Origin of the sequence: Microbacterium sp. MMO-113, from assembly GCF_037148555.1 — a bacterium.
Classification (GTDB): Bacteria; Actinomycetota; Actinomycetes; order Actinomycetales; family Microbacteriaceae; genus Microbacterium.
This window is the reverse complement of the sequence record NZ_JBBCTD010000004.1, coordinates 1-441598: the sequence shown is the minus strand read 5'-3', so window position 1 is coordinate 441598 and position 441598 is coordinate 1. Positions and strand designations below refer to the sequence as shown.

Sequence of the window (441598 nt, the reverse complement as noted above, 5' to 3'; positions counted from 1 at the left end):
TTTGAAGAAGCCTCGGATGGGGAGTGGAGTGTCGAGCCGAGCGGGATCGTCGTTCCGTTCCGCTCTGGCGCCATCCGTTTCCATGACCCGGATGACGTCCTGGGTATCGAGTATCGACTCGTGGAGGAGAAGCCGGACTAGACGGACGTAGGTGCCGGGCGGATAGAGGCTGCCATCTCGTTTCCCACGAGGACGACGTGACGAAGCTGCGCCTCGTCGAACGGGCGCACGGATGCCCCGCGGTGGGGGGACCACGGGGCATCCGCCGTTTGCGCGGCGGTCACGCTCGGCAGAGGAAGCGCAGCGAGGGCTGCACCGCACGGGCGGACGCTGCCGCGCACCGGCGGGGGCGAGTCTCCTCCCCCGAGGACATCGCCACCGCCGGGGCTCAGCGCCTACGCCGTGCGACGGCGCAGCAGGCCCGCACCTCCCAGCAGCAGGAGAGCGGCGAGGGCCCACAGCCACGGGGCCGAGGCGCCACCGGTCATCGCGAGGCCGGTGGCCTCACCCGTCGCGGCGGCACCCGCAGCCCACGGCATGCTGGTGATGCCGGCTCCGGTGCTCGGCGTCGTTCCCGGGTTCACTCCGGGGTCGGTGCCGGGGTTGGTGCCGGGGTCCGTGCCGGGGTCGGTGCCCGGGTCCGTTCCGGGATCAGTGCCCGGATCCGTGCCCGGGTCCGTTCCGGGGTTCGTGCCGGGATCGGTCACCGTGCTTTCGCCGACGACGGAGATCGCGTTCCCGCCGATCGTGATGGGAAGCGTCACGGGGAGCTCCAGCTGAGTCCCGCCGAGGACGCTGTCGTCGCCGCCGGTGGTGCTGCCGCCGGCCGCGGGTGCGGTCGGGGACGTGCCGCCGGTGGTGCCGGTGACGGTGGCGTCGTCGGTGACCGAGATGGCGTTGCCGGTGACACCGATGGGGGCGGTCACGGGTGCGACCACCTGGGTGCCTCCGAGGGTGCTGTCCTCACCGCCGGTGGTGCTCCCGCCGGCCGCGGGTGCGGTCGGGGCCGTGGTGCCGCCGGTGGTGCCGGTGGCCTCGCTGTCGCCGAGGAGCGAGATGGCGTTGCCGCCGACCGTGACCGGGGCCGTCACCGGTGCGACGACCTGGGTGCCGCTCGCGGTGCCGTCCTCGCCCGAGGTGCTCGACCCGATCGCGGGTGCAGCCGGTGCCGCAGTACCGCCGGTGGTGCCGGTGGCCTCGCTGTCGCCGAGGAGCGAGATGGCGTTGCCGTCGACCGTGACCGGGGCCGTCACCGGGGCGACGACCTGGGTGCCGCTCGCGGTGCCGTCCTCGCCCGAGGTGCTCGACCCGGTCGCGGGTGCGGTCGGGGCTGCGGTGCCGCCGGAGGTGCCGGAGGCTTCGCTGTCGCCGAGGAGCGAGATGGCGTTGCCGCCGACCGTGACCGGGGCCGTCACCGGTGCGACGACCTGGGTGCCGCTCGCGGTGCCCTCCTCGCCCGAGGTGCTCGACCCGGCCGCGGGTGCAGGCGCCGGTGCTGCGGCGCTCTCTCCCTCAGCGGCCGACTCGGAGTCACCGAGCAGCGAGATGGCGTTGTCGGACACGGTCACCGGGGCGTTGACCGCCACGAGAGCCTGCGTGCCCGAGAGGACACCATCCAGGCCGTCCGTGTCGAGGGAAAGCACCCCGGCCGCGTCAGGGGCCTGGGGAGCCGCGCTCTGGGGAGGAGCGGCGGCCGGGGTGCTGGTCGTGGAGTCTTCGGTGAGACTGATGGCGTTGTCCGTCACCGTGACGGGAAGGTTCACCGTCACCACGGCTTGGGTGCCGGATGCCGTGCCCTCCTCGCCGCTCGTCTGCGGAGCGGGAGCGGGCGCCGGGGCGGGAGCCGGTGCCGGAGCAGGGGCCGGGGCAGGCGCCGTGGATGCCGCGTCGCCGAGCACGGAGATCGCGTTGTCGACGACCGTGATCGGGGCGGTGATGGGCGCTACGGCCTGGGTGCCGGAGAGCAAGCCGTCGTCTCCGGATGTCTCGGCCGCATTGGCGGCCGTCGCGCCGAGCAGGGTGATCCCGCCGGCGATGAGCGTGCCCCAGAGGACGCGCTTCGCGTAGGTACGCATGATGGTTCTCCTGACGTGACTGGTCTGTCTGATGGGATGCACGCGAGGAAGTGCGCGCGCAGCACGGCATCTGTCATCCGGGTGGGATGACGTGACAGTCCGTCAGTCGGGAGAGATGTCGGTGTCGGCGACGGGGGCGCCCGGAAGGGCGTCGTCCCGTGCGCCGGCGGCCCGCTCCCAGGCACGGAGCGGGGTCGCGCCGGTCTCGCTGAGGCGAGCGGGGGCGCTGGTGGAACCTCCGGCCGAGGCGGCGGAGGAAGACGTGGGGGTGGCCGGAGCGACCGGAGGAGCACCGAACGGCACCGGAGCGGTGTCACCGGCACCGGTGTCCGAGGAGTCGGGCGCGGAGAGCGCGGCCGCGACGGGGGCCAAGGTACTCAGCACAGAGTCCTGTCCTGTGCTCGGCGACGCCGACGGGGCGGGCGCAGCCTCGGCAAGCGCGGCGATGTCCTCGCGCACAGGGGGGACGCCCGAGGGGACGGAGCCCTCCGGGGTCTGCGGTGCGGCCGGCTCTTGTGGCGTGAGCGCCTCGACGACCGGCGGAACGGTCTCTTCGACGACGCCGCCGATCAGGCCGGTCGTGCCATCGACGATGCCGACGACGTTATCGACCAGGTCGATGGCGCCGGAGTCGACGACGATCCCGCCGACCAGCGGAAGGCCGCCGACGAGGTCGAGTACGGGCGCGGTGATCTGCGAGACCGGTGCAGAGCCGAGCGCGTCGGTGACGGGCTCGGTGACCGTCTCGGTGGTCTCGGCGACCGCCTGCAGTACAGGAGCCGCGGTGTCTCCGACGACCGGGATCTCCGTCACCGTCTCGGTCACCGTCTCGACGACGGCGGGAGCTGCCTCCTGGACGGGAGCGAGGGTGTGAGTCACGACCGGCGCGACGACCTCGTGCACCACGGGAGCGACCACCTCGTGGACGACGGGCGTCGCCACCTGGTTCACGACCGGAGCCACGACGTTGTTCACGACCGGCTTCGTCACGGCGGTGACGGTCTCGGACACGACAGAGGTGAGGCCGTCGAGCGGACCCTTCGGCTGCTCGTCCGCGTGCGCGGAGCCGCCGCCGGTGAGGACGGTCAGGGCCGCCCAGGCGAGCGCGCCGATTCCACCCCAGAGGACGGCGTGGGGTACGCCGCGTCGGGCGGTCCGAGCGTCCACGTCGTCCTCCCCCTCCGAAGGTCCACGGGTGTGTCGATGGGAGGCACAATACTCGCGGACCCCCTCTCTGTCCAGGGGCGTTTACATCCGATTCGTCTCGTGTCAGATCGTGACGCGCCCGGCGGATTTCCGGCTTGACTTTCCCCAGGTTCTACACATGGCCCCTCCGAAGGGGAAACCTTCAACGCGCAATTTAAACTCGTTTTCATCCACAGGGTGGGGAAACGATAAAACCCCGTTCAAGTCAGATAAAAAAGTCCGGTGCTCACACCGTCCACCGGGTTATCCACACCCGTTCTGCACAGACACTCCGAGATTCTCCGCACGCTCTCCACATGGTTATCCACAGGCCGTGTTGCACCGTGTGGAGACCGCTCATAGCGTGGTCGAGCGACCGAATGTCGGGGGCACCTGCTTGTCTGGGGATGGCCGCCGCGCGGCCGCGGTCCCCCGCACCGGCATCCGCGGATGCGCGCGCGGGGCCCGCCTCAGAACCGTCGCATCGAAGGGAACACAGTGTCGATCGCCGACATCTCCGAGGAGCGCCTGGGGGGGCAGCGTCCGCCCGAGCGCACCCCTCCGCACGACCTCCTCGCCGAGCAGAGCGCTCTGGGCGGCATGCTCCTGTCGAAGGACGCGGTCGCCGACGTGATCGAGACGCTCAAGGGCGCCGACTTCTACATCCCCAAGCACGAGCTCATCTTCGAGGCGATCCTCTCGCTGTACTCCCACGGTGAGCCGACCGACGTCGTCGCGGTCACCGACGAGCTCATCAAGACGGGGGAGCTGAACAAGGCCGGCGGCGCCGACTACCTGCACACCCTCACGTCGATCGTCCCGACCGCGGCCAACGCCGGCTACTACGCCGGCATCGTCTCCGAGCGCGCGATCCTCCGCCGCCTCGTCGACGCCGGGACGCGGATCGTCCAGCTCGGCTACGACGGGCAGGGCGACGCGACCGACATCGTCAACAACGCGCAGGCCGAGATCTACTCGGTGACCGGCTCGGAGACGGCCGAGGACTACGTGCCGCTCACGGTCGCGGTCGACGCCGCGGTCGAGGAGATCGAGGCCGCCAACGGCCGCGACGGTTCCATGACCGGTATCCCCACCGGCTTCCGCGAGCTCGACGAGCTCACCAACGGCCTGCACGGCGGGCAGATGATCGTCGTCGCCGCGCGACCCGCGATGGGAAAGTCCACGCTCGCCCTCGACTTCGCCCGTGCGGCCTCGATCGGGCACGACTTCCCCTCGATCTTCTTCTCCCTCGAGATGGGCAAGAGCGAGATCGCGATGCGTCTGCTCAGCGCCGAGGGGGCGATCCCGCTGCAGAACATGCGCAAGGGAACGCTCGACCCGCGGGACTGGACGACGGTCGCCGCCACCCGCGGCCGCATCAACGACGCCCCGCTCTACATCGACGACAGCCCGAACATGACGCTCGTCGAGATCCGGGCGAAGTGCCGACGGCTGAAGCAGCGCGCCGGTCTGCGCATGGTCATCATCGACTACCTCCAGCTCATGACGTCGGGCAAGCGCGTCGAGTCCCGTCAGCAGGAGGTCTCGGAGTTCTCCCGAAGCCTCAAGCTCATCGCCAAGGAGCTGCAGGTGCCGGTCATCGCGTTGTCGCAGCTGAACCGTGGTCCCGAGCAGCGACAGGACAAGAAGCCCGCCATCAGCGACCTGCGAGAGTCCGGATCGATCGAGCAGGACGCCGACATGGTCATCCTGCTGCACCGCGACTCGGTCTACGACAAGGACGTCCGTCCCGGCGAGGCCGACCTCATCGTGGCCAAGCACCGTAACGGTCCGACCGCGACCATCACCGTCGCCTTCCAGGGGCACTACTCCCGGTTCGCCGACATGGCGCCGGGCGGCGACTTCAACTGATCCCCGGCGTCAGCGTCCTGCGTCGGACGTCGACTCCTCGCGAAGGCTGAGTCGGACGTGGCAGGAGTGCGCGCTCGTGAACGGGATCACGCGTTCGATCTCCACGGGGCCGCCCGCTCTCGCCAGCACCGACTTCATGAGTTCCTCGTGCACGCGGCAGACCAGGGTCTGGTCATCGGTCAGCAGCGTGTGGAAGCGACAGGGGGAGAGGTCGACGGTCATCGCCTTCTCGTCCATGTCCGGCTGCAGGCCCACATCGTCGAGGTGGTGGAACAGCGCGTCGAGCTGATGCGTCGCGGCCTCCGGGAGCCCGGATCGCGTCGCCGGGAGCACCGCGCGCATGAGGTCGCCGTGACGGATCGCCTCCTGGACCCGCCGTTCCTCGATCTCATTCGGCTCACTCGGCAGCACGGGGGAGAAGCGCAGCCGCGGTCTTCCGCGTCGACCGGTGTGCTCTACCTCGGACCGGGCGAGACCCTCACCCTCGAGCACGCGGAGGTGGTCGCGCAAAGTGTTCACGTGGAGGCCCATGCGGAGGGAGAGCTCGGCGAGGCCGATCCCCGGAGTGTCCATCAAGGCGGCGAGAACCCGCAGCCGGCTGCTCTGCATGAGTCCGCGATAGGCGTCGGTAGGACGTGGCATGTTACCCATTATCCCCTGAGCGCGGGTCGGGGGGCCGATTTCCACGGTCACCCGCCGAAGGGGGTGCGGACCGCCCGGTTAGCCTGAGGCCATGAGGGCTGGACGAATGGTGACCGCGCTGCGTCTGCTGCTGCCCGCTTTCCTGCTCGGAGCGATCGTCGCGATCTCGTTCCTGGAGGCGCCGCTGAAGTTCCTGGCTCCCGGGATCACGATCCCGCTGGGGCTCGGCATCGGTCGCCTCGTGTTCACCGCCCTCAACGTCCTCGCGGGGGCGGTGCTCCTCGTGCTGACGGCGGTCAGCATCCGCGCCAGGGCCGGACGTCCCTCGGCTCTGCTGCTCGGCGGGCTGTGGCTGGTGTTCCTCGTTGAGGTCATCGTCATCCGCCCGATCCTCAATCGGCGCAGCGACCTCGTCATCGCAGGGCAGGAGGCTCCGGGAACCGACGGCGCGCACTACGCCTACATCGTCGCGGACGTGACGATGGTGGTGCTGCTCGTGGCGTTCCTCGTGGTCACGGTGCGCGCGGTGCTGCCGCCGCGCGCGTCGTCACCGACGACCGGCGTCTAGGACGCGTCGGACGCAGCGGATTCCAGCAGTCGGCGCGCGCTGTCCCGAGCGGTCGCGAACGGCTCCGCGAAGGTCCCCATGCCGACGGTGACGATCGCGCCTTCATAGAGGAGCATGAGCGTCTCGGCGAGCCGGTCCGGGTCGTGGAACCCGGCCTCACCGCAGAGCTCAGCGAAGACCGCGAGCAGCCACTCCTTCTCGCGACGAGCCTCGGCGAGCACCAGCGGGGCGTCCCCGGGGCCGTCGATCTCGGCGCGCGCGTTGATGGCACTGCATCCCTTGGTGCTGTGGCCCGGCACCCAGGAGATGGCGGCATCGAAGATCGCGAGCACGCGGGCTGGCCCCGCCTCCGGGACTCGGGCGAGGTGGGCGGCGACGTGCTCGCGCCAGCGGGCGTCCCGGTGCTGGAGGTACGACACGACGAGCGCCTCCTTCGACCCGAACCGGTCGTACAAGGTCTTCTTCGTCACCCCGGCCGCAGCAGCGATGGTGTCGACCCCGACGGCGTGGATGCCGCGCTCGTAGAAGAGGTCAGAGGCGGCATCGAGCACGCGGCGCGCCCCGGGGGTCAGCGGCGGGAGCTCCGGCACGGCGGTCGACATGCGACGAGTATACCTACCTGTATAGTGACGGGATGAGTAAACAGATCGGTATACTCTCCCGGGTCGTGACCGCGGGTGCGGCGGTGGCTTTCGTCCTCACGTGGAGCTCGGGATTCCTCATCCCCGCGGTTGCCACCGCGGACGTCGACCCGCTGACGCTCTTGGTCTGGCGGTTCACGCCGCTCGCCGTCCTGCTCGTGATCCTTGTCGCGGTGTCCGGAGCGGCGAAGGGGATGACCGCGCGGGAACTCGGCATCCAGGCGGTCGTCGGCGCGCTCGCCCAGTTCGGCTACTGCGCTGCCGTGTACGCGGCCGTCGCCGCGGGGATCGCCACCGGCACCGTCGCGCTGATCGACGCGGTCCAGCCGCTGCTCGTCGCCGTGCTGGTCGGGCCGGTGCTGGGCCTCCGCGTGCGCGGCGCCCAGGTGGCGGGCCTGGTGATCGGGGCGGTCGGGGTGCTGCTCGTCGTGCAGTCGCAGTTCGGCGCCGGCTCCGCGCCGCTCGTCGCCTACCTGCTTCCGGCGGCGGCGATGGTCTGCCTCGTGATCGGCACGCTGGTGCAGCGACGGACGGCCGTGCGCACGGGGGTGCTGCTGACCCTGACCATCCACGTGAGCGTGACCGCCGTGCTGCTCCTCGTCATCGGCGCGCTCGCCGGGGCACTCGTGCCGCCGGCGCGACCCTCGTTCTGGATCGCCGTGGTCCTGACCGCCGTCTTCCCCACGCTCGGTGCCTATGGGCTGTACTGGTGGCTGCTGCGCCGGGTCGGCATCACCGCGCTGCAGGCCCTGCTCTTCCTCGTCGCCCCGGCGACCGCGATCGGCGGGGCGCTGCTGCTCGGTGAACCCCTCACCGCGATCACGCTCGGCGGGTTCGTGCTGTGCGGCGCCGGCGTGACCATGGTGCTCGTGAGCGAGGCGCGGAACCGCGGCCCGGAGGCGGCGCACGGCTCCGCGACGCCGGGTCAGGGCCGGACGCGGACCGCCCGGCCCTCGAAGGTCACCACATCGCCGTCGCGGAGCTGACGCCCGCGGCGCCGGTCCACCTCGCCGTTCACGGTGACGTAGCCGTCGATGATGACCTCTTTCGCGTCGCCGCCCGAGTCCAGCAGTCCCGCGAACTTGAGGAACTGCCCGAGGCGGATGACCTCGCCGCCGATGGAGACCTCGTCGATCGGATCGGAGTTCGTCATCCTTGCATGCTAGCCGTCAGGGCCGCGGTCACTCGTCGACGTCGGTGCCGACGACCGCGAACGAGGCGTCGAAGGAGATGTCGATCGAGCGGTTGTCCGTCGTGAGGACGGAGGCGTCGTAGGGGCTCACGTCGTCGGAGTCCACATCGAGGTCGGTGATCATCCCCTCGGCCTCCGCGAGGGCGGCGTCGACGAGAGTGCGGATGGTCTCCTCGTCGAGCGTGAGCGTCGGTCCCTTGTCGTCGTCGTCCGCGGTGTCCGTCGACACCACGGTCGCGGCGAGGTCGTCGTCCACGCGCGCCTCGGTCTCGTCCCCGGCGGACGTGGTGAGCTGCACTTCCCACGTTCCGTCGCGCTTCGCGTCGATCGAGGTGACCTCGCCCTCGGCGGCGTCCTGGGCGGCGGCGGCGATTGCGAGGAGCTCGTCGACGTCGTCGGTGCCGATGCCGGTCACCGGGCCACGGTCGCCCCGGTCTTCACTCGGGCGGGCACCCCCGTCGCCGCGGTGGTCTCCGCGCGGGCCGTGGTCGCCCTCGTGCCGGGGGCCCTCCATGGCGGGGCGGTCGTCGTCGTCACCGAACTCGTCGCCGATCGCGGCACCCACCGCGACGCCACCGCCGGCGAGCAGCACCGCGGCCGCGATCCCGCCACCGATCAGGAGCGCGCGCTTACGTCCGGGCGTGGCGGGGGTCGCGGCGACCGGTGCCTCCGGGGCGGCGTTCGGGGCGGCGGCAGGGCCGGGGGTCGGCGCGACCGGCACCGTCGGGGCATCGGGGGTCGCGTCGGCGGCCGCGCCGTGGCCGGCGGGGGAGCCCGGTCCGACGTTCTGGTCCTGGCCTGCGCTCGGGCCGGCGGGTGCCGAGTTCTGACCCGCGGCGTCGTTCTCGTCCGGCGTGGGGTTCTGGTCGGGAGCAGGAGTCTTGTCGTTCATGTCTCGATGGTCTCCCGACGCCGCTGAAGCCACCCTGAAGCCTCCTGAAGCCCCGTTCAGGAACCGATATCTCGCGCACGACTTCGGACCTCGGGAACGACACGCCGCCGTGCGGCGGCCAGTACCGGGGTGTCGTCGGGGATCTCCGAAGCTGTGCCCGGCGCGGGGTGTCAGGAGAGAGGGCCGGCCAGGGGGAGGGTGACGGTGAAGCGGGCGCCGCCCCACCGGGACGTGTCCACCGTGATCGCGCCGTGGGCGGCGGTGGCGATGCCGTGAGCGATCGCGAGACCGAGCCCGCTGCCGCCAGCGTCGCGACTGCGGGCCTCATCGAGCCGGACGAAGCGCTCGAAGATGCGGTCCCTCTCCTCCGGCGGGATGCCGGCGCCGTCGTCTTCGACCGTGAGGACGACGTGCGCCGCCTGCGGCTCCACCCCGATCGCCACGCGACCGTTGCTGTGCCGCGCGGCGTTGTCGGCGAGGTTCCGCAGCAGCTGGCCCAGCAGCCGGGGGTCGCCGACGGTGCGGGCCGCACGGATTCCGGAGCCGTCGACGTCGAGCCCGGTGGCCCGCAGCCGACGCACCTCCGCGAGGGCCACGTCGTCCAGGTCCACCGGTTCGGTGCTCCCGGCGACACCCTCGTCGAGGCGGGCGAGGAGCAGCAGCGACTCCACGATGCCCTGCAGCCGCAACCCCTCCTCGGACACCACCTCGGCGAGCTCGTCGATGCTCGTCACCTCCGGGTGCGCCTGGGCGAGCTCCGCATGCTGACGGATCGTGGCCAGGGGAGAGCGGAGCTCGTGCGAGGCATCGGACACGAAGCGGCGCTGCGCGGTCGCCGCCGCGTCGAGCCGGTCGAGCATGCCGTTCATCGTCACGGCGAGGGAGTGGATCTCGTCCGCGGTGTCGGGGACCGGCACCCGATGATCGAGGCGCTCGGCGGTGATGCCCTCGACCTCCTGGCGGATACGGGTGACTGGCCGCAGCGCGCGCCCCGTGACGAGCCAGGTCGTGACGGCCACGAGCAGCAGCAGCGCGGGGACGGCGATCACGAGGAGCGTCGCCACCGTCGACAGGGTCTCCGCGTCCTCGTCCATCGGCACCGCGAGGACGAGGGTCTGGTCGCCGTCGACGTCTTCCGACACCACGACCATCGGCTCGCCATCGATCCGGACGACCTGCGGATCGTCGTCGACGGGCAGCGGAGTGGCGCCGAGCGCATCGGCGGCCTCCTCGCTCGCCGCGCGCACCACTCCGTCGCGCCCGAGCAGCTGCACGAGGTCGTCGTCGAGCTGGTCGGGGCCGCGGCGTCCCGGGCCGTCGAATCGGCTGACGAGCTCCTCCAGCCGCTGCTCCGCCGCGCGTTCGGTGCTGCCGTGGATGCTCGCGCTCAGCACCCCGTAGAAGGAGAAGGCCCCGAGGAGCAGCGCGACAGCGACGACGAGGGTCGCGCCCAGGGTCGTCCGGCCGCGGACCGACCGCCAGAGCCGCCTAGCCACCGTTCGCCGCCAGCCGGTAGCCCGCCCCGCGGATGGTCTCGATCGCCTCGCGCCCGAACGGCTTGTCGACCTTGCGGCGGAGGTGGCCGATGTACACCTCGACGATGTTCGGGTCGCCGTCGAAGTCGTCGTCCCAGACGCCGGCCAGGAGGTCGCGCTTCGACAGCACCTGCCCGCGGTGGCGCATCAGATGCTCGAGCACCGCGAACTCGCGAGCTGTGAGGGAGATCGAGGTCTCACCGCGCCACACGTGGTGTCCGGCGGGGTCCAGCCGCAGGTCGCCGGCCTCCAGGATCGTCGGTCGGGCCACCGCACCGCGGCGCACGAGCGCCCGGAGCCGGGCCACGAGGATCGCGAACGAAAAGGGCTTGGTGACGTAGTCGTCGGCGCCGCTCTCCAGCGCCTCCACCTGATCCCATTCGCCGTCCTTGGCGGTGAGCATCAGCACGGGAGTCCAGTTCTCTTCGGCGCGCAGGGCCTCGCAGACCTTCCAACCGCTCATGCCGGGCATCATCAGGTCGAGCACGATGGCGTCGTACCGGGTCTCGCGGGCCCGCCAGAGGCCATCGACGCCATTGTGGGCGACGTCGACCGCGAAGCCCTCCGCCTCGAGTCCGCGGCGCACGCCCTCGGCCAGACGCACTTCGTCGTCCACCACCAGGATCCGCATCCCCCCAGTGTGGCCGGTCGACGCTGAATCGGGGCTGAAGCCGCCTGGCCGCTTTCGAATCGCGCACCTGGTTCCATCCCGGGCCCAGATGGAGCCAGTTGCGCGATTCGAAGGAGGTCCTAGCCGACGGCGGACGAGAGGTGCGCCTGGATCTCGCGGATCACCTCGCCCAGGGGGCCGGAGGAGAGGAGACCGGGGCCGAGGGGGCCGGCGGGGTCGGTACCCAGGGGCGGGAGGGTGCGCAGGGCTGCAGCGGCATCAGGGGAGAGGTGCGCGAGTTGCCAGCGCACCTCGGCAGCACGAGCGTCGGGAGCCTCCGGGTGTTTCAGCTCGACGGCCCATGCGGCGTAGGCGGCTGCCCCGAGAGCATGCGCTCCCATGTGCGCGACCCCGGCGGCCTGTGCCGCGGAGCGGGCGGCGGCTGTCCCGGCAGGGGTCACGGCGCTGCGGGCGGCCCTGCCCGCGACGAAGCGACGACGGATCTCGCCCGCAACCGTGAGCTCGCCCCGCGCGAAGGCGCGCGTCCTGGCGATGGCATCACGCGCACGGTCGTCGTCCGGGGCCTCGCTCTCGAACAGCGGCAGCACGCGCTCGGCGCAGTCGGCGGCCCACACCGCGACGATCCGACGGTCGGCCTCGGTCATGCCCTGCGGAGTCGACACGGGAGTCACCTCGCCCGTCGTCCGGTGCGCGCACGTGCAGCCTCGTGCGCCTCGCGGAGAAGGGCGAGCACGGCACCCTCCGTCGCCTCCGCGGGGTCGATCACGCACACCCAGCCGGCGGTGCCGTACAGCGGGTGAGGGCGGAAGACGTCGACCGCCGTCGGGTCGGTATCGCCGCCTGTGCGCGACCCCGCCGCGATGATCGACTCCGCGCGTTCGCGTCCGACGTGGATGTTCACCCGGAAGCGCCCTGGAGCGTCCAGCGCGGAGGACGTGTCGCCGGGGTAGTCCTTCGTGATGATCGTCCCGTACGGCTGCGTGCGCTCCGGCATCCGGCCGTCGGGGGCGTGGTAGAAGTACGCGTCTCCCCACGCCAGCTCGGGGAAGCCGCTGCCTCTTTCCGGGGCGACGACGAGGGCACCGTCGAACGTTCGGACCTCTGCGATGATCTCCTGCATTTCCATCCTTCAATGCTGAGGCTGATGTGCTTATGTGGACTCAAGGGTCGGAAAGACGAGGAAGCACGTGCAGAACCCTCCAGAGCAGGTGATGACCACTGCGGCGCTCGGACGGCTGGTCGGCTACTCGACGCAGCAGGTGCGCGACCTCGAGCGCCTCGGTGTCCTCCCCTCCGCGGAGCGCGGTGCGAACGGGTACCGGCGGTATCGGATGCCGCATGCCCTGGCGCTGCACGCCTATCGGGCGTTGGCGACGGCGCTCGGTCCGGTGCCCGCGCGTCGACTGATGCCCGCTCTCATCGACGGGTCGGTCGAGCACGCGGCGGAGCGGATCGACACCCTGCACGCGGACCTCGCCCTCGAGCGCTCACGGGTGCGCGCGGCCCTGCGCGGACTCGAGGACGCGGTGGCGGAGGCCGACGAGCCGTTCGTCGAGGACGATGCCATGGCCATCGGCGAACTCGCCCAGGCGCTCGGCGTCCGGTCCTCCGCACTGCGGCACTGGGAACGAGAAGGGCTCGTGCGCCCCCTTCGGCGTGCCGGATCGATCCGCTCCTACGACTCCGCCGCGATCACCGAGGCGCGGATCGCCGCCGCCCTGCGTTCGGGCGGCTACGGCATCCCCGCGGTCTCCCGGATCATCGACGAGGTGCGCGCGCACGGCGACACCGAGCAGGTGCAGCGCATCCTCGCGGAGCGGCTGGCCGACCTCACGCGCCGCAGCGTCGCGCTTCTCGCGGCGGCAGGACACCTGCACGCCCTGCTCGCGGAACGCCTCGCGGAGGAGGGGGGATCCTCCCTCACTCCCGCGCCGGGATCTGCGCCAGCACCTCCGGGATCAGCGGATTCTCGTCGAGCGGGTCGGTGATGACCGCGGCGACCGCCTCGAACGGCAGCACCGGGTAGCGCGAGGCGGCGCCGATCTTCTCGTCGCTCGCGAGCACGACCGTCGCGGCGCATCGGGAGGCGATCGCCCGCTTGGTGACGGCATCGTCGAGCTCTCCCGTCGTGAGACCGTGCCCCGGGTCGACGCCCGTGACGCCGACGAAGAACGTGTCGGCGGCGAGGTGCTGGAGCGCCTCCATCGCGAGTCCTCCGCCGGCGACGAGGGAGTGCCGGGTGAGCTCGCCGCCGATCATGATGACGCGCGCGTCCGAGTGCTCGGCGGCGACGAGGGCGACGGCCGGGCTCGGGGTGATGACCGTGATGCCGGTGCCGGAGGGCAGCAGCCGCGCCATCGCGAGCGTGGTGGTGCCGGCATCCAGCACGATCGTCGATCCGGGGAGGATGGTCGTGACCGCCTGGCGGGCGACCCGTTCCTTGCTCTCGGTCGCGAGGTCGTGGCGCTCCCGCACCGGACGATCGGCCGCGGCGATGGGCAGCGCGCCGCCGTACACGCGCTGGAGCCTGCCTTCCTCGGCGAGTTCGCGGAGGTCGCGGCGGATGGCGTCTTCCGATACCCCGAGGTCATCGGCCGCAGCCTTCGCCACGACCCGTCCCTCGCGGGCGAGCACGTCGAGCAGGTGGTCTTTGCGCTGAGCAGCGAGCATACGTTTCCTCACGAAGTTGCACGTTTATGCACGATTCAGACTACAGTCATCCCCATGATGAAGCCACTCCTGATCCTGATCGCCGGCCCCTACCGTTCGGGCACGAACGGCGACCCTGCCCTGATCGCCCGCAATCTCGCGCGCCTGGAGGAGGCGTCCGGTCCGATCTTCCGCCTCGGCCACGTGCCGATGATCGGGGAGTGGGTCGCCTTGCCGGTCCTGCGCACGCTCGAGCCGGCCGACTCCGGCGAGGGCGACGTCATGTACGAGACCGCCCGCCGACTGCTCACGCACTGCGATGCGGTGCTCCGCCTGCCGGGGGAGTCGTCGGGCGCGGACCAGGACGTCGAGATCGCCCACGAGCTCGGGCTGCCCGTGTACCGGTCGCTGGAGGAGATCCCGGTCGCCGCGACTCCGTAGGCTGGAGGCATGACCAAGAACATCTGGACTGTCCTCGGCGTCATCCTCGCCGTCGTGATCGCGTGGTGGATCGTCAGCGCGCTGTTCTCGGTGCTCTGGTTCATCGCCAAGCTCGCCATCGTCGCGGTCGTCGCCGTGGTGGTCTTCCTCGTGCTGCGAGGGATCTTCAGCCGCGACGCCGACTGACCCGCCTTCGAATCGCTCACTTTGCGGCATAACGGCCGGTTTTGCAGCAAAGTGGGCGACTCGAACGGGGTCAGAGGCGGTACTGGGCGGCGCGATGCGTGGGCTGGACCCGGTCGCCGCGGCCGTGCAGCTTGTGACGGAGCGTGCCGGGCACATATTCCTCGGGGTAGGCGCCCCGCTCGCGCAGCACCGGGATGACGTGCTCGATGACGTCCTGCCACGTGCCGGGAGTGACCGCGTAGGCGAGGTTGAAGCCGTCGATGTCGGTCTCCTCGACCCAGGACTGCAGCTCGTCGGCGATCTCGACCCCGGAGCCGACGATCGTGGGCCCGAGGCCGCCGATCGCGTTGTGGCGACCGAAGTCGCCCACCGTCCACTCGCGCCCGAGGTCGGCCTCCTCCTTCAGATGCTGCAACACGGACTGGATCGCGTTCGACTCGACGTTCCCGACCGGCTCGTCCTCGGCGTACTGCGAGAGATCGACGCCCATCCACCCCGACATGAAGGTGAGCGCCCCCTCCGGGCTCGCGTAGGAGAGGTATTCGGCGTGCTTCGCGGCCGCCTCCTCGCTCGTCGCCGCCGTGATGACCGTCAGCAGCGTGTAGATGCGGGCGTCGTGCCGATCACGGCCCGCGGCCTCGAGAGCATCGCGGATGCGCTTCACGGTGCCGGCGAGCACTTCCTTCGAGGGGGCCGCGACGAAGATGGCCTCGGCGTTCTCGGCCGCGAACCGCACCCCGCGCGGGCTCGCGCCGGCCTGGTAGATCACGGGAGTCCGCTGCGGCGACGGTTCGGAGATGTGGATGCCGGGCACGGAGAAGTGCTTCCCCTCGTGCCGGATCGGATGCACCTTCGACGGGTCGGTGAAGATGCCGCGCTCGCGGTCCTCCACCACCGCGTCGTCCTCCCACGAGCCCTCCCAGAGCTTATAGAGCACCTCGACGTACTCGTCCGCGTGGTCGTAGCGGTCGTCGTGGGCGAGCTGGTCGTCCTGGCCCATGTTGCGCGCGGCGCTGGGCAGATACCCGGTCACCACGTTCCAGCCGACGCGGCCCTGGGTGAGGTGGTCGAGCGTGCTGAGTCGTCGAGCGAACGGATAGGGGTGCTCGAACGCGGTGCCGGCCGTGACGCCGAAGCCGAGGTGCTCGGTCACCGCGGCCATCGCGCTGACCAGGAGGATCGGATCGTTCACCGGGACCTGGGCGCCGTTGCGGATGGCGGCCTCGTTCGTACCGCCGTAGACGTCGTAGGTGCCCAGGACGTCGGCGATGAAGATCCCGTCGAAGGTCGCGCTCTCCAGCAGCTTCGCCAGGTCGGTCCAGTACGACAGGGTGTTGTACTGCCGCGAGCGGTCGTCCGGATGCCGCCACAGGCCGGACGACTGGTGGGCGACGCAGTTCATGTCGAAGGCGTTGAAGCGGATCTGCCGGGTCATGTCCCCATGAAACGGGACCGGACGGTGCCGGGGCGAGCGGGCTCGACACGCACCGAAACAATCCGTGGTGCGGCTCAGGCCTCGTCGTCCGGACGGCGGGGACTCGGGTCGGGAGGGAGGATCTCGATCGGGCGCGCCGCTTGTCGCTGCGCTCGCCACCAGATCACGAACCCGACCGCGGTGAACACGCCGTAGAACACGTACATGAGGCCGGTCGCGTAGTAGCCGGAGCTGAACAGCAGCGGCACCCCCACCACGTCCACGGCGATCCAGATGAGCCAGAACTCGGTCCAGCCCTTCGCCATGCCGTACGTCGCCAGCAGTGACCCGACGAAGGTCCAGGCGTCCGCCCAGACCGGTTCCCACGAACCGAGGGCGCGGAACAGGGGGGTGAGCGCCACGGTTCCGACGACGAGGACCACGACCAGACCGATGCGGGCACCGGTCGGCGCCCACCGCGGCACGATGCGACCGCCGTCGGCATTCCGCCAGCGCATCCACCCGTAGATCGCGACGGCGATGAACATGATCTGCCGCCCGGCCTGACCGAGCAGATGCGGGAGCGACGGGTCGGGGCTCAGTGCGGAGCCGAGGAACACCGTGAGCAGCAGGAGGTTTCCGACGATGCCGACCGGCCACGCCCAGACCTTGCGCCGCATGCCCCCGAGGGCGCTCGCGAGTCCGAACGCGTTACCGACGACCTCACGCACCAGGAGGGTCTGCCCACCCGGAAGCACCCAGGACGAGGAGAAGGCGTCGACGAGCCACTGCAGGAAACCCATCGCTAGAGCGCCGCGTCGGGGGTGGGACGCTCGTCGAGCACGAGCTGCAGCATGCTGAGGTCGAGCCACCGGCCGAACTTCGCGCCGACCTGGGGCATGCGGCCCACCTCCCGGAATCCGAGGCGGTCGTGGAGGGCGAGGGAGGCGGTGTTGCCGCTCTCCACGCCGCCGATCATCACGTGCATCCCGGCTGCCCTGGCCCGGGCGATGAGCTCCGTCATGAGGAGCATGCCGATGCCGCGTCCGCGCTGATCGCCGCGCACGTAGACGGAGTGCTCCACGGTGAGGCGGTAGCCGCTGTGCGGGCGCCACTGGGCGTAGGACGCATAGCCCAGGACGCCGCTCTCGTCGGCGGCGACGATGACGGGACAGCCGCGCGCGGTCCGGTCGGCGAGCCACGCCTCCCGGTCGGCGCGATCCACGGCCTCCTCGTTCCAGATCGCGGTCGTGTGCAGGACGGCGTGGTTGTGGATCTCGGTGATCGTGTCGAGGTCGGCGCTCTCGGCGGGCCTGAGGTGCACGGCGGTCATCGTCAGACGTGGATGTCGGCGGGAGAGGCCTCGCCCTCGTGGAAGCTCGGCTTCCTGCCGAAGAGCTTCGCGATGCCGAGGACGACGCCGACGATCACGAGGCCCCAGACGAGACCGGCGATCGCGGAGATGATCGTGTCGACCACCCACACCACGAAGCCGCCGAGAGGCTCCAGCGCGTGCTCGACCGCATGGAGAACGTCGGCCGGGGCGTGCAGCCCGACCTCGCCGAGGTTGATGAGGACGAGGTGCCCGCCCACCCAGAGCATGGCGACGGTGCCGAGCACGCTGATGAAGCGGAAGACCGCGGGCATCGAGCGGACGATGCGGGTGCCGGTGTGCCGGACGCGCTGGGCCGGGTTCTTCGCCATCTTCAGGCCGATGTCGTCGATCTTCACCAGGAGCGCCACGGCCCCGTACACCGCGACGGTCATGACCAGCGCGATCACGGCGAGGATCGCGAGAGTGGACCAGATGCCGAGTCCCTTGTCGAGGCTGGCGAGGGAGATGAGCATGATCTCGGTCGAGAGGATGAGGTCGGTGCGGACGGCGCCGAGCACGAGTCTCCTCTCGTCGCGAGCGCCCTCGTCGGCGTGGCCGTGCTGCACGCCGAACCACTCGAGCACCTTCTCCGCGCCCTCGAAGCACAGGTACGAGCCGCCGAGGATCAGCAGGTAGGGCAGCACCCACGGCGCGAAGGCCGTGAGCAGCAGCGCGATCGGGATGATGATGACGAACTTGTTCACCAGCGACCCGAGGGCGATCTTGCCCACCACGGGGAGCTCGCGGGCCGGGGTGAGGCCCTGCACGTACTGCGGGGTCACGGCGGCGTCATCGATGACGACTCCGGCGGCCTTCGCCGACGCCTTCATCGCGGCGCTCAGGATGTCGTCGACGACGGCGAGCAGTCCAACGGACATGCGGGTCCTCTTTCCGTGGTGGGAAAGTCAGACTACCGACTCCCGGGCTCAGGCCCGCACGTCCTCCGCGGTCGCCAGCACCCGCTGCAGCGGCTGATAGTGCTCGATGACGGCCTGGCGGTAGCGCTCGACGTCGCCGGAGCGCGCGGCGTCCAGCATGTCGCCGTGCGCCTTGGCGGTCTTGTGGATGTCGTCGGGCTGCGCGATGCCGAGCTGCGGGAGCACGGCGGTGTGCACGTCCCAGAACGCTCCGACGAGCTGGCCGACCAGGCGGTTGTCGATGGCGCCGAAGAGTCGGGTGTGGAACGCCCTGTCCTCGTCGAGGAAGTACTCGCCGCGGCCGGCCTTGTCGACCATCTCGGCGACGAGCTCGTCGAGCTCCGGGTCCGCCTGCGCCTGAGCGGCCTCGACCACGCGCTCGGCCATGGAGAGGTCGAGCGCGAGGCGCACCTCGACGACCTCGCGCAGGGCCTGCAGCGAGCCCTCGGGGGAGAGCACACCGCGGAAGACGAGCGCCTCGACCATCGGGTCCAGCGACATCGGGCCCACGTAGGTGCCGTGTCCGTGCCGGACGTCGACGATGTCGAGGGTGGAGAGCGTGCGGATCGCCTCACGGACCGAGGAGCGCGACACGTCGAGCTCTTCGCAGAGTTCGGCCTCGGTCGGCAGCGGATCGCCAGGGGTGAGTCCGCGCGTGAGGATGAGCTGCTTGATCTGATCCGCCGTCGTGGCTCGCCGCATCCGCGACGCCCTCCCCGTGGTGGACTTCATAGGGTCCCTCTCCTGCCTGCCGGAAACGCTCCGATCCTCTCACTCTTGTGATCCGGTCGAACGTGTGTTTAGAGTACATCAGACGTCTGATGTCCTCAAGGCGTCGCCCCCCACCACCTGGAGCACACATGAACCGACACAGCACCCGCCGCCGCGCGGGTCGTCTCGCGATGGCGGTCGCCGGCACGGTCGCCGCGTCCCTCGCCCTCGCCGGCTGCGGCGGCGCCGCCGGCACCGCCGAGAGCCCCGCCGCGAGCGACATCGACCCCGACGGCATCATCGAAGCCGGGATCTCGTACACCCTGAACGGCAGCTTCGATCCGATGGTCGCCTCCGGTGCCGTCACGGTCTCGGCGAACTGGCACATCTTCGAGGGACTCATCGACCTCGACCCCGTCACGCAGGAGCCCGCCCCCGCCCTCGCCGCCGACTTCCCGACGCAGGTCGACGAGACAACCTACGACATCGACCTCCGCGAAGGCGCGACGTTCCAGAACGGAGACCCGGTCACCGCCGACGACGTGGTCTTCAGCTACGAGCGCGTCCTCGACCCGGCGAACAACTCGCTGTTCCGCTCGTTCGTCGAGTTCATCGACACCGTCACCGCCGTCGACGAGGACACCGTCCGGATCACCACCGACTACCCGTTCTCCCTCATCGACGATCGACTCGGCGTCGTCAAGATCGTGCCGAAGGCCGTGGTCGAGGCCGACCCCGAGGAGTTCGGTGCGAACCCGATCGGCTCCGGCCCCTACGCCCTCGTCTCCGCCGTCCCCGAGGACAAGATCGTCTTCGAGCGGTACGTCGACTACAACGGCCCGCGTCCCGCGCTCGCCGCGGGCATGAACTGGAACCTCCTCGCCGACGCCTCCGCCCGCGTCACCGCGATGTCGACCGGCACGGTGCAGGCGATCGAGGACGTGCCGTACATCGACGCCGACGGACTGGCCGCCTCGGCCGAGGTCGAGAGCGTGCAGTCGTTCGGCCTCCTCTTCATGATGTTCAACACGAAGGCCGAGCCGTTCGACGACGTCCGCGTCCGCCAGGCGCTGCACTACGCGCTCGACATGGACAAGATCATCGAGACCGGCATGCTCGGCAACGCCACCCCGGCCACGTCGTTCCTGCCCGAGGATTACCCGAACTACCACGAGGCCTCCACGGTCTACTCGTACGACCCGGAGAAGGCGGAGGAGCTGCTGGCGGAGGCCGGGGTCTCCGACCTCGCGATCACGCTGCGCATGACCGACACCGGATGGGTGAAGGAGGTAGCCCCGCTCATCAAGGAGTCCCTCGACGCGATCGGGATCGACACCACGCTCGACATCAGCCAGTCGGCGTCGATGTACGAGAAGGTCGACTCCGGCGACTACACCGTCGCCATCGCTCCGGGTGACCCGTCGGTGTTCGGCGTGGACCCCGACCTGCTCATGAACTGGTGGTACGGCGAGAACGTCTGGACCCAGACGCGCACTGCCTGGGCCGACTCCCCGGAGTACGCCGAGCTGCGCACGCTGCTCGACACCGCCGTCACCCAGGAGGGCGAGGAGCAGCAGGAGTCCTGGAACCAGGCGTACGACCTGATCTCCGACCAGGCCGTGCTGTACCCGCTGTTCCACCGCAAGCTGCCCACCGCCTGGAGCTCGCAGGAGCTGGTCGGCTTCCACCCGGTCCCCACGACCGGACTGTCGTTCCTCGACGTCGGCGTGGCCGCGAAGTAGCACCTGCCCGACAGGGCGGGGGCGCGCTCGCCCGAAGAGCGCGCCCCCGCCACCCCACCCCCGGAAGGAGCGGCTCGTGTCCCACACGCTCCGCCTCGTCGGCCGGCGACTGCTGCAGTTGCCGCTGATGATCCTCGGCATCACGTTCCTGGTCTTCTTCGTGATGTCGTTCTCGCCCGTCGACCCGGCACGCACCGCGCTCGGCGAGACCGCCTCCCCCGAAGCGCTGGAGGCGTACCGCGAAGACCACGGACTGAACCTCCCGCTGTTCGTCCGCTACGTGAACTTCCTGCTCGGCCTCGTCCAGGGCGACCTGGGCACCTACTCCGCCCGCAGCCTGCCGGTGGTCGACGAGGTCGCCCGGGCTTTCCCGGTGACGCTGGCCCTGACCTTTCTCGGTCTGGTGATCGCGGTCCTCGTCGCGTTCGTGATCGGCGTCCTCGCCGCGGTCTACCGCGACCGCTGGCCCGATCAGGTCATCCGCGTCTTCGGCGTCGCCGCGCTGTCCACGCCCTCGTTCTGGCTTGCGATCCTCCTCATCCAGGTGTTCACCCTGGCGCTCGGCGTGCTGCCGGCCTCGGGCCCGCTGCCGGCCTTCGCCGACGACCCGTCCGGGTGGCTCGCCCGGATGACCCTTCCCGCGGTCGCGCTCGCCGTGCCCGTGATCGGGCAGCTCTCCCGGGTCGTGCGCACCTCGATGGTCGAGGAGCTCGATCGTGACTACGTGCGCACCGCCCTCGGCGCCGGCATCCCGCGGGTGATCGTCGTCGGCCGCAACGTGCTGCGCAACGCGCTCATCACCCCCGTGACGGTGCTCGGTCTCCGCATCGGGTACCTGCTCGGCGGCGCCGTGGTGATCGAGATCATCTTCGCGATCCCCGGGATGGGCACCCTCATCCTCAACGGGGTCACCAACAACGAACCGAACCTCGTGCAGGGCGTGACGCTCGCGGTCGCGCTCGCGTTCGTCGTGATCAACATCATCGTCGACCTCCTGTACGTGCTCATCAATCCTCGAATCCGGGCGGTGTGACATGCGACGCAGACTCACGGAACGGCTCTCCGTCCCCGGCCTCCGCTGGGGCCGCCTCTCCCTCGGCTCGATCATCTGCCTCGCCGTGCTCGCGATCATCGCGCTCGCCGCGATCCTGGCTCCACTGATCTCGCCGTACGACCCGCTCGCCTCCGGCTCCCCGGTGCAGCCGCCGAGTGTGGAGCACTGGTTCGGCACCGACCGGCAGGGTCGCGACATCTTCTCCCGCCTGGTCTACGGCGCCCGCTACTCCCTCGTGATCGGGCTCGGGGCCACCCTCGTCGCCCTCGCCGTCGCCTGCGTGCTGGGCACGATCGCGGCGACCGCGCCGAAGTGGATCTCCGAGACCCTCATGCGCGTCATGGACGTGATCATGTCGTTCCCCGGCATCGCGCTCGCCGCCGTGTTCGTGGCGGTGTTCGGCAAGTCGCTGCCGGTGCTCGTGCTCACGATCGCGTTCCTCTACGTGCCGCAGCTCACGCGCATCGTCCGGGCGAACATCCTCGACCAGTACGGCGAGGACTACGTCTCGGCCGTCCGTGTGATGGGCGCAGGGACCCCGCGGATCATCGTGCGGCACGTCGCCCGCAACGCCATGGCACCCGTGCTCGTCTTCGCCACGGTGCTCGTCGCCGACGCGATCGTGTTCGAGGCCTCGCTGTCGTTCCTCCAGGCCGGCGTGCCCGACCCCGAGCCGTCCTGGGGCAACGTGATCGCCGCGGGCCGCAACCTGCTCATGAGCGGAGCCTGGTGGGCGACGTTCTTCCCCGGCATCCTCATCATGATCACGGTGCTGTGCCTCAACATCCTGTCCGAGGGGATGACCGACGCCATGGTCTCGCCCCGCGCCAGGAAGATCACCGCCGATGCCGCGAACACGGAGGAGTCGACGCACGACCTGGAGGAGGCCGCCGCCCCGGACGACACCCACGTCATCCCGACGGTCGACACCGCGGTCAACCTCTCGGTGCCCAGCGGCGTGCCCGACGTCCTCGTGCCCACCGCGGAGACGGTGCCGCTGGCGGAGCGCCTCGCCGAGCTGCGGGCCCGCGAAGGCGCCCGCACCGATCGCCTGGTATACACGGGAGACGCCGCGCCGCTGCTCGAGGTGCAGGACCTCTGCATCTCCTTCCCGCGCCACGGCGACGTCGACGTGGTCGACCACGTCAGCTTCACCGTGCGCCCCGGCGAGACCATGTCGCTCGTGGGGGAGTCGGGGTGCGGCAAGTCCATCACCTCGCTGGCGATCATGGGGCTGCTCGATCCGAAGGCCGACATCCGCGGGCGCATCCTGTTCGACGGCAAGGATCTGCTGCGGATGACGCCGAAGGAGCGCAACGCGCTGCGCGGCCACGACATCGCGATGATCTACCAGGACGCGCTGAGCTCGCTGAACCCCGCGATGCTGATCCGCGCGCAGATGAAGCAGCTCACGTCCCGCGGCGGCACCCGCACGGCCGAGGAGCTGCTGGAGCTCGTCGGTCTCGATCCGAAGCGCACGCTCGCCTCGTACCCGCACGAGCTCTCGGGCGGCCAGCGGCAGCGCGTGCTCATCGCGATGGCCCTGACCCGCGACCCGCGGCTGGTGATCGCCGACGAGCCCACCACGGCCCTCGACGTGACGGTGCAGGCGCAGGTCGTGGAGCTGCTGATGCGGCTGCAGCGGGAGCTCGGGTTCGCACTGGTGTTCGTCTCGCACGACCTCGCCCTCGTCGCCGAGCTCTCGCACCGGATCACGGTGATGTACGCGGGCCAGGTCGTGGAGCAGGGCACCACCCGCGAGGTGCTCACGCAGCCCGTCCACGAGTACACCCAGGGCCTGCTCGGGGCGGTGCTCTCGATCGAGGCCGGCTCCGACCGCCTGCATCAGGTGTCCGGTGTCGTCCCCTCGCCGCGGGACTTCCCGCAGGGCGACCGCTTCGCGCCGCGCTCCGCGGACCCCGCCCGGTACGCCGGCGTGGAACCCGTGCGGCGGCACATCGACGGCACCGAGCACTACTACTCCGCGCATCCCGACGATGCGCCCGTCGAACCGATCGGAGCAGGACGATGAGCGAACCCGTCATCCAGCTGCAGGACGTGCACGTCCGCTACCGGGCCCGCAGCTCGTCGTTGTTCCGCCCGCACTACGTCGACGCGCTCGCCGGGGTCTCGCTCACGGTCCGCCGCGGACAGACGCTGGGCATCGTGGGCGAGTCCGGCTCGGGCAAGTCCACCTCCGCGAAGGTGCTGATCGGCCTCGAGAAGCCCACGAGCGGTCAGGTCGTCTTCGACGGGGAGACCGTGCGCTCCTTCACTCCCGCGGTGCGCAAGCGCCTGGGGCGCATCCTCTCCGTGGTCTTCCAGGACCCGGCGACGGCTCTGAACGCCCGCATGACCGTGCGGGACGCACTGCTGGATCCGCTGCAGGTGCATCGCCTCGGCTCCCCGGCGAGCCGGGACCGCAAGGTCCGCGACCTCATCGGGCTCGTGGGGCTGCCGTCGTCGGCGCTGGAGGCGCTGCCCAGTCAGCTCTCCGGCGGCCAGCGGCAGCGCGTGGCGATCGCCAGAGCCCTCGTCCTCGACCCCCAGGTCATCGTCGCCGATGAGCCGACCTCGGCCCTCGACGTCTCGGTGCGCGCGCAGATCCTGAACCTGCTGACCGACCTGAAGCAGCAGCTCGGGCTGGGCATGGTCTTCATCTCCCACGACATCCAGACGGTCCGCTACCTCTCCGACGAGATCGCCGTGATGAACAAGGGCCGCGTGGTCGAGCACGGCGACGCCGCCCGGGTCTTCGACGACCCCGCCGACCCCTACACCCGCACGCTGCTGGGGGCCGCGCCCTCGCTGCTCGAACCCCACCACTGAAAAGACGGAACACCTATGCCTTCCCCCGCTCCCGCCCTGTCGTTCTCCGGCGTCGTCCCGCCGGTCGCCACCCCGCTGCTCCCGGACGGGACGATCGACCACGCGTCGCTCACCCGCCTCGTCGAGCGCCTGATCGGGGAGGGCGTCTCCGGACTGTTCGCGCTCGGCTCCACCGGCGAGACCGCCTACTTCACCGATGACCAGCGCGTCGGGCTGCTGCAGACGATCGTCGCCGCGAACGATGGACGCGTGCCCGTCATCGCCGGGGCGATCGAGCTCACGGCCCCGCGCATCATCGAGACGGCCCGCCGACTCGCCGCCGCGGGCGCGCAGGCGATCGTGACCACCGCGCCGCTGTACACGTTGAACTCGCCGGCCGAGGTCGCCGCGCACTTCCGCACGATCGCCGCCGCGATCGACGTGCCGCTGTGGGCCTACGACGTGCCGGTACGCGTGCACGCCAAGCTCGGCATCGACCTTCTCGTTCAGCTCGGCCGGGAGGGCGTGATCCAGGGGGTGAAGGACTCGTCCGGCGACGACGTCGGGTTCCGCCGGCTGATCGCGGCGAACGAGGCTGCCGGTCGCCCGCTGCAGCTGCTCACCGGACACGAGGTCGTCGTCGACGCGATGGCCCTCGTCGGTGCCGCCGGTGTCGTCCCTGGACTCGCGAACGTGGAGGCCGCGGGCTACGTGCGGCTCTGGGAGGCCGCGCAGCGCGGTGACTGGGCGACCGCGCGGGCCGAGCAGGAGCGCATCAACCGGCTCTTCGACATCGTGTTCCAGCCGCAGGGGCTGTCCCCCGACGCCACCGGCGTCGGGGCGTTCAAGGCGGCGATGCACGCGCGCGGCATCATCGACCACGCGGCGATGGCCGACACGGTGGAGCCGCTCACGGCGGAGGCCGTCGCCGGCATCCGCACCATCCTCGACGAGCTCGGTCTGCTCCCGGTCGCCGTCTGATGCGCGAGGTCGTCCTCGCCGTCGACATCGGCGGCACCAAGACGGCCGCGGCCCTCGCCGACCGGGCGGACGCGCTGCTGCGAACCACCGCGGCGCCGACCCCCGCGAGCGACGGACCCGCCGCCGTCGTGGCGACGGTCGCCGCGCTCGCGGAGGACCTGCTCGACGGGGAGTCCGCGCTCGTCGGGGTCGGCGTCGGCGCCGCTGGCGTGGTCGACGCCCGCACCGGGACGATCGTGTCGGCGACCGACACCTTCGCCGACTGGCCGGGCACTCCGCTGGCCGCCCTGATCCGGGAAGCGCTCGCGGACCTGCTCCCCGCCGACGCGCCGGTCGCCGTGCAGAACGACGTCGACGCGCACGCCACGGGGGAGTACCTGCACGGGGCCGCCGCGGGAGCCGCGAGCGCCCTCGTCGTCGCCGTCGGCACCGGGGTCGGCGCGGGCGTCATCCTCGACGGCCGTCCGGTGCGCGGTGCCCATCACGTCGCCGGCGAGCTCGCGCACCTTCCCATCCCGGGCGCCGCGCACCTCCGCTGCCCTTGCGGCCGGAACGGACACCTCGAAGCGCTCGGCTCCGGCATCGGTCTGCACCGGCACTACCTCTCGCTCGGCGGTGACCCGGCGCTGCGCGATGCGCGCGGGGTCGCCGCCGCGGCCGGCACGGGGGACTCCCTCGCCGTCCGCGCCGTCCAGGACTCCTCCGCCGCCGTCGGCCGCGCACTCGCGGGAGCCGCGACCCTCCTCGATCCGGAGCGGATCGTCGTCACCGGCGGCGTGCCGCGCATCGGCGAGCTGTGGTGGGACTCCCTGCGGGCGGCCTTCCACGCCGAGGCCATCGACGCCCTGCACGACACCCCCATCCTGCCGGGAACCCTCGGCGACGACGCGCCGCTGCGAGGAGCGGCGGCATCCGCCTGGAGGCGACCATGACATCCACCCCCATCCTCGAACGCCTGCACGGCGGCCTGATCGTCTCTTGTCAGGCGTACCCCGGGGAGGCGATGCGCGACCCGCGCACCATGGCGCAGGTCGCCGACGCCGCCCTCGTCGGCGGTGCCGCCGGGATCCGCGTGCAGGGCATCGACGACATCCGCGCGGTCGCGGACCTCCCGGTGCCGATCATCGGGCTGTGGAAGGACGGCGACGCCGACGTCTTCATCACGCCGACGCTGGAGCATGCCGTGGCCGTCGCCGATGCGGGCGCCGACATCGTGGCGATCGACGGCACCCGACGCCCCCGGCCCGACGGCCGGACGCTCGCGGAGACCATCGTCGGGCTGCGTGCGCATTCCGACGCGCTCATCATGGCCGACTGTGGTTCGCTCGACGACGCGATCACCGCCGAAGCCGCGGGCGCCGACATCATCGGCACGACCCTGTCCGGCTACACCGGGGAGCGGCCGAAGGGCGACGGCCCCGACCTCGAGCTCATCGGCCTCATCGCGGCACGCTGCACGCGCCCGGTCGTCGCAGAGGGCCGCATCCACACCCCGGCGCACGCCGCCGCCGCGATCGCCGCGGGGGCCTCCGCGGTCTGCGTCGGCACGGCCATCACCCATCCGGCCACCATCACGTCGTGGTTCGCGCGGAGTCTCGCCGAGGCCCGTCAGTGACCCCCGTGCTCCTCAGCGCCTATCCGCTGTCCCCCGCGCACGCCCGGTGGGATCCGGCACTCGAGGCCGCGCTGCTGCCGGAGCTCTGCGCGCTCCCCGGGGTGGCCGGGCTTGAGGTGCCGTGGATGGGGGCGGTGCATCCGCACGACCCGTCCTGGCTCCTCGACCACGTGCCGGCCGTGCCCCTTGCGGTCACCGCAGTGCCGTTCGTGATGCGGCGGCTCGGGGAGGATTCGTCGTACGGCCTCGCCTCACCGCAGGCGGACGGGAGAGCTGCGGCGGTGGCGGATCTGCGGCGCGTGGCGGACGATGTCGCGCGGCTCACCGCCGAGAGCGCCGCATCGGTCGCGGTGGTGATGCTGCACACCGCGCCCCGCGGGAGGGGAGACGGGGACGCGCTCGCCCGGTCCCTGGAGGAGGTCGCGGCGTTCGACTGGAGCGGAGCCCGGCTCGTCATCGAGCACTGCGACGCCGCCGTTCCCGGTCAGACGCCGGAGAAGGGGTTCCTCCCGCTCGCTGCCGAGATCGCGGCCATCCGGTCCACCGGTTCCCTGGTCGGCCTCTGGCTCAACTGGGGGCGGTCGGCGATCGAGCTGCGAGACGCGGACGCGGTGACCGCGCAGATCGCCGACGCCGGGGCCTCGGGGCTGCTGACCGGGCTCGCGTTCTCCGGGGCCGCGCCGGTCGAGAGCCCGTACGGCCCCGCCTGGGTGGACGCGCACCTGCCCATCGCGGAGACCCATCCCGCGTCCGCCTCGCTGCTCGACGCGGCACACGTCCGCGCGGGGCTCCGCGTCGCGGGCGCCGTGCCCTGGCTCGGCCTCAAGGTCGCGCGACGGCCGGAGGATCGCACGGTCGCGGAGATCGTCCGCACCGCGGAACGGAACCTCGCCGTCGTCCGAGACGCGGGCTGAGCGCGAGAAACTCTCAGCCCGCTCCCAGCCCCGCGGGACCAAAACGGGCTCGTCCCTGGTTCTCCTCAGTGACGCCGCAGCCAGCGGCGTCGGACAAGGAGCCACTCATGTCGAACGACTACGGCAGGACCCCCGAGGCCGTCAGCGGTCTCACGAACCTGCAGTACGAGGTCACGCAGCAGGACGCCACCGAGCCGCCCTTCCGCAACGCCTACTGGAACAATCACGACGACGGCATCTACGTCGACGTCGTCTCCGGGCAGCCGCTGTTCTCCTCCCGGGACAAGTACGACAGCGGCACCGGCTGGCCGAGCTTCACGCGCCCGATCGACGCCGACGCCGTGACCACGAAGACCGACCGCACGCTGTGGATGACCCGCACCGAGGCGCGGTCGTCCGGGGCCGACAGCCACCTGGGGCACGTCTTCGACGACGGGCCCCGCGCCGAGGGCGGCCTCCGCTACTGCATGAACTCGGCGGCCCTCCGCTTCATCCCGGCGGAGGATCTCGAGAAGGAGGGGTACGGTCGCTACAGCCCCCTCTTCACCACCGACACCTCTGAGGAGCAGTCATGACCGACACCGGAACCATCACCCGCACTCCCGGGACCGAGACGGCCGTCCTCGCGGGCGGCTGCTTCTGGGGCATGGAAGACCTCATCCGCCGCCAGCCCGGCGTGATCGACACCCGCGTGGGCTACACCGGCGGGGAGAACGACCACGCGACCTACCGCAACCACCCCGGTCACGCGGAGGCCGTGGAGATCGTCTTCGACCCGAGTGCGACGACCTATCGCGACATCCTGGCGTTCTTCTTCCAGATCCACGACCCGTCGACGCTGAACCGTCAGGGCAACGACATCGGGTCGAGCTACCGGTCGGCGATCTTCCCGCTCACCCCCGAGCAGGAGCAGGTCGCCCGCGACACGATCGCCGACGTCGACGCCTCCGGGCTGTGGCCGGGGAAGGCCGTCACGACGATCGAGCCCGCCGGTCCGTTCTGGGAGGCCGAGCCCGAGCACCAGGACTACCTCATCAAGTACCCGAACGGCTACACGTGCCACTTCCCCCGCGCCGGCTGGGTCCTGCCGAAGCGCGAGGACGCCACCGCCTGATCCCCGAGACCCCGCTTTCGCGCCGAGACCCCCTCCTGCACACGCATGCAGGAGGGGGTCTCGGCGCATAGACGGGGTCTCGGCGCGCTCAGGACCCGGCGAAGAAACCGAGCGCGGCCTCCTTGAAGTCGCGGGAGCCGGGGGCGTTGAAGTGGTGGCGGTTCGGGAGCTCGACGAAGCGGGCATCGGGAGCCGCGGCCGCCAGTGCCCGGGAGCCCTCGATGATCGCGTCCTTCGATCCTGTCGCGAACAGCAGCGGCACGACCGGGGCGTCCGCGGGATCGGGATCGATCGTGCCGGAGCCCCGAAGTCCCTCGGCCAGGGCGATGAGCGCGCGCAGATCGTTCCCGGGCACCCGCTCGGTCAGCGCGATGTAGTTCTGCGTCGTGCGGTCCTCCACCGGGGTGCCGTCCGCGATGTACGCGCGCACCTGGTCGAGGTCGAGACGCGCGAGGGGGATGCCGTCGGGGACACCGCCCAGGACCGCCCGGCCGATCCGATGCGGGAGCTCGCGGGCCACCTCCCACCCCACCCGGGCTCCGAGCGAGTAGCCGAGGTAGAACGCGTCGTCGACGAGGTACGTGTCCATGACGGTCTCGACGTCGGTCACGAGGTTGCGGATGGCGTAGGCGTCGGACTCGTGCGGCTTGTCGCTCTGCCCGTGGCCCCGCTGGTCGAGTGCGAGCACGCGGTACCCAGCCCTGGTCAGCTCGCGCACCCAGCCGGTGAGCACCCAGTTGTCGCGCGCGCCCGAGGCGAAGCCGTGCACGGTCACCACGACGGGGGCGTCGAGCTCCCCCCACGTGTACGTCGCCAGTCGTGTGCCGTCCGCCGCATAGACGTGCTGCGGGGCGGGCATCTCGGTGAGGTCGGAGAGGGGAGCAGCCACCCCACCATCCTCCCCCCACTCCTCCCTTCCCTGGCGCCGAGACCCCGGTTACACGCCGAAACCCCCTCCCCGCGGTGTCGCGGAGAGGGGGTTTCGAGGAGAACCCGGGGTCTCGGGTCAGACGCGGTCGCGCAGAGCGGCACCGAGCTCGGCGTCCACGTTCGTCCAGTACTGGAAGAAGCGCTCGCGGATGGCGTCGACCGTGATCGAGCGGCCCTGGCCGGTCAGCACCTCCAGGAAGCGGGCGCGCTGCGGGCCGTCGAAGACCTCGCGGTACAGCGTGCCTGCCTGACCGAAGTCGTCGTCCTCGGCGTGCAGCGTCGCGGCGGAGCGGGTGAGCTCGCCGTCCGCCGACCAGTTCACCTCGATGCCCTTGGCCGGGTCGGCCTCGGGGCCACCGGGAGTCCCGAAGGAGTTCGGCTGGTAGGTGCGGTGCGCGGCGTCGTTGTACTGGTACCGCATCGAGCCCTCGTGCTGGTAGTTGCGGGTCTCGGCGGCGTGCGGCTGGTTCACCGGCAGCTGGTTGTAGTTCGCGCCGATGCGGTGCCGCTGGGCGTCCGGGTAGGCGAAGATCCGGCCCATGAGCATCTTGTCGGGCGAGAGGCCCGTGCCGGGCACCTGGTTCCCGGGCGTGAAGCCGGCCTGCTCGATCTGTGCGAAGAAGTTCTCCGGGTTGCGGTTCAGGGTCAGCGTGCCGACCTTGATGCGCGGGTAGTCCTTCTTCGAGATCGTCTTGGTGAGGTCGAAGGGGTTGAAGCGGTAGTCCTTCGCCTCCTCGTACGGCATGATCTGCACGTAGAGGTCCCACTTCGGGAAGTCGCCCTCGGCGATCGACTGGAACAGGTCGCGACGGTAGTGGTCTGCGTCGGAACCGGCCAGCTGCTCGGCCTCCTCCGGGCTCATCGCCTCGACACCCTGGTGGGAGACGAAGTGATACCGGACCCAGAACACCTCGCCCTCGGCGTTGACCCACGAGTAGGTGTGCGAGCCGTAGCCGTTCATGTGACGCCAGCTGCGGGGCAGACCGCGCTCGCCCATCAGATAGGTGACCTGGTGGGCGGTCTCGGGCGAGAGCGTCCAGAAGTCCCACTGCATGTCCGCGTCGCGCAGGCCGGAGTCGCCGAGGCGCTTCTGGGAATGGATGAAGTCCGGGAACTTGATGGCGTCGCGGAGGAAGAACGTCGGGGTGTTGTTGCCGACGATGTCGAAGTTGCCCTCGGTCGTGTAGAAGCGCAGCGAGAACCCGCGCACGTCGCGCCAGGTGTCGGGGGAGCCCTGCTCGCCGGCGACGGAGGAGAAGCGGATGAGCGTCTCGGAGGTCGCGCCCGGCTGGAACACGGCCGCCCTGGTGTACTTCGAGACGTCCTCGGTGACGACGAACTCGCCGAACGCGCCGCCGCCCTTGGCGTGCGGATTGCGCTCCGGCACCCGCTCGCGATTGAAGGAGGCGATCTTCTCCACCAGGTAGTGGTCGTGCAGCACGGTGGGGCCGTCGGGGCCCACCGTCAGCGAGTGAGCGTCGCTCGCGATCGGCGCTCCGGCCTGTGTCGTCGTGGCCGGACGGCCCGCGTCGGTGGGGTTGGTCATGGTCTTCTCCTTCTCCGCGCGGACATGCCGAACGGACCCTCGGGGAGGGGATCGGTGGATGCGCCTACGCGGCGTTCTGGCAGCTGGGGCAGAGGCCCCAGAAGGTGACTTCGGCTGTCTGCACGGTGAAGCCCCCCGTCGAGGACGGAGTGAGACACGGCGCCTCGCCGACGACGCAGTCCACATCGCCGACCGCACCGCAAGAGGTGCAGACGACGTGGTGGTGGTTGTCGTCGATGCGCCGTTCGTACAGCGCCGCGGAGCCTGCCGGTTCGATCCGGCGGATGAGGCCCGCCGTCGTCAGGTCCGCGAGGATGTTGTGCACCGACTGGATCGACGTGGTCGGAAGCACGTCGGACACAGCGCGGTAGACCCGCTCCGCATCCGTATGGGCCATGGAGCCGAGAGCCTCGAGAACGGCGACGCGGCCCGCAGTCGCACGCAGCCCGGCGTCGCGCAACGCCGAGTCGAGTTCCGTCTCCATACGCTCGACTCTACACGTGTTTTGAGTGATTCAAAAGAGCATGCCGGGATGCCGGGCGCGTCGCCGCCGTCAGACGAAGCGGACCGTCTGCTGCAGCCGGGTGCGGATATCGAACAGCTCGTTGCCGCCGATGGCCCGCGCCCCGGGGACGCCCTGCCGCAGCACCATCGCCAGCGCGCTGCGCCGCACCACCACGACCGGGACCCCGCGAGTGCTGCCGAGCGGGGTGACCGCCTGGGCGAGGTCGTCGTCGGGGAGCACCACGATCGCCCCGCCGAACTTCACCTTCGCGGCCTTCGCCACCGCGCGCATCCGGGCGAGAGCCGCCGTGACCGGGGCTCGTGTGCCGAGGCTCGGGCCGGTGATCTCCCCGCGGCGGAATCCCACGATCCCGCCGAAGTCCTCGGACATGACGCCGTAGAGGCCGGAGGGGCTGAGCACCACGTGGTCGAGCTTGTCCTCGGCGGTCTGTCCTGCGGCGACGTCGTGCCAGACCGTGAAGCCCATGCCGAGGTCGGAGACCGTGCGGGCCGTGGCCTCCTCTGCGAGCGCGTCGGCGAGCAGCCGCCGGAGCTCCCGCGGGGCGGCGCGGACGAGGGCCGGGGCGTACGGATCGGGGACCTCGACCCCGTGACCCGCCCACTCGCGGATCAGGGAGAGGTAGCGTTCGCGGCGCCAGCCGCCGGGGTGTCCGTAGGAGCGGGCGCGCGGCCGGGTGTCGGTGCGCACGGTCTGCGGACGCCAGCCGCTCCATTCGCCGCCATCGTCGGTCAGGCCCGCGCGGCGGTCGTACGCGGCGCGGTCCTTCGCGGTGCCGATGAGCTCCCACGCGCGCTGGACCTGGATGAACACGGCCGCGTCGCCGCCGGTGTCGGGATGGGTCTGCCGCAGCCGCAGCCGATACGCCCGCCGGAGCTCGACGTCGTCGATGGCCGGATCCACGCCGAGGATCTCGTACGGCGAGGCCGAGAGCGGACTGTCGAACATCGCTCTCCTTCCGCGACCGCGGCGTCCAGGATATCCGTCGGACGGTGTGCGACCGCCGGGAGGCCTCAATCCGCGACGTCGACGATCCGCTCGATCCCGACGACCGGGGCCACCGCGCCCCCGGACGCGGCGGCGAGGTCGGCGCTCAGACGCGGAAGCGCGGCAGCGGGCACCCACAGCTCCAGCTGTGCGGAGGCTCCGTAGGCCGGCGTGCCGAGCGTGGCCCCGTGCGACGCCGCCCAGTCACGGAGCAGGTTGTCGTAGCGGCCGGCCTCGGCGTGCGGGACCTCGACGGTCGCCTGGGTGAGCGCCGCGCGACGGACGAGTGCGGCACGGTCGAGCGTCTCGGACACCGCCGTGGAGTAGGCGCGGATGAGGCCGCCCGCCCCGAGCTTCACCCCGCCGAAGTAGCGGGTGACCACCGCGACGACGTCCGTGAGGCCGCGACGCCGGAGGACCTCGAGCATCGGAACGCCGGCCGTGCCGGAGGGCTCGCCGTCGTCCGAGGAGCGGGCCTGATCCCCGTGCAGGCCGGTCACCATCGCGGTGCAGTTGTGGTTCGCGTCCCAGGCGCGCTTCCGGATCGTCGCGATGACGGCTTCGGCTTCGGCCACCGAAGACACGGGCGCGACGTGCGTGAGGAAGCGCGACTTCCGGATGACGAGCTCGTGGTCGACGGCCGCCGCGATCGTCGCGGGGAACGGGGGCGGTGTCGACATCGGCCCCACGATACCTCCGTTCGAATCGCCCGATTGGTCCCGAATCCGGGCCGGATGCCGCCAATCGGGCGATTCGAACCGGGTCGACCGAACGATGGAGGCGCGCAGCGGCCTGGCGGACGAGAATGTCAGCATGCCGACCGGAGACATCGCCGAGACCGACCACCCCGGAGGGCGGACGGGAGCACGCACGCGTTCCTGGGGGCGCCTGGTCACGTCGCTCCGTATCGGCCAGGCCGTCATCACCGTCGTGCTCACCGTCGTCGGCGTCGTCCGCTCCCTCGCCGACGGGGTCCCGGTGCCGTGGCTGCTCGCGACCGCCCTCGCCTTCCTCGGCTGGTACGGCGGCGGACTCCTGCTCTCCTCCCGTACGCACGACCGGGCGCTCGCCGCCGGCTGGCTGCTGGGGCTCACGGCCATCTGGCTGGGGGCGGTGGCCTTGTCGCCGGAGTTCGTCTGGCTCGCGTTCTCGCTGTGGCTGCTCGCCGGCTTCCTGCTGCGACGGCGATGGGCCGTGCTGCTCAGCATCCTCATCCTCGCCGTCGTGATCGTCGCGCCGCTGCTGCACACCGGGACGACCACCTACGCGAACGTGATCGGGCCGCTGGTGGGCGGCATCTTCGCCCTCGGGATCTCCCGCGGCTACCTGGAGCTCGTCCGCGACGGGCGGGAGCGGCGGCGACTGATCGCATCCCTCGTCGCGACGCAGCAGGAGATGGCGGCCCTCCAGGACGAGCTCGCCCGGACCCAGCGGGAGTCCGGCGCCGCCGCCGAGCGCACCCGGGTGTCGCGCGACATCCACGACACGGTCGCCCAGAGCCTGTCGTCCATCGTCCTGCTGGCGCGGTCGGCGGCCGAGCACGAGGACGGCCGCGATCGGGCGCTCGGACAGATCGGGGCGCTCGCCGCGGAAGGGCTCGCCGACGCCCGACGCATCGTCGACGACCTCATGCCCGCCGAGCTGGACGGCTCCGCGCTGAGCGACGCCCTCGCCCGGATGCTGGAGCGCCTGACCGCCGAGACCGGGATCGCGGCCACCTTCCATGCCGACGAGGATCTGCCGGCGCTCGGCCTCGACGCCGAGGTCGCCCTGCTGCGGACGGCCCAGTCCGCGCTCGCCAACGTGCGCAGCCATGCCGGCGCCACTCGTGTCGTGGTGACGCTCGCGGACGCCGGCGACGCGGTGCGGCTGGACGTGGTCGACGACGGTCGCGGCTTCGACCCGTCGCGGCTGGAGTCGACGGGGCCCGGCGGCGGCTACGGTCTGCGGGCGATGCGCGCTCGGCTGCGTGAGCTCGGCGGCGGTCTCGACGTGGAGAGCGCCCCGGGCGACGGCACCGCGCTGTCCGCCCACCTGCCCCTCGGAGGCCGGTCGTGACCCCCGTGCGGATCCTGCTCGTCGACGACCATCCCATCGTGCGCGCCGGTGTGCGCTCGCTGTTCGACCGCCGCGATGACGCCGAGGTCGTGGGCGAGGCCGCGTCGGGGGAGGAGGCGGTCATGCTTGCCCGGCACCTCCGTCCCGACGTCGTCCTCTGCGATCTGCGGCTGGGGGCGGGCATGGACGGCGTGCAGACGACGGCGGCGCTCCGGGCGCTCGACCCGGCGCCGGCGGTGCTCATCCTCACGACATTCGACCGCGACGCCCAGATCCTCGGCGCGATCGAGGCGGGGGCGGCGGGGTATCTGCTCAAGGACATCGATCCGGAGGACATCGTCCGGGCCGTTCGGCAGGCCGCGTCGGGCGGGCAGGCGCTGACGCCGGAGCTCACGGCGCGCGTCGGCCGCGCCCTCCGCGCCCCGCGGGTGCAGCTCACGGGGCGCGAGCTCGACGTGCTGCGGCTGCTCGACACCGGGGCCTCGAACCGGGAGATCGCGAAGGCGCTGTTCGTCACGGAGGCGACGGTGAAGACCCACCTCGTGCACGTCTTCGAGAAGCTCGGGGCCGACAGCCGCGCGAAGGCGGTCGCGATCGCCAGGGAGTCCGGTCTGCTCTGACGCCCGCGGTCTCAACCATTCGATGGATCCGCGGCGACGGCTCCCCGGCGAGGCTGGAGGCAGACAGAAAGGACTCCCATGCGCAGGCTCTTCACCGCCGCGTTCGCCTCCATGCTGGTGGGCGTCGCCTCCGGACTCTTCTACCGCGAGTTCACCAAGATCAACGGCTTCCCCGAGGGGGCGCCGACGCAGCTCGGACTCGTGCACACGCATCTGCTCGTGCTGGGCTTCGTCGTCTTCCTCGTGGTGATGCTCCTGGAGAAGGCGTTTGCGCTCTCCGAGAGCCGGCTGTTCGGCTGGTTCTTCTGGACCTACACCGCCGGGCTCGTGCTGACCTCGGCGATGCTCGTCTGGCACGGCTGCCTCACGGTGCTCGGCCAGGAGTCGACGAAGATGATCGCCGGCATCGCGGGCGTGGGGCACATGCTGCTCGCCGCCGGCATGGTGCTGCTGTTCCTCGCGCTCCGCCCCCGCGTCTTCGCCCCGAAGGTCGCGGCCGCACGGCCCGCGACCCTCGAGTCGGTCGCCTGACGCTCAGTCGGCCGGGATCGTGTCGTCGCGCAGGTACGCGATGTGCGCGGCGTGGCGCTCCAGGTGGTGCGGCGACTTCCGCACGAACAGCCAGGCGACGATGAGGATCGCGAACCAGATCGGTGTCACCAGCAGGGCGATCAGGGTGTCCGGCTGGGTGGTCAGCGCCCAGAGGATGAACAGGAAGAACGCGAGCACCACGAACACCATGAACACGCCGCCCGGCATCTTGAACGCCGAGGTCGCCGCCTTCTCCGGACGACGGCGCCGGTACACGAGGTAGCTGCAGAGGAAGATCGTCCACACGAACATGAAGCACACGGCCGACACCGTGGTGACCATCTCGAACGCCGTGCCGATGTCCTTGCCCGCGTAGAGCAGCACGACGCCGGACAGCAGCAGGATGCAGGACAGGAACAGGGCGTTCTGCGGCACGCGGCGCTTCGAGAGCCGGCCGAAGAGCCGGGGGGCGTCGCCGTCCTGCGCCAGCCCGAAGACCATGCGCGAGGTGGAGTAGATGCCGGAGTTCGCGCTGGACATCGCGGAGGTGAGCACCACGAGGTTGACGACGGTGGCGGCGATGCCGAGTCCGGCGAGGGCGAACATCGCGATGAAGGGGCTCTCGCCGGCGACGTACTCGGTCCACGGCGTGACGGACATGAGGATGATGAGCGCGCCCACGTAGAACAGCAGGACCCGGATCGGGATGGCGTTGATGGCCTTCGGGAGGTTGCGCTTTGGGTCCTTGGTCTCCGCGGCGGCGGTGCCGACGAGCTCGATGCCGACGAACGCGAACACCGCGATCTGGAAGCCGGCGACGAAGCCGAGGAAGCCGTGCGGGAACATGCCGCCGTGCTCCCATAGGTTCGCGAAGCTCGCGGTGCCGGCGTCGTGGGAGAACCCGGTGAGGATCATCACCAGGCCGGTCACGATGAGGGCGACGATCGCGACGATCTTGATGAGCGCGAACCAGAACTCCATCTCCCCGAAGGCGGCGACGGTCGGCAGGTTGAGCGCCAGGAGGATCACGACCACGAGGAGGCCCGGGATCCACAGCGGGACGCCGGGGATGAGCGCGTCGGTGTACCCGGCGATCGCGATCACGTCGGCCACGCCCGTGACCACCCAGCAGAACCAGTACGTCCAGCCCGTGAAGAAGCCTGCCCACGGGCCGAGCAGGTCGCTCGCGAAGTCGCTGAACGACTTGTACTTGAGGTTCGACAGCAGCAGCTCGCCCATCGCCCGCATGACGAAGAACAGTATGAACCCGATGATCATGTAGACGAAGATCACGGAGGGGCCGGCGACCGAGATCGTCTTGCCGCTGCCCATGAACAGGCCCGTGCCGATCGCGCCGCCGATCGCGAGCAGCTGGATGTGCCGGTTGCTGAGCGCGCGCCGCAGGTGCTCCTCGCCTCCGGCTCCGTTCTGCCCCTGGCGGATGGCCCCCGTGTCTTGCTTCGTCACGCTCATCTCCTCCGGTCGTCGTCGACTGATGCAGAGTAACCACCGCGGCCCGCTCGTCCGAAATCGACGGCTCCCGCGACGGCAATCCGGCTCGAGGTGTTCCGTTCGCCCGAAACGATTCGATAAACTGGGCGCACCCTCGATCCATCCCCTCCTTCCCTGCGAGCCCCTTCCTTCATGGCCACCACCCTCACCACGGGCCGTCCGTGGCGCGTCATCCTCGCGTTCTCGATCCCGCTCCTGCTCGGCAACGTCGTGCAGCAGCTCTATCAGTTCGCCGACGCGATCGTCGTCGGACGCCACCTCGGCGTCCAGTCCCTCGCCGCCGTCGGCGCGACGGGCAGCCTGCTCTTCCTGCTCCTCGGCTTCGCCTGGGGGCTGACGAGCGGCTTCGCCATCCCCATCGCCCAGGCCTTCGGTGCGCGCGACGACGCCGCCGTGCGCCGCTCGGTCGCGACGGGTGTGCTCCTCAGCGGCATCACGAGCGTCGTCCTCACGGTGGTCGCCCCCCTCATCGCCGGCCCGATCCTGGCGCTGCTGCAGACGCCGCCCGAGCTCATGGCCGAGGCGACGGTGTTCACGCAGATCAGCTTCCTCGGCGCGGGCGCGACGATGTTCTTCAACTACCTCTCCGCCATCATCCGCGCCATCGGCGACTCGAAGACCCCGCTCGTGTTCCTCACGGTCTCCTGCGCGCTCAACGTCGGCCTCGTCGTGCTCATGGTCGGTCCGCTGGAGTGGGGCGTCGCGGGTGCCGCGCTCGCCACCGTGGTCGCACAGGCCGTCTCCGTGATCCTGTGCCTGGAGTTCGTGCGCCGGCGGCTGCCCATGCTGCACCTGCGGCGCTCCGACTGGCGCATCTCCCGCACGGACATCGCCGACCACCTGCGCCTCGGCCTCCCCATGGGCTTCCAGGCCTCGATCATCGCGATCGGGACCCTCACGGTGCAGGTCGCCCTCAACACGCTCGGCGCCGACGCGGTCGCGGCCTACACGACGGCGTCCCGCGTGGACAGCCTGGCGGTCGCCCTGCTCTCCTCGCTCGGGCTCGCCGTGTCGATGTACGCGGCCCAGAACCACGGTGGCCGCCGCCCCGACCGCATCCGGCGCGGTGTGGTCGAGGCCACCTGGATGGCGGTCGCCGCGGCGATCGTCCTCGGCGGGCTGCTCATCGCGTTCGGCGCGCCGATGGTCCGGCTGTTCGTCGGTGACGGTTCGGACGACGTCGTCGACATGGCGCACCGCATGCTCATCATCAACGGCTGCGGCTACTGGGCGCTCGGCATGCTCTTCGTGCTCCGCGGCGCGCTGCAGGGACTCGGCCACACGCTGGTGCCGACGGTCACCGGCGTGATCGAACTCGTGATGCGCGTCGTCGCCGCGGTGGTCCTCGGGGCGATGATCGGGTTCGACGGCGTGGCCCTCAGCAACCCGCTCGCCTGGGTGGGGGCGATCGTGCTCCTCGTGCCGGCCTACGTCAAGGCGCATCGCGCGCTCGCGACCCAGCCGGTGGCCCCGGCCGAGGCCACCGAGACCTCCGCGATCGCGATCGTCGGCCCCACCGACGGCTCGATGGTGGTCGACGCGGTCGTCACCCGCCCCGTCCGCGTCGTGCGCCCGCGGCGACTGCGGTGGCCGGTCCGGCGCTGATCCGCGGATATCCACCGGAAGGATGACCCGGATCGGACTTGAGACGGATGGCCTTCCGGAGAGACACTTCTAGTGTCGAAGGTGCGGAGGGGTTCCGCCGGACGGGGGGTCGTCATGACGACATTGGGAGTGGCCAGAGACCTGGCCGCCATTCTGGTACCGATCGGATACGTGGGCGCGGCGCTGGCCGCGGTCTGCGCGATCGTGGCCGCGATCGCGATCATCCGCGGAGCCGGGGGGCTCGCGGGCGGCGCGGTCGGACTGTGGATCGTGTGCGCGCTGATGAGCTTCACCGCGAGCTTCGCGAACCAGTGGCTTCCGCTGATCGCGGCGGGCGCGTCGCTCGCGGGCATGCTCGTGATCGGCGGGGTCGTGCGCGCGATGCTCACGGCCGGCGGCTTCGAGTCGCGACGCCGGGCCGCGCGCGTGAAGCCGGCGCCGGCGACCACGACGACGGCCACGCTCAAGACCGGCTCGACCGCGACGCCCACGGCGCCGGTCGCCGTCGTCTCCTAGCGCTCAGCGGTAGTCGCGGTCGCGGTGCTGCCGCGCCTCGTCGCCCGCGGCCACGCGGGCGCTCTCGCGCGCCCGCAGCTCGACGCGGCGGATCTTCCCGGAGATCGTCTTCGGCAGCTCGGGCACGAACTCGATGATCCGCACCCACAGGTGCGAGGAGAGCCGTTCGTGCGCGTAGCCGAACACGGCGCGCGCGGCGGCCGCCTCGTCCGCGCCCGCGTCCGGCGTCAGGCACACGTACGCCTTCGGGACCGCCAGGCGCGTGGGGTCGGGGCTGGGGATGACGGCTGCTTCGACGACGAGGTCGTGCTCCAGCAGCACGGACTCGAGCTCGAACGGCGAGATCTTGTAGTCGGAGGCCTTGAACACGTCGTCGGAGCGTCCGATGTAGGTCAGGTAGCCGTCGGCGTCGCGCACGGCGATGTCCCCGGTGTGGTGGAAGCCTCCGGCCCGCGACTCCGCGGTCTTCTCCGGATCGTCGTAGTACCCCGCCATGAGGCCGAGCGGCGGCTGCGCGAGGTCGAGCGCGATCTCGCCCTCGTCCTCCACGACCGCGCCCGTCGACGGGTCGAGCAGCACGACCGGGTAGCCGGGCAGCGGACGGCCCATCGACCCGACCTTGACCGTCTGCCCGGGGGAGTTGCCGATGCAGGCCGTCATCTCGGTCTGGCCGAAGCCGTCGCGGATCGTGCCGCCCCACGCCTCGCGCACCCGGTCGATGACCTCGGGGTTCAGCGGTTCGCCGGCGCCGACGAGCTCGCGCGGAGGGTGCGCGAGCCGCGAGAGGTCGGCCTGGAGGAGCATGCGCCAGACCGTGGGCGGGGCGCAGAACGTCGAGACGTGGTGGGTGTCCATGACCTCCATGAGCGTGTTCGCGTCGAAGCGGTCGTAGTTGTAGACGAACACCGTCGCCTCGGCCAGGAACGGCGAGTAGAAGCTCGACCAGGCGTGCTTGGCCCACCCGGGGGAGGAGATGTTGAGGTGCACGTCGTCCGGGCGTACGCCGAGCCACCACATCGTGGAGAGGTGGCCGACCGGGTAGGAGACGTGGGTGTGCTGCACGAGCTTCGGGCGGTTCGTCGTGCCGGAGGTGAAGTACAGCAGGGCCGTGTCGCCGGCGGGCGTCGGGCCGTCCGGGACGAACTCCCCCGTGGTGGTGGCGGCATCCGCGAACCGCTTCCAGTCGGCAGGTGACGACGCACCCACGCCGATGCGCAGCACCGCGGGGTCGATCCCCTCGAGGCGGTCGGCCAGGCTGCCGAGGGTGACGACGGCGCCGGCGCGGCCGTGTTCGATGCGGTACGCGAGGTCGGAGGCCGACAGCAGTGTCGAGGTCGGGATCGACACCGCGCCCAGCTTCGTGATCGCGAGCATCACCTCCCACAGCTCGATCGTGTTGTTGAGCATGACGATCACGTGGTCGCCGCGGCCGATGCCGAGGTCGCGCAACCAGGCGGCGACCTGGTCGGAGCGGGCGGAGAGCTCGCCGTACGTCCAGGAGCGGAGGCTGAGGTCGGCCTCGACGATCTGCACGGCCGGACGGTCGGGGTTCTCCCCCGCGATGACGTCGAACCACTCGAGCGCGAAGTTGAAGGCGGTCAGGTCCGGCCAGGCGAACTCGCGGCGTGCGGCGTCGTAGTCCGTGGCGTGCGTGAAGAGGAGGTCCCTCATCCCGCGGATCGCTTCGGTGGCGGGGGTGGCACGACGGCTCATGGTGCTCCTTTGCAACGGCGTCCCTCCATCCTGCCCCCTCGTTCAGCGGGGGAGGAAACCCGTGCCGTCGCGGAGTTCGAATACGAGCTGGGTCTCGGTGCCGCGGACGACGGGGTGGACGGTGATGTGCTCGAGCACGATGTCGCGCAGAGCGGTCGCGTCCTGGACGGCCACGTGCACGAGGAAGTCGTCGACGCCGGCCACGTGGAACACCTGGAGCACGCGGGGGATCGCGACGAGCGCGTCGAAGAGCGCCGTGACCTTGGGTCCGGTGTGATGCGCGAGGCGGACCTTGATGATCGCCTGCAGGGGGTAGCCGAGCGCGGAGCCGTCGAGGCGGACGCGCGTGTCGCGGATGACTCCCCGCTCTCGCAGGCCGCGGATCCGGTGGGCGCAGGTGGACTCCGCGAGTCCGAGGCGGTGGGCCAGAGCCTTGTTGGTGACGGCAGCGTCGCGGCTCAGGGCGGCGAGCAGCTCCAGGTCGATCTCGTCGAGTTGCGCTTTCGCCAACGTGCCCTCCTTGCTGCCATCTGATGTTGCAGAGAATAGCGGGGATCCTCGACTTCATGACGTGTTCTGTCGATGATCTGCGGAAACGTCGCGATTCGGCCAGCGTGGAGGGATGACTGCACCGCTGCATCCCGACACCGTCGCCGTCCACAGCGGCCGTGCCGACCTCGAGGCACTCGGGGTCCACGCGCTGCCGATCGACCTCTCCACGACGAATCCGCTGCCCGACGTCGAGCGCGGCGGCGACTCGTACGAGGCGATGGCCACCGGGGGGCGGCCGCCGCAGGACGGCAGCATGGTCTACGCCCGCCTCTGGAATCCGACGGTCGCGCGCTTCGAGGACGCCCTCGCCGAGCTCGAGCACGCCGAAGCCGCCGTCGCGTTCGGTTCCGGGATGGCGGCCATGACCGCCGTGATCCTCGCGCACACCGGTGCCACGGGGGCGCGGCACGTCGTCGCGGTGCGTCCGCTCTACGGAGGGACCGACCACCTGCTGGGGTCCGGGCTGCTCGGTGTGGAGACGACGTACTGCGGGCCCGATGAGGTCGCCGCCGCCCTCCGGCCCGACACCGGACTCGTCGTCGTGGAGACGCCGGCGAACCCGACCCTCCAGGTCGCGGACATCGCCGAGGTCGTGCGGAAGGCGGGGAGCGTGCCGGTCGTGGTCGACAACACGTTCGCGACCCCCGTGCTGCAGAACCCGATCGATCACGGCGCGGCGATGTCGCTGCACAGCGCCACCAAATACCTCGGCGGCCACGGTGATGTCATCGCCGGCGTCGTCGCCTGTGACGAGAGGACCGCGGAGGCGCTGCGTCGCGTGCGTGCGGTGACCGGGGGGCTCCTGCACCCGCTCGGCGCGTACCTGCTGCACCGCGGTCTCACGACCCTGCCGGTCCGCGTGCGGCACCAGCAGGAGAGCGCTCGTCGCATCGTGAAGTGGCTGGTCGATCGGCCCGAGGTCGCCGAGGTCTTCTATCCCGGGCTCGACGGGGATCCGCGCGGCATCCTGGAACGGCAGCTCCGCGGGCCGGGGGCGATGATCGCCCTGCGGCTGCGCGGCGGCTATGCAGCGGCCGCAGCGGTGGCCGGGGCGACCCGCCTCTTCACGCACGCCGTGTCGCTCGGAGGCGTCGACTCCCTCATCCAGCACCCCGCCGCGCTCACGCACCGCCCGGTCCCCGCGGAGGCGCGTCCCGCTGCCGACGTCCTGCGCCTGTCCATCGGCCTCGAGGACGTCGACGATCTCCTCGCCGACCTCGCGAACGCCTTCGCCACTCTCGCCGACCCACCCCTTTCCGTGCCTCCCACCCCGGAAAGTGCGTCACATGTGGGGGTGGCTCGTACGTAGGGGGCCGGGTCGGCGATTGTGTGAGAGCGACAAGAAACTGAGTATCGTCTGAGGTGGGACTTGGTACCTGACGGCAAAACCGGGGGTGGTGGACAGGGCGGGGCCTACAGTCGCGGTTGGCAACGACGCCACTGACCTCGGGAGTCCTCAATGACGAGTGAAAAAACCCACGCGCACGGCCTCGGCATGCGCATCGCCGTGACCGTCCTCAGCCTTCTGCTGGCGGCGATGGTGCTGTTGTTCTTCGCCACGATGAGCAAGGTGTCCGCGGGCGCCTCGGAGCTCGCGGACGGCACGACCACCGCGCAGGGGGGATCCTCGGACCTCGCCGCGGGTGCCGCCGACCTCGCCGCGGGAGCCGACGAGTTGGCCGCGGGCACGCAGGATCTGGCGGCAGGCACCGCGACGGCGCAGCAGGGTTCCGAGAAGCTGAGCGACGGGGCGACGACGGCCGCCGCGGGCGCCACGACACTCGCCGAGGGCGCCGGAACTCTCGCGGCGGGAGCCGCCACCGCTCTCGACGGTGCCGGACGGGTGAGCGGTGGAGCGCAGACGGCGCTCGCCGGGTCGCAGGAGCTCGCGGCCAAGATGGCGGCGGCAGATGCCGGAGCCCGACAGCTCGTCGACGGCGCGACCACTCTCGCCGCCGGTGTCGACGGCGCACACCGGTACGCGAACGGCGTGCTCGAGGGCGCGACGACGCTGAGCACCACGCTGCGCGCCGGAGTGAGCGCCGATGTGCAGAAGCTCGCCCATCCGGACACGCAGACGCTGCTGACGGGCGTCGCCACGAACGCTCCCGGCAATGCGCGGACGCTCGCCGCCGGTCTGCAGGGACTCCTCTCCGCGAACCCTGCCGATGTGCAGCTCCAGCAGCTCGCGGCGCTCGCCGCCGGCGTCGAGAAGCAGGTCGGCGCGCTGGCGGCCCCCGCCGCGGCTGCTCCGGGCCTCGCACAGGGACTCATCGGCGCCGCCGACGGCTCCGCTCGCGTCACGGCAGGCGTCGGCGCGCTCATCAACGGGGACCCCTCGAAGGGCTGGCCGGGGACCGCGGCGCTGGTCTCCCCGAAGGGCGCTCCCGCCCTGGTCGCCGGAGCGCAGACGCTGCAGGACGGCACCTCCCGGCTCGCGGCGGGCGCGGCGGATCTCTCGTCCGGGCTGCAGACCCTCTCGACCGGAGCATCGTCGCTGTACTCCGGCACCGCGGAGCTGAGCGCCGGCGCGGCGCGGCTCGACGAGGGCGCCGGGTCTCTGGCCACGGGCGTCGGCGCGCTGCAGTCGGGTGCCGGCGACCTCCGGTCCGGCATGACGGAACTCCGTACCGGCGCCGACGCGGTCGCCGAGGGCTCCGGCACCCTCGCGACCGGAAGCGCGAAACTCGACGCGGGTGCCGCCGATCTCGCGGCAGGCAACGGGCGCATCGCCGACGGCTCCGGCACGCTCGCGACGGCCACGGCGGGCGCCGCGCCGTCCCTGCTCCCGTGGATACTCGGGATCGGTCTCGTCGGCCTGATCGCGGTCGGCTTCTGGATCGGCCACCGCGTCTCCCACCGTCGCGCGGTCCTCGCCCTCGCCTGACCGTCGACCCACCCCCTTCCGTGCGACCCACCCCCGAAAGTACGTCACTTTCGGGGGTGGGTCGCCCGCAAGGGGGTGGGTCGGCGAGTGAAGGTCAGCGCTTCGGGAGGGGGATCGTGCCGGTGGCGATGCGCTCGGTGGGCATGCGGTCGCGATCGTAGGTGATCTCGTCGTAGCCGTGCGGAGTGGGCAGACCGTCCTCGCCGATGCTGACGAACACGATCTCGTCGATGGTGAGGATGCGCTTGCGGGTGATCATGTTGCGCGCGACGGCCCGCATGGTGAGCGACGTGGTGCCGAATCGGGTGGCCTGCAGCCCGATCTCGATGAGGTCGCCCTGCACCGCCGACGCCTCGAACGTGATCGCGGAGATGTGCCGGGTGACGACGCGGTAGTTGCCGAGCTGCACGATCGCGTAGATCGCGGCCTCCTCGTCGATCCACTTCAGCAGGCTTCCGCCGAACAGCGTGCCGTTCGCGTTGAGGTCTTCCGGGCGCACCCACTTGCGGGTGCGGAAGTTCAGGCCGTCCTCGGACTGCCATGCGGGTGCTTTCTGTTTCGCCATGCCCCGAGGCTAGGCGGGTCGTGCGTCGGCGGTGTTACGTCGCGTTTTCCGGCGGGTGCACACGCCGCCGCCCAGAGCGGATCTGCTCCGAGCGGATTCGCCTCCGCGGCCGCAGCCGGAGCCGGAGGCTAGGGACATGAGCGAAGAAAAGCCCCTCCCGCAGTTCGGCCCCGAGGCCCGGCGCGCCCTGTTCCACGAACGGGTGCTCGTCCTCGACGGCGCCCTCGACGACGACAACGGCACTCTCCTGATGACGCAGCTCCTCGGCCTCTCCGCCGAGGATCCGGCGGCCGACATCGCCCTCTGGATCCACTCGCCCGGCGGGTCCGTGCCGTCGATGCTGGCGATCCGCGACCTCATGCACCTCATCCCGAACGACGTCTCCACCCTCGCCCTCGGTCTCGCCTGCAGCGCCGGGCAGTTCCTGCTCTCCGCGGGGACGAAGGGCAAGCGGCGCGCTCTCCCGCACGCCCGGATACTGATGCACCAGGGCTCGGCGGGGATCGGCGGCTCGGCGGTGGAGATCGAGGCGCAGGCCGACGACCTCCGGCACATGCGCGACACGGTCCTCGGCCTCATCGCCGACGACACCGGTCAGCCCGTCGCCCGGATCTTCGAGGACTCCCTGCACGACCGCTGGTACACGGCGGCCGAGGCGCAGGACTACGGGTTCGTCGACGAGATCGTGCGGTCGACGGCGGAGATCATGCCGCGCCGTCGTGCGCGGGTGGGACTGGGGGCGGACGCATGAGCGGCTACACGATCCCGAACGTCATCGCCCAGCATCCTCGGGGGGAGCGGGTCATGGACGTGTACTCGCATCTGCTCGCCGAGCGCGTCATCTATCTCGGCACCGGCATCGACGCGGGGGTGGCCAACGCCCTCATCGCGCAGCTCCTGCACCTCGACGCGGACGGCCCGGAGACCGGCGTGCAGTTCTACATCAACAGCGAGGGCGGCGATCCCGGTGCCGCGCTGGCGATCTACGACACCATGCAGCACATCCGTCCGCGGATCGCGACGACGTGCGTCGGGCAGGCCATCGGTCCGGCGGCGCTCCTCGTCGCGGCGGGAGCGCCGGGGGAGCGGGCGGCCCTCGCCCACGCGCGCATCGTGCTGCATCAGCCGGCCGGTCAGTCGCGCGGAGCCATCCCGGACCTCATCCTCGCGGCCGACGAGGTCGTGCGGGTGCGCGCGGACATGGAGACGATCCTGGGTCGGCACACCGGCCGCTCCCTCGCGGAGCTCCGTGCCGACACCGACCGGGACCGGGTCTTCACCGCCGCCGCCGCCCTCGACTACGGCCTCATCGACACCGTGCTCGGTCCCCGTGATCCGGAGGCACGATGAGGTGACGGGTGCACGACGGGTCCCCGGGTTCCGTCGTGCACCCGGGGACCGGTCGTGCAGGTGAAACGGGTCAGGCGGCCAGGGCGAAGGCGCCGCGGGAGGCCGACACCGCCGCCGCAGCGGGGGTGACCTGACGAAGCTCCTCGGCGACCGCGCTCGTGAGCTCCACGAGAGTGGCATCCAGGGCCCCGGCGATCGCGGCGATCATCTCGCTGGACGGCTCCTTCCGACCGCGCTCGACCTCGGAGAGGTACTGCGGCGAGACCCCGGCCTTCTCCGCGGTCTCGCTGAGCGTCTCCCCGCGGTCATGACGCCGCCGCCGGAGCTGATCCCCGAGCAGGTCACGCCACAGCGGCTCGGGGCCGTTCGACGGCGGACGGACGGGATGCGGGGCGAGGGGGAACGGGACGATGTCGGCCATGCCTCACGATAGGCCGCAGCCTGTGCGGCGATCGAGAGGTTCTGCTCAGAGCAGAACGCGGCTCACAGCGCCGCCGTGACGCCCGGCAGCAGCGCGCCCAGGATGTCCTGCAGCCGCTGCCGGTCCTCCGCGGACAGCGGGTCGAGGATGAGCTCGCGGATCTGGGCCACGTGGACGGGCGCGGCTGCCCGGAGCATCTCCCGGCCCTCCGGGGTCAGCGTCGCGGAGAGGGTGCGCTTGTCCGTGCTGCACGACGTCCGCTCCACCCACCCGCGCTCCTCCAGGGAGTCCAGGGCGTGGCTCAGCCGCGACCGGCTGAGTCCCGCGATGCGCGCGAGCTCGCTCATGGTGATGGCGTCCGCCCCCTGACCGGCCAGCGTGACGAGGATCGCGTAGCGGGCGTGGTTCAGGCCCACCTCGTCCTTCAGCGCCCGGTCGAGGACCTGGGGCAGCAGCTGGACGAACCGGATGATCGGGAGCCACGTCGCGAGCTCGTCGTCGTCGAGTCGCCGCGGGTGCCGCGTCTCGCTCATATCGTGCTCCTCGGAGGTCACGCCGCGGTCAGGTCGATCGTGTGCGCCGTGTGGTCGCGCTTCGCCTGGAGGTAGCGCGAGTTCGCCTCGGACAGGTGCACCTCGGTGCGCACCCGCTCGGTGACGTGGATGCCGAGGGCGTCGAGCTGTGCGGCCTTGTCGGGGTTGTTGCTGAGCAGACGGATGCGGTCCACGCCCAGCGCGCGCAGCATCTGCGCCGCGACGGTGTAGTCCCGCTCGTCCTCGCCGCGCCCGAGGGCCACGTTCGCCTCGTAGGTGTCCAGGCCCGCATCCTGCAGGGCGTACGCGTCGAGCTTGGCGTAGAGCCCGATGCCGCGGCCTTCCTGCCGCAGATAGAGCAGGAAGCCGCCCTCGGCGGCGATCCGCTCGACGGCCTCCCGCAGCTGCGGTCCGCAGTCGCAGCGCTCGGAGCCGAACACGTCTCCCGTGAGGCACTCGCTGTGCGGGCGGACGAGAGGGTCATCCCCACCGCCGGCGGAGCGGGCGAGGGCGGCCTGCCAGTCACCGAGGCCGAGCAGCAGATGCTCGCGTCCGTCCACGAGTCCATCGAAGGTCACCACGTCGGCCGTCGTGGTGAAGCCGTCCGCGAAGCGCAGGGGCACCCGCACGCGGGTGCGCTCCGCGGCGACCGTTGAAGTTTCAATCATGTGAGGAGAAACACCGGGGACGCGTGGCTATTCCCGGGCAGCGAGAACCGTGTCCGTCCGTGACGGCGACGCCACGCGCGGCGTCGCGCACTCGGTAGCCTCGCACCATGAGTCACTTCGTCTCCGCGACCGAACTCCACGACCTCCTCGACGGCGGCGCCCGGATCCGGGTCGTCGACGTGCGCTGGCGCCTCGATCGTCCCGAGGCGGGCCCGGGCGACTACCGCTCGGGTCACATCCCCGGCGCCGTGTTCGCGTCGTTGGATCAGGAGCTCTCCACGCCCGGAGCGCCCATCGAGGGGCGGCACCCGCTCCCGTCGACGGAGACCCTGCAGGCGGCGGCCCGGCGCTGGGGCGTGCGGCAGGGCGACGCCGTCGTGGCCTACGACGACACCAAGGGTCTCGCGGCGGCCCGGGCGTGGTGGCTGCTGCGGCAGGCGGGGGTCGAGGTCCGCGTGCTCGACGGCGGGCTGCGCGCCTGGACCGCGGCCGGATACGACCTGGCGACCGACGACGTCGTGCCGGAGACCGGTGACGTCGTGCTCGCGGATCCCGGCCAGGACGCCCTCTCGATCGACGAGGCGGCGGCGTTCCCGGAGACCGGGGTCCTGCTCGACGTGCGCGCCCCCGAGCGCTACCGCGGCGACACCGAACCGCTCGACCCGATCGCCGGCCACATCCCCGGTGCCCGCAACCTCCCCACCACGCGGCACCTCGACGAGAGCGGGCGCATCCGCGATCACGACACGGTGCGGGCGACGCTCGCAGAGATCGGGATCACCGCGGAGACGCCGGTCGCGGCCTACTGCGGGTCCGGCATCACGGCGGCGCACACGGCTCTGGTCCTGCACGAGGTGGGCATCCCCGCGAGGGTCTTCCCCGGCTCCTGGAGCCAGTGGTCGAACACGCCGGGCCGGCCGGTCGCGACGGGCGATCAGCCGGGCTGAGCACCCTCGCGAGGTCCGTACCCCCAGCGCAGGCCGAGGGCGCCGGGACCGAACGCCCGGCGGACCTGATGCACCGACGTGCCCCGAGGCCGGGGGAGCGCGGTGACGACGGTGCCCCCGGCGGTCTCGACGAGCTCGTCGCACCAGTCCGGCACGGCATCCGGGTGGAAGCGCGTCCACACGAGCAGCTCCCGCGCCTGGCGGGACAAGGCGTGCCCGGTCTCCCGATCCGAGGGATGTCCGGGCGCGTATTGCACCGACCACTCGACCACCGCGGTGTCCGGGGCCGTGAGGGGCTCGTCGAGCTCGATCAGCGCACCGTGCGCCTCGCCGTTCGGGTGGGAGTAGCGGGCGGTGACCCGTCCGCCCGCCACGGCCGTCAGGAGCGGCGGAGGTCCGGGGACGCCGGGGGTGAGGTCGAGGACGGGGATGGCCGTGATGACCCCGGTGGTGGACTGCACGATGCTGCGGGTGAGGCAGGAGGACACCTCGCCGTCGGCGTCCACGTCCGTGACCGAGTGGACGGTGAGCTCCCGCGACGTGTCCGGATAGGCGGCGCCGAGCGCGGCGTAGACCTCACGGACCGCCCGCTCCATGTCGACCTGCTCCAGCGGGAACCCCTGCGGGCCCAGCGGCCCCGTGCGATGCGGGCGCAGGAGCCGGCTCAACGCCCCGGTATCGAGGCCCAGCAGATCCTCGATGTCGGCGAGAGCGGCGAGCGACTGCGGTCCTTCCGGGCGGCGGGCCCCGGACCGCCAGTAGCTCAGCGTGGCCATCGAGACGCGGTTGCCCCGGTCGCGGAGCTGCCGCTGCAACCACGACAGCGTCACGGGTCTCGCGTTGATCGCGTCGCGCAGTGCCGCGGCGAACGCATCCGGCGTCGCCCCTCTGTTCTCGCCGTCCCCAAAACCCATCACAGCCCCCACCCGGTATGTGAAGAACACATCTCTAGAGTGAGCATACGACCGCACGCGCACACCTCAGGGGACCAGGTGAGCAAGTGGGTCACGGGGCTGCGATGTCGCGGGGAGGGTGCCCGACCCTGCGGCAGCGGCCCGACGCAGTGATGCCCCCCTTGCTGCGTATGTCGTGAAGCCCGGCAATCGATCTGGGGAGATCCGCCGGGCTTCACGAGCATCCCCGGGCGCTTCCGGCTCCTGGCCCCGCGTAGACTGGTAGGGAAACCCCGGAGGATCTGGCCGTCATGTCTGTCCCTGCTCGCGCGTTCACCATGCGCCACGTGCAATTGCTGCGCGCGCTGTTCGCCGCCGTCGCCGCCCTGATGATCACCTTCTCCTCGGATCACTCCGCGGCGGTCGGTCTCGCCGTCTTCAGCGGTTTCGCGCTGGTCACCGCCCTCGTGCACATCCTCGCCGCGTGGCTCGTCCTCCCGGCGGGGTCGCGCTGGTCGGCGATCCTCCTCGCGGTCGTGAGCGCGATCGCCGGCATGGCCGGCGGCGTGCCGGCCTGGCGCACGGACGACATGTTCTTCATCGTGCTCATCACCTGGGGCGTGCTCAGCGGCGGCCTGGAACTGCTCGCAGGCATCCGCGCCCGCCGCACCGGGGGAGCGCTCGCCACCGACGCGATCACCGTCGGAGCGCTGGGCGTGCTCCTCGCCGTCGTCCTGCTGCTGATCCCGTCGGGCTTCGTCCAGGAGTACACGATCGAGAAGGCGGGCACGTTCGAGCTGTCCGGCATCATCCTCGGCGTGGGGATGTTCGGAGGGTATGCGGCCATCGTCGCGGTCTTCCTCGGCATCGCCGGCCTCACCCCGAAGCGCGCGGACGCCGACGACGTCGCTGCCGCCCCCGAGAACGATGCGGCTCCTGTGGAGCACGGAGGAGAGCGATGAGCGACGACAAGCCCACTCGACGGGACATCCTGCGGCCCCTGCACCTGCTCGGCATCGCGCTCGGCTGCGGCGTGTTCGCCATGGTCGTCACCCTCGTTTCCACCGGCGCCTTCACCCTCCGCGTGAACACCGCCATCGCGAACGGCACCTATGAGGGCCTCACCCCGGTGGCGCTGAGCCTCGTCGTGGGTGGTGGCGCCTTCATCGCGACCCTCCTGATCCTCGCGATGCTCATGCTCGCCGTCGATCCCGCCGACGTCACCAAGCCCGTCGACCGCCCCGTGCTGTACGACGCGGAGGACGACGCTGCGAGCGACGGCACCACCGACGAGCAGGGACGCCCCGCCTCGTCCTGACGGAGACACCCGGCGGAATATCGGTGGGGTCGTTCCGCTTGTCCCTGGAGTGACTGCCTCCGTCGACCGCGCCTCCATCGGACTCCGGTCGGAGCGGGGACCCATCCTCGGCGCGCTCATGCTCGCCACCGGCCTCATCGCCATCGACGCGACGATCCTCGCCACCGCGGTGCCGAGCATCGTGCGCGACCTCGGCAGCTATCAGCAGTTCCCGTGGCTGTTCTCGGTGTATCTCCTGGCCCAGGCCGTGAGCGTGCCGATCTACTCGCGGTTCGCCGACACGGTGGGTCGCAAGCCGATCATCCTGCTCGGCATCGCCCTGTTCCTGCTCGGGTCCATCCTCTGCGGCTTCGCCTGGAGCATGCCGGCACTGATCGTGTTCCGCATCATCCAGGGGATCGGCGCCGGGGCCGTCGCGCCGATGTCGATGACCATCGTCGGTGACATCTACACGGTCGCCGAACGCGCGAAGGTGCAGGGATACGTCGCCAGCGTGTGGGCCATCTCCTCGGTCGTCGGACCGGCGCTCGGCGGCATCTTCGCCCAGCTCGACGCCTGGCGCTGGATCTTCTGGATCAACGTGCCCCTGTGTCTGATCGCCGGATGGATGCTGCTGCGCACCTACACGGAGCAGAAGCAGACCCAGCGGCACAGCATCGACTACGGGGGAGCGGTGCTGCTGACCATCGGGCTCACAGCGCTCATCCTCGGCATGCTGGAGGGTGGGAACGCCTGGGCCTGGCTGTCCGTGCAGAGTGCCCTCTGCTTCGGGATCGGGGTGGTCGCGCTGGTGGCCTTCGGGTTCGTCGAGCGCCGGGTGGCGGAGCCGATCGTCGATCTGCGCCTCGTGACCCGTCGGCTCATCCTCACGACCACGTTGGTTTCCCTCGGCATCGGCGCGCTGATGCTCGGAGTGACCAGCTTCGCCCCGGCCTACCTCGAGGGGTCCATCGGCATCGCTCCGCTGCTGTCGGGTCTCGCGGTCGCGGCCCTGACCCTCGGCTGGCCGCTCGCCGCCGCGAACGCCGGACGGCTGTACCTGCGCATCGGCTTCCGACGCACCACGCTCATCGGTATGAGCATCACGACCGTCGCCGCCATCGCGCTCGCCGCCGTCGCCTCCTGGCCCAACCCGTACGTCGTCGCCGGCATCGCGTTCCTCCTCGGCTTCGGACTCGGGTGGAGTGCGGCCCCGACCCTCATCGCTGCGCAGGCCTCGGTCGGCTGGGGCGAGCGAGGCGCGGTGACCGGGATGAACGCCTTCGCACGGTCTGCGGGAAGCGCCGTGGGCGTGGCGGTGTTCGGGGCGATCTCGAACGCGGTCATCGCGCAGGGGGCGGGACCGGATGATCCCACCACGATCGTCCACGCCTCGGTGTGGGTGTTCGTGGCGGTCGCGGTGACCGCCGTGCTCACGCTCCTGGCGGCGTCGTTCATGCCGAAGGACAGAGTCGAGGAGCACTCCGGGGAGTCGGGCTCCTAGCTCCTGCCGGATTCAGCGGGCGAGGCGCTCCGCGATGCCCGTGTAGGTCGCCGGGGTCAGCGCGAGGAGGCGCTGCTTGGCCGCGTCTCCGATCTCCAGAGCCTCCACGAACTCGGCGAGGTCGGCGGCGCCGACCCGGTGACCGCGCGTGAGTTCCTTGAGGAGCGCGTACGGGTCCTGGATGCTCGACCGGCCGGCGACGACCTCGGCGCGGATCACCGTCTGGATCGCCTCGGCCAGCACCTCCCAGTTCACGTCGAGGTCGGCGAGCAGCACATCGCGCGAGAGCGAGATCGCGTTCAGGCCGCGGCGCAGGTTGTCGAGAGCGAGCAGCGAGTGCCCGAACGCGACGCCGATGTTGCGCTGCGTCGTGGAGTCGGTGAGGTCGCGCTGCAGGCGGCTCGTGACCAGCGTCTGGCCCAGCGACGCGAGCAGGGCGCCCGAGATCTCGAGGTTGGCCTCGGCGTTCTCGAAGCGGATCGGGTTGATCTTGTGCGGCATGGTCGACGAGCCGGTGGCGCCGGCGACCGGGATCTGCGCGAAGTAGCCGAGCGAGATGTAGGTCCAGATGTCCGTCGCGAGGTTGTGCAGGATCCCGCCGGCGTGACGCACGCGGTCGTAGAGCTCGACCTGCCAGTCGTGCGACTCGATCTGCGTCGTGAGCGGGTTGAAGCCCAGGCCCAGTCCCTCGATGTACTCGCGGGCGATGGTCGGCCAGTCGGCGTCCGGGTCGGCCGCGAGGTGGGCGGACCACGTGCCGGTCGCGCCGGAGAACTTCGCGAGGTACTCGGAGCCGGCGATCTGCGCACGCACGCGCTCCAGGCGCCAGGCGAAGACCGCGAGCTCCTTGCCCATGGTCGAGGGTGTGGCGGGCTGGCCGTGCGTGCGCGAGAGCATCGCGGCGTCGGCGTGCTCGACCGCGAGCTCGCGCAGCTTCGCGATCACGGTGTCGAGGGCCGGGAGCCAGACCTCCTCGACCGCGCGCTTGACGGTGAGGGCGTAGGACGCGGAGTTGATGTCCTCGCTCGTCGCGGCGAAGTGCGTGAGTTCGGCGATGCGGTCGAGGCCGAGCGTCGAGAGCCGGTCGCGCACGAGGTACTCGATCGCCTTCACGTCGTGCTGCGTGACGGCTTCCTTCTCGGCGAGCCAGTCGATCTCGGCCTGCCCGAAGTCGCGGTACAGCGCGCGAAGGCGCTCCTTGTCGCCGTCCGACAGCGGGCTCGTCTCGAACAGCGAGCGGTCGGTGAGGGCGATCAGCCACTCGACCTCCACCTCGACCCTGGCGCGGTTGAGCCCGGCCTCGGAGAGGAAGTCGGCGAGCCCGGTGACGGCGGCGCGGTAACGGCCGTCGAGGGGGCTGAGGGGCTGAGGCGGAAGCGAGGGCTGGAAAGTCAGGGGAGTCCTCCTGATCAGGCCCCGAGGATTCGGGGCGTGCGGGGCAGGCGCAGGGCGGGTTCGAGCTGGCGGAACAAGCCGCGAGTCGCCGTCTCGATCATACCGAGCACCGAATCGAACATCTCCGGGCCGGCGTAGTACGGGTCGGGGACGTCATGGGTCGAGGCGTCCGGGTCGAACGCGAGGAGGAGGGTCACCTTGCCGTCCTCATCCTCGTCCCTGGCCCATTCGCGGAGGATGCGCTCATGCGTGCGGTCCAGGGCCACCACGAGGTCGTTCTCGGCGAAGGAGGCGGCGGTGAACTGGCGGGCGCGATGCAGGGAGCCGTCGTACCCGCGGCGGGCGAGGGCGTCGATGGTGCGGTGGTCGGCGCGCTCTCCGAGGTGCCAGTCCCCGGTGCCCGCGCTGCGCGAGACGATCTGAGAGCCGAGACCCTGCCGCTCAGCGAGGTCCCGGAACACGACCTCCGCCATCGGAGAGCGGCAGATGTTCCCCGTGCAGACGAAGATCACACGGAAGGGATCTCGGGCTGTCACGGATCCATTCTGCCGGTCGATGCCGTTCCTGCACAGCGGGGCCGGTTCGCGGCCGGCCCTCGACCCTCCCTGCACCGTCGCGTGCCCGGTCCGGCTGTCCACCGGTCGTTGCCGCCCGAGGGGCCCTGGCCCCACCGGACGCCGCCCGGCGGAAGGCTGAGTTCATGCCGTCCTTCGTCCTCACCGCGCTCTCTCCCGGCGTCGATCCTGCGCTGCGGGCCGGAGCGCTGTCCGAGCTGGACGCCGCTCTCGCGGGGCTCGACGATCTCGCTTCCACGCTGACGGCGCTGCGTGACGCGTGCGCCTGGGAGTCCGACGGCGTCGAGGCGCTGCGGTGGGCCCTCTGGCGGCTGTCGGACGACACGGCGACGGTGCACCGGACGCTGCAGGCGTGCCGCGGGGAGGTCGAGGGCGCATGAGCGGGCTCAACATCGATCACGGCGGCGCGATCGCGGTGGATACGACGCAGCTCCGCGAGCTCGCGGAGCGGGTGCGGGCTGTCGTGCCGGTCTGCGCGGAGGTGGAGGAATCGGTGGAGCGGGTCGAGGCGCTGCTCGGCTCGGCAGCGTGGACCCCGCTGGCCTCCGCGGCCTGGTCCCTCCGCTCCGCCGTGATGGCGGTGCAGACGCTGACGGCCCGCGTCCACGAGACGGCCGCCGATCTCGACCTCATGGCCGAGGTCTACGAGGTGGTCGAGCTGCGGGCGCGGGCGGAGGTGCTGTCGCACACCGATGCCGCTGCGGCTGCCGCAGTGGAGGCGCGGTTGCGGCTGCTCCTCGCCGCCGACGAGCGTCTGGCCCCGCTCGCAGACCTGCAGGAACGGACCGCGGACGAGCGGCGCTTCCGGGGCTTGGGCGATCAGTTCGACGCCGGAGGGCTGCTCCCACCGGTGTTCCTGGGCGGCGCTGTCGTCGGCGTGACGTCGGGACTGGGACGGGTGCGACCGGGGATGGCACTCGGCGCGACGGCGGATCCGGTGCGGGTATCGGTCACCTCGCGCTCCCGTCCGGCCGGGGCTCCGAACGGACTGTCCAGCGCCCTCGGGCGCCTGCCCTCCGCTTCCGGGGCGCAGGTGGCGATCGAGAAGTACACGGTTCCGGGTGCGTCCCCGCGCTACGTCGCCTACGTCTCGGGAAGCCGGTCGATGTCGCTCCGGGAAGGCGGGGGCGTCGAGGCGTGGGACATGAAGTCGAACATCGAGCTCTACACCGGGGGTCGGTCCGCGTCGTACCAGGCGACCCTCGACGCGCTGGCCGCGGCCGGTGCGAGACCGGGCGATCGGGTGGACGTCGTCGCCCACTCGCAGGGTGGCATGATCGCGGCGCACCTGGCGATGGAGAGCGCGTTCACGGTGACGACCCAGATCACCGCCGGGAGCCCGGTCGAGCCGACGCTGTCCGCCGAGCAGACGCTCGTGCAGCTCCGGCACACCGACGACGCGGTGTCCGCGCTCGCCGCAGGAGGGGCGAGGGAGGGCACGGGGTCCGCCGACAGCTTCACCGCCCGTCGGGTGGGTGACCCCGACCCCGGGCGCCAGGACCTCGCACTCGCGACGCATTCGCTGGAGAGCTATGTCGAGACCGCGGCGATGGTAGACGCCTCCACCGACCCGCGGGCGGTGGCTCTCGACGCCTACTGGGCGGACCTCGATCGCGCCGTCACCGTCGAACGCACCGAGTACCGCGCGGAGCGTGTGCTCCCCGATCCGTGAGCCGTACGCGCCGCCGGCAGACGGGTCAGTCGCGGCGGGAGCGCTTGTTCTGCGGGCGCAGGATGAAGCCGAAGATGCCGTTGATGATCGAGATGATCAGGGCGGCGAGAACGCCCCACCAGAACGACTCGACCGTCAGGCCCCACCCGAAGCTGCTGGTGATCCAGGCGGTCAGCCAGAGCAGGAAGCCGTTGATGAGGAAGCCGATGAGGCCGAACGTTAGGATGTACAGCGGGAAGGCGACGATCTTCACGACCGTGCCGATGATGGTGTTCACCAGCGCGAAGAGGGCTCCGACCGCGAGCAGCGTCAGGACGAGCTGCAGCGTCTCGCCCGGCGGGAAGGCGCGCACCGTGACCTGGAGCACGGGGATGAGCGTGACGACCCAGATGGCGAACGCGTTGACGACGACCCGGATGATGAAGCGCATGATGCGTTCAGTCTCCCACGCGGGGCTCGCGGTGTCAGCCGCGGTCGTCCACGGGGATCCGGTTCTCGCGGATGCGCCGCTCCGAATCGTCGAGGTCGATGCTGCCTGATGCGACGCCGATGACCAGATCGAAGGCATCGTCCGTCGTGAAGCGGTGCTTCCATCCGTTGATCCAGAGGAATGCCACGAAACTCGTCCACGCCGTGCGCTTGTTCCCGTCGAACAGGGGATGGTTGCGGGCCAGAGACTCGAGGAGGGCGGCCGCCTTCCGGTCCAGCGTGCCGTAGGCGTCCTCCCCGAACAGCGACGCGGCAGGGCGCGCGAGAGCTGACGCCAGGAGTCCGGCGTCCCGGACGTGGAACCCCAGGCGGCCGACGATGCGGAGGCCGTCCTCCAGAGTCAGATACTCGGTCACGCGTCTTCGAGTCGCTCGAGGAGGACCTTGTCGTTGTCGAACACGAAGTCGACGGCGGCGTCGACGAGGGCCGACCGATGAGTGTCCGCGACGAAGCGGTCGGCCGCCTCGATGAGCAGCGCATGCTTGGACGTGTGTCGCTGGGCGGCGACCTCGCCCAGCCGCGCATCGAGTTCCGCAGGGAGTCGCACCGTCATAGCCATACCAGAATGGTATCACCGCACCCTCGGCCCCGAAAGGGTGGCGGGCCGCACGTCCTAGACTCGACGCGTGACCGAGCCGACCCTGCCCCGCATCCGTCCCGCCATCGCCTCCCTGGCTCCGTATCGTCAGGGCACGCAGGCCGGTCCCGAAGCCTTCAAGCTCTCCAGCAACGAGAACCCGTTCGACCCGCTGCCCTCGGTCCTCGACGCGCTGCAGCACACGACCCCGATGAACCGGTATCCCGACGCCACGGCTGGCCGTCTCCGCGCACGGCTCGGCGCCCGCTACGGGGTCGAGCCCGAGCGGGTCCATGTCGCCTCCGGCAGCGTCGCGATCCTGCACCAGCTCGTGCTCGCCACGGCGTCCGTCGGCGACGAGGTCGTCTACGCCTGGCGATCGTTCGAGGCGTACCCCAGCCTGCCGCTCGTCGCCGGGGCGACAGGGGTGCAGGTGCCGCTGACGGCCGACGCCCGTCACGACCTCGATGCGATGGCCGACGCCGTGACCGACCGCACGCGGGCGATCATCGTCTGCACGCCGAACAACCCGACCGGACCCATCGTCACCTCCGCCGAGTTCGCGGCGTTCGTGGACCGTGTGCCGTCCGACGTGCTCATCATCCTCGACGAGGCCTACGCCGAGTTCGTCACCGCCCCCGACGCCGTCGACGGCCTGGCCGGGCGCGTCTTCGAGGCGCACCCGAACGTGGTCGTCCTCCGCACGTTCTCCAAGGCCTACGGTCTGGCCGGCCTCCGGGTCGGCTATGCGATCGGTCACGAGAAGGTGCTCGACGCGGCACGGACGACCGGGATCCCGCTGTCGGTCACCTCCGCGGCCGAGAACGCCGCCATCGCGAGCCTCGATGCGGAAGCCGAGCTCCTGGAGCGCGTCGCCGTGATCGTCGAGCGCCGCGCCCGTCTCGTCGAGGGGCTCCGAGCGCAGGGCTGGGAGGTGCCGGACGCCCAGGGCAACTTCGTCTGGCTGCCGACCGGTGCGCGCACCGACGAGGTCGCGGCGGCCTTCGTCGACGCCGACCTGATCGTGCGCCCGTTCTCCGGCGACGGCATCCGGATCTCCGTCGGCGAGGAGGAGGCCGTCGCCCGCGTGCTCGAGGTCGCAGCGACCCTCCGCTGAGCGCGCCCTCGCCCCACGAACCGCGGAATCTCGGGGTTCCGGGGAGATACGAGGGCGTCCTAGGTATGCGTGACCCGGCATGCCGGCGCGGGTAGCGTGGGGGCCGTGAGCACCTCTGAGACCCCCCTCGTGCGCGTTCTGGACGAGACCGGAAAGGTCGCCCCGACGCCGGCCGCGGAGCAGTACCTGCCGCTCATCGAGGCCATCCCCGACGACGAGCTCGCGCAGTTCTACCGCGACATGGTGGGCATCCGCGCGATCGACACCCAGGCCACCAACCTGCAGCGGCAGGGCCAGCTCGCCCTGTGGCCGCCGAGCCGCGGACAGGAGGCGGCGCAGGTCGGCTCCGGTCGTGCCGCCCGCGCCCAGGACACGATCTTCCCCTCGTACCGCGAGCACGCCGTCACCCGGATCCGCGGCGTGGACCCGGTCGACATCATCAAGCTCATGCGCGGCGTCTCCCACGGCGGCTGGGACCCGACCGACCCGAAGAACGGCAACACCCGGCTCTACACGCTCGTCCTCGGCTCCCAGGTGCTCCACGCCGCCGGCTACGCGATGGGCCTCACGTTCGACGGCCGCACCGGCACCGGCGACCCCGAGCGCGACGAGGCCGTCGTCGTGTACTACGGCGACGGCGCCTCCAGCCAGGGCGACGTGCACGAGGCCATGGTGTTCGCGGCGAGCTACCAGGCCCCGACGCTGTTCTTCCTGCAGAACAACCACTGGGCGATCTCGGTCCCCGTCACCACGCAGTCGCGGGTGCCGCTCGTGCAGCGCAGCGCCGGGTACGGCATCCCGAGCGTCCGCGTGGACGGCAACGACGTCCTCGCCAGCTACGCGGTGTCCCGCGTGGCCCTCGACGAGGCGCGCGCCGGCGGCGGCCCTCGCGCCATCGAGGCCGTGACCTACCGGCTCGGCGCGCACACGACCAGCGACGATCCCACGAAGTACCGCGGCGACGACGAGGAGCTCGCGTGGGCCGGGCGCGACCCGATCGTCCGCATGCGCGCCTTCCTGGAGAACCGCGGCGCCGAGGAGAGCTTCTTCGCCGAGGTCGACGCCGAGGCCGCCGATGCCGCGGAAGACCTCCGCGCCCGCACCGTGCAGCTCGGCCCGCCCCGCGCCGACCTCATGTTCGACCACGTGTACAGCGAGCCGCATCCGCTGATCGAGGAGCAGAAAGCGTGGCGCGCCCGCTACGAGGCGTCGTTCGAAGGAGAGGGCCAGTGACCCGGGAGACCATGCCGCTGGGCAAGGCGCTGAACGCCGGAATGCGCAAGGCGATGGAGGACGACCCGAAGGTCCTCCTCATGGGCGAGGACATCGGCAAGCTCGGCGGCGTCTTCCGCATCACCGAGCACCTGCAGCGCGACTTCGGGGAGCAGCGCGTGCTGGACACCCCGCTCGCGGAGTCGGCCCTCGTGGGAACCGCGATCGGCCTCGCGATGGCCGGGTTCCGTCCCGTCGTCGAGATCCAGTTCGACGGCTTCGTCTTCCCCGCGTTCGACCAGATCACCACCCAGCTCGCCAAGCTCACCAACCGGCACGAGGGGTCGCTGCGGCTGCCCGTCGTGATCCGCATCCCGTACGGCGGGCACATCGGCGCGGTCGAGCACCACCAGGAGAGCCCGGAGGCCTACTTCACCCACACCCCCGGTCTGCGCGTGGTGTCGCCGTCCACCGCGAACGACGCCTACTGGATGATCCAGGAGGCCATCGCGTCGGACGACCCGGTGATCTTCCTGGAGCCGAAGAGCCGGTACTGGCCGAAGGGCGAGGTCGAGCTCGACGCGCCCGCCGTCCCGCTGCACTCCTCGCGGGTGGTGCGGACCGGGACCGACGTGACGCTCGTCGGACACGGCGCCATGGTCACGACTCTGCTCCAGGCCGCCGCGCTCGCCGAGGCCGAGGGCACGAGCTGCGAGGTCGTCGACGTGCGCTCGCTGTCGCCGGTGGATTACGAGCCGATCCTCGGGTCGGTGCGCAAGACCGGACGCATGGTCTACGCGCAGGAGGCTCCGGGGTTCACGAGCCTCGGCAGCGAGATCGCCGCGACCGTCATGGAACGCGCGTTCTACGCCCTCGAGGCTCCGGTGCTGCGGGTCTCGGGGTACGACACCCCGTTCCCGCCCGCGAAGCTCGAGGGCGCCTACCTGCCGGATGCCGATCGCATCCTCGAAGCCGTCGACCGCTCCCTGGCCTACTGACACCGACGTTCCATGTTCACAACTCAGGACAATCGCCCCCTTCACCCGTCCAGCGCGGGCGCAGGGGCGCGCACCGGTTCGAGTCTCCTGAGTTATGAACGCGGCCCACGAAAGGACTCCGCATGAGCACGCAGAACTTCCCCCTTCCGGACGTCGGCGAAGGGCTGACCGAGGCCGAGATCGTCGCCTGGAAGGTGGCCCCGGGCGACCGGGTCGCCATCAACGACGTCATCTGCGAGATCGAGACCGCGAAGTCCCTCGTCGAGCTGCCCTCCCCGCATGCGGGCGTGGTCGGCGAGCTGCTCGTCGACGAGGGGGCGACGGTCGAGGTCGGCACCCCGATCATCACCTTTGTGACCGACCCCGCGGCCGGCTCGGGGACCGGTGCGGTCGCGCCCGGCACCGTTGCGACGGCCGAGGCGCCCGCGCCCGAGGAGGGCGGCGGGTCGGTGCTCGTCGGCTACGGCTCCGGAAGCGGCGCGACCTCGCGACGCAAGCGCCCGGCCGAGCGCCCGGTGCGGTCGTCGGTCGGCGTGATCGCGAAGCCGCCGATCCGCAAGCTCGCCCGCGACCTCGGCGTCGACCTCACGAGCGTGACGCCCACGGGCGCCGACGGCGAGGTCACCCGCGACGACGTGATGAAGCACGCCTCCCAGGCCAGCGTCTTCCGCAACATCGAGACCCCGGAGTGGGGGAGCGTGCGGGAGGAGACGGTGCCGGCGCCGCAGGCCCCGTCCGGCCTGGCGCGTGGCCTCGCGCCCGTGCGCCCGTCGGCGGCCGGCGACGACCGCACCGAGTCCATCCCGGTGAAGGGCGTGCGCAAGGCGACGTCGTCGGCGATGGTGCAGAGCGCGTACTCCGCCCCGCACGTGACGGTGTGGAAGGAGATCGACGCCACCCGCACGATGGAGCTCGTCAAGCGCCTCAAGGCCTCGCCCGACTACGCCGACATCAAGGTCTCGCCGCTGCTCATCATGGCCCGCGCGGTGATCTGGGCGGTGCGCCGGACGCCGATGGTCAACGCGGCCTGGATCGACACCGAGGCCGGGGCCGAAATCGCCGTGCGCCACTACGTGAACCTCGGCATCGCCGCCGCCACGCCCCGCGGCCTGCTCGTGCCGAACATCAAGGACGCGCAGGACCTCAGCATGAAGGACCTCGCCCGCGCCCTGAACCGGCTCACGCTCACGGCGCGTGAGGGCAAGACCCCGCCGGCCGACCAGCAGAACGGCACGATCACCATCACGAACATCGGCGTATTCGGGATGGACGCCGGCACTCCAATCATCAACCCGGGCGAGGCCGGCATCGTCGCCATGGGCACGATCAGCCAGAAGCCCTGGGTCGTCGACGGCGAGGTGCGCCCGCGCTGGGTGACCACGGTCGCCGGCTCGTTCGACCACCGCGTGATCGACGGCGACGGCATGAGCCGCTTCATCGCCGACGTCGCCTCCATCCTCGAGGAGCCCGCGCTGCTGGTGGACTGAGGTCCCTGCGCCGCAACAGGCAATCGCGCGAGATCAGGCTCTGGCGTGGGGGAGAGCCTGCTCCCGCGCGTCGGCATCATCCCCGGTGTTCGAGTGGCACCTGCGCCATGCGCTCGAGACGAATCAGGGCCAAAGGTCACTCTTCGGTCGGGACGCCCGCTCGCCCGGGACGGGTGAGACCTCTTGCCTGGTGTTCCGGCCCGGGTCTACTCTCCGGCTTGGGGGAGATATCCGACCGAGATGAGTCGAGATGTCCAGTCGTACATCGCAGGTGCTGGTCCGAAACACGCAGGGCGCTCGTCGTCGCGCGCGTCTGCTGCTCTCGGCAGCGTTGGCGGCGCTCCTCGGCGTCGCGGGCCTCGTGGGCGCGTCCGCCGCGGTGGCGGCACCGGGGAGCCCCGGGGTGCCGCAGGCGCCGGCGACCGCGGTCTACCTGGAGACCTTCGAGAACCAGACGGCGACCAACGGCATCCGGATCGGTCAGTACACCGGCGGGGCGGCGGCGAACACGGAGACGTACGTGACGAGCCCGAACTGGGCTCCGGTCGCCGACCAGTGCAACGGCTGGGTCCTGCGCTCGACGACACCGCGGAACGCGGTGGTGACCGGCGTGGACTCGGGCTGCGACGCCACGGCCTGGGCGTATCTCCAGGGGATGGCGACAGCCATCGGTCTGTACAAGGGTCAACCGCTGGCGGCGGCTCAGCAGAACCAGATCCTGTCGGAGTACACCAACGGCGGCTCCGCGCCCGGCCCCGGCGTCGAGTTCCAGACCGCCAAGCCCATCACCGCAGGGATCGTTCCCGGGCACTTCTACCTCATCAGCGCGGTGTACGGTGCCGCGAACTGCGTGTCCGAGGGGCCGACGTTGAACCGTGTGGATCCGCGGCTGAGCTTCAACCTGATCGTGAACCAGACCGGCAGCGGGCCCGCGCCCGGTACGGGTGGGGGCACGGTCACCACCCTCGCCAGCGGCCTCAATCCATGCACTGATCCGGCAGCGCGAGAGATCACGGTGGGCGGGAGGCTCTTCCATGTCGCGGAGCTGCAGTCCGCGGGATTCCGCGCCGACGCCACGACCACCTCGCTCGGCGTGCAGCTGTTCAACGCGGCGGGCGGGTTCCGTGGGAACGACAGCGGTTTCGACGACCCGCAGATCGTCGACGCGACACCGCAGCTCGACAAGGTGTTCAGTCCGACGACGGTGAAGGTCGGGCAGACCTCCACGCTGACGTTCACCATCACCAACACGGACGATCTCGAGGCGAAGAACGGATGGTCGTTCACCGACACCCTCCCGGCGGGGCTGCGTTTCGCGGGCGATCCCACCACCGACTGTCCGGCGGGAGCCGCGACGGTCGACGGGACGCGCATCAGCGGGACCGGGAACATGGACGCGGGTACGGTCTCGTGCACATTCACGGTTCCGATCACCTCCGACACCGAGGGTTCCTACACGAACGGCCCGTCGAACATCGGCCCGATCAGCGGTCTGCTCGAGCCGGGCAACAGCACGGTGGTCTTTACCGCCGCGGACGCGCCCGCGATCAGCCTCGTGAAGTCTTCGAGCCTCACCGACCCGGCGCAGTACGTACTGAACGCCCCGGTGACGTACTCGTTCCTGGTCACCAACACCGGAAACGTCGACCTGACCGCGGTCACCGTCTCCGAGACGGCCTTCAGCGGCACGGGGAGCCCACCGGTCGCCGCGTGTCCGCAGACCACGCTTGCACCAGGGGAATCGACGACGTGCACGGCTGAGTACACGCTCACGCAAGCAGACATCGACGCGGGAGAGGTGGCCAACACCGCGCAGGCGACCGGCACTCCACCGGAGGGGGATCCGGTCACCGCGACAGACGATGCCGTGATCTCCGGGAGCGAGGCACCGCAGCTCTCCCTCGTGAAGACGGCTGACGCGAGCGGCGTGCAATCCCCGACTCGCGTCGGCGATCCCATCGCCTACACGATCCTCGTGACGAACACCGGCAACGTCACGCTCACCGACGTCGCCGTCACCGACACGCTCCTCGGAAGCGCCATCACGTATACCTGGCCGGGGGCGGCGGGCACCCTTGCGCCCGGGCAGAGCGCGACAGCCACCGGAACGCACGAGGTCACCGCCCTCGACATCGAGACCGGCGCGGTGACGAACACCGCCACCGCCACCTCTCGCGACCCCAACGGCGCCGAGGTGCCGGCCGGGCCGCAATCCACGACGACGCCGCTGGACCAGGCTCCGGCCCTCGCGCTGGTCAAGTCCGCGTCCCCGGCGCTCAGCACGCCGCCGGCACCCGGCGACCTCATCACGTTCTCGTTCACCGTCAGCAACACCGGGAACCTCGACCTCCGCGAGGTGGCGATCACCGACCGGCTTCCGGGCCTGTCCGCCATCACCTACACATGGCCGGGCGACGCCGGGGTGCTGTTCCCCGGCCAGGAAGGCACGGGGACGGCCACCTACGCGATCACACAGGCCGATATCGACGCCGGTGTCGTGGCGAACACCGCCGTCGCGAACGGCACCACGGAAGCAGGAGCCAACGTCCCCTCCAACGAGGCCGACACCTCTACTCCCCTGGAACGGGCACCGGCCCTCACCCTCGTGAAGACAGCCGACGGAGCCGGGATCACCGACCCCGCCGAGCCGGGGCAGCCCATCGTCTACTCGTTCACGGTGACCAACTCGGGGAACACGACCCTCACCGCGGTGGCCATCACGGACCAGCTCTCCGGCCTGCCGCCGTTGACCTACACCTGGCCCGCGGCAGACGGCGTCCTCCTGCCGGGCCAGGAAGCCACCGCCACCAGCACCTACTCCACCACCGCCGCCGACATCGACAACGGAGAGGTCACCAACAACGCCACCGCCACCGGGCAACCACCGGCCGGCGACCCCATCGATTCGGACCCCGCGACCACGACCACGCCATTGACGCAGGCCTCGTCACTCAGCCTCGTCAAGACCGCTGACGCGAGCGGGATCACTGATCCGGCAGAAGCCGGACAGCCCATCGTCTATTCCTTCACCGTGACCAATACCGGAAACACGACCCTCACCGACGTCGCCGTCTCCGACGAACTCGCGGGCCTCCCGCCGCTGCGGTACACCTGGCCCGGCGAGGCGGGAGTGCTGCGTGCCGGCGAGGAAGCCACCGCGACGAGCTCCTACCCGATCACGACCGCCGACATCGACAGGGGCAGCGTGACCAACAACGCGACAGCCACCGGGCGGCCCCCGACGGGCGACCCCCTCGAGTCCGATCCGCAGTCGACCACCACACCGCTCGAGCAGGAGTCTGCACTGGAGCTCCGTAAGAGCGCGGATGGATCCGGGATCACGGACCCCGCCGAGGTCGGACAGCCCATCGTCTACACCTTCACGGTCACGAACACCGGCAACACCACTCTCACGGACGTCATCATCGTGGACGAGCTGGCAGGGCTGCCTGCCTTGACCTACACCTGGCCCGCGGCGGAGGGGGTGCTGCTCCCCGGCGAGGAGGCCACCGCCACCAGCACCTACGCGATCACCGCCGCCGACATCGCCCGGGGCACAGTCACGAACAACGCGACGGCCACCGGCACACCCCCGACAGGGGATCCCATCGAATCCGACCCCGCGACGACGACGACCGACCTCGTCGTGACCCCGGAGCCGACACCGAGCCCGACCCCGGCGCCGAGCACGGGCGGGCTCTCCGACACCGGAGGGACCGTGCCGCTCGTCGCCCTGGCTGCCGCCGTGTGCCTTCTTGTCGTCGGCAGCGGGCTTGCTGTCGCAGCTCGACGGAGGAAGGTCACGCGGAACCAAGATCACTAGATCACGGGGCTGGGATTGAGTCCTCGGGTTGACCAGCTAGAGAGTGGCGACCAACAGGCAATCGCGCGAGATCAGGCAGGAGGGCGGGGGAGCTGCTGATGTCGCGCGTGCGCCTGTTCTGGCGGGAGGGTGGAGGGTACCAGGCAGGTCGACTCTGCGGCCGTGCTCCCCCTCACGGAGGGCCGTACATCGCACTCGGGTGGTGGACCCAGGCGTTCGCGCGAGAGCAGGCTGCCAGGGAGGGAGAGGCCTGAACTCGCGCGCGTGCCTGTTCTCGCCAGGGGAGGAGGTCAGGCGGTGAGACGCTGTTCCGCGAGGCGCGGGACGGCACGTTCCCGAGCGGCCTTCCGGGCGGTCGCGATGGCCCCGGCCGACACGACCTCCGCGCCGAGCGTCGAGGCGAGGATCTCCGGTGCGGGCAGGTGCAGCTCGTCCGGGAGTATCCGGCGGGCGGCGGCCAGCACGGGTTCGATGCTCTCCGCCACGGCCCCGCAGATGATCACGCGCGCGGGGTCGTACATGCTGCCGAGCACGCCGACGACCCGGGCGAGGGTCGCGCCCACGCGCTCGGCGACGCGGAGGGCGTCGGGGTCTCCGGAGGCGGCGAGCGTGAGCACCAGTCGGGGGTCGACCGGCCCGTCCGCCACGAGCCGGCCGAGGGCTCCGTCGGCGGGGGCCTCGCCGTCCGCCACCGCGCTCCGGGCTTGCTCCTCCAGGGCGTGCCGAAGTCCCACTGCCGAGCCGACCCCGATGATGTGGTCGAACACCACGCCCTCGCCGACGCCGCCGTGGGCGCCGTGCAGCACGTGCCCGTCGACGACCACGCCCCCGCCGAAGCGCTCGCTGGCGAGCAGGGCCACGTAGTCGCGGCAGTCGACGGCGACCCCGAGCGTCCCCTCGGCGATCGCGGCGAGCTGGGCGTCGTTCTTGACTTCGACCACCGGGGCCCAGTCGCGCAGAGCCTCCGCGAGGCCGGGGTTCGTGCGCTCCCAGAAGCCGTCGGGGTGCGGGGGTGAGATGCCGTCGCGGTTCACGGGAGCGGCGACGCCGGCGCACACCGCGAGCACACGCTCCGCTGGTACCCCGGCCTCGTCGCGCGCGGCGCTGAGGTGTTGCAGGATCGTCGCCCGGCGGTCGTCGGCGCTCTGCGCGGGGTCGACCTCCACGCGATGGTGCACGAGCGTGCGATCGAGCAGATCCGCGACGGTCACCGCGAGGTGCGTGTCTCCGGCGTCGATGCCCATCACCACACCGAGGTCCGCCGAGAGGGCGAAGCGGCGCGCGGGGCGTCCGGAGCGGTAGTCGCCGATGGCGCGGGCGTTCGGCAGCTCGCGCAGCACGTCCGCGGTGACGAGCGTGTCGATCGCGTCGATGGTGGTGGAGCGCGTCAGCGAGGTGCCGGCCATAGCCTCGGTGGCGGTGAACTCGCCCGCCGTCCAGGCGAAGTCGAGCACCGCGCTCACGCTCGCGCGGCCGGTGCCGAGTCCCGTCGAGACCTCTGTCACTCCCCTTGACCTTTCTGTCGCCCAGATGAGACAGTACCTCTAAACGGATTAAATTCGCTCACTAGATTTACTCCGCGGATCTACGAAGGGACGATGGTGTCTGCAACACGACCACGAGTGGTGCGCTGGACCGCCGGAGCGCTCGGCCTCGTGCTGACCGGCGCCGCGCTCACCGGCTGCGCCGCGGGCGGGGGAGCGGAGACGATCCGCTTCACGTTCAGCAAGCGCGAGGCGATCCCGTTCATGACGGAGCTCGTCGCGGAGTACAACGCGTCGCAGGACGACGTGCGGGTGGAGATCGACACGTCCGGCGTCGACGTCGTGTCGGCGAGCTTCGTCCGCGGCAATCCGCCGGACATCATGCTCGCCAACTACAACTACGAGGTCGCCCGGTTCGTGCAGCGCTGCGCGCTCACCGATCTCTCCGACACCGAGGCCGCCGCCGGCATCCGCGACGACCTGCAGCCGCTCATGGATCAGTACGGCTCCTGCGCAGGACGCACCAGCGCGCTGCCGTACTCGGTCATGGCCGCCTCGGTCATCTACAACAAGCAGATCTTCGCGGAGCAGGGCCTGGAGGTGCCGCAGACCTGGGACGAGCTCCTCGCCGTCAGCGACAGCCTCCGCGAGGCCGGGATCGACTCGTTCTACGCCACCTTCAAAGACGACTGGACCGTCGGGCAGGGGTGGTACGACTACGCCGTCGGCGGCTCGCTCGACGTGCTGGCGTTCTTCGACGCGCTCGCCGCCGAAGGCACCGATGTCGGCCCGGACTCTGAGGTCTCGTTCGAGAAGGACTTCGCGGAGCCGATGGACAAGATGATGCTGCTCGCGGACGAGTACACGAACGAGGACGCCGCGAGCCGGGCGTACGGGGACGGGAACCTCGCCTTCGCGAAGGGCGAGGCCGCGATGTACCTGCAGGGGCCGTGGGCGTTCAGCGAGATCGCCAAGACCGACCCCGACCTCGACCTCGGGACCTTCCCGCTGCCCATGACCGACGACCCGGACGACCTCGCGGTCCGCGTCAACATGGACCTCGCGGTCATGATCCCGGAGGAGTCGAAGCACCAGGAGGCCGCGCGCGACTTCCTGGAGTACCTCTACCTCCCCGAGCACATCGAGGAGTACAACGCGTCGCAGCTCGGGTTCACCCCGACGACCGACGCGGCGCCGCCAGACGACCCGCGCATCGAGGGCATGATCGAGTACTACGACGAGGGACGGATCTATCAGGGCCCCTCAGTGCTCGTCCCGAAGACCCTCCCGATCTTCAACTACGCGCAGGCCATGGTCCTCGGCGCCGCCCCGTCGTCCATCCTCCGCACCATGGACGCCGACTGGGCCCGCATCGCCTTCCGCGCCCCCATCCCGAGCTCCGAGGATTCCGCATCGGGCGAGACAGAGGAGTCCGCGCCATGAGCACCACCACGACCACCGGCGCCGACGCCGGGACGAGCACCACCGCCATCCTCACCGGCGGGCAGCGGAAGATCCGCCGCCACACCCGCCGCGTCGAGCCGATCTACTACCTGTTCCTCCTGCCGACTCTCGTGATCTTCACGCTCGCGATCACCGTCCCCGGCGTGATCGGCATCTTCTTCAGCTTCACCGACTCCATCGGCATCGGCGAATGGAGCTTCAACGGGCTGACGAACTACATCGCGCTGTTCAGCGACCCGGCGATCCTGCAGAGCTACCTCTTCACCTTCGGGTTCTCGATCGCGACCGTGATCGTCGTCAACGTCATCGCGTTCCTGCTGGCGGTCGGCCTCACGTCCCGGATCCGGTTCAAGACGGGCCTGCGGACGATCTTCGTGATCCCGATGGTGATCTCGGGCATCATCATCGCCTACGTCTTCAACTTCCTGTTCTCGAACTCGATCCCCGCGGCGGGCGCGGCCACCGGCATCCCGTGGCTGGAGACGAGCCTGCTCGCCAACCCCGACCTCGCCTGGGTCGCGATCGTGATCGTCACCGCCTGGCAGGCGGTCCCCGGTACCCTCCTCATCTACATCGCCGGACTCCTGTCGGTGCCGGGCGAGGTGTACGAGGCGGCGAGCATCGACGGTGCCAGCCGCACGCAGCAGCTCACCCGCATCACGATCCCCCTCGTCGCGGGATACGTCGTCATCAACGTGATCCTCGGCTTCAAAGGCTTCCTCAACGCCTACGACATCATCGTCGGCCTCACCAACGGCGGTCCCGGCACCGCCACCCGCAGCGTCGCGATGACGATCATCGCGGGCTTCAACGGCGGCGACTACGCCTACCAGATGGCCAACGCCACGATCTTCTTCATCGTGGCCGTGCTCATCTCCGTCCTCCAGCTCTCGCTGACCCGCGGAAGGAACACGTTCTGATGTCGACGGAGACCCTCACCACCATCCCCGCGGACGGACGCCGGAAGCGGCAGAAGATGGAGCGCGTCAACTGGTCGGGCACCATCATCCTGATCCTGTGCACGGCGACCATCCTCATCCCGCTGTACGTGACGATCTCGATGGCGTTCAAGACCACAGGGCAGGCGGTCGACGGCAACGCGTTCTCGCTGCCGGCGCCGTTCAGCATCGACGGCTTCGTGCAGGCGTGGACGCTGACGAAGTTCCCCGTGGGTGCCGCGATCTCGCTGCTCGTCACGGCGGGGACGGTCATCGCGACCATCGTGCTCGCGGCCTTCGCGTCGTACGCGATCGTGCGCAACTGGGACCGCCGGCTGTTCCGGTACTCCTTCTTCTACCTGCTCGCGGCGATGTTCATCCCGTTCCCCGTCGTGGCGCTTCCGCAGATCCAGCTCACCGGACGCGTTGGCCTCGACAACCCGTTCGGCGTGATCATCCTCGCCACGATGTTCCAGCTCAGCTTCAGCGTGCTGCTGTTCACGGCCTTTCTGCGGTCGATCCCCATCGAGCTGGAGGAGAGCGCGCGGATCGACGGCGCGACCACCTGGCAGACGTTCTGGAAGCTGATCTTCCCGCTGCTCGCGCCGATGAGCGCCACGGTCGGCATCTTCGCCTTCCTCTACGCCTGGAACGACTTCATGATGCCGTCGCTGATCATCTCCGACCCCGCGCTGCAGACCCTCCCGGTGCGGCAGAACCTCTTCCAGAACCAGTTCAGCAACAACTACAACGTCGCCTTCGCCTCGTACCTGATGGCCATGGCTCCCGCGATCGTCGCCTACCTCTTCACTCAGCGCTGGGTGATGGAGGGCGTCACGCAGGGTGCCGTCAAGGGCTGACCCGACCCCCGCAAGAAACAAGGAGAGCCTCTTCCTCATGACCGATTCGCTGCTCACCGCGACCCGCGAAGACGACAAGACCGCGACCTGGTGGCGTCAGGCCGCCGTGTACCAGATCTATCCGCGGAGCTTCGCGGACGCCGACGGCGACGGCCTGGGTGACATCCCCGGCATCGTGTCGCGCGCCGACTACCTCGCCGCGCTCGGCATCGACGCGGTGTGGCTGAGCCCGTTCTACCCGTCGGAGCTCGCCGACGGCGGGTACGACGTGGCGGACTACCGGAACGTCGACCCCCGCCTCGGCACCCTCGACGACTTCGACGCCATGGTCGAGGCGCTGCACGCGCGGGGCATCCGCGTCGTCGTCGACATCGTCCCCAACCACACCTCCGACCAGCACGCCTGGTTCCAGGAGGCGCTCGCCGCCGGCCGCGGCTCGGCCGCCAGGGAGCGCTACATCTTCCGTGAGGGCACCGGCCCCGACGGTGCGGAGCCGCCCACCGACTGGGTCTCGGTCTTCGGCGGCAGCGCCTGGGAGCGCGTCGCGGACGGTCAGTGGTACCTGCACAACTTCGCTGTCGAGCAGCCCGACCTCAACTGGGACCACCCCGAGGTGCGCGAGGACTTCCTCACGACGCTCCGCTTCTGGTCGGACCGCGGCGTGGACGGGTTCCGCATCGATGTGGCCCACATGCTGACGAAGGACCTCACCGAGCCGCTGCCGTCGCGCGCCGAACTCGACGCGATGGACCGCACCTCGGGCACGCACCCGATGATCGACCGCGACGACGTGCACGAGATCTACGCGCAGTGGCGCGCGGTCTTCAACGAGTACGACCCGCCGCGCACCGCGGTCGCCGAGGCATGGGTGGAGACCCCGGAGCGCCGCGCGAAGTACGCTTCCGCGGAGGGGCTCGGACAGGCGTTCAACTTCGACCTGCTCGTCGCCGACTTCGACGCGGCCGACTTCCAGCGCATCATCGCCGACAACCTCGCCCAGGCGCAGGCCGCGGGCTCGTCGACGACCTGGGTGCTCTCGAACCACGATGTGACGCGGCACGCCACCCGCTACGGCCTGCCGCCCCTGCGTGGGCGTGCGGTCAAGCAGGGCACGGAGTGGGTGCGCGCCGGCGGCCCGGAGGAGGGTCTCGACCGTGAGGGCGGCCTGCGCCGGGCGCACGCCGCGACCCTGCTGCTGCTCGGCCTGCCGGGCAGCGCCTACCTCTATCAGGGCGAGGAGCTGGGCCTGCACGAGGTTGCGGACATCGCGCCCGACCAGCGGCAGGACCCCGGGTTCTTCCGCGGTGCAGACTTCGACGGCCTCGGCCGCGACGGCTGCCGCGTGCCGCTGCCGTGGACGACGTCCGGCAGCTCGTACGGCTTCGGCGCGGCCGGCGCGCACCTGCCGCAGCCCGACTGGTTCGCGGAGCATGCGGTCGAGGTGGAGGACGCCGACCCCGGCTCGACCCTCAACCTGTACCGCGAGGCGCTGCGGCTGCGGCGGGTGCTGCAGACCGGGGAGACGCTCGAGTGGGTCGACACGGGTCGCGAGGACGTGCTGCGATTCCGCCGCCCGAACGGGTGGGAGGTCGTGACGAACTTCGGCACCGTGCCGTTCGACCTGGGCGCTGCGGCCGACGACGTCGTGCTGTCGACCGTGGCGCTCGACGGCTCCGTGCTGCCGGGCGAGGCCACGGCGTGGATCGCTCCGGGAGCTCTCGCGCACTGACCGGGCCGGTGGGGGCGGGGACGCGGATTTGATAATGGTTCTCATTAGCGTTTAGAGTGGGACTCATGAAGAAGCCCGTCCTCGCCCTCACGCTCGCCTCGGTCGCCGCCCTCTCCCTCGCCGGATGCTCGTCGACCTCCGGCGCGGCGGAAGACGACGGCGCGGTGACGGTCGTCGCGAGCACCAACGTCTACGGCGACATCGCCGCGCAGGTCGGCGGAGACCGGGTCGACGTCACCTCGATCATCGACTCGGTCACCCAGGACCCGCACTCCTACGAGGCGAGCGCTCGCGACCGCCTCACGCTGCAGAAGGCCGACCTCGTGGTGGAGAACGGCGGCGGCTACGACGCGTTCATCGACAGCCTCCTGCAGGATGCGCAGGACCCGCACGTCGTCACGGCCGTGGAGTTCTCGCACGACTACCCGGGTAACGAGGGCCACGATGACGACGAGGCCGCGACCGAGGAGTCGCACGATCACGAGGCCGAGGGGGAGGACCATGCCGGCCACGACCACATCGAGGGCTTCAACGAGCACGTGTGGTTCGACCCGCACACGATGATCCACGTCGTCGAGGCGATCGCCGACGAGCTCACCGAGATCGACCCCGACGGCGCCGACACGTTCCGCACGAACGCGGACGAGCTCGTCGCGGAACTGGAGGGCTTCGAGGGCGACCTCGAGGCGATCAAGGCGGACGCCGCCGGGGCGACGGTGTTCATGACCGAGCCGTTGCCCGGGTACCTGGCCACGGCCGCCGGGCTCACCGACGTCACCCCCGAGGGCTTCGCGGAGTCGGTGGAGGAGGGCAGCGACGTCGCGCCCGCCGTGCTGCTCGAGGCGCTGCAGGTCGTCGGGTCCGGCGATGTGACCGCCGTGCTCACCAACGCCCAGACCGGCGGCGCGGAGACGGAGCGCGTGGAGAAGGCCGCGGAGGACGCCGGGGTGCCCGTGGTCGCGTTCACGGAGCTGCTCGAGGACGGATCGTCGTACTCTGAGTGGATGAGTGACGCGATCCAGAGCCTCGCCGCCGCCGTCCAGTCGTGAGCGGAGCCCGTTCACAGGCTCAGCGACCCGCGCGGGAGACCGGTCCGGTCCTCGAGATCGCCGACGGCGCCCTGCAGCGGGGCGACCGCGAGCTCTGGTCGGGGCTCGACCTCGCGGTGCAGCCCGGCGAGTTCATCGCGGTTCTCGGTCCGTCGGGCTCCGGGAAGACGACGCTCCTGCGCAGCATCCTGGGACTCCAGCCTCTGTCCCGCGGCAGCATCCGCGTGGCCGGCGAGCCCGTGCACCGCGGCAACGCCCGCATCGGGTACATCCCGCAGCAGCGTGCGCTCGCGCCCGACACGAGCATGCGGGCCCGTGACCTCGTCGCCCTCGGCGTGCAGGGCAGCCGCTTCGGCTTCCCGGTCCCGCACCGCGGCGACCGGGCGAAGGTCGACGCGCTGCTGGCGGCGGTCGGGGCGACCTCCTACGCGGACCGCCGCGTGGGCCTGCTCTCCGGCGGGGAGCAGCAGCGCCTCCGGGTCGGACAGGCGCTGGCCGACGAGCCCGCGCTGCTGCTCTGCGACGAGCCGCTGTCGAACCTCGACCTCGCCAACCAGGTCGCCGTCACCGACATCATCGATCGGCAGCGACGGGAGCGCGGGGCCGCGGTGCTGTTCGTCACGCACGACGTCAACCCGATCCTGAACCGCGTCGACCGCATCCTCTACATCGCCGGGGGCCGGTTCCTCCTCGGGACCCCGGAGGAGGTGCTGCAGACCCGCGTGCTGACGGATCTCTACGGCACCCCGGTGTTCGTGCTCCGGGCCGGCGACCGCCTTGTCGTGGTCGGTGTCCCCGATGCGGAGCCGCACCACGACCACGACCACGAGCACGGGGGAGCCGCATGACCGCCGCGTCCGCCCTCGTCCCGATGGTCGGCTGGGACGACATCTTCTCCTTCCAGGACTACGGCGAGCTCGTCGCCCTGCTCTCGAACTCGATCATCGCGGGTGCCGTGCTCGGCCTCGTCGGCGGCCTCATCGGGGTCTTCGTCATGCAGCGCGATCTCGCCTTCGCGGTGCACGGGGTGAGCGAGCTCTCCTTCGCGGGAGCGGCGGCGGCGCTGCTGTTCGGCGGCAGCGTCGTGCTCGGCTCCCTCGGCGGAGCCCTCGTGGCGGCGATCCTCATCGGGGTCCTCGGCGCCAAGGCCAGGGACCGCAACTCGATCGTGGGCGTGCTCATGCCGTTCGGGCTCGGTCTCGGCATCCTGTTCCTGTCGCTGTACGACGGCCGGAGCGCCAACCGGTTCAGCCTCCTGACGGGGCAGATCGTGTCGGTCTCGAGCCCCGACCTCGGTTGGCTCATCGGCATCAGCCTCGTGGTGCTGCTCGGCCTGCTCGTGATGTGGAATCCGCTGCGCTTCGACTCGCTCGACCCGGAGTCGGCGGCCGCCCGCGGGGTGCCCACCCGCACCGTGAGCCTGCTGTTCATGGTGCTGCTGGGGCTCATCGTCGCGGTGAGCGTGCACATCATCGGCGCGCTGCTGGTGATGGCGCTCCTGGTGACGCCGGCGGCCGCCGCCATGCGGATCACGGCGGGCCCTGTCGCGGTGCCGGTGCTGGCGGCTGTGTTCGGGTTCGTGTCGGCCGTCGGCGGGATCCTCCTCGCGCTCGCCGGAACCCTCCCGGTGAGCCCCTACATCACGACCCTGTCCTTCACGATCTACGTCGTGTGCTGGATCGTGCAGCGCGTCCGGTCCCGGGTCACCCGCGTCTGACCCCGTTCAAATCGCGCACTTTGCTCCATTTCGGCTGCGGATGGGGCCAATCGGGCGACTTGAAGCGGGGGTGGGCCGCTCCCAGCCCTCGCCAACCGTCCCGGCCTAGAATCAAAGGCATGGCTCAGCGGAACACCTGGCAGCGCGAGCGCGTGCGCGAAGCGCTCGCCGACGCGCGCGGTTTCGTGAGCGCGCAGAGCCTCCACGCGACGCTCCGCGACGACAACACCGGGATCGGCCTGGCCACGGTCTACCGCGCTCTCGCCGGGCTCGCGGCCGCGGGCGACGCCGACTCGCTGCAGAGCCCCGAGGGCGAGGCGCTCTACCGGGCGTGCACCACTCAGGGCCACCACCACCACCTCATCTGCCGATCCTGCGGCCTCACGGTCGAGATCGAGGCGAAGGACGTGGAGCAGTGGGCCCATCGCACGGCCGCCCTGCACGGGTTCACCGAAGCCGCCCACGTGGTCGACATCTTCGGCCTCTGCGCCCCGTGCGCGAACAAGCGCGACGCCGAGAGGGCTGCGACAGCGTGACCGCCCCGGCACGAACGGCCACCCGTCCGGGCCACACGCACCGTCGAGCGCCCTCACCGCGCTCGACGTGGATCGCCGTCGGCATCGGCGCCGTGATCGTCGCGGCGCTGTTCCTCATCGACGCCTTCCTCCCCACCCTCTTCCCCGCCTCGCTGCCCACCCGAGCGCAGGACGGTCTGACGCTCGCCCTCAGCGTGCTCATCGAGGCGCTGCCCTTCGTCGTGCTCGGCGTGCTGCTGTCGATCGTCGTGCAGGTCTGGCTCCCGGCGGACGTCATCCACCGCTGGCTCCCGCGACGGGCGTGGGCTCGCCGGGCCGTGCTCTCCCTGCTCGGCATGCTCATCCCCGTCTGCGAGTGCGGAAACGTCCCGTTCGCCCGCGGGCTCATGATGCGCGGACTCGCCCCCGCGGAAGCGCTGACCTTCCTCATCGCGGCACCGATCGTCAACCCGATCGTGATCCTCACCACGCACGCCGCCTTCGGATGGGACGGCGGCATCCTCGTCGCCCGCCTCGTCGGCGGCTACCTCATCGCGAACCTCATCGGCTGGATCTACAGCCGCCACCCCTCGCCGGAGTCGCTGCTCACCCAGCGCTTCGTCGACACGTGCGAGCGCGTTACGCACGAACCCGGGACGCCCGTGCGCCGCAGCCTCACGCAGTTCCTCGTGGAGCTGCGGGCCGTGATGCCGGCGCTCGTGATCGGCTCCGCGCTGGCGGGCGCCGTGCAGGTGCTCATCCCGCGCGACGTCCTGCTCACGATCGGCGCCAACCCCGTGCTCTCGATCGTCGCGATGATGCTGCTCGCGATCGTCGTGGCGATCTGCTCCAACGTCGACGCCTTCTTCGCGCTGTCGTTCGCGTCCACCTTCTCCTCGGGGGCGCTCGTCGCGTTCCTCCTCGTCGGGCCTCTCGTCGACATCAAGATGCTCGCGCTGATGCGCACGACCTTCACCACTCGCACGCTCGTGGGCATCACCGCCGTCGTGCTGGCATCGGCCTTCGCGATCGGGATCGGGGTGAACGTCCTTGCCTGAGCTCTCCGCCCGCTCCCGCGCCCTCGCCACCCGGTGGCTGGGGATCGGCCTGGCATCCGTCGTCGCGGTCGTCACCCTCGGCCTCGCGGTGACCGACCGCCTCAGCCTCTACATCAGCCCGGAGTCGGTGTGGTTCGCATCCGCCGCCGCCGTCGTGACGCTCGCCGGGGCCATCTGGTCGTGCACGCTGCCGCTGGGTGCCGAGGAGGACCACGGGCACGACCATGGCCCCGCGGCCTCGCGCTCCACCGGGCCGGAGGCGTCCTCGTCCGATGAGACCGCGCACCCCTCCGGGCCGTCGCGCCGTCGTCTCGCGGGAGTCGGTGCGCTGGCCGGCGGCGTGGTCGCGACCGGCGTCGTCGTCTCCGCGCTCGTCCTGCCTCCCGCCTCGCTCTCGGTGGAACTCGCGATGTCCCGCGCCGGGGAGGAGAGCGCGCTGTTCGCCGGCGCCGACACCGTCGCCCTCGGGGTCGCGGACACGTCGACCTTCGGTGTGGGCGACTGGGCGAGCGTCTTCGCCGCCGCGACCAACACCACGGCGTACGACGGAGCCGACGTCACGTTGCAGGGCTTCGTCACACCCGGCGAGGGGGACGACGTCAACCTCACACGCCTCGTGATCACCCATTGCGTCATCGACGCCCAGACGGCGGCGCTGCCGGTGAGTGTGGACGCCGACGCGTACAAGACGGGCCAGTGGGTCGAGGTCACCGGGACGGTGCGGGCGGACGAAGACGGCTCCCTGCACATCGAGCCGACCGACGTCGTGGCGATCGACGAGCCGAAGGACCCGTATGAGTACTGACGACGAGCGGCCGGAGTCGCCCGACGTCCCACGCACTCGCGCCGAGCTGCGTGCGGCCAGGGAGGCCGCGGAGCGCGCTGCGGAGGAGCAGACCGCGGCGGAGCGCGCGGCAGCCGAGCAGGCCGATGCGGAGCTGGTCGCAGAGGAGCGAGCGGCCGTGGAGCGTATGGCGGCGGAGGTCGCCGCCGAGCAGGAAGCCGTCGACCGGGAAGCCGCAGCGGAGCGCGAAGCCGCGGCCGAGCGCGAGGCGGCCGAGCGTGCGGCAGCGGAGCAGGAAGCCGCCGCACGTGCTTCCGAGGAGTCGGCCGCCGGCATCCCCGTGATCCCGCAGGCGCCCGAACCGGTGTTCACCCCCGCGGGCCCGACGTCCGCTTCCCGAGCAGACGGCGTCGTCGAAGACGCGGCGGAGCCGGGCTGGACGCCCACGACCGACCTCCCCGCCGACGACGAGGAGCCGCGAAGCGCCCCGTGGTCCCGCCGGCGGTTCCTCGTGACGATCGGCGCCGTCGTCGGAGTGCTCGTACTCGTCGGCACGGGCCTCGGAATCGTGAGCCTCCTCCAGGGCCCCCGGGTCACCGACGTGCAGGTCGACGCCGCGCAGGCCATCGAATCGTCTGGAAGCCGGGTCATCCTCACCGCGAACCAGCCGCTCTCCGCCATCGATCCCGAGCAGGTCACCGTCGAGCCCTCCGTACCGTTCACGGTCGATGCCGCCGGCCGCGGGGTGGGCGTGCGTTTCACAGTGCCCCTCGACGATGACACGACCTACACGGTGACCGTCGCCGGGGTGACGGGCGCGGGAGGAGGCCCCACCGCAGACCTGACGACGTCCTTCGAGACGCCGGCGTCGTCGATCTTCCTCCTGCGCCGCGACCCGGACGGCGACGACATCATCTTCCGTACCGACCTGAGCGGAGAGAACGCGCAGCCGGTGTTCTCCCACCCCCGTATCGACGACTTCCGGGCCACGTCGACGCAGCTCGTGGCCGCTGTCGAGGACGACGACCAGTCGCGGCTGCTCGTGATGGACAGGGACGGCTCCGACCAGCGTGAGCTCCCGCTGCCCGGCGAGGGGTACGTGGGCGCGATCCAGGTGTCCGAGCGCGGCAACCTCGTCGGCTACAGCTACTCCGATCGCGAGCTCAGCGACACCGAGGGGCGCGCCAGCGTGCTCGTCACCCAGTCGCTGAGCGGCGATGACGAACCCCGCATCATCGAGGTCGGCGACAAGGAGGTGAGCGTCTTCGTGTGGCAGTTCGTGCCCGACAGCGCGGCCGTCCTGTTCATCGACTTCGACGGGGCGCTCTCGCTCGTCGATCAGTCGACCGACACGGGCGTGCAGTCCCTCGGGCTCGCGACGACCATCCAGGGGATCTCCCGTGGCACCTACACCGCGATCGTCGAGCGACTGGACGGCTCGGTGGTGGAGCTCGACCTCGCGGACGGATCCGAGGAGCCGCTCGCCGCGTCCGAGCCGGATTACGGCACCGCCACCTCAATCACCCCGTTCCCCGGCGGGACGCTGCGCCATGTCGTCGCCCGGGATGAGGGCGGTCTCCCGGTGGGGCAGGCCGTGATCCGGGTCGACGACTCCGGAGCCGCCACGCCGCTCGTGGAAGTGAGTGCCGCCGACTCGATCCTCCAGGCCTGTGCGTCGCCGAGCGGGCAGTACGCCGCCGTCGTGATCGCGCCGGACATGGCCGACAACGCCTATGACGGGATGCTGCTGCCGCTGCCGGAGAAGCTCGAGACGCACCTCATCGACATGAAGACCGGGGACGAGATCGTCGCGCTGACCGGCTTCGATGCGTCCTGGTGCCAGACGGCGCCGCGGTTCTGACGTGACAGAGTCCGTGACGCTGCGGCGCGCGAACCGCGATGACGTGATGAGCTCCGCCGTCGAGGTGGCGCCGACCCTCCTCGGCGCGGAGCTGCGGACCGTGGTGCTCGAGGACGGCCTCCCGGTCGAGGTGCGCGTGCGCATCACCGAGGTCGAGGCGTATCACGGTCAGGGCACGGGGGAGGTGGCCGACCCGGGGTCCCACGCCCGCATGGGGCGCACGGCCCGGAACGCCACGATGTGGGGCGAACCCGGGCATCTGTACGTGTACCTGAGTCACGGCATCCACTCCTGCGTCAACGTGGCCTGTGGACCCGAAGGGCAGGGCGACGGGGTGCTGCTGCGTGCCGGGGAGATCGTGTCCGGCGTGGAGGCGGCGGCCCGACGACGACGTGCGGTCCCGCCGCTCGGCCGCACCGCCCTCCGGGACCTCGCGCGCGGACCGGGGCGGCTCGGACAGGCCGCGGGGCTGCGGCACTCCCTGCACGACGGCCTGGACGCCATCACGGGGGCGGAGCAGAACGGCGCGAAGGCGGAGCTGTGGCTCGGCTCGCCCGTGGTCGAGGTGGCCCAGGGTCCGCGGGTGGGCGTGGCGGGCATCGCCGGGACGGATGCCTTCCCCTGGCGCTTCTGGATCCCCGGCGACCCCACGGTGTCCGCCTTCCGGTGGGGGCGGGGTGCTGCCGACGCTTCGAGTCGCGCGAATGGTGGCTTCTCGAGCTGAGATGGGGCCATTCAGGCGATTCGAAGCGTCGGGCCGAGGCCGTGCTAGACTGACTCTTCGTCTGCGCACGCTCCTGTGCGCAGTTCGTGTGCTCCCCCTTCTTCCGCCGAGAGATCGGCATGCGGGGCGGCGTGCAGACAAGGGATCTTGGGTGAGGCCGTCCGGTCTCACGGTAATGAAGGAGTCATCATCATGGCAGCAGTGTGCCAGGTGACCGGAGCTGTTCCCGGCTTCGGTCACAACGTCTCGCACTCGCACCGCCGGACGAAGCGTCGCTTCGACCCGAACGTGCAGAAGAAGACCTATTTCGTGCCCTCGCTCGGTCGTAAGATCACGCTCAACGTGTCCGCCAAGGGCATCAAGGTGATCGACGCGCGTGGCATCGAGAACGTCGTCAAGGACCTCCAGGCGAAGGGTGTGAAGCTCTAATGGCCAAGAAGGCTCAGGACGTCCGTCCGATCATCAAGCTGCGTTCGACGGCGGGTACGGGTTACACGTACGTGACCAAGAAGAACCGCCGCAACACCCCCGACCGCCTCGTGCTCAAGAAGTACGACCCGGTCATCCGTCAGCACGTCGAATTCCGAGAGGAGCGTTGATCCATGGCTAAGAAGAGCAAGATCGCGCGCAACGAGCAGCGCAAGGTCATCGTCGAGCGCTACGCCGAGCGTCGTGCCGAGCTGAAGAAGACCCTGGTCGACCCGAACGCCACCGACGAGGCCCGCGAGGCCGCCCGCGTCGGCCTGCAGAAGCTGCCGCGCAACGCCTCGCCGGCTCGCGTGCGTTCGCGCGACGTCATCGACGGCCGCCCCCGTGGTGTCCTCACGAAGTTCGGCATCTCGCGTGTCCGCTTCCGTGACATGGCGCACCGTGGCGAGCTGCCCGGCGTGACCAAGTCGAGCTGGTAAGCATCGAGCGAAGAAGGGCGAGGATCTCGGATCCTCGCCCTTTTTGCGTGCCCGGCGACGCAGGCGATCGCGCGGGATCAGGCGCGTGCGCAGGGGAGCGCCTGATCCCGCGCGGGTGCCTGACGGCGCGAGCGGGCGGCTGAAAACCTGTGGCACGAGTGGCCAATGTGACGCGACACGCCGGGAAATAGGTCGAAACCCGCGAAATGACGCGGAAATCCGGGTGGCCGTTGGTACATTCGAGGCGGTCACACGACCAACGGGGAGCACCCGCTCCTCGCACCCACACACGATGCGACGGTCCGTCGTCGCTGGAGGATGACATGGCTGACAAGTCCATCACCAAGACCGAGCTCGTCGCGAGCATCGCTTCCGCCACCGGCCAGAGCCAGGCCACCGTCTCCGGTGTCCTCGACTCGCTGTTCGCCACGGTCTCCGACGCCGTCGCCAAGGGCAGCAAGGTCTCCATCCCGGGCTGGATCTCGTTCGAGCAGGTCGACACGGCCGCCCGCACGGGCCGCAACCCGCAGACCGGCGCCGAGATCAAGATCCCGGCCGGCAAGCGCGTCAAGGTGACCGCCGGTTCCAAGCTCAAGGCTGCCGTCAAGTAAGACCGCACCTTTCGAAGGCCGCTCCCACTTCGGGGGCGGCCTTCGTGCTTCCTCCCGGCTGCGCGCGCCTAGGCTGGAGGGGTGAGTTCCCGCACCGAGACGCCGCGCTCGACGTCGGCGTACCGTCTCGCCGGCATCGTCATCCTCCTCGCCGCCGCCGGCGTCGCCCTCGTCTGGGCGCTGCTCGTCGGGGGAGGGGCGAACCCGCCGCTGCTGCAGGACCCCGGGCCCGTGGTGCTGTGGGGCACGCCGCTCGCGAAGCTCGTGATGAACCTCGCCGGTGCGCTCATGCTCGGATCGCTCGTGCTGGCCCTGTTCGGTCTGCGGGCGGGGGAGCGGACTTTCGACACGGCCCTGAACATCGCCTCGGTCGGCGCCGCCGTCTTCACGGTCGCCGCGGGCCTCGCTGGCTTCTTCTCGTTCATGGCCGCCTTCAACCCGCAGCTCAGCATCGAGCGCGAGTTCGGCTCGCAGCTCGGGCGCTTCCTGCTCGAGCTTCCGCTGGGGCAGTCCTGGCTGATCACGACGATCCTGGGCGCGGTCATCACGGTGCTCGCGTTCGCCTGGCGCACCTGGACGCCCACACTGCTCACGGCGCTGCTGGCCGCGGTGTCGTTCCTGCCGCTCGCGACGCAGGGGCATGCCGGCGACCTCGACGGACACAACATGGCCGTCAACTCCATTCTCCTGCACACGATCGGCGCGGCAGTCTGGCTGGGCGGACTGCTCCTCCTCGTGCTCCTCCGAGGGCAGCAGGGCCTCGATCTGCCCACGCTCGTCCGCCGGTACTCCTCCCTCGCGATCGCCGCCTTCGCGGTCGTCGCGGTCTCCGGCTTCACCCGGTCGATCGTCGCTGTCGGGAGCTGGGAGGCCGTGTGGACGACCCCCTACGGGCTCATCGTCGTCGTCAAGGCCATCCTGCTCGTCGGGATGGGGCTGCTCGGCGCCTGGTACCGCACGCGTCTCATTCCGAAGCTGAGCGGAGCGCGCGCGTCCCGCTGGTTCTGGGCGCTCGTCCTCGGCGAGGTGACGCTGATGGGCCTCGCCTCCGGTGCCGCGGCCGCGCTCGCGCGCACGCCCCCGCCCACCGGCGAGGTCGCGGCGTTCGCGCAGACCCCGGCGCAGATCCTCACCGGATCGCTGCTGCCGCCCGAGCTCACGCTGGAGCGCTGGTTCACGGCCTGGGACATCGACGTGCTGTGGCTCGTCGCTGCGGGCTTCGGACTCTTCTTCTATCTCGCGGGTGTGCGCCGACTCCGGCTGCGCGGCGACCGCTGGCCGATCCACCGCACGGTGTTCTGGGTGCTCGGCCTGCTGCTGCTGGTGTGGGTGACCGGCGGTCCCATCAACGCGTACCAGGAGTACCTCTTCAGCGTGCACATGCTGGGGCACATGATGCTCTCGATGGCGATCCCGCTGCTGCTCGTCTCCGGGGCGCCGATCACCCTCGCCCTGCGCGCCATCCACAAACGCGACGACGGCACGCGCGGCGGTCGCGAATGGATCATGTGGGCCGTCCACTCGCCGTTCGCGCGGGTGGTCACGCACCCGATCGTGGCGGCGGCGATCTTCATCCTCTCGCTCTGGGCGTTCTACTTCACCGACCTCGTGCGCTGGTCGATGTTCGAGCACCTCGGGCACGAGTGGATGGTCGCCCACTTCCTGATCTCGGGTTACCTGTTCGTGATGAGTCTGATCGGCGCCGATCCGGTGCCCTACCGTCTGCCGTATCCCGGCCGGCTCATCACCCTCATCGCCGTGATGGCCATGCACGCCTTCTTCGGCATGGCGATCATGATGCAGGAGGGGCTCATGGTCGCCGACTGGTTCGGCGCGATGGGTCGCGACTGGGGTGCCGACCCGATGACCGACCAGTACGTGGGCGGTGGCATCGCGTGGTCGATCGGAGAGATCCCGACCCTCATCCTCGCGATCACCGTCGCGATCCAGTGGAGCCGGAGTGACACCAAGCTCCAGCGGCGCCGAGACCGGCACGCCGATCGCACCGGCGATGCCGAGCTGGAGGAGTACAACGCGCGGCTCGCCGACCTCGCCGCCCGGGATCAGCGCGCGGCGGAGCGCCAGCGCCGCTGATCCGCTGCGGGGCTCACTCCACCGGGTCGTCCGGGGAGCCGACCCGGATCGAGGCCGAGCCGTCCGGGAGGATGGCGATGGAGCCGTTGACCCGGAAGGGCACGTCTTCGGACACCGGCTCCACGGACCCGTCGAAGAGAGACTGGATCTCGACCTCGACATGCGCCACGGCTGCGGTGGTCGGGATCTGCCAGTGGCCGTCGTCGGACGGCGCGACCATGATCTCCGGCTGCTGGGCGATGGACCATTTCGGTGGCGCAGCGATCCTGTTCTCGACACGCAGGCCGAACGGACACGCAGTGGGCTGCAGGACCTCCTGCGTGGTGCACGCCGTGAGGAACTCCTCGACTCGCTCCTGGACCACGTCGACGAACTCCTCCGTCGGCTCGGCCTGCACATCGAGAGGGGTCACGGCGAGCGGCTCGTCGGCGAGCACGCCGTGCCCGGAGGATTCCGCGATCGCGGTGTCGACCGTGACGGAGTAGAGCCCCGGGGTGAAGACCAGCAGCGGCAGAGGCTCGAGGGGTTGCGCCGCGGCCCCGGCGGCGGAGATCTGGCGGCGGTCGACCTCGAACCCGTTCACGGCGAACTGGTCGGCGCCGCGCACCGTGAGCTCGACGACGGCGAGGGGGCTGGTCGTGAACCGCCAGTTCGGCGTGATGCCGGCCCAGCCGTCCTGCGCGACGTGGAAGGTGCTCGTGCCGGAGTGGCCGCCGGCGTGGTAGCTGACGGTCACCGCTGTGCCGTCGCCGGAGGGCTCCTCCGATTCGACCTTGACGTCGCTGAGCGGACCGAGGGCCGAGCGTCGCAGCATCGCCTCGGACGCGGCGGGGTCGATGCCCGCCTCATCGAGGGTCTCCCGATCGATCGCGACCCCGGGCACGCGGAGGGCGTCGGCGGCCCGGCCCTCGGCGAGCAGATCGAGATAGCGGACCACGAACGCCGACGGGCCATAGAACTGCCGGTAGAGGGTCGCACCTCCCGCGCCGATCGCGGCCAGCAGGAGGACGCCGATGAGTCCGAGGATCGCCAGATCGGCGCCCAGGCGCGACCGCCGGGGCGCGCGCGTCCCGGCCCGCTCCATGCCGGTCAGTCTAGGAGGGCGTCCTGGGGGGACGCCGAGCGTCGGCGGACCCGTGCCCGACCGGGGCACGTAGCATGGGGGAGCGTCCCGTGTCCGCCCCACCAGCCCTGTGAGAACCGTGTCCCTTCCCGCCCTGTCCGAGGAGCAGCAGGAGCTGTTCCGGCTCATCGAGGACACCGCGGAGCACGTCTTCATCACCGGACGCGCGGGCACCGGCAAATCCACGCTGCTGCAGCATTTCGCCTGGAACACGAAGAAGCAGATCGCGATCTGCGCCCCGACCGGCGTGGCGGCGCTGAACGTCGAGGGGCAGACGATCCACTCCCTCTTCCGGCTGCCGATCGGGCTCATCGGTGACGGCGACATCGACCAGAACGACGCGACGCGACGCATCCTCAACGCCATCGAGACTCTCGTCATCGACGAGATCTCCATGGTCAACGCCGACCTCATGGACGCCATCGACCGGTCGCTGCGCCAGGCGCGCGGGCGGCGGGGCGAGCCGTTCGGCGGCGTGCAGATCGTCATGTTCGGCGACCCGTACCAGCTCGCTCCGGTCCCTCCGCGCGGGGATGAGGCACGGTACGTCAAGGACCACTACCGGTCATTCTGGTTCTTCGACGCGAAGGTGTGGGCAGGCCCTTCGACAAGCCCTTCGGCAGACTCAGGGACCCAGGGGGCGCTGTTCGAGGTGGATACCCGGGCCGATCTGCACGTGCGGGAGCTCGTGCAGATCCACCGCCAGTCGGACGACGGCTTCAAGTCCATGCTCAACGCCGTCCGCTATGGACGGGTCACGGCGGAGATCGCCGGGATCCTCAACGCTCAGGGCGCGCGCACCCCTCCGGACCCCGAGCCGGGCGAGGTGCCGATGATCACCCTCGCCACGCGCAACGACATCGTCAACAGCATCAACAGCCGGCATCTCGCCGCGCTTCCGGGCAAGGAGCAGACGGCGCGCGCGGAGGTCAACGGCGACTTCGGCCGCGGAGAGGCGTCCCTTCCGGCCGAGTCCGAGCTGAAGCTGAAGGTGGGTGCGCAGGTGATGTTCCTGCGCAACGACACCGCGATGACCGGAGAGCCGCCGCGGTGGGTCAACGGCACCATCGGCACGGTGACCCGCATCCTCGGCGGGACCGTCCGCGTGGAGATCGACGGTGAGGAGGTCGACGTCGAGCCGGCCGTCTGGGAGCGGTTCCGGTACGCCTACGACCCGAGCACGAAGAAGCTCTCCCGCGACGTCGTGGCTGAGTTCACGCAGTTCCCGCTGCGGCTCGCGTGGGCCGTGACGATCCACAAGTCGCAGGGCAAGACCTACGACCGCGCCGTGATCGACCTGGGCTCCGGGGCGTTCGCGCCGGGGCAGACCTACGTCGCGTTGAGCCGCCTCACGTCGCTGGACGGCCTCTACCTCTCCCGACCGCTGCGGCCGAGCGACATCCGCGTGGACGAGGACGTGCGGCGGTTCATGCGCGATGCGTGGCTCGCCGCCTCGACGCCCGAGCTGCCGCGGACCTGACCGCGACCGCCGGCTCAGGCGGCGGCGCGGGCGCGGTCGAGGTCTTCGAAGAGCTCGGTGTTGAAGCGGTAGGCGAGGAGCACCTCGTCGATGACGCGCTCGCGCTCGGCCTCGTCCCACGGAGCGGCGTCGAGCTGCTCGCGATACACGTCCTTGAAGGCGGAGGGGTCGGCGATGTCGTCGAAGAGGTAGAAGCCGATGCCGTTCGTCTCGAAGCCGAAGCGACGCGCCATCACCCGCCCGATGAAGATGCCGCCGGAGAGGTCGCCGAGGTAGCGGGTGTAGTGGTGCGCCACGAAGCCGCCCGCCCAGGTCGCGCCGACCTGACGGATGCGGTCGACATAGCGCTGTGTGGTGGGCAGCGGGGCGATCCGCGCGCGCCACTCGGGTCCGAGGAGGAAGGTGAGATCGGCCTCGAGCGCAGGGAGGCGCGTGAGCTTGTCGCTGAGGAACACGGAAGCCACCGGGTCCTGGCGCATGCGCTCGCCGGCACCTTCGAGCGCGTCGTAGATGAAGTAGTGCTGCGCGACCAGCGCGACGTAGTCCTCGCGCGACCCCTCGCCCTTGAGGAGATCGGACATGAAGCCCGCCGTCTCGCTGCGGGAATGCGAACCGGAGGAGCGCTCGCGGAGGGCGGCGGAGAAGGACAGGATCTCGGGCATGGCTTCAGTGTAAGGGCAGCCTAACCTTCGATGGAAGTCCGAGCTCCGCAGGGCGACTCAGTCGTGCGGCCGTGGTTCGACGCCCAGGCGCTCGCAGGCCGCGTCGTACAGCGCCACAACCTCTCGGCGCACTTCGCGGCGCTCGGTGATCGGGCCGCCGGGCCAGGGGACACGGAGCTCTGACGTCGTGCCGCCACGGGAGATCTCCCAGACGCCGACCTCGCCGTCGAAGCCGGTCATCACGGACGCATCGATCGCCTCCGCGGACGGTTCGGCGAAGGCGCGCGCGATGAGGAGGTTGTCGTCGGTGTGGTCGCCGTTCATGTGGCGGAGGACGGCGGTGATCACGTCGGCATCGAACTCATGGGGCACAGGGACACCCTACGACGACGCGCGGGGCCGACTTTCAGCATCCGCGTTCTAGACTCAGGAGACACGTCTTCGGGGGTTCCCACACATGCAGCTTCTCTCGTCGCGCCGGTGGCGCGCCGCAGCGGCCACGGCGGCCGTTCTCGGTCTCGTCCTCACCGGATGCTCCTCCGAGGGCTCCTTCAGCTATACGCCGCCCGCGCAGGTCGACGCCACGCTTCCCGACGACACGGTCGCGGCGCTGCAGGGCGCGGTCGACAACGCGCTCGCGGCCTCCGGGGCCAGCGGGGCGATCGTCGGGGTCTGGGTGCCGTGGAGCGGCACCTGGGTCGCCGCTACGGGCACGCAGGACAAGGCGGAGGGCGGCGAGCTCTCGACCGACATGTCCTTCCGCATCGCGGACATCACGCGACTGATGACCTGCGACGTCCTCTACGCGCTCGCGGACGAGGGCACCGTCGAGCTCGACGCGACGGTGCCGGAATACGTCTCCGGTGTCGCCGACATGTCCGACGTCACCCTCGTCGACCTGTGCAACGGCACCAGCGGCGCCGGCTCCTCCGAGGCGACGGTCAAGAGCGCGTGGCTGAACACCCCGGAGCGGGTCTGGGCGCCCCTCGAACTCGCGGGTTACGGTCTCGGCCGCGCCCGCATCGCTCCGCAGACCACGTTCCGCGACTCCGACGCCGGCTACCTCCTCCTCGGCCTCGCGCTGGAGCGCGCCTCGGGGATGAGTGCGCGCGAACTGATCGCCGAGTACGTCACCGAGCCGCTGGCGCTCGCCGACACCTCGCTGCCGTCGCCCGCCGCGGCGCCGCCGTCGGAGGGGTCGTCGCTCAGCGGGCACTACATGGGAGCGGTCGAGGGCGGTTTCAACTGCGCAGCGCCCATCGACATCACGACGATGTCCTCCAGCACCGGGTTCACCGACTCGGGAGCGGTGTCGACGATCACCGATCTCGGCCGGTACATGCAGGCCGAGGCCAAGCAGGTGCTGCGCACCAAGGACGAGCCGGACCGCTTCGGGGCGCCGCTGCCCGCCTACGACAAGGCGCCGTCGTGGTACCAGGCGACGGGTGGCGCCTACATCGTCGGCTCCATGATCGGTCAGCACGGCTGGACTCCCGGCTATGCGACGGCGGCGTACTCGGACCCGACGACCGGCTTCACCGTGGCCGTCGTGCTGAACGATTCCACCGCCGGGGCACGCTTCGCTCAGCAGCTCTCCTGGGAGCTGGCCGCGATCGCCTCCAAGGCTCCCGCGGCATCCGGCGAGACGGCTCCCGAGTTCGGTCTGCCCTACACGGCCGAGCAGTACCACAAGGCCACCACGGACGCCGCGCTCGTGTGCGTCCCCCCGGCCGGCTGAGCGGAGCCCGGACGAGCAGGAGGGCCGTATGGCGATCGTGGACAACGCCGTCTACGTCGACGGTGTGCGCGCCGAGGATCCCGGCAGCCTGAACGACACGTTCGAGCGGATCCGGGAACGGCGGGGCATGGGGTGGATCGGCCTCTACCGGCCGAGCGCGGAGGAGGTCAGGGCCGTCGCCGACGAGTTCGGCATCCACGAGCTCGTCGTGGAGGACGCGCTCTCCGGGCATCAGCGCGCCAAGCTGGAGCGGTACGGCGATGTGCTGTTCATGGTCCTCCGGCCCGCGCGCTACCTCGACGAGCGCGAGGAGGTCGAGTTCGGCGAGGTGCACGTGCTGGTCGGGCCGGATTTCGTCGTGACGATCCGTCATGCGGAGTCGCCGGACCTCGGTCGGGTGCGGCGCCGGCTCGAGGCCGATCCCGCTCTGCTCGCTCATGGCCCCGAGGCGGTGCTCTACGCGATCCTCGACGAGGTGGTCGACGAGTACTCGCCGGTCCTGGCCGGCCTCGAGAACGACATCGACGAGATCGAGGGTCAGCTCTTCGAGGAAGACGCGGATGCCACGCAGCGGATCTATGATCTCGGTCGCGAGGTGATCGACTTCCAGCGGGCGACCCAGCCACTGGCCGGCATGCTGGAGGCGTTGCTGCGCGGGTCGGAGAAGTACCGCGTGAGCGAGGAGCTGCAGCGGTACCTGCGGGATGTCCTCGACCACACGCTGCGTGTGAGCGACAAGGCGACGACCTTCCGTTCGGTGCTCGACAACGCCCTCACGGTCGAGTCGACCATCGTCGCGCGTCGGCAGAACGACGAGATGCGCCGGATGACGGAACTGAGCATCCGCCAGAACGACGAGGTGAAGAAGATCTCCGGGTGGGCGGCCATCCTCTTCGCTCCGACGCTCGTCGGCACGGTCTACGGCATGAACTTCGACCATATGCCCGAGCTGCACTGGGTGTTCGGGTACCCGATGGCGGTGCTGCTCATGGTGGCGATGGGGGTCGGACTGTACGCGGCCTTCAAGCGCAAAGGCTGGCTGTAGCGTCGCCGGCATCGCGGAGATCGATTCGTTCGGATACCCTCTAACATGTTAGACGTATCCGTTCCGGCTGATCTCCTGAGGACTGGTGATGCTCCCTTCGGAACCCCTGTCCCGTGCTCGCGTGCCCGAACGCTCCCACGTGCGTGGCCTCACCGGCCTCCGGGCGCTCGCCGTCGTCGCGGTTCTGGGATTCCACCTGGTGCCGGCGGCGGTCCCCGGCGGGTTGATCGGGGTCGATGTGTTCTTCGTCGTGAGCGGGTTCATCGTCACCCGCCTGCTGCTGAGGGAGCTGGCCGCCACGGGCCGGATCAGGTTGGGGGCCTTCTGGGTACGGCGCGCCCGACGCATCCTCCCTGCCCTCGCGGCGATGATCGCCGTCATCGTGCCGCTGGCGTTCGCGGTCGATTCGGACCTGTTGACCGGTATCCGGCGCCAGCTCATCGGCGCGCTCACCTTCAGCTTCAACTGGGTGTCGATCGCCGCCGACGGGGATTATTTCGCCGACGAGCAGCCCGACATCTTCATGAACCTCTGGTCCCTCGCGGTCGAGGAGCAGTTCTATGTCCTGAGCCCGCTGCTGGTCGTGCTCGCTCTTGTCTGCTTCCGGATCCGCCGACGCTCCCTCTCGGTCGTCGCTCTGGGGCTGGCAGCCGTCTCCGCCGTTGCGATGGGGGCGCTGAGCGGAGACCCGTTCGGCTCTCCGACCCGGGCCTACTTCGGCACGGACACGCACGCCTTCGGGCTGCTGATCGGCGCGGCGCTCGCGCTCGCCCTGGGGCCGGATGACCTCGCCGTGCCGTCCCGTCGCTCTCGCGTCTTCCGCACCCTCATCGGGAGCGCCGCCCTGGGGACCCTCATCGTGATCGCCCTCACGCTGTCGTCCGCGGGGGGACTCCCGACACGGGGAGGTCTGCTGCTGTCGAGCGTCGCCGCCGCCGGTCTCGTGTGGTCGGCAGCGACGGTGCCGGCGCTCGGGCGCTGCCTCGACATGCGGCCCCTCCGCTGGGTGGGCGAACGCTCCTACGCGCTCTACCTCTGGCACTGGCCCCTGCTCTTGATCCTCGGCGCCACCCCACTCGTCGGCGCCACCCCGCTGCTCGTGCTCGCAACGGTCGCGCTGAGCGTCGCCGCGGCGGCCGCCTCGTACGTCTTCATCGAGAGCCCCTTCCGGCGCGCGCCGCGGTCAGGACCTCGCGCGGATCGGCCCCGAAGGGCGACGCGGGTCGCCGCCGGTGCGCTGGCGGGGGTCCTCGTGATCGCCGCTCTCGGGATCGCGGTGGTGCGAGGCGATGCGTCGGAGGCGGAGCAGCTCGTGGCACGCGGAAGGCAAGCGGTGGAGGCGCTGCCCTCCGCCGCCGAGAGCAGCGCGCCGGCGACAGACACGCCGGCGCCTCCCAAGCCCCCGTCGTCATCGTCCCCCGCACCGCGGACGCCCGCGGTACGGGGGACGGACATCACCGCCATCGGGGACTCCGTCATGCTCGCGGCCGCGCCGGCTCTGCAGCGGGGATTCCCGGGGATCGCCATCGATGCTGCCGTGTCGCGGAGCATATGGGCGGCTCCGGATATCCTGGGACGCCAGGCCGATGCCGGCACCCTCCGGCGGTATGTGGTGATCGGTCTGGCGACGAACGGCGAGATCCCGATCGGAGTCCTCGAGAAGGCTCGGGCGAGGATCGGCCCCGACCGTGTTCTCGTGCTGGTGACCGGCCACGCCGACCGCGGATGGATCGCCGCCGCGAATGCGGCGCTCGCTGCCTTCGCGGCGAGGTCCCCGCGGACGGTGGTCGCGGATTGGGATGCTGCGATCACCAGCCGCCCGGGCGCACTCGCTCGCGACGGGATCCATCCCCAGCCGGAGGGCGGGCAGATCTATACGGACGTCGTCCGTCGCGCGATCGCCGCGGCGCGTGTCGCAGGGCCGGGCGCGCGCTGAGCGACTCTGCGGGTTGCACGGGTCCACCGCGAACGCGACATGACCCTGAAGCGAGCCGGCGCTCGTGCGTGCGGGGTCAGTCCTCCCCGTCGGCCTCGGGCATGCCGGGACCAGGGCCGGGACGCACCTCGGCGTCGTCTCGGATGTCGATGCGGGTGTTGCCGTCGTGCTCCGAGACGTCCACGCGAGGCGCGGCGTCGGCCTCCGTGGCGTCGGGGGCCGAGGTCAACTGATCGTGACGGTTCTGCTCGAACGTCTCGTCGGCGGTGTCATCGGGCGTGCTCATGGCTCTCCTTCGTGTCGGCGGTCTTCGAGCGGTTGCGGGTCCACCGGGCGACAGCGTAGAGCACACCGCCGACGGCGAGGAGGATGGCGCCGAACAGCCACACCTGCGGGCGCTGCTGGGTGAGCAGCAGGATGCACGACGCGATGCCGAGCACCGGGACGAACGTCCATACGCGGAAGTGGTCGTGCGCGACCGTGTCGCGGCGCAGGACCAGCACCGAGATGTTGACGCTGAGGAAGACGACCAGCAGCAGCAGCACGACGGTCTCGGCGAGCGTCGCGAGGTCTCCGACCAGTGTGAGGCCCATCGCCACGAGCGTCGTGGTGAGGATCGCGACCCACGGGGTCTTCCGCCTCGGCAGGACGCGCCCGAGCGCGGACGGCAGGAGGTTCTGCTCCGCCATGCCGTAGGTGAGGCGGCTGACCATGATCATCGTCAGCAGGGCTCCGTTGGCGACGGCGATGAGCGCGATGAGGCTGAACAGCCACGACGGGACGCTGACCCCGGTGGCCTCGACGACCGCGAGCAGCGGACCGCTGGACTCCTGCAACTCGGAGGCCGGCAGGGCGACGGCGCTGGCGATGCCGACGAGCACGTACACGACACCGGCGGTGAGGAGCGCCCCGAACAACGCGCGCGGGTAGGTCCGCCGCGGGTCCTTGACCTCTTCGATCATGTTGGCCGAGGTCTCGAAGCCGACGAACGAGTAGTACGCGATCACCGCGCCGGAGAGGACCGCCAATGCGACGTTCGCCCCCTCGGGCACCTGCGTCGCCCGGGACAGATCGCCGCCCCCGCCGCCGACGAACACCGCCACGACGACGATCACGATCACGAGGCCGCTGAGCTCGATCGCCGTCATCACGAGGTTCGCGCCCATCGACTCGCGGATGCCGCGGGCGTTGAGCAGCCCGACGATCGCGAGGAAGACGATCGCGACCGGGATGGTCGGCAGGTCGACGAAGGTGCTGAGGTAGTCGCCGGCGAAGGCGATGGCCAGCCCGGCCGCGCTCGTCACCCCGGCCGCGAGCATGCTGAAGCCGACGAGGAAGGACACCAGCGGGCTGCGGAACGCCCGCTCGGCGAACACCGCGGCCCCGCCCGCGCGCGGGTACTTGGTGACGAGCTCGGCATACGACCCTGCGGTGAGCATGGCGAGGAGGAGGGCGAGGACCAGCGGTGCCCAGAGCAGGCCGCCCACGTCTTCCGACAGCACGCCCATCAACGCGTAGATCCCCGCGCCGAGGACGTCGCCGAGGATGAACGCGAACAGCAGGGGGCCGGTGATGGCGCGGCGCAACCGGGTGGGTGTCTCGGCGCGCGGCTCGGTCTGGACGGTCATCCTTGCACGGTACGGTCCGGAGCTACGGCGGGCGACGGGCTTGACAGTGCCGCCGCCAATGAGCCAGCGAGAGCCGACCGCGCGCTATCCTCGGTGCCGCAAGGCGGGTCGTCGCCCGGGCCGTTCCGGGGAGACGGGGGGCCGCCTGCGATCCCACAGAAGGACACCATCATGATCGGTACACCTCGCAAGGCGCTCGCGGAAGCGGTCGCCACGTTCCTCTTCGTCCTCGCGATCATCGCCGCGGTGAACAGCGGAAGCCCGCTCACTCCGCTCGCGATCGGCTTCACACTGATGGTGCTCGTGTACTCCACGGGCCACATCTCGGGTGCCCACCTCAACCCGGCGGTCTCGCTGGGCGTGTTCCTGCGCGGCGGGCTCAGCGTCGCCGACTTCGTCTCGTACCTCGTCGCGCAGTTCGCCGGCGGGGCGCTCGCGGCTGTCGTGGCCCTCGCCGTCTGGCCGGCCGGCGAGAAGGCGATGGTCATCGAGGTCGGTCCGGCATTCCTCGTCGAGGCGCTGTTCACGCTGATCCTCGTCTGGGTCGTGCTGAACTCCGCCACCTCGAAGGACACGGCGGGCAACTCGTTCTACGGGCTCGCGATCGGTGCGACCGTCTTCGTCGGGGCGGCGACGGTCGGCTCCATCTCGGGTGGCGGATTCAACCCGGCGGTGGCCCTCGGCCTCTCGGTCAGCGGGCACTTCGCGTGGGGCTCGCTCTGGCTGTACATCGTGGCTCCCGCGGTCGGTGCCATCATCGCCGCCCTGCTGTTCCGCGTGCTCAACGCCGACGATGCGCGGAAGATCGCCGCGGACGCCGAGTAGAAGCCTCGCCTCGGAGCGCCGCATCCCTCCCGGGTGCGGCGCTTCGTCGTCTCGTCAGCGGGGTCGGCTCCGTCGGCGCAGCGCCGCGGACGTGACGGCCACCACCGTTCCGACGACCACGCCGATGATCGTCTCCAGAACGCGGTCGGTCAGCAGGTCGGCGACCGGAGTCGGCGCGGCCAGGTGCACCATCAGGAGGGCGAGCGGGGTGACGAACACCATCGCGATGCCGTAGTTGCGGCCGATGAACAGTTCGGCCGTTCCCTGCAGGACCACGACGACGGCGATCACGGCGAGCGCCGGCATGTCGAGGGCGAGGATCCCGGCGGCGACCAGCACGCCGAGCAGCGTGCCGACGAGGCGCTGGATGCCGCGGATCACGCGGGCGTTGAGCTGCGCGCCGCTGACCGCGGCCACCGCGCCGACCGCTGCCCAGTACCAGTGGGTGCCGCCGAGGAGCAGGCCGACCACGCCCGCTCCGACGATCGCGGCGGCGACCGAGGCGGCCATCTCGGCGGCGACCGGCCCGACGGACGGGCGCGCCTTCTGTGCCGCCTCCGCCGTGGTCCGGGTGACGAGGGCGACGAGGGCGGTGAGGGCGAGGCCGAAGAGCACGCTCGCCCCGCCGACGAGCAGGACCGCGCCGAAGGAGGCGCCGGTGGCGGGGATGGTCGCGCACGCCCCGGTCGCGAAGACCGTGAACAGCGGCCCGGGCGGGTGCCACTGCAGGACGTAGGCCAGCAGCGTCACGGCCGCAGCGACGAGTGCGACGACGACGATGCTCAGCACGGCGGGGGCGGCGAGGACCGACAGGGCCGTGCCGATCAGCATCGCGCCGAGTAGCACCCCGCCGGCACTGGCCTGCATGCGGATCCGGTCGCGGAAGACGTCGTGCCGACCGTAGAGAGCGGCGAAGGCACCGAAGCTCGCATAGATGCTGAGGTCGAGCCGGCCGACGGCCCACAGCACGAGGAGCGGGACGGCGACACTGACCGCGGCGCGCAGGGCGACCCGGTGATCCCCGCGGTGCGGGCCGACGCGGAGAACTCCCGTCCACACCCGTCCCTGCGATTCCGTCACCGATCAAGCCTACGTCCGTCGCCCGGCGACGATGTGCGAGGGTGGGAGGGATGACCACTCCGCCTCCGCCGCGCCGCACCCTCCTGGTCGGCTTCGGGAAGCTCGGCACCCGGCTCGCTCCGCTGCTCCTCGCGGACGGCGGTGAGGTCCTGGCCCTCCGCCGCCGTGAAGGACCCGTGCCGGACGGTGTCGAAGCGATCTCGGCCGACCTGACCGCTCCGCTCACGGCGCCGCTGCCCGAGGTCGACGCCGTCGTGATGACGCTGCCGCCCGGGCCGGACGTGTCGTCGTATCGCACGGCGCTCGCGAACCTCGCGGCAGCGCTGCCGACCCGGCCGGCGCGGACGGTGTTCGTCTCGTCCACCGGGGTGTTCGACGGCACCGGGAGTGCCGAGCCTGTGACCGAGCGCATCGAGCCGGTGCCCACCACCGACCGGGGCCGCGGTCTGCGGGACGGCGAGAAGGCGGCCGTCGAGCTCTTCGATGCGCTGGTCGTGCGTCCCGCGGGCATCTACGGCCCCGGGCGCGAGTTCCTCCTCCGGAAGGTCAGGCAGGGGGCTCCCGTCACGCACCGCCGGCGCACGAACCGCATCCACGAGACCGATCTCGTACGCATTCTCGACCTGCTGCTGCGGATGCCGGAGCCCCCGGCGCTCGTGCACGCCGTCGACCAGGCGCCTGCTCCGCTGGGAGACGTCGTGACCTTCCTCGCCGACCGCCTCGGCGTGCCCGTGCCCCCGGACGACGGCGGTGCGGCGAGCGGCTTCGTCTACGACGGCTCGCTGGTGGAGGCGGTCCTCGGCAGGCTCGACTACCCGACCTACGAGGACGGCTATGCGGAGATGATCGCGAGGGACTGAGACCGTTCCGAGCGTCCGTCGTCCGGCGTACCGTGGGCGCATGACGAATGCGCAGACGGCCGTCGAGGTCGTCGACTGGCGGCGACGGGTGTTCGCCCTGTACGAAGCGGTGCGACGGGCCGACTCCCCGGAGGAGGCGCACGAGCTGTGGCGGATCGAGCGCGACGAGCTGCTGCTGCGGCACCCGGCGACGCCCCTCCTCCCGCAGGACAGGGCGCAGTTCGAGGGGCTGCCGATCGCCTCGTACGACGCCGCCTGGCGGTTCGAGCTCCCGATCCTCGACACCGATCCGGCCACGTTCGAGTTCGCGACGGGGACGGACGGCATCGTGCCGTTCGAGCGCGTCGGCGTCGTGGAGATCCCTGACGTCGGGTCTCTCGACGTGTGGCGGCTCGCCTCCTACGGTGGCGGCCTGTTCGTGCCGGTGCGCGATGCCTCCGCCGGGCAGAGCGGGGGGACGTACGGCGGCGGGCGGTACCTCATCGACACGATCAAGGGCGCTGACCTCGGGGCCGACCCGCGCCGCGGCACGCTCGTGCTCGACTTCAACTTCGCGTACAACCCATCCTGCGCCTACGACCCGGCGTGGGCGTGCCCGCTGGCGCCACCCGGCAACGTGCTGACGGTGCCGATCCCGGTCGGAGAGCTCCGATGAGAGCGCTGCGGTACGCGATCAACGTGACGCTCGACGGCTGCTGCCATCACGAAGCCGGACTCCCGCCCGACGAGGAGTCGATGCGCTTCTGGACCGCGGAGCTGCAGCGCGCCGACGCCCTTCTCTACGGTCGGGTGACGTACGACATGATGCGGGCCGCGTGGCGGCGTCCGGAATCCGGGGTCTGGCCGGACTGGATGGAGGAGTGGGAGACGCCCTTCGCCGAGACCATCGATCGCCTGCCGAAGCACGTGGTGTCGGCGACGCTCGATGCCGTCGACTGGAACGCGGACCTCGTGCGCGGCGACCTCGCCGAGGCCGTGCGGGGGCTGAAGGATCAGCCGGGGGAGGGCTTGTCGGTCGGCGGAGTGGCTCTGCCCGCGGCGCTCGCGGACCTCGGGCTGATCGACGAGTACCTGTTCGTGGTCCACCCGGTCGTCGCGGGGCATGGTCCCCGGCTGCTCGATGGCGTGCACGAGCGTCTTCGGCTTGAGCTCGTGGAGCGGCGGGAGTTCCGCTCCGGCGCCGTCGCGCAGCGGTATCGGCCTGCCGAAGTGCTCCCTGCATAGAGTGCCCTGGTACGGTATGCGCAAGCCCGCAACCGGGCCCGCGGACGAGGGCGCAGTACCCGCTGAGCGACAAGACTGACCAAGAAGGGTCGTCGGGTGTCTCAGCGCGGGAACCGTGCGGTCGAGGTCCTTCTTGTGCGCCCTCCGCGCGAGCAGAGAAGGACAGCACATGAACATCCGTCCGGGACGCGGCCCCGAGCCGCTCGTCGATGAGGCCACGATCCATGCGATGGAAGTGGTCTTCACCAGCCTGATCGTGGCCGCCGGGGTCGCGATCTCCTTCGTCGCCGTGGTCGTGCTCCGCGGCCTCTATCGGGGACAGCGATGAAGCGCGGAGCGCGCGTGTCGACGGCCGGCGCCCTCGGGGGGATGCTCATGCTCCTGACCGGATGCGCGGCGTCGGAGGCGCCGGAGTCCGGACCACCGGTGATCGAGCACGTCCACGCCGTGGCCGAGGCGCCCACGGGTGACGCGCTGCTCATCGCCACGCACAACGGTGTCTTCACCGTGGACGCGGACGGTGCCCTTGCGGGACCCGTCGGCGGCCATGACTTCGACGCGATGGGGTTCACGGTCGCAGGGCGGACGCTCTTCGCCTCCGGACACCCCGGGCCGTCCACATCGCCCGACCTCGGTGAGGGGAATCTCGGCATCATCCGCAGCGACGACGGGGGCCAGACCTGGGCTCCGGTCGCCTTCACCGGGGTCGAGGACTTCCACGTCCTGACGGCCGGTCCGGACGGCACCCTCTACGGCATCGGGTCGAGCGGTCCGGAGCTGCTGACGAGCGTCGATGAGGGCGTCACCTGGAGCAAGGGGCCGCAGCTGGAGGCGGTCGACCTCGCGGTGACGGATGCCGGGATCCACGCGGCGACGGAGTCGGGGCTCCTGCACAGCAGCGACGGGCGAGCGGGTTTCGAAGCACTCGCCGGGGCGCCGGTGCTGTACTCCGTCGACGCACGGGCGGACGGTCGTCTCGTCGGCGTCGATGTGGAGGGTGCTCTGTGGGCGACGGACGCCGACGGGGCCTGGGCGACGGTGGGGGTCGCCGAGGGCCCTGTGCAGGCGTTGAGCGCGGTCGGCGCGGAGCGGATCGTGATCGTCGACGAGCGCGGCGTGGTGGACATCGCGCCGGACGGGGAGACCGTGCTCGTGTCGCTCATCCGCGAGTGAGGTCGGGGGCGGCCCGCCGGGAGGCCGGTCGCCCCGGCCACCAGATGCGGTCGCCGACGAGAGCGAACAGCGCAGGGACGATCACGGTCCTGACCACCAGCGTGTCGACGATCACGCCGACCCCGACGATCAGCCCGAGCTGCCCGAGGGTGACCAGCGGCAGGACGCCGAGTGCCGCGAACACGGCGGCGAGCACGATCCCGGCGCTCGTGATGACGCCGCCGGTGTGAGCAACCGCTTCCACCATGCCGTCCCTCGTGCCCCGCAGCGCCGCTTCGCTCCGGGCGCGATGGACGAGGAAGATCGTGTAGTCGATGCCGAGGGCGACCAGGAACAAGAAGGCCAGCAGCGGGACGGGGAGATCGAGTGCGTCCTGCCCGAACAGCAAGCGACTGAGCCAGGCCCCGGCGCCGATGGCGGCCACGGCACTCGCCACGTTGACGGCGAGCAGCAGCAGCGGCGCGACCAGCGACCGCAGCAGGAACGCCAGCACCAGGAAGCTCACCGCCAGGACCAGGGGCACCACGACGCCGAGGTCCGCGAGGTTCCCGGCACGGGCGTCGAGATCCGTCGCCACCGCGCCGCCGACGACCGCCCCCGCCCCCGGCACATCGTGCACGGCGGCCCGGAGTTCCGTGATCTGAGCCAGGCTGTCGTCGGTGCTGGGCGCATATTCGCTGGTCACCAGGATCTTCGTGAGCTTCTCGTCGTCCGTCGTCCCGACCGGAGTGGCGCGGACGATGCCCTCCACGTCGCGCGCCGCGGTGAGGACGGCTTCGGCTTCGCCGCTGTCCGTGACGATGAGGATCGGCTGCGCCTCCCCTGCCGGGAAGTGCTTCGAGAGCACCTCGAGACCCGTCGCGGACTCGGACGGGACCCGGAACTTGTCGACCTGGTCGAGCCCGACGGTCGTCCCGACGAGGCCGACCGTCATCACGGCCAGCAGGGCTGCACCCCCGAGGAGGCTCACGACCGGCCGGCTCACGACGCGCGTCGCGATCGTCCGCCACACTCCGCCGCGCCGTGCGGCAGCTCCGGGACGAGGGACGAACGGCCAGAACACCTTCCGTCCGCACACCGCCAGCAGGGGAGGCAGCAGGAAGAGGACGGACGCCAGGGCGACCAGCAGCCCGATGGCGGACGAGACGCCGAGTCCGTGCGTGCCGGGGATCACCGCCAGGGCGAGTGTCAGGAGGGCGAGGACGACCGTGAGGTTCGAGGCGAGGATTGCCGGAGCGGTCCGGCGCCAGGCCGTGCTGAGCGCGCGGCGGTGGTCCGTCGTGGTGGTGAGCTCCTCCCGATACCGCGAGATCAGGAGCAGGGCGTAATTGGTCCCGGCGCCGAAGACGAGGACGCTGATGATCCCGGCATCGAACTGCAGGTCCCACGCGGAACCGGCAGCCGCGGTCAGTCGTCCGGCGAGCCCGTCTGCCAGGCCGACGGCGGCGAGCGGCAGCAGCCACAGCACCGGCGATCGGTACGTGACGATGAGGAGCACCGCGACGATCAGGACGGTCACGAGGAGCAGAGTGAAGTCGGCGCCTTCGAAGGAGGCGGCGATATCGGCGCCGAACGCCGGTCCGCCGGTCACGAGCAGGGTAATCCCGTCCGGTGCGTGCTCGTCGATGTCGGCGCGGAGCGCCGCGACCACAGCGGCGGTGTCGGTGCTCGTCTGGCCGACCGCGATCGGTGTCACGAGAACCGCGGCCTTCTCGTCCTCGCTCACGAGAGGCCCGGTCGGATCCGCGTCCGCGTGCGAGCCGAGCACCGGGAGGAGGCCTTCGAGCGCGGCGACGTCGGGTGCCGAGAGCGTCGCGCCGTCGTCGCGCGACGCGACCACGATCACGGACTGCCGATCCGCGTTCGGGAACTCCGCCAACAGCGCGCTCGTGCGCGCCGATTCCGACCCTGCGGGGGCCTGCTCGTTGCCGGCGGGTGCCTTCGCCGACCCGAACAGGCCGAAGAGAGTCATCATGATCAGGAGGACCGCGCCGAGCGTGATCCAAGCGCCGCCACGGGAGGTCATCCACTCAGGAAAGCGCCGAAGAGCGCGAGAATCTGCCATACCTGCCACTCCACCAGGAGCGTCGTGCGGCGACATCGTCAAGACGATGGAGGGAAGTCTCCCTCTTTCGATGGATGCCGGTCGGGCGGCGTTGGGCATGCCGAAGCGGTCGCATCGCAGCGAGGATCAGAGAGGTCGGGAGTCATGGCGTGAGGCGGGTGGCGCGTGGCAGTATCACCTCATGGTGGGATCCTCGAAGCTCGCGTCTGTGCTGTATGTCGAGGACGATCCGGATATCGCGGCGATGACGGTCGAGGTGTTGTCGGAGGCATATCGGGTCGATCATGCGTCCGATGGCGGGGTCGCTCTGCGTTTGGCGCTGGGTAACCGGTATGACCTGATGGTGGTGGACAGGCGGCTGCCGGGGATGGATGGTGTCGATCTTGTTCGCGCGGTGCGCACGGCGCAGATCACGACCCCGGTGCTCATGCTGACGGCTCTGGGCGCGGTGGATGACAAGGTCACGGGGCTCGACGGTGGGGCGAACGACTACCTGGTCAAGCCGTTCGACTACGAGGAGCTGCTGGCACGCTTGCGCGCACTGCAGCGCGCTTTCCAATCGGGTGGGGCGCGGCGCGAGCTGGGTGAGTGGAGTTTCGTCCCGACAGCACAGGCGGTCTTCGACCCGTCGGGGTACCGGATCGCGCTCACGGCTACGGAGAGCACGTTGCTGGAGGTGCTCAGCGGGAGTCCGGACCATGTGTTCAGTCGAGAAGAGATCCTCCGGGCAGTGTTCCCTGCCGGTGATTCCGCGAGTTCCGTGGACACGTATGTGCACTATGTGCGGAAGAAGACGACTCCCGAGATGATCGAGACGGTCAGAGCGCGCGGGTATCGGGCGGGGAACCCGTCATGAGTGCGCAGAGAGACCCGGATGCGGAGGAGGTGCGGCGGGCCGCTCGGGTCGTCGCGGTCTGGGTGGGCGTCTCGTCCGGGGTGATCGTCCTCGGAGGTGTGCTGATTCTTCTCGCGGTGGTGCTGTCGTCGTCGCGCCGTGAGGGTGAGAGGCACGAGGGCGGATGGTTCCCGGGTGCGGCCGGCGACGACTTCGTCGTCGACATCAGTGTTCTCGTGCCCGCCGTGGTCCTGCTCGGCCTGGTGGGGGTGCTGTTGCTCGCCGTGGTCGCGAGTATCGCCGCGCGGCGAGCAGCACTCCCGCTGAGCGACGCTCTGCGCCGGCAACGACAGTTCGTCGCGGACGCGAGCCATGAGCTCCGCACGCCACTGACCGCGCTCACGAGCCGGATCCAGATCCTGCAGCGCCGTCTGCACCGCGGCGAGGACGTGACCGCGACGGCGCGGGAGCTGCGAGGAGACGCGGATCGCATGCGCGACGTCCTCTCCGACATGCTCCTCGTCGCAGAAGGACAGGAGTTCGCCGGGGAATCTGCAGTCCTCGGTGATGCCGCCCGCGACGCCACCGCCGCGATCCGCTCCCTGGCGGACGACGCGGGCGTGAGGATCGACGTCGACGTCGTGGACGCCATCGTGCCCGTGCCGCCGGTGACTCTCGTGCGGGCCCTGGTCGCACTCCTGGATAACGCGGTCGCGCACTCACCAGCCGGCGGCTCGATCGAGCTCTCAGCGCGGCGGTTGGCCAGCGGGGTAGAGATCCGTGTGGCGGATCATGGGGCGGGGATCTCCGGTATCGACCCCGCTGAGGTGTTCGAGAGGTTCGCTCGCACTCCCGACAGCGGCCGTGGGCGCGGATTCGGGATCGGGCTCTCGCTGGTGCGGGATATCGCACAGCGCGCCGGAGGAAGCGTTGTGGTCGAATCGACGTCCCCGGGAGGGACAGTGTTCCTCCTCACGCTGCCCACGACGACGCCGAGGTGACCTCGACAGGTGTCGAGCCGATCCACCGCGCTATCGCTCCGCCATCCGTGACGAGCAGCCCGGTCTTGGTGTGGGAGGCGGCGATCCAGGTGGTGTCGGAGGGGCCTGCGGCGACGGCGGCTGTCGCCCAGACGTCTGCGTGCGCGAGACTGTCGGCGACGACGGTGACAGAGGCGACGCCGTGCGCGCGGTGACCGGTGCGCGGATCGATGATGTGGCTGCCGCGTTCGGCCGGACCGGACGTGGCCACAGCACCATTCGTCACCTGCATCGTCGCGAGGACGCTCCCGGGGCGGCGGGGGTCTGCGATTCCCACGTCCCAGACCCAGTCCGAGCCCTGTGCGGTGAACAGTTGCAGGTCCCCTCCGGCGTTGATGCCGACGGCCCGAGCCGATGCGAGAAGAGGGGCGAGGTGACGCCTGCTCGCGTGCTCCACCGCCCAGCCCTTGACGTACCCGGTGGGGTCGAACCCGCCCCTCCACGACGCGGAGAAGAGCCCGCCGGTGGCGTGTTCGTAGTCGGCGCACGCGGCAGCGACCGCTGCCACGCGCGGGTCAGCATCCTGGATGCGGAGGGCGCCGGCCCGGATGCGACTGATATCGGAGTCGGCCCGGTAGGGCGAGAACACGCGGTCGACGTCGCAAAGCTCGGCGACGCACGTCTGCACCGCATCCCGTGCGGCGGCGTCGTCACGCGGGTCGACGATGTGGATGCTGATGGCGGTGCCCATGATGTGCTCGACGTGCACGTGGATGTCTGGAGCGGTCATTGTTGTGCCTGATCGATAGCGCTCTGCAGCGAGCTCGTGTATCCGTCGCTGGTGTAGGTCGCGCCGGACACCATCTGGATGTGTGCGCTCTGGCCCTGGACGGTCTCGGAGACCAGTAACGGGATCGCATGCGCGTTGATCTGTTGGTCTCGACCGTTGCTGTCGGGATACCGGAGCGCTTGCGCGTCGGTGATCTTCCCTCCCGACACGGTGATCTGCACCTGGACGGGACCGTAGCGCGTCTGCATGGTGTCACCGGTGAACGTCCCGTCCGTGAGCCCCGCCGTGGTCCCGCCCGCGGCGGTCGATGCCGACCCGCTGGTGCTCTGGGTGGTGCCGCTAGCGGGGCTGGCGATGTCGGAGGGAGGAACAGCGTCGAGGGAGGTGCGGTAGCTGAACAGGAGGACGATCCCGCTCAGTGTCGCGACGAGTGCGTAGATGATCTTCTTCATGGCGATGCTCCCTCGATGCTCAGGGGGTGAAGGATTCGGAGTGGATGCGGTCGGCGATGAAGCCGGCGCCGCGGAGGTCTTCTCGTAGAGCGCGCATCCACCCGTCGGGGCCGCACAGGTAGACGTCGTACTCGTCCGGGTCAGGGGCGATGTAGCGGAGCAGATCGGGGCCATTCCAGGCGGTGTGGGTGGCCGGAAGCCACGGGGAGTTGCCGCCGGCGCGCGGGCCGGTGAGCGGGAAGTGACGCACCCCGCGCTCACGGATCAGCGACGAGATCGGCTCCCGCAGCAGGGCGTCAGAGTCCGCAGTGTCCCGGACGACCAGGGCCGCGTCACCTGACTCGTATCTCTCCGCCTCGAGAAGCGATACGAGCGGGGCCACTCCGGCTCCCGCACCGACCATGAGGAGCTTCCGGCCGCTGCGGCGATCTCCGGTCATCTCCCCGAACGGACCCTCCACCAACACTCGGGTGCCCGGACGCAACGACGCGAGTCGCGTCGTGCCGTCGCCGACAAGGCGCGCTGTGAGTGCGTAGGTGTCTCCCGGAGCAGCCGAGAGGGAGAAAGGGTGCCCTCGCATCCATCCCGGCCCGTCCAGGAACCGCCACACGAAGAACTGGCCGGCCCGTGCCTTCAGCTCACGGAGGTCCCGACCGGACACGCGCACGGTGACACCGGCTGCACCGTCGAGTGCGACGGTGTCGACGCGGAGAGCGTGTCGATGGGAACGGACAAGCGGTGCGACGACGCGGAACACGATGACGGCTACAGCTGCGACAGCCCACAGCGACCACCAGTAGATCGTGGCCGGTGTCGATGAGAGGAAGTCCGCTCCCGTCCACAACTGGTGCGGCAGAGCGAGGAAGACGCCCAGGTACGCGTACAGGTGTAGCAGATGCCACGACTCGTAACGCAGACGGCGGCGGGCACGGCGGATGGAGGTGACCACGACCATCACGAGGAGTCCGGTTCCCGCGGTGGCCAGCAGCATCCCCGGGTAGTCCCAGACGAAACTCCACAGCTGCTCCCACAGGCCCACTCCTGCTGCCGCGGCATATCCGATGACCAGCAGCAGGATGTGCACGCCCATCAACCAGAACGACCAGAAGCCGACCTGTCGATGAAACCGGGTGATTCCCTCACGACCGAACCCGCGCTCGAACAGCGGGACCTTCGCCATCAACAACACCTGATAGAGCAGCAGGTTCGCTGCCACCAGCCCGGAGAGCCTTCCCAGAGTGGTCACGGACTCTGCAGAGAAACCGAGGATAGCGGTCACCCCGCCCCCGGCTACCCACAGGGCGACGACGAACAGGCTCGTCGCCCAGATCACGCCGAGTGCGGCGACTCGCCACCACGAGGTGGCGACCCGGGGCTTCGATACATGCACGCTCGGCGTGAGTACGGGGGCTGTGTGGAGGGTGCTCATGACGACATGGTCCCCGCGGTCCTCTGAGGGAGCTCTAAGACAACAAGGCGCACACCGTTGTCATAGGTGATTCGCAGGCAATGCCGGTCGTTCCGAGACGACCGACTCGATCGCCAGGGAGTTCGGGATGTCGATGGCCCGAGCAGCAACGCGCCGACCGGATCACCCAGTGCCGCCAGGTCGTGCTCGACACCTCCGCGTCATCCGACGGCGCAGGGATCGATCTCGCCGCGGATCGGGGCGCATGCGACAGGGAGGCCTGCTGTTCGTGACTCTTGGAGGTGTCCTTCCAGAAGCGAGATCCTCAGTCTGGATCGGCTCCAGAGTGTCCGGAACAGCTTGGGAAGTCACAGGTGGAGGGGCTGACGGGAATCGAACCCGCGCTGTCTGCTTGGGAAGCAGAAGTTCTACCATTGAACTACAGCCCCGTACCCGCCCGAGAGCAGGTGGAGCAAGCCTACCTGTCTCCCGGGCGTTGACCAAAGCGTGCCTCAGGGGCGCGCGTCGACGAGGCGCTGGCGCTGGGTGCCGAGCCCCTCGATGCCGAGCTCCACGACGTCGCCCGCCCGCAGGTAGGGGAAGCGACCGGAGAGCGCGACGCCCTGCGGGGTGCCGGTGTTGATGAGGTCTCCGGGCTCGAGCACCAGGTACTGCGACAGGTGGTGAACGATCTGCGCGACGGTGAAGATCATGTCGGCCGTGTTCGAGTCCTGCCGCGGCTCGCCGTTGACCCGGGACCAGAGGTGCAGAGCCTGCGGGTCGACCTCGTCGGCCGGGATGAGCGCCGGACCGAGGGGGTTGAACGTCTCGGCGTTCTTGCCCTTCGACCACTGTCCACCGGAGTGCTCGACCTGGTACGCCCGCTCCGACACATCATGCGACACGACGTACCCGGCGACGTGCGCCAGCGCCTCTTCCGGGCTGGCGAGGTAGCGCGCGCAGCTGCCGATCACGACCCCGAGCTCCACCTCCCAGTCCACCTTCTCGGCGCGCGGGGGGATGAACACGTCGTCGAAGGGCCCGACGATGGTGTTCGGGTGCTTGTGGAACAGGATCGGCACGGACGGCGGGGCGTCACCGGATTCGGCCGCGTGGGCGGCGTAGTTCTGTCCGATGCACAGCACGGCCATCGGCCGGGCGATGGGGGCCCCGACCCGCAGCGCCTCGGCGCCGTCGAGCAGCGGCAGCGACCCGGCCGCGAGGGCCTCGCGCGTGCGAGCGATGCCGTCACGCGCGAGGAACGCGCCGTCGATGTCGGCGGTGAGGCCGGTCAGGTCGTAGGTGCGGTCGTCGTGGCGCACCGCGGGGCGTTCGGCGCCGGGCGCGCCGAGGCGAAGGAATTCCATGGGGTCGTGTCTCCGGGGTCAGTGGGTGTACGGGCGGTGCTTCTCGATCGCGTCGGAGAGCTCGACGCCGAACCCGGGGGTCTCCGGCACGCGGAGGCGGCCGTTCACCGGCACGGGCTCACCGACCAGCATCGGCGAGAACATCGGCACGATCTCCTCTGCGGTCGGGTGCATCATGAGGAACTCCGCGAACGGGCTGTTCGTGCGCGTGACGACGAAGTGGTACGAGTACACGGACGACCCGTGGGGAACGACCATCGTGCCGTGGGCATCGGCCAGGGCTGAGATCTTCAGCAGCTCGGTGATGCCGCCGCACCAGCCCACATCGGGCTGGATCAGGTCCACCCCGGTCTCCAGCAGCTGCCGGAAACCCCACCGGGTGGCCTCGTGCTCGCCGGTCGTGATGAGCATCGAGGAGGGGGCGCGCTTGCGTAGCTCCGCATAGCCCCAGTAGTCGTCGGGGATGAGCGCTTCCTCGATCCACTTGAGGCCGTAGTCGGCGGCGGCGTGCGCGAGACGAGTCGCGTACTCGACGTCGAGCGACATCCAGCAGTCGTACATGAGCCAGAAGTCGTCGCCGACCTTCTCGCGCATGTCCGCGAGGAGGGCGATGTTCTTGCGCAGCCCCTCTTCGCCTTCGGCGGGTCCGTGGTGCAGCGGCATCTTCCCGCCGATGAAACCGAGCTCCTTCGCGCGGTCGGGGCGTGCCCCGGTGGCGTAGAACTGCAGCTCGTCGCGCACCGGCCCGCCGAGGAGCTCGAACACCGGCACCTGCCGCACGCGACCGAGCAGGTCGTAGAGGGCGAGGTCGACGCCGCTGATCGCGTTGAGGACGACGCCGCGGCGGCCGTAGTAGAGGGTCGACTTGTACATCTGATCCCAGATGCGCTCGATGTCGGTGATCTTCCGGCCTTCGAGGAACCGCGCCAGGTGCTTCTCGACGATGAACGCGCCGATCTCGCCCGCCGTCGTGACCGAGAAGCCGACCGTCCCGTCGCTGGCCTCGATCTCGACGACGAGCGTGCCCAGCACGTTGAGCCCGAAGCTCTGCCGTGACTGCCGGAACTCCGGGTAGACGCTCATCGGGGTGGCGATGTGGTCGTCGATCCAGTGGTCGGCGCCCTGGTCGTGATAGTCGGCCCCGCCGCCGCGCACGGTGTACGCGCGGACCTCGCGGATGGTGGGAGTGCCGGTCATCGTTCCTGTTCCTCTCGGTCGAATCGGACAAGGACCTTGCCCGGGGTGCCGTCTCCCGCCGCGAGGGCGGAGAAGGCGGAATCCGCGTCGGCGACGTCGATCTCGCGGCTGATGAGCGCCCGGTAGACATCCGGCTCCGCGCCGATGATCGCGGCGGCGTCGGTGAAGTCGTCGGAGCCGTACGTGAAGCTGCCGATGAGCGACCGCTCCTCTGTGCTCACGAGGAAGGCGTCGAGCGTCACCTGCGGAGCGCCCATGCCGACCAGGCAGATCGGGGCGCCGAGGGTGGTGCTGCGCAGCGCGTCGCGGACGGTGGGGGTGAGGCCGACGGCGTCGACCGCCGCATCCGCGAGGCCGCCGCGCTCGGCGAGCTGTCCGGCCACCGGGCCGGCGGCCGGGTCGATGGTCTCCGCGCCGAGCCGCTCCACGAGCTCGCGCCGGGCGGCGTCCATCTCGCTCACGATGATCGAGCCGGCTCCCGCGTCCCGCAGTGCGATCACGACGGACTGGCCGATCGGTCCGCCGCCGATCACGAGCACCCGGCCGAGGCGGTCGGCGGGCAGTCGCCGCACGGCATGCACTGCGACGGCGAGGGGCTCGATCAGTGCGCCGAGCTCGATCGGCAGGTCCGCGGGCAGCGGCACCACATTCCGGGCCGGTATGACGACGTAGTCGGCGAACGCGGCCGGGATCTCCTTCGCCACCCCGATGACGTGCTTGCCCGCGTGGTGCTGCTCGCGACCCGCGAAGGCTGCCGCGTCCTCCGCGGGCACGACGACGGGGTTGAAGGTCACGGGAGTGCCCTCGGCGAACCCGTCGACGTCGTCGCCGACGGCGGCGATCACTCCGCTCGACTCGTGGCCCATCACCTGCCCGGGGAATCGCCGGCCGTTCTCGCCGGTATAGCCGTGGACGTCGGAACCGCAGATCCCGGTCGCGGCGACCCGGATGAGCACCTCGTCGGGTCCGGGGCGGGGGATCGGGGCCTCACGGACGTCGAGGCGTCCGATCTCGGTGAGGACGAGCTCGCGCATGCGTGTCTCCTGTTCTGCCGACCGCGGTCAGCGCTGGCGGGCGGGGGTCTTCGTCGTGTCGAGGCCCACGCCGTCGGTCTCGCGGACCGCGGGGCTCACGACGCGGCTGAGGGCGATGAGGACGGCCCCGAGCAGAGCGATGACGGCGAGGGCGATGAGTCCGGCGCTGTCGCCGAATGTCGCGTCCGCCCAGTTCTTGAGCACCGGGGCGAGGAATCCGCCGAGGCTGCCGAGGGAGTTGATGAGGGCGATGCCGCTTGCGGCGGCCGCGCCGAGCAGGAACGACGTGGGAAGGGTCCAGAACACCGGCTGCACGGAGATGAAGCCGGCCGCGCCGACGCTCAGGGCCGCGAGGGCGATCACCGGCTCCTGCACGATCGCCGACACGATGATGCCCGCGCCGGCGGCGGCCAGCGCACACGTCGCGATGAGGCGACGCTGCCCGGTGCTGTCGGCGAGGCGCGACAGGACGAAGGTGACGAGGAGCGCGAACGTCCACGGCACGGCGGTGAGGAGGCCGACCTCGAGGCCGACCGGCTTGCCGACGATCGTCGCGACCTGCGTGGGGAGATAGAAGGTGACGCCGTAGACGCTCATCTGGATCGTCAGGTAGATCGCGGCGAAGTAGAGCACGACCGGGTTGCCGAGCGCGCGCAGGGCTCCGCGGGGGGAGTGGTTCTCCTTGGCGCTGTCCTCGTCGTCGAGGGCGGCCACGAGGGTCGTGCGCTCCGCGTCGGTCAGCCACTTCGCGTCCTTCGGGCCGTTGTCGAGGTAGAAGAACGCGACGATGCCGATGAGCACGGTGAGGATGCCGGTGGCGAGGAACATCAGCTGCCAGCCGTGGATGCCGACCTTACCGTCGAGGTCGAGCAGCATGCCCGAGAGCGGGCCGCCGAAGATGAAGGCGAGCGGGGCGCCGAAATAGAAGAGGCCGTTGACCCGCGCGCGGAACTTCAGCGGGATCCAGTACGTGAGGAAGAGGATGACGCCGGGGAAGAACCCGGCCTCCGTGATTCCGAGGAGGACGCGGAGGACGTAGAAGACCCACTCGTTCGTCGCGAACATCATGAGCGCCGACACGATGCCCCACGAGACCATGATGCGGGCAAGCCAGATCTTCGCCCCCACCCGGCGCATGATGAGGTTCGACGGCACCTCGAAGACGGCGTAGCCGAGGAAGAAGATGCCGGCGCCGAGCGCGTAGGCGGCATCCGAGATGCCGGTGTCCGCCTGCCAGGCGGCCTTCGCGAAGCCGAGGTTGGCGCGGTCGAGGAACGCGAGGATGTACATGAGGAGCAGGATCGGGATCAGCCGGAGCGTGACCTTACGGACGATCGCGGCAAGTTCCGGCCGCGTGGAGGACTGAGTGGACATCGGGGCATCTCCATTGACGAGGGGTATCCAGTGCGTTCACGTATGTGAATCGGATGTCTCAGACCTGAACGCGCGATAGTGTGACACACGTTCGTGCCGCGCACAATTCACGCAGGGGGACCCATGACGGACACCGATCAGGCGGTGGGGGCGGTGAAGTCCGCCGGGCGCGCCCTCGAGATCATCGAGCACCTCGCCGCGACCGGATCGCAGACCTTCCCCGAGCTCCTCGACGACCTCGGCCTGCCGCGGTCCAGCGCCCACGGACTGCTGCGCACCCTCCAGGCGGCCGGTTGGGTCGACCACGACGCGACCAGCAAGCGTTACTCCCTCGGACTCAAGGCCTGGCAGATCGGCCAGCGTTACGACGGGCACCGTCTCCTGCTCGAATCCGGGCCCGCGCTCATGGCGGCGCTCACCGAGGAGATCGGCGAGACGGTGCAGATGGCGCGGCTGGACGGCGTCGAGAACGTCTATATCGCGATCAGCCCCTCGCCCAACCCGATGCGCCTCGCCTCCAATGTGGGGATGCGACTGCACGCCCATGCGACCGGAATCGGCAAGGCCCTGCTGAGCACCCTCGACGACGCCGACATCTCGCGACGCCTGCGCCAGGTGGCCATGCCGCGCCTCACGAGCCGGACCATCACCGATCCCGACGAGATCCTCACCGTGATCGCGAAGGGGCGCGACATCGGCTTCCACGTCGACGACGAGGAGTTCATCGACGGCTGCCGGTGCGTGGCCATGCCCATCACCTGGCCGGAGGAGACCGGTGTGGCGGCGGCGCTGAGCGTGACGATGCCCACGAGTCGCACGGACGAGCGCTGGCCGCACTCCGTGGTCGAACCCCTCCGACGCACGGTGCTCCGGCTGCGGCGCGCGATGAGCCTCCCCGGCACCGGACCCGCGCTCCCCTGAGGGCGCGACGGGCCGGAGATGCCGCGTCGACGGCGCGACCGCATGACTAGGCTTGTGCCGTGCTTCTCAGCGATCGCGACATCAGAGCAGAACTCGCCTCCGGCCGCGTCGGCCTGGAACCGCATGCGCCGGAGATGATCCAGCCGTCGAGCATCGACGTGCGGCTGGACCGCTACTTCCGTCTCTTCGACAATCACAAGTACCCGTTCATCGATCCCTCCGTCGACCAGCCCGAGCTGACGCGGCTGATCGAGGTCGACCCGGACGAGCCCTTCATTCTCCACCCCGGCGAGTTCGCGCTGGGGGCCACGTTCGAGCAGGTCACCCTGCCGGACGACATCGCCGCGCGGCTGGAGGGGAAGTCGTCGCTCGGTCGCCTCGGGCTCATCACCCACTCGACCGCCGGCTTCATCGACCCGGGCTTCTCCGGGCATGTGACGCTGGAGCTCGCGAACGTGGCGACGCTGCCGATCAAGCTGTGGCCCGGCATGAAGATCGGCCAGCTCTGCTTCTTCCGGCTCACCTCGCCGGCGGAGAACCCGTACGGCTCCGGTCCCTACGGCAACCGCTACCAGGGTCAGCGGGGTCCGACGGCGTCCCGGTCGTTCCAGAACTTCCACCGCACCGACGTGGGTGTGACTGACATCGGGGCCGTCGGAGGCTGACATGAGCGACGCGAGCGGGACGGGTTCCGACGAGTCCGCGGTGCCCGAGGGGGCGGCGCTGCCGGATGACTCGGGGCTGGAGATCGCTCACGCCGACGCGGTGATCCCGCCGGCCGACGCCGTGATCCCGCCTCCGCCACCGGAGACGCCGATCCCGGAGGGGCTGCTGGCCGCTCCCGAAGCCGCGGGCGATGCCCTTCCGGCACCGACCCGACGCTCGGAGCGGTCCCGTCCGACGCCCGCGATCCTCCAGGGCGAGCAGCCCGCGGCAGCGGCGGACGACTGGGCGCAGCGATCGATCGCGCCGGAGGTCGCCGACACCGGCAGCTACCGGGTGCTCGCGGTCGTCGTCTTCGTCGTGCTCTTCCTCCTGTTCGCAGCGGCCGTGGTGACGCTGGTCGTGCTGATCACCACTGTCGGGCTGCCGTTCGCGGCTCCCGACCCGGGCGCGGGCTTCCTGCCGACCCGGGTGTAGGGCTCCGAAGGGCCGCGGACGGGTCGGCCGGTGCAGCGTCGGTGGCGGCTCGTCCCGTCGCGGTGCCGAGCGCATCGACGGCGTCGAGCCCGCCAGTCACGAGGGCGACCACGGCATCGAGGGTCGGATCGGCCGACAGCATTCTCGTGTGACCGAGACCCACCGTACGGACGAGACGGGAGCGGCCGGTGTGGGCGGCGTGCAGCCGGAGCGCGTCGTGGTCGGGCATCCGGCGGTCGCCCCGGTCGTGCACGACGAGCAGTGCGGTGTCGGCGGGGAGTGGATGGGCGGCCGCGTCGTACCGTTCGACGGCGGTTGCGGGATCGAGCCGGAGGCGGCGGTGGAAGCGGGTGCGGAGTCGGTCCGCGGTGGCGGCGTCGAGCCGGAGGTCACGGACGAACTGGGCGAGGAAGGCCTCGGGCGCTGCGGCCCCGGCGACGATGGCGACGGCGGGGACCGAGCCGGACGACCGGGCGACGGTCAGCGCCGCGAGCCCGCCGAAGGAGTGGCCGATGAGGGCGGAGAAGGGGCCGTGGGTGCGGTCCAGCTGCTCCGCGGCGTCGACCCAGTCGCGGATATCGGTGTGCCGCCCGCCGGAGGAGCCATGCGCTGGGGCATCGAAGGCGACGACCCGGAACCCCTCGGCGACGAGTTCCCGTACGAGCGGGGAGAACTGCGAGGCGCGGCCCCGCCAGCCGTGCAGGAGCAGCACGGTACGCGGACCCGTGCCCCACGTGTAGGTGGTGACGGGGATACCGCGCACGAGGAGCCTCCCGCGGCGGGCGTCGTCGTGGGCGGCGGCGTCGGCGGCGCGCACGGCCATGCGTGGGCGGGTGGAGAAGAACATCCGGTAGGCGAGATCGCCGGCGAGGCGGGGGGAGAGGCGCCCCACAGCCGGGAGGGTGCGGACGAGGAGAGTGGACGCGGACGGCATGGAGGCTCCTTCACCGAACTATACGAACGATCATCCGTATACTAGGCGAACGGTCGTTCGTATACTAGGGGCATGGCAGACGCGGTGATGCAGGATGGCCGGCGGGCGCGTGGCGACGCCTCCCGCCGCATCGTGCTGGAGAGTGCGACCGACCTCGCCTCCGTCGAGGGTCTGGACGGCGTGACGATCGGACGCCTCGCGACCGCCTCGGGGTCGAGCAAGAGCAGCATCGCGACGCTGTTCCAGAGCAAGGAGGGCCTGCAGCTCGCGACGGTCGCCGCCGCTCGGGACATCTTCGTCGAGCGGATCATCGAGCCCGCCCGCGCCCAGCCGAGGGGAGCGCACCGCCTGGCCGCGCTCCTCCACAACGCCTTGGTCTACTCACGGGACCGCGTCTTCACGGGCGGCTGCTTCTTCGCGGCGACCGCGGCGGACGTCGACTCCAAGCCCGGTCCCGTGAGCGATGCTGTGCGGGCGGCCCTCGTCGACTGGTACCGATACATCGAGGCCCAGCTGCGGTTCGCGGCCGCGGAGGGGGAGGTCGACGCGGCCGACGTCGAGGTGTTGGCGTTCGAGCTCGTCGCCCTCAATGAGCAGGCCAACGCGCGGTCGCTCCTCCTGCGGAGCGACAGGCCGTATGCGCTCGCGGCGGCCGCGATGCGCGCACGTCTCCGTGACGCGGGCGCTCCCGACACCGCGGTCGCCCTCCTCGATCTCTAGCCCCATCCCGCGTCCGGGCCCCGCGCCACTTCCCCCTGCGGGCTCAGAAACGCACCGCAATCCCGCTTCGAAGGCCCGTTTCTGATCCCGCCCCACGGTCGGGCCCTGCCCCCTTCGCGTGCGGGATGAGAAGTGGCCCGCGAGGAGCGACCGAAGGGCCGTTCGTGGTCCGCGCACGTGCCTTCCCTCTACGTGTCACCTCGGGCCCTTGCGCTTCCACCGGGGCGCCTCGTTCCTCGCCCTTCCGCGCCGACTGCCTGCATCCCGTGAGGGATCGAGAACGCGCCGCTGACGCGCTCGGGAGGGGCGATTCTGATCTCCTTCGCAGAGTAGGTGCTCGCGTCGCCGCGGTGGGGGATCGAGAACGTGCTCCGGAACGGCTTGGGAGGCGCGACTCTGATCCCGTCTCGGCTCAGGGCGCTTCGCCTCCGTCCTCGGCTCGGCTCGGGTCGGGCTGGGGCGCGGGTGGGGGATTGAAGACGTGCCTCGAGTGCGCTCGGGAGGTGCGGAAGTGATCCCGGAGGGGCGTCCCGGTGCACGGAAGCGCCCCAGCCGGGGTTCCGGTGGGGCGCTTCGAGGAGGTGAGGTCAGGCGGCGTGGCCGTGGCGGAATCCGGCGTCGAAGCCACGCTCGAATGCGCGCTCCGCCATCCGCTGCGCGCGGTGGCCATGGCCGCGGTGTGCGTGACCGTGGTCTCGGTGGTCGTGACCGTCGTGGTGACCGCGCCCGCGGTGCCCGCGGTTCTCGTGGCAGTCGGGACGGTCGAAGCCATGCCGGCGCTCGAAGCCCTCCCCGGGAGCGAAGCCGCGCCCGCGCCCGTGCCCGCGCCGGGGGCCGAAGCCACGCCGCGGACCGAAGTCGAACCTGGGGCGCTGCTTCCGAGGGAGAGGCGTCTCCTCGTCCCAGCCGAAGGCGCGGGCGATCTTCTCGAGCGCCGCGAGGGTCGTCGCCATCTCCTCGTCGGAGACCGCGCCGGCGACCTTCGCGCGGAGGCCGTCGACGGCGGCGCCGAGACGCTCCTTCGCCGCGCGGCCCTCGTCGGTCAGCGCCCATTCGTCGCCGTCCGCCTCGACCCAGCCGCGGTCGATGAGGTCGTGCAGCTTGTGCGGGGTCAACGGGCGGCGCGCGGGTACCGAGCCGTCGACGACGTTCAGCAGCCGCCAGTCGCGGCGGGTCGCGCCCTCCGCGGCGAAAGCGGTGGCGAAGTCCTGTGCCATCAGGCGGTCGACGGCCTTGAGCCAGAAACCGAACGGGCGGGAGGTGTTGTCAGAAGTGCTGTCTGCAGTGGTGTTCATGGTGATCCTTCGTGGTCTGTGGTGCACCGACGACGGATGTCATCCGACATATCGATGTCACTGTGCATGTACATGCAGTGTGACATGGAACAGAGACGCATGTCAAGCTGCATGTAAAATCGGGGCATGGCCACCGATCCGATCGACCCCGCGTCCCCCGACGCCGCCGAAGCGATCGCGCAGGCGCTCTCCCGACTGCGCGGACGCCGACCCGGGCCCGGGGGTCGCGAGCACGGCGGGCCACGCGGTGCGCACGGGCACGGGCCCCATGGCGACCCGCGCGAGCACTTCGCCCATCACCGCGGCCACCCGGGGATGCCGCCGTGGATGGCCGACGGCGGCCGCCTCGGCGGACCGGCCCGTCTCCGCATGCTCGAAGCCCTCGCCGCCGCGCCGGAGCCCCTCAGCGTGAGTGCGCTCGGGCAGGCGATCGGCGTGGATCAGCCGCGGGCGTCCCGGCTCGTGCAGCAGGGAGTGCAGGCCGGTTTCGTGCGCCGCGAGGCCGACCCGGACGACGCCCGCCGCACCCGCATCGCGCTGACCGACGAGGGTCGGCGACTGGCCCGCGGGATGCGGGGCGAACGCCGCGAGCTGCTCGGCCGCGCGCTCGAGTCCTTCACGCCGGAGGAGCGCACGGAGCTCGCGCGGCTGCTCACCAAGCTCGCCGACAACTGGCGCGCCTGACCGGCCTCACGCGCGGGCGAAGTCCAGCGAGGGCTCGTCGTCCACCGAGAGGGACAGCACGACGGTCTCCACCGCGTCGTGCGCCTCGATCCGCCGCTCCACCTCCCGCAGTCGCCGGGCCACGTCGTGCTCGCGCGCATCGCCCGCGAGGTCGATCTCGGCGACGAGGAATAGCCGGTTCGGCCCCACGTACTCGATGTGCAGGTAGGTGACCCGCTCGATGTCGTCCATGCCGAGGAGGGCCGTGCCCACCCGCGAGCGCAGTGCGGGCGACACCGACGTGCCGACGAGGAACGCGATGTTCCGTCCGATCAGGATCACGGCGACGACTCCCAGCAGGATCCCGACGAGGATCGACCCGATCGCATCCCACGCGGCGACACCGGTGAGCTGATGCAGGAGGATCGATCCGCCCGCCAGCACGAGGCCGATGAGGGCGGCGGAGTCCTCGAAGAACACCGCCCGGAGCGTGGTGTCGCTCGTCTCCAGCACGAAGTCCCACGTGGAGGATCCGCGCTCCTGGGCCAGCCGACGGGAGCGGACCATCGCCTGCGTGAACGACGCCCCCTCCAGCACGAAGGCGATCCCGAGCACGATGTACGCCACGACCGGGCTCTCCACGGGCCCGGTGTCGGACAGCTCCTGGATGCCGTGCATGATCGACACGATCGAGCCGGCGGTGAAGATGCCGAACGCCGCGATGAGGGACCAGACGAACGCGTTGCGGCCGTAGCCGAGCGGATGCCGGGCGTCCTTGGTCTTCGCGCCGCGCCGGTCGGCGATGAGCAGGAAGATCTCGTTCCCCGCGTCCGCCCAGGAGTGCGCGGCCTCGGCCACCATCGACGCGGACGAGGTGATGACGGCGGCGACCGTCTTCGCGATCGCGACGAGGATGTTGGCGAGGAAGGCGAGGACGACGGTCACCGGGTCAGGCTACTCCCGCCCGACCCGTCCGACGCCCGGAGCGGGCTCAGCGCGGCGCCTTCACCGGGAGCAGGAGGAGGAACCCGAGGATGAGCACGATGACGATGCCGAGGATCCCGTAGGCGGTCTGGCTCGTCGCGACGATGAGCACGGTCCAGGCGGCCGAGGCCATCCAGCTCGCGGCCCTTCCCGTCGTGGCGTAGAGACCGAAGATCTCGCCTTCCCGGCCGGCCGGGGTGACGCGGGCGAGGAAGGAGCGCGCCGCCGCCTGCGCCGGGCCGACGAAGGCGCAGAGCACGAGGCCGCCGATCCAGAACACGAGGGACCCGGCGTCGCGGAGCAGGAACACGGCGAGGCCTGCGACGATCATCGATCCGATCGACCCGAGGATGATCCGCTTGGGGCCGAGGCGGTCGTCGAGGCGTCCCGCGATGATGGTCGAGACGCCGGCGACGAGGTTCGCGGCGATGCCGAAGACGATGATGTCCTGGGTGCCGAACCGGAACACGGCGGTGCCGATGATGGCGCCGAACGCGAAGACCCCGCCGAGGCCGTCGCGGAATACGGCGCTGGCGAGCAGGTACCAGAACGTCGACCGGGTCTGCGGGTCGCGGTAGAGACCGATCACGTCCTGCACGAGGAGGACGTAGGAGCGGAAGAATCCCACCTTGCGCTCCGGCCGCCCGAGCGACGGCTCCGGCACGTTGAGGAAGATCGGGATGCTGAAGACGATCGCCCAGACCGCGCACCCCACGGCGATGAGCCGGTACGCGAGGCCGTTGTCGGTGGACATGCCGAACCAGTCGAAGGTGTCGAGCAGGACGACGATGACGAGGGCGATGATGCCGCCGAGGTAGCCGAAGCCCCAGCCGAGTCCGGAGATGCGGCCGACGTTCTTCGGGTTCGCGATGCCGATGAGCATGGCGTTGGAGTTCACCGCGGCGATCTCGCCGAACACGGAACCGGCGGAGATCAGCGCGACGCCGAGCCAGAACAGGGCCGGCTGCGGCTCGACGAACCACAGTCCCAGCATGCAGAGGATGAGAGCGCCGGTGCCGATGCCCAGCCAGAGCTTCTGCCGTCCGGCGGCGTCCGCGCGCTGACCGAGGACGGGGGCGAGCGTGAGGATGCCGAGGGCGGCGATCGTCGAACCCAGTCCGAGACCGGAGGCGAGGTCGGCCTCCGCGGCGACGCGGACCGGGTCGCTCGGGTCGAGGGCGGCGATCTCCGGCGGCAGGAACGAGGCGCTGACGAGGTACAGCGCGGTGAAGACGAACGTGAGGATGACGGTGTTGAACGGCTGCGTCGCCCAATCCCACAGCGCCCAGGAGTACACCTGCTTCCGAGGCGCGGGGGTGTCTCCGCGCAGATCGAGGCCGACGACGGCCACGGCGCCGCTGTTCGCTGTCGCCACGGGCTCGGGGGTGCCCGCCGCGGGATCGGGTGAGGTCATGGTCGAAGTCTGGCCGCGGACGGTGAACGCCCGGTGACGGCGCGCCGTCGGCGTCGGGCGACCGGGGCGTTCAGAGGGCGGGGCCGCGGCGGATCCGGACGGGGCCCCGGGCGTCGGCGATGCTCACCCGCTCGCCCTTCTGTGTGACCACGACCACCTCGCGGGAGGCCAGGTCGGCCGCGACACGGCGCACGTCGGGCATCCGGTCGCGCCACTCCTCGCCGCCGATAGCGCGGGCGACATCGCTCGGGCAGATCGACGAGTCCGCGCGTTTCCGGGTGAGGGCACGCATCGTCGCGGCGATCCGCTCTTCGGCCTGCGCCGCGGAGGGCTCCTCCCACCACGGGGCACCCCGCTCGCCGAGGGCGGTCTTCGCATCCTGCACGCGACGGCGGGCGTCGGGCTCGGCCGCCTTGACCGCGCGCCGTGCGGCCATGAGCTCGTCGACGAGCTCCTGCCGCAGGTTCTCGGGGATCGACGGATCGGTGGCGCGCCACCGACGGCCGTTCACGACGATGTGGTGTCCGTCCGCGGTGGGTGAGGGGCCGTCGTCCGTCATACCGGCCATCCTGCGCGCCGGCCGCGCGTGCTGCCATCCCCTTGACGTCCGCGCGGCTGCCGGTCAGCGGTAGAGGAGGTCGGCGTCGACGAGCCCCGTCCAGTCCGGCACCGCGAGCGACTCCGGCTCGTTCCACTCGCCCGCCGTGATCCGACGGCCGCGGCCGGGCGCGGGATCGAAAACGCTCCTCCACGCGGCTTCCGAGGCCACTTTTGCATCTCGCACCGAGAACCCCTCCCGGTGCGAGTGCAGAAACGTGCCGGGGATGGGTGAAAGAGGCGCAGTTTTGATCCCGGGACGGGCCGGACGGGAGGGGGGTCAGTCGGTGCGGAGGGGGCGGAGGGTGCGGGCGTAGTCCTCCTTGAGCACCGCGAGATGCAGCCACGCCTCGATCCGGGTCACTCCGGGGAGCGCGCGCAGCCGCTCGAGACTCGCGTACAGGGCTCCGGCGGAGGGCTCCACGAGGGTCGCGACGGCGTCGAACCGCCCGAGGGTCCGCGCCGCGAAGTCGACTCCGCGCCCGCGCCGCAACTCGTCGATCACGGCCTCGTCGTCGTCTCCGAGGGTCATGCCCACGCCCATGGAGAGCTGCCGGTGCGCGAGCCCTCGAGCCTCCACGGCGCTGATCTTGATGACACCGGCATCGATGAGCCGCTGCACCCGGGTGGCGACCGCGCTGGGGGAGAGCCGCACCTGCTCGCCGAGGGCACGGAAGCTCATCCGCCCGTCGGATTGCAGGTGCTCGATGAGGGCCTCGTCGATGCCGTCGAGGGTCACGCCCCCGTGATACTCCGAGACGAAGAAGCCCTTGATCACGGTCGAGTAGATGATCGTGTTGATGTCGAGCACGCCGGCGCTCCCGCGAATGCGCGCGAGCAGATCGTGGAGCTCCGACATCGACCCCACCCGCACCTCCGTCACGATGTCGTGGGCGCCGCCGACCGCCGACACCAGCACGGTCTCGGACATGTCGCGCAGGCGCTCCGCGACCACCTCGACGGCGCCGTCGGTCCGGATCGACACGTGGGCGAGCACGTGCTGGCCGAGGAACACGGGGTCGACGGCCGCGACCACCCGCACCGTGCGGTCGGCGAGCAGGGTGCGCAGACGAGCCGCCACGACGGCCCGGGACTGGCCGACGCGCTCGGCGAGGGAGCGGATGCTGGCGCGGCCGTCCTCCTGCAGTGCCCGGATGAGTTCCGCATCGAAGTCCATGTCGCACCCGATTCCGTCGATTTCCCCGCGATGCACGCCCGCACCCGCAAAATCTCAGCGTAGAGCGCTGTTCGACCGAGCGGAAGGCCCGGAGTGCGCGGCAGGAACGACATAAATCCAGTGAATGCTGCGTATCGCTGGAGTTCTGCCCTTGCCCGTGATGCTTCACGTCCGTAGCATCCTTCGCTATCCGACACCATCCGCGAAGGAGCGGGTCCATGACCACTACCCCCACCCCCCGAAGCGGCGTCCACAGCCGCGCGCGCCGCGCCGGCTTCGCCGCCTTCGTCGGCACCACCATCGAGTGGTACGACTTCTACGTCTACGCCACGGCCGCCGCCCTCGTGTTCGGCCCGCTGTTCTTCCCGAGCGGTGACCGTCTGGCCGAGACCGCCGCGGCCTTCGCGACGTTCGCGGTCGCCTTCCTCGTCCGCCCCCTCGGTGGCATCGTCTTCGGCCACATCGGCGACAAGCTCGGCCGGCGTGTCTCGCTCGTCATCACGCTGCTGCTGATGGGGGCCGCGACCGTCCTCGTCGGCTGCCTCCCGACCTACGAGAACATCGGCATCCTCGCCCCGATCCTCCTCATCCTGCTCCGCGCCATCCAGGGCCTCGCGGTCGGCGGCGAATGGGGCGGCGCGGTGCTCATGAGCGTCGAGCATGCTCCCGAGAAGTCGAAGACGTTCTACGGCGGCTTCACCCAGCTCGGCAACCCGGCCGGCGCCCTCCTCGCCTCCGGCATCTTCGCGATCATGGCCCGCGGCGGCGACACGTTCATCATCGACGGCGGCTGGCGCATCCCGTTCCTGCTGTCGATCGTGCTGATCGGCGTCGGTCTGTGGGTCCGGTATCGCGTCGAGGAGTCGCCGGTCTTCGAGGAGAAGATCGAAGGTCGCAAGCAGTCCATGCCGCTCGCCTTCGCCCTCCGAGTGAACTGGAAGCCGATCCTCCTCGGCATCGGCATCCTGCCCATCTCCACCGGCGGCTACTACCTGGCCACCACCTTCGCCACCGCGTACGCGACCGGCGAGCCCATCGCTATCAGCGAGCAGGTCATCCTCGACGCGATGACCCTGGCCTCCTTCGTGGAGTTCGTCGTGACGCTGCCGGTCGCCTGGCTGGGTGACAAGTGGGGCCGGAAGAACGTGATGTACATCGGCCTGATCACCTCGGTGCTGACCTTCGCGCCCTTCCTGCTGCTGATGCCGGGCCGCGTGGAGCCGCTGATCTTCCTCTTCGCCTCGCTCGTGCGCATCGCGATGAGCGCGACCTACGCCCCGATCGCGGCGATCCTGGCCCAGATGTTCCGTCCGCAGGCCCGCTACACCTCCATCGCGCTGTCGTACGGCGTCGGCGCCGCCGTCTGGGCCGGCTTCTCGCCCTGGTTCGCGACGCAGCTCATCGCCTGGACCGGCAGCGTCTGGTCGGTCATCGCGATGTTCGTGGGCATGGCCGTCATCGCCGGGATCTGCACGCGTCTCGCGCCGCAGCACTCCGACGAGGCCCCGGTCACGGCGTCGTTCACCGCCCGGACCGACACCACGGCGAACCGCCTGCCCTGACCGGCACTCTTCCTCCGCACGACACCACCGCGAACAGGCATCATGAGAAAGCTCACCCCCTTCGACCGCTCGGCCCAGGCCGCTCCCGTCCTCGTCACCGCACGAGCCATCCACACGGCGGACCCGGCGGACACCACCGTCACCGCGATGCTGACCGACCGGGGGCGCATCGTCGCCCTCGGCACGGCGGCGGCGTGCGAGGACGTGGCGGCGCGGGCCGGACTCACCCCGGAACGCGTCGATCTGGGCGAGGCGGTGGTCGTCCCCGGCTTCGTGGACGCGCATGCGCATCCGCTGATGTTCGGGCAGATGATGACCTGGGTGGACTGCGGTCCGGAGAAGGCGGGGAGCATCCCGGAGATCGTGGCGCTGCTGAAGGCCGCGGCTGCCGAACTCCCCGCCGGCCGTCCGGTGCGCGGCTACGGCTACGAGCAGCGCAACCTCGCTGAGAAGCGGCACCCCACCCGCTTCGAGCTCGACGAGGTGGCCGCCGACCGCGAGGTGTACCTCATGAACGCCTCCGGCCACGGCGGGGTGGTGAACTCGTACACGCTGGAGCTCAACGGCGTGGACCGGGACACCCCGAACCCGGACGGCGGCGAGTTCTTCCGCGACGCCGACGGCGAGCTCACCGGCGAACTGTCCGACGCGGCGTGCAACATCCTCACCGGCGTCCACGGGGTGAAGATCGGCCACCACGGTCCGAACTTCCACCTCGCGGACGAGCCGGAGGAGCACCTGCGCCAGCTCGACGCGGCGACGCAGCGGTTCCTCGCGGGCGGGGTCACCTCCATCGGCGACTGCCAGGTCACGCGTCGCGAGTTCGACATGTACCTGCGGCTGGCCGAGGCCGGGCGGCTGGAGCTGCGCGTGTCGATGTACCTGCTGTCGCACCTGCTCGACGAGGCGCTGGAGATGGGGCTCGTCGGGCAGTTCGGCAACGCGCACCTCAGCTTCGCCGGCATCAAGTTCTACGCCGACGGCACTCTCGGGGGCTGGACCGCGTACTTCCCGGACGGCTACGTCGGCGACCCCTGCCGCACCGGCCAGCTCTATCACGAGCCCGCCGACTACGCGGAGCTCATCCGCAGGGCGCATGCGGCCGGACTGCAGACCGCGACCCACGCCCAGTCGCCCACCGCGATCGAGATGGTCGTGTCGGCGATCGAGGCCGCGCTCGCGGAGCGTCCGGATGCGGACGCCCGGCACCGCATCGAGCACTGCGGCCTGCCGACCCCCGGGCAGATCGAGCGGATGGCGGCCGCCGGCATCCGTCCCGTGAACCAGACGCAGCACTACTTCAACTGGGGCGAGGGCGTGGAGGAGGCCATCGGCACCCCCGGTGAGCGATTCAACCCGCTCGGGGAGTTCGAGCGTGCGGGCGTGCCCATGACGATCTCCTCCGACGCCCCGGTCGCCGAGCCCATCCCGCTGGAGGCGATCCAGACCGCGGTCACCCGGGTCACCCGTCGCGGACACCGGCTCGGCCCGGACGACCTGCGCATCTCCGCGACCGCGGCGCTGCGGGCGCACACGATCGAGGGTGCGGTCTCGATCGGCCGCGAGGACGACCTCGGCTCCCTGGAGCCGGGCAAGTACGCCGACTTCGCGGTGCTCTCGGACGATCCGCTCGCGGTGCCGGCCGAGGAGATCGCGGCGATCCAGGTGCGCGAGACCTGGGTCGACGGCGTCCGTCGGCACGCGATGTGAGGATGACACGATGAGCACCGACACCATCGGAGACGACCGGTACGCCGACACCGCGGGCCGTGCGGTCCTGGAGACCATCCGCGCCTACGGGGTGACCGCCGTCTTCGGCATCCCCGGCACGCACAACCTGGAGTTCTACCGGCCCCTCGCCGACCTCGGCATCCGCGCCGTGACCAACCGCCACGAGCAGGGGTCGGGGTACGGCGCGGACGGATGGGCGCAGCAGACCGGGCTCCCCGGCGTGGTGATCACGACCTCAGGCCCGGGCCTGCAGAACGCGATGAGCGCGATCGGCACCGCGTTCTGCGAGTCTCGGCCGCTCATCGTCCTCTCGCCCGGCGTGCCGCTCGGGGCGGAGTTCGCCGACGTCGGCACGCTGCACGAGACCAAAGACGCGACAGCCATGGTCGGCGCGATCGCGGAGTGGTCGCGACGGGTGTCGACCGCGGCGGAGGCGGTGCAGGCCGTGCACGACGCGTTCCACCTCTTCCGCACCGGCCGTCCCCGCCCCGTGCACATCGAGATCCCGCTCGACGTGCTGGAGGCGCCCGCCGCCGTGCCCGCGGAGGACCGGAAACCGCGCCCGATGCCCGACCGCGTCTCCGGGGATCCGATCGCGCTCGCCGAGGCCGCCCGGCTGCTGTCGGCCGCCCGCCGCCCGGTGATCGTGGCCGGTGGGGGTGCGGTGGACGCCGCGCACCAGCTCGTCGCCGTGGCCGAGCGGCTCGGGGCTCCGGTGCTCACAAGCCTGAACGGCAAGGCGGTGCTCGACGAACGGCACCCGCTGTCCCTCGGCTCGAACCTGCGCCTCGCCGCCGCACGGGCCGTGGCCGAAGACGCCGACGTGCTGCTCGTGGTCGGCTCGAAGCTGGGCGAGGCGGAGCTCTGGGCTCCCCGGCTCGAGGCGCGCGGCGCCGTGATCCGCGTCGACATCTCTCCGGAGCAGCAGGACAAGAACCTCACCGCGACGGTCGGCCTCACGGGAGACGCCGCCGCCGTGACCGACGCCCTCCTGCCGCTGCTGCCGGACCCCGCACGGCCCGCCCGTGACCTCACGGCCGAGCGGGCTGCGATCGAGGCCGAGTCGCGGGAGACCGCGCCGGACACCGTCGCGCTGGCCGAGATCATCGCCGACGCCCTCCCTGCCGACGCGATCGTGGCGGGCGACTCCTCCCAGATCGTGTACATGGCGCTCGGCAGCGTGCTGCGGCAGGAGCAGCCGCACTCCCTCCTCTACACGCCGACCTACGCCACGCTCGGCTATGGCCTCCCCGCCGCGATCGGAGCGGCCGTCGCGCAGACCGAACGCCCGGTCGTCACCGTCATCGGCGACGGCGCTCTGATGTTCTGCGTGAACGAGCTCGTCACCGCCGTCGAGCAGCGTCTCGACGTCACCGTGGTGTGCGTCGACAACGGCGGGTACGCGGAGATCCGCCAGAACGAGCTCGACCGGGGCATGACCCCGATCGGCGTCGACCTCGTGCAGCCGGACTGGGCCGCGCTCGCCACCGCCTTCGGGGCGACCGGGCGACGGGCGGCATCACGCGCCGACATCGCCCCCAGCATCCGCGCGGCCATCGCCGACGGCGGGGTGCAGCTCGTGCACATCCCGCAGCACGCCCTCTGAGACCCACACCTCCCGACGAACAGGAACGAGAAATGACCGACAACATCGGCCCCGTCGACGCCTCCGTGAACCCGCGGTATTCCGGCATCGCCACCTTCGCCCGCCTGCCCCGCATCGAGGACGTGCCGCGCGCCGACATCGCCGTGGTCGGCATCCCGTTCGACTCCGGCGTGAGCTACCGCCCCGGCACCCGCTTCGGACCGTCGCACGTGCGGGAGTCATCCCGGCTGCTCCGGCCCTACAACCCCGCACAGGACGTGTCGCCGTTCCAGCTCGCCCAGGTGGTGGATGCGGGGGACATCCCGGTGAACCCGTTCGACCTCACCGAGGCCGTGACCGAGGTCGAGCGCGCGGCGCTGGCGCTCGGCGAGCAGGTGCAGCGCCTCGTCACGATCGGCGGCGACCACACCGTGGCCCTTCCCCTGCTGCGGGCGGTGGCCGCGAAGCACGGACCCGTCGCGGTCCTCCACTTCGACGCCCACCTGGACACGTGGGACACCTACTTCGGGGCCCCCATCACGCACGGCACCCCCTTCCGCCGCGCGAGCGAGGAGGGGCTGATCGACCTCACCGCGAGTTGCCACGTCGGCACCCGCGGACCCCTGTACTCGAAGCAGGACCTCGAGGACGACGAGCGCCTCGGCTTCTCCATCGTCTCCAGCGAGTACATCGAGGAGCACGGGGTGGAGGCCGCGATCGACCGCATCCTCACCCGCATCGGCGACAAGCCGCTGTACGTCTCGATCGACATCGACGTGCTCGACCCGGCGCACGCGCCCGGCACCGGGACCCCCGAGGCGGGAGGGCTCACGAGTCGCGAGCTGCTGCGCATCCTCCGGGCGCTGCGTGACCGGGACATCGTCGGCGCCGACGTCGTGGAGGTGTCGCCCGCGTACGATCACGCCCAGATGACCGGGATCGCCGCGAGTCACGTCGTGTACGGGCTGGTCACCCTTCTCGCCGCCCGACTCGCCTCCTGACACCCGGGGTCAGAACAGCATCCCGAGGAGGTCTGCGAACAGGGCCTCGGCGTCGCACTCCACCCGTCGCCGTGCGAACCAGTCGCACACGTTGACGCAGTCGCGGTGCAGGAGGTCGAGGCCCTGCGGATTCGCGATCACGTCGATGATCTGCGGCAGGTCGATCACCCGCACCCGCCCGTCGTGCACGAGGAGGTTGTAGGCGGAGAGGTCGCCGTGCGCGAAGCCCGCGGCGGCGAAGACCCGCATGAGCTCGACCACCTGCGTGAAGTACTCCTGCATCTCGGCGTTCGACCCGCGCACCTGGGCGAGCCGCGGTGCCGCGATGCCCCGGTCGTCGCCGAGGAACTCCATGAGCACCTCGGTGCCGCTGACCTGCACGGGATAGGGGACCGGGGCACCGCGCTCCCACATCCGGCACAGGGCCTCGAACTCCGCGAGCGACCACTGGGCTGCGGCGACCTCCCGTCCGTGGGCGGTCTTCTTGGCGAGGGCGCGCGTGTCGCGGGTGTTCCGCGTGCTGCGTCCCTCGGTGTAGACGGCGGAGCGCTGGAAGCTCCGGTTCTCGATGCCGCGGTAGCGCTTGGCGGCGAGGAGGGTGCGCTGCGTCGGGTCGTCGGGCACGGCGCGCTCCAGCAGGAACACGTCGGCCTCCTTGCCGGTCTTCAGGATGCCGAGCTCGGTGTCCAGGGCGCCGGCGGAGGTCACCACCCAGGCGGGGCGGGGGTCCGGCCCCCGCTCGGTGGGGGTGGACGAGGGCCAGGTCGTCCAGCGCTGGTTGGCGCCGGGCTCGACCTCGGCGAAGGAGAGGGCGGTCTCGAGGGAGTCGAAGGAGGTGGCGTCGAAGGACGCGGCTTCCGAGGAAGCGGGGGATTCGGTCACGGTGTGGCTCCGGGAAGGGAGGCCACGCGGCGATCAGGAGCGGGTGGCCTCGAAGGGAAGGTGGTCGGCGATAGGCGCGACGACGACAGCGTTCATCTCATCGCCTCCTTCGCTCGGGCTTCCCGGGCGGATCCCGGTGCGTCGTCGAGCCTAGGGGGTGCCTCGGGGGTTGTCCAGGGTCGGACGATCGGTCGGATGCGGCGGACGACCGGTCGGGCGCAGGCCGGTCCCCGTTGCGAGTCTGGAAGCATGACCACGACCGCCCCCGTCCCGACCCTGCCGACCAGCCGCGGTGACCGCATCCGCTACGGCGGACTCATCGCCCTCATGGTGATGGGCTTCCTGCTGGTGACCGCCGAGTTCCTCCCCAACGGAGTGCTCACCGAGATGGCGGACGGCCTCGGGGTGACCCCCGGCCAGGCCGGGCAGACCGTCACCGTCACCGCGCTCGTCGGGCTCTTCGTCGCCCCGACCGTCGGCCTCGTGTTCCCCCGTCTGGACCGTCGGTCGCTGTTGGTGTGGATGGCGCTCGCCGCCGCCGTGTCGAACCTCGTGGTCGCCATCGCGCCGAACCTCGTCGTCGTCCTGCTGGCGCGGTTCCTGCTGGGAGCGGCGATCAGCGCCTACTGGACGATGTCGATCACGGTCGCCGCGCGGCTCGCGGGGCCGGAGCACCTCGGTCGCGGGGTGATGTTCACCTCCGCGGGCGTCTCGCTCGCCACGGTCGCCGGCGTCCCGCTCGGGGTCATGCTGAGCGAGGTCGTCGACTGGCGCGCCGTGTTCGCGATCGCGGGAGTGCTCATGGTGGTGCTGGCCGTGGCCCTGCGGTGGGCGTTGCCGACCGTCCCGGCAGAGCGCGCGTCGAGCCTGCGTCTGCTCGTCGACACGGTGCGGCGTCCGGGCATCGGCCTCGGGATGGTCGGACATGTGCTGGTCGTGCTCGGCCACTTCCTCGCCTACACCTACGTCCGCCTCGCGCTGGAGCGCATCCCGGACGTGGACGCGTCGACGATCGTCGTGCTGCTGGCGCTGTTCGGTGTCGGGGGCCTCCTGGGCAACCTCTCCATCGGCCTCGTGATCGACCGCTCCTTCGCCTTCTTCGCGGTGTTCGCGCCGCTCGTCATCTCCGCCGCGGTGCTCTCGATGGTGCTCTTCTCCGGATCCATCATCGGCATCGGTGCGGTCGTGCTCCTCTGGGGCTTCTTCTTCTCGTCGTGGCTGATCGTCGTGAACACCTGGGTGGGCCACCGCATGCCGGACCGCCTGGAGGCCGGGGGGAGCCTCGTGGTCGTCGGGTTCCAGGGGGCGATCACGCTCGCGGCCGGCGTGGGCGGACTCCTCGTCGACACCCTGAGCATCGAACTCGTCTACACGATCGGGGCGGTCTCGCTCCTCGCCGGTGCCGTCCTCTTCGGACTCTCGAACCGCCGCAGCGCCCGCTCCTGACCTCCGGGCACAACTTCGGAGCTGGCCGACGACACGCCGTCCCCTCGGGCCCGGGGTCGGCATGTCGTCGCCGGTCTCCGAAGCCGTGCCCGCCCCGGGAGGGGGGAGATCGCGGGATCAGGCCGGAACGAGGGAGTGCGAGGCGCGCCAGGAGGACGGGGTCATGCCCGTCCGGCGGCGGAAGGCGCGGCTGAAGCCCTCGTCCGAGGCGTAGCCGAGCTCGCGCGAGACGCTCGACACCGACTGCCCGGCCTGGAGCATCCGCTTCGCGGCATCGATCCGCACCTCCGTGACGTAGTCGGCGGGGGAGCGGCCCACGGTGAGACGGAACCGCTCCGCGAAGGCCGAGCGCGACATGGCCCCGACGGCGGCCAGGCGCTCGACGGTCCAGTCCCGTCCCGGCTGCTCGTGGATGGCGTCCACCACCCGGTCGAGGAAGGGATCCTTCGACAACGAGGGCCACCCCGCGGGCGCACATCCGTTGGCCGCCCAGGCCCGGATGACCGAGAGCAGCACGGTGGTCGCCATCATCCGGCAGATCAGCGGGTCTCCCTGGCGCACCGGGCACGCGGGCGCATCGACCACGCCCATGTTCTCGGCGAGGGCGGCGGCAGCCGGCTCCAGCGCGTCGAATCCGGTCACCGCGAGGAAGGGCGGCAGGAGCGCGGGCAGGGGAGAGGCGGTGTCCGCGAGCTCGATGTCGACGAGGAGGAGCGCGGTTTCGGCGTCGGCCTCCAGCGCGAAGGCGTCGCCGCGGAGCAGCAGGAAGGCGTCGCCGGACACGAGTCGGTCGCGGTGTCCTGGCTCCTCGACCGTGAGCTGCTGCGAGGAACGGTCCACGTCGAGGCGGCAGCCCGTGCCCAGAGGCGGATGCCCGTGCACGGCGCCGTCGGCGACGTAGACGAGGGTGATCCGGCCGGACGGCAGCGGGAGGAGTCCTCCGGGGGTCAGCCGCACGCGGCGGGCGATCCCCACGCGCAGGTCCACCGTGCCGAGCACCGAGGACAGCGCGTCCGCATCCACCGTCACCATGCCTTCGGCAACGTCGGCCGCCGTCCCCCTATTCCCCTTCGAATCGCTCACCTTGCACCATTTCGGCGGCGGATGGGGCCAAGTGGGCGATTCGAAGCGGGATACGCTGGAGGGGTACCCCACCCGAGGAGTCCCGTGTTCCGCACCCCTGGCCGCCTGTACCGAGTCCTCGCGATCGCGGAGGCGATCACCTGGACCATCCTCATCGCCGCGATCATCGCTCGCGCCGTCGGAGCCCCCGGCGTCGTGGTGACGGTCGGCGGCGGAATCCACGGGTTCGTGTTCCTCGCCTATGCCGCGACCGCCGTCCTCGTCGCGCTCAACCAGCGGTGGCACCCGGGCGTCGGCGTGCTCGCCGTCCTCAGCGCCGTCGTGCCGTACGCGACCATCCCGATGGAGATCTGGCTGCATCGCACCGGTCGGCTCCGGGGCGACTGGCGGCTCGACGCCACCGACGACCCGCGCGACGGTCGCTGGTACGACCGCCTGATGCGCTGGTTCCTCCGTCGCCCCTGGGTGCTCGCGGTGCTGCTTGTCGTGGGCATCGTCGCGCTGTATGTGATCCTGCTGCTGGTCGGCCCGCCCGGGGGCAAGTGACCCGACCCCGAAGGGCGTGATGCCCTAAGGGATCGGCGTCGGTGCCGTCGCGCCGGGAACGCCGGCGACGTGGAGGGCCGTCCGCAGCGCGGCGACTCCCGTGAAGTGGTGCGTGGTCATGCCCAGCGCTCGTGCGCCGCTGAGCTTCCCCGGCGAATCGTCGAGGAAAAAGACCTCCTCCGGAGGGAGGTCGAGGGCTGCGACCACGTGGCGGAAAGCCCGGACGTCCGGCTTGGCGTGTCCGATGTCGGCGGAGTTGAACACCCGATCGAAGTGCGCGTCGATCCCGCTGTCGTGAAGCTCCTCGTCGATGGTGTCGGTGCCGTTCGTGAGGATGGCGCAGGTGGTCCCGTGAGACCGCAGCGCGTCGACGAGCGCCAGCATCTCCTGGTCGGCGGCGAACGGCGTGCGTCCCCATTCCTGCGCCGCGGCGGCCGACCCTGCGGCCTCTCCGACGCGGATGATCCATTCCTCGCGGGTGAGGAGTCCCGTGGTCACCTCGTCGATCAGCGGGGAGGAGAAGGCGATGCGGGCGATCGCGCCGTCCGCGAGCCCGTGCCGTGCCTCCAGGGTGGGGTCGTGGTCGAAATGACGGATGACCCCGTCGAGGTCGAAGAGCACGGCGCGGATCATCCCCCCATCCTGCCTCCCGGCCACCACCTCCGTGTGGATGGCGTGCCAGCTCTCCGCGATCCGCTCCATCGAGCCCAGGTGCACCCCGCAGACGGCGTCCTCCTCGGCAAGGAGCTCGATGATCTCGATGCCGTCGGCGGCGGGGCCGGAGTAGGAGTATCCGGCGACGACCTCCATCCCGTCCGGCAGCGTCCGGTACTGGGCGATCGGGGTGGTGAGGGCGCGGGGAGGGGCTTCTGGACGATCTCGATCTGCGACATGTGCTTCTCCTTCTCGATGAGGTGGAGGCGCCGCTCCACATCGACGAGTCGCGCGGCGGCGAGCCGGTGCTCCCGCTCCACCTCGGCGCGCCGGATGCGCAGCAGTGCGGCGATCCGGTCGGCGCAGACGCCCTCCGCGAGGATCGACGACCGAAGCCGAGCGATATTGCCGTGACGCACAGTGCATCCCAGTATATCGTTTACCGCTTCTGAACTGGGCTTTCAATGTCGGTGGCCCCTGCTTCACTCGGGGTGTGACAGGACTGGCGGACGCGACGATCGAGCAGGTGGAGGCGCTCCGAGCGCTCACGGAGATGCTCGTCGGTGTCGAGCGGACGATCAGTGGTCTGCAGGCTGCGCGGGATGGGATCCTGGCTCTGGGATCGCGCCTCGCCGTGGAGGTCGCGGCACAGGCCGACCATCCGGACGGCGCGGATCTGAGCGTGCGCACGGTCGCGGCGGAGTTCGGTGCCGCGCTGCGGGCGAGCGACAGGACGATGCAGCGGCGGATGGCGGATGCGGTCTGGATCGTCGAACGCTTTCCCCGGCTGTGGGGTGCATGGGGCGCGGGGCAGGTCACCGCCCGGCATGCCCGCGTCATCGCGGAGGCGGGGGAGCACCTCGAGGACGAGGCGGACCGCGACGCGTTCTCCGCGCGAATGATCGCCTTCGCCGAGGACGAGGCGCCGAATCGTGTTGCGCGAATGGCGCGCCGGGTCGCGGAGGAGTTTCAGCCACGTCCCCTCGCGGACCGTCACGAGGTCGCCCGTGAGCGGCGGCGCGTGTGGGTGCGGGACGCCCCTGACGGGATGGCTGAGCTCGGACTCCTGGGGCCGGCGGAACTGGTGCACGGCGTGTTCGATCGGCTGACCAGCATGGCCAAGACTGCACAGGCCGGCGATGACCCGACGGACCTCCGAACTGTCGCGCAGTCCAGGGCTGACCTCGCGCTCGACCTCCTCCTGACCGGCGCTCCGGCAGGCCATGACGACCGCGACGGTGCCCTGGCCGCCATCGTGCCTACAGTCGCGGTCACGGTGCCCGTCATGACCCTCCTCGGTCGGGGAACGGCGCCGGCGGAGCTCGACGGCCGCACCCCTGTCGACCCCGCCACGGCGCGGAAGCTGGCGGGAGCTGCTTCCGGATGGGATCGCATCCTCACCCACCCCGTGACGGGCGCGGTCCTCGCGGTCGACCGGTATCGCCCGAACGCCGAACTACGACGACATCTGCGGGCCAGAGATCAGCGATGCCGCTTCCCCGGATGCGGCTATCCACCCGCGGAGTGCGACATCGACCACCACCGGGACGCCGCGCTCGGCGGGGAGACAACTGCCTCGAATCTCGGTCACCTGTGCCGTCGACATCACGTCTTGAAACATCAGTCCGCCTGGCATGTCGAGGCGCGTGGCGACGGCCTCTATGCCTGGACGAGTCCGACGGGAAGGCTCTACATCGACCGCCCGCCACCGTCGAACACTGTCACCTTCACCGAAGACTCGACGGACGCGCCGTTCTGATCGCCGAGGGAAAACTTGAGCCTGTTCATATCAAGTTCATTTGACAGCCTTGGGGCCTCGGCGTACACTTGAGCCATCGCGACTCAGGTTTCCCTGATCGCCGCAGGTTTTCAGACCACTACAGACTTCCCAACAAAGGAGAGAACACATGGCACGTGCTGTCGGTATCGACCTCGGAACCACCAACTCCGTCGTCAGCGTCCTCGAGGGTGGCGAGCCCAAGGTCATCGCCAACGCCGAGGGCTTCCGCACGACCCCTTCGGTCGTCGCCTTCACCAAGGACGGGGAGGTGCTCGTCGGCGAGACCGCGAAGCGCCAGGCCGTCACCAACGTCGACCGGACGATCGCTTCCGTCAAGCGCCACATGGGCACCGACTGGACCTTCGACGTCGACGGCAAGAAGTGGACGCCGCAGGAGATCTCCGCGCGCATCCTCCAGAAGCTCAAGCGCGACGCCGAGTCCTACCTCGGAGACACCGTGACCGACGCCGTCATCACGGTCCCGGCGTACTTCAACGACGCCGAGCGTCAGGCCACCAAGGAGGCCGGTGAGATCGCGGGCCTCAACGTGCTCCGCATCATCAACGAGCCGACCGCCGCTGCCCTGGCCTACGGCCTCGACAAGGGCAAGGAGGACGAGCTCATCCTCGTCTTCGACCTCGGTGGCGGAACGTTCGACGTCTCCCTCCTCGAGGTGGGCAAGGACGACGACTTCTCCACGATCCAGGTGCGCGCCACCGCCGGTGACAACCGTCTCGGTGGAGACGACTGGGACCAGCGTCTCGTCGACTACCTGATCAAGCAGTTCAAGGAGACCACGGGCGTCGACGTCTCGGGTGACAAGATCGCCCTGCAGCGCCTCAAGGAGGCCGCGGAGCAGGCGAAGAAGGAGCTCTCCAGCTCCACGTCCACGAGCATCAACCTGCCGTACCTGTCGCTGACCGACTCGGGCCCCGTCTCGCTCTCCGAGACCGTGACCCGCGCCAAGTTCGAGGACCTCACGAAGGACCTGCTCGACCGCACCAAGAAGCCCTTCGAGGACGTCATCCGCGAGGCCGGCATCAAGGTGTCCGACATCGACCACATCGTCCTCGTGGGTGGTTCGACCCGTATGCCCGCCGTCGCCGAGCTCGTCAAGCGCGAGACCGGCAAGGAGGCCAACAAGGGTGTGAACCCGGACGAGGTCGTCGCCGTCGGCGCCGCGCTGCAGGCCGGTGTCCTCAAGGGCGAGCGCAAGGACGTCCTCCTCATCGACGTCACCCCGCTCTCCCTCGGCATCGAGACCAAGGGCGGCATGATGACCAAGCTCATCGAGCGCAACACGGCCATCCCGACCAAGCGGAGCGAGACCTTCACCACGGCCGACGACAACCAGCCGTCCGTCGCCATCCAGGTCTTCCAGGGCGAGCGTGACTTCACGCGCGACAACAAGCCGCTCGGCACCTTCGAGCTGACCGGCATCGCGCCGGCTCCCCGTGGCATCCCGCAGATCGAGGTCACTTTCGACATCGACGCCAACGGCATCGTCCACGTGTCCGCGAAGGACAAGGGCACCGGCACCGAGAAGTCGATCGTCATCTCCGGCGGCTCGTCGCTGTCGAAGGAGGACATCGAGCGCATGGTGCGCGAGGCCGAGGAGCACGCCGCCGAGGACAAGGCGCGTCGCGAGGCTGCGGAGACCCGCAACCAGGCCGAGACCCTCGCCTACTCCATCGAGAAGCTCATCTCGGAGAACGAGGACAAGCTCCCCGAGGACGTGAAGACCGAGGTCAAGGCCGACGTCGATGCGCTCAAGACGGCACTGGCCGGCGACGACGACGAGGCCGTGAAGACCGCGTTCGAGAAGCTCAACCAGTCCCAGTCGAAGCTCGGCGAGGCGATCTACGCCTCCTCGCAGGCGGACGCCGCCGGCGCTTCGGCCGAGGGCGAGACCCCGACCGGTGACGCCCCCTCCTCCGAGGAGGACGTCATCGACGCCGAGGTCGTCGACGACGAGGACGAGAAGAAGTAATCATGACGGACAAGAACTTCGACGAGAACGAGGTTCCGGAGGGGTCGGATGCTCAGGCATCCGGCCCCGTGCCGCAGAACCAGGACTCCCGCGAGGCGAAGGCCGCCGAGGGCTCCGACGAGACCCCGGTCGACGCGGCTGCCGAGGCGGAGGAAGGGCTGACGGTCGAGGACATCCTCGGCGCCGCGCAGACGGCGGATGCCGCCGCGGGCGACGCCGCGATCGCCGACGCCGAGAACGCCCTGCTGACCGACCTCAAGCGCCTGCAGGCCGAGTACGCGAACTACCGACGCCGCACCGAAGAGCAGCGCCAGATCGAGATCGAGCGCGCGAAGGGCGAGGCCGCCAAGGGCCTCATCCCTGTGCTCGACGACCTGGCCCGCGCCGAGCAGCACGGCGATCTGGTCGAGGGCAGCCCCTTCGCCGTGATCGCCGAGAAGGTGCGCGCGGTCGTGGAGCGGCTCGGCGTCGTCGCCTACGGCGAGAAGGGGGAGGAGTTCGACCCCCAGCGTCACGAGGCGATCTTCCAGCAGCCGACCCCCGGCACCTCGAAGACCACGGTGCTCGAGGTCGTCGAGGTGGGCTACCGCCTCGGCGAGGTCGAGCTGCGTCCTGCGAAGGTCGTCGTCGCCGTCCCTGCGGAGTAGGTGATCGATGGCCAGCCAGGATTGGTTCGACAAGGACTTCTACAAGACCCTCGGGGTCTCGAAGGACGTCAGCGACGCTGACCTGAAGAAGACGTACCGCAAGCTCGCGCGGAAGTATCACCCCGACTCCAATCAGGGCGATGCGAAGGCCGAGGCCAAGTTCAAGGAGATCAGCGAGGCCTACTCGGTGCTCTCCGACGCCGAGCAGCGCAAGGAGTACGACGAGATCCGCGCCATGGGCTCGGGCGCTCGCTTCACGGCGAGCGGCTCGGGCGCCGGCGGGTTCGAAGACGTCTTCAGCCGGTTCGGACAGCAGGGGCGCGGCCAGACCGCCGACTTCGAGGACATCTTCGCGATGTTCAACCAGGGCCAGGGCAGCTCGTTCGGCGGCGGCCGGTTCGGGCAGCCGAGCGGCGGCTTCCGTGGCTTCGGCGGCCCGCAGCGCGGCGCCGACGTCACGGCCCGCACCACGCTGGACTTCAGCACCGCCGTGCAGGGCGAGACCATCACCCTGCAGGGCGAGGACGGCAAGCCGTTCAAGGTGAAGATCCCCGCGGGTGTCGCCGACGGACAGAAGATCCGGTTGCGTGGCCGTGGTCGTCCCTCGCCCGACGGTGGGGAGAACGGAGACATCGTGGTGCAGATCACGGTGCGTCCGCACCCGGTCTTCACACGGGACGGTCTCAACCTCCGCCTCGTGGTCCCGGTGACCTTCACCGAGGCGACGCTGGGCGCGACCATCGAGGTCCCGACCCTCGGTGGCGACGTGGTGAAGCTCCGCGTGGCCCCCGGGACCCCCTCGGGTCGCGTGCTCCGCGTCAAGGGTCGCGGTGTCGCGACCGCCAAGGGGACCGGCGACCTGCTCGCCGAGCTCCAGGTCGCGGTGCCGACGCACCTCGACGACGCCGCGCGCGAGGCGCTCGAGAGGTTCCAGGAGCTGGAGCCCCAGGAGAATCCGCGGGCCGAGCTCATGGCGAAGGCCCGCCGTTGACGAGCACAGGCTTTCGCGTCGGGTCAGGCGCTTCCGGAGGGGAGTTGCCTGACCCGGCGCGGCGGCCTGACGTGAAATCAGGAAGGAAGGCGTGATGGACGCGGACACTCCGGTCTTCGCGATCGCCGCAGCCGCCAAGCTCTCCGGCCTGCACCCCCAGACCCTCCGTCAGTACGACCGGATCGGCCTCGTGGTGCCGGGACGGACGCCCGGCGGCTCCCGTCGTTATTCGCACCGCAACATCGAGCAGCTGCGCGAGGTGGCCCAGCTCTCCTCTGAAGGGGTCAGTCTCCCCGCGATCGCCCGGCTCCTCGACCTGGAGGACGAGAACCGGATGCTGCGCGACCGTGTCGTCGCGCTGGAGAGCGCCCTCCGCGCCGAGCGCGAGAACCGTCCCGGCGTGCGGGTGTTCGCCGCCGGATCCGCGGGTGTCGTGCCCATGCCGACCGGCCGACGCATCCGCCGCTCGACGGAACTCGTACTGTGGAGCCCGCGCTCCGGAGCCTGACCGCGCACCCCGGTGTGTATCCTGTCAACTGTTAACAGGAGGTCACCATGACGCAGACCGTCACGCGCGGGGAGTCGCTCGGAGCGCAGGTCGCGCGCGTGCTGCGCCAGCGCATCGTCCGAGGGGAGCTCGCGCCGGGGGCCCGGCTCACCGAAGAGGCCCTCGCCGAGGAGTTCGCCGTCAGCCGCGGTCCCGTGCGCGACGCCCTCACCCAGCTCAGCTTCGAGAAGCTCGTCGAGGTGCAGCGCCCGCGCGGCGTCTACATCGTGGGCCTCACGAGCGACGACGTCGACCAGCTCTACAGCCTCCGAGGCGCATTGGAGCAACTCGCCCTCTCGCGGGCGATGCGGGTCGACGACGACGAGCGGTGGCAGCCGATGGCCGACGCCGTCCAGCGCATGGCCGAAGCCGCGGACGCGGGTGACCATGCGGCCTTCGTCACGGCCGACCTCGACTTCCACTCGCAGATCTACGCCCTCGCCGACCACCCCCGGCTGGAGGGCGCCTGGAACCAGTACCTCCCCACGTTCACGGCCCTGCTCGAGGTCACGATCAACCACGACGAAGACCTCCACGAGTCCGCGGACGACCATGTGAAGCTGCTGGATGTCATGCGCACGGGGTCTCCCGACGCGGCCGCCGCCGTCCTCTCGGCGCACCTCGACGGTGCCCGCGAGCGGATGCTCCACGAAGTCGGCTCTCGCTGAGTCGCGGGACGCGAAGACGCGGGCACATGTTCCGTGCGCATGCGGACATGGGCCGCGCTCCCTGGCGGGGCGAGCATGGAGCACATGACGGGACAGGACAGGAAAGAGAATCCGATCGTCGTCCTCGGTGCCACCGGTACGACCGGTTCGCGCGTGGCGGCACTTCTCGAGGATGCCGGGCGAGCGGTGCGCCGGGCATCGCGCCGCTCGGAATGGCGCTTCGACTGGGGTGACCCCGCAAGCTGGGGGCCGGTCGTGTCCGGAGCGGCGGGCGTGTATGTCGTCCTGCCCGAGGAGCCGATGGACCTTCATCCGTTCATCGAGACTCTCGACCGTGCGGGTGTCCCGCAGGTCGTGGTCCTGACGGCGCGGAACCCCGAGGTGAGCGGTGACGGGATTGCCGTAGGCGCCGAACGGGTCTTCGCCGCGGCGGATGCCGCCTCCACGTTCCTCCGCCCCTCCTGGTTCTCGCAGGGGTTCATCGACGGTCTGTTCGCCGCCCAGCTCGACGCCACCGGAGAGCTGCGGCTTCCCACAGGCGACGGGGGCGAGCCGTTCATCGACGCGGCCGACATCGCCCGCGTGGCGGCGCGCCTGTTCCTCGACCGCACGGGTCCGACGCACGTCGAGCTCTCCGGCCCCGAGGTGCTCACGTTCGCGGACGCGGTCGAGATCGTCGCGCGGCGTACCAGCCGGACGCTGCGATATGTCCACGTGGAGCCGGCGGAGTGGGCGGCCTCCGTGGCGGACTACCTGCCGCCGCGAATGGTCGGGGCGCTCCGAAACCTGTTCGCGGCGATCCGCGATGGCCGCGACGCCTATCTGTCTCCCGGGGTATCGGAGGTGCTGGGGGTGCCGCCTCAGTCGCTCGGGGCGGTCGTCGACCGGTCTGCGGAGTCCCGGCGATGACTGTCGCTGAGGTCGGGGGTCCCGTGCCCCGCGGGGTCAGCCGACGGACGGTGCTCGGCGCCGCGCTCGGTGTCTCCGCTGCCGTCGCCGCTGCGAGCGTCGGACAGGTGTCCACCGCTTCGGCGGCTCGAGCCCGCACCGATCTGGTGTTCATCCACGGTGGCTCCCACGGCGGCTGGGCGTGGCGGCGTGTGGTGGAGCGTCTCGGTGTCCGGCGCGGTCGCATCCTCACACCCACCCTTCCCGGGGTCGGTGATCGCGCGCATCGCCTCGCACGTGGGATCACGTTCCAGGACGGAGTCGACGACATCGTGGCGAGCATCGAGGCGGAGGAGCTCGAGAACGTCGTCCTCGTCGGCCACAGCATCGGCGGAGCGTATGCCTCGGCGGTCGCGGAGCGGATCGCCGGCCGCCTGCGCGGGGCCGTGTATCTGGATGCCGTCGTCGTCGACCCCGGGGAGCGGGTCCTCGACGTCCTCACGCCGTCGAGTCGCGCTGCGCTGCCAACCGTGGTCGCTCAGGCCGGAGAGGGCTTCTTCGTCCCCAGACCGCGGGATCCCGAGATGTTCGGCGTCTTCCGTGAACCCGACGTCGCGTGGCTGCGGCGTCGCCTCACCGCGCACCCGTGGAGCAGTTGGGCGGACGTGGTGCCGCTTGAGGGCGCGGGGCCTTCGATCCCGCGGCTCTACGTCGATTGCACGGAGCCGTCGTTCGCCGATGTCGCGCCATCGAAGGAGCGCGTGCGCGCGCGGCCGGGAGAGTGGCAGGTGCAGCGGCTGACCGCGGGACATGACGCGCTCGTCACCGAACCGGCGGCCGTGGCCCGCCTCATCAGCGGTTTCTGCCGTGCGCTGTGATCACCCCGCCTGCGATGCGATCGACGCCGTGTCGTAGTGCCGCGGACTCACACCGAACCGCCGCTTGAATGCGGTGCTGAGGGCGAACTCGTCCGAGTAGCCGAGGCGCTCGGCGATCTCCTTGAGCGGAGTGTCGGGCGCTTCGTCGAGGATCTCCATCGCGTGCGCCATGCGCCAGCGTGCGAGGTGGGCGGAGGGAGTCGTGCCGACCACATCCCGGAAGGTCCTTGCGAAGGCGGATCGCGAGAGGTGAGCCAGGGCCGCCATCTCCGCGACGGTCCAGGACCGCGCGGGATCTCGGTGCAGGGCGGTGAGGACCGCTCCGATGCGTGGATGCGCGATCCCGCCGATCCACCCCGGCGGTGCAGGGGAGGCGGCTATCCACGCGAGGACGGCAGCGGTCGCCGCGACCTCCGTGAGTTTGGGGAAGAGCCCCGTACGGGACCCTTCACTGCCGATCTGATCCTTCAGGAGCCCGGCGACCGTGGACAACACCGGCGTCTCGTCCACGATGATCAGACGCGGCAGCTCGCGTTCGAGCAGTGCATAGATGTGGCCGCGACTTTCGAAGGAGATGATCCCCGCGGCCTCCGCGTCGAGAAACCCGATGCTCTCCTCGGCGGAGAGACAGACGACAGCGACCTGATGGGGCCTCACCGCGATCGTGCGACCGTCCCGGAGCAGGTGCAGTCCGTCGGCCCCAGCCAGGACGAGCAGCTGCCGTCCAGCGGGGCCGGGGCCGCCGTCGCCCGTCAGAGTGGCTCCGATGCCGGGGAGCGTAAGGGGCTCTGCCGACACCACCCTCATGCTGGTGAGTGCCCGGTTCACCGAATCCAGCCCCATTCCTCCATTGTTCCGCCTCGCGCGGGACGGGGATCCGCATCGCCGAGGCGTTCAGCGGACGGAAAAGAACGGTTCCTACCGTGGGGGCCAGGGCAAGAGCCCTGTTCCGCGCCCGCGCGGGTGTCCTGCCACGAAGGAAGAACCTCCTCATGACGAACACCACAGCCTCCGCCTCCTCCGCCTCGTCGCTCGGACTCCTCGTCCTGCGCATCGTCGTCGGCGCGATCTTCGCCGCCCACGGCGCTCAGAAGATCTTCGAGATCACGATCCCCGATACCATCGGCAGCTTCGCCGATGTCGGGGTTCCGCTCGCCGAGATCGCCGCGCCCGTCGTGGCCTTCCTGGAGCTCATCGGCGGGATCCTGCTGATCCTCGGACTGCTGACGCGTCCGGTCAGCGTCCTCCTCGCCGTCGACATGCTGGTCGCGCTCGTGCTCGTGCACCTGCCCGCGGGCCTGTGGGTGACGGCCGGCGGTTACGAGTTCGTCGCCGTGCTCGGTGCGGCGGCTCTTGCGCTCGCACTCACGGGGGCGGGGCGCTACTCCATCGACGCCGCCGCCCTGCGCGGGCGCGCGCCGGCCTGGCTCGTCTGATCGCCTAGTCGCCCGCCGCGCGCGCGGGGTCCACGCGCCGCACGAGGATCCAGGTGTTGCCGAGATCGGTGACCGTGTGGGTGAACTCGTCGAGCGCCGCCTGCGACAGCGCGAGTCCGCGTCCGCTCTCCGCCTCCTCGCCCGGCATCGTCACCGCGTCCCAGTCGATCGGTGCCGGCGGGGCGCTGTCGCGGACGTAGGCGCGCGCCTCCTCGGCCGTCACGCGGACGTCGATGCTCAGCACGACGTCCGCGTGCTCGTTGTGCTGCGCGACGTTGGTCGTGACCTCGCTGAGCGCGAGGGCGAACAGCACCTGGTCCTGAGCCGGAACCTCCGGAGCCTCAGACCAGAGCCGGTCGAGCTCATCGAGGGCGCGGTCGACGAGGGCGAGCCCGGCGGGCCCGTCGATGTGGAAGGACCGGGTCTCAGCGTCCATCGAACGCCGATTCCGGCGTCGGGTAGTCGCGGAGCACGCGGTCCAGGTTGGTGAGGTGGAGGACGGTGCGCACGGCCTCGGGGACGGCGGCGATGCGCAGATCGCCGCCCGCCACGCGGGCGCTCTTGAGGCCGCCGACGAGGGCCCCGAGGCCGGAGGAGTCGACGAACTCGGTGCCGCTCAGATCGATCGCGATGCGCGGCTGCCCGGCGGTGACCAGATCGCTCACCGCGTTGCGCAGCAACGGCGCCCCCGAGGCGGTCAGGCGCCCCGTGATCGTGACGACGGCGTAGCCGTCCCTGGTGTCAGTGCTGACGTTCATTCGACTCCTTCTCGAGGACCTGCGCGGCGGGACCGCGATAGCGCGCCGCCTGGATGATGACACTGAGGACGACCAGGTCGTACAGGACCCAGGCCGTGTTGACGAGGGTTCCGGTGCCGTCGCCGGTGCCGACGATGACCCGGGCGACCCCGATGACGAGGGCGATCACGAGCACGACCATGGCGGTCAGGTGCGGCCAGATCTCCCGCCACGGGACGCCGCGCGGATCCCGGCCGTCCTTCCGCGTCACGGCGAAGGACAGCGGCCGACCGAGCACGACGTTGGCGAAGGCCGTCCAGCATGCGCGGATCCACACGGGGAACAGCGCGAGCGAGTACTGCTGACCGCGCCAGGTCTTCACCCCCTTGGCGACCACGAGGAACAGCGCCTGGTTGACGAGGAAGTACGGCAGGAACCGCACGAAGAAGTCGACCGACCAGGCGGTGACGGGGAGCACCCCGAACACGAGGTAGATCACCGGGGCGGCGAGGTAGACGATCGCCGCGAAGCCGGAGAGGTAGCTCCACATCGTCGCGAAGTACATGAGGCGCTGCCCCACCGAGAGCCCGCGCTTGGCCAGGGGGTTGTCGCGCAGCATCACCTGCAGCGTCCCCTGCGCCCACCGCAGGCGCTGCGTGAGCATCGTCCGGAGGTCTTCCGGGGCGAGGCCGTGCGCCAGGATCTCGTGGTGGTAGACGCTCTTCCAGCCGAGGGCGTGCAGCTGCATCGCGGTCGCCATGTCCTCCGTCACCGAGATCGTGGCGAGGGGGAGGATCGGCTGCGCCTCATCGGCCCGGTCGAGGCGGAGCGCGTCGAGCAGTCCGCGGACGGCCTCCACGGCGGTGAGGGGGGAAAGGTCGGAGGCGGCGAGGGCTTCGAGCCCCGCTTCGTCCACGATCACCTGTCCGAGATCGGCGTCATGCTGCACCGGCAGGGATTCGATCACGGCGAGGTCGGCGCGGATGCCGTCGAGGTCGTGGGCCACGAGAATGCGGGAGGCATCGTCGACCGCGTCGCCCACCCGGGCGGCGACCTCGGCGACCGACGTCCCCGCGGCGAGCTCCTTGCGGCTGCGCGCGATCGCGATACGGAGCGCTCCGAGCTCCGTGGCGAGGGCCGGGTCCGTCGCGGTCTCGGCCTCGCGGGCGATCAGCGCCTCGGAGGTCTTCAGCGCCCGCGCGGCGGAGTCGGTCACGTTCCGCACGTAGCCGACGATGCCGAGCTGCATGAGGGCTTCGCGGCGGAGCACGGCGTTCGACCCGCAGAAGAAGGCCGCGTTCCAGCCGTCCTTCCCCTGCTGGATCGGCCCGTAGAACAGCGGCGCCTGGCTGCCGAGCGGATCGGCTTCGTCGACGTTAACGAACCACTGCGGCGTCTGCACGAGGGCGACTTCCGGGTCATCGGCGAAGTACCCGAGCGTGCGGTGCAGGATCAGCGGATCCGGCACCTGGTCGGCGTCGAGGATGAGGAGGAACTCGCCATCGGTCTGGAAGAGCGCGCTGTTGAGATTGCCGGCCTTGGCGTGCCGGGGTTTGCCGGTCCAGTCCTCGGAACGCGTGAGGTAGCCCACGCCGGCCGCTCGGGCCTCCGCCTCGAGTTCGGGGCGGGAGCCGTCGTCGAGGATCCAGGTGGAGTGCGGATAGGCGATCCGCTTCGCCGCCTTCGCCGTCGTCATGACGAGCCCGATCGGCTCATCGTAGGTCGTGATGAACACGTCGACCGTGCCCTGCGGCGGCGACACCGGCGCGGGACGCTCCTTCGCGCGCCACATCGTCAGACAGAAGAGGAACGTGTCGATGAGGCTGTAGGTCTCGGCGATCACGAGCGGCACCGCGATCCACCAGGCAGACCAGTTCACCGACTCCAGCCACCGCCAGGCGACGTAGTTGACGCCGAGCAGGACCGACAGCAGGGCCAGGACGCGGATGGTCGCGAACCGCGCGGTCATGCGTCCCTCCGCACCACCACGACGGTGATGTCGTCGGTGGCGCGGTCGTCGTTCGCGAGTCGCAGGGCCTCGCGCACGGCACCGTCGGGTCCCATCGCGGTGAGCACGCGCTCGACGTGACCGAACGGATCGTCGGCGTCGAGCACGTCGAGGAGTCCGTCGCTGCAGCAGAGGAAGGCGTCGCCGACCTCGAGTCGCGCGGTCATCGGCACCCGGGGGTCGGCGATGCCCATCCCCATTCCCAGCGGCAGGTTCGTGGAACGGAGAGGCGTCCACGATCCGTCCGAACGGACGATGAACGCCAGGCTGTGTCCGGCGTCGATGACCTCGAGCTCTCCCGTCTCGGGTCGCAGCTCCGCGACGACCGCGGTCACGAACATCGACGTGTCGGCGAGGTCGTCCTCGAGCAGGCGGTCCACCTCGATCACGGCGTCGGCCAGCGAGCGCTCCGGTGCCGTGCGCAGCGACGCCCGCACGGTGGCCGCGACCAGGGCCGGCCCGGTGCCCTTGCCCATCGCGTCCGCGAGGGTGACGCGGATCGCGTCGCCGTGACGGGAGAAGTCGTAGTAGTCCCCCGCGAGCATCCCTCGGGGGGCGGCCCCGGCGGCGATCGTGTAGCCCTCGACCTCCGGGTGCACCCGCGGGCGCAGCGCCCGCTGCACCACGGCGGCATGGTCGATGTCCGCATCCTGGGCAAGCTCCGTCTGCACCCAGAACGCGAGGTCACGCAGGAGGTCCTGCTGGGCGTCGGTGAAGGTGTGCGGCTCCGTGTCGAGCACGCACAGCGTCCCGACCGGCTCGCCGCCCGGCGCGTGCAGCGGATGGGCCGCATAGAAGCGGAGGTGCGGATCGCCGGTCACGAACGGGTTCTCGGCGAAGAGGTCGGTCGTGCTCGCGTCCTCCACCACCACCGTCCGGTCCTGCGACACGGTGTAGTCGCAGAACGAGTCCTGTCGCGGTGCCTCGTTCCCCCCGAGGCCGATCTGCGATTTGCGCCACTGCCGGTCGCGGTCGATCAGCGAGACGCTGACCATCGGCACGCCGAACATCTCCTTCGCCAGTCGTGCCACCCGATCCACCCGCTCATCGGGTGGTGTGTCAAGGATCCCCAGTTCCTCGAGCGCTGCCTGTCGCCGTCGCTCGTCGAACATTCCCCCGGCCCTCCTCCGTGTTTATTCCCCACATCCTATTGAGGAACGTCATCCAGGGAATCAGCGCGCCGAGTGGGCATTCAGGTGAACCACAGGAAACGGTTCTGCGCAAGCCCCGAGGGGAACCGCTTCTGCGGACCTAGCATCGCGCCAGGACGGGACCGCCGTGTCTGCGCGTCCTCGGACAGGAGGCAGGTGGATGCCGATCAAGACCCGCCAGCGGGACCGGTACAACCGCCGAGAGGCCCTCGCCGGCTATCTGTTCATCTCTCCCTGGCTCCTCGGATTCCTCATCTTCACGGCCGGCGCGATGGTCTACAGCCTGTACATCTCGTTCAGCAGCTACAACCTCGCCACGAACAGCGCCCGCCCCGTCGGGATCGACAACTACGCCAACCTGTTCGAGGACCCCCGGGTGGGCGTCTCGCTCGCGAACACGCTGTTCTACGTGGTGATGGCGGTGCCGCTGGAGATCGTGTTCGCGCTCATCCTCGCTCTGCTGCTCAACCGCGTCGGGCGCGGTGCCGGAGCCTTCCGCGTGCTCTACTACCTGCCGAAGATGACGCCGGCCGTCGCGACCGCCGCCGTGTTCTTCCTGCTCCTGAACGGCAACTCCGGCGCGATCAACCAGTTCCTCCGGGTGTTCGGCATCCAGGGACCGCAGTGGCTCGTCGACCCCGCGTGGGTCAAGCCGAGCATCGTGATCATGACGCTGTGGACGGTCGCGGGAACCATGGTGATCTTCCTCGCGGCGCTGAAGAACGTGCCCGTCGAGCTGTACGAGGTGGCCTCGCTCGACGGAGCGGGGGACCGATCAGGAAGTTCTTCTCGATCACCCTCCCGATGATCTCGGGGGCGATGTTCTTCAACGTCATCGTGCTGTCGATCGCCGCGTTCCAGATCTTCGACCAGGCGTACCTGCTGTTCTGGCGGGATCAGAGCAACTCGTCGCCGGAGGCCTCCCTCTTCTACGCGATCTACCTGTTCCAGCAGGCGTTCCGGCAGTTCAACTTCGGCTTCGCGGCGGCGATGACATGGCTGCTGTTCGTCCTCATCATGATCATCACGCTCATCCAGGTGAAGGTCGGCAACCGCTTCGTCTACTACGAGGGAGACCGCTGATGTCCCAGACCCTGCGTCAGGTCCCCGTCGAGGCGGAGTCCGAGAAGGCCCCGGGCACGTTCACGACCACCGTCGCCGCCCGTTCGCGCTGGCGACGGCGGCTGCGGCAGCCGAAGAGCCTCGTCGCCCGGATCGTCCTGAACGTCATCCTCGTGCTGTTCGCGCTGCTGTTCCTGTATCCGTTCGCATGGCTCATCGCGGCGAGCTTCAAGCCGCGGGGAGAGGTGTTCGACAACGCCCTCATCCCGAAGACCTTCGTGCCGGAGAACTACGTCGAGGTGTGGAATCAGCTCCCGTTGCTGAACTGGATGGGCAACAGCATCGCCATCGCGCTGCTCGCCGCCGGTGCCGTCGCGATCTCCAGCTCGATCGTCGCGTTCGGGTTCGCCTACTTCCGCTTCCCGGGGCGCGGGCTGCTGTTCGGCCTCGTGCTCGCGACGATGATGCTCCCCGGCGCGGTGACGATGATCCCGATCTACCTCATCTGGAAGGAGACCGGACTCCTCGGCACCTGGGTGCCGCTGTGGGGCATGAACCTCTTCGGCTCGGCCTTCTACATCTTCCTGCAGCGCCAGTTCTTCCTCGGCCTGCCGCGGGAGCTGTTCGAGGCGGCGCGGCTCGACGGGGCCAGCGCCTGGGGACTGTTCTGGCGGATCGCGATGCCGCTGTCGATCCCGTCGTTCGTCATCGTGTTCCTGTTCGAGTTCCAGGCCAGCTGGAACAACCTCCAGGCCGCCCTCATCTACCTCAACGCCGGATCGGTGGACGAGTTCACCGCGCCGCTCGGCATCGCCTACGCCATGACCAAGTACAGCCCCACCGCGGGCGGTCACGGCGACTACCAGTACGTCATGGTCGCCTCCCTCCTGGTGACCCTCCCGATGCTCATCCTCTTCGCCTTCGGGCAGCGCGCCTTCATCGAGGGCGTCGCGACCCAGGGGCGCAAGGGATGACGAACCACAGATCGAAAGGAGCAGTCATGCGCACACGCATGCTGGGAATCACCGCGGTCGCCGTGGCATCCGTCCTCGTCCTCGCCGGGTGCGGCGGGGGAGGGGGAGACGACCAGGCAGCCGACGCCGACTTCGGTGCGGAGCCGAGCGGCACGCTGAAGGCGTGGGGCTTCGAGAACGCCGACAACGTCGGGACCTCGCGCATGGACTACGCCGCCGAGCAGCTGAAGGACGTCGAGGTCGATCTCGACGCGACGGCCTTCGACGCGCAGAAGTTCACCACCCGCATCGCGAGCGGTGACGTGCCCGACGTCGTGCAGATGGACCGCCGGTACGTGACCACCTATGCCGCGCAGGACCTCATCATGCCGCTCGACGAGTGCTTCGCCGCCCAGGACGTCTCGCCGCGGGACCACTGGTACCCCTTCGTCGTCGACGACGTCACCTACGACGATGCGGTGTGGGCGGTGCCGCAGTTCTACCAGCCGCCGGCGATCCTGCTGAACAAGGCCGTGCTCGACGAGGCGGGGGTGACGGCGGACGAGATCGACACCTCCAAGCCCGACGTGCTGCTCGGCGCGATCGAGAAGATGTACCAGGAGTCAGGCGGCGTGCCCACGCGGCTCGGGTTCGACCCGGTCGCGACCGGCCAGGCCGGGCTGTGGATCCTCGGCATGGGTGGCCAGCTCAACGATGAGAAGGGGGCGCCCACCCTGGACGACCCCAGCAACGTGGCCGGCATCGAGATGCTCAAGCAGATCACCGACGCGCAGGGCGGCTTCGCGGCCGAAAAAGCTTCACCGATTCGTTCGACGCCTTCGGCGACCAGAACCAGTTCGTCGCCCAGCAGGTCGGGGCGCAGGTGAATGCCCAGTGGTACCCGAACGTGCTGAGCCCCTACGCCGACCAGATCGACCTCGAGGCGGTGCCGTTCCGGAATGCCGACGGGGAGCCGTTCTCGGTCGCCTCGGGCACCGCGTTCGTGATCCCGGCCGGCGCGGAGAACCCCGCGGCGGCGTGCGCGTGGATGGTCAACCTCACCTCCGACGACGCGTGGAATGCGGCGGGCGAGGCGCGTGCCGAGACCCTGAAGACCGACGGCGGGATCAACACCGGGCTGTTCACCGGGTCGCCGTCCGCTGACCAGTCGATCCGAGAGACCTTCGTCACCGACAGCGGCAACGCCGGCTTCGACCAGGTCATCTCCACCTACTACGACGTGGTGGACTACGGGCAGTCGTTCGGCTCCTCCCCGGCGGGCCAGGAGATCCAGAACGAGCTCAACAACGCCATCACGGCGGCGCTGCTCGGGGACAAGTCGCCGGAGGACGCGTTGAAGGAAGCGCAGGAGGCCGCGATGCGTGCGTACGAGAACGCCACGGCCGGCTAGCCCGGCCAGACGCGGAGGGACGGCGCCAGGCGGGCATCCCCGCCTGGCGCCGTCCTTCGCGCAGGCGGGCGTGGATGATGGAGGCCTACCGATCGGAGGCCGACCATGGACCAGCGCGAGCTCGACGAGCGGATCCGCGACTACTACGAGGAGCAGTTCGACGAATCGGCGCGGTTGACGACCCGGTCGGCGCAGGGGCCGCTGGAGCACCAGCGCATCCAGGAGCTGATCGCGGAGCACCTCGCCGAGGGTCGCGTGATCGATGTCGGAGGCGGGGCGGGCGTCCATGCGCGCTCGCTCCTCGACCGCGGACATCGGGTCACCCTCGTCGACCCGGTGCGGGATCATGTCCGGAGTGCGGCGGAGCGAGGTGTGGACGCCCGCGTGGGCGACGCGCGCTCGCTGCCGTTCGCCGCGGATAGCTTCGATGCCGCCCTTCTCCTCGGCCCGCTGTACCACCTGGCCGACCGCGCGGACCGTCTCCAGGCGCTCGGCGAGGCCGCACGGGTGGTGAGATCCGGCGGGTGGGTGTTCGCGGCCGGCCTCTCGCGGTTCATCGGATTCGGTCAGCTCGCGCTGGGCGTCACCGACCTCCACCTCGACGACGAACACGGCGCACTGCTGGAACACGGGGCGCCCTCCTCGCGGGGTCGCTTCCCGGCGGGGCACTTCCATACGGCGGAGTCGCTCGCCGAGGAGGCTGTCGCCGCCGGACTCGACGTCCTGGAGGTGCATGGCGTCGAAGGGCCCGGCGGGCTGTTGCTGGAAGGGATGCCCGCCGAGGAGACGGCGCTCACGCAGGCGGCTCTCCTGCTGGCGCGAGCCGGGAGCACCGTCCCCGGAATCCGGGAGCTCAGCCCGCACCTCCTGGCCGTGTGTCGGGTGCGGTGACCCCGTCAGTGTTGACTGTTAACAGTCAACACTGATAACCTCGCGGTGTCGACAACACGGTCGACCCACGTAGAGGAGCAAAGATGCCCCGCATGCGCATCACTCGGGCGGCCGCTGCCTTCGCCGCCCTCGCCGCCACCGCTCTGGTGCTCTCGGCCTGCACGAAGGTCGACGAGAGCGAGGGGGCCGCCTCGACCTATCCCGAGGACGACATCCGGCTGATCATCCAGGCCAACCCCGGCGGCGGCTCCGACCTGTCGTCCCGCGCGCTCGCGACCGAGCTGGAGAAGATCCTCGGCGTCAGCGTGATCCCGGAGAACATGCCCGGCGCCGCGGGAGCCCTCGCAATGGAGTACGTCGGCTCGCAGGATCCGGACGGCTACGTCATCGGCTTCGCGCCCGTCGAGATCGCGATGCTCAACACGACCCAGAGCGCCGACGTGCTGCCCGACGACTTCGACCTGCTCGGACAGATCATGCTCGCCCCCGGCGTCATCACGGTAGGTGCCAACAGCGGCATCGAGACCCTCGACGACCTCGTGACCCAGGCGAAGTCCGGCGCGGTCACGGTCGCGAACTCCGGCGCCGGCTCGATCTGGGAGGCCGCCACCCTCGGCCTCGGCAAGGCCACGGACGCCGACTTCACCCCGGTCCCCTACGACGGTGGCGCCACGGCGGTCGCGGCGGCCGCGTCCGGCGAGACCGTCGCCGCCGTCTCCGGACTCGGCGAGGCCCTCGCGCAGGGCGAGGCCGTCCGCATCCTCGCGGTCATGAACGACGAGCGTCACCCGGACGCGGAGGACGTCGAGACGGTCGAGGAGGCCATCGGCGAAGACGTCGTCTTCGGCGGCTGGGGCGGCATCTACGCACCGGCCGGCCTGCCCGACGACGTGCACGACGCCCTCGAGGGCGCCGTCAAGGAGGCCGTGGAGTCCGAGAGCTACCAGAAGTTCCAGGCGGACGCCGGCAACCTCGTGGTCTACCGCGACTCCGCGGAGTGGACCGGGTTCGTCGACGACCAGTTCGCCCTGTTCCAGGACCTCCTGGGCTGAACACCCCCGGTGGGGTCGGCACGCGCCGACCCCACCGCGCCCTCCGACGAAGGAGCACCATGACCAGCCCCGACACCGCGGCCGAGTCGGCAGCGCCGGGCGGCTACGAGGGGGCGACCGCCTCGCGACCCCTCGAGATCGCGTTCGCCGCCGTCGCCCTCGCGATCACCGCCGGCTATCTCTTCCTCGCCACGCAGATCCCGCTGCGCCGCGAGGCCACCCCCGGACAGATCGACGCGCGCTTCTGGCCGCTCGTCATCGGCGTGACCGGCGTCATGGTCGCGATCGCCCTGCTCGCCGTGGCGATCACGCGACCGGCACCCACGCGGGAGGACCTCGAGCGCATCCAGCCGGGCGGCGTCCTCCGGGTCGTCGTGACGATCGCGATCGCCGGTGCCTTCATCGCACTCTGGGCCCTCGGCTCGGTCATCCTCTTCGGCTACCGGATCGAGGTCTTCCCGATCGCCTGCGCCCTGCTCATGGCCGCACTGATGCTCCTCTACGGCCACCGCCGCTGGCTGAGCCTCGTCATCTACTCCGCCGCCGTCACGGCGTTCGTCTACGTCGTCTTCGGCATGCTCCTGAGGATCCCCCTGTGAACGCGCTCCTGGAGGGGCTGAACTCGCTCCTCGACATCTCGATCCTGTTGTACATGGCGGTCGGCCTCGTCCTCGGCTTCATGGTCGGTGCCTTTCCCGGCATCACCGCGACCATGGCCGTCGCGCTCGCGGCCGGCTTCACCATGACCCTCGAACCCGTGCAGGGCCTCGCGGTGCTGCTGACGATCTACGTCGCGGCGAACTTCGGCGACCGGGTGCCGTCCATCCTCATCAACACCCCGGGGACTCCCGCGTCCATCGCCACCACCCTCGACGGCTATCCGATGGCGAAACAGGGCAGGGCCGGGCTCGCGCTGACCATCTCGGCCATCGTCTCGGCCGTCGGCATCCTCGCCTCGCTCGCGCTCTTCTCGGTCGCCGCCGTGCCGATCGCCAGCTTCGCCCGGGACTACTTCAAGTCGCCCGAGCTGTTCGCGCTCGTCGTCTTCGGCATCGCGATCATGATCGGCATCTCGTCGAAGTCGATGCTCAAGGGCATCCTGGCCGGTCTCTTCGGACTCATGCTCGGCAGCGTGGGCACCTATGCGGCCACCGCCGACCAGCGCTTCACGTTCGGTGTGCTGGAACTCGTCGAGGGCGTGAACTTCATCGCGGTCATCATCGGGCTCTTCGGCATCGCCGAGCTGTTCGATCAGCTCCTTACGCACCGGAAGTCGCATATCCGACCGATCTCGAGCCTCGGCCGGTGGTGGCCGAACCGCGCCGAGCTGAAGCAGAGCGGACGGGCCACCGCGGTCGGCGGGGCGGTGGGCCTCGGGGTCGGCCTCATTCCGGCGGCCGGCGGCGACATCGCCGGGCTCATCGGCTGGGAGCGGGCGCGCAAGGCGTCGAAGCACCCGGAGATGTTCGGCAAGGGGTCGATCGAGGGCGTCGCCGCGTCCGATACCGCCTCCAGTGCCACGCTCGGCGGCTCGCTCACCACGACGATGGCGCTCGGCATCCCCGGGGACTCCGTGATGGCGGTCATGATCGGCTCGATGATCATCTGGGGCATCACCCCCGGGCCCACGCTGTTCACCAACCGTCCCGACCTCGTCGTCTCGATCGTCGGGATCATGCTCGTCGCGACCCTCCTGTCGCTCGCGCTGAGCCTCGTACGGATGAAGGGCATGGTCAAGCTGCTCGACGTGCCGCAGCCGTACCTGTGGAGCGGCATCCTCATCTTCTGCATCATCGGCACGTACGCCACCTCGAACAGCCTGTCGACGGTCGTCACGATGCTCGTCTTCGGTGTGATCGGCGTTCTGCTCAAGCGCATGCAGGTTCCGGCCGGACCCGTGGTGCTCGGCCTCCTGCTCGGTCCGCTCGCCGAGGAGAACCTCGCCCGCACGCTGGCGATCCTGCCGACGCGGCCGTTCTTCGAGGTCGTCAGTCCCATCGCCCTCGTGCTGCTCGCGCTGGCCGTGCTGTCGATCGTGATGCCGGCGATCCGTGCCGCCCGCACGCCCCGGGCAGAGCGGGCCTCGGTCTCGATCCTCCACGCCGACAGCATCGTGCAGATCGAGAAGGCGCACGACGAACTCGCGGCGCAGCCCGACCTGCTCACCTCCACGGTCCGCAACGTCGACGCCGGTGCGCGCCGGGGACGCGCCGACCGCAAGAACCGCCAGAGCACGACCCCCGAGGAGACCGAGAAGTGACCCGCTACGACATCCTGACCGCCGTCCCGACCGCGTTCCACCGCGATGGTGCCCTCGACCTCGAGGGGTCGCGCGCGATCTTCCGGTTCGTGGCCGACTCGGGCAACGAGGGCGCCTTCGTCCTCGGCACCACGGGCGAGTTCCCCGCCGTGGACGCGGATGAGTTCCGGGGACTCGTGGGAGCGGCGCTGGAGGAGCTGGCCGACCGGATGCGCGTCATCGTGCACGTCGGGCAGCCGAGCACCTTCGAGGCCGTGCGCCTGGTGGGCATCGCGAAGGAGCTGGGGGCCACGGAGTTCGCGGCCCTCACCCCCTACTACCTGCGTGCCACGGACGACGCGATCCTCGACTACTATCGCGCCATCTCGGCGGCCGTGGGGGAGGGGCGCCTCTACGTCTACATCTACCCCGCGCGCAGCGGGAACCCGGTCTCGCCGGAACTGCTCGTGCGCATCGCCGCCCTGCCGAACGTGGTCGGGGCCAAGGTGAGCGAGCTCCCCCTCGACGACATCGCGGCGTACCGCGCGGTGGTGCCGGCCGACTTCGAGCTCTACACCGGCGCCGACCGCGACCTCATCGCGGCCGTCGAAGCGGGCGCGCAGGGCGTCGTCTCGGGCGTCTCCTCCGTGACGCCAAAGCCCTTCCGTGCCCTCGCCGACGCCGGACGTTCGGGCGATGCGGACGCCATCGCCGCGGCACAGACCGCCGTGGACGATGTCGTCGCGCTCATCGGCGGCGACATGGCGCGCATGAAGGAGGCGTACCGCGTGCTCGACGTCGTGGACACGCACTGTCGTATGGCGATCGCCGAACCCTCCGCCGACGAGCGGGCGGCCGTCGCACAGGTGGTTGCCGCGCACCGCTGACGGTTCGTTGCGGAGGTCTGAGAGGGCTGAAACCGGTTACAGTGGGTGCCCATGGCCACGATCTACGACGTCGCGCGGCAGGCCGGCGTCTCCCCGGCCACCGTCTCGCGCGTCTTCAACGGCACGAGCGTGTCGGAGGAGAAGGCGGCGGCCGTGCGGGCGGCGGCCGAGGAACTGCGCTTCACCCCGAACCGGACCGCGCGTACCCTGCGGACGCAGAGCTCCGAGGTCATCGCCCTGGTCATCCCGGACATCGAGAACCCGTACTTCACCGAGATGGCGCGCGGCGTGGAGGATGCGGCGTCCGAAGCGGGGTATTCCGTCGTGTTGTGCAACTCCGACGCCCAGGTCGAGAAGGAAGCGACGTACCTCCGGATCGCGATCGCCGAGAACATGTCGGGGGTGATCATCGCGACGGCGGATGAGCACTCGGATCTCGCCCCGGTGCGGGCGACGGGGCGGCCGGTGGTCGCCGTGGACCGTCGCACGGTCACCGACATCGACGGCGTGGTGATGGCCAACCGGGAGGCGGGAGCTGTAGCGACGCAGAGCCTGATCGACGCCGGGTATCGCCGCATCGCGTACATCGGCGGCCCCGCGCACATCGACACCGCGGCCGAGCGGGCGGAAGGCTGGCGGGAGGCGCTCTCGGCGATGGATTCCGATCATGACCTCTCCTCGCTCCAGCGCTTCGCCACGTTCCGTGTCGACGGCGGGCGCGCGGCCATGGAGGAGCTCCTCGCGCTGCCGGAGCCGCCGGACGCGGTGGTCGCCGGAAACAACCTCATCGGCGTCGGGGCGATCCAGGTGCTCACGGAGCGCGGCCTCACCCCGCCGCAGCTCGGCGTCGCGGTCATCGGATCGTTGCCCTTCACGACGTTGTCCCCGTCCGCCGTCACCGTCGTGCGGCTCCCCGCGCGGCTCATGGGTGTGACGGCGGCCCGGATGCTGCTGGATCGGATCAAGGGCGACGAGCAACCGGCCCGGACGATCGTGCTCTCCGGCGAGGTGCAGCGCGCGGCCGCGCGCGCCTGAACCGGACGCTTCTACTGCGAGCGCCAGAATCGTGCCGCGAGGTTCGTCATCTCCTTGTCGAGATCGTCGACCTTCACCTCCAATCGATCGAGGCGGTGATCGAGGCCGTCGAGCCGTGCGGTCATCTCGCCACGGAGGCCGATCATCTCGCCACGGAGCCCGATCATCGCTCCGTGCAGCGCTCCGATCGCCGCGCGCAGCCCTCCGACCTCGCGCATCATCGCTGCGTGCAGCGCCGCCAATGCCCCGTGGAGTCCGCTGACCTCGTTCGTCACATCGGTGCGGAGGCCCGCGGCCTCGGTGCTCGTATCGGTGCGGAGCCCGGAGATCTCGGTGGTCATGTCGATGCGGAGCGCACCCATCTCATCGCGTAGCCGTGTGGTCGCGGTCGTCATGTCGATGCGGAGCCTGCCGATCTCGCCGGTGATCTCTCCGCGCAGCCCGCCGATCTCCGCACGGAGCACGCGACCGAACTGCGTCGTCATGAGGGTCATGCCGCCGAGCATCGTCGTGACGAAGATGCCGATCAGCGTCCATACCTGCGGGTCGTTCAAGGGCATGCCTCCAGTCTCGATCGGAGGGGTCAGGATGTCACGGTATTCCGGTGCTGAGCGGCCCTTCTTTCGCGGTGACGACGCAGATCGTGGAGTCTCACGGAGCCACGATCACTTGTGGAGGATCAGTCCGTGCCTTGCATCATGAAATCGATTTCGCGTAGCCTGGATCCGGGCCCGCACGGCCCGTCGGGATCGAAGGAGAGACCATGCGCTGCACCCTCGGGGTGGACATCGGCACGTCCAGCAGCAAAGGCGTCCTCGTGGACCCCGCCGGCACGATCCTCGCGACGGCGACCCGCGCGCACGACGTCTCCCGTCCGCAGTCCGGATGGGTCGAGATGGACGGCCGGATCTGGTGGGACGAGTTCGTCGAGCTGGCCACCGACCTTCTCGCCGCGGTCCCCGACGCGGAGGTCGTGGGCGTCGGCGTGAGCGGCATGGGCCCGTGCGTCCTGCTCGCCGACGAGGACGACGAGCCCGTGCGCCCCGCGATCCTCTACGGTGTCGACACCCGTTCCACCGCGCAGATCGAGCGCATGACGGCGGAGCTCGGCGCCGAGGAGATCACCCGCGTGGGCGGCTCGACGCTCACCTCGCAGGCCGGTGGGCCGAAGATCGCCTGGGTCGCCGAGGAGGAGCCGGGAGCCTGGCAGCGCGCACGGCGGCTCTACATGCCCGCCTCCTGGCTGGTCCGCAAGCTCACCGGCGCCTACGTCCTCGACCACCAGTCCGCCAGCCAGGTCTCGCCGCTGTACGACATCGAGGGCGAGCAGTGGCACGACCCCTGGTGGCAGCGGTTCGCCGGGACGATCGAGCAGCCGCCGCTGCGCTGGGCGGGGGAGGTCGCGGGCACCGTGACCACCGCTGCGGCCGCCTTGACCGGCCTGCCCGAGGGGACCCCGGTCATCACCGGCACGATCGACGCCTGGACCGAGGCGGTGAGCGTCGGCGCCCACGAGGTCGGCGACCTCATGCTGATGTACGGCACGACGATGTTCCTCGTCGCGACCGGGGAGCAGACCCTCCGCACGCCCTCGATGTGGACGACGGCCGGCGCCTTCGCGGGCACGCGCAACCTCGCCGGCGGGCTGTCCACATCCGGAGCGCTCACCGCGTGGCTGAAGGACCTCTCCGGTGCCGACTACCCGGCGCTGCTCGCCGAGGCGGAGGAGTCGGGGCCCGGCGCGAACGGCCTGCTGATGCTGCCGTACTTCGCCGGTGAGCGCACCCCGATCCAGGATCCCGACGCCCGCGGGGTCATCGCCGGGCTCACCCTCCGGCACACCCGAGGAGACCTCTACCGCGCTGCCCTCGAGGCCACCGCGCTGGGCGTGCGCCACAACGTCGAGACCATGCGCGCCGCCGGCGCCGACATCCGCCGTATCGTGGCGGTCGGCGGGGGCACGCAGGGACGGCTGTGGCTGCAGATCGTCTCGGACATCACCGGGCTCGTGCAGGAGGTGCCGCAGACCACGATCGGCGCGAGCTACGGCGCCGCCTTCCTCGCGGCGACGGCCACGGCCGCCGACGGTGCCGCGCCCGCGATCACCGACTGGAACCCCATCGCTGACACCGTCCGCCCGGACGAGGCTCTGCGCCCCTTCGCCGACGCCCTCTTCGACCGCTACGTGCGCCTTTACGACGGCTCGAAGAACGTCGTCCATGAACTCGCCGCCGCCCAGCGCGACGGATCCCCCACCCCCGCGACCCCGGAGAACTCATGACTGCCTACACCCTGCCCACCCCGGCCTCCCGTCCCGCCGCTGCGCCGAAGACCGCCTACCTGATCGCCTCCGGCGACCTCCGAGAGTCGGCCAACACGGCCGGCTGGCCCACCCAGGTCGAGCTCGAGGCCGGGGTCACCGGCGTGCTGAACGACCTCGGCTGGACGGTCGTGCGCGCCAATGAGGTCGACCCGGAGACCGGTCACGGCTTCATCTCCAGCCAGCGCATGGGGCTCGAGGTCTTCAAGAACATCCCCGTCGACGCGCCGCTCATCGTCGCCGAGGCCGTGTGGCAGTACTCGCACCACGTGCTCGCGGGCCTCCGCACGCACGAGGGCCCGATCCTCACGGTGGCGAACTTCGCGGGCGACTGGCCCGGCCTCGTCGGCCTCCTCGGCCTCAACGCGGGCCTGACGAAGATGGACAAGCCGTACGCGACGATCTGGTCGGTCGACTTCACCGACGACTGGTTCCGCGACGGCATCCGGGAGTGGACGGAGACCGGCACCATCACCCACGATGCCTCCCACGTGCGTCCGCTCCCCGCACTGCCGGACAGCCCGGAGAAGCAGCTCGGCGAGGCGCTCGCCGCGGAGCTGCGCGCCGAGAAGGCCATCATCGGCGTCTTCGACGAGGGCTGCATGGGCATGTACAACGCCATCTTCGACGACGAGCTCCTCAACCAGACAGGCATCTACAAGGAGCGCCTGTCGCAGTCGGCTCTCTACGCGGAGATGCTGAACGTCACCGAGGAGGAGGCCGACGCCGCCTACGACTGGCTGATCGAGCGCGGCATGACCTTCCGCTACGGCGAGGACGCCGCGACCGAGCTCACCCGCGAGCAGGTGCAGTGGCAGCTCAAGATGTACATCGCCGCCCTCCGCATCGCCGACGACTTCGGCCTCGACGCGGTCGGCATCCAGTACCAGCAGGGCTTGAAGGATCTCGTCCCGGCGTCGGACCTGGCGGAGGGGATCCTGAACTCCACCGAGCGCCCGCCGGTGACCTCGCGCGACGGCTCCCGCGTGCTGCACGAAGGGCGCGCGTTCCCGCACTTCAACGAGGCTGACGAGGGCGTCGCCGTCGATGCGCTCGTGACCGACCGTGTCTGGCGCGCGATGGGGCTCGTGCCCGACAACACCCTCCACGACGTGCGCTGGGGGGAGGACCACGACGGGCAGTTCGTCTGGGTGTACGAGATCTCCGGCTCGGTGCCGGCCTCCCACCTCGGCGGCTGGCAGAACGCGGAGGGCTGGCGCCAGGGGCACGTCTTCTTCCCTGCGGGCGGCGCCACGATCAACGGTGTCTCGAAGCCCGGCGAGGTCGTGCTCTCCCGGGTGTTCATCGCCGAAGGGGTCCTGCAGGCGGACATCTTCCGCGCGTCGGTCGTCGAGCTTCCCGCGGAGGAGACGCAGCGCCGGAAGGACGCCACGAACCCGGAGTGGCCGATCGCCCACGTGGTGCTGCACGGCATCTCGCGCGACCAGTTCATGGCGCGGCACAAGGCGAACCACGCGCAGCTCGTCTACGCCCCCGATGCCGAGACCGCGGACAAGGCGCTGATCGCCAAGGCCGCGATGTTCGACGGCATGGGCATCAAGGTCAACCTCGTCGGCGACGTGGCGATCTGAGGCTGCGTGCCGGTCACTGCGAGCGCCAGAACCGCGTCGCCAGGTTCGTGAGCTCCCTGTCGAGATCGTCGACCTTCGTCTCGATGCGTCCGAGCCGGGCGTCGAGGCCGTCGATCCGTGCGGAGAGCGTGCCGTCGATGCGGTCGATCCGTGCGGAGAGCGTGCCGTCGATGCGGTCCACCTCCGCACGGATCACGCGGCTGAGCTGCGAGGTCATGAGCGTCATGCCGCCGAGCATCACGGCGGCGAAGACGCCGATCAGTGTCCATACCTGCGGGTCGTCCAAGGTCATGCCTCCAGTCTGAGTCCGGGGTCTCAGGCTGTCACGGTATTCCGCAGCGACAGAGCCACGAACACGGAACCTGTGGACGGGAGCGGCGGCACCGCGCGCGGTGCACGAACAGCGCTCAGGCGGAGGGGCGGAGGTCGCTCGGCGGACCGCTCAGCGCGCGCAGGGCGTAGAGGATCGTCGCGAGGTCGACGAGCTCCTGCACCAGTGCGCCGACGACCGCGGGGATGACACCGGTCATCGCCACGACCATCAGCCCCACGCTCAGACCGATGCCGATCCAGATGGCGGTGAGGGCGACACGGAGGGTGTGCCGTCCGATCGCGACGGCGTCGACGACCTTGGCGAGCGAATCCACGAGGATGACGACGTCGGCGGCGTCCCCGGCGGCCGTCGCTCCCTTCGCGCCCATCGCGATGCCGATGTCGGCCGCTGCCAGCACCGGGGCGTCGTTCACACCGTCGCCGACCATCAGCACGGGCCGTGGTTGCATCTCGGCGGCCAGACGCACCTTCTCGGGCGGCAGGAGCTCGGCGTGGATCTCGTCGATCCCGACCTGCCGTCCGATCGACGCCGCGGTGGTCTCCACATCCCCGGTCAGCATCGCGAGTCGGTCGACCTCGTGCGTCCGCAGCCACGAGATCACGGCCGGCGCCTCCGGGCGGGCGGCATCGGCGAGGACCAGGACCCCCGCGAACCGTCCGTCCACGGCGACATAGGCGGCGGCCTGTCCCGGCGCCAGCTCCGCCCGCACGGTGTCGGGGGCGAGAGAGGCGACGTACGCGGGCTTGCCCACCACGACCGCGCGGCCGCCGATCGTCGCGGACACCCCGTTCGTCGCGGTCTCGCTCGCCTCGGTCGCACCGTGCAGGGACAGGCCTCGGGCGGAGGCGGCGCGACGGATGCCGTCGGCGAGCACGTGCGAGGAATACTGCTCGGCCGAGGCGGCGAGTCGCAGGATCTCATCCGCATCGAAGCCCTGTGCCGGACGCACGTCGACGAGCTCCGGCCTCCCCTGGGTGAGCGTCCCGGTCTTGTCGAACGCGGCCGAGCGCACGCGCGCGATCTGCTCGATCACCGCACCGCTCTTCATGATGACGCCTGACTTCGCGGCCCGCGAGAGCCCGCCGAGGAAGGCGACGGGTGCGGCGATCAGCAGCGGACAGGGCGTCGCCAGCACGAGCACTTCGGCGAATCGCGTGGCATCGCCGGAGATCGCCCACGCCGTCCCCGCGAGCACGAGCGCGACGGCGGTGAACGGGATAGCGAACCGGTCGGCGAGACGCACGATGGGAGCGTGGGAGGACTCGGCCTGGGCGACCAGCGCCACGATCTGCTGGTACTGGCTGTCGGCACCCGTGCGCAGGGCGCGGAGACGGATGGCTCGGCTGCCGTTGATCGCGCCCGACAGCACCTCGTCGCCCGCGCCACGCGTCACGGGCAGGCTCTCGCCCGTGAGCGAGGATTCGTCGAACGACGCGCTGTCGGTGAGCAGTTCGCCGTCCACGGGGATGATCTCCGCCGGGCGCACGAGGAGCACGTCGCCCACGGCCACATCGTCGACGGGCGCCTCCCTCGCCTCGTCCGAGTCCGCATCCTCGGGGTGGATGAGGACATGAGCGCTGCGCGGTGAGCGGTCCAGCAGTGCCGAGAGGTCGCGCTTGGCCCGGCGGCCCGCGAAGTCCTCCAGTGCCTCGCCGCCGGAGAGCATCAGGACGATGATGAGCGCCGCGATGTACTCGCCGACGGCGAGGGTCGCCACCATAGCGACGACGGCGAGGATGTCGAGCCCGACGTGACCGCGGAGCACGTCGCGCACCATGCCGACGAGGGTCCACACGACCACCGCAGCCACGAAGACCGTGGCGATCCACCGGCCGATGGTCGCTTCGCCTGTGGCGTGCAGCACCCCGACCACGACGAAGACGATGACCGTGAGCGTGATGACCGGGTACCGCCAGAGGAGTCGGAGGGCGCGCATGCGTCCAGCATCGTCGGAATCCGCGTGCGCCGCCAGCATCCGCCGCCGGTCGGGGGCATCGGTACCGGTCAGTCCAGATCGAAGAGCTCGATCTGACGGAGCGTGACCTCGGCCTCCGTGCGGATGCGGACGGCCGAGGTCACGACCCGCGTCTCCAGAGCGAACGGTGTCGTGCGATCGGGCGCAAGGTCTTCGAGGTGCGTCGTGGTGAGCGGGTGCCAGCAGCCGTCGGCCCCCTCCACCTCCCCGCGCAGCACACCGGCCGCGACGGGCTCGCGGCTCGTGACGGTGATGTCGGTGAGGCCGCGGGGCGAGGGGAATCGCCAGCCCACCCACGAGCCCTCCGGCAGCCGGACGCCCTCGTCACCCTGCGGGTCGCCGTCGTCGAACAGGCGCCGCGCCTCGCGGACATCCGCGGAGGCGACGGCCTCTCCCTCTCCGCCCGTGAGGTCGCGGCGCCATGGCGCAGCGTCGAGCGTGTCCTCTCCGCTCTCCAGCGCGCGCGCCGCGTCCGTGCCGAACACGAGCTCGAGCACCGCATCTCCCTGGAGTGCGTCGATCGGGAGGTCGGCGGTGGACAGTCGGCGTCCGTCCAGTCGTGCGTCCTCCAGCACGTGCGCGCCGGGGGAGCTCCGTCGCGAGCGGATGCGCAGCGACGAGCCGTCTCCGCGTGCGACCCGGATGTCGTCCGAGAGCGGCGACCCGATGCGCAGAGACCCCGCCGCGAGTTCCAGGGGATACAGGCCGAGCGCGGCCCAGAGCCACCAGCCGCTCATCTCCCCGTTGTCCTCGTCGCCCGGGAAGCCCTGGCCGATGTGGGCACCGGCGAAGAGACGGCGTGCGAGGCCGTGCACGAGGCCCGCGCTGTGCCACGGCCGGTCGCTGAAGGCGTACATGAAGGGGATGTGATGGGCCGGCTGATTCGACAGGGCGCACATGCCCGACCGCTGGGCGCGGGCTTCGCGCTGCTCGTGGATGACCGTGCCGTACGCGCCGCCGAAGCGCTCGTCGGCGGTCTCCGGCTCCGCGAAGAGGGCGTCGAGGTGCCGGCCGAGTCCGGTCCGCCCGCCGTGCAGCGCCGCGAGTCCCGGCCCGTCGTGCACCGTGCCGACCGACATGCCCCAGGCGTTCGTCTCGACGTTGTCCCCGCCCCAGACCCGAGGATCGAAAATCGGAGCGAACAAGCCGTCCGCCGCGCGACCGCGGAAGAATCCGGACGCCGGGTCGAAGAGCACGCGCGCCGCGCGGGAGCGATTCGCGAAGTACCGCGCGAAGGCCCGATAGCGCGCGGCCTGGTCCGCCGCCGTCGCCGATGCCGCGAGTCGGGCGGCGAACCAGCCGAGGGCGGCGTCGCTCACGGCGTTCTCGATGCTCCAACTCATCCCCTCCGGGACGTCGGACGGGATGAAGCCGAGGAAGCGCCCGCGGCCGATGCCCTTGCGACCCCGTCGCGGATCGGGTCCCGGTTCGCACGCGTGACGCCACCCGCTCTCGAACGCCGTCTCCCGGTCGAAGGGCACGTCCCACCGTGCGGCGTCGGCGAAGATCTGGTCGCTCGAGGTGCCGACCATGCTGTCGACGTACCCGGGGGCGCTCCAGCGGGCCATCCAGCCGCCGCGGCGATACTGGGTGAGCTGCCCGTCCAGCAGGCGTCCGGCCAGCGCGGGGTCGAGGAGCGCGAGCGCGGGCCACTCCGTGCGGTACGTGTCCCAGTAGCCGTTGTTGACGACGAGCTCGCCCTCCGCGACCGGCGCCCCGGTGGTGATCTCTCCGAAGGTGGTCCGGGGCGCGAACACGTCGGCGAACCGCCATTCCGGCGCGTCCGCGGTGCCCGCATTCTCCGCCGCCGTGTTCGGATACAGGTGCATCCGGTGGAGTGCGGCGGCGATCCGGGCGCGCTGCTCCTCGTCGGCCAGGCCGCGGAACGGACGCTCGGCCTCGGGGAGCGCGGGGATCGTCACGCGCCCGAGCAGGCGGTTCCACGCGGTGGCCGCGCGGGCGCGGAGCTCGTCGAAGGGGACGGCGGGAGGTGCCTCGAGGGCGAGGCTGTGCCGAGCCTGCGCGATGGAGAGGAACGAGACACCGACCCGCACCTCGACGGCGCCCACGGCGCGGACGAAGCCCGCGACCCTGGCACGCCCGTCGTCGTCGAGGGCGCCGTGCGCGGCGTCCGAGGCGCTCTGCACCGTGCCGGCGAAGTAGCAGCGCGGCGCGTTCCCCCAGTCCTCGGGCCCCTCGGGAATCCAGCCCTCGAAGCCGGCGTCCGTGAAGGTGAGTCGGCCATCGTCCGTGAGCTGGTCGATCACGAACCCCACGGCGGCGCGCGGGTCCTCGCACCGCACGCGGAACGCGGCGGCATGCGAGGTCGCGGTCATCTCGACCTGCAGCCCGTCGCCGAGGTCCGCGGTGTACTCGTGCGGGCGGGCGCGCTCGCTCTCGGGGACGATCCAGCGGCGCCGGGCTTCCCTGTCCGACCTCGGCGTCCCCCGGAACGGCATGAGCTGGAGCACCGAGCGATCACCGATCCACGGGCTGGGCTGGTGCGAGAACTGCAGGGCTTCGAGACGCCGCCCCGGCGGATCGTCGTGCAGGAACGGGCGATAGGGCCAGCGCGGGTCCGCCGCGTCGGTCGCGGGCGTGACGAAGGTGAAGCCGTGCGGCACGGCGACCGCGGGGATCGTGTTCCCGCGGGAGAAGCGGGGGCCGGAGTGGGAGCCGCGCCGCGTGTCGACCCGCTCGACGGGCGGGAGATCGCCGGGGGCAGGGCGCTCCTCGACGCGGACCTGGACGAAGCCGCTGACCTCGGCGGGCGCCTCCGGCGTGGTCGCCAGCTCGGCCGTGCCGAAGACGAGCTCGACCGTGCCCGTGCCGGTGCCCCTCCCGACGGCGAGGGGTGCGAGGGCGACGCTGTCGGCGTTCCACTGCTCGGGCATGCTCCACCGGGCGGCGAACTGCCCCTCGGCCGTGGGCGGGAAGTCGTAGCGGTCACGGACGGCGGCGATGTCGCTCAGCCGGCTGCCGTCGGGGGTCCGCACGTCGACGGCGACGGCGAGCGCGGCCCACGGGGCGAGGGTCGCGGCGGGGCCGTCGGCGTAGAACGCCCAGTGCAGCACGGTGTCCGGGGTGAAGGCGATGCCGTCGAGGCCGGGGACATCGATCCGCTGCGCGCCGTGGGAGGGATCGAACGAGTACGCGAACACGACTCCGGGGAGCACCCCGGCGTGCGGGCGCGACGACGGAGGATCCGCGGGCCCCGAGGCCGGGCGGAGCAGCGGCGCGTTCACCCCTTCAGTGCACCCTCCTGCACGCCCTTGAAGAAGAAGCGCTGCGTGAACGAGAACATGATGACGATGGGCACGAGCGCGATCATGGTGCCGGCGGCGATGAGTCGCGGATCGACCGAGAAGCTGCTGTTGAGGTACGCCATGCCGACGGTCAGGGTGTACTTGGCCGGGTCGGAGAGCACGATGAGCGGCCAGAGGTAGTCGTCCCACGCGCCGATGAAGGCGAAGATCGCCACGACCGACACCATGCCGCGGATGTTCGGCCACACGATGTGCCGGATGCGCTGCCACGTGGTCGCGCCGTCGACGGTGGCCGCGTCGAGCACGTCCTTCGGGATCATCCGGCACGCGGTGGCGACGAGCAGCACATTCATGGCGCTGATCGCTCCGGGCAGGAACACGCCCCACAGGGTGTCGGCGAGCCCGAGCGCGCGGATGGTGAGGAAGTTGCTGGTGACCGTGACCTCGCCGGGGAACAGCAGCGTGGACAGCAGGATGCCCATGACGATCCACTTCCCGCGGAAGCGCATGCAGCCCAGGGCGTAGCCGGCGAACGTGGCCAGGATCACGTTGCTGAGCACGGTGCCGAGCGAGACGAGCAGCGAGTGCCAGGCGTAGAGGTAGACGGGGACGATGTCGGCGACCCTCGTGTAGTTCTGCAGCGTCGGATCGCGGGGGATGAGCTCGGGCGGGAAGGAGTAGATGTTCTCCTGCGGGCCCTTGAACGAGGTGGAGAGCTGCCAGACGAAGGGGCCGATCACCAGGAAGAGGACGAACAGCAGCAGCGCGTACCGGCCGATGAGTCCGCCGAGTGTGGGCTTGCTGAAGTCGCCGGAGCCGCGGCGCCGGAAGATGCGTTCGCGGGACGGGCGCGCGGAGTCCCGGGCCGGCGGAGTGCTCTCCACCGGGGGCGTCGTCAGAGTCGTCATGCGGAGACCTTCGCCTTCTTCTCGCGGTTCATGAACGCGATCGCCGCGAGCGGCACGAGCGTGAGGAGGAACAGCGCCACGCTGATCGCGGATGCGTAGCCGATGTTGCCGTTCAGGCCCGACCCCACCTGGCGGATGAGCATCACGAGGGACATGTCGTAGCCGCCGGGGCCGCCCGTGCTCTTGGAGAGCACGTCGAGCTCGGCGAACACGCGCATGGCGGACACCGCGATGAGGACGGCGATGAGGAGCATCGCCCCGCGCACCGACGGGATCGTGACGGAGAGGAAGCGGCGGAAGGAGCTCGCGCCGTCGAGCATCGCGGCCTCATGCAGCTCCTTGCCCACGTTCCCCAGGGCGGCGAGGTACACCACCATGTAGTACCCGAGTCCCTTCCACACCGTGAGCAGGATCGCGCAGCCGAGCAGCAGCCAGCGGTCGACGAGGAAGGCCATGGGCTGATCGATGAGGCCGAGGAACTCCAGGGTCTGGTTGATGATGCCCCGGCTGTCGAACAGCCAGGTCCAGATGAGGGCGACCACGACGACCGAGGCGATCACGGGGAAGTAGAACGTGGTGCGGAAGAACGAGATGCCGGGGAGCTTCTTCTGCACGAGGAGGGCGAGGAGCAGCGGGAGGATCGTGAGCAGCGGCACGCATACGACCACGTAGATGAGGCAGGTGGTCAGCGCGTTCCAGAACATCTCGTCGCCGAACATGCGCTCGTAGTTCGCGCCGCCGACGAACTCCGGGGTCCGCAGGGGGCGGGCGTCCGTGAAGCTGAGGACGACGGTGTTCAGGAACGGCCAGAGCGCGAACACCAGCACCCAGATCACGGCGGGGGCGAGGAGCAGCCACGGGGTGAACCACTTGTGGGATCTCATCGTCGACCTCCGCTGCCGGGTGCCGGTGTCCGCGCGCATGCTCACTGGTCCACGCGGTTCGCGTTGGCGTACTCGACGATCTTGTCGAGCTGCGTCTTGGCGTCGGCCTCGCCGTTCACGGCCAGGGCGATCTGCTGGGTCATGTAGGTGGCCATGTCCGAGGTCCACTGGAACGGCAGCGCCTTGGCGTCCTTCATCGCGCCGAACACGGTGTCGATGGCGGCGAGCTGCTTCTCGTCCGTGACCGAGGAGGCGATGTTCTCGACGACCTGGTCGCCGCCGTCGGCCGTACCGGGGGCGGTGCCGACCGCGAGCGAGGAGAACGCGATCTGGTTCTCCTCGTTCGTCGCGAACTCGGCGAACGCGAGGGCCGCTTCCTTGTTGTCGGAGTCGGCGGAGACGTTGAGGCCCTGGACATAGAGCGGGGCGACACCCAGGCGCGGGGTGGCGACGGTGTTCTCCAGCAGTGCCGGGGCGTCCTTCTGCAGATCGGTCGTGAAGCCGGTGCCGCCGGTCGTGAAGGCGACCTTCTCCTGGATGTACGCCTCCGCGTTCCCGCCGTAGTCGCCGGTCAGTGCCTCGGCGGGCATCGCGCCCGCCGCGAAGGCGTCGGCGTACTGCTCGATGATCGCGGCGGCCTCATCGGTGTTGAAGTCGAACTCGCCCTCGTCGTTGATGACCTCCATGCCGGCGGCGGTGAAGGTGTCCAGCGCCGGGATCGAGGAGAGGAGCTGGACCTTGCCGCCGGACTCCGTGGCGACGTCCTTCGCGAGGGTGAGCAGCTCGTCGACCGTGGTCGGGAGGTTCTCCTCGGTGACGCCGTACGGGGCGAGCTGGGCGAGGTTCCACCAGGACGCGTCGCTGGAGAGATACCAGGGCAGGCCATAGGTGCCCTCGACGCCGGGGTACTGGCTGTAGGCGTCCCAGGCGCCCGCGTTGTAGGCCGTCTTCAGGTCGGGGTCGGCGGTGTCGACGTCGACGAGCTTCCCGGCGGCGACCAGCGGATAGGCGATGTCGGGCGGCAGGTTGAGCACGTCCGGAAGGGTGTCGGCGTTCGCCTGGCTCAGGATCTTCTCCTGGTACCCGTCGCCGGGCTGGTCGAGCCACTCGACGGTGACATCCGGGTGCTCCTCCTCGAAGGCCGCGATGAGGTCTTCGAAGTAGGGGGTGAACTTCTCGTTCTTCAGCGACCAGGTCTGGAACTGGATGGTTCCGCTGAGCTCGCCGGAGGTGTCGATGGGGCCGGCGCCGTCGGACGCGGCACCGCCTCCGGTGCAGCTCACGAGCGCCAGGGCGCCGATCGTGAAGGTTGCCAGAGCGACAATGCGTGCGGGAACTTTCATCGTGCTTCTTCCTCGAGGCGGGCGATTCGGCGTGGTCCGACGAAGGGACTACAGCGCTTTAGCAGATGAAACCATCCGATCCCGTCGGTGTCAAGGTGTGCCCTGTCGACGGCGATGCTCAAGCGTTATAGTGGTGCGACATGTCCTCGCGGGAGGGCACGGTCCGAAAGGTGCACACATGACGCAGCGCGGCGCTCTCGACGCCCCTCTCCGCTTCGGGGCGAACTACACGCCGTCGAAGGACTGGATGCACTCCTGGCTCGACTTCACCCCGGACGACGTGCGTCGCGACTTCGCGGCCCTGGCCGCGCTCGGCCTCGACCACGTGCGCGTGTTCCCGCTCTGGACCGTCCTGCAGCCGAACCGCACCCTCATCCGCTCGAAGGCGATCGATGACGTGCGCACCATGGTCGATATCGCCGCCGAGTTCGGGATGGACGCGAGCGTCGATGTGATCCAGGGGCACCTGTCGAGCTTCGACTTCGTGCCCTCCTGGCTGTACACCTGGCACGACCGGAACATGTTCACCGATCCGACGGCGCTCGACGGTCAGGCGCAGCTCGTGGAGCGGCTCGCCGGCGCCCTGCGGGACGCGCCGAACTTCCTCGGGCTCACTCTCGGCAACGAGACGAACCAGTTCTCCGCGCACACCCACCCCTCGCCGTGGCCGGTCACGACCGACGAGGCGGGCGGCTGGATCGAGGCCCTGCTCGCGGCGGCGGAACGAGGCGCCCCGGGGCTGCCGCACGTGCACAGCGAGTACGACGCGGTCTGGTACATGGACGATCACGGATTCACGCCGGCGCACGCCTCACGGCTCGGCGCGATGACGACCATCCACTCCTGGATCTTCAACGGCACCGCCCAGCGCTACGGAGGTCGCTCGATTGCGGCCGACCGTCATGCGGAGTACCTCATCGAGCTCTCCCGCGCGTTCGCGTCCGACCCTGCCCGGCCGATCTGGCTGCAGGAGGTCGGTGCTCCGTCGAACTGTCTCGACGAGGCCGAGATGCCCGGCTTCCTCGAGGCCACCGTGCGCTCCGCCCTCCGCACCGAGAATCTCTGGGGCGTGACCTGGTGGTGTTCGCACGACGTGAGCCGGGAGCTCGCCGACTTCCCGGAGCTGGAGTACTCCCTCGGGCTGATCGACCAGGAGGGTGCGGCGAAGCCCCTCGGCCGCCGGTTCGCGGAGCTCATCCCCGAGCTGCGCACCCGCACCGCGGCTCCGGCTCGTCCGACGGCGATCGTCGTGGACGTCGACGAGCAGGAGGTGCCGGTGAGTCGAGCCGCCCTGAGCCCTGGCGGCGCAGTCTTCCAGGCCTGGGTCGACGCGTGCACCGCGGGCGACGACCCCGCTCTGGTGACCTCCCGCACCGCACAGGACCCCGCGGCGCTGGAGGCACGCGGCATCCGCCGTCTCATCCAGCCCGTCCCGTCCGCGTCCGACGTGACGCGCTACGCCTCCGTCAACACCGTCGTCTGAGTCTCTCCCCGTCTGAGTCGCCGAGACCCCGGGTTGTCGTCGAAACCCCGGGGTACGTGCGTCGAGAGCCCGGGGTGTGAACGGGGAGGCGGGGGCTCAGCGGGGCGGTGGCGCGGTGCTCTCGCGAGCGGTGAGCACCGGGGTCGGGCCCTCGACGCTGGGCAGCGTGGTACCGGCCTCGATCTGCTGCAGCAGGAGCGTTGCCGCCTGCTCGCCGAGCTCGAACGTGTCGCGGGTCATCGCGGTGATGGACGGATTGATGAGTCCTGCGATGACGGAGTCGTCGAACGACGCGAGGGAGACGTCGCGGGGAACCGCCCGGCCCATCTCCTGCGCCACGCGGAGGCCGGCGACGGCCATCACGTCGTTGTCGTAGACGATCGCGGTCGGGCGCAGCCGGCCGGAGAGCAGCGCGCGCGTCACGGCGGAGGCGCGCGCGGGAGAGAAGTCGGTCGTGATGACCTCGCCGGCGATGCCGTCCGCCGCCATCCGCTCCAGCACCTCGGCGCGCAGACGGGTGTGCTCCAGCTCCGCCGGACCGGCGACGTAGGCGATGCGGGTGTGGCCGAGGGCGGCGAGGTAGGAGAACAGGGTCTCCGCGACGGTGTCGTCGCCGATCCACACGCTGGGCACCGCGCCGTCCGGGGAGGGCTTCGAGCCGATCATCACGGCGCGCGCATCCAGGGCGGTGATGCGCGCGCCGCGGGGGTCGTCGTCGCGCGGGTCGATGAGGATGATGCCGTCGACCTGGTTGGACGAGCGCCACTGCCGGTGCACCTCCATCTCCTCGTCGATGTCGGCGACGAGGCGGAGCTGCAGCCCGACCTTGCTCTCGGAGAGCCGGGACTCGATGCCGGCGATGAGGTCGGTGAAGAAGGCCTCGGAGCCGAGGGAGCGCGCCGGGCGGGCGAGGGCGAATCCGACCGCGTTGGCCCGGGCGCCGACGAGGGCGCGCGCGGCGGAACTCGGCTGCCAGTGGTGCTCCTCGATGATCGAGAGGATGCGCTGCCGCGTCTCCTCGCTCACGCCGGGGCGGCCGTTCAGGGCGAACGAGACGGCGCCGGGGGAGACGCCGGCCAGGCGCGCGATATCCGCGATCGTCACGCGTTTCCCCGGGGCCATAGGCATCACCCTACTTGATCGGTTTAGCCTCTCGAAAGCAGGGGAGAACGTGCCGTAGACTCCCGTGCTAGATCGTTTTAGTAACAACACGCATCGAAGCCCATTCCTCACCGTCGAGCCCGGAGAACCCCACCATGCATGACGACACCTCGCTCACCGTCGGCCGCGTCAAGCGGGTCCTCGAAGAGCGCATCCGCCCGGCGATCCACTCGGCCGCGGTCCCCCTTACGGTCGAGGCGCATCAGCTCCCGGGAGAGCCCATCGCCCCGGCGGAGGGGCTGGCGCTCTCGTTCGCCCCGGCCGCGGTCGGCGAGCTGTGGGGCCCGGCTTGGGGGACGACGTGGTTCAAGCTCACCGGTCGGGTGCCCGCGGAATGGGCAGGCCGCCGGGTGGAGGCGCTGATCGACCTGGGCTTCGACGTGAACATGACGGGCTTCCAGTGCGAGGCTCTCGCCTACCGCCCCGACGGCACGCCGATCAAGAGCATCAACCCGCGCAACCAGTGGGTGCCGATCGTGGAGACGGCGGAGGGCGATGAGCCCGTCGAGCTCTACCTGGAGGGCGCCTCCAACCCCGTCCTCCTCGATTACCACCCCTTCCTGCCGACGCAGGAGGGCGACATCCTCACCTCCTCGAAGGAGCCGCTGTACCGGCTGCGGCGCCTCGACCTCGCGGTGTTCGAGCCGGAGGTGTTCGACCTCTCCCTCGACCTCGAGGTGCTGTTCGAGCTGCAGGCGGAGCTCCCCGCGACGTCGCCGCGCCGCATGCGCATCCTGCAGGCGATGGACGACGCGCTCGACGTACTCGACCTGCAGCGCATCGTGGAGACCGCGGGTGACGCGCGGGCGCGGCTCGCCGACGTCCTCGCCGCACCGGCCGAGGCGAGTGCGCACCGCATCTCCGCGGTGGGGCACGCCCACATCGACTCCGCCTGGCTGTGGCCGGTGCGCGAGACGATCCGCAAGGTCGCCCGCACCACCTCGTCCATGACCACGCTCATCGACGAGCAGCCCGAGTTCCAGTACGGCATGTCCAGCGCGCAGCAGTATGCCTGGGTCAAGGAGCACCGCCCCGAAGTGTGGGAGCGGGTCAAGGCCGCCGTCGCCGCCGGACGCTTCCTGCCCCTGGGTGGCATGTGGGTGGAGTCCGACACCGTGATGCCGACGGGGGAGTCGCTCGTGCGGCAGTTCTCGCACGGGCAGCGGTTCTTCGAGCGGGAGTTCGGTATCCGGTCGAAGGGCGTGTGGCTGCCGGACAGCTTCGGCTACTCGCCGTCCCTGCCGCAGCTGATGCGCCGTGCCGGGTTCGAGTGGTTCTTCACGCAGAAGATCTCGTGGAACCAGCAGAACGTCTTTCCGCACCACTCCTTCCTCTGGGAGGGCATCGACGGCTCGCAGGTGTTCACGCACTTCCCGTCGATGGACACCTACAACTCGCAGCTGAGCGGCATGGAGGTCGCGAAGGCCTCTCGACAGTTCAAGGAGAACCGTCTCAGCTCGCGGTCGATCGCCCCGGTCGGCTGGGGTGACGGCGGCGGCGGCACGACGCGCGAGATGACGGGCAAGGCCGAGCGGCTGCGCGACCTCGAGGGCAGCGCGCAGGTGGTGTGGGAGGATCCGGACGTGTTCTTCGACGCCGCCAAGGCCGAGCTGCCGAACCCCGCCGTGTGGGTCGGCGAGCTCTACCTCGAACTGCACCGCGGCACGCTCACCAGCCAGCACGCCACCAAGGCGCTGCACCGCTGGGCGGAGCACGCGCTGGTGGAGGCCGAGCTGTGGGCCGCGACCGATGCCGTGCGCACCGGCGCCGCGTACCCGCAGGCGGAGCTCGACCGGCTCTGGCAGGCCGTGCTGCTGCACGAGTTCCATGACATCCTGCCCGGCACCTCGATCGCGTGGGTGCACCGCGAGGCCGTCGCCGTGCTGTCCGATGTGCTGTCGGATGCGCGCGACATCGCCGACGCGGCACGTCGCTCTCTGGCAGGCGAGGGGGACCGCGAGCTGCGGTTCGAGCCGACCTCGGTGGGTCGGGGGCGCGCACTCGGCGCCTCGTTCGTGGGGGAGTCGACGGTCGCACCCGTGACGCTCGTCGAGGAGGCCGATGGCTGGCGGATCGAGAACGAGCTCGTGTCGGTGCTCGTCTCGGGCGAGGGCCTGATCGTCTCCGCCGTCGACAAGCCCACGGGGCGGGAGACGGTCGCGCCCGGCAGGGCCGCGAACCTGTTCCAGCTGCACCAGGACTTCCCGAACATGTGGGACGCGTGGGACATCGACCGCTACTACCGCAACAGCGTCGACGACCTCACGGCGGTGTCGTCCATCGAGGCATCACTCGTGAACGGTGTCGCGCAGATCGTCGTCGTGCGTCCGTTCTCGGAGTCGACCATCACGCAGACCATCCTCCTCGCTCCCGACTCGCGCACGGTGCTGCTGCGCAACGAGGTCGACTGGCACGAGACCGAGAAGCTGCTCAAGCTCGCGTTCCCGCTCGACATCCAGGCGTCGCATACCGAAGCCGAGACGCAGTTCGGCTACCAGGCGCGAGTCACCCACACGAACACGAGCTGGGAGGCGGCGAAGTTCGAGACCTCGATGCACCGCTTCGTGCTGGTGCGCGAGCAGGACTTCGGTGCGGCCCTCGTGAACGACTCGATCTACGGGTACGACACGACGCGCGAGGTCGGCGAGGACGGGGTCACCACGACCGTGCGGCTGTCCCTGCTGCGGGCGCCGCGCTTCCCCGACCCGGACACGGACCACGGGGTCCATGAGATCGAGGTCGGCTTCGTGATCGGCGCCGACGCCGCGATCGCGACGGCCGAGGGCCTTCGCCTCAACAGCACGCCCACGGTGATCCGTGGGGCGCGCGAGGTCGAGCCGCTGGTGGAGGTGTCGGGCGAGGGGATCGTCGTCTCCGCCGTGAAGCTCGCCGACGACGGCTCCAGTGATGTCATCGTTCGTGTGTATGAGGCGCTCGGGCGTCGGGCGGTCGGCGAGCTCTCCGTCGGCTTCGAGCACCGCGCGGTGCGCGAGGTGAGCCTGATCGAGGACGAGATCGAGGCGCCCCGCCTCGGCGGCGGGCTCCACCTCCGCCCCTTCGAGGTCCGCACCCTCCGCATCGTCCGCTGAGCCCCCGGCCTCCTCGCGCCGGGCGCGCCGCGCCGGATCAGAAACGCGCCTCCCCGCCCTTCGGGAGGCGCGTTTCTCATCCCGCCGGGCGAGATCCGGTCTCAGGCGGGCGGAAGGCGGAGGACGTCGGGCGACTCGCCGCTGGTCAGGTCGTCGGCGATGCGGAGGCTGCGGGCCAGTTCGTCGAGCGCGCCGATGAGCGTGCCGAAGCGTTCGCGGTCGCTGCAGACGGCCGTCAGGGTCACCAGGTGCGTACCGGTGTCCCACGTGTAGGTCGCGAAGGGCGGTGCCGAAGGCGAGGGCGGGGTCGGGACCACGAGCTTCTCGCCGACGCCGAGCCGGGTGGGGAAGGAGGTCGTGTCGTCGTACTCCATCGGCATCGACGCGCGGGCGATCCGGATGTCAGGAGTGAGCGCCTGCACGGTCGCCATCGCCACGACGAGGTCCGGCTCCGCCTTCCACGTCCACGCGAGGACCCGGCCGTCGGCCTTCTTCATGAGCATCGGCGCGGCCTGGCTCATCGCCCAGGCTCCGAACCGCGAACCGGGGCGCTCCGTCGCGCCGACCGCGGCGTTCACCTGGCCGAGCAGCATCCGGATCGCGGCCTTGCGATGCCGGCGTCCCCTCCACCCGAGCGAGTCCGTCACGGGGATCCACAGCTGGGGGTCGGCGTCGGCGTGCAGTCGCATGGCTTCACGGTATCGGCCGAGGCTGAAGGATGCCGGTATGGCTCGGCGTCGGGGACAGGGCCCTCGGGTAGAGTTGCCACCGCCCGACCAGGGCTTCTCCTTGGCCGCCACCCCGTTAGGCATCTCTGTGACCTCCTCCGACGATCCGATCGATGCGTCGCGCGACGCCACCGCCGTACAGCCCCGTCCGCTGAAGATCCTCCTCGGCTGCGACACGTTCGCCCCCGACATCAACGGCGCCGCCCGCTTCGCCGAGCGTCTCGCCGCCGGACTCGTGCAGCGCGGACACGAGGTGCATGTGGTCGCCCCCAACCAGGCCTACCGTCGCACCGCGCCCCGCACCGAGGTCATCGAGGGGGAGCCGATGACGCTCCACCGTCTGCCCTCCGTGCGGTGGGCCCCGCACGACTGGCTGCGCTTCGTGTGGCCGTGGCGCTCCAAGCACTACGCCCGGAAGGTGCTCGACGCCGTGCAGCCCGACGTCGTGCACATCCAGTCCCACATCGTCATCGGGCGCGGACTCGCGCGCATCGCGAAGCAGCGCGGCATCCCGGTCATCGCGACGAACCACGTCATGGCCGAGAACATCCTCGATCACACGACCATGCCGAAGTTCGTCGACGACCTGGTGCTCAAGCTCGCCTGGGCCGACGCGAAGCGCACCTTCGACCTGACGCGGGCGATCACCACGCCCACGCGTCGGGCCGCCGACTTCCTGGAGAAGACGGTCGAGGTGCGCGGCGTCATCCCGGTGAGCTGCGGCATCGACCGCTCCCAGTACACCCCGGTCATCGCCCCGCGCGAGGAGAACCGGCTCGTGTTCGTGGGCCGGCTGACGGCGGAGAAGCAGGTCGAGGTCATCCTCAAGGCGATGACGAAGCTCGACCCGGCGCTGAACACGACGTTCGACATCGTCGGTGGCGGAGACCAGCGCAAGCAGCTCGAGCACCTGACGGCACAGCTCGGGCTGTCGGACCGGGTCACCTTCCACGGCCGGACCACCGACGAGGAGCTGCGGGCGCTCCTGTCGCGTGCGAGCCTCTTCGTCATCGCGTCGATCGCCGAGCTGCAGTCCATCGCGACGATGGAGGCCATGGCATCGGCGCTGCCGATCGTCGCCGCGGACGCCGTCGCCCTGCCGCACCTCGTGCACGACGGCGAGAACGGCCACCTGTTCACGCCGGGAGACGTCGACGACCTCGCCGCGAAGCTCACGGCCGTCCTGACCGCCTCCCCCGGCGAGTACGAGCGGATGCAGAAGGCGTCCCTCGACGGCGTGGCCATCCACGACATCAACCGCACGCTCGACACCTTCGAGGCGCTGTACCGCGACGAGCCGCTGCCCGAGTGACGCGGATGCACGTCGTCTTCTTCGCCGATCAGCACCTCGACTCCCTCGGCGGGGCGCAGGTGTCGATGCGGCTGCAGCGGACGTTCCTGGAGCGTGCAGGGCACACCGTGACGGTCGTCGCGCCCCGCATGCACGCGCGGCCCGATGCTGCCGCACCATCGGAGGGAAACGTCGACCTCCCGTCGCTGCCGATCACCCTCGACCGGGAGTACGCGATGACCTGGCCGGGGCGGGCGACCGATCGGACTCTCGACCGCGCCATGGCACATCGCCCGCCCGTCGACCTCGTGCACGTGCAGGCCGACTTCTGGGGCGCCTTCATCGGGCACCGTTTCGCCGCCCGCCACGGGATCCCGGTCGTGCACACGATGCACAACCGCGTCGACGTGGGACTGGCCGCGGTCACTCCGCTGCACCGTCCCGTGCTGGCCGTGCTCAACCTGTGGCGCCGCGCCGCCCTCCGCGGCGTCGGTGTGCCGGTCGGTGGCAGCGACGGGTGGTCGTACCTCCGCGGTCTCGCGTCGGGCGCCGCTGCCGTCACGGCCCCGTCCGGGCACTTCGCGCGACGCCTGGAGCAGAACGGCGTGGCGCGGACGGTCGACGTCGTGTGGAACGGCATCGACGACGACGTCCGCGCGCAGACCCTCGCGGCGACCCCCGCCGAGCGGGCACCGGGGCGCCCGCGCTTCGTCTGGCTCGGGCGGATGAGTCCGGAGAAGCGCCTGCTCCCGTTCCTCCAGGCCTGGGTTGACGCGGGCATCGACGCAGAGCTCGAGGTGATCGGCGGCGGCGGACAGCGCGCCGCGGCCGCGCGCATCGTCGCGGGGCGTGCGGACGTACGGTTCGCCGGTCGGCTCTCCTATGCGCAGACGCTGGAGCGGATCGCCGCCGCCGATGCGCTCGTGCAGACGTCCATCGGGTTCGAGACCCAGGGCATGACGCCGTTCGAGGCGGCCACCCTCGGCACGCCCTCCGTCGTGTGCGACCCCGACATCGCCGCGGAACTCCAGGGCGGGCTCTGGGCGGTGCCGACGGCGGATCCGCACGCGCGCGGACGGGACCTCGAGACACAACGGATCGACGCGCTCGCCGCGACGCTGCAGCGGGCGGCCGCGGACATCGCGGACGGGACCGCCCCGCAGCCGGTGCCGGCCGTGGCGGACGCCTTCCGGCAGTCGTCGCGGACGGGCGCCATGATCGAGGTCTACGAGCGGGTGCTCACCCGATCCTGAGCGGTCACAGGAACCCGTAGAACGTCGACGAGAGCCAGCTCAGCACGATCGTCAGCAGACCGGCGCCCGAGATGCCGATGGCGATCCCGGCGAGCAGTCGCGGACCCGGGCGTCGCGCCGCGATGAGGCCGAGCACGAGCGCCGCCCCGTAGCCGAGGAACGTGAGGATGCCCGATGCCCCTTCGATCAGGCCGATGATGCTGTAGGTCCGGTCCGACATGTAGACGAACGGTCGCGCGAGGATCAGGAACACGTCGATCGCGAGGGTCACCAGTGCGACGATGAGCGCGGCGCGCCCGAGGCCGGTGCCGGACGCGCGCGGGGCCGGGGTGCCGTAGGGCGGGATGCCGGCGGATCCGGGCACGAATCCGGGTACGGTCGGTGACGGCTGCGGGGCCGCCGTGGGGAAGGTCTGCGGGGGCGCGGTCGGGAACATGTGGCCGCCGCCGGGAGCGGGGGCGTACGGTGCCCCCGGGGCGGGGGCCTGGGCGCCGGGGTACTGCGGCTCCGCCGGGAGCGACGGAAGGGTCGGGGCGGCCGGGTCGCCGGCTCCGTCGCGCGAGGGGTGTCCGGGCTGCTGCGGGTCGCTCATGACCCGAGCGTAGCCCTCCTCCCGGACAGTCGGGAGGTCAGCGGTAGAGGTGGCCGGGGTCGGCCTGCGACAGGGCGTCCTGTCCGGCGACGCGGCTCCAGTCGGTGGGGGCGCGACGATAGCCGTCCCGCCGCAGTTCGACGAACGTGGCGACGAGCGCCCAGATGGCGAGGGCGAGGAGGAGGATGAGGAGTAGCATGGCAGAAAAGCTACGCTCGATGCGATGCTGCCACGAGTGGCGGTTCGGGCACCGTGCGTAGGAAAACTGCCATCCCGGGAGCTGTGATGAAGACCGTCGCGTGCGTGGTGCAGGACGGCTTCGCGCCGTTCGAGTTCGGGGTCGCCTGCGAGGCGTTCGGCCTCGACCGGTCGGCCGACGGCGTGCCGAACTTCGACTTCCGCATCGTCGCGCCGCGGCCCGGGGTCGTGCGCTCCAAGATCGGCTTCTCCATCAACGTGGAGCATGATCTGTCGTTCGCCGCGGACGCCGATCTCGTCGTGTTCTGCCCGGTGCCGCGCGAGGTCTGGGGCGACATCGATCCGCTCCTCGTCGAGGTCGCGCGTGCGGCCGTCGAGCGCGGCGCCTGGGTCATGAGCGTGTGCAGCGGGTCGTTCATCCTCGCCGCGGCCGGAGTGCTGGACGGGCGGCGGGCGACGACGCACTGGATGTACGCGCACACGATGGCCGACATGTACCCCGCCGTCGACATCGATCCGGACGTGCTCTTCGTCCAGGACGGCCGCATCATCACGAGTGCGGGCACCGCCGCCGGCATCGACGCCTGCCTGCACCTGCTGCGACAGGAGCTCGGGGCGGAGATCACCAACCGGATCGCGCGTCGGATGGTCGTGCCGCCGCAGCGGGACGGGGGTCAGGCGCAGTTCATCGATCGCCCCATCCCGGTCGCGCCCACGGATTCGCTCGCCGTGGTGGCCGACTGGGCGGTGGAGAACCTCCGCGAAGACCTGACGGTCGACCAGCTCGCGGCGCGGGCGCTCATGTCGCCGCGGACCTTCGCGCGCCGCTTCAAGGCCGAGTACGGGGCGACCCCCGCCGCGTGGCTCGGTCGGCAGCGGATCATCAGGGCCCAGCGTCTCCTCGAGCGCACCGATCTTCCGCTCGAACACATCGCGACGGACTGCGGCTTCGGTTCCGCGGCCGTCCTCCGGCAGAACTTCGCCCGCGTGCTGGGTGTGACCCCCACCGCCTACCGCGCCCGCTTCTCCTGCGCCGACGCCCTCCCCGCCGCCTGACCCCCTCCCTCCTTCAGCCGTGCGGGATCATTTTCGTGCCCCGTTCCCACGCATCCGGGCCCCTTTCCGTCCCGCCACGATTCCGCCACCGTCCCCCGCTGTCATGCGGGATCGAAAACGCGCGCGAGCGCGCCGCGTCCGGAGCGTTTACCGTCCCACATCGGCCCGAACGGTCCCGCCGCAGGCCGCGGCATTCTGGTCCCAGCCGCGCCGCGCGGGTATCGCACCGCACGTCCGCAGGGTGCTCGTCGAACCGAGGGCGCGGGCGCCCGCATCGGTGCGGGATCAGAAAGGCCCCGCGGGATGGGCGGTCGGGTGCGTTTTCGATCCTGCGCGGGATGCGGCGGGGCGGGCGGGATCAGAAAGGGACCGCAGGCGGGGGTGGGGGGAGCGGTTTTGATCCCGCGGCGCGAGTGGCGGAGGGGCGGAGGGGCGGAGGGGGGAGGAAGAGGGGGTCAGTGCCAGTGGGCGGGGGAGGGGAGGGTGACGTCGCGGACGTCGACCCCGGCGGGCGTGACCGTGGCGACCGCGTAGAGGAGGGACTGCGTCGGGTAGCCGTGCGGGCGGTTGTCGCGGATGATGGCGCGGTCGTCTTCCGGGGGCAGGGCCGCCGAGGATCCGAGGAGAGCGGTCCACTCGGCCGTCCAGTCGGCGCTCGCCGCGGCGGGCCCGAGCGCCCGGAACTCCGGGAGCCACGCGGCGATGCGCGGGGTCTCCTCGTCGTCGAGGTCGTCGTGGGCGATCATGTGCGTCCCGGGCTCGATCGGGGTCTCCCGCAGCTCGGCACCGTCCCACGAGAGCACTCGCGCGCCCTCCGGACCGACCTCGAGCAGATTGAAGCCATGCATCGGCGGCACGCCCTGCGGAGAGCGACCGGTGACCGCGGCGAGCGGAAGGGTGCCGCGGGAGACGGCCGCGGTCGCGGAGAGGTCCTGCACGTCGGCGCGGTTGAGGAGCACGGCGAGGCGTCGTTCGGCGGGGTTCACGGCGAGCCACGCCCCACCGGCGCGGCGGTCGCGGATGCCGATCACCCCCGGATACTCCTCGGGCCACCACTCGCCCAGGGCGTCCCACTCCCGGGCCGGGTCCTCGTCGCGGACGGCCAGCAGCCGCGCGGATCCCGCAGCCTCGACATCGATCACCACCGTGCACACGCCTCCGAGTCTAGGTTGAGGTCGGCCGAGGCGGCCGAGGTCGGATCCGTGCGCGACGACCCGGGCGTCCATACCCTGGGGCAGAATCGAGGCGTGAACATCGTCGTCGGAGTCACGGGCGGCATCGCCGCGTACAAGACGGTGCACCTCGTGCGCCTGCTCATCAAGGCCGGGCATGACGTGACCGTCGTGCCCACGGAAGATGCCCTGCGCTTCGTGGGTCTGCCCACGTGGGAGGCGCTGAGCCGGCACCCGGTGACGACGAGCGTGCATGAGGACGTCGCCCGCGTCCGGCACGTGGCCCTGGGGCAGGGGGCCGACCTCGTCGTGATCGCCCCGGCCACGGCGAACTCCCTCGCGAAGATGGCCGCGGGCCTGGCCGACGATCTCCTCGGCACGACGCTGCTCGCGACCGAGGCTCCGGTGCTCGTCGCGCCCGCGATGCACGCGGAGATGTGGCGGAACCCGGCCACGCAGGCGAACATGGCGACGCTCCGGGAGCGGGGCGTGCACGTGGTCGGACCGGCCGACGGCGAGCTGGCCGGCGGCGACAGCGGCCCCGGTCGCATGGTCGAGCCGGAGGAGATCCTCGCCGCCGCCCAGGCGCTGATCACGCCGGGCGACCTCGGAGGCGTGCGGGTCGTCGTCTCGGCGGGTGGGACGAGGGAACCCATCGATCCGGTGCGCTTCCTCGGCAACCGGAGCAGCGGCCGCCAGGGAGTCGCGCTCGCGGCGGAGGCGGCCGCACGCGGCGCGGAGGTGACGCTCGTCGCGGCGAACGTCTCCGGGGACGTGCTCGCGGAGGCCCACCACCCGCACATCCGGATCGTCCGGGTCGGCACGGCGGCCGAGCTGTCCGCGGCGATGAAGGAGGAGTCCGCGGCGGCCGACGTCGTGCTGATGGCGGCGGCGGTGGCCGACTATCGCCCGGTCGAGATCTCCGCCCGCAAGCTCACCAAGGACCGCGGCGGCGTCGGCACGATCGAACTCGTCGAGAACGAGGACATCGTCGCCGCGCTCGTCGAGGCGCGGAGCGAGGGGCAGCTCATCGTCGCGTTCGCGGCGGAGACCCCGGAGGACGAGGCCGAGCTGCTCGCCCGCGCACGCGGCAAGCAGGAGCGCAAGGGGGTCGACCTGCTGGTGGTGAACGAGGTCGGCTGGGAGCAGGGGTTCGAATGCGGCGAGAACGCCGTGCACATCCTCGGTCGCGGAGGAGCCCTGGCACGGAGCGCGGCCGGGACCAAGCGCGAGGTGGCGGCGGCCGTCTGGGACGAGGTCGCCCGCGAGAGGTGAGAGGTGGTGGAGCCGCGCACCGCCGAATGCTAAACTTGAGTCAACCAAACTCAACTTTCAGAAGGAGCATCTCCAGGAGGAGCGCATGACCACCCCGCAGACCGGATCCCCGAACCAGGAACAGCAGTCCGCCCTCGAGCAGTTCGGCATCAACCTGACCGACCGCGCCCGGGAGGGCAAGCTCGACCCCGTCATCGGACGGGACAGTGAGATCCGGCGCGTCAGCCAGGTGCTCACCCGCCGCACCAAGAACAACCCGGTGCTGATCGGTGAGCCCGGCGTCGGCAAGACCGCGGTGGTCGAAGGCCTCGCGCAGCGCATCGTCGCGGGCGATGTCGCCGAGTCCCTCAAGGACAAGGAGCTCGTCTCGCTCGACATCTCCGCGCTTGTCGCGGGTGCGATGTACCGCGGCCAGTTCGAGGAGCGCCTGAAGCAGGTGCTCAAGGAGATCACCGAGTCGGACGGCCAGGTCATCACGTTCATCGACGAGCTGCACGTGCTCATGGGCGCAGGCGGAGGCGAGGGGTCTGTCGCGGCCTCGAACATGCTCAAGCCGATGCTGGCGCGCGGCGAGCTGCGGCTCATCGGCGCCACCACGCTCAACGAGTACCGCGAGTTCATCGAGAAGGACGCCGCCCTCGAGCGGCGCTTCCAGCAGGTGTACGTCGGCGAGCCGACGGTCGAGGACACGATCGCGATCCTCCGCGGGCTCAAGGGGCGGTACGAGGCGCACCACGGGGTGACCATCTCCGACAGTGCGCTCGTGGCCGCGGCCTCCCTCTCCAACCGGTATCTGCCCGCGCGGCAGCTGCCGGACAAGGCCATCGACCTGATCGACGAGTCGATGTCGCGCCTGAAGATGGAGATCGACTCCTCTCCCGTCGAGATCGACCAGCTCAAGCGTCAGGTCGACCGGCTCAAGCTGGAGGAGCTCGCGCTCAAGCGGGAGAAGGACGCCGCGTCCAAGGAGCGCCTCGGCACCCTCCGCGAGCACCTCGTCGAGCTCGAGAAGGAGCTCGCCGGACTCGAAGCGCGGTGGGCGCGGGAGCGGCAGGGCCTGAACCGGGTCGGGGAGCTGAAGAAGCAGCTCGACGACGCGATTACCCAGCGCGACCTCGCCATGCGCAACGCCGACTACACGAAGGCGTCGAAGCTCGAGTACGAGACGATCAAGCGCCTGGAGCGCGACATCGCCGAGGCCGAGCAGGCCGAGGCCACCGCCTCGAGCGAGCCGCGCATGGTGAACGAGCAGGTCACCGAGGAAGACATCGCAGCCGTGATCGCGGCCTGGACCGGCATCCCGGTCGGGCGGCTGCTGCAGGGGGAGAGCGAGAAGCTCCTGCATCTGGAGAACGAGCTCGGCAAGCGCCTCATCGGACAGAAGGACGCCGTCAAGTCGGTGTCCGACGCGGTGCGCCGCTCGCGTGCGGGCATCAGCGATCCCGGTCGTCCCACCGGCTCGTTCCTGTTCCTCGGCCCGACCGGTGTCGGCAAGACCGAGCTGGCCAAGGCGCTCGCGCAGTTCCTCTTCGACGACGAGCACGCCATGGTGCGCATCGACATGTCGGAGTACGGCGAGAAGCACTCGGTCTCGCGACTCGTCGGTGCCCCTCCCGGGTATGTCGGCTACGAGCAGGGCGGTCAGCTCACCGAGGCCGTGCGGCGTCGTCCGTACAGCGTGATCCTGCTCGACGAGGTCGAGAAGGCGCACCCCGAGGTGTTCGACGTGCTGCTGCAGGTGCTCGACGACGGGCGGCTGACCGACGGGCAGGGGCGCACGGTCGACTTCTCGAACGTGATCCTCATCCTGACCTCCAATCTGGGCTCGCCGATCCTCATCGACCCCGTGCTCTCCGTGGAGGAGAAGCGGGAGCAGGTGATGGCACTCGTGCGCCAGGCGTTCCGGCCCGAGTTCCTCAACCGTCTCGACGACATCGTGATGTTCCAGGCGCTCACCGAAGACGACCTCGCGCAGATCGTGGAGCTGTCGGTCGACCAGCTGCACGACCGGCTGCGCGACCGTCGCCTCACGCTCGCGGTCACTCCCGGGGCGCGGTCGTGGCTGGCCGAGCGCGGCTACGACCCGGTGTTCGGCGCCCGCCCGCTGCGGCGCCTCATCCAGGCCGAGGTGCAGAACAAGCTGGCGACCGCCCTCCTCTCGGGCGGCGTGCACGACGGTGACACCGTCCGCGTGGACGTGGCTGCCGACGGCACGGGCCTCGTGCTCACCGCGACCACCCCGGAGCCGGAGCCCGAGGACGAGGACGACGTGATCGAGGCCGAGCTGCTCGACGACTGATCGGGATCGGGAGACGACGAAAGGCCCGGTAGGCGTGACGCCTGCCGGGCCTTTCGCGTGTCGATGCTCAGGCGCTGAGGACGACCGTCTCCGCGATCGGACGGCGCACGCGCGGGGCGACCTCGCGCTCCTGCAGCACCTCCGGCAGAGCCTCGATGTCGCCGAACTCGCCGACGGCGATGACGGTGGCGGGGGCGAAACGGGCGTCCAGGTCGGCGAACTCGCGGACGACCTCGGGGTCGAAGCCGCTCATCTGGTGCACGACGAGGCCGTCGTGGTGGGCCTGCACGGAGAAGTGCGCCACGGCCTGGCCGAGGTCGTAGAACGCGTGGCTGATCGGCGTGCCGTCGGCGGTCGCGGTCTCGGCGATCGCGACGACGAGGACGGCCGCGTTGCCGGCCCAGGCCTGGTTGAAGCCCATCAGCGCGTCGACGATCTGGGCGTGCAGGGCAGTGCCGCGGCGGGCGACGATGAAGCGCCAGGGCTGGATGTTGTTGGCGGACGGGCTCCAGCGTGCGGCCTCGAGGGCGGTGGCGAGCTTGGCCTCGTCGATCGGGTGCTGCGCGTCGTATGCGCGGGGGCTCCAGCGGCCGGCGAGGACGTCGAGGACGGGGTGCTCGGTCGGGGCGGTGCGGTCGATGACGGGAGTGCTCACGGAAGTGCCTTTCGGACGGGGTGGGGGGGTCGGACACCGTCGTCCGCGTACACGGGGGATGAACCGATGCATGTGCATGCATATTCCCGGAGATCCGAGCGGCGTCAGTCCAGGAGGTTGCGGGAGGCGGCGTCGGCGAGCGCGGCGCGGACGGCGCGGATCGACGGGGCGTCCGCGGAGACCCGCCGCGCGGAGGAGAAGATCTCCCGGCGCGGTTCCTGCGGCAGTGGTGCCAGGTCGACCGTCGGGGTGTCGCCCGCCCACACGAGCTCGGGGAGCAGCCCGACCGCGAGTCCCGCGTGGATGAGCCGGACGTGCGCGGTGAGGTCGGCCAGCTCGAAGCGCACGTCGGGCTCGAACCCGGCGGTGCGGCAGAGCTGCTCGGCCCACGCGCGGGAGGCGGTCCCGGCGGGTTCGAGCACCCACGGCTCGGCGCGGGTCGCCCACAGGGCGGCCACGGGATCGGCGGCTTCCGACGCTCCCGGGCGCCGGGCGAGGGCGATGGCGTCATGCGCGAGCACCACGCGGTCGAGATCGGCGTGGATGGGGCGCGTGTGGCCCGGATACTGCTCCGCGAGGATGAGGTCGTAGTCGCGGCTGGAGACGCCGACCAGGCCGGACTCCGGGTCGCGCTCGGTCACCTCGACGCGCAGGGCGGGGTGGCGCTCGCCGAGGGCTGCGAGGGCGCGGGGCAGCAGGGAGTGCGCGGTGGACTGGAACACCGCGAGGCGCACGGTGCCGGTCACCTCGGTGAGCGATTCGGCGACGGCGACCTGGGCGTGCTCGAGCTGATCGAGGATGCCGATGGCCTCGGCCACCAGGACGGTCCCCTGCGGCGTGAACTGCACGCCGCGACCGACCCGACGCAGCAGCGGCACCCCGACATCACGCTCGAGCGCGGCGAGCTGCTGGGACACGGAGGCCTTGCTGTAGGACAGCGCATCCGCCACGGCGGAGAGGGTCCCGCGACGCGACAGCTCCACGAGCAGACGCAGGCGATGGACGTCGAGCACGGCCGTTCCGATCGTTCGGGACGAGTGAACAGAATCCACTCGAATCGGTTGATAGACGGAGCCTACCGACCGGCTGGACAATGATCCAGCCGCACACGACACCCGGGTGTGCGAGGCCGAGGAAGGTACCCCGCTTCATGACCGTCATCGACGACACCACCCCCCGCACCGAAGAGGTCGCCGCGCTCGTGCAGCGCTGGCTCGCCGAGAGCGAGACCCACCCGGTCGAGCCCGCAGCCCAGCGCCTCTCCGAAGTGCTCAAGGATCCGAACGGCCTCGCCTTCACGGTCGGCTTCGTCGACGGCGTCATGCGTCCGGAGGATCTGCGGGTCGCCGGCCGCAAGCTCGCCGAGCTCTCCGACATCACGCCCACGCTGCTGCCCGGCTACCTCCGTGCCGCCATCAAGGCCGGTGGGTTCTGGGCGCCGAAGCTCCCGAACGTCGTCGTCCCGATCTCGCGGCGCGTGCTGCGGGCCATGGTGGGCCACCTCGTGCTCGACGCCACGCCGTCCAAGCTCGGCCCCGCGATCGCCAAGCTCCGCAAGACCGGCAACCGTCTGAACCTGAACCTCCTCGGCGAGGCCGTGCTCGGCGAGCGCGAGGCGGGCCGCCGACTGCAGGGCACGTACGACTTCCTCGCCCGTCCGGACGTCGACTACGTCTCGATCAAGGTCTCGAGCGTCGTCAGCCAGCTCTCCATGTGGTCGTTCGACGAGGCCGTCGCCGACGTCGTCGAGAAGCTCACCCCGCTGTACCGGCTCGCGGCGAAGGCCGAGGCGAAGGGCGCCCGCACCGGCACCCAGAAGTTCATCAACCTCGACATGGAGGAGTACCGCGATCTCGACCTCACGATCGCGGCCTTCACGAGCATCCTCGACCAGCCCGGCCTGGAAGACCTCGAGGCCGGCATCGTGCTGCAGGCGTACCTCCCCGATGCGCTCGGCGCCATGCAGCGTCTCCAGGAGTGGGCCGCCGCACGCCGCGCCAAGGGCGGAGCGCCGATCAAGGTGCGCGTGGTCAAGGGCGCGAACCTCGCGATGGAGGAGGTCGACGCGAAGGTGCACGGCTGGCCGCTCGCGACCTACGGCACCAAGCAGGACTCCGACACGAACTACAAGCGCGTGCTCGACTGGGCGATGACGCCCGAGCGGCTCGACGCCGTGCGCATCGGCGTCGCCGGTCACAACCTCTTCGACATCGCCTACACCTGGCTGCTCGCGAAGGCCCGCGGTGTGACCGAGGCCGTGGAGTACGAGATGCTGCTCGGCATGGCGACCGGGCAGGCCGAGGCCGTCCGCAAGGACGTCGGCCGCCTCCTGCTCTACACGCCGGTCGTGAACCCGGCGGAGTTCGATGTCGCGATCGCGTACCTCGTGCGGCGCCTCGAGGAGAACGCGAGCCCCGAGAACTTCATGTCCGCCGTGTTCGAGCTGGCGTCGAACCCGACCCTGCTCACCCGCGAGCGGGAGCGCTTCGAGCGCTCTCTCGCCGCGCTCGTCGCCGACCCGTCGGTACCGGCCCCGAACCGCACGCAGGACCGCACGGCCCCGCGCCCTGCCGGCACCACGGACGGCTTCGCGAACGAGCCCGACACCGATCCGGCGCTCGCCGCGAACCGCGCGTGGGGCCGGGAGATCCTGCAGCGCTCGGTGTCGTCGACGCTCGGCCGGGACGCGATCGCGGCCGCCCGCATCGAGACCGACGCCGAGCTGGACGCCGTGTTCGCCGCCGCGACCTCCGCCGCCGAGAGGTGGGCGGCGCTCCCCGCCGCCGAGCGCGCCGCCGTCCTGCACCGTGCGGGCGATGAGCTGGCCGCCCGCCGCGGCGAGCTGCTGGAGACCATGGCGCACGAGGCCGGCAAGACCATCGCGGAGGCCGACCCCGAGGTCAGCGAGGCGATCGACTTCGCGCACTACTACGCGGAGCGGGCGAAGGATCTCGAGGCCATCCCCGGCGCCGAGTTCGTGCCGTCGAAGGTGACCGTGGTCACGCCGCCGTGGAACTTCCCCGTGGCGATCCCCGCCGGCGGTGTGCTCGCCGGCCTCGCCTCCGGATCCGGAGTGATCATCAAGCCCGCGAAGCTCACCCAGCGGTGCGGTGCCGTGATGGTCGAGGCGCTGTGGGCCGCGGGCGTCCCGCGCGATCTGCTCGCCCTCGTCGACCTCGCCGCCCGCGACCTCGGCACCCGCCTGGTCGCGAGCCCCCAGGTCGACCGGGTCATCCTCACCGGGGCCTACGAGACCGCGCAGCTCTTCCGCTCCTTCCGCGCCGACCTGCCGCTGCTGGCCGAGACCAGCGGCAAGAACGCCATCATCGTGACGCCGTCGGCCGACCTCGACCTCGCGGCCGCCGACGTCGCCCGCAGCGCGTTCGGCCACGCCGGGCAGAAGTGCTCGGCCGCGTCGCTGGCGATCCTCGTCGGGTCGGTGGCCGACTCGAAGCGCTTCGAGCGGCAGCTCGTGGACGCGGTCACCTCGATGCGCGTCGGGCTGCCCGATGACCCCGCCACGCAGATGGGGCCGATCATCGAGCCCGCGAACGGCAAGCTCCTCACCGCGCTCACCACGCTCGACAAGGGCGAGCGCTGGCTCGTGGAGCCCCGGAAGCTCGACGACGAGGGGAAGCAGTGGACCCCGGGGGTGAAGACCGGCGTGCGCGAGGGCTCGTACTTCCACCTGACCGAGTTCTTCGGACCCGTGCTCGGCATCATGCACGCGAAGGACCTCGACGAAGCCATCCGGCTGCAGAACGCCGTCGACTACGGCCTCACCGCGGGGCTGCACTCGCTGGACTCCGCCGAGGTCGCGACCTGGCTGGACCGTGTCGAGGCCGGCAACCTGTACGTGAATCGGGGCATCACCGGCGCCATCGTGCAGCGTCAGCCGTTCGGCGGGTGGAAGCGCTCGGCCGTGGGCGCCGGAGCCAAGGCCGGCGGCCCGAACTACCTCTTCGGTCTGGGCGAGTGGCGTGCGGGCGAGCTGCCCGCCGCGGCTCCGGGGGCGGCGGTGACCCCCGCCGTGACCGGGCTGCTGGAGGCGGCTGCTCCCGAGCTCGACCCCGTGGGCATCGAGTGGCTGCACCGCGCCGCGGCCGCCGATGAGCGCGCGTGGATCGACGAGTTCGGCGCCGTGAGCGACAAGTCCGGACTCGGCGTCGAGCGCAACGTGTTCCGGTACCGTCCGGTGGCCGTCGATGTGCGCATCGCCGAGGACGCGCCGTTGGCCGAGGGGGTCCGGGTGCTCGCCGCCGCCCTGCGCAGCGGCAGTCCGTTCACCGTGTCGGCCGCGTCGCTGCCGTCCCGCGTGGAGAAGGCGCTCAAGGCCCAGGGCGTGAGCGTGAAGACCGAGTCCGATGCCGCGTGGACCAAGCGCTACGCGAAGGGCGCCCGGTCGTGGCAGCGGGTGCGGCTCGTCGGTGGCGATGCCGCCGCGCTGCACACGGCCCTCGACGGCAGCCCCGACGTCGCGGTGTGGTCGCACGCCGTGACCGGAGCGGGCCGGGTCGAGATGCTCCCGTTCCTGCACGAGCAGGCCGTGTCGATCACCAACCACCGCTTCGGCAACCCCACCACCCTCTCCGACGGCCTCCTCTGACGCCGAGACCCCGGGGACACGTCGAGACCCCCTGCTGCACACGCGTGCAGCAGGGGGTCTCGGCGCGAAAGCGGGGTCTCGGGATCAGCCGCGCAGAGCCTCCACGAGCTTCACGCGCGAGCCCATCCGGAGCAGGGAGTTCTCGTAGATCTTTGCGCCGATGACGATCGCCGCGACGCAGCTCGCCAGGAGGATCGCGAGGCTCAGGAGCGGCTCCCACCACTGCGCCTCCCCGACGAAGAGACGCATGGGCATGCCGACCGGAGCCGAGAACGGCACGTAGGACATGATGGTCAGCACCAGCGGGTTGTCGTTGAACACGATCACCAGCACGTACGGCGCCATGATCAGCATCGTGATGGGGGTCGTCGTCGCGCCGATGTCCTCCTGCCGGGAGACCATGGAGGCCGCCGCCGCGAACATCGCCGCGAGCAGGATGAATCCGAACAGGAAGAACACCGCGAACCAGATGATGGGGGCGCCGAGGGTGGTCAGCACCTCCCGCTGACCCGTCACGATGAGGCCGATCGTGGCGACGGCCGCGAGGGCGAGGATCTGTCCCATCGCGAGCACCGTGTTGCCGATCACCTTGCCGGCGAGCAGCGTGCGCGCCGGGATCGCCGACAGCAGCACCTCCACGACCCGGGTCTGCTTCTCCTCGACCACGCTCTGCGCGATGGTGCCGCCGAAGGTCGCCGCGGCCATCATGAACACGAGCCCGAAGGCGATCGCGATGAAGTAGCGCAGCAGCGGGTTGGTGGTGACCGGTTCGAGGATCTCGACCTCGGGGGACAGCGACAGCGCGGACACGAGCGATGAGGGCGCATCCTCCAGGGCGACGATCGTGTAGCCCGCGGCGTTGTCGCCCGGGAGCACCGCCGCGTCGACGTCGCCGTCGCGCACCAGCTCCTCGGCCTCGGCGCGGGAAGCGACCTCGGTCACCTCGACGTCGGGCAGCGCGGAGACGGCGCCCGTGGTCTCCGCGGTCACCGCGACGGGCATGGCGTCGGTGTTCTGACTCGCGAAGCCGCCGAACAGCACGCCGGCGAGGGCGAGGACGAGCAGGATGCCGGTCGAGATCAGGAACGCCTTGCTGCGGAGCTTGGAGCCGATCTCCCGCTCGGCGACCAGCCAGATCCCGTTCCGTGCGGGGGTCGAGGCGTTCACTGGATGACCTCCTTGAAGATCTGGGCGAGGGAGGGATGCTTGGGGGCGAAGCTCGCGACGTCGCCGCGCGCGACCGCCGACTGCAGCACGCGCTGGGCGGTCTCGGGGCCGTCCGCGTCGAAGAGGGCGTACCCCCCTTCGAAGTCGACGACCGTGACCCCGGGCTCGGTGCGCAGCCACCCGGCGTCGCCCGCGGAGATGAGCTCGTACCGGTCGCGGGCGTGCTCGGCGCGGAGGCCGTCCCGGGAACCGGCGGCACGGATGGTGCCCCCGGCGAGGATGACGAGGTCGTCGCAGAGACGCTCGACCACGTCGAGCTGGTGAGAGGAGAAGAGGATGGACGCGCCGCGGGCTGCGCTGGCCTGCAGGACCCCGGCGACGACGTCCACCGCGAGGGGGTCCAGGCCGGAGAAGGGCTCGTCGAGGATCAGCACCTCGGGGTCGTGCACGAGCGACGCGGCGACCTGCGCCCGCTGCTGGTTGCCCAGCGACAGCGACTCGATCGTGTCGTCGAGGCGCTCGCCGAGTCCGAGCTCCGTGAGCAGCGCGGTCGCCCGCTCCGTCGCCTGCGGCTTGCTGAACCCGTGCAGTCGGGCGAGGTAGACGATCTGCTCCCGCACCTTCATCTTCGGGTACAGGCCGCGCTCCTCGGGCATGTAGCCGAAGCGGCGGCGGTCGGCGGTGGTGAGGGGCGTCCCGTCGAGGTCGACTCGTCCGCCGTCCGACGACAGCAGCCCGAGGATGATGCGCATGGTCGTGGTCTTGCCGGCGCCGTTGCCGCCGACGAAACCGGTGAGCCGGCCCGGCGCGACCGTGAACGACACGTCGTCCAGCACCCGGCGGCTGCCGTAGGTCTTGGTGATGCCGGAGAGTTCCAGCAGTCCGGTGGTCATGTCGTGGTGCTCCGTCCGATGGTGATCCGCATGATCTTCACGCTATTGAGCACGGGCGGGGTGGGGCATCCCCCGCAGGGCGGACTGCCACGGATCAGCCGCGGGGCGGACGGCCGGCGTGCAGCACCGTGCGCACGAGCAGGCCGGCGACCAGCGCCCAGAACGCCGCGCTCACCCCGAGCACGGCGATGCCGGAGGCGGCGACGAGGAACGTGACGACCGCGGGGAGGCGCTCGCCGGGGTCGTCGATCGCCTGCTGGACGGCCGCGCCGAAGGCGCCGAACAGCGCCAGCCCCGCGACCGCCGGGATTACCGCCGTCGGGGCGAGCACGACGAGCGTGGCGAAGGCGGCGGAGAACGCGCCCAGCACGAGGTAGGACGCCCCGGTCGAGACCCCGGCGAGCCAGCGCCGGTCGGGGTCGGGGTCGGCGTCGGGGGACGCGGCGAGGGCCGCGCTGATGGCGGCGAGGTTGATGGCGTGCCCGCCCGCCGGAGCGCCGAGGGTCGTGCCGAGGCCGGTCACGAGCATCGCCGGACGCCACGGGACCTCGTAGCCGAAGCTGCGCATGATCGCGATACCCGGCACGTTCTGCGACGCCATGGTCACGATGAACAGCGGCAGGGCGATGCCGACCAGGGCCCCGACCGTGAAGGCGGGCATCGTCAGCTCGAACCGCGGCAGGAGGGCGGCCGGGTCGACCGGGGTCCCCGCGGAGACCAGCGAGACGGCGACGACCACTGCTGCGGCGACGAAGGCCAGCGGCACGGCCCATCGGGGAGCCAGCCGGGCGAAGACCAGCCAGGTCAGCACCACCGGGAGCACGCCCCATGGGTTCGCAACCACCCCCGTGATCGGCGCGAGGCAGAGCGGCAGCAGCACTCCCGCCAGCATGGCCTGGGCGATCGACGGCGGGATCCGCGCGATCAGGGCTCCGAGCGCGGGCCAGAGCGCCGTGAGGAGGATGAGGGCCGCGGTCACGAGGAAGGCTCCGACGGCAGCGGGCCAGCCGCCCTCGACGCTGCCGGTCGCCACGAGCAGTGCGGCGCCGGGAGTGGACCACGCGGCCGTGATCGGCATCCGGTAGCGCCAGGCCAGAACGATGCAGGCGAGCCCCATCGCGAGGCTCACGGTGAGGAGTCCGCTGGCCGCCTGCGCCGGCGACGCGCCGACGGCATCGAGGCCCGTGAGCACCACCGCGAAGGAGCTCGTGAACCCCACGAGCGCCGTGACGATCCCGGCGACGATCGGACGGGACACGGGGACGGCGGCGGGCATGGCTCCGAGAGTATCGCGGCGTGCTCGCCCGATCGGTTCAGTCGCCGAAGAAGAGCCGGGTGGCCTCGGAGACGTAGCCGCTCTGCCCCAGCCGCTCGCGGAGACGGTGGTACTCCTGGGCGTCGACCCCGGCGAGGTAGGTGATCCGGTCGCTGCCGTCGGTGACGGCGTCGTACGCGACCTTGGCGATCTCCTCCGCCGACGACCGTGTGGCGTCCCTGGCCGGATCGAGGAACCGGCCGGCGGCCGTGTCCAGTGCCTCCGCGTACGCCTCGTGGTGCATCCGATCGAGGCTCCGGCCGCTGAAGTCGGTGCGGATGCCGCCCGGCGCGAGCGTCTTGACACGGATGCCGAAGGGCTTGAGCTCGTACGACAGGCTCTCGCTCCAGCCCTCCACCCCGAACTTCGCGGCGTGATAGACGGAGGTGAAGGGCATGGTGACGAGGCCGCCGATCGACGTGGTCGTCAGGATCACACCGGTGCCGCGCTCCCGGAAGGCGGGGATGAACGCCTGGGCGACGCGCATCGGTCCGAGGAGGTTCGTCGTGAGGTTGTGCACGATCTGCTCGTCGGAGGCCGCCTCGAACGGGCCGACCAGGCCGTAGCCGGCGTTGTTGAACAGGACGTCGATCGGGCCTTCCGCGAGCGTCTCGGCGACGACGGCGGTGATCGCGTCGGGGTCGTCGACGTCGAGCTTCTTGAGGACGACGCCCGGCAGGGCGCCCAGCTCGTGCTCGCGTTCGGGCGCACGCATGGTCGCGACCACCCGCCACCCGCGTTCGGAGAACAGCGTGACGGCGGCGCGGCCGAGCCCGGTGGACGTGCCCGTGAGGAAGACGGAGCGCGGCGCGGTCATGCGGCCGGCGTCTCGACCGTGACGAGGGTGCGGGGACGGTCGGTCCCGCGGTCGCGGTAGAGCGCGAGGCGAGGGGGCTCGCCGGTGGTGGTCGCGGAGGTCGTTCTCGGGTCGTGCGACGGTGACGTGATCATCCTCTTCCTCAGGTGGTCCGCGGGAGCTTCCGCCTGAAGAGAGAGGACGGACGGCGGTTCATTACGCGGAAACCGCGCTGATCCCCTCAGGCCAGCCCCATCCGATGCGCGAGCACGACGGCCTGCACGCGGTCCCTGGCACCGAGCTTCTGCAGGATGCGGGAGACGTGGGTCTTCACGGTAGCCTCCCCGATGAACAGGGCGCGGGCGATCTCGGCGTTGCTGCGGGCGTCGGCGAGCAGGGTCAGCACCTCGGCCTCGCGCTCGGTCAGCGGCTCGGCGAGGACGCGGGCCGTGGGCGCCTCCGCCACCGCGCGAGCGGGAGCGGCGCCGGTCTCCGGAGTCGTGCCGGCGAAGCGGGTGAGGACCCGGCGCGTCACCTCGGGCGCCAGCATGCCGTCCCCGGCCGCGAGCGCGCGCACCGCGGAGATGAGATCCTCGGCACCCGCGTTCTTGAGGAGGAATCCGCTCGCGCCGGCTTCGAGCGCCTGATAGAGGTAGTCGTCGCGATCGAACGTCGTCACGATCGCGATCGCGGCGCTCACCGTGGGGTCGGCCACGAGACGTCGCGTCGCCTCGATCCCGTCTATGTCGGGCATCTGCACGTCCATCGTGATCACATCAGGGTGCAGGGCGGCGGCCTGTGCGACGGCCTCCGCCCCGGTCGAGGCCTCGCCGACGACGGTGATGTCGGGCTGGGTGTCGAGGATCGTGCGGAAACCGGCGCGGAGGAGGGCGTGGTCGTCGACGAGGAGGACCCGGATCGGCGCGGTCACCGGGCGTCCTCCGGCACGGGCGCGCCGAGTGGCACCCGCGCTCGCACCCGCACCCCGCCGGGCGCGCGGGGAGCGATCTCGAACGTGCCGCCAGAGGCCGCCGCGCGCTCCCGCATACCGAGCTGGCCGAGGCCGGGACGCAGCTGGGCGATGGCACGGCCGGTGTTCACGACCTCGACTTCCACGCCGTCGTCGTCGTAGCGCACGCGCACGTCCGCGGTCGCCCCTGGCCCGGCGTGCCGACGGGCGTTGGTCAGCGACTCCTGCGCGATCCGGTACAGGTTCACCGCGACGAGCGAGGGCACCGGCACCGGATCGCCGATAACGGTGTACGCGGTGGGGAGGCCGGCCTCGGTCGATGCCTCCGCGAGGGCGGCGATGTCGTCGAGGGAGACGGTCGACGCCGGCTCGGTCGTGTCGCCGCCGGGAGTCCGCAGCGTCTCCAGCAGTTGGCGCAGCTCCTGAATCGCGTCCCGCGCGGAGGACTCGATCCCGGAGAGGATGCGCGCCGACTGGGCCGGATCGCTCTCGAGCACGAGGCGCGCGGCGCCCGCCTGCACCCCCATCACCGACACGTGGTGGGCGACGACGTCGTGCAGCTCCCGGGCGATCCGCACCCGGTCGAGTGCCACCGCCTGCGCCGCCGTGACCTCGCGCTCGCGCTCCAGTTCGCGGGTGCGCTCCTCCAGCACGGTGCGCTGCTCCGCCGCCGCCCAGGAGCGCTCGCCGAAGTAGTAAGCCCCTCCGAAGTACAAGACGTTGAGGAGGATCTGGATGAGCATGAAGGCCACATAGGGCGACATGGCACCGGCGACGACGTCCGCCTTGTCCGCCTCGCTGATGGCGTCGCGGTACATGGTGATGAGGAGCCACACGAACATGCCGACGATGATCGCGACACGGACGACCAGGGCCTTCCGGCGGTCGTTCATCCAGGCGCCGACCGTGTAGAGCGCGATGAACATCGCGATGTTGCCGACGTAGATCTCCGGTACCCGGACCGTCACCGCCGTGAAGTACGCCAGCGACACCACGACGGCCACGGTGCCGGGCCAGCGCCGACGGAACCCGAGCGGCGCCGCCACCACGACGGCGTAGACGAGGGCGGTCCACAGCGGAGCCTGTTCGTCGCCGTAGACCTGGGCGATGGAGGAGAGCGCCGCGCTGAGGATCGCGCCGACGAAGAGGACGAGCGCGAGGAGGAGGTCGCCGCGCTGGTCGCGCAGGGTCGGCGTCCGGGTGAAGGCCATCCCTCCACCGTAGGGCGGGGGTCGTCGCACGGCATCCCCCGCGCGACGGAGGCGGAGGGTGCGTCTGCCAGGATCAGGTGTGACCTCCTCGACGCGCCCGCGCCTGGCACCGCTCTACCTCGCCGGCTTCACCACCGCGTTCGGCGCGCACGGCATCGCAGCCGCCCTGGGCGCCGAGACCGAGGACATCGGCTGGACGCTGCTGGCGTTCGGCTTCACGCTCGCGCTGTACGACCTCGCGGAGGTGCTGCTCAAGCCGCTCTTCGGGGCGCTCAGCGACCGGGTCGGAGTGCGCCCGGTGGTCGTCGGCGGCCTGCTGGCCTTCGCCGCGTTCTCGGTGGTCGGCGCGCTGGTCCCGGGCATGATCGGCCTCGTGATCGCGCGCTTCGGCCAGGGGGCGGCCGCTTCGGCGTTCTCGCCGGCCTCCTCCGCCGCGGTGGCGCGGTTGACGGACGAGGCGTCGCGTGGCCGGTTCTTCGGCCGCTACGGATCCTGGAAGAGTCTCGGATATGCGCTCGGCCCCCTGCTCGGCGCGGTGCTCGTGGTGGCCGGCGGTCTGCCGGCTCTGTTCGCGGCGCTCGCCGTCCTCGGGCTGGCCGCGGCCGGATGGGTGCTGGTCGCCGTCCCGGCCGTGCCGGTGCTGCCGCGGAAACGGGTGACCCTCGTCGACCTCGGACGGGAGCTCCTCGCCCCGGGATTCCTCGTCCCGACGCTGGTGCTGGCGGCGACGACCGGCGCGCTCGCCGTGGCCGTCGGCTTCCTCCCGCTGCTCGGACGGGAGGCCGGACTCGGCACCGTGGGCAGCATGGCGATCGTCACGGTGCTGGCGGTCGTGTCGAGCATCGTGCAGCCGCTGGTCGGGTCGGCGCACGACCGCGGCCGGCTCTCGGTCCGCCTCGGCGCGGTCGGCGGGCTGCTTCTCATCGGCGTGGGCATAGGCCTCTCGGCCCTCTGGGTGACGCCTGTCGTCCTGGGCCTCACGGGCGTGCTGGTCGGCGCCGGGGTGGGGCTGGCTACGCCGGTGGCGTTCTCGCACCTCGCGGCATCGACGCCCGCGGAGCGCATGGGACGCACGATGGGCAGCGCGGAGCTGGGCCGGGAACTGGGCGACGCGGGTGGCCCGCTCGTCGCGGGGGCCGTGGCGACGGCGACGGTGCCGGCGGTCGGGATTGGCGTCATCGCGGTGCTCACGGCGGGGGCAGGCGCCCTGGCTCTCCTCGGGCTGCGACCGCCGCGTGCCGAGGCGCGTCCGAACGGGGCCGACTGACCGCGGTGGCCCTGTTCAGGGGCCGAGTAGGCGCTCGATCACGCGGGCCACGCCGTCCTCGTCGTTGGTCGCGGTGGTCTCGTCGGCGGCCTCCTGCACGACGGGTTCCGCGTGCGCCATGGCCACGCCGTGACCGGCCCAGCGGAGCATCTCGACGTCGTTGAGGGCGTCTCCGAACGCCACGACGTCGGAGCGATCGATGCCGAGGTGCGTGCAGAGGCGCGCGAGACCCGTCGCCTTCGTGACGCCCTGCGCCATGACCTCGACGAACGGGGCGCCGGACAGCGTGGCCTCGAACCCGGTGAGCCCGAGGGACCGCAGGGTCGCGAAGAGTGCGGCGGGGGCGAGCTCCGGGTGTCGGATCACGAGCTTGAGCGTCGGCGCGGCCAGCACCTCGTCCAGGGGCACGCCGCCCATGGTCGCGGGGTCGCGCTTGTGATCGGACAGCTGCGCGATCGCCGCATAGCCGTGCTGCGCCACGAACGTCTCGCCGCCCTCTCGTACGCTCGCGAAGAGCAGACCGGGGACGCTGGCGCGCAGCGCGTCGGCGAGAGTGCGGAGGGTGGCGGGCGGCAGCTCCTCGGCGAACAGCATGCGGCCCTCGGTGAGGTGCGTCGCGTACGCGCCGTTGCCGCACAGCGCCCACCCGTCGAAGCCGGCGTCGGCGGCGATCACGCGCAGGCCGATCGGCTGGCGGGCGGTGACGGGCACCACCGCGACGCCCGCATCCCGCGCGGCATCGAGCGCCGCACGGGTGCGCGGAGACACCGCGGACGAGCTGTCGAGCAGCGTGCCGTCGAGGTCGGTCGCGATCAGCCGCACGGGGTAGGTCCCTGAGCCTGTCGAAGAGTCAGGAGAAGATCATCGGCAGGTCGTCGTCGGCGTCGTCGCCGCCGAAGTCCAGATCGACCACCACGGGCACGTGGTCGCTGGGCTGCTCGCCCTTGCGCTCGTTGCGGTGGATCGAGGCGCCGGTGACGGCATCGGCGAACGTCTTCGAGCCGAGGATGAAGTCGATGCGGATGCCCTCGTTGCGTGGGAACTTCAACCGCTGATAGTCCCAGTAGGTGTAGCCCTCGGGGAGCAGCGGCCGCACGACGTCGGTCACGCCCGCGTCGGTCAGCGCGAAGAACGCGTCACGCTCGGCGGGGGAGACGTGGGTGGAGCGGCCGACCACGATGTCGGGATCGCCGTTGTCGTGGTCGAACGGGATGATGTTGAAGTCGCCGACGAGGGCGAGCGGAAGGTCGGGATTCGCCGACAGCTCGGCGGCGGTGGACTGCTTGAGCTGCTCGAGCCAGTGCAGCTTGTAGGCGTAGTGCGGGTCGTCGAGCGAGCGGCCGTTGGGCACGTACAGGCTCCAGACGCGCACGCCGTCGACCATGACACCCAGCGCGCGCGCCTCCTGCGGGGCGTCGGGGCCCTCGTGGCCCTTCGCGAACCCGGGCATGCCGTCGAAGGCGGTGCGCACGTCGGTGACGGGCAACCGGCTGGCGATGGCGACGCCGTTCCACTGATTCAGGCCGTGCACCTCGACGTGGTAGCCGGCCTCCTCGAACGGTGCATACGGGAACTGCTCCGGCTTGCACTTCACCTCCTGCATCGCGAGCACGTCGATGTCTTCACGGACGGCGAACTCGACGGTGCGGGTGACGCGGGTGCGGATGGAGTTGACGTTCCAGGTGGCCAAGCGCATGCGTCCAGCCTAGGGTGTGCCTCCTACACTGGATGCCGTGACCGCACTCGACGCAGACCGCCAGACCCTCCTCGCCCTCATCACGGAGGAGGCGGTGTTCCACGGCGATTTCACCCTCTCCAGCGGCAAGAAGGCGACGTACTACGTCGACATGCGCAAGCTCACCCTCGACCACCGCGCGGCCCCGGCGATCGGTCGCATCATGCTCGACCTGATCGCCGATCTCGACGTCGTCGCCGTCGGCGGTCTGACGCTCGGCGCCGACCCGATCGCGAACGCCGTCCTGCATGCCTCGGTCGGCACCGACCGTCCGCTCGACGCGTTCGTCGTGCGGAAGGAGCCGAAGGACCACGGCCGCGGTCGCCAGATCGAGGGCGCCGACGTGAAGGGCAAGCGCGTGGTCGTGCTGGAGGACACCTCGACCACCGGGCAGTCCGCGCTCAAGGCGGTCGAGGCGCTGCGCAAAGAAGGCGCGGAGGTCGTCGCGGTCGCGGTGATCGTCGACCGCAAGACCGGCGCGCAGGCCGCCATCGAGGCCGAGGGCCTGGAGTGGCGCGCGGCCTTCGACCTCGACGACCTCGGACTCGACCCGCAGTGACCCGCTACGCGCTGGCCGTCGACGTGGGCGGCACGAAGATGGAGGCCGCCCTCGTCGCCGACGACGGCACGCTCGTCCCCGGCAGCCGCAGCCGGCAGCCCACCGGCCGTGAGGCGACGTCCGCGTCGTTGACGGCGGCGGTCGACGCGATCGTGCGGCATGCGCTCGCCGCCCTCCCCGCCGACGCGGAGCTCGTCGGCGCCGGGATCGGCAGCGCGGGTCCCGTGGATCGGACCCGCGGTGAGATCCTGCCGGTGAACATGCCCCTCGCGCGGGGGTTCGGCCTCGTCGACGCGGTCGCCCGTGCGGCCTCGTCCGCACTCGGCCGGGACGTCCCGGCGGTCCTGGGTCACGACGGCGGCGCGCTCGCGCTCGCGGAGTCGTGGCTGGGGGCGACGCAGCAGGCGGGAGCCTCCCTGTCGATCGTCGTCTCCACCGGCGTCGGCGGCGGTTTCGTCGTGGGAGGTGCGTATGTGCCCGGGGCCAGCGGCAACGCCGGGCACCTCGGCCAGGTGCGCCGCGAGGGCGGGCTCACTCTCGAGGAGATCGCCTCCGGACCTGCCAGTGCCGCCTGGGCGCGGGAGCAGGGCTGGTCAGGCGCGACCGGGGAGGACCTGGCCCGGGATGCCGCGGCCGGTGTCGCCGTCGCCCGTGCGGCGATCGAGCGCTCGGCCCGCGCCGTCGGCGAGGCGCTGGCCGATGCCGCCACCCTCGTCGACCTCGACGTCGTCGCCATCGGCGGCGGCTTCTCGCGGGTGTCGGCGGACTACATCGACCTCGTCCAGCAGGCTCTCACCGCCAGCGCCGTGCACGAGTACTCCCGTCGCACCCGCGTCGTCCGCTCGGGCCTGGGCGACGAGGGGCCGTTGATCGGCGCCGCCGCCCTCGTCCTGCGCTGACGGGAGGCTCAGCTCCCTGATACGAGCAGGTGTCGCGGGGGCCCCTCGAGCCGGGCGACGGCGATCTTCAGATCCGTGACGTCCGCCGCCACCGCATCGATGCGGGCGGTGAGCTTCTCTTCGACGGTGCCGAGACGCTCATCGATGCGACGGATCATCCACGCCCCTGCCGCGAACAGACTCGCGCCGAGGGTGAGCACGACGCCGATCGCGCTGACGATGATCGTGAGGGTGTCCGCGGACACGGTGCTCCCTTCCTCGGTGCGGGTGTGGCTTCGACGATACGGGGTCGCCGTGCGGGCGCCGCTCGAAATTCCGGCATCTGTGAAGAGGTCGTGTGCAGGCCCGATGGGGGAGGAAGAGTGCGTCACCGCAGCGCCGGGACGGCGCGCCCGGAGCGTGACGCCACGAGCATGAGCACGGGGATGACCGCGCACAGGACGGCGGACACGAGGAACGTGACGCTCGACGCCGGGTCGCGCCCGATCAGCAGGACGAGCGTCGGGGCGAACGTGCCGCCGACCGCGCCGCAGGCCACGAGCGCCCCGGTGACCGCGGCGCTGCGGGCCGGATCGAGTCGGTCGAGCGCGAGTCCGAGGATGAGGCCGTAGCTCGGGGCCAGCAGGACCACGACGACGGCGAGGATGATCAGCGCCGCGACCGGCTGATCGCCGAGGAGCACGCCGGCGAGCACCAGGAGGACGGCGGCAGCCCCCGTCGCGGTCGCCAGCAGGGCGAGCGGCGGAACCGCCGCCCGTCGGAGAGCGGCGGCGCCGAAGCGGCCGACGGCCATCAGCGCCCAGAAGGCGGAGGTGCCAAGCGCGGCGGTGGCGGGTTCGATCGCGAGCGCCCGCTCCGGAATCACGGCCGACCAGCCCGACAGGACGGTCTCCACGCCGACGTAGAGCGGCAGCGCCAGCGCGAAGGGGAGGAGGACGAGCAGGGAGCGTGCGTCCCGTCGTGCCGGGGCCTCGGCCGGACGGGCGAGAGTGGTGGCGCCGGCGAGCACCGCGGCGGTCGCCAGGGGTACGGTCGCGAGCAGCGTCAGGGCCGGACGGGCGCCGGCCCCGAGCGCCACCACGAGTGGTGTGACGGCGGCGCACACGGCGACCGTGCCCATCAGGGCGCTCAGCATCCCGGTCGCGCTCGCCGCGCTGGCGGCCTTGGCTGCCACGGAGCCCGCTGCCTCGACGAGACCGAACCCGAGCCCCGCGAGCGCGGCGGCCGCGAGGAAGACGCCCGGATCCGTCGCGAGGGCGACACCGACGATGGCGGCCGCCTGCAGGAGGCTGCCCAGCACGAGCGTCGTCCGGGGTGGGCGGCGCACCAGGAGCGGACCCGACAGCAGCACGCCCACGAGGAGTCCCGCGAAGAGGACGGGCACGGCGGCACTCAGGTCGGCGTCCGTCGCGTGCTCCGCGGAGGGAAGGACGGCCGGGACGAACGCCGCGGTCACGCCGAGGCCGCCGAACGCCGTGAACAGCCCGACGCGGAGTCGGCGCGCGCTCATCTCAGGCGCCGCCCGCGCGCACGTGATGTACGGCGGCGAAGGTGTCGCGGAGGGCCTCCATCGATCGGTCGTAGTTGGACTGCGCGACCCCGATGAAGATGCAGTCGACGACCATGAGCTGGGCGATCCGGCTGCCCAGGGCTCCGGAGCGGAAGCCCGTCTCGCGCGCGGCGGTGGTCAGCACGATGTCGGCCTGACCGGCGAGCGGGGAGCCGGCGTGGTTGGTGATGGCGATGGCCGTCGCGCCCGCCTGCCGGGCGAGCAGGAGGAACTCGATGGTGTCTGTCGTGGCGCCCGTGTGCGAGACGGCGATCGCGACGTTCCCCGGTCCGAGGGTGGCAGCGGAGGTCCAGGCGGCGTGCGGGTCGGACCATTCCAACGCCGTCCGCCCGATCCGGGTGAGCTTGCGCTGGAGGTCGAGCCCGACGATGGAGCTCGCCCCCACGCCGAAGATGTCCACCCGGGTGGAGGAGGTGATCGCCTCGACCGTGGCGCGGAGCGCGTCGGTGTCGAGCACCTTGGCAGTGTCGGCGAGGGAGAGCGTCTCGGCGAGCGACACCTTCGCGACGATGTCGGCGAGGGTGTCGTTGCGGTCGATGTCGCCGGACACCGCGGGGAGCGCGGCGGTGTCGAACGTCTCGCGCTCGACCTCCCGCAGCACATGGTTGCGCAGCTCGCGCACATGGTCGTACCCGAGTCGTTTGCAGAACCGCACGACGGACGTGGTCGAGGTGTCGCAGCGGTGCGCGAGCTCGGCGACGGAGAGCCCGGCGGTCCCGGCGGGGTCGGCGAGGAACAGGTCGGCGATGCGCTGCTCGCTCGGACGGAGTTCGGGGCGCAGGGCGCGCATCCGCACGAGCACGAGGTGGGTGCCGGCGTCGTCGCGAGCGGCATCGTGGGGCATGGGGTCTCCGATCGGTGTTCATAACACTAGAGGAACTTCTGTTACACGCGTAGGTACTTTCGTGTACTTTTGGTACTTACCCAGACCGACGATGTTCGCGGGGCATCAGGCAGCACCGCCTGATCCGAGCCAGGGCGACGCGGTCCCAGCCAGGAGGAAACAGCAATGAGCACAGCACGGTGGGCGTCTCTCGGCGCCCTCACCGCCACCGGCCTCGCCGCGGCGCTCGTCATCACCGGGTGTTCCGCGCCGGCGTCGAACCCGTCCGACACCGGATCCGGAGCCGCCGGCGGCGACCTGGTCATCGGCGTCACGAGCGATCCCGACACCCTCTTCCCGTGGAAGGCCACCCAGTTCCAGGCGGTCAACGTCCTGCAGAACCTGTACGGCACCCTGACCGAGTTCGACGAGGAGCTCAACGTCGTCCCCGGTCTCGCCGAGTCGTGGGACGTCTCCGAGGACGGCCTCACGGTCACCCTCCACCTCCGCGAGGGCGTCACGTTCGCGGACGGCAGCGCCTTCGACTCCGCCGACGTGAAGTACTCGCTGGACGCGATCGCCGATGAGGCGACCGCTGCCGTGGCCGCGAGCTCCCTCGCCTCGGTCGCCGCCGTCGAGGCCACCGACGAGAGCACCGTCACCCTCACCCTCAGTGCCCCCGATGCCGCGCTGCCCGCGAACCTCGCCGTCATCAACATGGCGATGCTCTCGTCGGACGACACCGAGGAGGCGCTCAACACCACCCCGAACGGCACCGGCCCGTTCGTGCTGGAGGACCGGAAGGCGAGCCAGTCGCTCACCCTCGCCAAGAACGAGGACTACTGGGGCGACACCGCGCTGCTCGACACCGTCGAGTTCCGCGTGATCCCCGACGAGTCGTCCATCGTCTCGGCGATGCAGTCCGGCAACGTGCAGCTGGCCGTGTTCGACGACCCGCTCGTCGCGCAGACGGCCGAGGGCGCGAACGTCGAGGTCGCCACCACCCCGCAGCTCAGCTACCACGCCCTGCAGCTGAACGCGCAGCGCGGCGACCTCGCCGACGTGAACGTGCGCCTCGCGATGCAGTGCGCGATCGACCGCCAGGAGGTCCTCGACACCGCCGCGCTCGGCGAGGGCGAGGTCACCGGTCCGATCACCTCTCCCGCCTTCAAGTCCGACCCCGACGCGCGCCCGTGCCCCGAGCGCGACCTCGACAAGGCGGCCGAGTACCTGAAGAAGGCCGGCAAGGAGGACGGCGTCACCGTCAAGACGATCGTGTCCCAGGGCGAGTACGCCACCTCCGTCAACGAGGCGCAGAACCTCAAGGCGCAGCTCGCCGACGCGAACATCACGCTCGACCTCGAGGTGCTCGAGTCCGGCGCGTTCGTGGACCGCTGGATCGCGGCCGACTTCGACGCCGCGGTCGCCCTCAACGGCGGACGCCCGGACCCGGACGGCATGTACGGCCGCTACTTCACCAGCACCGGCAACCTGAACCAGGTCGCGGGGTACTCCTCGCCCGAGCTCGACGCGCTCTTCGCCGAGGGACGCGAGACGGCCGACCCCGAGAAGCGCAAGGACATCTACGCGCAGGTCTCCGAGAACCTCGAGGACAACGCCGCCTGGATCTGGCTGTTCACCAGCTACACCTACACCGCGACGGCCTCGACCGTCGACGGCTTCACCCCGATGGCGAACGGCTCGCTGCAGTACCTGCGGACCACCTCCATCCAGTAGCGGAACGAGGGGGCGCGGACGTCCGCGCCCCCTCGGCTCCCCGACGACAGGCACCTCTCCCACGCGCATGTTCAGACAGCTCCTCCGCAACAGCGTGCTGCGACGCATCCTCGCAGCCCTCGGCACCCTCTTCGGCGTCGCCGTCTTCGTCTTCCTGATGCTGCGCGCCATCCCCGGCGACCAGATCAGCTCCGGCCTCGGCACCGAGGCGGCCGCGCTCACTCCGGCGCAGCGTGCCGCGCTCGAGGCGTACTACGGTCTCGACCAGCCGCTCGTCGTGCAGTTCTTCTCGTGGCTCGGCAACATCTTCACCGGCAACCTCGGCTTCTCCTCCCGGGCGCAGACGAGCGTCCTCGACCTCACCGCCGCCGCTCTTCCCGTGACTTTCGAGCTCGCGATCATCTCCATCGTGATCGCGCTGGCCATCGGCATCCCGCTCGGCATGCTGTCCGCCTCGAAGCCCGACTCGTTCCGTGACGGCGTCGGTCAGGTCGTCGGCCTCGCCGGGCTCTCGATCCCTGCCTTCCTGCTCGGCACGGCACTGCTCGCGATCCTCGCCCAGTCGTTCGGATTCAACCCCAACGGGCAGGCGTACGCCACGCTCTTCGAGAACCCGCTGCTGAACCTCCAGCAGATGCTGCTGCCCTCGATCGTGCTCGGCTTCGGCATCGCCGCACCGATCATGCGCACGACCCGCACGGCGGTGCTCGAGATCCGCTCCAACGACTTCATCCGCACCGCCAAGGCGAAGGGCGTGCCCCCGCGTCGGCTGCAGGTGCGTCACGTGCTCGGCAACGCCCTGGTGCCCATCGTCACGATGACCGGTCTGCAGTTCGGCTACCTCCTCGGCGGTGCCGTCGTGGTGGAGCAGATCTTCTCGCTCCCCGGCATCGGGCGCCAGGTGCTGCTCGGCATCCAGCAGAAGGAGTACGCGCTCGTGCAGAGCACCGTGCTCGTGATCGCGCTCGCCTTCGTCATCGTCAACCTGCTCACCGACCTGCTCTACCGGGTCATCGATCCTCGGGTGCGTGCCGCATGACCGACATCTCTCAGACCCCGACCCTCGCCCCCGGCGGCGGACGCACCATGGAGCGCGTGCGTCTCCTGCTGCGCAGCCGCAGCGGTCTCTCCGGCCTCATCATCGTCGCGCTGCTCGCGGTGCTCAGCCTCGTCTCGGCGTTCGGCCTGCTGCCGTTCGACCCGCTCGCGCAGGACCCGCCGTCCCGGCTGCAGCCGCCGTCCGCGGTGCACTGGTTCGGCACCGACCAGTTCGGCCGCGACGTGTTCTCGCGGGTAGCAGCCGGTGTCGCCAACTCGGCGCTCATCTCCGTGGTCGCCGTGGCGTTCGCGACCGTGGTCGGCACGGTCTGCGGACTCATCGCCGGTTTCTACCGCGGCTTCTCCGACGGTGCGATCACGGCGGTCACCAACGTGCTGTTCGCGTTCCCGCCGCTGCTGCTCGCCCTGTCGCTCGCCTCGGTGTTCGACCGCAACTGGTTCACGATCGCCGTGGCCATCGCGATCGTCTACGTGCCGATCTTCATCCGCGTGACCCGCGGCCCCGTGCTGTCGCTGCGCGAGGTGGAGTACGTCAAGGCGGCCAAGAGCACGGGGCAGAGCCGCATGGCGACCATGTTCCGCCACGTCCTGCCGAACATCACCTCGATCATCATCGTGCAGGTCACGCTCTCCCTCTCGTGGGCGGTGCTCACGGAGGCGTCGCTGAGCTTCCTCGGACTCGGGACTCCGCCGCCCGCGCCCTCGCTCGGCTCCATGATCTTCGAGGCGCGGACCCTCGTGACCATCGCCCCGTGGACGATGATCGCCCCCGGCGTGGTCGTCGTGCTCCTCGTCGTCGGCCTGAACCTGCTGGGCGACGGGCTGCGCGACAGCCTCGACCCGCGGAACCGGGGCAAGCGATGATCGCGGAAGACCTCGGCGCCCTCGCCACCGAGGCGAGCGACCCCCGGTACGCCCGCCTCGACCAGATGAGCGTGGCCGAGCTCGCGCAGACCATGAACGAGGCCGACGCCACCGTGCCCGCGGCCGTGCAGCGCGCTCTCCCGCAGATCGTCCCGGCGATCGAGCAGACGGCCGCGCGCATGGCGCAGGGCGGACGCCTGGTCTACGTCGGCGCAGGCGCCCCCGGACGCATCGGCGTGCTCGACGCCTCGGAGTGCCCGCCCACGTTCAGCACCCCGCCGGAGCTGGTGTTCGCGATCATGGCCGGCGGTCCCGGTGCGATCGTGAACCCCGTCGAAGGCGCGGAGGACGACGCGGAGGCCGGGGCTGCGGCCATCGACTCCGCGGGCATCGGCCCGCTCGACACCGTGATCGGCATCGCGTCCAGCGGCCGCACGCCGTACGTGGTCGCCGCCGTCCGGCGGGCGCGGGAGCGCGGGGCGCTCGGCGTCGGCCTGTCGTGCAACACCGGCACCGCGCTGAGCGCGGTCGCCGAGCACGGCATCGAGGTCGAGGTCGGCCCCGAGGTGCTCGCCGGCTCCACGCGCCTCAAGTCCGGCACGGCCCAGAAACTGGTCCTGAACATGTTCTCGACCATCGCGATGGTCCGGAACGGCAAGGCCTACGGCAACCTGATGGTCGACGTGAAGGCCACGAACCACAAGCTCCGCGAGCGCGCGATCCGCATGGTGCGGACGATCGCCGACGTCGATCGCGACACGGCGGCCGCCGCGCTGGAGAGCGCAGGGTGGGACGTGAAGCTCGCCACCATCATGATCCGCCGCGGGGAGGACCTCGCCGCGGCCACCGACCGACTCGCGGCGGCCGACGGCCGTCTGCGCACCGCACTGGAGGAGAACTGATGCGCGTCCTGGGACTGATCTCCGGCACCTCGCACGACGGGATCGACGCCGCCGTCGTCGACTTCGCCACCAACGGGGGCTTCACGGCGCACGGTGTCGATCTCCGGGGCACGGTGCTCGCGTCCACGAGCGTCCCCTACGACCCCGAGCTGCGGGCACGACTCATCGCCGCGCTCCCTCCGGCGCAGACCACCCTGGCCGAGGTGGCCGAGCTCGACACCCTCATCGGGCAGGCATTCGCCGAGGTCGCGGCCGAGGTCGCGGCCGAGGTCGGCGGTGTCGACGCGGTGTGCTCGCACGGCCAGACCGTGTACCACTGGGTCGACGGCGCCCACGCGCTCGGCACCCTCCAGATCGGGCAGCCGGCCTGGATCGCCGAGAAGACCGGGGTGCCCGTCGTCTCCGACATCCGCATCCGCGACATCACCGCGGGCGGCCACGGCGCTCCGCTCGTGTCGTTCCTCGACGAGCTGCTGCTCCGTGGCCGCGCCGGCATCTCGGCGGCGCTGAACCTCGGCGGCATCTCGAACATGACCGTCGTCCGCCCCGACGGCCTCGTCGCCTACGACATCGGCCCCGCGAACGCCCTGGTCGACGCGGTCATCGTCGCGCACGACCTCAACCCGCTCGGCTATGACGACGATGCGGCGATCGCTCGGACCGGACGGGTCGACGAGGCGCTGCTGGACGCGATGCTCGCAGACCCCTACTACGCGCTCACCCCGCCGAAGAGCACGGGCAAGGAGCACTTCCACCTCGCCTACGTGCAGGAGCACCTCGCGGCGCAGGGACGCGAGATCGCGGTCGCCGACGTCGTGCGCACGCTCACCGAGCTCACGGTCCGCACGGTCGCCCGCGACGTCGAGGCCGCCGGGATCGGCTTCCTCGCGGTGTCCGGCGGCGGCTACCGCAACCCGCTGATCCTCGACGGGCTGCGGACCGCGCTGCCGCAGACGGAGGTCGTCCTGGCCGACGAGCTCGGCGCCCCCGCCGACAGCAAGGAGGCCATCCTCCTCGCGCTCATCGGCTGGGCGACCCTGCACGGCGTCCCCGCCATCGTCCCCGGAGGGACGGGGGCGCGCGAGCCGCGCATCCTCGGCACGATCACGCCCGGCGCCGGTCCGCTGCAGATGCCCGAGCCGGTCGCGGCCGTCGATTCCCTCACCCTCACGGAGGCGGCGGGATCGTGACCGTCGTCGAGCGGATGCGCGTGCTGCGGGTGCCTTCGCCCCTGGCGCGTCCCTTCGTCACGGCCGTCCGTCGTACGGACCACCTCGACGTCGTGCTCGTGGAGGTGACCGACGCCGACGGCCGTCGCGGGTACGGGGAGGCCGCGACGAGCTGGCGCGTCACCGGGGAGAGCCCCGAGAGCGTGACGGCCGTGGTCGCCGGTCCCTTCGCCGACGCCGTGCTCGGGCGCTCCGTCGACGATCCCGGGCTGCCGGACGCCCTCGCTGCGGCCGCCTGGGGAAACGCCGCCGCCCGCAGCGCGGTGGCCTGCGCGCTCGCCGACCTCGCCGCGCAGCACCGGGATGAGCCGCTCGCACCGACGCTCGCCCCGCACGCAGACGCGCCCCCGCGCATCCGCACCGACATGACGCTGTCCGTGGCGAGGCCGGCCGCGCTGGCCGCGACCGCCGTCGAGCACGCGGCGGCGGGATTCCGCTGTCTCAAGATCAAGGCGTCCCGCGAACACGACACGGTCGCGGGTCTCCTGGCCGTCCGCGCCGCCGTCGGCGCCGACATCACGCTGCGCGTGGACGCGAACCAGGCGTGGGACGCCGAGACCGCGATCCGCGTCATCCAAGCGGCGGAGGACGCCGGTCTCGGGCTCGAGTTCGTCGAGCAGCCCGTCGCCGCGCGCGACCTGGATGCGCTGGCCGCGGTGACCGCCGCCGTCGACACCCGGATCATGGCGGACGAATCGGTCCGCACCGCGCAGGATGTCCGCGACATCGCCGTGCGCGGAGCTGCCGGGCTCGTGAACGTCAAGCTCGCCAAGACCGGCGGGCTCCGCGAGGCGCTCGCCTGCGTGCAGGCCGCCCGCTCCGCCGGACTCGGCATCATCGTCGGCTGCATGATGGAGTCGCACGTCGGGGTGGCCGCCGCGGCGCACCTCGCCGCCGCGGTCGCTCCGGACGTCGTGCACGACCTCGACGCGGCGTCGTGGCTGCGCCGGTCGCCGGTGACCGGAGGGCTCACCGCCGACGCGGAGTGGCTCACCCTCGCCCCGGCCGCAGGACTGGGGATCACCGGGATCGCCCCCGACGCCGAGGTGCTGCTCGACCGCTCCCGCACAGGAGCTCTCGTATGAGCGCCGCCGAGGCGATCGCCGCGGTCCTCACCGGGCCGACCGCGCCGCGGGGAGCCGTCGCCGGTGTCGCCACCCGCACGAGCCGGGACACGGCCGCCGGCGGCTTCGCCGACCTCGCGGGGACGCCGGTCACGACGGAGACGGCGTTCGACCTCGCCTCGGTCACCAAGGTCGCCGCGACCACCACCGCGCTCCTCGGGCTGGCCTCCCGGGGGGACCTCCGGTTCGACGATCCGGTGGACCGCTTCGTCTCCGGAACCGCCTGCGCCCCAGGGACGACCGTGCGGCACCTGCTCCTGCACCGGGCGGGGCTCTGGGAGTGGCAGCCGCTCTACCTCGACGGCACGCATGTCGACGGCGCGGCCGCCGCCGACACGCTCCCGCTCCGCTACGGCGTGGACGACGGGCGGCACTACTCCGACCTGGGCTTCCTGATCCTCGGACGGATCATCGCCGCCGTGACCGGCCTCTCCCTGGACGCCGCCGTGCGCGAGCTCGTGACCGGGCCCCTCGGCCTCACGCGCACGGGCTACGGGCCCGTCCCCGGGCCGGTCGCGTCGTCCACGGGCGACGGCGATGCCGCCGAGCGACGGATGGTCGCCACCGGCACGCCCTACCCGATCCTCACCTCTCGCCGGCACTTCCCCTGGCGCGAGGGCGAGATCACCGGCGTCGTCAACGACGGCAACTGCTTCCACGCCCTGCACGGCGTCTCGGGGCACGCCGGCCTGTTCGGCACGGTCGACGAGCTGCTGACCCTCGGCGTCGCGCTCGCCGACCCCGAGGTGCCCCACGACCTCTGGGACCCGGCGCTCGTGGCCGAGCTGTTCCGCGACGGCCCGGACCCCGGTCAGGCCCTCGGCTGGCGCAGCGACACCGTGACGGCGGACGGACGCCCGACCCGGATGCTCTGGCATCCCGGCTACACGGGGTGCGCGCTCGGCGTGGTCCCCGCCACCGGGACCGCCGTCGTCCTGCTCGCCAACCGGCTGTTCGCCGACGAGATCGCCCCCACCGAGACCCTGTGGCGCGCAGCGCTGCCCGCACTCCTCGACCCCGAAGGAACGAGTACCCCATGAGCACCACCCCGCCCGTGCTGAGCATCGACGGCCTCGCGGTCGCCTTCCGGACCGGCTCCGAGCTGGTCACCGCGATCAGCGACATCACGATCGACATCGCCGCCGGCGAGACGGTCGCCGTGGTCGGCGAATCCGGCTCCGGGAAGTCCACCACCGCGGCCGCGGTCAACCGTCTGCTGCCCGAGAACGGCGTCATCACCGCGGGGAGCATCCGCTTCGAGGGCCGCGAGCTCACCGACCTCCCCGAGAACGCGATGGTGTCCCTCCGCGGAGCCGGAATCGGCCTCGTGCCGCAGGACCCGATGTCGAACCTCAACCCCCTCATGCGCGTCGGCGAGCAGATCGGCGAGGCCCTCGAAGTGCACGGGTACACCAGCGGCGACGGGACGAAGGCCCGCGTCGTCGAGCTGCTGGAGATGGTCGGGATCCCCGATGCCGCCCGCCGGGCGACCCAGTACCCGCACGAGTTCTCCGGAGGCATGCGGCAGCGTGCGCTCATCGCGATGGGGCTCGCCTGCAAGCCGCGGCTGCTCATCGCCGACGAGCCCACCTCGGCGCTCGACGTCACCGTGCAGCGGCGGATCCTCGACCAGCTCGACCAGCTGACCGACGAGCTGGGCACCGCGGTGTTCCTCATCACCCACGACCTCGCCCTCGCCGCCGAGCGCGCCGACCGCATCGTCGTGATGTTCCGTGGCCGTGTCGTGGAGGAGGGCACGTCGGCGGACGTCCTCGGCAACCCGCAGCACGAGTACACCCGGCAGCTGCTCGCGGCCGCGCCGAGCCTCGCGTCCCGCCGCGACGCCCTCCCGACGCGCGAGGTCACCGCCGACGCCGTGCCGTTCGTCGAGATCCGGGACCTGCGCAAGGAGTTCCCGCTCCGGAATGCGAAGGCCGGGGAGCCGCAGACCTTCACGGCGGTCGACGGTGTGAGCTTCTCGATCCGCCGCGGCACGACCGTGTCCATCGTGGGCGAGTCGGGTTCGGGCAAGTCCACCACGGCGAACATGGTGCTGGGATTGGAGGACGCGACCTCCGGGGCCATCCTCTTCGACGGCACCGACCTCACGGCCCTCCGCCGCACGGAGCTCTTCGCGCTGCGCCGCCGCGTGCAGCCCGTCTTCCAGAACCCCTATGCCTCGCTCGACCCGCGGTACACCGTGGAGCAGTCGATCGCCGAGCCGCTGCGCGTGCACCGGATCGGGACCGGCGCCACCCGGCACGCCCGCGTCCTGGAACTCCTGGAGCAGGTCGCGCTGCCCGCGGCCATGGCCGAGCGACTGCCGCACGAGCTCTCCGGCGGACAGCGGCAGCGGGTCGCGATCGCCCGCGCCCTGGCCCTGGAGCCCGAGCTCGTCGTGCTGGACGAGGCGGTCTCCGCGCTCGACGTGCTGGTGCAGGCGCAGATCCTCGAGCTCCTCGCCGACCTGCAGAAGAACCTCGGGCTCAGCTACCTCTTCATCAGCCACGACCTCGCGGTCGTGCGCATGATCTCGGACGAGGTGCACGTGATGCAGCGCGGCGTCGTGGTCGAGAGCGGCACCCCGGAGAGCATCTTCGACACGCCGCAGCATCCGTACACCCGGGAGCTGCTCGCCGCGATCCCCGGAGCGTCGCTCGCCTCCTGAGGCCTCGGGACGGCGACCGTCGGCTCAGCGCCGGCGGTCGTCGTCGTCCCAGGGACCCTCCCACCAGCCGGCGCGGTCGTCATCCTCGCCGCCGCGGCGGCGGGAGCGCACGAACTGCACGACGAAGACCGTCAGCGACGTGAGCGTGATGAGGATCAGGACGAGGAACAGCAGGTCGCTCTGGTTCATGGGCGCTTCCCCTCCGCGGCATCCGCCACGATCTTCGCGATGCGGGCGGCCTTGGTCTCCGGACGCTTGGCCATCGCGATGTGCGTGAGGCCGAACTTCTTCACCGACTTCGGGAACGCATCCCAGCTCGCCCTCGCCGCCGGTACTGCGTCGAGGGCGGCGGTGAGCTCCGGCGGCTCGATGCCGGCCTCGGGGCCGTCGAGCAGGGTCCACGAACCGTTCGCCTTCGCCGTCTCCAGCGCCCGGATGCCGGCGGGGGCGAGGAGCCCCGCGGCCTCCAGCTCCGCGATACGGGCCTTGTTCGTCGCCGCCCAGCCGCTGCCAGGGCGTCGAGGGGAGAACCACTGGCCGCCGGTCTCGTCGTCGAACGTGCGCACCGGGCCGTCGATCCACCCGAAGCACAGCGCCTGACGGACGGCGTCCTCGTAGCCGACGCCGAGGGCGGATCGCCCGCGCACGCTCAGCAGCCACACCCCGGCCGTGCGTTCGTGGTTCGCCTCGAGCCAGGCGCGCCAGGCCGCGGCGTCCGCCGCCGTGACCCGCTCGCCGTCGTCGAGGGCGCCCACGTCAGTCCTCGTCCAGGGTGGGGATCGAGTCGGTGATGGTCGGCAGCAGGTCGGCGACCGAGTCGACGATCTCGTCCGGACGGAAGGGGTACTGCTCGATGATCCGCTGGTCGCTGATGCCGGTGAGGACGAGCACCGTGTGCAGACCCGCCTCGATGCCGGCGACGATGTCCGTGTCCATCCGGTCGCCGATCATGCCGGTCTTCTTCGAGTGCGCGCCGATCTTGTTCAGGGCCGAACGGAACATCATCGGATTGGGCTTGCCGACGACGTAGGGCTCCTTGCCGGTGGCCTTGGTGATGAGGGCGGCGATCGCTCCCGTGGCCGGCAGCACCCCGTCGGCGCTCGGGCCGGTGGCGTCCGGGTTGGTCACGATGAAGCGCGACCCGTTGATGATGTGGCGGATGGCCTTGGTGATGGCCTCGAACGAGTAGTTGCGGGTCTCGCCGACGACGACGAAATCGGGGTTCGTCTCGGTCATGATGAAGCCGGCCTCGTGCAGCGCGGTGAGGATGCCGGCCTCGCCGATGACGAACGCGGAGCCGCCGGGGAGCTGCTGCGCGAGGAAGTCGGCGGTCGCGAGCGCTGACGTCCAGATGCGCTCTTCCGGCACGATCAGGCCGCTCGCACGGAGGCGGGCGGAGAGGTCGCGGGCGGTGAAGATCGAGTTGTTCGTGAGCACGAGGTAGGGGATCTCGTTGCGCTCCCATCCGGCGAGGAGTTCGGAGGCCCCGGGGATGGCGTCGTTCTCATGGACGAGCACGCCGTCCATGTCGGTGAGCCAGCATTCGATGTCGTCACGGTGTGCCATGTGCTCAGCCTAGAGGCCCCACCTTTCCTTTCGAATCGCCTGATTGGCCCCATCCCCGGCCGATCTGCCGCAAAGTGCGCGATTCGAAGCCGGGGGTCAGGCCGACAACCACACCACGTCGCGGGCGGCGGGGGGCAGCGGAGGCTCGGTGCCGTCGAGGGTGATGCCGGTCGGGGTCACGGTCACGGTCGTCCCCACGACGATCCCGTGGGAGTCGAGGGTCCGCAGGAGCTCCGGGTCGCGGTCGTCGACGCGGAGCACGCGGCCGGTGTGTCCGTCCGGGGCATCGGCGAGCAGGACGAAGGGCTCCCGTTCGATGCGGCCCTCCGCGTCCGGGATGGCGTCTCCGTGCGGGTCGAAGCGCGGGCGGCCCAGGCGCTCGTCGATGCCCTCGAGCAGCCGGTCGCTGATGGTGTGCTCCAGCACCTCGGCCTCGTCGTGGACCTCATCCCACCCGTACCCGAACTCCTGCACGAGCCAGGTCTCGATGAGGCGGTGGCGGCGGACCATCGCGAGGGCCCGGGTGATCCCCGCGTCCGTCAGCCGGACCGCTCCATACGGCACGTGCGACACGAGTCCCGCCGCGGCGAGCTTCTTCACCATCTCTGTGACCGACGACGGCGCGATGCCGAGCTTGGCCGCCAGGACCGAGGGGGTGATCGGCGCATCCTGCCACTCGGTGTGCGCGTAGACGGTCTTCAGATAGTCGTCAGCTGCCGGGGATGCCACCCCACCACCTTACGTGTCCGGGTCGGCCGGCCCCGCGGCCTGAGTCAGGCGCTCGCGGAGCCGAGCAGGATCACGGCCGCCTGCCCCGCGAAGAAGAGCACGAGGAACCCCAGGAGGGCGGCGGCGAGCGACAGGCGCCCGTCGAAGCCCTCCACCTCGGCGATGCCCACCTTGCGGGCACGGAAGGCGAAGATCAGGGTGGCGACGCCGAGGGCGAGCTGCACCCACGGGCTGGCGGGGCCGATGACCTTCGGGAAAGCGATGAGCAGACCGCCGATGACGCCGGTCGCGAAGCCGCTCCAGGTGAGGAGGCGGACGGTGCGACGGGCGGAGGTGGCAGACATGATGTCGAGCCTATCCGGCGTCATGCCCCCGTCAGCACCAGCCAGAGCAGGGCGCCGTTCAGGGCGATGAGGAGCACGGAGGCCGCGATGCCGGCGACCGTCGTCCACGCCCGGTTGACCCAGACGCCGAGCGTGCGGCGCTGTGCGGTGAGGGCGACGAGCGGGATCAGCGCGAACGGGATGCCGAACGACAGCACGACCTGGCTGAGGACGAGGGCGAGCGTCGGGTCCACCCCGATGCCGAGGATCACCAGCGCGGGGATGAGCGTCACCAGGCGCCGGGCCAGCAGGGGGATGCGCACGTGCAGCAGGCCGTGCATGATCTCGGCGCCCGCGTATGCGCCGACGGAGGTCGAGGCGAGACCCGAGGCGAGCAGCCCCACGGCGAAGAAGGTCGCCACGGCCGGACCGAGGCCCGCGGCGAGGGCGGCGTGTGCGCCCTCCAGGGAGTCGGTCCCCGCGACGCCCGCGAGGTTCGCCGCCGCGAGGAGCAGGATGCCGAGGTTCACGGAGCCCGCGATGGCCATCGCGATCGTCACATCCCACCGTGTCGCCGTGAGCAGGCGGCGGATCCGCGACGTCTCGACCCGGGCGGCCTCCTCGGTCGTCTCGGCGCTCGTCGCACCGAACCGGTCGCGGGCCAGGGAGGAGTGCGCGTAGATCGCGTGCGGCATGATCGTCGCGCCGAGGATCGAGGCGGCGAGGAGTACGGACCCCGTGTCCTCGAAGCGCGGCACGAGGCCGCTCACCACGCCGGCCGGGTCGGGTGGCGCGAGGAACAGGCCGGCCATGAAGCCGATCGTGATCACGAGCATGAGTCCGATGATCACGAACTCGAAGGGACGGGCGCCGCGACGGTTCTGCACCGCGAGCAGGGCCATCGACACGGCCCCGGTGATGAGTCCGCCCCACAGCAGCGGGAGGCCGAAGAGCAGGTTCAGGGCGACGGCGCCGCCGATGACCTCGGCGAGGTCGGTCGCCATCGCGACCAGCTCCGCCTGCAGCCAGTACGCGCGGCGGGCCCAGGGACGGCGCAGCCGCCGGCCCAGCACCTCCGGGAGGCTCTGGCCGGTGACGACGCCGAGCTTCGCGGACAGGTATTGGATCAGCCAGGCCATCACGTTGCCGGCGACGACCACCCACACGAGCAGGTAGCCGTACTGCGCCCCCGCGGTCATGTTGCTGGCGACGTTGCCCGGGTCGAGGTAGGCGACACCCGCCACCAGCGCCGGTCCCAGCAGCCACAGCAAGCGCGGCGAAGCGGTGCGAGCGGGGATCAGGAGAGGAGCGGTGGGATTTTTAGGCACACCGAAACCGTAGCGCATTTTTCGGTGTACCTAAATATCCGCGGCCGGTGTGCGGCCCCTCCGCCGGACGGCGGCCGGGCCGACGCGGCGATAGCCTGGCGGGATGGATGCGCAGCGCCCCGAGAGCCCGGAACCGACCGCCTCCGGGGGGTCCTCGGCGCAGCCCGGATACGGCGTCGGCCCGTGGCCCGGAGGGCCGTCGGCCTGGCCCGAGGGAGAGCAGTACGATCCCGAGCTCCTCGCGCACGGCGACACGCGGAACGTCATCGACCGCTATCGCTACTGGCGCATGGAGGCGATCGTCGCCGACCTCGATACGCGGCGTCATCCGTTCCACGTCGCGATCGAGAACTGGCAGCACGACATGAACATCGGTTCCATCGTGCGCAGCGCCAACGCGTTCCTCGCCGACACTGTGCACATCATCGGCCGCCGTCGCTGGAACAAGCGCGGCGCCATGGTGACCGACCGCTATCAGCACGTCGTGCACCATGAGGACATCGCGGCCTTCGCCGCCTGGGCTGCCGCGGAGGGCCTGCCCGTCATCGCGATCGACAACGTCGACGGGGCCGTGCCGGTGGACCGCGCCGACCTGCCGCGCTCGTGCGTGCTCCTGTTCGGGCAGGAAGGGCCTGGGCTGTCGCCGGAGGCGCTGACCGCCGCTTCGGGTCACATCGAGATCACGCAGTACGGCTCGACCCGCTCGATCAACGCGAGTGCCGCCGCCGCCGTCATCATGTACGAGTGGTGCCGTCGCCACGCGGAGTGACCACGAGGAGCGGTCGCGCCTGCTCCGTCAGGCCGGATCGATCCCGAACAGGTGTCGCGAGATCGCGCTGACGTCGCGGTCGAGACCGTCCATGCGCCGGCTCAGGCCATGCACCTCCTTCCGGAGATCTCCGATCTCGGCTTTCACGCCGACGATCTCGCCCTTGATCCCGACGATCTCGCCCTTGATCCCGCCGATCTCGCCCTTGATCCCGCCGATCTCCGTGTGGATCCCGCCGATCTCCGTGCGGACCGTGCCGATCTCCGTCTTGATGATCCTCACGAACATCGTCGCCATGAGCGTGATCGTGGCGTACATGCCCGAGGCGAGAACCCCGATCGTCGTCCATACCTGTGCGTCGTTCATCCCCAGCATCCCTTCAGTGTCGCTCCATGCTGCACCGGAGGGCGAGAGGGGCGAGGCGCTGTATTCCGCTCTGCCCGGCGACAGGGGATAAGTCGTTCTCTCCGTCGACTGTGGAGGACTTATGCCGACGCGGCGAGCCAGCGCCCGGAGCGCACTCGCCACCCCAGCGTCGCCAGCCGTGCGAGCAGGTACACCCCGAAGAACGCGACGGCGAGCCACACGAGGCCGGCGGTGCCGTCGACCCCCGTCGCGGCGATGATCGCCAGCGTGGGCAGGAACGGCACAAGGTTCAGACCGCCCGCGATCGCCAGGTACCGGGCGTCGTCGGCCCCCATGAGCACGCCGTCGAGCACGAACACCACGCCTGCGATCGGCTGCGCCACCGCGAGCACGAGCAGGGCCGGCTGCACCACCTCCGCCACGGCCCGGTCGCCGGTGAAGACGATGCCGAGCACCCCGGAGAGGGCGGCGATGACGCCGCCGACCACGACGCCGAACCACGCCCCCCAGGCGACCGTCCGCCCCAGCACCCGGCGCACCTGAGCCTCATCCCCGGCGCCGAGCTCTTTGCCGATCAGTGCCTGCGCCGCGATCGCGAGCGCGTCGAGGGCGAAGGCCGCCGCCGAGAAGATGGTGAACACGATCTGCCACCCGGCGAGCTCCTCGGTGCCGATCCCGGTCGCCACCGCCACGGTCGCGAGCAGGGCGACGCGCAGGCTCACGGTGCGGAGGAACAGCCAGCCGCCCGACGTCGCGGTGTGGCGCAGACCGTCCCGTTGGGCACGCAACGAGGCGCTGTGCCGGGTCGCGAGGCGCCGGACCACGAGCGCGTACGCCGCCACCATGCCCCACTGCGCCGTCACGGTGCCCGCCGCGGAGCCGGCGATGCCCCAGCCGAGTCCATAGATGAAGAGCCAGTTCAGCAGGGCGTTCGCCGCGAAGCCGAGTCCCGCGATCCACAGTGGCGTCATGGTGTCCTGCATCCCGCGCAGGAGACCGGTGGCCGCGAACACGATGAGCATCGCGGGGAGGCCCCACATCGAGATCACGAGGTATTCGTTGGCCTGTGCCGCGACCTCGGCGCTCGCGCCGAACAGGGACACGAGCCAGGGGGACGAGACGGCGCCGACGACGGCGAGCACGGCACCCAGGCCGAGCGCGAGCCACATGCCGTTGATCCCGACCGAGACCGCCTCCCCCGGACGCCCGGCCCCGAACCGTCGCGCGACCGCGGGGGTCGTGGAGTACGCGAGGAACACCATGAGGCCGACGATCGTCTGCAGCACGGCTCCGGCGATGCCGAGCCCGGCGAGGGGGACGGTGCCGAGGTGGCCGACGAGGGCGGCGTCGACGATGAGGAACGCCGGCTCCGCGATGAGCGCACCGAGCGCGGGGACGGCCAGGCGCAGGATCTCGCGGTTCAGGGAGGTGCGGGCGGCCATCCTCCGAGCCTATGACCTGTCGTCGACACCCGAGACCTCCGGCCTCGACCGGACGTAGGGTGAGAGGAGGAGCTCCGAGCGGACGGAGGCGCATCATGACGGATCCCCGGGAGGCGGCCGCGCGCTATCGGGCCCGACAGCAGCAGGGCGATGATGTCGCCGACGACGCGGACACCGCCGCACCTCCCGGTGCCGCTGCCGCGGTGGACCGCGCCGCCTTCGTGGAATCCGCCATCCAGGTCGCCATCCGCCGTGGCGACTTCGATGACCTTCCGGGAGCAGGCAAGCCGCTCGAAGGGCTCGGCGACCACCACGACCCGGACTGGTGGATCCGTCGCAAGATCGAGACCGAGGGCCTGACCGGGCTCGGTCCTCCCGCCATCCTCCTGCGCACGGAGGACCGCGAGCTCGACGGACAGCTCGACCTCCTCGGTCGCGAGTCCGATGTGCGCGAGGTGCTCGAGGACTTCAATCGGCGTGTGCGCGAGGCCCGACGCCAGCTCCAGGGCGGACCCCCGGTCGTGACGCCGTTGCGCGACGTCGACGCCGAGGTCGTCGCGTGGGCGCAGCGCCGGGCGACGCGGCCCGCCCCGTCCGAGACGCCATCCCGGCGCCGACGTTTCGGTCGTCGACGCCGGGGATGACTCAGGCCTCCGGTCCCTCCACCGGACGCGCCCGCCGCGCCCGCACCCAGCCGTCCACCCCGAGCCGCCCGGCGGCGACGATCGCCAGCACCATCGCGGACAGCACCGCCATCACGGGGTACTGCGCGATCAGCTGGTCCGCGCTCCAGTAGAGCGCCAGGGTCCCGACCGAGACGAACGCGGCCGTTCGGGTGAGCAGCCCCGACACGAGGAGGACGCCCAATCCGACCTCCAGTGCCGGGATCGCGACCCCGAAGAACGCCGGTGCCGAGGCCATCGCCGCCCCGAGCGGGTCGAAGAAGTCCGGCACCCTCGTGTTCCCCTGCGCGCTCTGCGCCACGAGTTCGATGTCGGCCGCCCCGAATCCCGCCCGATACTTCAGCGTCCCCTCGATGAGCCACAGCACCCCGATCGCCACCCGAGCGGCCGCTCCCAGCAGCGAGCCGATCAGAAGACGAGTGGATCGTGGCGCGGTCATGACAGCTCGGCTGCCCCGAACACGGCCTTCGCCTTGTCGCAGTAGATGACGACGTGGGAGTAGTCCTCCGCGTCGACGCCGTCCAGGGTGAAGGTCTGCGTCGCGGTGTCGTACGAGACCGCGTCGACGAGCATGCCGGAGGCGATCGCCGCCTCGTCCGTGCCGTCCGTCAGGTAGACGTGCAGATCGGGGCCCTCGTCCGAGGAGAACTCCGACAGCATCACCTCCGTGTCGGAGACGGAGACCATGCCGGCGACCTTCTTGCCGTTCAGGCCCGCGAACTCCCCGCTCTTCGCGGTCGTGTCCGCGGTGGTGGCGTCGCTCTCTGCGGTGCTCTGCGAGGCCGAGGAGGAAGGGGCCGACGTGTCGGCCGCGTCCTGCGGGCTGCAGGCTGCGAGCGTCAGGGCGAGCCCGAGGGCGGCGGTGGTGGCGAGAAGGGTCTTGCGCATGATGGTCTCCTGTTCGATGGAACGCCGTCGTGGCGGATGCCGCGGCGGAGGTGCTGCACAGCACGCTAGGAAGCGGAAGCGGGCCGTGGGGAAGACCTTTCGGAACCGTAAGGATCCGTCGGTGCGTTGTCGCGTGGGGGTTACCCTCGACGGCATGGAAGGGGTCATCAGAGTCGCCGTCGTGGAGGACGATCCCACGGTGCGCGAGGCCGTGGGGGCGTACCTTCAGGCCCACGGCTATGCGGTGTCGAGCTTCGGGGACGGCGTCTCCGCACGGACTGCGCTGCGGGAGGCCGTCCCGGATGTGGTGATCGTCGACCGGATGCTGCCCGGCCTCAGCGGCGACGAGCTCTGCCGCGAGCTGCGCGCCGTCTCCGACGTGCCCATCATGGTGCTCACTGCCCTGGGGGAGGTGGAGGATCGCATCGACGGCTTCGCGTTCGGTGTCGACGACTATCTCGCCAAGCCGTTCTCGATGAGGGAGCTGTCGATGCGCGTCGCGGCACTGGTCCGTCGGTCCCAGGTCGCGCAGACGTCGTCCGGGGAGCTCCGGAGGGGCGCGTTCGTGATCGACCTGCTGCGGCGCCGCGCCTGGGTGCGCGGAGAGGAGATGGTGTTGACGGGCAGGGAGTACGACCTGCTCCTCTTCCTCGTCCGCAACGACGGTCGCGCGCTGGGTCGCGAGGAGATCCTTCGCGAGGTGTGGGGGTGGACCGTCGGCGAGCGTTCGACGGTCACCGTGCACGTGCGGCGTCTGCGGGAGAAGATCGAGGAGGACCCGCAGGACCCTCGCCATCTGCTCACCGAGTGGGGCGTCGGCTATCGCTTCCTGTCGAGAGGGATCGGCTGATGACGATGATCTCCGGTGGGGTGATCCTGCAGATCGTCCTCACGAGCTTGGCGGTGGCGATCGTCGTCGCCGTCGTCGCCGTGCTGCTCCTGCGAGCCCTGCGGCGTCGCGGGCTCCGTGCCCAGCTGATGGTCGTCGCCAGCGCGGGCACCGTCGCGATGGCGGGGTCCGTGGTGGCCATCGGGCTCGAGATGTACCTCTCCGCCCACGACCTGACCATCCTCCTCACCGTGATCGCTGTGTCGCTCGTGCTCGGTCTGGGCGTGGCATGGTGCATGGCGCGCACGGTGCGCGCCTGGGTCGAGGGGTTCTCGGTGTCGCTGGGCAGGATCGGTCGGACGGACGACGCGGTGGCGGACGCGGCGGCCTCTCGGGAGCTCGCCGGCCTCTCGACACAGCTCGCGGTGGTCTCGGCCGAGGTGGACGCGGCGAGGGCCGAGCTGGTGCGGCTGGACTCCGCCCGTCGGCGCTTCTTCGCCTGGATCTCGCACGACCTGCGCACGCCGCTCACCGCTCTCCGCGTGCTCGCCGAAGCGGTGGAGGACGGCACGGCGGCCGCCCCGGAGCGTTTCGCCGGCCAGGTGCGGGGGCAGGTCGAGACGATGAGTCGGATGGTGGACGACCTCTTCGAGCTCTCTCGCCTCACCTCCGGCGCTGTGCAGCTGCAGACGGAGCAGGTGATCCTCCGTGATGTCGTGTCCGATGCGGTCGCCGATGTCGCGGCGGCAGCGGCGACGCGTGATGTCCGGATCGTGGAGCGGGGGATCGCCGGTCCGGTGCTGTGGGCCGATCCGCATCAGCTCGGGCGGATCGTGGTGAACCTGCTCACGAACGCCGTCCGGCATGCGCCTGCGGGCACGGAGGTCGTGCTGTCCGCGTCTATGGTCGACCGGGATCGCCTCGTGCTCGGCGTGCTGGACCAGGGGGCGGGCGTGGCGGTGGAGGATCTGGATCGGATGTTCGACGTCGGCTGGCGTGAGGATCCGGCCCGGCCCGCGGCCGGTGGCGACGACGGCGTCGCCTCCGGGGCCGGTCTCGGGCTGTCGATCGCGCGCGGGCTCGCACGAGCGCACGGCGGCGACGTCTTCGCGGAGCGCACCGACGCGGGCTTCCGCATGAACGTGTCCCTCCCGGTGGGGGTGCCTGGACCCGCGGAGTGATCTGGTCTGGACACCGTGGGTGACCCCGGCCATAGGCTGGAGCGCATGACCGACGTGCTTCCCGCGGGCCTCGCGCTCGACGACCTCAGCCCCGACATCCGCCCGCAGGACGACCTGTACCGCCATGTGAACGGCGCCTGGATCGCTCGCACCGAGATCCCGGGGGACAAGGCGCGCTGGGGCTCCTTCCATCTGCTGGCCGAGCAGGCCGAGAAGGACGTCCGCGCGATCGTCGAGGAGTCGCAGGAGGCGGAGGAGGGCACCCTCGCCCGCAAGATCGGCGACCTCTTCGCGAGCTTCATGGACACCGACCGCATCGCCGCGGCCGGCGTGACCCCGCTGGCCGAGACGTTCGCCGAGATCGACGCGATCGACGGCATCCCGGCCTTCCTGCGCACCGTGGGCGCCTACGACCGGGAGGGCCGGGCGGCGGTGATCGGCCTCTACGTCGACGGCGACCCCGGAAACCCGGAGCGCTACCTCCCGGTGCTCGTGCAGGCCGGGCTCTCGCTGCCGGACGAGAGCTACTTCCGTCTCGACACCTTCGCGGAGACCCGCGCGGCGTACCGGGAGCACCTGGAGCGCCTGCTCGCTCTCGCCGGCGTGACCGATGCCGCGGCGCAGGCCGAGCGCTCCATCGCGCTGGAGACCGAGCTCGCCGGACACCACTGGGACAACGTGCGCAGCCGTGACGCGGTGGCGACATACAACCTCAAGACGTGGGACGAGCTCCAGGAGCTCGCCGGCGTCGACCTCAGTCCGTGGCGCGAAGCCGTGACGCCGACGAACCCGCAGGCGTTCGACGAGGTCGTCGTCGCGCAGCCGAGCTTCTTCGAGGGGCTGGGCGCTCTGCTCACTCCCGAGCGGCTGGACGACTGGAAGGCCTGGCTGCGTGCGAAGGTCGTGCACGCGGCGGCGCCCTACCTCACCGACGAGCTCGTGCAGGAGAACTTCTCGTTCTACGGCACCCAGCTCACCGGCGTCCCCACGATCCGCGAGCGCTGGAAGCGCGGCGTCTCCGTCACCGAAGGGGCCCTGGGCGAGGCGATCGGCAAGGTCTACGTCGAGCGGCACTACCCGCCGACGGCGAAGGCGGCCATGGACGAGCTCGTCGCGAACCTCGTCGAGGCCTATCGGCAGAGCATCGAGACCCTGGAGTGGATGACCGCGGAGACCCGGCAGCGGGCGCTGGCGAAGCTGGACGCGTTCACCCCGAAGATCGGGCACCCCGAGGTGTGGCGTGACTACTCGGCCCTCGTGATCGACCGGACCGATCTCCTCGGCAACGTGCGCCGCGCGGCGATCTTCGAGCACGACCGCAACATCGACAAGGTCGGGAAGCCGATCGACCGCACCGAGTGGCACATGCCGCCGCAGATGGTGAACGCGTACTACAACCCCTCGATGAACGAGATCGTCTTCCCCGCGGCCATCCTCCAGTACCCGTTCTTCGACGCCGGACGGGACGCGGCCGCGAACTACGGCGGGATCGGCGCGGTGATCGGGCATGAGATCGGCCACGGTTTCGACGATCAGGGCAGCCGATACGACGGCGAGGGGCGCCTGCAGGACTGGTGGACCGACGCGGATCGCGCGGCCTTCGAGGAGCGCACGAAGGCGCTCATCGCGCAGTACGACGCCCTCGTGCCGGAGGGACTGGACGCCGAGCATCACGTGAACGGCGCCCTCACCATCGGTGAGAACATCGGCGATCTCGGCGGCCTCGGGATCGCGCTGAAGGCGTACGAGCTGTCGCTGCGGGCCGATCCGTCGGTGCCGGAGCCCGTCGAAGGGCCGGTCATCGACGGCTACACCGGTGTGCAGCGGCTGCTCCTGTCCTGGGCGCAGGTCTGGCAGCAGAAGAGCCGCGAGGCCGAGACGCTGCGCCTGCTGACGATCGACCCGCACTCGCCCAACGAGTTCCGGTGCAACCAGATCGTCCGCAACATCGATGCGTTCTACGACGCCTTCGGCGTCACCGAGAAGGATGCCCTCTGGCTGCCGGAGTCGTCCCGGGTGACCATCTGGTGACGAACCTCCGGACTCTGTGAGGCACGCTCCGGCGGTGGGGTTACGATAGCCCTGCCGCCGGGCGCCCCTTCCCGGATGTGCAGTATCCCTCCCCCTCCTGAAGGACCACGCGTGGGTGCGACCGACCCTGGTGACGCGTTCCGGAACCCCTCGGCTCCCGGAGCGTCCGGGAGCGCGCCCGAGTCGTCCAGCGGTCGCCGTTCGCAGCGGCCGGGAGCCCGTCGGCTGCCCCGCCGCGTGGCCGTCGGCCGGCGGTCGTTCACGTCGACGCTGAAGGCCCTCGAAGGCCTCGCGAACTCCGGGGCGCAAGTGTCGGTGCACGTGGTCGACCTCGACTCCCATGTGCACGTGCTGGCGGGAGACGACCACGTGACCATGCCCGTCGCCGGCCTGGGGGTGGTCCCGCTGCTCATCGAGGTGGCCGCGGCGTTCGAGTCCGGTGCCCTCGACCCTCTCGAGATCGTGGAGCGCACGAGCGTCGAGGCCGTGGAGAGCTCCGGGCTGTGGCGGCACCTGCGGGCCCCGGCGCTGCCGCTGGAAGACCTCGCCGTGCTCGCCGCGACGGCCGGCGACCCGATCGCCGTGAACATCCTGCTGGAGAAGGTGGGGCACGACCGGGTGCGGGAGCGCATCGAGGGGCTGGGGCTGCGTCGCACCGCCCTGCTCGACCGGTTCCGCGACCGCCGTGGTCCGGACGACGCCCCGCAGGTCGCGGTGGGGTCGGCGCGCGAGCTGGCCGGGCTGTTCTCCGCGCTCGTGAACTCCCAGGTCGTGGATGCCGCCGTCAGCGCCCAGGTGTCGGAATGGCTCAGCCTCAACCAGGACCTCAGCCTCGTGGCCGCCTCGACCGGGCTCGACCCCTTCGCACACGAGCACGACGCGCACGGCCTGCTGTTCGTGAACAAGACCGGGCGAGACCGGGGCGTGCGCGCCGAGGCGGGGGTGCTCGCGGGGCCGAGGGCCGGTGTCGCCTACTCGATGATCGTGTGCTTCGACGACCTGTCGATCAGCCACCGTCTCCGCGCGCACGACGCCTTCCGCGTGCTCGGCGTCGAGCTCATGGAATACACGCACTGACCCCCTGACCCCGCGCGAACGCAGGCATCCGCGCGGCATCAGGCTTCCCGGGTGGCAATGAGCCTGACCTCCCGCGGTCGCCTGACCTCGCGCGTTCCCCCTGTCTCCGTGTCCGCTGGGTCCCGCGCGCGAGCGCAGGCACCCGCGTGGCATCGGGCGCCCAGGGGTGCAGCCAGCCTGATGTCGCGTGCTCGCCTGATGTCGTGCGAGAGCCTGAGGTGGCGTGCTCGCCTGATCGCGCGACGCACGGGCTAGCATCGGGACATGCCCTCTGCCTGGACCCCGCATCGCCGCGACGACGGCGAGCTGCTCGGCTGGATCCATCCGGAGGGCGAGGAGTGGATCGCCGTCGATGTCCTCGGGCGCCGGGTCTCCGGCCCGGGCGAGTGGCTCGACGCGGAGGCCGCGCTGGAGGAGCACGGCATCGCCTGGCTCGCTGATCCGTGGATGCTCGAGGGAGAGGACGACCGCCCGCTGCGGGTGCGCATCCTCGAGGTGACGCCGGACGAAGAGGGCGCGCCGGGGCGCATCGTCGTGAAGGTCGACGACTTCGGGGACATGACCCGACCCGCGACCGCACGGTTCACTCTGCCGTGGCCGCTGCCCGCCCGGCTGCGGCCGCCGCACGCCGACGACCCGGACCCGCGCACGATCTCCCGCTGACCCTCCGCCGCACGTCGCAGATCCGCCGCACGTCGCACGTCTTACGGGAATCCTTGCGACCTCGCGCGATTTTCGACCTCGCGTGAATCCCGGACCCGCGCGGATCCCGGACCGGCGCGAGTCAGCCTGGGAGTGACGGGTGCTGCTCCTCGGCGCGCCGCCGCGGGATGAACAGGGACAGGACCACGGCCACGATGCCGGCGGCGATCGCGAGCCAGAAGCACACCTCGAACGCGGTCCTCGTCGGCACGGCCACCCCGCCGACGTCGACGCTCATCGCCGCGAGCACGCCGCCCATCACGGCCGAGGCCGTCGAGGTGCCCACGGAGCGGAACAGCGCGTTGAGGCCGTTCGACGCCCCGGTCTCGTTCGCGGGCACGGAGCGCATGATGATCATGGGCATCGCGGCGAAGGTGAACCCGATGCCGACGCCGATGAAGATGTTGGCGACGAAGATGTGCCATACCTCGGTCGACCACAGCAGCACGAAGACGTAGGCAAGGACGATCGCGCCGGCCCCGACGGTGAAGAGCGGACGCGGCCCCACGGTGCGCTCCAGCCACCCGGACAGCGGGGAGATCACCATCATGACCAGACCCGCCGGCATGATCACGAGGGAGGCGGCCACCATGTCGAGCCCGAAGCCGGCGCCGCTCACCGCCGGCATCTCCAGCATCTGCGGGAACGTGACGTTCGAGGCGAACAGGGCGAAGCCCATGCCGATGGCGGCGATGTTGGTGAAGAGGACGGCGGGCCGGGCCGCGACCCGGAGGTCGAGCAGCGGATCGTCCGTGCGCAGCTGGTACCAGCCCCACAGCAGCAGCACGGCGACGCCGCCGATCACGCAGACGAGGGTGAGCGGTGCCGTCCAGCCCCACTCGGCGCCGCGGGAGACGAACAGCAGCAGGCCCGTGAGGCCGATCGCGAGTCCGATGGCCCCGAGCACGTCGAGCCGGCCGGGGGAGCGGAGCACGTCCTCCGGCACCACGGCGAGCACCAGGAGCAGCCCGAGGACTCCGAGGGCGGCGGCGAGCCAGAACAGCATGTGCCAGTCCGCGTTCTCGGCGAGCAGCGCGGCGACGGGCATGCCGATCGCCCCGCCGACGCCCATGGTCGCGCTCATCAGGGCCACCGCGGTGCCGAGGCGTTCGGGCGGCAGCACGTCGCGCATGATCGCGATTCCGAGGGGGACGACGCCGGTCACGGCCCCCTGGAGGGCGCGGCCGATGATGACGCCGACGATGGATCCGGAGAGCGCGGCGATGACCGACCCCAGGATGAGGATCGCGAGGAGCACGATGACGACGCGGCGCTTGCCGTACATGTCGCCCAGACGGCCGGAGATCGGGGTCGCGACGGCGGCCACGAGCAGGGTGATCGTGACCACCCAGGTGGTGTCCTCGCGGGAGGAGTTCAGCAGCTGCGGCAGCTCGGCCTGCAGCGGCACGACGAGGGTGAACATGAACGACGAGCACAGGCCCGCGAACGCCAGCACCGCGATGATCGCCCACCGCGGAGGGGTACGGGAGAGGCGTTTCCTTGCTCTGTCGTCGTTCGCACCCACCGGCTCAGGCTATCGGCGTTCCCGGAGGGGAGGGGCCGATGTGGTTGCATGGCCGGATGACCGACGACACCGCGCCCGCGCAGCACCCCGCCGACACCGCATACCACCGCCGGCTCCCGATCGGCGAGGTGCTCGACGCCTCGGCGCTCGCGGACGGGCTGCCCTGGGCGTTCGAGAGTGTCACGATGCGGCCGCTCGAGCCGATGCTCGTGCCGGAGAAGCCCCGCGCCGGCGAGCACGACCCGGCCGCGTGCGGCCACTGCGGTCCGAGCGTGCACACCATCTGGCACGACGACCTCTGGCAGGTGCGTGCCGGGTGGGACGTCGGCGGTCTGCCCTTCATCGGCGGGGTCGCGCCGCGCGAGCACTGGCTCCTGGAGAACGCGCCGCACGACGTGCTCGCCGCCCTCGGACCGCTGATGCAGCGCGTGTCCGAGGCGGTGAAGAGCATCCCCGGCGTCGCCCGCTGCCACTTCGGGCGCTGGAACGACGGCTCCGCGCACATGCACATGTGGGCGCTGGCCCGACCGGCCGGGATGATGCAGGGACGCGGTGCGGTGCTTGCGTTCTGGGACGGGATCCTGCCGCCGCTGCCGGCGGAGATGGCCGAGGACCACCTGCGCATCGTCGCGGAGGCGCTCGCCGCGGGCGGGGGCGAGGCCTTCCCGTACCGGTGAGCCGGAGTCGGTTTCCGCGAACGGGCGGAGGAGGGGCAGACTGGGATCGTGCGAACCATCCGCGATCTCGACACCGTTGAACTCATCCTCGACGCCCAGAGCCTGCTCGACTCCATCCGGGGCCCGCAGCGCGTGGTGGACGCCGGGACCCTCCGTGCCCTGCAGCAGTCGGGCAACTACGTCGTCGGCTTCTTCGACGGCGAGGGCGACGAGGAGCGCATGGTCGGCGCCTCGATCGCCTTCTTCGGCGAACCGGCCCGCCGTGCCATGCACTCGCATATCACGGCTCTGCTGCCCGAGTACCGGGGGCGCGGCTGGGGCCGTGAGCTCAAGGAGCACCAGCGGCAATGGGCGTTCTCCCGCGACGTCGGCCGCATCACCTGGACCTTCGACCCGCTGGTCGCCCGGAACGCGCACTTCTTCCTCACCGTCCTCGGCGCGCGCGCCACGGGCTACTCGGTGAACCGGTACGGCATCTTCGGCGGCGGCGACGCGGGCGACGAGAGCGACCGCCTCGACGTCGAGTGGGCGCTCGCGGACATCGCCAAGCCCCCGGCGGAGGACGCCGTCGTGGAGACGCTGGAGATCCCGGACGACATCGAGGGCCTGCGGGAGTCCGACCCCGCGGCCGCGCACGAGTGGCGGCTGCGGCTGCGCGCGCAGATGGAGGGCCTACTCGGCAGCGGCCTGCTCATCGCGGGCTTCGAGACCGGCCGCGGCTACCTCTTCACCGCGTGATCGCCGGGGCCGTCAGCGCACGCCCCGCATGAGCCGCAGCACCGGCTTCACGCTCAGCAGCAGTCCGATGCCGACGAGGATCGCGATGCCGCCGAGGATCGAGAAGTACGGCACCTCGTTCTCCGGATCGTAGAACTTCACGAGCTCGCCGGAGATGGCGGTGCCGAGGGCGATCGACAGGAAGAACAGCGCGACCATCTGCGTGTGGAAGACGGCGGGGGCGAGCTTCGTCGTCACCGACAGCCCGACGGGCGAGAGCAGCAGCTCGGCGACGGTGAACACGAAGAGGATGCCGACGATCGCGAGCAGCGGCGTCGAATTCGCACCGCCGCCGGAGAACGGCAGGAACAGCAGAAACGCGGAGCCCATGATGATGGCGGCCAGTCCGAACTTGACGGGGGTCGACGGCTGGCGCGTCCCCAGCTTCGTCCAGATCGCCGCGAACACCCCGGACAGGATGATGATGAACACCGGGTTGATCGACTGCACCCACGACACCGGCATCTCCCACCCGAACAGGTCGCGGTCGAGCCGCTTGTCGGAGTAGATCGTCAGCACCGTGAACTGCTGCTGGTACAGCGACCAGAACGCGACGCTCGTGAGGAACAGCGGCAGGAACCCCCAGACCCGCGAGCGTTCGGTGGCGTCGATGCGGCGGCTGCCGAGGATCACCGCGAAGTAGGCGACGGCGGCGACCACCGTGACCACGATCACGATGGTGGCGAGGTTGTCGGCCTGGATGACCCCGGTCAGCACGAGCACCGCGATCACGACGACTGCGCCGACCGCGATGCCGGCGACCAGCGGGTAGCGCGAGCGGGGGAGCGGGTTCGGCACTTCACGCGCGGAGGCGGGCAGGCCGCGGCGGCCGAACGAGTACTGCACGAGGCCCAGGGTCATGCCGAGGGCGGCGAGGCCGAACCCCCAGTGGAAGCCGAGGGTCGACTGCAGCAGTCCGGTGAGGATCGGACCGAGGAAGGCGCCCAGGTTGATGCCGAGGTAGAACAGCGAGAACCCGGCGTCGCGCCGCACGTCGTCCGGACGGTACAGCGTCCCCACGACCGAGGTGGCGTTCGCCTTCAGGCCTCCCGAGCCCAGGGCCACGAGCACCAGGCCGACCCCCACGCCGACGAACCCCGGCAGGAGGGCGAGGGCGAGGTGGCCGGCGACGATGACGATGGCGCTGACGAACAGCACCCGCTCGGAGCCGAACAGCCGATCGGCGAGCCAGGCCCCGAGGATGGTCGACAGGTACACCGAGCCGCCGTACGCGCCGACGATCCCGCCCGCCACCGCCTCCGGGAGGCCGAGGCCGCCATCGGCTACCGAGAAGTACAGGTAGATGAGCAGGATGCCCTGCATGCCGTAGAAGCTGAAGCGCTCCCACATCTCCACGCCGAAGATGTGCACGAGCGACCACGGCTGTCCGAAGAAGCGGGTGTCCTCGTCGCGGGAGGCGGGTGGCTGCGCGGTGGTGCTCATGCGTGGGACGGTACTCCTCCCGCGGGTCCCGCGGCCAGGGGTTGCGCTCCGGCCCCGGATAGAATGGGGGTGCCCGTGCTCACGGGCATTCTCCGCATCCGACCATTGGAGCCACCGTGGCCGAACAGTCCCGCCTCGACAAGGTCATCGCCCTCGCCCGCCACCGCGGTTTCGTGTTCCAGGCGGGTGAGATCTACGGCGGTTCCCGGTCGGCCTGGGACTACGGACCCCTCGGCACCGAGCTGAAGGAGAACATCCGGCGGCAGTGGTGGCAGACGTTCGTGCGTGGCCGCGGCGACATGGTCGGCCTCGACTCCAGCATCATCCTGCCGAAGCGCGTGTGGGAGGCCTCGGGTCACGTCGCGACCTTCACCGACCCGCTCGTCGAGTGCCTGCAGTGCCACAAGCGCTTCCGTGCCGACAACCTCATCGAGGACTTCGAGGCGCGCAAGGGTCGCAAGGCCGAGAACGGTCTGGCCGACATCCCCTGCCCGAACTGCGGCACCAAGGGGCAGTACACCGAGCCGAAGGCCTTCTCCGGTCTTGTGAAGACGTACCTCGGCGTCGTCGACGACGAGTCCGGCCTCTACTATCTGCGCCCCGAGACCGCGCAGGGCATCTTCGTGAACTTCTCGAACGTGCTCACCGCGAGCCGCAAGAAGCCGCCGTTCGGCATCGGCCAGGTCGGCAAGGCGTTCCGCAACGAGATCACCCCCGGGAACTTCATCTTCCGCACCCGCGAGTTCGAGCAGATGGAGATCGAGTTCTTCACGCCGCCCGCCGAGGCGCCGCAGTGGTTCGACCACTGGGTTGAGGCATGCTGGAACTGGTTCATCGACCTCGGCATCGACCCGGAGAACATGCGTCAGTTCGACGTGCCGGAGGAGGACCGCGCGCACTACTCGGCCGGCACCATCGACGTCGAGTACCGCTTCGGCTTCGCGGGCAAGGAGTGGGGCGAGCTCATGGGCGTCGCCAACCGCACCGACTACGACCTCTCCAGCCACAGCGAGGCTTCCGGCCAGAGCCTGACCTACTTCGACCAGGCCACGGGCGAGCGCTACACGCCGTATGTGATCGAGCCGTCCTTCGGCCTCACCCGCGCGATGATGGCCTTCCTCGTCGACGCGTACGTCGAGGAGCAGGTGCCCAACGCCAAGGGCGGGACCGACACCCGCACCGTGCTCAAGCTCGACCCGCGCCTGGCTCCGGTCAAGGCGGCGGTACTCCCGCTGTCGCGCAACGAGAAGCTGTCGCCGCTCGCCCGCGAGGTCGCCGACACGCTCCGCGGCTCGTGGGCCGTGGACTTCGACGACGCCGGTGCGATCGGTCGTCGCTACCGCCGTCAGGACGAGATCGGCACGCCGTTCTGCGTCACGGTCGACTTCGACTCGCTCGACGACCGTGCGGTGACCGTGCGCGACCGCGACACGATGGCGCAGGAGCGCGTCCCGATCGACGAGCTGCACGCCTACCTGGCGGAGCGCCTCCGCGGCGCCTGACGTGACGGCGCCGGGGGGAGCCGGCGCACGGGGAGAGGCCTCGCCCGTGCGTCCGGTCGCGGCCATCGTGCTCGGCGCGCTCGCCGTATCGTGGATGATCCTCACGGTGCTCGACCTGCGGGAGAACGACGGCGCCGGGCCCATCATCGCGATGTTCGGCCTCCCGGCGCTCGCCGCCGCGGTCATCATCCAGATCGTGATGACGCGGCTGGGGGAGCGCAAGCGCGTGCCGAAGGCCGTGTTCTGGTGGGTGCTGGCGGTGCTGCCGCTCGGGACCCTGGCGGGCTTCGTCGTCGCGATCCTCCGCGACCCGGACTACTTCATCGCCGACGAAGGCCCCTGGATGCTCCTCTGGGTGCCGGTCTTCATCGTCGTGGGGCTGCTGCTCGGCGCCCTCGTCTGGTTCTTCTTGGTGTTCCCGCTCGTGTCGCTCGTGACGGCGATCCGCTTGATCGCGCGCGGGGAGGCGAAGCCTGGCGCCCTCATCATGCCGATCGTGCTGCTGAGCCTCGGTGTGCTGAGCATCGTGGGCGGACTCTCGATCGACACCGACAGCAGCGGCCGCGCGTCGTGGGGATCGATCATCGCCGCGTTCCTCGGCCTCCCGGGGAACTATGAGGTGCTCTGGGAGCCCGGCCTCTGGATCGTCCGCGGCATCGTCCTCGCGATCATCCTCCTCTTCGCCCTCCCCCGCCTCTCCTCCCGCCTCTCCCGCCCGCGCCATTGACGCCGAGACCCCGGGTTTCCGTCGAGACCCCGGGGTGCATGCGGGCACACGTCGGGGTCTCGCCGGGAAAGCGGGGTCTGGCGGGCGTTGAGTGACCCTGCTATGGTCGCTCCTCGTGGGTACTCTGATTCGCTAGATCGGGACGCCGCGTCGAGAACTCTTCTCCGCGGTGGGTCCTGAGCGACCGCGCCCGGCTCCGAGCGCGGTCGAGGTTCCTGTTCCCCGCGTCATCGACGCAGATCCCGGTGGTGCGCGTGCGCCGCTGGAGAGGACCCCTCATGTTCCCTGTACTCTCGACCCCTTCCGACTCCTCGGCCCGCGCTCATCGCGAGTGCGCGATCCGAGCTGCGTCCGTCCGGTTCGCCGACCGTCTCGTGCTGGACCGCATCGATCTCGGCGTCGGCCCCACCGATCGCCTCGCGGTCATCGGCGACAACGGCGCCGGCAAGTCGACCCTGCTCGACCTGCTCGCCGGTGCTCTCCTGCCGACGGCGGGGGAAGTGCGGCTCGACCTCCCCGGCGGGGTCGCGCATGCCCGGCAGCACCCGGTGTTCGCAGACGGGGCGACGGTGGCCGATGCCGTCGACGATCTCCTCGGCGACCTCCGCGAGCTGGAGCGCGAACTCGGCCATGCCTACGACCTCCTCGCCGCTGCGACACCTTCGGAGCGCGAGTCGCAGATGGCTGCCGTGGCCCTGTTGCAGGACCGTTTCGAGTCCCGCGGCGGATACGACGTCGACCGTCGCATCGACACCGCCCTCGAACAGCTCGGGGTGGGCGGGCTGGACCGCGGGCGATCGGTGGCCGCGCTGTCGGGCGGAGAGCGGGCGCGGCTCGCTCTCGCGGTCGCCCTCTCTTCCGGAGCCGAGCTCCTGCTCCTCGACGAGCCCACGAACGACCTCGACGACCGGGCGCTGACCTGGCTCGAGGACCGTCTCGCGGCGCATCGGGGAGCGCTGGTGGTCGTGACGCACGACCGTGACTTCCTGGACCGTTTCGCGACGGCCGTCGTGCAGGTGGAGGACGGTCGGATCCGTCGCTACGGCGATGGTTACGCCGGGTTCCTGCGGGCGCGCGAGGCCGAACGCCGGGCGGCGGTCGCGCGCCACGAGGAGTGGAAGGCCGAGCTCTCCCGCGCCGAGTCCCTGCTCGCGGCCAACGCGTTCCGGCTGGAGGCGATCCCGCGGAAGCTCGAGCTCGACGGTTTCGGTCACGGCGCGTTCCGGGCGCGGAGCCGCGACCACGGTGCCGTCGGGCGCATCCGCATGGCGAAGGAGAGGTTGTCGCGGCTGCGGGAGAACCCGTGCCCGGCGCCGCCCGAGCCGCTGCGGTTCGTGGTCGCGGCAGAGGACCGGGCGCCGCTCGACGACCCGCTCCTGACCCTCGATGCCGTGTCCCTCCGCGAGCCGGGACGACGGCTCGACGTGTCGCACTGGACGATCGGGGCCGGTTCGCGGTGGCTCGTGACGGGGCCGAACGGGGCCGGGAAGACGACGCTCCTCCGACTCCTCGTCGGCGAGCTCCGCCCCGCATCCGGGGCGCTCCTCCGCGCCGACGGGCTGCGGATCGCGTTCCTCCGGCAGGAGGTCGACACGCGCCTGCGGGGTACCGCCGTCGCGGTCTTCGCGGCCCGGACCGGGACGCCGCCGGCGGAGGCGCACGACGCTCTCCTGGCTCATGGACTCTTCCGCGGGCCGGAGGCGGACCGCGACGTGCGGACCCTCTCCGTCGGGCAGCGCCGGCGGCTGGATCTCGCGGTCGCCTTGGCGACACCGTTCGATCTGCTGCTGCTCGATGAGCCGACGAACCATCTCGATCCTGAGCTCGTGGAGCAGCTCGAGCACGCCCTCGTCGACCATCCTGCCGCCGTCGTCACGGTGACGCACGACCGGCGGTGGCGGCGTCACGCGGCGGACGCACGGCGCGTGCAGGTTGACGAGGGGGTGGCCACCGCCTGAGGCCCCGCCTTCCCGCCGAGACCCCGGGCCCCCAACGTCCGCACCCCGGGGTTTCGGCGGGAACCCGGGGTCTCGGCTACGACGTGACGGTCAGCTGCATGCGCGCGTCGCCGCCGGACTCGACCCAGGCGCGCGAACGCTCGAGGATCCCGCGCAGCACGTCGAGGTCGACTCCGTCGAGGTCCTTGAGGTAGAGGCAGCCCACCCCTGTCGTGTGCGGGCCGAGCGCGCCGAGAGCCTCCGCGTGGGCGTCCACCCCGTCGAGGAGGTAGATCGTGGTCGCGGATTTCCGGGGCGCGAAGCTCAGAATGCCGCTGTCGCCCTCCGTCCCGGTGGGGTAGCGGTAGTGGCAGGAGCCGAACCCGATGATCGACCCCCACGTCTGCGGCTCGCGCCCGGTGATGTCCTGCAGGAGAGCGGTCAGCGTCTCCGCATCACGGCGACGCACGGCCGGGGAGGAGCGGGCGATCAGGCCCGCGACGTCGTCCCCGGTCGGCTGCACTACTTCGCCGCCTTCGCCGCGGCCTTCATCGCCTTCTTGTACTCGCGCACCTTCGTCAGCGACTCCGGCGACACGATGTCGGCGACGCTCCGGTACGACCCGTCCTCGCCGTACGGGGCCGAGGCCTCGCGCCACCCTTCGCCGGTGAACCCGTACTGCTTGCCGAGGAGGGCGAGGAAGATCTTCGCCTTCTGCTCACCGAAGCCGGGAAGGTCCTTGAGCCGTCTGAGCACCTCGGCGCCGCTCGGCTGGGTCCCTGAGCCTGCCGAAGGGCGCGTCCAGAGGGCGGCGGCGTCCCCGTCCCAGTCGTCGACGAGCGCCTGGCACAGCGTCTGCACCCGCGTCGCCATGGAGCCGGGGAACCGGTGCACCGCGGGGGTCTGGCGGAAGGCCTCCAGGAACTCCTCGGGTGCCATGCCCGCGATCGCCCCAGCATCCGCGGCTCCAGTCCGCTGCTCGATCTTGAGCGGTCCGGTGAACGCGGTCTCCATGGGGATCTGCTGGTCCAGCAGCATGCCGATCAGCAGAGCCGTCGGGTTCTCGGTCAGCAGGGCGTCGGCGGCGGTGTCTCCGGTGATGTGAAGGGCCATGCCTCCAGTCTCCCACCCCGCCGGGTCAGGCTGTGGCGGCGTCCTCGACGGCGTCCGCGGCAGGGGCGATCCCGTACAGCGTCGACAGTGCGGCGGCGAACTCGTCCGCGCGACCGGCGGCGGCGAGCTCATGAGCCCGCACGGTCGGCGTGTGCAGCAGCACGCCCGAGAGGTGCCGCAGGGCCTGCTCGACCTTGCCGTCTTCGTCGCCACGGGCACGGGCGCGGTCGATCTCGCGCTCCAGCAGCTCGAAGATGTGCGAGCGGAAGGCCACGACCGACGGGGTCACGCTCTGGCGCGCACCGACCACGTGGAAGGTCTCCGCGGCCTCGCGGACGACGCTCCGGGCGGCGTCCGTCGCCTGCAGCTCCTCCAGCGGAGCGTGCAGGCGGATGGTCTCCAGGTCGAGCAGCGCGACGCCCTCCAGCGCAGCCACGGCCGGGTCGACGTTCCGCGGCATGCCGAGGTCGACCACCAGCCGGCTCGGGACCCCGGTCGTACCGCTGGTCGCGACGACGGGGCAGCCCGCAGCGGCGAGGCCGACCGGCAGCTGCAGATGCTCCGGGCCCAGCACGGGCTCGGTCGCGGTGGTGCAGGTGATCAGCAGCGTGGAGTGCGCTGCCGTGCGGGCATACTCCTCGGCCGGCACCGGGCGGATGTCGTGCTTCGTCGCGAAGATCTCCGCGCGGCCGGAGGGGGAGTAGACGGAGATGTCGACGGCGCCGCGCTCGCGCAGGGTCGCGAGGGTGACCGCCGCGTAGGCGCCCGTGCCGACCAGCAGCACGCGTTCGGCGGACCAATCGGCGATGCGGCTGTCGGCGAGCTCCAGCGCGAGGCGCACGAGCGAGCGCCCGGCGCGGCCGAGGGCGGTGACGTTCTTGACCTTGCGCTGGGCCTGGCTCGCGCGCTGGAACAGCCGCTCGAGCTCCGGAGACGTGGTGCCGTCCTTCCGGGCGGACTTCAGCGCCCGACGGACCTGGCCGGCGATCTCACCCTCACCGGAGACGACGGACTCGAGGCCCGAGGCGACGGAGAACAGGTGCTCGGCGACGCGGCGGCCGGAGTGCACGGCATAGGCGCCGTCCAGATCGGCGGCCGGGATGCCTGTCGCGGACTCGACGGCCTCGATCACGGCTTCCACGCCGATGGCGCCGGCCGCGGTCACCGGCTCGTCCATCTCCACGTACGCCTCGAAGCGGTTGCACGTCGCCAGGACCACGGCACCCTGCACGCACGGCGCCATGCCCACGATGGTGGGAGCGACGTCGTCGGGGGTGCGGCTCAGGCGTTCGAGCAGTTCGAAGGAGGCGGTCTTGTGACTCGCCGTCACACACAGCAGCACCCTTCGATTGTACCCGAGCATCCGAAGCCGGGACTCGGCTGCTCCCTATACACCGGATGGGAGGATGGAGGCATGGCACTCTCCGACGCCCCGCTGCTGCGCGCCCTCACCGGCGACCGCCCCGCCACCGCTCCGGTCTGGTTCATGCGCCAGGCCGGCCGATCCCTGCCCGAGTACCGGGAGCTACGGGTCGGCACGAGGATGCTCGACGCCTGCCTCACCCCTGACCTCGCCGCCGAGATCACTCTGCAGCCGGTGCGGCGGCACGGCGTGGACGCAGCCGTCTTCTTCAGCGACATCGTCATCCCGCTGCGTCTCGCCGGCGTGGAGGTCGAGATCGAGCCCGGTCGCGGCCCTGTCTTCGCGAACCCGGTGCGGACGGTCGCGGACGTCGACCGCATCACGGCCATCGACCCGGAGAGCCTGGACGGCAGCGCCATCGCGGAGGCCGTCGGCATCGTCGTCGCGGAGCTCGGCGACACCCCGGTCATCGGCTTCGCGGGAGCGCCCTTCACCCTCGCCGCGTACCTCGTCGAGGGCGGTCCGTCGAAGGAGCACCTGCGCGCCCGCGGCATGATGCACGCGGAGCCCGAGGCCTGGCACCGTCTCGCGGGCTGGCTGGCGCAGATCTCGCGGCGGTTCCTGGAGACGCAGCGCGATGCCGGCGCCGCGGTCGTGCAGCTCTTCGACAGCTGGGCGGGCTCCCTCAGCCCCGCCGACTACCGCACCTTCGTGGCGCCGCACTCCCGCACGGCTCTGGACGGCATCGGCGTCCCGACGATCCACTTCGGCGTCGGCACCGGCCCCTTCCTCGGCGACATGCGCCTCGACGGCATCGCGGACGGCGTGGGGGTCGACTGGCGGCTGCCCCTCGATGAGGCCGCCGCGATCCTCGGCCCCGACGTCTCGGTGCAGGGGAACATCGACCCCGCATTCCTCGGCGCGCCGTGGCCGGTGCTCGAAGCGCATGTGCGCGACGTGCTCGAGCGCGGTCGCGCGGCCCGCGGGCACATCCTCAACCTCGGCCACGGCGTGCCACCGGAGACCGACCCCGATCAGCTCACGCGCATCGTCGAGCTCGTGCGCGCCGGCTGACCTCCGTTCGAATCGCCTGCTTTGCTGCATCTGCGGCCCAGATGCAGCCATTCACGCGATTCGAAGCGCCCGCGCCAGCCGCAGGTCAGACAGACCGAAGCGCCCGGTGGGCAGTGCCGCGCGGATGCTGTCGTCGTCGAACGGCCGCGAGGGTCGGATGCCCTCCGGTGGCTCCGGTGCCCACGGTGCCGGCTCGCTGACGCCCTCCGCCAGCATCCGCGCCTGTGCTTTCGCGACCAGGGGAACCACCATGGTCCACTCCGTGAGCTGCGCGAGCACCCGCACGACCCAGGTCGGCACCGGGAGGAAGGCGGGACGGCGTCCGGCGACGCGGGCGATCCGGCGGATGGCCTCCCCGAGCGTCACCTCGTCCGCGCCCATCACTGCGACCGTCGGTTCCGGGATCCGCCCCTCGAGCGCGGCCACCAGCACGTCCGCGGCATCCTCCACCGGGACAGGGCGGGCGGTGCGTTCGCGATACCCGACCGTCCAGAAGAAGGGGAGGGTGCGGACGGCGCGGGTCACGTGATCGACCATGTGATCGCCGGGGCCGTAGATCATCCCGGATTTCAGGATCGTGTGCGGCAGCCCGGATCCGCGGACGATCTCTTCGGCCTCCCACTTCGACTCGTGGTAGCCGGAGCCGCAGTCGGGACGGGCACGGAGGAAGCTCACCATGACGAGGCGTCGGACACCGGCGCGGCGGGCGGCTTCGACGACGGCGGCCGTCCCCTCCACGTGCACGCGGCGGAAGGTCTGGTCGCCGATCTCCCGGTTGATCCCGGCGCAGTGGGCCACGGCGTCGCATCCGGCGAAGGCCGCGGTCAGCGCATCGACGTCCGTGATGTCCGTGCCGGAACGTCGGGAGATCACCACGGGCTCCTCCAGCCGGTCGGCGAGGGCGCGGCCGACGAATCCACTGCCTCCGGTGATGGCGACCTTCATGGTGCTTCCCTTCGCTAATTAGCTATCTGGCGAAACTGTATCTAGCGAAGGTGCTATATTGCAAGCATGGCCGACAGCGCATCCGACATCTTCGCGGCGCTCGCCCACCCCACCCGGAGGCAGATCCTGCAGGACCTCAAGGAGGGGGAGCTCGCAGCCGGGGAGATCGCGTCGCGGTTCTCCGCGAGCGGGCCGACCATCTCCCGGCACCTGAGCGTGCTGCGGCAGGCGGGCCTCGTCTCCGAGCGCCGCGACGCCAACCGCATCCTCTACTCGCTCGTCGGCGAGCGCCTGGCCCTCTCCGTGGGCGACTTCCTCTCCACCGTCTGCCCCGAGCAGATCGTCCTCCGCGAGGTCCGCAAGCGCGGTCGGGCCTGACCTCCGTTCCAATCGCTCACCTGGCTGCATCCGCGGCGATTATCCGGCCAATCGGGCGATTCGAAGCACAGGGGCGGTGAAAGGATGGAGGCATGAGCCCTGAGCGCCCCGCACCCGCCGACCTGGCCGCCCGTGCCGCACGGAAGCACGTCGTCGTGGTGGGTGGCGGCGTCGGCGGACTGGTGGCCGCCCGCGAATGCGCGAAGGTCGGCATGCGGGTGACGCTGCTCGAGGGGTCAGAGGCCCTGGGCGGCGTGATCCGCCGGGTCGCCCTGGACGGGGTCGTCGTCGACGCCGGGGCGGAGAGCTACGCGACGAAGGGCGGGCACGTCCGCGCCCTCGTGGACGACCTCGGCCTCTCCGACCGCGTCGTGACGCCGCAGGCGGGAGGGGCGTGGCTCGCCGGACTCCCCGGCGGCGGCGCGGCTCCGCTTCCCGCTGGGGGCATCCTCGGTATCCCCGGCAACCCGTTCCAGGACGACGTCCGCCGCATCATCGGCTGGTCCGGCGCCTGGCGGGCCTATCTCGACCGGGTGCGCCCGCCGCTCACGATCGGGCATCAGCTCAGCCTCGGTCGCCTCGTCGCCTCGCGCATGGGGGAGAAGGTCCGCGACCGTCTCGTCGCCCCCGTCACGACGGGCGTCTACTCGGCATCCCCGGACGACGTGGACATCGATGTCGCCGCCCCCGGACTCAACGCCGCCTTGACGCGCGTCGGCTCCCTCTCCGGGGCCGTGCTGGCCCTCCGCGGTGAGGGCGTGTCGCGCGGCGCGAAGACCCCGGGCGCGGCCGTGGAGGGCCTCGTCGGCGGCATGAGCGTGCTCGTCGACGCCCTGGCGGCCGACCTCGAGGAGCTCGGCGCGACCGTGCGCACCCGCGTCCCTGCCCGTCGCCTCACCACTGATGGCACCACGTGGCGTGTGGTGGTCGAGGAGCCTGCCGCGGAGGAGCAGGTCGAGGGGGAGGAGACGACCCAGGAGGCGGAACTCGTGGCTGACGCAGTGATCGTCGCGACCTCCGAGCACACGGCGCGGGAACTGCTCGCGGGCGTCGTGCCCGCTCTCGCAGCGGCCGACGCCGCGCCCGCTCCCGAGATCGAGATCATCAGCCTGCTGCTGGATGCGCCCGCGCTGCGCACCCCACCGCGGGGCACCGGCGTGCTCACCGTGCCGCACAGCCACACGGCGAAGGCGCTCACGCACTCCACGGCGAAGTGGTCGTGGGTGCGCGAGGCTGCCGGCGACCGCGAGGTCGTGCGCGTCTCGTTCGGCGCCCAGGGGGAGCCGGCGGCCACCGCGGCGCTGGACGACGACGCCGCGATCGACCTCGCCCGACGGGAGGCGTCGGCGCTCCTGGGGGTCCCCCTGACCGCCGATCAAGTCGTGGCGGGTCATCGTGGGCGCTTCGTGCAGGCGCAGCCCGCGTCGATCATCGGCTCGGGGGAGCGGCGTGCCGCAGCGCGTCAGGCCGTGCAGGCCGTGCCAGGACTGGCCGCAGTGGGCGCATGGCTCGCGGGCACCGGGCTCGCGCAGGTCGTCCCGGATGCGGCGGAGGAAGCGGAGCGCCTGCGCCACGCCCTCCTCTGGGACTGAGCACGCGTGGCGTTCGAGTGCGGTCGGACGCTCCGTGTCAACCCTCTGATCGATTGATGCCGAAATCGGCATACGGCGTTACGCTGGGTACCTGATCGCGGTGGAGACGCGGGCGATCGGCGTCCCCCGGGACGGACCACAGCCGGAACAACGTGAGGAGACCCCATGAAGGGGAAGATCGGACTCGTCGTCGGACTCGGCGTCGGCTATGTGCTCGGCACCCGCGCAGGACGCGAGCGCTACGAGCAGATCAAGACGCAGTGGCTGAAGGTCTGGAACACCGACCCGGTGCAGGAGCGCGTGGACAAGGTCAAGGGTTTCGTCGGCGACAAGGCCGCCGCGGTCCCGGGCGCCGTCTGGACCGGCGCCGTGAAGATCGTGAAGTCCGTCACGGGCGACGGCACGCCAGGGCAGAAGCTTGACGCGGTCATCGCCTCCGGCAAGGACGCCGCCGAGGAGATCTCGGACGCAGCGGAGGACGCTGTCGAGGAGGTCAAGGAGCGCGCCGCCGACGCCCAGAAGCCGGCCGCTTCGAAGCCGGCCGCGAAGAAGCCCGCCCCGCGGAAGTCCGACGACTGACATGCCCCGCGGATATCGGGATCGCGCCGACGACAGCCTCCTGACGCTGCTCGGCGACCTGCCGGAGCTCGTCACGAATCTGGTCAAGGCCGAGATCGACGCGGCCAAGGCATGGGTGTCGCGCACGGCGAAGGACGCGGGAGTCGGCTCGGTCTGGTTCCTCGTCGCGCTGTTCTTCCTGTTCTGGGCCGTGCCAGTGATCCTCGTCTTCGCGATCGCGGGACTGTCGTCGTGGTGGCCGGTGTGGCTCTCCGCACTGGCGGTCTTCGGCATCCTCATCGTCGCCGTGCTGCTGTTCGCACTGCTCGGCATCCTGAAGTTCCGCAAGGTGCTCCGCCGCCAGAACCCGGCACAGGCCGTGGCCGAAGACATCCGAATCGTGAAGGAGGCCGGCGATGAGCACCCCTGAGTCGCTGCCGCGCACCGCGGTCCCCGCGGGCATCGTCGACCCCGTCGCCTCTGCGCGCGCCGAGCTGAAGGCGGCCCTCGCCGCCATCGAGGTCAAGGGGAACATCCCGCGCCGCGTCGAGAAGGCGTCGGCGCGGGCCGCCGTGAAGGCGCGCGCGTTCGCGGACCGCAACCCCGCCGCGGCGATCGCCGCCACGGTCGGGGTCGCCGCCGCTGTCGGCGGGATCGTGTGGGCCATCGCCCGCGCCATCGCCCGCTGATCCACCCGGGCACCGCCCTCGCGTGCGGGCAGTATTCCCCTGATTAGCGGCTCCTCCGCAAAGGGGGCAGACTGGGATCATGTCCGACCTGCGCGAAGAGAACCCGTCCGGTTACACCCTCTGGGCCGTCTGGCGACGTAACCCCGACGCCCCCGTCACCGAGAACGATGCGACCGAGCTCGAGTCGATCGTCTCGCACGTCGAGGACTCCGGCGTCACCGTCCGCGGCTTCTACGACGTCTCCGGGCTCAAGGCCGACGCCGACCTCATGGTGTGGCTGCACGGCGCCACCGCCGAGGAGCTGCAGAAGGCCCTCCGCCGCCTGCGCCGCACCGAGATGCTGCGCTCGCTCCTTCCGGTGTGGAACGTCATGGGCGTCCACCGCGATGCGGAGTTCAACCGTGCGCACGTCCCCGGCTTCCTCCGCGGCATCGAGCCCAAGGACTGGCTCTGCCTCTACCCGTTCGTCCGCACGCCGGAGTGGTACCTCGCCCCGGAGAGCGATCGTCGTGCGATGCTCGCCGATCACGGGCGCAAGGGCGCGGCGTTCACCGGCGTCATCGCCAACACCGTGGCCTCTTTCGCCCTCGGTGACTACGAGTGGCTGCTGCCGCTCGAGGCCGACGAGCTGACCGATCTCGTCGACATGATGCGCGACCTCCGCTACACCGACGCCCGCATGTTCGTGAAGGAGGAGGTGCCCTTCTACACCGGGCGCCGCCTGCGCTTCGACGAGATCGCGGACGTGCTGCAGTAAGCGCCATGAGCACCCCCATCCGTCTCGGCACCCGTCGCAGCGCGCTCGCGCAGGCGCAGTCCGGTCACGTCGCCGCCGCGCTGGAGAAGGTCACCGGCCGCCGCGTCGAGCTCGTCCCGATCACCAGCGAAGGCGACACCAACCGCGCCTCGCTGTCAGAGATCGGCGGCCTCGGCATCTTCGCCACCCGGCTCCGTGAGGCCCTCCTCGCCGGCGAGTGCGACTTCCTCGTGCACTCGCTGAAGGACCTTCCGACCGCGGTGCCGGAGTCGCTCGTCATCGCGGCGACGCCCCGACGGGAAGACGCCCGTGATGTCGTGCTCACCCGCCACGGCATCCCCCTGCACGAGCTGCCCGAAGGGAGCGCCGTCGGCACCGGCTCCCCGCGACGCATCGCGCAGGTCCACCGTCGGGCGCCCCGTGCCCACGTCGTGGACATCCGCGGCAACGTCGACTCCCGCCTCGCGCGGGTGGCGTCCGGCGAGCTGGACGCCGTGATCCTCGCCGCCGCCGGACTCTCGCGGCTCGGCACGGACTCCCCGTTGCACCGCGAGGAGCTCGGCCTGGCGGAGTGGCCGACGGCGCCCGGCCAGGGGTCGCTCGCGGTCGAGACGCGGGCGGATGCGCCGGAGGAGCTGCGCGCGGCGCTGTCGGCGCTGGACCATCGGGAGACGCGGCTGGCGATCACGGTCGAGCGCGCCATCCTGGAGGGACTGGATGCCGGTTGTCAAGCCCCCATGGCGGCGCACGCGATCGTCCAGGGCTCCGAGATCCGCGTCAGGACGGTGGTCTACGCCCCGGACGGCGGTCGCCGGATCGGGCTGGACGTCACGGAAGCCCTGAACGGGGAGTATATTCATCGGAACGGCAGTGGCAATGGTGCGGATGCTGCCGATGGTGCAGACCCGATGCACGCAGCGCGTGAGTTCGGGCTCGCTGTTGCCCGTCGGCTGCTCGATCAAGGGGCGGCTGACCTCGTCCCTCAAGAGCACTCCGAATTGTCATGACCACTTCTGAAAGCAAGCAGGACCGACCGCTGGACGGCTGGCGCATCCTCGTGCCCCGTGGCGGCCCCTGGGGTGACAGCGTCGCCGCGAGCCTCCGGGCCCTCGGCGCCGTTCCCGTCGTCGCCCCCCTCATCAACTTCGCTCCGACGACCGACCAGGCGACCCTCGATCGTGCGCTGGAGCAGCTCGCAGCCGGGGAGTTCGACTGGCTGACCGTCACGAGCGCGACCACGGTGGACGTCCTGTTCGCGCACCGCGCGGTCGTGCCCAAGACCACGAAGATCGCCGCGGTGGGCGAGACGACGGCCGCGGCGCTGCAGGCCGTGGGCTACGAGGTCGCCCTGGTCCCGGAGCAGGACAACTCCGCGCAGGGCATGGCGCAGCAGCTCATCGCCCTGGAGCACGAGCCGCGTCGCATCCTGGCCCTGCGCAGCGAGATCGCCAAGCCCGTCCTCAGCCTCCTCCTGTCCGACGCGGGGCACGACGTGCACGGCGTCGTCGCCTATCGCACGGTCGGTGTCCCGGTGACGGAGCGCATCCGCCGCGACGTCGAGAACGGCCGGATCAACGCGATCCTCATCACCAGCGGATCGGTGGCCGAGCAGGTTCGCGAGCAGTTCCCCGAGATCCCGGACGAGACGCTGCTCGCGGCCATCGGCCCGCGCACAGCCAAGGACGCCGAGCGTGCCGGTCTCCCCGTCTCGGTGGTCGCCGATCGGCAGACCATCGACGCGCTGATCGATGCCGTGTCGCAGTTCACCCTTCCGCACGCGGCAGACGAGTTCGCGCCGTGAGCTTCCCCGACATTCGTCTGCGCCGACTGCGACAGTCGCGCGCTGTTCGCGACCTCGTGCGCGAGACCTCCCTCGAGCCGCGTCAGCTCGTGCTCCCGCTCTTCGTCCGCGAGGGCCTCAGCGAACAGGTCCCCATCGGATCGATGCCCGGTGTCGCTCAGCACTCGATCGACTCGCTGCGGGCGGCCGCCGTCGAGGCCGCCGAGGTCGGAGTGGGCGGCGTCATGCTGTTCGGCGTTCCCGCGGTCCGCGACGCCCGCGGCTCCGGCGCGGACGACCCGCAGGGCATCCTGAACGTCGCCACCGAGGCGCTGGCAGCCGAGGTCGGCGACGCGCTCGTCGTGCAGACCGACCTCTGCCTCGACGAATTCACCGATCACGGTCACTGCGGCGTCCTCGCTTCCGACGGCTCGGTGGACAACGACGCGACCCTGGAGCGGTACGCCTCGATGGCCCTCGCCCAGGCGCGCGCGGGCTCGCAGCTGCTCGGGCTGTCCGGGATGATGGACGGCCAGGTCGCCGTGATCCGTCAGGCGCTCGACGCCGAGGGCTTCACCGACACCCTCATCCTGGCGTACGCCGCGAAGTACGCCAGCGCGTTCTACGGCCCGTTCCGCGAGGCCGTGGACTCGCAGCTCCAGGGCGACCGCCGCACGTATCAGCTCGACCCCGGCAACCGTCGCGAGGGCGTACGGGAGGCGCTGGTCGACGAGGATGAGGGCGCCGACATCGTCATGGTGAAGCCGGCGATGGCCTTCCTCGACGTGCTGCGCGAGGTGCGCGACGCCGTGACCGTCCCGGTCTGGGCGTACCAGGTGTCGGGCGAGTACGCGATGATCGAGGCCGCCGCCGCGAATGGCTGGATCGATCGGCGTGCCGCGGTCCTCGAGTCGCTGCTGTCGATCCGCCGGGCGGGCGCCGATGCCGTGCTGACGTACTGGGCCACCGAAGCGGCCCGCTGGCTGCGCGGCTGAGTCTTCCTGCTGCCTGCCGGCGGCCTCCGGGGGAGACGCGGCGGGTTAGCCTGGAAGGGATGCCGGGAGAGTTCCGTGCATCACGGAGGAGCCTCGATGACCGACCGCAATGACGACCTTTTCTCTGCCGCCCGAGCGGTGATCCCCGGTGGGGTGAACTCTCCGGTGCGCGCCTACGGGTCGGTCGGCGGGACGCCCCGGTTCCTCGCTTCGGCGCGTGGTGCCACCGTGACCGACGCCGCGGGACGCGAGTACGTCGACCTCGTCGCTTCCTGGGGCCCCGCGCTGCTCGGACACGCGCAGCCCGAGGTCGTCGCCGCGGTGCAGGAGGCCGCCGCCCGGGGGCTCTCCTTCGGCGCTCCGACCGAAGGGGAGGTCGAGCTCGCGGCGCTCATCGCCGACCGCGTCCGCTTCGGTGAGATCCGTCCCGTCGAGCGCGTCCGTCTCGTGTCGACCGGCACCGAGGCCACGATGACCGCGATCCGTCTCGCCCGCGGCGCGACCGGCCGCGATCTGCTCGTGAAGTTCGCCGGGCACTATCACGGCCACTCCGACGGCCTGCTCGCGGAAGCCGGGTCCGGGGTGGCCACGCTGGCGCTTCCCGGTTCGGCCGGCGTGCCCGCGCCGATCGCCGCGCAGACGCTCGTGATCCGCTACAACGACCCCGAGGCGCTCGCCGCCGTCTTCGCCGAGCACGGCCCCCGCATCGCGGCCGTCATCGTCGAGGCCTCGGCCGCGAACATGGGCGTCGTCCCTCCGCTGCCGGGCTTCAACCGCCTCATCGCGGAGACCGCGCACGCCCACGGTGCTCTGATGATCCTCGACGAGGTCCTCACCGGCTTCCGGGTGCACCCGGCCGGCTTCTGGGGCCTCCAGGCGGCGGCCGGAGAGGACTACCTGCCCGACATCCTGACGTTCGGCAAGGTCGGCGGCGGCGGTATGCCGCTCGCGGCCCTCGGCGGTCGTGCCGAGGTCATGGACCTCCTGGCGCCCCTCGGACCGGTCTACCAGGCGGGCACGCTCTCCGGGAACCCGCTGTCCGTGGCTGCGGGCCTGGCCACGCTCCGCCTCGCGACGCCCGAGGTCTACGCGACCGTCGATGCCGCCGCCGCTCGGGTCTCGTCGGCGCTGGACCGCGCGCTCACCGAGGCCGGTGTGACCCATGCGCTCGCCTCCGCCGGCAACCTCTTCAGCGCCTCGTTCCGCGCCTCCGCTCCGCGCGACTACGCCGAGGCGCAGGCACAGGAGTCGTTCCGGTACGCGGCGTTCTTCCACGCGATGCGCGAGCACGGCGTCGCGCTGCCGCCGAGCGTCTTCGAGGCCTGGTTCCTCACCGCCGCCCACGGCGAGGACGAGCTCCAGCGCATCGAGGCGGCCCTGCCGCACGCCGCCCAGGCGGCCCAGACCGCGCGTCCCTGACCACTGCTCCCACGGCTGCCGGGGAGGTTCGTTCGCGTGAGAACAGGCACCCGCGCGGGGACAGGAACCCTTTGACCCCGTTGCCTGATCTCTCGTGAACGCCTGCAGGCTCGAGGGGCGTCGGCATCAGGCCTCCGCGCGGGGTCAGGCGTACGCCCGCGGCAGCGCCTGTTCTTGCGCGGCAGCCTGTTCTCGCGAAGGAGCCGTGCGTGCGGAGCGTGGGGGATTCCGACAAGGGATCGTTGCGTTCCTGTGAGCAACTTCCAGCCAACCGGGAGGGCGGCGCTGGCAGACTGGGGGCATGGTGACGTTGTTGCTGGACCAGACGCAACTCGAGGTCGTGCTCTCGCCCATCGAACGTGCCGCCACCTTCCACCGCGAGAACGTGCGCATCGTGCGCGACACGATCACCAAGGTCCAGCTGACGGATGACGCCTGGACCTGGCTTCGCGGGGTCCCCAATCCGGGTACCCACATCCCGGGCGTCCTGGCAGCCGGGAGCTGGAAAGCGGCAGGCAGCCTCGACTTCGTGCTGATCCGCCGCCGACGCCCCAGCGTGGTCGTCGATCTCGAAGGCGACCCGCAGTACAACCGTCTGATCCTGACTACACGGCACGGCCTCGCGCTGACGCAGGCGCTCCGCCTTCCGGTCTCCGAGGAGCCCGCAACGGTCGAGGAGATCGTCGCCACGGCCCCGACGCCGGTCTCGAAGGGCCGTCGCCGGCCCGTCATCCGGCCCCGCCCGGCCTGAGGTCGGACGCAGAACGCCCTCCCGATCGGGAGGGCGTTCGTGTGCGCGGTTCAGCCGTGGTTCTCGTCGGAGCGCGCGCTGTGGTCTTCGTCCGCATCGGTGTCGGGCGCCTGATCCTGGTCCGGAGCATGCGCACCGGACTCTTCCGAGGGCTCGCCCTGCGAGGACGCCTGCTCTTCGGGCGATGCGGCCTCGGCGGGGGCGTCGCCCTCCCCGGAAGCGAGCGGGTAGTCCCGGGGCTCGTCCTCGTAGTAAGCGCGGGCGGCGGCGGCGAGCATGGAGCTCACGGCCGCGGATCGCGGGTCCTCGTCGTCGCTCGCGGGGTCGAACCCGTCTGCCGGCTCCGTCGTGTCGGCGGTCGCGCCCTCGTCGTTCGGGGCGGCCGCGGTTTCGAGTTCGGAGAAGAACTCCACGCCCGCGGGGCCCGCCTCGTCGGCTGCGGACTCCGCGTCCTCGGCGCCGATCGAGCCGTCGGCGGCGTCGATCTCAGACGGAGCTTCAACAGCCTCGGCCTCGGCGCCCTCTGCGGGGAGGGACGCGTCGGGCGTCGTCTCGTCCGACTCTCCTGGGGTGGGAGCGTCCTGTCCCGCCGACTGCTCGGGCGACGTGCGCGCCTCCCCGGCCTTCGTGTCTTCGTCTGCCATCTCGGCGGAGGATGCCGCGAACAGGGCGGCGAAAGAGCGTCGCGGGGACTCGGTCGCGGACACCGGCGCGGGAGTGCCGGAGAGGATGTCGTCGAACGAGCGCGAGGAGTCGGACTTCGCATCGGACGCGGTGTCGGGCGTCGCGCCCGTCTCATCCTCGGGTTCGGGCAGCGTCAGCGCGACGGTCTCCTCGACGACGGGGACGACCTGGGTGGCGTCGTCGTTCGCAGCGGTCTCGACCACGGTCACGAGCGGGGTCGTCGCGTCGTCGGCCGGGCCCTCGGCTCCCACCGCCTCGTCGTCGTCGGACTCGGTGGCCGCGGCGTCGCCGGGGGTCTCCGTGCTGAGATCGTCGGCGAGAGCCGCGGCACCGCCGGCGGCGAGAGCGGAGGCGGCAGCTCCGGCGGCCGCTTCGCCCGTCGCGGACTCTGCCGCGTCCTCGGGCTGATCGAGTGCAGGCGCCGTGTCGAATCGACCGCCGCGCATGAGGTCGATGAACACGTCCTCCAACGTCGGACCGCGCTGCACGAGGGTGCTGAGAGCGATGCCGGCGTCCGCCGCAACGGCGCCCACCCGGCTCGCGTCCGTCCCCCGCACGGTCAGACCGGAGCGGAGCACCTCGATGTCGAATCCCGCGGCGACCAGGGCGGTCGTGAGGCCGGGACGATCGACGGAGTCGACCACCACCGAACCGCCGGCCGGGTCGGCCAGCGTCTCGATGCCGCTGGACAGCACGAGGCGTCCCTTGGAGAGCACGAGCACGTGGTCGGCGACCTGCTCGATCTCGCTGAGCACATGGGAGGAGACCAGGACCGTCCGGCCTTCGTCGGCGAGGCGACGCATCAGCAGGCGCATCCAGCGGATGCCCTCCGGGTCGAGACCGTTCGCCGGCTCGTCGAAGACGAGCGCTCCCGGGTCGCCGAGGAGTGCGTGGGCGACGCTGAGGCGCTGGCGCATGCCGAGCGAGAATCCGCCGATGCGGGTATCCGCTTCGCCCTCCAGGCCGACGAGGGAGATGACCTCGTCGACGCGCGCCAGGCGGATGCCGTTGGCCTTCGCGGCGATCGTGAGCTGACGGCTGGCCGTGCGGCGCGGCCGGTAGGCCGTCTCCTCCAGCACCGCGCCGATGGTGCGCAGCGGCTGACGCAGCTCGGCGTACGCGACGCCGCCGATCGTTGCGGTGCCGGACGTGGCGCGCACCTGGCCGAGCAGGATGCGCAGGGTCGTCGTCTTACCGGCGCCGTTGGGGCCGAGGAAAGCGGTGACCGCGCCGGGCTCGACCCGTGCGGAGAAGTCCGAGACGGCGGTCACCTCGTTGAAGCGCTTCGTCACATTCGTGAATTCGAGCACCTGTCCTTCGGGCATCCGGGACCTCTCGTTGCGATGAACAGTTCCTCCTATCCTGCCGGAAAACCGCCCCGGAACCCGCATTTCGTGCGGAATCCGGCCGCACGCGACGGGGTAGCCTGGCACCCGTGACCGATACCCCCGCCGCGCCCCGTGTCCTCATCCGCACCGAAGGAGCGCTCGGGCGGCTCACGCTCAACCGCCCTGAGGCGATCAATGCGCTCGACGAGGACATGATCGCGGATATCACCGCGGCGCTCGCCGGGTGGCGCGACGACTCCGACGTCCAGATCGTCCTCATCGACGGCGAGGGCGAGCGTGGGATGTGCGCAGGGGGCGACGTGCGCCGCCTGCACAGCCAGATCACCTCGGGTCATCCGGAGCAGTCCGCGGAGTTCTTCCGCCGGGAGTACGCGATGAACGCCATGATCGCGGAGTATCCGAAGCCCGTCGTCGCGCTCGCCGACGGCATCACGATGGGCGGCGGCATCGGTCTCGCGGGGCATGCCGCGATCCGCGTGGTCACCGAGCGCTCGAAGCTCGCCATGCCGGAGACCCGGATCGGCTTCACGCCCGATGTCGGCGGCACGTGGCTGCTGGGGCGGGCGCCGGGGCGCCTCGGCGAGTACCTCGGTCTCACCGGGACGACGATGAACGGTGCCGATGCCGTGTACGCGGGATTCGCCGACCACTTCGTCCCCTCCGACCGCCTCGATGCCCTTCGCGAGGCTCTCGCCTACCGCGCCGACCCGACGAGCCCCAGCGAGATCGTCCTGCTGTTCGACGAGACGCCGGAGCCGTCTGCGCTCCCCGCCGCGCGGGAGTGGATCGACGACGCCTTCGCCGCCCCGACCGTCCCCGAGATCCTGGAGCGGCTCCGCGCGCTCGGCACCGACGAGGCGGCGGCCGTCGCCGACCTGCTCGACGGGCTGGCCCCGACCGGGCTCGTCGTCACGCTCGATGCGGTGCGGGAGGCCCGGGAGATGACCGGGCTCCGCGCCGCGCTGGAGGGCGAGTACCGCCGAGTGCTCTGGTTCGTGAACGAGCACCCCGATCTCGTGGAGGGCATCCGCGCGCAGCTCGTGGACAAGGACCGCAACCCGCGGTGGCAGCCCGCCACCCTTGCCGAGCTCGGACCCGACGCCGGGGCTCCCGCCCGCGACTACGTCCCGCAGCCGGCGCTGTTCTGACGCGCGCCTCGGCGTCGAGCCCCCCAAACAGATAGACAACGGTGACGCGTTAGCGGTTCGCTCTGAGCGAAGGTCCTCCCGGAGGGGGATCCGAATGTCGCCGCTTCGTGGCACCCTGTCCTATGGCCGGTCGTCGGTCGGCATCCGTCTGCCGGGAGATCCGCCACCTCCTCCTTCCGAGAAAGTACGCCTGTGCTGGGAAAACTCCTCCTCCGATATCTGTCTCGCTACAAGTGGCTCCTCGTCGCCGTGCTGGTCTTCCAGTTCGCCAGCGCGGCCGCCACCCTCTACCTGCCCCGCCTCAACGCCGACATCATCGACAACGGCGTCGCGCAGGGTGACACCGCGTACATCTGGCGCACCGGTCTGTTCATGCTGGCGGTGTCGCTCGGCCAGATCGTCGCCTCGGTCATCGCGACCTACTTCGCCGCCCGCGCCGCGATGGGGGCGGGTCGCGACATCCGCGCCGACGTGTTCGGCAAGGTCAGCGGCTTCTCCGAGCGCGAGGTCTCGCAGTTCGGCGCCGGTTCCCTCATCACCCGCAACACGAACGACGTGCAGCAGGTGCAGATGCTCGCGATGATGGGCGCGACCATGCTCGTCACAGCGCCGCTGCTCGCGATCGGCGGCATCATCTTCGCCGTGCAGACCAATGCCGGGCTGAGCTGGCTGATCGCCGTCTCCGTCCCGGTGCTGCTCCTGCTCGCGGCCCTCGTCATCGGACGGATGGTGCCGCTGTTCCGCAGCTACCAGGGCAAGCTCGACAACGTGAACCGCATCATGCGGGAGCAGCTCACCGGCGTGCGCGTGGTCCGGGCCTTCGTCCGCGAGCGCATCGAGGAGGAGCGCTTCCGCGGCGCGAACACCGACATCATGGTCGTCGGCCGCAAGGTCGGCTCGCTGTTCGTGCTGCTCTTCCCACTGTTCATGCTCATCCTCAACGTGACCGTGGTCGCCGTCATCTGGTTCGGCGGCATCGAGGTCAACAACGGCACCGTGCAGGTGGGAACGCTGTTCGCCTTCATGCAGTACATCGGTCAGATCATGGGCGGTGTCATCATGGCGAGTTTCATGGCGATGATGATCCCGCGCGCCGCCGTCTCAGCCGAGCGCATCGGCGAAGTGCTGAACACCGAGTCGACGATGACCCGCCCGGCGGATGGCGTCACCGCCTTCCCGGCACCGGGAGCGGTCGCGTTCGACGACGTGGAGTTCACCTACCCCGGCGCCGACGCCCCGGTCCTCACCGGCATCAGCTTCGCCGCCGAGCCGGGCGAGACCGTCGCGATCGTCGGCTCCACCGGATCGGGGAAGACCACGCTCGTCTCGCTCATCCCGCGCCTGTTCGACGTCTCGGGTGGTGCGGTGCACGTGGGCGGCACGGACGTCCGCGACGCCGACGTCGAGGCGCTGTGGGACAGCATCGGCCTCGTGCCGCAGCGCCCCTTCCTCTTCACGGGCACCGTCGCGTCCAACCTGCGCTACGGCCGCGAGGACGCCACCGACGAGGAGCTCTGGCACGCGCTCGAGATCGCTCAGGGGCGCGACTTCGTGGAGGAGATGCCGGACGGCCTCGACTCCCGCATCGCCCAGGGCGGCACGAACGTGTCCGGCGGCCAGCGACAGCGCCTCGCGATCGCGCGCGCCCTCGTCCACCGGCCGCAGGTGCTCGTGTTCGACGACTCGTTCTCCGCGCTCGACCTCACCACGGACGCCCGGCTGCGACAGGCGCTCTGGCGGGAGCTCCCGCACGTGACGAAGATCGTGGTCGCGCAGCGCATCTCCACCATCACCGATGCCGACCGCATCGTGGTGCTGGAGGGTGGCACGATGGTCGGAGTCGGCACGCACGAGGAGCTGTTGGAGACCAGCGAGACCTACCGGGAGATCGTCGAGTCGCAGCTGGGGGTGGACGCATGAGCGAGCAGGACCCTTCGACAAGCTCGGGGAACCAGGGGGCAAGCTCCGGGACCCAGGGGGCCGAGACCCGGCGCCGTCGCGGACGGGGTGCGGCCGCCGCGCCCACGACCGAGCGGGAGCTCACTGCCGAGGAGCAGTACGAGGCCGAGCTCGCCGAGCAGGCACGGCAGAACTCCGGCGACTGGGACAGCGTCGCACCGGGCAAGGCCGACCACTTCGGTCCGAGCTTCGCCCGCATGATCGGGCTGCTCAAGCCCTCCGCGGTCTGGTTCGTCTTCGTGTCGATCCTCGGAGCGATCGGGGTCGTGCTGACCGTCGCCGCCCCGAAGGTGCTCGCCGAGGCGACGAACATCGTCTACCGCGGCTTCATCTCCATCCAGCTCGGCCAGCCCAGCGGCGACTTCCCGGGATTCCCGGCAGGGACGCCGCAGGACGTGGTGGTCGACGCCCTGCGCGACGCCGGACAGACCGACTTCGCCAATCAGGTCGGAGCGCTCGGCGACTTCCGGGTCGGCGACGGCATCGACTTCGACGCGCTGCGCTGGGTGATCGCCGCCGTCCTGGCGATCTACGTCGTGGCCGCCTTCCTCAGCTGGCTGCAGGGGTACGTCATCAACGTCATCATGGTCCGGACCATGTGGCGCCTGCGGGAGTCCGTCGAGGCGAAGATCAACCGGCTCCCGCTGGCGTACTTCGACAAGGTGCAGCGCGGCGAGCTGATCTCCCGCGTGACGAACGACATCGACAACATCACCCAGACCATGCAGCAGTCGCTGTCCGGTGCCCTCACCGCCGTGCTGACGGTGATCGGCGTGCTCGTGATGATGTTCTCGATCTCGTGGCAGCTCGCCCTCGTGGCGCTCGTGGCACTCCCGCTCATGGGCGTGATCTTCGGCGTCATCGGACCGCGGTCGCAGAAGGCCTTCGGCACGCAGTGGCGCAAGGTCGGCCGGCTCAACGCCCGGGTCGAGGAGGCCTTCTCCGGCCACGCGCTGGTCAAGGTGTTCGGCCGTGAGCAGGACGCTCTGGACAAGTTCAAGGCCGAGAACGAGGAGCTGTTCCAGGCGAGCTTCAAGGCGCAGTTCCTCTCCGGCATCATCATGCCCGCGATGACCTTCGTCGGCAGCCTGACCTATGTCGGCATCGCGGTGCTCGGCGGCCTCATGGTCGCGAGCGGGCAGCTGCGCCTCGGCGACGTGCAGGCCTTCATCCAGTACTCGCAGCAGTTCACGCAGCCGCTGTCGGAGCTGGGCGGCATGGCCGCGGTCGTGCAGTCCGGCACCGCGTCGGCGGAGCGGGTGTTCGGCCTGCTCGATGCCGACGAGCAGGAGGCCGACGACCCTGATGCCCCCGCGCTTCGCGAGGGGGAGGGCGTGATCGAGTTCGAGAACGTCTCGTTCTCGTACTCGCCGGAGCGGCCGCTCATCACCGATCTGTCGTTCCGCGTCGAACCGGGACAGACCGTCGCCATCGTCGGGCCGACCGGCGCCGGCAAGACGACGCTCGTGAACCTCATCATGCGGTTCTACGAGCTCAGCGGCGGGCGGATCACGCTCGACGGTCAGGACATCTCGACCATCACGCGCGACGAGCTGCGGTCCCGCACCGGCATGGTGCTCCAGGACCCCTGGCTCTTCGCCGGGAGCATCCGCGAGAACATCCGCTACGGGCGCTCGACCGCGACGGACGAGGAGGTGCTCGCCGCGGCGAAGGCGACCTACGTCGACCGCTTCGTGCACGCCCTTCCGGACGGGTACGACACCGTGCTCGACGAGGACGCGTCGAACGTCTCGGCCGGTGAACGCCAGCTCATCACGATCGCACGGGCCTTCGTGGCGCAGCCGTCGATCCTCATCCTGGACGAGGCCACATCGGCGGTCGACACCCGCACCGAGCTGCTGCTGCAGCACGCGATGGCCGCGCTCCGGCAGGGGCGCACCTCGTTCGTCATCGCGCATCGTCTGTCGACCATCCGCGACGCGGACCTCATCCTCGTGATGGAGCACGGCGACATCGTGGAGAAGGGCACGCACGACGAGCTCATCGCCGCACAGGGTGCGTACTGGCGCCTGTACCAGTCGCAGTTCGAGCAGGCGGCGACCGACCTCGACGCCGAAGCCGCGCTCACCGGCTCCTCGCCGGTCGTCGTGACCGGCGACGCGGACGAGGAGGCGAGCGCGCAGGAGCAGGCGACGGACGCGGTGGCCGGAGCGGCGGTCGGCGCCCAGCTCCCGGCGGCCGAGACCGCAGCGGCTCGGGCACTCCTCGACGACGGCGCTGACGGCTCCACGTCTCCGTCCTGACCCGGCTCACGAACGACGCCCCACTCCGGATCCGGAGTGGGGCGTCGTTCGTCAGCGCTCAGTCGTCTCCGGCGATGCCGAAGAGCTCGAGGGGGTGGGTGAGTCGCCACCACGGGCTCGGACCCTCCAGGTCCTCGTCGAGGACGAGGGCGGTCTCGGTGCTGTCGACGGGACCGGTCGTGGTCAGGGTGCCGACCGTCCCGTCCGCTTCGCGTTCCTCTCCGAGATCGAACACCGGCGTCGCCGTCGCGCTCGCTCCGTTCCACAGCACGACATCGGCGTCCTCACCGGCGACCACATCGACGCGCTCGCCCCAGACGGTGAGGACGCGCCCGACCACCGTGCCTGCCGGGACGGCCGGGCCCTGGGCCTGCAACGCTGCCTCCGTCTGAGCGAACAGGGCGCGGGTGAGGGCGAGGCGCGCCTCGTCGTCCTCCTGGTTCAATGCCGCGGCGTAGAGCCGGACCGTCGCGTCGCCGATGACGACGTCCTTGGCGGTCAACAGGTTCCAGCCGACGAGGGTGCCCGTCTTGATGCCGACGACTCCCGGATCGGCGAGCATGCCGTTCGTGTTCTCGACCGTCCCGGCCCCGGGCAGGTCGACGGACCGGGTGCCCACGATCTCGGCGAACACCGGATTCCGCATCGCCATCTCGCCCAGGGCCACGAGGGCCTCCGGGGTGGCGACGTTGCGCTCGTCGAATCCGGACGGCGTGACCACGGTGATGCCGGAGAGTCCGCGCTCGCCGAGCCAGACCTCGGCCGCGGCGGCGAACTCGCGGTCGGACCCCCAGATCTCCGACGCCAGCCGGTCGATGTAGTTGTTCGCCGAACCGAGCAGGGTGCCCTGCAGAAGCTGGTACTCGGTCAGCACTCCGCCCACCGGCACATCGAGCGCTGACTGATTGGCGATCCGATAGTCCCAGTAACGGATGCTGTCGGCGTAGGTGAAGGAGAACTCCGGGCCCTGTTCGCCGGGGGCCAGCGGCAGCCGGTCCAGCACCATGAGACTGCTGACGACCTTCGTGATGCTCGCGATGCTCACCGGAGCGGTGGTCGACGCCGCGGTGGTCATCCCGGCGATGCCGACCGCCCCGTCGCCGACCGCCGGCCAGGCGAGCGCGGCGGTGGGGGCGGCGACGGGGGTGAACTCGACCGCCTGGACGGTCGGGGCGATCTCATGCAGCGGCCAGAGCAGCGTGGTGCCGGCGTACGAGGCGACGAGGCCGGCGAGGACGCCGAGGGGGACGAGCAGGCCGGGTCCGGCGATCGCGGGCCGCAGCCGGGCGTCGCGCAGCAATCCCGTCTCCTCCTCCGTGCCGGCCGAGGCATCGAACTCGGGCGTCGATGAGGCCGCAGCGACGATCGACGGGTCCACCCAGGTCAGCGCGGTCGGCGGTGCCGAGGCATCGGCCCACGCCGCGGCTTCCGGAACCGGACCCGGATGATCGACCGCGGGCGCGGCGGATGCGGGTGCGGAGTCTTCGGGCCGCGCGTCGACGCCGACGCCGCCGGACGCCTCTTCAGGGGGATCGGAAGCGGTCACTCGCTTACGGTACCGAATCCGGCCCCGAATCCGCCGTGCGCGGGGCGGGACGCGCGGACGGTAGGATCGACAGCACAACCACGGGAGTCCGGCGAGCCGGGCTGAGAGGGAGCGAATCGCGCTTCGACCGTCGAACCTGATCTGGGTCATGCCAGCGCAGGGAGGAGTTCACATGAGTACGTCCACGTCCGCATCCCCGTCGAGGAACACCACGGCCGCTCCGGCGCGAGGCTACCTGCGCTGGCGCGTCATCGACATCGTCGTCGCCAGCGTCCTCGGTGTCGCCGCCGGTCTGATCTTCCTGGCCTGGAACGTCGGATACCTGGGGCCGAAGGCCCTGCTCGAGCCGTTGCTTCCCGGCCTCCAAGGGCTCCTCGACGGCCCGTGGCTCTTCGCGGGTGTGCTCGGCGGGCTCATCATCCGCAAGGCGGGTGCCGCGATCTACGTCGAGCTGCTGGCCGCCGTCGTCTCGGCGCTCATCGGCAACCAGTGGGGCGGCTTCCTCACGCTCGAGGCGGGTCTCGTGCAGGGTCTCGGCGCCGAGCTGGTCTTCCTGCTGTTCTTCTACCGCCGCTGGTCGCTGCCCGTCGCGATCCTCGCCGGGGCCGGTGCCGCGCTCGCGGGCGGCATCAACAACCTCGTCCTCTGGTATGCCGGCTCCGGTCCCGCCTTCACGACGATCTACCTCGTCAGCACCGTGATCTCCGGGGCGGTCATCGCCGGTGCGCTGTCGTGGGTGCTCGCCCGTGGCATCGCGGCGACCGGGGCTCTGGACCGGTTCGGCTCCGGGCGCGAGGCGCGCGTCCGCGTCTGATGTCCGGGCAGTTCGCTCCCGCCGGCGTCGAGGCCCGTGGCTGGGGCTGGCGACACGCGAGCCGCCTCGCCTGGGCGCTGCGCGACGTCTCGTTCCGCATCGAGCCCGGCGAGCGCGTGCTCGTGCTCGGCGCCTCCGGCGCGGGGAAGTCGACGCTGCTGCACGGTCTCGCCGGTGTGCTCGGCGGTGAGGAGGAGGGGGAGAGCGAAGGCGCGCTGCTCGTCGATGGCGAACCCGCCGCGGCGGCCCGCGGGCGGGCCGGGCTCGTGCTCCAGGACCCCGACTCGCAGGTGATCCTCGCTCGTGCCGGCGATGACGTCGCCTTCGGGTGCGAGAACCTCGGGGTGCCGCGTGCCGAGATCTGGCCCCGCGTCGAGGCCGCGATGGCCGGCGTCGGACTGGACGTGCCGCTCGATCACCCGACCGCGGCGCTCTCCGGCGGTCAGAAGCAGCGCCTCGCCTTGGCCGGCATGCTGGCGATGGGCCCCGGGCTGGTGCTGCTCGACGAGCCGACGGCGAACCTCGATCCGGAGGGCGTGCGCGAGGTCAGGGAGGCGGTGGAGCGGATGCTCGCCACGCGTCCCGCCACCCTCGTGGTCGTGGAGCATCGGCTCGAGGTGTGGTTGCCGCTCCTCACGCGGGTCATCGTGCTGGGGGCCGGCGGGGTGGTGGCGGACGGCACTCCCGCGGATGTGCTCGGTGCGCAGGGCGAGCGCCTGGCCGCGGACGGCGTCTGGGTGCCCGGCCGGCCGCCCGCCGAGCCGTCGGCACCGCGGGCGGCCCCCGGGGAGGTGCTGCTGTCGGCGCGCGGCCTCGCGGTCGCACGGGTGAAGGGACGTCCGGTGGCACACGGCATCGACCTGGAGGTGCGTGCGGGTGAAGCGGTCGCGATCACCGGGCCCAACGGTGCAGGCAAGTCCACGCTGGGTCTGACCCTCGCCGGACTCCTCCCTCCCGTCAGCGGCGCCGTGTCCGCGGCCCCGGTGCTCGCGCAGGGGGCGGATCCGTCGCCGATCCGCTGGGCTTCCCGCGAGCTCCTCACGCGGATCGGGATGGTGTTCCAGGAGCCGGAACATCAGCTCCTCGGCAAGACGGTGCGCGAGGAGCTCGCGGTGGGCCCCCGCGCCCTGGGTCTTTCCGAAGGCGAGATCGAGGCCCGTGTCGACGAGCTGCTCGACCGGCTGCGGCTGGCGCATCTGGGGGCCGCGAATCCGTACACGCTCTCGGGTGGAGAGAAGCGCCGGCTCACGGTCGCGGCCGCGATCGCCACGCGACCCCGGGTGCTGATCCTCGACGAGCCGACGTTCGGTCAGGACGCCCGCACCTGGGCCGAGCTCGTCGCGATGCTCGCCGCCCTGCGGGACGAGGGCTCCGCGATCGTCACCATCACCCACGATCTCGACGTGGTGCGCGCCCTGCACGCCACGCGGTTCGCGCTGGGGGCGTCGGCATGACGGCTCTCGCCCCCGCGCCCACCCGCACCGGCGTCGTCGCCCGGATCAATCCGGTCGCGAAGCTCGGGGTCAGCGCGCTCATCGCCGTGCCGCTGGTCCTCACCCTCGACCCGGTGTCGGCGGCTGTCGCGCTGGTGCTCGAGGCGGTGCTGTTCCTCTTCGCCGGCATCGGCTGGCGGGAGTTCTGGGTGCGCACGTGGCCGGTCTGGCTCGCGGCGCCGCTGACCGGTCTCACCATCGCCCTCTACGGCGAGACGAGCGGCGCCGTCTACGTCGACTGGTTCGTGCTCCGCATCAGCGAGGGGTCGCTCGCGCTCGCCGTCGCCACGATGCTCCGGGTGCTCGCGATCGCCCTGCCCTCGGTGGTGCTCTTCATCACGGTCGATCCCACGGACCTCGCCGACGGCCTCGGGCAGATCCTTCGGCTTCCGGCCCGTTTCGTGCTGGGCGCGCTCGCCGGCCTCCGCATGGCCGGACTGTTTCTCGACGACTGGCGTGCCCTCGAGCTCGCCCGCCGGGCGCGCGGCGTCGCCGACCGCGGACGCATCCGCCGCTTCCTCGGCATGGCCTTCGCCCTGCTCGTGCTGTCGATCCGCCGCGGCGCCAAGCTCGCGACCGCGATGGAGGCACGCGGCTTCGGCGCCCCGGGTCGTCGCACCTGGGCGCGCGAGTCGCGCTTCGGCGCGCCGGAGTGGCTTCTCCTCGCCGTCGGGGCCGCGATCTCCGCGACGGCGATCGCCGCTGCGGTCGCGACCGGCGCCTGGAACTTCATCCTCGGGCCGTCCTGACCCTCACCCCTTTCGGACGAGGGTCCGTAGAGGTGGCGCGAGTGGCCGGTCTAGCGTCCGCTGGAGACAGTGCCAATCGACACCGACCGAAAGGGACGTCCCATGAGCATCTCCTCCGCCGACGACCAGCCGCTCTTCACGCGGCCGGGCGAGGCCACCGTCGCACCGCGACACGTCATCCCGGATTCCGAGTCGCTTCCCGCGACGGCGAAGCAGATCGTCGAGGACGAGACCATCCTCGACGGCAACGCGCGCCTCAACCTCGCCACCTTCGTCAGCACCTGGATGGACGACGAGGCGAAGCAGGTCTACATGGCCTCCTTCGACAAGAACATGATCGACAAGGACGAGTATCCGCAGACCGCCGCCATCGAGGACAACTGCTGGCACATGCTCGCGAACCTGTGGAAGGCGCCGGACGCGGCGAAGAGCATCGGCACCTCGACCATCGGCTCCTCCGAGGCGTGCATGCTCGGCGGTCTCGCGTTCAAGCGGCGCTGGCAGCAGGCCCGCCGTGCCGCCGGTAAGGACGCCTCCACGCCGAACCTCGTGATGTCGAGCGCTGTGCAGGTGTGCTGGGAGAAGTTCTGCAACTACTTCGACGTCGAACCCCGCTACGTGCCGATCAGCGAGGAACACAAGACGCTCGACGGCCACGACCTCGAGAAGTACGTGGACGAGAACACCATCGGGGTCGTCGCCATCATGGGCGTCACCTACACCGGCATGTACGAGCCGGTGGCCGAGATCGCCGCGGCGCTCGACGCGATCCAGGAGAAGACGGGTCTCGACATCCCGATCCACGTGGACGGTGCCTCGGGAGCGATGATCGCCCCGTTCCTCCAGCCCGACCTGGTGTGGGACTTCCGGCTGGAGCGCGTGCACTCGATCAGCACCTCGGGGCACAAGTACGGTCTCGTCTACCCCGGTCTCGGCTGGGTGGTCTGGCGCGACGCGCAGTGGCTGCCGGAGGACCTGGTGTTCCAGGTGAGCTATCTCGGCGGGGAGATGCCGACCTTCGCCCTGAACTTCTCCCGCCCTGGCGCTCAGGTGCTGCTGCAGTACTACCTGTTCCTCCGCCTCGGGTTCGAGGGCTACCGGGCCGTGCAGCAGGCCTCGCAGGACGTGGCGAAGTTCCTGTCCGCGGGGATCGCGAAGCTCGACGCGTTCGAGCTGTGGAACGACGGGAGCGACATCCCCGTCTTCGCCTGGCGCCTGAAGGACGGGCACACCGACAAGTGGACGCTCTACCACCTGCAGGATCGGCTCCGGATGCGCGGCTGGCTCGTGCCCGCCTACCCCATGCCCGCGGATCTCCAGGACCTCACGGTGCAGCGGATCGTCGTGCGCAACGGACTCAGCATGGATCTGGCCGCCGAGCTGCTCGACGCCATCACCGCCGAGGTGGCCCACCTCGACGCGCTCACGGCTCCCATGCCGTCCGACCACCCCGACTCGGCGTTCCACCACTAGGGGGCCGACATGTCCGCCCCGCAGTCCGGTGCCGCCGGCGCCGCCTCCACGCCGCGCATCTCCCGTCCCGCCGTCGCCGTCCTCGGCATCGGCCAGCTCGCCCTGCTCACCCTCGTCGTCGTGGCGAGCCTGCGGTCCCTGCCCGCGATGGCGATCTACGGCCTCGGCAGCATCACGCTGTACCTCATCCCCGCGGTGCTCTTCCTCGTCCCCACCGCCCTCGTCGCCGCGGAGCTCGCGACGGGCTGGAAGGGCGGGGTGTACGTGTGGGTGCGCGAGGCCCTCGGCAACCGGTGGGGCTTCACCGCGGTGTGGCTGCAGTGGATCCAGAACGTCGTCTGGTTCCCCACACAGCTCGCGTTCGTGGCCGGCGCTCTCGCCTTCGTCTTCCTCGACCCCTCGCTGTCCAGCTCTGGGTTCTTCACCGCCGTCATCATCATCGTCTGCTACTGGGGCGCCACCCTGGTCACCCTCCGCGGCGGCGATCTCTTCGCCAAGCTCGGCTCCTGGGGCGGCATCCTCGGCACGCTCTTCCCCGCGGTGCTGCTCATCGTGTTCGGCGCGGTGTGGGTCTTCAGCGGAGAGAAGAGCCAGGTGCCGCTCGAGGCCTCGGCGGTGATCCCGCCGTTCACGGGTCTCGCCTCCATCGTGCTGATCGTGTCGAACGTGCTGGCCTACGCCGGCATGGAGGTCAACGCGGTGCACGTGAACCAGATGACGGATCCGGGCAAGGGCTACCCGCGCTCGGTGTTCCTCGCCGCAGGCCTCATCCTGCTTGTCTTCATCCTGCCGACCATCGCGATCGCGGTCGCGGTGCCGAAGAAGGAGCTCGGGCTGACGAACGGCATCATGCTCGCGTTCGGGGAGTACTTCGACCATTGGGACATGGGGTGGGCGACGGCCGTGGTCTCCGCGCTCATCGCCGCCGGTGCCCTCGCCTCGGTCGTGACGTGGGTCGCCGGTCCGTCCAAGGGCGTGCTGGCGGCGGCGGAGACGGGGCTGCTCCCGCCGCTGCTGCAGAAGCGGAACAAGGCCGGGGTCCAGTCGGGCATCCTCATGCTCCAGGGGACCATCGTCACGATTCTCGCGGCGATCTTCATCATCGTGCCGAACGTCAGCGCGGCCTTCGTCGCGCTGATCGATATGGCCGCCGCGCTGTACCTCATCATGTACATGCTCATGTTCGCCTCGGCGATGGTGCTGCGGCGGAAGGCACCGGACGTCCCCCGTGCCTACCGCGTGAAGGCCCTCCCGTTCGTCGCCGGGGTCGGGTTCTTCGCCTGCCTCGCGGCGTTCCTGCTCGCCTTCATCCCGCCCGACGGCTTCACTGCGTTCCCGGCGGCCGCGTACCCGTGGATCGTCGGGGCGGTGATCGTCGGGCTCGGCGCCCCGCCACTGCTCTTCTACGCGCTGCGGAAGCCCTCGTGGGATCGGCGCCCCGCCGACGGGAGCCTCCTGAGCGACGCGCACCCGGAGGCGTGAGCCGGGGCGGGATCAGGTCTCGTTCCAGAGGCGTCGGTAGTACTCCAGCCGGACGTGGTCGGGCTCGACGCCGTAGGCCGCGATGAGGGTGTCCTCCCAGCCGGGTCCGAAGTTCCACAGCGTGCTCATGGCGGCGACGGCGATGTCCGCCCATCGGTCGGCGACCCCGAGCGCGGCGAGGTCGACATGGGCGAGCGGGTGGCCGTCGTCGTTGAGCAGGGTGTTCGGCAGGCACGCGTCGCCGTGGCAGACCACGAGCCGGTCGACCGACGGCGGCGTGTGCAGCTCCGTCGGCACCGGCGTGCCGCGGGCGGCCGCGTTCGCGATGCGCTCCTCCGGGCTCCACGTCCACGGGCACTCCGCGACGGGGAGCGCGTCGTGCAGCAGGCGCAGGCCGAGCCCGACCGCGCGGACGGCGGCCTCCGGAGAGGCGGCCCACCGCGGATCCACGGCGCTGCTGCCGGGGAGGGCCGCGGTCACGAGCCACTCGTGCGCCTCGTCCTCGCCCTGGGAGAGCACCTCGGGCACCGTGGTCCAGGTGCGGGCCCAGCGCATCCGCTCGGCCTCGTCACGCATGTTCGCCTCGGGATCGTGGGGACCCCATTTGATGTAGCGGCCGTCGTCCGTGCGGAAGGTCAGGCCGCCGATCGCGTTGCGCCACACCGGGGTCAGCGCGGCCCCGGCGGCGAGTTCGCGCACCCGGGCGGGGATCTCGACGGAGGCGGCGGGGATGCTCACCTCTCCATCCTGCCGGAACCTCGGTGTCGTAGGCTCGGGTCGACGCGGCGGGCCTGCGGTGACACCAAGAACCGCATAGGCTGGGACTGCGTTCCAGGCATGTCGCACGACGACGTTCGAAGGAGAACATCAGATGCAGATCAGCGGACAGGGTGCCCTCGTCACCGGCGGCGCCTCCGGACTCGGGCTGGCCACCGCCCGTCGGCTCACGGCCGCGGGCGCGCACGTCACGATCATCGACCTCGGCTCGTCGAAGGGGGAGGAGATCGCGTCCGAGCTCGGCGGTCTCTTCGTCCCCGCGGATGTGACGAGCGTCGACGAGGTCAAGGCCGCCGTCGCCGCGGCACAGGCCGCCGCGCCGCTGCGGGTGGTCGTGAACTGCGCCGGCATCGCCCCGCCCGCCAAGGTGCTCGACCGGGACGGCACGCCCGCCGTGCTCGCCGACTTCGAGCGCATCGTGCGCATCAACCTCGTCGGCACGTTCAACGTGATCTCCCAGGCCGCCGCCGTCATCGCCGCGAACGAGCTGCATGACGAGGAGCGGGGGGTCATCGTCAACACCGCGAGCGTCGCCGCGTTCGACGGACAGATCGGGCAGCCGGCGTACTCGGCGTCCAAGGGCGGCGTGCACGCCATGACCCTGCCGATCGCCCGCGAGCTCGCCCGTCACGCCATCCGCGTGTGCACGATCGCCCCCGGCATCATGGAGACCCCGATGCTCATGGGCCTTCCGCAGGAGGCGCAGGACTCCCTCGGGCAGCAGGTGCCGTTCCCCGCTCGCCTCGGACGCCCGGACGAGTACGCCGCCCTCGTGCAGCAGATCGTCGAGAACGGCTACCTCAACGGCGAGACCATCCGCCTCGACGGCGCCATCCGCATGGCCCCGCGGTGACCCCTCCCGGCTTCGAATCGCCCGAATGACCCGATTCGACCCGGAAATCCAGCCAATCAAGCGATTCGAAACGAGAACCATGAGCACACTCGCCGGAAAGACCATCCTCATGTCGGGCGGCAGCCGCGGGATCGGCCTCGCGATCGCCCTGCGCGCGGCCGCGGACGGGGCGAACATCGCGATGCTCGCGAAGACGGACACCCCGCACCCGAAGCTCGAGGGCACCGTGCACAGTGCGGCCGAGCAGATCCGCGCCGCCGGCGGCCAGGCCCTGCCGATCGTGGGCGACGTGCGGGACGACGACCAGATCACCGAGGCCGTCATGAAGACACAGGGCGAGTTCGGCGGGATCGACATCGTCCTCAACAACGCCAGCGTCATCGACCTCTCCCGGTCGCTCGACCTCTCCGCGAAGAAGTACGACCTGATGCAGGACGTGAACGTCCGCGGCACCTTCATGCTCTCCCGGGCCGCCGTGCCCATCCTCAAGGACGCCGAGAACCCGCACATCCTCTCCCTCTCGCCGCCCCTGAATCCCACGCCGAAGTGGCTGGGCGCGCACACCGGGTACACGCTGGCCAAGTACGGGATGACGATGGTCACGCTCGGACTCGCGGCGGAGTTCGCGGCCGACGGCATCGCCGCCAACACGCTGTGGCCGCGCACGACGATCGCGACGGCCGCGGTGCAGAACCTCCTCGGCGGCGACAAGGTGATGGCCGCGAGCCGGACGGCCGACATCTACGCCGACGCCGCCTACGCCGTGCTCACCCAGTCGGCGCGCACGTACACGGGACAGTCGCTGATCGTGGAGGACGTGCTCGAGGCGAACGGCGTCACCGACTTCTCGGGCTACGCCGCCGTCCCCGGGACTCCGGACAGCGCGCTGTTCCCGGACATCTTCCTGGACTGATGCGCTTCGACAGGCTCAGCGACCCACGCTTGGGCCCCTGAGTCCGTCGAAGGGCTAGAGCCTGTCCAAGGGCTAGAGCAGCAGGTACACGGCGCCGAGGATCGTCAGCACGATCACGATGCGGTCGAAGAGCCGCTGGTCCAGGCGCCGCGCCACCCGCAGCCCGAGCAGCGCGCCGAGCACCACGAGCGGCGCGAGGATCGCATCGGTGAGCAGCACGGGCCCGGTGAACAGTCCGATCCCGGCCAGGAACGGCACCTTGATCACGTTGATGATCGCGAAGAACCAGGCGGAGGTGCCGAGAAAGACCTGGACGGGTGTCCGCGTGGCGAGGAAGTACATCGACATGACCGGCCCGCCCGCGTTGGCCACCATGGTCGTGAAGCCGCCGAGCGTGCCGTAGACGCCGGCCAGCAGCGCGCCGCCCCGCGCCGCCGCCTCCTGCTCCGCCCGCGCCTGCCGCCATCGCCGCCACAGCGTCACGGCGATCATCAGCAGCAGGATCACGCCGATGGCGCGGCGCACGACCCCGTCTCCGGTCAGAGCGAGGAAGGCGAAGCCGAGGAGGAGTCCGGCCACGACCGCCGGTGCGAGCCGAAGCAGCGTGGGCCAGTGGGCGTGCCGTCGATAGGCGAGGAGCGCGAAGACGTCGCCCACCATCAGCAGCAGAAGTGTCGCCGCCGTGGAGGTGCGGGCGGGGAGGACCGCGGCGAACAGGGCGATCGCGAGGATGCTGCCGCCCGGAAGAGCGGTCTTCGAGATCCCGATGACGACCGCGGCCACGCCGAGCGCGGCCCAGGCCCAGGGATCGAGTGCTGTCACCGCCGGAGCTCAGCGGCGATGGCGTCGTACCCGCGGTCGGTCGCAAGGTCCAGCGGCAGCACCCCGTCGCCGTCGCGGATGGTCGCATCGGCGCCGCCGTCGAGGAGAGCGCGCACCACCTCGACGTAGCGGGCGGACCCATCGCCGAGCACGATCGCCTCGTGCAGGGCGGTCCAGCCGAGGTTGTTGATGTGATCGGGGTCGACTCCGGCGTCCAGCAGGATCTCGACCGTCGGCAGCAGGCCGCGCTCGGACGCGGGGATCAGCGCGGTGCCGCCGAAGCGGTTCGTGCTGCGGAGGTCGGCGCCGTGCGCCAGGGTCATCCGCAGGATCTCGTCATGCCCGCGGGCGCCGGCGTAGAGGTAGGCGGAGTCCTGGATGTCGTCCTTCGCGTTCACGTCGGCGCCGGCCTCGATTAGGAGACGTGCCGCGTCGACGTGGTTCGCCTTGGTGGCCGCGATCAGGGGAGTCATGCCGCCGTCGCCGCGGGCCTCGATGTCGGCACCCGTGTCGAGCGCGCGGCGGACGGCGTCACCGTCTCCCGCGGCGGCGGCGGCGAGCAGGTCGGACGTGGCGTCGGTCATGGGAACCTCCGGGATCGGTGCCGTGTGGGGCGACGAGGGTGCAGCGGTGCAGGCCGAGGCGAGGAGCAGTGTCCCCGCGAGGACGCCGACCGCCGCACTCCGCCGCATCCACATGCATCCGGTATACCAAATGATCCCGGAGGTCGACGGCTCAGCCCCGCGTGGCAGCGAGCGCGGCCGCGAAGCGCGCCGCGCGCTCCTCGATCTCGGCCCAGTCCGCGTTCGCGATCGCGGTGCCGTTCGCGAGGTCTCCACCGGCACCGACGGCGACCGCGCCGGCGGCGAACCAGTCGGCGAGGTTGTCGGGCTTCACGCCTCCCGTGGGCATCAGGGGAGCGTCGGGGAACGGCCCGCGCAGCGCACCGAGGTAGGAGGGGCCACCGAGCGAGGCGGGGAAGATCTTCACGACGTCGACGCCGAGTTCGAGGGCGCCCATGACCTCCGTCGGCGTCATCGCGCCGGTCATCACGACGCTGCCGGTGTCGATCATGGCGCGCGTGAGGTCGGGGAGGGTTCCCGGGCTGACGAGGAAGGCGGCACCCGCGTCGGCGGCCTGGGTCGCCTGCTCCGCCGTCGTGACGGTGCCGGCGCCGATGTACGCGGCGTCTCCGTGGCGGGCGATGAGCTCTCGGATCACGGCCGGTGCGTCGGGGGTCGAGAAGGTCACCTCGATACCGGAGACTCCGCCGCGGATGATCGCCTCCGACGCCTCCAGAGCCAGCTCCGGCGACGGGGCGCGGAGGACGGCGAGGATGCCGGTGGTGCGGGCGCGGGCGAGACGGTCGGACATGCTGCTCCTTGATCGAGGGGGATGCGCCCATTCTTCCGCACGGCAACTTGTCATTACAAGTAGTGTCGGCCCCGCTCCGCGACAGGGATCGTGCCCAGGCGCCTCCCACCCGCATCCCGGTACCCTGGAGGGATGGCCGAGAACCCCCGCACACCCGACACGCGCCCCGCGACCGCGCCCGCGTCGTCCCGTTCGGGGGCGATCCGCGAGACACGGGCCCCGCAGGTGCGCCCCGCGACCGAGGGGTGGACCCAGAAGAAGGACGCCGAGGGGCGCCCCCTGCTGCAGTTCGCGAGCCCGAAGCGCGGCAAGCCGCCGGTCCACCTCGCCGACCTCACCCCGGCCGAGCGCATCGACAAGGTGAAGGAGCTCGGACTCCCCGGGTTCCGCGCCAAGCAGCTCGCCACGCACTACTTCCGCCACTACACGTCCGACCCCGCGGAGATGACGGACCTCCCCGCCGGTATCCGCGACGAGCTCGTCGCCGGCATGCTCCCGCCCCTCATGACCGAGGTGCGGCGGCTGGAGACCGACCGCGGCGACACCATCAAGTTCCTCTGGCGTCTGCACGACGGCGCGCTCGTCGAGTCGGTCCTCATGCGCTACCCCGGCCGCATCACGCTGTGCGTGTCGAGCCAGGCCGGCTGCGGCATGAACTGCCCGTTCTGCGCCACGGGCCAGGCGGGGCTGACGCGCAACATGTCCACCGCCGAGATCATCGAGCAGATCGTCCGGGCCAATCGGGCCATCGCGAACGGCGAGCTGGGCGGCAAGAAGCGCGATGATCACAGCATGGAGCGCGTCTCCAACATCGTCTTCATGGGCATGGGGGAGCCGCTCGCCAACTACAAGCGGGTCATGGACGCGGTGCGCACCATGGTCGCCCCGCAGCCCGACGGTCTCGGCATGAGCGCCCGGGGTATCACCGTGTCGACGGTGGGGCTCGTGCCCGCGATCCGCAAGCTCGCCGACGAGAACATCCCCGTCACGTTCGCCCTGTCGCTGCACGCCCCCGACGACCACCTGCGCGACGAGCTCATCCCCGTGAACTCGCGGTGGAAGGTCGACGAGGCGCTCGATGCGGCCTACGACTACTACGCCAAGACCGGGCGCCGCGTGTCCATCGAGTACGCCCTCATCAAGGACATGAACGACCATGCGTGGCGGGCAGACCTCCTGGCGGACAAGCTCAACCAGCGCGGTCGCGGGTGGGTGCACGTGAACCCGATCCCGCTGAACCCGACGCCGGGCTCGATCTGGACCTCGTCGGAGAAGGACGTCACGGACGAGTTCGTGCGGCGGCTGAACGACGCCGGCATCCCGACGACCCTCCGCGACACCCGCGGCAAGGAGATCGACGGCGCCTGCGGGCAGCTCGTCGCGACGACCGAGGACGAGGCTGCCGCCGCGGCGATGGCCTGACCCCGGTTCGAATCGCTCACCTGGCTCCACATCCGGCCTGGATGCAACCATTCGCGCGACTCGAAGGCCCGTCCAAGGGATCTTCCACGGTATGCACAGGCGGAGTTTCGTAGATTATCGGGATGCCCTATTCCGCCCACCGCCCGGGTCGCTTCGACTCGCAGGGTCGGATCATCCTCGACGGCGACCCGAACGCCGAGACGGATGACCTCGACTTCCTGCGCGAGTACGAGCCGACCGGCGACACGTCCGCGCAGCCCGACGTCGCGTCCGACGACCCGACGCCCGAGCCGGTGACGGCGCCCGACGCTCCGGTCGACGCGGAGCCCGTCCCCGAGCGAAAGGTCCGCCCGCAGCGCGTTCGGAAGCCGCGTCGTCGTCGCACCGCCGCCGAGCGCCTCCGTGCTCTCGCGATCCTCGGCGGGGCCGAGGGCGAGATCCTCGACCGGGTCCCCGGCGAGACCCCGCGGTTCGTGCAGATGTTCTTCGTGCTCGCCGGCACCGCCCTGGTCAGCGCGATCTCCATGCTCTTCGCCCTCACGACCGGCGTGCGCGCAGCGGTCTGGCTCGCCATCCCGCTCGCGATCGTGTGGGCGCTGATCATCTTCAACCTCGACCGCTTCCTCACCTCGACCATGACGTCGACCCGCAACGTCTGGAAGCTCATCGGCCTCGCGATCCCCCGCGTGATCATGGCGGCGATCATCGGATTCGTCGTGGCGGAACCGCTCGTGCTGCAGATCTTCCACAACGACATCTCCCGCGAGGTCGCCGCGACCAACATCGTCCAGGCGCAGGCCGATCAGGAGGCGCTCGAGACCGGACCCGAGAAGAAGGCGCTCGACGCGGCGTCCGAGCGCGTCGCGGCACTGGAGAACCAGGCCGCCACGGGTATCGTCGCGGGGACCGAGTCGTCGTCGGCGACCGAGTCCGCCGCCCAGTCCACGGTCGACGACCTGACGGCCAAGCTCACGGAGCAGCAGGCCGTGATCGACCAGGCGCGCACGCTGTACCAGTGCGAGCTCACGGGCGAGGGCGCGGGCACCGTCCCCGGCTGCACCGGCGTGAACGGCGAGGGCGCGAGCTCTCAGGCCGCCCAGGCTCAGCTCGCCGAGGCCCAGCAGACCTACGACGCGCTCGCGGCCCAGCTCCGTACCGCGAACGAGGAGCTCGCCGCTGCAGGAAGCGCCGCCAAGGAGAACACCACGGCCTCGGAGTCCCAGAACCGTCAGCAGGCGAAGGACGAGCTCCCCGCCGCGCGTGACACGTACGAGCAGGCTCTCGCGGCCTACAACGCCCGCGCCGACTCCGTGGCGCAGGGCAACGCCGGGGCGGTGGGGCTGCTGAGCCAGATCAGCGGCCTCAATCGCCTGAGCGAGAAGGAGCCCGCGATCCTCTGGGCGCACATCCTCATCGCCGCGCTGTTCTTCATGATCGAGCTGCTGCCGGTGCTGGTGAAGGTGCTCACGAGCTACGGCGACCCCAGCCTGTACGAGAAGGCTCTGGCCATCCGCAAGCAGGTCGCGCTGGACAGGGTCACGGCGGAGGGCTTCCGCGACCGCGCCGACATCGTCACCACTCCCGCCTCCGGCGCCGGGGCTCAGGCCACCTGACTCGTTTCGAGTCGCGCACTTTGCTCCATTCCGGCCGGATTCGGAGCAAAGTGGGCGATTCGAACGCGGGAGAGGCCCCCGGACCGAGACGCCACCGCGAGGGAGCGGATCAGGGCGACCGTGGACGGGGCCACCGGGGACGGGGCGGTCGGCCACGGGGTGCCGGTCACGGCGGCCTCGATGCGGGCGAGCGGTTCGCGGAGGGATGAGTCGTGCGTGCGGGTGTCGTCCTCGAGCCATGCGAGGAGCTCGCCGATGGTCCAATCCGGGTCGATTGGACCGAGATCGAGCCCGAAGCTGGTCGTGAGAACTGTCATTGGTCCAGAATCGGATCTCATGGACACCCTCGACAGGGCCAATGCGGTGCCGGTGGCCCACGGATCGGTCCCCGGGCCCCTCGTCCAGGCCGGGGAGGTGTCCGCGACCGCCCTCGCCGCACGCCTCGGCCGCTGGGCGCACGGCGACGGCACGCTCTCCACGCGACTCGCCGCGGCGATCGCCGCCCTGATCAGCGGCGGTGAGCTGCGCCCCGCCGACCGCCTGCCTGCCGAACGCGCCCTCGCCGCGGTGGTCGCGGTCTCGCGGGGCACGGTCGTGTCCGCCTATGCCTCTCTCGCCGAGCAGGGCCTCGTCGAGCGCCGGCAGGGCAGCGGAACGAGGGTCTCGGGCGCGAGGACGGCGCCCGCGGCTGACCGCCGTCCCGGCCGCGGCGAGGCCCTGTTCTCGGCTCTCCCCAACGCGATCGATCTGCTCCGCACGGTGCCGCAGATCCCGGACCTCGGTGTCCAGCTCATCCGCGACCACCAGCCGCGGCTCGACCTCGCCCTGCTCCCGGAGACCGACCCGGCCGGGCTCCCCGCGCTCCGCGAACTCATCGCCGACATGTACCGTGCCGAGGGGACGCCGACCACGCCCGAGCAGATCCTCGTGACCCATGGCGCGCAGCAGGCCATCAGCCTCGTAGTCAACGCGCTCGTGGAACCGGGTGACGTCGTGCTCGCGGAGGAGATCACCTGGCCGGGCGTGACCGACTCCGTGGGGCTGCGCGGTGGCACCGTGCACGGCGTGCCGATGGGCGCGGACGGCCTCGACGTCGACGCGCTGGAGCAGGCGATGGCCCGGCTTCGTCCTGTGCTCGTCGCGCTCAATCCGCACCACCAGAATCCGACGGGGACGCGACTTCCCGCGGCGGCCCGGCACCGCGTGGCCGAGCTCGCCGCGCAGTACGGGGTCCCCGTGATCGAGGACCGTGTCGTCGCCGGGATCTCGTTCGACGGGGTCGTGCCGCCCACGCTCGCGTCGGAACGGCCGGATGCCCCGGTACTCGTCGTCGAGTCCGTGTCGAAGTGGGCCTGGGCCGGGCTGCGGATCGGGTGGCTGCGGGCCGACCCCGTGCTGGTGCGGAGGCTCCGGGGTGCCCGGCAGCTTGCCGACCAGTCCACGAGCGTGCCCGGCCAGCTCCTCGCGCTCGACCTCATCGCGCACGCGACGGAGCTCCGCCGCGCCAACAGCCGCGTGCACCAGCAGCGGCTCCTCCTGCTGCAGGAGCTGATGGCCGCGCACCTCCCTGACTGGACCTCCGACGCCCCACGGGGTGGACTCGCGCTGTGGGCGGCGCTGCCTCGCGGCTCCGCATCGGCTCTCGCGCGCGTCGCCGCGGCGCACGGGGTCTCGATCGCGGGCACCGGGGCCTTCGCGGTCTCGGCCGCCGCGCCGGACGACCATGTGCGCCTGCCGTTCACCGCGCCGGACGACGTGCTCACCGAGGGAGTGCGCCGCCTGGGCGACGCCTGGCGCGAGTACCGGGAGACTCTCAGCAGCCCTGCCTAGGGTGACCGCATGACACCGGTGCCGCGCCCCACCCTCTGGATCTGCGTCGCGGGCGTGCTCGCCGTCACCGCGTACGCCGCCCTCGCCGCGGTGCAGATCCTCGTGCTCAATCCGCTCGCCGCGGCCCCGGGCGGCCTCTCGCTCGACGAGGTCCGGGCCGCGATGTCGAACGCCGGGGAGAGCCTCATGCCGCCGACGGTCCTCGGCATCCTCGGTGCGGGCGTGTGCCTGGCCATCGGGACGGCCGTCGTCTGCCTCCTCACCCGGGCGCCCGCGGTGGTCGCCGGCATGACCTTCCTCGCGCTGCTCATGGGCGGGGCGCCGGCCTACTTCGTCGCGTCGTTCGGCCCGGGCATGGGCCTCGCCGACACCTTCGGGATCAGCGGCGCCGATGCCTCCCCCTGGGCCCTGCCCCTGTACGCGGTCAGCGCGCTCTCCGCGGTCGGCGTGCTGGTCGGGGCCGCAATCACATCCGGCCGCCGTGGGCCGACCCCTGCCACGGCCTGACGATCGCGGCCGATCCGGCCCGCCGTTCCCCTGGCGGGACTAGCGTGGGTCCATGGTCAACTATCGCTATCTCGGCAACAGCGGTCTCAAGGTCTCGGAGATCACGTACGGCAACTGGGTCACGCACGCCTCGCAGGTCGAGGACGACGCCGCGGTCAAGACCGTGCACGCCGCCCTGGACGCCGGCATCACCACGTTCGACACCGCGGACACCTACGCCAACACGGCCGCTGAGGTCGTGCTTGGCAAGGCGCTGGAGGGCCAGCGTCGCGAGAGCCTCGAGATCTTCACCAAGGTCTACTTCCCGACCGGCCCCAAGGGCCCGAACGACACCGGCCTGAGCCGCAAGCACATCTTCGAGTCGATCAACGGTTCGCTGACGCGTCTCGGCACCGACTACGTCGACCTGTATCAGGCGCACCGCTTCGACTACGAGACCCCGCTGGAGGAGACGTTCCAGGCCTTCGCCGACGTCGTCCGTCAGGGCAAGGCGCTCTACATCGGCGTCTCGGAGTGGACCGCGGAGCAGCTCCGTGAGGGGCACGCCCTGGCGAAGCAGCTCGGCATCCAGCTCATCTCGAACCAGCCGCAGTACTCCATGCTGTGGCGGGTCATCGAGGGCAAGGTCGTCCCCACGTCGGAGGAGCTCGGCATCTCGCAGATCGTCTGGTCGCCGATGGCGCAGGGCGTGCTGAGCGGGAAGTACCTCCCTGGCCAGCCGGTGCCGGAGGGGTCTCGGGCGACGGATCAGAACTCGGGCGCGGGCTTCATCAAGAGCTTCCTGCAGGACGAGATCCTCACCGCGGTGCAGCGCCTCAAGCCGATCGCGGAGCAGGCGGGGCTGTCGATGCCGCAGCTCGCGATCGCGTGGGTGCTGCAGAACCCGAACGTCGCGGCGGCCCTCGTCGGCGCCTCCCGTCCGGAGCAGCTCGCCGACACGGTCAAGGCCTCCGGCGTGACGCTCGACGCCGACACCATGACCGCGATCGACGAGGCCCTCGGCGACACGGTCAACCGCGACGCCGAGCACACGTACTCGGTGTCGCCGAAGTCCCGGCTCGTCTAGGCCTTCGAATCGCGCAAATGGTCCCATTCCGTCCGGGAATGGGACCATTTGCGCTACTCGGGCGGGTTACTCCTTGACGGCGCCGGCCGTCAGGCCCTGGACGATCCAGCGGCTGGCGAGGGCGAACATCACCATCGTCGGGAGGATCGTCAGCACGGCCGCGGCGCTCATCGAGCCCCAGTCGATGTTGAACGTCGAGATGAAGCCGTTCAGCGCCGAGGGCACGGTGCGGTTCGCGTCGGTGTTCATCAGCACGACCGACAGGAACAGCTCGTTCCAGCAGTTCACGAAGTTGAAGATGAACGCCGCGATGATGCCGGGGGTCATCACCGGCACGAGCACCCGGAACAGGGCGCCGAGACGCGAGCAGCCGTCGATCATCGCCGCCTCCTCCAGCGCGTCGGGGACGTTCTCGAAGAAGCCCCGCAGCATGACCGTGGAGAACGGGATGCAGATCGCGATGTAGACGAGGATGAGGCCCGGCTTGGTGTCGACGAGGCCGAGGTCGGTCATCATCGAGTACAGCGGTCCGAGGGCGATGAACGCCGGGATCATCTGCGTCAACAGGAACGCGATGAGCACCGCCCCCTTGCCGCGGAACTCGAACCGCGCCAGCACGTAGGCGCTGAGCAGGGCGATGAGCGTCGCCACCGCGCCCGCCGACACCGCCACGATGGCCGAGTTCGCCAGGAACGTCCCGAACGAGCTCTTCTCGAACAGGCTCGTGAAGTTGTCCAGCGAGGGTTCGCTCGGCCAGTACTCGATCGGGAAGCGGTTGATGGTCCCGGGCGACTTGAACGCGGTGAGCGTGATCCAGTACAGCGGGAACAGCGTGACGAGCAGCCACAGCCCCAGGCCGACGACACGCACCACGCCGCCCACCGTGACGCGGGGCTTGGGGCGCGGGGCGGCCTTCGGATCGGGCACCGTGATGCGACGGGTCTCCGTGACCGAGGAGCCGGTCCGGACGGATGAGGTGATGGTCATCGCTGCACTCTCCGCATCGCCATCAGGTAGAACGCGCAGAACACCATGAGGAACGCCACGACGATGAGCCCGATGGCGCTCGCGATGCCGTAGTTGCCCTGCTGCGTGTAGTTGATCATCCACGTCGTGATGATGTGGGTCTGGTTGGCGGGGCCGCCGTTCGTCATCGCGTAGATGATGTCGGGGAAGTTGAAGATCCAGATCACGCGCAGCAGGATCGTCAGCAGCAGCGTCATCGAGATGTAGGGGATGATGATCGAGAACAGCTGCCGCACCTTGCCGGCGCCGTCGAGGCTCGCCGCCTCCAGCATCTCGTCCGGCACCGACTGCAGCGCCGCGAGGATCATGATCGCGAAGAAGGTCACCCCGTACCAGATGTTCGCGACGATCACGGCGAACATCGCGAGCTTCGGGTCGGCCAGCCACGGCAGCGGCGCGTCGATCAGGCCCGCTTTCATGAGCAGGTCGTTGACGACGCCGAACTCGGCGTTGAACATCCAGCGGAATAGCATGCCGATGAGGAAGCCGGACACCGCCCACGGGAAGAACACCAGCGCCTGGTAGAGCCCGCGGAAGCGGAACCGCTTGCGCAGGGCGAGGGCGATGAGGAACCCGATCACGAGCTGCGGCACGAGCGAGCCGACCACCCAGAGCACGGAGTTCCAGGCCACGGTCGGGAAGGCGGGATCCCGGAAGACGGCGAGGAAGTTGTCGAAGCCCACGAACGGTGTCGACGTCAGGTCCCACAGGTTCCAGTCGTGGAAGGCCATGCGGGCGCCCTGCAGCATCGGCCAGTAGGTGAACCAGCAGACGAAGACGATCGCCGGCGCGAGGAACGCCAGCAGCGTGAGGGCGGTGCGGCCCCGGAAGGGGCGGCGACGCGATGCCGGGGAGGCCCCGCCGGCGGTGCCGACGGAGCCCCCTTCACGGATGGAGCGGGCCACGGATCAACCCTTCTCCGCGGCGTACTTCTCGGTCCAGAACGCGTCCCACGAGGCGAGGAGGTCCTTGGTGGACATGTTGCCGAGCAGCACGCTCTGCACGTCCTGGTCGGACTTCTGGATCCACTCGGTCCACCAGCTCACGCCGCGCGGCTGCCGCACGTTGACGTAGGTCTCCGGGTCCTCGGTCATGGTGACGTAGCTCGTCCAGGGGCCGGTGGAGTAGAACTCGTCGTCCGCGGCGGCCGCGATGATCGGGACGAGGCTGTTCGCCTGCGCGAACTCGGTGGCGGGCTCGGCGGACGACAGGAACTCGACGAGCTTCACCGCGGCCTCCTTGTGCTCGCTGTTCTCCGCGACACCCCAGCCGGCGACGGCGAGGGGCTGTGCGGCCTTGCCGGACGGGCCGACGAGCAGCGGCGCGGTGTCCCACTGGTCCTCGGTCAGCGAGGAGTCCTGCACCGTCGCGATGACCTCCGGGTCCTGCAGGAGGAAGGCCGTGGTGCCGTTGGTGAACCCGGCGACCATCTCGGGGTAGCCCCACGAGACAGCGGACGGCGGCGAGGCTTCCTTGAACAGGTCGAAGTAGTCGTCGACGGCCTCCTGCGCTTCGGGGGCGGCGAAGATCGTCGAGCCGTCCTCCATGAGGAACGCGTCCTCCGTGTCGAGGCCGTCGATCGTGTAGGCCTCGATCGCGGCGACGACGTTGCTGTTCGCGTTCTGACCGCCACGGAACGCGTACCCGTAGATGTTGTTCGACGGGTCCTGGATTGCCGACGCCTGCTCCAGCAGGTCCTTCCAGCTGTGCGGCGGGCCGTCGAAGCCGGCCTGCTCGACGAGGTCGGTGCGGTAGAACAGCGACAGGCCGTAGAAGCCGTAGGGGACGAAGTAGCTCTTGCCGTCCTCCGCGACCGAGGCGGACTGAGCGTTCTCGGTGAGGGCGTCCCAGCCGTCCCACTTCTTCAGATCGGGACCGAGGTCGTAGAGCCAGCCGTTGTTCGCGAACGGCCCGACGGTGATGTCGCGCACCTCGAGCACGTCGACGCCCTTGCCGGACTGCAGCATCTGCTGGATCTTCTGGTCGGCCTGCTCGGTGGGCGGGGAGACCAGGGTGACGGTGATGTCGGGGTTGTCCTTCTCGAACTCGTCGAGCAGTCCGCGGAGCAGCTCGGTGCGCGCCGGATTCGTCAGGCTCTCGACCATCTGGAGGGTGACGCTGCCGTCGCCGCCGGACGAGCCGGAGCCTCCGGAGCAGCCGGTGAGTGCGAGGACGGCGACGGTGCCGACTCCGGCTGCGGTCGTCAAGATCTTGTTCTTCACGATGTGCCTCTCGGTGGGGGTGGGTGGGTGTTCGGGTGGGTCGTGCGGGAGGTGATGCGGGTCAGGGGAGGATGAGGGCGTCGGCGGGGCGGATGCTGGCGCGGCGCAGGATCGCGGGGACGCAGCGCTCGACGAACGCCTCGATGTCAGACGCCTCCGTGTACAGGTGCGCGGACAGGCGGAAGTAGCCGACACCGCGGAAGCTGGTGAACGCGGTCTCCACGCCGACCTCGTCGAGGAGGTCCATGCGCAGCGCGTCGGCCTCCTCGCGGGTGGCGCCGAGGCCGAGCGGCAGCCGGATGAGTCGCATGGACGGCACTGGGGAGGGGAGGGGGGTCAGCGGGTCCTCGTCGCTGAAGGGGCGCAGGGCTTCCGCGATGAGCTCGGCACCGGCGTCGGCACGTGCGGCCATGGCGTCGCGGGCGGCCGCCCATCCGAACTCGGCCTCGATGAACTCGATCGCGGTGGGGGTGGCGAGGTAGGTCGTCGCGTCGATCGTGCCCTGCGTGTCGAAGCGCTCGGGGTACGGCTCGCGCGCGGCCCAGGAGTCGATCAGCGGCCAGAGCTCGTCGCGGTCGGGGGCGGTGGTGACGAGGAGGGCGGAGCCGCGCGGGGCGCAGGGCCACTTGTGCAGATTGCCGAACCACCAGTCGCCGTCGGCGACGGCTGCCGCGTCCGGGATGAGACCGGGAGCGTGGGCGCCGTCGACGAGGGTGCGCACGCCGCGCTCGGCCGCGAGGTCGGCGATGCGGCGGGTGGGCAGCAGGCGGGCGGTGGGCGAGGTGATCTGGTCGACGACGAGCAGCCGGGTGCGCGGGGTGAGGGCGTCGGCGAAGAGCTGCACGATCTCGTCGTCATCCGCGAGCAGGGGCAGGGCGACCGTGCGGACGGAGGCGCCGAAGCGTCGGGCGAGGCGCTCGGCGCCCATGGTGATGGCGCCGTAGCCCTGGTCGGTCACGAGGATCTCGTCGCCGCTGTCGAGCTGGAGGGCGTTGTAGACGACGGTGGCCGCGGCGGAGGCGTTGGGCACGAACACGCTGTCCTCCGCGCGCGCTCCGACGAACGGGGCCGTCCGCTGCCTGGCGTCCTGCACCCGCTCCGCGATCCGAGGGAACCACTCGACGGGGCTCAGGTCGGCGCGGCGGCGCAGCGCGTCCTGGTGGGCGACCACCACCGACGGCACGGCCCCGAACGACCCGTGGTTGAGGTGGATCACGGTCGGGTCGAGCGGCCAGGCGTCGCGCGCTCGCAGGCCGGAGTTCAGCGTGAGCGGAGCGGGGAACTGCGGAGCGGGCATCGGACCTCATCGATGAGTGGGGGCGAGTTGTTGCACAACTTTGCCACACGCCTTCGCTTTTGGCTACGAAACCGGAGAGATGAAACATAGTTGTCATACGAGTTTGCGGCGACCGGTGTGTCCGACAGACTTCACGAGGGATGGGGGAGTGGCAGAGAGGATGACGATGAGCGCACTCGACACGGCGCTGCACGGCCTACGGGCTCTCATCGCCGACGGTGCCCTGCGCCCCGGCGACCGGCTGCCGAGCGAGGGGGAGCTGTGCGAACGGCTCGGCGTCTCACGGGGATCGCTCCGCGAAGCCATCCGCACCCTCGCCGCACTGGGCGTGCTGGAGACGCGGCACGGCTCCGGCAGCTACGTCAGCGAGCTCCGCGCCGCCGACCTCATCGGCAGTCTCTCCCTCACGGTCGGACTGCTGCCGATGGCCGGGGTGCTGGAGCTGACGGAGCTCCGACGGGTGCTCGAGCCGCATGCGGCGGCGCTCGCCGCGGCCCGGATCGACGAGGACACGGTTGCCGCGCTCGACGCGGTGCTCACCGAGATCGAGTCGACGACGGACTTCGAGGCGCAGTCCCGCCTCGACCACGAGTTCCACATGGCCATCTCGTCGGTCGCGGGCAACGAGGCCCTGACAAGCCTGATCGACGTGCTGCGCTCCCGCTCCCGTGCCTACCGGATCTCCGACCCGGAGGATGCCGCGGAGCTCAAGATCCACTCCGACGCCGGCCACCGCGCCATCCTGCGCGGCCTCGCCGCCGCGGATCCCGTCGCGGCCTCGGCCGCCGCGTCCGCCCACGTCGCCTACACCGAGTACTGGGTGCGGCGGTACTCCGGCCTCTGACTCCCGTTCGAATCGCCCGATTGGTCCCATCCGGCGGCCGGATGGCGCCATTCAGGCGATTCGAACGGGGGTCAGCCGAGGTTGATGTCGACCTGGATCTCCGACGCGAGGCGCTCGAGGTCGGCACGCAGGGCGTCGAGGTCGACCGTCGGCGGGACCTTCGCGATCACCGACGCCTCGAACAGCCGCCCGCCGGCCATCGCGGCCTCCCGGGTCTCGGTCGTGAGCTCCTCGATGCTCAGGGCGTGCGCGTTCAGCACCGCCGACACCTCGCGCACGATCCCGGGGCGGTCGTTGCCGAGCACCTGCATCACGAGCAGCTGCTCCTCGTCCTCGGATGGCCCCGGCGTGCCGGTGAGCACCGAGAGCGTGAGCAGACCCTGGCCCTGGATCCCCCGGAGCGCGGTCTCGAGCTCCCCGGTGCGCTCCGTCGGCACGGACACCTCGATGACACCCGCGAACGTGCCGGCGAGCTCGGCGAGGGAGCTGTTCTCCCAGTTGCCGCCATGGGCATCGACGACATCGGCGACGGCGGCCACCAGGCCCGGACGATCGGCACCCGCGACAGTGAGGATGAGTGTGGTCATGGGGTCAGCGTAACCCGAGGATCAGTCCGCCCAGACCCCGGTCTCCAGGAACCGCTCCAGCCGCGCACGGTGCGGCGCGAGATCCCACCCCTGCTGTGCCACCCAGTCGTCCGAGTAGTACGTGCCGGCGTACCGCACACCGCTGTCGCAGATCAGGGTCACGACGCTGCCGGTCTCGCCCGCGGCACGCATCCGGGCGATGAGCTGGAACGCGCCGTAGAGGTTCGTGCCGGTGGAGCCGCCCGCCCAGTGCAGGGTGCGCTCGCGGAGGAGGCGGATCGCGGCGATGGAGCCCGCGTCCGGCACCTGGATCATCTCGTCGATCACGGACGGCACGAAGGAGGCCTCCACCCGCGGCCGCCCGATGCCCTCGATGCGGCTCGGGCGTCCGGCGGGCGGGTCGACCGTGCCCGCCCAGCCGTCGTAGAAGGCCGAGCCCTCGGGGTCGACGACGGCGATCCGGGTGTCATGGCGGCGGTACTTCACGTAGCGGCCGAACGTGGCGCTGGTGCCCCCGGTGCCGGCGCCCGTGACGATCCAGCGGGGGATCGGATGCCGCTCCTGGGCGAGCTGGCCGAACACGCTGTCCGCGATGTTGTTGTTGCCGCGCCAGTCGGTCGCACGCTCCGCATAGGTGAACTGGTCGAGGTAGTGCCCGGTGCAGTCCGCCGCCAGGCGCTGCGCCTCGGGGGACATGTCCTCCGCGCGGTCCACGAAATGGCAGGTGCCGCCGTAGAACTCGATGAGGTCGATCTTCTCCTGCACCGTCGACCGGGGTACGACGGTGATGAAGGTCAGCCCCAGCATCCGGGCGAAGTAGGCCTCCGACACCGCGGTCGACCCGCTCGACGACTCCACGAGGGTGGTGTCCTCGTGGATGCGCCCGTTGACGAGCCCGTAGAGGAGGAGCGAGCGCGCGAGGCGGTGCTTGAGCGAGCCGGTCGGGTGCACCGACTCGTCCTTGAGGTAGAGGTCGATGCCCCACTCCGGCGGCAGCGGGAACAGGTGCAGGTGCGTGTCGGCGCTGCGGTTGGCATCTGCTTCCAGCAGGGCGATCGCGGTGCTGGTCCAGTCGCTCATGCCCTTGAGCGTACCGGGGCCGGGGTCAGCCCACCGTGCCCGCGGGGGAGGCGCCGCCCGATCCGTCCACGTGCATCAGCGACGCCTGGGACTGCTCCTGCTGGAGCTGGAACTCGAAGCGCGAGCGGTCGCCACGGTGATACGCGATGAAGTACTCGATCGGCAGCCCGTCCTCACTGCGGCTGATGCTGCGCAGGCGGAGGAGGGCGGAGCCGGCACTCACACCGAGATGCTGGGCCTGCTCGTGCGTGGCGACCGTCGCCTCGGCGGAGCGGACGCCGTGCGTGGCGATGATGCCGTGGTCGGCGAGCAGCCGGTACAGCGACGCCTCGGTGAGGTCGGCGCCGAGCGTCACCGCGCCCACCGCCTCCGGCATCCACGTGGTGGAGAGCGACCAGGGCTCGCCGTCGACGTGCCGCAGTCGCTCCAGCACGATCACCGGCGATCCGACCGGCACCTCCAGGGCCAGGGCGACCTCCTCGTCGGCGACGGTCTGCTCGTGCCGGAGGACGTCGCTGTGCACGTGGCCGCCGCGCCGCTCGACGTCGTCGTACAGCCCGACGAGCGTGTGCACGAGACTCTCGCTCGTGCGCGGGCGGGAGACGAAGGTGCCCTTGCCCTTCACCCGCTCGACGAGTCCCTCGTGCTCGAGCTGGGCGAGCGCCTGGCGCACGACCGTGCGGGAGATGCCGTAGCGCTCGCACAGCCGGTGCTCGCCGGGAAGAGGGTCGCCCGGCTGCAGACCGTCGCGGGCGATGCCGTCGATGATGAGCTGCCGGAGCTGGTCGTACATCGGCGCCGCGCTGTGGCGGTCGATCGCATCCTCGATGAGGGACATCAGTACGCCACCCCCGCGTGCAGGATCACGTTCGCGTACGGCGTGAACTCCCCCGAGCGCACGAAGGCGCGGGCTGCGTGCGTGCGCTGCTTGAACTCGACGTGCGGGACGAGCTCGATCTCGAACTCCGCATCGGCGAAGCGCTCGCGCAGGGCGTCCAGCACCTCCGGGCTCTTCTCGGCGACCTCGGCCGACACCGTCGCCCCCTCGACCACGAGCTCCGCGAGCACCGTGTCGAGCACGTCGAGGAAGGCGGGGGCACCGGGACGGTAGGCGAGGTCGATGCGCTCGGAGCCCGGCGGGATCGGCAGCCCGGCGTCGGTCACGACGATCAGATCGGTGTGCCCGGTCTCGCTGATGACGCGGGAGAGCGCCGGGTTGATCGTGGTCGAGGTCTTGCGCATCGTGTGCTCCTGGTTCAGTTCGCGACGGCGGCCGCGGTGCGCGCGGCGAGGAAGGCCTCGACGTCGGCGCGGTGGGGGAGGCTCGGTGAGGCCCCCTGCTTCGTGACGGTGAGGGCGCCCGCGGCGGTCGCCAGCCGCACCGCGTCGGTGAGGGCCGCTCCACTCGCGAGCGCGGCACCGAGGTAGCCGGCATAGGCATCGCCCGCGGCGGTGGTGTCGACGGCCTCCACGGGGAACGGCGGGACGACGGTGGCCCCCTCGGCGGTGACGACGCACGACCCCTGCCCGGCCAGGGTGATGACCGCGGCGCCCACGCCCTGCTCCAGGAACCAGTGCCCGGCGCGCTCGGCGGAGGCGGCGTCGGTCACCTCGATGCCGCTGATGAGCGACGCCTCCGTCTCGTTCGGGGTGACGATGTCGATGCTCCGCCAGATCTCCGGTGCCAGCTCCGCCGCCGGTGCCGGATCGAGGATCACGGTCATCCCATGCTCGCGACCGCGCGCGGTGATGTGGGCGGTCAGGGCGGACGGGGTCTCGAGCTGGGTGAGCAGGACGGAGGTCGTCGGGGCGAGAGCCGCGAGGGCCTCGTCGATCTGCGCCGTGCTGAGGGCGGCGTTGGCGAGCGGCACCATGACGATGTCGTTCTGCGCGGAGGCATCGACACGGATGTGCGCGATGCCGGTCGGGCCCGGCACGGTGCGCAGGTGCGCCAGGTCGACGCCGGCCGCGGTGAGCCCGTCCACCACGAGGTCGTGGAACAGGTCGTCGCCGACGCAGCCGACGAAGCTCGTGCGGGCTCCGGAGCGCCCGGCCGCGACGGCCTGGTTCGCGCCCTTGCCGCCGAGCATCAGCGTGAACTCGTCGCCGAGGATGGTCTCGCCGCGGGCGGGAAGCCGCTGGGAGAAGGTCGTGACGTCGGCCGTCACGCTGCCGACGATGACGACGCCGGAGCGGTCGCCGGGGTGTGCGGGTGTCATCTCGCTCCTGATCCTCCTCGACAGCGCGGGACTCCCGTCCTTTGACAAGGTTCGGGAGCTGTCATTACATTAGCCGAAGCCCCACCTGTAACGACAGGTTGCCCGCGAGGAGACCCCGATGACCGCGATCGCGCCCCGCCTGTACGTCGACAGCGCCGACACCGACCGTGTCTCGCGGCTCCTCTCCGCCGGGGTGGTGCACGGCGTGACGACGAACCCCACGATCCTCGAACGCGGCGGGCGGACGGCCGCGGAGATCCCCGACCTCTATGCCCGCTGGGTGGACGAGGGCGCACGGGAGGTCTTCTTCCAGACGTGGGGCGGCGACACGGACTCCTTCCTCCGGAATGCGGAGGGCATCCGCGCGCTCGGCGACCGGGTGGCGGTCAAGGTGCCCGCGACCGCAGCGGGTTTCGCGGCGGCCTCGGCCCTCGTCCGCGACGGGGCCACGGTCCTCGTCACGGCGGTCTACTCGGTCGCGCAGGCGCTCGCGTGCGCCTCGATCGGCGCCCAGTACATCGCGCCCTACCTCGGGCGCATGCGCGACGCGGGCATGGACGGCGACGCGCTCATCGCCCGGATGCAGGAGATGTGCGCGGGCAGCGACGCCAACGTCCTCGCCGCCTCCCTGCGCTCGGCCGACGACATCACGGGGCTCCGCGCGGCCGGCATCCCGTATTTCACCGCCGCGCCCGACGTGCTCGACGAGCTGCTGTTCCACGAGGTGAGCGACAGCTCGGCGGCGGAGTTCGACGCCGCGATGCAGCGCCTCGGGGCCTGACGGCTCAGGCCGACGCGGCCTGTCGCAGCCACCGCTCGACACCCGCGATGTGGGCCGTGGCGAGGGAGGTCGCCAGTGCCGAGTCGCGCTGGGCGATGGCATCGGCGATGGCGCGGTGCTCCGACAGGGTGCGCTCCACGGCGCCGCCCTCCGTGAGACCCCGCCACACGCGCGCCCGGACCGTCTGGCTGCTCAGGTGCTCGATGAGGCTCGCGAGGTAGGCGTTGCCCGCCATGCCCACGATCTCGCGGTGGAAGCGGATGTCGTGATCGACGAGCTCCTCGATCCCGACGGACGCGTCGACGGCCTCCACCTCCTCCTGCAGGGCCGCGATCGCCTCATCCGTGCCGAGGGTCGCCGCGAGACCGGTGGCCTGCGATTCGAGCATCCGGCGGACGGCGAACATCTCCAGCATCGAGTCGTCGTCGTGCATGTCCACGACGAACGCGATCGCCTCCAGCAGGAGGTGCGGCTCCAGGCTCGTGACATAGGTGCCGTCGCCGCGCCGCACGTCGAGGACGCGGATGACCTCCAGCGCCTTGACCGCCTCGCGCATGGAGTTGCGGGAGAGGCCGAGACGCTCGGACAGCTCCTTCTCCGGGGGCAGGCGATCGCCGGGGGCCAGTTCGCCCGACACGATCATCGCCTTGATCTTCTCGATCGCCTCGTCCGTGACTGCCATGGCGCTCATCCTCGCACAACATCCGATGTCTGCGGCAGGATGGGGACATGCGCATCCTCGACTCGCACCTGCACCTGTGGGACCCCGAAGCCCTCGGGTACACGTGGCTCGAAGGGCCGCTCGCGGGGCGCTTCGGCGCCGACGAGCTCGAGCGTGCGCGGGTGGAGCGGGCGACGGACGAGCGGGCCGTGTTCGTGCAGGCCGAGACCACCGAGGACGACTTCCTCGCGGAGGTGCGGTGGGTGGCCGGGCAGGCGGAGCGCCTCGGGGTGGTCGGCATCGTCGCCGGCGCTCGGCTCGACCGCGGGACCGACACCACGGTGCACCTGGAGAGTCTCACCGCGGAGCCCCTGGTGGTCGGGGTGCGTCACCTGCTGCAGGGGGAGCCGGACGGCGTGATGCTCTCGTCGGCCTTCATCTCCGGAGCCCGGGAGGTCGCGGCGCACGGGTGGACCTTCGACGCGTGCGTGCGGGCGACGCAGCTCCCCGACGTCGCACGACTGTCGGGCGCGATCCCCGAGCTGCGGATCGTGCTCGACCACCTGGGTAAGCCGGAGGTCGGGACGGCTTCTGCTCCGCGCACGCCCTCGGTGGAGTGGGAGCGCGACCTCGCCGAGCTCGCGCGACACCCCGGGGTGTTCTGCAAGGTGTCCGGACTGCCCGCGGAGGCCGGAGGGGACTGGAGCCTCGCGCAGCTCGAACCCTTCCTCGACACCGCGGCCGACGTCTTCGGTCCCGAGCGCCTGATGTGGGGGAGTGACTGGCCCGTGTCGGCGGTCGGTCCCGCGGAACCGGGTGGCACGCAGCCTCCCGCCGACGGCACGCCCACCTATCAGCCGACCGCGCGCAGCCGCTGGGCCGACGCCGTGGCGACCTGGGCCTCCTCCCGCGGCATCGATCACGACGCCCTCTTCCACGCCACCGCCACCTCCGTCTACTCCCCCTAACCCCCCCTTCGCGGGGAGTGCAATATGCCACCTCCGGAGCCCCGTCCGGGCCCGTTTCTGATCCCGGCCGGATGGGTGCCGTAACGCTCACGGTCGTCCCGCCGGGGCCCCGTGTGGCATGCGGGATGGGAAACGGTCCGCGGCAGCCGCATCGAGGGGCGGTTCTGATCCCGCCCGCGCGGGGTGCCCGTGTGCGGGATGAGAAAGGGGCGTGCGTGGCGGGGTGGGGGAGCGGGATTGATCCCGAACGGCGGGGGCTTGCGGGGAGCGTGCGGCGTGCGGGGTGAGGGGGGCGTGCGGGGTGGGCCGATGGGGACGGGGACGGCCCGGGGTCTCGCGGGGAGACACCGGGCCGTCGGGAAGATCGGGTCACTCGGGGCGGAGGCGGAGCTGCGCCATCCCCCCGTCGACCTCGATGAAGGTGCCCGTGGTGGAGCCCGCGGCGGGACTCACGAGGTAGGCCACGGCGGCGGCGACCTCGTCCGGGCTCACCAGGCGTCCGTGGGGCTGTCGTGCCTCCAACGCGGCCCGCTCTGCGGCGGGGTCGGCCGCGGAGTCGAGCAGGCGTCCGACCCAGGGCGTGTCCGCCGTGCCGGGGTTGACCGCATTGACTCGGATGCCCTCACGCAGGTGGTCGGCGGCCATCGCGCGGGTCAGGGCCGACACGGCGCCCTTCGACGCGGAGTACAGCGCCCGCTGCGGGAGCCCGGTGGTCGACGCGATCGAGGCCGTGTTGCACACCGCGGCGGCCGGGGACTTCCGCAGCCAGGGCAGTGCCGCCGACGTCACCCGCGCGATGCCGGTGACGTTGATGGAGAGGACGCGCGCCCACTCGTCGTCGTCGTTCGCGGCGATGTCGCCCTGTGCACCGATGCCGGCGTTGTTGACGACGATGTCGATGCGGCCGAAGCGCTCGGCGACGGCGGCCACGGCGGCGTCCACGCTCGCGCGGTCGGAGACGTCGGCGGTGAACGCGGCGAAGCGCTCGTCGGCGTGGGTGGTGTCGCGGTCGAGGACCGCGACGGTGACGCCGTCCGCGTGCAGACGGTCGGCGATCGCCGCGCCGATGCCGGAGGCGCCACCGGTGACGATGGCCACGAGGCCTTCCGTGCCGGCGTCGGGTCCCTGAGCCTGTCGAAGGGTCACTTCTCTGCCTCCCATGCGATGAAGTCCTGGCGCTGACGGCCGAGGCCGTCGATCTCGATCTCGACCACGTCGCCCGCGCTGAGGTAGGGGTATTTGCCGGACAGGGCCACGCCCTGCGGGGTCCCGGTGAGGATCAGGTCACCGGGCTCGAGCGTCACGTACTGCGACAGGTGGTGCACGATCTGCTCGACCGTGAAGATCATGTCGCTCGTGTTCGAATCCTGTCGCGGCTCGCCGTTCACGAAGCTGCGGAGGCCGAGCGCCTGGTGGTCGACCTCGTCGGGCGTGACCAGCCACGGACCCGTGGGGTTGAAGCCGCAGGCGATCTTGCCCTTCGACCACTGCCCGCCGGAGACCGCCATCTGGAAGTCGCGCTCCGACACGTCGTTCGCGGCGACGAAGCCGGCGACGTGCGCCATCGACTCCTCCGGGGAGTCGAGGTACGCGGTGCGGGTGCCGATGACGATGCCGAGCTCGACCTCCCAGTCGGTCTTCTCGCTCCCGCGCGGGATCGTCACGGCGTCGTTCGGGCCGACGACCGTGTTGGGGGTCTTGAGGAAGATGATGGGGATGGTCGGCGGCTCCGACCCCGACTCCGCGGCGTGGGCGGCGTAGTTCATGCCGATGCAGATCACCGCGCTCGGGCGGGCGATCGGGGCGCCGATGCGCATCGTCGCGGCGTCCGGCAGCTCGGAGAGCTCCCCGGCGTCGCGGGCGGCGGCGACGCGGGAAACGAAGTCTCCCGCAAGGAAGTCGCCGTTGACATCGGATGTCACCGGGCGGAGGTCGAGGTAGCGGTCACCCTCCAGGAGGACGGGGATCTCCGCCCCCGGGGTGCCGAGCCGCGCGAACTTCATGATTCTCCTGATCGTTCGGGAGGCCGCTGCTCAGCGGCCGGTCTCGTTGACAGTATAGACATCGGATGTTTACACTCCAAGAGATCCGCGCGGAAGAACGACCCGCGCATGGAGAGGAACCCCGTGAGCCGTATCGTCGCCCTCGACACCACCGACATCCGCTTCCCCACGTCGCTGAGCCTGGACGGCTCCGACGCGATGAACCCGGACCCCGACTACTCCGCCGCGTACGTCATCGTCCGCACGGACGCTGGCGACGGCATCGAGGGGCACGCCTTCGTCTTCACGATCGGCCGCGGCAACGACGTGCAGGTCGCCGCGATCGACGCGCTCGCCGGGCACCTCGTCGGGCGCGAGATCGAGCCGCTGCTCGACGACATGGGCGGCACGTTCCGCGAGATCATCGGCGACTCGCAGCTCCGCTGGCTGGGCCCGGAGAAGGGCGTCATGCACATGGCCATCGGCGCGGTCGTCAACGCGCTGTGGGACATCAAGGCCAAGCGCGCAGGCCTGCCGCTCTGGCAGCTCCTCGCCCGGATGACCCCGGAGGAGCTCGTCGACCTCGTCGACTTCCGCTACCTCACCAACGCCCTCACCCGCGAGGAGGCGCTGGAGATCCTGCGCGCGGCGGAGCCCGGCCGGGCCGAGCGCGAGCAGCAGCTCCTCGCCACCGGCTACCCCGGCTACACGACCAGCCCCGGCTGGCTCGGCTACTCCGACGAGAAGCTCGAGCGCCTCGCCCGCGAGGCCATGGCCGACGGTTTCACGCAGATCAAGCTCAAGGTGGGCGCCGACCTGCAGGACGACATCCGCCGCTTCCGCAAGGCGCGCGAGGTGTGCGGGCCCGACTTCCCGATCGCGATCGACGCCAACCAGCGCTGGGAGGTATCCGAGGCCATCGAGTGGGTCAACGCGCTCGCCGAGTTCCATCCCGCCTGGATCGAGGAGCCCACGAGCCCCGACGACATCCTCGGCCACGCCGAGATCGCCCGCGGCGTCGCGCCCATCCGTGTCGCCACCGGTGAGCACGCGCAGAACCGGATGATCTTCAAGCAGCTCCTGCAGGCCGACGCGATCTCGGTCATGCAGATCGACGCCGTCCGCGTCGCGGGGGTCAACGAGAACATCGCCAACCTGCTGCTCGCGGCGAAGTTCGACGTGCCGGTGTGCCCGCATGCCGGCGGCGTGGGGCTGTGCGAGGCCGTGCAGCACCTGTCGATGTTCGACTTCGTGGCCGTCTCCGGTACCCGCGAGGGCCGCCTGATCGAGTTCGTCGACCACCTGCACGAGCACTTCGTCGTGCCGACCGACATCCAGGGCGGCTCCTACATGGCCCCGACCGCGCCGGGGACGGGCATGGAGATGAAGGCCGACAGCATCGCGGAGTACACCTGGACGGGTGCGCATGTCCACGCCTGACCGCCTGACCGTCCCGACCCTCGGCTACGGTGCCGCGAACGTCGGCAACCTCTTCCGTGAGCTGTCCGACGATGACGCGTGGGCGGTGCTGGACGCGGCGTGGGAGAGCGGCATCCGCTTCTACGACACTGCCCCGCATTATGGCCTCGGCCTCTCCGAGCGCCGGCTCGGAGCCTTCCTGCAGACCAAGCCGCGGGACGAGTACGTGCTCTCGACCAAGGTCGGCCGTCTGCTCCGCCCGAACCCCGACCACGCCGGCGGCCTCGACACCGCGAACGACTTCCACGTGCCGGACGACCTGCAGCGCGTGTGGGATTTCTCGGCGGACGGCATCCGGACGAGCCTGGAGGAGTCCCGCGAGCGGCTGGGCATCGAGCGCATCGACCTGCTCTATCTGCACGACCCGGAACGGCACGACCTCGACCTCGCGCTCGCCGAGGCCCTTCCCGCCCTGGAGCAGCTGCGCGCGGACGGCGAGGTGACCGCGATCGGCATCGGGTCGATGGTGTCGGAGGCTCTGGCGGCGTCCGTGCGCTCCGCCGACCTCGACCTCGTGATGGTGGCCGGCCGGTACACGCTGCTGGAGCAGCCCGCCGCGTTCGACGTGCTGCCCGCGTGCCGGGAGACCGGGACGGGGATCGTCGCGGCGTCGGTGTTCAACTCCGGGCTCCTCGCCTCGAACGAGCCGCGACGGGACGGCCGCTACGAGTACGGGCAGCTCCCCGACGAGCTGTGGGATCGGCTGCTGCGCATCGCCGCTGTGTGTGCGGATCACGACGTGCCCCTGCCGGCCGCCGCGATCCGGTTCCCGCTGCAGGCCGACGTGGTGCGCTCCGTTGTCGTCGGCGGCAGTCGTCCGGCGCAGCTCCGGCAGAACGCCGAGTACGCTGCCCGGGAGATCCCGCCGGCCCTGTGGGAGAACCTCGCGGCCGAGGGCCTCATCCCCGCCTCCTGACCTCCGTCCACCGAGAGGAGCCGCCGTGCTCGAAGGAATCCACCCGCTGCTGACCGGGGAGCTGCTGCTGCATCTCGACCGGATGGGACACTCCGACGCCGTGGTCGTCGCCGACGCGCACTTCCCGGCCTGGGGTCTCGGGGTGCGCGTGGTCGATCTTCCCGGCACCACGACACCCGAGGTCGTCGCAGCCATCCGCAGCGTGCTGCCGCTCGACGACGCGCCCGGCATCGATCTGATGACCTCGGCTGACGGCGAGGTGCTGGACGTGCAGCGCGAGCTCATGGCCGCCGCCGGCACGGAGCTCGACACCACGCGCTTCGTCGAGCGCTTCGCGTACTACGAGGTCGCGAAGGAGGCGTACCTCATGGTGCGCACGGGCGAGACGCGCAAGTACGGCAACGCACTGCTCCGGAAGGGCGTGGTCGGTCACCCTTCCGTGGCAGCGCGCGCCTGAGTGGGAGCCTACGAAGCAGTAGTCGCGCGAGCCGCCTCCTCGATCAGGTCGACGACCGCGACCGGCTGCGACGCGAGAGAGGCATGGCTCGCCGACAGTTCGACGATGGCACGCGGGTTCATCCGGGCAGCCATCCGGCGCTCGTTATCGGGGTCGATCATGCGGTCCGCGGTGGAGACCTGATACCACGTCGGCTTGACCTTCCAGGCGGGGGCGGAGATGGCGTCGGCGAACGTCGAGCCCTGAGGCGCCTTCTGTGTGACCGCCATGACGAGGGCCTCGTCCGCGGGAAGGTCCTGGGCGAAGCTCGCGTGGAACCGATCCTTGGCGATCCAGAGGTAACCGTCCGAATCCGGTGCGATGGCGTCGACGGCGGCGGGAGGGTGCTCCTCGGTGATCTGCCCGGCGCTTTCCCCGGCGTCCGGTGCGAAGGCCGCGATGTAGACGAGTCCGACGACCTGGGGAAGATCCCCGGCCTCGGTGATCACCGCTCCGCCGTACGAATGTCCGACCAGGAGCACGGGTCCGTCGATCTGCCGCACCATCTGGACTGTGCGCTCCGCGTCCGCGGCAAGGGATGTGAGGGGGTTCTCCACGGCGTGAACGTCGGTGAATCCACGTCGGTCCAGTTCTACGATGACCTTCGCCCAGTGGGCGGCGCCTCCCCAGAACCCGTGGACCAGAACGATCGCCGGCTTGTCGGTCATGCTCATCTCCTGTCGTCGTGGCGGCCGTCGGACCGCCCCCTGTCAACCCCGCCCGGGGTCACGACGAGGTTACGGTGGACGCAGGAGCAGAAACCATGACCCATCCACTCGAAAAACATGCCCATCCTGCATCCCCGGACGCAGTCCAAGAACTCGACGTGTTGTCCGAGGTGCTCCAGCAGTCGCGGCTGCGAGGCGATGGAGCGGAATGGCTCCACCCCGAGATGCCGTTCCGCATCGCTCTTCCCGGCACTGCGACCAGCCTCTACTTCATCCTGGGCGAGGGGCTCATCCTGCAGGTCCCCGGACAGCGGGATTTGCCCGTCGCCCCTTCCGACATCGTGCTCGTCCGGCGCGGACTTCCCCATGTCCTGTCGTCCGTCGGTGCCTCGGCGCCGGCGCGCCCGCTCCGTCCCGACGACCGTCCGAGCGTCGAGGCACCGATCGGCCGCGGCTGGATCACCGGATACCTCCGTGGCGAATGCGGGGAGTCGGATCAGCTCGAGGCTGCGCTCCCCGCCGTGGTGCACATCCCACGCTCCGCGCCGGAGAACGAGTGGATCATGGTCAGCGAGCGCCTTCTGCTCGCGGAGATCCGGAGGCGCGGACCAGGGTCGCAGGCGATGATCTCGCGCATCCTCGACCTCGTCTTCATCCACGCGCTGCGGCGCTGGGCGAGTGGAGAGAACGGCGAGCGCGGCTGGTTGGCGAGCGCTCTCGACGAGCGCCTCTCCCCGGCGCTGTCCGCCATGCACGGACGTCTCGAGCATGCGTGGACGGTGGCAGAGCTCGCCGCGCTCACGCACCAGTCGCGGTCGGCGTTCGCGCATCGCTTCACCGCGCTCGTCGGTCGGCCTCCCCTGGCCTATCTCGCGGAGCGCCGAATGACAGCGGCGCAGCGTCTGCTCGCTGCGACGGCCATGCCGATCGGTGAGGTCGCCGGTGCCGTCGGCTTTACATCGGAGCCGGCATTCTCCCGGGCCTTCCGCCGCCGCTTCGGGCAGGCGCCGCTGGCGTGGCGTCGCCAGGCGCGGTCTCAGGCGGTGAACCCCTCCGGAGGGACGGAACGCGATGAGCGCCCGACGGTCGACTCCCGCACGACGAGCTCGGCGGGGAACGGCGTGGGTGCCGGAGGCGCAGCGGTCGGATCGGCGAGGAGCTGCAGCAGCGCGGCCCCGGCGGCGCGACCGATCTCGTAGCCGGGCTGCCGCACGCTCGTCAGCGGCACCACGCTCTGATGTGCGGCGGCCACGTCGTCGAAGCCGACGAGGGCGATCTCCTCCGGCACCCGGATGCCGTGGCGGAGCAGCTGCGTCAGCACGCCGAGGGCCACCCCGTCGTTCGCGGCGAAGACCGCGTCCGGGCGCTCATCCGCGGGAAGCTCCGCCAGGTGCGCCCCGGCATGGCGGCCGTCTTCGGTCGTCAGATGCTCGACATCGAGGACGGAGACGCGGGCGTCGGTCCCCGCCACCGCGTCGCGCAGCCCGGCGAGGCGATCGTTCGACTGGCTCACCGTCGGGGCTCCGAGGAACAGGATGCGGCGACGGCCGAGGGAGACCAGGTGCTCGCCGGCGAGCCGCCCACCGCCGCGGTCGTCGAAGGTGACCGCGGCGACGGAGGGCGAATCGCGGATGGGGCCGACGACCACCGCGCGGATGCCGCGCTCGGCGAGCTGCTCCAGCCGGGGCACCACGTCGCCGAGCGGGTAGATCACGATGCCCTGCACCCGGTGGGCCTCGAACATGTCGATGTTCTGCTCCTCGCGAGCGGCATCGCGGGCGCTGTCGCTGAAGAAGAGCGACCAGCCGCCCTCACGGGCCACGTCGTCGACGCCGCGGGACAGGTCGTTGAAGTAGGGCAGCCAGGCGTCGAGGAGGATGAGGGCGAGGGCCTTGCTCGATCCCGCGCGGAGCTGGCGGGCCGACTCGTTCGGCACGAAGCCGAGCTCGGCGATCGCCGCCCGCACCCGCTCCCGGCTGGCGGCCCCGAGGACGTGCGGGTGGTTGAGGTAGTTCGACACGGTCGATGCCGAGACCCCCGCGAGAGCCGCGACATCCTTCACGCTCGCGGGCATGGGCCTCCTTCGGCGATGGGACCGCAGGCGTGCGGCCGGATGAGGCCCAGGCTAGCGGAGGACTTGTAACGTGCCAAGAAAGTTCTTGACACGTCCGCGGAGGGCGACGTAGCGTGACTCGCACAGCGGACTTGTAACGTGCCAAGTCCGTGCGGCGACGGTGCCGGACACCCGCCGGAGGAGCGTTCATGAACATCGGCTGCCACGGACTCGTCTGGACGGGGACCTTCGACGCGGACGGCATCCGGCTCGCGGTGGAGAAGACGAAGCACGCGGGCTTCGACCTCATCGAGTTCCCGCTCATGGACCCGTTCTCGTTCGACGTCGCTGCCGCTCGGGCCGCCCTCGCGGAGCACGGACTCGCGGTCAGCGCCTCGCTCGGGCTCTCCGACGAGACCGACATCACGAGCGGTGACCCTGCCGTGGTCGCCGCGGGGGAGACCCTCCTGCTCCGCGCGGTCGACGTGCTCGCCGAGCTCGGCGGTACGCACTTCTGCGGGGTGATCTACAGCGCCATGAAGAAGTACATGGATCCGGTGACGCCGGAGGGTCTGGCGTCGAGCCGTCGCACCATCGCGCGCGTCGCCGATCACGCCGCCGCGCGCGCAGTCTCGGTCTCGCTGGAGGTCGTGAACCGGTACGAGACCAACGTGCTGAACACCGCTCGGCAGGCGCTGGCGTACCTCGGCGAGGTCGACCGCCCGAACCTCGGGATCCACCTGGACACGTACCACATGAACATCGAGGAGTCGGATATGTTCGCGCCCGTGCTCGATGCGGCTCCCGCCCTGCGGTACGTGCACATCGGCGAGAGCCACCGCGGCTATCTCGGCACCGGGACGGTCGACTTCGACACGTTCTTCAAGGCGCTCGGACGCATCGGCTACGACGGCCCCATCGTGTTCGAGTCGTTCTCCTCGGCCGTGGTGGCGCCCGACCTCAGCCGCATGCTCGGCATCTGGCGCAACCTCTGGACCGACAACGACGAGCTGGGTACGCACGCGAACGCGTACATCCGCGACAAGCTCGTCGCCGTCGACTCGATCCGCCTCCACTGACGCCCGGGCGGCGGTTCGAGACCAAGATGTTATTACAGGTCTTCCCTCGCCGCCGATCGTTAGATACATTTAGATACAACTTGCACTGACCCGGGTGCAGGTCGCAGAATTGATCCGATGTTTACGGCGGAACGGTCCGCCGCAATCGCGACAGAACCTTCAAGGAAGCAGGTGAGCGCATGAGTGGACCCATCCTGAGGGTCGAGGGGATCAGCAAGGGATTCCCCGGTGTCCAGGCGCTGAAGGACGTGCATCTCGAGGTGCGCGCCGGCGAGGTGCTCGTGCTCGTGGGTGAGAACGGTGCCGGCAAGTCCACCCTGATGAAGATCCTCTCCGGGATCTACACCAAGGACGAGGGCACGATCACGTTCGAGGGGCAGGAGGTCGAGCTCACCAGCCCGCTGCAGGCGCAGGAGCTGGGGATCACGATCATCCACCAGGAGCTCAACCTGATGCCCGACCTCACGGTCGCGCAGAACATCTACGTCGGCCGCGAGCCCACGACGGGCCCGTTCCTGTCGGAGCGGAAGCTCAACCGGCAGACGGCGGAGCTGCTGCAGCGCCTCGACATCCACCTCGACCCGCGCCAGCGCGTGGGCGAGCTGACGGTGGCCGAGCAGCAGATGGTCGAGATCGCCAAGGCGCTGTCCTTCAACGCCAAGGTCCTCATCATGGACGAGCCGACGTCGGCCCTCACCGACAGCGAGGTCGAGACCCTCTTCGTCCTCATCGAGCAGCTCAAGGCCCGCGGCACCGGCATCGTGTACATCTCGCACCGCATGGACGAGCTGCGCCGCCTGGCGGACCGGGTGACCGTGCTCCGCGACGGCACATACATCGGATCACTCGACAAGTCCGAGATCACGATCCCGACGATCATCGAGATGATGGTCGGCCGCGTGATCGACGAGGGCACCCGCCCGCAGGCGCGGGAGCACCTCAACGACCCGATCGTGCTCGACGTGCAGGGGCTCTCCACGCGGAAGCTCCTCAAGGACGTGTCGTTCCAGCTGCACAAGGGCGAGATCCTCGGATTCGCCGGCCTCATGGGCGCCGGCCGCACCGAGACCGCCCGTGCCGTCATCGGCGCGGACCACCGCGACGGCGGCACGATCACGATCGGCGGGCGCACCGTCCGCATCGCGCAGCCCGCGGACGCGGTCAAGCACGGCGTCGGCTACCTCTCCGAGGACCGCAAGCTGCTCGGCCTCATGCTCGAGCAGGACGTCACCTTCAACACCGTGCTCGCGTCGCTCGGCTCCTACGCCAACGGCATCGGCTGGATGGGCGACAGCAAGGCCAAGAACCGCACCAAGGAGTACGTCCAGCAGCTGCGGGTGAAGACCCCCTCGGTCAACCAGGTCGTCAAGCTCCTCTCCGGAGGGAACCAGCAGAAGGTCGTCATCGCCCGGTGGCTGATGCGCGACTGCGACATCCTCATCTTCGACGAGCCGACGCGAGGCATCGACGTCGGCGCGAAGGAGGAGATCTACCGCCTCATGCAGCAGCTCGCCGACGCGGGCAAGTCCATCATCGTCATCTCGTCGGAGCTCCCCGAGATCCTCCGGGTCGCGAACCGCATCGCCGTGTTCGCGAACGGCCGCATCACCGGGACGCTCCGCAACGAGGAAGCCAGCCAGGAGAAGATCATGCAACTCGCAGCCCACGGGGAGGAAGACTGATGAGCACCCCACAGCAGTCCGGATCGTCGACGACGACGATCATCCAGACGGCCGTCAACGAGGACACCGACAAGCGCGACGTCGCCGGGTTCCTCAAGCGGCAGTTCCAGCAGTCGCTCGCGTTCGGCACCCTGATCGTCCTGGTCATCTTCTTCTCGATCGCCAGCCCGAACTTCTTCACCTTCAGCAACATCGCCACGGTGCTGCTGTCGACCGCGGTCATCGGCATCCTCGCCCTCGGCACGACGTTCGTCATCATCACGGGCGGCATCGATCTGTCGATCGGCACCGGCATGGCGCTCTGCGCCGTGATGACGGGCGTCCTCATCACCAACCTGGGCCTGCCGGTGTGGGTGGGCGTGCTCGGCGGCATCGCGACCGGTGTGCTCATGGGTCTGGTGAACGGCGTCAACATCACGTTCCTGCGGCTGCCTCCGTTCATCGCGACGCTGGCCATGATGATGATCGCCGGCGGCCTCGCCCTCGTCATCTCGAACGTCGCGCCGATCTACTTCTCGACCTCGGCTCCCGACTTCAAGAAGATCGCGCTCGGCGTGCTCATCCCCGGCATCCCGAACGCGGTGCTCATCACCGCGGCCCTCGCGATCGTCGCCTGGCTCGTGCTGTCGAAGACGCTGCTCGGCCGCTATACCTTCGCGATCGGGTCGAACGAGGAGGCCACGCGCCTCTCCGGCGTCAACACCCGCCGCTGGACGATCCTCATCTACATGTTCGCCGGCGCCTTCACCGGCATCGCGGGCATCGTGATCGCCGCCCGCCTCGACTCGGCGCAGCCGCAGATCGGCACCGGCTACGAGCTGCAGGCCATCGCGGCAGTGATCATCGGCGGCACCTCGCTGCTCGGCGGCCGCGGCTCGATCCTCGGAACCGTGATCGGTGCGCTCATCATGAGCGTCCTCGTCAACGGCCTCCGGATCATGTCGATCCAGCCCGAGTGGCAGAACATCGTCGTCGGCGTCGTCGTCCTGCTGGCCGTCTTCCTCGACTCGCTGCGCAACCGCCAGCGGACCTGAGACACGGCGGCGGCGAAACCCGTGCCCGCCGCCGTCCCCGGCTCCGGCCGGAACCCGCGGAAACCCTCCGCACAGGCACCACGAATGTCCACCCGCCGGTCCTGGCCGGCACCCACACAGAACAACGGAGTTTCCATGAAATTCGGCAAGAAGACCGCATTCGCGGCACTCGTGGCCGCATCCGCGCTCGTGTTCGCCGGCTGTGCCGGCGGCGGCGACGTGATCGAAGAGGGCTCGGGTGGCGACACCGGCAGCAGCGACGGCGAGATGTACATCGCCATGGTCTCGAAGGGCTTCCAGCACCAGTTCTGGCAGGCCGTCAAGAAGGGCGCGGAGGAGAAGGCCCAGGAGCTGGGCGTCAAGATCACCTTCGAGGGCCCGGCCGCCGAGACCGAGATCGCGCAGCAGCTCGAGATGCTGACCGCCGCGATCGACAAGAACCCGGACGCCATCGCCTACGCCGCCCTCGACCCCGAGGCGTGCGTCGCCCCGCTCGAGCAGGCGAAGTCGAAGGACATCCCCGTCGTCTACTTCGACGCCCCGTGCAACGGCGACGTCGGACTCAGCCTCTCCGCGACGGACAGCAAGGTCGCCGGCGCACTGGCGGCCGAGCACATGGCCGAGCTGATCGGCGGCGAGGGCGAGGTCGCCATCGTCGGCCACTCGCAGATCAACTCGACCGGCGTCGAGCGTCGCGACGGCTTCGTCGAGAAGATCGAGGCAGACTACCCCGACATCGAGATCGTCGACATCCAGTACGGTGACGGCGACCACCTGAAGTCGGCCGACATCGCCAAGACGCTCATCGCGGCCCACCCCGACCTCAAGGGCATCTACGGCACCAACGAGGGTTCGGCCATCGGCGTCGTGAACGCCGTGAACGAGCTCGGCCTCGAGAAGGGCAAGATCACCATCGTCGGCTTCGACTCCGGTGCGGCCCAGATCAACGCCATCAAGGACGGCACCATGGCCGGCGCCATCACGCAGGACCCGATCGGCATCGGCGCCCAGGTCGTGCAGGCGGCCTACGACGCGGCCAACGGCGACGACGTCGAGGAGTTCTACGACACCGGTTCCTACTGGTACGACAAGAACAACATCGAGGACGACAAGATCGCCGCGGTCCTCTACGAGTGACCCGCACGGCGGAGCCCCTCGCCTTCCGGCGGGGGGCTTCGTCGTGTGTGGGGAACTCCGGCTCCGGGTCCGTGGTCCGTGGGTCCGTGGTCCGTGGGTCCGGCTGCACGACCGGATCCTCGGATTCCTCGTGCACCCGTGTCGGGGTCGTGCAGATGAACCGGGTCCGGGGTCGGGGAGGTCTGAGGTCTGGGGGCGGGGTCTGGGGTCTGGGGGCGGGGTCTGGGCCTGGGGTCTGGGGGCGGGGTCTGGGCCTGGGGTCTGGGGGCGGGGTCTGGGGTCTGGGGTCTGGGTCTGGTCCTGGGATGGGACCGAGGGTGGGACGGATGCACGACGCGGGGATTGATGTGAGGCCGGATGGGTGGTTCGGTCGTGCAGCCGTGACGGCGTCGTGCAGGTGAAACCGGATGGCCGAGTGGAGTCGTTCGGCACGGGGGACGGTCAGCCTGAGGGACGGATGCACGACGGGGGGACGAGGGCAGGGCGGGGAGGCCGGAGTGAGTGTGCGAGCGTGGCGAGGTCGTGCAGGTGAAACAGGGCGACGGAGAGGGGTCGAGGAGACGGAGACGGAGGGGGTAGACGGGATGGGGTCAGAGGGGGCGGAGGAAGGTGAGGATCGAAGTGGGCTCGACGATGAGTTCCTGCAGGGCGGCGTTGAAGGGGATGCCGGCGGGCGCGTGCAGGTGGGCCTGGAAGGCGTCCTCGTCGCGGTAGACCTCGTAGACGAAGAAGCGGTCAGGGTCGTCGACGAGGCGGTGGGCGTCGAAGACGATGTTGCCCTCCTCGGCGCGGACCACCTCGGCGAAGTCCCGCAGCAGCGCGGCGACCTGGTCGGCGGCTCCCGGCTGCGCGGTGAAGACGGCGTGGAGGACGGTGGGTTCGGGCATGACGACTCCTCGGGTTCGGGTGATCAGGTGCGGAGGGCCAGGAAGCGCGCCGGCGTGGTCACGAGCATCCGGTGCACGGCGTCGTCGCCCACGGCCTCGCGGAGCCGCGGCAGGTAGCGGTCGCCGAGGTAGGCGAGACCCGGCATGCCGCCGTAGGCGATGTACCGGGTGCGCCGGGCGACGTCGCCCCCGAGCAGGATCCGGTCGCCGACTCCTCGCTCCACCACGGCGACTGTGAGGGCCAGCAGCTCGGCGTCGGAGCGGGTGCGCGGGCGGGCGAAGCCGTCGTACCCGAGGTGGGCACCGCGCTCGGCCAACGCGACGTGCAGACCGGGATCGGGGTCGCGGTCGGCGTGGGCCAGCACGACGCGCTCCGCCGGCACCCCCTCGGCGCCCAGCAGATCGAGGACGTCGTGGGCCGCGGTGCCGAACTCCAGATGCACCATGACGGGGGCTCCGGTCTCCCGGTGCGCCTGAGCCACGGCGACGAGGGTCGTGCGCTCGAATGGACTGAGGCGCCAGTAGTCGGCCCCGCCCTTGAGCATGCCGGCGCGCACCGGCTGCCCATCGGGACCCGCCGCGAGGGGTACCTCGGGCGTCTCGAACACCGCGGCGTCGTCCGCCGGCATTCCCCGCGTTAGGTCGGACACGAACAGGGCGGCGAGGCGGTCGGCGCCCCACACCTGCATCGGATGATCGGCGCCGTAGTGCGCCTCGCGGTGCCGACCCGTCGTGGCGACCACGTGCAGTCCGGTCGCGGCGCTGATGCGGGCGACGGCGGCCGGGTCGCGCCCGAGGCCGAACGGGGTGGCGTCGACCATGGCCTCGAAGCCGCTCGCCCGCAGCAGACCGGCCTCCTCGCCGGACGCGGCCTCGTCGTCGAGCTCGTCCCCGACCAGCAGCGGCGACACCTGGAAGAGGTGCTCGTGGTAGTCCACGCGCCCGAGCCGCGACGGGTCGAGATCGCCGAGGACGGTCCGCACGGCGGGCATCAGCGCACCGACTCCGCGGCCTCCGCGAGGCGCTCGACGGTCTCGGGCGTGAGGTCGAGGTCGAACACGTCCGCCACGACCTGCGACCAGCCGTGGATGAAGTACCGCCAGCCGTCGACCACGTGCAGCGCGCGATCGTCCTCCTGGGCTTCGGCCTGGTGCAGGAACTCCAGCGAGCCGCGGTAGTTGAACTCCCACACGTACGCGCCCTCGGGGAACACGACGGCGTCGGTCAGCGGGGAGCCTGGGCGGTCCTTGCCGAGCCCGGTGGCGTTCGCGATGACCGATCCCGCGGGCGCGGCGGCGACCAGGGCGTCGGCCTCCTCCGGTGTCTCGGTGACGACGTAGCGGAGGAGGCCCTCGGGGGTGCCGTGCTGGCGGTGCACCTCGCGGAGGTGGTCGAGCTTGTCCTGCGTGCGCGCGGTGACGGTGATGAGGGCCGGGGCATCCTCCCGCTCGGCGAGGGCCCAGCTCAGCGCGGTGCCCGATCCGCCCGCACCCAGGATCACGACCTCGGCCCCGGTGCGCGCGAAGTGGTCGGCGGGGAGGAAGTCGCGCAGCGCCAGGTCGACCGTGATCGGGTCCTTCGCACGGCCGGACAGCGTGGACCCGCGCTTGGCGATGCTGGAGACCTCGGCGCAGGACACGGCGAACGGGTCGAGCTCGTCGAACAGGTCGGACGCCGCCGCGTACACGTTCATCTTGTGCGTGGTGACCAGCGCACCGCGGTGGTGCGGGTCGTCGCGGATCTGCTCGACCATGGCGCGGTACTGCGCGGGGTCGGCATCCATCGGCAGGTCGTGGCCGACGAGGGTCCGGGTGGGGAGGCCGAGGATGTCGGCCCACAGCGGGAACACCTTCATGATCGACGACGAGGCGGTGGTGACGCCGACGAAGCCCATGTAGTCGGCGGTGGCGGGGGCGGACGTCGCGGCGGTGGTCATCGGTTCTCCTCGGGGGCGGACGCGGGGACGGGGACGAGGTGGGCGGGGTCGGCGCCGCGGAGGACGGCGATCACGTCGTCGAGGGACAGCGCCCCCATGTTGTCGACGGCCTGGGTGGTCTGGGCGCCGAGGTGCGGGGTGACGATGACACGGTCGGCGAGGTCCGCGGCGAGCAGGGGGCTGTCGTGCGCGGCGGTGTCGCCGTCGAGCGTGTCGGCCGCGTACCCGGCGAGGATGCCGTCGCGGAGCGCGTCGGCCACGGCCTGCTCGTCCACGAGGTCGCCGCGGGCGGTGTTGACGAGCACGGTCCCCGGTCGCATCCCGGAGAGGCGGTCGGCGTCGACGAGCTGCTGCCCGCCGGGGGCGTGCAGGGTGATCACATCGGCGGTGCGGAACAGGTCGTCGAGGTCGACGGGTTCGGCGCTGCGGTCCCGCACGAGGTCGGCGGGCAGGAACGGGTCGGAGGCGAGCAGCCGCGGACCGAACCCGCCCAGTCGCCGCGCGACCCCCTGGCCGATCCGCCCGAAGCCGACGATGCCGACGGTCGCGGCCCCGAGCTCCCGCCCGCGGCGCACACTCCAGTCGCCGTTCCGCACGCGGCGGTCGCCGTCCGGGATGGTGCGCAGGGCGGCGAGCATGAGGCCGACCGCGTGGTCGGCGACCGCATCCGCGTTCGCGCCCGGGGTGTTCGTGACCGGGATACCGCGGTCGCGCGCCGCCGTGAGGTCCACCGCCTCCGTGCCGACCCCGTAGCGCGCCACGACCTTGAGCTTCGGGCCGGCAGCGAGGTGCGCGTCGGTGACCGGTCCGGTGCCGGCGATCCAGGCGTCGGCGCCGTGCAGCAGCACGCCCAGCTCGTCGAGGTCGTGGTGGGCCGGCCCGCGGAGGATGCGGTGTCCGGCCTGCGCGGCGCGTCCGACCAGGTCGAGGTCGCCGTCCGAGAAGGAGCGGCTCGTGACGAGGATGACGCCCATCAGCGGGGCCTTCCCGCGAACCACGGCGCGAGCGCCGTGTACGAGTCGGTGAAGCGGGCGTGGCGCTCGGCGTAGACCGCATGCCGGGACGGATCGGGCGTGAACTCGGCGGTGACCTCGCTGAGCGCCCGGGCGGCAGAGAAGTCGGTGAGACCGAGGCCGACGGCTCCCGTGACCGCGGCACCGAGGCTGTTCGCCTCCTCCACGATCGTGCGGCGTCGCACCGGCACGCCCCACACGTCGGCGAGGACGGCGAGGTAGACGTCGCTCTGCGCCCCGCCGCCGACGGCGTCGATGCGGTCGATCGTCGCGCCGGCCTCCCGGAACGCCTGGATGCAGGTGAGGAGGTTGAACGCCGTCCCCTCCAGGACCGCGCGCACGAGGTGGGCCCGCCCGTGGTGGCGGGCGAGGCCGACGAAGGCCCCGCGCGCATCCGGGTCCCACAGCGGGGAGCGCTCGCCGAGCAGGTAGGGGAGGAAGTAGAGGTCGTCGGTGTCGATGTCGCTCGCGGCCTCGGCGACGAGGCGCCCCGTCTCGGGGTGCGCGGGGTCGACGGAGAGGGCTTCGGCGATCCACTGCACCGAGGCGCCGCCGGCCTGCATGGTCGCGGTCGGCACGAAGGACGCGGGGACGACGTTGTCGAACGTGAAGGTCCGCATCGCGGGGTCGTGCAGCGGGGCGTCCGCCGCGAAGGAGATCCACGAGGAGGTGCCGAGGCACACGTAGGCGCCGTCCTCCGGGGCCACGACGCCGGAGCCGACCGCGGCGAGCGGTCCGTCGCCCCCGCCCATCACGACCTGGACGCCCGTGTGCAGTCCGAGCGCCTCGGCCGCGGCGGGCGTGAGCGGTCCCGCGATCTGCGTCGACTCCAGGATCTCGGGGAACAGGGCGGGGTCCAGCCGCGCCGCGGCGAGGATCTCCGGGGACCACGTGCCCGCGACCTGGTCGTAGGCGTTGGTGCCGGACGCGTCCGAGCGGTCCGTGGCGAGCCGCCCGGTCAGCCGCAGCACGATGAAATCCTTGGCGACGCACACCCGGCGCACGCGCTCCCACACCTCGGGTTCGTTGTCGCGCACCCACATGATCTTCTCGATCGAGTAGGTGGGGTTCAGACGGTGGCCGAGGATCCCGTAGGCGCGCTCGGCGCCGACCGCCGCCTCAAGCTCGCGCTGCTGGACGCCGGCGCGGGTGTCGGCCCAGATGATGGCCGGTCGTGTGGGCTCGCCGTCGGCGTCGAGCAGCACGGCGCCCATCATCTGTCCGCTGACCACGAGGCCGGCGACCTCCGCGGCGGCGGTGCCGGTGCGCGAGAGGAGGTCGCGGGTCGCCGTGACGACCGCGTGCCACCAGTCGGCCGGGTCCTGCTCGGCGACGCCGCCCGCCGCGAAGTGGGCCGGGTAGGGCACGGTGACCGCGGCGATCAGGCGGCCGTCGTCGTGGTGCAGGGACGCCTTGTTCCCGGTGGTACCGAGGTCGTGGGCGATGATCATGGCCGGAGCCTATTCCGCGTAGGGGCGGAGGTCGACGCCGGACTCCGCGCGGAACGCCCGCGAGCCCATGCCGTGCTCCAGCACCCAGCCGTAGTCGTGGCCGGCGCCGCCGGGGTACACGGCGAGGAAGGAGTACGGCTCGTCCCCCGTGTTCACGGAGCGGTGCGCCCAGCCCGGCGGGATGTAGCCGATGGTGCCCGGGAGCATGTCGAGCCATTCGGTGCGCTCGCCGTCGAACATGAGCAGCCCGCCGCGGCCGTGCAGCGCGAGGTAGATCTCGCCCTGGTGGTCGGGGTGCTGATGGCCCTTGGTCATCCAGAGCTCGCCGCCCGTGTCGCCGGGCATGATCGTGGTGATCGACTGCGGCAGCTCCCGCTCGATCTCGGGGACCGGGGAGCTGACGACCGTGTAGACGATCGGGTCGTCGCCCGCGGCGGCGGTCGCCCACGCGTCGTGGTCGCGGAACAGGCCCTCGAGGTCGGACATCCGCCGGGTCAGCGTGGGGCCTTCGGGGGAGAGGGTCAGCTTCTCGGCGTCGAAGGCGATCGCCATCGGGGAGATCGGCGGGGTCTGGTACTCGGGCATCCATGCTCCTCGAAACGGGTGCTGCGTCGTCGCGCAACCTGTAATGACAAGCTCACTGTACCTGTTATGACAGGTTGCGTCCAGTGCTCTCCTGCGCGGAGGAGGACGCGCGCGCGACGGGCGTCAGCCGGCGAGCACGCGCTCCAGGTGCGCGCGCCCGCCGCGGATGGCGCTCGCCGTCACCTCCGCCGACCCCGGGTACTCGGCGTGACCGGCGGGAAGCACTGCCAGGTCGAGGTCACGGGCCCCGGCGGCGACCGCGAACTGCCCCTGCGGCGGCACGTACTGGTCCCACAGGGCCGCCTCCACGCGGACCGGCACCTCCGTGAACCCGATCGCGGTGGAGGAGTCGAACCAGCGCAGCACTTCGCGGGCCTCGGGGTGGCGCTGCACGTGCTGACGCACGGTCTCCCCGCTCCCCAGGCAGGGCACCGCCAGCCGCTCGTCGTACTGGCCGAAGCTCGGCACGATGAGGGTGGCCCCCACGAACCGGTCGTCCCACGGCAGGGCGAGCGCGCCGATGCCGCCGCCGAAGCTCTCTCCGACGTAGTAGAGAGGAAGCGCCCCGACGACCGAGACGAGGACGTCGGCCGCCAGCCACATGTCACGCGCGCAGAGGCCGAGCACGTAGCGCTCCGGATCGTCGATGCCCGCGAGCACGTGTTCCGGGGTCGGCTCGGGTGCACCCACACCGGCGTTCAGCACGCCGAGCCCGCGGGCGACGGGATAGATCGCCGCGACGTCGTCCGGCACCCGGGCGAGATCGACCGCCTCCCGACCCCCGTAGCCGTGCCCGTGCACGACCCCGGCGCGGGGAGGGCCGTCGAGGGGCTCGACCACCCAGGCCCGCAGCCGTACACCGTCGACGCCGGCATGCTCGACGACGGACACCCGGCGTCCCTGCTCCTCGGAGGTGGAGAGGACGACGGGGGCGGCGTCCATCGCGGCCGCCTCGCGCCGCCAGCGCCGCCAGCGGTCGGCGAACCCGGGCGGCGCGGGTACCGGCCGGGCAGCACGGAGGTCGGCTTCGGTCCGCCCATAGCTGCCGTCGAACGCGGCATCGGGGAACCAGGTGGCGTAGGGCTCGGGGAAGGTCATGCGGGCTGAGGGATCCTGTTCCGGGAGTGGGACGGGCGGGGGTGCGTGGCAGACTGGAGGCTCCATCGGAAGGAGACCGCGTGCTGGTCACGGAACGCCGCGAGCGCATCCTCGCCCTGACCCGCGATCGCGGTACCGCCTCCATCGGCGAGCTCGCGGCCACGCTGCAGGTGAGCGAGATGACCGTGCGGCGCGACATCGACCAGCTGGCCGAGGAGGGCGCGGTCGAGCGCATCCGCGGCGGCGTGCGGGCGCGGGGCCTCCAACGTCTGGTTCCGGCTCCGGCGGCCTCGGCCGAACGGCGGGCGATCGTCGCGGCGGCCGCGGACCTCGTGGAGCCCGGCATGGCGGTCGGCATCTCCGGCGGACCCACGGCCCTGGCGCTCGCACGGGAGCTCGTGCGCGTTCCCGAGCTCACGATCGTCACGAACGCCCTGCCGGTCTCCGACCTGTTCTCGCCACCGGACCGCGCCGACGCCCCGTACACGCAGACGGTCGTGCTCACCGGGGGCGTGCGCACGCCCTCTCAGGCCCTCGTCGGGCCGGTCGCGGTCCGCGCCCTGGAGCACCTGCACTGCGACCTCGTGTTCCTCGACGCTCACGGCCTCGACGAGCAGGCCGGCATCACGACCATGAACCTGCTGGAGGCCGAGACCAACCGGGCGCTCATGGCTGCGGGGCGTGAGGTCGTCGTCCTCGCGGAGCACACCCGCTGGGGCGTGGTCGGGCTCACGACCGTCGCCGATCTCAGCGACATCGACCGCCTGGTCACCGACGACGGCCTCGACGACGGCGCGCGGGAGCTGCTCGCGGCCCACGTCGGCACCCTGCACGTCGCGCCGCGGGACGGCGGCGACGAGCGTGCTCTCGCGACGGCCCTCGCGGACTGAGTCCGCCGCCGTCATCGGGCCGTGCTCGCCCGCGGGATCAGCCGGGCGCCGACCGTCACATGCCGCACCGGCAGATCCGCCCCCGGCGGCGCGGCGATCTGCCGTTCGAGCTCCGTGAACGCCGCGTCCACGAGGCGGGCGTGGTCGGGGGCGATGGTGCTGAGGGCGGGCACGGCGAAGCGCGCGGCCCGGATGTCGTCGATGCCGACGACGGCGACGTCGCCCGGCACGCTCCGCCCCTGGGCCTGGAGAGCGGCCAGCGCACCGAGGGCGACCGAGTCGTTCGAGCAGACGATGCCGTCGAGATCGGGGATCGCGGTGGCCATGGCGCCCGCCACGCGCTCACCCTCCTCCGCCGTGAAGGCGTCGACCTGCGCGGTGAGCGCGGGGTCAGCCGGGATGCCGGCGGCCGCCAGGGCCTCCAGATACCCCGCATGCCGGCGGTCGGCGGCGTCCGAGGGGCGGGCGTCGCGGCGTCCGACGAAGCCGATGCGACGGCACCCCACCGCCACCAGATGCTCGGTGGCGGTGTAGGCGGCGGCGCGGTTGTCGATCGTGACGTGCGTGAACGGGCTCACCTGGATGTGCTCGCCCAGCAGCACGAGCGGCCCGGGGGAGGTGCGGCGCGTGAGGTCGGCGACCGTGAGCGAGCGCGGGATGTGGATGAGCCCGTCGATGGGCGGCAGGCCGACGCCGTTGGCGACGTCGATCTCGCGGCCGTGATCGCCCTCGGTCTGCACGATGAGCACCGCCAGGCCCCGATCGTCGGCGCCGCGGACGATGCGCGAGCCGAGCTCCGCGAAGTACGGCTCCTCCAGATGCGGCACCGCGAGCGCGATGAGTCCCGTGCGGGTGGCGCGCGCGACGGGGAGCACGCGGCCGCCGGGCGAGGTGGTCACCTGCGGCCTCCTGGAGGGACGACGGTCTCCGCCGGGTCGACGGATGCCCTTCACGTTAGCGCCCTCCGTCACGATTGCACTCGGAACGCGATCACGCGTGCCTCCGCGACGCCGTTCGTCCGCTCCACCACGAGGCGGGCGGCCGTGAGGGCGCCGAGGTCGTCCGGCAGCGGATGCACCCGCAGGCGATGGCGGTTGTCCCGCTCCTCCGCCACGGTGCGCCACTCCTCGGAACCCGCCTGCTGCACCTCGACCCGGTAGTCGCGGACGAGCTGGGGCAGCACCTCGTCGGGGCTCCGGTGGTGATGCAGGGTGTTGAGCTCGAGGTCCACGTCGTCGTCGAACACCAGGCGGATCTCGGAGGCCGTGACCGGCTGCTCCCAGTCCAGGCGCAACCACTGCGGGCCCTCGGCCTCCGGGGCGGACGCCCACAGGTGCGGTCCGCCGAACGGGCGGTTGTACCCGGAGACGGCGCGCTCCGGGGCGACGGCCTCGGAGTCCGGGCTCGTGCGGAACGCGGGCACCCGTCCGCGCAGCGGCTTGGTCGGCCACTGCACGAGGAGGCCGTCGCGGTCGACCTGCACGTTCCGGTCGTCGTTGTCGACCCGGTGCACGAGGGTGAGCACCCCTGGTGGGAGCTCGGTGGCGAGCTGCACCTGCACCTGCGGGTTCGCGCGGAGCACGATGATCGCGTTCTGCGGGTCTTCCGGGGCGAAAGGCGTCTCCGCCCGCACCCAGGACGGACCCCCGGCGGGGACGTCGATCACGGTGCGGTGCTCGAGCACCGCGGGCACGATGTTCTGCGGACGGCCGGTGGACCAGACCTCCACCGTGACCTGCGTGTCGGCCTCGGCGCTGAGCAGCAGCTCGGTCGTGTCGAGGCGCGGGTGCACGGGGACGACGATGCCGAGGTCGTCCGTCAGGGCGTGCGGGGTCGCCGCGGCCACGGTGCTCTCCGGGGTGCCGATCGTGCGCAGGGTGCTCGATGCGGTGACGGCAGCGGTGCGGGCGCGGTCGGCGGCGTCCTCGTTCGCGACGCCGATGAGGGAGGCGTCGGCGCGGAGCAGCGTCTGGCGGAGTTCCGCACGATGGTGCTCGTACAGCTCGCGGGGCGTGGCGTCGTGCGCGTAGCAGAGGGCGGCGGCGGTGCCCGCGGCCTCGCCCATCGCCGCGCACGTGGCCATCACCCTGGCGGCACCGAAGGCGATGTGCGTGGCCGAGATGTCGCGGCCCGCCATGAGCAGGTTGTCGACGTTGACGGAGTACAGCGAGCGGAACGGGATTTCGAAGACGCCGTCCGAGAAGCGCTGCACCGCGCCCGCCCCCGTCGCGTACATGCCCTCGGCGGGGTGGAGGTCGATGGACCAGCCGCCGAACGCGACGCCGTCGTCGAACGACGTCTGCTCCAGGATGTCCTGCTGACGCAGCGTGTAGTCGCCGATGAAGCGACGGTACTCGCGCTTGCCGGGGATGTTGCCGATCCACTCCAGGGTCAGGTTGTCGGCGTCGAACTCGCCGGAGTTCTTGATGTGGTCCCAGATGCCGAGGATCACCGACCGCAGCTCGTCGCGGATCGCCTCGTTGTCGTCGACGATGTCGAGCGTGCCGCCCCACTCGATCCACCAGTAGTGCGCGCCGCTGTCGCCGCTGCGGATGATGCGCGACGAGGGGATCGGGGTGGTCGAGATGTCCTTCGCGCTCTCCGGCGCGACGTACTTCACCGGGTGCCCCAGATCCTTCGTGTAGAAGAGGAGCGTCGAGCCGAGGAACTCGCGCACGGGTTGCTCGGGCGCCCAGTCCTCGCCGAACTCGCTGCGGCTCTCCTTGCCCAGCCGGTGCCGGGCGCCGACCAGCCGTCCGACCAGGCCGTCCCCCGTGCAGTCGAGGAAGAGCGGCCCGCGGAAGACGGTGCGGATCTCCGAGCCCATCGTCCAGCCGGTGACCGACCGGACCCGACGGGCGTCGTCGGGGCCGGTGGCCTCGGCTTCGAGCACCTCCGTGTTGAGGAACAGCGTGAGGTTGGGCTCGCGGCGCACGATGTCGAGCACCACGTCGTCCCAGTACACGGGGTTGCCCTCGGGGTTGCGGAACTGGTTCTCCCGGTACATCTCGCCGATGATCCCGGTCTCCCGCGCCCACCGCTGGTTGCCGTGGGCGGTCGCTCCGCACACCCAGACCCTCACCTCCGAGGAGGAGTTGCCGCCGAGCACCGGCCGGTTGTTGATCAGCACGGTACGTCGGCCGAGGCGGGCCGCCGCGACGGCGGCGCTCACTCCGGCGAGGCCGCCGCCGACGACGATGATGTCGGCTTCGACGGTCTGGGTGCGCATGGGGATGGGTTCCTTTCGGGAGGGGTGGTGATGCCGCTCAGCGTGCGGCGATCGCTTCGATCTCGTAGACGCGGGCGACGTCGGTGGCGGAGTCGGACGGGTCGGTGATGACGAGGCGCACGGCATCGGCCGTCCGCCCCTGGGCGTCGACCACGACCGTCGTCTGGGTGTTGCCGGTGACGGTGCCGACCGTGACCCAGCCGCTCGCGGTGCGCAGCTGGACGGTGAAGTCGCGCAGCACGGACGTCTGCGGCAGCCCGACCGTGTAGCCGCTGCGCACCCGGACGACGTCCAGCGGCGCGGCCTCGTCCCACTCGACGGTGATGGTCGGCTGGGTGTCCTCGGTCGCCGAGATCCACCGGCTCGCGTCGGTGCAGCCGCCGTCGATCGCCTTCTCCGGGCCGGTGTCGGCGCGGAGCTGGGACGAGGCGGTCGCGGTGCCGCCGAGCGCCAGGTTCTCGCCGCCGGCGTCGCCGCGGAGGGAGGCGACGATGGCGGGGAGGGTGGTCGCCCCCGGCTGCCCGTCGCGCGGGACCTCGGCGTGCCGGAGCGTCCCTCCGCCGGGAACAGCGGGGGCGCTGAGGTAGACGACGTCGGTGCCGTCGGTGCGGGTGGCCGCGCGGAGGCGCTGCTGGCCCACGACCGGATCGCCCACGGTGTCGGCAGTCCATCCGGAGGCCCCGGCGGTCAGCAGCACCGTCTGACTGCGGGTGATGCCGCAGTCCTGCACCGACACCACGGCGTAGACGCGGGTCTCTCCGCCGGCGGTGGTGGTGTCGAGGGCGGCGATGGTCTGCACGCCACCACCCAGGGCGTCCGTGTCGAGCAGGGTCTCGCTCGTCCAGGCGGAGCCGGTCCAGGTCGCCCACCGCACGTCGAAGGCGTTCTCGGTCTCGTCCGCGTACCGGTAGGTCACGCCCACGAGCTCGCCGTCGGCGAGGGCCATCTTCGCGGTCTGCACCGCCGGCACGGCGTCGCCGATGGTCTCGCCGGGCTCGTAGCCGCGCCACACGACGGCGCCGGGGGTATCCGGGCGGATCGGGGTCGGCAGCGCCTGCCCGGCGACGTCGCGGAAGCCGCCCGCGGCCGGGTCGTACACCGCGTAGGAGCCGAGGTGGCGGTAGGGATCGGCGGGCCACGGGCCCCACTCCCACAGCACGTGGACCTTGCCGCTCGCGTCGACCTCGAGGTCGTCGGGATAGAAGGAGTGGTTCACGGCGGCGGCGATCGTCGTCTCGCGGGTCCACGTCCCGGCCGCGGGGTCGTAGTGGTACAGCACCCCGTCGCGGCGAGCCTGCGGGTCGGCGCCGATGCGCACCATGAGCCAGATGTCGCCGTCGGCGCCCTGCGCCGTGACCGGGTAGGAGACCGCGGCCCCGGCGTCGGGCATCTCGGCGCTCACGTCGACGAGTGAGGTCGCGTCATAGGGCACGGTGGAGCGGAAGTACTTCCAGGGCTCGTGGTGCATCGAGACGAACGCGTGGATGTACCCGTCGCCGTCGATCGCGATGGACGGCTGGTTGTGGCCGTTGTCGTCGAGGTACTCCGCGCAGGCCCCGGTGGCCAGTCGCAGGCAGCCCGAGGTCCACGTGCCGTCGGCGGCGCGGACGGCCAGGTTCACCTGGTGCTTCGCGGCCACCGAGCCGGGCACGTTGTAGGCGAAGTACGTCTCATCGCCGTCGACGACGATCGGGTTCCACCAGCCGGACTGGTTGGAGCTGTCGACCGTGACGGGCACGGTCTCGACGTCGGGGGTCGCGGCGGCCGCCGGAGCGGGCACAGCGAGGACGAGTGCGGTGAGGGCGGCGGCAGCAGTGGCGCCGGCCTTCCAGCGGAGGGTCATGGCGATGCTCCTCAGCCCAGCAGCTTCTGCGCCTGGTCGCCGGCCTGCGCCATCGCGTCCTTGGCGCTCTGCTGACCGACGAGGACGGCCTGCACGCGGTCGGCGATCACGGTCTCGATCTGGGCGTACTGCGGGTACTGCCAGAAGGGGTTGGTGGTGGCGGTCGCCGTGATCTTCTCGGCGAAGCGGGCCCCGAACGCGTCGGACGCCACCTCCTTCGAGGCCTGCGCCTCCTCGGTCACGGGCGGCAGGCCGCGCAGCTCGTAGTCGCCGAGCACTGCCTTCAGGTCGCTCGTGGCCCACTGGCCGAAGTCTGCGGCCGTGCGGGTGCTGTCGCCGGAGCCGCCGCCGACGATGGCGATGGCGCCACCCCAGACGAGGGCGCGCGGGGTGTCGCCCTTCTTCAGCACCGGGCGGGACTCGGGCACGAGCTTGGAGGCGAGGTCGGGATCCGGCGAGTCCTTCGTGACGGACGCGCGACCGACGGGGGCGTCGTCGTAGATGGCGGCGCGGCCCTGGGAGAACAGGGAGCGGGCGTCGAAGCGGTCGACGTCGGCGGCGATGAGTCCCTGGTCGTACAGCGACTTGTACCAGGTGACTGCCTCGATGCTGGCGTCGTCGCCGATCGTGACCTTCCCGTCCTTGACGAGGTCGCTGCCGAACGTCTGCATCCAGATGAGGACGTCCTTGAGCTGGGCGGCCTTGGTCGAGGCGGCGTAGGGGATGAGGCCGCCGCCGAGGGCCTTGAGCTTCTTCAGCGCCGCCTCGAAGTCGTCGACGGTGGTGGGGAACGTGGAGATCCCCGCCTTCTTCAGCAGCTCGGAGTTGGTGATGAGGCCGATCGCGCCGATGGTCCACGGGAACGCGTACTGCTTCCCGTCGAGCTGGGTCGCGTCCAGGCTCGACGCGGTGTAGCCGCGACCCTTCGTGAGCGCCGAGACGTCCTCCAGCTTGCCGAGCGCGGCCAGCGAGGCGAGCCAGGCGACGTCGACGTGCGCGGCGCCCGTGAACTGTCCGCCGCGCACCTGGAGCATGAGCTGCTTGAAGTACTCGTTGTAGGGGAAGGAGACCTCGGTGATGCCGACGTCGTTGGTCTTCTTGTAGCCGTCGAGCAGCGCGCGGGTGGCCGGGGCAGCGGCCTCCTCGGTGAGCGACCAGCTGGAGAAGGAGAAGTCGGTGGCGGTGAAGTCGCCCGCGCCGAGCCCGGCGCCGGGGGTGGAGGACGGACTGCCGCTGCCGCCGCCGCTCGGCATGCAACCGGCGAGGAGGAGGCCGGCGGCGCCGAGCCCGGCGAACTGCAGGAGCTGGCGACGGGAGACGGTGGTGTTCTCGGACATGGGGGTGCTCTCTCTTCTTCGAGGGACTGCGGATGAGGGGGTGGTGCGGGTCAGCCCTTGACCGCGCCGGCGGTGAGCCCGCCGACGAGGAAGCGCTGCAGGGCGATGAACGCGATGGCCACGGGGAGCGAGACCACGAGCGAAGCCGCCATGAGCTCGGGCCAGGCGGTGGACGCCTCCCCGATGAACGTGTTGACGAGTCCCGGCGGCAGGGTCTGCTTGTCGGGGCCGGCGAGCGTGAGGGCGAAGATGAAGTCGTTCCAGCCCCGGACGAACGCGAAGAGTCCTGCGGCGATGAGGCCGGGCGCGGCAAGCGGCAGCACGATCGAGTGGATGATGCGCAGGCGGGAGGCGCCGTCGACGCGGGCGGCCTCGATGAGCTCGTCCGGGATCGTGTCGAAGAAGCCCTTCAGCATCCACACGCACAGCGGCAGCGTGAACGTCGTGAACGACAGCACGAGCGCCGTGTAGGTGTTGAGCAGGCCGTAGGCCGAGAACACCGCGTAGAGGGTGATGAGCAGCAGCGCCTGAGGGAACATCTGCGACGCCAGCACGAAGTACATGAGGCTGCGGCGGCCGCGGTAGCGGAACTTCGAGAACGCGTAGCCCATGTACGCCGACACCAGCACCGAGAGGATCGCGGTGATGACGGAGACCACGATGCTGTTGCGGAGGTAGCCGAACAGGGCCGGGTTGTTCGCGAGGGCGGCATAGGCCTCGAACGTGATCTCGGTGGGGAACAGCTTCGGCGGGTAGCTGAACACCTCGGTGCGCGGGGTCAGCGAGGTCGCGAGCAGCCAGTACACGGGCAGCAGGGCGAACCCGCCGAACACGACGACGGCGATCCAGGCGCTCACGGTGGAGGCACGGCGGTCGGCGCGGTGGCGCCGACGGCGGGGCGCGGCGGGCGGGGCGGAGACGGCGGCCACCGTCTCCTCGGTCAGCACGGCGGTCATCGCTTCTCTCCCTTCTCGGACAGGCGGACGTAGACGATGACGAGCGCCATCAGCAGGATCATCCAGAGCAGGCCGATCGCCCCGGCGTGGCCGAGGTCGAAACCGTCGAACGCGGTCTCGTACACCGCGGTCGCGAACGTCTGGGTGGAGCCGGCGGGACCGCCGCCGGTGAGGACGTAGATGATGTCGAAGTGCTGGAAGTTCCAGATGAACTCCAGCAGGATCACGAGGCCGATGATGCCGCTCATCTGCGGGACTGTGATGGAGAAGAAGCGGCGGATGGTGCCGGCGCCGTCGATCTCCGCGGCCTCGTGCAGCTCGATCGGCACGGTCTGCAGGCCCGCGAGGAGCATGACCATCATCCAGGGGAACGACTGCCAGGTCTTCGCGACGATCACGGCGATCATGGCGGTGGTGGGGTTCGCGAGCCATGCCTGGGGGGAGTCGATGAGGCCGACGGTCTCCAGGGCCGCGTTGAGCACGCCGTAGTTGGCGTTGAAGATCCACATCCACAGGAACGACACGACCACTCCGGGGATCAGCCACGGGATGAGCATGAGGCCGCGGAGCACCTTGGCGCCGCGGATGCGCGTGTTCAGGGCGAGGGCGAGGCCGAAGCCGATCACGAACGGCGCGATGGTCGTGCCGAGGGTGAAGACGAGCGTCTGGGTGAGGAGCGGGAAGAACTCGCCCGTCAGCACGTCGACGATGTTCTGGAAGCCGACGAACTCGCGGCCGGGCTCGACGAGGCTCTGCTTGTAGAACGCGGTGATGAGGGCCGTGATCAGCGGGTACACGACCACGGCGGCGAGGAGCGCGAGGCCGGGAGCCGTGAGGAGGAGCGCGAACATCCCGTCCGAGAGGCGACGGGGCCGGCGACCTGTTCCTATCTGTGAGGAAATGGTCTGTTCTGTCATCTAGGTCATCCTTGGCCTGGGGTGATGTGTCCGCACTCTCGCGGTGCGGTCTCGGGCTTCCTCAGTATTTCCGGCAGATTACAGCGACGTCAACTGGAGAGCGCAATAGTCAGAAAGTGGTGGAAAGTGTTTGTTTTGTGAACTGGTTTCTCGGATGCGAGCCTCGGTACGCGAGGGCCATCGGGATCGGGATGCCGAGGCGGCGTCGACCAGCGCCGAGCCCGATCAGCCGCGACGCCCTGGCGCCTCGAGGATCCGAAACGATCAGTATCGATCCTTGCTAGTCGATTATCGATTGGCTACGGTCGGAGCAGCCGCTCCCGCGGCGCCGCGCGCATCGGCCGTGCGGGAAGCGACAGTTCGGAGACGCGATGAAGCGTGTACTGGCAAGCCTGACCCTGGCGGCGGTGTTCGGATCCGCCCTCGCTGCGGCGGTCCCGTCGGCGGCTGCGGCCGCGGACGATGACGCCCTCTACCTCGCGCCGGGAGGTGACGACGCGGCCTCCGGCACGATCGACGACCCCCTCGCGACGCTGGAAGGCGCCCGCGACCGGATCCGCGCGCTGAAGGCGGATTCCGCGCTCCCGGACGACGGCCTCACGGTGTACCTCCGGGAGGGCACGTACCCCCGCTCGGCGTCGTTCGAGATCGGCGCGCAGGACTCGGGCACTGCCGACGCCCCCATCACCTACCGCTCGTACCCGGGGGAGACCGCCACCCTCACCGGCGGTCGCGAGCTGCCGCGTGACCAGTTCGCGGCGGTCGACGACGCGGCGGTGACCGACCGCATCATCGACCCGGCTGCCCGCGACCGCGTGGTCGGGATCGACCTCGCCGACCTCGGCATCACCGACTACGGCCAGCTCAGCCGTCACGGCTACTGGAAGGCCAACGACGTCAGCACCACGCCGCCCATGGAGCTGTTCATCGATGGCCAGGGCATGACCCTCGCGCGCTGGCCCAACGCCGACGCGGCCACCCCGACCGTGCAGATGGGCGACATCATCGACGCCGGGCCGGACCGTAACGACGCCGACCTGCAGGAGCGCGGCGGCACGTTCCGCTACGGCTACGACCGTCCGAAGCACTGGACCCAGGCCGAGGACGTGTGGCTGGACGGCATCTTCGGCTACAGCTGGGAGTGGTCGTACAACAAGATCGAGAGCATCGACACCGAGGCGAAGACCATCACCCTCCGCTACGGCGAGATGTCCGGGATCATGAAAAGCTGGTTCCCCGACTTCCACTTCGCGCAGAACCTGCTGGAGGAGCTCGACGCCCCCGGCGAGTACTACATCGACCGCGACGCCGGGAAGCTGTACCTCATCCCCAACGCCGCGTTCACGTCGGGTCGCGGCGCTGTGACGGTGACGACCCTCGACGAGCCGATGCTGCGCGCGGACGGGGCCTCGTACGTGAACTTCGACGACCTCGTGATGGAGTACGGGCGCGCGACGGCCGCGGTGATCCTCGGCGGCTCGCACGTGACGATCTCGCACAGCGACATCCGCAACTTCACCGACGGCGGCGTGCTCATCAACTCGCCGGGGCGCTACACGTACGACGGCATCCCGGTGAACCGCGGCGGCCGCGACCACGCCGTCACCGACAGCCGGCTCACGCACGTCGGCGGCGTCGGCGTGGTGCTCCAGGGCGGTGACAAGACGACGCTCGAACCCGGCCGCAACCGGGTCGAGAACTCCGAGATCGCCGACTTCGCGTACTACCACAAGGCCTACAACCCCGGCGTGATGTTCGACGGCGTCGGCAACATCGCCAGGGACAACGAGATCCACGACGCCCCGCACCCCGGGATCATCGTGCACGGCAACGACCACCTGTTCGAACGCAACGAGGTGTACGACGTCTGCAAGCAGTTCCACGATCTCGGTGCGATCTACATGAACTCCGGCAAGACCCCGCAGCAGCGCGGCCACGTGTTCCGAGAGAACTACTTCCACGACATCGGCGTCGGCATGGCGGGCGTCGAGGGCATCTACGCCGACAACTTCACGTGGGACCTCACGATCGAGAAGAACGTGTTCGTGAACATGGGCAACGGCGCGATCAAGAGCGGCTCGGCCGACTACATCGAGGCGCGCAACAACGTGTTCGTCGACGCGTACGCGCCGTACGACAACTACGAGCAGTGGATGGGCGACCAGGAGGGCAACGTCGTCGACCGCGACTACATGCCGGCCTGGGAGAAGGTGTTCGCCGACAACAACGACTTCGTCGGCACGCCGTACCTGACGAAGTACCCCGAGCTCGCGCACTTCTTCGAGGACGACCACCACTTCCCGAACCACAGCACGTTCGCCGAGAACGTCGTGTGGAACCCGAACCGGGCCCGGATGGCCGGCGTCAACGAACACGGCGCGAAGGACGGGAAGAACCTCCTGAACTACGAGGACAACTGGGTGGCCGACGCCGACCCCGGCTTCGTGGACGCTGCGAACGGCGACTACACGCTGAAAGCCGATGCGGCCGTGTTCGACCAGATCCCCGGCTTCGAGGCCATCGCGTTCGGCGAGATCGGGGTCGACGGCGCGATCGGGCAGACGCAGCAGCCGCAGACCATCCCGCTCGAGGACATCGCGTTCGACAGCGACACGCTCACGATCGACGCGGGCGACGAGGTGCGCGTGCGCGCCGTGCCGCTGCCCTGGAACGCCGACGACGCCGCGGTGACCTACGCCTCGGCCGACGCCGCCGTCGCCACCGTCAACGACAAGGGCGTGGTGCTCGGCATGGGCCCCGGTGCGACCACGGTCACCGCGACCGCGAAGGCCGATGCCACCAAGACCGCGACCATCGAGGTGATCGTCGAGGAGGGCGACGGCGTGCTGCACTTCACCGACTTCGAGTCGGGGGCGAACGGCTGGCCGACCGACCCGAACCGCAGCATCCAGGTGGATGCGTCGGGCGACAAGGTGTACCGCATCCTCAAGGGGGCGAACAGCATCCTGCCGCGGGACTTCACCGAGTTCGTGCTCGACTTCGACGTCACGGCTCCGGCGACGACCCCCGCCAACGCGGGGCTCATCGTGTACGACCGCAACGGCAAGGGCGGCGGCTACATCCGCTTCCGCCAGGCCGCGGCCGGGCCGACCTGGACGATCTTCGACGACGCCTGGAAGGTCGTTGCGGAGAAGGTCGTGCCGGCGGCGCAGGGCCTGACCCCCGGCGAGACGTCGCACGTCCGCATCGCGGTGCAGGACGGGCAGATCCGCATCTCCGTCAACGGGGCGATCGCGCTGGAAGGCGCCGACCCTGGCCCCGGAAAGGCCGGCCGGGTCGGGTTCTACGTCGAGAACTACGCCTCGCTCGACTTCGACGACATCGGGTTCTCGCTCTCCGGCGTGCCGGTCACGGGCGTGAGCCTGGACGCCGACGCCGTCGGACTCACCGTGGGGGAGCGGCGGTCCGTCGCGGCCACGGTCGCCCCGGAGGACGCCAGCGACGCCCGGGTCACCTGGACCACCGACAGCCCGGAGGTCGCCACGGTCTCCGGGGGACGGATCGCGGGGGTGGCGGCGGGGACTGCGACGATCACCGCGACCTCGGTCGCCGATCCGAGCCTCAGCGACACGGTCACCGTGACCGTGGACGACGCCGAGTACCCGACCACCCGCCTGGACGGTCAGCTGAAGGACGGGGCGAACTGGAGTGAGTCCGACCTCATCGCGGTGGACGACACGGGTGTCGTGATCAGCGGTCAGGGCGTGCACGGCTACGAGGCCGAGCGCTTCGGCGACACCCTGCTGCAGTTCGAGGCGGAGTTCGGCGCCTTCGACGGCGGCTGGTACGGCTTCCAGGCGCGCTCCGACCAGACCGGCCTTCCCGCCTGGCAGAACTCCAACACCGGATACCTCGCGGTGATCAAGGAGGACGTGATCGAGTTCCAGAGCTGGACCCCGGGACAGACCATGCTCGACAGCATCCCCAACACGGTCATCGAGCCGGGCTCCACCCACCGGATCGAGTTCGGTGCCGTCGCCGAGGATGGCGGCACCCGCATCGTGCTCCGGGTCGACGACGTGACGGTGTGGAACATGGTCGACGCCAGGGAGAACCTCCGCATCGGTGCCGACGGCTTCTTCAACGTCTACCACTACGGCAAGACGAACACCCTGGTCGTGCGGCCGACACCGCCGCCCGCGACCGTGACCGGCATCTGCTGGGCGCCCGAAGCCGACCCGAAGACCCGCTACCTGCGCGGCGAGAAGCTCGACGTGACCGGCATGCTGTTGGGGGTGGACTGGAGCGACGGGTCCCGCACCACGCAGCAGGTGACGGCCGACATGGTCAGCGGCTTCGACAGCAGCAAGGTGCGCCCGCACCACACGATCACCGTGACGTACGCTGGCGCGAGCGTCGAGCTCCCGATCTCGGTGCGACCGAAGCACAAGAACGACGAACAGGACGTGCCACGATGCGGGTGACCTTCATCGGAGACTCGATCACCGACGCGGGGCGCGATCGCTCCGACCCGGAGTCCTTCGGGGACGGCTATGTGTCGCTCCTCGTCCCCGAGCTGCAGGCCGCTGGGGCCACGGTCCGCAACCTCGGGATCGCGGGGGACCGCGCCCGCGACCTGGCCGCGCGGTGGGACGCGGAGCTGCTGCCCACGGCGCCGGAGCTGCTGACCGTGTACGTCGGCGTGAACGACATGTGGCGTCGGTTCGACAGCGACGACCCGACCTCAGCCGAGGAGTTCGCCGCCACGCTCGGCGACCTCCTCGGCCGCGCGGTGGCCGCGCACGCCCCGCGGCTGATCCTCATGGAGCCGTACTTCCTTCCGGTGACGAAAGAGCAGCGCACGTGGCTCGACGACCTCGACGGGAAGCGCACGGCGGTACGGGCTCTCGCCGCGGAGCACGGGGCGGCGTTCGTGCCCCTGCATGGGGTGTTGACGGCGGCGGCGGAGCAGTATCCGGTCGTCGAGCTCGCGCCGGACGGGGTGCACCCGACGCCCCTCGGATCCGCCCTCATCGCGGATGCCTGGCGCACGGCCGCGTCCATTAGCGATAGTCGATAATGGACGTAGACTGATGGTCATGACGGATGCTCTCGGCACGGCCGGACTGCAGCGCGGACTGCTGTCCGATCAGATCTACGCGCTCATCAAGGCGATGATCAAGGACTCCACGCTGGCTCCCGGCGAGCAGCTCGTGGAGTCGCAGCTCGCCCGGCAGATGCAGGTGAGCCAAGCGCCCGTGCGCGACGCCCTCAAGCGGCTCGCCCACGAGGGGCTCGTGTCGCACGTGCGGCATCAGGGCAACTTCGTCGCGAGCTACTCCGCGGAGGAGGCGGCGCAGGCGAAGGTGGCGCGCGTCGAGCTGGAGGGGCTCGCCGGTCGGCTGGCCTGCGGGGCGCTGGATCCCGAGCGGCGTGCCGAGCTCGTCGGCCTCATCGCGCAGATGCACGAGGCGGCTGAGGCGGAAGACCTCGCCCGGTTCCGCGAGCTCGACTTCACCTTCCACCGTGCGGTCATCGAGGCCAGCGGCAATGTGTACCTCCCGCGCATGTGGGACCTCCTGGAGCCGAGCCTGCGCGTGATGCACGTGCTCGGCGACCCCACCTTCACGGGGAACTGGCACGAGGTCGCGGACTGGCACAAGGGCCTGCTCGACACGCTGGAGGCCGGTGACGAAGAGGCCGCGTCCTCCCTGTTCCGCGCCCACGCTGCCGGCACTCTCCTCGACTGACCCCCGCGCGAGGTCGCAGTTTCGCACCGAGGTCGCACGGCTGACCGGAGTCCCTGCGACGCGGGGCGGATCCGCGACGGGGGTGCGGAAGTGTCCGGGGTGCGGACTCCCTGCGCGAGGTCGGAGTTTCGGCGCGAGGTCGCAGGGGTGACCGGAGTCGCTGCGACCTCGGTGCGAAACTGCGACGGGGCTACGCGGTGAAGGGGGCGAGGCGGTCGGCGGTGCCGGACCAGAATGCTCGAGCCTCGGCAGGGGAGAGCGGTGGAAGAGCCCGCCGGGTCGCGGCGAGCACCTCCGCGTAGGTCGTGGTCCGCGTGGACATCGGCCAGTCGCTGCCGTACATCAGCCGATCCGCGCCGAAGAGGGCGAAGGCGGAGCGCAGCAGTCCCCGCGACTCGTCCGCCCCGCGCGCCGCGAGGTCGAGCCCGGAGACCTTCGCCGACACCCCCGGAGCCGACGCAGCCTCGGCGAGCGCGGAGAGCCATGCGGCATCGGCCGTCCGGGCGCCGAGGCCGAGGTGGCAGACGACGATCGCGGTGTCGGGGTGCCGTCGGGAGAGGGCGGCCGCGGCGGGCAGCTGATCCGGGCGGATGAGGAGTTCGAGGGTGCGGGCGGTCACGCCCAGGTGGTCGGCGAGGGCGTCGAGGCCGTCCACATCCGAGAGATCCGCGGCGAACTGCGGCACCGCGGCGCGCACGCCGACCACGGCGGGAGAGAACGCGACTGCGGTGGCGCCGGCGGCCCGTCCCGGCGCGGGGGTGTACTGCAGCACCACGCGTCGCAGGAACGGGTCGCGGGCGGCGGTCGCGGTCAGCCACTCCGCCTCCGCCACCGAGTCCGCCGCCTGCACGGCGATGGCGGAGGAGACGCCGGCTACGGTCAGCTCCCGTCCGAGACGAGCGGCCGCGGCCTGCCGGGGGAGCCCGAGGTCGTCGCGGAACCACGGGATCGGCACGGCGTCCGCATCCCAGACGTGCACGTGGGCGTCGACGATCCGCACGTCAGCTCCCGGGCCGCGCGGTCATGCAGCCTCCGCGTCGAGGGCGTCCCACAGCGCGGCGGGCAGCACGGCGTCGAGGCCGTCCACGAACGCGTCCACCTCGGAGGGGGTGCGCGCCCCGACGACCACCGCATCCGCACCCTGCCGCAGCGGGAACTGCACCGCGGCATCCGCGAGGCGCACGCCGTACGAGGCGCACACGGCCTGCAGGCGCTGCGCCCGCTCCCGAAGCTCCGGGGGAGCGGGCTTGTACTCGAAGAACGGGGAGCCGACCGGGTCGACGAGGATGCCGGAGTTGAACACCGCGGCCGCGAGCACCCCGATGCCGCGGGCCGCCGCGGTCGGCAGCAGCCGGTCCAGCGCAGTGCGGTCGAGCAGCGTGAGCCGGCCGGCCTCCATCACCACATCCAGCGGCGCCTCGGCGACGTACCGCTCCAGGGGGTCGAGCCGCCCGAGGCCCACGCTGATCGCGCGCACCACCCCTTCGTCGCGCAGTTCGACGAGCGCCGGAAGCGCCGTCGCGAGCGCCGCCTCCACGTCCAGGGGGTCGTGCAGGTGCAGAACGTCCACACGCTCGACGCCCAGCCGGGCGAGGCTGCCGTCGAGGCTCCTCCGCACGCCGTCCCTGCTGAGGTCGACGACGGAGTCGTGTCCGCTCGCGGCCCCCGCGACGGGGCGGCCGTCCGCATCGACGAGCACCCGGCCGACCTTCGTCGCGATCACGTAGTCGTCCCGCGGCACGCCGCGCAGGGCGAGGCCGAGCTTCCGCTCGCTCTCGCCCGAGCCGTACAGCGGTGCGGTGTCGAAGAAACGGACGTCGCGGGCGAGCGCCGCCTGCACCGTTGCCACCGCGTCGCCGTCAGGCACAGGGGCGAAGAGGTTGCCGATCGGCGCGCACCCGAGTCCGACGTCGTCGCGCGCGGCGACCTCGGGATTCAGCGGACGGAGCTCTGGACGGAACGCCATGCCTCGTACTCCTCGCGGCTGTCGGGGGTCAACGGGTAGTAGTCGCTCAGGCGCGCGCCCTCGTCGAGGCGGCGGCGGCTGAACACCTCCCACTCCTCATGATCGCGCGCGTCGTCCACGACCTGCGGCGCCAGGGCCTGCGGCACCACGACGGGGCCGTCGTCGTCGGCGACCACGAGGTCGCCCGGCATGCACAGGGCCCCGCCCACCGCGACCGGCACGTCGTACGCCCACGGCACGAGCTCCGACTGCGAGGCGTAGTGCGGGGTCGTGCCCGTCGACCACACCGGGATCCCGAGCTCGCGGATGCGGCCGGCGTCGCGGATGCGCCCGTCCACGACGATCCCCGCGCCGCCCTTGCGTGCGAAGTAGCGCGCCAGGATGTCGCCGATGCACCCGGAGAACCGGCTGCCGTACGCCTGGATCACCAGCACGTCGCCGGGCTGCACGGCCTCGAGCACGTGCCACAGGGCGGTGTTCCGCTCGGCGTACTCCTGGCCGTCGCCCGAGGCCATGTCCTCGCGCTGCGGCATGAACTGCAGGGTCAGCGCCGAGCCGACGACGCGCTGGCCGAGGCTCAGCGGCTCCGGCCCGTCGATGTAGCTGCGGCGGATCCCGAGCCCGTGCAGCTTGGCGCACGCGGTGGCGGACGAGATCGCGTCGAACGAGTCGACCACCTCGCGCGAGGGCCGCTGGTAGGCCCCACCCCGCACAGGCAGGGCGAAGTCGGGTCGGATCAGATCGGCGCTCATGCGTCTCCTTCAGGGAACAGGTGGCGCGGCGATCCGGTCGCACGCGCGATGGTCAGGTCGAGGTCGGCGATGTGCGCCGGGGGCAGGGTCACCACGAGGTCATCGTCCACGTCGAAGGTCGTGGTGACGGTGGGGGCGTCCGGGGCGGTGTACGTGCCCGAGGCGCCGGGCCAGAAGCCGGGCTCCTCGCCGGAGGCCGTGACCCGCACGATCCGGTCGAGGCCGAAGCGTCCGCCGCGCAGGCGCACGGTGCGGGTGTGCACGGCAGAGGTGTTCACGAGCTGCACGCCGATGCCGCCGTCGTCGAGACGGTGCACGAGCGCGGCGACGTCCGCCGGGAGTCCGGGCCGGGCGCGGTCGGCGTCCTCGTAGCGGAGGGCCGTGAAACCGAGCCCGCCGTTGTAGAGCACCTGCGGCGCCCCGGCGACGAGCTGGGTCAGCACCTCCGTCACGACGGGGTTCACACGCTGCCAGAAGTGCAGGTGCGCGGCGTCGGGGTCGCGGTCGTCGGCGAGCATCATGGCAGCACGGCGCGCCACCTGGCCGAGCGCCATCTCCAGCGCCCGCACCGGGTAGTCGGGCAGGTTGCCGGAGAGGTACGCGAACCAGCCGGCCTCGTGACCCGCCTCCTCCTTGTCGCGGAACGGGGCGACGAGGTCGGCGGATTCCGGCAGACCGGCGATGGCCGTCTCCAGCCGCTCCCGATCGGACGCACGTCGCGACCACCACCAGAGCCACAGCGGCAGATCGAGCTGCAGCGGACCGTAGTCGAACCAGCCGTCCGCACCGTGGCGGTAGGGGACGAGCAGAGCAGGCTCGGTGGCGGCAGCGCCGAGTCGGGCCATCCACCCGCCGCGCAGGCTGTACGTGGACTCCGCGACGCTGCCTCTGCGCGCCTCGGCGAGCACCGTGTCGAGCATGGTGCGCACGAGGTCGAGGGCGCCGTCGTCGCCGGTGACGAGCGCGTGGTTGAGGGCACCGATCAGGGCGCTCATGCCGACGGAGTGCAGCCCGTGCGGCCAGGCCCAGCCGTAGTGGCCGCCCCACCAGCGGCCGTCGTGGAGGGAGCCGACGGTGCCGTCCGGGCCCACGTTGTCGGGGAGCAGGCCCCCGTCCGCCCGCGCGCGCCAGCCGTCGACGTAGCGGCGGATCCACGCGGCCGCCTCCTCGTCGCCGTCGTAGAGCCAGCGGTTCGCGGCGAGGGAGGTCGCAGCCAGGTTCACGGCGATGTCACCCGCCGCGCGGCGCTGCATCTCCTCCGCCATCCGCTGGGCGTGCGCGGGGTCGGCGAGGTCGTCCCAGGAGGCGATGCCGTCCAGGCCGTGCAGCGGCAGACCGTAGGGGCGCATCTCGTCCCGGTCGGCGGTGTACGGCACGATCTTCTCGTCCAGCCCCTCGCGGGCGCCCAGCGCGCCGTTGTGCGGCGAGCGGATCATGTTGCGCTCGGCGTCGTAGTTGCCCTGCGCGGGGTCGGTGAAGAGGGCGGCGAACCGGGCGGCGCGCGCGGCGAACGCGGTGTCGGCTGGGTCGGCGGCGCAGATGCCGGCGAGGAACAGCAGCGACTCCCCCTGATGGAACCAGTCGTAGCCGTTGTCGTACTCCTCGGTGAGCATGCCCGCCTCGGCGAGCTGCACGGTCACGCCCTCCCAGTTCCGCTTCGCGTCGGCGAGCACCTCGTCCGGCCCGCCGAGCAGATAGAACGCCGGCCAGTTGAAGAAGGGCTCGTACAGGTCGTCCACGCCGTCGCGGTCGATGAACTCGGCGACGCCGCGGAGGCGGCCGTCCGGCAGCGTGTAACGGTCGCGGAAGAGGCGGCGGGCCTCCTCGACCTCGGCGAAGAGCCGGCGCTGCAGCGCGGCCCACGCAGGGATCGCACGCAGCGGACGGGTGAGCGGAGTCTCCGGCACGGTCATCCCTTCGTCGCTCCCGCGACCAGGCCGCCGATGATGTGGCGCTGCATCACGATGAAGAACACCATCGCGGGCAGCACGGCCAGCAGGAGGGTCGGGAACACCTGCGTGTAGTCGGTCGAGAACTGTCCGACCGCCGCGTAGACGCCGGTGGTGACCGTGTAGATCCCGGAGCTCGGCCCGAGGATGATCTGCGGACTCACGAAGTCGTTCCACACCCCGATCGAGTTGAGCACCACGACCGTCGCGACCACGGGCTTCATGATCGGGAAGATGCACGCCCAGAACGCGCGGATGGGACCGGCGCCGTCCAGCGACGCCGCCTCGTCGATGTCGCGGGGTACGCTGCGGAGGTACGCGGTGAACAGGAAGATCGTCACCGGCAGGGTCGCCGCCGTCTCGAAGAGGATGAACCCGGGGATCGTGTTGATGAGCCCGAGCACCCGCAGCACGAAGACCACCGGGATCAGCGTCACCTGCCCCGGGATGAAGAGCCCGGAGACGAAGAGCAGCAGCAGTCCCAGGTGCCACTTCGATCGCCCGCGGGCGATGACGTACGCGACGGGCGCGGCGAGGGCGATGCAGCACAGGTTCACGAGCACGACGAACAGCAGCGTGATCCCGTACGCGGCGATCACGTTGAACTTGCTGCTCGTGATCGCGGCCCACAGGTAGTCGAACGTGAACATCTGCGGAGTGATCAGCAGGGGGTTCTCGATGATGTCGGCCTGCGGCTTGAAGGCGTTGATCAGCATCGTGTACATCGGGATCAGCATCGTGATCGCGACGACGCCGAGGACGATCCACCGGATCGTGCTGACGGCGAGGGCCGGGCGGTTGCGGGCCTGCTTCATCAGTCGGTCGCCTTCTGCTCGGCGCGGCGTCGCACCAGCGTGACGGCGAGGCCGACGACCGCGGTGACGATGAGGAGGATCATGGACTGCGCGGCGCCGAAGCCGAGGGCCGAGTTCGCGAAGGAGTCCTTGAGGATCTGGTAGACGATCGTCTGCGTGGAGCCGGCAGGCCCGCCGTCGGTGAGCGACAGCACCACGTCGTACGCCTTGAGGAGCCCGACGAGGGTGAGCACGAGGTTCACGGTGAAGACGGGCGCGATGAGCGGCAGCGTGATGGAGCGGAACTGCTGCCACCGCGAGGCGCCGTCCACGGTCGCCGCCTCGTAGTACTCCGCGGGGACGGACTTGATGCCGGCGAGGAACAGGATCATGTTGAAGCCGAAGTGCGACCACACGATCGTGAAGATCACGCTCGCCTTGGCGAAGGTCGGGTCCGTGAGGAACGGCATCGCCGGGAGGCCGAGCGTGCTGAGCAGACCGTTGACGGCGCCGGTGGGGGAGAGCATCGCCGACCAGAGGAAGCCGATGATGAGCGCGCTGATCACGTACGGGTAGAAGAAGATCGTGCGCAGGATCGTGTTCGAGCGGCCGGGCCCGGAGATGAGCGCGGCGATCGCGAGGCCGATGGCGTTGCAGAGGATCGTGCCCACCACCGCGATGATGCCCGTGAAGATCGCGGCCTGCGTCGAGCGCGGGCTGTGGAACGCCTTGATGTAGTTGTCCCAGCCGATGAAGGTGAAGTTGAGGCTGTAGCCGTTCCAGTCGGTGAAGCTGAGCACCGCAGCCAGGATCATCGGGATGACGAACATCGCCAGGAACACGGCGACGGCCGGGCCGCCCATGAGGATGCCGGGGATGCGGTTCCGCCACTGCTGCAGCGCGGTGCGGCGGCGCGGGGCGGGGGTCGAGCTCATCGGCGTCGATGGTCCTGTCGGGATGGCGGCGGCGGCCGACGGCGGCGCGGTCGTGGTGGGCGGGGTCATGGCGGCACTCTCGTTCTCGGTGGCGCGTTCGGGGGAGGGCGCGGGAGGCGCCGGGGAGGCGCCGGGGAGGAAGCCTCCCCGGCGCCCCGAGGGTCAGCCGGCGTTGGCGGCGAACCAGTCGTCCATGGCCTGCAGCACCTGGTCGGCGGGTGCGCCACCGAGCAGGGCCTGGGTCTGGGTGTTGATCTCGCCGGAGTAGCCGTCGGGGAGCGTGCGCTCGCCGTACCCGCCGCCGGTGGGCGTGTAGGCCTCGGCAGGGGTGTCGGCCACGATCTGCAGCAGTTCCTCGCCGAGCGGCGTCATGTCGTACTCGTAGCCGTCGCGGAAGTTGCCGTCGACCGCGAGCTGGTCGCTCACCGCGGTCTGGTCGGTGGTGAGGAACTCGATGAGCTTCGCCGCCGCGTCCTGGTTCTTGCTCGCCTTGAGGATTGAGTACGGGCTGGCGATGTTGGCGCCCATCGCGGGCTGCTCGTCGGCGCTCGTGGCGGGGGCGCGGAAGACGCCGATATCCGCGGAGTCGGCGGCCTTCGCCTGCGTGCCGGCGAACCAGCTGCCCATCGAGTACACCGCCGTCTTGCCCGAGAGGAAGGCCTGCTCGGCGTCCGGGTACTTGATGCCCAGGGCGTCGCCGGGGATGTAGCCCTCGGACACCCAGTCCGCGTAGGTCTCGACCGCATCGCCGTAGGTCTCGCTGAAGGTGACGTCGCCTGCCGAGATGTTCTGGAACCACTCCGGGTCCTCGGCGATGATGGTCGGCAGTCCCAGCGCCTGCAGGGTGTGGCTCGTCATCCAGTCGCCGCCGGTCTGGACGGGCGTCCACCCGGCGTCCTTGAGCTTGCCGAGGGCCTCGGTGAGCTCGTCGACCGTGGTCGGCACCTCCGTGATCCCCGCCTCCTCGAACGCGGTCTTGTTGTAGAAGAAGAGGCTCTGCAGCTGCACGCCGATGCCGGCCATGTAGTTCTTGCCGTCGATCGAGTACTGGTCGGCGAGCGGACCGGACGACGCCCACTCGTACTGCGAGAGATCGACGAGCTCGGGAGCGAGCTTGGTGGTGGGGGCGATGGACTGCACGACGTCGGGAGCGTCGCCGGCGGCCAGCAGGCGCGGCACGGCGGCTTCGACGCCCTCCGCACCCGGGTTCTGGATGACGACGTCGATGTTCGGGTTGGCGTCCTCGAACGGCGCGACGAGGTCGTTCCAGAACTCCTCGGTCAGGTTCGGGGTGACGTTCACGAGCATGCGCACGGTGACGTCGCCGCCGGCGTCCCCGCCGTCGTCGCCGGCGGTGGTCGAGCAGCCGGCGATGGCGAGGGCGGACACCGCCGCGATGCCGGCGAGGGGGAGGACTCGGGCCTTGATCATCGTTGATCCTTTCCTGATGCATAAGGGAGGGCCGCTCGCGATATTACACTAATCGATAATCGTTTGTGAAGGGCGGGCAGCATCAGGTCACGCTCGGAGAAGGCGGACTCCGAGCGTGGTGGGCGACGGGATCAGCCGGCGGCGCGGCGGGCGCGGTAGGCCGCCACGGCGTTGCGATTGGCGCAGCTCGTGGAGCAGTACCGCTTGGAGCGGTTGCGGGAGAGGTCGAGCGCGATCGCCTGGCAGGTCGCGTCGTCGCAGACGGTGAGCCGGGAGCCCTCGTCCGTGCGGATGACGTCGATCAGGGCCATCGCCGTCTCCACGAGCACGCGTTCGGCGAGCGGGCGCTCATCGGCCAGGCCGTGCAGGTGCCAGTCCAGCTCGCCGTGGCGGACGAGGCGAGGGGTCAGTCGCACCTCGGCGAGGGCGGCGTTGACGTGCGCGGCCATCTCGTCGCGCGGGGCCAGCAGCATCGCGCGGAGCCGCGGACGCAGGGCGCGGAGGTCGTCCAGCTCCACCGTGTCCCCGTCGACGCGCCCCGTGTAGGGGAACACCTGCAGGAAGGTCTTCTCGTCCTCGATGTCGACCAGGGTGTCCGGGTCCTCCGCCGAGTTCGCGAGCCAGACCGCCGCGCGCAGCGCATCCTCTGTGTCATCGGTGAAGACCATGTTGACAGCTTACTCCCGCCGGCGTAGCGTCACGTCCCATGAGCGCTGTGGCTGATGACACCACCCGGACGCGGACCGGCATGCGCCTGGGGCTCCCGCTCGCTGTCGCGGCCGCCTTCGCGTTCGGCTCGTCCGGGGCGTGGGCGCGCGGACTCATCGACGCGGGATGGACGCCGGGCGCCGCCGTCACGGTGCGGGTGTGGGTCGCAGCGCTCGTGCTGCTCGTCCCCACGATCCTCGCGCTGCGGGGTCGGTGGCGTGCCCTCCGGCAGAACGTGGGGATGGTCTGCGCCTACGGCCTCCTCGCCGTCGCGGCCACCCAGCTCTGCTACTTCCAGGCCGTCGCGGTGATGGACGTCGGGATCGCGCTGCTCATCGAGTACACCGCCCCGGTCGCGGTGCTCCTCTGGCTCTGGCTGCGCCGGGGCGAGCGTCCCACGCGGCGCAGCATCCTCGGTGCGGGCATCGCCTTCGTCGGACTCGTCCTCATGCTCGACATCGTCACCGGGGCGCAGGTGGACGTGGTCGGTGTCCTCTGGGCGCTCGGGGCGATGGTGGGTGCCGCGAGCTACTTCGTGCTGTCCGCCCGGGCCGGCACCGGGATCCCGCCGATCGCCCTCGCGGGCAGCGGCCTGCTGCTCGGTGCCGTGGGGCTGAGTCTCGCCGGGCTCGTCGGCGTGCTGCCGTTCGCGTGGACGACGGTCGACGTGGACTACCGGTTCGGCGCGGTGCCCTGGTTCGTGCCGGTCCTCGCGATCGGCGTGATCGCCACGGCCCTCGCGTACGTGCTCGGCATCGTCTCGACACGGATGCTCGGCTCCCGGTTGGCCTCGTTCGTCGCGCTCGCCGAGGTCGTGGCGGCCCTGCTCTTCGGCTGGCTCCTGCTCGGGCAGCTCCCCGGTCCGCTGCAGGCCCTCGGGGGCGTGCTCGTGCTCGCCGGCGTGGTCGTCGTGAAGCTCGGCGAGCCCCGCCCCGCGGCCTGAGCCCACTCGCGCGCACGGCTTCGGAGATCGGAGCCGACACGCCGGCCCCCGGCCCGGCCGTGCGGCGTGTCCCGGGCGATCTCCGAAGCTGTGCCCGGGTGTGGGAGTGGGTGGAGGCGAGAGTATGTATACGAATGGACCGCTCGCGCCCGAGAAGTCGACCATTTGGGCCGGTTTATGTATACACTGGCGGGATGGTCCTCCCTGTTGAGCGCACGTCCATGGGCGATCGTGCCTATGCGGCGCTCCTCGACGGCATCCAGTCCGGGGAGCTGCCGGCCGGTTTCGTGCTCGGCGAGGTGGAGCAGGCCGAGCGCCTGGGTGTGAGCCGGACTCCGCTGCGGGAGGCTCTGCGTCGCCTGGCCGCCGACGGCCTGGTCGTGCAGCAGTCGCCGCGCGTCACGGTTGTCGCTGACCTCGACGCCGACGACATCCGGTCCCTGTTCGAGATCCGTCGCGCGCTGGAGGAGACCTCCGCCCGACTGGCGGCCGTCCGGGGCGACGCCGACCGGTTCGCCGCGCTCGCCGCGGAGTTCGCGCACGTGGACCTCACCAGGGCGGAGGGCCGGGACGCCTACTACGCCCTGATCGCGCGATTCGATGCGGCCCTCGACGACGCCGTCGCCAACGACTACATCGCTGCGGCGCTGCGCACGGTCCGCACCCACCTCGTCCGCGTGCGGCGTATGGCGCGGGACAAGCCCGCCCGGCTCGCTGCCTCCGCCGCCGAGCACCGCACGATCGCCGAGGCGCTCGCCGCCCGCGACGGCGACCTCGCCGCCCATGCCACGCACGTGCACCTGCACAACGCGCTCACCGGCATCCTCGACTCCCTCCCCGACAGCGAAGGACACTCATGACCGTCACCCACCACGTCCGCGTGCACGCCAGCTCCGAGAACCTCTCCCGCGAGGATCAGCTCGCCTGGAAGATCGCCGAGGTCGCGGTCGACCAGGTCGAGGTCGAGCAGCCCGTCGTCGACATGATCATCAACCGCATCATCGACAACGCCGCCGTCGCGGCGGCCTCCCTCACCCGCGCGCCGATCGTCGCAGCCCGCGCGCAGGCGTTCAGCCACCCCGTCTCGACGGGCGGGGCCGGCGCCAACCTGTTCGGAACCCCGCTCGACCGCCGCACCAGCCCGGAGTGGGCGGCCTGGGCGAACGGCGTGGCCGTGCGCGAGCTCGACTACCACGACACGTTCCTCGCCGCCGAGTACTCGCACCCGGGCGACAACATCCCGCCGATCCTCGCGGTCGCGCAGCACGCCGGCAAGGACGGCCGGGCGCTCGTGCGCGGCATCGCCACCGGCTACGAGATCCAGATGGACCTCGTGCGCGCGATCTGCCTGCACAAGCACAAGATCGACCACGTCGCACACCTCGGCCCGTCCGCCGCCGCCGGCATCGGCACCCTTCTCGGCCTCGACGTCGAGACGATCTACCAGGCGGTCGGTCAGGCGCTGCACACCACGACCGCAACGCGCCAGAGCCGCAAGGGCGAGATCTCCACCTGGAAGGCGCACGCCCCGGCCTTCGCCGGGAAGATGGCCGTCGAGGCGGTCGACCGGGCGATGCGCGGACAGACGAGCCCCGCGCCGATCTACGAAGGCGAGGACGGTGTGATCGCCTGGATGCTCGACGGCAAGGACGCGGCCTACGAGGTGCCGCTGCCCGCCGCCGGTGAGGCCAAGCGCGCGATCCTCGACTCGTACACGAAGGAGCACTCCGCGGAGTACCAGGCGCAGGCGTGGATCGACCTCGCCCGCAAGCTCGGCACCGCGAACCCGGCCCTGCGCGACCCCGCGAACATCGCCTCGATCGTGCTGCACACCAGCCACCACACGCACTACGTGATCGGCTCGGGCGCGAACGACCCGCAGAAGTACGACCCGACGGCCTCCCGCGAGACGCTCGACCACTCCATCCCGTACATCTTCGCGGTGGCGCTGCAGGACGGCGGCTGGCACCACGTCGACTCCTACACGCCGGAGCGCGCAGGCCGCCCCGACACCGTCGCGCTGTGGCACACGATCACCACGGCGGAGGACGCGGAATGGACGCGCCGCTATCACTCGGAGGACCCGGACGAGAAGGCCTTCGGCGGCCGCGTCGAGATCCGCCTCACCGACGGCTCGACCGTGGTGGACGAGATCGCCGTCGCCGACGCGCACCCGCTCGGTGCCCGTCCGTTCGCACGGGAGAACTACATCGCCAAGTTCCGTCTGCTCGCGGAGCCGGTGCTCGAGCCGGCCGAGATCGAGCGGTTCCTGGAGCTCGTGCAGCGCCTGCCCGAGCTCACGGCTGCCGAGGTCGCCGAGCTCTCGATCGTCGCGAAGCCGGGTCTGCTCGACGACGCCGACGCCCCGGCCGGTCTGTTCTGATGCTGTACTCCACGACGACGCCCGCCGAGAAGCGGCGCCTGTTCCGGGAACGGCTCGCCTCCGGGGAGCTGCTGCGGTTCCCCGGCGCGTTCAACCCACTGAGCGCCCGGCTGATCGAGCAGAAGGGGTTTGAGGGCGTCTACATCTCGGGCGCCGTGCTCTCCGCCGACCTCGGCCTGCCCGACATCGGCCTCACCACGCTCACCGAGGTCGCCGGGCGGGCGAAGCAGATCGCCCGCATGACCGACCTCCCCGCGATCGTCGACGCCGACACCGGCTTCGGCGAGCCGATGAACGTCGCCCGCACGATCCAGGAGCTCGAAGACGCCGGCCTCGCGGGAACGCACATCGAGGACCAGATCAACCCCAAGCGCTGCGGCCACCTCGACGGCAAGGCCGTGGTCGACGAGGACACCGCGATCAAGCGGATCCGCGCGGCCGCCGATGCCCGCCGCGACGAGAACTTCCTGATCATGGCGCGCACCGACATCCGCGCGATCGAGGGGCTGGACGCGGCGATCGACCGGGCCAAGGCGCTCGTCGACGCGGGGGCCGACGCGATCTTCCCCGAGGCGATGCGCACGATCGGCGAGTTCGAGGCCATGGCCGCGGCGCTGGACGTGCCGATCCTCGCGAACATGACCGAGTTCGGCAAGAGCGAGCTGTTCTCGGTCGACGCACTCCGCGATGCCGGGGTACGCATGGTCATCTGGCCGGTCTCGCTGCTGCGGATCGCGATGGGGGCGGCGGGCCGTGCGCTCGATACGCTGAACGACGAGGGGCACCTGACCTCGAAGCTCGGCGAGATGCAGCACCGCGCCGACCTCTACGAGCTGATCGACTACGAGTCGTACAACCACTTCGACTCGGGCGTCTTCAACTTCACCGTTACGAAGGAGTGACCATGACCGAGCCGGACATCAAGAAGGGCCTCGCGGGGGTCGTCGTCGACACGACGGCGATCTCGAAGGTCAACCCCGAGACGAACAGCCTGCTCTACCGCGGCTATCCCGTGCAGGAGCTCGCCGACACGCAGTCCTTCGAGGCCGTGGCGTACCTGCTGTGGAACGGCGAGCTGCCGACGGGCGACGAGCTCGCCGCGTTCCGGCTGGAGGAGCGCAAGCACCGCGCCCTGGCCGACAACGTGAAGGCCGCGATCGATCTCGTGCCCCTCGAGGCGCACCCGATGGACGAGGTGCGCACGGCCGTGAGCCTCATCGGCGCATCGGACCCCGAGGCCGGCGGCTCGGTGCTCGACGCCGGTGGCAGTCCCGAGCAGAACCTGGCGCGCAGCATCCGCCTGTTCGCGGCGCTGCCGGCCATCGTCGCCTACGGTCAGCGTCGCCGTCGTGGCCAGGAGCTCATCGCTCCGCGCGACGACCTAGACTACTCGGCGAACTTCCTCTGGATGACGTTCGGGGAGGAGGCCGACGACGTCGTGGTCGATGCGTTCAACCGGTCGATGATCCTCTACGCCGAGCACTCCTTCAACGCCTCGACGTTCACCGCCCGGGTCATCACCTCGACCCTCAGCGACATCTACTCCGCGGTCGTCGGAGCCATCGGCGCGCTCAAGGGCCCGCTGCACGGCGGGGCGAACGAGGCGGTGCTGCACATCTTCACCGAGATCGGGTCGGCGGACGCCGTGGAGGCCTGGCTCGACAAGGCCCTCGCGGAGAAGCGCAAGATCATGGGCTTCGGGCACCGCGTCTATAAGAACGGCGACTCCCGCGTGCCGACCATGAAGGCCGCGCTCGACACCCTCGTCGCGCACTACGGCCGGGAGGACGTCGCCGCGCTGTACGACGCGCTGGAGTCGCAGTTCGTCGAGCGCAAGGGGATCCACCCGAACCTCGACTATCCGTCCGGTCCGGCGTACAGCCTCATCGGCTTCGACACCCTCACCTTCACGCCGCTGTTCGTCGCGGCGCGGGTGACGGGTTGGACCGCCCACGTCATCGAGCAGGCCGGCGCGAACGCCTTGATCCGCCCGCTGTCGCACTACGACGGCCCCGACGAGCGGCACGTCACCGGCTGACCTCCTCCGTTCGAATCGCCTGAATGGCTCCATCTCACCCCGGGATGGAGCCATTCGCGCGATTCGAAGCGGTAGCGTGCCGAAGCCCTGGGGTCAAGCGGATGCGGCGGATTCCGGGGAGGAGTAAACCGGATCCGGGACGGACGACCGTCCCGCGAGAAGGAGGCCCCATGTCCGCGTCCGACGTCACCGTCACGGGGGTCCGGTCGCTCGTCCCCGCGCGCATGGACCGGCTCCCCTGGTCGCGCTTCCACTGGATGATCATCGTCGGACTCGGGTTCTCCTGGATCCTCGACGGCCTCGAGGTGCAGATCGTCGCGGCGAACGGCTACGCGCAGACGCTGGGGATGGGCCCGGCTGAGGTCGGCCTCGCCGGCACCTGCTACCTGCTCGGCCAGGTGTTCGGTGCCCTCGTGTTCGGCCGTCTCGCCGACCGCCTCGGCCGCAAGAACCTCTTCCTGCTCTCCCTCGGCGTGTACCTCGTCGGGTCGGCCGTCGCCGGCCTCGCGTTCGCCCCCTGGTTCTTCTATATCTGGCGCTTCGTCGCCGGGGCGGGCATCGGCGGCGAATACGCAGCCATCAACTCGGCCATCGACGAGATCATCCCCGCGAAGTACCGCGGCCGGGTCGACATCGCCATCAACGGCACCTACTGGGGCGGTGCGGCCCTCGGCGCCGTGGCCAACATGTTCTTCCTCAACACCGACATCCTGCCCGCCGACATCGGCTGGCGGCTGAGCTTCTTCCTCGGCCCGATCCTCGGCCTCCTCATCATCTGGCTGCGACGGCACATCCCGGAGAGCCCGCGCTGGCAGATGACCCACGGTCGCGAGGAGGAGGCGGAGCGCAACGTCGACCAGATCGAGGAGCGCATCCGCAAAGAGGGCAAGACGATCGAGCCCGTCGACGAGAGCAAGGCCATCACGGTCAAGGAGTACGGCAGCGTCCCCTTCCTCGTGATCGCGAAGGTGCTGTTCAAGAAGTACCCGCGGCGCACGCTCGTCGGCATCACGATGATGGTCACGCAGTCCTTCCTCTACAACGCGATCTTCTTCACGTACGCGCTCGTGCTGGAGAACTTCTACGACACACCGCCGGCATCCGCGTCGCAGTACTTCATCGTCTTCGCGGTGGGCAACCTCGCCGGCGCCCTCATCCTCGGCCACTTCTTCGACACGTGGGGTCGTCGGCGGATGCTGTTCGGCACCTACGTGCTCGCGGGACTGATCCTGCTCGTCAGCGCCTTCCTCTTCAACGCGGGCGTGCTGAACGCGGGCACGCACACGGCGTTCTGGTGTGCGTCGTTCTTCTTCGCCTCGGCCGGGGCCTCCGCCGCGTATCTGACGGTGAGCGAGATCTTCCCGCTCGAGCTGCGCAGCCAGGTGATCTCGTACGTCTTCTCGATCGGGCAGCTCGTCGGCGCCATCGCCCCGGTGCTCTACGGTGCGCTGATCGGTGCGAGCGCGGAGTCCGGCGACCGCGGTCCGCTGTTCTGGGGCTATGTGCTCGGTGCGGCGATCATGATGTTCGGCGGTGTCGTGTGCGGTGTCTTCGGCGTCAGTGCCGCCGGCAAGTCGCTGGAGGACATCGCCGATCCGCTCTCGCTCGTGGAACCGGCGAAGAAGGGGGTCACCCCGGGTGCGGAATCCGGCTCCTGAGAAGGGGGTCCGCTAGCGGGCGAGCCAGTTCCGCAGGGAGCGCGTGACGAACGGCAGCACCCAGTACGTCATGATCGGCGTGAGCACGAGGGTGGTGATGAGCACGCGGAGCCACAGCGGCACGGCGTCCCATCCCGGCACCGGGCTCATGGCATACGTGAACGCGAGGTTCACGGGGAAGAAGCCGAGCCAGATCGAGACGGCCTGCTTCCACCGCGGCGGCGCGGGGGCGACGGTCACGGTGCTGGTCGTCCCGTCAGGGTCGACGACGGGGATGGAGCCCGTGGACGGCTCGTCGAACCACCCCTCGATGCCGGAGCGACGCTTGGACCGCTCGCTGCGGACGAAGCCCTGGCCCATCGACAGCCACCACGCGCGCTCCCCGGACTGCTCCCATGCGGTGAGCGCGTCCTCGCTCGCGAAGCGGTAGAGCATGTGCCACACCTGCGAGTCCTCGCCGGCACGGACCCAGCCGGAGCCGAGGAATCCCGGGTACTTCGTCGCGAGGTTCACCCCGGTCTGCACCCACGCGGTGGCCTCGGCGATGCGCTCCGGGTCGACCTCGCGGCGGATGGAGACGGTGACGGGTTCGGAGACAGGCGCGGATGCGGACATGGTGCGGTCCTCGGGGGTGAGCGGCGTCGGGGTGCGGACGCGGGGTGGCGGCGCCAGGGTCGCGGCGCCTGGTCGATTCTAGTTCTCCTTCGAGTCGCGCGATTGGCTGTAAATCCGGGCCGGATGCCGCCATTCGCGCGATTCGAACGCGGGGTCACCGCCCCAGAGCTGACGCCACACGGCGGATCAGCTCCTCTGGTCTGTGGAGGAGAGGTGCGGTGACCTCGATCACCGTCCACCCGGCAGCCCGCAGCGCCGCGACCCGCTCGACATCCCGTGCCCACTGCGCGCCGTGCACCATGCCGTGATACTCCACTGCGACGCGTTCGGCCTCCCAGACCATGTCGACGCAGGCGAGGAAGCGGCCCCGGTCGTCGAACACGTCCACGTTGAGCTGCGGCTCCGGAATCCCGGCCGCGACCAGGAGGCACCGCAGCCGGCTCTCCCGCGGCGACCACGAGTCCTCCCGCACGAGCTCGACCGCCTCCCGCAACCGTGCCGCCCCGCGCCTCCGCCCGGCAGCCAGCATCTCCCGCAGCTCGTCGACCGTCGCCCACGGCTGCCGCCCGACCCTCGGCCGCCCGACGCCCGGTCTCCAGTGCCGGCAGAAGTAGTCGCCGAGCGCCACCAGGTCCACGAGCGGCAGCGTGCCCAGGGCGACCCAGGTCGCGGCGGGGGAGGTCACGCGGAGTCCGTCCCGATAGCGGATCGAGGTGAGGCTGGACAGCGTGCGGTGTCCGGTCACGCCGCGGGCGCGAGGGAACGGGATCCCGCCGGACGCACTGACGTGGAGGGCGAGGTCGTCCGCCGTCGCGATACCCCCGCGGTCGTCGAAGGCGAGTGGCAGCGGGCCTCCCCAGATCGACACGGCAGTCTCGTGACTGAAGAAGTGCCCGGTATGCAGGATCGGGGCATAGGACTGCGCTCGTGCCACCCGCGCTCGCCGCTGCCGCTCGTACGGGTCCGCGATGGCGGGCCCGGGCGCCGGGCGCGGGTGCACGCGGACCCCGTGGAACGGAGCCTCGAGGTCGGATCCGCGCAGCCGTCCGCGGCTGATTCCGTGCATCCGCGCCGTCCGCACCGCGAAGTCCCCCTCGAAGCGGCCCGGAAGCTGCTGTCGTCGTCCCATGCCCCCACGCTCCCACCCCGGCGGCCGCGCCGGGATCCGTCTCCACAGCCCCCGTTCGAATCGCGCACTGTGCTCCATCCCCGGCCGAGATAGAGCAAAGCAAGCGATTCGAAAGGGAAGAGAAGACCCCCGCCGACCCGATTCGGCGGGGGTCTCGGGAGCCAGAGTGCTCACCGTGCGCACGGGAGACGCGACTACCCGATCCGGTCTGAGTCTGTGCCGTGCATCTGCAGTTGTAATCGGCCCGGATGTCCGGCGGGTGAACGGCCGGAGAACGGGCGACGGCGGCATCCGAACGCGGGGCGCCGCAAGATACAAGGACGTCCTCGTATTTTCACGGTCGTCGGAGTAAACTCGCCGATGTGCCAAAGACGGCACGGAGGGATGTCGCACAATGACCCGTACTATCCCGCACTTCGTGGGCGGAACGCATGTCACCCCGGAAGACGGCCGCTTCGCCGACGTCTTCGACCCGAGCACCGGAGCCGTGCAGGCCCGGGTGCCGCTCGCATCCGCGGAGGAGGTGCGCCGTGTGATCGCGAACGCCGAAGAGGCGCAGGTCGCGTGGGCGGCGACCAACCCGCAGAAGCGCGCCCGTGTGCTCCTGCGGTTCCTCGACCTCGTGCAGCAGGAGATGACCTCGCTGGCCGAACTCCTCGCGAGCGAGCACGGCAAGACCGTGGACGACGCCAAGGGCGACATCCAGCGCGGCCTCGAGGTGATCGAGTTCTCCGCCGGCGCACCCCACCTGCTCAAGGGGGAGTACTCCACGGGGGCCGGGGCCGGCATCGACGTGTACTCGATGCGGCAGCCGCTCGGGGTCGTCGCGGCGATCACGCCCTTCAACTTCCCCGCCATGATCCCGCTGTGGAAGGCCGGTCCCGCGCTCGCCGCCGGCAACGCGGTGGTGCTCAAGCCCAGTGAGCGCGACCCCTCGGTGCCGGTGCGTCTCGCCGAGCTGTTCCTCGAAGCGGGGCTGCCGGCCGGCGTCCTCAACGTGGTGCACGGCGACAAGGAGGCGGTGGACACCCTCCTCACCGACGACCGGATCCGCGCCGTCGGGTTCGTCGGCTCCACGCCCATCGCCGAGTACATCTACGCCACCGCGGCCGCTCACGGCAAGCGGGCGCAGTGCTTCGGCGGCGCGAAGAACCACATGATCGTGATGCCGGACGCCGACCTCGACCAGGCCGTCGACGCCCTCATCGGTGCCGGCTACGGCTCCGCGGGGGAGCGGTGCATGGCGATCTCGGTCGCCGTCCCGGTCGGTGCGGAGACCGCGGACGCGCTCGCCGCCAAGCTCACCGAACGCGTCGCGCAGCTGCGGGTCGGGCCGTCCCTCGCGGCGGACGTCGACTACGGACCCCTGGTCACGCGGGCAGCCGTCGAGCGCGTCGAGGGCTACATCCAGCAGGGCATCGACGAGGGCGCGACGCTGCTTGCCGACGGCCGCGGGTTCACGGTCCCCGGGCACGAGGAGGGCTTCTACCTCGGACCGACGCTCTTCGACCACGTGACGACCGACATGGCGATCTATCGCGAGGAGATCTTCGGCCCGGTGCTCGTGATCGCCCGCGCCACCGACTACGAAGAGGCGCTGCGCATGGCCTCCGAGCACGAGTACGGCAACGGCGTCGCCATCTTCACGCGCGACGGCGACGCGGCTCGCGACTTCGCCGCTCGCGTGGAGGTGGGGATGGTGGGCGTGAACGTGCCCATCCCGGTGCCGATCGCCTACTACACGTTCGGCGGCTGGAAGCGCAGCGGTTTCGGCGACCTCAACCAGCACGGCGCCGACGCCTTCCGCTTCTACACCAAGACCAAGACCGTGACGAGCCGCTGGCCGTCGGGGATCCGCGAGGGCGCGAGCTTCGTCATCCCCACGATGCACTAAGGACACGCGATGACCATGACCACCGTCACCACCACCGACGAGGAGCGCGAGGCGATCCTCGACGCCGTGCGAGAGTTCGCCGATGCGGAGCTCGCCCCGTTCGCCGCGGAACGCGACGAGAAGCACCTGTTCCCGCGGGAGTCGCTGCAGCGCGGCGGCGAGCTCGGCCTCGGCGGGATCTACGTGAGCGAGGAGTTCGGCGGCACGGGCCTCACCCGGGTCGACACCGTCGCCATCTTCGAGGAGCTCGCCAAGGCCGACCCCGCCCTGGCCGCCTACATCTCCATCCACAACATGGTGGTCTGGATGATCGACACCTACGGCGACGATGAGCAGAGGTCGCACTGGCTGCCGTCGCTGACCGCCATGCAGGAGTTCGGCGGCTACTGCCTCACCGAGCCGGGGGCCGGCTCCGACGCGGCGAACATCGCGACCAGCGCCGTCCGTGAAGGCGACGAGTATGTACTGACCGGGGTGAAGCAGTTCATCTCCGGAGCCGGTGAGGCCGCGGTGTACGTCGTCATGGCACGGACCGGCGAGCCGGGAGCCAAGGGCATCAGCGCCTTCCTCGTCCCCGGCGACGCGGAGAACCTGAGCTTCGGCGCCGCGGAGAAGAAGATGGGGTGGCACGCGCAGCCGACCCGCCCCGTGATCATGGACGGTGTGCGGGTGCCGGCGTCCGCGATGCTCGGCGACGAGGGGCGCGGTTTCGCGATCGCGATGTCGGCGCTGAACGGCGGGCGCCTCAACATCGCGGCGTGCTCGCTCGGCGGTGCGCAGGCCGCGCTCGACAAGGCGGTGCAGTACGTGCACGAGCGCGTCGCGTTCGGCGAGCCCCTGGCGGAGAAGCAGTCGATCCTCTTCGCGATCGCCGACATGCGCACCGATCTGCAGGCCGCGCGGCTGATGGTGCGCGACGGCGCGCAGGCGGTGGACGAGAAGGCGCCGGATGCGACGATGCGCTGCGCGATGGCGAAGCGCTTCGCGACCGACGCCGGCTTCGAGGTGGCCAACCGCGCCCTCCAGCTGCACGGCGGCTACGGCTATCTGCAGGACTACGGCATCGAGAAGATCGTCCGCGACCTCCGCGTGCACCAGATCCTCGAGGGGACGAACGAGATCATGCGCCTGATCGTCGGTCGGGAGATGCTGCGACCCGCGGGGTCGGCGTCGATGCGGAGCGCATCATGACCCGCGTCGCCTTCCTCGGGCTCGGGCACATGGGGCTGCCGATGGCGAAGAACCTCGTCGCCGCCGGACACGAGGTGCACGGCTTCGACCTCGTGCCCGCGGCGATCGAGGCGGCGCGGGCGGCCGGGATCCCCGTGGCGGCGAGCGGCGCGGAGGCGGTGGCGGACGCGGAGGTCGTGGTGACGATGTTCCCGGCGGGGAAGCACGTCATCGAGGCCTACCGCACGGAGCTGCTGGCGGCCGCGCGCCCCGGGACGCTGTTCATCGAGTCGTCGACCATCGCGGTGGACGAGGCGCGGGCCGCCCATGCGCTCGCGCTCGCCGCCGGCCACCGGCACATCGATGCTCCGGTATCCGGAGGTGTGGTCGGGGCGGAGGCCGGGACCCTGGCGTTCATGGTCGGGGGTTCCGACGACGACTTCGCGGCGGCGCTGCCGCTGCTGGAGATCATGGGGAAGCGCATCGTGCACTGCGGCGGACCGGGACTCGGACAGGCGGCGAAGGTCTGCAACAACATGGTGCTCGCGGTGTCGCAGATCGCCGTCGCCGAGGCGTTCGTGCTGGGCGAGCGGTTGGGGCTCGAGCATCAGGCCCTGTTCGATGTGGTGTCCCAGGCGTCGGGGCAGTGCTGGGCGCTCACCACGAACTGCCCCGTGCCCGGTCCGGTGCCCACCAGCCCCGCGAACCGGGACTACCAGCCGGGGTTCGCGGGCGCCCTCATGGCGAAGGACCTCGGTCTCGCGCTGCAGGCCATCGAGCAGACCTCGACGGACGCGCGGATGGGTCGTCTGGCGCAGGAGCTGTACGCCGCCTACGCCGCCGGCGACGGCGCCGCCCGTGACTTCTCCGGCATCATCACGGACATCCGTGGCTGACCTCCGGCTTTCGAATCGCCTGAATGGTCGCGAATCCGGCCGAAATGCAGCAAATCGGGCGATTCGAAGGGGAGGGTGGATAACGACAGGAAGGCGGGAGCGATGACCGAGTACGAGACGATCCTGGTGGAGCAGCGCGGACGCGTGGGCTGGATCACCCTCCACCGTCCCGAGGCGCTCAACGCGCTGAACAGCCGGCTCGCCGAGGAGGTCACCGCGGCCGCGCAGGCCTTCGATGCGGATGACGGCGTCGGGGCCATCGTCGTGACCGGCTCTGAGAAGGCCTTCGCGGCCGGCGCCGACATCAAGGAGATGGAGGGCATGTCCGCGGCGGAGATGCTCGAGACGGACCACTTCGGCGTCTGGCACGACTTCGCGGCCGTGCGCACGCCGGTCATCGCGGCGGTCTCCGGGTTCGCGCTCGGAGGCGGCTGCGAGCTGGCGATGATGTGCGACATCATCCTCGCCGCGGACACCGCGAAGTTCGGGCAGCCCGAGATCAACCTCGGGGTGATCCCGGGCATGGGCGGAACACAGCGGCTCATCCGCGCGGTCGGGTACTACAAGGCGGCGGAGCTCGTGCTGTCCGGGCGCTTCATGGGCGCCGAGGAGGCGGAGCGCGCCGGACTCGTGTCCCGTGTCGTCCCCGCGGCGGATCTCCTGGCCGAGGCGACGACGCTGGCCGAGACGATCGCGTCGAAGTCGCTCCCGTCGGTCTACGCCGCCAAGGCCGCGCTCGATGCGGCGATGGAGACGACGTTGTCCGCAGGCCTCGCCCACGAGAAGCAGGCGTTCGCGGCACTGTTCGACACGCACGACCAGAAGGAGGGGATGGCGGCCTTCCGCGAGAAGCGCACGCCGGACTTCCAGAACCGCTGACGGCGGGGCACAGATCAGCCGCGCAGGGACTCCACGATCTTCGCGATCCGGCGCTCGCGCGTCGCCTCCTGCTTGGCCTCGGCGACCGCTCGGGCGTGCTCCTTGCGCGCCGAGGGTGAGAGGGCATCGAAGGCCGCGCGCACCGCGGGGTCGGCATCGAGGGCGGCGGCCAGTGCGGCCGGGACGTCGACCGTGCGTTCCGCGGTGTCGAGCCGGATCACGGCATCGACCTCCTGATCGATCTCCACCCCGAGGTCTGCGCGGGCGGCCTTGCTGAGACCGATCATGTTCTCGCCTCCCATCCGGGCCAGGCGCAGGCGCGCGGTGCGGCCGCCGATCGTGACCGCGACCGGGAAGGCCTTGCCCGCGCCGAAGGAGGCCACCTGCTCGTCGGTGAGGAGGATCGCCGCGGCGGGGCCGCGACCGGTGAGGACGGTGTGCACGCGCAGTTCGCTCATGCAGGAAGAGTACGCCCGCCATCCTCGATCGCGGCGACGAGCGCGGAGTTGCGTTCGGCGATCAGCCGCTCCATGTACCGGCCGAGCACGAGGGCGTCGACGAGGCGGCCGAGGGGTCCGAAGGGCGAGCGGAACTCGATCGTGTCGCGCATGAGGGTGCCGCGCGGGTGCTCCTCGAACACATGCTCGTGTCGGAGCTCGCGGAACGGCCCGGCGATCTGCCGGTCCGTGAACCGATGCGGCGCGTCGATGTCGAACACCACGGAACGCAGGCGGAACGGGATGCCGAAGTGCCGCGCGCGCCAGGTGACCGTGGACCCCTCGGTGAACGCACCGCCCGCGGGCTCCTCGATCATCGTCTCGTCGTAGCGCGCCATCGACTGCAGATGCAGCTCCGGGTCCAGCGCCGCGGCGAAGACGGCAGGGCGGGGTGCCGCGATCACGGTCTCGAGCACGAACCGCGGCATCAGAGCGGTTCGGGGAGGGGGCGCGGGTCGATGAAGTCGCCGGCGTCGCGGCGCAGGCGGGCGACGATGGCGACGAGCTCGGCGGCGTCGGCTTCGCTCATGCCGGGGTCGGCGAAGACGTCGGCGTTGAGGGCGGTCGTCGCCCGCTCGACGAGGTCGCGGCCGTCGTCGGTCAGGGCGAGCATCGCCGCGCGCCCGTCGTGCGGGTGCGGTTCGCGGATGACGAGGCCGTCGCGCATGAGCCGCTCGGCGGTGCTCGTGATGGTGGTGGCGTGGACCTGCAGGCGCGCGACGACGCTCGACAACGGCAGGCGTCCGGCGCGGCTGAAGGCCAGCAGGCGGAGGACCTCGTAGCGGGCGAAGCTCAGCGCGAAGGGCTTGAGGGCCGCGTCGACACGGGCCAGGAGCAGCTGTTGAGCGCGCATGACCGAGGTGACGACGGTCATGCCGTCCGCGGCCTCGGTCCAGCCGTGCGCGATCCACTGCCGCTTCGCCTCGGCGAGCGGGTCGACGGGAAGCGGGCGGGGTCGGACCACGTCTCTACGGTACCGGGGGAGGCCGCCCCCGGTCGCCAGCGGCGAGCCGTGGGGCGCGACTGTCGACTATGTATACATTCGTGGCGGAAATCGGGGGTGCGGCCTGCGGATCCCTCCGCCTTTGGCTACATAGAAGAGCGTGCGGATAGACTCAGCGTGTCGTGAGGAGCATTCGATGAAGATCTTCGTCCTGGTCAAAGAGGTGCCGGACACCTATGGCGATCGCACGTTGAATCTCGAGACCGGACTCGCCGAACGCGGCGCCGGGGATGTGGTCCTCGACGAGATCACGGAGCGGGCCCTCGAGGTCGCCCTGGCCCACGCCGACAAGAACGAGGGCACCGAGGTCGTGGCCCTCACGATGGCGCCGGAGAGCGCGACCGCCTCCGTGCGACGCGCCCTCGCGATCGGTGCCGCGTCAGCCGTGCACGTCGTCGACGAGCAGCTCGTCGGCGCCGACCTGGGCCTCACCGCCGAGGTCCTCGCCGCCGCGATCCGCCGCGGCGCCCCCGACCTCGTCATCACCGGCAACCTGTCCACCGACGGCGCCGGCGGCGTCCTCCCGGCCATGCTCGCCGAACACCTCGGCTGGGCGCAGGCCACCGCCCTCACCGCGGTCGAGATCACCGCCGATGGCGTCTCCGGCACCCGCGGCGCCGACGCGGGCAGCCAGCAGGTGACCGCGCCGCTGCCCGCCGTGATCTCCATCACCGAGGCACTCCCGGACGCCCGGTTCCCGAACTTCAAGGGCATCATGGCGGCGAAGAAGAAGCCGCTGGAGGTGCTGTCCCTCGCCGACCTCGACGTGTCGGCCGACCCGGCGGCGGCTCCGCGGACCATCATGACCGCGGTCTCGGAGAAGCCCCCGCGGGCCGCCGGGGTCAAGATCACCGACGAGGGCGATGCCGCGGAGAAGCTCGTCGAGTTCCTCGTGCAGAACAGGCTGGTGTGACATGGCGTACCCCGAGAACCCGATCCTCGTGCTCCTCGACGTCGACCCGTCCGGCGAGCTCGCCAGCAGTGCCGCCGGACTCCTCGGCGCGGCGGCGGGCATCGGCACACCGGTCGCGGTGATCGTCGGCGGTACCGAAGCCGCGGTCGCCAGCGCAGCGGAGGCCGGAGCCGCAGTCGTGCTCACGGCCGACGGCGACCCGTCCGCGCTGACGGTCCCGATCGTCGACGCGTTGCAGGCCGCCGCCGCGCAGGTGCAGCCCGCGGCCGTTCTCATCTCGAACTCGATCTCCGGACGCGATGTCGCCGGGCGGTTCGCGGTGCGGACGAAGAGCGCTCTCGCCGTCGATGCGGTCGGGGTCTCCCGCGACGACGAAGGCATCGTCGCCCACCACTCGGTCTACGGCGGGGCGTACCTCGTCGACGCGGCCGCGACGTACGGCACGCTCGTCGTCACGGTGCGTCAGGGTGCGGTGGAGGCCAGGGCCGAGGCGGTCGCCTCTCCGCAGGTCGAACAGCTCGCGGTCACTCCGTCCGGAGCGGTCGCCGCGACGGCGGGCCCCATCGAGACGGTCGAGGCCACCTCGTCCCGGCCCGAGCTGCGCGGAGCGACCCGCGTCGTGTCGGGCGGCCGCGGTCTCGCCTCGAAGGAGAAGTTCGTGCTCGTGGAGGAGCTCGCCGACGCCCTCGGGGCCGCGGTCGGCGCCTCGCGGGCCGCCGTCGACGCGGGCTACATCCCGCAGTCCCACCAGGTCGGGCAGACCGGCGTCTCGGTGTCGCCGCAGCTCTACGTCGCGCTCGGGATCTCCGGCGCGATCCAGCATCGCGCCGGCATGCAGACGTCGAAGAACATCGTGGCGATCAACAAGGACCCGGAGGCGCCGATCTTCGACGTCGCCGACTTCGGCATCGTCGGCGACGTGTTCGCGATCGTCCCGCAGGTGATCGCCGCGCTCGAGGCGCGGAAGAAGTAGTCATGGCGACGCGGGTGCTGCGCCGCGGGCTTCCGCGGGTGCCGGGCGGCGAGCCGTGGCCGCCCGCCGACGTGACCGTCGATGCCGTCGATGCGGTCGAGCCGTCCGGGGTGACCGCGGCCGTCGACGCGCCGGCGGCGACCCCGGTCGCGACGCCGGCGGAGCGCGCCGAGGACCGTTCGGTGCCGCACGCGCCGGATGACACTGCTCCGGCCGCGACACCGGACGCCGCGCCGCGCCCGGCGCTCCGTCGCGGCCTGCCGCGCGTTCCCGGCGGCGAGCCGTGGCCGCCGTCCGCGGCGTCGCCCGGACCCGCCGCGGCTCCGGGCGCGGCCGCGCAGGCCGCACCCACCGCCGCTGACGCGCCGACGCCGCCCGCACCTGCGGCGCCCGCGTCCGCTTCGACCGCTGCCTCGCCGACGTCGGACCCGGCGTCCGATGCGGTGCCCGCTCCGACGACCTCCGCCGGGGGCGAGAGCGTCCGCCGCGGACTGCCTCGTGTGCCGGGTGGCGAGCCGTGGCCGCCTGCCGGCACCGCGCCCGCGCGAGCGGCCACGGCCGCGGCCGTGACGCCGGATGCCGCGCTGATCCCGGAGACGCCGTCTCCGGCGGCGCCGCCTGCCGAGCCCGCCGCCCCCGGTACCACCCTGGCGCCCGCGGCCGACATCAGCACACCGCTGCCCTGGACCCGCACGGTCTGGAACGGTCGTGCCCCCCGACACCTCCCGGCCGCTGCCACGATCGCCACCCCGACCGCTCGCCGGCGCCCGACCTGGACCCAGGCGATCGCGGTGCTGTTCGGCGCCGCCGCTCTCGGTGTGCTCGCGGCCGCGGCCGTGGCTCTGGTCCGCGCGCTGCTCAGCCTCCCCTTCCTGCAGGACTTCCTGGCAGCCTTCCCGGGCGAGTACGAGCCGCCGATCCCGGTCGAGCCCGGCTTCGCGCCGTGGGTCAACTGGGCGCACTTCTTCAACATGTTCCTGATCGTGCTGATCATCCGGTCGGGCCTGCAGGTGCGCACCGAGAAGCGGCCGAGCGTGTTCTGGACGCCGCGGAACAACCCGAAGGGCAAGATCAGCCTGAACCTCTGGTTCCACCAGGCGCTCGACATCCTGTGGCTGCTGAACGGCGTGATCTTCGTGGTGCTGCTGTTCGCCACGGGACACTGGGTGCGGATCGTGCCGACGAGCTGGGAGGTCTTCCCGAACGCGCTGTCGGCGGCGCTGCAGTACATCTCGTTCGACTGGCCGCACGAGAACGGCTGGAACAACTACAACAGCCTGCAGCAGCTCGCCTACTTCGTCACCGTCTTCCTCGCGGCACCGCTCGCCGCCGTCACCGGGTTCCGCATGTCGGGGCTCTGGCCCAAGAAGGCGGAGCGCCTGTCGAAGGCGTACCCGGTGGAATGGGCCCGCGCCCTGCACTTCCCGGTGATGCTGTACTTCGTGGCGTTCATCATCGCGCACGTCGCGCTCGTGATGCTGACCGGCTTCCTGCGCAACCTCAACCACATGTTCGCCGCGCAGGATGCCGCGACGTGGACGGGGTTCTGGGTGTTCATCGCCTCGCTCGTCGTGATCGCGATCGCGTGGGTCGCGGCGCGCCCGCTCGTGCTCGCGCCGATCGCGAGGGCGTTCGGCAAGGTCTCGGGGCGCTGATCCATGACCGACCGCACCACCATCGAGGACTACTGGCGCGAGGCCCGCATCGCGCTGCCCCACCTGCCCGAGGCCCTTCCCGAGGCGTGGGGTTTCGGCGCGACGCCGGAGCACGCCGACGAACTCCTGGAGCTCGTGCTCCGAGGCATCAAGGTGGGCACCGCGTCCTCCGTCTGGGACTACGAGGAGACGGGGGACCCGCTGCCGACCGTCGGCGAGCTCAGCATCATCCTCGACGGAACCGGCGCCCCGCGCGCCGTGATCGAGACCACGGCGATCGACATCGTGCCGTTCGACGAGGTCGACGAGGCGCACGCGTTCGCCGAGGGGGAGGGGGATCGCACCCTGGCGCACTGGCGCGAGGTGCACGAGCGCTACTGGCGCACCCACTCCGAGAGCCCGCGCGGCTACGAACCCGACATGCCGGTGCTGTGTGAGCGCTTCCGGCTGCTCCTGCCGACCGGCGTGGAGGACTGAGGAGAGGGAGATCATGGCAGAGGCCTACATCGTCGACGCGGTCCGTTCACCGGTCGGACGCCGTGGCGGCGCTCTCGCGGAGATCCACCCCGCCGACCTCGGCGCGCACAGTCTGCGGGCCCTCGTCGACCGCACCGGCATCGACCCTGGCGCCGTGGACGACGTGATCCTCGGAGCCATCGATGCGCTCGGGGGACAGGCCGGGAACGTCGCGCGCACCGCGTTGCTCGTCGCCGGCTTCCCGGAGCACGTGCCCGGCGTGACGATCGACCGCCAGTGCGGATCCAGTCAGCAGGCCGTGCACTTCGCCGCGCAGGCGGTGCTCAGCGGCACCAGTGACCTCGTGATCGCCGGCGGGCTGCAGAACATGTCGCGGATCCCGCTCACGGCGGCCGCGACCGTCGGCCGGGAGTACGGTTTCACGACGCCGTACGCTGAGTCGCCCGGATGGCAGGAGCGGTACGGCGACCAGGAGATCTCGCAGTTCCGGGGCGCGGAGCTCATCGCCGAGCGGTGGGACATCTCGCGGGAGGAGATGGAGCGGTACGCGCTGGAGAGCCACCGCCGGGCAGCCGTCGCCCAGGACGAGGGGCGGTTCGCGGCGGAGATCGCGCCGCTCGCCGGGCTCGACCACGACGAGGGCGTGCGCCGGGACACCACGCTCGAACGCATGGCCGGCCTGCCGCCGCTCGCGCCCGGGGGACGGATCACCGCGGCGGTCGCGTCGCAGATCAGCGACGCATCGAGCGCCGTGCTCATCGCCAGTGCGCGGGCGGTGCAGGAGCACGGCCTCACCCCGCGGGCCCGCATCCACCACCTCTCCGTCCGCGGCGACGACCCCGTGCTCATGCTCACGGCACCGATCCCGGCGACCCGGCACGCGCTGGCGCGCACCGGGCTCCGGATCGAGGACATCGACCTGCTCGAGGTCAACGAGGCGTTCGCCTCCGTCGTGCTCGCCTGGATGCGCGAGACCGGTGCGCCGCACGAGAAGGTCAACGTCAACGGCGGCGGCATCGCCCTGGGGCATCCGATCGGCGCGACCGGAACCCGCATCCTCGCGACCCTGCTCAACGAGCTGGAGCGCACCGGCGGCCGCTACGGCCTGCAGACGATGTGCGAGGGTGGCGGCGTCGCGAACGTCACGATCATCGAACGCCTCTGAGGGCAGACGAAAAGGGCCGCCCCGCGGGGCGGCCCTTCCGGTGAGGACGAGGGTCAGGGGCGCACGAAGCGGACCTCGGTGAGCGTCTCACCGAGGAACGGCTCGGTGTGCGCGGCGCCGTCGAGGTGGAACCCGTTGCGCGTGTAGAAGCGGTGCGCGCGGGGGTTGTCCTCGGCGACCCAGAGGTAGAGCGGCTCGTCCTTCTCGACGGCGGCGTCGAAGAGCTTCTGGCCGATGCCGGTCGAGTGGTACGCGTCGAGCAGGTAGATGAAGTACAGCTCGCGGAACGCCGGGGCGTCCTTGTCGCGGGCCGGACCCGAGCCGACGAAGCCGACGATCTCGCCGTCGACGAGCGCCGCGTTCATCTTGAAGTCGGGGCCCTGCGAGGCCCAGTGCGTCCAGAGCTCGGCCATGCGCCGAGGCGAGACCTTCTCCAGCGCCGCCTTGCTGATGAGGTGATCGTAGGTCTCATGCCAGCACTGCGCATGCACGCGACCGAGGGCTTCCGCATCCACATCACGGACCGGACGGACGATGACTTCGGGCTGGGCTTCGGCGCTCATGCGGTGACTCTACGGCGGGTCCGTGGAAATCGGAAATCGGGATGACGGCCGGGGAAAGGCCCACCGGGGGCATGGAGGAATCGGACAACGAAGTTCGGTCGTCGTGCGCGGATGGCTACGATCAGTCCTCGTGAACGTGATCTGGCGGACCCTCCTCGTGATCCTCGGTGCGCGTCGCCGCGTGCGGCAGGGGAAGACCCTCGACCCCACCGCCGTCGGCACCGTGACGGTGACCACCCTGCCCACCGACCTCGACATCCTCCGCCACATGAACAACGGCCGGTACCTGTCGCTGTTCGACCTCGGTCGCTGGGACCACCTCATCCGCACCGGGTTGTTCGACGTGATGAAGGAGCAGGGCTGGTACGCGGTCGTGTCGAGCGAGACGATCACCTTCCGCAAGTCGCTCCAGCTCTGGCAGCGGTTCGAGGTGCAGTCCCGGTTCATCGGGCACGACGAGAAGGCCCTGTTCCTGGAGCATCGCGCCGTGGTCGGCGGCGAGGTCTACGCCAGGGCCATCGTGCGGGCCCGCGTGCTGCGGCGCTCCGGCGGCACGGTCAGCAACGAGGAGCTCTTCGCCGCGGTGGGCAAGCCCGACGGGGTGCCGGAGATCGACGCGTGGGTGCACGACTGGGCGGCCGCGTCCGCCCTGCCTCCCGTGCGCACCCCGGCCCCCAGCATCTGGAACTGAGCCGACTCCAGCCCGCACGGTCGGGCACCCCGGGATTCCGCGACCGGCGACCTAGGGTGGTCACATGGCAGAGTCGTCGTCATCCTCCGCGGAGGCGGGGGCATCCGCATCCCTCGCCGATCAGGCGGTCGAGCTCGCGCGCCGCTGGGTGATCGAGGCGGCCGCGGCCGACGTCGACCCCGCCGCGGAACGCCTCGCCGGAGTGCTCCGCGACGCCAACGGTCTGCCGTTCACCCTCGGTTTCGTCGACGGCGTGATGCGGCCCGAGAGCCTGACCGCCGCGGCCGCCCAGCTGCGCCGGATCGCGCCCATCGTGCCGGAGTTCCTGCCGTGGTACCTGCGCTCCGCGGTGCGGCTCGGCGGCGGCGTCGCCCCGGTGCTGCCGACCCCGGTCGTCCCCCTCGCGCGACGGGCGCTGCGCGAGATGGTGGGGCACCTCGTGGTGGACGCCCGGCCCGCGAAGCTCGGACCCGCGATCGAGAAGCTGCGGGAGTCGGGCTCGCGCCTGAACCTCAACCTCCTCGGGGAGGCGGTGCTGGGCGAGGCGGAGGCGCAGCGGCGGCTCGACGGCATCCACGAGCTCATCCGGCGTCCGGACGTCGACTACGTGTCGGTCAAGGTCTCGGCCATCGTCAGCCGCATCTCGATGTGGGGCTTCGACGAGGTCGTCGACCGGGTCGTGGAGCGGCTGCTCCCGCTGTACGTGACGGCTGCGGCAGACGGCACCTTCATCAACCTCGACATGGAGGAGTATCGCGACCTCGACCTCACGATCGCTGTCTTCACGCGGATCCTGGAGGACCCTCGGCTCATCGGGCTCGAGGCCGGGATCGTGCTGCAGGCCTATCTGCCTGACGCCCTCCCGGCCCTCCAGGAGCTCACCGCCTGGGCGCAGGACCGCGTGATCCACGGGGGAGCCCGCATCAAGGTACGCCTCGTGAAGGGTGCGAACCTCGCGATGGAGCACGTCGAGGCGACGCTGCACGGGTGGACGCCTGCGCCCTACGACACGAAGCTCGACACCGACGCCAACTACCTGCGCTGCCTCGACTGGGCGCTGCAGCCCGAGCACACGACCTCGGTGCGGATCGGCGTGGCCGGCCACAACCTCTTTGGCATCGCCCACGCGTGGCTGCTGGCCGGGGAGCGGGGCGTCCGCGACGATGTCGAGTTCGAGATGCTGCTCGGCATGGCCCAGGGGCAGGTGCAGGCGGTGTCCCGGGAAGTGGGTGCGGTGCTGCTGTACGTGCCGGTCGTCGCGCCGGCCGAGTTCGACGTGGCCATCAGCTACCTCGTGCGGCGGCTGGAGGAGAACGCGTCGTCCGAGAACTTCCTCTCCGCGGCGTTCCACCTGCACGACGACGAGACGCTCTTCGCCCGCGAGGCCGGCCGCTTCCTCGACGCACTCGACCGGGCGGGGGACCCGGCCCTCGGCCTCGGCTCGCGGCGCACGCAGGACCGCCTCGCGCCCGTGCACGAGTCCGTGCGGCCGGCGCCGGTCAGCCCGGTCGCGGAGGCCGATCTCACCAAGGCCGTGCTCGGCATCGTGCGCGGCTCGGACGACGCCGACACCGGCGCCTTCCTCGAGACCGCCGTGTATGCGGCGCGCGAGCGCGGGGAGGACACCGGGGGCGCCCCGGGCTTCGCGAACACGGCCGATACGGATCTCGCCCTCCCCGCCAACCGCGAGTGGGCGGCGGGGATCCGCGCGCGGCTCGCGGATTCGACGGTCGGGACGGAGGTCCTGGCCGCGGCCCGCGTCGACGACGCCGACGACCTCGGCCGCATCGTGCGCGGCGTGCAGGGCGCGGCGGCGGCCTGGGGTGCGCGTCCCGCGGCCGAACGCGCCGAGGTGCTGCTGCGCGCGGCGGCGGCGCTCGAGTCCCGGCGCGCGGAGCTGGTCGAGGTCGCCGCCGCGGAGACCGGCAAGGTCTTCGCCGAAGCCGATGTCGAGGTGAGCGAGGCCGTCGACTTCGCCCGGTACTACGCCGCGACGTGCCGTGAGCTCGATGCGATCGCTGGCGCCGTGTTCGTCCCCGCCCGCGTGACCGTCGTCGCGCCGCCGTGGAACTTCCCCCTCGCGATCCCCGCCGGTGGCGTGCTGGCGGCGCTCGCCGCGGGCTCCGGCGTGGTCCTGAAGCCCGCCCCGCAGGCGCGGCGGTGTGCGGCGGTGCTTGTGGAGGCCCTGTGGGACGGCGGCGTCCCGCGTGAGGCTCTCGCTCTCGTCGACATCGAGGAAGGCGACCTCGGCCGTGCCCTCATCACGGACGAGGCGGTGGACCGGGTGATCCTCACCGGATCGTGGGAGACCGCGGCGCTGTTCCGCTCCTGGCGTCCCGACCTGCCCCTGCTCGCGGAGACCAGCGGCAAGAACGCCATGATCATCACCCCCTCGGCCGACCTCGACCTCGCCGTGGCCGACCTCGTGAAGAGCGCGTTCGGTCATGCGGGGCAGAAGTGCTCCGCAGCGTCGCTCGCGATCCTCGTCGGGCCGGTGGGGCGCTCGCAGCGTTTCGCCCGTCAGCTCGCCGATGCGGTCCGCTCGCTGCGGGTGGGCTGGCCCTCGGATCCGCTCGCCGAGGTGGGCCCCGTCATCGAGAAGCCCGAGGGCAAGCTCGCCTGGGCCCTCTCCGAGCTGGAGGGCGACGAGCGGTGGCTCATCGAACCCGCCCTCGATCCCGCCGACGACGGCAGCGGCCGGCTCTGGCGTCCCGGCGTGCGGGTCGGCGTGCAGTCCGGCTCCCGCTTCCACACCGAGGAGTTCTTCGGCCCGGTCCTCGGGATCATGCACGCCCCGACCCTCGCGAAGGCCGTCGATCTGCAGAACGCCGTCGCCTACGGTCTCACCGCGGGACTGCACACGCAGGACCCCGACGACCTCTCCTTCTGGCTCGACCGCGTGCAGGCCGGGAACCTCTACGTCAACCGCGGCACCACCGGGGCGATCGTGCAGCGGCAGCCGTTCGGCGGGTGGAAGCGCTCCTCCGTCGGGGCCGGTGCCAAGCCGGGCGGGCCGAACCACCTCATCGGACTCGGGTCGTGGCGCGCCCAGCACGGGTCCCCGGCGTCGAGCACGCTTCATCTGCGGGGGCTCGACTCCCGGATCACGGGGCTCATCGAGGCCGCGCAGCCCTCCCTCCCGTTCGAGTCGTTCGAGTGGCTCCGGCGGTCCGCCCTGTCAGACGCGTTGGCCTGGGACCGGGAGTTCGGCCGGGTGCGGGACGTCTCGCGGCTGGAGATCGAGCGCAACCTCTTCCGGTATCGTCCTGTGCCCGTGGAGATCCGCGCCACCGAGGACGCCGCCCTGCACGACCTGCTGCGGGTCGTGATCGCGGGAGTGCGCGCGGGGGCGGGCTTCGTGGTGTCCACTCCGGTCGGGCTTCCGGCGGGCGTGCGGCATGCTCTGGGCGACCTCGACGCCGTGGTGTTCCTGGAGACGGAGGACGAGTGGCTCCAGCGGATGCGGGTGGCCGAGGGGGCTGGAGCCTCCGGAGATGCCGGTGTTCCGGCGCTTCCGCGGCATGAGCGCGTGCGGCTCGTGGGCGGACGGGAGTCGGTGGCGGCGCTGCGCTCCGTGCTGGCGGTGGCGACGGGCGGTGATCCGGACCTCGCGGTGTACGACGCGGAGGTGACGGCGGCGGCCCGCATCGAGCTCCTTCCGTTCGTGCACGAGCAGTCCGTCTCGATCACCGCCCACCGCTACGGAAATCCCGACCCCTGGAGCGCCTCCGTCATCTGACCCCCGCCCGGCCCGTCCGCCGGGGTGCCCCGCCCGTTTCGGTGCGGGTGCGACAAGGCGCCTCCCCGGGTCGCCCGGGGTGCGTTTCTGATCCCGCCCGTGCCGAGGGGTGCCGCGCGGGTTTCGGTGCGGGTGCAAAAAGGTGCCGCTCCGGAGCGATGGGGGTGCGTTTTCGATCCCGCCTTCCGGGGATGGCCGGGCTCCGCCTCGGTACGGGGGCGAAAAGGCGCTCCTCCGGAACGACGGGGGTGCGTTTTCGATCCCGCCTGCGGTGGGTGTGCGGGATTGGGGTGGGAGGTTCCTGGGACGCGGGATCGAAAAGGTGCCCTCGGGGGCCTGGGGAGGGGCGTTAGTGATCCCGCGGCGCGGGACGGGGCCAGGGGCTACGGGAGGCGGTGTAAAAGATTCTTGACACGCGCGGGAGTGCAGACGTATCCTCGTGTCAAGAATTTTTGACACGAGGAGATTCGCATGGTCTACGAGGAGCGCAACGTCTGGGCCGGGCTCATCGTCAGCCCGATCGTCGCGGTCGTCTACGTCGTGCTGCTGCTGCAGCAGGCCGGCGGCGGACCGCTCACCGCCACGGACTGGTTCCCGCTGATGCTCTGGACGATCGGCGGGGGCATCGTCGCGACGATCGTGCTCAGTGTCCTCTGGGGCATCATCGCGGGGATGTCCGATCCGGAGGGCATCGGCCGCTCCGACATCCGCGACCGGGACATCGGCCGGATGGGTTCCCGCGTGGAGCAGGCCTTCGTCACGATCGCCGGTCTCGGCGTCATCGTCCTCTGCGGTCTCGGCGCCGACGTGTTCTGGATCGCGAACACCATGTTCGCCGGGTTCCTCGTGGCGGCCGTCGTCGGCGGTGTCGCCCGGGCCGTCGCGTACCGGCGGGGGCTGCGCTGATGGTCAAGCCCACCCTCGTCTCCAACACCATCCGGGCCCATCGCGAGCGTGCCGGACTCACGCAGGCCGAGCTCGCCCGCACGATCGGGGTCACCAGACAGACCCTCATCGCGATCGAACAGCAGAAGTACTCGCCGACACTCGAGCTCGCGTTCCAGATCGCCCGGGCCTTCGGGGTCGGGCTCGACGACCTGTTCGCGTATCCGACCGACCCCGGAGGTGCCGCATGACCGAGACGATGCCCGCCTGGACCCGCGAGACGTATGGCCCGGCCGCCGGGACAACACTGACCCGCCAGCCCGTCCCCGAGCCGCATCGAGGCGAGGTCGTGCTGCGCGTGCAGGCCACCGCCCTCAACGCCGGCGACGTGCGGCTGCTCCTCGGCGACCCGCTGCTGGTCCGGCCGTTCCTCGGGCTCACTCGCCCCAAGCACCCGGTGCGCGGGCTCGACGTCGCCGGCACCGTCGTGGCGGTCGGCGCCGACGTGGTGAACGCCGAGCTCGGCGAACTCGTCGTCGGGGAGCTGCAGGGCGGCGGCGGCCTCGCCTCCCACGCACGCATCGCGGCCGACCGCGTCGTGCCCGTGCCCCCGGATGTGACACCCGAGGCGGCGGCCTGTCTGCCGATCGCCGGAGGCACCGCGTGGCAGGCGCTCGATGCCGCCGGAGTGGGGTTGCGGCACCGTGCGCAGCGGGTCCTCGTGATCGGGGCGTCCGGCGGCGTGGGGACCTTCGCCGTGCAGCTCGCGGCGCTCCGCGGTGCCGAGGTGTGGGCGACGTGCGGCGCGCGCAACGCCCTCCTGATGGAGCGTCTCGGAGCCGTGCGCACGCTCGACCACCGCACGTCTCCGCTCACGCACCTGCCCTCCTCGCGGTTCGATGCCGTCATCGACATCGCGGGAGGTGTGCCGATCCGCGAGCTGCAGCGCCTCGTCCGTCCGGGTGGCCGCGTGGTGCTCGTGACCGGCGACGGCGGACGCGTGCTCGGCCCCGTGCCGCGGATGATCCGCGCCGCCGTGCTCTCGCTCCGCGGACCCCGGGTGGTGTCGCTCACGGCGACCTCGCGCCCCGAGGTCCTCACGAAGCTGCTCGAGCTCGTCGAGGAGGGGCATCTGGTTCCGGTGATCGAGCGCACGTACCCGTTCGACGAGGCCGTGTCCGCGCTCGCGCACGTCGAGGCCGGGCACACGGTCGGCAAGGTCGTGGTGACGCAGCGCGAGGGCTGAGGGCGACACGGGATGGATGCTGGTGGCGCCCAGGGTCCGGTGGCACAATGGTCACCGGCGTGCCCGAGTCGCATCTTCCCCTCCGCCTCGTCCGAGCAGGGGGTCGAAGGACCGCCGGGCCCCTGGACAGCGTCCGCCGCGCCCGTTCACACGAGGAGCATCCATGTCGACGCCGGAGACCGCCGTCACCACCGCCCCCACGCGCACCGCGCACCGCCGCCACTACCTGATGTGCCGTCCCGAGCACTTCACGGTGAACTACTCCATCAATCCGTGGATGGAGCCGTCGCGGCCTACCGACACCGCCAACGCGGTCGCCCAGTGGCAGAAGCTGTATGACCTGTACCTCGAGCTCGGTCACGAGGTCGAGCTCATCGATCCGCTCCCCGGCTACCCGGACATGGTCTACACGGCCAACGGCGGCTTTCTCATCGATGGCCGCGCCTATGTGCCGGAGTTCCGGTTCGTCGAGCGCCAGGGCGAGGCTCCGGCCTTCGCCGACTGGTTCCGCGCCGCCGGCTACGACACGGTCATGCCGAAGGAGGTCAACGAGGGCGAGGGCGACTTCCTGCTCGTCGGCGACGTGATCCTTGCGGGCACGGGCTTCCGCTCCACCGGCGACAGCCACCGCGAGGTCGGCGAGGTCTTCGGCCGCGAGGTCGTGTCGCTGAACCTCACCGACCCCCGCTTCTACCACCTCGACACCGCGATCGCGGTGCTCGACCCCGTGCAGGGCGTGGAGAACGGCGGCCCCGAGCGGGCGAACATCGCCTACCTCCCCGGGGCCTTCGACGACGCCAGCCGTGCCGAGCTGGAGAAGCGCTTCCCGGACGCGATCCTCGTGTCGGACGAGGACGGCGCAGTGTTCGGCCTGAACTCCTCGAGCGACGGCTACAACGTCATCATCTCGCCGCGGGCGAAGGGCTTCGAGCAGCAGCTCCGGGAGCGCGGGTACAACCCGATCACCGTCGACCTCTCCGAGCTCCTCCTCGGCGGCGGCGGGATCAAGTGCTGCACGCTCGAGCTGCGGGGTGCGAAGTGACGATCGAGCAGGCGGCGGGCGCTTCGACGAGCTCAGCGACCCGCGAGGTCGCGGAGCCGCACGTCGCGCACAACTACCACCCGCTGCCCGTGATGATCGCGCGCGGCGAGGGGGCGTGGGTCACCGATGTCGAGGGCAAGCGCTACCTCGACCTGCTCGCGGCCTACTCCGCGGTCAACTTCGGGCACCGTCACCCCGCGCTCGTCGCGGCGCTGACCGAGCAGCTCGGTCGGGTCACGCTCGTCAGCCGGGCGTTCCAGAGCGACACCCTGGAGCCGTTCGCCGCCGCCCTCGCCGAGCTCTGCGGCAAGGAGCTCGTGCTGCCGATGAACACGGGTGCCGAGGCGGTGGAGACCGGCATCAAGGTCGCCAGGGCCTGGGGCTACCGCGTGAAGGGCATCCCCGAGGGGAAGGCGCGGATCGTCGTGGCGAAGGGCAACTTCCACGGCCGTACGACGACGATCGTGAGCTTCAGCGACGACGAGACCGCGCACGACGACTTCGGCCCCTACACGCCGGGCTTCGACCGCGTGCCTTTCGGTGACGCGGAGGCGATCGCCGCGGCGATCACGGAGGACACGGCGGGCGTGCTCGTGGAGCCGATCCAGGGCGAGGCCGGGGTCGTGATCCCGCCGGAGGGGTACCTGCGCCGCATCCGCGAGATCTGCGACGAGAAGAACGTGCTGTTCATCGCCGACGAGATCCAGGCCGGCCTCGGGCGTGTCGGCGAGACGTTCGCGTGCGACCGCGAGGGCGTCGTGCCGGACCTGTACCTGCTGGGCAAGGCGCTCGGTGGCGGCATCCTGCCGGTCTCGGCCGTGGTGGGGAACACGGATGTGCTGGGTGTGATCCGCGCCGGGGAGCACGGCTCCACGTTCGGCGGCAACCCGCTCGCGGCGGCCGTCGGCCTCCGCGTGGTGGAGATGCTGCAGACGGGCGAGTTCCAGGAGCGTGCGCGGGCGCTCGGTGCCCACCTCGAGCAGGCGCTGCAGCCGCTGATCGGCCACGGCGTCACGGAGGTGCGCATCGCCGGGCTGTGGGCGGGCGTCGACATCGATCCGGCCGTCGGCACCGGCCGTGAGGTCGCGGAGAAGCTGCTCGACCGGGGTGTGCTCGTGAAGGACACGCACGGGCAGACCATCCGCATCGCCCCGCCGCTCGTCATCCGGGCGACCGAGCTCGACTGGGCCGTCGAGCAGCTCAAGGTGGTACTCGACGCCTGACCGCGCCCGACCCACCCCCTTCTGCACGAGCCACCCCCTTGCGAACGTTCGCAAGGGGGTGGCTCGTCTCAAAGGGGGTGGGTCGACGGATCAGGCCGGCGGGGAGTCGGGGTCGAGCGTGCGGAGGGTGTCCTCCTCGGCGGCGTTGTCGGCCGCGAGCTCGTCCTCGGTGTTCTCGTCGCCGCCCAGCGGAGCGGGGTGGCCGGGGCCGGAGCTGCCCTGGATGGCGCCGCCGGTCGACTCGCCGCGGGAGCTGTCGCCCTGGATCGCGCCGCCGGTGCCGTCGCCCTGGCCGGAGTTCTCGTCAGGGACGTCGACGCCGGGAGCGCCTTCGGCCGGATCCTGCGGGTGCGGGGTGCTCATGTTCTCGTCCATGACCCGACGCTACGACCGTCGGGCCGAGATGAGGAAGGCGTTGACAAACGCCTTCGCAGCTCACTCGCCGTCGCGGCGCGGGAGGCGGATGGGCGTGGTGGCCGCCGTCTTCTCCGTGTAGTCGACGGGCTCGACGGGCTGCACGACCCGCAGCGGCCGCGTCTCGTCGAGCGTCAGCCGGAAGCGGCTGCTCTCCTCACGGCGCAGCCTCCCCGACGTCAGCACCCAGGTCACGCCGATCGCGCACGCGATGAAGCCGGCGGTGCCGCCGAGCATGATGGCGGCACGAGGACCGAACGCGTCGGCGACCCAGCCGGCGATCGGCGCGCCGACCGGAGTCGATCCCATGATGACGGCCATGTAGAGGGCGAGCACGCGCCCGCGCAGTGCCGGATCGGTCGTGATCTGCACGTAGCCGTTGGCCGTGGTCAGCAGCGTCACGATCATGAAGCCGGTGAACGTGAGCGTGACGGCATAGGAGAGGTACGTGGGCATCGCGGCCGAGACGAAGGCCGCGATCCCGAAGCCGCCCGCCGCGAGGATCACCACGCGCACCCTCGCCCGGTCCCGACGCGCGGCGAGGAGGGCGCCGATCAGGGACCCGATCGCGAGCACCGAGCTCAGAACCCCGTACCCGTCGGCGCCGGCTCCGAACTCCAGCGCCATGGTCGAGGCGAAGATCGGGAAGTTCATGCCGAACGCGCCGATGAGGAACACCGTCACGAACACGACCTTGAGGTCGCTGCGCGCCCAGACGTAGCGGAAACCCTCGGCGAGACCACCGCTGCTGCGGTTCTTCGGACGCGGCGCGAGCAGGTGCGTGCGCATGAGCAGCAGCGCGACGATCATGGCGAGGAAGGTCGCGGCGTTGACGATGAACACCCAGCCGGAGCCGATCGCGACGATGAGCAGGCCGCCGACCGCGGGGCCGATCATGCGGGCGAGATTGAAGGAGGCGGAGTTGAGCGCCACGGCGTTGGAGGTCTCCGTGGCGGACACCATGTCCGACACGAAGGCCTGTCGCGCGGGGGCGTCGAAGGCGTTGACGATGCCGAATCCGAGGGCGAACGCGAACATCATCGGCAGGGTCATCACCCCGGCGAGCAGCAGGGAGCCCACGGCGATCGCGAGGGCGAGGAGCGCGCCCTGCGTGGTCAGGAGGATCCTCCGCCGGTCGAAGCGATCCGCGACCCAGCCGGTCAGGCTCACGAGCACCAGGGGCGGGCCGAACTGCAGCGCCATGGTGACGCCCATCGCGGTCGCGTCGTTGTCGGTGAGCTCGGTCAGCACGACCCAGTCCTGTGCGGTGGCCTGCATCCACCCGCCGACGTTCGACACGAGGGCTCCGGCGAACCAGATCCGGTAGTTGATGTTCGCGAAGGAGCGGAACATGGCGCTCATCGCTCCACCACCCTCCGCATCAGGGCGCTCGCTTCTCGCAGCGTCGCCAGCTCCGCTTCGGTGTAGTCGACCTCGCGGAGCATGTCGGCCAGCAGCACGTCGCGGCGGCGGATGGTCTCGACGACGATCTCGACCCCGGCGGGGGTGATGTCCACCTGCACGCGGCGGCGGTCGTCCTCGTCGGGGGTGCGGGCGACATAGCCCTGCTCCTCCAGGCCGTTCACGATGCTCGTCATCGAGGGGGCGGTCACGCGCTCGCGCTCGGCGAGGGTGGAGATCGTGCGCCGACCGTTCATGCGGAGGTCGGCGAGGACGGCGAGCTGGGTGTCGCTCATCATGTCGGCGGCACGGGCGCAGCGGAGCCGGCGGGCGAGCCGGAACGTGGCCATGCGGAGGTCTGTGGCGGTGAGGTGCAGGGAATCATCGGACGCAGACATACTTAGTTAGTCTATCTAATATTTCTGGCCCGGGGGCGGCCAGGGGCGGGGCACCGGGCACAATGGAGGGGTGACCCGAACGATCCCCCTCGAAATCGCCGTCCAGGATCCCGCCGGAGTGCGCATCGCCGCTGAGGTCGGCGCCGCGCGCGTCGAACTCGCCACGGCCCTCGCGCTGGGTGGGCTCACCCCGTCGCCGGCCACCCTGGAGCTCGCGCTCGAAGCCGCGGGGGCGAAGGGCCCCGAGGTGCACGTCCTCATCCGTCCGCGCGCCGGCGGCTTCCACTACAGCGCCGACGAGCTGGCCGTCGCCGAACGCGACGTGCGGCACGCGGTCGCGGCGGGGGCCGCAGGAGTGGTGATCGGCGCGCTCGACGGCGAGGGGCAGCTGGATCGCGACGCCATGGCGCGGCTCCGGGATGCGGCCGGGGGAGCTCCGGCGACGCTGCACCGCGCGATCGACGTGACCGCCGACCCGGTGGCGACCCTGCGGGCTGCGAGGGAGCTCGGGCTCCGGCGCGTGCTCACCTCCGGAGGGGCGTCCGCCGCGATCGACGGCATCGACACCCTGCGCGCGCTCGTCGCCGCAGCCGAGGGGCAGATCGAGGTGATGGCCGGCAGCGGCGTCGACGTCGTGAGCGCTCCGGTGCTCGCCCGGGCCGGTGTGGACGCCCTCCACTTCTCCGCGAAGCGGGCCGTGACCGAAGACGGCGGCGTGCGCATGGGCTCCGCCTCCGACGGGGTCGGCGGCTACGAGGTGACGGATCGCGACATCGCCTTCGCCATCCGCGACGCCATCCGCGACGCGCTCGCGGAGACGGCCCGGTAAGGCAGGATCATGACCGAGACCCGCGAGTACACCGACAGCCACGGCATCGCCATCGTCTACGACGTCCACCCGGCGGAGGGCACGCCCCGCGGCGTCGTCCAGCTCCTGCACGGGGTGGGCGAGCACGCGGGACGGTATCCGGCGCTGATCGCCGCGCTCACCGGAGCCGGGTTCACCGTCTACGCCGACGACCATCGCGGGCACGGACGCACCGGTATGCGCCAGCACGGCGACCCCGCCCGGCTCGGACGGCTCGGCCCCGGCGGACTCCGGGCGGCCAAGGACGCGGTCTGGCAGCTGACCGGCATCATCCGTGACGAGAATCCCGACCTCCCGCTCGTGCTCCTCGGGCACTCGTGGGGGTCGTTCCTCGCGCAGATGCTGGTGAACGAGCACGCGGAGGCCTTCGATGCGGTCATCCTGTCCGGCTCGGCGCTGCGGACGCCCCGCTCCCTGAACCCGGCGCCGCTGAACGCCGCGTGGGCTGCCGACGACGCGACCGGATACGAGTGGCTGAGCCGCGACCCCGCGGTGTGGAAGGCGTTCGAGGAGGACCCGCTCACGACGGGGGTGCCGCTGCTCAAACTCTTCGGCCTGCTCGACGCGGCGCGACTCTACGGGCGTCCGGCGAAGCACCTCGCGCGCGACGTTCCGATGCTTCTCCTCGTCGGCCGTGACGATCCGGTCGGCGGTCCCCGCAGTGTCCACAAGCTCGCCGACGCGTACCGCCGACGCTCCGGGCTCACTGACGTCACGACCCTCGTCTACCCCGACGCCCGGCACGAGATCTTCCAGGAGCTCCAGCAGGACGAGGTGCGCGCCGACGTGCTCGCGTGGCTCGACGCCCACATCCCCGCCCGCTGACCCCCGCCCCGGCCCGTTCCGGGTCCAGGTCCAGTTCCGGTCCGTTCCGGGTCCAGGTCCAGTTCCGGTCCGGGATCACTTTCGCCCCTTCCGCCGCTCCCGCGGGATCACTTTGGTTCCCGGAACACGTCCCAGAGGCGCGTTCTTGCACTCGCGAGGAGTGTGCGGGCGTCGGCGTGCGTCGAGGAGGCGGCGTCCGCGGCGGCGTATCGGGATCGCTTTCGCGCCTCCGGCCATCCCGCGGGATCACTCTCGTGCCGCCGGCCATCTCGCGGGATCATTTTCGGGCCTGGGGCGGGCTGCGAAAGGACGTTTTCGAACGCGCACGGTGAGCTGGTGCGTTGGCGCCCGCGCGCATCGTCGGGATCACTCGCGCCTCACCCGCTCCGGGATCACTTTCGTGCTTCCCTCCGATCCTGCGGGATCATTTCCGGACCTGGGGCGGGCGGCGGAAGAGCGTTCTCGAACACACGCGGTGAGCGGGTACGCCGGTGGTCGCGCCGCTGATCGGGCGGTCGTGGTGAGTTCGGAGCGTGCGCGTCCCGGAGGACCGCGCGGTGGCGGGATCAGGAACGGGCTGGGGGACGGGATGGCGGGTGCGGTTTTGATCCCGCACCGGAAGGAGGGACGGGGCGGGGGACTGTGACGCGGGATGACGCGGGGTGAAGGCGTGTGACGGACGGGGATCGCGGGCGACGGGGGCAGCCCTAGATTCGGGGCACATCCGCACGAGCGAGGGGGAGGGCCCGCGGCGATGAGCTTCCTGACGGACTGGCACGAGTGGCATGCGGCGCGCGAGCGCTATGCGGGGTCGGAGTACGGGCCGTCCGCGCTGGAGTCGACGAACTGGCTGATCACCGAGCCCGCGGCGGTCGACGGCGTGCCCGGGCTCTGGGCCCTCACCGGGGACGGCGGCATCCGCGGCAGCGAACTCGGACCGTCGGGGTCGGTCGTCACCCTCCGCGGCACCCAGACCCTGCGCCTCGGGCGGCGGGAGCTGCGTGTGTTCGACCGCAACGGACTGCTGGCGCTCCGCGTCTGGAACCCCGCCCGTCCACAGCGGGAGTGGTTCACGGCGATCGACGCCTACGCCCCCGACGAACGATGGCGGATCCCGGCCACGTTCGAGTCCGCGCCGGACGAGCGGATCGTCGTCACGGCGGTGGACGGCGAGGAGCGCGAGACCCCGATCGCCGGGCGCCTGCGGTTCGAGCTCGCCGGTGCCCCGCATGAGCTCACGGTCACCCGCGGCGGGAGCGGAGCGCTGAGCGCGGTCTTCGCCGATGGGACGAACGGGCTGGAGACGTACCGGTTCCGGTTCCTCCCGGTCGACGAGCCCGGTGCCGACGGGTCCGCCGTGATCGACTTCAACCGGGCGTATCTGCCGCCCTGCGCTTTCTCGGACCAGTTCATCTGTCCCCTGCCCACGCCCGGCAACCGCTACTCCACGCCGATCAGGGCCGGGGAGCGGGTGGTCGTGCTCGGCGGCTGACCACGGCGGCAGCACGCGCCTTAAGCTGGATCCGTGCACGGAGAATACAAGGTTCCTGGGGGCAAGCTCGTCGTCGTCGACCTCGAGGTCGAGAACGACCGGATCGCGCGGTTCCGGCTCGCCGGGGACTTCTTCCTCGAACCGGACTCCGCGCTCGACGACATCAACGCGGCCGTCGAGGGACTCCCCGCCGAGTCCGACGCCACGGCCATCGCCGCTGCCGTCCGCGGCGCCCTTCCCGAGGGGGCGCAGCTGCTCGGCTTCAGCCCCGAGGCCGTGGGCACCGCCGTGCGTCGCGCGCTGGTCACCGCACCCGGATGGCGCGACTTCGACTGGGAGATCGTCCATGAGAAGGCGGTCTCGCCGCGCATGAACCTCGCCCTCGACGAGGTGCTCACCTCCCGCGTCGGCGAGGGGCGTCGGCGTCCGACGCTGCGCATCTGGGAATGGGACGAGTCGGCCGTCGTCATCGGCTCCTTCCAGTCGTACCGCAACGAGGTCGACCCCGAGGGCGCCGCGAAGCACGGCTTCGACGTCGTCCGCCGCATCTCGGGCGGCGGTGCGATGCTCATGGCCGCGGGGCAGATCATCACCTACTCGCTCTACGTGCCGGCCTCGCTCGTGGCGGGCATGACCTTCGCCGACTCCTACGCGTTCCTCGACGACTGGGTGCTGCAGGCGCTCCGCTCGCTCGGCATCGACGCCGTCTACCAGCCGCTCAACGACATCGCGAGCCCGACCGGCAAGATCGGCGGCGCTGCGCAGAAGCGCCTCGCGAACGGGGGTGTGCTGCACCACGCCACCCTCTCCTACGACATCGACGGCCAGATGATGACCGAGGTGCTGCGGATCGGCCGCGAGAAGCTCAGCGACAAGGGCACGACCTCGGCGGCCAAGCGCGTCGACCCGCTGCGGAGCCAGACCGGGCTGGAGCGCGCCGAGATCATCGAGCGCTTCAAGGACACGTTCCGCTCGCTCACCTCCGCCGAGGACGGCGGCATCACGCCGGTCGAGTACGCCGATGCCCAGGCGCTGGTGGAGTCGAAGTTCTCGACCGACGCGTGGCTGCACCGGGTTCCGTGAGCCGTTCGACAAGCTCACGCCCTTCGACAGGCTCGGGGGCCCAGGGCCGGGGGCGGGTGTCGGTGATCGAGGGGGACAACCTCGCGGTCGCAGCGACTCTGCCGTCCGCATCCTTCACACTCGTCTACCTCGACCCGCCCTTCAACACCGGGCGGGTGCGGGAGCGGCAGGTGGTCACCGCCCGCCGCACGTTCACAACTCCGGAAGAATCGGCGGATCCGGACGGGGGCAGCCCCCAACCGGCCGAAACCGCGTCGGATCTCCTGAGTTCTGAACACGCGGTCGGCGGGCCCGAGGTGCGACACGGCTTCCACGGGCACCGGTATGAGCGGGTGCGCGGCATGCTGCGCGCGTACGACGACAGCTTCGACGACTACGGCGCCTTCCTCATGCCGCGGCTGGAAGAGGCCTGGCGGCTGCTCGCCGACGACGGCACCCTGTACCTGCACCTGGACTACCGCGAGGCGCACTACGCGAAGGTCATGCTCGACGCGGTGTTCGGCCGGGACTGCTTCCTCAACGAGCTCATCTGGGCGTACGACTACGGCGCGAAGTCCCGGCGGCGGTGGCCCACCAAGCACGACACGATCCTGGTGTACGTGAAGAACCCGCGGACGTACGTGTTCAACTCCGACGACGTCGACCGGGAGCCGTACATGGCGCCGGGCCTGGTGACCGCGGAGAAGGCCGCACGCGGCAAGCTCCCGACCGACGTGTGGTGGCACACGATCGTCCCGACCACCGGACGCGAGAAGACGGGCTATCCGACGCAGAAGCCGGAAGGCGTCCTGCGGCGTATCGTGACCGCGTCGAGCCGGCCGGGTGACCGGGTGCTCGACCTCTTCGCGGGCAGCGGCACGACCGGAGCCGTGGCCTCCGCGCTCGGTCGGGAGGCGGTGCTCGTGGACGACAACCCGGAGGCGGTGCGGGTCATGGCCGAGCGCATCCCGCACGCGGAGGTCCGTCGGGCCTGAACGGGACGCGCTCGGCGGAGGCGTCAGATCCCGATCGAGACCTTCCGCAGGGCCTCACTCACCGTCCAGACCGTCCGCATGCCGGCCGTGAGCCGCATCACGGACCCGGGGCCGAGCTCCACCGGAGGGAGCGCGGGCGCGGTGAACGTCACGGTCGCGCGACCGGAGAGCACGACGAACACCTCGTCCTCCTCGACGTCCACCGCGGTGCCCGGCGTCATCTCCCAGACGCCGATCTCGATCCCGCCTGCGTCGTCGAGCACCGTGTATGCCGTGGTCGGCGCGCCGTCGCGGACGTCCTCGTCGGGCAGCGGGGTGTGCGTCAGCGCGAGGCGTCCGGCGTCGACGACGGCCCCCGGGGCGAGCGCGGTCACGAGTCGAAGCCCATGCCGAGGGCGTCGAGCGTCTTCAGGAACAGGTTGCGGCGCCCCTCGTTGTGGTCGGCCCTGTCCATCGCGGCGCGGACGAGGTTGATGCCGACGGACGCGGCGGGCTCCGGCGGGAACGGGATCGGCTTCTCGCGCACCATCCGCAGCTGCGTGCGCTCGGTCTCCTCGCCGGCGAGTTTGTCGAGCATGACGTCGGCGGCGAACCGGGCGGCGCCGACCCCGAGGCCGGTGAACCCTGTGGCGTAGGCGACCCGGCCGCCGCGGGCGGTGCCGAAGAACGCGCAGAACCGGCTCGACGAGTCGATCGCGCCGGCCCAGCGGTGCGTGAAGCGGAGGCCGGCGAGCTGCGGGAAGGTGGTGAAGAAGTGCGAGGCCAGCCGCCGGTGGCTCTCCATCCGGTCCTCGTAGGCGGGGCGCACCTTGCCGCCGAAGTGGTAGACCGCGTCGTAGCCGCCGAACAGGATCCGGTCGTCGGCGGTGAGCCGGTAGTAGTGGAACTGGTTGGCGCTGTCGGCGAGTCCCTGGCGGTTCCGCCAGCCGATGGACGCGAGCTGCTCCGCCGACAGCGGCTCCGTCATCAACACGTAGTCGTACACCGGCACCGTCATGAGGCGGTTGCGCTTCAGGAGCGAGGGGAACACGTTCGTCGCGAGCGCCACGGCATCGGCGGTCACCCGGCCGTGCTCCGTGACGAGGGTCACCGGGCCGGAGTCCGCGCCCTCGATCCGCCGGACGAGGCTGTGCTCGTGGATCTCCACGCCGAGCTCGACGGCCACCCGAGCGAGCTCCAGGCCCAGCTTCGCGGGGTGCACGAGGGCGCTGCCCTCCCGGTCCCACGCGCCGGCGAGGAACGTGGGGGAGTGCACCTCCGCGTGCACCGCCTCCCGGTCGAGGAAGCCCTCCTCCTCGCGCAGCCACTCGACCTGATGCGGCTCCACGGCGACCGCGAGCTGGCCCGTCCGTTCGAACTCGGCATCCATGTCGTACCGCCGCACGGTCTCGGCGATGCCGTCGAGGTTCTCGTGGCCCAGCTCCTCCAGCCGGTCGATCTCCTCGGGCCAGCGGTTCACGCCGTTCTCGTGGCCGTGGGTGAGGCTGGACTCGCAGAAGCCGCCGTTGCGCCCGGACGCCGCCCAGGCCACGCGGGACGCCTCCAGGAGGACCACCTTCCGCTCCGGATCCCGCTCCTTCGCGCGCACGGCCGTCCAGAGTCCGGTGTAGCCGCCGCCGACGACCACGAGGTCCGTGTGCACGGTGCCGCGCAGCGGCGGATGCGAGGGGCGCTCGACGTCGTCGAGCCAGAAGACCGACAGGGCCGTGTCGCGCAGGGCGTCGTCGACGACGGACTGCGGAGGACGCCGGCGTTCGAAGACCGTGGTGCCCATGTTCACTCCGATGCGAGGGGAGCGCGTCAGCGCGTTCCCCAGTTGTAGAGGTCTTTATAGAGGCCGGCGTAGAGCAGGCTCTCCGTCTGGATGATGCCGGGGATGGTGCGGATGCGGGTGGCGATGAGGTCGAGCAGATGGTCGTCGTCCTCGCACACCGCCTCGACGAGGATGTCGAACGTCCCGAGGGTGACGACGACGTACGCGAGCTCGGGGATCGCCGTGAGCTCCTCCGCGATCGCGCGGGGGTCGCCGGACACCCGGATGCCGATCATCGACATGCGGTGGAAGCCGAGTTGCAGCGGGTCGGTCACGGCGACGATCTGGATCAGGCCCGATTCGGTCAGCCGCTGCACCCGTTGGCGGGCCGCGGCCTCGCTGAGCCCCACCTCGCGGGCGATCTCCGCGTAGGGACGTCGCCCGTCCTCCTGCAGCAGTTCGACGATGCGCTTCGAGATATCGTCGAGGGCGGGGGGAGGCGTCTTCGGACTCATGTACCGATCGTGACATTCCGATGGGCCTTGCGCAACTGAATCCGTCGATCACTGGCCGAAAAGCTACAGATTCCGCGTCCGGATGGCTACCATGGCGCTATGTCCTCACCGTCGACGATGACCGTGCCCCTGCAGAACTTCATCGGCGGCCGCGCCGTCACGGCAGCCGGGAGCGGCCGCCTGCCCCTCATCGATCCGGTGACGGAGGAAACCTACGGCGAGATCCCGATCTCCGACCGCACCGACGTGGATGCCGCGTACGCCGCAGCCGCGGCGGCATTCCCGATCTGGCGGGATACCCCGCCGTCCGCGCGCCAGCTCGCGCTGTTCCGCATCGCCGAGGACATGGCCGCGCGGGCCGAGGAGTTCGCCGACCTCGAATCGAAGGACACCGGCAAGCCGAGGGCGACGCTCGTCGCCGATGAGATCCTGCAGTCGGTGGACCAGCTGCGGTTCTTCGCCGGCGCCGCGCGGAGCCTCGAGGGTCGAGCCGCCGCGGAGTACCTCCCCGGGCACACCTCCTTCGTGCGCCGGGAGCCGATCGGCGTGATCGGGCAGGTGACGCCGTGGAACTACCCCCTGAACATGGCGGTGTGGAAGATCGCTCCCGCGCTCGCGGCCGGCAACGCCGTCGTGCTGAAGCCGGCGGAGTCCACGCCGCTCACCACGCTGCTGCTCGCCGAGATCGTCGCCGCGCACACCCCCGCCGGCACCCTCAACATCGTTCTCGGCGATCGCGAGACCGGAGCGGCCCTCGTCGAGCATCCGACGCCGCAGATGGTGGCCATCACCGGCTCGGTGCGGGCGGGCATGGCCGTGGCCCGCTCCGCGGCCGACGACGTCAAGCGCGTGCACCTGGAGCTCGGCGGCAAGGCGCCCGCGATCGTCTTCCCTGACGCGTCGATCGAGAAGGCGGTCGAGGGCATCGTCATCGGTGCCTTCTTCAACGCGGGTCAGGACTGCACCGCGGCGACCCGGGTGCTCGTGCACGCGTCGGTGCACGACGAACTCGTCGCCGCACTGGTGGAGCGGACCCGCACGCACGCGAGGACCGGGGCGCCGGACGAAGAGGGCGTGCTGTACGGGCCGCTGAGCAGCGCGGCCCAGCTCGCGCAGGTGCAGGGCTTCGTCGACCGGCTTCCCGCGCATGCGACGGTCGCGACGGGCGGGGCGCGGCAGGGCGACCGTGGCTACTTCTGGGAGGCGACCGTCGTGACCGGCGTGCAGCAGGACGACGAGGTCGTGCAGGGGGAGATCTTCGGTCCCGTGCTCACCGTCCAGGCCTTCGACACCGAGGAGGAGGCCCTCGCGATGGCGAACGACGTGCCGTACGCGCTCGCCGCGTCGGTGTGGACCCGGGATCATGCCCGCGCCATGCGCTTCTCCCGCGATCTCGACTTCGGGTGCGTGTGGATCAACACCCACATCCCGTTCGTGTCGGACATGCCGCACGGCGGGTTCAAGCACTCCGGATACGGGAAGGACTTGTCGCAGTACGGCTTCGACGACTACACCCGGATCAAGCACGTGATGAGCGCGCTGGACTGACGACGGGACCGCTCAGCGCGGGGCGAGGTGCTTGACGCGGCGGTGCTCCCGGAGCGTGAACTGCGGGCGTTGGTCGATCTTCGTGGCCCCGTCGAGCTCCCACCCGTGCCGGGCGTAGAAGCCGTCGGCGCGGTCGTTGCCGTCGAGGACCCAGAGGTAGGCGCGGGTGTGGCCGGCGTCGATCATGCGCTGCTCGGCGGCGTCGAGGAGGGCGTGCCCCGCGCCCGTCGACCACGCGGTGGGATCGGCGTAGATGCCGTACAGCTCCGCATCGTCCAGGCCGTCGGGGTCACGGCCGGAGCCGGACGACGCCCAGCCGACGACGGTGCCGTCGCGCTCGGCCACCAGGGTTCCGAGGCTCGTGGGCAGCGGGTCGGCGAAGATGCGGCGCCACCCGTCGGCGCGCTCCGAGACGGACAGCCCGTCCAGCACCTCCTGGTCGATGAGGCCCTCGTAGGCCGCCTGCCACGACCGCACGTGCACTCTCGCCACGGCCTCGGCATCGTCGGCGACGGCGTCTCGGATCACCAGGGGCGTCATCCCTCCACTCTATGCACGCCCGCCGACGTCCTTCCGACCCCTCCCGTCCCTCCTCCTCCGGTCACCGGGTCACACCTGCACGACCTGGGTACGTCTGTGGGACCCAAACCCGTGTTCCGTCCTGCAACCGTGCCCGGGTCGTGCAGGCGACACAGCCGGAGAGGACGGGTCGACGGGTGCGACGCGATGTGGCAGGCTGGCGGGCACCGACTCCGCACGAGAATCGACCCCAGAGGTTCCGCCGCATGTCACGACCCCTCGCAGGACCGCAGACCCTGCTCCGTACACTCAACGGCCGCGCGATCCTGGAACGCCTGGCCCGGAGCGGACCGCAGACCCGGTCCGAGCTCATGGCGGCGACCGGCCTCTCCCGCACGGCCGTGACCCAGGTGCTGCGGATGCTCGATGCCGCGGGAGCCGTCACCGCAGCCGGGGTCGACCGCGACACCCGCGGACCGGCGGCCGGCCGCGTCGCGCTGCACCCGGCCCTCGGCTTCGCGGCCGCCGTGCACGTGGATCATCACGCCGCCCACGTCGTCCTCGTCGACGCCAGCGGCACCGTCAGGGCCGAGCGGCACGGAGCCTTCCCTCCGGGCGAGGACCGGGTCGCGCACATCGCGGCCCTCGTCGCGGCCTGCCGGCGATCCGTGAAGGGCGCGCTCCACCTCGCCGTCGTCGGAGTGCCCGGGATCGTGGCCGCCGACGGTGCGATCCGCGACGACCAGGGGCCGGACGGCGGCGCCTTCCACTCGGCTCTCGTGGCCGCCCTCGACTGCCCGGTCCGCGTCGAGAACGACGTCAACCTCGCCGCGCTCGCCGAGTCGACCGCCGGCGTCGGCATCGACCTCGCGAGCTTCGCGCTCCTGCTGCTTGACGACGACCTCGGAGCCGGCATCGTGATCGACGGGACGCTGCATCGCGGGTTCTCCGGTGTGGCGGGCGAGGTGATGTACCTCCCGCAGACGCCGGTGCCCATCGGCGCCCCCGTCGCGGGCGCCACGGTGGTGCGCGACCTCGCCCTCGGCCTGGGGCTGGATGTCGACGCGCCGTTCCTCACCCATCTGGAGGCGGCGCGGCACGGCGACGAAGCGGCGCAGGCGCTCGTCGCCGAGATCGGACGCCGGCTCTTCCTCGCGGCGGGCAGCGTCGCCCTCGTGCTCGATCCCGAGGCCTTCATCCTCGGCGGGGAGGCGGTGCACCCGGCGCTCCTGGACGCGATCGAACGGGTCGCGGACGAGTTCTCCGCGCAGCTGCCGCTCCGGTTCCTCGCCTCGGCGTTCGGGCCGGAGGCGCCGCTCGTCGGAGCCGTCGGGGAGGCGGCCTCCGCGCTCCGTGCCGACGTCTTCACCCGGATCCTCACCCCCTCCCGCGCAGCCGCCGCCGGCCGCTGACCGTTCGCCCGACAGGACACGCCATGACCGCCTCCTCCGCCCTCGCCGACCGACTCGGACTGCCGTCCGGTGCCAGGGCGGTCATCCTCAACGCCGACGACTTCGGGATGTGCCATGCCGCGAACGCCGCGATCTCGGGGCTCCTCCTCCGCGAACGGATCGACTCGGCGACGGTGATGGTGCCCTGTGCCTGGTCCCCGGAAGCGCTCGCTTTCGCTGCCGCGCACCCGGACCTCGACGTGGGCGTGCACCTCGTGCTCACGAGCGAGTGGCGTCGGTACCGGTGGCGTCCGCTCACTGGGGCCTCGACCCTCGTCGACGCCGACGGCTTCTTCCCCGCCGACGTCGCGACGGTGGAGCAGCATGCCTCCGAAGCGGACGTCGCGGCCGAGATCGCCGCCCAGCTGCAGACCGCGCTCGATGCCGGTGTCGACGTGACCCACCTCGACAACCACATGGGCTCCGTCTACGGGCTGCTGACCGGCCGGGACTTCCTGCGCGCCGTCTTCGAGCTCGCCGCCCGGCAGGGTCTCCCCTTCCGCCTGCCCCGCGAGATGGAGGGGGCGGACGCCGATCCGATGCTGCAGGCGAAGCTCACCGAAGCCGCGGCGGTGGCCGATGCGTTCGGGGTGGAGATCGTCGACCGGCTGTGGACGCACCCGTTCGAGCTGCGCGGCGAGGGCACCGCCGACGAGGAGTCGTACGAGCAGGTCCGAGACGGCTTCCTCGCGGTGCTGCGCGCCGTCCCGCCCGGGGTCACCGAGATCTACCTGCACCCGATGGCCGATGGCGAGGAGCTGCGCGCCGCGGTGGACTTCGCGGCGGCCAAACGCGGCTATGAGCTGCGGCTGCTCGACGACCCGCTCGTGCAGCAGACGATCGCCGAGGAGGGCCTGGTCCGCGTCGGCTGGCGCGCGCTACGGCAGCTGCAGCGCGGAGACGCCCGGTGACGGCGCTCGGCGAACGGCTGCGCGACCGCCGTCTCGACGCCGCTCCCACCCGCTCCCAGACCATCGCCTTCGGGGCCTCGGGGTTCCCGACGCAGCTGATGACGCAGACGTTCTCGGCGTTCGTCGTGTACTTCTACGTCTCGCACCTCGCCGTCCCCGCCGGGTGGGTGGCGGCCGCGATGATCGCACACGGCATCCTCAACGCAGCGCTCAACCCGGTCGTCGGAGCGCTCTCCGACCGGATCCGCACGCCGTGGGGCCGCCGCATCCCGTGGATCGGGCTCGGTATCGTGCCGCTCGTCGTGGCCTTCGCCCTCGTCTGGATGCCGCCCGCGCTCCCGGCGGCCGGGCTCATCGTGTGGTTCCTCGTAGTCGTCGCGGTGTACGACATCGCGTTCGTCGTGGTGGTGCTGAACATCTCCGCGCTGTTCCCGGAGATATTCCGCACCACGGAGGAGCGCGCCCGCGGGAACGTGCCGCGGCAGATCTTCGCGATCCTCGGCATGGTCCTCGGCACGGCCGGCGCCCCCGCGCTCTACGACGCGATCGGCTGGCCGGGGATGGCGCTCGTGCTGTCCGGTGTCTGTCTCGTGCTGCTCACCTGGTCGTTCCTCGGCGGGATGATCGAGCGTCGAGTGCCAGAGGCCGCCTCCGAGGCGATGCGCTGGCGGGACCAGCTCGTCTACACGTTCCGCAACCGCGCCTTCGTGCCGTACGTGCTGGGCTCGCTCTGCGTGCAGACCTCGATCGCCGTGATCCTCGCCGCCGTGCCGTTCTACGTCCGCTACTCGCTGGGGGCGGCCGAGGGGGAGGGGAGCCTGCTGCTCGGCGCCATCTTCGTCACCGCCATCCCGTCGATCGTGCTGTGGAGCGCGGTGGTCCGGCGCACCTCCCCGCGCACGGCGCTGCTGTGGAGCGTCGCGGTCTTCGGGGTCGCGGTGCTCGGCTACCTCCTCCCGACGTCCGTGGGGGCGGCGGCTCTCGTCGGGATCGCGGTGGGGGTCGGCGTCGGCGGGCTGCTGCAGCTCCTCGAGGTCGTGCTCGCCCAGATCATCGACGACGATGCGCACCGCACGGGCCACCGCCGCGAGGGCGCCTACTTCGGCGTGAACGGCTTCGTCGTCCGCGGCTCCGTCGTCCTCCAGGCGATCGTCGCCGCGGCCGTGCTGACCGCGACCGGCTTCGACGCCGAGCTCGGCGACGCGCAGCCGGAGGCCGTCGACGGCGGCATCCGGCTCATGCTGGCGGTCATTCCCCTGGCCTTCACCGCCGTCGGATGGCTGTGCTTCTGGCTCTACCCGCTCCGTGCACGGGACGTCTGAGCGTCGCGGAAGGGAGAACAGGGGGCGACCCTGCGGCCGGGCCGCCCCGAGTGCTCACCAGAGCTCGGTGCTGTACGGACGCGCCCACAGCGCGACCGTGAGGGTGACGGCCTTGAGCCAGGCGTCGAGCATCTCCTGCACATCATCCTCTCCGGTGCCGCCGTTCCTGAGGAACGGGCGGATGGTCAGCGTGATCGGGGTGATGAAGCCGATGAGATCGCGGAGGGGGATGTACGCCGAGGTGGACGCCACGCCGTCCGTGCGGTTCTTGCCGCTGGGGTGATGGCGTCGGCCGATCTCCTCCTGGTAGGCGAGCCACGTCTCGTCGTAGGGACGGTTGCACAGGTCGTCGATCCACCGGGCGAAGCGGCGGCGGACGGCTCCGAGGTAGGTGGGATCCGGGGTGCCGTCTTCTCCGGCGAACGTGGCGACGAGGTGCGGGTGCGCACCCACGAAGCCGTACCAGACTTCCAGGATGGCCTCGGTCTGGGGCACGAGGATGGCCCCGGCGCGGCGGAGGGCCTCCTCGTCGGCGCTCGACCAGAGGACCGAGGCCTTCAGACGCTCGAGGTCGGCGAGGGTGACGGGCGATGTCGGGATCCGGGGGTCGGCGTAGTCGTATCCGGCGGTGTGTTCGTGCACGAGGCGGTATCCATCTCTCGAAGGGCGGCGGATACCGCCTCCGTAGACGAGCGGAGCGCGGCACCCGTGGTGTGTCCCTCGACTCTGCCGCAGGAGAGCGGACGAAACAGCTCAGATCGACCGGACTTCGGTGCGGATCGTCCAGAGCTCCGCGTGTCAGACGGCGGCGGCGCGGCGGGCCTCCCAGCCCGTGCGCACCATCTCGTCGACCGTGTAGCGCATGGTCCAGTCGAGGTCGCGGGCCGCGAGCTCGCCGGTCGCCACGATCCGATCCGGGTCGCCGGGGCGGCGAGGGCCGATCTCCGGGGTGAAGCCGATGCCGGTGACGCGGGCGACCGCATCCATGATCTGCTTCACGCTGAGGCCGTCGCCGGAGCCGAGGTTGTACGCGGGCTCGATCGCAGCGCCCGAGGCCAGGCGCTGCGCCGCGGCGACGTGGGCGGCGGCGATGTCGCCGACGTGCACGTAGTCGCGGACGTTCGTGCCGTCGGGGGTGTCGTAGTCGTCGCCGAAGATCTTGGGGGTGCGGCCCTCGATCAGCGCCTCGAAGACGATCGGGAAGAGGTTGTGCGGGCTGACGTCGTAGACCGTCGGGTCGGCGGAGCCCACGACGTTGAAGTACCGCAGCGAGGTGTGGCGCAGTGGGCGGTCGGAGTCGGCGGTGGCGGTCGCCTGATCGCGGAGCAGCCATTCGCCGATGAGCTTCGACTCGCCGTACGGGCTCGCGGGCCGCTTGGCGGTGTCTTCGACGACGAGGGAGACGTCCGGGGTGCCGAACACGGCCGCCGAAGACGAGAAGACGATGTTCGCGACACCCGCCGCCGCCATCGCCTCGAGGATGATCCGCGTCCCCTCGACGTTCTGGGCATAGGTGTGCAGCGGGCGCTGGACCGAGACGCCGGCGTACTTGTAGCCCGCCACATGGATCACGCCGTCCGCCTCGTGGGTGCGCAGCGTCTCCTCGACGAGCGCGCGGTCGAGGATGCTGCCCTGCACGAACGGCACGCCCTTCGGCACGAACGAGGCCACGCCGCTGGAGAGGTCGTCCAGCACGACGGGGGAGAGGCCGGCCTCCGCGAGAGCGCGGACGACGTGGGCACCGATGTAGCCGGCGCCGCCGGTGACGATCCAGGACATGCGTTCCTCTCCTGCCGCGGCGGTGGCGGCTCGATCCTTCATTGTGTCAGGCGTCGCGGCGCGGACCTGCGGACGGGCTGACCTCGAACAGGTGCGGGGCGTCGAAGCCCTCGGCGGCGAACCGCCCCCGTACCGCGTCGGCGAGGTGCGGCACGGCGTCGCCGTCGACGAGGGCGATCGCGGCACCGCCGAACCCGCCGCCGGTCATGCGCGCGCCCACCGCCCCCGAGGTGAGGGCGGTCTCCACGGCGGCGTCGAGTTCGGGCGTCGAGATCTCGAAGTCGTCGCGCATCGACGCGTGGGACGCGACGAGGAGGTCGCCGATGCCACGTGCGCCCGCGGTGCGCAGCGTCGCCACAGTGTCCTGCACACGTTGGTTCTCCGTGACGATGTGGCGCACGCGGCGGAAGGTCACGTCGTCCATCAGGCTCTCGGCGCGGGCGAGGTCGGCCACGGCGACGTCGCGCAGCGCGGGCACCCCGAGGATCGCGGCCCCGCGCTCGCACGCGGCGCGGCGCTCTCGGTAGCCGCCGGTGGAGTGCGCGTGCGTGACGCGGGTGTCCATCACGAGCACGGCGAGGCCGGCGTCGGCCATGCCCAGCGGCACGACGTCGGCGGTGAGCGAGCGGCAGTCGAGGAAGATCGCGGAGTCGGGCTCCCCGAGCATCGACGCCATCTGGTCCATGATCCCGGTGGGCGCGCCGACGGCCTCGTTCTCCGCCGTCCGTCCGATCCGGGCGAGGGCCACGGCGTCGAGACCGGTGCCCCAGAGCTCGTCCAGCGCGGTCGCCGTCGCTCCCTCGATCGCGGCGGACGACGAGAGCCCGGCCCCGACCGGGACGTCGGAGGCGATCGCGATGTCCAGGCCGGAGACCGCGGTCGTGGGGGCGCCCGCGCGGAGGGCCCAGGCGACGCCGAGCGGGTAGGCGGCCCACTCCGACACCGCGGGTGCCGCGCCGGCCGGGGTGGGGAAGAGGCGGTCGAGGTCGTCGAGGGCGATCTCGACCGGCTCGTCCGCGAAGGTCGAGGCGACGCGGAGCCGACCGTCGGCGCGGCGACCGACCGCGGCGACGGTCCGCTGCGGGATCGCGAACGGCAGCACGAAGCCGTCGTTGTAGTCGGTGTGCTCGCCGATGAGGTTCACGCGGCCCGGGGCGGACCAGACGCCGTCCGGCGCGTGTCCGGTGAGGGCGGTGAAGAGGTCGACGGCGGCGTCGTGTGCGGAGGTCATGCGGAAGCTTCCTGATCGGTGCGGGCGATCGCTTCGCGGAGTCGGGCGGCGCCCTGCTCGGGCGCGACCTCGGCGGCCCACGCCCACATCGCGGCCTCGGAACCTGCGAGGAACTTGAGCTTGTCGGCGGCGCGGCGCGGGCTCGTGAGCTGCAGGTGCAGGCGCACGGTGTCGCGGCCGACGTCGACCGGAGCCTGGTGCCAGGCGGCGATGTACGGCGTCGGGCTGTCATAGAGCGCGTCGACACCGCGGAGGAGGCGGAGGTAGAGCGGGGCGAGCTCGTCGCGCTCCTCCGCCGTGGTCTCGGCGAGGTCGGGCACGTGCCGATGCGGCATGAGGTGCACCTCGAGCGGCCACCGCGCCGCGAAGGGCACGAACGCCGTCCAGTGCTCGCCGCGGAACACCACCCGCTCGGACGCCTGCTCCTCGGCGAGGATGCGGGCGAAGAGGTCGGGCGCGGTGCGGTCGACCGCGTCCAGCACCCGGGCGGTGCGCGGGGTCACGTAGGGGTACGCGTAGATCTGGCCGTGCGGGTGGGGGAGCGTGACGCCGATCGCCTCGCCGCGGTTCTCGAACGGGAAGACCTGCTGGATGCCGGGGAGGGCGGACAGGGCGGCGGTGCGGTCGGCCCAGGCCTCGATGACGGTGCGGGCGCGGGTCACGGTCTGCGTCCCGAAGGAGCCGGAGTGCTCGGGGCTGAAGCACACGACCTCGCAGCGGCCGACCGCGGTACGGGTGCGCCCGAGTCCGAGGGCCGCGAGGTCGTCGAGGCCGCGCGGGGGGTTCGTCGCCCCGGGGGCGGTGCCGACCGGCTCGGCGAGGGCGGGGCCGAATGCGGGGGAGCGGTTCTCGAACACGGCCACGTCGTACCGGGACGGCACCTCGGACGGATTCCCCGGCGTCTGCGGCGCGAGCGGGTCGGCATCGGCTCCCGGCATCATGACGCGGTTCTGACGGTTGGCGGCGACGGTGATCCAGTCGCCCGTGAGCACGTCGAGCCGCATGGTCGCTGTGTCCGGCCGCGGGGCCAGGGTGCGGGCGTCGACCGACCGCTCGGCACCGAGAGTGGTGTCCGGGTCGTCGTAGTAGATGAGGTCGCGGCCGTCGGCGAGGGTGGTCGGGCGCTTGACGACACCGGCGCCGAGACGCTCCGTGGGGACCTCCATGGATGCGGGCGTGTTCACGTCAACATGGTAGGCACGGCCGCGTGCTAACGTCAACACGACGGAGTTGTGAACGGAGGTTCCCGTGGCCGAGAAGCCCACGACCGCCGCGCGCGTGTCCATGGCCACCGTCGCGGCGCGCGCCGGCGTCTCGGGGCAGACCGTCTCCCGCGTCGTCAACGGCAGCCCCCGCGTCGACCCGCAGACCCGGGCGCGGGTCGAAGCCGCCATGGCCGAGCTCGGCTACCGACCGCACCGGGCGGCGCGGGCTCTGCGCACCGGGCGCAGCCACACCCTCGGCCTCGTCGTGACCACTCTGGCCACGGTCGGCAACTCCCGGATGCTGCAGGCCACGGCCGAAGCGGCGGCGGATCGTGGATACGCGCTCACCGTCGTCACGGCCGCGGACGGCGTGGAGGCCGCGTTCGCCCGGCTCGCCGATCAGGGCGTGGACGGGGCTCTCGTGCTGAACGAGGCCTCCGCGCTCGTCCCCGCCGCGACCCTGCCGCCGGAGCTGCACCTCGTCGTCGTGGATGCCCCCGCCGGCGCCGGAGCGGCCGTGGTGCACAGCGATCATGCCGCGGGATCGCAGGCCGCCACCCGCCACCTGCTCGATCTCGGGCACGAGACCGTCCACCACCTCGCGGGACCGGCGGGCTCGTTCGCCGCCGCCGAGCGCGAGCGGGGCTGGCGTGACGCCCTGGCGGATGCCGGCGTCGTGCCACCGCCGGTCGTGCGCGGCGACTGGAGCGCGGAGTCGGGCTTCGCCGCGGGCGCGGCTCTGGGCACGGCGACCGCGGTGTTCTGCGCCAACGACCAGATGGCGCTCGGGCTGCTGCGGGCGGTGGCGGAGTCCGGGCGCGCGGTTCCGTCGGACGTCAGCGTGGTCGGCTTCGACGACATCCCCGAGGCGGCGAACTTCCTCCCGCCGCTCACGACCGTCCGGCAGGACTTCCCGGCGCTCGCGCAGCGGGCGGTCACCGCGCTCATCGCGGCTGTGGAGGCCGACGGGACGACGACCGATCCTGCAGCACCCGCGGTGGTGCCGACGCGGCTCGTGGAGCGGGCGAGCACAGCACACCGCTGACGCTCATCCGCGGGGCAGCTGCTCGTCGGGGCGAAAGGTCGTCGCGGCGCCGTCCGGCCACGACACCGTCGCGTCCCCTCCCCGCAGCTCGAGTTCCGGTGGAGCGGGCGAGCCTCCGAGCAGCACGCCCACCGCGATCCAGGTGCCGGGTCGCACCGGCGAGGAGAGCCACGGGGTGACCGTCTCCGGGCCGAGCGGGGTCACGTCCCGCTCCCGCCGGACCCCCGCGGTCGCGTCGTCGAGGCCGTGGAGGCCGACCACCCGACTCTGCGTCTCCCCGCCGGGGGTGAGGGCGGCGGTGACGGCGGCGGGGCCGGTCCCGACCACGGTGGCGGCGGACAGGGCCCATCCGCCGATGCGGAGGACGTCGCCGTCGTGGATCGCTCCGTCCGGCCCTGCGCCCGCCCGTACCCGCACGAGCCGCACCTCCCACGGTCCGCGCACCACCGACACCACATCGACCATCGGGCCGACCGTGGTCTCGACGGCCATGCCGCCTCCGCCGACGTCGAATTCCATGCGGACGCCGTCGTGCCAGTGCGCGGGGCCGCAGGAGCCGCCGAGCGCCGTGCCGTCCGTCTCCCTCAGGCGCCCCGTCAGGAAGCCGGAGCGGTGGCTCGCTCGGCCCCCGCGCACCACGGCGACCGTGCCGTCGAGCGGGTCGCGTGCCCCGGGGCCGGCGAGAACGGGGGCGGTCGCGGTGCTGTACGCGAGCTTCGCGTACAGCGGCGCATCGGGCTGGAACGCACCGGGGATGCGGTGGTCGGTGCCGTGGTTGACCACGCGCACGACGCCGTCCGGGGTGCCCGTCGCCAGCCACCCCGGGGCGAGCAGGACGCGGGTGAACGGGCCCCGATCGATCGGCAGGGGCTGTTCGACGGCGGTCCAGAACGGATGCGCGGCGGGGAGGGCGAGCGGCAGGAGACCCTTCGCCGCCCAGTACGGGGAGCCGGGGCCGGAGTAGTCCTGGGCGAGCGGGCGCCAGGCGCCGTACCAGCCGAGGGGCAGCACTCCGGTCGCATCCGGCGCACCGCGGGCGGCGAAGTGCCGGACCTGACCGCTCACCGCCCGGCGCAGGAGGCCGGGGTCATGCCGCGAGGTGCCGGAGAACGCCGCGGCCCCGGCCGCGGCGGCCGTCGCGAAGCGGTAGGTGAGGCTGCGCCCCTGGATGAGCGGTCCGCCGTCGGCGCCGACGAGATGCAGGGCGTCGTCGAGGAACGCGTCGAGCCGGCGGCGGAACCGGGCGACCCGGTCCGTGTGACGCGGCTCCGCGCCGACCATGTCCGCCCAGAGCAGCGGATAGAAGGACAGCGCCCAGCCGGCGTAGTGGTCGAACGACCGGGCGGCGCCGTCGGCGCTCCAACCGTCCTCGCGTTCGAAGCCGTCGAGGAGTGCGAGGTCGGTCGTGCGATCCGCGGCTGAGTACGGCCCACCGACGCTCTCCAGGAACTGCTCGACGAGCACCCGGAACCACGCCCAGTTGTTCGGCGGGTAGCTGCCGCCGACGAACGTCGCGAGGTAGTCCACGGTGTGGGTCCGGGCCGTGTCGTCGAGGCGCGCCCACACCGTGTCGCGCGTGAGGTGCAGGCTCAGCGCGAGCGCCGCCGCCTCGACCTTCGCCTGGTCGACCTCATCGGGGCGCGGCCACCGTTCGGCACCATCGGGGTCGACGCCCGCAGCGAGGCCTCGGGCGTAGCGGTCGGCCAGCGGCACCGTGCCGGTCGGGTCGCCGGCGATGCGGAACGCGGCCAGCAGGAACGTGCGGCTGAATCCCTCGAGGGCATCGACCGCGGAGCCGAAGCCACCGGCGGCGCCGGGGTAGCGGACGCCCGCGCCCGCCGGGCTCGCGTGACGGGCGGCTCCGTCGAGGATGGCATCGGCGACCGTCGTCAGGTGTGCGCGCGTCCATCCCGTGTGCGGGGAGAGCGCGCGGTCCTCCGCCGGCAGTGCGAGGGACGTCATGCGCTGTGCGCGAGGTCGGCGCGGTGCACGGGGTGTCGAGGCGGACGACCGCCCACCCACGCGTCCAGCTCGTCGAGGGCGGCGTCGGCCAGCCGGTGCGCCTCGGTGCCGAGGGAGCCGGCGAGGTGCGGGGTGACCGCGACGTTCGGCAGGTGCAGCAGCGGGTGGTCGGGCGGAAGCGGCTCCGGGTCGGTGACGTCGAGGATCGCGTCGAGGCGACCGGAGGCGCACTCCGCGAGCAGCGCGTCGTGATCGAGGAGGGCGCCACGCGCGGTGTTGAGCACGGTGGCGCCGTCGCGCAGCGCCGCGAGCTGCGCGCGGCCGATCATCCCCCGCGTCGCGGGCAGGGCCGGTGCGTGCAGGGAGAGCAGGTCGACGGCGGGGAGCAGGGCGTGGAGCGGGACCAGCCGGGCGCCGGCCGCGGCCACCTCCTCGGGGTCGGCGAACGGGTCGGCGACGAGCACCTGCAGTCCGGGAAAGGGCCGCAGCAGTTCGACCACGCGGCGCCCGATGCGGGAGAACCCGACGATGCCCACCGTGCGGTCGAGGTTGCCGATACGGCCCCCGACGCGGGGGCCGGCGCGCAGGTCGTGCTGTGCGTCGGCCGTACGGAGCGGGAGGAGGGCGCGCTTGCCGGAGAGCAGGATCATCGCGAGCGTGTACTCGGCGACGGGGGCCGCGTTGGCCTCGGCGGCCGAGGTGAGCAGGATGTCGCGCTCCCAGAACGCGTCGGACACGAGTCCGCGCACGCTCCCCGCCGCGTGGAAGACGGCGCGCAGCCGGGGCAGACGGTCGAGCAGGTCCGCGTCCAGGACCGGCGCGCCCCAGCCCGTCACCAGCACCTCCACGCGGAGGAGGTCGTCCCGGGCCGCGGCGTCGAGGGAGGGCGTGTGCAGCGCGTCGGCGGGTGCGGCGAGGGTCTGCAGGCGGGCGCGTCGAGCGTCGTCGAACACGAGGTCCCACGCCTCCGTCGACAGCGCGGCGAGGACGGATGGTCGAGGGGTCATGAGTCTCCGCAGTTCTGGGTATGCGCTTGCCGAGGCGCAGGGTTCCAGTGAAGACTGTGCGTTCGAGCGCAGGCAACGTGATCGAACCGAAACCGTCTGCATCGAACAGACTCGAACAACGAAGGCGAGAATCCGATGATCCCCCGCGGCACCCTCGGCGAGCACGCATCGCGGAGGTCGTCATGACCGAGGAGCGTCCCACCCCGCGTTTCGGCCTCTCCCGCCGGGAACGGATCCTGGACGAGCTGCGCCGGACGGGGGCGGTGCGCGTGGCCGATCTCGCCCGCGACTTCGGGGTGGCGGAGCTCACCATCCGCCGCGACATCACCACGCTCGCAGACCGCGGGCTGCTGACCCGGGTGCACGGGGGAGCGGTGCTGCGGAGCGCCCTGGACACGACCGTCGCGCGGGCCGCCCTCCCCGGGCCGCAGTTCCGGATCGGGATGGTGGTGCCGTCGCTGAGCTACTACTGGCCGCAGGTGGTCGTCGGTGCCCGGAGCGCCGGGGTCGAGGCGGGGGTGCAGCTCGTGCTCCGCGGGGCCAGCTACGCCGCGCAGGACCAGCGCCGCCAGATCGCGGCGCTCCTGGAATCCGGGACGGTGCACGGGCTCATCGTGGCCCCCGAGACGCAGGGCGCCGACGGACACGCGCTGCTCTCCTGGCTGGACATGCTCCCTGTGCCGGTCGTGCTCGTGGAGCGCCGGACCCCGTCCGCTCTCGCCCTCACCCGGATGCAGACCGTGGCGACCGACCACGCGTTCGGGGGCGCGCTCGCCGCCGGGCACCTTGCCGCGCTGGGACACCGGCGGGTCGGGATCCTCACCTCACCGCAGTCGCCCACCTCCGCCGGACTGCGGCAGGGCTGGTCGCGGGCGGTCGCCGAGCTCGGGCTCACGGTGACGGTGGACCGCGAAGCGGCGCTGGACCGGATGGAGGGATCGGCGCAGGCGGAGGTGGTCTCGGCGCTGCTCGCCGAGATCCGTGGGACGGAGGCGACGGCGCTGCTCGTGCATTCCGACCCGCAGGCGCTCCTGCTCCAGCAGCATCTGCAGGACGCGGGCTGGCGGCTGCCCGACGACCTCTCGCTCATCGCCTACGACGATGAGGTCGCCGAGCACGGGTCCCCGCCGCTCACCGCGCTGCGGCCGCCCAAGCAGCATGTCGGGCGCCGTGCGGTCGAGCTCCTCCGCGATCGCCTGCGCGAGGGCTCGAACCGGCCGGCGGAGCGCGTGGAGGTGGCTCCCGCGTTGCACGTGCGCGCCAGCACGGTCCCTCCGCGCTAGGGGCGGTTGCGAGGTCGCGCGTCTCATGCCATGATCTCGGAAAGCGCTTACCAAGATTCTCCTGTCAGCGCCGACAGCTTCCACCGAGAGGAACGGACCGAGATGGCACAGGCCCCCACCCGCGAGATCGGGATCATCATGAACGGCGTCTCCGGGCGCATGGGATACCGGCAGCACCTGGTGCGGTCTATCCTCGCGATCCGCGACGAGGGCGGGATCGAACTCCCCGACGGCACGCGCGTGACCGTGCGGCCGATCCTCGTCGGACGCAGCGAGGCCAAGCTCGCCGAACTGGCCGCGAAGCACGGCATCGAGGACTGGACGACCGACCTCGACGCCGCCCTCGCCGACCCGCAGTGGGAGATCTACGCCGACTTCCTCGTCACGAAGGCCCGGGCGTCCGCGATCCGCAAGGCCATAGCCGCCGGCAAGGCGATCTACACCGAGAAGCCCACCGCCGAGTCGCTGGACGAGGCCCTGGAGCTCGCGCGGCTGGCGCACGATGCCGGCGTGAAGACCGGCGTCGTCCACGACAAGCTCTACCTCCCGGGGCTGCAGAAGCTCAAGCGCCTCATCGACTCCGGCTTCTTCGGCCGCATCCTCTCCGTCCGCGGCGAGTTCGGCTACTGGGTGTTCGAGGGCGACTGGCAGCCCGCGCAGCGTCCGAGCTGGAACTACCGCACCGAGGACGGCGGCGGCATCATCACCGACATGTTCCCGCACTGGAACTACGTGCTGGAAAACCTCTTCGGCGAGGTCACGAGCGTCTACGCGCAGGCCGCGGTGCACATCGCCGACCGCTGGGACGAGAAGGGCGAGCACTACACGGCCACAGCCGAGGACGCCGCCTACGGCATCTTCGAGCTCGACGGCGGGGCGATCGCCGAGATCAACTCCTCGTGGACCGTGCGGGTGAACCGCGACGAGCTCGTGGAGTTCCAGGTCGACGGCACGCATGGCTCCGCCGTCGTCGGACTGTTCGGCGCGAAGATCCAGCCCCGCAACGCCACGCCCAAGCCCGTGTGGAACCCCGACCTGGAGGACAGCCACGACTACGACGCCGACTGGCAGCAGGTGCCGACGAACGACGTGTTCCACAACGGCTTCCGGCAGCAGTGGGAGGAGTACCTCACCTCGTTCGTCCTCGGCACCGACTATCCGTTCGACCTGCTCGCCGGCGCGCGCGGGGTCCAGTTCGCCGAGGCCGGACTCGCGTCCAGCGCCGAAGGGCGCAAGATCGTGCTCGAGCCGCTGACCCTGGACCACGCATGACCACCCTCCGCCTGCTCGCCGCCGACGGCCGCACCGCCGAGGCGGAGCTCCGGGAGGCCGGTGCCGTCACACGGCCGGAGGGTCCGCTCCGCAGTCGGGTGGCCTACGCCGCCGCGCACGTCGTGCCGAAGGTGCACGCCGACAACACGCCGGGACGCCCGGCCGACATCGACTGGGACGCCACGCTCGCGTTCCGGCGCAACGTGTACTCGTGGGGACTCGGCGTGGCCGACGCGATGGACACTGCGCAGCGCAACATGGGCCTGGATGCGGCGGCGGTGCGCGAGCTCATCGCCCGCAGCGCCGAGGTCGCCCGCGAGGAGGGCGGGGCAGTCGTCGTCGGGGTCAACACCGATCACGTCGACGACGCACGCATCTCGCTCGATCAGGTGATCGCCGCCTATCTCGAGCAGCTGCACTTCGCCGAGGAGCAGGGGGCGGGGCCGGTGCTCATGGCGTCGCGGCACCTCGCCAGGGTCGCGGAGAGCGCGGACGACTACCGCCGCGTGTACCGCGAGGTGCTGTCCCGCGCATCGGCACCGGTCGTGCTGCACTGGCTCGGCACCGCGTTCGATCCGGAGCTGGCGGGGTACTTCGCGCCCTCGTCCTCCGGGGGGAGCGGCGGTCCCGCGTGGCAGGAGGCCGCCGAGGTGCTGCTCGACATCATCGGCGAGAACCGCGCCGCGGTCGCCGGCGTGAAGATGAGTCTGCTCGACGCGGAGTCCGAGGTCTGGGTGCGCGAGCGGCTGCCGGAGGGGGTGCGCATGTTCACCGGCGACGACTTCCACTACGTGGGCCTTATCGGCGGAGACAGTCTGGCCGACGCGGCCGCGCCCGAGGGGTCCGCGTCGCGCGGGCATTCGGATGCGCTGCTCGGCGCGTTCGCCGCTCTCGCCCCGGTGGCCTCCGCCGCGATCCAGGCGCTCGACGCGGACGACCCCGAGCGGTACCTCGCCCTCCTCGGACCGACCGAGGAGCTGAGCCGGCAGGTGTTCGCGGCGCCGACCTTCTACTACAAGACCGGGGTCGCCTTCCTGTCCTGGCTCAACGGTCATCAGCCGGCGTTCCAGATGGTCGGGGGGCTGCACTCCGCGCGGAGCCTGCCGCACCTCAGCCGCATCGTCGAGCTGGCCAACGGGGCGCTCGCCCTGGAGCGGCCGGAGCTCGCGCGGGAGCGCTGGCACAGCCTGCTCCGGCTGAACGGGGTGGACGCATGACCGCCCCCCGGAGCCTGGCGGCGGAGCGCGAGTCCCGGGCGGCCGGCGTCGGGACCGTGCCGCACCCGCGGCTCTCGATCAACCAGGCCACCGTGAAGCACGCGGACCTCGCGACGGCCCTGCGCGTCACGGCGGCGGCGGGGGTCGAGGCTATCGGTCTGTGGCGGGAGCCCGTGCAGGCGGTGGGACTCGATGTCGCCGCCCGCATGCTCGCCGACTCCGGCCTCCGTTTCACGACCCACTGCCGCGGGGGCTTCTTCACGCTTCCGGCAGGTCCGGAGCGCGACGCCGCGCTCGACGACAACCGCCGGGCGATCGGGGAGGCGGCCACCCTCGCGGCGGCCGGTGCCGAGGGGTCGACGGCTGTCCTGGTGCTCGTCGCCGGCGGTCTTCCCGAGGGGTCGCGCGACCTCGTCGGGGCGCGGGAGCGCGTTCGCGATGCGATCGGCACCCTCGCGGAGGACGCCCGGGCCGCCGGGGTGACCCTCGCGATCGAGCCGCTGCATCCGATGTACGCCTCCGACCGTGCCGTGGTCTCCACCCTCGGTCAGGCGCTCGACATCGCCGCGGACTTCGACCCTGCCGTGGTCGGTGCCGCCGTCGACACGTTCCACATCTGGTGGGACCCGCAGGTGCTCGACCAGATCGCCAGGGCCGGACGCGAGGGCCGCATCGCCACGTATCAGGTGTGCGACTGGAAGACCCCCCTCGCCGCAGACCCCCTCCTCTCCCGGCACTATCCGGGGGACGGGGTGATCGACTTCAGCGCCCTGACCCGCGCCGTGCAGGACACCGGCTACGACCGTGACATCGAGGTGGAGATCTTCCATGCCGACGTGTGGGCCGACGACCCGGCTCGTGTGGTCCGTCGCACGGCCGAGGCCTTCGCGACGGCGGTCGCCCCCCACCTGTGACCCCCGGTCTCGTCCCCACCGAGGTTCCGGATGCACGACCCCGCCACGGATGCACGACCCGTTCCCGGGTGTCGGTCGTCCCGTCGTGCTCAGGTCGTGCATCCGTCCCGGTCTCGGTCGTCGTGTGTCGGATCGACCGGGGGGCACCGGCACGATTCGGGTTCGTCTGCAGGGTCAGACCTGGGTTCCGGTCGTGCAGGCGGGACGAGGTCGTGCAGGTGGGACTCGACGAGGAAGTCCGTACCGTCCCGTTCCCCGGTCTCGGTCGTCGTGTTTCGGACCCACGTCGTGTATTGGCCCACAGGGACACCCGCACGACTCGGGAACGTGTGCGCGGTCAGACCCGGGGTTCGGTCGTGCAGACGGGACGAGGTCGTGCAGACGGACTCGACACGGGGAACGGAAGGGGCCGGGTCGTCCGACCGGGGAGCCCGGGGTGGACGGGCCGGACGGTGCCGGCGGACGGGGGGACTGAGAGGATGACGGGATGACGGGGATCCGTGCGGGGCTGTGCTCGGTGACGTTCCGGGCGCTGCCGCCGGAGAGGATCGTCGGGCTCGCGGCTGCCGCGGGTCTCGACGTGATCGAGTGGGGCGGCGACGTGCATGTGCCGCCGGGAGACGTCTGCCGCGCCGCGGAGGTCGCGCGGATGACCGCGGATGCCGGGCTCGCCGTCGCGTCCTACGGATCGTACTTCCGCGCCGGATCGGAGGAGTCGCTGACCGCGGTCCTCGACAGCGCCGCGGCCCTGGGTGCCCACCGCGTGCGGGTGTGGGCGGGTGCGCACGGCTCGGCGGAGGCGTCGGCGGAGGAGCGCCACCGCATCGTGACCCGGCTCCGCGCGGCCGCGGTCGAGGCGGCCGCCCGGGGCGTCGGGCTCGCCCTGGAGTTCCACGGCGGCACGCTCGCCGACACCGCCCCGGCCACGCTCGAGCTGCTGCAGGAGGTCGACCACCCGATGCTGTCGACGTACTGGCAGCCCACGGTCGGCGCCCCCGTCCCCGTGGCGCTCGAGGAGTTCCGTCGGCTCGGCCCACATGTCTCCGCCGCTCATGTCTTCTCCTGGTGGCCGCGCACCGAGCGCCACCCCCTCCGCTCGCGCTCCGCGCTCTGGACCCGGTTCTTCGCGGACGTCGCCGCCGCCCCGCACCCGCCGCGCGACGCGCTGCTGGAGTTCGTGCCCGACGACGCCCCTGAGCTGCTCGCCGGCGAAGCCGCCGCCCTCCTCGGGTTTCTGGGGCGGCAGCCGTGAGCGCCCCTCGAAGCGGTTCCGGCGCCGTCGGTAGGCTCGGAGCATGACCCCGCCCGTCACTCCGGCAGAGCCGCCGGCCGCGCGCCGCCCCCGTCACGCGCGGGGACCGGCACCCACGCTGCACGACGTCGCACTCGAGGCCGGAGTGTCCCTGGCGACCGCGTCGCGCGTGCTCAACGGTTCCGAACGCAAGGTCGCCGCCCCCTTCCGGGAACGGGTGGAGGCCGCCGCCGCAGCCCTCGGCTACACGGCCAACGTCTCCGCGCAGGCGACCGCCCGCGGACGCTCGCCGGTGATCGCGCTCCTCGTCGCCGACATCGCCGACCCCTACTTCGGTCTCATCGCCTCGGGCGTCGCCCGCGGAGCCGACGAGCAGGGCCTCGTCGTGACCGTGGCCATCACCGAGCGCGATCCGGCGCGGGAGGCCCGGATCGTCCGCGCGCTGCGCGGACAGCGACCGCAGGGCCTCATCCTCGCCGCCTCGCGGACGCAGGAGGAAGGGCAGGCCGAGACCGCCCGCGAGCTCGCCGAGTTCACCCGGCTCGGCGGCCGTGTGGTCGCCTTCGGTGCGGACGGCGACGGCGATCGCCGGGTGGAGATCGACAACCGGGCCGGGGCCGCCGCGCTCGGTCGTCGCATGGCGGCACTCGGCTATCGTTCCGCCGTGCTCGTCGGGGCGGCGGAGGGCGTGCGGACCTCGGACGACCGGCTGGCGGGCTTCCGCGCCGGCTTCGCGGAGGGCGGCGGAGAGGTCGCGCAGACCGTCCGCGGAGACTTCCGTCGGGAGTCCGGGGCGGCGGCGATGACCGAGGCCCTCGCCACCGGTGTCCCCGCGGGCACCGTCGTGTTCGGCATCAGCGACGTCGTGGCGATCGGCGCGATGGCGGCCATCCGCGCAGCAGGCCGTGAGGTCGGCACGGACATCGCGGTCTGCGGCTTCGACGACGTGCCCTCGAGCCGCGACGTCACCCCCGCCCTCACCACGGTCTGCGTGCCGCTGAGCGACGCCGGGTACCAGGCCTTCCGCGCGATCGTCGACGAGGACTGGCAGCAGCCGACGCTCCCCCTCGAGGTGGTCGTCCGAGCGAGCACCCCGGGGCTCGGGGCATGACCCGCGTCGTCATCGCTCCGGACAGCTTCAAGGGCACGATCACCGCGGCCGAGGCGGCCGCGGCACTCGCCGACGGCTGGCGGGAGGTCGAGCCGGCCGCGGACATCGTCCTCCGCCCGATGGCCGACGGCGGGGAGGGGACCGTCGCGGCGTTCGCGACGGCCGTACCGGATGCACAGCGCCTGCCGGTCACGGTGGACGGTCCGGCGGGCGCTCCCGTCGAGACGTCGTGGCTGCTCCTGCCGAGCACGACCGACGCCCCCGGCGGCACGGGCGTCGTCGACATCGCCTCGACCTCGGGCATCGAGCTCCTCGACGGTCTGCGCCCCTGGGAGGCCGACACGACCGGCTTCGGGCAGGCGATCGCCGCAGCCCTCGATCACGGCGTCTCGCGCCTGATCCTCGGCATCGGCTCCAGCGCTTCCACCGACGGCGGCACCGGCATGCTCACCGCTCTCGGGGCACGCTTCCTCGACGCGGACGGTGAGCCGGTGGCGCGGGGCGCGCGTGGTCTGGTGGATATCGTCACGGCCGACCTCGGGGCGCTGCGCACGGCACCCGACGTCCGCGTGCTGACCGACGTCACGAATCCGCTCGTCGGCCCCCGCGGAGCGGCGGCGGTGTTCGGTCCGCAGAAGGGCCTCACGGCACCGGAGGACATCGCCCGTGTCGACGACGCGCTCGCGCACCTCGCCGCCCTCCTTCCCGTCGATCCGGCGCTGCCCGGCGCGGGTGCCGCCGGAGGGACGGGGGCCGCGCTCGTGCGCTGGGGCGGGGTCCTCGCTCCGGGGGCGGCCGAGGTAGCGGCCCTCATCGATCTGGCCGGGGCCGTGCGGGGCGCCGAGGTCGTGATCACCGGCGAGGGATCCTACGACGGACAGTCGGGCGACGGGAAGGTGCCGTCGTTCCTCGCCGCGCTCGCCGCCGAGGCAGGGGCGCGTCCTCTGCTCGCGGCGGGTCGGATCGCGGACGACGCGGATACGAGCCTCTTCGCGGAGGCGATGTCGTTGACCGCGCTGGCGGGGTCGCCGACCGCCGCCCTGACCGACCCCGCACGCTGGCTGCGGGTCGCGGGCGCGGCTCTCGCCCGGACGCGGTGACCGGCCAGGACGCCCCGCCCGAGGGGGCGACGACGGTGCGGCCGCGGCCATGCGTTGACACGGCAGAAGCGTCGGCATAGACTCGCAACACCGAACGGGAATGCGCTTTCCCGAATCCTTCACGAAGATGTCGAGGACCCCATGTCGTCTGCCCCCTCCGCGACCATGACCCTGGCGCTGGCCGCCGATCGTCCCGAGCCTCCGGGCATCGTCCGCTGGTGGAGCCGCCACTGGCACCCGCTCGTCTTCGTGCTCGCGGTGCTCGCGCTCTGGTGGGTCTCCACGAGCCTCGGGTGGGTGCCGGCCTTCATCATCCCGTCGCCTGCCGACACCTGGGCCGCCTTCACCGACAACGCCGCCTACCTTGCGCAGAACACCTGGGTCACCACCTACGAGACCGTGATCGGGTTCGTCATCGCGGTCGTCGTCGGCGTCCTCGTCGCGGTGCTCATGGTCTACTCGCGAGGCCTGGAGCAGACGCTCTATCCCGTCATCCTCTTCGCGCAGGTCATCCCGAAGATCGCCATCGCCCCGCTGTTCGTCGTGTGGCTCGGGTTCGGGGCAGAGCCGAAGATCCTCGTGGCCGTGCTCATGGCGTTCTTCCCTGTCGTCATCTCGGGCCTCGCGGGTCTGCGCACCGTCGACCCGGAGATCCTCCAGCTCGCATCGACCATGGGAGCGAGCCGCTTCAAGACCTTCCTCAAGGTGCGTCTGCCCGCGGCTCTGCCCGAGCTCCTCTCCGGCCTCAAGGTCGCCGCGACGCTCGCGGTCACCGGTGCCGTCGTCGGCGAGTTCGTCGGCGCGAACGAGGGCCTCGGCTACGTGATCCTCCAGGCCAACGGCAACCTCGACACCGCCATGCTCTTCGCCGCGCTCATCATCATGTCGCTGCTCGGCGTCATCCTCTTCGGCATCATCCAGATCGCCGAGCGCTTCCTCATCCCGTGGCACGCCTCCAAGCGCGACGTCGCCGCGGCCACCGTCCGACTCTGACCCCCCTCGCCCCCACGAAAGAAGGCACTGATGAAGAAGTCAGGCACCATCCTCAGCTCGATCGCCCTCGCGTCCGTCGCGGTGCTCGCCCTCTCCGGCTGCGGAGGATCGACGGCCCCGGCGAGCTCCGGCGACGGTGACGGCGCCGAGCTCACGCCGGTCACCCTCATGCTCAACTGGTACCCGTACGGCGAGCACGCGGCCTTCTACTACGGCGTCGACCAGGGCATCTTCGAGGAGCACGGCATCGACCTCACGATCAAGGCCGGCCAGGGGTCGACGAAGACCGCACAGGCCGTCGGGCAGGGGCAGGTCGACTTCGGCTGGGCGGACACCCCGGCCGTCCTCGCGAACATCGACAAGGGCGTCGGCATCAAGAGCGTCGGCGTCTTCCTGCAGACCACGCCGTCGGCCGTGCAGGTCTTCGCCGACTCCGGCATCTCCAGCCCCGAAGACCTCAAGGGCAAGACCATCGCTGTCTCCGCGGGCGACGCCCCGACCACCACCTTCCCGATGTACCTCGAGGCGGTGGGCCTGGAGGAGGGCGATGTGACGCAGCAGAACCTCGACGCCGCGGGGAAGATCGCCGCCATGCTCTCGGGCAAGGTCGACGGCCTCATCGGGTTCGCGCACGACCAGGGCCCGACCATCGCCGACAAGAGCGGCAAGGACGTCGAGTACCTGCGCTACTCCGACGCCGGCCTGAACTTCTTCAGCAACGGCCTGATCGCCCCGACCGACACCATCGAGAACGACCCGGAGCTCGTCGAGGCGCTGGTCGCGGCGACCTCCGAGGCCTTCGCGGCGGCGCAGGAGGACCCCGAGGCGGCGGTGGCCGCGATGGAGGGCAAGGACCCGCAGATGCCCTCGCAGGAGGTCCTGCTGCACCAGTGGGAGGAGACCATCGAGCTGCTCCACACCGACGCCACCGAGGGCCAGGCTCCTGGCGCGAACGCCACCGAGGACTGGGAGTCCACGCTGGAGGTGCTGTCCGAGGCCGGGCTCATCTCGGGCGACGGCGAGGTGGACACCTACTTCGACGACTCGTTCACCCCCGGTAAGTGAGACCGAACGTCATGGACACTCACGTTCAGCAGGAACGCGGACCCGCGGCCACGAGCACCGCTCCGGCGCTCGAGGTCTCGGATCTCGCGATCACCTTCGCCTCCAAGCGCCGCCAGGTCACGGCTCTCGAGGGCGTAGACCTCCGCGTCGAGGAGGGGGAGTTCCTCTCCATCGCCGGGCCCTCGGGATGCGGCAAATCGACGCTCCTGAAGGCCGTGGCGGGCCTCACCGCTCCGAGCCGCGGCAGCATCCGGCTGCGTGGCGACGAGGTCCGCGGTCCGCGGCAGGATATCGGCTACGTGTTCCAGCGGGCGGCGCTTCTGGAATGGCGCAGCGTCCGCGGCAACATCCTCCTGCAGGCCGAGATGCGCGGGATGGACATGCGCAAGGCCCAGGCCCGTGCCGACGAGCTCATCGAGATGACCGGGCTCACCGGCTTCGAGAAGTCGCTGCCGCACGAGCTCTCCGGAGGCATGCAGCAGCGGGTGTCGCTGTGCCGCGCGCTGCTGCACGAGCCGCGGGTGCTGCTCATGGACGAGCCGTTCGGTGCCCTCGACGCCCTCACGCGCGAGCGCATGAACGTCGAGCTCAACCGGATCTGGAGCGCCACCGGCACGACCGTGCTGCTCGTGACCCACTCGGTCGCGGAGGCGGTCTACCTCGCCAGCCGCGTCATCGTGATGGGGCCGCGCCCCGGACGGATCCTGGAGGAGCACCGCGTCGACCTTCCGGCCCGCCGCGGCTACGCCGATGTGCTGGAGACGGAGGAGTTCCACCGCGTCTCCAGCCGCGTCCGCGAGCTCCTCGGCTCCTCCACCGACGCCGACTGACCCCGCCCCGTCCCGCCCCCGTCCCGCCCCGTCCCCCCCCGCCCGCGTGCGGGATCAAAACGGCCCCTCCCCAGCGTCCCCCGGGCCCGTTTTCGATCCCGCCCCAGGGGTGGTCGGCGGGACGGGATCGAAAAGGCCCCTCCGGAACCCCCGGCGAGCCCGTTTTCGATCCCGCGCGGGGAGTGGCGGACGGATCGGTGCCGACGGTCCGACGCGCGACAACAGGAGGGGCCCCGTCGCCCGAGCGTGCGCGGAACTCGACGGTCCGGCGTGCGGGATGAGGAATGCTCCCGCGAAACGCTGACGAGGGTCCTTCTTGATCCCGCACCGGCGCCCCCACGGCGCGGGATCGAAAACTCCCCCCGGCGGCTGCCGAGGAGAGCGGTTTCGATCCCGCAGCACGCCCGGGAGACGGCGCCGCGGGAGGGAGGCTCAGTCGCCGAGGGCGGCGGACACCACGGCGCGGGCCTCGGCCTGCACCTCGGCGAGATGCTCCGGGCCCCGCAGGCTCTCGGCGTAGAGCTTGTACACGTCTTCGGTTCCGGACGGCCGCGCGGCGAACCAGGCGTGCGGAGTCTGCACCTTGAGGCCGCCGATCGCCGCACCGTTGCCGGGGGCGTGCGACAGCTTCGCGATGATGTCCTCGCCGGCGAGCGTGGTCGCGGTCACCGATTCCGGGGCGAGCTTGCCGAGCGTCGCCTTCTGCTCGGGGGTCGCCGGAGCATCGACGCGCTGGTAGGCGGACGAGCCGAAGGCGTCCTCCAGTTCCGCGTAGCGCTGCGAAGGGGTCTTGCCGGTCACCGCGAGGATCTCGGCCGCGAGCAGGCAGAGGAGGATGCCGTCCTTGTCGGTGGACCACACGGAGCCGTCGTGTCGGAGGAACGAGGCCCCCGCCGACTCCTCGCCGCCGAACGCCACGGAGCCGTCGAGCAGTCCGGGCACGAACCACTTGAAGCCGACCGGAACCTCGAGCAGACGCCGTCCGAGCGACTCGGCCACGCGGTCGATGATCATCGACGACACCAGCGTCTTGCCGACCGCGGCCTCGCGCGGCCAGTGCTCCCGGTGCGAGAAGAGGTAGTCGATGGCGACGGCGAGGAAGTGGTTCGGGTTCATGAGCCCGGCGTCGGGGGTGACGATGCCGTGCCGGTCCGCGTCGGCGTCGTTCCCGGTGAGGATGTCGTAGTCGCCCTTCTTCGCCACGAGCGATGCCATGGCCGACGGCGACGACGGATCCATCCGGATCTTCTCGTCCCAGTCCAGGGTCATGAAGCGCCACGTGGGGTCGACCTCGGGGTTGACGACCGTGAGATCGAGTTCGTGCATCTCGGCGATCAGCGACCAGTACTCCACCGACGCGCCGCCCAGCGGGTCCGCGCCGATGCGCACGCCGGCGCGGCGGATCGCCTCGATGTCGATGATCGACGGGAGGTCGCGCACATAGGCGTCGCGGAAGTCGTATCCGGTGATCGCGTCCCAGTCCACGTCGGCGAAGCGCTCGCGGCGCACGGCGGTCAGGCCGTCCGCGATGAGCTGGTTGGCGCGGTCGGCGATCCAGCCCGTCGCATCGGTGTCGGCGGGACCGCCGTGGGGCGGGTTGTACTTGAAGCCGCCGTCGCGGGGCGGGTTGTGCGAGGGGGTCACGACGATGCCGTCTGCGCGACCCGGGTCGTCGGCGGCGCGGTCGCGGTTGTACGTGAGGATCGCGTGGCTCAGCGCGGGGGTCGGCACCCAGGAGTCCCGGGCGTCGACGCGCACGTCCACGCCGTTCGCGAGCAGGACCTCGATGGCGCTGCGCTCCGCCGGGAGGGAGAGCGCGTGGGTGTCGCGCCCCAGGAAGAGCGGACCGGTGATGCCCTGCGCGGCGCGGTAGTCGACGATGGCCTGCGTCGTGGCGAGGATGTGGTTCTCGTTGAAGCTCTTCGTGAGCGACGAGCCGCGGTGCCCGCTGGTGCCGAACACGACCCGCTCGCTCGCGACATCCGGATTCGGCACGCGGTCGTAGTAGGCGGCGATCAGCTCGTCGACGTCGATCAGGTCACTTTCCTCCGCGGGGAGGCCGGCACGGCTGCTCATGCTCTCAGTCTGCCCCGTGCGGCGGATGCTCGCATCCGGCTTGACATGCGCGATTGCGATGAGTCACCGAAGGATAGGCTGAACGCCGTGACTGCACGCCGAACCTACAGCTACCTCGGACCGGCCGGAACCTTCACGGAGGCGGCGCTCGACCAGGTGGCCGAAGCCAGGGGGCAGGACTGGCGACCGGTGCACAACGTGGGCGAGGCGCTCGCGGACGTCCTCGAAGGACGCAGCGACGCCGCCATGATCGCGATCGAGAACTCCATCGAGGGCGGGGTCTCCACCACCCAGGATGCGCTGGCGACGCTGCCAGGGCTCCGGATCATCGGCGAGTACCTCGTCCGGGTGAACTTCGTCCTCGTCGCACCGCGTGGCACGACACTCGACCAGGTCGAGGTCATCGCCGCGCACCCCGTCGCCTACGCGCAGTGCCACGGATGGCTCGGTGAACACCTCCCGACCCACTCGCATGTGCCGGCGGCGAGCAACGTCGCCTCGGCCATCGGCGTCCTCGACGGCACCTCGCCCGCGCAGGCCGCGATCGCCGCCCCCGGCATCGTGCAGCACTATGACGTGGAGGTGCTCGCCGAGGGCATCGGCGACAACGCGGCGGCCGTGACCCGGTTCGTCCTCGTCACCCGCACCACGCGTTCGCCCGCGCCGACCGGTGCCGACAAGACCTCGCTGATCGTCGAACTCCCGCACGACCACCCTGGTTCGCTCCTCGAGATGCTGGAGCAGTTCTCGACGCGCGGCATCAACCTCTCGCTCATCGAGTCGCGGCCCATTGGCGACGAGCTCGGCCGGTACCGGTTCGTGATCGACGCGGACGGCCACATCGAGCACGAGCGGATGGCCGACGCCCTGCTCGGGATCCGTCGCTTCAGCCCCCGCGTGGTGTTCCTCGGGTCGTACCCGCGTGCCGACCGGCAGATCGTGCAGTATCCCGACCGCTACTCCGACGAGGTCTTCATCGAGGCCCGCGACTGGCTCCGCGGCATCCTCTCCGGCGAACCCGAGTCCTGACGCGGCCCGCACCCGCGTGCCTCCCGCGTGCGTGCCTCCCGCGTGCGGGATCGATAACGCGCGTTCGCCGAACGATCTGCGCCCGTTTTCCAGCCGGAACGCCCCGCCGCTCGGACTGCCGGGATCAACATTGCACCTCATGCCGTCCGGGGAGGCACTCTTTCGATCCCGCACGACGAGGAGCGGGTCAGTGCTCCTGGAATCGCGGCCAGGCGCTGCCCGGCAGCATACGAGCGTGCAGCGCGCCCTTCGCGGAGGCGAGACTGGGATAGGTCCCGGACGCCGCGTCCGCTCCCGCCATGGTCACCACATAGCCGTTCTCATCGTGGCGGATGCTCCCCACCACCCCGTTCGTCCCGTACGCGACCCAGAGTGCGAGTGTCTTGGTGCTCATCGTCGAACCCCTCTCTCTGCCGCCGAGGCTACGCCTCCCTGACATCCGGAGCCAGCCCCCTCATCGCGGAGAGGACCGAACGCCCATCCGTGAGCACGCCTCAACCCCGGATGCCGTGGCGAACCGTGAATGCGCGACGCACACGGGCGGCGAGGGCGGCGCCACCGTCGCGCAGATCGAGCTCGGTGACGCGGATCACGAGCCATCCGTGGTCCTCAAGGTCGCGCTGACGCCGGATGTCGATCCGCCATTGATCACGGTCCGTCCGATGGCCATCGCCCTCGTACTCGATGGCGATGCGGCATTCGGGGTAGGCGAGGTCGACCCGGGCGAGGAAGCGTCCGTCCACGGAGACGACGTGCTGGATCGCGGGCTCCGGGAGGTCGAAGCTCGTGAGGAGCAGCCGGGTCTCGGTCTCCTTCGGCGACTCCACGCCCGGTCGTGCGAATGCCAGCCCATCGCGTATGCGACCGCACCCGGGAAACCGCCCCCATCGCGTTAGCTGTCGATCGATGGTCTCGATGGTGGCGACCGGCCGACCCGTCCGCAGCCCCGGATAGGCGTCGGACGATGTGAGCAGGGCGTCGAGCGCGACGACCATCGGCACGGAGACGAACTCCCGCGCGCAGAGGAAAAGTGCGCTGACCGGATCCACCGTCGGAACTCCGTGGAGGTGCCATGTGTCGGCCCTTCCCGGCGCGATGCGGCGCCCTCGGACACCGATCGTCCGGGGCGGCGAGGTCCCGGTGTGCACGGCGACGTCGAGGGGCTCATCGGGGGACCATCGGACGGACGCGGGGAGTCTCCACAGTCGGAGAGCCGTGCGCCCGGCGAACGCCTGACCCTCGCGAAGACGCGGCAGGTAGGAGGCGACTCGACCGTCGAATGTGGAGGCTTCCCCTGTCGATCGCACTCCGGCGAACGGTCGCGCGAGGTCTCGGCTGGAGTATCTCTTCCGCCCGACCCCGATGGCAGCGGCATCACGGACGGCGAAGTGAGGGCCGAGCTCGGGCGGGAGGGGCACACGGTGTCGCATCCGTCCATGCTGTCCGTGCATGATCGGCGTCCCGGCGGAGGACCGTCCTCAGCCCGGCTTTTGTGGAAAACACGGACTGACTGGCGATTGTGGCGGAGGTCCTGCTCCCGCGCCGGATCAGAAATGTCCCTTTGGCCGCGGCCGAAGGCACGCTTTCCGTCCCGTATGCCGACACAGCGAGGGGTCCGCGGCGACGACGACGACGGCAGGCGCGCGGGATCAGAAGGGTGCCGCGGGACGTGCGCGGGGGACCGTTATCGATCCCGCACCAAGCGACCGATCGGACGCGGGATCAGAAATGTGCCGTCTCAGCCGTGTGGGGGAGCGTTAGTGATCCCGCGACGGAACTCCCGTCCCGCGCGACGCGGGTCACGCGCCGGCGACGAGCTCCAGCGTCTGAGCGCGCCCCGCGGCCGAGTCCTTCGGCTCCGCGTCGTAGGCCCCGGCGACGGGGGAGAGCATGACCTCGTCCACCCCGTAGGTCGCCGCGAAGGAGCGCACCTCGGCGGCGACGGACTCCCCGGTGCCGACGAACCACCGCGACCGCGCGGCCTCGACCACCTGATCGGTCGCGGCGTCGTGCTCCGCGGCGAGGGCCTGTTCGACGGTCTCGAGCGCGACGAGCGGCTGGTTGAGCCGGAGCCGCGCCATCATCCGCAGCTGCGGGAGGGCGCGGGCCTCGGCCTCCTCCGCCGTGGGGGCGGCGACGGCGTTCACGGTGAGGAAGGTCCGCGGCTCCGGGTGCTCCTCGCTCCGACGGTAGTTCGTGCGGTAGAGGTCGAGGGCGCGTTCCAAGCCCTGTCCGGAGAAGTGGTTCGCGAACACGTACGGCAGGCCGAGGGAGGCGGCAAGCTGTGCGGAGTAGTCGCTCGAACCCAGCAGCCACACCTCGGGCACCCCGGTCGCGGCGGGGGTCGCCCGCACGGTGTACTCCCCGCCGGAGGTGAAGCGCACGGTGGCGCCGTCGGCGGTGAAGAGCGCCGCGATGTCCTGCACGTGGCGGGGGAATTGCTCCACGTCGCTGGTGGTCCCTGACCCGCGGAGGAGCTGGGTGATCACGGGGTCGCTGCCGGGGGCGCGGCCGAGGCCCAGGTCGATGCGGCCGGGCGCGATGGCTTCGAGGGCGGCGAACTGCTCGGCGACGATCAGCGGCGCGTGGTTGGGCAGCATCACGCCGCCGGAGCCGAGGCGGATGCGCGAGGTGCGCGTGGCGGCAGCCGCGATGAGGACCGGCGGCGTGGTCGAGGCGACCGCGGGCATGTTGTGGTGCTCGGCGAACCAGTAGCGGCGATAGCCGAGCCGGTCGGCGGTCGCGGCGAGGGAGAGGGAGGCGGTGATGGCCTCGGCACTGGTCTGGCCGGAGCGGACCGGCACGAGGTCGAGGACGGAGAGGGCGACGTCGTTCATCCCCGGATGCAACCTCGGCGGCCGCTCCGGCATTCCCTAGGCGGCGAGGCGCGAGGCGGGGGTGAGCGCGTCGGCGAGAGCGTTCCTGGCGAGGCGATAGCGGATGAGCCAGGCGGCGCTGAAGCTCTGCTCCGGCAGGTCGCGGAGTGCGGCGCGGTCCTCCGCCGGCAGCCCGTCCCGCGTGGCTTCGCGCAGGAGGTCGTCGCGGGTCGCCGGGTATTCCATGTCGGCGAGGAAATGGTCGAGGGTCGAGGAGAGTGCCATGGGTCGTCCTTTCCGTAGGAAGAGAGGAGAGCAGCGGGGGCGGTGCCGCAGCACCGCCCCCGGGGGATCAGGCGTCGATCGCCTGGCGCTGTTCGCCGGACTCGACGGTGATCTTCCGCGGCTTCGCCCGCTCGCTGACGGGGATGACGACCGACAGGACACCGCTCTCGTACGAGGCGCTGATGTTGTCGAGGTCCACACCGTCGCCGAGCGAGAACTGGCGCAGGAACGACCCGGCCCCGCGCTCGCGGGCGAGCCAGCGCACGCCTTCGCGGGTGTCGGCCGTGCGCTGGGCGCGGATCGTGAGCTGCCCGCCGTCGAGGTCGACGTCGATGGAGCCGGGGTCGGCTCCGGGCAGGTCGGCGTGCAGGATGTAGCGGTCCCCGTCGCGGTACAGGTCCACCGGCATCGACCGGGGCGCGCGCACGGAGTCCAGCACGCTCGCGGCGAAGCGATCGAGCTGGCTGAAGGGATCGAAGGTCAGTGCCATGAGGTTCTCCTTTCGTGCGGCCCTGCAAGGGCTGAGGTGGCGTGCAGATTATCTGCACTTCAGGTATAGATTTGTTATAGAACACGCGTAGAAACTTCGCAACCCCCGAACCGAGGACTCCCGGATGACCGCACCCGACTCGCGCACCCCGCTCTACGGCATCGCCGTGGCCGCCCAGCTCGTCGACCTGCCAGAGGCGACGATCCGGCTCTTCGAGAGCAAGGGACTCCTCGCGCCGGCCCGCAGCGACGGCGGCACGCGCCGCTACAGCGACGACGACATCACCCGTCTGCGCCGCGCGGCCGCGCTCCGCGGCGACGGCATCAACATCGCCGGGATCGCCCGGGTCCTCGACCTGCAGGATGAGAACGCGGGCCTCCGCCAGGCTCTCGACGCGGGCGGACCGGAACCCGACTGACACTCGGGCCACCCTGCGGCGACAGGGGGCGCCGACGACGCCGCTACGCTTTCCGCATGGAAGCCGGGATCTTCTACGTCCTCGTCGGAGCCGTCGCCGTGGCCGCCGTCGCGCGGTGGCGCGGATGGCCGGCTCCGCTGCTCGTGACCGTCGTCGCGCTCGCCGCGTCGTTCCTGCCGTTCGTGCCGGAGCTGGAGATCGACGGGCACCTGCTGCTCGGGCTGGTCCTGCCGCCGCTGCTGTATTCCGCCGCCCTCGACGTGTCGTTCGTCGGGTTCAAACGCAGCCTGCCGCAGATCCGTCGCCTCGGGATCTGGCTCGTGCTGCTCACCGCGTTCGCCGTGGGGCTCGTGGCTTGGTGGATCCTGCCGTCGCTCACGCTGCCCGGCGCGCTGCTGCTGGGCGCCATCGTCGCCCCGCCGGACGCGGTGTCGGCGGCGGCGATCGGCCGTCGTCTCGGTCTGCCCCGCCGCATCATGACGGTGCTGTCCGGGGAGAGCCTCATCAACGACGCGACCTCGCTCACGCTCTACCGGGTGTTCGCCGCGATCCTCGCCGGGGCGACGCTGTCGATCTGGGATGGCATCGGGCAGTTCCTCCTGGCCGTCGGTGTGGGGGTGGGCATCGGGCTGATCTTCGGGATCGTCCTGCACCAGCTCCGGATGCGCATCGGCGACCCGGTGGTTATCGGCACGTTCGGTCTGCTCGCCCCGTTCGGTGCGTACAACATCGCGGAGCATCTGCTCGGCTCCGGCGTCCTCGCGGTCGTGGCCATGGGGCTGTTCGTCGGCTTCAACGCCCCGCGCACCGACTACACGACCCGGCAGCAGGAGGCGCCGCTGTGGCTGTCGGCCGACCTGCTGCTGGAGAGCTTCGTGTTCGCCTACATTGGCCTCCAGTTCCCGCGGGTGCTCAACGACCTCGGCAGCGAGTCGGTGGGGCACATCCTCCTGCTCTCCGGCGCCGTGCTGCTCGTGGTGCTCGTCGTCCGGCCGCTCTACATCTATCCGATCAGCGCGTGGTCGAACTTCCAGGACCGTCGTCGGCTCGCCCGCATGGATCGCGGCATCGCGTCCGGGGAGTTCGACGAACGGCGACGGCGGTCCCGGCGGTGGCGCGACCAGAGCACGGATGAGCTGCGGACGCAGATCGTGCGGGAGCGCATGGCCGGGCTGCGGCTCACCTGGAAGGACAACGCGGTCATCTCGTGGGCCGGCATGCGGGGCGTGGTGACCCTGGCGATCGCGGTGGCCGCCGCCGATCTGGCCGGGCTCGATACCGAGGCCTCGCACGCCATCGTCGTCGTCGCCTTCATCGTCACCGTCGGCACGCTCCTGCTGCAGGGCCTCACGCTGCCGCTGCTCATCCGGCGGCTCGAGATCGCGGGGGACGAGGAGCACGAGGAGGACGTCGCGGCGCTGGAGATGGTCAAGGCCAAGAGCCGCGAGGCCGGCAAGGCGTACCTCGCCGAGAAGCGCCGCGAGTGGGAGCAGAAGCACGGCGAGGTCGACCTCGGCATGTTCGATGCGTTCACGAAGCGCATGACCCGGGTGGAGAAGGACACCGACGACGCGCAGCAGGTCGAGGACTCCGTGGCCCGCCCGTCCTACGACGACCTCGTCGCCCTGACCAAGGGATGGCTGCAGGTACGGCGGGAGATCCTCGTCGCGGAGCGGGACGCCGGCGAGCTCGACGAGGAGGTCATGCGGGAGCTGCTGGCCGCCATGGACGCCGAGGAGCTGGCACTCGACACCCGTGGCGCGACCCGCCCCCTGAGCCGCAACTGACCTCTCCTCTTCCCCCCCTTCCCCTCGACCCACCCCCTTCCGGTCGACCCACCCCTTTCCGCCCGTGCGTAGAGGGCCGGGGCGCACGCAAAGGGGTGGCTCGACAGGGAGGGAGATGAAAAGAGCGCCCCACCTTCGAGAGGAAGGTGGGGCGCTCGTGAGGAGACCGGGTCAGCGTGCGCCGGCGGGCTCCGGGGTGGAAGCGGCGTCGGCCTCGGGGGCGTCGTCGCCGGAGTCGTCGGCGAAGGGCAGGCCCTCGCGCGGCGCGTTGTAGAGCTCCTCGTCGAGGATGCCCTCGCGCTTCGCGACGATCGCGGGGACGAGGGCCTGACCGGCGACGTTCACGGCCGTGCGGCCCATGTCGAGGATCGGGTCGATCGCGAGCAGCAGGCCGACGCCCTCGAGCGGCAGACCCAGGGTGGACAGCGTCAGCGTGAGCATGACGACCGCGCCCGTGGTGCCGGCGGTGGCGGCGGAACCCACGACCGAGACGATCACGATCAGCAGGTACTGCACGAAGTTCAGCTCGATGCCGAAGAACTGCGCGACGAAGATCGCGGCGATGGCCGGGTAGATCGCGGCGCAGCCGTCCATCTTCGTCGTCGCGCCCAGCGGCACGGCGAACGAGGCGTAGGAGCGGGGCACACCGAGGTTGCGCTCGGTCACGCGCTCCGTGAGGGGGAGCGTGCCGATGGAGGAGCGGCTCACGAAGGCGAGCTGCACCGCCGGCCACACACCCGAGAAGTACTGCTTGATGGAGAGGCCGTGCGTGCGCACCAGGATCGGGTACACGACGAACAGCACGAGCGCGAGGCCGATGTAGACGGCGGCCGCGAACCAGCCGAGCGACGCGAGCTTCTCCCAGCCGTACTTGATGACGGCGGAGCCGATGAGGCCGAACGTGCCGAGCGGGGCGATGCGGATGATCCACCACAGCACGCGCTGGATGACCTTGAGCAGAGACTCGGTGAAGACGAGGAACGGCTCCGCCTTCTTGCCGGCCTTGAGCGCCGCGATGCCGACGACGGCCGCGACCACGATCACCTGGAGGATGTTGAAGCCGACGCTCGAGGTGAACGCGCCCTCGGTGGCTCCGGGGGAGGTGCTGACGGTCAGGCCGAGGAAGTTCTGCGGGATGAGGCCGAGGAGGAAGTTCCACCAGGTGCCGACCGTGTATGGCTCGCCCGGCTCCAGGCCCTCGCCGGCGCGGCTGCCCGGCTGGATCACGAGACCGAGGACGATGCCGATGATGACCGCGATGAAGGCGGTGATCGCGAACCACAGGATCGTCTGGCCGGCGAGGCGGGCGGCGTTCTGCACGCGACGGAGGTTCGAGATGCTGGCGACGATCGCGGTGAAGATCAGCGGGACGACGGCCGCGCGGAGCAGCGTGACGTAGGAGCTGCCGATCGTGTCGAGGGTCGCCGACAGGCCGGTCGGGTTCTCGGCCGTGGCGCCGAGCTGGCGGCCGATCAGACCGGCGGCGATGCCGAGGACGAGGGCGGCGATGATCTGGAAGCCGAACGAGGTCAGCAGCTTCCGGACCGGCCCGCGGGTGTCTGGCGCCTTCTGGGCGCGTGCGGTGGTGCTCATTGAGGTGGGGACTCCAGAATCGCGGCGCGCCGGGTGCACGCCATGAGGCTCAACGCTAGGAGAGCCTGAGAATTCCCTGGGCGGTTATGACGAAGGATGACGGCCGCCCTCCCAGGCCGTCACCCTTCGCTGCGTGCCGCCCTCAGGGCGTGACGCAGTCCTGGAGGTTGTCCTGGATGATCTGGGTCGTGAGGGCCTTGTCGGCCTCGTCCCGCTGCTTGTCCTCGCCGTCGGCGATGTAGCCGAGCGTCTCGTCGCTGAGGTCGGAGTCGACGAGGGCTTCCGCCAGGCAGGTGGCGGCGTCGTCGGTCATGGCCTCCTCCTGCGGGGTGCCCTCGAAGACCTTCTGGATGCCGTCGGCGACCTCGCCGACCGAGGGACGGCTCTCTCCGGCGCAGGCGGCGAGGGAGAAGGCGAGGGCAGCGGCCGGGACGATCGCCAGGAGGCGGAGGCCGCGACGCGAGGGGATGCGGGTGCTGGTCATGAGGAGACCGTACTCACTCACAGCCGACTCATAGAAGGGGCTTGCAATCCGCCGCGTGACCGTGCTCGCCCGCCCGCCGACCCACCCCTCTTCGTGCGTCCCGGCCCCCTGCGTGCGTCCGTAAGGGGCCGGGGTGCGCGGAAGGGGGTGGGTCGAGAGGGGTCAGCGGTCGGCGAGGACGAGGAGGTCGCCGACCTCGCAGTCGAGCGCCTCGCAGATGGCCCGCAGCGTGGAGTAGCGGATCGCGCGGGCGCGGTCGTTCTTCAGCACGGACAGGTTCACGATGCTGACGCCGACGGCGGCGCTCAGCTCCGTCAGCGTCATCCCGCGGGCGACCAGCAGCTCGTCCAGACGGCAGTGGATGCCGGTGAACTCGTCGTCGCTCTCCGCCGGGCTCACACCAGGCCCTCCGTCTCGCGCTCCAGGGCGGCCCGCTCCTGCTCTACGCGCATGCCCTGACGGAACACCGCGGCGAGGGCGAGGAGGCCGAGCGCCGCGGCGAACGGCAGCGGTGTGACGGTGAGCCAGTAGGTGTGCGGGTACCAGGTGCTGTCCGCCGGCAGGGCCTCGCGCAGTCCGGTGGTGGCGGCGATGCCGTTGAGGAGATCCGAGAGCACGCCCAGCACCGCGAACGCGATCGCACCCCCGACGAGGGCGCGGGTCACGGTGCGGGAGAACGCGCGGCCGCGGAGGGTGTGGAAGCAGATGAGCGCGAGGACCACGGCGGGGATCGTGGTCAGGGCGAGGGTGCTGAGCTGTGCGGCTGCGGCGAGGAGGCGCAGCCCGAGCGAGGCGTTGCCCACCGTGAAGTCCGACAGCTCCGTGCCGCTGCACGTGAGCATCGTCGTCGTGCTGTCGCCGTACTCCGAGCACGGGAGGCTCGAGGGCCAGTCGAGGAAGACGATCGTCCGGCCGTGCAACTCCGCCCAGTCCACCGCGAAGGCCTTGACGACGAACGACACCGCCCCCAGGGCGGACAGCGTGATCCACCACCCGGACAGCGTGAGCGCCGCGTCGAGGGCGACCGTGCGGCTGCCACGGCGACGGCTGTTCCAGACCACGAGGGCGACGACGGCCGCACACACCGCGAGCGCGATCCCGATGTTGAGTAGAGACGGCCAGACGGCCTCCGAGCCGAACGAGATCATCAGACCAGTCCCTCCGTCTCCTTCTCCAGCACGACCTTCTCCTGTTGCAACCGGATGCCGCGACGGAAGGCGACGGCGATGAGGCCGACGGTGACCCCGGTGGCGAAGATGGGGGCGACGGCCCAGAACTCGATCGGATGCACCGGTTTGCCGTCGCCCAGGCTGAGGGCCGCGGTCACGCCGTTGCGTCCCATCGTCTCGAGCATCACGATCGCCATCGGTGCGAGCACCAGCGTCCAGCCGATCACGTCGAAGGCGCGCGCATTGCCCGCCACGAAGAATCGTCCGCGGAGGAAGTTCCAGGCGACGAGCGTGACCGCGCCGATGACGGCGACGGCGGCCAGAGCCCACAGCGCGATGGCGGCGACGATGGCGGCGATCGACACGCCGTTCACTCCCGTCGCGAAGACCATCGCCTCCTGCGCGATGCCCTCGATCGAGATCTGCCCGGAGTCGGTGGTCGCCGAGATCGGCTGTTCGTCGATGGGGATCGACCACGCGATGCCGGCGTCGCGGAAGGTGCTGCCCACGCGGAGCGTCGTCGCGAGGCCGACAGTCACGAGGGCTGCCGCCGCATAGAGGATGACGGTGATCGCATCGGCCCGCTCGGAGCGGGTGGCGGTGACGGCGGCCATCAGACCAGTCCCTCCGTGTCGCGCTGCAGGCGATCCCCGACGACGAAGACCGTCCCCACGATGGCGGCGGCGAAGGCCCCGAGGAGATAGGGGAACGGCTCGACGGTGAGCACCGCGGTGTCGAACGACCCCTCGGTCACCTGGGCCATGGCGGCGCCGGCGAGCATGTTGTCGAAGAAGCGGGCGGCGGCCGCCCCCACGAGGGCCAGGATGGCCGCCCCCATCACCAGCCTCGTGTTCGTGCGATCGAAGACGGTCCCGCGCAGGATGCGCAGGCTCAGGGTGATCAGAGCGGCGACGAGTCCTGCCGCGGTGACCGCGAACGCGATCTGGCCGAGCACGCCGGGCACGACTCCGGTCGCGGGGAGACCGGTCACCGTGACCACCCCCGCATCGATGACGACGGGGAGGCTCTCCTCGTCTGCGGTCGCGATCGCGGGCGCATCGATGAACTCCACGCTGACAGGGATCGTCGCCTGTGAGGTGAGCTCCACGATCCGCACCGTGGCCAGGCAGACGGAGGTGATCGCGATGAAAGCTCCCACCAGGATGAACAGCGCCAGCGCCACGCGGTCCCCCGTCGACAGCGTTCGTTCCGTGTTCCGCACGTCGGCTCCTCCCAGTCCGTGTTTATCGACTTTCGTTAACATAACGACTGTCGATAAACCCGTCAAGGCCTCGCTATGCCCACGGCGAACACGGGCATACCCGCCATTTCTGGTCGTTACTCTCGATGTACAAGCGCTTCATGCGTCTTCGCCCCGTGCGAATAAGGAGTCAACATGTTCGAGAGATTCACGGACCGAGCCCGTCGAGTGGTCGTCCTCGCCCAAGAAGAGGCGAAGATGCTCAACCACAACTACATCGGCACCGAGCACATCCTGCTCGGCCTCATCCACGAGGGCGAGGGCGTCGCAGCCAAGGCGCTGGAGTCGCTCGGCATCTCCCTCGACGCCGTGCGCGAGCAGGTGCAGGACATCATCGGCCAGGGTCAGCAGCAGCCGACCGGCCACATCCCGTTCACGCCGCGCGCCAAGAAGGTGCTCGAGCTGAGCCTCCGCGAGGCCCTGCAGCTCGGTCACAACTACATCGGCACCGAGCACATCCTTCTCGGCCTCATCCGCGAGGGTGAGGGCGTGGCCGCTCAGGTGCTCGTCAAGCTGGGCGCCGACCTCAACAAGGTGCGGCAGCAGGTCATCCAGCTGCTCTCCGGCGCTCCGGGCCGCGAGCCCGCGTCCGTCGGCGCGCAGTCCAACGACACCCCCTCGGGTGCGCAGGGCGGCTCGCAGGTGCTCGACCAGTTCGGTCGCAACCTCACGCAGGCCGCGCGCGACAACAAGCTCGACCCGGTGATCGGGCGCGAGAAGGAGGCGGAGCGGGTCATGCAGATCCTCTCCCGTCGCTCCAAGAACAACCCCGTCCTCATCGGCGAGCCCGGCGTCGGCAAGACCGCCGTCGTCGAGGGTCTCGCCCAGGCGATCGTCAAGGGCGATGTGCCCGAGACGCTGAAGGACAAGCAGCTCTACTCGCTCGACCTCGGCTCGCTCATCGCCGGTTCCCGCTACCGCGGTGACTTCGAGGAGCGCCTGAAGAAGGTCACCAAGGAGATCCGCACGCGCGGCGACATCATCGTCTTCATCGACGAGATCCACACCCTCGTGGGTGCGGGTGCCGCCGAGGGCGCGATCGACGCGGCCAGCATCCTCAAGCCGCTGCTCGCCCGCGGTGAGCTCCAGACGATCGGTGCCACCACGCTCGACGAGTACCGCAAGCACTTCGAGAAGGACGCCGCGCTCGAGCGCCGCTTCCAGCCGGTGCAGGTGAACGAGCCGACGCTGCCGCACGCGATCAACATCCTCAAGGGGCTGCGCGACCGGTACGAGGCGCACCACAAGGTGCAGATCACCGACGGCGCGATCGTGGCCGCGGCGAACCTCGCCGACCGCTACGTCTCCGACCGCTTCCTCCCGGACAAGGCCATCGACCTGATCGACGAGGCGGGCGCACGTCTGCGTCTGTCGATCCTGTCCAGCCCGCCCGAGCTGCGCGAGTTCGACGAGAAGATCGCCGCCGTGCGCGAGCAGAAGGAGATCGCCTCCGAGGAGCAGGACTTCGAGAAGGCCGCCTCGCTGCGCGACGAGGAGAAGAGCCTCCTCGCCGAGCGTCTGCGTCTCGAGAAGCAGTGGCGTGCGGGCGACGTCGCGACCCAGGCGGTCGTCGACGAGGGCCTGATCGCCGAGGTGCTCGCCCAGGCGACCGGCATCCCCGTGTTCAAGCTGACGGAGGAGGAGTCCAGCCGACTCGTCTTCATGGAGAAGGCGCTGCACCAGCGCGTCATCGGTCAGGAGGAGGCCATCGCGGCGCTCTCCAAGACCATCCGTCGTCAGCGTGCCGGCCTCAAGGACCCGAAGCGTCCCTCCGGCTCGTTCATCTTCGCCGGCCCCACGGGCGTCGGAAAGACGGAGCTGGCCAAGGCGCTCGCGGAGTTCCTCTTCGACGACGAGGCCGCGCTCATCTCGCTCGACATGAGCGAGTTCGGCGAGAAGCACACCGTCTCGCGGCTCTTCGGTGCCCCTCCCGGGTTCGTGGGCTTCGAAGAGGGCGGCCAGCTCACCGAGAAGGTGCGGCGCAAGCCGTTCAGCGTGGTCCTCTTCGACGAGATCGAGAAGGCGCACCCGGACATCTTCAACTCGCTGCTGCAGATCCTGGAAGAGGGTCGCCTCACCGACGGTCAGGGTCGGATCGTGGACTTCAAGAACACGGTCATCATCATGACCACGAACCTCGGTGCGCGCGACATCGCCGGCGGCCCCGTCGGCTTCCAGATCGAGGGCAACAACGCCACGAGCTACGAGCGGATGAAGGGCAAGGTCAACGAGGAGCTCAAGCGGCACTTCAAGCCCGAGTTCCTCAACCGCGTCGACGACATCATCGTCTTCCCGCAGCTGAGCAAGAGCGAGCTGGTGCAGATCGTGGACCTGTTCACGAAGCGCCTCGGCGAGCGTCTGCTCGACCGCGACATGACGATCGAGCTGTCGCAGTCCGCCAAGGAGCGCCTGATCGAGATCGGCTTCGACCCGGCCCTGGGTGCTCGTCCGCTGCGTCGCGCGATGCAGCACGAGATCGAGGACCGTCTGTCGGAGAAGATCCTGCACGGCGAGCTCGACTCGGGTGACCACGTGAAGGTCGACGCGAAGGACGGGGAGTTCCTGTTCGAGCACGGCCCGCGCGGCGAGAAGGTCGCGGTCGGCGTCAACACCGGCGGCGGCGCGATCTCGGGTACGCCCGACCTGGCGATCACCGGCAACGACTGATCCTCGACACGATCACCCGAAGGGGCGGATGCGACGGCATCCGCCCCTTCGTCGTCTCCACCCCGTCGCGTCTGGGCACAGCTTCGGAGATGAGAGACGACACACGGGGCGCGGCTCCCTGGCGCCGGGGTGTCGGCCGGGATCTCCGAAGCTGTGCCGCGTCTGGGAGTCGTCGGGAGGGGCGGGTCCTAGGCTGGTCGGGTGAGCGCGTACATCGTCCGGCCGGCCCGCAGCGCCGACATCGTCAGCATCCGGAACCTGCTCCAGCCGATGGTGGAGCAGCGCATCCTGCTCGGCAAGGACCTCGCGGTGCTCTACGGCGCCGTGCAGGAGTTCGTCGTGGCCGAGGCCGACGGTGAGCTGATCGGCTGCGGGGCTCTGCACGTGATCTGGGAGGACCTCGGCGAGGTGCGCACCCTGCTCGTCCGCGACGACTGGCTCCACCACGGCGTCGGACGGGCGATCGTCGAGCAGCTCGAGGAGAACGCGCGCGCGCTCGGGCTCACCCGCCTGTTCTGCCTCACGTTCGAGGTCGACTTCTTCGGGCGTCGCGGCTTCACCCCGATCGGGGAACAGGTCGTCGACCCCGACGTGTACTCGCAGCTCCTGCGCAGTGGCGACGCCGGAGTCGAGGAGTTCCTCGATCTGGCGCACGTGAAGCCCAACACGCTCGGCAACACGCGCATGCTCAAGGTGCTCTGAGGCCGGGCCGACCGCCTCGCGCCTCCCAGGCTCGCGGAGGGGGATCGCTTAACCTGGAGGCATGCCCCGTCACTCCGCCGCCGTGTACCGCCGTCGGCGGCTGGTCGTGCTGCTCGGGCTGATCCTCGTCGTCGCGCTCGTCGGCGGCTCCGTCTGGCTCCTCATCGCCCGGCCGTGGGCGGCCACCGGCGCGCAGGAGCCGGCGCCCGCGCCGACCTCCTCCGCCTCTCCCGGACCCACGCCGTCCGGTTCGGCCTCCCCGGCGCCTTCGCCATCCACCGACGCCACTCCGGCTGTCGTCGCGTGCGAGGCGAAGGACGTCGAGGTGAAGGCCGTGACGGACGCGGAGTCGTACGCCGACGGCGCGTCGCCGAAGCTCTCCATCTCGCTGACCAACAAGGGTGCCAGGGACTGCACGATCGACGTGGGCTCCACGACCCAGGTCTTCACGGTCTCCAGCGGCTCGGACGTGTGGTGGCGTTCGACCGACTGCCAGGAGAACCCGAGCAGCATGATCGCCACACTCACCGCCGGGTCCACCGTGGTGAGCAAGGAGCCGGTGGTCTGGGATCGCACCCGATCCAGCGTCGAGACCTGCGCGCAGGAGAACCGGCAGCGCGCGCCCGGCGGTGGCTCCTCATATCACGTGGGTGTGTCCATCGGTGGGTTCCCCAGCGCCACCACCACCCAGATCCTTCTGTTCTGAGAGCCCCGACCGGTACTTGTGCTGACAGGGCCCGGTCTTTGGGATACCATAGAGGTGACTCTCCCGCTATGCGGCAACATGCCATCCCCAGTGGCGTCGAATCACAGCGTCCCCAGCGCTTCGACACCGCCGCTCGAGAGTCCGAGGGCCCTCTCGAGTACCCCAGTCCCCAATGGAGGACTCGAGAGGGCCCCAATCTTTCTCCGGCGCCGCCACGCCGCCCCGATGCCTAAGCTGGAACCATGGCAGCGAAGAAGTCGAAGTCCGCGAAGAAGAAGCCCGCGCCCGAGGACTTCCGGTCGGAGGCTCTGGCGCTCGCCCTCGAGAAGCAGGACGTCGCCGCCGTCGCCCTCGCGCTGCGCCACGGCACCACGGTCGTCCCGCTCATCAAGCCCGGAGCCCGTGACAACCCGCTCGACAGCGGCGAGGTGTGGACCTATCGGGACCCGAACTCGGGTGACCTCGCTCTGCTGCTCTTCAGCGACGCGAAGAACAAGCCCGCGAACCTGCCGCCCGGCGTCGGCATCTACGACGCCGCCTGGCTGCGCGCCTTCCTCTCCGCGCACCCGATCACGACCGTGTTCCTCGACATCGCGGGACCGCACCCGATGCAGGCCGACCCGGTGGAGCTGCTCAAGGCGCTCGACGCCTGACCCGGGCGGTCCTCCGGCTCAGAACGGCGGGATATCGTGGTCGGGACGACGGGTGCTGTTGCGTGCCCGGATGTCGCCCAGCGCCGCGCGCAGGGTCTTCGAGCGGTCATCGACCACCTGCTCGTAGCCGAGTCGGGCGGCCTCGGACCGCCGCTGCGCCGCCTGCGTCACCGGCCGCACCTCGCCCGCGAGGCTGAGCTCGCCGACGGCGGCGACCGTGCGCGGAACCGAGATCATCTGGATGGACCCGGCGACGGCGATCGCGATGGCGAGGTCGGCCGCGGGTTCGGTGAAGCGCACGCCGCCGACCGTGGACACGTAGACGTCGAGGCTGCCGGTGGGCACGCCCGCCCGTCGCTCCAGGATCGCCAGCACCATGGCCACCCGTGAGGAGTCGAGGCCGTGCACGATGCGGCGCGGGTTCGGAGCGTTGCTCGGCACGGTGAGCGCCTGCACCTCGACGGGGAGGGCACGACGGCCCTCGAGGGAGATGGCCACACAGGTCCCGGGTTCGGAGGCGCCCTGCGACAGGAAGAGACCGGAGGGGTCGGGGACCTCGGCGATCCCGTCTCCGGTCATCTCGAAGCAGCCGACCTCGTCGGTGGGACCGAAGCGGTTCTTGAGCGCGCGGATGAAGCGCAACGAGGTCTGGCGGTCACCCTCGAAATGGCACACCACGTCGACGAGGTGCTCCAGTACCCGCGGCCCCGCCACCTGGCCGTCTTTCGTCACGTGCCCGACGATGATGATCGGCAGATCGCGCTCCTTCGCCACCCGGATCAGGGTTGCGGCCACCTCCCGCACCTGGCTGGGCTGGCCGGCAGCGCCGTCGGTGAGGGACGACGACACGGTCTGCACGGAGTCGACGATGACGAGCTGCGGCTGCACATCGTCGATGTGACCGAGGATGGTGGCGAGGTCGGTCTCGCTCGCGAGGTAGAGCTCATCGTGCAGGGCCCCCGTCCGCTCCGCCCGCAGGCGCACCTGGGCCGGCGACTCCTCGGCGCTCGCGTAGAGCACCCGACGCCCGCTCCGCGCGGCCTGCGCGGCGACTTCGAGCAGCAGGGTGGACTTGCCGACGCCGGGCTCGCCGCTGAGGAGGATCGCGGCACCCGGCACGATGCCCCCGCCGAGCACCCGGTCGAACTCGCCGACCCCGCTCGTGCGGCGCGGCGCGTCCTGCGTCGTGATCTGCGTGATCGGGCGCGCCGCGCGATCGGCGGTCGGAGCGAGCGCGTTCACGCGTCGGAGGATGCCGGTCTGCGCGGCCTGCTCCTGCACCGTGCCCCACTGCTGGCACTCCCCGCAGCGACCGACCCACTTCGCCGTCGTCCACCCGCACTCGGTGCAGACGTACGCGGGGGGAGCGGGTTTCCGGGTGGCCATGCCCTCAGGCTATCGGCGGCATCAGACATCCCTATCGACCGGGCGATTATTCACGGCCCGGTTCCCCCACCGGGCACCGACCCCGGCCGATAATTGAGACATGTCCAACGGCGGGTCCGTCTGCGGGCCGATCTCCAGCTACTCCCGGGTGCGCATCCTGCACCTCCTCTTCGAGGCCGGGCACTCCGGTGCCTCCGGGGAACTCGCGATCGGCGATCTGTGCGAGGCCACCGGCCTCCACCCGAACACGGTGCGCGAGCACCTGCAGCGGCTCATCGAGGGCGGCTACGTCATCCCGACCGTGGAGCACCGCACCACGCGCGGTCGCCCGCGCACGCTGTACCGCGCTGCCACGGGTGCGCCGGATGCCTCCAGCCCGGTCGCGCGGAACAAGGCCAAAGCCGCCGCCCGTCGCGGCGACCTCCTCCGCAGCGTCCTCCCCGGTACCGGGACCGCCCTCGGCAAGGACGCCACCTACCAGCTCGACGCGCTCGTCGAGCACCTGGAGGAGAGCGGCTTCGAGCCGGTCGTGGACGACCGCGGTCTGACCGTCGATCTGAGCCCGTGCCCGCACGCGGCCGGCCGGCCGGAGGACCGCCCGATGCTGTGCCAGGTGCATCTCGGGCTGATGCAGGGCATCCTTGCAGAAGCGGGGGGTCCGCTCGAAGCCGAGTGCGTGCGCGAGGCTGCGCTCCCCTCCGAATGCACCGTGCAGCTGCGCGACACCGCCGCGCAGACGTCGAACAGAACGGGAGTCGCTCATGGAATGGCTTGATCCGCTCGCCCTGGCCCGATGGCAGTTCGGCCTGACGACCGTCTACCACTACCTCTTCGTCCCACTGACGATCGGCATGGCGCTCGTCTCCGCCATCTTCCAGACCGCGTGGGTGCGAACGGGCAAGGTGCAGTATCTGCACCTCACCCGCTTCTTCGGCAAGATCTTCCTCATCAACTTCGCGATGGGGGTCGTCACCGGCATCGTGCAGGAGTTCCAGTTCGGCATGAACTGGTCGGACTACTCCCGCTTCGTCGGCGACGTCTTCGGCGCCCCGCTCGCCTTCGAGGGGCTGCTGGCGTTCTTCTTCGAGGCGACCTTCATCGGCCTCTGGATCTTCGGCTGGGACAAGCTCCCGCAGAAGATCCACCTGGCCACCATCTGGTGCGTCTCGATCGGCAGCATCCTGTCGGCGTACTTCATCATCGCCGCCAACGCGTTCATGCAGAACCCGGTCGGCTACACGTACAACGAGGTGACCAACCGCGCCGAGCTCACCGACTTCTGGGCGCTGCTGACCAACCCCGTCGCCCTCGCCGCGTTCCCGCACACCATCTTCGGCGCACTCATGTTCGCCGCCGGTGTCGTCATCTCGGTGTCTGCCTGGCACCTGGCGCGCGGGCAGCACTTCGACACGATGCGCATCTCGCTGAAGTTCGGCCTCTGGGCGATGATCTTCTCCACCGCGGGCGTCGTGCTCACCGGCGACCAGCTGGGCCTGGCGATGTACGCGGCGCAGCCGATGAAGATGGCCGCCGCCGAGGCGACGTTCAACACCGTCTGCGGCGCCGATGCCTCCTTCAGCCTCTTCACGCTGGGCACGCCGGACGGCAGCTCGGAGCTGTTCTCGATCCGGGTGCCGTATCTGCTGTCGCTGCTGTCGACCCACACGCTCGACGCCTGTGTGCACGGCATCAACGACCTGAACGCCGAGTACGCCCAGACCTATGCGAGCACGGGCCTCACCGACTTCGCCCCCGTCCTGTGGATCACGTACTGGTCGTTCCGCTGGATGATCGGCCTCGGCATGGCCGCCGCCCTCGTCGCCGTCGTCGGCCTCTGGGTCACCCGCAAGAAGGCCACGAAGCCGGTCGCGCCGTGGATGTGGAAGATCGCGATCTGGTCGTTCCCGCTCGCGCTCGCCGCCAACATCATGGGCTGGGTGTTCACCGAGATGGGTCGACAGCCCTGGATCGTGTTCGGCCTGATGTCCACCCGCGACGGCGTCTCGCCCGGTGTGAGCGGGCTTGAGGTCCTGATCTCGCTGATCGCCTTCACCGCGATCTACGCCACGCTGGCCGTGGTCGAGGTCCGGCTTATCGTCAAGGCCGCCCAGAAGGGGCCGGACACCGACGAACAGCCCCATGAGGAGACGGCTCAGCTGCCGTCGGTCGTGTACTGAGAGGAACGAGCATCATGGATCTCGCAACGATCTGGTTCTGGGTGGTCGCCTTCCTGTTCGTCGGCTACTTCGTCCTCGACGGGTTCGACTTCGGTGTCGGCATGTCGCTGCCGTTCCTCGGCAAGAACGACGTGTCCCGCCGACAGGTCATCAACACGATCGGTCCCGTGTGGGACCTCAACGAGACGTGGGTCATCGTGGCCGGGGCGTCGCTCTTCGCCTCGTTCCCCGAGTGGTACGCCACGCTGTTCAGCGGGTTCTACCTGCCGCTGCTGCTCATCCTGCTCGCGCTCATCCTCCGCGGCGTCTCGTTCGAGTACCGCCATCAGCGGGAGAGCCGGAAGTGGAAGCAGGGCTTCGACCGGATGATCGTGATCGGCTCGGTCGTCCCTGCGCTGCTCTGGGGCGTCGCCTTCGGCAACATCGTGCAGGGGGTGGCGATCGATGAGAACCACATCTACGTCGGCGGCTTCTTCTCGCTGCTCAACCCGTACGCGCTGCTGGTCGGTGTGACGACCCTGCTGCTCTTCTTCCTGCACGGCGTGCTGTTCGTCGCGCTGAAGACGGACGGTCAGGTGCACGAGGATGCACAGAAGCTCGCGAAGAAGGCGGCCATCCCGACGATCCTCGGCGCCGCCGCGACGGTGATCTGGACGGTCGCGATCGCGATGGGCCGCGAGGCCCCGCTGCTCTGGCTGGTCATCGGCGCCGGTGCGCTCGCGGCGGTCAGCCTGATCGCGGCGGTCGGCTTCTCGCTCGTCCGTCGCGACGGGTGGGCGTTCTTCGCCGGAATGCTCACGGTCATGTTCGCCGTCGTCATGCTGTTCTCCGCCCTGTTCCCGTTCGTCATGCCGTCGACCATCGACCCGGCGTACAGCCTCACGATCGCCAACGCGTCCAGCACCCCGTATACGCTGCAGATCATGAGCTGGACCGCGCTGATCGCACTCCCGCTGGTCATCGCGTACCAGACCTGGACCTACTGGGTGTTCCGCAAGCGCGTCACCCGCCGGTCGATCGAGGGGGCTCCGGCGCACGCGTGAAACCCGTCGATCCGAGGCTGCTCCGATACGCGGCCGCCGCCCGGGGGTTCCTCCTGGCGTCGGCCGCGATCGGCATCCTCCAGACCGCGGTGACGATCGCCTTCGCCTGGCTCCTCACCGAGGCGGTCGTGGGCGCCATCGCGGGGCGCGACGTCACGGCGACCCTGCTCTGGCTGCTCGGGACCGCGCTCCTGCGGGGTCTGCTCATCGCGGCGTCCGACGCCGCAGGCACCCAGGCCGCCGCCCGGACCGGGATGCAACTGCGCGCGGCGCTCGTCGCGGCCGTCGGGCGTCTCGGCCCGGGCTGGCTCGCACAGCGCAACCAGACCCAGGTCGCCGTCACCGCCGGTCACGGCCTGGAAGCCCTGGATGCGTACTTCGCCCGGTACATCCCGCAGCTCGTGCTCACCGTCATCGCGACGCCGGTGCTCGTCGCGGTCATGTGGTGGCAGGACTGGCCGAGCGGACTCACCGCCGTCATCACCCTGCCGCTCATCCCGCTGTTCCTCATCCTCATCGGCATCGCGACCCGCACGGTGCAGAAGAAGCAGTGGCAGACCCTGCAGCACCTCGCCGCCCGCTTCGCGGACACGGTGCAGGGGCTGTCGACGCTGCGGCTGTTCGGCCGGGACCGTCGGGCGGCCGACCGCATCGAGGTGACCGCCGACGAGTACCGCCGCGAGACCATGAAGGTGCTGCGGTTCTCGTTCCTCTCCGGATTCGCGATGGAGCTGCTGTCGTCGCTCGCGGTCGCGCTCATCGCGGTCGCGGTCGGGTTCCGCCTGCTGTCGGGTGACCTGAGTCTGGAGGTCGGGCTCTTCGTGCTGCTGCTCGCCCCGGAGGCCTTCCTCCCCATCCGTCAGGTGGGCGTGCAGTTCCACGCGGCGGCCGAGGGTGTCGCGGCCACGGAAGACGTGTTCGACGTGCTCGATGCCGCGCGTGACCGGGACCGGGGCGGCGTGCGCCCGCACGACCCCGGCACGGATGCACGACCGAACCCCGTGGACTCGTCCGGCAGCCGGGCCGACGTCGTGCCGGCGGGGCGGGAACTCGTGGTCGAGGGACTCCGCGTGCGAGACCTTCCGCCGGTGTCCTTCGTCGCGGAGCCCGGGTCGGTGACCCTGATCGAGGGGCCGAGCGGCTCCGGGAAGTCGAGTCTGCTCGCCGCCCTCCGCGGGGCGGTGGAGTCCACGGGCACGGCGACCTGGGGCGGACGGGACATCGCCGAGCTCGCACCGTCCGACTGGCTCGCCTGGGCCGGGCAGACGCCGGGGCTGATGCGCGGCACGGTCGCGGAGAACGTCGCCCTCGGGGATGCCGCTCCCGACCTCGCCCGTGTGCGGAGCGCTCTGGATGCCGCCTGCGCCGAGGGGATCGAGGCCGACCGTGTGCTGGGTGTGCAGGGCGCCGGGCTGTCGGGGGGTCAGGTGCAGCGCGTCGCGGTGGCCAGGGCGCTGTACCGCCACGACGGAATGCCCGGGAGGCTGCTCGCTCTCGATGAACCCTCCAGCGCCCTCGACGCCGACACCGAGGAGCGGCTGTGGCGGTCGCTGCGCGCACGGGCGGATGCCGGCGCCACCGTCCTGCTCGTCTCGCACCGCCGCTCGGCCAGGGGCATCGCCGACCGGATCGTGGCGCTGGGGGTGAGCGCATGAACGAGACGACCCGCAGCGACCGGGTCCGGGAGGTGCTCCGGCTCGCGCAGCCGCCGTTCCGCCGCTTCCTCCCCGGGCTGATCTGGGGCGTGCTGTCGGCGGCCGCCGCCGTGAGCCTCCTCGCGGTGAGCGGCTGGCTGATCGTGAGCGCGTCGATCGTCGACTCCCTCGTGCCGCTGTCCATCGCGGTCGTCGGGGTGCGGTTCTTCGCCGTGACCCGAGCCGTCACGCGGTACCTCGAGCGGCTCAGCGGTCACGACGCCGCCCTCCGACAGCTCGCCACGACCCGGTCCGACATGGTGCGCCGCCTCATCCCGCTCTCGCCGGCGGGGCTCGGCGCGACGGACCGGGGCCAGGTGCTCGCGGCTCTCGTCGACGACGTGGAGAACCTGCAGAACCTCCCGCTCCGGGTCGTGCAGCCGCTCGCCGTCTCGGGCGTGGTCGCCCTGGGGGCCGTCGGCTTCCTCGCCTTCGTGTCGCCGCCCGCCGCGCTGACCCTCGCCGTCTGCCTCCTCGTCGCCGCGCTCGCCGCCGTCGGGCTCGGCTGGATCTTCGGCTCCCGTGCGGAGGCCGCGGTCTCGGCACGGCGGGCCGAGGTGTCCGCCGCCCTCGTCGACTACTTCGGCAGCCTCGATGTTCTGCTCGCGTTCGGCGCGGAGTCACAGGCCCGAGAGCGGATCCGCGTGGCGGATGCCGCCCTGCGTCGGGTCGTCGGTCGGGCGTCGCTCGCACAGGCCGTCGCGGCCGGAGTGGTCTCGCTCATGGCAGGGGTCGCATCCGTCTGGGCACTCGCGGTGGCGGCCCCTGGCCTCGCCACCGGAGTCATCGACGCCCCGTGGCTCGCGGTCGCGGTGCTCGTGCCGATGGTCGTGTTCGAGGTGTTCGGTGCCGTTCCGATCGCGGCAGCCTCGTGGCGGAGCGTCCGTGCGAGCGCGGAGCGCATCGTGGGCGTGCTGCCCGAACGGATGCCGCCGGAGCTGCGGACCGACGCGGGGCAGGACGTCGCGGTCGACGGCGTGCCCGCGCTCACGCTGCGGGGAGCCACGGCGCACTGGCCCGGCGGCGCGCCGGCACTGACCGGCATCGACCTCGACCTCGCGCCCGGCGAGCGGGTGCTCGTCTCCGGGGCGAGCGGGGCGGGCAAGAGCTCGCTGGCGGCCGCGCTCGTCGGGTTCCTCCACGTGAACGGCGAGTATCGGATCGGAGACCTGGACGCGGCCGCCCTGTCCGGGTCGTCACTGCGGCGCATCGTCGGTCTGTGCGAGCAGCAGCCGCAGCTCTTCGACGAGGACGTGCGGCAGAACCTCCTCTTCGCCAGGGACACGGCCACCGACGAAGAACTCCTCGCCGTGCTCGACCGTGTGGGACTCGCGGCGTGGGTGCGCGAGCGCGGAGGGCTCGATGCGCGGGTGGGCGACCGCGGTGCGCTGGTGTCCGGCGGTCAGGCGCAGCGGATCGCTCTGGCTCGCGCGCTGCTCCGTGGCTTCCCGGTGCTCGTGCTGGACGAGCCGACGGCGGGCGTCGACCCCGAGGCCTCGGACGCTCTCCTGCGCGACCTGCTGCAGGCGACGGGGGAGCAGTCGGTGCTGCTCATCTCGCACGTGGCGCCGCCCGCGGGGACGGTCGACCGGGTCGTGCGGATCGAGGGCGGCCGGACGGTCTGAGCCTCAGCCGACGAGGTTCATGTCGGCGGGCGGCTCCATCACGATGCCCTGCGCCTCGAACGCGCGACGGCGCTCCTCGATCCGGCGGTGCATCTCGACCTGGGCCTCGTCCACCACACGCGGGTCGAGGTCGACCGTCGGCGGATGCGGGTCGCCGTGGTGCGCGGCGATGTATGCGTCGAGCTCAAGGCCGCTGGTCCAGGAGGTGATGAGCGCATACCGGGGCCCTGTCCCGCGATGCCACACGGCATGCCAGAAGCGCTGCGTGTCGACGATGATCCGGGAGCCGGCGCGCAGCGGCAGCCGGACCTCGGTGGCCGGGTCGAAGCGGTCGGAGCGGAGGATGAGCATCGAGTCGGTGTCATCGGTGAGGTTGTAATACCCGCGGACCACCCAGCCCGTGCCCGGCTCGTTGAGGCGGTTGTTGTCGTCCTGGTGCAGGTTGTAGATCGCGTCGGCGTAGTCGTTCGGCTGGAGCTCGATGACCCGGCAGCGGCCGACGCCGGCGCCCGGGGCCAGGGCGCGGCGCTGCAGGGTCGGGGCGATCGCGACCTGTGAGGGAATCCAGACGCCGTCCTTGTCGGTGCGCGGCGGCGTGTGGTTCCAGAAGCCGTTGCAGTCGATGTCGCCCGCGTAGCTCGTCAGGGGCGCGAAGCGGGTGATGCCGGAGGAGCGCCAGCCGACGTACTCGAGGTCCCGCCACTCGGACGGGTCCACCGGGGTGGTCTCGTCGTCGAGGACCACGTATCCGGTCTCGGCGAGCGCCGCAGACGTGATGAATCCCATGCTGCTTGCATCCTTCCCGTCGTTCTGCCCCCGGAGGCGGCGGGTTCTTAGGCAATCCTAATCCCGACCTCCCCTCGCCGACCCACCCCCTTGCGTGTGTCCCACCCCCTTCCGCCCGCACGCAGCGGGGTGGCTCGGCCGGAAGGGGGTGGGTCGGCGAGGGATATCCTGAGGCCATGACGCAGCCCCAGGGTGCCCTTCTCGTGGGCAGTGTGAACTTCGACGACGCCGAGACCACGATGCGCACGGCGGCGGAGCTGCTCGGCGACCGGTTGCGCCGCATCCCGGACGGCGAGGTGGGCAAGCGGTTCCACTGGATCATGTTCCAGCCCGACGTCATCGGCCAGGCGGACGGCATCGAGCGGATCGGCGACGAGCCCATCCCGTTCCCCGCCGGCATCGACGCACGGGGTCTCCGGATCGCCGAGGGCGTGGACCCGGCGACGATCGCACTGCCTCCGCTGGGGTACGCCTCGGCCGCGATCGAGTCGTACGGGCTCTTCGCCCGGCTGCGTGAGGAGGGGGCCATCCCGGCGGGCACCCGGTTCCAGGTGTCGCTGCCCACCCCGCTCGCCGTCATCTCCTCCTTCTTCCACGGCGACGACCGGGCCGCGATCGAGCCCGTGTACACCGCCGCGATGCTCCGCGAGCTCGACGAGATCCTCGCAGCGATCCCCCACGACGACCTCGCGGTGCAGTGGGACGTCGCGAGCGAGATGGGCATCATCGAGGGGGCCTCCGGCTACGGCGCCGTCATGGCGGCGTGGTGGCCCGGTGACCCGTTCGACGGACTCGTCTCGCGTCTGGCCGGCCTCGTCGACGCCGTCCCGGACGGCGTGGAGGTGGGCGTGCACCTCTGCTACGGCGACGCGTGGGAGAAGCACTTCTTCGAGCCGACCGACGCCGGCTCCCTCGTCCGCTACGCCAATGCGGTCATCACCGCGGCCCATCGCCCGCTCACCTGGCTGCACCTTCCCGTGCCGATCGGTCACGACGACGAGGCCTACTTCGCCCCACTCGCCGCGCTCACCCCGGTCGAGGAGCTCTACCTCGGCCTCGTGCACCGGGAGGACGGCGCGGAGGGTGCGCGTCGCCGGATCGCCGCGGCCGTCCCGTTCGCGCCGGAGTTCGGCGTCGCCACGGAGTGCGGCATCGGGCGTGCCCCCGCCGGATCCACGAAGGGCATCCTCCGCGCCCACGCCGAGGTCGCCACCGCCTGGTGACCCGCCGATTCGCGCGCTCGGCCCCGGTGTCGTAAACTGATCCGCGGTGACGTGTCCGAGCGGCCGAAGGTGCAACTCTCGAAAAGTTGTGTAGGGTAACCCCCTACCGTGGGTTCAAATCCCACCGTCACCGCCAGAATAGAAGCCCCGCATCCCGTTGGAAACACTGGGATCGCGGGGCTTTTTCTGTTTCCGGCGCTAGTCCGTGGACACCTCAGTGGACACATTCACCTTGGACCGAGCCTGATCGAGAGCGTCGGCAACAGCGTTCAGATCGTCGTCAAACAGGTCGATGTAGACGTCCAGCGTCATCGCTGCGGAGGCGTGACCGAGCATCCGCTGAACGGCCTTCACGTTGGCGCCAGCCGATACAGCCAGGGAGGCAGCCGTGTGTCGCAGCCCGTGCGGGGTGACGCGGGGGAAGGTTGGATCCTCGGCCTGGGCGCGCTTGACCGCGGCGGCGAACCAGCCATCGCGCGAGTTGGGAAGACGCAGGTGGTCGAAACCGTCGCCGAAGGCGAGCGAGTCGAGGGAAGGCCGTGACGCGACGATCGACTGCAGGCGGTCGGCCACGAAGGCGGGATACGGCACCCACCGGGACTCGTGCGTCTTGGGTGTACCGACATGGATCTTCGATCCCACCATCACCGCGTTCTCCGTGACGTTCAAACGCCGCCTAACGACGTCGATATCGCGGACCCTCAGTGCGGTCGCCTCACCCCACCGGAGCCCCGTGTACGCGAGCACATCGACGAGGAGAGCATGTTGGCCAGCGCACCGGGCGAGCAACGCGGCCTGCTCGTGCGTCAGGTATGTCTTGCCGGCGGCACTCTTGCGGGGGAGGTTCACCCCGCGCGCTGGATTCGATTGCAGGCGGCGATCCTTCACGGCCACGTCCAGGATGCCCGCGAGCACCCCATAGATGCGCAGCACGGACGTCGCGGAGAGCCCGGCCGTCAACTCGCTCACCCATGCCTGTACATCGCTGTGTCGAATGCTGCCCACGCTTCGACGACCCCACCGAGGCTCGACATACAGCCGCCACGCGCTCTCTACGGGCCTCAGAGACGAAGGTTTGAGGTGTGACTGTCCGGCGAGCCAATCTGCCCCGAGGGCGGCCACCAGCGCCTTGCTGTCGGCGGCGTCGATGAACGTGCCCTGACTCTTCGACGATTCGATGCTGTGCAGGAACTCTCGAGCATCACGTTTGGTCTTGAAGCCCCGCTTAGACGTCTGCTTTCGGTCGGGTGTCCGATATCGCACCCGGTAGAGCGTCCTTCCGCCCGCCGAGTACGCCTCAATCGTCGCCATCGGGAAGGCCGGTCTCATCGATCTTGTAGTAGGTGAGGTCGATGCCGAGCCCGGTTAGTTCCTCGGTCAGATCGCGGAGCCGACTCTTCTGTTCCTCGACGATCGCTGCCCAGTTCGCGGATTGGTCACCCTTGGAGATCGCCGTCTCAGCGCGAGTCAGCTGACTACGGCTCGAGTAGTAATCCCGCAGCATTCGAAGTCGAGTCATCGCGATCATTTGCTGAGGTGACGCGGCACTCCCCGGTTTCTTGCCGGTGATGAACCAATCAATGGCAGAGTGCGCCCTTGCCGATTCGGTTCGGGCCTCACCGCGCGCGGTTTCTATGAAGACGTTCGGTTGCTCAAGCGGGAGTGCAAGGGCGACTGGCGGGATGTCCAGCGCCCACGCAAGCGCAAGCATCTCGTCGATCGTGATGTCCCGTTTGCGACCGTTCTCGATGTTCGAGATAACGGCCCGGGAGATGGGCACTCTCTGGCTTAGACGTTCGGCGCTCAAGCCCGACAGCTTGCGGTAGTAGGCCAGCCGCGCGCCGAACCCGTCGCTAGGGCGTTGTGTCATGCGAGCAGTCTAGGCGTGACCTCCCTTGCCACGATGGATCATGAGCAGGAGCGATGTGACTTGCGCCGTAGTTACCCAACCTGGTATCTTGGCTACGCAAGCACAACTCAATCCCTCGCCAGCCCCCTGAGCCACAGGGCGCCTACGGCGGGGGAGACAACTAAAGATCGCCGCATTGGGTACTCGTTAGCACTGGCCGTTTGGCAGGCGTGGTGACCGCGAGGCAGCGGGACAAACAGACTTCAGGGCTCACCGAAACAGGGAGCTCTAATCAGAAAACCCACGAAAGGAGGGCTCGATGGACGAGCTTCTAACACCGGAGCAACTTGCAGAGTTCCTGCAGGTTTCGACGGCAAGCCTGGCGAATGACCGCTACCTCGGCAAGGGGCCGCGATTCATCAAGCTCGGAGGGCGCGTGAGGTACCGCAAAGCGGATGTCCTTGCTCACCTCGACGAGAACGTGCACACGCGCACCGACATGCGCGTGCCCGCCTGAAACAAAAAGAAGGCCCAGACCGGCGGCAACCGGATCTGAGCCAAGTAGTCAAACGAAGGAGATTCGAAATGACTGGTAACACCAGTAAAGCAGATTCGCGCACCAACCGCACCTTGTTGGCAGCGGGGGTGGAGAGCAAAGCGGCAACTCCACCCCCAACCCGCCGCGACCCCGGCTGGGAGGAATACTCGGCCGCCTTCCTCCGGGCGCACCCTGAGGTGTCAGCAGCAGCGCCCTCGTGGACAGAGGAACTCGAGTTCCTGGACATCGAAGACGAGGTGGAGGGAACTGTCTTCTCCTTCTCTCGGACGATCCGGGATGTCGAGCTCTACGGCGGGGGACGCCTCCGCCCGGACGGCCGCGTCGAGCTCTACGACAACGGAGTGCCGAACATCTATATCCGTGACGAACTTCGAGCCGACCAAGACCCGGACGTGGCGCGTTGGGCGATCGACGTGGCCGAAGACCTGGTTGCCGCAGCGTTGTTGTTGAAAGGCGAACCCAGGTTGTTGAAGCGAGATGCGGCGACCGAGGAAGCGCTTCGGGAGCGGGAGCAGTGAACGCCCAGACGATCACACGTCCCACAGCAACAACGTCGCAGCAGGACGATGTGGTGAATCACTGGGTTCCCAAGTCGGCGATCATCGCCAGCCTGGTAAACGGTGAACCCGCTAGAGCTCTCTGCGGGTCAACCGAAGTCCTCTCCTCGCAGGGAGGCGGGTCAGTGGCTGCCCGCGGTGCAAGAACATGCCCGCGGTGCCAGAGCATCTACGAAAGGTTGCTGCCATGACAACGACCGAGATGCAGGCACGCAACTCGCGGCCGGACCTGTTCGCCATCGCGGACGACCTACTCGAAGCCGAGCTGATCCGCGCGGGCGGGCTGAGCTTCGATCGCATCGAGCGCTAGACCCACTGCCCCTCACCGCCGGCCTGGTGAGGGGCAGTGCCCAACTGAACACAGAAAGGAGGAGGGATGAGCGACTTCCGATTTACCGGCCGATGGTTGAACGACCGTCGCGTTATGGGTTTGACCGGTGACGACTTCAAGGCTTTTGTCTGCGCTGGGGCGTGGATGGTGGAGAACCGCACGGACGGACGAGTCACGGCAGACGACCTCGACTTCATCCCCCGCTTCAACAGAAACAGCGTAAAGGGGATCGTCGCAGCCGGCCTATGGCGGCAGGACGGCAACGCGTGGTTGATGGCCGACTATCAAGCCACTCAGACCAGCAGAGCTGAGTTCGAGACGTTGGAGAACAACCGTCGTCGCGAGCGAGAGAAGAAGGCGAGGCAGAGGGCTTCAAAGGGGGATGTCCCGGGGGATGTCCCGGGGGACGTGTCCCAGGGGACTGCACAGGCAAGGCAGGACAGGCAGGCAGGGAATACAGGGGGTGTCCGTTTCAGCGGAGACGAGCCATTTGCGAACGAGCAGTCGGGTGAGGTCTTCGACTGGGATACAGCCCCGATTCCTGGTGATGAGTGGGGGAGTGCTGATGCTCCCGGGAACGTGATTGGTGGTGTCCGGTGAATCGCCCACTGACGATCATCCCGGCCGAGTGCCGCACGTGCTGGCCGTGGGTCAGGTGGTTTCGCACCGGCTCTGGGGCTTGGGTTCGACAGGAACAGCACGAGCCCCATTGCACTGTCTTTCCCAAGATTCAACGAACAGAGATGAGCACCCATGACTAACGAGCTTTTCCACAGGGCGAGGAGGGCAATCGCCGCTTGCCCCGACCATGGTTCCCTTCCTCGTGACGAAGGGAACGCATACGCGCAGACGGTCACGATCCAGGCATTCAGGAAGCAATCGGCCGCGGTGCCGCTGCTTCCCAGCAACATCATGAAGGGCATCAGATGACGGACGACATCACCGCCTACCGCGACCAGCTCGCAGCCGAGAAGGGCATCGATGACGCCGACCGCGACCTCCTCATGACCGGCACCACCGAGGAGGTGTTGTTGGCACAGGCCAACCTCCTCGCCGGCTTCAACGCACGACCGCTCGAGCGCAGGAACGTCGCACCACGCGAGGGTCGCCACGTTGACGCTCCCCACCCCGAGGACAGAGATATGCGCGAGTTTGCTCGGCAACTCATCCACGGACCGCGAATCGAAGAGAACTATTGAGAGGCAGTACACACATGAGCAACATGCGAGACCCCAACCTGACGTTCATCGTCAATGCGATCAAAGCCGTGGGAGGAAAGATGCCCACTGCACTCTCCACTGCCATCGACGACCAACAGCGCATCACCGCGAAGGTGCGAGAGGTTCGGCAGGAAGCGCAGGGATACGGCGCCCTTGCCGCCGCGTGGGCGAACGCCGTCCTCGATGAACGCGACCCGTACGAAGACCGAGACGTGTTTCGCGCAGTCCTCAGCACCGCGCTCGCGACCGGCGACATCGAGTACGCAGCCGTCGTCGCCGTCAATCAGCGAGCAATCACCGACGTCAAGAAGATCCACGGGGACATCCTCAAGACGTTCAAGAAGGCATTCGACCAGGCCGGACGCACCCTCAAGAACGCACACGACATCCTCGGGAACACCAACCTCGAGGACACCACCACCATCTTCCAGCTCGGGCCCGTGGCCGTACAGGCCCACCAGGAAGCCCAGGAAGCCCGACGCCTGGTCCGAGTCATCGACCGCGGATGGATCGGCCTTAACGCGCTCACCAGCTTCGCCGGCACAAGCGAAGCGGAGCATGTCACGCGATGGACTGACTCAAACATCGACACCTGGGAAAAGGTGCGACGACTCAACGACGGATGGCAGATGACCGTCGCCGGATGTGACCTCAACCTCGCCATCGACGCAGACACGATCCGCGAGCGCATCGAACGACTCGCCCGCGAACGCGAAGAGCGAGCGGCCAGGCACGACGCAGAGGCCCGACCGAAGCGCGTCAACTACATCACTGGCGTCGTGCACTGAGACAACCGAACGACAACAAATCACAGAGGGCTTCACGCATCCATCGCGTGGAGCCCTCTTGTCCTTTGAAGGAGGGCCACAGATGAGTACATCAGATCCAACAACCAATCGACCCACCCATCCCCTCCCCCTGGGGCCGCTCTGGTTCCGTCTCCGGGCATTGGGATCGTCTCTCCCTGGCATTTTTTTTCCAAGGGTTTGACACCGCTCATGAGGCGTTCTGGGGGTGATTTGAGTGCGTGAAGGGCGAAGTTCAGCGCTACAGAAGAGGCATCGGGCACGGATAGCACGATCAAAGCCGGCATGTCACATATGCGGAGAGCCCATTGATTTCGCGCTGCGGTGGCCTGATCCGATGTGTTTCGTCGTTGACCATATAGTCGCGATCGCCAATGGTGGAGCGGACACCTTGGATAACAAAGCAGCCAGTCACTCGCGCTGTAATCGCGCAAAGAGCGACAAGGATTATGCGCCGATCATCCGTCGATCTGGCGCGTTGAACTAGGAGGAAGAAGATGAGCGAGAAGGTGAAGCAGTTGGTGGAGCGGCAAAAGCAGCTTGCAGAGGAATTGGTAGCTGAGGCGAAAGCTCACTACGCGGAGATCGGTCCGGTAGAGGTTGAGACCGTGTTCGGGGGACTGGCGGCGACATTTCAGGTGCCGTTTATCCACCCCAAAGAATTCAGTGAGCTCGCGGACCGATTTCCGCCTCGGCCTGGTGTCGCGGTTGATATGCCGTTGTGGTTCAATCTTGACGCCGTGGCCAGGAATTACCCGGGGGTGACGCTGGTCGTTGACGGTGACGAGGATGACTTGTTTCGGGTGCGGGATAAGCAGGCCGTGTACGTCTGGCCGGAGTTATACGAGCAGATGCCGCCGGAGGATCAGAAGGATTTCCGGATGGCTGTTTGGGCATTGAACGTGTGGGAGCCGGAGCAGCGGCGTGAGGCGCTGTTGGCTCGAAGGAAGAAGGAGGCAACTGATGCCTGAACGGGTGGTGAAGGTCCGTCTATCCGCGGTGGTGGCGGCCTATGAGAAGTCGATGCGTGATGCGGCGAATGCGACCGCGACGGTGGGCACTGAGGCGGAGAAGCTGGCGCAGAAAAAGCAAGCCTTCCAGCAGCTTGGGGCGACCGGTCTGACTATGGGTGCTCTCCTGACGGCCGGGCTTGCTGCGGCGACGAAGGCGAGCATGGATTTCGATGCGCAGATGTCGAATGTGCAGGCCGCGACGCATGAGACTGCGGCGAACATGGGCTTGTTGCGTCAGGCGGCTTTGGATGCGGGCGAGTCGACAGTGTTTTCGGCTACGGAGTCTGCGCAGGCGATCGAGGAGCTTGCGAAGGCGGGGGTGTCCACGAAGGACATCCTCGGTGGCGGTCTGGCTGGTGCGCTGGATCTCGCGGCGGCTGGCGGCCTTGATGTTGCGACGGCCGCGGGGATCGCGGCCACGTCGTTGCAGCAGTTCAACCTTGAGGGTTCGGACATGGCTCACGTCGCGGATCTGCTTGCTGCCGGTGCGGGTAAGGCGATGGGAGACGTGTCTGATCTGTCGCAGGCGTTGAACCAGTCGGCACTTGTCGCGAAGCAGACGGGTCTCTCGATTGAAGAGACGACCGCGGGTCTTGCGGCGTTCGCGTCGGCCGGTCTCCTCGGTTCGGATGCCGGTACCTCGTTCAAGACCATGCTCCAGTCGTTGAATCCGACGTCCGCGGCGGCGGCAACTTTGATGGAGAAGTACAACTTGCAGGCGTATGACGCGCAGGGGAACTTCGTCGGTCTGTCGGAGTACGCGGGCCGGCTCAAGGAGGGCCTGTCTGGGTTGTCGACGGAACAGCAGAACGCGACGCTCAAAACGATCTTCGGCGCTGATGCTGTTCGTGCCGCGACGGTCCTGTACCAGCAGGGCGCGGAGGGCATCGAGAAGTGGACTGATGAGGTCAACGACCAGGGCTACGCGGCCTCCACGGCGGCTATGCGGCTCGATAACCTCAAGGGCGATGTGGAAGCCCTCGGGGGCGCTTTTGAGACGGCTCTGATTGATACAGGCTCGACGGCGAATGAGACTCTGCGGACGATGGTGCAGGCCCTCACGGGCCTGATCGGTATGTACAACGATCTGCCTGCGCCGGTACAGGCGTCGGTGATGGCTCTAGGGGGTGCTGCGGCCGCTGTCGCTCTCACGGGCGGGGCGGCTTTCCTCGCCGTTCCGAAATGGCTCGAATTCAAGGCGACGGTGCAAGCGTCCACCTGGACGATGAAAGGCATCGGTCTGACGGCCGGCGCCGCGGGTCTCGCTCTCGGTGGGTTGTTCCTCATCGTCGGTGAACTTGCCTCCCAGCACCAGAAGGCCCAAGCGCGAGCTCAGGCGTACGCGGACTCGATCGAGGACGGCACGAACAAGCTGTCCGACGCTGCACGCTCCACGGCGATCGACGAGTTGCAGAAGGGCGGCGAGCTGCTGACGTTCAACTGGCAGTCCGCCTTTGACGCGGCGGAGAAGCTGGGTGTGGGGGCCGATGTGGTCACGGACGCGGCGTTGAAGAATGCGGACGCGATCGACGCGCTCAGCACCTATTACGACGCTCTGAACGGCGACCAGGAGGCCTTCAACCGCATCCAGGAGGAGACCGGAATGAACGCGTACGAGACTCGTGCAGCGCTCGAGGCAATGATCGGCGGCATTCAGAAGCAGAATGGCGCGATCGACGACGCGATCAAACTGAAAGGCCAAGAGGAGGAAGCCACGTCGACCTCCACGGCTCAGTCTGACAGTGCCACTGATTCGTACGTTGCGCAGGCGGATGCCGTGCAGGATCTCAGTTCGCAGCTCACCGGCCTGATTGACAAGATCAACGCCGCCAATGGCGTGGCCCAGGATGCGGTTACCGCGAACGCGCGGTATCAGGACGCGCTTGTGGGCCTGTCTGATGTGGTGGCCAAGAACGGCAACTCGCTCAATGAAAGCACTGCGGCGGGGTCTGCGAATGCGGCGGCTCTTTCGGAGGTGGCGGCTGCTGCTCAGAGCGCGGCTCGGGCTCAGTTTGAGCAGGATCTGGCGACGATGAGTGCGGACGAGGCAGCGAAGAAGTGGAACTCCACGTTGGCTCAGCAGCGTCAGGCATTCATCGATGCTGCGATAGCTGCCGGTTACAACGCCGGCGAGGTGAAGGTGTTGGCGGATCGGATCTTCCAGATGCCCAACAAGAAGACCATCGACATGCTCGTCGAAACCGCGTCAGCGCAGAACCAGATTGACCGGTTCGTGACGTTGAACAACGGTCGCCGGGTCAAGGTGTTTGTGGACGCCGAGGGCGGTCAGTCGTTCCGCGTGGGGAGTAAGACGGTCGCTCCCGGGATGTCATCAGGCGGACCCGTTCGTGGCCGGGGGCCGAAGGGCAAAGACTCTGAGCTGCGGATGCTCGCGCCTGGTGAGCATGTAATCCCTGCTGATGAGGTCGATGCTGCGGGTGGTCACTCTGCGATCGAGGAGTGGCGAGCAACACTCTCGGGGAGGCGCAACGCCGGCACTCTGGTTGCGGCTCCTGACAGCGACGCGATCTACATGGATGTATCGACGCACCACGAGGCAGCGATGCGGAGGGGATGGAAATGAGCCTGTTGATGGTCTTCCAGTGGGAAGACTGGGTTGAGCTCGCGGCGGACACCCTCGTGGTTCGCGGAGACGAAGACACACCCGCGATGTACTACCCCAAGGTGTATCCGATTCCCCACCTGAACATGGTGATGGCGGCGACGGGAACCGCGGAAGTTGCTGCGGCGCTACTCGCTTTCATCGTCAACAACTCCGACCTACGGGACATCGGCGACGTCGACAACATCGCCCCTGAGAAGCTGCGAGACTTCCGCGCCCAGGTCACCGAGGAGTACGGCGATGCGGAGACATCCACCATCTACCTGTACGGGTTCCCGATCGGGTCAGACCATCTGGTGTCGTACACGTACACGTCGATGAGGGGCGGTGATTTTGAGTCTGAGCGGTTCCACGGGAACAGGTTCATGGTGAAGCCCGGACCACAGACGTTCACCGCCGACATCCCATACGAAATTGAGGAGAGGATCGCCCTGGCATACTGTCTGCGCGAAGAGCAGCAGCGGTTCCGGGAGCAGGGGGAAAAGGCGGTCGCGATCGGCGGTGAGCTGTTGGCCTTCCGCCTCGAGCGGTCCGGCATCAGCTCGTCTATCTGGCACAGGTTCCCCGACTACGACGAATCACTACCGTCGTACTTGTGACGTAAGGCCCGTCCCGGCTTCGGCTGGGGCGGGCCTTTTGTCGTTAACGTATTCCTCGAAACCCCCCAGTTGGTGGGTAAGCTCTCGGCCGTGCCTAAGGAACTCGGAATCAGGGCCGGCGAGCGTTGGGCTTATAAGATCACGCTCAGCCACGGGCCGCTGATTGAGGTGAAGGTGTTGGACGCGGGCTACAACTACGAAAGCAGCATCCGTGTCCAGCGCGTCGACACTGGCGAGGTCTTTTGGACGCGACGCGGCCGTCTGCCTGCCAAGTGGGAGCGCCAGGAAGAGTATCTGGCGACTCATCCACAGTTTCGAAGTGCACTGCCCGAGCCGCTCCCGCGTCCGGAACCACAACTCCCCTTCATCCCGCGCCTCACGGACGTGGATCTCGAGCGCATTCGCGCGGTCGTACGTGAGGAGATCGCCGAATCGATGAATGGCGTTCCCCGGATCGCGTTCACCGTGGCTGAGCTTGCGTATGCCGTAGGCCTGTCCGACGCTCGGATCTACCAGCACATCGACCGTCGAGACATCACCCCCGTGTACTCCGGCACGAAGGCGCTGATTCCAGTCGAGGAAGCAGTCAGGTTTGTGCGCGATCTGCCCGACGAGAACTATGGGGCGCTGGGCTAGCGGGTGACTTCGTGGACACACCCGTGGACACATCCAAACCGGACTTCACAGGATCGACAGTGATCGATCCGCGGTCAAGAACCCCGTTAAATCGCGGTATTGCCGACTCTGCCCCCGCATACCGCAGGACTACATTAGGGTTCAAATCCCACCGTCACCGCCAACACGAAGGCCCCGACTCCCGTTGTAACGACTGGGATGCGGGGCCTTCGTCGTCTCCGCGGATGCGGGCACGGTAACGCAGCGGTAACAGGCTCGGGCCGGGTCCTGCGGCCAGCGCGATTGGGAACTCCATGCGAGCGGGATGCTTTCGCTGCCGCTGCTCAAGAGCCAGCTCAGATCAGGTTTTTTCTGTCCTAGGAATGCAACGGATTTACCGGAATTGCGGAGTAGATGCGCGTCTGCACCAGTCTGCGGGATATCGCGGTCACGCTCGTGTTGACAGGTGACCACTGATGGCGTCTCGCATGCACGATGTGAATCCCTGTTCGTTTCGGAGATGTCGGACTTTCTCCGGACGAGCGATCTACCGCGTGGACTGCTACTCGGAGAAAGTGTGTGTCGGTGTATAGGCCGGTGCCCTTCCAGAGTTGCGCTCAGTGACGCGAGCTGCGAGCCGCAAGAGGCTGGCCGTTCGTTTTTCCTCGCTTTCGACGGAGGGCACCCGCCGAACCAGTGTGGCGCCTCGCGGAAGGGTCTCGAGCAGCCCTGCGACGAACGAGGGCTCGATGGATTCGGCGTAAGCGATTCGGCCTCCCAAACGGAGACGCAACGTATCCGGGGCCACGCCGGTCCGCTGCGCATGCGACTCTAGGCCAAATCGACCGATGTAGTAGAGCTCCTGCCGCAGTCGCTTCTTGAACGGTCGCGGGAGTCTCGGACGATCCGCTTCGGACGTCGAGAGTCCGGTCACGTAGAGCGGCTGCCCGTATTTCAGCGTCCGCGCCTTCTCCAGATTGATCTCGTGTCCATGCATTTCGCTGATGCCAACCATGTCGCCGGTCACGTCGAAGGGCGAGCTCCCGGAAAGCGTAATGTCATCGGCGTATCGAGTGACAGAAAGCCCGCGGGTAGCGGCGAGCGCGACCAGATCAGCGTCGAAACTCGCCATGGCCACGTTCGCCATGGCTGGACTGGTGGCGAAGCCGGTGGGCAGCTTGCCGTTCACGGTAGACAGCCGGGCCAGCATCTCGGCGACCACTTCGTGGAATCCGTAATGACGTAGCCCTCCGACGATTGCTCCCCTGTCGATGTGGTCGAAGAACGACTTCAAGTCGAAGCGTTGGAGGAAACGGTTCCCGACATGTGGTGCTGCGTTGAGGAGGATCGATCGCCCGCGAACGTAGCCGGTCACATGTGACGGCAGATCAATGCTCACGCCTGTGAGTAGAGCAAGCAGCCGCCGGTGGATGTTCTTCAGAGATTCGCTGGTGGGACGCGTCACTTCCCGTGGCTTGCCACCGCGGTCGACCATATATCGCTCGACAAGACGGGACCGATCCAATTGATCGGCGTAATACTCAAGCTGTTCCTGAGTCGCGCCGAGGAACGGCTCCAAATGTCGCAGGGTCGATATGAACGCCGCTGCTGAGGTCCGGGGGCTCATCATCCCCGACTAGTAGTGGACCGTAAGATCACAGACGCGACTCGCGCCCCGAATGCTTGCTCCCCGGACCTCATAGCAACTCTATTCCCTTCCGTGCAGACTGGTGGAGACGTCGATCGAAGTCGATCAAGTGCGCGAGGTGAACGTCTAGTCCATGATTGATGCGCGACTGCTCGAACGGTCTCGGGTTCGCGAACAGAGCCATGCTTGACAGAGCGAGGACGTAGTCAACTAACGCGAGCGCGGGCGCAGCCTTCGTTCCTATCTGTGTGTCGACGTTGAGTTCGACGCCAGCCACCTTCGCGAGATCATCACACGCGGCGCCGACGATCGCGGCATACAGACCATCCATCCTCGACTCTTCTTCGAACACGAACAGAACCTCAGAAGTTCGGTACCGCAGAACGATGTTGCGCACGAGCGTGTAGTACATGTTGATCATGAGTGATACGTCGTCAACCGCGGACGCACGCCGTGAAAAAGCGACGTGCGCTCGGAAGTCCATCGAACGAAAGGCCTGAACGAATGCCTGGCGGATGGTGTCGTTGTCGTCAGCATGGTGAAACCCACGGGTCGCGAACTCGGTGCGCTTGTGAGGCTCGTGCCAATAAACCCCATCCGCAAGGACGTCGGCATATACGGCGACGACCTCGCGCTCCAGAACCGCGGCGTCAGGAGTCACGACCGCGCCTACCAGGATCCCCGGCGAGGTTGCATGAGTTCCGGACTCATCGAGAAACACGGTGATCATGCCCCGAGAGTATCGAAGCTTGAGCGTTTTGAGTTGATCGCAGGCGCAGCCGAAAGGTGACCTCCCGTCGTGATACCCCCCCCTCCGTGGAAGCACGTTCCATCCTCGGCTCTAGAGTTGGAGAGTTGCTGTGGATAGGGATGCGTCATGAAGTTGATTAGCGTGCGACTTGAGAACATCGGGGGATTCAGAACCACGGAGTTCCCCCTTCGGGACGACATGCTTCTCATCGGTGAGAACAACTCAGGCAAGACCTCTCTTCTTCGGATCATCGATTGGCTCCTGAACAAGCTAGATGGAGACCTGCTCCGTGATCGTCGTGGTCTTGACGCGTTGGAAGCGCAACTCCTGCTCCCAGCTCGCGAAACACGCAATCGCGCGCGCCGCCTATTCCTGAGAATCGAGATCGCAGACGGCAGATCCGCTCGCAAGTTCGCTGCGAAGGGCGGCATCGCGGAAGTTAGGGTTCAATTCCGCGCGGGCGCAAACTTCGCGCGGCTCGGAGCTCCCACCAGTGGCGAGAAACCGGAGAGCGAAGAGAACGCAATCCAGCTCATTGAACGCCTGCAGGCAGCGTATCGGTGTCTGTACATACCTGCGGTGAGGGACGGCGGATCGGCCCTGTTTCAAGGCGTGATGCGGGATGCGCTACGGAGAAGCCTTACACAAGGGATGGTCTACGACGGCATCGGGCGGCCGGCGGGAGCGCCGAAGCAGGTGCAAGCTGCTGCAGCGATGTTGGCCAAGCATGCTTCGAGCTTTTCCTCAGCGATGTGGGCGCAAGTATCTTCCCGGCTTCAAGGCGGCTTCAACCCGACGGTCTCCTTCGACTCACCGCTGTCCTCGGTGGACCTAGTCGAGTTGATGATCGGCCGCACGAATGCAAAGTTCAGTCTGGGTGAACATGATGCGAACGCTGTGGGTGTCGAGTACTTGGGTGCTGGTCTCCAGTCGGCGCTCGCTATGGCATTAGCCAGGACACCCGCAGACGATCAGCAGCGGGTGTTGCTCCTGGTCGAAGAACCTGAAGCATTTCTGCACCCGAGTGCTCAGCGCACGATCGCTCAGCAGGTCCTGGCGCAAGTCGGGATCCAGACAATCGCGACGACACATAGCAACGCGATTCTGGCGGAGGCTCGACCTCATCAAGTCGTAGTGTTGCGAAGCCATACCGTTTACCCCTCAGCGTCGGTAGATCCGGTGCAGGAGGAGAAGGATCGTTACTTCCTTTCGTCTTGGGTGCATGGCGCGATGTTTGACCGCAGCTTGCTGTTGGTTGAGGGACCTGGTGATGTGGCGTACCTCGAATCGCTGCGGCGGCGCTTGTACGGTGTGCTGCCAGCGGAAGTGCTGAATCGGATGCGCGTATGCGCAGTCGGTAGCAAGGAAAGCTTCGGACCATGGCTTCGACTATTGAGGAGATTCTCGAACCCCGCTGCCGGTGAGCACGCCTACAATGTCTTGGTCTGCGGCGACTCCATCGACGCTGGCGCGGATGTCGTGCGGGCCCTTCGAGAGTCTTCCATCGTTGTCCCCACGGCACTCTCGTCCTCTGCCACTGCACTCACCTCAGGTGTTGATGCGAAGAATCCAACGCCGGCAGAGGCCGCGTTGGTAGCTCAGCGCACTGTCGACCTCAACGCGGCCGCGCGAGCCAGCGGTGTACCTCTTCACCTCAGTTCAGTCGACTTGGAGTACTCAATGCTTGAGTCGATCAGTGATGTTCGAGCGAATCTGTTCGCCGTTCGCTGGGGTTTCGCTAGTGTCACTCGCAATGAGCTGATGTCGGATCTCGGATCGAAGGGCGGAGCAAAGAAGGCATCGTCAAAGAAGGGCGCGAAGGCACCGTACCTTCGGGCAGCGCTCGCGGAGTGGGTTGAGTGGAACGAGGTCTCGCCCAACGTGAAAGAGATGATCTGGAGATGGGCGCAGGGAACTCTCGACACGGGAGCGACGCTAGTTCGCCCGTCTCAGCTGAGCTGAAACTAGGTCGCTCACCCACGCGTATGCCGGGGCGAGATGTGGTGCATCGTTGGTGCGAAACTGGGTGTCTCCGTGGACGCGTTCGCTCAGGGTTCGCGAGAAGCGGACTGCCTTGGCCTCCGTGTCACGATGTCGAAGCCACGACGGCGTTTCGTTTCGCGCGGCCCGCGCACCCGCGCGAATCGCGCCCTCGACATGGCCGGCGAACTCCGTTGACGTTTCCGTAGAAGCCCAGTGCACGCGGCCGAACGTCGGTCCCTGATAGCAGTCGTAACCGAAGTTCGCGGATGGGGCGCTGAACGGTGGTTGGCGCGGCGATGTGAACTCCTCATCGCGCCAATCCAGGACGTGTGTGTTTCCACCGGGGAGTCAGCGTCCGAGCCGAAAAGCCGCTCCAATTGAGAACGGAAGGTGTCTGCGATCTTCAGAGGATCATGCCCACGGAGCGTCTCAGAGGAGGAGAAGCCGAACAGCGCCGCCGGTGCGCCGTGCTCGCCGCTGTGGTCGTGGAACTCTCGAATCGGGCCGACGCTGCTCAAGGCTGCGCCTGCGAGCCCCCGTTGAGCGGTCTGCCCATCAGCGGGGTTGCATGCGCCTCAGCTCCGAGCCTGGATGCGGAGCCTGGAGACCTCGCCGCGGGCGTGCTCGAGCTCTTCGGCGTGCTTGTCGTCCGGTTGGGCGATGGCGTGCACGAGGTCGAACAGGGCGTGACGGAGGTGCTTTCGGGCTCGCCTCTCGCGGTGGCCGGGAGCGGCTCGCAACCATGTCTTCCGGGCCTTGCGGTCGACCATGGCCTCGATCTCCTCGTCGGTGACGGTGCCGGCTGCGACCTCGGGCGCGAGAAGGTCGCGCACGAACTGGTGCTCTCGGGGCGCGGCGAGGCGGAACGCGATGCTGAGAATGACGAGGGCGAGGATGACGGACCCGGCCATGACCGCGACGACCCCCAGACCGTTCCCGCCGCCGAGACCGGTGGCGTCGTCCCAGGTGAAGTGGAGGAACATGCCGGCGAGGACGAACAGGATGCCGCGGAGCACACGCCGCGGCTGAGCAGCCGTGCCGAGGATGTAGATCGCGCCGCTGCAGACCAAGGCGCTGAACAGAGGGTGCGAAACCGCGCTGGTGGCGATGCGGGTGATGGAGATCGTCACAGCGGCGCTGTCCGGGTTCGCACTGAGCGAGGTCATGGTGCCGTTGGCGGCGTAGAGGAAGTCCTCGAAGACGGCGAAGCCGAGGCCGAGGAAGGCGCCGATGATGAGTCCGTCGTTCGCGGTGCGGATGAGGCGCGGGGCGAGCCCCATCAGCAGGATGAGACCGCAGAGCTTCGCGAGTTCCTCGGTGAAGGGAGCGGTCAGGCCTGCCGCCCAGTTCGCAGCCCAGTCCTGGCCGAACAGCTTGGGGTAGATGCCGAGCATGGCGGAGTTGACGGGCAGAGCGAACGCGAACGTCGCCGGGATCGCACCCCACACCAGGGCAGCGGCGATCAACCCGCCGGGCTGGCGTTCCCACCGGTCGATGTGGTGGAACCATCCGGCCCACGCCGCCCCGCTGAGCAGGCACAGAACGGCGGCGACGGCGAACGGCTCGGCGTAGAACACGACGTCGCTGCGGAAGTACGACCAGATGTGCACGACACCGATGCCGGTCAGCACGACGTACACCCAGAAGCAGAGGTTGCGGAGCTGGACGAACCGGAACGGCTGCCCCCACCCGGAAATGTCGATGGCGACGCGCTGCCGCTCCTCGGGGTCCAGCGTTGCGGTGCCGAGTGTCTGCTGGCTCATGAGGCGTCCTCCGCGTCGAGGGTACGGATGCTGGCGACCATGTCGGCGATCTGCTGTGCCGCAGCCTTCATCTGCGCGGGCGAGCCGTGTGCGGTCACCTTGATTCCCGTTCCGTCGATGACGAATGCGGCGATGACGCCGTCCTCGTTCATGCTGCTGTACTGCTGAAGGACTCCGCTCTCACCGGAGTCGGTGCGCATGGTCGCCGCAGCGCCGTCGACGCGGAAAGCGGGGTCGACGGTTGCCGCGGTGACCTTGTCGATCTGAGCGAGCAACTCTTGGGGGGTGCCTTCGAAGGCGCCCGTCGTCACATCGAACTCAACGCCCGAGCCCGTGAGCGTCGCGTCGCCGCTCTGGTCCACAGACCCGTCCGCGTTCAGGCGGTGACCCGCCTCGATGTTCCACCCCACGGCCGGCGTGAAAGCGATGTCCTCGGTGAGTGCGAGCTCGTCACCGGCGACCACCGGGTCGTTCCAGGGGATCGCCGCATCGATGCGGGGGATCACGACCGTGAACACGAGGAACACGACCCCGACGAAGATCGCCTTCGCGAACGTGCGCCTGTCCAACCCGAGCACTCGATGCTCGACCGCCACCCGTTCGTCCGCGGACGCGACTCGCGACATCGACAACCTCTCCGTCTGGTGGTAGCCGATGCGCCACCTTCCACGACACTGTCAGGGGCGAGCAGACCTCGTCAACATCACCATGGCGACCGCGCTGGAGAAGAGTCGCCGACGGGGCCTAGCCTCCGGTCGGCCCCGGGATGTGGTCTATGGGTGCACCTGCGGGGATCAATGGCTCGCGCTGCACCGAAGCGCGGAACTCGCCGAGGATGCGGTTGAAGTGCGTGATCGTCCAGCTGTGCAGGTACTGCGCGTCGATCGGCTCGCGCTCCTGCGGGTCCGTGATCAGATTGATCAGGTGCGGCGAGCTCAGCTCTGCCGGTGGATCGTTCGCGTAGCGTTGGGCGACGAGAGCGAGTTTGAAGTTCCGCCACTTGACGCCGTACAGCTTCTCACCCATCCAGTAGGGAAAGCCGTCACGTGCCGACGCCTCTTGGTGACCGGCGAGCCAGTTCGACTGGTCGACGCCGTCGATGACGCGGTCGTCGGGCAACTCCGCGCCGGCTGCGGAGATCAGCGTGGTGAACCAGTCGGTCACATGCATGATCTCGTTGCTGACGACGCCTTCGGCGACGTGGCCGGGCCACTGCACGATGCAGGGGGTGCGCAGGTTCCCCTCGCCGCCGGCGAAGTAAGACCCTTCGAAGAAGCCCGGCGTGCCGCGCCAGGTGAGTACCTCCTCCGGGCCGTTGTCACCGGCGAACACGATGATCGTGTCGTCGGAGAGGCCGAGCTCGTGGATCAGGTCGACGAGGCGGCCGAAGTCGGCGTCGAGCTCGAGGAGCGCGTCCGACCATTCGCCGTTGCCGGAGGTGCCCTGGAACTCTTCCCGGGCGAGGACAGGCATATGCATGAGCGAGTGGTTGAAGTAGACGAAGAACGGCTTGTCCTCATCGACCGATGCGCGCATGAAGCGTTCCGCGCGCTCGAGGTACTCGCGGTCGACGTCCCGCCGCACGTCGAGGGTGAGCTGGACGCCTTCGGTCACGTCCGCGTCGCCGTGCTTGCCTTCCCGCATGCGCGATACCGGGTCGCGTTCGGGGTCGTACCAGGGATCGGAGGGCCACAGCGCCTCGTCGTAGGTGCGGGCCGGTCCGTACCACTCCCGGAACCCCTTGTCGGTGGGCCAGCGCCCCGCGCCTTCGCCGACGTGCCACTTGCCGTACACCGCACACGCGTACCCGGCCTCGGAGAGGACGTCGCCGAGGGTGCGCTCCCACGCAACGAGTCCCCATCCGCCCGGAGCGCCGAGGGGCACGCTGTGGGTGCCGGAACGGATCGAATACCGCCCCGTCATCAGAGCCGAACGGGTCGGCGTGCACTGGGCTTCGGGGGCGTAGTTCGTCATGCGGAACCCGCGTGCCGCGAACTCATCGATGCGCTTGGTCCAGGCGCCCCGCAACGGACCGCCGCTGTAGCAGCTGAGTTCGCCGAACCCCAGGTTGTCGACATGGAAGAACAGAATGTTCGGTCGCGTGGTCAAGATCGTGCCCCCTTCGACTCCGCCATCGCCAAAGATACGACCCACCGCGGTGGGTCGCCAGCGATAGATCAGCGAACTTCAACGCTCGACGTGTCCGGGATCCCGAGCGTGATAACGTAGATGTCGTTCACGGGCCTATGGCGCAGTTGGTAGCGCGCCTCGTTCGCATCGAGGAGGTCAGGGGTTCGAATCCCCTTAGGTCCACAGGAACAGAACGAAGGAACCTCGCCCCGCAGCTCGCGGGGCGAGGTTCTTTCGTTGGAGCTGGCGCACGGGCCCGATTCGACCGCTGCGACGAGACCGCTCAGCAGCGGCCGGGGGTCGATTCGGTGCCCCTAGGCTGAGGGCATGGACGCGACGCCCAGCGAATCCGGCTCGACCCTGCACACGCATGCCGTCGACAGTCGGCGCCGTGCCGCGGCTCTCGGCGACGGGAATCGGGTCCTTTCGCGCACGCAGAAGGTGTACGTGGCGCTCCGGGACGACATCGTCCGCACCCGGCTCGCCCCGGGCGAGGTCGTCATCGAGCCCGAGCTGGCCGCGCGCTTCGGGGTGTCGAAGACGCCGGTGCGGGAGGCCCTGCAGATCCTCGTCGTCGAGGGGCTCGTCGTCGCCCTTCCCCGACGCGGATACGTCGTCCGCCCGCTGGGCATCAACGAGGTGCGCGAGGTGCTCGACCTGCGGTTGATCATCGAACCGCCGATGGCGGCGGGGGCGACCCGCTACGGCAACGAGGCCTTCGTCGAGGAGCTCAGCTCGATCCTGGAGGCGCAGCGCAGCGGCTCCGGTACGGCGGAGCTGACCGACGCGGCGCGCGCGTTCCACGAGTGCATCCTCGGCGCGGCGCGCAACGTGTGCGCGCGGCCGCGAGCCGCGACGTGCCCTTCGTGCTCTCCACGATGGGCACGCGGAGCATCGAGCACGTCGCAGACGCGGCCCCCGGTGCGCGCCGCTGGTTCCAGCTCTACCTGCGGCGCGATCGCGCCGCGTCGCTCGCCCTGATCGAGCGGGCCGCCGCGGCAGGGTTCGACACGCTCGTGCTGACCGTCGACACCCGGGTCCCGGGGCAGCGCTACCGCGACGACCGCAACCGGCTTTCGATGCCGCCGCGGCTGACGTTGCGCACTGCCGCGCAGTCGGCACTCCACCCGGCGTGGTCGCTCGACCTCCTGGCGCACGACGCACCGGCCATGGCGAACTTCGGTCCGCGGTCGGGAAGCGTCACCGACGTGGTGAGCAGCATGTTCGATCCCGCCCTGTCCTTGGACGACGTGCGGTGGCTGCGGGGGAACTGGGCCGGGCCCATCGTGGTGAAGGGCGTCCTCTCCGCCACCGACGCCGAGCGCTTCATCGACGCCGGCGCGGACGCCATCTGGCTCTCCAACCACGGTGGGCGCCAGCTGGACCGTGCGATCGCGCCCATCGAGGTCGTGGGCGCCGTGCGGGCCGCCCTTGGCGACGACATCCCCCTCCTGCTCGACTCCGGTATCCGCAGCGGACTCGACGTCGTGGCCGCGATCGCCGCGGGGGCCGACTTCGTCTTCCTCGGCCGGGGATACATGTACGGCCTCATGGCGGGCGGCCGCATCGGAGTGGAGCGGGCGCTCGACCTCGTGGCGGACGAGACCCTGTCGACGATGCAGCTTCTCGGCGTGCGCACGACCGCCGAGCTGCGCGGCCGGGGGACCGCGGTCCTCGCGCCCACCGGATAGCCACGACCACGCCAGTACTTTTCAATGACGAAAGGACACCCCATGGCCCACGAACAGCAGCGCACCATGACCCCGCAGGCGAGGCGCGCGATCGCCGCCGCCTACTTCGGCACCCTCATCGAGTGGTATGACTACGCCCTCTACGGCGCCGCCGCGGGTCTCGTGATCGGCCCGCTCTTCTTCCCGGACGTCATCCCGGCTTCCGCCTCGATGCTCGCCTTCGCGACCTTCGCCGTGGGCTTCGTCGTGCGGCCGCTCGGCGGCCTCCTCATCTCCCACCTCGGCGACCGGGTCGGCAGGAAGCCCGCGATGATCCTGACCATCGTGCTCATGGGGATCGCGACCGTGGGCATCGGGGTCCTCCCGACCGCCGAGGCGATCGGGGTGGCCGCGCCGATCCTGCTCATCCTGTTCCGCTTCATCCAGGGCTTCGGTGCCGGAGCGGAACTCGCCGGTGCCCTCACGCTCGTCGCGGAGTACGCACCCGAACCGCGCCGGGGAAGGGTCATCGGACTGGTCACCTCGGGCGCCCCGGGCGGAGCGTTCCTCGCGACGCTGGCCTTCACGTTCGCCTCGATGCTTCCCGGCGACGTGCTGCTCGGCTGGGCCTGGCGCATTCCGTTCCTGGTCTCCGCCGTCCTGTTCGTGCTGGCGCTCTGGATCCGTCGTCGTCTGGAGGAGACGCCCGAGTACCGGGATGCTGTGGCGAACGCGGAGCAGTCCGCGACGAAGGTGCCCTTGGCGGAGCTCTTCCGGCGCAGTCCTCGCGAGCTCATCCTCGGCTTCTTCAGCGTCTGCGGGCACAACGTGACGAACTACGTGCTGAGCGCCTTCGCGCTGAGCTATCTCACGCTGACGGTCGGCATGCCCCGGGTCGAGGCGCTGATCTCGGTCCTGGTGTCCTCGCTGCTCACCGCCTTCGCTCCCGTCCTCGGTGGGGTCGCGGTCGATCGTTTCGGGGCCAAGCACGTGGTTGTCTTCGGTTCCGTCGCCGGGATCGTCCTCACGTACCCGGTCTTCCTTTCGCTGCAGTCCGGCGACCCGGTGCTGGCCGCTCTCGGGATGACGGCGCTCGGTGTCATCGCGGTGGGAGCGACCGCCGCCTCCACCGGAACCTTCCTCACGAATCTCTTCCCGACCCGCTACCGCTTCACGGGCGTCGCGACGGCCCGAGAGCTCAACGGCGCTCTGGTCGCGGGGCCGACCCCCCTCATCGCCTCCGCTCTCGTCGCGGCCGCCGGGGGAGGCCTCTGGCTCGTGGTGCTGTTCGTCATCGGCGCCTGCCTGGTGTCACTGCTGGCCGTCGTCGCGACGCCGAAGCGCGTCGGGGATATGCAGCCCGAGGACCACTCCGACTCCTCCCGATTCGCGCCGGCGGGAAGGGCCGCGGACTGAGGGGCGGGCGACACGCCCGGGAATCGACGGTGATTTGCCCGATGCTCGGAACCCACGTAAGTTATTACCTGTTCGCCCCAAACGGTTGAGCGGAGGTCCTCGGACCGGCTCCCGTCAAGCATCGAACACCTCCCGAATCCCACACACTCTGAGTGAACAGGATGAAGGATGCTGATCCGTTCCCACGGTCAGGCCGAAGAAACTCGGACTTGACAACGGAAACGAGATCGGTAAGATAGAGAAGTTGCCCTGCGGGCCTGGTTGTGATGGCTGGGTCGTGGGAGCATCCGATCCTTGAGAACTCAACAGCGTGCACTTGTCAAATGCCAAATTATCCTCGTC

General features: G+C 70.6%; 431 protein-coding genes, 3 tRNA genes, 2 pseudogenes and 2 riboswitches (1 of these 438 cut by a window edge). Of the genes and pseudogenes, 245 read left to right on the top strand and 191 right to left on the bottom strand.

What is annotated here, in order from left to right; genetic code table 11:
- Nucleotides 1-141, top strand: partial view of a hypothetical protein gene (locus WFJ36_RS15850; protein WP_292786657.1) — the final stretch only. It extends 243 nt beyond the left edge of the window; only the last 141 of its 384 coding nucleotides appear in the window; the start codon falls outside the window, past its left edge; its stop codon occupies nt 139-141.
- Between the two features lie 254 nt (nt 142-395).
- On the opposite strand, the gene WFJ36_RS15845 is transcribed toward WFJ36_RS15850, so the two are convergent.
- Entirely contained in the window at nt 396-2075 is a 1680-nt protein-coding gene (locus WFJ36_RS15845) for a hypothetical protein (protein ID WP_336643682.1), read from the bottom strand.
- Between the two features lie 102 nt (nt 2076-2177).
- Nucleotides 2178-3242 (bottom strand): hypothetical protein, encoded by a 1065-nt coding sequence (locus WFJ36_RS15840; protein WP_336643681.1) that lies wholly within the window; start codon nt 3240-3242, stop codon nt 2178-2180.
- Nucleotides 3243-3758: 516 nt separating this feature from the next.
- Between WFJ36_RS15840 and dnaB the strand changes: the two genes are divergently transcribed.
- Nucleotides 3759-5132 carry a replicative DNA helicase gene (gene dnaB, locus WFJ36_RS15835; protein ID WP_025102810.1) on the top strand — a complete coding sequence of 458 codons (1374 nt, stop codon included), beginning with the start codon at nt 3759-3761 and terminating at the stop codon, nt 5130-5132.
- A 9-nt stretch (nt 5133-5141) separates the two neighbouring features.
- On the opposite strand, the gene WFJ36_RS15830 is transcribed toward dnaB, so the two are convergent.
- Nucleotides 5142-5774, bottom strand: coding sequence for a winged helix-turn-helix transcriptional regulator (locus WFJ36_RS15830; protein WP_143049295.1), 633 nt, complete (start codon nt 5772-5774; stop codon nt 5142-5144).
- Nucleotides 5775-5865: 91 nt separating this feature from the next.
- Between WFJ36_RS15830 and WFJ36_RS15825 the strand changes: the two genes are divergently transcribed.
- Nucleotides 5866-6342, top strand: coding sequence for a hypothetical protein (locus WFJ36_RS15825; protein ID WP_292786666.1), 477 nt, complete (start codon nt 5866-5868; stop codon nt 6340-6342).
- On the opposite strand, the gene WFJ36_RS15820 is transcribed toward WFJ36_RS15825, so the two are convergent.
- Nucleotides 6339-6944 carry a TetR/AcrR family transcriptional regulator gene (locus tag WFJ36_RS15820; protein WP_292786669.1) on the bottom strand — a complete coding sequence of 202 codons (606 nt, stop codon included), beginning with the start codon at nt 6942-6944 and terminating at the stop codon, nt 6339-6341. The two genes, WFJ36_RS15825 and WFJ36_RS15820, sit on opposite strands and share 4 nt — an antisense overlap.
- 32 nt (nt 6945-6976) lie before the next feature.
- Here WFJ36_RS15820 and WFJ36_RS15815 point away from each other — a divergent pair, with 32 nt between their 5' ends.
- Entirely contained in the window at nt 6977-7969 is a 993-nt protein-coding gene (locus tag WFJ36_RS15815; protein WP_292786672.1) for a DMT family transporter, read from the top strand.
- Here the strand turns inward: WFJ36_RS15815 and WFJ36_RS15810 are convergent.
- The 6 genes from WFJ36_RS15810 to WFJ36_RS15785 form a co-directional block, all read right to left on the bottom strand.
- Entirely contained in the window at nt 7909-8136 is a 228-nt protein-coding gene (locus WFJ36_RS15810; protein ID WP_025102805.1) for an RNA-binding S4 domain-containing protein, read from the bottom strand. The genes WFJ36_RS15815 and WFJ36_RS15810 overlap by 61 nt on opposite strands.
- Nucleotides 8137-8164: 28 nt before the next feature.
- Nucleotides 8165-9067, bottom strand: a complete 903-nt coding sequence (locus WFJ36_RS15805) for a hypothetical protein (RefSeq protein ID WP_336643680.1) — start codon at nt 9065-9067, stop codon at nt 8165-8167.
- 170 nt (nt 9068-9237) lie between these two features.
- The gene (locus tag WFJ36_RS15800; RefSeq protein ID WP_336643679.1) at nt 9238-10563 is read right to left on the bottom strand and encodes a sensor histidine kinase; all 1326 of its coding nucleotides are present in this window, start codon (nt 10561-10563) and stop codon (nt 9238-9240) included.
- Nucleotides 10556-11233 (bottom strand): response regulator transcription factor, encoded by a 678-nt coding sequence (locus tag WFJ36_RS15795; protein WP_292786683.1) that lies wholly within the window; start codon nt 11231-11233, stop codon nt 10556-10558. The genes WFJ36_RS15800 and WFJ36_RS15795 overlap by 8 nt, the downstream gene beginning before the upstream one ends.
- 119 nt (nt 11234-11352) lie before the next feature.
- Nucleotides 11353-11895 (bottom strand): putative immunity protein, encoded by a 543-nt coding sequence (locus WFJ36_RS15790; protein WP_336643678.1) that lies wholly within the window; start codon nt 11893-11895, stop codon nt 11353-11355.
- A gap of 5 nt (nt 11896-11900) precedes the next feature.
- A complete protein-coding gene (locus tag WFJ36_RS15785) occupies nt 11901-12353 on the bottom strand; it encodes a DUF6194 family protein (protein ID WP_336643677.1) in 453 nt (150 codons plus the stop codon).
- 67 nt (nt 12354-12420) lie between these two features.
- Between WFJ36_RS15785 and WFJ36_RS15780 the strand changes: the two genes are divergently transcribed.
- Nucleotides 12421-13221 (top strand): MerR family transcriptional regulator, encoded by an 801-nt coding sequence (locus tag WFJ36_RS15780; RefSeq protein WP_336643676.1) that lies wholly within the window; start codon nt 12421-12423, stop codon nt 13219-13221.
- On the opposite strand, the gene WFJ36_RS15775 is transcribed toward WFJ36_RS15780, so the two are convergent.
- On the bottom strand, nt 13154-13903 hold the full coding sequence (locus WFJ36_RS15775) for a DeoR/GlpR family DNA-binding transcription regulator (RefSeq protein WP_336643675.1): 750 nt from the start codon (nt 13901-13903) through the stop codon (nt 13154-13156). The genes WFJ36_RS15780 and WFJ36_RS15775 overlap by 68 nt on opposite strands.
- A gap of 54 nt (nt 13904-13957) precedes the next feature.
- Here WFJ36_RS15775 and WFJ36_RS15770 point away from each other — a divergent pair, with 54 nt between their 5' ends.
- The gene (locus WFJ36_RS15770; RefSeq protein ID WP_292786698.1) at nt 13958-14323 is read left to right on the top strand and encodes a DUF4406 domain-containing protein; all 366 of its coding nucleotides are present in this window, start codon (nt 13958-13960) and stop codon (nt 14321-14323) included.
- 9 nt (nt 14324-14332) lie between these two features.
- Entirely contained in the window at nt 14333-14509 is a 177-nt protein-coding gene (locus tag WFJ36_RS15765) for a hypothetical protein (RefSeq protein WP_177173840.1), read from the top strand.
- 70 nt (nt 14510-14579) lie between these two features.
- Here WFJ36_RS15765 and WFJ36_RS15760 read toward each other — a convergent pair whose 3' ends face one another.
- The 5 genes from WFJ36_RS15760 to WFJ36_RS15740 form a co-directional block, all read right to left on the bottom strand.
- Complete coding sequence (locus tag WFJ36_RS15760) at nt 14580-15944, bottom strand: LLM class flavin-dependent oxidoreductase (protein WP_336643674.1); 1365 nt, start codon at nt 15942-15944, stop codon at nt 14580-14582.
- A 74-nt stretch (nt 15945-16018) separates the two neighbouring features.
- Nucleotides 16019-16726 (bottom strand): nicotinamide riboside transporter PnuC, encoded by a 708-nt coding sequence (gene pnuC / locus WFJ36_RS15755; RefSeq protein WP_336643673.1) that lies wholly within the window; start codon nt 16724-16726, stop codon nt 16019-16021.
- A gap of 2 nt (nt 16727-16728) precedes the next feature.
- Nucleotides 16729-17256: a GNAT family N-acetyltransferase gene (locus tag WFJ36_RS15750; RefSeq protein ID WP_143049294.1), complete on the bottom strand. Its 528-nt coding sequence runs from the start codon at nt 17254-17256 to the stop codon at nt 16729-16731.
- A 2-nt stretch (nt 17257-17258) separates the two neighbouring features.
- Entirely contained in the window at nt 17259-18176 is a 918-nt protein-coding gene (locus tag WFJ36_RS15745) for a DUF808 domain-containing protein (protein WP_071329389.1), read from the bottom strand.
- A gap of 48 nt (nt 18177-18224) precedes the next feature.
- The gene (locus WFJ36_RS15740; RefSeq protein ID WP_060923475.1) at nt 18225-18947 is read right to left on the bottom strand and encodes a FadR/GntR family transcriptional regulator; all 723 of its coding nucleotides are present in this window, start codon (nt 18945-18947) and stop codon (nt 18225-18227) included.
- A gap of 128 nt (nt 18948-19075) precedes the next feature.
- On the opposite strand from WFJ36_RS15740, the gene WFJ36_RS15735 reads away from it, so the two are divergent.
- The 10 genes from WFJ36_RS15735 to msrA all read left to right on the top strand — a co-directional run bounded on the left by WFJ36_RS15735 (nt 19076) and on the right by msrA (nt 29154).
- Nucleotides 19076-20668 (top strand): ABC transporter substrate-binding protein, encoded by a 1593-nt coding sequence (locus WFJ36_RS15735; protein WP_071329388.1) that lies wholly within the window; start codon nt 19076-19078, stop codon nt 20666-20668.
- A gap of 76 nt (nt 20669-20744) precedes the next feature.
- Nucleotides 20745-21701 (top strand): ABC transporter permease, encoded by a 957-nt coding sequence (locus tag WFJ36_RS15730; RefSeq protein ID WP_071329387.1) that lies wholly within the window; start codon nt 20745-20747, stop codon nt 21699-21701.
- 1 nt (nt 21702) lies between these two features.
- Nucleotides 21703-23754 carry a dipeptide/oligopeptide/nickel ABC transporter permease/ATP-binding protein gene (locus tag WFJ36_RS15725; RefSeq protein ID WP_336643672.1) on the top strand — a complete coding sequence of 684 codons (2052 nt, stop codon included), beginning with the start codon at nt 21703-21705 and terminating at the stop codon, nt 23752-23754.
- The gene (locus WFJ36_RS15720) at nt 23751-24551 is read left to right on the top strand and encodes an ABC transporter ATP-binding protein (RefSeq protein WP_336643671.1); all 801 of its coding nucleotides are present in this window, start codon (nt 23751-23753) and stop codon (nt 24549-24551) included. Before WFJ36_RS15725 ends, WFJ36_RS15720 begins: the two co-directional genes overlap by 4 nt.
- A 15-nt stretch (nt 24552-24566) precedes the next feature.
- The gene (locus tag WFJ36_RS15715; RefSeq protein WP_336643670.1) at nt 24567-25511 is read left to right on the top strand and encodes a dihydrodipicolinate synthase family protein; all 945 of its coding nucleotides are present in this window, start codon (nt 24567-24569) and stop codon (nt 25509-25511) included.
- Nucleotides 25511-26443 (top strand): ROK family protein, encoded by a 933-nt coding sequence (locus WFJ36_RS15710; RefSeq protein ID WP_336643669.1) that lies wholly within the window; start codon nt 25511-25513, stop codon nt 26441-26443. The genes WFJ36_RS15715 and WFJ36_RS15710 overlap by 1 nt, the downstream gene beginning before the upstream one ends.
- Nucleotides 26440-27126 (top strand): N-acetylmannosamine-6-phosphate 2-epimerase, encoded by a 687-nt coding sequence (locus tag WFJ36_RS15705; RefSeq protein WP_336643668.1) that lies wholly within the window; start codon nt 26440-26442, stop codon nt 27124-27126. The genes WFJ36_RS15710 and WFJ36_RS15705 overlap by 4 nt, the downstream gene beginning before the upstream one ends.
- Nucleotides 27123-28040 (top strand): DUF4862 family protein, encoded by a 918-nt coding sequence (locus WFJ36_RS15700; protein ID WP_071329381.1) that lies wholly within the window; start codon nt 27123-27125, stop codon nt 28038-28040. The genes WFJ36_RS15705 and WFJ36_RS15700 overlap by 4 nt, the downstream gene beginning before the upstream one ends.
- Nucleotides 28041-28147: 107 nt before the next feature.
- Nucleotides 28148-28615, top strand: coding sequence for a peptide-methionine (R)-S-oxide reductase MsrB (gene msrB, locus WFJ36_RS15695; protein ID WP_025102783.1), 468 nt, complete (start codon nt 28148-28150; stop codon nt 28613-28615).
- Nucleotides 28612-29154 carry a peptide-methionine (S)-S-oxide reductase MsrA gene (msrA, locus tag WFJ36_RS15690; RefSeq protein WP_025102782.1) on the top strand — a complete coding sequence of 181 codons (543 nt, stop codon included), beginning with the start codon at nt 28612-28614 and terminating at the stop codon, nt 29152-29154. The genes msrB and msrA overlap by 4 nt, the downstream gene beginning before the upstream one ends.
- Before the next feature lie 88 nt (nt 29155-29242).
- On the opposite strand, the gene WFJ36_RS15685 is transcribed toward msrA, so the two are convergent.
- The 5 genes from WFJ36_RS15685 to WFJ36_RS15665 form a co-directional block, all read right to left on the bottom strand.
- On the bottom strand, nt 29243-30043 hold the full coding sequence (locus tag WFJ36_RS15685; protein ID WP_083391773.1) for an alpha/beta fold hydrolase: 801 nt from the start codon (nt 30041-30043) through the stop codon (nt 29243-29245).
- Nucleotides 30044-30160: 117 nt separating this feature from the next.
- Complete coding sequence (locus WFJ36_RS15680; protein ID WP_071329380.1) at nt 30161-31630, bottom strand: catalase; 1470 nt, start codon at nt 31628-31630, stop codon at nt 30161-30163.
- A gap of 64 nt (nt 31631-31694) precedes the next feature.
- The gene (locus tag WFJ36_RS15675; RefSeq protein ID WP_025102779.1) at nt 31695-32114 is read right to left on the bottom strand and encodes a Fur family transcriptional regulator; all 420 of its coding nucleotides are present in this window, start codon (nt 32112-32114) and stop codon (nt 31695-31697) included.
- Nucleotides 32115-32183: 69 nt separating this feature from the next.
- Complete coding sequence (locus WFJ36_RS15670; protein ID WP_336643667.1) at nt 32184-33101, bottom strand: DnaJ domain-containing protein; 918 nt, start codon at nt 33099-33101, stop codon at nt 32184-32186.
- Between the two features lie 65 nt (nt 33102-33166).
- A complete protein-coding gene (locus WFJ36_RS15665; RefSeq protein WP_071329378.1) occupies nt 33167-33820 on the bottom strand; it encodes an IMPACT family protein in 654 nt (217 codons plus the stop codon).
- 133 nt (nt 33821-33953) lie between these two features.
- Here WFJ36_RS15665 and WFJ36_RS15660 point away from each other — a divergent pair, with 133 nt between their 5' ends.
- The 3 genes from WFJ36_RS15660 (at nt 33954) to WFJ36_RS15650 (ending at nt 36349) form a co-directional block, all read left to right on the top strand.
- Nucleotides 33954-35198 carry a sensor histidine kinase gene (locus tag WFJ36_RS15660; protein WP_292786751.1) on the top strand — a complete coding sequence of 415 codons (1245 nt, stop codon included), beginning with the start codon at nt 33954-33956 and terminating at the stop codon, nt 35196-35198.
- Nucleotides 35195-35818 (top strand): response regulator, encoded by a 624-nt coding sequence (locus tag WFJ36_RS15655; RefSeq protein ID WP_071329377.1) that lies wholly within the window; start codon nt 35195-35197, stop codon nt 35816-35818. The genes WFJ36_RS15660 and WFJ36_RS15655 overlap by 4 nt, the downstream gene beginning before the upstream one ends.
- Nucleotides 35819-35896: 78 nt before the next feature.
- A complete protein-coding gene (locus WFJ36_RS15650) occupies nt 35897-36349 on the top strand; it encodes a DUF2871 domain-containing protein (protein ID WP_025102774.1) in 453 nt (150 codons plus the stop codon).
- Between the two features lie 3 nt (nt 36350-36352).
- Here the strand turns inward: WFJ36_RS15650 and cycA are convergent, their stop codons facing one another.
- Entirely contained in the window at nt 36353-37822 is a 1470-nt protein-coding gene (gene cycA, locus WFJ36_RS15645; RefSeq protein ID WP_442927876.1) for a D-serine/D-alanine/glycine transporter, read from the bottom strand.
- Nucleotides 37823-37993: 171 nt separating this feature from the next.
- Between cycA and WFJ36_RS15640 the strand changes: the two genes are divergently transcribed.
- Together WFJ36_RS15640 and WFJ36_RS15635 are read left to right on the top strand one after the other, a co-directional pair.
- Nucleotides 37994-39466, top strand: coding sequence for an MATE family efflux transporter (locus tag WFJ36_RS15640; protein WP_025102772.1), 1473 nt, complete (start codon nt 37994-37996; stop codon nt 39464-39466).
- A 114-nt stretch (nt 39467-39580) separates the two neighbouring features.
- Nucleotides 39581-39982, top strand: a complete 402-nt coding sequence (locus WFJ36_RS15635) for a hypothetical protein (protein WP_336643665.1) — start codon at nt 39581-39583, stop codon at nt 39980-39982.
- A gap of 3 nt (nt 39983-39985) precedes the next feature.
- Here WFJ36_RS15635 and WFJ36_RS15630 read toward each other — a convergent pair whose 3' ends face one another.
- On the bottom strand, nt 39986-41695 hold the full coding sequence (locus WFJ36_RS15630) for an AMP-binding protein (protein WP_336643664.1): 1710 nt from the start codon (nt 41693-41695) through the stop codon (nt 39986-39988).
- Between the two features lie 42 nt (nt 41696-41737).
- Nucleotides 41738-42205 carry an Lrp/AsnC family transcriptional regulator gene (locus WFJ36_RS15625; RefSeq protein ID WP_025102769.1) on the bottom strand — a complete coding sequence of 156 codons (468 nt, stop codon included), beginning with the start codon at nt 42203-42205 and terminating at the stop codon, nt 41738-41740.
- A gap of 112 nt (nt 42206-42317) precedes the next feature.
- Between WFJ36_RS15625 and WFJ36_RS15620 the strand changes: the two genes are divergently transcribed.
- Both WFJ36_RS15620 and WFJ36_RS15615 read left to right on the top strand, forming a co-directional pair.
- The gene (locus WFJ36_RS15620; protein WP_336643663.1) at nt 42318-43556 is read left to right on the top strand and encodes a trans-sulfuration enzyme family protein; all 1239 of its coding nucleotides are present in this window, start codon (nt 42318-42320) and stop codon (nt 43554-43556) included.
- A 150-nt stretch (nt 43557-43706) separates the two neighbouring features.
- Nucleotides 43707-45134: a hypothetical protein gene (locus WFJ36_RS15615; RefSeq protein ID WP_336643662.1), complete on the top strand. Its 1428-nt coding sequence runs from the start codon at nt 43707-43709 to the stop codon at nt 45132-45134.
- A gap of 94 nt (nt 45135-45228) precedes the next feature.
- Here WFJ36_RS15615 and WFJ36_RS15610 read toward each other — a convergent pair whose 3' ends face one another.
- Nucleotides 45229-45699: an acyl-CoA thioesterase gene (locus tag WFJ36_RS15610; protein ID WP_081811533.1), complete on the bottom strand. Its 471-nt coding sequence runs from the start codon at nt 45697-45699 to the stop codon at nt 45229-45231.
- A 136-nt stretch (nt 45700-45835) separates the two neighbouring features.
- Between WFJ36_RS15610 and WFJ36_RS15605 the strand changes: the two genes are divergently transcribed.
- Together WFJ36_RS15605 and WFJ36_RS15600 are read left to right on the top strand one after the other, a co-directional pair.
- Nucleotides 45836-46450, top strand: a complete 615-nt coding sequence (locus tag WFJ36_RS15605; protein ID WP_071329370.1) for a ClpP family protease — start codon at nt 45836-45838, stop codon at nt 46448-46450.
- Complete coding sequence (locus WFJ36_RS15600) at nt 46447-47049, top strand: ClpP family protease (RefSeq protein ID WP_292786774.1); 603 nt, start codon at nt 46447-46449, stop codon at nt 47047-47049. The genes WFJ36_RS15605 and WFJ36_RS15600 overlap by 4 nt, the downstream gene beginning before the upstream one ends.
- Before the next feature lie 70 nt (nt 47050-47119).
- Here WFJ36_RS15600 and WFJ36_RS15595 read toward each other — a convergent pair whose 3' ends face one another.
- The 3 genes from WFJ36_RS15595 to WFJ36_RS15585 all read right to left on the bottom strand — a co-directional run bounded on the left by WFJ36_RS15595 (nt 47120) and on the right by WFJ36_RS15585 (nt 48671).
- Nucleotides 47120-47470: a helix-turn-helix domain-containing protein gene (locus WFJ36_RS15595; RefSeq protein WP_336643661.1), complete on the bottom strand. Its 351-nt coding sequence runs from the start codon at nt 47468-47470 to the stop codon at nt 47120-47122.
- Between the two features lie 62 nt (nt 47471-47532).
- Nucleotides 47533-48003, bottom strand: coding sequence for a MarR family winged helix-turn-helix transcriptional regulator (locus tag WFJ36_RS15590; protein WP_336643660.1), 471 nt, complete (start codon nt 48001-48003; stop codon nt 47533-47535).
- Between the two features lie 17 nt (nt 48004-48020).
- A complete protein-coding gene (locus WFJ36_RS15585) occupies nt 48021-48671 on the bottom strand; it encodes a GTP cyclohydrolase II (protein WP_071329366.1) in 651 nt (216 codons plus the stop codon).
- A 107-nt stretch (nt 48672-48778) separates the two neighbouring features.
- Here WFJ36_RS15585 and WFJ36_RS15580 point away from each other — a divergent pair, with 107 nt between their 5' ends.
- Nucleotides 48779-49618 (top strand): sulfurtransferase, encoded by an 840-nt coding sequence (locus WFJ36_RS15580; RefSeq protein ID WP_071329365.1) that lies wholly within the window; start codon nt 48779-48781, stop codon nt 49616-49618.
- Here WFJ36_RS15580 and WFJ36_RS15575 read toward each other — a convergent pair.
- Entirely contained in the window at nt 49606-50532 is a 927-nt protein-coding gene (locus tag WFJ36_RS15575) for a hypothetical protein (RefSeq protein ID WP_071329364.1), read from the bottom strand. The genes WFJ36_RS15580 and WFJ36_RS15575 overlap by 13 nt on opposite strands.
- Before the next feature lie 290 nt (nt 50533-50822).
- Between WFJ36_RS15575 and WFJ36_RS15570 the strand changes: the two genes are divergently transcribed.
- Genes WFJ36_RS15570 through WFJ36_RS15560 form a run of 3 tightly spaced genes read left to right on the top strand, consistent with a single transcriptional unit; the run spans nt 50823 to nt 53312 of the window.
- The gene (locus WFJ36_RS15570; RefSeq protein ID WP_071329363.1) at nt 50823-51473 is read left to right on the top strand and encodes an acyl-CoA synthetase; all 651 of its coding nucleotides are present in this window, start codon (nt 50823-50825) and stop codon (nt 51471-51473) included.
- Nucleotides 51470-51829, top strand: coding sequence for a hypothetical protein (locus tag WFJ36_RS15565; RefSeq protein ID WP_071329362.1), 360 nt, complete (start codon nt 51470-51472; stop codon nt 51827-51829). The genes WFJ36_RS15570 and WFJ36_RS15565 overlap by 4 nt, the downstream gene beginning before the upstream one ends.
- A 49-nt stretch (nt 51830-51878) precedes the next feature.
- Complete coding sequence (locus WFJ36_RS15560; RefSeq protein WP_336643659.1) at nt 51879-53312, top strand: MFS transporter; 1434 nt, start codon at nt 51879-51881, stop codon at nt 53310-53312.
- 12 nt (nt 53313-53324) lie between these two features.
- Here WFJ36_RS15560 and purB read toward each other — a convergent pair whose 3' ends face one another.
- Both purB and WFJ36_RS15550 read right to left on the bottom strand, forming a co-directional pair.
- The gene (purB, locus tag WFJ36_RS15555) at nt 53325-54707 is read right to left on the bottom strand and encodes an adenylosuccinate lyase (protein WP_336643716.1); all 1383 of its coding nucleotides are present in this window, start codon (nt 54705-54707) and stop codon (nt 53325-53327) included.
- A gap of 14 nt (nt 54708-54721) precedes the next feature.
- Entirely contained in the window at nt 54722-55243 is a 522-nt protein-coding gene (locus WFJ36_RS15550; RefSeq protein WP_177173839.1) for a low molecular weight protein-tyrosine-phosphatase, read from the bottom strand.
- A gap of 164 nt (nt 55244-55407) precedes the next feature.
- Between WFJ36_RS15550 and WFJ36_RS15545 the strand changes: the two genes are divergently transcribed.
- A complete protein-coding gene (locus WFJ36_RS15545) occupies nt 55408-55662 on the top strand; it encodes a hypothetical protein (protein WP_071329359.1) in 255 nt (84 codons plus the stop codon).
- Complete coding sequence (locus WFJ36_RS15540) at nt 55659-56954, top strand: hypothetical protein (RefSeq protein ID WP_336643658.1); 1296 nt, start codon at nt 55659-55661, stop codon at nt 56952-56954. The genes WFJ36_RS15545 and WFJ36_RS15540 overlap by 4 nt, the downstream gene beginning before the upstream one ends.
- Before the next feature lie 25 nt (nt 56955-56979).
- Here the strand turns inward: WFJ36_RS15540 and WFJ36_RS15535 are convergent, their stop codons facing one another.
- The 3 genes from WFJ36_RS15535 to WFJ36_RS15525 are packed head-to-tail and all read right to left on the bottom strand — an operon-like array spanning nt 56980 to nt 58002.
- Nucleotides 56980-57384 carry a phage holin family protein gene (locus WFJ36_RS15535; RefSeq protein WP_060922580.1) on the bottom strand — a complete coding sequence of 135 codons (405 nt, stop codon included), beginning with the start codon at nt 57382-57384 and terminating at the stop codon, nt 56980-56982.
- 34 nt (nt 57385-57418) lie between these two features.
- Nucleotides 57419-57799, bottom strand: a complete 381-nt coding sequence (locus WFJ36_RS15530; protein WP_071329357.1) for a type II toxin-antitoxin system death-on-curing family toxin — start codon at nt 57797-57799, stop codon at nt 57419-57421.
- Nucleotides 57796-58002 carry a hypothetical protein gene (locus tag WFJ36_RS15525; protein ID WP_292786800.1) on the bottom strand — a complete coding sequence of 69 codons (207 nt, stop codon included), beginning with the start codon at nt 58000-58002 and terminating at the stop codon, nt 57796-57798. The genes WFJ36_RS15530 and WFJ36_RS15525 overlap by 4 nt, the downstream gene beginning before the upstream one ends.
- A gap of 67 nt (nt 58003-58069) precedes the next feature.
- Between WFJ36_RS15525 and WFJ36_RS15520 the strand changes: the two genes are divergently transcribed.
- The 5 genes from WFJ36_RS15520 to WFJ36_RS15500 all read left to right on the top strand — a co-directional run bounded on the left by WFJ36_RS15520 (nt 58070) and on the right by WFJ36_RS15500 (nt 66657).
- Nucleotides 58070-59137: a histidinol-phosphate transaminase gene (locus tag WFJ36_RS15520; protein WP_336643657.1), complete on the top strand. Its 1068-nt coding sequence runs from the start codon at nt 58070-58072 to the stop codon at nt 59135-59137.
- 105 nt (nt 59138-59242) lie between these two features.
- A complete protein-coding gene (locus WFJ36_RS15515) occupies nt 59243-60370 on the top strand; it encodes a thiamine pyrophosphate-dependent dehydrogenase E1 component subunit alpha (protein ID WP_071329435.1) in 1128 nt (375 codons plus the stop codon).
- Between the two features lie 11 nt (nt 60371-60381).
- Nucleotides 60382-61347, top strand: a complete 966-nt coding sequence (locus WFJ36_RS15510; RefSeq protein ID WP_029989147.1) for an alpha-ketoacid dehydrogenase subunit beta — start codon at nt 60382-60384, stop codon at nt 61345-61347.
- Nucleotides 61348-61469: 122 nt separating this feature from the next.
- The gene (locus WFJ36_RS15505) at nt 61470-62834 is read left to right on the top strand and encodes a dihydrolipoamide acetyltransferase family protein (protein WP_331201449.1); all 1365 of its coding nucleotides are present in this window, start codon (nt 61470-61472) and stop codon (nt 62832-62834) included.
- Between the two features lie 250 nt (nt 62835-63084).
- Nucleotides 63085-66657, top strand: a complete 3573-nt coding sequence (locus tag WFJ36_RS15500; RefSeq protein ID WP_336643656.1) for a DUF7507 domain-containing protein — start codon at nt 63085-63087, stop codon at nt 66655-66657.
- Between the two features lie 290 nt (nt 66658-66947).
- On the opposite strand, the gene WFJ36_RS15495 is transcribed toward WFJ36_RS15500, so the two are convergent.
- Nucleotides 66948-68162 carry an ROK family protein gene (locus tag WFJ36_RS15495; RefSeq protein WP_336643655.1) on the bottom strand — a complete coding sequence of 405 codons (1215 nt, stop codon included), beginning with the start codon at nt 68160-68162 and terminating at the stop codon, nt 66948-66950.
- 93 nt (nt 68163-68255) lie between these two features.
- Between WFJ36_RS15495 and WFJ36_RS15490 the strand changes: the two genes are divergently transcribed.
- From WFJ36_RS15490 to WFJ36_RS15410, 17 genes are all read left to right on the top strand, one after another.
- Nucleotides 68256-69584, top strand: coding sequence for an ABC transporter substrate-binding protein (locus tag WFJ36_RS15490; protein ID WP_336643654.1), 1329 nt, complete (start codon nt 68256-68258; stop codon nt 69582-69584).
- Complete coding sequence (locus WFJ36_RS15485; RefSeq protein ID WP_177173838.1) at nt 69581-70525, top strand: carbohydrate ABC transporter permease; 945 nt, start codon at nt 69581-69583, stop codon at nt 70523-70525. The genes WFJ36_RS15490 and WFJ36_RS15485 overlap by 4 nt, the downstream gene beginning before the upstream one ends.
- Complete coding sequence (locus WFJ36_RS15480; protein ID WP_071329350.1) at nt 70525-71403, top strand: carbohydrate ABC transporter permease; 879 nt, start codon at nt 70525-70527, stop codon at nt 71401-71403. The genes WFJ36_RS15485 and WFJ36_RS15480 overlap by 1 nt, the downstream gene beginning before the upstream one ends.
- A 37-nt stretch (nt 71404-71440) precedes the next feature.
- Entirely contained in the window at nt 71441-73132 is a 1692-nt protein-coding gene (locus tag WFJ36_RS15475; RefSeq protein WP_336643653.1) for a glycoside hydrolase family 13 protein, read from the top strand.
- A 65-nt stretch (nt 73133-73197) separates the two neighbouring features.
- Nucleotides 73198-74181, top strand: a complete 984-nt coding sequence (locus WFJ36_RS15470; protein ID WP_292790623.1) for a metal ABC transporter substrate-binding protein — start codon at nt 73198-73200, stop codon at nt 74179-74181.
- Nucleotides 74178-75029 (top strand): metal ABC transporter ATP-binding protein, encoded by an 852-nt coding sequence (locus tag WFJ36_RS15465; protein WP_025102736.1) that lies wholly within the window; start codon nt 74178-74180, stop codon nt 75027-75029. Before WFJ36_RS15470 ends, WFJ36_RS15465 begins: the two co-directional genes overlap by 4 nt.
- Nucleotides 75026-75898 (top strand): metal ABC transporter permease, encoded by an 873-nt coding sequence (locus tag WFJ36_RS15460; protein WP_370670668.1) that lies wholly within the window; start codon nt 75026-75028, stop codon nt 75896-75898. The genes WFJ36_RS15465 and WFJ36_RS15460 overlap by 4 nt, the downstream gene beginning before the upstream one ends.
- A gap of 119 nt (nt 75899-76017) precedes the next feature.
- On the top strand, nt 76018-76434 hold the full coding sequence (locus tag WFJ36_RS15455; RefSeq protein WP_336643652.1) for a Fur family transcriptional regulator: 417 nt from the start codon (nt 76018-76020) through the stop codon (nt 76432-76434).
- Nucleotides 76431-77471: a permease gene (locus WFJ36_RS15450; protein WP_060923446.1), complete on the top strand. Its 1041-nt coding sequence runs from the start codon at nt 76431-76433 to the stop codon at nt 77469-77471. The genes WFJ36_RS15455 and WFJ36_RS15450 overlap by 4 nt, the downstream gene beginning before the upstream one ends.
- Nucleotides 77464-78276 carry a TIGR03943 family putative permease subunit gene (locus WFJ36_RS15445; RefSeq protein ID WP_071329346.1) on the top strand — a complete coding sequence of 271 codons (813 nt, stop codon included), beginning with the start codon at nt 77464-77466 and terminating at the stop codon, nt 78274-78276. The genes WFJ36_RS15450 and WFJ36_RS15445 overlap by 8 nt, the downstream gene beginning before the upstream one ends.
- The gene (locus WFJ36_RS15440) at nt 78266-80116 is read left to right on the top strand and encodes a hypothetical protein (protein WP_143049292.1); all 1851 of its coding nucleotides are present in this window, start codon (nt 78266-78268) and stop codon (nt 80114-80116) included. The genes WFJ36_RS15445 and WFJ36_RS15440 overlap by 11 nt, the downstream gene beginning before the upstream one ends.
- A 1-nt stretch (nt 80117) precedes the next feature.
- Nucleotides 80118-80840, top strand: coding sequence for a DNA-3-methyladenine glycosylase (locus tag WFJ36_RS15435; RefSeq protein WP_336643651.1), 723 nt, complete (start codon nt 80118-80120; stop codon nt 80838-80840).
- A 192-nt stretch (nt 80841-81032) separates the two neighbouring features.
- Nucleotides 81033-81269 carry a 50S ribosomal protein L28 gene (gene rpmB, locus WFJ36_RS15430; RefSeq protein WP_025102729.1) on the top strand — a complete coding sequence of 79 codons (237 nt, stop codon included), beginning with the start codon at nt 81033-81035 and terminating at the stop codon, nt 81267-81269.
- On the top strand, nt 81269-81439 hold the full coding sequence (rpmG, locus tag WFJ36_RS15425) for a 50S ribosomal protein L33 (protein ID WP_017203558.1): 171 nt from the start codon (nt 81269-81271) through the stop codon (nt 81437-81439). Before rpmB ends, rpmG begins: the two co-directional genes overlap by 1 nt.
- A gap of 3 nt (nt 81440-81442) precedes the next feature.
- Nucleotides 81443-81748: a 30S ribosomal protein S14 gene (gene rpsN, locus WFJ36_RS15420; protein WP_017829734.1), complete on the top strand. Its 306-nt coding sequence runs from the start codon at nt 81443-81445 to the stop codon at nt 81746-81748.
- A 323-nt stretch (nt 81749-82071) separates the two neighbouring features.
- Entirely contained in the window at nt 82072-82359 is a 288-nt protein-coding gene (locus WFJ36_RS15415; protein ID WP_017203554.1) for an HU family DNA-binding protein, read from the top strand.
- Nucleotides 82360-82440: 81 nt separating this feature from the next.
- Nucleotides 82441-84453, top strand: a complete 2013-nt coding sequence (locus tag WFJ36_RS15410; RefSeq protein ID WP_083391769.1) for a cytochrome c oxidase assembly protein — start codon at nt 82441-82443, stop codon at nt 84451-84453.
- Between the two features lie 13 nt (nt 84454-84466).
- Here the strand turns inward: WFJ36_RS15410 and WFJ36_RS15405 are convergent, their stop codons facing one another.
- Complete coding sequence (locus WFJ36_RS15405) at nt 84467-85537, bottom strand: hypothetical protein (protein ID WP_071329344.1); 1071 nt, start codon at nt 85535-85537, stop codon at nt 84467-84469.
- A 118-nt stretch (nt 85538-85655) separates the two neighbouring features.
- Between WFJ36_RS15405 and WFJ36_RS15400 the strand changes: the two genes are divergently transcribed.
- Nucleotides 85656-87056: an ATP-dependent DNA helicase gene (locus tag WFJ36_RS15400; protein WP_336643650.1), complete on the top strand. Its 1401-nt coding sequence runs from the start codon at nt 85656-85658 to the stop codon at nt 87054-87056.
- Between the two features lie 14 nt (nt 87057-87070).
- On the opposite strand, the gene WFJ36_RS15395 is transcribed toward WFJ36_RS15400, so the two are convergent.
- Both WFJ36_RS15395 and WFJ36_RS15390 read right to left on the bottom strand, forming a co-directional pair.
- On the bottom strand, nt 87071-87718 hold the full coding sequence (locus WFJ36_RS15395; RefSeq protein ID WP_336643649.1) for a biliverdin-producing heme oxygenase: 648 nt from the start codon (nt 87716-87718) through the stop codon (nt 87071-87073).
- A 57-nt stretch (nt 87719-87775) separates the two neighbouring features.
- A complete protein-coding gene (locus tag WFJ36_RS15390) occupies nt 87776-88090 on the bottom strand; it encodes a DUF2470 domain-containing protein (protein ID WP_218138562.1) in 315 nt (104 codons plus the stop codon).
- An 85-nt stretch (nt 88091-88175) separates the two neighbouring features.
- Between WFJ36_RS15390 and WFJ36_RS15385 the strand changes: the two genes are divergently transcribed.
- From WFJ36_RS15385 to WFJ36_RS15375, 3 genes are all read left to right on the top strand, one after another.
- On the top strand, nt 88176-89456 hold the full coding sequence (locus tag WFJ36_RS15385) for a serine hydrolase domain-containing protein (protein WP_071329341.1): 1281 nt from the start codon (nt 88176-88178) through the stop codon (nt 89454-89456).
- 28 nt (nt 89457-89484) lie between these two features.
- Nucleotides 89485-90501 carry a magnesium/cobalt transporter CorA gene (gene corA / locus WFJ36_RS15380; protein ID WP_071329340.1) on the top strand — a complete coding sequence of 339 codons (1017 nt, stop codon included), beginning with the start codon at nt 89485-89487 and terminating at the stop codon, nt 90499-90501.
- A gap of 121 nt (nt 90502-90622) precedes the next feature.
- Nucleotides 90623-92437, top strand: coding sequence for an acyltransferase family protein (locus WFJ36_RS15375; RefSeq protein ID WP_292791095.1), 1815 nt, complete (start codon nt 90623-90625; stop codon nt 92435-92437).
- Between the two features lie 76 nt (nt 92438-92513).
- On the opposite strand, the gene WFJ36_RS15370 is transcribed toward WFJ36_RS15375, so the two are convergent.
- Nucleotides 92514-92723 carry a multidrug transporter gene (locus WFJ36_RS15370; RefSeq protein WP_071329338.1) on the bottom strand — a complete coding sequence of 70 codons (210 nt, stop codon included), beginning with the start codon at nt 92721-92723 and terminating at the stop codon, nt 92514-92516.
- Nucleotides 92707-94065 carry an APC family permease gene (locus WFJ36_RS15365; RefSeq protein ID WP_292791091.1) on the bottom strand — a complete coding sequence of 453 codons (1359 nt, stop codon included), beginning with the start codon at nt 94063-94065 and terminating at the stop codon, nt 92707-92709. The genes WFJ36_RS15370 and WFJ36_RS15365 overlap by 17 nt, the downstream gene beginning before the upstream one ends.
- A gap of 171 nt (nt 94066-94236) precedes the next feature.
- Between WFJ36_RS15365 and WFJ36_RS15360 the strand changes: the two genes are divergently transcribed.
- Complete coding sequence (locus tag WFJ36_RS15360; protein ID WP_071329336.1) at nt 94237-94890, top strand: MIP/aquaporin family protein; 654 nt, start codon at nt 94237-94239, stop codon at nt 94888-94890.
- Nucleotides 94891-94944: 54 nt separating this feature from the next.
- On the opposite strand, the gene WFJ36_RS15355 is transcribed toward WFJ36_RS15360, so the two are convergent.
- A complete protein-coding gene (locus WFJ36_RS15355) occupies nt 94945-95970 on the bottom strand; it encodes an FUSC family protein (protein WP_292791088.1) in 1026 nt (341 codons plus the stop codon).
- 50 nt (nt 95971-96020) lie between these two features.
- On the opposite strand from WFJ36_RS15355, the gene WFJ36_RS15350 reads away from it, so the two are divergent.
- From WFJ36_RS15350 to WFJ36_RS15330, 5 genes are all read left to right on the top strand, one after another.
- Nucleotides 96021-96830, top strand: a complete 810-nt coding sequence (locus WFJ36_RS15350) for a sugar nucleotide-binding protein (protein WP_071329334.1) — start codon at nt 96021-96023, stop codon at nt 96828-96830.
- A gap of 40 nt (nt 96831-96870) precedes the next feature.
- The gene (locus tag WFJ36_RS15345) at nt 96871-97485 is read left to right on the top strand and encodes a DUF1684 domain-containing protein (RefSeq protein ID WP_071329333.1); all 615 of its coding nucleotides are present in this window, start codon (nt 96871-96873) and stop codon (nt 97483-97485) included.
- A complete protein-coding gene (locus WFJ36_RS15340; protein WP_336643648.1) occupies nt 97482-98054 on the top strand; it encodes a dihydrofolate reductase family protein in 573 nt (190 codons plus the stop codon). Before WFJ36_RS15345 ends, WFJ36_RS15340 begins: the two co-directional genes overlap by 4 nt.
- A 19-nt stretch (nt 98055-98073) precedes the next feature.
- Nucleotides 98074-98137: riboswitch (guanidine-III (ykkC-III) riboswitch) on the top strand.
- Between the two features lie 86 nt (nt 98138-98223).
- Complete coding sequence (locus WFJ36_RS15335) at nt 98224-98382, top strand: hypothetical protein (protein WP_331201420.1); 159 nt, start codon at nt 98224-98226, stop codon at nt 98380-98382.
- Nucleotides 98379-99227 carry a F510_1955 family glycosylhydrolase gene (locus tag WFJ36_RS15330; RefSeq protein ID WP_336643647.1) on the top strand — a complete coding sequence of 283 codons (849 nt, stop codon included), beginning with the start codon at nt 98379-98381 and terminating at the stop codon, nt 99225-99227. The genes WFJ36_RS15335 and WFJ36_RS15330 overlap by 4 nt, the downstream gene beginning before the upstream one ends.
- On the opposite strand, the gene WFJ36_RS15325 is transcribed toward WFJ36_RS15330, so the two are convergent.
- Nucleotides 99214-101253 carry an MMPL family transporter gene (locus WFJ36_RS15325; RefSeq protein ID WP_336643646.1) on the bottom strand — a complete coding sequence of 680 codons (2040 nt, stop codon included), beginning with the start codon at nt 101251-101253 and terminating at the stop codon, nt 99214-99216. The two genes, WFJ36_RS15330 and WFJ36_RS15325, sit on opposite strands and share 14 nt — an antisense overlap.
- 220 nt (nt 101254-101473) lie before the next feature.
- On the opposite strand from WFJ36_RS15325, the gene WFJ36_RS15320 reads away from it, so the two are divergent.
- A complete protein-coding gene (locus WFJ36_RS15320; RefSeq protein WP_071329428.1) occupies nt 101474-102148 on the top strand; it encodes a response regulator transcription factor in 675 nt (224 codons plus the stop codon).
- Nucleotides 102145-103128: a sensor histidine kinase gene (locus tag WFJ36_RS15315; RefSeq protein ID WP_292791068.1), complete on the top strand. Its 984-nt coding sequence runs from the start codon at nt 102145-102147 to the stop codon at nt 103126-103128. Before WFJ36_RS15320 ends, WFJ36_RS15315 begins: the two co-directional genes overlap by 4 nt.
- Here the strand turns inward: WFJ36_RS15315 and WFJ36_RS15310 are convergent.
- From WFJ36_RS15310 to WFJ36_RS15275, 8 genes are all read right to left on the bottom strand, one after another.
- The gene (locus WFJ36_RS15310; protein WP_071329328.1) at nt 103100-103897 is read right to left on the bottom strand and encodes an FAD:protein FMN transferase; all 798 of its coding nucleotides are present in this window, start codon (nt 103895-103897) and stop codon (nt 103100-103102) included. The two genes, WFJ36_RS15315 and WFJ36_RS15310, sit on opposite strands and share 29 nt — an antisense overlap.
- A complete protein-coding gene (locus tag WFJ36_RS15305) occupies nt 103894-104349 on the bottom strand; it encodes an FMN-binding protein (RefSeq protein ID WP_292791064.1) in 456 nt (151 codons plus the stop codon). Before WFJ36_RS15305 ends, WFJ36_RS15310 begins: the two co-directional genes overlap by 4 nt.
- A gap of 19 nt (nt 104350-104368) precedes the next feature.
- Complete coding sequence (locus WFJ36_RS15300) at nt 104369-105778, bottom strand: ferredoxin reductase family protein (RefSeq protein WP_292791062.1); 1410 nt, start codon at nt 105776-105778, stop codon at nt 104369-104371.
- 354 nt (nt 105779-106132) lie between these two features.
- Nucleotides 106133-106206, bottom strand: a tRNA-Gly gene (locus WFJ36_RS15295).
- Nucleotides 106207-106269: 63 nt separating this feature from the next.
- A complete protein-coding gene (locus WFJ36_RS15290; RefSeq protein ID WP_292791059.1) occupies nt 106270-107124 on the bottom strand; it encodes a fumarylacetoacetate hydrolase family protein in 855 nt (284 codons plus the stop codon).
- A gap of 18 nt (nt 107125-107142) precedes the next feature.
- Nucleotides 107143-108321, bottom strand: coding sequence for an L-rhamnonate dehydratase (gene rhmD / locus WFJ36_RS15285; RefSeq protein WP_071329316.1), 1179 nt, complete (start codon nt 108319-108321; stop codon nt 107143-107145).
- On the bottom strand, nt 108318-109355 hold the full coding sequence (locus tag WFJ36_RS15280; RefSeq protein WP_071329315.1) for a zinc-dependent alcohol dehydrogenase: 1038 nt from the start codon (nt 109353-109355) through the stop codon (nt 108318-108320). The genes rhmD and WFJ36_RS15280 overlap by 4 nt, the downstream gene beginning before the upstream one ends.
- Nucleotides 109356-109382: 27 nt before the next feature.
- Nucleotides 109383-110729, bottom strand: a complete 1347-nt coding sequence (locus WFJ36_RS15275) for an MFS transporter (RefSeq protein WP_071329314.1) — start codon at nt 110727-110729, stop codon at nt 109383-109385.
- 123 nt (nt 110730-110852) lie between these two features.
- Here WFJ36_RS15275 and WFJ36_RS15270 point away from each other — a divergent pair, with 123 nt between their 5' ends.
- Genes WFJ36_RS15270 through WFJ36_RS15260 form a run of 3 tightly spaced genes read left to right on the top strand, consistent with a single transcriptional unit; the run spans nt 110853 to nt 112790 of the window.
- Complete coding sequence (locus WFJ36_RS15270) at nt 110853-111650, top strand: IclR family transcriptional regulator (RefSeq protein ID WP_071329313.1); 798 nt, start codon at nt 110853-110855, stop codon at nt 111648-111650.
- Nucleotides 111651-111709: 59 nt separating this feature from the next.
- Nucleotides 111710-112315 carry a dCTP deaminase gene (gene dcd, locus WFJ36_RS15265; protein ID WP_025102697.1) on the top strand — a complete coding sequence of 202 codons (606 nt, stop codon included), beginning with the start codon at nt 111710-111712 and terminating at the stop codon, nt 112313-112315.
- A gap of 1 nt (nt 112316) precedes the next feature.
- A complete protein-coding gene (locus tag WFJ36_RS15260; protein WP_336643645.1) occupies nt 112317-112790 on the top strand; it encodes a hypothetical protein in 474 nt (157 codons plus the stop codon).
- Here WFJ36_RS15260 and WFJ36_RS15255 read toward each other — a convergent pair.
- Nucleotides 112723-113724 (bottom strand): alpha/beta fold hydrolase, encoded by a 1002-nt coding sequence (locus tag WFJ36_RS15255; protein ID WP_336643644.1) that lies wholly within the window; start codon nt 113722-113724, stop codon nt 112723-112725. The genes WFJ36_RS15260 and WFJ36_RS15255 overlap by 68 nt on opposite strands.
- 72 nt (nt 113725-113796) lie before the next feature.
- Between WFJ36_RS15255 and WFJ36_RS15250 the strand changes: the two genes are divergently transcribed.
- On the top strand, nt 113797-114444 hold the full coding sequence (locus tag WFJ36_RS15250) for a TetR/AcrR family transcriptional regulator (RefSeq protein WP_336643643.1): 648 nt from the start codon (nt 113797-113799) through the stop codon (nt 114442-114444).
- A gap of 587 nt (nt 114445-115031) precedes the next feature.
- On the opposite strand, the gene WFJ36_RS15245 is transcribed toward WFJ36_RS15250, so the two are convergent.
- The gene (locus WFJ36_RS15245) at nt 115032-115739 is read right to left on the bottom strand and encodes a MarR family winged helix-turn-helix transcriptional regulator (protein ID WP_336643642.1); all 708 of its coding nucleotides are present in this window, start codon (nt 115737-115739) and stop codon (nt 115032-115034) included.
- A 126-nt stretch (nt 115740-115865) separates the two neighbouring features.
- On the opposite strand from WFJ36_RS15245, the gene WFJ36_RS15240 reads away from it, so the two are divergent.
- A complete protein-coding gene (locus tag WFJ36_RS15240) occupies nt 115866-116423 on the top strand; it encodes a MarR family winged helix-turn-helix transcriptional regulator (RefSeq protein ID WP_240743066.1) in 558 nt (185 codons plus the stop codon).
- A gap of 6 nt (nt 116424-116429) precedes the next feature.
- Here WFJ36_RS15240 and WFJ36_RS15235 read toward each other — a convergent pair whose 3' ends face one another.
- The 5 genes from WFJ36_RS15235 to WFJ36_RS15215 form a co-directional block, all read right to left on the bottom strand.
- A complete protein-coding gene (locus tag WFJ36_RS15235; protein ID WP_336643641.1) occupies nt 116430-117347 on the bottom strand; it encodes a cation diffusion facilitator family transporter in 918 nt (305 codons plus the stop codon).
- Between the two features lie 46 nt (nt 117348-117393).
- Complete coding sequence (locus WFJ36_RS15230; RefSeq protein ID WP_336643640.1) at nt 117394-118800, bottom strand: MFS transporter; 1407 nt, start codon at nt 118798-118800, stop codon at nt 117394-117396.
- Nucleotides 118801-118870: 70 nt separating this feature from the next.
- A complete protein-coding gene (locus tag WFJ36_RS15225; RefSeq protein WP_336643639.1) occupies nt 118871-119359 on the bottom strand; it encodes a DUF3253 domain-containing protein in 489 nt (162 codons plus the stop codon).
- Between the two features lie 63 nt (nt 119360-119422).
- The gene (locus WFJ36_RS15220) at nt 119423-119584 is read right to left on the bottom strand and encodes a hypothetical protein (protein WP_336643638.1); all 162 of its coding nucleotides are present in this window, start codon (nt 119582-119584) and stop codon (nt 119423-119425) included.
- 93 nt (nt 119585-119677) lie between these two features.
- Nucleotides 119678-120574: an Lrp/AsnC family transcriptional regulator gene (locus tag WFJ36_RS15215; RefSeq protein ID WP_071329306.1), complete on the bottom strand. Its 897-nt coding sequence runs from the start codon at nt 120572-120574 to the stop codon at nt 119678-119680.
- A gap of 218 nt (nt 120575-120792) precedes the next feature.
- On the opposite strand from WFJ36_RS15215, the gene WFJ36_RS15210 reads away from it, so the two are divergent.
- The 4 genes from WFJ36_RS15210 to speB are packed head-to-tail and all read left to right on the top strand — an operon-like array spanning nt 120793 to nt 126453.
- Entirely contained in the window at nt 120793-122136 is a 1344-nt protein-coding gene (locus WFJ36_RS15210; protein ID WP_071329305.1) for an MFS transporter, read from the top strand.
- Between the two features lie 42 nt (nt 122137-122178).
- The gene (locus tag WFJ36_RS15205; RefSeq protein WP_336643637.1) at nt 122179-123846 is read left to right on the top strand and encodes an amidohydrolase; all 1668 of its coding nucleotides are present in this window, start codon (nt 122179-122181) and stop codon (nt 123844-123846) included.
- A gap of 10 nt (nt 123847-123856) precedes the next feature.
- Nucleotides 123857-125473, top strand: a complete 1617-nt coding sequence (locus WFJ36_RS15200; RefSeq protein WP_336643636.1) for a thiamine pyrophosphate-binding protein — start codon at nt 123857-123859, stop codon at nt 125471-125473.
- Between the two features lie 32 nt (nt 125474-125505).
- A complete protein-coding gene (gene speB, locus WFJ36_RS15195; RefSeq protein ID WP_336643635.1) occupies nt 125506-126453 on the top strand; it encodes an agmatinase in 948 nt (315 codons plus the stop codon).
- A gap of 9 nt (nt 126454-126462) precedes the next feature.
- Here speB and WFJ36_RS15190 read toward each other — a convergent pair whose 3' ends face one another.
- On the bottom strand, nt 126463-127335 hold the full coding sequence (locus WFJ36_RS15190; protein ID WP_336643634.1) for a serine protein kinase RIO: 873 nt from the start codon (nt 127333-127335) through the stop codon (nt 126463-126465).
- A gap of 249 nt (nt 127336-127584) precedes the next feature.
- Between WFJ36_RS15190 and WFJ36_RS15185 the strand changes: the two genes are divergently transcribed.
- Nucleotides 127585-128781: an MFS transporter gene (locus WFJ36_RS15185; protein ID WP_292786496.1), complete on the top strand. Its 1197-nt coding sequence runs from the start codon at nt 127585-127587 to the stop codon at nt 128779-128781.
- A 117-nt stretch (nt 128782-128898) separates the two neighbouring features.
- Here WFJ36_RS15185 and WFJ36_RS15180 read toward each other — a convergent pair whose 3' ends face one another.
- A complete protein-coding gene (locus WFJ36_RS15180; RefSeq protein WP_292786493.1) occupies nt 128899-129864 on the bottom strand; it encodes a helix-turn-helix domain-containing protein in 966 nt (321 codons plus the stop codon).
- A gap of 84 nt (nt 129865-129948) precedes the next feature.
- Between WFJ36_RS15180 and WFJ36_RS15175 the strand changes: the two genes are divergently transcribed.
- Nucleotides 129949-130410 (top strand): DUF3817 domain-containing protein, encoded by a 462-nt coding sequence (locus WFJ36_RS15175; RefSeq protein WP_292786491.1) that lies wholly within the window; start codon nt 129949-129951, stop codon nt 130408-130410.
- A 24-nt stretch (nt 130411-130434) separates the two neighbouring features.
- Here WFJ36_RS15175 and WFJ36_RS15170 read toward each other — a convergent pair whose 3' ends face one another.
- On the bottom strand, nt 130435-131220 hold the full coding sequence (locus tag WFJ36_RS15170; protein ID WP_336643633.1) for an HAD family hydrolase: 786 nt from the start codon (nt 131218-131220) through the stop codon (nt 130435-130437).
- 83 nt (nt 131221-131303) lie between these two features.
- On the opposite strand from WFJ36_RS15170, the gene WFJ36_RS15165 reads away from it, so the two are divergent.
- The 9 genes from WFJ36_RS15165 (at nt 131304) to WFJ36_RS15125 (ending at nt 139453) form a co-directional block, all read left to right on the top strand.
- The gene (locus WFJ36_RS15165; RefSeq protein ID WP_336643632.1) at nt 131304-131516 is read left to right on the top strand and encodes a hypothetical protein; all 213 of its coding nucleotides are present in this window, start codon (nt 131304-131306) and stop codon (nt 131514-131516) included.
- 41 nt (nt 131517-131557) lie between these two features.
- Nucleotides 131558-132823 carry an HNH endonuclease signature motif containing protein gene (locus WFJ36_RS15160; RefSeq protein ID WP_336643631.1) on the top strand — a complete coding sequence of 422 codons (1266 nt, stop codon included), beginning with the start codon at nt 131558-131560 and terminating at the stop codon, nt 132821-132823.
- Nucleotides 132824-132971: 148 nt separating this feature from the next.
- Nucleotides 132972-134834 (top strand): molecular chaperone DnaK, encoded by a 1863-nt coding sequence (dnaK, locus tag WFJ36_RS15155; protein WP_336643630.1) that lies wholly within the window; start codon nt 132972-132974, stop codon nt 134832-134834.
- Between the two features lie 2 nt (nt 134835-134836).
- Nucleotides 134837-135481: a nucleotide exchange factor GrpE gene (gene grpE, locus WFJ36_RS15150; protein WP_060921591.1), complete on the top strand. Its 645-nt coding sequence runs from the start codon at nt 134837-134839 to the stop codon at nt 135479-135481.
- 7 nt (nt 135482-135488) lie between these two features.
- Nucleotides 135489-136472 (top strand): DnaJ C-terminal domain-containing protein, encoded by a 984-nt coding sequence (locus WFJ36_RS15145; protein ID WP_071329294.1) that lies wholly within the window; start codon nt 135489-135491, stop codon nt 136470-136472.
- A 94-nt stretch (nt 136473-136566) separates the two neighbouring features.
- Nucleotides 136567-136980: a heat shock protein transcriptional repressor HspR gene (locus WFJ36_RS15140; RefSeq protein WP_062637270.1), complete on the top strand. Its 414-nt coding sequence runs from the start codon at nt 136567-136569 to the stop codon at nt 136978-136980.
- Between the two features lie 47 nt (nt 136981-137027).
- Complete coding sequence (locus WFJ36_RS15135; protein WP_071329293.1) at nt 137028-137687, top strand: GntR family transcriptional regulator; 660 nt, start codon at nt 137028-137030, stop codon at nt 137685-137687.
- Between the two features lie 84 nt (nt 137688-137771).
- Entirely contained in the window at nt 137772-138596 is an 825-nt protein-coding gene (locus tag WFJ36_RS15130) for a hypothetical protein (RefSeq protein WP_071329292.1), read from the top strand.
- Nucleotides 138593-139453 (top strand): alpha/beta fold hydrolase, encoded by an 861-nt coding sequence (locus tag WFJ36_RS15125; RefSeq protein WP_336643629.1) that lies wholly within the window; start codon nt 138593-138595, stop codon nt 139451-139453. Before WFJ36_RS15130 ends, WFJ36_RS15125 begins: the two co-directional genes overlap by 4 nt.
- On the opposite strand, the gene WFJ36_RS15120 is transcribed toward WFJ36_RS15125, so the two are convergent.
- Complete coding sequence (locus tag WFJ36_RS15120) at nt 139454-140296, bottom strand: helix-turn-helix transcriptional regulator (protein WP_336643628.1); 843 nt, start codon at nt 140294-140296, stop codon at nt 139454-139456. It lies immediately after the preceding gene.
- 149 nt (nt 140297-140445) lie between these two features.
- Between WFJ36_RS15120 and WFJ36_RS15115 the strand changes: the two genes are divergently transcribed.
- A complete protein-coding gene (locus WFJ36_RS15115; RefSeq protein ID WP_071329290.1) occupies nt 140446-140889 on the top strand; it encodes a DoxX family protein in 444 nt (147 codons plus the stop codon).
- Nucleotides 140890-140893: 4 nt separating this feature from the next.
- Here the strand turns inward: WFJ36_RS15115 and WFJ36_RS15110 are convergent, their stop codons facing one another.
- The 4 genes from WFJ36_RS15110 to WFJ36_RS15095 are packed head-to-tail and all read right to left on the bottom strand — an operon-like array spanning nt 140894 to nt 144746.
- Nucleotides 140894-141325, bottom strand: coding sequence for an ATP-binding protein (locus tag WFJ36_RS15110; RefSeq protein WP_071329289.1), 432 nt, complete (start codon nt 141323-141325; stop codon nt 140894-140896).
- Complete coding sequence (locus WFJ36_RS15105; RefSeq protein ID WP_071329288.1) at nt 141315-141647, bottom strand: STAS domain-containing protein; 333 nt, start codon at nt 141645-141647, stop codon at nt 141315-141317. The genes WFJ36_RS15110 and WFJ36_RS15105 overlap by 11 nt, the downstream gene beginning before the upstream one ends.
- Nucleotides 141631-143595 (bottom strand): glycosyltransferase family 2 protein, encoded by a 1965-nt coding sequence (locus WFJ36_RS15100; protein WP_336643627.1) that lies wholly within the window; start codon nt 143593-143595, stop codon nt 141631-141633. Before WFJ36_RS15100 ends, WFJ36_RS15105 begins: the two co-directional genes overlap by 17 nt.
- A complete protein-coding gene (locus tag WFJ36_RS15095) occupies nt 143592-144746 on the bottom strand; it encodes a PP2C family protein-serine/threonine phosphatase (protein ID WP_071329286.1) in 1155 nt (384 codons plus the stop codon). The genes WFJ36_RS15100 and WFJ36_RS15095 overlap by 4 nt, the downstream gene beginning before the upstream one ends.
- Before the next feature lie 199 nt (nt 144747-144945).
- Here WFJ36_RS15095 and WFJ36_RS15090 point away from each other — a divergent pair.
- The 10 genes and pseudogenes from WFJ36_RS15090 to WFJ36_RS15045 all read left to right on the top strand — a co-directional run bounded on the left by WFJ36_RS15090 (nt 144946) and on the right by WFJ36_RS15045 (nt 154315).
- A pseudogene (locus WFJ36_RS15090) lies at nt 144946-145868 on the top strand (carbohydrate ABC transporter permease).
- On the top strand, nt 145868-146821 hold the full coding sequence (locus tag WFJ36_RS15085; protein ID WP_143049285.1) for a carbohydrate ABC transporter permease: 954 nt from the start codon (nt 145868-145870) through the stop codon (nt 146819-146821). Before WFJ36_RS15090 ends, WFJ36_RS15085 begins: the two are co-directional and overlap by 1 nt.
- Before the next feature lie 26 nt (nt 146822-146847).
- The gene (locus WFJ36_RS15080; RefSeq protein ID WP_336643626.1) at nt 146848-147687 is read left to right on the top strand and encodes an ABC transporter substrate-binding protein; all 840 of its coding nucleotides are present in this window, start codon (nt 146848-146850) and stop codon (nt 147685-147687) included.
- Nucleotides 147684-148211, top strand: coding sequence for a hypothetical protein (locus tag WFJ36_RS15075; protein WP_336643625.1), 528 nt, complete (start codon nt 147684-147686; stop codon nt 148209-148211). The genes WFJ36_RS15080 and WFJ36_RS15075 overlap by 4 nt, the downstream gene beginning before the upstream one ends.
- A 105-nt stretch (nt 148212-148316) precedes the next feature.
- On the top strand, nt 148317-149102 hold the full coding sequence (locus WFJ36_RS15070; protein ID WP_336643624.1) for a class I SAM-dependent methyltransferase: 786 nt from the start codon (nt 148317-148319) through the stop codon (nt 149100-149102).
- A 92-nt stretch (nt 149103-149194) separates the two neighbouring features.
- Nucleotides 149195-150154, top strand: coding sequence for a tripartite tricarboxylate transporter substrate binding protein (locus WFJ36_RS15065; protein ID WP_336643623.1), 960 nt, complete (start codon nt 149195-149197; stop codon nt 150152-150154).
- A 59-nt stretch (nt 150155-150213) separates the two neighbouring features.
- Nucleotides 150214-150753, top strand: a complete 540-nt coding sequence (locus WFJ36_RS15060; protein WP_336643622.1) for a tripartite tricarboxylate transporter TctB family protein — start codon at nt 150214-150216, stop codon at nt 150751-150753.
- Nucleotides 150750-152414, top strand: a complete 1665-nt coding sequence (locus WFJ36_RS15055; RefSeq protein WP_336643621.1) for a tripartite tricarboxylate transporter permease — start codon at nt 150750-150752, stop codon at nt 152412-152414. Before WFJ36_RS15060 ends, WFJ36_RS15055 begins: the two co-directional genes overlap by 4 nt.
- A complete protein-coding gene (locus WFJ36_RS15050; protein ID WP_071329280.1) occupies nt 152411-153280 on the top strand; it encodes a dihydrodipicolinate synthase family protein in 870 nt (289 codons plus the stop codon). Before WFJ36_RS15055 ends, WFJ36_RS15050 begins: the two co-directional genes overlap by 4 nt.
- A gap of 51 nt (nt 153281-153331) precedes the next feature.
- Nucleotides 153332-154315 (top strand): LacI family DNA-binding transcriptional regulator, encoded by a 984-nt coding sequence (locus WFJ36_RS15045; RefSeq protein ID WP_336643620.1) that lies wholly within the window; start codon nt 153332-153334, stop codon nt 154313-154315.
- A gap of 11 nt (nt 154316-154326) precedes the next feature.
- Here the strand turns inward: WFJ36_RS15045 and WFJ36_RS15040 are convergent, their stop codons facing one another.
- The gene (locus WFJ36_RS15040) at nt 154327-154875 is read right to left on the bottom strand and encodes a hypothetical protein (RefSeq protein WP_336643619.1); all 549 of its coding nucleotides are present in this window, start codon (nt 154873-154875) and stop codon (nt 154327-154329) included.
- A 203-nt stretch (nt 154876-155078) separates the two neighbouring features.
- Between WFJ36_RS15040 and WFJ36_RS15035 the strand changes: the two genes are divergently transcribed.
- Both WFJ36_RS15035 and WFJ36_RS15030 read left to right on the top strand, forming a co-directional pair.
- Nucleotides 155079-156596 carry an FGGY-family carbohydrate kinase gene (locus WFJ36_RS15035; RefSeq protein ID WP_071329277.1) on the top strand — a complete coding sequence of 506 codons (1518 nt, stop codon included), beginning with the start codon at nt 155079-155081 and terminating at the stop codon, nt 156594-156596.
- The gene (locus tag WFJ36_RS15030; RefSeq protein ID WP_071329276.1) at nt 156593-158227 is read left to right on the top strand and encodes a fucose isomerase; all 1635 of its coding nucleotides are present in this window, start codon (nt 156593-156595) and stop codon (nt 158225-158227) included. Before WFJ36_RS15035 ends, WFJ36_RS15030 begins: the two co-directional genes overlap by 4 nt.
- 13 nt (nt 158228-158240) lie before the next feature.
- Here the strand turns inward: WFJ36_RS15030 and WFJ36_RS15025 are convergent, their stop codons facing one another.
- From WFJ36_RS15025 to WFJ36_RS15000, 6 genes are all read right to left on the bottom strand, one after another.
- The gene (locus tag WFJ36_RS15025; RefSeq protein WP_071329275.1) at nt 158241-158519 is read right to left on the bottom strand and encodes a hypothetical protein; all 279 of its coding nucleotides are present in this window, start codon (nt 158517-158519) and stop codon (nt 158241-158243) included.
- A 115-nt stretch (nt 158520-158634) separates the two neighbouring features.
- Entirely contained in the window at nt 158635-160497 is a 1863-nt protein-coding gene (locus WFJ36_RS15020; protein WP_336643618.1) for a heavy metal translocating P-type ATPase, read from the bottom strand.
- A 68-nt stretch (nt 160498-160565) separates the two neighbouring features.
- Nucleotides 160566-163781, bottom strand: a complete 3216-nt coding sequence (locus tag WFJ36_RS15015; RefSeq protein ID WP_336643617.1) for a GH92 family glycosyl hydrolase — start codon at nt 163779-163781, stop codon at nt 160566-160568.
- Nucleotides 163778-164710 (bottom strand): carbohydrate ABC transporter permease, encoded by a 933-nt coding sequence (locus WFJ36_RS15010; protein ID WP_292786413.1) that lies wholly within the window; start codon nt 164708-164710, stop codon nt 163778-163780. Before WFJ36_RS15010 ends, WFJ36_RS15015 begins: the two co-directional genes overlap by 4 nt.
- Nucleotides 164707-165594, bottom strand: coding sequence for a carbohydrate ABC transporter permease (locus WFJ36_RS15005; RefSeq protein ID WP_025102636.1), 888 nt, complete (start codon nt 165592-165594; stop codon nt 164707-164709). The genes WFJ36_RS15010 and WFJ36_RS15005 overlap by 4 nt, the downstream gene beginning before the upstream one ends.
- Before the next feature lie 41 nt (nt 165595-165635).
- Nucleotides 165636-166937: an ABC transporter substrate-binding protein gene (locus WFJ36_RS15000; protein WP_336643616.1), complete on the bottom strand. Its 1302-nt coding sequence runs from the start codon at nt 166935-166937 to the stop codon at nt 165636-165638.
- 178 nt (nt 166938-167115) lie between these two features.
- Here WFJ36_RS15000 and WFJ36_RS14995 point away from each other — a divergent pair, with 178 nt between their 5' ends.
- A complete protein-coding gene (locus tag WFJ36_RS14995) occupies nt 167116-168420 on the top strand; it encodes a glycoside hydrolase 5 family protein (protein ID WP_071329270.1) in 1305 nt (434 codons plus the stop codon).
- 96 nt (nt 168421-168516) lie between these two features.
- On the opposite strand, the gene WFJ36_RS14990 is transcribed toward WFJ36_RS14995, so the two are convergent.
- The gene (locus WFJ36_RS14990) at nt 168517-169542 is read right to left on the bottom strand and encodes a LacI family DNA-binding transcriptional regulator (RefSeq protein ID WP_336643615.1); all 1026 of its coding nucleotides are present in this window, start codon (nt 169540-169542) and stop codon (nt 168517-168519) included.
- 134 nt (nt 169543-169676) lie between these two features.
- Here WFJ36_RS14990 and WFJ36_RS14985 point away from each other — a divergent pair, with 134 nt between their 5' ends.
- Nucleotides 169677-172670, top strand: a complete 2994-nt coding sequence (locus WFJ36_RS14985; protein ID WP_336643614.1) for an alpha-mannosidase — start codon at nt 169677-169679, stop codon at nt 172668-172670.
- A 101-nt stretch (nt 172671-172771) separates the two neighbouring features.
- Here WFJ36_RS14985 and WFJ36_RS14980 read toward each other — a convergent pair whose 3' ends face one another.
- On the bottom strand, nt 172772-173359 hold the full coding sequence (locus WFJ36_RS14980) for a hypothetical protein (RefSeq protein WP_071329267.1): 588 nt from the start codon (nt 173357-173359) through the stop codon (nt 172772-172774).
- Between the two features lie 121 nt (nt 173360-173480).
- On the opposite strand from WFJ36_RS14980, the gene WFJ36_RS14975 reads away from it, so the two are divergent.
- The gene (locus WFJ36_RS14975) at nt 173481-174710 is read left to right on the top strand and encodes a glycosyltransferase (protein WP_071329422.1); all 1230 of its coding nucleotides are present in this window, start codon (nt 173481-173483) and stop codon (nt 174708-174710) included.
- 5 nt (nt 174711-174715) lie between these two features.
- Entirely contained in the window at nt 174716-175942 is a 1227-nt protein-coding gene (locus tag WFJ36_RS14970; protein WP_071329266.1) for a glycosyltransferase, read from the top strand.
- Between the two features lie 4 nt (nt 175943-175946).
- Here the strand turns inward: WFJ36_RS14970 and WFJ36_RS14965 are convergent, their stop codons facing one another.
- Together WFJ36_RS14965 and WFJ36_RS14960 are read right to left on the bottom strand one after the other, a co-directional pair.
- Nucleotides 175947-176534: a hypothetical protein gene (locus tag WFJ36_RS14965; protein WP_336643613.1), complete on the bottom strand. Its 588-nt coding sequence runs from the start codon at nt 176532-176534 to the stop codon at nt 175947-175949.
- A gap of 37 nt (nt 176535-176571) precedes the next feature.
- A complete protein-coding gene (locus WFJ36_RS14960) occupies nt 176572-176733 on the bottom strand; it encodes a hypothetical protein (RefSeq protein ID WP_177173831.1) in 162 nt (53 codons plus the stop codon).
- Nucleotides 176734-176819: 86 nt separating this feature from the next.
- On the opposite strand from WFJ36_RS14960, the gene WFJ36_RS14955 reads away from it, so the two are divergent.
- Nucleotides 176820-177788, top strand: coding sequence for a GlxA family transcriptional regulator (locus WFJ36_RS14955; RefSeq protein ID WP_071329264.1), 969 nt, complete (start codon nt 176820-176822; stop codon nt 177786-177788).
- Nucleotides 177789-178243: 455 nt separating this feature from the next.
- On the opposite strand, the gene WFJ36_RS14950 is transcribed toward WFJ36_RS14955, so the two are convergent.
- A complete protein-coding gene (locus WFJ36_RS14950; RefSeq protein WP_336643612.1) occupies nt 178244-178942 on the bottom strand; it encodes an NRDE family protein in 699 nt (232 codons plus the stop codon).
- Nucleotides 178943-179035: 93 nt separating this feature from the next.
- Between WFJ36_RS14950 and coaBC the strand changes: the two genes are divergently transcribed.
- Entirely contained in the window at nt 179036-180235 is a 1200-nt protein-coding gene (gene coaBC / locus WFJ36_RS14945; RefSeq protein WP_336643611.1) for a bifunctional phosphopantothenoylcysteine decarboxylase/phosphopantothenate--cysteine ligase CoaBC, read from the top strand.
- 85 nt (nt 180236-180320) lie between these two features.
- Nucleotides 180321-182534 (top strand): ATP-dependent Clp protease ATP-binding subunit, encoded by a 2214-nt coding sequence (locus tag WFJ36_RS14940; protein ID WP_336643610.1) that lies wholly within the window; start codon nt 180321-180323, stop codon nt 182532-182534.
- A 67-nt stretch (nt 182535-182601) separates the two neighbouring features.
- On the opposite strand, the gene WFJ36_RS14935 is transcribed toward WFJ36_RS14940, so the two are convergent.
- Nucleotides 182602-183189, bottom strand: coding sequence for a nitroreductase family protein (locus tag WFJ36_RS14935; protein ID WP_336643609.1), 588 nt, complete (start codon nt 183187-183189; stop codon nt 182602-182604).
- A 104-nt stretch (nt 183190-183293) separates the two neighbouring features.
- Nucleotides 183294-184202, bottom strand: coding sequence for a LysR family transcriptional regulator (locus WFJ36_RS14930; protein WP_336643608.1), 909 nt, complete (start codon nt 184200-184202; stop codon nt 183294-183296).
- Nucleotides 184203-184339: 137 nt separating this feature from the next.
- Between WFJ36_RS14930 and WFJ36_RS14925 the strand changes: the two genes are divergently transcribed.
- Nucleotides 184340-187795, top strand: coding sequence for a bifunctional proline dehydrogenase/L-glutamate gamma-semialdehyde dehydrogenase (locus WFJ36_RS14925; protein ID WP_336643607.1), 3456 nt, complete (start codon nt 184340-184342; stop codon nt 187793-187795).
- 84 nt (nt 187796-187879) lie between these two features.
- Here the strand turns inward: WFJ36_RS14925 and WFJ36_RS14920 are convergent, their stop codons facing one another.
- The 7 genes from WFJ36_RS14920 to WFJ36_RS14890 form a co-directional block, all read right to left on the bottom strand.
- Nucleotides 187880-188962 (bottom strand): ABC transporter permease, encoded by a 1083-nt coding sequence (locus WFJ36_RS14920; protein WP_336643606.1) that lies wholly within the window; start codon nt 188960-188962, stop codon nt 187880-187882.
- Entirely contained in the window at nt 188959-189843 is an 885-nt protein-coding gene (locus WFJ36_RS14915) for an ABC transporter ATP-binding protein (protein ID WP_071329420.1), read from the bottom strand. The genes WFJ36_RS14920 and WFJ36_RS14915 overlap by 4 nt, the downstream gene beginning before the upstream one ends.
- 106 nt (nt 189844-189949) lie before the next feature.
- On the bottom strand, nt 189950-191131 hold the full coding sequence (locus WFJ36_RS14910) for a benzoate/H(+) symporter BenE family transporter (protein ID WP_336643605.1): 1182 nt from the start codon (nt 191129-191131) through the stop codon (nt 189950-189952).
- A 37-nt stretch (nt 191132-191168) separates the two neighbouring features.
- A complete protein-coding gene (locus tag WFJ36_RS14905; RefSeq protein ID WP_336643604.1) occupies nt 191169-191987 on the bottom strand; it encodes an SDR family oxidoreductase in 819 nt (272 codons plus the stop codon).
- A complete protein-coding gene (locus WFJ36_RS14900; protein WP_336643603.1) occupies nt 191984-192121 on the bottom strand; it encodes a hypothetical protein in 138 nt (45 codons plus the stop codon). The genes WFJ36_RS14905 and WFJ36_RS14900 overlap by 4 nt, the downstream gene beginning before the upstream one ends.
- 86 nt (nt 192122-192207) lie before the next feature.
- Complete coding sequence (locus tag WFJ36_RS14895; RefSeq protein ID WP_336643602.1) at nt 192208-192897, bottom strand: response regulator transcription factor; 690 nt, start codon at nt 192895-192897, stop codon at nt 192208-192210.
- On the bottom strand, nt 192894-194147 hold the full coding sequence (locus WFJ36_RS14890) for a sensor histidine kinase (RefSeq protein WP_071329256.1): 1254 nt from the start codon (nt 194145-194147) through the stop codon (nt 192894-192896). The genes WFJ36_RS14895 and WFJ36_RS14890 overlap by 4 nt, the downstream gene beginning before the upstream one ends.
- 79 nt (nt 194148-194226) lie before the next feature.
- Between WFJ36_RS14890 and WFJ36_RS14885 the strand changes: the two genes are divergently transcribed.
- The gene (locus tag WFJ36_RS14885) at nt 194227-195414 is read left to right on the top strand and encodes an MFS transporter (RefSeq protein WP_336643601.1); all 1188 of its coding nucleotides are present in this window, start codon (nt 194227-194229) and stop codon (nt 195412-195414) included.
- A 15-nt stretch (nt 195415-195429) separates the two neighbouring features.
- Here WFJ36_RS14885 and WFJ36_RS14880 read toward each other — a convergent pair whose 3' ends face one another.
- Both WFJ36_RS14880 and WFJ36_RS14875 read right to left on the bottom strand, forming a co-directional pair.
- On the bottom strand, nt 195430-196236 hold the full coding sequence (locus tag WFJ36_RS14880) for a Cof-type HAD-IIB family hydrolase (protein WP_336643600.1): 807 nt from the start codon (nt 196234-196236) through the stop codon (nt 195430-195432).
- A 28-nt stretch (nt 196237-196264) separates the two neighbouring features.
- Nucleotides 196265-197110 carry an exodeoxyribonuclease III gene (locus WFJ36_RS14875; RefSeq protein WP_292786359.1) on the bottom strand — a complete coding sequence of 282 codons (846 nt, stop codon included), beginning with the start codon at nt 197108-197110 and terminating at the stop codon, nt 196265-196267.
- Nucleotides 197111-197147: 37 nt separating this feature from the next.
- On the opposite strand from WFJ36_RS14875, the gene pyrE reads away from it, so the two are divergent.
- Both pyrE and WFJ36_RS14865 read left to right on the top strand, forming a co-directional pair.
- On the top strand, nt 197148-197708 hold the full coding sequence (gene pyrE, locus WFJ36_RS14870) for an orotate phosphoribosyltransferase (protein ID WP_292786356.1): 561 nt from the start codon (nt 197148-197150) through the stop codon (nt 197706-197708).
- On the top strand, nt 197705-198607 hold the full coding sequence (locus WFJ36_RS14865; RefSeq protein ID WP_336643599.1) for an ROK family protein: 903 nt from the start codon (nt 197705-197707) through the stop codon (nt 198605-198607). Before pyrE ends, WFJ36_RS14865 begins: the two co-directional genes overlap by 4 nt.
- An 8-nt stretch (nt 198608-198615) precedes the next feature.
- On the opposite strand, the gene WFJ36_RS14860 is transcribed toward WFJ36_RS14865, so the two are convergent.
- The 3 genes from WFJ36_RS14860 to WFJ36_RS14850 all read right to left on the bottom strand — a co-directional run bounded on the left by WFJ36_RS14860 (nt 198616) and on the right by WFJ36_RS14850 (nt 201021).
- Nucleotides 198616-198852 carry a hypothetical protein gene (locus WFJ36_RS14860; protein ID WP_336643598.1) on the bottom strand — a complete coding sequence of 79 codons (237 nt, stop codon included), beginning with the start codon at nt 198850-198852 and terminating at the stop codon, nt 198616-198618.
- A 122-nt stretch (nt 198853-198974) separates the two neighbouring features.
- Nucleotides 198975-200117: an MFS transporter gene (locus WFJ36_RS14855; protein WP_336643597.1), complete on the bottom strand. Its 1143-nt coding sequence runs from the start codon at nt 200115-200117 to the stop codon at nt 198975-198977.
- A gap of 1 nt (nt 200118) precedes the next feature.
- On the bottom strand, nt 200119-201021 hold the full coding sequence (locus WFJ36_RS14850) for a MurR/RpiR family transcriptional regulator (RefSeq protein ID WP_292786343.1): 903 nt from the start codon (nt 201019-201021) through the stop codon (nt 200119-200121).
- 165 nt (nt 201022-201186) lie between these two features.
- Between WFJ36_RS14850 and WFJ36_RS14845 the strand changes: the two genes are divergently transcribed.
- The 8 genes from WFJ36_RS14845 to WFJ36_RS14810 all read left to right on the top strand — a co-directional run bounded on the left by WFJ36_RS14845 (nt 201187) and on the right by WFJ36_RS14810 (nt 210583).
- Complete coding sequence (locus tag WFJ36_RS14845) at nt 201187-202737, top strand: ABC transporter substrate-binding protein (protein ID WP_071329248.1); 1551 nt, start codon at nt 201187-201189, stop codon at nt 202735-202737.
- A gap of 67 nt (nt 202738-202804) precedes the next feature.
- On the top strand, nt 202805-203776 hold the full coding sequence (locus tag WFJ36_RS14840; RefSeq protein WP_336643596.1) for an ABC transporter permease: 972 nt from the start codon (nt 202805-202807) through the stop codon (nt 203774-203776).
- Nucleotides 203773-204660, top strand: a complete 888-nt coding sequence (locus WFJ36_RS14835; RefSeq protein WP_071329246.1) for an ABC transporter permease — start codon at nt 203773-203775, stop codon at nt 204658-204660. Before WFJ36_RS14840 ends, WFJ36_RS14835 begins: the two co-directional genes overlap by 4 nt.
- Nucleotides 204657-205562: an N-acetylmuramic acid 6-phosphate etherase gene (gene murQ, locus WFJ36_RS14830; RefSeq protein WP_336643595.1), complete on the top strand. Its 906-nt coding sequence runs from the start codon at nt 204657-204659 to the stop codon at nt 205560-205562. Before WFJ36_RS14835 ends, murQ begins: the two co-directional genes overlap by 4 nt.
- Nucleotides 205562-206752, top strand: coding sequence for an anhydro-N-acetylmuramic acid kinase (locus WFJ36_RS14825; protein ID WP_336643594.1), 1191 nt, complete (start codon nt 205562-205564; stop codon nt 206750-206752). The genes murQ and WFJ36_RS14825 overlap by 1 nt, the downstream gene beginning before the upstream one ends.
- Nucleotides 206749-207876 (top strand): enolase C-terminal domain-like protein, encoded by a 1128-nt coding sequence (locus WFJ36_RS14820; protein WP_292786329.1) that lies wholly within the window; start codon nt 206749-206751, stop codon nt 207874-207876. Before WFJ36_RS14825 ends, WFJ36_RS14820 begins: the two co-directional genes overlap by 4 nt.
- A complete protein-coding gene (locus WFJ36_RS14815) occupies nt 207873-208955 on the top strand; it encodes a serine hydrolase domain-containing protein (protein ID WP_071329243.1) in 1083 nt (360 codons plus the stop codon). Before WFJ36_RS14820 ends, WFJ36_RS14815 begins: the two co-directional genes overlap by 4 nt.
- Nucleotides 208952-210583, top strand: coding sequence for an ABC transporter ATP-binding protein (locus tag WFJ36_RS14810; RefSeq protein ID WP_071329242.1), 1632 nt, complete (start codon nt 208952-208954; stop codon nt 210581-210583). Before WFJ36_RS14815 ends, WFJ36_RS14810 begins: the two co-directional genes overlap by 4 nt.
- 24 nt (nt 210584-210607) lie before the next feature.
- On the opposite strand, the gene WFJ36_RS14805 is transcribed toward WFJ36_RS14810, so the two are convergent.
- The 6 genes from WFJ36_RS14805 to WFJ36_RS14780 form a co-directional block, all read right to left on the bottom strand.
- The gene (locus WFJ36_RS14805) at nt 210608-210772 is read right to left on the bottom strand and encodes a hypothetical protein (protein ID WP_292786321.1); all 165 of its coding nucleotides are present in this window, start codon (nt 210770-210772) and stop codon (nt 210608-210610) included.
- Nucleotides 210769-211338 carry a YdeI/OmpD-associated family protein gene (locus tag WFJ36_RS14800; RefSeq protein WP_071329241.1) on the bottom strand — a complete coding sequence of 190 codons (570 nt, stop codon included), beginning with the start codon at nt 211336-211338 and terminating at the stop codon, nt 210769-210771. The genes WFJ36_RS14805 and WFJ36_RS14800 overlap by 4 nt, the downstream gene beginning before the upstream one ends.
- A 1-nt stretch (nt 211339) precedes the next feature.
- Complete coding sequence (locus tag WFJ36_RS14795; RefSeq protein WP_025104898.1) at nt 211340-212149, bottom strand: HAD-IIA family hydrolase; 810 nt, start codon at nt 212147-212149, stop codon at nt 211340-211342.
- A gap of 96 nt (nt 212150-212245) precedes the next feature.
- Nucleotides 212246-212878, bottom strand: a complete 633-nt coding sequence (locus WFJ36_RS14790; RefSeq protein WP_071329240.1) for a metal-dependent transcriptional regulator — start codon at nt 212876-212878, stop codon at nt 212246-212248.
- A gap of 44 nt (nt 212879-212922) precedes the next feature.
- Entirely contained in the window at nt 212923-213222 is a 300-nt protein-coding gene (locus tag WFJ36_RS14785; protein WP_292786309.1) for a hypothetical protein, read from the bottom strand.
- Between the two features lie 20 nt (nt 213223-213242).
- On the bottom strand, nt 213243-214529 hold the full coding sequence (locus WFJ36_RS14780) for an Nramp family divalent metal transporter (RefSeq protein ID WP_442927875.1): 1287 nt from the start codon (nt 214527-214529) through the stop codon (nt 213243-213245).
- A 103-nt stretch (nt 214530-214632) separates the two neighbouring features.
- Between WFJ36_RS14780 and WFJ36_RS14775 the strand changes: the two genes are divergently transcribed.
- A complete protein-coding gene (locus tag WFJ36_RS14775) occupies nt 214633-215298 on the top strand; it encodes a TrmH family RNA methyltransferase (protein ID WP_336643593.1) in 666 nt (221 codons plus the stop codon).
- Between the two features lie 27 nt (nt 215299-215325).
- On the opposite strand, the gene WFJ36_RS14770 is transcribed toward WFJ36_RS14775, so the two are convergent.
- Complete coding sequence (locus tag WFJ36_RS14770) at nt 215326-215664, bottom strand: hypothetical protein (RefSeq protein WP_071329417.1); 339 nt, start codon at nt 215662-215664, stop codon at nt 215326-215328.
- A gap of 119 nt (nt 215665-215783) precedes the next feature.
- Nucleotides 215784-217106, bottom strand: a complete 1323-nt coding sequence (locus WFJ36_RS14765) for an MATE family efflux transporter (protein WP_071329237.1) — start codon at nt 217104-217106, stop codon at nt 215784-215786.
- 95 nt (nt 217107-217201) lie between these two features.
- Here WFJ36_RS14765 and WFJ36_RS14760 point away from each other — a divergent pair, with 95 nt between their 5' ends.
- Nucleotides 217202-217750 (top strand): J-domain-containing protein, encoded by a 549-nt coding sequence (locus WFJ36_RS14760; RefSeq protein WP_071329236.1) that lies wholly within the window; start codon nt 217202-217204, stop codon nt 217748-217750.
- Nucleotide 217751: 1 nt separating this feature from the next.
- Here the strand turns inward: WFJ36_RS14760 and WFJ36_RS14755 are convergent, their stop codons facing one another.
- A complete protein-coding gene (locus tag WFJ36_RS14755; RefSeq protein WP_292786298.1) occupies nt 217752-218228 on the bottom strand; it encodes a DoxX family membrane protein in 477 nt (158 codons plus the stop codon).
- Entirely contained in the window at nt 218225-218677 is a 453-nt protein-coding gene (locus tag WFJ36_RS14750; RefSeq protein WP_292786295.1) for a DM13 domain-containing protein, read from the bottom strand. The genes WFJ36_RS14755 and WFJ36_RS14750 overlap by 4 nt, the downstream gene beginning before the upstream one ends.
- A 154-nt stretch (nt 218678-218831) precedes the next feature.
- On the opposite strand from WFJ36_RS14750, the gene WFJ36_RS14745 reads away from it, so the two are divergent.
- The 5 genes from WFJ36_RS14745 to WFJ36_RS14725 all read left to right on the top strand — a co-directional run bounded on the left by WFJ36_RS14745 (nt 218832) and on the right by WFJ36_RS14725 (nt 224458).
- Nucleotides 218832-219527 (top strand): response regulator transcription factor, encoded by a 696-nt coding sequence (locus WFJ36_RS14745; RefSeq protein WP_071329416.1) that lies wholly within the window; start codon nt 218832-218834, stop codon nt 219525-219527.
- Nucleotides 219527-220687: a sensor histidine kinase gene (locus WFJ36_RS14740; protein WP_336643592.1), complete on the top strand. Its 1161-nt coding sequence runs from the start codon at nt 219527-219529 to the stop codon at nt 220685-220687. The genes WFJ36_RS14745 and WFJ36_RS14740 overlap by 1 nt, the downstream gene beginning before the upstream one ends.
- Before the next feature lie 45 nt (nt 220688-220732).
- Complete coding sequence (locus WFJ36_RS14735; protein ID WP_292786288.1) at nt 220733-222718, top strand: M13 family metallopeptidase; 1986 nt, start codon at nt 220733-220735, stop codon at nt 222716-222718.
- 111 nt (nt 222719-222829) lie between these two features.
- Nucleotides 222830-223795: a serine hydrolase gene (locus WFJ36_RS14730; RefSeq protein ID WP_025104889.1), complete on the top strand. Its 966-nt coding sequence runs from the start codon at nt 222830-222832 to the stop codon at nt 223793-223795.
- A 264-nt stretch (nt 223796-224059) separates the two neighbouring features.
- Nucleotides 224060-224458, top strand: coding sequence for a hypothetical protein (locus WFJ36_RS14725; protein ID WP_071329232.1), 399 nt, complete (start codon nt 224060-224062; stop codon nt 224456-224458).
- A gap of 121 nt (nt 224459-224579) precedes the next feature.
- Here the strand turns inward: WFJ36_RS14725 and WFJ36_RS14720 are convergent, their stop codons facing one another.
- Nucleotides 224580-226022 carry an MFS transporter gene (locus tag WFJ36_RS14720; RefSeq protein ID WP_336643591.1) on the bottom strand — a complete coding sequence of 481 codons (1443 nt, stop codon included), beginning with the start codon at nt 226020-226022 and terminating at the stop codon, nt 224580-224582.
- Nucleotides 226023-226078: 56 nt separating this feature from the next.
- Between WFJ36_RS14720 and WFJ36_RS14715 the strand changes: the two genes are divergently transcribed.
- Nucleotides 226079-226699: a hypothetical protein gene (locus tag WFJ36_RS14715; protein ID WP_336643590.1), complete on the top strand. Its 621-nt coding sequence runs from the start codon at nt 226079-226081 to the stop codon at nt 226697-226699.
- Between the two features lie 48 nt (nt 226700-226747).
- Nucleotides 226748-227437 carry a GNAT family N-acetyltransferase gene (locus WFJ36_RS14710; RefSeq protein WP_071329230.1) on the top strand — a complete coding sequence of 230 codons (690 nt, stop codon included), beginning with the start codon at nt 226748-226750 and terminating at the stop codon, nt 227435-227437.
- 12 nt (nt 227438-227449) lie between these two features.
- Here WFJ36_RS14710 and WFJ36_RS14705 read toward each other — a convergent pair whose 3' ends face one another.
- Nucleotides 227450-228919, bottom strand: coding sequence for a peptide MFS transporter (locus tag WFJ36_RS14705; protein ID WP_336643589.1), 1470 nt, complete (start codon nt 228917-228919; stop codon nt 227450-227452).
- A 116-nt stretch (nt 228920-229035) separates the two neighbouring features.
- Between WFJ36_RS14705 and WFJ36_RS14700 the strand changes: the two genes are divergently transcribed.
- The 3 genes from WFJ36_RS14700 (at nt 229036) to WFJ36_RS14690 (ending at nt 233106) form a co-directional block, all read left to right on the top strand.
- A complete protein-coding gene (locus WFJ36_RS14700; protein WP_071329228.1) occupies nt 229036-230421 on the top strand; it encodes a glycine--tRNA ligase in 1386 nt (461 codons plus the stop codon).
- A 46-nt stretch (nt 230422-230467) separates the two neighbouring features.
- On the top strand, nt 230468-231148 hold the full coding sequence (locus WFJ36_RS14695) for a hypothetical protein (RefSeq protein WP_336643588.1): 681 nt from the start codon (nt 230468-230470) through the stop codon (nt 231146-231148).
- A 278-nt stretch (nt 231149-231426) separates the two neighbouring features.
- Complete coding sequence (locus WFJ36_RS14690; protein WP_336643587.1) at nt 231427-233106, top strand: ABC-F family ATP-binding cassette domain-containing protein; 1680 nt, start codon at nt 231427-231429, stop codon at nt 233104-233106.
- Between the two features lie 76 nt (nt 233107-233182).
- Here WFJ36_RS14690 and WFJ36_RS14685 read toward each other — a convergent pair whose 3' ends face one another.
- Genes WFJ36_RS14685 through WFJ36_RS14675 form a run of 3 tightly spaced genes read right to left on the bottom strand, consistent with a single transcriptional unit; the run spans nt 233183 to nt 235540 of the window.
- Complete coding sequence (locus WFJ36_RS14685) at nt 233183-233608, bottom strand: DUF1801 domain-containing protein (protein ID WP_336643586.1); 426 nt, start codon at nt 233606-233608, stop codon at nt 233183-233185.
- Nucleotides 233608-234198: an HhH-GPD-type base excision DNA repair protein gene (locus WFJ36_RS14680; protein ID WP_336643585.1), complete on the bottom strand. Its 591-nt coding sequence runs from the start codon at nt 234196-234198 to the stop codon at nt 233608-233610. The genes WFJ36_RS14685 and WFJ36_RS14680 overlap by 1 nt, the downstream gene beginning before the upstream one ends.
- Before the next feature lie 25 nt (nt 234199-234223).
- Nucleotides 234224-235540, bottom strand: a complete 1317-nt coding sequence (locus WFJ36_RS14675; RefSeq protein WP_071329413.1) for a glutamyl-tRNA reductase — start codon at nt 235538-235540, stop codon at nt 234224-234226.
- A 72-nt stretch (nt 235541-235612) separates the two neighbouring features.
- Between WFJ36_RS14675 and hemE the strand changes: the two genes are divergently transcribed.
- Nucleotides 235613-236635, top strand: coding sequence for a uroporphyrinogen decarboxylase (hemE, locus tag WFJ36_RS14670; protein WP_071329223.1), 1023 nt, complete (start codon nt 235613-235615; stop codon nt 236633-236635).
- 51 nt (nt 236636-236686) lie between these two features.
- On the opposite strand, the gene WFJ36_RS14665 is transcribed toward hemE, so the two are convergent.
- Complete coding sequence (locus WFJ36_RS14665; protein WP_071329222.1) at nt 236687-237580, bottom strand: NAD(P)H-binding protein; 894 nt, start codon at nt 237578-237580, stop codon at nt 236687-236689.
- A gap of 66 nt (nt 237581-237646) precedes the next feature.
- Here WFJ36_RS14665 and WFJ36_RS14660 point away from each other — a divergent pair, with 66 nt between their 5' ends.
- From WFJ36_RS14660 to WFJ36_RS14610, 11 genes are all read left to right on the top strand, one after another.
- Entirely contained in the window at nt 237647-237958 is a 312-nt protein-coding gene (locus WFJ36_RS14660) for a metalloregulator ArsR/SmtB family transcription factor (RefSeq protein WP_071329221.1), read from the top strand.
- 92 nt (nt 237959-238050) lie between these two features.
- Nucleotides 238051-239550: a protoporphyrinogen/coproporphyrinogen oxidase gene (locus WFJ36_RS14655; protein ID WP_292786241.1), complete on the top strand. Its 1500-nt coding sequence runs from the start codon at nt 238051-238053 to the stop codon at nt 239548-239550.
- A gap of 165 nt (nt 239551-239715) precedes the next feature.
- A complete protein-coding gene (locus WFJ36_RS14650) occupies nt 239716-240129 on the top strand; it encodes a hypothetical protein (protein WP_312674784.1) in 414 nt (137 codons plus the stop codon).
- A gap of 1 nt (nt 240130) precedes the next feature.
- The gene (locus tag WFJ36_RS14645) at nt 240131-240538 is read left to right on the top strand and encodes a phage holin family protein (protein WP_071329218.1); all 408 of its coding nucleotides are present in this window, start codon (nt 240131-240133) and stop codon (nt 240536-240538) included.
- Nucleotides 240525-240797 (top strand): hypothetical protein, encoded by a 273-nt coding sequence (locus tag WFJ36_RS14640; protein ID WP_071329217.1) that lies wholly within the window; start codon nt 240525-240527, stop codon nt 240795-240797. The genes WFJ36_RS14645 and WFJ36_RS14640 overlap by 14 nt, the downstream gene beginning before the upstream one ends.
- 79 nt (nt 240798-240876) lie before the next feature.
- Complete coding sequence (gene hemQ / locus WFJ36_RS14635; RefSeq protein ID WP_256209451.1) at nt 240877-241554, top strand: hydrogen peroxide-dependent heme synthase; 678 nt, start codon at nt 240877-240879, stop codon at nt 241552-241554.
- A gap of 5 nt (nt 241555-241559) precedes the next feature.
- Nucleotides 241560-242561: a hydroxymethylbilane synthase gene (gene hemC / locus WFJ36_RS14630; protein WP_071329215.1), complete on the top strand. Its 1002-nt coding sequence runs from the start codon at nt 241560-241562 to the stop codon at nt 242559-242561.
- Nucleotides 242558-243355, top strand: coding sequence for a uroporphyrinogen-III synthase (locus tag WFJ36_RS14625; protein ID WP_071329214.1), 798 nt, complete (start codon nt 242558-242560; stop codon nt 243353-243355). Before hemC ends, WFJ36_RS14625 begins: the two co-directional genes overlap by 4 nt.
- The gene (gene hemB, locus WFJ36_RS14620) at nt 243352-244329 is read left to right on the top strand and encodes a porphobilinogen synthase (RefSeq protein WP_071329213.1); all 978 of its coding nucleotides are present in this window, start codon (nt 243352-243354) and stop codon (nt 244327-244329) included. Before WFJ36_RS14625 ends, hemB begins: the two co-directional genes overlap by 4 nt.
- A 96-nt stretch (nt 244330-244425) precedes the next feature.
- A complete protein-coding gene (locus tag WFJ36_RS14615) occupies nt 244426-245748 on the top strand; it encodes a glutamate-1-semialdehyde 2,1-aminomutase (protein WP_336643584.1) in 1323 nt (440 codons plus the stop codon).
- 301 nt (nt 245749-246049) lie between these two features.
- Complete coding sequence (locus WFJ36_RS14610) at nt 246050-246499, top strand: hypothetical protein (protein WP_071329211.1); 450 nt, start codon at nt 246050-246052, stop codon at nt 246497-246499.
- Nucleotides 246500-246549: 50 nt separating this feature from the next.
- On the opposite strand, the gene WFJ36_RS14605 is transcribed toward WFJ36_RS14610, so the two are convergent.
- The gene (locus WFJ36_RS14605; RefSeq protein ID WP_336643583.1) at nt 246550-248508 is read right to left on the bottom strand and encodes an ATP-binding cassette domain-containing protein; all 1959 of its coding nucleotides are present in this window, start codon (nt 248506-248508) and stop codon (nt 246550-246552) included.
- Nucleotides 248509-248618: 110 nt separating this feature from the next.
- On the opposite strand from WFJ36_RS14605, the gene WFJ36_RS14600 reads away from it, so the two are divergent.
- From WFJ36_RS14600 to WFJ36_RS14590, 3 genes are all read left to right on the top strand, one after another.
- Nucleotides 248619-249680 (top strand): enoyl-CoA hydratase/isomerase family protein, encoded by a 1062-nt coding sequence (locus tag WFJ36_RS14600; RefSeq protein ID WP_071329209.1) that lies wholly within the window; start codon nt 248619-248621, stop codon nt 249678-249680.
- Nucleotides 249681-249872: 192 nt separating this feature from the next.
- Nucleotides 249873-251600 carry an ABC transporter ATP-binding protein gene (locus WFJ36_RS14595; RefSeq protein WP_336643582.1) on the top strand — a complete coding sequence of 576 codons (1728 nt, stop codon included), beginning with the start codon at nt 249873-249875 and terminating at the stop codon, nt 251598-251600.
- Nucleotides 251597-253903, top strand: a complete 2307-nt coding sequence (locus WFJ36_RS14590; RefSeq protein WP_336643581.1) for an ABC transporter ATP-binding protein — start codon at nt 251597-251599, stop codon at nt 253901-253903. Before WFJ36_RS14595 ends, WFJ36_RS14590 begins: the two co-directional genes overlap by 4 nt.
- 58 nt (nt 253904-253961) lie before the next feature.
- Here WFJ36_RS14590 and WFJ36_RS14585 read toward each other — a convergent pair whose 3' ends face one another.
- Nucleotides 253962-255449: a D-alanyl-D-alanine carboxypeptidase family protein gene (locus tag WFJ36_RS14585; protein WP_336643580.1), complete on the bottom strand. Its 1488-nt coding sequence runs from the start codon at nt 255447-255449 to the stop codon at nt 253962-253964.
- A gap of 70 nt (nt 255450-255519) precedes the next feature.
- Nucleotides 255520-255631, top strand: a riboswitch (TPP riboswitch).
- Here WFJ36_RS14585 and WFJ36_RS14580 point away from each other — a divergent pair.
- From WFJ36_RS14580 to WFJ36_RS14560, 5 genes are all read left to right on the top strand, one after another.
- Nucleotides 255622-256263 carry an ECF transporter S component gene (locus WFJ36_RS14580; RefSeq protein ID WP_071329205.1) on the top strand — a complete coding sequence of 214 codons (642 nt, stop codon included), beginning with the start codon at nt 255622-255624 and terminating at the stop codon, nt 256261-256263. (Overlaps the previous riboswitch by 10 nt.)
- Nucleotides 256263-257717, top strand: a complete 1455-nt coding sequence (locus tag WFJ36_RS14575; protein WP_292788589.1) for an ABC transporter ATP-binding protein — start codon at nt 256263-256265, stop codon at nt 257715-257717. Before WFJ36_RS14580 ends, WFJ36_RS14575 begins: the two co-directional genes overlap by 1 nt.
- Complete coding sequence (locus tag WFJ36_RS14570; RefSeq protein ID WP_336643579.1) at nt 257714-258505, top strand: energy-coupling factor transporter transmembrane component T family protein; 792 nt, start codon at nt 257714-257716, stop codon at nt 258503-258505. The genes WFJ36_RS14575 and WFJ36_RS14570 overlap by 4 nt, the downstream gene beginning before the upstream one ends.
- A gap of 102 nt (nt 258506-258607) precedes the next feature.
- Nucleotides 258608-259978 carry a glutamate decarboxylase gene (locus tag WFJ36_RS14565; protein WP_336643578.1) on the top strand — a complete coding sequence of 457 codons (1371 nt, stop codon included), beginning with the start codon at nt 258608-258610 and terminating at the stop codon, nt 259976-259978.
- Between the two features lie 9 nt (nt 259979-259987).
- Complete coding sequence (locus WFJ36_RS14560; protein ID WP_336643577.1) at nt 259988-261460, top strand: amino acid permease; 1473 nt, start codon at nt 259988-259990, stop codon at nt 261458-261460.
- 12 nt (nt 261461-261472) lie between these two features.
- Here the strand turns inward: WFJ36_RS14560 and WFJ36_RS14555 are convergent, their stop codons facing one another.
- Complete coding sequence (locus WFJ36_RS14555; RefSeq protein ID WP_336643576.1) at nt 261473-262198, bottom strand: aminoglycoside 3'-phosphotransferase; 726 nt, start codon at nt 262196-262198, stop codon at nt 261473-261475.
- 133 nt (nt 262199-262331) lie between these two features.
- Between WFJ36_RS14555 and WFJ36_RS14550 the strand changes: the two genes are divergently transcribed.
- On the top strand, nt 262332-263090 hold the full coding sequence (locus tag WFJ36_RS14550; RefSeq protein WP_336643575.1) for an SDR family NAD(P)-dependent oxidoreductase: 759 nt from the start codon (nt 262332-262334) through the stop codon (nt 263088-263090).
- A gap of 79 nt (nt 263091-263169) precedes the next feature.
- Nucleotides 263170-264003, top strand: coding sequence for an SDR family oxidoreductase (locus WFJ36_RS14545; protein ID WP_336643574.1), 834 nt, complete (start codon nt 263170-263172; stop codon nt 264001-264003).
- A gap of 72 nt (nt 264004-264075) precedes the next feature.
- Here the strand turns inward: WFJ36_RS14545 and WFJ36_RS14540 are convergent, their stop codons facing one another.
- The 3 genes from WFJ36_RS14540 to WFJ36_RS14530 form a co-directional block, all read right to left on the bottom strand.
- Entirely contained in the window at nt 264076-264825 is a 750-nt protein-coding gene (locus WFJ36_RS14540; protein WP_060923668.1) for a sulfite exporter TauE/SafE family protein, read from the bottom strand.
- Nucleotides 264822-265409, bottom strand: coding sequence for an ankyrin repeat domain-containing protein (locus WFJ36_RS14535; RefSeq protein ID WP_292788604.1), 588 nt, complete (start codon nt 265407-265409; stop codon nt 264822-264824). Before WFJ36_RS14535 ends, WFJ36_RS14540 begins: the two co-directional genes overlap by 4 nt.
- 151 nt (nt 265410-265560) lie before the next feature.
- Entirely contained in the window at nt 265561-266199 is a 639-nt protein-coding gene (locus tag WFJ36_RS14530) for a bifunctional 4-hydroxy-2-oxoglutarate aldolase/2-dehydro-3-deoxy-phosphogluconate aldolase (RefSeq protein ID WP_336643573.1), read from the bottom strand.
- 132 nt (nt 266200-266331) lie between these two features.
- Between WFJ36_RS14530 and rlmN the strand changes: the two genes are divergently transcribed.
- Together rlmN and WFJ36_RS14520 are read left to right on the top strand one after the other, a co-directional pair.
- Nucleotides 266332-267621, top strand: coding sequence for a 23S rRNA (adenine(2503)-C(2))-methyltransferase RlmN (gene rlmN / locus WFJ36_RS14525; RefSeq protein WP_292788608.1), 1290 nt, complete (start codon nt 266332-266334; stop codon nt 267619-267621).
- 122 nt (nt 267622-267743) lie between these two features.
- On the top strand, nt 267744-269234 hold the full coding sequence (locus WFJ36_RS14520; RefSeq protein WP_071329196.1) for a DUF4407 domain-containing protein: 1491 nt from the start codon (nt 267744-267746) through the stop codon (nt 269232-269234).
- Here WFJ36_RS14520 and WFJ36_RS14515 read toward each other — a convergent pair.
- Nucleotides 269222-269551: a hypothetical protein gene (locus WFJ36_RS14515; RefSeq protein ID WP_336643572.1), complete on the bottom strand. Its 330-nt coding sequence runs from the start codon at nt 269549-269551 to the stop codon at nt 269222-269224. The two genes, WFJ36_RS14520 and WFJ36_RS14515, sit on opposite strands and share 13 nt — an antisense overlap.
- A 19-nt stretch (nt 269552-269570) precedes the next feature.
- On the opposite strand from WFJ36_RS14515, the gene yczR reads away from it, so the two are divergent.
- The 3 genes from yczR to WFJ36_RS14500 are packed head-to-tail and all read left to right on the top strand — an operon-like array spanning nt 269571 to nt 272637.
- On the top strand, nt 269571-271064 hold the full coding sequence (gene yczR / locus WFJ36_RS14510) for an aminotransferase-like domain-containing protein (protein ID WP_083391757.1): 1494 nt from the start codon (nt 269571-269573) through the stop codon (nt 271062-271064).
- A gap of 9 nt (nt 271065-271073) precedes the next feature.
- The gene (locus WFJ36_RS14505) at nt 271074-271571 is read left to right on the top strand and encodes a hypothetical protein (protein WP_071329194.1); all 498 of its coding nucleotides are present in this window, start codon (nt 271074-271076) and stop codon (nt 271569-271571) included.
- A 52-nt stretch (nt 271572-271623) separates the two neighbouring features.
- On the top strand, nt 271624-272637 hold the full coding sequence (locus tag WFJ36_RS14500; protein WP_336643571.1) for an aldo/keto reductase family protein: 1014 nt from the start codon (nt 271624-271626) through the stop codon (nt 272635-272637).
- A 66-nt stretch (nt 272638-272703) separates the two neighbouring features.
- Here WFJ36_RS14500 and WFJ36_RS14495 read toward each other — a convergent pair whose 3' ends face one another.
- The 4 genes from WFJ36_RS14495 to WFJ36_RS14480 form a co-directional block, all read right to left on the bottom strand.
- Nucleotides 272704-273624, bottom strand: a complete 921-nt coding sequence (locus WFJ36_RS14495; RefSeq protein WP_336643570.1) for a carbohydrate ABC transporter permease — start codon at nt 273622-273624, stop codon at nt 272704-272706.
- A complete protein-coding gene (locus WFJ36_RS14490) occupies nt 273621-274568 on the bottom strand; it encodes a carbohydrate ABC transporter permease (protein ID WP_336643569.1) in 948 nt (315 codons plus the stop codon). Before WFJ36_RS14490 ends, WFJ36_RS14495 begins: the two co-directional genes overlap by 4 nt.
- A gap of 3 nt (nt 274569-274571) precedes the next feature.
- Nucleotides 274572-275885 carry an ABC transporter substrate-binding protein gene (locus WFJ36_RS14485; protein ID WP_025105359.1) on the bottom strand — a complete coding sequence of 438 codons (1314 nt, stop codon included), beginning with the start codon at nt 275883-275885 and terminating at the stop codon, nt 274572-274574.
- A 61-nt stretch (nt 275886-275946) separates the two neighbouring features.
- Nucleotides 275947-277182 (bottom strand): aminotransferase class V-fold PLP-dependent enzyme, encoded by a 1236-nt coding sequence (locus WFJ36_RS14480; RefSeq protein ID WP_336643568.1) that lies wholly within the window; start codon nt 277180-277182, stop codon nt 275947-275949.
- Nucleotides 277183-277348: 166 nt separating this feature from the next.
- Between WFJ36_RS14480 and WFJ36_RS14475 the strand changes: the two genes are divergently transcribed.
- Complete coding sequence (locus tag WFJ36_RS14475; protein WP_102209425.1) at nt 277349-278026, top strand: FadR/GntR family transcriptional regulator; 678 nt, start codon at nt 277349-277351, stop codon at nt 278024-278026.
- 71 nt (nt 278027-278097) lie between these two features.
- On the opposite strand, the gene WFJ36_RS14470 is transcribed toward WFJ36_RS14475, so the two are convergent.
- The 5 genes from WFJ36_RS14470 to WFJ36_RS14450 are packed head-to-tail and all read right to left on the bottom strand — an operon-like array spanning nt 278098 to nt 281912.
- Nucleotides 278098-278613 (bottom strand): glycine cleavage system protein R, encoded by a 516-nt coding sequence (locus WFJ36_RS14470; RefSeq protein ID WP_062637081.1) that lies wholly within the window; start codon nt 278611-278613, stop codon nt 278098-278100.
- Between the two features lie 21 nt (nt 278614-278634).
- On the bottom strand, nt 278635-279693 hold the full coding sequence (locus WFJ36_RS14465; protein WP_336643567.1) for a PLP-dependent cysteine synthase family protein: 1059 nt from the start codon (nt 279691-279693) through the stop codon (nt 278635-278637).
- Nucleotides 279694-279718: 25 nt separating this feature from the next.
- Complete coding sequence (locus tag WFJ36_RS14460) at nt 279719-280531, bottom strand: GntR family transcriptional regulator (protein ID WP_025105364.1); 813 nt, start codon at nt 280529-280531, stop codon at nt 279719-279721.
- Nucleotides 280531-280935 carry a D-ribose pyranase gene (gene rbsD / locus WFJ36_RS14455; protein ID WP_071329187.1) on the bottom strand — a complete coding sequence of 135 codons (405 nt, stop codon included), beginning with the start codon at nt 280933-280935 and terminating at the stop codon, nt 280531-280533. Before rbsD ends, WFJ36_RS14460 begins: the two co-directional genes overlap by 1 nt.
- A gap of 14 nt (nt 280936-280949) precedes the next feature.
- Nucleotides 280950-281912 carry a ribokinase gene (locus WFJ36_RS14450; protein WP_292788628.1) on the bottom strand — a complete coding sequence of 321 codons (963 nt, stop codon included), beginning with the start codon at nt 281910-281912 and terminating at the stop codon, nt 280950-280952.
- Between the two features lie 118 nt (nt 281913-282030).
- Here WFJ36_RS14450 and WFJ36_RS14445 point away from each other — a divergent pair, with 118 nt between their 5' ends.
- Nucleotides 282031-282693, top strand: coding sequence for a transaldolase family protein (locus WFJ36_RS14445; protein ID WP_292788630.1), 663 nt, complete (start codon nt 282031-282033; stop codon nt 282691-282693).
- 4 nt (nt 282694-282697) lie between these two features.
- On the opposite strand, the gene WFJ36_RS14440 is transcribed toward WFJ36_RS14445, so the two are convergent.
- The gene (locus WFJ36_RS14440; RefSeq protein WP_025105368.1) at nt 282698-283375 is read right to left on the bottom strand and encodes a FadR/GntR family transcriptional regulator; all 678 of its coding nucleotides are present in this window, start codon (nt 283373-283375) and stop codon (nt 282698-282700) included.
- 47 nt (nt 283376-283422) lie between these two features.
- Between WFJ36_RS14440 and WFJ36_RS14435 the strand changes: the two genes are divergently transcribed.
- Nucleotides 283423-284322 carry an amidohydrolase family protein gene (locus WFJ36_RS14435; protein ID WP_336643566.1) on the top strand — a complete coding sequence of 300 codons (900 nt, stop codon included), beginning with the start codon at nt 283423-283425 and terminating at the stop codon, nt 284320-284322.
- A gap of 369 nt (nt 284323-284691) precedes the next feature.
- Here the strand turns inward: WFJ36_RS14435 and WFJ36_RS14430 are convergent, their stop codons facing one another.
- Nucleotides 284692-285483 (bottom strand): SDR family NAD(P)-dependent oxidoreductase, encoded by a 792-nt coding sequence (locus WFJ36_RS14430; RefSeq protein WP_071329184.1) that lies wholly within the window; start codon nt 285481-285483, stop codon nt 284692-284694.
- Complete coding sequence (locus WFJ36_RS14425) at nt 285465-286325, bottom strand: fumarylacetoacetate hydrolase family protein (protein WP_336643565.1); 861 nt, start codon at nt 286323-286325, stop codon at nt 285465-285467. Before WFJ36_RS14425 ends, WFJ36_RS14430 begins: the two co-directional genes overlap by 19 nt.
- A gap of 123 nt (nt 286326-286448) precedes the next feature.
- Here WFJ36_RS14425 and WFJ36_RS14420 point away from each other — a divergent pair, with 123 nt between their 5' ends.
- Genes WFJ36_RS14420 through WFJ36_RS14410 form a run of 3 tightly spaced genes read left to right on the top strand, consistent with a single transcriptional unit; the run spans nt 286449 to nt 289156 of the window.
- On the top strand, nt 286449-287744 hold the full coding sequence (locus tag WFJ36_RS14420; protein WP_136051832.1) for an L-fuconate dehydratase: 1296 nt from the start codon (nt 286449-286451) through the stop codon (nt 287742-287744).
- Nucleotides 287731-288699, top strand: a complete 969-nt coding sequence (locus tag WFJ36_RS14415; protein ID WP_336643564.1) for an aldo/keto reductase — start codon at nt 287731-287733, stop codon at nt 288697-288699. Before WFJ36_RS14420 ends, WFJ36_RS14415 begins: the two co-directional genes overlap by 14 nt.
- A gap of 25 nt (nt 288700-288724) precedes the next feature.
- The gene (locus WFJ36_RS14410; RefSeq protein ID WP_336643563.1) at nt 288725-289156 is read left to right on the top strand and encodes an RbsD/FucU family protein; all 432 of its coding nucleotides are present in this window, start codon (nt 288725-288727) and stop codon (nt 289154-289156) included.
- A gap of 8 nt (nt 289157-289164) precedes the next feature.
- Here the strand turns inward: WFJ36_RS14410 and WFJ36_RS14405 are convergent, their stop codons facing one another.
- A complete protein-coding gene (locus WFJ36_RS14405) occupies nt 289165-289863 on the bottom strand; it encodes an alpha/beta hydrolase (protein WP_071329180.1) in 699 nt (232 codons plus the stop codon).
- 95 nt (nt 289864-289958) lie between these two features.
- On the opposite strand from WFJ36_RS14405, the pseudogene WFJ36_RS14400 reads away from it, so the two are divergent.
- A pseudogene (locus tag WFJ36_RS14400) lies at nt 289959-290879 on the top strand (AraC family transcriptional regulator); the annotation flags it as partial.
- Nucleotides 290880-290899: 20 nt separating this feature from the next.
- On the opposite strand, the gene WFJ36_RS14395 reads toward WFJ36_RS14400, so the two are convergent.
- Nucleotides 290900-291937: a LacI family DNA-binding transcriptional regulator gene (locus tag WFJ36_RS14395; RefSeq protein ID WP_336643562.1), complete on the bottom strand. Its 1038-nt coding sequence runs from the start codon at nt 291935-291937 to the stop codon at nt 290900-290902.
- Between the two features lie 188 nt (nt 291938-292125).
- Between WFJ36_RS14395 and WFJ36_RS14390 the strand changes: the two genes are divergently transcribed.
- The 4 genes from WFJ36_RS14390 (at nt 292126) to WFJ36_RS14375 (ending at nt 296848) form a co-directional block, all read left to right on the top strand.
- Nucleotides 292126-292995, top strand: a complete 870-nt coding sequence (locus WFJ36_RS14390; protein WP_336643561.1) for a sugar phosphate isomerase/epimerase family protein — start codon at nt 292126-292128, stop codon at nt 292993-292995.
- A gap of 179 nt (nt 292996-293174) precedes the next feature.
- Entirely contained in the window at nt 293175-294677 is a 1503-nt protein-coding gene (locus WFJ36_RS14385; protein ID WP_025105377.1) for a sugar ABC transporter ATP-binding protein, read from the top strand.
- A complete protein-coding gene (locus WFJ36_RS14380; protein ID WP_025105378.1) occupies nt 294677-295711 on the top strand; it encodes an ABC transporter permease in 1035 nt (344 codons plus the stop codon). Before WFJ36_RS14385 ends, WFJ36_RS14380 begins: the two co-directional genes overlap by 1 nt.
- A 135-nt stretch (nt 295712-295846) precedes the next feature.
- A complete protein-coding gene (locus WFJ36_RS14375; RefSeq protein ID WP_292788651.1) occupies nt 295847-296848 on the top strand; it encodes an ABC transporter substrate-binding protein in 1002 nt (333 codons plus the stop codon).
- A 590-nt stretch (nt 296849-297438) separates the two neighbouring features.
- Here WFJ36_RS14375 and WFJ36_RS14370 read toward each other — a convergent pair.
- The 7 genes from WFJ36_RS14370 to WFJ36_RS14340 all read right to left on the bottom strand — a co-directional run bounded on the left by WFJ36_RS14370 (nt 297439) and on the right by WFJ36_RS14340 (nt 303818).
- Nucleotides 297439-297735: a putative quinol monooxygenase gene (locus WFJ36_RS14370; protein ID WP_071329174.1), complete on the bottom strand. Its 297-nt coding sequence runs from the start codon at nt 297733-297735 to the stop codon at nt 297439-297441.
- Between the two features lie 23 nt (nt 297736-297758).
- Entirely contained in the window at nt 297759-298727 is a 969-nt protein-coding gene (locus WFJ36_RS14365; protein ID WP_336643560.1) for a phosphotriesterase family protein, read from the bottom strand.
- Nucleotides 298727-299671 carry a shikimate dehydrogenase family protein gene (locus WFJ36_RS14360; RefSeq protein WP_071329172.1) on the bottom strand — a complete coding sequence of 315 codons (945 nt, stop codon included), beginning with the start codon at nt 299669-299671 and terminating at the stop codon, nt 298727-298729. The genes WFJ36_RS14365 and WFJ36_RS14360 overlap by 1 nt, the downstream gene beginning before the upstream one ends.
- On the bottom strand, nt 299668-300645 hold the full coding sequence (locus tag WFJ36_RS14355; protein WP_292788658.1) for a phosphoglycerate dehydrogenase: 978 nt from the start codon (nt 300643-300645) through the stop codon (nt 299668-299670). Before WFJ36_RS14355 ends, WFJ36_RS14360 begins: the two co-directional genes overlap by 4 nt.
- The gene (xylB, locus tag WFJ36_RS14350; RefSeq protein WP_336643559.1) at nt 300645-302135 is read right to left on the bottom strand and encodes a xylulokinase; all 1491 of its coding nucleotides are present in this window, start codon (nt 302133-302135) and stop codon (nt 300645-300647) included. Before xylB ends, WFJ36_RS14355 begins: the two co-directional genes overlap by 1 nt.
- A 9-nt stretch (nt 302136-302144) precedes the next feature.
- Complete coding sequence (locus tag WFJ36_RS14345) at nt 302145-302720, bottom strand: glucose-6-phosphate isomerase family protein (protein ID WP_292788662.1); 576 nt, start codon at nt 302718-302720, stop codon at nt 302145-302147.
- A gap of 123 nt (nt 302721-302843) precedes the next feature.
- On the bottom strand, nt 302844-303818 hold the full coding sequence (locus tag WFJ36_RS14340; RefSeq protein ID WP_336643558.1) for an acetylxylan esterase: 975 nt from the start codon (nt 303816-303818) through the stop codon (nt 302844-302846).
- Nucleotides 303819-303898: 80 nt separating this feature from the next.
- Between WFJ36_RS14340 and WFJ36_RS14335 the strand changes: the two genes are divergently transcribed.
- Nucleotides 303899-304708, top strand: coding sequence for a DeoR/GlpR family DNA-binding transcription regulator (locus tag WFJ36_RS14335; protein WP_025105387.1), 810 nt, complete (start codon nt 303899-303901; stop codon nt 304706-304708).
- An 11-nt stretch (nt 304709-304719) separates the two neighbouring features.
- Here WFJ36_RS14335 and WFJ36_RS14330 read toward each other — a convergent pair whose 3' ends face one another.
- From WFJ36_RS14330 to WFJ36_RS14305, 6 genes are all read right to left on the bottom strand, one after another.
- Complete coding sequence (locus WFJ36_RS14330) at nt 304720-305607, bottom strand: LacI family DNA-binding transcriptional regulator (RefSeq protein ID WP_256209446.1); 888 nt, start codon at nt 305605-305607, stop codon at nt 304720-304722.
- 68 nt (nt 305608-305675) lie between these two features.
- On the bottom strand, nt 305676-307937 hold the full coding sequence (locus WFJ36_RS14325) for an FAD-dependent oxidoreductase (RefSeq protein ID WP_071329167.1): 2262 nt from the start codon (nt 307935-307937) through the stop codon (nt 305676-305678).
- A 37-nt stretch (nt 307938-307974) separates the two neighbouring features.
- Nucleotides 307975-309780 carry a BNR-4 repeat-containing protein gene (locus tag WFJ36_RS14320; RefSeq protein WP_336643557.1) on the bottom strand — a complete coding sequence of 602 codons (1806 nt, stop codon included), beginning with the start codon at nt 309778-309780 and terminating at the stop codon, nt 307975-307977.
- Between the two features lie 11 nt (nt 309781-309791).
- A complete protein-coding gene (locus tag WFJ36_RS14315) occupies nt 309792-311117 on the bottom strand; it encodes an extracellular solute-binding protein (protein ID WP_071329165.1) in 1326 nt (441 codons plus the stop codon).
- Nucleotides 311118-311167: 50 nt separating this feature from the next.
- A complete protein-coding gene (locus WFJ36_RS14310; protein ID WP_025105392.1) occupies nt 311168-312073 on the bottom strand; it encodes a carbohydrate ABC transporter permease in 906 nt (301 codons plus the stop codon).
- Entirely contained in the window at nt 312070-312924 is an 855-nt protein-coding gene (locus WFJ36_RS14305) for a carbohydrate ABC transporter permease (protein ID WP_336643556.1), read from the bottom strand. Before WFJ36_RS14305 ends, WFJ36_RS14310 begins: the two co-directional genes overlap by 4 nt.
- A gap of 437 nt (nt 312925-313361) precedes the next feature.
- On the opposite strand from WFJ36_RS14305, the gene WFJ36_RS14300 reads away from it, so the two are divergent.
- Genes WFJ36_RS14300 through WFJ36_RS14290 form a run of 3 tightly spaced genes read left to right on the top strand, consistent with a single transcriptional unit; the run spans nt 313362 to nt 318701 of the window.
- Nucleotides 313362-317435 (top strand): Ig-like domain-containing protein, encoded by a 4074-nt coding sequence (locus tag WFJ36_RS14300; RefSeq protein WP_336643555.1) that lies wholly within the window; start codon nt 313362-313364, stop codon nt 317433-317435.
- Complete coding sequence (locus WFJ36_RS14295) at nt 317426-318031, top strand: SGNH/GDSL hydrolase family protein (RefSeq protein ID WP_336643554.1); 606 nt, start codon at nt 317426-317428, stop codon at nt 318029-318031. The genes WFJ36_RS14300 and WFJ36_RS14295 overlap by 10 nt, the downstream gene beginning before the upstream one ends.
- A gap of 19 nt (nt 318032-318050) precedes the next feature.
- Entirely contained in the window at nt 318051-318701 is a 651-nt protein-coding gene (locus tag WFJ36_RS14290; protein WP_071329404.1) for a GntR family transcriptional regulator, read from the top strand.
- Between the two features lie 190 nt (nt 318702-318891).
- On the opposite strand, the gene WFJ36_RS14285 is transcribed toward WFJ36_RS14290, so the two are convergent.
- The 8 genes from WFJ36_RS14285 to WFJ36_RS14250 form a co-directional block, all read right to left on the bottom strand.
- Nucleotides 318892-319701 (bottom strand): amidohydrolase family protein, encoded by an 810-nt coding sequence (locus tag WFJ36_RS14285; protein ID WP_336643553.1) that lies wholly within the window; start codon nt 319699-319701, stop codon nt 318892-318894.
- Nucleotides 319702-319722: 21 nt separating this feature from the next.
- Nucleotides 319723-320667 carry an aldo/keto reductase gene (locus WFJ36_RS14280; RefSeq protein ID WP_336643552.1) on the bottom strand — a complete coding sequence of 315 codons (945 nt, stop codon included), beginning with the start codon at nt 320665-320667 and terminating at the stop codon, nt 319723-319725.
- Nucleotides 320637-321419 carry a ribonuclease activity regulator RraA gene (locus WFJ36_RS14275; RefSeq protein WP_071329160.1) on the bottom strand — a complete coding sequence of 261 codons (783 nt, stop codon included), beginning with the start codon at nt 321417-321419 and terminating at the stop codon, nt 320637-320639. The genes WFJ36_RS14280 and WFJ36_RS14275 overlap by 31 nt, the downstream gene beginning before the upstream one ends.
- Nucleotides 321416-323332: a hypothetical protein gene (locus WFJ36_RS14270; RefSeq protein WP_336643551.1), complete on the bottom strand. Its 1917-nt coding sequence runs from the start codon at nt 323330-323332 to the stop codon at nt 321416-321418. Before WFJ36_RS14270 ends, WFJ36_RS14275 begins: the two co-directional genes overlap by 4 nt.
- Complete coding sequence (locus tag WFJ36_RS14265; RefSeq protein ID WP_336643550.1) at nt 323329-324183, bottom strand: carbohydrate ABC transporter permease; 855 nt, start codon at nt 324181-324183, stop codon at nt 323329-323331. Before WFJ36_RS14265 ends, WFJ36_RS14270 begins: the two co-directional genes overlap by 4 nt.
- The gene (locus tag WFJ36_RS14260) at nt 324183-325166 is read right to left on the bottom strand and encodes a carbohydrate ABC transporter permease (protein ID WP_256209445.1); all 984 of its coding nucleotides are present in this window, start codon (nt 325164-325166) and stop codon (nt 324183-324185) included. The genes WFJ36_RS14265 and WFJ36_RS14260 overlap by 1 nt, the downstream gene beginning before the upstream one ends.
- Nucleotides 325167-325259: 93 nt before the next feature.
- Nucleotides 325260-326528: an ABC transporter substrate-binding protein gene (locus WFJ36_RS14255; RefSeq protein ID WP_336643549.1), complete on the bottom strand. Its 1269-nt coding sequence runs from the start codon at nt 326526-326528 to the stop codon at nt 325260-325262.
- Nucleotides 326529-326659: 131 nt separating this feature from the next.
- Nucleotides 326660-327196 carry a CGNR zinc finger domain-containing protein gene (locus tag WFJ36_RS14250; protein ID WP_071329157.1) on the bottom strand — a complete coding sequence of 179 codons (537 nt, stop codon included), beginning with the start codon at nt 327194-327196 and terminating at the stop codon, nt 326660-326662.
- A gap of 38 nt (nt 327197-327234) precedes the next feature.
- On the opposite strand from WFJ36_RS14250, the gene WFJ36_RS14245 reads away from it, so the two are divergent.
- The 6 genes from WFJ36_RS14245 (at nt 327235) to WFJ36_RS14220 (ending at nt 334258) form a co-directional block, all read left to right on the top strand.
- On the top strand, nt 327235-328179 hold the full coding sequence (locus tag WFJ36_RS14245; protein ID WP_071329156.1) for an EamA family transporter: 945 nt from the start codon (nt 327235-327237) through the stop codon (nt 328177-328179).
- 194 nt (nt 328180-328373) lie between these two features.
- A complete protein-coding gene (locus tag WFJ36_RS14240; protein ID WP_187662496.1) occupies nt 328374-329039 on the top strand; it encodes a GntR family transcriptional regulator in 666 nt (221 codons plus the stop codon).
- Complete coding sequence (locus WFJ36_RS14235; RefSeq protein WP_336643548.1) at nt 329036-330562, top strand: MmgE/PrpD family protein; 1527 nt, start codon at nt 329036-329038, stop codon at nt 330560-330562. The genes WFJ36_RS14240 and WFJ36_RS14235 overlap by 4 nt, the downstream gene beginning before the upstream one ends.
- A complete protein-coding gene (gene prpB, locus WFJ36_RS14230) occupies nt 330562-331464 on the top strand; it encodes a methylisocitrate lyase (RefSeq protein ID WP_292788697.1) in 903 nt (300 codons plus the stop codon). The genes WFJ36_RS14235 and prpB overlap by 1 nt, the downstream gene beginning before the upstream one ends.
- Nucleotides 331465-331466: 2 nt before the next feature.
- Complete coding sequence (locus WFJ36_RS14225; RefSeq protein WP_336643547.1) at nt 331467-332600, top strand: bifunctional 2-methylcitrate synthase/citrate synthase; 1134 nt, start codon at nt 331467-331469, stop codon at nt 332598-332600.
- Between the two features lie 170 nt (nt 332601-332770).
- Nucleotides 332771-334258, top strand: a complete 1488-nt coding sequence (locus WFJ36_RS14220) for an MFS transporter (protein ID WP_336643546.1) — start codon at nt 332771-332773, stop codon at nt 334256-334258.
- Between the two features lie 12 nt (nt 334259-334270).
- Here WFJ36_RS14220 and WFJ36_RS14215 read toward each other — a convergent pair whose 3' ends face one another.
- Nucleotides 334271-334873 (bottom strand): antibiotic biosynthesis monooxygenase, encoded by a 603-nt coding sequence (locus tag WFJ36_RS14215; protein WP_062765537.1) that lies wholly within the window; start codon nt 334871-334873, stop codon nt 334271-334273.
- 154 nt (nt 334874-335027) lie between these two features.
- Nucleotides 335028-336002 carry a DUF559 domain-containing protein gene (locus WFJ36_RS14210; protein ID WP_292788704.1) on the bottom strand — a complete coding sequence of 325 codons (975 nt, stop codon included), beginning with the start codon at nt 336000-336002 and terminating at the stop codon, nt 335028-335030.
- Between the two features lie 394 nt (nt 336003-336396).
- On the opposite strand from WFJ36_RS14210, the gene WFJ36_RS14205 reads away from it, so the two are divergent.
- From WFJ36_RS14205 to WFJ36_RS14190, 4 genes are all read left to right on the top strand, one after another.
- Nucleotides 336397-337896 carry a CoA-acylating methylmalonate-semialdehyde dehydrogenase gene (locus WFJ36_RS14205; protein WP_336643545.1) on the top strand — a complete coding sequence of 500 codons (1500 nt, stop codon included), beginning with the start codon at nt 336397-336399 and terminating at the stop codon, nt 337894-337896.
- Nucleotides 337897-337905: 9 nt separating this feature from the next.
- Nucleotides 337906-339087, top strand: coding sequence for an acyl-CoA dehydrogenase family protein (locus WFJ36_RS14200; RefSeq protein WP_336643544.1), 1182 nt, complete (start codon nt 337906-337908; stop codon nt 339085-339087).
- Nucleotides 339084-339962 carry a 3-hydroxyisobutyrate dehydrogenase gene (gene mmsB / locus WFJ36_RS14195; RefSeq protein WP_292788710.1) on the top strand — a complete coding sequence of 293 codons (879 nt, stop codon included), beginning with the start codon at nt 339084-339086 and terminating at the stop codon, nt 339960-339962. Before WFJ36_RS14200 ends, mmsB begins: the two co-directional genes overlap by 4 nt.
- Nucleotides 339963-340064: 102 nt before the next feature.
- On the top strand, nt 340065-340841 hold the full coding sequence (locus tag WFJ36_RS14190) for an enoyl-CoA hydratase-related protein (protein WP_071329146.1): 777 nt from the start codon (nt 340065-340067) through the stop codon (nt 340839-340841).
- Nucleotides 340842-340855: 14 nt separating this feature from the next.
- Here WFJ36_RS14190 and WFJ36_RS14185 read toward each other — a convergent pair whose 3' ends face one another.
- From WFJ36_RS14185 to WFJ36_RS14175, 3 genes are read right to left on the bottom strand one after another with little or no spacing between them, the layout of a single operon-like run.
- The gene (locus WFJ36_RS14185; RefSeq protein WP_071329145.1) at nt 340856-341299 is read right to left on the bottom strand and encodes a YdeI/OmpD-associated family protein; all 444 of its coding nucleotides are present in this window, start codon (nt 341297-341299) and stop codon (nt 340856-340858) included.
- Complete coding sequence (locus WFJ36_RS14180; protein WP_336643543.1) at nt 341296-341766, bottom strand: SRPBCC family protein; 471 nt, start codon at nt 341764-341766, stop codon at nt 341296-341298. Before WFJ36_RS14180 ends, WFJ36_RS14185 begins: the two co-directional genes overlap by 4 nt.
- A complete protein-coding gene (locus WFJ36_RS14175; protein WP_071329144.1) occupies nt 341766-342302 on the bottom strand; it encodes a MarR family winged helix-turn-helix transcriptional regulator in 537 nt (178 codons plus the stop codon). The genes WFJ36_RS14180 and WFJ36_RS14175 overlap by 1 nt, the downstream gene beginning before the upstream one ends.
- A 175-nt stretch (nt 342303-342477) precedes the next feature.
- Here WFJ36_RS14175 and WFJ36_RS14170 point away from each other — a divergent pair, with 175 nt between their 5' ends.
- From WFJ36_RS14170 to WFJ36_RS14150, 5 genes are read left to right on the top strand one after another with little or no spacing between them, the layout of a single operon-like run.
- Complete coding sequence (locus tag WFJ36_RS14170; protein ID WP_071329143.1) at nt 342478-343254, top strand: electron transfer flavoprotein subunit beta/FixA family protein; 777 nt, start codon at nt 342478-342480, stop codon at nt 343252-343254.
- 1 nt (nt 343255) lies between these two features.
- On the top strand, nt 343256-344227 hold the full coding sequence (locus WFJ36_RS14165; protein ID WP_071329142.1) for an electron transfer flavoprotein subunit alpha/FixB family protein: 972 nt from the start codon (nt 343256-343258) through the stop codon (nt 344225-344227).
- A gap of 2 nt (nt 344228-344229) precedes the next feature.
- The gene (locus WFJ36_RS14160; protein WP_336643542.1) at nt 344230-345882 is read left to right on the top strand and encodes a cytochrome b/b6 domain-containing protein; all 1653 of its coding nucleotides are present in this window, start codon (nt 344230-344232) and stop codon (nt 345880-345882) included.
- A gap of 3 nt (nt 345883-345885) precedes the next feature.
- The gene (locus WFJ36_RS14155; RefSeq protein ID WP_071329904.1) at nt 345886-346359 is read left to right on the top strand and encodes an ASCH domain-containing protein; all 474 of its coding nucleotides are present in this window, start codon (nt 345886-345888) and stop codon (nt 346357-346359) included.
- Between the two features lie 13 nt (nt 346360-346372).
- On the top strand, nt 346373-347524 hold the full coding sequence (locus WFJ36_RS14150) for an acetyl-CoA C-acetyltransferase (protein ID WP_071329905.1): 1152 nt from the start codon (nt 346373-346375) through the stop codon (nt 347522-347524).
- 53 nt (nt 347525-347577) lie between these two features.
- Here the strand turns inward: WFJ36_RS14150 and WFJ36_RS14145 are convergent, their stop codons facing one another.
- Entirely contained in the window at nt 347578-348087 is a 510-nt protein-coding gene (locus WFJ36_RS14145) for a GNAT family N-acetyltransferase (RefSeq protein ID WP_060922628.1), read from the bottom strand.
- 130 nt (nt 348088-348217) lie between these two features.
- Here WFJ36_RS14145 and WFJ36_RS14140 point away from each other — a divergent pair, with 130 nt between their 5' ends.
- The 7 genes from WFJ36_RS14140 to rocD all read left to right on the top strand — a co-directional run bounded on the left by WFJ36_RS14140 (nt 348218) and on the right by rocD (nt 356913).
- Nucleotides 348218-348778 (top strand): acyl-CoA thioesterase, encoded by a 561-nt coding sequence (locus WFJ36_RS14140; RefSeq protein ID WP_025105424.1) that lies wholly within the window; start codon nt 348218-348220, stop codon nt 348776-348778.
- 64 nt (nt 348779-348842) lie between these two features.
- Nucleotides 348843-352517 carry a bifunctional proline dehydrogenase/L-glutamate gamma-semialdehyde dehydrogenase gene (locus WFJ36_RS14135; RefSeq protein ID WP_336643541.1) on the top strand — a complete coding sequence of 1225 codons (3675 nt, stop codon included), beginning with the start codon at nt 348843-348845 and terminating at the stop codon, nt 352515-352517.
- Between the two features lie 471 nt (nt 352518-352988).
- The gene (locus WFJ36_RS14130; protein WP_071329908.1) at nt 352989-353423 is read left to right on the top strand and encodes a hypothetical protein; all 435 of its coding nucleotides are present in this window, start codon (nt 352989-352991) and stop codon (nt 353421-353423) included.
- A complete protein-coding gene (locus WFJ36_RS14125; protein ID WP_071329909.1) occupies nt 353423-353653 on the top strand; it encodes a helix-turn-helix transcriptional regulator in 231 nt (76 codons plus the stop codon). The genes WFJ36_RS14130 and WFJ36_RS14125 overlap by 1 nt, the downstream gene beginning before the upstream one ends.
- Complete coding sequence (locus WFJ36_RS14120; RefSeq protein ID WP_336643540.1) at nt 353650-354648, top strand: NAD(P)-dependent alcohol dehydrogenase; 999 nt, start codon at nt 353650-353652, stop codon at nt 354646-354648. Before WFJ36_RS14125 ends, WFJ36_RS14120 begins: the two co-directional genes overlap by 4 nt.
- Nucleotides 354649-354811: 163 nt before the next feature.
- Complete coding sequence (gene ddaH, locus WFJ36_RS14115) at nt 354812-355690, top strand: dimethylargininase (RefSeq protein WP_071329911.1); 879 nt, start codon at nt 354812-354814, stop codon at nt 355688-355690.
- Nucleotides 355687-356913, top strand: a complete 1227-nt coding sequence (gene rocD / locus WFJ36_RS14110; RefSeq protein WP_442927874.1) for an ornithine--oxo-acid transaminase — start codon at nt 355687-355689, stop codon at nt 356911-356913. Before ddaH ends, rocD begins: the two co-directional genes overlap by 4 nt.
- Before the next feature lie 90 nt (nt 356914-357003).
- Here the strand turns inward: rocD and WFJ36_RS14105 are convergent, their stop codons facing one another.
- Genes WFJ36_RS14105 through WFJ36_RS14095 form a run of 3 tightly spaced genes read right to left on the bottom strand, consistent with a single transcriptional unit; the run spans nt 357004 to nt 359126 of the window.
- Nucleotides 357004-357288, bottom strand: a complete 285-nt coding sequence (locus tag WFJ36_RS14105; protein WP_071329912.1) for a hypothetical protein — start codon at nt 357286-357288, stop codon at nt 357004-357006.
- 60 nt (nt 357289-357348) lie between these two features.
- A complete protein-coding gene (locus WFJ36_RS14100) occupies nt 357349-358680 on the bottom strand; it encodes an MFS transporter (RefSeq protein WP_071329967.1) in 1332 nt (443 codons plus the stop codon).
- 5 nt (nt 358681-358685) lie between these two features.
- Nucleotides 358686-359126 carry a MarR family winged helix-turn-helix transcriptional regulator gene (locus WFJ36_RS14095; RefSeq protein WP_062636968.1) on the bottom strand — a complete coding sequence of 147 codons (441 nt, stop codon included), beginning with the start codon at nt 359124-359126 and terminating at the stop codon, nt 358686-358688.
- Between the two features lie 70 nt (nt 359127-359196).
- Between WFJ36_RS14095 and WFJ36_RS14090 the strand changes: the two genes are divergently transcribed.
- The 5 genes from WFJ36_RS14090 to WFJ36_RS14070 all read left to right on the top strand — a co-directional run bounded on the left by WFJ36_RS14090 (nt 359197) and on the right by WFJ36_RS14070 (nt 364368).
- A complete protein-coding gene (locus tag WFJ36_RS14090; RefSeq protein ID WP_336643539.1) occupies nt 359197-359955 on the top strand; it encodes a copper homeostasis protein CutC in 759 nt (252 codons plus the stop codon).
- Between the two features lie 9 nt (nt 359956-359964).
- Complete coding sequence (locus WFJ36_RS14085; protein WP_071329914.1) at nt 359965-360819, top strand: alpha/beta fold hydrolase; 855 nt, start codon at nt 359965-359967, stop codon at nt 360817-360819.
- 754 nt (nt 360820-361573) lie between these two features.
- Nucleotides 361574-362311: a DUF1684 domain-containing protein gene (locus WFJ36_RS14080; protein WP_071329915.1), complete on the top strand. Its 738-nt coding sequence runs from the start codon at nt 361574-361576 to the stop codon at nt 362309-362311.
- Nucleotides 362312-362344: 33 nt separating this feature from the next.
- Nucleotides 362345-363394, top strand: a complete 1050-nt coding sequence (locus WFJ36_RS14075; protein ID WP_336643538.1) for a lipoate--protein ligase family protein — start codon at nt 362345-362347, stop codon at nt 363392-363394.
- A gap of 56 nt (nt 363395-363450) precedes the next feature.
- Nucleotides 363451-364368, top strand: coding sequence for a DNA-methyltransferase (locus tag WFJ36_RS14070; RefSeq protein ID WP_336643537.1), 918 nt, complete (start codon nt 363451-363453; stop codon nt 364366-364368).
- A gap of 23 nt (nt 364369-364391) precedes the next feature.
- Here the strand turns inward: WFJ36_RS14070 and WFJ36_RS14065 are convergent, their stop codons facing one another.
- From WFJ36_RS14065 to WFJ36_RS14055, 3 genes are read right to left on the bottom strand one after another with little or no spacing between them, the layout of a single operon-like run.
- Nucleotides 364392-364742, bottom strand: a complete 351-nt coding sequence (locus WFJ36_RS14065) for a cupin domain-containing protein (RefSeq protein WP_336643536.1) — start codon at nt 364740-364742, stop codon at nt 364392-364394.
- Nucleotides 364739-366142 (bottom strand): NAD(P)/FAD-dependent oxidoreductase, encoded by a 1404-nt coding sequence (locus tag WFJ36_RS14060; RefSeq protein WP_336643535.1) that lies wholly within the window; start codon nt 366140-366142, stop codon nt 364739-364741. Before WFJ36_RS14060 ends, WFJ36_RS14065 begins: the two co-directional genes overlap by 4 nt.
- A gap of 26 nt (nt 366143-366168) precedes the next feature.
- Entirely contained in the window at nt 366169-366636 is a 468-nt protein-coding gene (locus WFJ36_RS14055; protein ID WP_025105441.1) for an Lrp/AsnC family transcriptional regulator, read from the bottom strand.
- A gap of 99 nt (nt 366637-366735) precedes the next feature.
- On the opposite strand from WFJ36_RS14055, the gene WFJ36_RS14050 reads away from it, so the two are divergent.
- Nucleotides 366736-368184, top strand: a complete 1449-nt coding sequence (locus WFJ36_RS14050; RefSeq protein WP_336643534.1) for a gamma-aminobutyraldehyde dehydrogenase — start codon at nt 366736-366738, stop codon at nt 368182-368184.
- Nucleotides 368185-368196: 12 nt separating this feature from the next.
- Here WFJ36_RS14050 and WFJ36_RS14045 read toward each other — a convergent pair whose 3' ends face one another.
- Nucleotides 368197-368724, bottom strand: coding sequence for a GNAT family N-acetyltransferase (locus WFJ36_RS14045; RefSeq protein WP_292791420.1), 528 nt, complete (start codon nt 368722-368724; stop codon nt 368197-368199).
- Nucleotides 368725-368969: 245 nt separating this feature from the next.
- On the opposite strand from WFJ36_RS14045, the gene WFJ36_RS14040 reads away from it, so the two are divergent.
- The 3 genes from WFJ36_RS14040 to WFJ36_RS14030 are packed head-to-tail and all read left to right on the top strand — an operon-like array spanning nt 368970 to nt 372387.
- Nucleotides 368970-370115, top strand: coding sequence for an ROK family protein (locus WFJ36_RS14040; RefSeq protein ID WP_336643533.1), 1146 nt, complete (start codon nt 368970-368972; stop codon nt 370113-370115).
- Between the two features lie 23 nt (nt 370116-370138).
- Nucleotides 370139-371065: a polysaccharide deacetylase family protein gene (locus WFJ36_RS14035; RefSeq protein WP_336643532.1), complete on the top strand. Its 927-nt coding sequence runs from the start codon at nt 370139-370141 to the stop codon at nt 371063-371065.
- Nucleotides 371062-372387 carry an MFS transporter gene (locus WFJ36_RS14030; RefSeq protein WP_336643531.1) on the top strand — a complete coding sequence of 442 codons (1326 nt, stop codon included), beginning with the start codon at nt 371062-371064 and terminating at the stop codon, nt 372385-372387. Before WFJ36_RS14035 ends, WFJ36_RS14030 begins: the two co-directional genes overlap by 4 nt.
- 54 nt (nt 372388-372441) lie before the next feature.
- Here WFJ36_RS14030 and WFJ36_RS14025 read toward each other — a convergent pair whose 3' ends face one another.
- The 4 genes from WFJ36_RS14025 to galT all read right to left on the bottom strand — a co-directional run bounded on the left by WFJ36_RS14025 (nt 372442) and on the right by galT (nt 376563).
- Nucleotides 372442-373029 carry a protoglobin domain-containing protein gene (locus tag WFJ36_RS14025; protein WP_336643530.1) on the bottom strand — a complete coding sequence of 196 codons (588 nt, stop codon included), beginning with the start codon at nt 373027-373029 and terminating at the stop codon, nt 372442-372444.
- Between the two features lie 156 nt (nt 373030-373185).
- On the bottom strand, nt 373186-374166 hold the full coding sequence (galE, locus tag WFJ36_RS14020) for a UDP-glucose 4-epimerase GalE (RefSeq protein ID WP_336643529.1): 981 nt from the start codon (nt 374164-374166) through the stop codon (nt 373186-373188).
- 46 nt (nt 374167-374212) lie between these two features.
- The gene (gene galK / locus WFJ36_RS14015; protein WP_336643528.1) at nt 374213-375397 is read right to left on the bottom strand and encodes a galactokinase; all 1185 of its coding nucleotides are present in this window, start codon (nt 375395-375397) and stop codon (nt 374213-374215) included.
- Nucleotides 375394-376563 carry a galactose-1-phosphate uridylyltransferase gene (galT, locus tag WFJ36_RS14010; RefSeq protein WP_336643713.1) on the bottom strand — a complete coding sequence of 390 codons (1170 nt, stop codon included), beginning with the start codon at nt 376561-376563 and terminating at the stop codon, nt 375394-375396. Before galT ends, galK begins: the two co-directional genes overlap by 4 nt.
- Before the next feature lie 118 nt (nt 376564-376681).
- Here galT and WFJ36_RS14005 point away from each other — a divergent pair, with 118 nt between their 5' ends.
- Nucleotides 376682-377647: a LacI family DNA-binding transcriptional regulator gene (locus WFJ36_RS14005; RefSeq protein ID WP_071329969.1), complete on the top strand. Its 966-nt coding sequence runs from the start codon at nt 376682-376684 to the stop codon at nt 377645-377647.
- A gap of 3 nt (nt 377648-377650) precedes the next feature.
- On the opposite strand, the gene WFJ36_RS14000 is transcribed toward WFJ36_RS14005, so the two are convergent.
- On the bottom strand, nt 377651-379609 hold the full coding sequence (locus WFJ36_RS14000) for a DUF2264 domain-containing protein (protein ID WP_336643527.1): 1959 nt from the start codon (nt 379607-379609) through the stop codon (nt 377651-377653).
- Nucleotides 379606-380616 carry a hydroxyacid dehydrogenase gene (locus WFJ36_RS13995; RefSeq protein WP_336643526.1) on the bottom strand — a complete coding sequence of 337 codons (1011 nt, stop codon included), beginning with the start codon at nt 380614-380616 and terminating at the stop codon, nt 379606-379608. Before WFJ36_RS13995 ends, WFJ36_RS14000 begins: the two co-directional genes overlap by 4 nt.
- A gap of 182 nt (nt 380617-380798) precedes the next feature.
- Here WFJ36_RS13995 and WFJ36_RS13990 point away from each other — a divergent pair, with 182 nt between their 5' ends.
- The 10 genes from WFJ36_RS13990 (at nt 380799) to WFJ36_RS13945 (ending at nt 391653) form a co-directional block, all read left to right on the top strand.
- Complete coding sequence (locus WFJ36_RS13990) at nt 380799-381899, top strand: substrate-binding domain-containing protein (protein WP_336643525.1); 1101 nt, start codon at nt 380799-380801, stop codon at nt 381897-381899.
- Nucleotides 381900-382001: 102 nt separating this feature from the next.
- Nucleotides 382002-383171, top strand: a complete 1170-nt coding sequence (locus tag WFJ36_RS13985) for a Gfo/Idh/MocA family protein (protein WP_336643524.1) — start codon at nt 382002-382004, stop codon at nt 383169-383171.
- Nucleotides 383168-384388 carry a DUF993 family protein gene (locus WFJ36_RS13980; RefSeq protein WP_336643523.1) on the top strand — a complete coding sequence of 407 codons (1221 nt, stop codon included), beginning with the start codon at nt 383168-383170 and terminating at the stop codon, nt 384386-384388. Before WFJ36_RS13985 ends, WFJ36_RS13980 begins: the two co-directional genes overlap by 4 nt.
- Nucleotides 384385-385302 (top strand): sugar phosphate isomerase/epimerase family protein, encoded by a 918-nt coding sequence (locus WFJ36_RS13975; protein ID WP_336643522.1) that lies wholly within the window; start codon nt 384385-384387, stop codon nt 385300-385302. Before WFJ36_RS13980 ends, WFJ36_RS13975 begins: the two co-directional genes overlap by 4 nt.
- Nucleotides 385303-385789: 487 nt before the next feature.
- Nucleotides 385790-386554, top strand: a complete 765-nt coding sequence (locus WFJ36_RS13970) for a sugar phosphate isomerase/epimerase family protein (protein WP_292791386.1) — start codon at nt 385790-385792, stop codon at nt 386552-386554.
- Nucleotides 386555-386597: 43 nt separating this feature from the next.
- Nucleotides 386598-387665, top strand: coding sequence for a LacI family DNA-binding transcriptional regulator (locus tag WFJ36_RS13965; RefSeq protein ID WP_336643521.1), 1068 nt, complete (start codon nt 386598-386600; stop codon nt 387663-387665).
- On the top strand, nt 387662-388765 hold the full coding sequence (locus WFJ36_RS13960; RefSeq protein WP_336643520.1) for a glycerate kinase: 1104 nt from the start codon (nt 387662-387664) through the stop codon (nt 388763-388765). The genes WFJ36_RS13965 and WFJ36_RS13960 overlap by 4 nt, the downstream gene beginning before the upstream one ends.
- A gap of 141 nt (nt 388766-388906) precedes the next feature.
- Nucleotides 388907-389758 (top strand): ABC transporter permease, encoded by an 852-nt coding sequence (locus WFJ36_RS13955; RefSeq protein WP_025105461.1) that lies wholly within the window; start codon nt 388907-388909, stop codon nt 389756-389758.
- A 30-nt stretch (nt 389759-389788) separates the two neighbouring features.
- Entirely contained in the window at nt 389789-390823 is a 1035-nt protein-coding gene (locus WFJ36_RS13950; RefSeq protein WP_292791377.1) for an ABC transporter substrate-binding protein, read from the top strand.
- Between the two features lie 11 nt (nt 390824-390834).
- Nucleotides 390835-391653 (top strand): ABC transporter ATP-binding protein, encoded by an 819-nt coding sequence (locus tag WFJ36_RS13945; protein ID WP_060922883.1) that lies wholly within the window; start codon nt 390835-390837, stop codon nt 391651-391653.
- A 432-nt stretch (nt 391654-392085) separates the two neighbouring features.
- Here the strand turns inward: WFJ36_RS13945 and pgm are convergent, their stop codons facing one another.
- Nucleotides 392086-393729: a phosphoglucomutase (alpha-D-glucose-1,6-bisphosphate-dependent) gene (pgm, locus tag WFJ36_RS13940; RefSeq protein ID WP_336643519.1), complete on the bottom strand. Its 1644-nt coding sequence runs from the start codon at nt 393727-393729 to the stop codon at nt 392086-392088.
- 45 nt (nt 393730-393774) lie between these two features.
- Between pgm and pheA the strand changes: the two genes are divergently transcribed.
- Entirely contained in the window at nt 393775-394758 is a 984-nt protein-coding gene (pheA, locus tag WFJ36_RS13935) for a prephenate dehydratase (protein WP_336643518.1), read from the top strand.
- A 187-nt stretch (nt 394759-394945) separates the two neighbouring features.
- On the opposite strand, the gene WFJ36_RS13930 is transcribed toward pheA, so the two are convergent.
- From WFJ36_RS13930 to WFJ36_RS13910, 5 genes are all read right to left on the bottom strand, one after another.
- A complete protein-coding gene (locus WFJ36_RS13930) occupies nt 394946-395152 on the bottom strand; it encodes a methyltransferase (protein ID WP_336643517.1) in 207 nt (68 codons plus the stop codon).
- Nucleotides 395153-395252: 100 nt separating this feature from the next.
- Nucleotides 395253-395585: a hypothetical protein gene (locus WFJ36_RS13925; RefSeq protein ID WP_336643516.1), complete on the bottom strand. Its 333-nt coding sequence runs from the start codon at nt 395583-395585 to the stop codon at nt 395253-395255.
- Nucleotides 395586-396557: 972 nt separating this feature from the next.
- Nucleotides 396558-397595, bottom strand: a complete 1038-nt coding sequence (locus WFJ36_RS13920; RefSeq protein WP_336643515.1) for an LLM class flavin-dependent oxidoreductase — start codon at nt 397593-397595, stop codon at nt 396558-396560.
- A 36-nt stretch (nt 397596-397631) separates the two neighbouring features.
- Nucleotides 397632-397859, bottom strand: a complete 228-nt coding sequence (locus WFJ36_RS13915; RefSeq protein WP_071329940.1) for a DUF2795 domain-containing protein — start codon at nt 397857-397859, stop codon at nt 397632-397634.
- Between the two features lie 67 nt (nt 397860-397926).
- Nucleotides 397927-398349 carry an Hsp20/alpha crystallin family protein gene (locus WFJ36_RS13910; protein WP_060922486.1) on the bottom strand — a complete coding sequence of 141 codons (423 nt, stop codon included), beginning with the start codon at nt 398347-398349 and terminating at the stop codon, nt 397927-397929.
- Nucleotides 398350-398473: 124 nt separating this feature from the next.
- On the opposite strand from WFJ36_RS13910, the gene WFJ36_RS13905 reads away from it, so the two are divergent.
- Both WFJ36_RS13905 and WFJ36_RS13900 read left to right on the top strand, forming a co-directional pair.
- On the top strand, nt 398474-398767 hold the full coding sequence (locus WFJ36_RS13905; protein WP_071329941.1) for a MerR family transcriptional regulator: 294 nt from the start codon (nt 398474-398476) through the stop codon (nt 398765-398767).
- 56 nt (nt 398768-398823) lie between these two features.
- Nucleotides 398824-400554, top strand: a complete 1731-nt coding sequence (locus WFJ36_RS13900; RefSeq protein ID WP_071329942.1) for a cation:proton antiporter — start codon at nt 398824-398826, stop codon at nt 400552-400554.
- A 171-nt stretch (nt 400555-400725) separates the two neighbouring features.
- Here the strand turns inward: WFJ36_RS13900 and WFJ36_RS13895 are convergent, their stop codons facing one another.
- The 6 genes from WFJ36_RS13895 to WFJ36_RS13870 all read right to left on the bottom strand — a co-directional run bounded on the left by WFJ36_RS13895 (nt 400726) and on the right by WFJ36_RS13870 (nt 405022).
- On the bottom strand, nt 400726-402147 hold the full coding sequence (locus WFJ36_RS13895) for a dicarboxylate/amino acid:cation symporter (protein WP_336643514.1): 1422 nt from the start codon (nt 402145-402147) through the stop codon (nt 400726-400728).
- A 142-nt stretch (nt 402148-402289) separates the two neighbouring features.
- Nucleotides 402290-402631 carry a hypothetical protein gene (locus WFJ36_RS13890; protein WP_292790617.1) on the bottom strand — a complete coding sequence of 114 codons (342 nt, stop codon included), beginning with the start codon at nt 402629-402631 and terminating at the stop codon, nt 402290-402292.
- A gap of 162 nt (nt 402632-402793) precedes the next feature.
- Nucleotides 402794-403030 (bottom strand): helix-turn-helix domain-containing protein, encoded by a 237-nt coding sequence (locus tag WFJ36_RS13885; RefSeq protein ID WP_071329944.1) that lies wholly within the window; start codon nt 403028-403030, stop codon nt 402794-402796.
- Nucleotides 403027-403779, bottom strand: a complete 753-nt coding sequence (locus WFJ36_RS13880) for a hypothetical protein (protein WP_336643513.1) — start codon at nt 403777-403779, stop codon at nt 403027-403029. Before WFJ36_RS13880 ends, WFJ36_RS13885 begins: the two co-directional genes overlap by 4 nt.
- Nucleotides 403779-404414, bottom strand: a complete 636-nt coding sequence (locus WFJ36_RS13875) for a hypothetical protein (RefSeq protein ID WP_336643512.1) — start codon at nt 404412-404414, stop codon at nt 403779-403781. The genes WFJ36_RS13880 and WFJ36_RS13875 overlap by 1 nt, the downstream gene beginning before the upstream one ends.
- A complete protein-coding gene (locus tag WFJ36_RS13870) occupies nt 404414-405022 on the bottom strand; it encodes a hypothetical protein (RefSeq protein WP_336643511.1) in 609 nt (202 codons plus the stop codon). Before WFJ36_RS13870 ends, WFJ36_RS13875 begins: the two co-directional genes overlap by 1 nt.
- A 174-nt stretch (nt 405023-405196) precedes the next feature.
- On the opposite strand from WFJ36_RS13870, the gene WFJ36_RS13865 reads away from it, so the two are divergent.
- The 4 genes from WFJ36_RS13865 (at nt 405197) to WFJ36_RS13850 (ending at nt 409789) form a co-directional block, all read left to right on the top strand.
- On the top strand, nt 405197-407728 hold the full coding sequence (locus WFJ36_RS13865) for an ATP-dependent Clp protease ATP-binding subunit (protein WP_071329948.1): 2532 nt from the start codon (nt 405197-405199) through the stop codon (nt 407726-407728).
- 201 nt (nt 407729-407929) lie between these two features.
- Nucleotides 407930-408430 (top strand): amino-acid N-acetyltransferase, encoded by a 501-nt coding sequence (locus WFJ36_RS13860; RefSeq protein ID WP_259955273.1) that lies wholly within the window; start codon nt 407930-407932, stop codon nt 408428-408430.
- A 61-nt stretch (nt 408431-408491) separates the two neighbouring features.
- Nucleotides 408492-409136 (top strand): hypothetical protein, encoded by a 645-nt coding sequence (locus tag WFJ36_RS13855; protein ID WP_336643510.1) that lies wholly within the window; start codon nt 408492-408494, stop codon nt 409134-409136.
- Between the two features lie 242 nt (nt 409137-409378).
- A complete protein-coding gene (locus WFJ36_RS13850; RefSeq protein WP_071329951.1) occupies nt 409379-409789 on the top strand; it encodes a dehydrogenase in 411 nt (136 codons plus the stop codon).
- A gap of 18 nt (nt 409790-409807) precedes the next feature.
- Here the strand turns inward: WFJ36_RS13850 and radA are convergent, their stop codons facing one another.
- Entirely contained in the window at nt 409808-411175 is a 1368-nt protein-coding gene (gene radA, locus WFJ36_RS13845) for a DNA repair protein RadA (RefSeq protein WP_336643509.1), read from the bottom strand.
- 100 nt (nt 411176-411275) lie between these two features.
- Here radA and WFJ36_RS13840 point away from each other — a divergent pair, with 100 nt between their 5' ends.
- Genes WFJ36_RS13840 through cydC form a run of 5 tightly spaced genes read left to right on the top strand, consistent with a single transcriptional unit; the run spans nt 411276 to nt 417714 of the window.
- On the top strand, nt 411276-411950 hold the full coding sequence (locus WFJ36_RS13840) for a helix-turn-helix transcriptional regulator (protein ID WP_071329953.1): 675 nt from the start codon (nt 411276-411278) through the stop codon (nt 411948-411950).
- Entirely contained in the window at nt 411937-413352 is a 1416-nt protein-coding gene (locus tag WFJ36_RS13835; protein WP_336643508.1) for a cytochrome ubiquinol oxidase subunit I, read from the top strand. Before WFJ36_RS13840 ends, WFJ36_RS13835 begins: the two co-directional genes overlap by 14 nt.
- A 14-nt stretch (nt 413353-413366) precedes the next feature.
- Nucleotides 413367-414395 (top strand): cytochrome d ubiquinol oxidase subunit II, encoded by a 1029-nt coding sequence (cydB, locus tag WFJ36_RS13830; RefSeq protein ID WP_071329955.1) that lies wholly within the window; start codon nt 413367-413369, stop codon nt 414393-414395.
- Complete coding sequence (cydD, locus tag WFJ36_RS13825; protein WP_336643507.1) at nt 414392-416050, top strand: thiol reductant ABC exporter subunit CydD; 1659 nt, start codon at nt 414392-414394, stop codon at nt 416048-416050. Before cydB ends, cydD begins: the two co-directional genes overlap by 4 nt.
- Nucleotides 416047-417714 carry a thiol reductant ABC exporter subunit CydC gene (cydC, locus tag WFJ36_RS13820; protein ID WP_336643506.1) on the top strand — a complete coding sequence of 556 codons (1668 nt, stop codon included), beginning with the start codon at nt 416047-416049 and terminating at the stop codon, nt 417712-417714. The genes cydD and cydC overlap by 4 nt, the downstream gene beginning before the upstream one ends.
- A 3-nt stretch (nt 417715-417717) precedes the next feature.
- Here the strand turns inward: cydC and WFJ36_RS13815 are convergent, their stop codons facing one another.
- Nucleotides 417718-418500, bottom strand: a complete 783-nt coding sequence (locus tag WFJ36_RS13815; RefSeq protein WP_336643505.1) for a hypothetical protein — start codon at nt 418498-418500, stop codon at nt 417718-417720.
- A 176-nt stretch (nt 418501-418676) separates the two neighbouring features.
- Between WFJ36_RS13815 and WFJ36_RS13810 the strand changes: the two genes are divergently transcribed.
- Both WFJ36_RS13810 and WFJ36_RS13805 read left to right on the top strand, forming a co-directional pair.
- Nucleotides 418677-419723 (top strand): hypothetical protein, encoded by a 1047-nt coding sequence (locus WFJ36_RS13810; protein WP_336643504.1) that lies wholly within the window; start codon nt 418677-418679, stop codon nt 419721-419723.
- A gap of 45 nt (nt 419724-419768) precedes the next feature.
- Nucleotides 419769-419859 (top strand) — tRNA-Ser (locus WFJ36_RS13805).
- A 62-nt stretch (nt 419860-419921) separates the two neighbouring features.
- Here WFJ36_RS13805 and WFJ36_RS13800 read toward each other — a convergent pair.
- A complete protein-coding gene (locus WFJ36_RS13800) occupies nt 419922-421034 on the bottom strand; it encodes a site-specific integrase (RefSeq protein ID WP_336643503.1) in 1113 nt (370 codons plus the stop codon).
- Nucleotides 421021-421593 (bottom strand): helix-turn-helix domain-containing protein, encoded by a 573-nt coding sequence (locus tag WFJ36_RS13795; protein ID WP_336643502.1) that lies wholly within the window; start codon nt 421591-421593, stop codon nt 421021-421023. The genes WFJ36_RS13800 and WFJ36_RS13795 overlap by 14 nt, the downstream gene beginning before the upstream one ends.
- A 298-nt stretch (nt 421594-421891) precedes the next feature.
- On the opposite strand from WFJ36_RS13795, the gene WFJ36_RS13790 reads away from it, so the two are divergent.
- The 12 genes from WFJ36_RS13790 to WFJ36_RS13745 all read left to right on the top strand — a co-directional run bounded on the left by WFJ36_RS13790 (nt 421892) and on the right by WFJ36_RS13745 (nt 429916).
- Nucleotides 421892-422089 (top strand): helix-turn-helix transcriptional regulator, encoded by a 198-nt coding sequence (locus WFJ36_RS13790; RefSeq protein ID WP_336643501.1) that lies wholly within the window; start codon nt 421892-421894, stop codon nt 422087-422089.
- Between the two features lie 68 nt (nt 422090-422157).
- On the top strand, nt 422158-422649 hold the full coding sequence (locus tag WFJ36_RS13785) for a hypothetical protein (protein WP_336643500.1): 492 nt from the start codon (nt 422158-422160) through the stop codon (nt 422647-422649).
- Nucleotides 422646-422879 (top strand): DUF3039 domain-containing protein, encoded by a 234-nt coding sequence (locus WFJ36_RS17165; protein WP_442927871.1) that lies wholly within the window; start codon nt 422646-422648, stop codon nt 422877-422879. The genes WFJ36_RS13785 and WFJ36_RS17165 overlap by 4 nt, the downstream gene beginning before the upstream one ends.
- Nucleotides 422876-422998, top strand: coding sequence for a hypothetical protein (locus WFJ36_RS13780; RefSeq protein ID WP_336643499.1), 123 nt, complete (start codon nt 422876-422878; stop codon nt 422996-422998). Before WFJ36_RS17165 ends, WFJ36_RS13780 begins: the two co-directional genes overlap by 4 nt.
- A 66-nt stretch (nt 422999-423064) precedes the next feature.
- Entirely contained in the window at nt 423065-423619 is a 555-nt protein-coding gene (locus WFJ36_RS13775; protein ID WP_336643498.1) for a hypothetical protein, read from the top strand.
- 326 nt (nt 423620-423945) lie between these two features.
- Complete coding sequence (locus tag WFJ36_RS13770) at nt 423946-424218, top strand: hypothetical protein (RefSeq protein ID WP_336643497.1); 273 nt, start codon at nt 423946-423948, stop codon at nt 424216-424218.
- A 14-nt stretch (nt 424219-424232) separates the two neighbouring features.
- Nucleotides 424233-425027, top strand: coding sequence for a hypothetical protein (locus WFJ36_RS13765; RefSeq protein WP_336643496.1), 795 nt, complete (start codon nt 424233-424235; stop codon nt 425025-425027).
- Nucleotides 425028-425262: 235 nt separating this feature from the next.
- Nucleotides 425263-425532, top strand: a complete 270-nt coding sequence (locus tag WFJ36_RS17160; RefSeq protein WP_442927870.1) for an HNH endonuclease — start codon at nt 425263-425265, stop codon at nt 425530-425532.
- A gap of 10 nt (nt 425533-425542) precedes the next feature.
- The gene (locus WFJ36_RS13760) at nt 425543-426016 is read left to right on the top strand and encodes a hypothetical protein (RefSeq protein WP_336643495.1); all 474 of its coding nucleotides are present in this window, start codon (nt 425543-425545) and stop codon (nt 426014-426016) included.
- Complete coding sequence (locus WFJ36_RS13755; protein WP_336643494.1) at nt 426009-428642, top strand: phage tail tape measure protein; 2634 nt, start codon at nt 426009-426011, stop codon at nt 428640-428642. The genes WFJ36_RS13760 and WFJ36_RS13755 overlap by 8 nt, the downstream gene beginning before the upstream one ends.
- Nucleotides 428639-429280, top strand: a complete 642-nt coding sequence (locus tag WFJ36_RS13750; RefSeq protein ID WP_336643493.1) for a hypothetical protein — start codon at nt 428639-428641, stop codon at nt 429278-429280. The genes WFJ36_RS13755 and WFJ36_RS13750 overlap by 4 nt, the downstream gene beginning before the upstream one ends.
- A 90-nt stretch (nt 429281-429370) precedes the next feature.
- A complete protein-coding gene (locus tag WFJ36_RS13745; RefSeq protein WP_336643492.1) occupies nt 429371-429916 on the top strand; it encodes a hypothetical protein in 546 nt (181 codons plus the stop codon).
- Between the two features lie 541 nt (nt 429917-430457).
- On the opposite strand, the gene WFJ36_RS13740 is transcribed toward WFJ36_RS13745, so the two are convergent.
- Nucleotides 430458-431474: a reverse transcriptase family protein gene (locus WFJ36_RS13740; protein ID WP_336643491.1), complete on the bottom strand. Its 1017-nt coding sequence runs from the start codon at nt 431472-431474 to the stop codon at nt 430458-430460.
- A gap of 118 nt (nt 431475-431592) precedes the next feature.
- Nucleotides 431593-432273, bottom strand: coding sequence for a hypothetical protein (locus WFJ36_RS13735; RefSeq protein WP_336643490.1), 681 nt, complete (start codon nt 432271-432273; stop codon nt 431593-431595).
- A 147-nt stretch (nt 432274-432420) separates the two neighbouring features.
- On the opposite strand from WFJ36_RS13735, the gene WFJ36_RS13730 reads away from it, so the two are divergent.
- Complete coding sequence (locus WFJ36_RS13730) at nt 432421-434256, top strand: ATP-dependent nuclease (RefSeq protein ID WP_336643489.1); 1836 nt, start codon at nt 432421-432423, stop codon at nt 434254-434256.
- On the opposite strand, the gene WFJ36_RS17155 is transcribed toward WFJ36_RS13730, so the two are convergent.
- The 4 genes from WFJ36_RS17155 to WFJ36_RS13715 form a co-directional block, all read right to left on the bottom strand.
- Entirely contained in the window at nt 434230-434601 is a 372-nt protein-coding gene (locus WFJ36_RS17155; RefSeq protein WP_442927879.1) for an FAD-dependent oxidoreductase, read from the bottom strand. The genes WFJ36_RS13730 and WFJ36_RS17155 overlap by 27 nt on opposite strands.
- A gap of 251 nt (nt 434602-434852) precedes the next feature.
- On the bottom strand, nt 434853-436040 hold the full coding sequence (locus tag WFJ36_RS13725; RefSeq protein WP_071329960.1) for a PrsW family intramembrane metalloprotease: 1188 nt from the start codon (nt 436038-436040) through the stop codon (nt 434853-434855).
- The gene (locus WFJ36_RS13720) at nt 436037-436666 is read right to left on the bottom strand and encodes a hypothetical protein (protein WP_292786211.1); all 630 of its coding nucleotides are present in this window, start codon (nt 436664-436666) and stop codon (nt 436037-436039) included. The genes WFJ36_RS13725 and WFJ36_RS13720 overlap by 4 nt, the downstream gene beginning before the upstream one ends.
- Nucleotides 436667-436784: 118 nt before the next feature.
- A complete protein-coding gene (locus tag WFJ36_RS13715; protein WP_292786213.1) occupies nt 436785-438149 on the bottom strand; it encodes a sulfatase-like hydrolase/transferase in 1365 nt (454 codons plus the stop codon).
- 131 nt (nt 438150-438280) lie between these two features.
- On the opposite strand from WFJ36_RS13715, the gene WFJ36_RS13710 reads away from it, so the two are divergent.
- From WFJ36_RS13710 to WFJ36_RS13695, 4 genes are all read left to right on the top strand, one after another.
- Nucleotides 438281-438353, top strand: a tRNA-Ala gene (locus WFJ36_RS13710).
- Between the two features lie 144 nt (nt 438354-438497).
- The gene (locus WFJ36_RS13705; protein ID WP_336643488.1) at nt 438498-439151 is read left to right on the top strand and encodes a GntR family transcriptional regulator; all 654 of its coding nucleotides are present in this window, start codon (nt 438498-438500) and stop codon (nt 439149-439151) included.
- Nucleotides 439037-439861 carry an alpha-hydroxy acid oxidase gene (locus tag WFJ36_RS13700; protein ID WP_336643712.1) on the top strand — a complete coding sequence of 275 codons (825 nt, stop codon included), beginning with the start codon at nt 439037-439039 and terminating at the stop codon, nt 439859-439861. Before WFJ36_RS13705 ends, WFJ36_RS13700 begins: the two co-directional genes overlap by 115 nt.
- A gap of 42 nt (nt 439862-439903) precedes the next feature.
- Nucleotides 439904-441256, top strand: coding sequence for an MFS transporter (locus WFJ36_RS13695; RefSeq protein WP_336643487.1), 1353 nt, complete (start codon nt 439904-439906; stop codon nt 441254-441256).
- A 114-nt stretch (nt 441257-441370) separates the two neighbouring features.
- On the opposite strand, the gene WFJ36_RS13690 is transcribed toward WFJ36_RS13695, so the two are convergent.
- Nucleotides 441371-441598, bottom strand: a 228-nt coding sequence (locus WFJ36_RS13690) for a hypothetical protein (RefSeq protein ID WP_336643486.1), incomplete at its 5' end; no start/stop codon positions are given.

Excerpts from the sequence above, each read along its gene's own strand:
- WFJ36_RS15620 (WP_336643663.1), top strand. The coding sequence starts at position 42,318 with ATGACTGCACCGCTGCATCCCGACACCGTCGCCGTCCACAGCGGCCGT.
- WFJ36_RS14100 (WP_071329967.1), bottom strand. The coding sequence starts at position 358,680 with ATGTTCCGCTCCTTCGCGAACATCAACTACCGGATCTGGTTCGCCGGA.
- WFJ36_RS13865 (WP_071329948.1), top strand. The coding sequence starts at position 405,197 with ATGTTCGAGAGATTCACGGACCGAGCCCGTCGAGTGGTCGTCCTCGCC.
- WFJ36_RS15505 (WP_331201449.1), top strand. The coding sequence starts at position 61,470 with ATGAGCACGCAGAACTTCCCCCTTCCGGACGTCGGCGAAGGGCTGACC.
- WFJ36_RS15810 (WP_025102805.1), bottom strand. The coding sequence starts at position 8,136 with ATGACGAACTCCGATCCGATCGACGAGGTCTCCATCGGCGGCGAGGTC.
- WFJ36_RS14130 (WP_071329908.1), top strand. The coding sequence starts at position 352,989 with ATGGTCTACGAGGAGCGCAACGTCTGGGCCGGGCTCATCGTCAGCCCG.
- WFJ36_RS15035 (WP_071329277.1), top strand. The coding sequence starts at position 155,079 with ATGCGCTGCACCCTCGGGGTGGACATCGGCACGTCCAGCAGCAAAGGC.
- WFJ36_RS14445 (WP_292788630.1), top strand. The coding sequence starts at position 282,031 with ATGACCGCGATCGCGCCCCGCCTGTACGTCGACAGCGCCGACACCGAC.
- WFJ36_RS15215 (WP_071329306.1), bottom strand. The coding sequence starts at position 120,574 with ATGGACTTCGATGCGGAACTCATCCGGGCACTGCAGGAGGACGGCCGC.
- WFJ36_RS15610 (WP_081811533.1), bottom strand. The coding sequence starts at position 45,699 with ATGGCGAAACAGAAAGCACCCGCATGGCAGTCCGAGGACGGCCTGAAC.
- WFJ36_RS13955 (WP_025105461.1), top strand. The coding sequence starts at position 388,907 with ATGTCGTCTGCCCCCTCCGCGACCATGACCCTGGCGCTGGCCGCCGAT.
- WFJ36_RS14345 (WP_292788662.1), bottom strand. The coding sequence starts at position 302,720 with ATGCCCGAGTACCAGACCCCGCCGATCTCCCCGATGGCGATCGCCTTC.
- WFJ36_RS14955 (WP_071329264.1), top strand. The coding sequence starts at position 176,820 with ATGAAGACCGTCGCGTGCGTGGTGCAGGACGGCTTCGCGCCGTTCGAG.
- WFJ36_RS15110 (WP_071329289.1), bottom strand. The coding sequence starts at position 141,325 with ATGGACGCTGAGACCCGGTCCTTCCACATCGACGGGCCCGCCGGGCTC.
- WFJ36_RS13705 (WP_336643488.1), top strand. The coding sequence starts at position 438,498 with ATGGACGCGACGCCCAGCGAATCCGGCTCGACCCTGCACACGCATGCC.
- WFJ36_RS15630 (WP_336643664.1), bottom strand. The coding sequence starts at position 41,695 with ATGAGCCGTCGTGCCACCCCCGCCACCGAAGCGATCCGCGGGATGAGG.
- WFJ36_RS14085 (WP_071329914.1), top strand. The coding sequence starts at position 359,965 with ATGACCGAGACCCGCGAGTACACCGACAGCCACGGCATCGCCATCGTC.
- WFJ36_RS15510 (WP_029989147.1), top strand. The coding sequence starts at position 60,382 with ATGCCGCTGGGCAAGGCGCTGAACGCCGGAATGCGCAAGGCGATGGAG.
- WFJ36_RS15060 (WP_336643622.1), top strand. The coding sequence starts at position 150,214 with ATGACCAGCCCCGACACCGCGGCCGAGTCGGCAGCGCCGGGCGGCTAC.
- WFJ36_RS15600 (WP_292786774.1), top strand. The coding sequence starts at position 46,447 with ATGAGCGGCTACACGATCCCGAACGTCATCGCCCAGCATCCTCGGGGG.
- WFJ36_RS14215 (WP_062765537.1), bottom strand. The coding sequence starts at position 334,873 with ATGTCCGCATCCGCGCCTGTCTCCGAACCCGTCACCGTCTCCATCCGC.
- WFJ36_RS14970 (WP_071329266.1), top strand. The coding sequence starts at position 174,716 with ATGCACGTCGTCTTCTTCGCCGATCAGCACCTCGACTCCCTCGGCGGG.
- WFJ36_RS14060 (WP_336643535.1), bottom strand. The coding sequence starts at position 366,142 with ATGGGCACCACGGTCTTCGAACGCCGGCGTCCTCCGCAGTCCGTCGTC.
- WFJ36_RS15140 (WP_062637270.1), top strand. The coding sequence starts at position 136,567 with ATGGACGCGGACACTCCGGTCTTCGCGATCGCCGCAGCCGCCAAGCTC.
- rlmN (WP_292788608.1), top strand. The coding sequence starts at position 266,332 with ATGGCCGAGAACCCCCGCACACCCGACACGCGCCCCGCGACCGCGCCC.
- WFJ36_RS14605 (WP_336643583.1), bottom strand. The coding sequence starts at position 248,508 with ATGCCCGAAGGACAGGTGCTCGAATTCACGAATGTGACGAAGCGCTTC.
- WFJ36_RS14425 (WP_336643565.1), bottom strand. The coding sequence starts at position 286,325 with ATGAAGTTCGCGCGGCTCGGCACCCCGGGGGCGGAGATCCCCGTCCTC.
- WFJ36_RS15490 (WP_336643654.1), top strand. The coding sequence starts at position 68,256 with ATGGTGTCTGCAACACGACCACGAGTGGTGCGCTGGACCGCCGGAGCG.
- WFJ36_RS13735 (WP_336643490.1), bottom strand. The coding sequence starts at position 432,273 with ATGATCACCGTGTTTCTCGATGAGTCCGGAACTCATGCAACCTCGCCG.
- WFJ36_RS14850 (WP_292786343.1), bottom strand. The coding sequence starts at position 201,021 with ATGCCCCACGATGCCGCTCGCGACGACGCCGGCACCCACCTCGTGCTC.
- WFJ36_RS14225 (WP_336643547.1), top strand. The coding sequence starts at position 331,467 with ATGACCGAGCCGGACATCAAGAAGGGCCTCGCGGGGGTCGTCGTCGAC.
- WFJ36_RS15735 (WP_071329388.1), top strand. The coding sequence starts at position 19,076 with ATGAACCGACACAGCACCCGCCGCCGCGCGGGTCGTCTCGCGATGGCG.
- WFJ36_RS13695 (WP_336643487.1), top strand. The coding sequence starts at position 439,904 with ATGGCCCACGAACAGCAGCGCACCATGACCCCGCAGGCGAGGCGCGCG.
- prpB (WP_292788697.1), top strand. The coding sequence starts at position 330,562 with ATGCTGTACTCCACGACGACGCCCGCCGAGAAGCGGCGCCTGTTCCGG.
- WFJ36_RS14735 (WP_292786288.1), top strand. The coding sequence starts at position 220,733 with ATGACCGACGTGCTTCCCGCGGGCCTCGCGCTCGACGACCTCAGCCCC.
- WFJ36_RS15675 (WP_025102779.1), bottom strand. The coding sequence starts at position 32,114 with ATGGAGACGGAACTCGACTCGGCGTTGCGCGACGCCGGGCTGCGTGCG.
- WFJ36_RS14290 (WP_071329404.1), top strand. The coding sequence starts at position 318,051 with ATGACGGATGCTCTCGGCACGGCCGGACTGCAGCGCGGACTGCTGTCC.
- WFJ36_RS14690 (WP_336643587.1), top strand. The coding sequence starts at position 231,427 with ATGTTCCCTGTACTCTCGACCCCTTCCGACTCCTCGGCCCGCGCTCAT.
- WFJ36_RS15100 (WP_336643627.1), bottom strand. The coding sequence starts at position 143,595 with ATGACCGCGCGGTTCGCGACCATCCGCGTCCTGGCCCTGCTGTCGGTC.
- WFJ36_RS14810 (WP_071329242.1), top strand. The coding sequence starts at position 208,952 with ATGAGCACCACCCCGCCCGTGCTGAGCATCGACGGCCTCGCGGTCGCC.
- WFJ36_RS14450 (WP_292788628.1), bottom strand. The coding sequence starts at position 281,912 with ATGACACCCGCACACCCCGGCGACCGCTCCGGCGTCGTCATCGTCGGC.
- WFJ36_RS15845 (WP_336643682.1), bottom strand. The coding sequence starts at position 2,075 with ATGCGTACCTACGCGAAGCGCGTCCTCTGGGGCACGCTCATCGCCGGC.
- WFJ36_RS15290 (WP_292791059.1), bottom strand. The coding sequence starts at position 107,124 with ATGGAATTCCTTCGCCTCGGCGCGCCCGGCGCCGAACGCCCCGCGGTG.
- WFJ36_RS14280 (WP_336643552.1), bottom strand. The coding sequence starts at position 320,667 with ATGGCGTTCCGTCCAGAGCTCCGTCCGCTGAATCCCGAGGTCGCCGCG.
- WFJ36_RS13720 (WP_292786211.1), bottom strand. The coding sequence starts at position 436,666 with ATGTCGCGAGTCGCGTCCGCGGACGAACGGGTGGCGGTCGAGCATCGA.
- WFJ36_RS15210 (WP_071329305.1), top strand. The coding sequence starts at position 120,793 with ATGACCACTACCCCCACCCCCCGAAGCGGCGTCCACAGCCGCGCGCGC.
- WFJ36_RS15300 (WP_292791062.1), bottom strand. The coding sequence starts at position 105,778 with ATGAGCACCCTCCACACAGCCCCCGTACTCACGCCGAGCGTGCATGTA.
- WFJ36_RS14360 (WP_071329172.1), bottom strand. The coding sequence starts at position 299,671 with ATGACCACCGCCGCGACGTCCGCCCCCGCCACCGCCGACTACATGGGC.
- WFJ36_RS15315 (WP_292791068.1), top strand. The coding sequence starts at position 102,145 with ATGAGTGCGCAGAGAGACCCGGATGCGGAGGAGGTGCGGCGGGCCGCT.
- WFJ36_RS15615 (WP_336643662.1), top strand. The coding sequence starts at position 43,707 with ATGACGAGTGAAAAAACCCACGCGCACGGCCTCGGCATGCGCATCGCC.
- WFJ36_RS15135 (WP_071329293.1), top strand. The coding sequence starts at position 137,028 with ATGACGCAGACCGTCACGCGCGGGGAGTCGCTCGGAGCGCAGGTCGCG.
- WFJ36_RS15005 (WP_025102636.1), bottom strand. The coding sequence starts at position 165,594 with ATGAGATCCCACAAGTGGTTCACCCCGTGGCTGCTCCTCGCCCCCGCC.
- WFJ36_RS15785 (WP_336643677.1), bottom strand. The coding sequence starts at position 12,353 with ATGCAGGAGATCATCGCAGAGGTCCGAACGTTCGACGGTGCCCTCGTC.
- WFJ36_RS15040 (WP_336643619.1), bottom strand. The coding sequence starts at position 154,875 with ATGCCCTTGAACGACCCGCAGGTATGGACGCTGATCGGCATCTTCGTC.
- WFJ36_RS14815 (WP_071329243.1), top strand. The coding sequence starts at position 207,873 with ATGAGCGCCGCCGAGGCGATCGCCGCGGTCCTCACCGGGCCGACCGCG.
- WFJ36_RS14665 (WP_071329222.1), bottom strand. The coding sequence starts at position 237,580 with ATGAAGGTCGCCATCACCGGAGGCAGTGGATTCGTCGGCCGCGCCCTC.
- WFJ36_RS14305 (WP_336643556.1), bottom strand. The coding sequence starts at position 312,924 with ATGTTCGCGCTCCTCCTCACGGCTCCCGGCCTCGCGCTCCTCGCCGCC.
- WFJ36_RS14375 (WP_292788651.1), top strand. The coding sequence starts at position 295,847 with ATGAAATTCGGCAAGAAGACCGCATTCGCGGCACTCGTGGCCGCATCC.
- WFJ36_RS15280 (WP_071329315.1), bottom strand. The coding sequence starts at position 109,355 with ATGCGCGAGCTCGTCCTCACCGAGATCGGACGCCTCGACGTCCGTGAG.
- WFJ36_RS14380 (WP_025105378.1), top strand. The coding sequence starts at position 294,677 with ATGAGCACCCCACAGCAGTCCGGATCGTCGACGACGACGATCATCCAG.
- WFJ36_RS14105 (WP_071329912.1), bottom strand. The coding sequence starts at position 357,288 with ATGGACGAGAACATGAGCACCCCGCACCCGCAGGATCCGGCCGAAGGC.
- WFJ36_RS14990 (WP_336643615.1), bottom strand. The coding sequence starts at position 169,542 with ATGGCCCCGGGGAAACGCGTGACGATCGCGGATATCGCGCGCCTGGCC.
- WFJ36_RS14795 (WP_025104898.1), bottom strand. The coding sequence starts at position 212,149 with ATGGCACACCGTGACGACATCGAATGCTGGCTCACCGACATGGACGGC.
- WFJ36_RS14535 (WP_292788604.1), bottom strand. The coding sequence starts at position 265,409 with ATGACCGACGCCACGTCCGACCTGCTCGCCGCCGCCGCCGCGGGAGAC.
- WFJ36_RS14405 (WP_071329180.1), bottom strand. The coding sequence starts at position 289,863 with ATGACCGACAAGCCGGCGATCGTTCTGGTCCACGGGTTCTGGGGAGGC.
- WFJ36_RS15305 (WP_292791064.1), bottom strand. The coding sequence starts at position 104,349 with ATGAAGAAGATCATCTACGCACTCGTCGCGACACTGAGCGGGATCGTC.
- WFJ36_RS15725 (WP_336643672.1), top strand. The coding sequence starts at position 21,703 with ATGCGACGCAGACTCACGGAACGGCTCTCCGTCCCCGGCCTCCGCTGG.
- WFJ36_RS13855 (WP_336643510.1), top strand. The coding sequence starts at position 408,492 with ATGCCCCGTCACTCCGCCGCCGTGTACCGCCGTCGGCGGCTGGTCGTG.
- WFJ36_RS14770 (WP_071329417.1), bottom strand. The coding sequence starts at position 215,664 with ATGAACGACGCACAGGTATGGACGACGATCGGGGTTCTCGCCTCGGGC.
- xylB (WP_336643559.1), bottom strand. The coding sequence starts at position 302,135 with ATGATCATCGCCCACGACCTCGGTACCACCGGGAACAAGGCGTCCCTG.
- WFJ36_RS14315 (WP_071329165.1), bottom strand. The coding sequence starts at position 311,117 with ATGTCCGAGAACACCACCGTCTCCCGTCGCCAGCTCCTGCAGTTCGCC.
- WFJ36_RS13970 (WP_292791386.1), top strand. The coding sequence starts at position 385,790 with ATGACGGGGATCCGTGCGGGGCTGTGCTCGGTGACGTTCCGGGCGCTG.
- cycA (WP_442927876.1), bottom strand. The coding sequence starts at position 37,822 with ATGAGCGTGACGAAGCAAGACACGGGGGCCATCCGCCAGGGGCAGAAC.
- WFJ36_RS14120 (WP_336643540.1), top strand. The coding sequence starts at position 353,650 with ATGACCGAGACGATGCCCGCCTGGACCCGCGAGACGTATGGCCCGGCC.
- WFJ36_RS14655 (WP_292786241.1), top strand. The coding sequence starts at position 238,051 with ATGAGCCCTGAGCGCCCCGCACCCGCCGACCTGGCCGCCCGTGCCGCA.
- WFJ36_RS15350 (WP_071329334.1), top strand. The coding sequence starts at position 96,021 with ATGACCACTCCGCCTCCGCCGCGCCGCACCCTCCTGGTCGGCTTCGGG.
- pgm (WP_336643519.1), bottom strand. The coding sequence starts at position 393,729 with ATGAGCAGCCGTGCCGGCCTCCCCGCGGAGGAAAGTGACCTGATCGAC.
- WFJ36_RS15245 (WP_336643642.1), bottom strand. The coding sequence starts at position 115,739 with ATGAACACCACTGCAGACAGCACTTCTGACAACACCTCCCGCCCGTTC.
- WFJ36_RS15105 (WP_071329288.1), bottom strand. The coding sequence starts at position 141,647 with ATGAACGTCAGCACTGACACCAGGGACGGCTACGCCGTCGTCACGATC.
- WFJ36_RS14755 (WP_292786298.1), bottom strand. The coding sequence starts at position 218,228 with ATGACCGCGCCACGATCCACTCGTCTTCTGATCGGCTCGCTGCTGGGA.
- WFJ36_RS15225 (WP_336643639.1), bottom strand. The coding sequence starts at position 119,359 with ATGACGGACGACGGCCCCTCACCCACCGCGGACGGACACCACATCGTC.
- WFJ36_RS14440 (WP_025105368.1), bottom strand. The coding sequence starts at position 283,375 with ATGGCAGTCACGGACGAGGCGATCGAGAAGATCAAGGCGATGATCGTG.
- WFJ36_RS15680 (WP_071329380.1), bottom strand. The coding sequence starts at position 31,630 with ATGACCAACCCCACCGACGCGGGCCGTCCGGCCACGACGACACAGGCC.
- WFJ36_RS14615 (WP_336643584.1), top strand. The coding sequence starts at position 244,426 with ATGACCGACCGCAATGACGACCTTTTCTCTGCCGCCCGAGCGGTGATC.
- WFJ36_RS15775 (WP_336643675.1), bottom strand. The coding sequence starts at position 13,903 with ATGCTCGCTGCTCAGCGCAAAGACCACCTGCTCGACGTGCTCGCCCGC.
- WFJ36_RS15670 (WP_336643667.1), bottom strand. The coding sequence starts at position 33,101 with ATGTTCGACAGTCCGCTCTCGGCCTCGCCGTACGAGATCCTCGGCGTG.
- grpE (WP_060921591.1), top strand. The coding sequence starts at position 134,837 with ATGACGGACAAGAACTTCGACGAGAACGAGGTTCCGGAGGGGTCGGAT.
- WFJ36_RS14340 (WP_336643558.1), bottom strand. The coding sequence starts at position 303,818 with ATGACCTTCCCCGAGCCCTACGCCACCTGGTTCCCCGATGCCGCGTTC.
- WFJ36_RS14910 (WP_336643605.1), bottom strand. The coding sequence starts at position 191,131 with ATGCCCGCCGCCGTCCCCGTGTCCCGTCCGATCGTCGCCGGGATCGTC.
- WFJ36_RS15470 (WP_292790623.1), top strand. The coding sequence starts at position 73,198 with ATGAAGAAGCCCGTCCTCGCCCTCACGCTCGCCTCGGTCGCCGCCCTC.
- galE (WP_336643529.1), bottom strand. The coding sequence starts at position 374,166 with ATGTCCTGGATCGTCACCGGCGGCGCCGGCTACATCGGTGCCCACGTC.
- WFJ36_RS14180 (WP_336643543.1), bottom strand. The coding sequence starts at position 341,766 with ATGCCGCGGTTCGTGCTCGAGACCGTGATCGCGGCACCCCGCCCTGCC.
- WFJ36_RS14495 (WP_336643570.1), bottom strand. The coding sequence starts at position 273,624 with ATGACCATCACCTCATCCGTCCGGACCGGCTCCTCGGTCACGGAGACC.
- msrA (WP_025102782.1), top strand. The coding sequence starts at position 28,612 with ATGACCGACACCGGAACCATCACCCGCACTCCCGGGACCGAGACGGCC.
- WFJ36_RS15130 (WP_071329292.1), top strand. The coding sequence starts at position 137,772 with ATGACGGGACAGGACAGGAAAGAGAATCCGATCGTCGTCCTCGGTGCC.
- WFJ36_RS14985 (WP_336643614.1), top strand. The coding sequence starts at position 169,677 with ATGCATGACGACACCTCGCTCACCGTCGGCCGCGTCAAGCGGGTCCTC.
- WFJ36_RS14480 (WP_336643568.1), bottom strand. The coding sequence starts at position 277,182 with ATGCCCGCTCCGCAGTTCCCCGCTCCGCTCACGCTGAACTCCGGCCTG.
- WFJ36_RS14295 (WP_336643554.1), top strand. The coding sequence starts at position 317,426 with ATGCGGGTGACCTTCATCGGAGACTCGATCACCGACGCGGGGCGCGAT.
- WFJ36_RS14575 (WP_292788589.1), top strand. The coding sequence starts at position 256,263 with ATGTCCGGGCAGTTCGCTCCCGCCGGCGTCGAGGCCCGTGGCTGGGGC.
- WFJ36_RS14095 (WP_062636968.1), bottom strand. The coding sequence starts at position 359,126 with ATGTCTGCGTCCGATGATTCCCTGCACCTCACCGCCACAGACCTCCGC.
- cydC (WP_336643506.1), top strand. The coding sequence starts at position 416,047 with ATGAACGAGACGACCCGCAGCGACCGGGTCCGGGAGGTGCTCCGGCTC.
- WFJ36_RS14550 (WP_336643575.1), top strand. The coding sequence starts at position 262,332 with ATGCAGATCAGCGGACAGGGTGCCCTCGTCACCGGCGGCGCCTCCGGA.
- WFJ36_RS14300 (WP_336643555.1), top strand. The coding sequence starts at position 313,362 with ATGAAGCGTGTACTGGCAAGCCTGACCCTGGCGGCGGTGTTCGGATCC.
- WFJ36_RS15145 (WP_071329294.1), top strand. The coding sequence starts at position 135,489 with ATGGCCAGCCAGGATTGGTTCGACAAGGACTTCTACAAGACCCTCGGG.
- WFJ36_RS13840 (WP_071329953.1), top strand. The coding sequence starts at position 411,276 with ATGTCCAACGGCGGGTCCGTCTGCGGGCCGATCTCCAGCTACTCCCGG.
- pheA (WP_336643518.1), top strand. The coding sequence starts at position 393,775 with ATGCGCGATTGCGATGAGTCACCGAAGGATAGGCTGAACGCCGTGACT.
- WFJ36_RS15540 (WP_336643658.1), top strand. The coding sequence starts at position 55,659 with ATGAGCGGGCTCAACATCGATCACGGCGGCGCGATCGCGGTGGATACG.
- WFJ36_RS14395 (WP_336643562.1), bottom strand. The coding sequence starts at position 291,937 with ATGCCCGCGAGCGTGAAGGATGTCGCGGCTCTCGCGGGGGTCTCGGCA.
- WFJ36_RS14250 (WP_071329157.1), bottom strand. The coding sequence starts at position 327,196 with ATGGTCTTCACCGATGACACAGAGGATGCGCTGCGCGCGGCGGTCTGG.
- WFJ36_RS14235 (WP_336643548.1), top strand. The coding sequence starts at position 329,036 with ATGACCGTCACCCACCACGTCCGCGTGCACGCCAGCTCCGAGAACCTC.
- WFJ36_RS15580 (WP_071329365.1), top strand. The coding sequence starts at position 48,779 with ATGAGTCACTTCGTCTCCGCGACCGAACTCCACGACCTCCTCGACGGC.
- WFJ36_RS15765 (WP_177173840.1), top strand. The coding sequence starts at position 14,333 with ATGACCAAGAACATCTGGACTGTCCTCGGCGTCATCCTCGCCGTCGTG.
- WFJ36_RS14725 (WP_071329232.1), top strand. The coding sequence starts at position 224,060 with ATGCCCTCTGCCTGGACCCCGCATCGCCGCGACGACGGCGAGCTGCTC.
- WFJ36_RS15025 (WP_071329275.1), bottom strand. The coding sequence starts at position 158,519 with ATGACCTTGGACGACCCGCAGGTATGGACACTGATCGGCGTCTTCGCC.
- WFJ36_RS13950 (WP_292791377.1), top strand. The coding sequence starts at position 389,789 with ATGAAGAAGTCAGGCACCATCCTCAGCTCGATCGCCCTCGCGTCCGTC.
- WFJ36_RS14190 (WP_071329146.1), top strand. The coding sequence starts at position 340,065 with ATGACCGAGTACGAGACGATCCTGGTGGAGCAGCGCGGACGCGTGGGC.
- WFJ36_RS14925 (WP_336643607.1), top strand. The coding sequence starts at position 184,340 with ATGACCGTCATCGACGACACCACCCCCCGCACCGAAGAGGTCGCCGCG.
- WFJ36_RS14805 (WP_292786321.1), bottom strand. The coding sequence starts at position 210,772 with ATGAACCAGAGCGACCTGCTGTTCCTCGTCCTGATCCTCATCACGCTC.
- WFJ36_RS15405 (WP_071329344.1), bottom strand. The coding sequence starts at position 85,537 with ATGGAGCGGGCCGGGACGCGCGCGCCCCGGCGGTCGCGCCTGGGCGCC.
- WFJ36_RS15500 (WP_336643656.1), top strand. The coding sequence starts at position 63,085 with ATGTCCAGTCGTACATCGCAGGTGCTGGTCCGAAACACGCAGGGCGCT.
- WFJ36_RS15605 (WP_071329370.1), top strand. The coding sequence starts at position 45,836 with ATGAGCGAAGAAAAGCCCCTCCCGCAGTTCGGCCCCGAGGCCCGGCGC.
- WFJ36_RS14890 (WP_071329256.1), bottom strand. The coding sequence starts at position 194,147 with ATGGCCTTCACCCGGACGCCGACCCTGCGCGACCAGCGCGGCGACCTC.
- WFJ36_RS14835 (WP_071329246.1), top strand. The coding sequence starts at position 203,773 with ATGACCGACATCTCTCAGACCCCGACCCTCGCCCCCGGCGGCGGACGC.
- WFJ36_RS14610 (WP_071329211.1), top strand. The coding sequence starts at position 246,050 with ATGGTGACGTTGTTGCTGGACCAGACGCAACTCGAGGTCGTGCTCTCG.
- WFJ36_RS15120 (WP_336643628.1), bottom strand. The coding sequence starts at position 140,296 with ATGGGGCTGGATTCGGTGAACCGGGCACTCACCAGCATGAGGGTGGTG.
- WFJ36_RS15635 (WP_336643665.1), top strand. The coding sequence starts at position 39,581 with ATGACGACATTGGGAGTGGCCAGAGACCTGGCCGCCATTCTGGTACCG.
- WFJ36_RS14370 (WP_071329174.1), bottom strand. The coding sequence starts at position 297,735 with ATGCCCGAACCCACCGTCCTCCACGCCGTCTTCACCGCGCAGCCGGGA.
- WFJ36_RS15345 (WP_071329333.1), top strand. The coding sequence starts at position 96,871 with ATGACGAATGCGCAGACGGCCGTCGAGGTCGTCGACTGGCGGCGACGG.
- WFJ36_RS14045 (WP_292791420.1), bottom strand. The coding sequence starts at position 368,724 with ATGACGCCCCTGGTGATCCGAGACGCCGTCGCCGACGATGCCGAGGCC.
- WFJ36_RS13980 (WP_336643523.1), top strand. The coding sequence starts at position 383,168 with ATGACCACCCTCCGCCTGCTCGCCGCCGACGGCCGCACCGCCGAGGCG.
- dnaK (WP_336643630.1), top strand. The coding sequence starts at position 132,972 with ATGGCACGTGCTGTCGGTATCGACCTCGGAACCACCAACTCCGTCGTC.
- WFJ36_RS14465 (WP_336643567.1), bottom strand. The coding sequence starts at position 279,693 with ATGAGCGACTGGACCAGCACCGCGATCGCCCTGCTGGAAGCAGATGCC.
- WFJ36_RS15125 (WP_336643629.1), top strand. The coding sequence starts at position 138,593 with ATGACTGTCGCTGAGGTCGGGGGTCCCGTGCCCCGCGGGGTCAGCCGA.
- WFJ36_RS14545 (WP_336643574.1), top strand. The coding sequence starts at position 263,170 with ATGAGCACACTCGCCGGAAAGACCATCCTCATGTCGGGCGGCAGCCGC.
- WFJ36_RS14245 (WP_071329156.1), top strand. The coding sequence starts at position 327,235 with ATGAGCGCTGTGGCTGATGACACCACCCGGACGCGGACCGGCATGCGC.
- WFJ36_RS14900 (WP_336643603.1), bottom strand. The coding sequence starts at position 192,121 with ATGATCACGTCACCGTCGCACGACCCGAGAACGACCTCCGCGACCACC.
- WFJ36_RS15705 (WP_336643668.1), top strand. The coding sequence starts at position 26,440 with ATGACATCCACCCCCATCCTCGAACGCCTGCACGGCGGCCTGATCGTC.
- WFJ36_RS15595 (WP_336643661.1), bottom strand. The coding sequence starts at position 47,470 with ATGGCCGACATCGTCCCGTTCCCCCTCGCCCCGCATCCCGTCCGTCCG.
- WFJ36_RS14740 (WP_336643592.1), top strand. The coding sequence starts at position 219,527 with ATGACGATGATCTCCGGTGGGGTGATCCTGCAGATCGTCCTCACGAGC.
- WFJ36_RS13810 (WP_336643504.1), top strand. The coding sequence starts at position 418,677 with ATGACGCAGCCCCAGGGTGCCCTTCTCGTGGGCAGTGTGAACTTCGAC.
- WFJ36_RS14640 (WP_071329217.1), top strand. The coding sequence starts at position 240,525 with ATGAGCACCCCTGAGTCGCTGCCGCGCACCGCGGTCCCCGCGGGCATC.
- WFJ36_RS14415 (WP_336643564.1), top strand. The coding sequence starts at position 287,731 with ATGTCCACGCCTGACCGCCTGACCGTCCCGACCCTCGGCTACGGTGCC.
- WFJ36_RS15665 (WP_071329378.1), bottom strand. The coding sequence starts at position 33,820 with ATGTCGACACCGCCCCCGTTCCCCGCGACGATCGCGGCGGCCGTCGAC.
- WFJ36_RS14505 (WP_071329194.1), top strand. The coding sequence starts at position 271,074 with ATGACACCGGTGCCGCGCCCCACCCTCTGGATCTGCGTCGCGGGCGTG.
- WFJ36_RS13895 (WP_336643514.1), bottom strand. The coding sequence starts at position 402,147 with ATGAGCACCACCGCACGCGCCCAGAAGGCGCCAGACACCCGCGGGCCG.
- WFJ36_RS13770 (WP_336643497.1), top strand. The coding sequence starts at position 423,946 with ATGACGGACGACATCACCGCCTACCGCGACCAGCTCGCAGCCGAGAAG.
- WFJ36_RS13960 (WP_336643520.1), top strand. The coding sequence starts at position 387,662 with ATGACCCGCGTCGTCATCGCTCCGGACAGCTTCAAGGGCACGATCACC.
- WFJ36_RS13790 (WP_336643501.1), top strand. The coding sequence starts at position 421,892 with ATGGACGAGCTTCTAACACCGGAGCAACTTGCAGAGTTCCTGCAGGTT.
- WFJ36_RS14040 (WP_336643533.1), top strand. The coding sequence starts at position 368,970 with ATGTCACGACCCCTCGCAGGACCGCAGACCCTGCTCCGTACACTCAAC.
- WFJ36_RS14210 (WP_292788704.1), bottom strand. The coding sequence starts at position 336,002 with ATGGGACGACGACAGCAGCTTCCGGGCCGCTTCGAGGGGGACTTCGCG.
- WFJ36_RS15585 (WP_071329366.1), bottom strand. The coding sequence starts at position 48,671 with ATGATTGAAACTTCAACGGTCGCCGCGGAGCGCACCCGCGTGCGGGTG.
- WFJ36_RS15365 (WP_292791091.1), bottom strand. The coding sequence starts at position 94,065 with ATGACCGTCCAGACCGAGCCGCGCGCCGAGACACCCACCCGGTTGCGC.
- WFJ36_RS15385 (WP_071329341.1), top strand. The coding sequence starts at position 88,176 with ATGCAGCTTCTCTCGTCGCGCCGGTGGCGCGCCGCAGCGGCCACGGCG.
- WFJ36_RS14005 (WP_071329969.1), top strand. The coding sequence starts at position 376,682 with ATGGCCACCGTCGCGGCGCGCGCCGGCGTCTCGGGGCAGACCGTCTCC.
- WFJ36_RS13765 (WP_336643496.1), top strand. The coding sequence starts at position 424,233 with ATGAGCAACATGCGAGACCCCAACCTGACGTTCATCGTCAATGCGATC.
- WFJ36_RS15065 (WP_336643623.1), top strand. The coding sequence starts at position 149,195 with ATGCGCATCACTCGGGCGGCCGCTGCCTTCGCCGCCCTCGCCGCCACC.
- WFJ36_RS14000 (WP_336643527.1), bottom strand. The coding sequence starts at position 379,609 with ATGACGTCCCTCGCACTGCCGGCGGAGGACCGCGCGCTCTCCCCGCAC.
- WFJ36_RS15095 (WP_071329286.1), bottom strand. The coding sequence starts at position 144,746 with ATGTTCGACGAGCGACGGCGACAGGCAGCGCTCGAGGAACTGGGGATC.
- WFJ36_RS14055 (WP_025105441.1), bottom strand. The coding sequence starts at position 366,636 with ATGAGTCCGAAGACGCCTCCCCCCGCCCTCGACGATATCTCGAAGCGC.
- WFJ36_RS15740 (WP_060923475.1), bottom strand. The coding sequence starts at position 18,947 with ATGAAGTCCACCACGGGGAGGGCGTCGCGGATGCGGCGAGCCACGACG.
- WFJ36_RS15270 (WP_071329313.1), top strand. The coding sequence starts at position 110,853 with ATGACGGACACCGATCAGGCGGTGGGGGCGGTGAAGTCCGCCGGGCGC.
- WFJ36_RS13780 (WP_336643499.1), top strand. The coding sequence starts at position 422,876 with ATGACAACGACCGAGATGCAGGCACGCAACTCGCGGCCGGACCTGTTC.
- WFJ36_RS14475 (WP_102209425.1), top strand. The coding sequence starts at position 277,349 with ATGAGCGCACTCGACACGGCGCTGCACGGCCTACGGGCTCTCATCGCC.
- WFJ36_RS15795 (WP_292786683.1), bottom strand. The coding sequence starts at position 11,233 with ATGCGGATCCTGGTGGTGGACGACGAAGTGCGTCTGGCCGAGGGCGTG.
- WFJ36_RS13815 (WP_336643505.1), bottom strand. The coding sequence starts at position 418,500 with ATGGGATTCATCACGTCTGCGGCGCTCGCCGAGACCGGATACGTGGTC.
- WFJ36_RS14310 (WP_025105392.1), bottom strand. The coding sequence starts at position 312,073 with ATGACCGCCGTGCTGACCGAGGAGACGGTGGCCGCCGTCTCCGCCCCG.
- WFJ36_RS14995 (WP_071329270.1), top strand. The coding sequence starts at position 167,116 with ATGACGCAGCGCGGCGCTCTCGACGCCCCTCTCCGCTTCGGGGCGAAC.
- WFJ36_RS14530 (WP_336643573.1), bottom strand. The coding sequence starts at position 266,199 with ATGTCCGACCGTCTCGCCCGCGCCCGCACCACCGGCATCCTCGCCGTC.
- WFJ36_RS15310 (WP_071329328.1), bottom strand. The coding sequence starts at position 103,897 with ATGACCGCTCCAGACATCCACGTGCACGTCGAGCACATCATGGGCACC.
- WFJ36_RS14560 (WP_336643577.1), top strand. The coding sequence starts at position 259,988 with ATGTCCGCCCCGCAGTCCGGTGCCGCCGGCGCCGCCTCCACGCCGCGC.
- WFJ36_RS14135 (WP_336643541.1), top strand. The coding sequence starts at position 348,843 with ATGGCAGAGTCGTCGTCATCCTCCGCGGAGGCGGGGGCATCCGCATCC.
- murQ (WP_336643595.1), top strand. The coding sequence starts at position 204,657 with ATGATCGCGGAAGACCTCGGCGCCCTCGCCACCGAGGCGAGCGACCCC.
- WFJ36_RS14125 (WP_071329909.1), top strand. The coding sequence starts at position 353,423 with ATGGTCAAGCCCACCCTCGTCTCCAACACCATCCGGGCCCATCGCGAG.
- WFJ36_RS15205 (WP_336643637.1), top strand. The coding sequence starts at position 122,179 with ATGAGAAAGCTCACCCCCTTCGACCGCTCGGCCCAGGCCGCTCCCGTC.
- WFJ36_RS13985 (WP_336643524.1), top strand. The coding sequence starts at position 382,002 with ATGGCACAGGCCCCCACCCGCGAGATCGGGATCATCATGAACGGCGTC.
- hemQ (WP_256209451.1), top strand. The coding sequence starts at position 240,877 with ATGTCCGACCTGCGCGAAGAGAACCCGTCCGGTTACACCCTCTGGGCC.
- WFJ36_RS14905 (WP_336643604.1), bottom strand. The coding sequence starts at position 191,987 with ATGACCGCGCCGCGCTCCGTCTTCCTCACGGGCACGTCCACCGGGCTC.
- WFJ36_RS15010 (WP_292786413.1), bottom strand. The coding sequence starts at position 164,710 with ATGACGACTCTGACGACGCCCCCGGTGGAGAGCACTCCGCCGGCCCGG.
- WFJ36_RS14275 (WP_071329160.1), bottom strand. The coding sequence starts at position 321,419 with ATGAGCGCCGATCTGATCCGACCCGACTTCGCCCTGCCTGTGCGGGGT.
- cydB (WP_071329955.1), top strand. The coding sequence starts at position 413,367 with ATGGATCTCGCAACGATCTGGTTCTGGGTGGTCGCCTTCCTGTTCGTC.
- WFJ36_RS14270 (WP_336643551.1), bottom strand. The coding sequence starts at position 323,332 with ATGACCGTGCCGGAGACTCCGCTCACCCGTCCGCTGCGTGCGATCCCT.
- WFJ36_RS15335 (WP_331201420.1), top strand. The coding sequence starts at position 98,224 with ATGAACATCCGTCCGGGACGCGGCCCCGAGCCGCTCGTCGATGAGGCC.
- WFJ36_RS15475 (WP_336643653.1), top strand. The coding sequence starts at position 71,441 with ATGACCGATTCGCTGCTCACCGCGACCCGCGAAGACGACAAGACCGCG.
- WFJ36_RS14185 (WP_071329145.1), bottom strand. The coding sequence starts at position 341,299 with ATGAGCGAACTGCGCGTGCACACCGTCCTCACCGGTCGCGGCCCCGCC.
- WFJ36_RS13835 (WP_336643508.1), top strand. The coding sequence starts at position 411,937 with ATGGAATGGCTTGATCCGCTCGCCCTGGCCCGATGGCAGTTCGGCCTG.
- WFJ36_RS14150 (WP_071329905.1), top strand. The coding sequence starts at position 346,373 with ATGGCAGAGGCCTACATCGTCGACGCGGTCCGTTCACCGGTCGGACGC.
- WFJ36_RS14050 (WP_336643534.1), top strand. The coding sequence starts at position 366,736 with ATGTCCTCACCGTCGACGATGACCGTGCCCCTGCAGAACTTCATCGGC.
- WFJ36_RS13900 (WP_071329942.1), top strand. The coding sequence starts at position 398,824 with ATGGAAGCCGGGATCTTCTACGTCCTCGTCGGAGCCGTCGCCGTGGCC.
- WFJ36_RS13730 (WP_336643489.1), top strand. The coding sequence starts at position 432,421 with ATGAAGTTGATTAGCGTGCGACTTGAGAACATCGGGGGATTCAGAACC.
- WFJ36_RS14355 (WP_292788658.1), bottom strand. The coding sequence starts at position 300,645 with ATGGGCGTCATCCTCGTCACGAGCCGCTCCTTCTCGGACGGCGACCTC.
- galK (WP_336643528.1), bottom strand. The coding sequence starts at position 375,397 with ATGACCTCCGCACACGACGCCGCCGTCGACCTCTTCACCGCCCTCACC.
- WFJ36_RS14205 (WP_336643545.1), top strand. The coding sequence starts at position 336,397 with ATGACCCGTACTATCCCGCACTTCGTGGGCGGAACGCATGTCACCCCG.
- WFJ36_RS14145 (WP_060922628.1), bottom strand. The coding sequence starts at position 348,087 with ATGAGCGCCGAAGCCCAGCCCGAAGTCATCGTCCGTCCGGTCCGTGAT.
- WFJ36_RS15455 (WP_336643652.1), top strand. The coding sequence starts at position 76,018 with ATGGCTCAGCGGAACACCTGGCAGCGCGAGCGCGTGCGCGAAGCGCTC.
- WFJ36_RS15045 (WP_336643620.1), top strand. The coding sequence starts at position 153,332 with ATGGCCACGATCTACGACGTCGCGCGGCAGGCCGGCGTCTCCCCGGCC.
- WFJ36_RS15115 (WP_071329290.1), top strand. The coding sequence starts at position 140,446 with ATGACGAACACCACAGCCTCCGCCTCCTCCGCCTCGTCGCTCGGACTC.
- WFJ36_RS13995 (WP_336643526.1), bottom strand. The coding sequence starts at position 380,616 with ATGACCCCTCGACCATCCGTCCTCGCCGCGCTGTCGACGGAGGCGTGG.
- WFJ36_RS14260 (WP_256209445.1), bottom strand. The coding sequence starts at position 325,166 with ATGACCCCGCCCACCACGACCGCGCCGCCGTCGGCCGCCGCCGCCATC.
- WFJ36_RS13785 (WP_336643500.1), top strand. The coding sequence starts at position 422,158 with ATGACTGGTAACACCAGTAAAGCAGATTCGCGCACCAACCGCACCTTG.
- WFJ36_RS14325 (WP_071329167.1), bottom strand. The coding sequence starts at position 307,937 with ATGCGCACCCAGACCGTCGAAGCCGACATCATCGTCGTCGGCGGCGGC.
- WFJ36_RS15640 (WP_025102772.1), top strand. The coding sequence starts at position 37,994 with ATGGCCACCACCCTCACCACGGGCCGTCCGTGGCGCGTCATCCTCGCG.
- WFJ36_RS15085 (WP_143049285.1), top strand. The coding sequence starts at position 145,868 with ATGTCCCAGACCCTGCGTCAGGTCCCCGTCGAGGCGGAGTCCGAGAAG.
- WFJ36_RS14080 (WP_071329915.1), top strand. The coding sequence starts at position 361,574 with ATGAGCTTCCTGACGGACTGGCACGAGTGGCATGCGGCGCGCGAGCGC.
- WFJ36_RS15720 (WP_336643671.1), top strand. The coding sequence starts at position 23,751 with ATGAGCGAACCCGTCATCCAGCTGCAGGACGTGCACGTCCGCTACCGG.
- WFJ36_RS14980 (WP_071329267.1), bottom strand. The coding sequence starts at position 173,359 with ATGCGACTGCACGCCGACGCCGACCCCCAGCTGTGGATCCCCGTGACG.
- WFJ36_RS14760 (WP_071329236.1), top strand. The coding sequence starts at position 217,202 with ATGACGGATCCCCGGGAGGCGGCCGCGCGCTATCGGGCCCGACAGCAG.
- WFJ36_RS14650 (WP_312674784.1), top strand. The coding sequence starts at position 239,716 with ATGAAGGGGAAGATCGGACTCGTCGTCGGACTCGGCGTCGGCTATGTG.
- radA (WP_336643509.1), bottom strand. The coding sequence starts at position 411,175 with ATGGCCACCCGGAAACCCGCTCCCCCCGCGTACGTCTGCACCGAGTGC.
- WFJ36_RS14645 (WP_071329218.1), top strand. The coding sequence starts at position 240,131 with ATGCCCCGCGGATATCGGGATCGCGCCGACGACAGCCTCCTGACGCTG.
- rpmB (WP_025102729.1), top strand. The coding sequence starts at position 81,033 with ATGGCAGCAGTGTGCCAGGTGACCGGAGCTGTTCCCGGCTTCGGTCAC.
- WFJ36_RS13725 (WP_071329960.1), bottom strand. The coding sequence starts at position 436,040 with ATGAGCCAGCAGACACTCGGCACCGCAACGCTGGACCCCGAGGAGCGG.
- WFJ36_RS13915 (WP_071329940.1), bottom strand. The coding sequence starts at position 397,859 with ATGGCACTCTCCTCGACCCTCGACCATTTCCTCGCCGACATGGAATAC.
- WFJ36_RS15770 (WP_292786698.1), top strand. The coding sequence starts at position 13,958 with ATGATGAAGCCACTCCTGATCCTGATCGCCGGCCCCTACCGTTCGGGC.
- WFJ36_RS15185 (WP_292786496.1), top strand. The coding sequence starts at position 127,585 with ATGACCACGACCGCCCCCGTCCCGACCCTGCCGACCAGCCGCGGTGAC.
- WFJ36_RS14515 (WP_336643572.1), bottom strand. The coding sequence starts at position 269,551 with ATGACAGTTCTCACGACCAGCTTCGGGCTCGATCTCGGTCCAATCGAC.
- WFJ36_RS15830 (WP_143049295.1), bottom strand. The coding sequence starts at position 5,774 with ATGCCACGTCCTACCGACGCCTATCGCGGACTCATGCAGAGCAGCCGG.
- hemE (WP_071329223.1), top strand. The coding sequence starts at position 235,613 with ATGGCACTCTCCGACGCCCCGCTGCTGCGCGCCCTCACCGGCGACCGC.
- WFJ36_RS14385 (WP_025105377.1), top strand. The coding sequence starts at position 293,175 with ATGAGTGGACCCATCCTGAGGGTCGAGGGGATCAGCAAGGGATTCCCC.
- msrB (WP_025102783.1), top strand. The coding sequence starts at position 28,148 with ATGTCGAACGACTACGGCAGGACCCCCGAGGCCGTCAGCGGTCTCACG.
- WFJ36_RS14265 (WP_336643550.1), bottom strand. The coding sequence starts at position 324,183 with ATGAAGCAGGCCCGCAACCGCCCGGCCCTCGCCGTCAGCACGATCCGG.
- WFJ36_RS15080 (WP_336643626.1), top strand. The coding sequence starts at position 146,848 with ATGCGCACACGCATGCTGGGAATCACCGCGGTCGCCGTGGCATCCGTC.
- WFJ36_RS13910 (WP_060922486.1), bottom strand. The coding sequence starts at position 398,349 with ATGGCACTGACCTTCGATCCCTTCAGCCAGCTCGATCGCTTCGCCGCG.
- WFJ36_RS14240 (WP_187662496.1), top strand. The coding sequence starts at position 328,374 with ATGGTCCTCCCTGTTGAGCGCACGTCCATGGGCGATCGTGCCTATGCG.
- WFJ36_RS15745 (WP_071329389.1), bottom strand. The coding sequence starts at position 18,176 with ATGTCCGTTGGACTGCTCGCCGTCGTCGACGACATCCTGAGCGCCGCG.
- WFJ36_RS14460 (WP_025105364.1), bottom strand. The coding sequence starts at position 280,531 with ATGTCCCTCATCGAGGATGCGATCGACCGCCACAGCGCGGCGCCGATG.
- WFJ36_RS14580 (WP_071329205.1), top strand. The coding sequence starts at position 255,622 with ATGAGTACGTCCACGTCCGCATCCCCGTCGAGGAACACCACGGCCGCT.
- WFJ36_RS14875 (WP_292786359.1), bottom strand. The coding sequence starts at position 197,110 with ATGCGCTTGGCCACCTGGAACGTCAACTCCATCCGCACCCGCGTCACC.
- WFJ36_RS14470 (WP_062637081.1), bottom strand. The coding sequence starts at position 278,613 with ATGACCACACTCATCCTCACTGTCGCGGGTGCCGATCGTCCGGGCCTG.
- WFJ36_RS14255 (WP_336643549.1), bottom strand. The coding sequence starts at position 326,528 with ATGATCAAGGCCCGAGTCCTCCCCCTCGCCGGCATCGCGGCGGTGTCC.
- WFJ36_RS15650 (WP_025102774.1), top strand. The coding sequence starts at position 35,897 with ATGCGCAGGCTCTTCACCGCCGCGTTCGCCTCCATGCTGGTGGGCGTC.
- WFJ36_RS13850 (WP_071329951.1), top strand. The coding sequence starts at position 409,379 with ATGGCAGCGAAGAAGTCGAAGTCCGCGAAGAAGAAGCCCGCGCCCGAG.
- rhmD (WP_071329316.1), bottom strand. The coding sequence starts at position 108,321 with ATGACCGGCACTCCCACCATCCGCGAGGTCCGCGCGTACACCGTGCGC.
- WFJ36_RS14430 (WP_071329184.1), bottom strand. The coding sequence starts at position 285,483 with ATGGGAGGCAGAGAAGTGACCCTTCGACAGGCTCAGGGACCCGACGCC.
- mmsB (WP_292788710.1), top strand. The coding sequence starts at position 339,084 with ATGACCCGCGTCGCCTTCCTCGGGCTCGGGCACATGGGGCTGCCGATG.
- WFJ36_RS14220 (WP_336643546.1), top strand. The coding sequence starts at position 332,771 with ATGTCCGCGTCCGACGTCACCGTCACGGGGGTCCGGTCGCTCGTCCCC.
- WFJ36_RS14775 (WP_336643593.1), top strand. The coding sequence starts at position 214,633 with ATGGATGCGCAGCGCCCCGAGAGCCCGGAACCGACCGCCTCCGGGGGG.
- ddaH (WP_071329911.1), top strand. The coding sequence starts at position 354,812 with ATGTCGACGCCGGAGACCGCCGTCACCACCGCCCCCACGCGCACCGCG.
- WFJ36_RS15070 (WP_336643624.1), top strand. The coding sequence starts at position 148,317 with ATGGACCAGCGCGAGCTCGACGAGCGGATCCGCGACTACTACGAGGAG.
- WFJ36_RS15660 (WP_292786751.1), top strand. The coding sequence starts at position 33,954 with ATGCCGACCGGAGACATCGCCGAGACCGACCACCCCGGAGGGCGGACG.
- WFJ36_RS15805 (WP_336643680.1), bottom strand. The coding sequence starts at position 9,067 with ATGAACGACAAGACTCCTGCTCCCGACCAGAACCCCACGCCGGACGAG.
- WFJ36_RS14965 (WP_336643613.1), bottom strand. The coding sequence starts at position 176,534 with ATGAGCGACCCGCAGCAGCCCGGACACCCCTCGCGCGACGGAGCCGGC.
- yczR (WP_083391757.1), top strand. The coding sequence starts at position 269,571 with ATGGACACCCTCGACAGGGCCAATGCGGTGCCGGTGGCCCACGGATCG.
- WFJ36_RS15565 (WP_071329362.1), top strand. The coding sequence starts at position 51,470 with ATGAGCGACGACAAGCCCACTCGACGGGACATCCTGCGGCCCCTGCAC.
- WFJ36_RS14680 (WP_336643585.1), bottom strand. The coding sequence starts at position 234,198 with ATGGCCCTTCACATCACCGGAGACACCGCCGCCGACGCCCTGCTGACC.
- galT (WP_336643713.1), bottom strand. The coding sequence starts at position 376,563 with ATGGAGGTCCCCACGGAGCGTCTCGGCGCCGGTGTCGTCAAGCGCCCG.
- WFJ36_RS14705 (WP_336643589.1), bottom strand. The coding sequence starts at position 228,919 with ATGAGCACCACCGCGCAGCCACCCGCCTCCCGCGACGAGGACACCCGC.
- WFJ36_RS15820 (WP_292786669.1), bottom strand. The coding sequence starts at position 6,944 with ATGTCGACCGCCGTGCCGGAGCTCCCGCCGCTGACCCCCGGGGCGCGC.
- WFJ36_RS15250 (WP_336643643.1), top strand. The coding sequence starts at position 113,797 with ATGGCAGACGCGGTGATGCAGGATGGCCGGCGGGCGCGTGGCGACGCC.
- WFJ36_RS14160 (WP_336643542.1), top strand. The coding sequence starts at position 344,230 with ATGGCGACGCGGGTGCTGCGCCGCGGGCTTCCGCGGGTGCCGGGCGGC.
- WFJ36_RS14840 (WP_336643596.1), top strand. The coding sequence starts at position 202,805 with ATGTTCAGACAGCTCCTCCGCAACAGCGTGCTGCGACGCATCCTCGCA.
- WFJ36_RS13945 (WP_060922883.1), top strand. The coding sequence starts at position 390,835 with ATGGACACTCACGTTCAGCAGGAACGCGGACCCGCGGCCACGAGCACC.
- WFJ36_RS15020 (WP_336643618.1), bottom strand. The coding sequence starts at position 160,497 with ATGCGCGCCCTCCGACTCCTCTGGCGGTACCCGGTCATCACGCTCACG.
- WFJ36_RS14765 (WP_071329237.1), bottom strand. The coding sequence starts at position 217,106 with ATGGCCGCCCGCACCTCCCTGAACCGCGAGATCCTGCGCCTGGCCGTC.
- WFJ36_RS15200 (WP_336643636.1), top strand. The coding sequence starts at position 123,857 with ATGAGCACCGACACCATCGGAGACGACCGGTACGCCGACACCGCGGGC.
- WFJ36_RS13750 (WP_336643493.1), top strand. The coding sequence starts at position 428,639 with ATGAGCCTGTTGATGGTCTTCCAGTGGGAAGACTGGGTTGAGCTCGCG.
- rpsN (WP_017829734.1), top strand. The coding sequence starts at position 81,443 with ATGGCTAAGAAGAGCAAGATCGCGCGCAACGAGCAGCGCAAGGTCATC.
- WFJ36_RS14590 (WP_336643581.1), top strand. The coding sequence starts at position 251,597 with ATGAGCGAGCAGGACCCTTCGACAAGCTCGGGGAACCAGGGGGCAAGC.
- WFJ36_RS15710 (WP_336643669.1), top strand. The coding sequence starts at position 25,511 with ATGCGCGAGGTCGTCCTCGCCGTCGACATCGGCGGCACCAAGACGGCC.
- WFJ36_RS14155 (WP_071329904.1), top strand. The coding sequence starts at position 345,886 with ATGACCGACCGCACCACCATCGAGGACTACTGGCGCGAGGCCCGCATC.
- pnuC (WP_336643673.1), bottom strand. The coding sequence starts at position 16,726 with ATGGGTTTCCTGCAGTGGCTCGTCGACGCCTTCTCCTCGTCCTGGGTG.
- WFJ36_RS14565 (WP_336643578.1), top strand. The coding sequence starts at position 258,608 with ATGAGCATCTCCTCCGCCGACGACCAGCCGCTCTTCACGCGGCCGGGC.
- WFJ36_RS13890 (WP_292790617.1), bottom strand. The coding sequence starts at position 402,631 with ATGACCAGCACCCGCATCCCCTCGCGTCGCGGCCTCCGCCTCCTGGCG.
- WFJ36_RS15275 (WP_071329314.1), bottom strand. The coding sequence starts at position 110,729 with ATGTCCACTCAGTCCTCCACGCGGCCGGAACTTGCCGCGATCGTCCGT.
- WFJ36_RS13880 (WP_336643513.1), bottom strand. The coding sequence starts at position 403,779 with ATGATCTCGTTCGGCTCGGAGGCCGTCTGGCCGTCTCTACTCAACATC.
- WFJ36_RS14960 (WP_177173831.1), bottom strand. The coding sequence starts at position 176,733 with ATGCTACTCCTCATCCTCCTCCTCGCCCTCGCCATCTGGGCGCTCGTC.
- speB (WP_336643635.1), top strand. The coding sequence starts at position 125,506 with ATGACCGACAACATCGGCCCCGTCGACGCCTCCGTGAACCCGCGGTAT.
- WFJ36_RS14390 (WP_336643561.1), top strand. The coding sequence starts at position 292,126 with ATGAACATCGGCTGCCACGGACTCGTCTGGACGGGGACCTTCGACGCG.
- WFJ36_RS15480 (WP_071329350.1), top strand. The coding sequence starts at position 70,525 with ATGTCGACGGAGACCCTCACCACCATCCCCGCGGACGGACGCCGGAAG.
- WFJ36_RS15395 (WP_336643649.1), bottom strand. The coding sequence starts at position 87,718 with ATGCCCGAGATCCTGTCCTTCTCCGCCGCCCTCCGCGAGCGCTCCTCC.
- WFJ36_RS15260 (WP_336643645.1), top strand. The coding sequence starts at position 112,317 with ATGAGCGACGCGAGCGGGACGGGTTCCGACGAGTCCGCGGTGCCCGAG.
- WFJ36_RS15320 (WP_071329428.1), top strand. The coding sequence starts at position 101,474 with ATGGTGGGATCCTCGAAGCTCGCGTCTGTGCTGTATGTCGAGGACGAT.
- WFJ36_RS14165 (WP_071329142.1), top strand. The coding sequence starts at position 343,256 with ATGGCGTACCCCGAGAACCCGATCCTCGTGCTCCTCGACGTCGACCCG.
- WFJ36_RS15545 (WP_071329359.1), top strand. The coding sequence starts at position 55,408 with ATGCCGTCCTTCGTCCTCACCGCGCTCTCTCCCGGCGTCGATCCTGCG.
- WFJ36_RS14845 (WP_071329248.1), top strand. The coding sequence starts at position 201,187 with ATGAGCACAGCACGGTGGGCGTCTCTCGGCGCCCTCACCGCCACCGGC.
- WFJ36_RS13795 (WP_336643502.1), bottom strand. The coding sequence starts at position 421,593 with ATGACACAACGCCCTAGCGACGGGTTCGGCGCGCGGCTGGCCTACTAC.
- WFJ36_RS13800 (WP_336643503.1), bottom strand. The coding sequence starts at position 421,034 with ATGGCGACGATTGAGGCGTACTCGGCGGGCGGAAGGACGCTCTACCGG.
- WFJ36_RS14785 (WP_292786309.1), bottom strand. The coding sequence starts at position 213,222 with ATGTCTGCCACCTCCGCCCGTCGCACCGTCCGCCTCCTCACCTGGAGC.
- WFJ36_RS15485 (WP_177173838.1), top strand. The coding sequence starts at position 69,581 with ATGAGCACCACCACGACCACCGGCGCCGACGCCGGGACGAGCACCACC.
- WFJ36_RS14520 (WP_071329196.1), top strand. The coding sequence starts at position 267,744 with ATGCCCTATTCCGCCCACCGCCCGGGTCGCTTCGACTCGCAGGGTCGG.
- WFJ36_RS15255 (WP_336643644.1), bottom strand. The coding sequence starts at position 113,724 with ATGCCGTCCGCGTCCACTCTCCTCGTCCGCACCCTCCCGGCTGTGGGG.
- WFJ36_RS14750 (WP_292786295.1), bottom strand. The coding sequence starts at position 218,677 with ATGCGCAAGACCCTTCTCGCCACCACCGCCGCCCTCGGGCTCGCCCTG.
- WFJ36_RS15360 (WP_071329336.1), top strand. The coding sequence starts at position 94,237 with ATGATCGGTACACCTCGCAAGGCGCTCGCGGAAGCGGTCGCCACGTTC.
- WFJ36_RS14035 (WP_336643532.1), top strand. The coding sequence starts at position 370,139 with ATGACCGCCTCCTCCGCCCTCGCCGACCGACTCGGACTGCCGTCCGGT.
- WFJ36_RS14625 (WP_071329214.1), top strand. The coding sequence starts at position 242,558 with ATGACCACTTCTGAAAGCAAGCAGGACCGACCGCTGGACGGCTGGCGC.
- WFJ36_RS15760 (WP_336643674.1), bottom strand. The coding sequence starts at position 15,944 with ATGACCCGGCAGATCCGCTTCAACGCCTTCGACATGAACTGCGTCGCC.
- WFJ36_RS13975 (WP_336643522.1), top strand. The coding sequence starts at position 384,385 with ATGACCGCCCCCCGGAGCCTGGCGGCGGAGCGCGAGTCCCGGGCGGCC.
- WFJ36_RS14660 (WP_071329221.1), top strand. The coding sequence starts at position 237,647 with ATGGCCGACAGCGCATCCGACATCTTCGCGGCGCTCGCCCACCCCACC.
- WFJ36_RS13930 (WP_336643517.1), bottom strand. The coding sequence starts at position 395,152 with ATGAGCACCAAGACACTCGCACTCTGGGTCGCGTACGGGACGAACGGG.
- WFJ36_RS15525 (WP_292786800.1), bottom strand. The coding sequence starts at position 58,002 with ATGGCTATGACGGTGCGACTCCCTGCGGAACTCGATGCGCGGCTGGGC.
- WFJ36_RS15340 (WP_336643648.1), top strand. The coding sequence starts at position 97,482 with ATGAGAGCGCTGCGGTACGCGATCAACGTGACGCTCGACGGCTGCTGC.
- WFJ36_RS14570 (WP_336643579.1), top strand. The coding sequence starts at position 257,714 with ATGACGGCTCTCGCCCCCGCGCCCACCCGCACCGGCGTCGTCGCCCGG.
- WFJ36_RS14365 (WP_336643560.1), bottom strand. The coding sequence starts at position 298,727 with ATGCCCGCCGTGCGGACCGTCCTCGGCGATCTCGACCCGTCGCGGCTC.
- WFJ36_RS15415 (WP_017203554.1), top strand. The coding sequence starts at position 82,072 with ATGGCTGACAAGTCCATCACCAAGACCGAGCTCGTCGCGAGCATCGCT.
- WFJ36_RS15240 (WP_240743066.1), top strand. The coding sequence starts at position 115,866 with ATGGCCACCGATCCGATCGACCCCGCGTCCCCCGACGCCGCCGAAGCG.
- WFJ36_RS15825 (WP_292786666.1), top strand. The coding sequence starts at position 5,866 with ATGAGGGCTGGACGAATGGTGACCGCGCTGCGTCTGCTGCTGCCCGCT.
- WFJ36_RS15030 (WP_071329276.1), top strand. The coding sequence starts at position 156,593 with ATGACTGCCTACACCCTGCCCACCCCGGCCTCCCGTCCCGCCGCTGCG.
- WFJ36_RS15325 (WP_336643646.1), bottom strand. The coding sequence starts at position 101,253 with ATGACCTCCCGTGGCGGCGCTTGGATCACGCTCGGCGCGGTCCTCCTG.
- WFJ36_RS14320 (WP_336643557.1), bottom strand. The coding sequence starts at position 309,780 with ATGACCCTCCGCTGGAAGGCCGGCGCCACTGCTGCCGCCGCCCTCACC.
- corA (WP_071329340.1), top strand. The coding sequence starts at position 89,485 with ATGGCGATCGTGGACAACGCCGTCTACGTCGACGGTGTGCGCGCCGAG.
- WFJ36_RS14855 (WP_336643597.1), bottom strand. The coding sequence starts at position 200,117 with ATGAGCGCGCGCCGACTCCGCGTCGGGCTGTTCACGGCGTTCGGCGGC.
- WFJ36_RS13775 (WP_336643498.1), top strand. The coding sequence starts at position 423,065 with ATGAGCGACTTCCGATTTACCGGCCGATGGTTGAACGACCGTCGCGTT.
- WFJ36_RS15000 (WP_336643616.1), bottom strand. The coding sequence starts at position 166,937 with ATGAAAGTTCCCGCACGCATTGTCGCTCTGGCAACCTTCACGATCGGC.
- WFJ36_RS14170 (WP_071329143.1), top strand. The coding sequence starts at position 342,478 with ATGAAGATCTTCGTCCTGGTCAAAGAGGTGCCGGACACCTATGGCGAT.
- WFJ36_RS13875 (WP_336643512.1), bottom strand. The coding sequence starts at position 404,414 with ATGGCCGCCGTCACCGCCACCCGCTCCGAGCGGGCCGATGCGATCACC.
- WFJ36_RS15170 (WP_336643633.1), bottom strand. The coding sequence starts at position 131,220 with ATGGAGGTCGTCGCCGGATACTCCTACTCCGGCCCCGCCGCCGACGGC.
- WFJ36_RS13755 (WP_336643494.1), top strand. The coding sequence starts at position 426,009 with ATGCCTGAACGGGTGGTGAAGGTCCGTCTATCCGCGGTGGTGGCGGCC.
- WFJ36_RS14200 (WP_336643544.1), top strand. The coding sequence starts at position 337,906 with ATGACCATGACCACCGTCACCACCACCGACGAGGAGCGCGAGGCGATC.
- WFJ36_RS15535 (WP_060922580.1), bottom strand. The coding sequence starts at position 57,384 with ATGCGCTTCATCATCCGGGTCGTCGTCAACGCGTTCGCCATCTGGGTC.
- WFJ36_RS15815 (WP_292786672.1), top strand. The coding sequence starts at position 6,977 with ATGAGTAAACAGATCGGTATACTCTCCCGGGTCGTGACCGCGGGTGCG.
- WFJ36_RS14715 (WP_336643590.1), top strand. The coding sequence starts at position 226,079 with ATGACCGACGACACCGCGCCCGCGCAGCACCCCGCCGACACCGCATAC.
- WFJ36_RS15575 (WP_071329364.1), bottom strand. The coding sequence starts at position 50,532 with ATGGGTTTTGGGGACGGCGAGAACAGAGGGGCGACGCCGGATGCGTTC.
- WFJ36_RS14435 (WP_336643566.1), top strand. The coding sequence starts at position 283,423 with ATGCGCATCCTCGACTCGCACCTGCACCTGTGGGACCCCGAAGCCCTC.
- WFJ36_RS15570 (WP_071329363.1), top strand. The coding sequence starts at position 50,823 with ATGTCTGTCCCTGCTCGCGCGTTCACCATGCGCCACGTGCAATTGCTG.
- hemC (WP_071329215.1), top strand. The coding sequence starts at position 241,560 with ATGAGCACCCCCATCCGTCTCGGCACCCGTCGCAGCGCGCTCGCGCAG.
- WFJ36_RS14745 (WP_071329416.1), top strand. The coding sequence starts at position 218,832 with ATGGAAGGGGTCATCAGAGTCGCCGTCGTGGAGGACGATCCCACGGTG.
- WFJ36_RS13760 (WP_336643495.1), top strand. The coding sequence starts at position 425,543 with ATGAGCGAGAAGGTGAAGCAGTTGGTGGAGCGGCAAAAGCAGCTTGCA.
- rpmG (WP_017203558.1), top strand. The coding sequence starts at position 81,269 with ATGGCCAAGAAGGCTCAGGACGTCCGTCCGATCATCAAGCTGCGTTCG.
- WFJ36_RS13965 (WP_336643521.1), top strand. The coding sequence starts at position 386,598 with ATGACCCCGCCCGTCACTCCGGCAGAGCCGCCGGCCGCGCGCCGCCCC.
- WFJ36_RS15715 (WP_336643670.1), top strand. The coding sequence starts at position 24,567 with ATGCCTTCCCCCGCTCCCGCCCTGTCGTTCTCCGGCGTCGTCCCGCCG.
- WFJ36_RS14940 (WP_336643610.1), top strand. The coding sequence starts at position 180,321 with ATGACCACCCCGCAGACCGGATCCCCGAACCAGGAACAGCAGTCCGCC.
- WFJ36_RS15370 (WP_071329338.1), bottom strand. The coding sequence starts at position 92,723 with ATGAGCACGCCCGATGACACCGCCGACGAGACGTTCGAGCAGAACCGT.
- WFJ36_RS13905 (WP_071329941.1), top strand. The coding sequence starts at position 398,474 with ATGACCGCACCCGACTCGCGCACCCCGCTCTACGGCATCGCCGTGGCC.
- WFJ36_RS14500 (WP_336643571.1), top strand. The coding sequence starts at position 271,624 with ATGGTCAACTATCGCTATCTCGGCAACAGCGGTCTCAAGGTCTCGGAG.
- WFJ36_RS15750 (WP_143049294.1), bottom strand. The coding sequence starts at position 17,256 with ATGACCGCCGTGCACCTCAGGCCCGCCGAGAGCGCCGACCTCGACACG.
- WFJ36_RS15590 (WP_336643660.1), bottom strand. The coding sequence starts at position 48,003 with ATGAGCGAGACGCGGCACCCGCGGCGACTCGACGACGACGAGCTCGCG.
- WFJ36_RS13990 (WP_336643525.1), top strand. The coding sequence starts at position 380,799 with ATGACCGAGGAGCGTCCCACCCCGCGTTTCGGCCTCTCCCGCCGGGAA.
- WFJ36_RS14825 (WP_336643594.1), top strand. The coding sequence starts at position 205,562 with ATGCGCGTCCTGGGACTGATCTCCGGCACCTCGCACGACGGGATCGAC.
- WFJ36_RS15440 (WP_143049292.1), top strand. The coding sequence starts at position 78,266 with ATGAGTACTGACGACGAGCGGCCGGAGTCGCCCGACGTCCCACGCACT.
- WFJ36_RS13920 (WP_336643515.1), bottom strand. The coding sequence starts at position 397,595 with ATGAACGACGTCGCCCTCTCCGTCCTCGACCTCGTGCCGGTCCGCTCC.
- rbsD (WP_071329187.1), bottom strand. The coding sequence starts at position 280,935 with ATGCGCAAGACCTCGACCACGATCAACCCGGCGCTCTCCCGCGTCATC.
- WFJ36_RS15460 (WP_370670668.1), top strand. The coding sequence starts at position 75,026 with ATGACCGCCGCGTCCGCCCTCGTCCCGATGGTCGGCTGGGACGACATC.
- WFJ36_RS15330 (WP_336643647.1), top strand. The coding sequence starts at position 98,379 with ATGAAGCGCGGAGCGCGCGTGTCGACGGCCGGCGCCCTCGGGGGGATG.
- WFJ36_RS15230 (WP_336643640.1), bottom strand. The coding sequence starts at position 118,800 with ATGACCTCACCCGATCCCGCGGCGGGCACCCCCGAGCCCGTGGCGACA.